397 protein-coding genes, 4 tRNA genes, 1 other RNA gene and 1 pseudogene are annotated in these 461,373 nt (G+C 48.5%); 224 read left to right on the top strand and 179 right to left on the bottom strand.

The window, feature by feature from the left end; all coding sequences use genetic code 11:
- Window positions 1-28 precede the first annotated feature (28 nt).
- A complete protein-coding gene (locus tag BUB81_RS10030; protein WP_073322236.1) occupies window positions 29-2,074 on the top strand; it encodes an NADPH-dependent 2,4-dienoyl-CoA reductase in 2,046 nt (681 codons plus the stop codon).
- 31 nt (window positions 2,075-2,105) lie between these two features.
- Here the strand turns inward: BUB81_RS10030 and BUB81_RS10025 are convergent, their stop codons facing one another.
- Genes BUB81_RS10025 through BUB81_RS10015 form a run of 3 tightly spaced genes read right to left on the bottom strand, consistent with a single transcriptional unit; the run spans window position 2,106 to window position 4,446 of the window.
- The gene (locus BUB81_RS10025; RefSeq protein WP_073322234.1) at window positions 2,106-3,290 is read right to left on the bottom strand and encodes a retropepsin-like aspartic protease family protein; all 1,185 of its coding nucleotides are present in this window, start codon (window positions 3,288-3,290) and stop codon (window positions 2,106-2,108) included.
- A gap of 6 nt (window positions 3,291-3,296) precedes the next feature.
- Window positions 3,297-3,755 carry an acyl-CoA thioesterase gene (locus tag BUB81_RS10020; RefSeq protein WP_073322232.1) on the bottom strand — a complete coding sequence of 153 codons (459 nt, stop codon included), beginning with the start codon at window positions 3,753-3,755 and terminating at the stop codon, window positions 3,297-3,299.
- A complete protein-coding gene (locus BUB81_RS10015; protein ID WP_073322229.1) occupies window positions 3,748-4,446 on the bottom strand; it encodes a DUF8198 family protein in 699 nt (232 codons plus the stop codon). The genes BUB81_RS10020 and BUB81_RS10015 overlap by 8 nt, the downstream gene beginning before the upstream one ends.
- Window positions 4,447-4,580: 134 nt before the next feature.
- On the opposite strand from BUB81_RS10015, the gene BUB81_RS10010 reads away from it, so the two are divergent.
- From BUB81_RS10010 to BUB81_RS09980, 7 genes are all read left to right on the top strand, one after another.
- Window positions 4,581-5,201, top strand: a complete 621-nt coding sequence (locus BUB81_RS10010) for an elongation factor P hydroxylase (RefSeq protein WP_084526476.1) — start codon at window positions 4,581-4,583, stop codon at window positions 5,199-5,201.
- Window positions 5,194-6,318: an ATP-NAD kinase family protein gene (locus tag BUB81_RS10005; protein WP_073322227.1), complete on the top strand. Its 1,125-nt coding sequence runs from the start codon at window positions 5,194-5,196 to the stop codon at window positions 6,316-6,318. Before BUB81_RS10010 ends, BUB81_RS10005 begins: the two co-directional genes overlap by 8 nt.
- A 22-nt stretch (window positions 6,319-6,340) precedes the next feature.
- The gene (locus tag BUB81_RS10000; protein WP_073322225.1) at window positions 6,341-6,640 is read left to right on the top strand and encodes a YfcL family protein; all 300 of its coding nucleotides are present in this window, start codon (window positions 6,341-6,343) and stop codon (window positions 6,638-6,640) included.
- 382 nt (window positions 6,641-7,022) lie between these two features.
- Window positions 7,023-7,553, top strand: coding sequence for a FlgO family outer membrane protein (locus BUB81_RS09995; RefSeq protein ID WP_245819154.1), 531 nt, complete (start codon window positions 7,023-7,025; stop codon window positions 7,551-7,553).
- Window positions 7,554-7,558: 5 nt separating this feature from the next.
- A complete protein-coding gene (locus BUB81_RS09990; protein ID WP_073322223.1) occupies window positions 7,559-8,296 on the top strand; it encodes a FlgO family outer membrane protein in 738 nt (245 codons plus the stop codon).
- 2 nt (window positions 8,297-8,298) lie between these two features.
- Window positions 8,299-9,003 (top strand): FlgO family outer membrane protein, encoded by a 705-nt coding sequence (locus tag BUB81_RS09985; RefSeq protein WP_073322220.1) that lies wholly within the window; start codon window positions 8,299-8,301, stop codon window positions 9,001-9,003.
- A gap of 466 nt (window positions 9,004-9,469) precedes the next feature.
- Window positions 9,470-10,894 carry an ankyrin repeat domain-containing protein gene (locus tag BUB81_RS09980; RefSeq protein ID WP_073322217.1) on the top strand — a complete coding sequence of 475 codons (1,425 nt, stop codon included), beginning with the start codon at window positions 9,470-9,472 and terminating at the stop codon, window positions 10,892-10,894.
- Window positions 10,895-11,078: 184 nt separating this feature from the next.
- Here BUB81_RS09980 and mnmC read toward each other — a convergent pair whose 3' ends face one another.
- A complete protein-coding gene (mnmC, locus tag BUB81_RS09975) occupies window positions 11,079-13,094 on the bottom strand; it encodes a bifunctional tRNA (5-methylaminomethyl-2-thiouridine)(34)-methyltransferase MnmC2/FAD-dependent 5-carboxymethylaminomethyl-2-thiouridine(34) oxidoreductase MnmC1 (protein ID WP_073322214.1) in 2,016 nt (671 codons plus the stop codon).
- A gap of 235 nt (window positions 13,095-13,329) precedes the next feature.
- Here mnmC and fabB point away from each other — a divergent pair, with 235 nt between their 5' ends.
- From fabB to purF, 12 genes are all read left to right on the top strand, one after another.
- Window positions 13,330-14,541, top strand: a complete 1,212-nt coding sequence (gene fabB, locus BUB81_RS09970; protein WP_073322211.1) for a beta-ketoacyl-ACP synthase I — start codon at window positions 13,330-13,332, stop codon at window positions 14,539-14,541.
- A gap of 105 nt (window positions 14,542-14,646) precedes the next feature.
- The gene (locus BUB81_RS09965) at window positions 14,647-15,792 is read left to right on the top strand and encodes a 4-phosphoerythronate dehydrogenase (protein ID WP_073322208.1); all 1,146 of its coding nucleotides are present in this window, start codon (window positions 14,647-14,649) and stop codon (window positions 15,790-15,792) included.
- Window positions 15,793-15,829: 37 nt separating this feature from the next.
- On the top strand, window positions 15,830-16,846 hold the full coding sequence (locus BUB81_RS09960; RefSeq protein ID WP_073322205.1) for an aspartate-semialdehyde dehydrogenase: 1,017 nt from the start codon (window positions 15,830-15,832) through the stop codon (window positions 16,844-16,846).
- 426 nt (window positions 16,847-17,272) lie between these two features.
- Window positions 17,273-21,142 carry a FimV/HubP family polar landmark protein gene (locus BUB81_RS09955; protein WP_073322201.1) on the top strand — a complete coding sequence of 1,290 codons (3,870 nt, stop codon included), beginning with the start codon at window positions 17,273-17,275 and terminating at the stop codon, window positions 21,140-21,142.
- 310 nt (window positions 21,143-21,452) lie between these two features.
- A complete protein-coding gene (locus BUB81_RS09950) occupies window positions 21,453-22,421 on the top strand; it encodes a nucleoside hydrolase (protein ID WP_084526425.1) in 969 nt (322 codons plus the stop codon).
- Between the two features lie 136 nt (window positions 22,422-22,557).
- Entirely contained in the window at window positions 22,558-23,964 is a 1,407-nt protein-coding gene (locus BUB81_RS09945; protein ID WP_073322198.1) for a M28 family peptidase, read from the top strand.
- A 102-nt stretch (window positions 23,965-24,066) separates the two neighbouring features.
- On the top strand, window positions 24,067-24,855 hold the full coding sequence (truA, locus tag BUB81_RS09940) for a tRNA pseudouridine(38-40) synthase TruA (protein WP_073322193.1): 789 nt from the start codon (window positions 24,067-24,069) through the stop codon (window positions 24,853-24,855).
- Between the two features lie 168 nt (window positions 24,856-25,023).
- Window positions 25,024-25,869 (top strand): acetyl-CoA carboxylase, carboxyltransferase subunit beta, encoded by an 846-nt coding sequence (gene accD, locus BUB81_RS09935; protein ID WP_073322190.1) that lies wholly within the window; start codon window positions 25,024-25,026, stop codon window positions 25,867-25,869.
- A 19-nt stretch (window positions 25,870-25,888) separates the two neighbouring features.
- Window positions 25,889-27,133 (top strand): bifunctional tetrahydrofolate synthase/dihydrofolate synthase, encoded by a 1,245-nt coding sequence (folC, locus tag BUB81_RS09930; RefSeq protein WP_073322187.1) that lies wholly within the window; start codon window positions 25,889-25,891, stop codon window positions 27,131-27,133.
- Window positions 27,134-27,151: 18 nt separating this feature from the next.
- Window positions 27,152-27,751, top strand: a complete 600-nt coding sequence (locus BUB81_RS09925; RefSeq protein WP_073322184.1) for an SPOR domain-containing protein — start codon at window positions 27,152-27,154, stop codon at window positions 27,749-27,751.
- Between the two features lie 392 nt (window positions 27,752-28,143).
- A complete protein-coding gene (locus BUB81_RS09915) occupies window positions 28,144-28,632 on the top strand; it encodes a CvpA family protein (protein ID WP_073322178.1) in 489 nt (162 codons plus the stop codon).
- Window positions 28,633-28,645: 13 nt separating this feature from the next.
- Window positions 28,646-30,166, top strand: coding sequence for an amidophosphoribosyltransferase (purF, locus tag BUB81_RS09910; protein WP_073322175.1), 1,521 nt, complete (start codon window positions 28,646-28,648; stop codon window positions 30,164-30,166).
- 81 nt (window positions 30,167-30,247) lie between these two features.
- Here purF and BUB81_RS09905 read toward each other — a convergent pair whose 3' ends face one another.
- A complete protein-coding gene (locus tag BUB81_RS09905; protein ID WP_073322172.1) occupies window positions 30,248-30,847 on the bottom strand; it encodes a Yip1 family protein in 600 nt (199 codons plus the stop codon).
- Between the two features lie 249 nt (window positions 30,848-31,096).
- Here BUB81_RS09905 and miaE point away from each other — a divergent pair, with 249 nt between their 5' ends.
- Window positions 31,097-31,870 carry a tRNA isopentenyl-2-thiomethyl-A-37 hydroxylase MiaE gene (miaE, locus tag BUB81_RS09900; RefSeq protein WP_175555796.1) on the top strand — a complete coding sequence of 258 codons (774 nt, stop codon included), beginning with the start codon at window positions 31,097-31,099 and terminating at the stop codon, window positions 31,868-31,870.
- Window positions 31,871-32,099: 229 nt separating this feature from the next.
- Complete coding sequence (locus tag BUB81_RS22480; protein WP_073322169.1) at window positions 32,100-33,413, top strand: methyl-accepting chemotaxis protein; 1,314 nt, start codon at window positions 32,100-32,102, stop codon at window positions 33,411-33,413.
- A gap of 53 nt (window positions 33,414-33,466) precedes the next feature.
- Here the strand turns inward: BUB81_RS22480 and BUB81_RS09890 are convergent, their stop codons facing one another.
- The 7 genes from BUB81_RS09890 to BUB81_RS09860 all read right to left on the bottom strand — a co-directional run bounded on the left by BUB81_RS09890 (window position 33,467) and on the right by BUB81_RS09860 (window position 40,933).
- Complete coding sequence (locus BUB81_RS09890) at window positions 33,467-34,189, bottom strand: substrate-binding periplasmic protein (RefSeq protein WP_073322166.1); 723 nt, start codon at window positions 34,187-34,189, stop codon at window positions 33,467-33,469.
- Window positions 34,190-34,266: 77 nt separating this feature from the next.
- Entirely contained in the window at window positions 34,267-34,920 is a 654-nt protein-coding gene (locus BUB81_RS09885; protein ID WP_073322163.1) for an OB-fold-containig protein, read from the bottom strand.
- Between the two features lie 164 nt (window positions 34,921-35,084).
- Window positions 35,085-35,816 (bottom strand): hypothetical protein, encoded by a 732-nt coding sequence (locus tag BUB81_RS09880; protein WP_175555795.1) that lies wholly within the window; start codon window positions 35,814-35,816, stop codon window positions 35,085-35,087.
- 90 nt (window positions 35,817-35,906) lie between these two features.
- Complete coding sequence (locus BUB81_RS09875) at window positions 35,907-37,817, bottom strand: alkaline phosphatase (RefSeq protein ID WP_073322157.1); 1,911 nt, start codon at window positions 37,815-37,817, stop codon at window positions 35,907-35,909.
- 14 nt (window positions 37,818-37,831) lie between these two features.
- Complete coding sequence (locus tag BUB81_RS09870) at window positions 37,832-39,415, bottom strand: alkaline phosphatase (RefSeq protein WP_073322154.1); 1,584 nt, start codon at window positions 39,413-39,415, stop codon at window positions 37,832-37,834.
- Window positions 39,416-39,642: 227 nt separating this feature from the next.
- A complete protein-coding gene (gene lpxH / locus BUB81_RS09865; RefSeq protein WP_073322151.1) occupies window positions 39,643-40,368 on the bottom strand; it encodes a UDP-2,3-diacylglucosamine diphosphatase in 726 nt (241 codons plus the stop codon).
- A gap of 70 nt (window positions 40,369-40,438) precedes the next feature.
- Window positions 40,439-40,933, bottom strand: a complete 495-nt coding sequence (locus tag BUB81_RS09860; protein ID WP_073322148.1) for a peptidylprolyl isomerase — start codon at window positions 40,931-40,933, stop codon at window positions 40,439-40,441.
- 167 nt (window positions 40,934-41,100) lie between these two features.
- Here BUB81_RS09860 and cysS point away from each other — a divergent pair, with 167 nt between their 5' ends.
- A complete protein-coding gene (gene cysS / locus BUB81_RS09855; RefSeq protein ID WP_073322145.1) occupies window positions 41,101-42,477 on the top strand; it encodes a cysteine--tRNA ligase in 1,377 nt (458 codons plus the stop codon).
- A 20-nt stretch (window positions 42,478-42,497) separates the two neighbouring features.
- Here cysS and BUB81_RS09850 read toward each other — a convergent pair whose 3' ends face one another.
- From BUB81_RS09850 to gloB, 4 genes are all read right to left on the bottom strand, one after another.
- Window positions 42,498-42,974 (bottom strand): methyltransferase family protein, encoded by a 477-nt coding sequence (locus BUB81_RS09850; protein WP_073322142.1) that lies wholly within the window; start codon window positions 42,972-42,974, stop codon window positions 42,498-42,500.
- Window positions 42,958-44,019 carry a hypothetical protein gene (locus tag BUB81_RS09845; protein WP_073322139.1) on the bottom strand — a complete coding sequence of 354 codons (1,062 nt, stop codon included), beginning with the start codon at window positions 44,017-44,019 and terminating at the stop codon, window positions 42,958-42,960. Before BUB81_RS09845 ends, BUB81_RS09850 begins: the two co-directional genes overlap by 17 nt.
- Before the next feature lie 12 nt (window positions 44,020-44,031).
- Window positions 44,032-45,684 carry a lytic transglycosylase gene (locus BUB81_RS09840; RefSeq protein WP_073322136.1) on the bottom strand — a complete coding sequence of 551 codons (1,653 nt, stop codon included), beginning with the start codon at window positions 45,682-45,684 and terminating at the stop codon, window positions 44,032-44,034.
- Between the two features lie 124 nt (window positions 45,685-45,808).
- Window positions 45,809-46,594, bottom strand: coding sequence for a hydroxyacylglutathione hydrolase (gene gloB, locus BUB81_RS09835; RefSeq protein ID WP_425435070.1), 786 nt, complete (start codon window positions 46,592-46,594; stop codon window positions 45,809-45,811).
- Between the two features lie 115 nt (window positions 46,595-46,709).
- Between gloB and BUB81_RS09830 the strand changes: the two genes are divergently transcribed.
- On the top strand, window positions 46,710-47,459 hold the full coding sequence (locus tag BUB81_RS09830) for a class I SAM-dependent methyltransferase (RefSeq protein ID WP_073322129.1): 750 nt from the start codon (window positions 46,710-46,712) through the stop codon (window positions 47,457-47,459).
- 463 nt (window positions 47,460-47,922) lie between these two features.
- Here the strand turns inward: BUB81_RS09830 and metG are convergent, their stop codons facing one another.
- Complete coding sequence (gene metG / locus BUB81_RS09825) at window positions 47,923-49,968, bottom strand: methionine--tRNA ligase (RefSeq protein WP_073322126.1); 2,046 nt, start codon at window positions 49,966-49,968, stop codon at window positions 47,923-47,925.
- 111 nt (window positions 49,969-50,079) lie between these two features.
- Here metG and apbC point away from each other — a divergent pair, with 111 nt between their 5' ends.
- The 5 genes from apbC (at window position 50,080) to BUB81_RS09800 (ending at window position 55,777) form a co-directional block, all read left to right on the top strand.
- A complete protein-coding gene (gene apbC / locus BUB81_RS09820) occupies window positions 50,080-51,198 on the top strand; it encodes an iron-sulfur cluster carrier protein ApbC (RefSeq protein ID WP_073322123.1) in 1,119 nt (372 codons plus the stop codon).
- A 129-nt stretch (window positions 51,199-51,327) separates the two neighbouring features.
- Window positions 51,328-51,918, top strand: coding sequence for a dCTP deaminase (dcd, locus tag BUB81_RS09815; RefSeq protein ID WP_073322120.1), 591 nt, complete (start codon window positions 51,328-51,330; stop codon window positions 51,916-51,918).
- A gap of 235 nt (window positions 51,919-52,153) precedes the next feature.
- Window positions 52,154-54,211, top strand: coding sequence for a glycoside hydrolase family 97 protein (locus BUB81_RS09810; protein WP_073322117.1), 2,058 nt, complete (start codon window positions 52,154-52,156; stop codon window positions 54,209-54,211).
- A gap of 197 nt (window positions 54,212-54,408) precedes the next feature.
- The gene (locus tag BUB81_RS09805; RefSeq protein ID WP_084526417.1) at window positions 54,409-55,560 is read left to right on the top strand and encodes a serine hydrolase domain-containing protein; all 1,152 of its coding nucleotides are present in this window, start codon (window positions 54,409-54,411) and stop codon (window positions 55,558-55,560) included.
- A 140-nt stretch (window positions 55,561-55,700) separates the two neighbouring features.
- A tRNA-Pro gene (locus BUB81_RS09800) sits at window positions 55,701-55,777 on the top strand.
- 134 nt (window positions 55,778-55,911) lie between these two features.
- Here BUB81_RS09800 and BUB81_RS21950 read toward each other — a convergent pair.
- Entirely contained in the window at window positions 55,912-56,013 is a 102-nt protein-coding gene (locus BUB81_RS21950; protein WP_245819153.1) for a hypothetical protein, read from the bottom strand.
- A gap of 54 nt (window positions 56,014-56,067) precedes the next feature.
- Window positions 56,068-56,808, bottom strand: coding sequence for a TrmH family RNA methyltransferase (locus tag BUB81_RS09795; protein WP_073322802.1), 741 nt, complete (start codon window positions 56,806-56,808; stop codon window positions 56,068-56,070).
- Window positions 56,809-56,960: 152 nt separating this feature from the next.
- Here BUB81_RS09795 and rlmE point away from each other — a divergent pair, with 152 nt between their 5' ends.
- A complete protein-coding gene (rlmE, locus tag BUB81_RS09790) occupies window positions 56,961-57,581 on the top strand; it encodes a 23S rRNA (uridine(2552)-2'-O)-methyltransferase RlmE (RefSeq protein WP_073322112.1) in 621 nt (206 codons plus the stop codon).
- Between the two features lie 28 nt (window positions 57,582-57,609).
- Here rlmE and fdxA read toward each other — a convergent pair whose 3' ends face one another.
- Window positions 57,610-57,933: a ferredoxin FdxA gene (gene fdxA / locus BUB81_RS09785; RefSeq protein ID WP_073322109.1), complete on the bottom strand. Its 324-nt coding sequence runs from the start codon at window positions 57,931-57,933 to the stop codon at window positions 57,610-57,612.
- A gap of 184 nt (window positions 57,934-58,117) precedes the next feature.
- On the opposite strand from fdxA, the gene BUB81_RS09780 reads away from it, so the two are divergent.
- A complete protein-coding gene (locus BUB81_RS09780) occupies window positions 58,118-59,746 on the top strand; it encodes an NAD(P)/FAD-dependent oxidoreductase (protein ID WP_073322106.1) in 1,629 nt (542 codons plus the stop codon).
- A gap of 4 nt (window positions 59,747-59,750) precedes the next feature.
- On the opposite strand, the gene BUB81_RS09775 is transcribed toward BUB81_RS09780, so the two are convergent.
- The 9 genes from BUB81_RS09775 to BUB81_RS09735 form a co-directional block, all read right to left on the bottom strand.
- Complete coding sequence (locus tag BUB81_RS09775) at window positions 59,751-60,215, bottom strand: riboflavin biosynthesis intermediates N-glycosidase (protein WP_073322103.1); 465 nt, start codon at window positions 60,213-60,215, stop codon at window positions 59,751-59,753.
- Window positions 60,216-60,335: 120 nt separating this feature from the next.
- Entirely contained in the window at window positions 60,336-61,337 is a 1,002-nt protein-coding gene (ylqF, locus tag BUB81_RS09770) for a ribosome biogenesis GTPase YlqF (protein WP_073322100.1), read from the bottom strand.
- Window positions 61,338-61,398: 61 nt separating this feature from the next.
- A complete protein-coding gene (locus BUB81_RS09765) occupies window positions 61,399-61,749 on the bottom strand; it encodes a YacL family protein (protein WP_073322097.1) in 351 nt (116 codons plus the stop codon).
- A 12-nt stretch (window positions 61,750-61,761) separates the two neighbouring features.
- On the bottom strand, window positions 61,762-62,280 hold the full coding sequence (locus BUB81_RS09760) for a M48 family metallopeptidase (RefSeq protein ID WP_073322094.1): 519 nt from the start codon (window positions 62,278-62,280) through the stop codon (window positions 61,762-61,764).
- 90 nt (window positions 62,281-62,370) lie between these two features.
- A complete protein-coding gene (locus BUB81_RS22475) occupies window positions 62,371-65,640 on the bottom strand; it encodes a ligand-binding sensor domain-containing diguanylate cyclase (RefSeq protein ID WP_073322091.1) in 3,270 nt (1,089 codons plus the stop codon).
- 113 nt (window positions 65,641-65,753) lie between these two features.
- Window positions 65,754-66,377: a hypothetical protein gene (locus BUB81_RS09750; RefSeq protein ID WP_073322088.1), complete on the bottom strand. Its 624-nt coding sequence runs from the start codon at window positions 66,375-66,377 to the stop codon at window positions 65,754-65,756.
- 4 nt (window positions 66,378-66,381) lie between these two features.
- Entirely contained in the window at window positions 66,382-67,224 is an 843-nt protein-coding gene (locus tag BUB81_RS09745; protein WP_073322085.1) for an HDOD domain-containing protein, read from the bottom strand.
- A gap of 230 nt (window positions 67,225-67,454) precedes the next feature.
- Complete coding sequence (locus BUB81_RS09740; protein WP_073322082.1) at window positions 67,455-68,843, bottom strand: sensor domain-containing diguanylate cyclase; 1,389 nt, start codon at window positions 68,841-68,843, stop codon at window positions 67,455-67,457.
- Window positions 68,844-69,091: 248 nt separating this feature from the next.
- Window positions 69,092-70,681 (bottom strand): ABC-F family ATPase, encoded by a 1,590-nt coding sequence (locus BUB81_RS09735; RefSeq protein ID WP_073322080.1) that lies wholly within the window; start codon window positions 70,679-70,681, stop codon window positions 69,092-69,094.
- A gap of 292 nt (window positions 70,682-70,973) precedes the next feature.
- On the opposite strand from BUB81_RS09735, the gene BUB81_RS21945 reads away from it, so the two are divergent.
- Window positions 70,974-71,135 (top strand): glycine zipper domain-containing protein, encoded by a 162-nt coding sequence (locus BUB81_RS21945; RefSeq protein WP_175555794.1) that lies wholly within the window; start codon window positions 70,974-70,976, stop codon window positions 71,133-71,135.
- A 121-nt stretch (window positions 71,136-71,256) separates the two neighbouring features.
- Window positions 71,257-72,126, top strand: a complete 870-nt coding sequence (locus tag BUB81_RS09730) for a WYL domain-containing protein (RefSeq protein ID WP_073322077.1) — start codon at window positions 71,257-71,259, stop codon at window positions 72,124-72,126.
- 44 nt (window positions 72,127-72,170) lie between these two features.
- On the opposite strand, the gene BUB81_RS09725 is transcribed toward BUB81_RS09730, so the two are convergent.
- A complete protein-coding gene (locus BUB81_RS09725; protein ID WP_073322074.1) occupies window positions 72,171-73,823 on the bottom strand; it encodes a fatty acid--CoA ligase in 1,653 nt (550 codons plus the stop codon).
- A gap of 197 nt (window positions 73,824-74,020) precedes the next feature.
- Here BUB81_RS09725 and BUB81_RS09720 point away from each other — a divergent pair, with 197 nt between their 5' ends.
- On the top strand, window positions 74,021-75,034 hold the full coding sequence (locus BUB81_RS09720; RefSeq protein ID WP_073322071.1) for an AraC family transcriptional regulator: 1,014 nt from the start codon (window positions 74,021-74,023) through the stop codon (window positions 75,032-75,034).
- 109 nt (window positions 75,035-75,143) lie between these two features.
- Window positions 75,144-76,769: an L-lactate permease gene (locus tag BUB81_RS09715; RefSeq protein WP_073322068.1), complete on the top strand. Its 1,626-nt coding sequence runs from the start codon at window positions 75,144-75,146 to the stop codon at window positions 76,767-76,769.
- Between the two features lie 24 nt (window positions 76,770-76,793).
- On the opposite strand, the gene BUB81_RS09710 is transcribed toward BUB81_RS09715, so the two are convergent.
- Complete coding sequence (locus BUB81_RS09710; RefSeq protein ID WP_073322065.1) at window positions 76,794-77,729, bottom strand: alpha/beta hydrolase; 936 nt, start codon at window positions 77,727-77,729, stop codon at window positions 76,794-76,796.
- Window positions 77,730-77,857: 128 nt separating this feature from the next.
- Entirely contained in the window at window positions 77,858-78,502 is a 645-nt protein-coding gene (locus BUB81_RS09705; RefSeq protein ID WP_073322062.1) for an MBL fold metallo-hydrolase, read from the bottom strand.
- A gap of 115 nt (window positions 78,503-78,617) precedes the next feature.
- Here BUB81_RS09705 and BUB81_RS09700 point away from each other — a divergent pair, with 115 nt between their 5' ends.
- The 3 genes from BUB81_RS09700 (at window position 78,618) to BUB81_RS09690 (ending at window position 81,760) form a co-directional block, all read left to right on the top strand.
- Window positions 78,618-78,983 (top strand): RidA family protein, encoded by a 366-nt coding sequence (locus tag BUB81_RS09700; RefSeq protein WP_073322059.1) that lies wholly within the window; start codon window positions 78,618-78,620, stop codon window positions 78,981-78,983.
- Between the two features lie 283 nt (window positions 78,984-79,266).
- Window positions 79,267-80,475 carry an MFS transporter gene (locus tag BUB81_RS09695; RefSeq protein WP_073322055.1) on the top strand — a complete coding sequence of 403 codons (1,209 nt, stop codon included), beginning with the start codon at window positions 79,267-79,269 and terminating at the stop codon, window positions 80,473-80,475.
- Window positions 80,476-80,698: 223 nt separating this feature from the next.
- Window positions 80,699-81,760 (top strand): carbohydrate porin, encoded by a 1,062-nt coding sequence (locus BUB81_RS09690; RefSeq protein ID WP_073322052.1) that lies wholly within the window; start codon window positions 80,699-80,701, stop codon window positions 81,758-81,760.
- A gap of 73 nt (window positions 81,761-81,833) precedes the next feature.
- Here BUB81_RS09690 and arsB read toward each other — a convergent pair whose 3' ends face one another.
- From arsB to BUB81_RS09665, 5 genes are all read right to left on the bottom strand, one after another.
- A complete protein-coding gene (arsB, locus tag BUB81_RS09685; protein ID WP_073322049.1) occupies window positions 81,834-82,850 on the bottom strand; it encodes an ACR3 family arsenite efflux transporter in 1,017 nt (338 codons plus the stop codon).
- 29 nt (window positions 82,851-82,879) lie between these two features.
- Window positions 82,880-83,599 carry an arsenical resistance protein ArsH gene (gene arsH, locus BUB81_RS09680; RefSeq protein ID WP_073322046.1) on the bottom strand — a complete coding sequence of 240 codons (720 nt, stop codon included), beginning with the start codon at window positions 83,597-83,599 and terminating at the stop codon, window positions 82,880-82,882.
- Complete coding sequence (locus BUB81_RS09675; RefSeq protein WP_073322043.1) at window positions 83,599-84,069, bottom strand: arsenate reductase ArsC; 471 nt, start codon at window positions 84,067-84,069, stop codon at window positions 83,599-83,601. The genes arsH and BUB81_RS09675 overlap by 1 nt, the downstream gene beginning before the upstream one ends.
- 40 nt (window positions 84,070-84,109) lie before the next feature.
- Window positions 84,110-84,442 (bottom strand): metalloregulator ArsR/SmtB family transcription factor, encoded by a 333-nt coding sequence (locus BUB81_RS09670; RefSeq protein WP_073322040.1) that lies wholly within the window; start codon window positions 84,440-84,442, stop codon window positions 84,110-84,112.
- Window positions 84,443-84,559: 117 nt separating this feature from the next.
- The gene (locus BUB81_RS09665; RefSeq protein ID WP_073322037.1) at window positions 84,560-85,339 is read right to left on the bottom strand and encodes an SDR family oxidoreductase; all 780 of its coding nucleotides are present in this window, start codon (window positions 85,337-85,339) and stop codon (window positions 84,560-84,562) included.
- 275 nt (window positions 85,340-85,614) lie between these two features.
- Between BUB81_RS09665 and BUB81_RS09660 the strand changes: the two genes are divergently transcribed.
- Window positions 85,615-86,373, top strand: a complete 759-nt coding sequence (locus BUB81_RS09660) for a DUF1194 domain-containing protein (protein ID WP_073322034.1) — start codon at window positions 85,615-85,617, stop codon at window positions 86,371-86,373.
- A 71-nt stretch (window positions 86,374-86,444) separates the two neighbouring features.
- On the opposite strand, the gene BUB81_RS09655 is transcribed toward BUB81_RS09660, so the two are convergent.
- The 5 genes from BUB81_RS09655 to pobA all read right to left on the bottom strand — a co-directional run bounded on the left by BUB81_RS09655 (window position 86,445) and on the right by pobA (window position 91,929).
- The gene (locus BUB81_RS09655; RefSeq protein WP_073322032.1) at window positions 86,445-86,747 is read right to left on the bottom strand and encodes a hypothetical protein; all 303 of its coding nucleotides are present in this window, start codon (window positions 86,745-86,747) and stop codon (window positions 86,445-86,447) included.
- Between the two features lie 4 nt (window positions 86,748-86,751).
- On the bottom strand, window positions 86,752-86,931 hold the full coding sequence (locus BUB81_RS09650) for a hypothetical protein (RefSeq protein WP_073322029.1): 180 nt from the start codon (window positions 86,929-86,931) through the stop codon (window positions 86,752-86,754).
- Window positions 86,932-89,487 (bottom strand): hypothetical protein, encoded by a 2,556-nt coding sequence (locus BUB81_RS09645; protein ID WP_073322026.1) that lies wholly within the window; start codon window positions 89,485-89,487, stop codon window positions 86,932-86,934. It lies immediately after the preceding gene.
- A gap of 38 nt (window positions 89,488-89,525) precedes the next feature.
- A complete protein-coding gene (locus tag BUB81_RS09640) occupies window positions 89,526-90,536 on the bottom strand; it encodes a hypothetical protein (protein WP_073322023.1) in 1,011 nt (336 codons plus the stop codon).
- Window positions 90,537-90,717: 181 nt separating this feature from the next.
- The gene (pobA, locus tag BUB81_RS09635) at window positions 90,718-91,929 is read right to left on the bottom strand and encodes a 4-hydroxybenzoate 3-monooxygenase (RefSeq protein ID WP_073322020.1); all 1,212 of its coding nucleotides are present in this window, start codon (window positions 91,927-91,929) and stop codon (window positions 90,718-90,720) included.
- 110 nt (window positions 91,930-92,039) lie between these two features.
- Between pobA and BUB81_RS09630 the strand changes: the two genes are divergently transcribed.
- Window positions 92,040-92,933, top strand: coding sequence for a helix-turn-helix domain-containing protein (locus tag BUB81_RS09630; protein WP_084526413.1), 894 nt, complete (start codon window positions 92,040-92,042; stop codon window positions 92,931-92,933).
- Between the two features lie 24 nt (window positions 92,934-92,957).
- Here the strand turns inward: BUB81_RS09630 and BUB81_RS09625 are convergent, their stop codons facing one another.
- Window positions 92,958-94,151: a LysR family transcriptional regulator gene (locus BUB81_RS09625; RefSeq protein WP_073322800.1), complete on the bottom strand. Its 1,194-nt coding sequence runs from the start codon at window positions 94,149-94,151 to the stop codon at window positions 92,958-92,960.
- A gap of 133 nt (window positions 94,152-94,284) precedes the next feature.
- Here BUB81_RS09625 and BUB81_RS09620 point away from each other — a divergent pair, with 133 nt between their 5' ends.
- The 6 genes from BUB81_RS09620 (at window position 94,285) to BUB81_RS09595 (ending at window position 100,052) form a co-directional block, all read left to right on the top strand.
- Window positions 94,285-94,980: a 4-carboxy-4-hydroxy-2-oxoadipate aldolase/oxaloacetate decarboxylase gene (locus tag BUB81_RS09620; protein WP_073322014.1), complete on the top strand. Its 696-nt coding sequence runs from the start codon at window positions 94,285-94,287 to the stop codon at window positions 94,978-94,980.
- A complete protein-coding gene (locus tag BUB81_RS09615) occupies window positions 94,977-96,080 on the top strand; it encodes a 4-oxalomesaconate tautomerase (RefSeq protein WP_245819152.1) in 1,104 nt (367 codons plus the stop codon). The genes BUB81_RS09620 and BUB81_RS09615 overlap by 4 nt, the downstream gene beginning before the upstream one ends.
- A gap of 20 nt (window positions 96,081-96,100) precedes the next feature.
- Entirely contained in the window at window positions 96,101-97,120 is a 1,020-nt protein-coding gene (locus tag BUB81_RS09610; RefSeq protein WP_073322011.1) for an amidohydrolase family protein, read from the top strand.
- Complete coding sequence (locus BUB81_RS09605) at window positions 97,117-98,010, top strand: amidohydrolase family protein (protein WP_073322008.1); 894 nt, start codon at window positions 97,117-97,119, stop codon at window positions 98,008-98,010. Before BUB81_RS09610 ends, BUB81_RS09605 begins: the two co-directional genes overlap by 4 nt.
- Window positions 98,011-98,061: 51 nt before the next feature.
- Window positions 98,062-99,003, top strand: a complete 942-nt coding sequence (locus tag BUB81_RS09600) for a Gfo/Idh/MocA family oxidoreductase (RefSeq protein ID WP_073322005.1) — start codon at window positions 98,062-98,064, stop codon at window positions 99,001-99,003.
- A 62-nt stretch (window positions 99,004-99,065) separates the two neighbouring features.
- Window positions 99,066-100,052, top strand: coding sequence for an aldo/keto reductase (locus BUB81_RS09595; RefSeq protein ID WP_073322002.1), 987 nt, complete (start codon window positions 99,066-99,068; stop codon window positions 100,050-100,052).
- A gap of 72 nt (window positions 100,053-100,124) precedes the next feature.
- Here BUB81_RS09595 and BUB81_RS09590 read toward each other — a convergent pair whose 3' ends face one another.
- The gene (locus BUB81_RS09590; protein WP_073321999.1) at window positions 100,125-101,384 is read right to left on the bottom strand and encodes a gallate dioxygenase; all 1,260 of its coding nucleotides are present in this window, start codon (window positions 101,382-101,384) and stop codon (window positions 100,125-100,127) included.
- A 112-nt stretch (window positions 101,385-101,496) separates the two neighbouring features.
- The gene (locus BUB81_RS09585) at window positions 101,497-103,935 is read right to left on the bottom strand and encodes a TonB-dependent receptor (RefSeq protein WP_073321996.1); all 2,439 of its coding nucleotides are present in this window, start codon (window positions 103,933-103,935) and stop codon (window positions 101,497-101,499) included.
- A 139-nt stretch (window positions 103,936-104,074) separates the two neighbouring features.
- On the opposite strand from BUB81_RS09585, the gene BUB81_RS09580 reads away from it, so the two are divergent.
- On the top strand, window positions 104,075-105,328 hold the full coding sequence (locus BUB81_RS09580; RefSeq protein WP_073321992.1) for a LysR family transcriptional regulator: 1,254 nt from the start codon (window positions 104,075-104,077) through the stop codon (window positions 105,326-105,328).
- Between the two features lie 214 nt (window positions 105,329-105,542).
- On the top strand, window positions 105,543-106,856 hold the full coding sequence (locus tag BUB81_RS09575) for an MFS transporter (protein WP_073321989.1): 1,314 nt from the start codon (window positions 105,543-105,545) through the stop codon (window positions 106,854-106,856).
- Window positions 106,857-106,906: 50 nt separating this feature from the next.
- On the opposite strand, the gene BUB81_RS09570 is transcribed toward BUB81_RS09575, so the two are convergent.
- From BUB81_RS09570 to dld, 6 genes are all read right to left on the bottom strand, one after another.
- Window positions 106,907-107,914: a 2Fe-2S iron-sulfur cluster-binding protein gene (locus BUB81_RS09570; protein WP_073321986.1), complete on the bottom strand. Its 1,008-nt coding sequence runs from the start codon at window positions 107,912-107,914 to the stop codon at window positions 106,907-106,909.
- The gene (locus BUB81_RS09565; RefSeq protein ID WP_073321983.1) at window positions 107,907-108,659 is read right to left on the bottom strand and encodes a hypothetical protein; all 753 of its coding nucleotides are present in this window, start codon (window positions 108,657-108,659) and stop codon (window positions 107,907-107,909) included. Before BUB81_RS09565 ends, BUB81_RS09570 begins: the two co-directional genes overlap by 8 nt.
- A 9-nt stretch (window positions 108,660-108,668) precedes the next feature.
- Complete coding sequence (locus BUB81_RS09560) at window positions 108,669-109,217, bottom strand: response regulator transcription factor (protein WP_073321980.1); 549 nt, start codon at window positions 109,215-109,217, stop codon at window positions 108,669-108,671.
- A complete protein-coding gene (locus tag BUB81_RS09555; RefSeq protein WP_073321977.1) occupies window positions 109,214-110,272 on the bottom strand; it encodes an ATP-binding protein in 1,059 nt (352 codons plus the stop codon). The genes BUB81_RS09560 and BUB81_RS09555 overlap by 4 nt, the downstream gene beginning before the upstream one ends.
- 99 nt (window positions 110,273-110,371) lie before the next feature.
- Window positions 110,372-112,648 (bottom strand): TonB-dependent receptor plug domain-containing protein, encoded by a 2,277-nt coding sequence (locus tag BUB81_RS09550; protein ID WP_084526409.1) that lies wholly within the window; start codon window positions 112,646-112,648, stop codon window positions 110,372-110,374.
- Window positions 112,649-112,823: 175 nt separating this feature from the next.
- Window positions 112,824-114,524, bottom strand: a complete 1,701-nt coding sequence (dld, locus tag BUB81_RS09545; RefSeq protein WP_073321974.1) for a D-lactate dehydrogenase — start codon at window positions 114,522-114,524, stop codon at window positions 112,824-112,826.
- Window positions 114,525-114,809: 285 nt separating this feature from the next.
- Here dld and BUB81_RS09540 point away from each other — a divergent pair, with 285 nt between their 5' ends.
- The 8 genes from BUB81_RS09540 (at window position 114,810) to BUB81_RS09510 (ending at window position 122,040) form a co-directional block, all read left to right on the top strand.
- Window positions 114,810-115,394, top strand: a complete 585-nt coding sequence (locus BUB81_RS09540; protein WP_073322794.1) for a hypothetical protein — start codon at window positions 114,810-114,812, stop codon at window positions 115,392-115,394.
- Window positions 115,395-115,601: 207 nt separating this feature from the next.
- Window positions 115,602-116,171 carry a BON domain-containing protein gene (locus BUB81_RS09535; RefSeq protein WP_073321972.1) on the top strand — a complete coding sequence of 190 codons (570 nt, stop codon included), beginning with the start codon at window positions 115,602-115,604 and terminating at the stop codon, window positions 116,169-116,171.
- Between the two features lie 76 nt (window positions 116,172-116,247).
- Window positions 116,248-116,403: a hypothetical protein gene (locus BUB81_RS22135; protein ID WP_175555793.1), complete on the top strand. Its 156-nt coding sequence runs from the start codon at window positions 116,248-116,250 to the stop codon at window positions 116,401-116,403.
- 123 nt (window positions 116,404-116,526) lie between these two features.
- A complete protein-coding gene (locus BUB81_RS09530; protein WP_139241549.1) occupies window positions 116,527-116,895 on the top strand; it encodes a hypothetical protein in 369 nt (122 codons plus the stop codon).
- Complete coding sequence (locus BUB81_RS09525; protein WP_073321968.1) at window positions 116,885-117,817, top strand: MlaA family lipoprotein; 933 nt, start codon at window positions 116,885-116,887, stop codon at window positions 117,815-117,817. Before BUB81_RS09530 ends, BUB81_RS09525 begins: the two co-directional genes overlap by 11 nt.
- Window positions 117,807-120,242: an efflux RND transporter permease subunit gene (locus BUB81_RS09520; protein WP_084526405.1), complete on the top strand. Its 2,436-nt coding sequence runs from the start codon at window positions 117,807-117,809 to the stop codon at window positions 120,240-120,242. The genes BUB81_RS09525 and BUB81_RS09520 overlap by 11 nt, the downstream gene beginning before the upstream one ends.
- A complete protein-coding gene (locus BUB81_RS09515; protein ID WP_073321966.1) occupies window positions 120,232-120,675 on the top strand; it encodes a hypothetical protein in 444 nt (147 codons plus the stop codon). The genes BUB81_RS09520 and BUB81_RS09515 overlap by 11 nt, the downstream gene beginning before the upstream one ends.
- Before the next feature lie 147 nt (window positions 120,676-120,822).
- Window positions 120,823-122,040, top strand: a complete 1,218-nt coding sequence (locus BUB81_RS09510; protein ID WP_073321964.1) for an endonuclease/exonuclease/phosphatase family protein — start codon at window positions 120,823-120,825, stop codon at window positions 122,038-122,040.
- A 49-nt stretch (window positions 122,041-122,089) separates the two neighbouring features.
- Here the strand turns inward: BUB81_RS09510 and BUB81_RS09505 are convergent, their stop codons facing one another.
- Both BUB81_RS09505 and BUB81_RS09500 read right to left on the bottom strand, forming a co-directional pair.
- Window positions 122,090-122,290: a hypothetical protein gene (locus tag BUB81_RS09505; RefSeq protein ID WP_073321962.1), complete on the bottom strand. Its 201-nt coding sequence runs from the start codon at window positions 122,288-122,290 to the stop codon at window positions 122,090-122,092.
- Window positions 122,291-122,318: 28 nt separating this feature from the next.
- Window positions 122,319-122,495 carry a DUF1328 domain-containing protein gene (locus tag BUB81_RS09500; RefSeq protein WP_073321960.1) on the bottom strand — a complete coding sequence of 59 codons (177 nt, stop codon included), beginning with the start codon at window positions 122,493-122,495 and terminating at the stop codon, window positions 122,319-122,321.
- Between the two features lie 233 nt (window positions 122,496-122,728).
- Between BUB81_RS09500 and yfbR the strand changes: the two genes are divergently transcribed.
- The gene (gene yfbR / locus BUB81_RS09495; protein ID WP_073321958.1) at window positions 122,729-123,373 is read left to right on the top strand and encodes a 5'-deoxynucleotidase; all 645 of its coding nucleotides are present in this window, start codon (window positions 122,729-122,731) and stop codon (window positions 123,371-123,373) included.
- Between the two features lie 97 nt (window positions 123,374-123,470).
- On the opposite strand, the gene BUB81_RS09490 is transcribed toward yfbR, so the two are convergent.
- The 8 genes from BUB81_RS09490 to BUB81_RS09455 form a co-directional block, all read right to left on the bottom strand.
- Complete coding sequence (locus tag BUB81_RS09490) at window positions 123,471-124,037, bottom strand: CC0125/CC1285 family lipoprotein (protein ID WP_073321956.1); 567 nt, start codon at window positions 124,035-124,037, stop codon at window positions 123,471-123,473.
- Between the two features lie 155 nt (window positions 124,038-124,192).
- Window positions 124,193-126,151 carry a response regulator gene (locus BUB81_RS09485; protein ID WP_073321954.1) on the bottom strand — a complete coding sequence of 653 codons (1,959 nt, stop codon included), beginning with the start codon at window positions 126,149-126,151 and terminating at the stop codon, window positions 124,193-124,195.
- A gap of 10 nt (window positions 126,152-126,161) precedes the next feature.
- The gene (locus BUB81_RS09480; protein WP_073321952.1) at window positions 126,162-126,614 is read right to left on the bottom strand and encodes a response regulator; all 453 of its coding nucleotides are present in this window, start codon (window positions 126,612-126,614) and stop codon (window positions 126,162-126,164) included.
- The gene (locus tag BUB81_RS09475) at window positions 126,604-128,115 is read right to left on the bottom strand and encodes a sensor histidine kinase (RefSeq protein ID WP_073321950.1); all 1,512 of its coding nucleotides are present in this window, start codon (window positions 128,113-128,115) and stop codon (window positions 126,604-126,606) included. The genes BUB81_RS09480 and BUB81_RS09475 overlap by 11 nt, the downstream gene beginning before the upstream one ends.
- On the bottom strand, window positions 128,112-128,345 hold the full coding sequence (locus BUB81_RS09470; protein WP_073321947.1) for a hypothetical protein: 234 nt from the start codon (window positions 128,343-128,345) through the stop codon (window positions 128,112-128,114). Before BUB81_RS09470 ends, BUB81_RS09475 begins: the two co-directional genes overlap by 4 nt.
- A 23-nt stretch (window positions 128,346-128,368) precedes the next feature.
- Window positions 128,369-129,706, bottom strand: coding sequence for a sigma-54-dependent transcriptional regulator (locus BUB81_RS09465; RefSeq protein ID WP_073321944.1), 1,338 nt, complete (start codon window positions 129,704-129,706; stop codon window positions 128,369-128,371).
- 140 nt (window positions 129,707-129,846) lie between these two features.
- On the bottom strand, window positions 129,847-130,758 hold the full coding sequence (locus BUB81_RS09460; RefSeq protein WP_281250812.1) for a LysR family transcriptional regulator: 912 nt from the start codon (window positions 130,756-130,758) through the stop codon (window positions 129,847-129,849).
- A gap of 21 nt (window positions 130,759-130,779) precedes the next feature.
- Window positions 130,780-131,127 carry a rhodanese-like domain-containing protein gene (locus BUB81_RS09455; protein ID WP_073321938.1) on the bottom strand — a complete coding sequence of 116 codons (348 nt, stop codon included), beginning with the start codon at window positions 131,125-131,127 and terminating at the stop codon, window positions 130,780-130,782.
- 320 nt (window positions 131,128-131,447) lie between these two features.
- On the opposite strand from BUB81_RS09455, the gene BUB81_RS09450 reads away from it, so the two are divergent.
- Window positions 131,448-131,741 carry an ArsR/SmtB family transcription factor gene (locus BUB81_RS09450; protein ID WP_073321935.1) on the top strand — a complete coding sequence of 98 codons (294 nt, stop codon included), beginning with the start codon at window positions 131,448-131,450 and terminating at the stop codon, window positions 131,739-131,741.
- Between the two features lie 69 nt (window positions 131,742-131,810).
- On the opposite strand, the gene BUB81_RS09445 is transcribed toward BUB81_RS09450, so the two are convergent.
- The gene (locus tag BUB81_RS09445) at window positions 131,811-132,167 is read right to left on the bottom strand and encodes a MaoP family protein (RefSeq protein WP_073321932.1); all 357 of its coding nucleotides are present in this window, start codon (window positions 132,165-132,167) and stop codon (window positions 131,811-131,813) included.
- Between the two features lie 349 nt (window positions 132,168-132,516).
- On the opposite strand from BUB81_RS09445, the gene BUB81_RS22130 reads away from it, so the two are divergent.
- From BUB81_RS22130 to BUB81_RS09425, 5 genes are all read left to right on the top strand, one after another.
- Window positions 132,517-132,681 (top strand): hypothetical protein, encoded by a 165-nt coding sequence (locus BUB81_RS22130; protein ID WP_174237792.1) that lies wholly within the window; start codon window positions 132,517-132,519, stop codon window positions 132,679-132,681.
- A 117-nt stretch (window positions 132,682-132,798) separates the two neighbouring features.
- Window positions 132,799-133,638, top strand: coding sequence for a LysR family transcriptional regulator (locus BUB81_RS09440; protein ID WP_073321928.1), 840 nt, complete (start codon window positions 132,799-132,801; stop codon window positions 133,636-133,638).
- Between the two features lie 21 nt (window positions 133,639-133,659).
- Complete coding sequence (locus BUB81_RS09435) at window positions 133,660-134,013, top strand: DUF2750 domain-containing protein (RefSeq protein WP_073321925.1); 354 nt, start codon at window positions 133,660-133,662, stop codon at window positions 134,011-134,013.
- Between the two features lie 315 nt (window positions 134,014-134,328).
- Window positions 134,329-135,633: a ribonuclease J gene (locus tag BUB81_RS09430; RefSeq protein ID WP_084526401.1), complete on the top strand. Its 1,305-nt coding sequence runs from the start codon at window positions 134,329-134,331 to the stop codon at window positions 135,631-135,633.
- A 215-nt stretch (window positions 135,634-135,848) separates the two neighbouring features.
- On the top strand, window positions 135,849-140,093 hold the full coding sequence (locus BUB81_RS09425; protein ID WP_175555792.1) for an EAL domain-containing protein: 4,245 nt from the start codon (window positions 135,849-135,851) through the stop codon (window positions 140,091-140,093).
- Here BUB81_RS09425 and BUB81_RS09420 read toward each other — a convergent pair.
- Both BUB81_RS09420 and BUB81_RS09415 read right to left on the bottom strand, forming a co-directional pair.
- A complete protein-coding gene (locus BUB81_RS09420) occupies window positions 140,090-142,345 on the bottom strand; it encodes a xanthine dehydrogenase family protein molybdopterin-binding subunit (protein WP_073321919.1) in 2,256 nt (751 codons plus the stop codon). The genes BUB81_RS09425 and BUB81_RS09420 overlap by 4 nt on opposite strands.
- A gap of 2 nt (window positions 142,346-142,347) precedes the next feature.
- Window positions 142,348-142,797, bottom strand: coding sequence for a (2Fe-2S)-binding protein (locus BUB81_RS09415; RefSeq protein WP_073321914.1), 450 nt, complete (start codon window positions 142,795-142,797; stop codon window positions 142,348-142,350).
- 232 nt (window positions 142,798-143,029) lie between these two features.
- Here BUB81_RS09415 and BUB81_RS09410 point away from each other — a divergent pair, with 232 nt between their 5' ends.
- Together BUB81_RS09410 and BUB81_RS09405 are read left to right on the top strand one after the other, a co-directional pair.
- Window positions 143,030-144,679, top strand: coding sequence for an AMP-binding protein (locus tag BUB81_RS09410; RefSeq protein WP_245819151.1), 1,650 nt, complete (start codon window positions 143,030-143,032; stop codon window positions 144,677-144,679).
- 18 nt (window positions 144,680-144,697) lie between these two features.
- The gene (locus BUB81_RS09405) at window positions 144,698-145,066 is read left to right on the top strand and encodes a hypothetical protein (RefSeq protein WP_073321908.1); all 369 of its coding nucleotides are present in this window, start codon (window positions 144,698-144,700) and stop codon (window positions 145,064-145,066) included.
- A 214-nt stretch (window positions 145,067-145,280) separates the two neighbouring features.
- Here BUB81_RS09405 and BUB81_RS22125 read toward each other — a convergent pair whose 3' ends face one another.
- Both BUB81_RS22125 and BUB81_RS09400 read right to left on the bottom strand, forming a co-directional pair.
- Window positions 145,281-145,430 (bottom strand): hypothetical protein, encoded by a 150-nt coding sequence (locus BUB81_RS22125; RefSeq protein ID WP_175555791.1) that lies wholly within the window; start codon window positions 145,428-145,430, stop codon window positions 145,281-145,283.
- A 724-nt stretch (window positions 145,431-146,154) separates the two neighbouring features.
- Window positions 146,155-146,808: a dUTP diphosphatase gene (locus tag BUB81_RS09400; protein WP_073321905.1), complete on the bottom strand. Its 654-nt coding sequence runs from the start codon at window positions 146,806-146,808 to the stop codon at window positions 146,155-146,157.
- A gap of 674 nt (window positions 146,809-147,482) precedes the next feature.
- Here BUB81_RS09400 and recC point away from each other — a divergent pair.
- The 3 genes from recC to recD are packed head-to-tail and all read left to right on the top strand — an operon-like array spanning window position 147,483 to window position 156,282.
- On the top strand, window positions 147,483-150,758 hold the full coding sequence (gene recC, locus BUB81_RS09395; protein WP_073321902.1) for an exodeoxyribonuclease V subunit gamma: 3,276 nt from the start codon (window positions 147,483-147,485) through the stop codon (window positions 150,756-150,758).
- On the top strand, window positions 150,755-154,387 hold the full coding sequence (gene recB, locus BUB81_RS09390; protein ID WP_073321898.1) for an exodeoxyribonuclease V subunit beta: 3,633 nt from the start codon (window positions 150,755-150,757) through the stop codon (window positions 154,385-154,387). Before recC ends, recB begins: the two co-directional genes overlap by 4 nt.
- The gene (gene recD, locus BUB81_RS09385; protein ID WP_073321894.1) at window positions 154,387-156,282 is read left to right on the top strand and encodes an exodeoxyribonuclease V subunit alpha; all 1,896 of its coding nucleotides are present in this window, start codon (window positions 154,387-154,389) and stop codon (window positions 156,280-156,282) included. The genes recB and recD overlap by 1 nt, the downstream gene beginning before the upstream one ends.
- On the opposite strand, the gene BUB81_RS09380 is transcribed toward recD, so the two are convergent.
- Window positions 156,279-157,307: a M14 family metallopeptidase gene (locus BUB81_RS09380; protein WP_084526399.1), complete on the bottom strand. Its 1,029-nt coding sequence runs from the start codon at window positions 157,305-157,307 to the stop codon at window positions 156,279-156,281. The genes recD and BUB81_RS09380 overlap by 4 nt on opposite strands.
- A 2-nt stretch (window positions 157,308-157,309) precedes the next feature.
- On the bottom strand, window positions 157,310-158,770 hold the full coding sequence (locus BUB81_RS09375; protein ID WP_073321891.1) for a glutamate-cysteine ligase family protein: 1,461 nt from the start codon (window positions 158,768-158,770) through the stop codon (window positions 157,310-157,312).
- Between the two features lie 278 nt (window positions 158,771-159,048).
- Here BUB81_RS09375 and BUB81_RS09370 point away from each other — a divergent pair, with 278 nt between their 5' ends.
- Window positions 159,049-161,469, top strand: coding sequence for a zinc-dependent metalloprotease (locus BUB81_RS09370; protein ID WP_084526397.1), 2,421 nt, complete (start codon window positions 159,049-159,051; stop codon window positions 161,467-161,469).
- A gap of 48 nt (window positions 161,470-161,517) precedes the next feature.
- Here the strand turns inward: BUB81_RS09370 and BUB81_RS09365 are convergent, their stop codons facing one another.
- Window positions 161,518-162,648 carry a M14 family metallopeptidase gene (locus BUB81_RS09365; RefSeq protein ID WP_073321885.1) on the bottom strand — a complete coding sequence of 377 codons (1,131 nt, stop codon included), beginning with the start codon at window positions 162,646-162,648 and terminating at the stop codon, window positions 161,518-161,520.
- Between the two features lie 3 nt (window positions 162,649-162,651).
- Window positions 162,652-163,422, bottom strand: a complete 771-nt coding sequence (locus BUB81_RS09360) for a HesA/MoeB/ThiF family protein (RefSeq protein ID WP_073321881.1) — start codon at window positions 163,420-163,422, stop codon at window positions 162,652-162,654.
- 85 nt (window positions 163,423-163,507) lie between these two features.
- Between BUB81_RS09360 and moaB the strand changes: the two genes are divergently transcribed.
- From moaB to BUB81_RS09325, 7 genes are read left to right on the top strand one after another with little or no spacing between them, the layout of a single operon-like run.
- Entirely contained in the window at window positions 163,508-164,017 is a 510-nt protein-coding gene (moaB, locus tag BUB81_RS09355) for a molybdenum cofactor biosynthesis protein B (RefSeq protein ID WP_073321878.1), read from the top strand.
- Window positions 164,018-164,497 (top strand): cyclic pyranopterin monophosphate synthase MoaC, encoded by a 480-nt coding sequence (gene moaC / locus BUB81_RS09350; protein WP_073321875.1) that lies wholly within the window; start codon window positions 164,018-164,020, stop codon window positions 164,495-164,497.
- The gene (gene moaD, locus BUB81_RS09345) at window positions 164,484-164,729 is read left to right on the top strand and encodes a molybdopterin converting factor subunit 1 (RefSeq protein WP_073321872.1); all 246 of its coding nucleotides are present in this window, start codon (window positions 164,484-164,486) and stop codon (window positions 164,727-164,729) included. The genes moaC and moaD overlap by 14 nt, the downstream gene beginning before the upstream one ends.
- Before the next feature lie 2 nt (window positions 164,730-164,731).
- Window positions 164,732-165,220 carry a molybdenum cofactor biosynthesis protein MoaE gene (locus BUB81_RS09340; RefSeq protein WP_073321869.1) on the top strand — a complete coding sequence of 163 codons (489 nt, stop codon included), beginning with the start codon at window positions 164,732-164,734 and terminating at the stop codon, window positions 165,218-165,220.
- Complete coding sequence (gene modA, locus BUB81_RS09335; RefSeq protein WP_073321866.1) at window positions 165,205-165,990, top strand: molybdate ABC transporter substrate-binding protein; 786 nt, start codon at window positions 165,205-165,207, stop codon at window positions 165,988-165,990. The genes BUB81_RS09340 and modA overlap by 16 nt, the downstream gene beginning before the upstream one ends.
- Entirely contained in the window at window positions 165,990-166,664 is a 675-nt protein-coding gene (gene modB / locus BUB81_RS09330) for a molybdate ABC transporter permease subunit (RefSeq protein WP_073321863.1), read from the top strand. The genes modA and modB overlap by 1 nt, the downstream gene beginning before the upstream one ends.
- Window positions 166,649-167,689 (top strand): ATP-binding cassette domain-containing protein, encoded by a 1,041-nt coding sequence (locus BUB81_RS09325; protein ID WP_073321860.1) that lies wholly within the window; start codon window positions 166,649-166,651, stop codon window positions 167,687-167,689. The genes modB and BUB81_RS09325 overlap by 16 nt, the downstream gene beginning before the upstream one ends.
- On the opposite strand, the gene hemN is transcribed toward BUB81_RS09325, so the two are convergent.
- From hemN to BUB81_RS09305, 4 genes are all read right to left on the bottom strand, one after another.
- A complete protein-coding gene (hemN, locus tag BUB81_RS09320) occupies window positions 167,686-169,077 on the bottom strand; it encodes an oxygen-independent coproporphyrinogen III oxidase (protein ID WP_245819150.1) in 1,392 nt (463 codons plus the stop codon). The genes BUB81_RS09325 and hemN overlap by 4 nt on opposite strands.
- Window positions 169,078-169,160: 83 nt before the next feature.
- Window positions 169,161-171,719 carry a TonB-dependent receptor gene (locus tag BUB81_RS09315; protein WP_073321854.1) on the bottom strand — a complete coding sequence of 853 codons (2,559 nt, stop codon included), beginning with the start codon at window positions 171,717-171,719 and terminating at the stop codon, window positions 169,161-169,163.
- 157 nt (window positions 171,720-171,876) lie between these two features.
- Window positions 171,877-172,146, bottom strand: a complete 270-nt coding sequence (locus tag BUB81_RS09310) for a hypothetical protein (protein WP_139241545.1) — start codon at window positions 172,144-172,146, stop codon at window positions 171,877-171,879.
- 242 nt (window positions 172,147-172,388) lie between these two features.
- Window positions 172,389-172,784, bottom strand: coding sequence for a DUF3718 domain-containing protein (locus tag BUB81_RS09305; protein ID WP_073321848.1), 396 nt, complete (start codon window positions 172,782-172,784; stop codon window positions 172,389-172,391).
- 446 nt (window positions 172,785-173,230) lie between these two features.
- On the opposite strand from BUB81_RS09305, the gene BUB81_RS09300 reads away from it, so the two are divergent.
- Window positions 173,231-174,199 (top strand): GGDEF domain-containing protein, encoded by a 969-nt coding sequence (locus BUB81_RS09300; protein ID WP_073321845.1) that lies wholly within the window; start codon window positions 173,231-173,233, stop codon window positions 174,197-174,199.
- Between the two features lie 146 nt (window positions 174,200-174,345).
- Here the strand turns inward: BUB81_RS09300 and BUB81_RS09295 are convergent, their stop codons facing one another.
- The 3 genes from BUB81_RS09295 to BUB81_RS09285 all read right to left on the bottom strand — a co-directional run bounded on the left by BUB81_RS09295 (window position 174,346) and on the right by BUB81_RS09285 (window position 177,076).
- Entirely contained in the window at window positions 174,346-174,741 is a 396-nt protein-coding gene (locus tag BUB81_RS09295) for a DUF3718 domain-containing protein (protein WP_073321842.1), read from the bottom strand.
- 378 nt (window positions 174,742-175,119) lie between these two features.
- Window positions 175,120-176,043 (bottom strand): LysR family transcriptional regulator, encoded by a 924-nt coding sequence (locus tag BUB81_RS09290; RefSeq protein ID WP_073321839.1) that lies wholly within the window; start codon window positions 176,041-176,043, stop codon window positions 175,120-175,122.
- 94 nt (window positions 176,044-176,137) lie between these two features.
- Window positions 176,138-177,076 (bottom strand): mechanosensitive ion channel family protein, encoded by a 939-nt coding sequence (locus BUB81_RS09285; RefSeq protein ID WP_073321836.1) that lies wholly within the window; start codon window positions 177,074-177,076, stop codon window positions 176,138-176,140.
- Between the two features lie 308 nt (window positions 177,077-177,384).
- On the opposite strand from BUB81_RS09285, the gene BUB81_RS09280 reads away from it, so the two are divergent.
- From BUB81_RS09280 to BUB81_RS09270, 3 genes are all read left to right on the top strand, one after another.
- The gene (locus BUB81_RS09280; RefSeq protein ID WP_073321833.1) at window positions 177,385-177,693 is read left to right on the top strand and encodes a 4a-hydroxytetrahydrobiopterin dehydratase; all 309 of its coding nucleotides are present in this window, start codon (window positions 177,385-177,387) and stop codon (window positions 177,691-177,693) included.
- 174 nt (window positions 177,694-177,867) lie between these two features.
- A tRNA-Met gene (locus BUB81_RS09275) sits at window positions 177,868-177,944 on the top strand.
- Window positions 177,945-178,040: 96 nt separating this feature from the next.
- Window positions 178,041-178,117, top strand: a tRNA-Met gene (locus BUB81_RS09270).
- Between the two features lie 117 nt (window positions 178,118-178,234).
- Here BUB81_RS09270 and BUB81_RS09265 read toward each other — a convergent pair.
- A complete protein-coding gene (locus tag BUB81_RS09265; protein ID WP_073321830.1) occupies window positions 178,235-178,624 on the bottom strand; it encodes a hypothetical protein in 390 nt (129 codons plus the stop codon).
- A gap of 334 nt (window positions 178,625-178,958) precedes the next feature.
- On the opposite strand from BUB81_RS09265, the gene BUB81_RS09260 reads away from it, so the two are divergent.
- The 9 genes from BUB81_RS09260 to BUB81_RS22120 all read left to right on the top strand — a co-directional run bounded on the left by BUB81_RS09260 (window position 178,959) and on the right by BUB81_RS22120 (window position 191,963).
- Complete coding sequence (locus BUB81_RS09260) at window positions 178,959-182,261, top strand: MHYT domain-containing protein (RefSeq protein ID WP_073321827.1); 3,303 nt, start codon at window positions 178,959-178,961, stop codon at window positions 182,259-182,261.
- 5 nt (window positions 182,262-182,266) lie between these two features.
- Window positions 182,267-183,259: a response regulator gene (locus tag BUB81_RS09255; protein ID WP_073321824.1), complete on the top strand. Its 993-nt coding sequence runs from the start codon at window positions 182,267-182,269 to the stop codon at window positions 183,257-183,259.
- A 365-nt stretch (window positions 183,260-183,624) separates the two neighbouring features.
- The gene (gene rimP, locus BUB81_RS09250) at window positions 183,625-184,083 is read left to right on the top strand and encodes a ribosome maturation factor RimP (protein WP_073321820.1); all 459 of its coding nucleotides are present in this window, start codon (window positions 183,625-183,627) and stop codon (window positions 184,081-184,083) included.
- A 51-nt stretch (window positions 184,084-184,134) separates the two neighbouring features.
- Window positions 184,135-185,628, top strand: a complete 1,494-nt coding sequence (gene nusA / locus BUB81_RS09245; protein ID WP_073321817.1) for a transcription termination factor NusA — start codon at window positions 184,135-184,137, stop codon at window positions 185,626-185,628.
- A gap of 24 nt (window positions 185,629-185,652) precedes the next feature.
- Window positions 185,653-188,262 (top strand): translation initiation factor IF-2, encoded by a 2,610-nt coding sequence (infB, locus tag BUB81_RS09240; RefSeq protein WP_073321815.1) that lies wholly within the window; start codon window positions 185,653-185,655, stop codon window positions 188,260-188,262.
- 108 nt (window positions 188,263-188,370) lie between these two features.
- A complete protein-coding gene (gene rbfA / locus BUB81_RS09235; RefSeq protein ID WP_073321812.1) occupies window positions 188,371-188,781 on the top strand; it encodes a 30S ribosome-binding factor RbfA in 411 nt (136 codons plus the stop codon).
- Between the two features lie 5 nt (window positions 188,782-188,786).
- On the top strand, window positions 188,787-189,767 hold the full coding sequence (truB, locus tag BUB81_RS09230) for a tRNA pseudouridine(55) synthase TruB (protein ID WP_073321809.1): 981 nt from the start codon (window positions 188,787-188,789) through the stop codon (window positions 189,765-189,767).
- 109 nt (window positions 189,768-189,876) lie between these two features.
- Window positions 189,877-190,146: a 30S ribosomal protein S15 gene (gene rpsO / locus BUB81_RS09225; protein ID WP_073321806.1), complete on the top strand. Its 270-nt coding sequence runs from the start codon at window positions 189,877-189,879 to the stop codon at window positions 190,144-190,146.
- Window positions 190,147-190,361: 215 nt separating this feature from the next.
- Entirely contained in the window at window positions 190,362-191,963 is a 1,602-nt protein-coding gene (locus BUB81_RS22120; RefSeq protein ID WP_175555790.1) for a methyl-accepting chemotaxis protein, read from the top strand.
- 10 nt (window positions 191,964-191,973) lie between these two features.
- Here the strand turns inward: BUB81_RS22120 and BUB81_RS09215 are convergent, their stop codons facing one another.
- The 4 genes from BUB81_RS09215 to BUB81_RS09200 all read right to left on the bottom strand — a co-directional run bounded on the left by BUB81_RS09215 (window position 191,974) and on the right by BUB81_RS09200 (window position 196,382).
- Window positions 191,974-192,963, bottom strand: coding sequence for a patatin-like phospholipase family protein (locus BUB81_RS09215; protein WP_084526391.1), 990 nt, complete (start codon window positions 192,961-192,963; stop codon window positions 191,974-191,976).
- A 192-nt stretch (window positions 192,964-193,155) separates the two neighbouring features.
- A complete protein-coding gene (locus BUB81_RS09210; protein WP_073321797.1) occupies window positions 193,156-193,938 on the bottom strand; it encodes a hypothetical protein in 783 nt (260 codons plus the stop codon).
- A 135-nt stretch (window positions 193,939-194,073) separates the two neighbouring features.
- Entirely contained in the window at window positions 194,074-194,829 is a 756-nt protein-coding gene (locus BUB81_RS09205; RefSeq protein WP_073321794.1) for a thioredoxin family protein, read from the bottom strand.
- On the bottom strand, window positions 194,826-196,382 hold the full coding sequence (locus BUB81_RS09200; RefSeq protein WP_073321791.1) for a bifunctional GNAT family N-acetyltransferase/carbon-nitrogen hydrolase family protein: 1,557 nt from the start codon (window positions 196,380-196,382) through the stop codon (window positions 194,826-194,828). Before BUB81_RS09200 ends, BUB81_RS09205 begins: the two co-directional genes overlap by 4 nt.
- A 180-nt stretch (window positions 196,383-196,562) precedes the next feature.
- Between BUB81_RS09200 and BUB81_RS09195 the strand changes: the two genes are divergently transcribed.
- The 6 genes from BUB81_RS09195 to secD all read left to right on the top strand — a co-directional run bounded on the left by BUB81_RS09195 (window position 196,563) and on the right by secD (window position 204,746).
- Entirely contained in the window at window positions 196,563-197,231 is a 669-nt protein-coding gene (locus BUB81_RS09195) for a 2OG-Fe(II) oxygenase (protein ID WP_245819149.1), read from the top strand.
- 200 nt (window positions 197,232-197,431) lie between these two features.
- Window positions 197,432-199,099, top strand: coding sequence for a response regulator (locus BUB81_RS09190; RefSeq protein ID WP_245819148.1), 1,668 nt, complete (start codon window positions 197,432-197,434; stop codon window positions 199,097-199,099).
- A 312-nt stretch (window positions 199,100-199,411) separates the two neighbouring features.
- Window positions 199,412-199,975 carry an alkyl hydroperoxide reductase subunit C gene (gene ahpC, locus BUB81_RS09185; protein ID WP_073321785.1) on the top strand — a complete coding sequence of 188 codons (564 nt, stop codon included), beginning with the start codon at window positions 199,412-199,414 and terminating at the stop codon, window positions 199,973-199,975.
- Between the two features lie 81 nt (window positions 199,976-200,056).
- On the top strand, window positions 200,057-201,643 hold the full coding sequence (gene ahpF, locus BUB81_RS09180) for an alkyl hydroperoxide reductase subunit F (RefSeq protein WP_073321782.1): 1,587 nt from the start codon (window positions 200,057-200,059) through the stop codon (window positions 201,641-201,643).
- Window positions 201,644-201,762: 119 nt separating this feature from the next.
- Window positions 201,763-202,173 (top strand): hypothetical protein, encoded by a 411-nt coding sequence (locus BUB81_RS21935; RefSeq protein ID WP_139241544.1) that lies wholly within the window; start codon window positions 201,763-201,765, stop codon window positions 202,171-202,173.
- 65 nt (window positions 202,174-202,238) lie between these two features.
- Window positions 202,239-204,746 carry a protein translocase subunit SecD gene (secD, locus tag BUB81_RS09175; RefSeq protein WP_073321780.1) on the top strand — a complete coding sequence of 836 codons (2,508 nt, stop codon included), beginning with the start codon at window positions 202,239-202,241 and terminating at the stop codon, window positions 204,744-204,746.
- An 82-nt stretch (window positions 204,747-204,828) separates the two neighbouring features.
- Here the strand turns inward: secD and BUB81_RS09170 are convergent, their stop codons facing one another.
- From BUB81_RS09170 to trxC, 5 genes are all read right to left on the bottom strand, one after another.
- Complete coding sequence (locus BUB81_RS09170) at window positions 204,829-205,080, bottom strand: HP1242/YdcH family protein (protein WP_073321777.1); 252 nt, start codon at window positions 205,078-205,080, stop codon at window positions 204,829-204,831.
- Window positions 205,081-205,199: 119 nt separating this feature from the next.
- Complete coding sequence (locus BUB81_RS09165) at window positions 205,200-205,610, bottom strand: hypothetical protein (protein WP_073321774.1); 411 nt, start codon at window positions 205,608-205,610, stop codon at window positions 205,200-205,202.
- A gap of 87 nt (window positions 205,611-205,697) precedes the next feature.
- Window positions 205,698-207,905: a YgiQ family radical SAM protein gene (locus tag BUB81_RS09160; protein ID WP_073322784.1), complete on the bottom strand. Its 2,208-nt coding sequence runs from the start codon at window positions 207,903-207,905 to the stop codon at window positions 205,698-205,700.
- Window positions 207,906-208,073: 168 nt separating this feature from the next.
- Window positions 208,074-208,520: a hypothetical protein gene (locus BUB81_RS09155; RefSeq protein WP_073321769.1), complete on the bottom strand. Its 447-nt coding sequence runs from the start codon at window positions 208,518-208,520 to the stop codon at window positions 208,074-208,076.
- A 117-nt stretch (window positions 208,521-208,637) separates the two neighbouring features.
- Window positions 208,638-209,069, bottom strand: a complete 432-nt coding sequence (trxC, locus tag BUB81_RS09150) for a thioredoxin TrxC (protein WP_073321766.1) — start codon at window positions 209,067-209,069, stop codon at window positions 208,638-208,640.
- Window positions 209,070-209,143: 74 nt separating this feature from the next.
- On the opposite strand from trxC, the gene BUB81_RS09145 reads away from it, so the two are divergent.
- Window positions 209,144-209,614: an EVE domain-containing protein gene (locus tag BUB81_RS09145; protein WP_073321763.1), complete on the top strand. Its 471-nt coding sequence runs from the start codon at window positions 209,144-209,146 to the stop codon at window positions 209,612-209,614.
- Here the strand turns inward: BUB81_RS09145 and dgcA are convergent.
- The 4 genes from dgcA to BUB81_RS09125 form a co-directional block, all read right to left on the bottom strand.
- Window positions 209,609-210,661 carry an N-acetyl-D-Glu racemase DgcA gene (gene dgcA / locus BUB81_RS09140; protein WP_073321760.1) on the bottom strand — a complete coding sequence of 351 codons (1,053 nt, stop codon included), beginning with the start codon at window positions 210,659-210,661 and terminating at the stop codon, window positions 209,609-209,611. The genes BUB81_RS09145 and dgcA overlap by 6 nt on opposite strands.
- A complete protein-coding gene (dgcN, locus tag BUB81_RS09135; RefSeq protein ID WP_073321757.1) occupies window positions 210,658-211,656 on the bottom strand; it encodes an N-acetyltransferase DgcN in 999 nt (332 codons plus the stop codon). Before dgcN ends, dgcA begins: the two co-directional genes overlap by 4 nt.
- 108 nt (window positions 211,657-211,764) lie before the next feature.
- A complete protein-coding gene (add, locus tag BUB81_RS09130) occupies window positions 211,765-212,760 on the bottom strand; it encodes an adenosine deaminase (protein ID WP_073321754.1) in 996 nt (331 codons plus the stop codon).
- A gap of 165 nt (window positions 212,761-212,925) precedes the next feature.
- Window positions 212,926-213,369: a DUF3859 domain-containing protein gene (locus BUB81_RS09125; protein WP_073321751.1), complete on the bottom strand. Its 444-nt coding sequence runs from the start codon at window positions 213,367-213,369 to the stop codon at window positions 212,926-212,928.
- Between the two features lie 121 nt (window positions 213,370-213,490).
- Here BUB81_RS09125 and BUB81_RS09120 point away from each other — a divergent pair, with 121 nt between their 5' ends.
- The 12 genes from BUB81_RS09120 (at window position 213,491) to BUB81_RS09065 (ending at window position 227,109) form a co-directional block, all read left to right on the top strand.
- Window positions 213,491-214,591 carry a beta propeller repeat protein gene (locus BUB81_RS09120; RefSeq protein WP_084526389.1) on the top strand — a complete coding sequence of 367 codons (1,101 nt, stop codon included), beginning with the start codon at window positions 213,491-213,493 and terminating at the stop codon, window positions 214,589-214,591.
- A gap of 25 nt (window positions 214,592-214,616) precedes the next feature.
- A complete protein-coding gene (locus BUB81_RS09115) occupies window positions 214,617-215,915 on the top strand; it encodes a DUF445 domain-containing protein (RefSeq protein WP_073321748.1) in 1,299 nt (432 codons plus the stop codon).
- A 216-nt stretch (window positions 215,916-216,131) separates the two neighbouring features.
- Window positions 216,132-216,665, top strand: coding sequence for a MotA/TolQ/ExbB proton channel family protein (locus BUB81_RS09110; RefSeq protein WP_073321746.1), 534 nt, complete (start codon window positions 216,132-216,134; stop codon window positions 216,663-216,665).
- Window positions 216,666-216,668: 3 nt separating this feature from the next.
- Complete coding sequence (locus BUB81_RS09105; RefSeq protein WP_073321743.1) at window positions 216,669-217,091, top strand: ExbD/TolR family protein; 423 nt, start codon at window positions 216,669-216,671, stop codon at window positions 217,089-217,091.
- A complete protein-coding gene (locus tag BUB81_RS09100) occupies window positions 217,088-217,486 on the top strand; it encodes an ExbD/TolR family protein (RefSeq protein WP_073321740.1) in 399 nt (132 codons plus the stop codon). Before BUB81_RS09105 ends, BUB81_RS09100 begins: the two co-directional genes overlap by 4 nt.
- Window positions 217,483-218,373 (top strand): TonB family protein, encoded by an 891-nt coding sequence (locus BUB81_RS09095; RefSeq protein WP_073321737.1) that lies wholly within the window; start codon window positions 217,483-217,485, stop codon window positions 218,371-218,373. Before BUB81_RS09100 ends, BUB81_RS09095 begins: the two co-directional genes overlap by 4 nt.
- Window positions 218,374-218,382: 9 nt before the next feature.
- Window positions 218,383-220,464 (top strand): TonB-dependent receptor domain-containing protein, encoded by a 2,082-nt coding sequence (locus tag BUB81_RS09090; RefSeq protein WP_084526387.1) that lies wholly within the window; start codon window positions 218,383-218,385, stop codon window positions 220,462-220,464.
- A gap of 3 nt (window positions 220,465-220,467) precedes the next feature.
- Entirely contained in the window at window positions 220,468-221,595 is a 1,128-nt protein-coding gene (locus BUB81_RS09085; RefSeq protein ID WP_073321731.1) for a PepSY-associated TM helix domain-containing protein, read from the top strand.
- A gap of 26 nt (window positions 221,596-221,621) precedes the next feature.
- Complete coding sequence (locus BUB81_RS09080) at window positions 221,622-222,437, top strand: hypothetical protein (RefSeq protein ID WP_073321728.1); 816 nt, start codon at window positions 221,622-221,624, stop codon at window positions 222,435-222,437.
- 156 nt (window positions 222,438-222,593) lie between these two features.
- Window positions 222,594-223,781 (top strand): efflux RND transporter periplasmic adaptor subunit, encoded by a 1,188-nt coding sequence (locus BUB81_RS09075; RefSeq protein WP_073321725.1) that lies wholly within the window; start codon window positions 222,594-222,596, stop codon window positions 223,779-223,781.
- Window positions 223,771-225,708, top strand: a complete 1,938-nt coding sequence (locus BUB81_RS09070; protein ID WP_073322780.1) for an ABC transporter permease — start codon at window positions 223,771-223,773, stop codon at window positions 225,706-225,708. The genes BUB81_RS09075 and BUB81_RS09070 overlap by 11 nt, the downstream gene beginning before the upstream one ends.
- A gap of 3 nt (window positions 225,709-225,711) precedes the next feature.
- Window positions 225,712-227,109, top strand: a complete 1,398-nt coding sequence (locus BUB81_RS09065; RefSeq protein WP_073321722.1) for a TolC family protein — start codon at window positions 225,712-225,714, stop codon at window positions 227,107-227,109.
- Between the two features lie 20 nt (window positions 227,110-227,129).
- Here BUB81_RS09065 and BUB81_RS09060 read toward each other — a convergent pair whose 3' ends face one another.
- Window positions 227,130-227,969, bottom strand: a complete 840-nt coding sequence (locus BUB81_RS09060) for a patatin-like phospholipase family protein (RefSeq protein WP_073321719.1) — start codon at window positions 227,967-227,969, stop codon at window positions 227,130-227,132.
- A gap of 304 nt (window positions 227,970-228,273) precedes the next feature.
- The gene (locus BUB81_RS09055) at window positions 228,274-228,639 is read right to left on the bottom strand and encodes a hypothetical protein (RefSeq protein ID WP_084526383.1); all 366 of its coding nucleotides are present in this window, start codon (window positions 228,637-228,639) and stop codon (window positions 228,274-228,276) included.
- Between the two features lie 296 nt (window positions 228,640-228,935).
- Here BUB81_RS09055 and BUB81_RS09050 point away from each other — a divergent pair, with 296 nt between their 5' ends.
- Window positions 228,936-229,427, top strand: a complete 492-nt coding sequence (locus BUB81_RS09050; RefSeq protein ID WP_073321716.1) for a retropepsin-like aspartic protease — start codon at window positions 228,936-228,938, stop codon at window positions 229,425-229,427.
- Window positions 229,428-229,436: 9 nt separating this feature from the next.
- Here BUB81_RS09050 and BUB81_RS09045 read toward each other — a convergent pair whose 3' ends face one another.
- The 4 genes from BUB81_RS09045 to ssrA form a co-directional block, all read right to left on the bottom strand.
- The gene (locus BUB81_RS09045) at window positions 229,437-230,909 is read right to left on the bottom strand and encodes an FAD-binding domain-containing protein (protein WP_073321713.1); all 1,473 of its coding nucleotides are present in this window, start codon (window positions 230,907-230,909) and stop codon (window positions 229,437-229,439) included.
- A gap of 63 nt (window positions 230,910-230,972) precedes the next feature.
- Window positions 230,973-231,239 (bottom strand): TIGR03643 family protein, encoded by a 267-nt coding sequence (locus BUB81_RS09040; protein WP_255053951.1) that lies wholly within the window; start codon window positions 231,237-231,239, stop codon window positions 230,973-230,975.
- A 71-nt stretch (window positions 231,240-231,310) separates the two neighbouring features.
- Window positions 231,311-232,549, bottom strand: a complete 1,239-nt coding sequence (locus tag BUB81_RS09035; RefSeq protein ID WP_073321710.1) for a methyl-accepting chemotaxis protein — start codon at window positions 232,547-232,549, stop codon at window positions 231,311-231,313.
- 235 nt (window positions 232,550-232,784) lie between these two features.
- Window positions 232,785-233,143, bottom strand: a transfer-messenger RNA (tmRNA) gene (gene ssrA, locus BUB81_RS09030).
- A gap of 161 nt (window positions 233,144-233,304) precedes the next feature.
- Here ssrA and BUB81_RS09025 point away from each other — a divergent pair.
- Together BUB81_RS09025 and BUB81_RS09020 are read left to right on the top strand one after the other, a co-directional pair.
- Window positions 233,305-234,270 (top strand): XdhC family protein, encoded by a 966-nt coding sequence (locus BUB81_RS09025; RefSeq protein WP_073321707.1) that lies wholly within the window; start codon window positions 233,305-233,307, stop codon window positions 234,268-234,270.
- Between the two features lie 19 nt (window positions 234,271-234,289).
- Window positions 234,290-235,147: an alpha/beta hydrolase family protein gene (locus BUB81_RS09020; protein ID WP_073321704.1), complete on the top strand. Its 858-nt coding sequence runs from the start codon at window positions 234,290-234,292 to the stop codon at window positions 235,145-235,147.
- A gap of 26 nt (window positions 235,148-235,173) precedes the next feature.
- Here the strand turns inward: BUB81_RS09020 and smpB are convergent, their stop codons facing one another.
- The gene (smpB, locus tag BUB81_RS09015; protein WP_073321701.1) at window positions 235,174-235,650 is read right to left on the bottom strand and encodes an SsrA-binding protein SmpB; all 477 of its coding nucleotides are present in this window, start codon (window positions 235,648-235,650) and stop codon (window positions 235,174-235,176) included.
- Between the two features lie 152 nt (window positions 235,651-235,802).
- Here smpB and BUB81_RS09010 point away from each other — a divergent pair, with 152 nt between their 5' ends.
- Both BUB81_RS09010 and BUB81_RS09005 read left to right on the top strand, forming a co-directional pair.
- The gene (locus BUB81_RS09010; protein WP_073322774.1) at window positions 235,803-236,234 is read left to right on the top strand and encodes a type II toxin-antitoxin system RatA family toxin; all 432 of its coding nucleotides are present in this window, start codon (window positions 235,803-235,805) and stop codon (window positions 236,232-236,234) included.
- Complete coding sequence (locus BUB81_RS09005; RefSeq protein ID WP_073321698.1) at window positions 236,234-236,584, top strand: RnfH family protein; 351 nt, start codon at window positions 236,234-236,236, stop codon at window positions 236,582-236,584. Before BUB81_RS09010 ends, BUB81_RS09005 begins: the two co-directional genes overlap by 1 nt.
- Here BUB81_RS09005 and BUB81_RS09000 read toward each other — a convergent pair.
- Both BUB81_RS09000 and BUB81_RS08995 read right to left on the bottom strand, forming a co-directional pair.
- Window positions 236,581-237,060 (bottom strand): MarR family winged helix-turn-helix transcriptional regulator, encoded by a 480-nt coding sequence (locus BUB81_RS09000; RefSeq protein ID WP_073321695.1) that lies wholly within the window; start codon window positions 237,058-237,060, stop codon window positions 236,581-236,583. The genes BUB81_RS09005 and BUB81_RS09000 overlap by 4 nt on opposite strands.
- A 15-nt stretch (window positions 237,061-237,075) precedes the next feature.
- The gene (locus tag BUB81_RS08995; RefSeq protein ID WP_073321692.1) at window positions 237,076-239,061 is read right to left on the bottom strand and encodes a BCCT family transporter; all 1,986 of its coding nucleotides are present in this window, start codon (window positions 239,059-239,061) and stop codon (window positions 237,076-237,078) included.
- Between the two features lie 280 nt (window positions 239,062-239,341).
- On the opposite strand from BUB81_RS08995, the gene BUB81_RS08990 reads away from it, so the two are divergent.
- Window positions 239,342-242,062, top strand: a complete 2,721-nt coding sequence (locus BUB81_RS08990; RefSeq protein WP_073321689.1) for a TonB-dependent receptor — start codon at window positions 239,342-239,344, stop codon at window positions 242,060-242,062.
- A 75-nt stretch (window positions 242,063-242,137) separates the two neighbouring features.
- Entirely contained in the window at window positions 242,138-244,138 is a 2,001-nt protein-coding gene (locus BUB81_RS08985; RefSeq protein WP_073321686.1) for a tetratricopeptide repeat-containing sulfotransferase family protein, read from the top strand.
- 10 nt (window positions 244,139-244,148) lie between these two features.
- Here the strand turns inward: BUB81_RS08985 and ppsR are convergent, their stop codons facing one another.
- Window positions 244,149-244,961: a posphoenolpyruvate synthetase regulatory kinase/phosphorylase PpsR gene (gene ppsR, locus BUB81_RS08980; protein WP_073321683.1), complete on the bottom strand. Its 813-nt coding sequence runs from the start codon at window positions 244,959-244,961 to the stop codon at window positions 244,149-244,151.
- Between the two features lie 191 nt (window positions 244,962-245,152).
- Between ppsR and ppsA the strand changes: the two genes are divergently transcribed.
- Window positions 245,153-247,534: a phosphoenolpyruvate synthase gene (gene ppsA / locus BUB81_RS08975; RefSeq protein WP_073321680.1), complete on the top strand. Its 2,382-nt coding sequence runs from the start codon at window positions 245,153-245,155 to the stop codon at window positions 247,532-247,534.
- A 277-nt stretch (window positions 247,535-247,811) separates the two neighbouring features.
- Here ppsA and BUB81_RS22470 read toward each other — a convergent pair whose 3' ends face one another.
- From BUB81_RS22470 to BUB81_RS08955, 4 genes are all read right to left on the bottom strand, one after another.
- Window positions 247,812-248,315, bottom strand: a complete 504-nt coding sequence (locus BUB81_RS22470) for a prepilin-type N-terminal cleavage/methylation domain-containing protein (RefSeq protein ID WP_073321677.1) — start codon at window positions 248,313-248,315, stop codon at window positions 247,812-247,814.
- A 224-nt stretch (window positions 248,316-248,539) separates the two neighbouring features.
- A complete protein-coding gene (locus BUB81_RS08965) occupies window positions 248,540-248,776 on the bottom strand; it encodes a PGPGW domain-containing protein (protein ID WP_073321674.1) in 237 nt (78 codons plus the stop codon).
- A 119-nt stretch (window positions 248,777-248,895) separates the two neighbouring features.
- A complete protein-coding gene (locus tag BUB81_RS08960) occupies window positions 248,896-250,845 on the bottom strand; it encodes a putative bifunctional diguanylate cyclase/phosphodiesterase (RefSeq protein WP_073321671.1) in 1,950 nt (649 codons plus the stop codon).
- Window positions 250,846-250,864: 19 nt separating this feature from the next.
- Complete coding sequence (locus BUB81_RS08955) at window positions 250,865-251,080, bottom strand: YgaP family membrane protein (protein ID WP_073321668.1); 216 nt, start codon at window positions 251,078-251,080, stop codon at window positions 250,865-250,867.
- A 270-nt stretch (window positions 251,081-251,350) separates the two neighbouring features.
- Here BUB81_RS08955 and ydiJ point away from each other — a divergent pair, with 270 nt between their 5' ends.
- Window positions 251,351-254,392 carry a D-2-hydroxyglutarate dehydrogenase YdiJ gene (ydiJ, locus tag BUB81_RS08950; protein ID WP_073321665.1) on the top strand — a complete coding sequence of 1,014 codons (3,042 nt, stop codon included), beginning with the start codon at window positions 251,351-251,353 and terminating at the stop codon, window positions 254,390-254,392.
- Window positions 254,393-254,794: 402 nt separating this feature from the next.
- Here ydiJ and BUB81_RS08945 read toward each other — a convergent pair whose 3' ends face one another.
- The 7 genes and pseudogenes from BUB81_RS08945 to BUB81_RS08915 all read right to left on the bottom strand — a co-directional run.
- Window positions 254,795-255,253, bottom strand: coding sequence for a GNAT family N-acetyltransferase (locus BUB81_RS08945; protein ID WP_073321662.1), 459 nt, complete (start codon window positions 255,251-255,253; stop codon window positions 254,795-254,797).
- Between the two features lie 10 nt (window positions 255,254-255,263).
- The gene (locus BUB81_RS08940; RefSeq protein ID WP_073321659.1) at window positions 255,264-256,382 is read right to left on the bottom strand and encodes a cupin domain-containing protein; all 1,119 of its coding nucleotides are present in this window, start codon (window positions 256,380-256,382) and stop codon (window positions 255,264-255,266) included.
- Window positions 256,383-256,467: 85 nt separating this feature from the next.
- A complete protein-coding gene (locus tag BUB81_RS08935; RefSeq protein ID WP_084526381.1) occupies window positions 256,468-257,652 on the bottom strand; it encodes an adenylate/guanylate cyclase domain-containing protein in 1,185 nt (394 codons plus the stop codon).
- A 46-nt stretch (window positions 257,653-257,698) separates the two neighbouring features.
- Window positions 257,699-259,072: an adenylosuccinate lyase gene (gene purB, locus BUB81_RS08930; protein WP_073322772.1), complete on the bottom strand. Its 1,374-nt coding sequence runs from the start codon at window positions 259,070-259,072 to the stop codon at window positions 257,699-257,701.
- Between the two features lie 14 nt (window positions 259,073-259,086).
- The gene (gene hflD / locus BUB81_RS08925) at window positions 259,087-259,713 is read right to left on the bottom strand and encodes a high frequency lysogenization protein HflD (RefSeq protein WP_073321653.1); all 627 of its coding nucleotides are present in this window, start codon (window positions 259,711-259,713) and stop codon (window positions 259,087-259,089) included.
- Entirely contained in the window at window positions 259,707-260,816 is a 1,110-nt protein-coding gene (mnmA, locus tag BUB81_RS08920) for a tRNA 2-thiouridine(34) synthase MnmA (RefSeq protein WP_073321650.1), read from the bottom strand. Before mnmA ends, hflD begins: the two co-directional genes overlap by 7 nt.
- A gap of 196 nt (window positions 260,817-261,012) precedes the next feature.
- Window positions 261,013-261,540, bottom strand: a pseudogene (locus tag BUB81_RS08915) (rRNA large subunit pseudouridine synthase E); the annotation flags it as partial.
- 424 nt (window positions 261,541-261,964) lie between these two features.
- Between BUB81_RS08915 and BUB81_RS08910 the strand changes: the two are divergent.
- Both BUB81_RS08910 and BUB81_RS08905 read left to right on the top strand, forming a co-directional pair.
- Entirely contained in the window at window positions 261,965-264,190 is a 2,226-nt protein-coding gene (locus tag BUB81_RS08910) for an NADP-dependent isocitrate dehydrogenase (RefSeq protein WP_073321647.1), read from the top strand.
- A 142-nt stretch (window positions 264,191-264,332) separates the two neighbouring features.
- Window positions 264,333-265,253, top strand: coding sequence for a sugar phosphate isomerase family (locus tag BUB81_RS08905; protein ID WP_073321644.1), 921 nt, complete (start codon window positions 264,333-264,335; stop codon window positions 265,251-265,253).
- 94 nt (window positions 265,254-265,347) lie between these two features.
- Here the strand turns inward: BUB81_RS08905 and cspD are convergent, their stop codons facing one another.
- On the bottom strand, window positions 265,348-265,566 hold the full coding sequence (gene cspD / locus BUB81_RS08900; RefSeq protein ID WP_073321642.1) for a cold shock domain-containing protein CspD: 219 nt from the start codon (window positions 265,564-265,566) through the stop codon (window positions 265,348-265,350).
- Window positions 265,567-265,778: 212 nt separating this feature from the next.
- On the opposite strand from cspD, the gene clpS reads away from it, so the two are divergent.
- Window positions 265,779-266,099, top strand: coding sequence for an ATP-dependent Clp protease adapter ClpS (gene clpS, locus BUB81_RS08895; RefSeq protein ID WP_073321639.1), 321 nt, complete (start codon window positions 265,779-265,781; stop codon window positions 266,097-266,099).
- Window positions 266,100-266,125: 26 nt separating this feature from the next.
- Window positions 266,126-268,405: an ATP-dependent Clp protease ATP-binding subunit ClpA gene (gene clpA, locus BUB81_RS08890; protein WP_073321636.1), complete on the top strand. Its 2,280-nt coding sequence runs from the start codon at window positions 266,126-266,128 to the stop codon at window positions 268,403-268,405.
- Window positions 268,406-268,511: 106 nt separating this feature from the next.
- On the opposite strand, the gene infA is transcribed toward clpA, so the two are convergent.
- The 4 genes from infA to trxB all read right to left on the bottom strand — a co-directional run bounded on the left by infA (window position 268,512) and on the right by trxB (window position 271,383).
- The gene (gene infA / locus BUB81_RS08885) at window positions 268,512-268,730 is read right to left on the bottom strand and encodes a translation initiation factor IF-1 (protein WP_070175908.1); all 219 of its coding nucleotides are present in this window, start codon (window positions 268,728-268,730) and stop codon (window positions 268,512-268,514) included.
- Window positions 268,731-268,858: 128 nt separating this feature from the next.
- The gene (locus tag BUB81_RS08880) at window positions 268,859-269,623 is read right to left on the bottom strand and encodes an arginyltransferase (RefSeq protein WP_073321633.1); all 765 of its coding nucleotides are present in this window, start codon (window positions 269,621-269,623) and stop codon (window positions 268,859-268,861) included.
- Window positions 269,623-270,378 (bottom strand): leucyl/phenylalanyl-tRNA--protein transferase, encoded by a 756-nt coding sequence (gene aat / locus BUB81_RS08875; RefSeq protein ID WP_073321630.1) that lies wholly within the window; start codon window positions 270,376-270,378, stop codon window positions 269,623-269,625. Before aat ends, BUB81_RS08880 begins: the two co-directional genes overlap by 1 nt.
- A gap of 51 nt (window positions 270,379-270,429) precedes the next feature.
- Window positions 270,430-271,383, bottom strand: coding sequence for a thioredoxin-disulfide reductase (trxB, locus tag BUB81_RS08870; protein ID WP_073321627.1), 954 nt, complete (start codon window positions 271,381-271,383; stop codon window positions 270,430-270,432).
- A 292-nt stretch (window positions 271,384-271,675) separates the two neighbouring features.
- Between trxB and yfbV the strand changes: the two genes are divergently transcribed.
- Window positions 271,676-272,122, top strand: a complete 447-nt coding sequence (gene yfbV / locus BUB81_RS08865; RefSeq protein ID WP_073321623.1) for a terminus macrodomain insulation protein YfbV — start codon at window positions 271,676-271,678, stop codon at window positions 272,120-272,122.
- Here the strand turns inward: yfbV and BUB81_RS08860 are convergent.
- From BUB81_RS08860 to BUB81_RS08850, 3 genes are all read right to left on the bottom strand, one after another.
- Window positions 272,103-272,621: a SprT family zinc-dependent metalloprotease gene (locus BUB81_RS08860; protein WP_073321620.1), complete on the bottom strand. Its 519-nt coding sequence runs from the start codon at window positions 272,619-272,621 to the stop codon at window positions 272,103-272,105. The two genes, yfbV and BUB81_RS08860, sit on opposite strands and share 20 nt — an antisense overlap.
- Window positions 272,618-274,492, bottom strand: coding sequence for a signal peptide peptidase SppA (sppA, locus tag BUB81_RS08855; RefSeq protein ID WP_073321617.1), 1,875 nt, complete (start codon window positions 274,490-274,492; stop codon window positions 272,618-272,620). The genes BUB81_RS08860 and sppA overlap by 4 nt, the downstream gene beginning before the upstream one ends.
- A gap of 88 nt (window positions 274,493-274,580) precedes the next feature.
- Complete coding sequence (locus BUB81_RS08850; protein WP_073321615.1) at window positions 274,581-274,772, bottom strand: hypothetical protein; 192 nt, start codon at window positions 274,770-274,772, stop codon at window positions 274,581-274,583.
- A 234-nt stretch (window positions 274,773-275,006) separates the two neighbouring features.
- On the opposite strand from BUB81_RS08850, the gene BUB81_RS08840 reads away from it, so the two are divergent.
- Both BUB81_RS08840 and BUB81_RS08835 read left to right on the top strand, forming a co-directional pair.
- Complete coding sequence (locus tag BUB81_RS08840; protein WP_370164097.1) at window positions 275,007-275,624, top strand: HvfX family Cu-binding RiPP maturation protein; 618 nt, start codon at window positions 275,007-275,009, stop codon at window positions 275,622-275,624.
- Between the two features lie 105 nt (window positions 275,625-275,729).
- On the top strand, window positions 275,730-276,287 hold the full coding sequence (locus BUB81_RS08835; RefSeq protein ID WP_073321609.1) for an NAD(P)H nitroreductase: 558 nt from the start codon (window positions 275,730-275,732) through the stop codon (window positions 276,285-276,287).
- A 94-nt stretch (window positions 276,288-276,381) separates the two neighbouring features.
- Here the strand turns inward: BUB81_RS08835 and pyk are convergent, their stop codons facing one another.
- Together pyk and BUB81_RS08825 are read right to left on the bottom strand one after the other, a co-directional pair.
- Window positions 276,382-277,818 carry a pyruvate kinase gene (pyk, locus tag BUB81_RS08830; RefSeq protein ID WP_073321606.1) on the bottom strand — a complete coding sequence of 479 codons (1,437 nt, stop codon included), beginning with the start codon at window positions 277,816-277,818 and terminating at the stop codon, window positions 276,382-276,384.
- Window positions 277,819-278,164: 346 nt separating this feature from the next.
- Window positions 278,165-279,016: a MurR/RpiR family transcriptional regulator gene (locus BUB81_RS08825; RefSeq protein ID WP_073321603.1), complete on the bottom strand. Its 852-nt coding sequence runs from the start codon at window positions 279,014-279,016 to the stop codon at window positions 278,165-278,167.
- Between the two features lie 294 nt (window positions 279,017-279,310).
- Here BUB81_RS08825 and zwf point away from each other — a divergent pair, with 294 nt between their 5' ends.
- The 5 genes from zwf to BUB81_RS08800 are packed head-to-tail and all read left to right on the top strand — an operon-like array spanning window position 279,311 to window position 284,931.
- Entirely contained in the window at window positions 279,311-280,804 is a 1,494-nt protein-coding gene (zwf, locus tag BUB81_RS08820) for a glucose-6-phosphate dehydrogenase (RefSeq protein ID WP_073321600.1), read from the top strand.
- Between the two features lie 2 nt (window positions 280,805-280,806).
- Window positions 280,807-281,499: a 6-phosphogluconolactonase gene (gene pgl / locus BUB81_RS08815; RefSeq protein ID WP_073321596.1), complete on the top strand. Its 693-nt coding sequence runs from the start codon at window positions 280,807-280,809 to the stop codon at window positions 281,497-281,499.
- A gap of 9 nt (window positions 281,500-281,508) precedes the next feature.
- Window positions 281,509-283,338 (top strand): phosphogluconate dehydratase, encoded by a 1,830-nt coding sequence (gene edd, locus BUB81_RS08810; protein ID WP_073321592.1) that lies wholly within the window; start codon window positions 281,509-281,511, stop codon window positions 283,336-283,338.
- Complete coding sequence (locus BUB81_RS08805) at window positions 283,335-284,285, top strand: glucokinase (RefSeq protein WP_073321589.1); 951 nt, start codon at window positions 283,335-283,337, stop codon at window positions 284,283-284,285. Before edd ends, BUB81_RS08805 begins: the two co-directional genes overlap by 4 nt.
- A gap of 4 nt (window positions 284,286-284,289) precedes the next feature.
- A complete protein-coding gene (locus tag BUB81_RS08800; protein WP_073321585.1) occupies window positions 284,290-284,931 on the top strand; it encodes a bifunctional 4-hydroxy-2-oxoglutarate aldolase/2-dehydro-3-deoxy-phosphogluconate aldolase in 642 nt (213 codons plus the stop codon).
- A gap of 101 nt (window positions 284,932-285,032) precedes the next feature.
- Here BUB81_RS08800 and BUB81_RS08795 read toward each other — a convergent pair whose 3' ends face one another.
- From BUB81_RS08795 to gap, 3 genes are all read right to left on the bottom strand, one after another.
- Complete coding sequence (locus BUB81_RS08795) at window positions 285,033-285,641, bottom strand: MYXO-CTERM sorting domain-containing protein (protein WP_073321580.1); 609 nt, start codon at window positions 285,639-285,641, stop codon at window positions 285,033-285,035.
- A gap of 236 nt (window positions 285,642-285,877) precedes the next feature.
- Window positions 285,878-286,720 (bottom strand): D-hexose-6-phosphate mutarotase, encoded by an 843-nt coding sequence (locus BUB81_RS08790; RefSeq protein WP_073321577.1) that lies wholly within the window; start codon window positions 286,718-286,720, stop codon window positions 285,878-285,880.
- 148 nt (window positions 286,721-286,868) lie between these two features.
- A complete protein-coding gene (gap, locus tag BUB81_RS08785; RefSeq protein ID WP_073321574.1) occupies window positions 286,869-287,864 on the bottom strand; it encodes a type I glyceraldehyde-3-phosphate dehydrogenase in 996 nt (331 codons plus the stop codon).
- A gap of 290 nt (window positions 287,865-288,154) precedes the next feature.
- Between gap and malQ the strand changes: the two genes are divergently transcribed.
- The 5 genes from malQ to msrB all read left to right on the top strand — a co-directional run bounded on the left by malQ (window position 288,155) and on the right by msrB (window position 296,925).
- On the top strand, window positions 288,155-290,350 hold the full coding sequence (gene malQ / locus BUB81_RS08780) for a 4-alpha-glucanotransferase (RefSeq protein WP_073321571.1): 2,196 nt from the start codon (window positions 288,155-288,157) through the stop codon (window positions 290,348-290,350).
- 41 nt (window positions 290,351-290,391) lie between these two features.
- A complete protein-coding gene (gene glgB, locus BUB81_RS08775; protein ID WP_073321568.1) occupies window positions 290,392-292,572 on the top strand; it encodes a 1,4-alpha-glucan branching protein GlgB in 2,181 nt (726 codons plus the stop codon).
- Between the two features lie 8 nt (window positions 292,573-292,580).
- Window positions 292,581-294,668, top strand: a complete 2,088-nt coding sequence (gene glgX / locus BUB81_RS08770) for a glycogen debranching protein GlgX (RefSeq protein ID WP_245819145.1) — start codon at window positions 292,581-292,583, stop codon at window positions 294,666-294,668.
- A gap of 208 nt (window positions 294,669-294,876) precedes the next feature.
- Window positions 294,877-296,418: an NADP-dependent phosphogluconate dehydrogenase gene (gndA, locus tag BUB81_RS08765; protein ID WP_073321565.1), complete on the top strand. Its 1,542-nt coding sequence runs from the start codon at window positions 294,877-294,879 to the stop codon at window positions 296,416-296,418.
- Between the two features lie 117 nt (window positions 296,419-296,535).
- Window positions 296,536-296,925 (top strand): peptide-methionine (R)-S-oxide reductase MsrB, encoded by a 390-nt coding sequence (gene msrB, locus BUB81_RS08760; RefSeq protein WP_073321562.1) that lies wholly within the window; start codon window positions 296,536-296,538, stop codon window positions 296,923-296,925.
- 104 nt (window positions 296,926-297,029) lie between these two features.
- Here msrB and BUB81_RS08755 read toward each other — a convergent pair whose 3' ends face one another.
- Window positions 297,030-297,806: a DUF2989 domain-containing protein gene (locus BUB81_RS08755; protein WP_245819164.1), complete on the bottom strand. Its 777-nt coding sequence runs from the start codon at window positions 297,804-297,806 to the stop codon at window positions 297,030-297,032.
- A gap of 262 nt (window positions 297,807-298,068) precedes the next feature.
- On the opposite strand from BUB81_RS08755, the gene BUB81_RS08750 reads away from it, so the two are divergent.
- From BUB81_RS08750 to BUB81_RS08720, 7 genes are all read left to right on the top strand, one after another.
- Complete coding sequence (locus BUB81_RS08750; protein WP_073321555.1) at window positions 298,069-299,514, top strand: glyceraldehyde-3-phosphate dehydrogenase; 1,446 nt, start codon at window positions 298,069-298,071, stop codon at window positions 299,512-299,514.
- A gap of 197 nt (window positions 299,515-299,711) precedes the next feature.
- Window positions 299,712-300,839 carry a M14 family metallopeptidase gene (locus tag BUB81_RS08745; RefSeq protein ID WP_073321552.1) on the top strand — a complete coding sequence of 376 codons (1,128 nt, stop codon included), beginning with the start codon at window positions 299,712-299,714 and terminating at the stop codon, window positions 300,837-300,839.
- An 80-nt stretch (window positions 300,840-300,919) separates the two neighbouring features.
- Window positions 300,920-302,545 carry an alanine/glycine:cation symporter family protein gene (locus tag BUB81_RS08740; RefSeq protein WP_483869307.1) on the top strand — a complete coding sequence of 542 codons (1,626 nt, stop codon included), beginning with the start codon at window positions 300,920-300,922 and terminating at the stop codon, window positions 302,543-302,545.
- 129 nt (window positions 302,546-302,674) lie between these two features.
- The gene (locus tag BUB81_RS08735) at window positions 302,675-303,004 is read left to right on the top strand and encodes a zinc ribbon domain-containing protein (protein WP_073321546.1); all 330 of its coding nucleotides are present in this window, start codon (window positions 302,675-302,677) and stop codon (window positions 303,002-303,004) included.
- Window positions 303,001-303,294 carry a YeaC family protein gene (locus tag BUB81_RS08730; protein WP_073321543.1) on the top strand — a complete coding sequence of 98 codons (294 nt, stop codon included), beginning with the start codon at window positions 303,001-303,003 and terminating at the stop codon, window positions 303,292-303,294. Before BUB81_RS08735 ends, BUB81_RS08730 begins: the two co-directional genes overlap by 4 nt.
- Entirely contained in the window at window positions 303,284-306,073 is a 2,790-nt protein-coding gene (locus BUB81_RS08725; RefSeq protein WP_073321540.1) for a DUF349 domain-containing protein, read from the top strand. Before BUB81_RS08730 ends, BUB81_RS08725 begins: the two co-directional genes overlap by 11 nt.
- A complete protein-coding gene (locus BUB81_RS08720; protein WP_073321537.1) occupies window positions 306,073-306,288 on the top strand; it encodes a hypothetical protein in 216 nt (71 codons plus the stop codon). Before BUB81_RS08725 ends, BUB81_RS08720 begins: the two co-directional genes overlap by 1 nt.
- 15 nt (window positions 306,289-306,303) lie before the next feature.
- Here the strand turns inward: BUB81_RS08720 and BUB81_RS08715 are convergent, their stop codons facing one another.
- Together BUB81_RS08715 and ansA are read right to left on the bottom strand one after the other, a co-directional pair.
- A complete protein-coding gene (locus BUB81_RS08715) occupies window positions 306,304-307,140 on the bottom strand; it encodes a DUF2797 domain-containing protein (protein WP_073321534.1) in 837 nt (278 codons plus the stop codon).
- Between the two features lie 13 nt (window positions 307,141-307,153).
- The gene (gene ansA / locus BUB81_RS08710) at window positions 307,154-308,161 is read right to left on the bottom strand and encodes an asparaginase (protein WP_073321530.1); all 1,008 of its coding nucleotides are present in this window, start codon (window positions 308,159-308,161) and stop codon (window positions 307,154-307,156) included.
- Window positions 308,162-308,345: 184 nt separating this feature from the next.
- On the opposite strand from ansA, the gene BUB81_RS08705 reads away from it, so the two are divergent.
- From BUB81_RS08705 to BUB81_RS08690, 4 genes are all read left to right on the top strand, one after another.
- On the top strand, window positions 308,346-309,131 hold the full coding sequence (locus BUB81_RS08705; protein ID WP_073321526.1) for an SAM-dependent methyltransferase: 786 nt from the start codon (window positions 308,346-308,348) through the stop codon (window positions 309,129-309,131).
- Window positions 309,132-309,185: 54 nt separating this feature from the next.
- The gene (locus tag BUB81_RS08700) at window positions 309,186-309,386 is read left to right on the top strand and encodes a hypothetical protein (protein ID WP_073321523.1); all 201 of its coding nucleotides are present in this window, start codon (window positions 309,186-309,188) and stop codon (window positions 309,384-309,386) included.
- A 62-nt stretch (window positions 309,387-309,448) separates the two neighbouring features.
- Window positions 309,449-311,152, top strand: a complete 1,704-nt coding sequence (locus tag BUB81_RS08695; protein WP_073321521.1) for a tetratricopeptide repeat-containing diguanylate cyclase — start codon at window positions 309,449-309,451, stop codon at window positions 311,150-311,152.
- Between the two features lie 172 nt (window positions 311,153-311,324).
- A complete protein-coding gene (locus tag BUB81_RS08690) occupies window positions 311,325-313,022 on the top strand; it encodes a GGDEF domain-containing protein (RefSeq protein ID WP_139241543.1) in 1,698 nt (565 codons plus the stop codon).
- Here BUB81_RS08690 and lipA read toward each other — a convergent pair.
- The 14 genes from lipA to BUB81_RS08620 form a co-directional block, all read right to left on the bottom strand.
- The gene (gene lipA / locus BUB81_RS08685) at window positions 313,015-313,977 is read right to left on the bottom strand and encodes a lipoyl synthase (RefSeq protein ID WP_073321515.1); all 963 of its coding nucleotides are present in this window, start codon (window positions 313,975-313,977) and stop codon (window positions 313,015-313,017) included. The genes BUB81_RS08690 and lipA overlap by 8 nt on opposite strands.
- Window positions 313,970-314,620 carry a lipoyl(octanoyl) transferase LipB gene (gene lipB / locus BUB81_RS08680; protein WP_073321512.1) on the bottom strand — a complete coding sequence of 217 codons (651 nt, stop codon included), beginning with the start codon at window positions 314,618-314,620 and terminating at the stop codon, window positions 313,970-313,972. Before lipB ends, lipA begins: the two co-directional genes overlap by 8 nt.
- Before the next feature lie 3 nt (window positions 314,621-314,623).
- Complete coding sequence (gene ybeD, locus BUB81_RS08675) at window positions 314,624-314,887, bottom strand: DUF493 family protein YbeD (RefSeq protein WP_073321509.1); 264 nt, start codon at window positions 314,885-314,887, stop codon at window positions 314,624-314,626.
- Window positions 314,888-315,010: 123 nt separating this feature from the next.
- Window positions 315,011-316,150, bottom strand: coding sequence for a D-alanyl-D-alanine carboxypeptidase family protein (locus BUB81_RS08670; RefSeq protein WP_073322766.1), 1,140 nt, complete (start codon window positions 316,148-316,150; stop codon window positions 315,011-315,013).
- A 206-nt stretch (window positions 316,151-316,356) separates the two neighbouring features.
- A complete protein-coding gene (locus BUB81_RS08665; RefSeq protein WP_245819144.1) occupies window positions 316,357-317,250 on the bottom strand; it encodes a septal ring lytic transglycosylase RlpA family protein in 894 nt (297 codons plus the stop codon).
- A 38-nt stretch (window positions 317,251-317,288) separates the two neighbouring features.
- Window positions 317,289-318,404 carry a rod shape-determining protein RodA gene (rodA, locus tag BUB81_RS08660; RefSeq protein WP_073321504.1) on the bottom strand — a complete coding sequence of 372 codons (1,116 nt, stop codon included), beginning with the start codon at window positions 318,402-318,404 and terminating at the stop codon, window positions 317,289-317,291.
- A gap of 4 nt (window positions 318,405-318,408) precedes the next feature.
- On the bottom strand, window positions 318,409-320,304 hold the full coding sequence (gene mrdA, locus BUB81_RS08655; RefSeq protein WP_073321501.1) for a penicillin-binding protein 2: 1,896 nt from the start codon (window positions 320,302-320,304) through the stop codon (window positions 318,409-318,411).
- 4 nt (window positions 320,305-320,308) lie between these two features.
- Entirely contained in the window at window positions 320,309-320,779 is a 471-nt protein-coding gene (gene rlmH, locus BUB81_RS08650; protein ID WP_073321498.1) for a 23S rRNA (pseudouridine(1915)-N(3))-methyltransferase RlmH, read from the bottom strand.
- A 29-nt stretch (window positions 320,780-320,808) separates the two neighbouring features.
- Window positions 320,809-321,126 (bottom strand): ribosome silencing factor, encoded by a 318-nt coding sequence (gene rsfS / locus BUB81_RS08645; RefSeq protein ID WP_073321496.1) that lies wholly within the window; start codon window positions 321,124-321,126, stop codon window positions 320,809-320,811.
- Window positions 321,127-321,145: 19 nt separating this feature from the next.
- Entirely contained in the window at window positions 321,146-321,790 is a 645-nt protein-coding gene (gene nadD / locus BUB81_RS08640) for a nicotinate-nucleotide adenylyltransferase (protein ID WP_073321493.1), read from the bottom strand.
- Window positions 321,790-322,830: a DNA polymerase III subunit delta gene (holA, locus tag BUB81_RS08635; protein WP_073321490.1), complete on the bottom strand. Its 1,041-nt coding sequence runs from the start codon at window positions 322,828-322,830 to the stop codon at window positions 321,790-321,792. Before holA ends, nadD begins: the two co-directional genes overlap by 1 nt.
- Before the next feature lie 14 nt (window positions 322,831-322,844).
- Window positions 322,845-323,348: an LPS-assembly lipoprotein LptE gene (locus BUB81_RS08630; protein ID WP_073321487.1), complete on the bottom strand. Its 504-nt coding sequence runs from the start codon at window positions 323,346-323,348 to the stop codon at window positions 322,845-322,847.
- Window positions 323,349-323,350: 2 nt separating this feature from the next.
- Window positions 323,351-325,954 carry a leucine--tRNA ligase gene (gene leuS, locus BUB81_RS08625; RefSeq protein ID WP_073321484.1) on the bottom strand — a complete coding sequence of 868 codons (2,604 nt, stop codon included), beginning with the start codon at window positions 325,952-325,954 and terminating at the stop codon, window positions 323,351-323,353.
- Window positions 325,955-326,130: 176 nt separating this feature from the next.
- Window positions 326,131-326,661, bottom strand: coding sequence for an SRPBCC family protein (locus BUB81_RS08620; protein WP_073321481.1), 531 nt, complete (start codon window positions 326,659-326,661; stop codon window positions 326,131-326,133).
- A 149-nt stretch (window positions 326,662-326,810) separates the two neighbouring features.
- Here BUB81_RS08620 and BUB81_RS08615 point away from each other — a divergent pair, with 149 nt between their 5' ends.
- Window positions 326,811-329,195 (top strand): Lon protease family protein, encoded by a 2,385-nt coding sequence (locus tag BUB81_RS08615; protein ID WP_073321478.1) that lies wholly within the window; start codon window positions 326,811-326,813, stop codon window positions 329,193-329,195.
- Window positions 329,196-329,257: 62 nt separating this feature from the next.
- On the opposite strand, the gene BUB81_RS08610 is transcribed toward BUB81_RS08615, so the two are convergent.
- Both BUB81_RS08610 and yhbY read right to left on the bottom strand, forming a co-directional pair.
- Window positions 329,258-330,028, bottom strand: a complete 771-nt coding sequence (locus tag BUB81_RS08610) for an SDR family NAD(P)-dependent oxidoreductase (RefSeq protein ID WP_073321475.1) — start codon at window positions 330,026-330,028, stop codon at window positions 329,258-329,260.
- Between the two features lie 85 nt (window positions 330,029-330,113).
- Window positions 330,114-330,407, bottom strand: coding sequence for a ribosome assembly RNA-binding protein YhbY (yhbY, locus tag BUB81_RS08605; RefSeq protein ID WP_073322764.1), 294 nt, complete (start codon window positions 330,405-330,407; stop codon window positions 330,114-330,116).
- 474 nt (window positions 330,408-330,881) lie between these two features.
- On the opposite strand from yhbY, the gene ftsH reads away from it, so the two are divergent.
- The 8 genes from ftsH to BUB81_RS08565 all read left to right on the top strand — a co-directional run bounded on the left by ftsH (window position 330,882) and on the right by BUB81_RS08565 (window position 336,888).
- The gene (gene ftsH, locus BUB81_RS08600) at window positions 330,882-332,828 is read left to right on the top strand and encodes an ATP-dependent zinc metalloprotease FtsH (RefSeq protein WP_073321472.1); all 1,947 of its coding nucleotides are present in this window, start codon (window positions 330,882-330,884) and stop codon (window positions 332,826-332,828) included.
- Window positions 332,829-332,940: 112 nt separating this feature from the next.
- Entirely contained in the window at window positions 332,941-333,768 is an 828-nt protein-coding gene (gene folP, locus BUB81_RS08595) for a dihydropteroate synthase (protein WP_073321469.1), read from the top strand.
- Window positions 333,769-333,781: 13 nt separating this feature from the next.
- On the top strand, window positions 333,782-335,125 hold the full coding sequence (gene glmM / locus BUB81_RS08590) for a phosphoglucosamine mutase (RefSeq protein WP_073321467.1): 1,344 nt from the start codon (window positions 333,782-333,784) through the stop codon (window positions 335,123-335,125).
- 110 nt (window positions 335,126-335,235) lie between these two features.
- Window positions 335,236-335,970, top strand: coding sequence for a triose-phosphate isomerase (tpiA, locus tag BUB81_RS08585; RefSeq protein WP_073321465.1), 735 nt, complete (start codon window positions 335,236-335,238; stop codon window positions 335,968-335,970).
- Between the two features lie 11 nt (window positions 335,971-335,981).
- The gene (gene secG, locus BUB81_RS08580) at window positions 335,982-336,338 is read left to right on the top strand and encodes a preprotein translocase subunit SecG (protein WP_073321463.1); all 357 of its coding nucleotides are present in this window, start codon (window positions 335,982-335,984) and stop codon (window positions 336,336-336,338) included.
- 10 nt (window positions 336,339-336,348) lie between these two features.
- Window positions 336,349-336,433, top strand: a tRNA-Leu gene (locus BUB81_RS08575).
- Between the two features lie 157 nt (window positions 336,434-336,590).
- Complete coding sequence (locus BUB81_RS08570) at window positions 336,591-336,767, top strand: YqaE/Pmp3 family membrane protein (protein ID WP_073321461.1); 177 nt, start codon at window positions 336,591-336,593, stop codon at window positions 336,765-336,767.
- Entirely contained in the window at window positions 336,760-336,888 is a 129-nt protein-coding gene (locus BUB81_RS08565) for an entericidin A/B family lipoprotein (RefSeq protein WP_084526371.1), read from the top strand. The genes BUB81_RS08570 and BUB81_RS08565 overlap by 8 nt, the downstream gene beginning before the upstream one ends.
- On the opposite strand, the gene BUB81_RS08560 is transcribed toward BUB81_RS08565, so the two are convergent.
- The 3 genes from BUB81_RS08560 to BUB81_RS08550 all read right to left on the bottom strand — a co-directional run bounded on the left by BUB81_RS08560 (window position 336,889) and on the right by BUB81_RS08550 (window position 339,385).
- On the bottom strand, window positions 336,889-337,077 hold the full coding sequence (locus BUB81_RS08560) for a hypothetical protein (RefSeq protein WP_073321459.1): 189 nt from the start codon (window positions 337,075-337,077) through the stop codon (window positions 336,889-336,891).
- A gap of 24 nt (window positions 337,078-337,101) precedes the next feature.
- Window positions 337,102-337,536, bottom strand: a complete 435-nt coding sequence (locus BUB81_RS08555) for a hemerythrin domain-containing protein (protein ID WP_073321457.1) — start codon at window positions 337,534-337,536, stop codon at window positions 337,102-337,104.
- A 226-nt stretch (window positions 337,537-337,762) separates the two neighbouring features.
- Window positions 337,763-339,385, bottom strand: a complete 1,623-nt coding sequence (locus BUB81_RS08550) for a diacylglycerol kinase family protein (RefSeq protein WP_073321454.1) — start codon at window positions 339,383-339,385, stop codon at window positions 337,763-337,765.
- 199 nt (window positions 339,386-339,584) lie between these two features.
- Here BUB81_RS08550 and BUB81_RS08545 point away from each other — a divergent pair, with 199 nt between their 5' ends.
- From BUB81_RS08545 to BUB81_RS08520, 6 genes are all read left to right on the top strand, one after another.
- A complete protein-coding gene (locus BUB81_RS08545) occupies window positions 339,585-340,121 on the top strand; it encodes a DUF2878 domain-containing protein (RefSeq protein WP_175555788.1) in 537 nt (178 codons plus the stop codon).
- A 182-nt stretch (window positions 340,122-340,303) separates the two neighbouring features.
- A complete protein-coding gene (locus BUB81_RS08540; protein WP_073321451.1) occupies window positions 340,304-340,852 on the top strand; it encodes a hypothetical protein in 549 nt (182 codons plus the stop codon).
- 245 nt (window positions 340,853-341,097) lie between these two features.
- Window positions 341,098-342,594 carry a sodium/proline symporter PutP gene (gene putP, locus BUB81_RS08535; protein WP_073321448.1) on the top strand — a complete coding sequence of 499 codons (1,497 nt, stop codon included), beginning with the start codon at window positions 341,098-341,100 and terminating at the stop codon, window positions 342,592-342,594.
- A 14-nt stretch (window positions 342,595-342,608) separates the two neighbouring features.
- Entirely contained in the window at window positions 342,609-343,718 is a 1,110-nt protein-coding gene (proB, locus tag BUB81_RS08530) for a glutamate 5-kinase (RefSeq protein ID WP_073321445.1), read from the top strand.
- Window positions 343,715-344,962: a glutamate-5-semialdehyde dehydrogenase gene (locus BUB81_RS08525; protein WP_073321442.1), complete on the top strand. Its 1,248-nt coding sequence runs from the start codon at window positions 343,715-343,717 to the stop codon at window positions 344,960-344,962. Before proB ends, BUB81_RS08525 begins: the two co-directional genes overlap by 4 nt.
- Before the next feature lie 235 nt (window positions 344,963-345,197).
- Window positions 345,198-345,992 (top strand): mechanosensitive ion channel family protein, encoded by a 795-nt coding sequence (locus tag BUB81_RS08520; RefSeq protein ID WP_084526468.1) that lies wholly within the window; start codon window positions 345,198-345,200, stop codon window positions 345,990-345,992.
- Here the strand turns inward: BUB81_RS08520 and BUB81_RS08515 are convergent.
- Window positions 345,989-346,531 (bottom strand): HNH endonuclease, encoded by a 543-nt coding sequence (locus BUB81_RS08515; protein WP_073322758.1) that lies wholly within the window; start codon window positions 346,529-346,531, stop codon window positions 345,989-345,991. The genes BUB81_RS08520 and BUB81_RS08515 overlap by 4 nt on opposite strands.
- Before the next feature lie 311 nt (window positions 346,532-346,842).
- On the opposite strand from BUB81_RS08515, the gene pnp reads away from it, so the two are divergent.
- Together pnp and BUB81_RS08505 are read left to right on the top strand one after the other, a co-directional pair.
- Window positions 346,843-348,954 carry a polyribonucleotide nucleotidyltransferase gene (pnp, locus tag BUB81_RS08510; protein ID WP_073321416.1) on the top strand — a complete coding sequence of 704 codons (2,112 nt, stop codon included), beginning with the start codon at window positions 346,843-346,845 and terminating at the stop codon, window positions 348,952-348,954.
- Between the two features lie 57 nt (window positions 348,955-349,011).
- Window positions 349,012-349,314 (top strand): DUF1244 domain-containing protein, encoded by a 303-nt coding sequence (locus tag BUB81_RS08505; RefSeq protein WP_073321413.1) that lies wholly within the window; start codon window positions 349,012-349,014, stop codon window positions 349,312-349,314.
- Between the two features lie 86 nt (window positions 349,315-349,400).
- On the opposite strand, the gene BUB81_RS08500 is transcribed toward BUB81_RS08505, so the two are convergent.
- On the bottom strand, window positions 349,401-350,909 hold the full coding sequence (locus tag BUB81_RS08500) for a serine hydrolase domain-containing protein (protein WP_245819143.1): 1,509 nt from the start codon (window positions 350,907-350,909) through the stop codon (window positions 349,401-349,403).
- A gap of 90 nt (window positions 350,910-350,999) precedes the next feature.
- Entirely contained in the window at window positions 351,000-351,392 is a 393-nt protein-coding gene (gene cdd / locus BUB81_RS08495) for a cytidine deaminase (protein ID WP_073321407.1), read from the bottom strand.
- Window positions 351,393-351,500: 108 nt separating this feature from the next.
- Between cdd and nlpI the strand changes: the two genes are divergently transcribed.
- Together nlpI and BUB81_RS08485 are read left to right on the top strand one after the other, a co-directional pair.
- Window positions 351,501-352,379: a lipoprotein NlpI gene (gene nlpI / locus BUB81_RS08490; protein ID WP_073321404.1), complete on the top strand. Its 879-nt coding sequence runs from the start codon at window positions 351,501-351,503 to the stop codon at window positions 352,377-352,379.
- 8 nt (window positions 352,380-352,387) lie between these two features.
- Window positions 352,388-353,899, top strand: coding sequence for a tetratricopeptide repeat protein (locus BUB81_RS08485; RefSeq protein WP_073321402.1), 1,512 nt, complete (start codon window positions 352,388-352,390; stop codon window positions 353,897-353,899).
- On the opposite strand, the gene cysZ is transcribed toward BUB81_RS08485, so the two are convergent.
- Entirely contained in the window at window positions 353,874-354,623 is a 750-nt protein-coding gene (cysZ, locus tag BUB81_RS08480; protein WP_073321399.1) for a sulfate transporter CysZ, read from the bottom strand. The two genes, BUB81_RS08485 and cysZ, sit on opposite strands and share 26 nt — an antisense overlap.
- Before the next feature lie 222 nt (window positions 354,624-354,845).
- On the opposite strand from cysZ, the gene BUB81_RS08475 reads away from it, so the two are divergent.
- From BUB81_RS08475 to ligA, 3 genes are all read left to right on the top strand, one after another.
- Window positions 354,846-358,310 carry a chromosome segregation protein SMC gene (locus BUB81_RS08475; protein ID WP_073321396.1) on the top strand — a complete coding sequence of 1,155 codons (3,465 nt, stop codon included), beginning with the start codon at window positions 354,846-354,848 and terminating at the stop codon, window positions 358,308-358,310.
- A 21-nt stretch (window positions 358,311-358,331) separates the two neighbouring features.
- Entirely contained in the window at window positions 358,332-359,567 is a 1,236-nt protein-coding gene (gene zipA, locus BUB81_RS08470) for a cell division protein ZipA (RefSeq protein WP_073321393.1), read from the top strand.
- A gap of 75 nt (window positions 359,568-359,642) precedes the next feature.
- Window positions 359,643-361,676, top strand: coding sequence for an NAD-dependent DNA ligase LigA (gene ligA, locus BUB81_RS08465; RefSeq protein ID WP_073321390.1), 2,034 nt, complete (start codon window positions 359,643-359,645; stop codon window positions 361,674-361,676).
- Window positions 361,677-361,748: 72 nt separating this feature from the next.
- Here the strand turns inward: ligA and BUB81_RS08460 are convergent, their stop codons facing one another.
- Together BUB81_RS08460 and BUB81_RS08455 are read right to left on the bottom strand one after the other, a co-directional pair.
- Window positions 361,749-362,657: a hypothetical protein gene (locus BUB81_RS08460; RefSeq protein ID WP_073321388.1), complete on the bottom strand. Its 909-nt coding sequence runs from the start codon at window positions 362,655-362,657 to the stop codon at window positions 361,749-361,751.
- 304 nt (window positions 362,658-362,961) lie between these two features.
- Window positions 362,962-363,489 (bottom strand): DUF2062 domain-containing protein, encoded by a 528-nt coding sequence (locus BUB81_RS08455; RefSeq protein WP_073321385.1) that lies wholly within the window; start codon window positions 363,487-363,489, stop codon window positions 362,962-362,964.
- A 109-nt stretch (window positions 363,490-363,598) separates the two neighbouring features.
- Here BUB81_RS08455 and BUB81_RS08450 point away from each other — a divergent pair, with 109 nt between their 5' ends.
- The 6 genes from BUB81_RS08450 (at window position 363,599) to BUB81_RS08425 (ending at window position 370,333) form a co-directional block, all read left to right on the top strand.
- Window positions 363,599-365,863, top strand: a complete 2,265-nt coding sequence (locus tag BUB81_RS08450; protein WP_084526367.1) for a DNA internalization-related competence protein ComEC/Rec2 — start codon at window positions 363,599-363,601, stop codon at window positions 365,861-365,863.
- Between the two features lie 62 nt (window positions 365,864-365,925).
- Window positions 365,926-367,668 (top strand): lipid A export permease/ATP-binding protein MsbA, encoded by a 1,743-nt coding sequence (msbA, locus tag BUB81_RS08445; protein WP_073321379.1) that lies wholly within the window; start codon window positions 365,926-365,928, stop codon window positions 367,666-367,668.
- A 3-nt stretch (window positions 367,669-367,671) separates the two neighbouring features.
- The gene (lpxK, locus tag BUB81_RS08440) at window positions 367,672-368,685 is read left to right on the top strand and encodes a tetraacyldisaccharide 4'-kinase (protein WP_073321377.1); all 1,014 of its coding nucleotides are present in this window, start codon (window positions 367,672-367,674) and stop codon (window positions 368,683-368,685) included.
- Window positions 368,686-368,694: 9 nt separating this feature from the next.
- Complete coding sequence (locus tag BUB81_RS08435) at window positions 368,695-368,901, top strand: Trm112 family protein (protein ID WP_073321374.1); 207 nt, start codon at window positions 368,695-368,697, stop codon at window positions 368,899-368,901.
- Between the two features lie 3 nt (window positions 368,902-368,904).
- Window positions 368,905-369,660, top strand: coding sequence for a 3-deoxy-manno-octulosonate cytidylyltransferase (gene kdsB / locus BUB81_RS08430; protein ID WP_073321371.1), 756 nt, complete (start codon window positions 368,905-368,907; stop codon window positions 369,658-369,660).
- 13 nt (window positions 369,661-369,673) lie between these two features.
- Window positions 369,674-370,333 carry an SDR family oxidoreductase gene (locus tag BUB81_RS08425; RefSeq protein WP_073321367.1) on the top strand — a complete coding sequence of 220 codons (660 nt, stop codon included), beginning with the start codon at window positions 369,674-369,676 and terminating at the stop codon, window positions 370,331-370,333.
- Between the two features lie 60 nt (window positions 370,334-370,393).
- On the opposite strand, the gene rimO is transcribed toward BUB81_RS08425, so the two are convergent.
- On the bottom strand, window positions 370,394-371,842 hold the full coding sequence (gene rimO / locus BUB81_RS08420) for a 30S ribosomal protein S12 methylthiotransferase RimO (protein WP_073321364.1): 1,449 nt from the start codon (window positions 371,840-371,842) through the stop codon (window positions 370,394-370,396).
- 88 nt (window positions 371,843-371,930) lie between these two features.
- Between rimO and BUB81_RS08415 the strand changes: the two genes are divergently transcribed.
- Both BUB81_RS08415 and BUB81_RS08410 read left to right on the top strand, forming a co-directional pair.
- On the top strand, window positions 371,931-372,368 hold the full coding sequence (locus BUB81_RS08415; RefSeq protein ID WP_084526365.1) for a GNAT family N-acetyltransferase: 438 nt from the start codon (window positions 371,931-371,933) through the stop codon (window positions 372,366-372,368).
- A gap of 4 nt (window positions 372,369-372,372) precedes the next feature.
- Entirely contained in the window at window positions 372,373-372,870 is a 498-nt protein-coding gene (locus BUB81_RS08410; protein WP_073321361.1) for a DUF2919 family protein, read from the top strand.
- A gap of 30 nt (window positions 372,871-372,900) precedes the next feature.
- Here BUB81_RS08410 and BUB81_RS08405 read toward each other — a convergent pair whose 3' ends face one another.
- Both BUB81_RS08405 and tcdA read right to left on the bottom strand, forming a co-directional pair.
- Window positions 372,901-373,308 (bottom strand): hypothetical protein, encoded by a 408-nt coding sequence (locus BUB81_RS08405; RefSeq protein WP_073321357.1) that lies wholly within the window; start codon window positions 373,306-373,308, stop codon window positions 372,901-372,903.
- An 81-nt stretch (window positions 373,309-373,389) separates the two neighbouring features.
- Window positions 373,390-374,163, bottom strand: coding sequence for a tRNA cyclic N6-threonylcarbamoyladenosine(37) synthase TcdA (gene tcdA / locus BUB81_RS08400; protein ID WP_073321354.1), 774 nt, complete (start codon window positions 374,161-374,163; stop codon window positions 373,390-373,392).
- 82 nt (window positions 374,164-374,245) lie between these two features.
- Between tcdA and lhgO the strand changes: the two genes are divergently transcribed.
- The 5 genes from lhgO (at window position 374,246) to BUB81_RS08375 (ending at window position 380,466) form a co-directional block, all read left to right on the top strand.
- A complete protein-coding gene (lhgO, locus tag BUB81_RS08395; protein ID WP_073321351.1) occupies window positions 374,246-375,448 on the top strand; it encodes an L-2-hydroxyglutarate oxidase in 1,203 nt (400 codons plus the stop codon).
- An 88-nt stretch (window positions 375,449-375,536) separates the two neighbouring features.
- Window positions 375,537-376,469: a glutathione S-transferase family protein gene (locus BUB81_RS08390; protein WP_073321348.1), complete on the top strand. Its 933-nt coding sequence runs from the start codon at window positions 375,537-375,539 to the stop codon at window positions 376,467-376,469.
- A 4-nt stretch (window positions 376,470-376,473) separates the two neighbouring features.
- The gene (locus BUB81_RS08385) at window positions 376,474-377,316 is read left to right on the top strand and encodes a pirin family protein (protein WP_073321345.1); all 843 of its coding nucleotides are present in this window, start codon (window positions 376,474-376,476) and stop codon (window positions 377,314-377,316) included.
- Window positions 377,317-377,576: 260 nt separating this feature from the next.
- On the top strand, window positions 377,577-378,989 hold the full coding sequence (locus BUB81_RS08380) for a mannose-1-phosphate guanylyltransferase/mannose-6-phosphate isomerase (protein ID WP_073322754.1): 1,413 nt from the start codon (window positions 377,577-377,579) through the stop codon (window positions 378,987-378,989).
- A 16-nt stretch (window positions 378,990-379,005) separates the two neighbouring features.
- Complete coding sequence (locus BUB81_RS08375) at window positions 379,006-380,466, top strand: phosphohexomutase domain-containing protein (RefSeq protein ID WP_073321342.1); 1,461 nt, start codon at window positions 379,006-379,008, stop codon at window positions 380,464-380,466.
- Window positions 380,467-380,537: 71 nt separating this feature from the next.
- On the opposite strand, the gene BUB81_RS08370 is transcribed toward BUB81_RS08375, so the two are convergent.
- The gene (locus BUB81_RS08370; RefSeq protein WP_073321339.1) at window positions 380,538-380,957 is read right to left on the bottom strand and encodes a DUF3429 domain-containing protein; all 420 of its coding nucleotides are present in this window, start codon (window positions 380,955-380,957) and stop codon (window positions 380,538-380,540) included.
- A 299-nt stretch (window positions 380,958-381,256) separates the two neighbouring features.
- Window positions 381,257-382,537, bottom strand: coding sequence for a citrate synthase (locus BUB81_RS08365; RefSeq protein ID WP_073321336.1), 1,281 nt, complete (start codon window positions 382,535-382,537; stop codon window positions 381,257-381,259).
- 430 nt (window positions 382,538-382,967) lie between these two features.
- Between BUB81_RS08365 and sdhC the strand changes: the two genes are divergently transcribed.
- The 11 genes from sdhC to BUB81_RS08310 all read left to right on the top strand — a co-directional run bounded on the left by sdhC (window position 382,968) and on the right by BUB81_RS08310 (window position 401,040).
- On the top strand, window positions 382,968-383,342 hold the full coding sequence (sdhC, locus tag BUB81_RS08360) for a succinate dehydrogenase, cytochrome b556 subunit (protein WP_073321333.1): 375 nt from the start codon (window positions 382,968-382,970) through the stop codon (window positions 383,340-383,342).
- On the top strand, window positions 383,336-383,683 hold the full coding sequence (sdhD, locus tag BUB81_RS08355) for a succinate dehydrogenase, hydrophobic membrane anchor protein (protein WP_073321330.1): 348 nt from the start codon (window positions 383,336-383,338) through the stop codon (window positions 383,681-383,683). The genes sdhC and sdhD overlap by 7 nt, the downstream gene beginning before the upstream one ends.
- A gap of 1 nt (window position 383,684) precedes the next feature.
- The gene (gene sdhA, locus BUB81_RS08350) at window positions 383,685-385,457 is read left to right on the top strand and encodes a succinate dehydrogenase flavoprotein subunit (protein WP_073321327.1); all 1,773 of its coding nucleotides are present in this window, start codon (window positions 383,685-383,687) and stop codon (window positions 385,455-385,457) included.
- 13 nt (window positions 385,458-385,470) lie between these two features.
- Window positions 385,471-386,181 carry a succinate dehydrogenase iron-sulfur subunit gene (locus tag BUB81_RS08345; RefSeq protein WP_073321324.1) on the top strand — a complete coding sequence of 237 codons (711 nt, stop codon included), beginning with the start codon at window positions 385,471-385,473 and terminating at the stop codon, window positions 386,179-386,181.
- A 146-nt stretch (window positions 386,182-386,327) separates the two neighbouring features.
- Window positions 386,328-389,150, top strand: a complete 2,823-nt coding sequence (gene sucA / locus BUB81_RS08340) for a 2-oxoglutarate dehydrogenase E1 component (RefSeq protein ID WP_073321321.1) — start codon at window positions 386,328-386,330, stop codon at window positions 389,148-389,150.
- A gap of 9 nt (window positions 389,151-389,159) precedes the next feature.
- Entirely contained in the window at window positions 389,160-390,659 is a 1,500-nt protein-coding gene (gene odhB, locus BUB81_RS08335) for a 2-oxoglutarate dehydrogenase complex dihydrolipoyllysine-residue succinyltransferase (RefSeq protein WP_073321318.1), read from the top strand.
- A gap of 143 nt (window positions 390,660-390,802) precedes the next feature.
- The gene (sucC, locus tag BUB81_RS08330; protein WP_073321315.1) at window positions 390,803-391,969 is read left to right on the top strand and encodes an ADP-forming succinate--CoA ligase subunit beta; all 1,167 of its coding nucleotides are present in this window, start codon (window positions 390,803-390,805) and stop codon (window positions 391,967-391,969) included.
- On the top strand, window positions 391,969-392,841 hold the full coding sequence (gene sucD / locus BUB81_RS08325; protein ID WP_073321310.1) for a succinate--CoA ligase subunit alpha: 873 nt from the start codon (window positions 391,969-391,971) through the stop codon (window positions 392,839-392,841). Before sucC ends, sucD begins: the two co-directional genes overlap by 1 nt.
- Before the next feature lie 276 nt (window positions 392,842-393,117).
- The gene (locus BUB81_RS08320) at window positions 393,118-396,174 is read left to right on the top strand and encodes a TonB-dependent receptor (RefSeq protein WP_073321307.1); all 3,057 of its coding nucleotides are present in this window, start codon (window positions 393,118-393,120) and stop codon (window positions 396,172-396,174) included.
- Between the two features lie 44 nt (window positions 396,175-396,218).
- Window positions 396,219-400,550 (top strand): alpha-1,6-glucosidase domain-containing protein, encoded by a 4,332-nt coding sequence (locus BUB81_RS08315; RefSeq protein WP_073322752.1) that lies wholly within the window; start codon window positions 396,219-396,221, stop codon window positions 400,548-400,550.
- A 67-nt stretch (window positions 400,551-400,617) separates the two neighbouring features.
- On the top strand, window positions 400,618-401,040 hold the full coding sequence (locus BUB81_RS08310; protein ID WP_073321304.1) for a DUF4019 domain-containing protein: 423 nt from the start codon (window positions 400,618-400,620) through the stop codon (window positions 401,038-401,040).
- Between the two features lie 13 nt (window positions 401,041-401,053).
- On the opposite strand, the gene BUB81_RS08305 is transcribed toward BUB81_RS08310, so the two are convergent.
- The 4 genes from BUB81_RS08305 to BUB81_RS08290 all read right to left on the bottom strand — a co-directional run bounded on the left by BUB81_RS08305 (window position 401,054) and on the right by BUB81_RS08290 (window position 406,077).
- On the bottom strand, window positions 401,054-401,764 hold the full coding sequence (locus tag BUB81_RS08305; RefSeq protein WP_073321301.1) for an endonuclease/exonuclease/phosphatase family protein: 711 nt from the start codon (window positions 401,762-401,764) through the stop codon (window positions 401,054-401,056).
- On the bottom strand, window positions 401,752-403,950 hold the full coding sequence (locus BUB81_RS08300) for a VTT domain-containing protein (RefSeq protein ID WP_073321298.1): 2,199 nt from the start codon (window positions 403,948-403,950) through the stop codon (window positions 401,752-401,754). The genes BUB81_RS08305 and BUB81_RS08300 overlap by 13 nt, the downstream gene beginning before the upstream one ends.
- Window positions 403,951-404,161: 211 nt before the next feature.
- A complete protein-coding gene (locus BUB81_RS08295; RefSeq protein WP_073321293.1) occupies window positions 404,162-405,325 on the bottom strand; it encodes a flagellar assembly protein T N-terminal domain-containing protein in 1,164 nt (387 codons plus the stop codon).
- A 2-nt stretch (window positions 405,326-405,327) separates the two neighbouring features.
- Entirely contained in the window at window positions 405,328-406,077 is a 750-nt protein-coding gene (locus BUB81_RS08290; RefSeq protein ID WP_073321290.1) for a flagellar basal body L-ring protein FlgH, read from the bottom strand.
- A 202-nt stretch (window positions 406,078-406,279) separates the two neighbouring features.
- On the opposite strand from BUB81_RS08290, the gene BUB81_RS08285 reads away from it, so the two are divergent.
- Together BUB81_RS08285 and BUB81_RS08280 are read left to right on the top strand one after the other, a co-directional pair.
- Complete coding sequence (locus tag BUB81_RS08285) at window positions 406,280-407,032, top strand: hypothetical protein (RefSeq protein ID WP_073321287.1); 753 nt, start codon at window positions 406,280-406,282, stop codon at window positions 407,030-407,032.
- 84 nt (window positions 407,033-407,116) lie between these two features.
- On the top strand, window positions 407,117-407,614 hold the full coding sequence (locus BUB81_RS08280) for an RNA methyltransferase (RefSeq protein ID WP_073321284.1): 498 nt from the start codon (window positions 407,117-407,119) through the stop codon (window positions 407,612-407,614).
- Window positions 407,615-407,661: 47 nt separating this feature from the next.
- Here the strand turns inward: BUB81_RS08280 and amt are convergent, their stop codons facing one another.
- Entirely contained in the window at window positions 407,662-410,715 is a 3,054-nt protein-coding gene (gene amt / locus BUB81_RS08275; RefSeq protein WP_073321281.1) for an ammonium transporter, read from the bottom strand.
- Window positions 410,716-411,036: 321 nt separating this feature from the next.
- Between amt and BUB81_RS08270 the strand changes: the two genes are divergently transcribed.
- Together BUB81_RS08270 and BUB81_RS08265 are read left to right on the top strand one after the other, a co-directional pair.
- Window positions 411,037-412,524 carry an MFS transporter gene (locus BUB81_RS08270; RefSeq protein ID WP_073321278.1) on the top strand — a complete coding sequence of 496 codons (1,488 nt, stop codon included), beginning with the start codon at window positions 411,037-411,039 and terminating at the stop codon, window positions 412,522-412,524.
- The gene (locus BUB81_RS08265) at window positions 412,517-414,193 is read left to right on the top strand and encodes an alpha-amylase family glycosyl hydrolase (protein ID WP_073321275.1); all 1,677 of its coding nucleotides are present in this window, start codon (window positions 412,517-412,519) and stop codon (window positions 414,191-414,193) included. The genes BUB81_RS08270 and BUB81_RS08265 overlap by 8 nt, the downstream gene beginning before the upstream one ends.
- A gap of 63 nt (window positions 414,194-414,256) precedes the next feature.
- On the opposite strand, the gene BUB81_RS08260 is transcribed toward BUB81_RS08265, so the two are convergent.
- Window positions 414,257-415,294 carry a LacI family DNA-binding transcriptional regulator gene (locus tag BUB81_RS08260; protein WP_073321272.1) on the bottom strand — a complete coding sequence of 346 codons (1,038 nt, stop codon included), beginning with the start codon at window positions 415,292-415,294 and terminating at the stop codon, window positions 414,257-414,259.
- Between the two features lie 206 nt (window positions 415,295-415,500).
- Here BUB81_RS08260 and glnS point away from each other — a divergent pair, with 206 nt between their 5' ends.
- Window positions 415,501-417,168: a glutamine--tRNA ligase gene (glnS, locus tag BUB81_RS08255; RefSeq protein ID WP_073321268.1), complete on the top strand. Its 1,668-nt coding sequence runs from the start codon at window positions 415,501-415,503 to the stop codon at window positions 417,166-417,168.
- Between the two features lie 76 nt (window positions 417,169-417,244).
- Here glnS and BUB81_RS08250 read toward each other — a convergent pair whose 3' ends face one another.
- A complete protein-coding gene (locus BUB81_RS08250) occupies window positions 417,245-417,988 on the bottom strand; it encodes a YciK family oxidoreductase (protein WP_073321265.1) in 744 nt (247 codons plus the stop codon).
- A gap of 345 nt (window positions 417,989-418,333) precedes the next feature.
- On the opposite strand from BUB81_RS08250, the gene BUB81_RS08245 reads away from it, so the two are divergent.
- From BUB81_RS08245 to BUB81_RS08225, 5 genes are all read left to right on the top strand, one after another.
- Window positions 418,334-420,907: a VolA/Pla-1 family phospholipase gene (locus tag BUB81_RS08245; RefSeq protein ID WP_073321262.1), complete on the top strand. Its 2,574-nt coding sequence runs from the start codon at window positions 418,334-418,336 to the stop codon at window positions 420,905-420,907.
- A gap of 137 nt (window positions 420,908-421,044) precedes the next feature.
- Window positions 421,045-422,067: a protease SohB gene (gene sohB / locus BUB81_RS08240; protein ID WP_073322750.1), complete on the top strand. Its 1,023-nt coding sequence runs from the start codon at window positions 421,045-421,047 to the stop codon at window positions 422,065-422,067.
- Between the two features lie 3 nt (window positions 422,068-422,070).
- Window positions 422,071-422,712 (top strand): TetR/AcrR family transcriptional regulator, encoded by a 642-nt coding sequence (locus BUB81_RS08235; RefSeq protein WP_073321259.1) that lies wholly within the window; start codon window positions 422,071-422,073, stop codon window positions 422,710-422,712.
- The gene (locus BUB81_RS08230; RefSeq protein WP_073321255.1) at window positions 422,713-423,468 is read left to right on the top strand and encodes a Nif3-like dinuclear metal center hexameric protein; all 756 of its coding nucleotides are present in this window, start codon (window positions 422,713-422,715) and stop codon (window positions 423,466-423,468) included. It abuts the gene before it with no gap.
- 8 nt (window positions 423,469-423,476) lie between these two features.
- Window positions 423,477-424,208, top strand: a complete 732-nt coding sequence (locus tag BUB81_RS08225; protein WP_073321251.1) for a methyltransferase domain-containing protein — start codon at window positions 423,477-423,479, stop codon at window positions 424,206-424,208.
- Between the two features lie 5 nt (window positions 424,209-424,213).
- Here BUB81_RS08225 and BUB81_RS08220 read toward each other — a convergent pair whose 3' ends face one another.
- Window positions 424,214-425,248 carry a 2-hydroxyacid dehydrogenase gene (locus tag BUB81_RS08220; protein ID WP_073321249.1) on the bottom strand — a complete coding sequence of 345 codons (1,035 nt, stop codon included), beginning with the start codon at window positions 425,246-425,248 and terminating at the stop codon, window positions 424,214-424,216.
- A gap of 150 nt (window positions 425,249-425,398) precedes the next feature.
- Here BUB81_RS08220 and BUB81_RS08215 point away from each other — a divergent pair, with 150 nt between their 5' ends.
- Entirely contained in the window at window positions 425,399-426,265 is an 867-nt protein-coding gene (locus BUB81_RS08215) for an NAD(P)-dependent oxidoreductase (protein ID WP_073321246.1), read from the top strand.
- Here the strand turns inward: BUB81_RS08215 and BUB81_RS08210 are convergent.
- Window positions 426,242-427,894, bottom strand: coding sequence for a response regulator (locus tag BUB81_RS08210; protein WP_073321243.1), 1,653 nt, complete (start codon window positions 427,892-427,894; stop codon window positions 426,242-426,244). The genes BUB81_RS08215 and BUB81_RS08210 overlap by 24 nt on opposite strands.
- 287 nt (window positions 427,895-428,181) lie before the next feature.
- On the opposite strand from BUB81_RS08210, the gene BUB81_RS08205 reads away from it, so the two are divergent.
- From BUB81_RS08205 to mmsB, 4 genes are read left to right on the top strand one after another with little or no spacing between them, the layout of a single operon-like run.
- The gene (locus BUB81_RS08205; protein ID WP_073321240.1) at window positions 428,182-429,672 is read left to right on the top strand and encodes a CoA-acylating methylmalonate-semialdehyde dehydrogenase; all 1,491 of its coding nucleotides are present in this window, start codon (window positions 428,182-428,184) and stop codon (window positions 429,670-429,672) included.
- Between the two features lie 9 nt (window positions 429,673-429,681).
- Window positions 429,682-430,836 (top strand): acyl-CoA dehydrogenase family protein, encoded by a 1,155-nt coding sequence (locus BUB81_RS08200; protein WP_073321237.1) that lies wholly within the window; start codon window positions 429,682-429,684, stop codon window positions 430,834-430,836.
- Window positions 430,837-430,844: 8 nt separating this feature from the next.
- Window positions 430,845-431,960 (top strand): enoyl-CoA hydratase/isomerase family protein, encoded by a 1,116-nt coding sequence (locus BUB81_RS08195; protein WP_073321234.1) that lies wholly within the window; start codon window positions 430,845-430,847, stop codon window positions 431,958-431,960.
- A gap of 2 nt (window positions 431,961-431,962) precedes the next feature.
- Entirely contained in the window at window positions 431,963-432,850 is an 888-nt protein-coding gene (gene mmsB, locus BUB81_RS08190; RefSeq protein WP_073321231.1) for a 3-hydroxyisobutyrate dehydrogenase, read from the top strand.
- Between the two features lie 142 nt (window positions 432,851-432,992).
- On the opposite strand, the gene BUB81_RS08185 is transcribed toward mmsB, so the two are convergent.
- On the bottom strand, window positions 432,993-434,507 hold the full coding sequence (locus BUB81_RS08185; protein WP_073321228.1) for a DUF3413 domain-containing protein: 1,515 nt from the start codon (window positions 434,505-434,507) through the stop codon (window positions 432,993-432,995).
- A gap of 6 nt (window positions 434,508-434,513) precedes the next feature.
- Window positions 434,514-434,735, bottom strand: a complete 222-nt coding sequence (locus BUB81_RS08180) for a YejL family protein (protein ID WP_073321223.1) — start codon at window positions 434,733-434,735, stop codon at window positions 434,514-434,516.
- Window positions 434,736-434,871: 136 nt separating this feature from the next.
- Between BUB81_RS08180 and yejK the strand changes: the two genes are divergently transcribed.
- The 3 genes from yejK (at window position 434,872) to BUB81_RS08165 (ending at window position 437,692) form a co-directional block, all read left to right on the top strand.
- Window positions 434,872-435,909, top strand: coding sequence for a nucleoid-associated protein YejK (yejK, locus tag BUB81_RS08175; RefSeq protein WP_073321220.1), 1,038 nt, complete (start codon window positions 434,872-434,874; stop codon window positions 435,907-435,909).
- 105 nt (window positions 435,910-436,014) lie between these two features.
- Entirely contained in the window at window positions 436,015-436,890 is an 876-nt protein-coding gene (locus BUB81_RS08170; protein ID WP_073321217.1) for a 6-carboxytetrahydropterin synthase, read from the top strand.
- Window positions 436,883-437,692 (top strand): M23 family metallopeptidase, encoded by an 810-nt coding sequence (locus BUB81_RS08165; RefSeq protein ID WP_073321214.1) that lies wholly within the window; start codon window positions 436,883-436,885, stop codon window positions 437,690-437,692. The genes BUB81_RS08170 and BUB81_RS08165 overlap by 8 nt, the downstream gene beginning before the upstream one ends.
- 97 nt (window positions 437,693-437,789) lie before the next feature.
- Here BUB81_RS08165 and BUB81_RS08160 read toward each other — a convergent pair whose 3' ends face one another.
- Window positions 437,790-439,574: a M61 family metallopeptidase gene (locus BUB81_RS08160; protein WP_073321210.1), complete on the bottom strand. Its 1,785-nt coding sequence runs from the start codon at window positions 439,572-439,574 to the stop codon at window positions 437,790-437,792.
- Window positions 439,575-439,697: 123 nt separating this feature from the next.
- Between BUB81_RS08160 and BUB81_RS08155 the strand changes: the two genes are divergently transcribed.
- The 5 genes from BUB81_RS08155 to BUB81_RS08135 all read left to right on the top strand — a co-directional run bounded on the left by BUB81_RS08155 (window position 439,698) and on the right by BUB81_RS08135 (window position 444,886).
- Window positions 439,698-440,375: a flagellar brake domain-containing protein gene (locus BUB81_RS08155; protein WP_073322748.1), complete on the top strand. Its 678-nt coding sequence runs from the start codon at window positions 439,698-439,700 to the stop codon at window positions 440,373-440,375.
- Window positions 440,376-440,452: 77 nt separating this feature from the next.
- Window positions 440,453-440,914: an Mpo1 family 2-hydroxy fatty acid dioxygenase gene (locus tag BUB81_RS08150; protein ID WP_073322746.1), complete on the top strand. Its 462-nt coding sequence runs from the start codon at window positions 440,453-440,455 to the stop codon at window positions 440,912-440,914.
- A 140-nt stretch (window positions 440,915-441,054) separates the two neighbouring features.
- Complete coding sequence (locus BUB81_RS08145; RefSeq protein ID WP_073321207.1) at window positions 441,055-442,158, top strand: sensor histidine kinase; 1,104 nt, start codon at window positions 441,055-441,057, stop codon at window positions 442,156-442,158.
- Between the two features lie 2 nt (window positions 442,159-442,160).
- Window positions 442,161-442,988, top strand: a complete 828-nt coding sequence (locus BUB81_RS08140) for a LytR/AlgR family response regulator transcription factor (RefSeq protein ID WP_073321204.1) — start codon at window positions 442,161-442,163, stop codon at window positions 442,986-442,988.
- A gap of 206 nt (window positions 442,989-443,194) precedes the next feature.
- Window positions 443,195-444,886, top strand: a complete 1,692-nt coding sequence (locus BUB81_RS08135) for an endo-1,4-beta-xylanase (RefSeq protein ID WP_139241542.1) — start codon at window positions 443,195-443,197, stop codon at window positions 444,884-444,886.
- A 29-nt stretch (window positions 444,887-444,915) separates the two neighbouring features.
- Here the strand turns inward: BUB81_RS08135 and BUB81_RS08130 are convergent, their stop codons facing one another.
- Window positions 444,916-445,923: an ATP-dependent 6-phosphofructokinase gene (locus BUB81_RS08130; RefSeq protein WP_073321198.1), complete on the bottom strand. Its 1,008-nt coding sequence runs from the start codon at window positions 445,921-445,923 to the stop codon at window positions 444,916-444,918.
- Window positions 445,924-446,083: 160 nt separating this feature from the next.
- On the opposite strand from BUB81_RS08130, the gene BUB81_RS08125 reads away from it, so the two are divergent.
- Both BUB81_RS08125 and BUB81_RS08120 read left to right on the top strand, forming a co-directional pair.
- The gene (locus BUB81_RS08125; protein WP_073321194.1) at window positions 446,084-446,932 is read left to right on the top strand and encodes a DUF6279 family lipoprotein; all 849 of its coding nucleotides are present in this window, start codon (window positions 446,084-446,086) and stop codon (window positions 446,930-446,932) included.
- On the top strand, window positions 446,933-447,856 hold the full coding sequence (locus tag BUB81_RS08120) for a DMT family transporter (RefSeq protein WP_073321191.1): 924 nt from the start codon (window positions 446,933-446,935) through the stop codon (window positions 447,854-447,856). It begins immediately after the preceding gene.
- Here BUB81_RS08120 and BUB81_RS08115 read toward each other — a convergent pair.
- Together BUB81_RS08115 and BUB81_RS08110 are read right to left on the bottom strand one after the other, a co-directional pair.
- Window positions 447,853-448,158, bottom strand: coding sequence for a hypothetical protein (locus BUB81_RS08115; RefSeq protein WP_073321188.1), 306 nt, complete (start codon window positions 448,156-448,158; stop codon window positions 447,853-447,855). The two genes, BUB81_RS08120 and BUB81_RS08115, sit on opposite strands and share 4 nt — an antisense overlap.
- Before the next feature lie 41 nt (window positions 448,159-448,199).
- Window positions 448,200-449,849: a response regulator gene (locus BUB81_RS08110; RefSeq protein WP_073321185.1), complete on the bottom strand. Its 1,650-nt coding sequence runs from the start codon at window positions 449,847-449,849 to the stop codon at window positions 448,200-448,202.
- A gap of 94 nt (window positions 449,850-449,943) precedes the next feature.
- Between BUB81_RS08110 and BUB81_RS08105 the strand changes: the two genes are divergently transcribed.
- From BUB81_RS08105 to BUB81_RS08085, 5 genes are all read left to right on the top strand, one after another.
- A complete protein-coding gene (locus BUB81_RS08105) occupies window positions 449,944-450,444 on the top strand; it encodes a VC2046/SO_2500 family protein (RefSeq protein WP_073321182.1) in 501 nt (166 codons plus the stop codon).
- A 128-nt stretch (window positions 450,445-450,572) separates the two neighbouring features.
- Window positions 450,573-451,226: a Crp/Fnr family transcriptional regulator gene (locus BUB81_RS08100; RefSeq protein ID WP_175555787.1), complete on the top strand. Its 654-nt coding sequence runs from the start codon at window positions 450,573-450,575 to the stop codon at window positions 451,224-451,226.
- 97 nt (window positions 451,227-451,323) lie between these two features.
- A complete protein-coding gene (locus BUB81_RS08095; protein ID WP_073321176.1) occupies window positions 451,324-451,863 on the top strand; it encodes an Mpo1 family 2-hydroxy fatty acid dioxygenase in 540 nt (179 codons plus the stop codon).
- An 83-nt stretch (window positions 451,864-451,946) separates the two neighbouring features.
- Window positions 451,947-452,936, top strand: coding sequence for an oxygen-dependent tRNA uridine(34) hydroxylase TrhO (trhO, locus tag BUB81_RS08090; RefSeq protein ID WP_073321173.1), 990 nt, complete (start codon window positions 451,947-451,949; stop codon window positions 452,934-452,936).
- Between the two features lie 67 nt (window positions 452,937-453,003).
- Window positions 453,004-453,246, top strand: coding sequence for an EF-hand domain-containing protein (locus tag BUB81_RS08085; RefSeq protein WP_073321170.1), 243 nt, complete (start codon window positions 453,004-453,006; stop codon window positions 453,244-453,246).
- Between the two features lie 39 nt (window positions 453,247-453,285).
- On the opposite strand, the gene BUB81_RS08080 is transcribed toward BUB81_RS08085, so the two are convergent.
- The 4 genes from BUB81_RS08080 to BUB81_RS08065 form a co-directional block, all read right to left on the bottom strand.
- A complete protein-coding gene (locus tag BUB81_RS08080) occupies window positions 453,286-454,140 on the bottom strand; it encodes an alpha/beta hydrolase (RefSeq protein WP_073321167.1) in 855 nt (284 codons plus the stop codon).
- Window positions 454,141-454,159: 19 nt separating this feature from the next.
- On the bottom strand, window positions 454,160-455,509 hold the full coding sequence (locus tag BUB81_RS08075; protein WP_073321165.1) for a DEAD/DEAH box helicase: 1,350 nt from the start codon (window positions 455,507-455,509) through the stop codon (window positions 454,160-454,162).
- A gap of 147 nt (window positions 455,510-455,656) precedes the next feature.
- Window positions 455,657-456,316 carry a CoA transferase subunit B gene (locus BUB81_RS08070; RefSeq protein ID WP_073321162.1) on the bottom strand — a complete coding sequence of 220 codons (660 nt, stop codon included), beginning with the start codon at window positions 456,314-456,316 and terminating at the stop codon, window positions 455,657-455,659.
- Between the two features lie 9 nt (window positions 456,317-456,325).
- Window positions 456,326-457,024 carry a CoA transferase subunit A gene (locus tag BUB81_RS08065; protein ID WP_073321159.1) on the bottom strand — a complete coding sequence of 233 codons (699 nt, stop codon included), beginning with the start codon at window positions 457,022-457,024 and terminating at the stop codon, window positions 456,326-456,328.
- Between the two features lie 101 nt (window positions 457,025-457,125).
- On the opposite strand from BUB81_RS08065, the gene BUB81_RS08060 reads away from it, so the two are divergent.
- Entirely contained in the window at window positions 457,126-458,025 is a 900-nt protein-coding gene (locus BUB81_RS08060) for a LysR family transcriptional regulator (protein WP_073321156.1), read from the top strand.
- 1 nt (window position 458,026) lies between these two features.
- On the opposite strand, the gene BUB81_RS08055 is transcribed toward BUB81_RS08060, so the two are convergent.
- Entirely contained in the window at window positions 458,027-458,788 is a 762-nt protein-coding gene (locus tag BUB81_RS08055) for a hypothetical protein (RefSeq protein ID WP_073321153.1), read from the bottom strand.
- A 65-nt stretch (window positions 458,789-458,853) separates the two neighbouring features.
- Window positions 458,854-459,555 carry a sensor histidine kinase gene (locus tag BUB81_RS08050; protein ID WP_073321150.1) on the bottom strand — a complete coding sequence of 234 codons (702 nt, stop codon included), beginning with the start codon at window positions 459,553-459,555 and terminating at the stop codon, window positions 458,854-458,856.
- Between the two features lie 173 nt (window positions 459,556-459,728).
- Here BUB81_RS08050 and cysB point away from each other — a divergent pair, with 173 nt between their 5' ends.
- Window positions 459,729-460,703 carry an HTH-type transcriptional regulator CysB gene (gene cysB / locus BUB81_RS08045; protein WP_073321147.1) on the top strand — a complete coding sequence of 325 codons (975 nt, stop codon included), beginning with the start codon at window positions 459,729-459,731 and terminating at the stop codon, window positions 460,701-460,703.
- Window positions 460,704-460,975: 272 nt separating this feature from the next.
- Complete coding sequence (locus BUB81_RS08040; protein ID WP_073321144.1) at window positions 460,976-461,275, top strand: hypothetical protein; 300 nt, start codon at window positions 460,976-460,978, stop codon at window positions 461,273-461,275.
- Window positions 461,276-461,373 lie beyond the last annotated feature (98 nt).

Here is a 461,373-nt window from a genome sequence, read left to right as displayed (position 1 = left end):
TAAAAGAAAACAATAAAAGAGGGCACCCATGACTCAGGCAACTGCGGTAGAAAAACACCCGCTGTACCCACATCTGTTCGAGCCGTTAGATTTAGGCTTTACTCAACTTAAAAACCGGATCCTGATGGGCTCCATGCACACCGGCCTTGAAGAAATGCCGGGCGGTCATGCTCACATGGCGGCATTTTACGGCGCTCGCGCAGCCGGAGGAGTCGCACTTATCGTAACCGGCGGTATTGGGCCGAATGACGAAGGGGCAACCCACGCCGAGACCAAACGCCTCGACAGTGACGAAGCGGTAGCTAATCACAAGCAAGTAACCGATGCCGTGCACGCCAATGGCGGTAAGATTTGTATGCAGATCCTGCATACCGGCCGTTATGCCTACAACCCAAAACTGGTCGCACCGTCTGCACTGCAAGCGCCTATTAACCCGTTCAAACCGAAAGCGCTGACAAACGACGAAATTGAAAAGCAAATCGATGACTTTGTGTTTGCTGCTACGCAGGCTCAGCGCGCTGGTTACGACGGCGTTGAAATCATGGGGTCTGAAGGCTATTTCCTGAACCAGTTTATTGCTGCCCGCACCAACCATCGGGATGACGAGTGGGGCGGCGATTATGCAAACCGTATGCGTTTGCCGGTGGAAGTCGTGCGCCGCGTTCGCGAAGCCGTAGGCGAAAACTTTATTATTATCTATCGCTTATCTATGCTGGACCTTGTAGAAGGGGGGTCCAGCTACGATGAGATCCTGACATTAGGCAAAGCCATCGAAACGGCGGGTGCGACTATCATTAACACCGGCATTGGCTGGCATGAGGCACGTATTCCCACCATCGCCACCAAGGTGCCGCGCGCGGCGTTTACCTGGGTAACCGCCAAATTCCGCAAACATCTGTCTATTCCGGTGATTACCTCGAATCGAATTAACATGCCCGACGTGGCGGAGTCGGTTATTGCTCGCGGCGACGCCGATATGGTGTCGATGGCTCGTCCGTTCCTGGCGGACCCTGATTTTGTAATTAAAGCCGAGCAACAACGCGCAGATGAAATTAACACCTGTATTGGTTGTAATCAGGCGTGTCTGGATCACGTATTCAACGGTAAATTAACCAGCTGTCTGGTAAACCCCTATGCGTGCCATGAACTGATGATCACTTTGAAGCCTGCAGAAGCGGTAAAAACCATTGCCGTTGTTGGTGCTGGTCCTGCAGGATTAGCGGCAGCCACGACGGCCGCGCAGCGCGGACACAACGTGGTGTTGTTTGATGCCGCCGATAAAATCGGTGGGCAATTTAATATTGCGCGCCAAATCCCGGGTAAAGAAGAGTTTAACGAGACCTTGCGTTACTTTGGCAAACAACTCGAGTTGCTGGGTGTCGATGTACGATTGAATACGCCGGTTACCGCAGAAACACTGAACGATGGCGGGTTTGATGCTGTGCTGCTGGCCACCGGTATTGTGCCGCGGACCCCGGCTATCGAAGGGATTGAACACAGCAAAGTGCTGACATACCTGGACGTACTGCGCGATAAAAAGCCGGTAGGTGGCAAGGTCGCCATTATCGGTGCAGGTGGTATTGGCTTTGATACTGCAGAGTACCTAAGCCACGGTAAATCTGTACCTAGCCAGGATATTGAAGCCTTTATGCGCGAGTGGGGGATTGATATGACCCTGGAGGCGCGTGGTGGGGTTGAGGGCATGAAGCCACAACCAGAACCATCACCTCGGCAGATTGTATTGCTACAACGCAAGTCTTCAAAAGTTGGGGCTGGCTTGGGTAAAACTACGGGTTGGGCGCACCGTTTGGGATTGCAAATGAAAGGGGTGCAAATGATCCCGGGTGTGCAGTACGATAAAATTGATGATGCAGGCTTGTACATTACCGTCGACGGTGAGCAAAAGCTGCTCGATGTCGATAACGTGATCATTTGTGCCGGGCAAGAGCCGCAGCGCGCGCTAGTCGAAGGGCTGTCTGTTCCCCACCATCTGATTGGTGGTGCTGATGAAGCGCTGGAACTGGATGCCAAACGTGCGATTGCACAGGGCACAAAGGTCGCGTTAAAACTCTAGCTACGCCATAACGGGCAGTCAGGAAATACCGTTAATTCCTGGCTGCCAATACGAGTTCGGCTTTGTCCTGATCGAGCTGGAAACGAAATTGTTTAAGTACGTTCATCCCTAATAATCCGTCGTTGTTACCTGAAAAGGTGCGCGGTAAAACCAACACACCTACATCTTTCAATGTGTAGGGGCCGAGTGTTAGTGACTCTATTCTGACCAGCGGCGCACGAATAGGGCCTCCCGCTGTATTTACGTCAAACAAACCTAGCATTTGCAACCGGTTAAAGCGTTGAAGCCGGCGATAAACATCGCGATTTATGGCTGTACTGCTGGCGCCAGTATCCAATAGCAGTTTGGTGTCTGTACCCTGCATATTCACATCTACCAGGTAGTGTTCACCATATTTTTCCAGGCTTACCCGGGAAGTGAGTGTTTTGTCGGGCAGACTGTTGTCAAAAGTGTCTTCGTTATTGTTCTCGGTTTGCGCGGTTTGCATGCGACTGCGCAGCTTCTCAGCGCCAGGGTGGTCTGGCGGTAAACTGGCGAGCGTATCTTCCATCAGAATGTACTTTTGTTGCTGAGCGTAGGATTCGGCCAGCAGTAAAATCAGCGAACGGTCGGTCGGAAATAGTTGAAACAACGGCTCAATAAACTGGGCCAGCATATCCCACTCGTGCCCTTCGTAGAGTGCGCGAATAGCCTCGTCTCGCAGACTTTCAACGCGGGTTGCCAGTACTTCCTGTTGGTCGGCGGGTAACACGTTATCATCCAGCAGGCCGTAAAAGTGCGTCAGTGCCAGAGACAACGGTTGTGTTGCCAGCAACCAGTCCGCTTCCAGAAGTAATAAGTCCGGATTGTCGAAGTGCTCCCGACTCATGCGCTGTATAAATGCCTCGACGTTGCCGTACTCACCGGCTGCTAACCATGCTCTTGCCTGACTAATTGACTCACTGTTTAATTCAGTCATTACTGCAGTGGTTGCGGTATCGGATACTGACGAACTACCTTGCGAGTCGGGGGTGTTTGACGAGCCTGATTGCTGACTCAGTGTTGTTTGCGGCGCCCTTGCCCTGCGCTGCTCAGCATGGGACTCTGAAGTTTCAAGCGCAAGTTCTTGCTCAGCTAAAGCGGCGTCGGCCGATTCGATGTTATCCAGCAATAAATAGCCATTGAGTGCAACTGAACACAGCAACGCAAGCGTGACTAACTGAGCGTAACGAGACATAGTAAATTACTGTCCTTGTGTGGCTGGGATAACCGCTCCCTGGTAAACCTCTGCAAAGGGGCGCGGCATTCTTGCCGGCTGACCTGAGGATAACTTAACACAGATAAATCGGGTTTTGCCACGATACAGGGTTTCGCCTGTGTTCGCTCGTATGTACTGGAATTCCCGGGTAAGCTGTAAACGCCCATCACAGGCCACAATCCAGGTCGCACACAGTAGCTCATCTTCGCGAAAAGCCGGTTTAACATAGTCCAGCTCGTGGCGCACAATCACCATGGCCCGGTCCAGGGCTTTATAGTCCTCAAAACTCAGCCCCAGTGACTGCGAGTGCTGCCATGCGACGTTTTCCTGTTGGCTCAGGTAAGCCACGTTATTAACATGTTGATAATGGTCTATGTCTTGTTCCTGAATTTTCCAGGACACAACAAACGGGGCGGGGTACTGCCAGGGCGAAGAATCAGGCATCGGGTAAAGGGTTATCCGTGGTTAAGTTTACGCGCTCGTCGAGTAAAGCGTCGTTTAATTCAGATTCTGCCGCAATCACAGGTTCGATAAACGCACTTACATCTCCCAGCCCTTTAAACGCGCTAAAGCCGCGGTAGAGGAAGTCGTGTAAGGCCAGTAATCCTGCCATTTTGGCGGGGCGACGCGACAGTTTTATAATCAATCCAATGCCGGGGATTTTTACCACGTCAGCCAATTGTTCTCCTAACGAAGCCACAATAGCAATTTGCGTAGCCCGGTCTTCGGCTCTGCCAACCGTGCGATACGCCACTGCGTAGCTGTCGCGGTTAAGCGGTTCGTCATTTAACTGCTGGGCAATCGCCATATCCAGTTCAAACGACAGGGCGTTGAGCATTAGCGCTTTATTCAGCGCCACCATTGCCTTGTTCGGTAAGGCTTTGGCGAGCTTTGGGATCACGCGAATCAAGTCTGCGTCGCGCTGACTAAAATCTTTTGGACCGTAAAGCTCATCTACAAAAAAGGTAATCGCATCATGGTATTCAGCCTGGTCGGCCATATGGGCATGCGTGGTCAGCAGTCGCTTGCACTGCCAGCGTTGTACAGCCTGAATGTCCTCCAGAATGCCTATTTGCTGTGCCAGTTGCCGTCTGGCATTAACCTGGCGGAGATGGGCAATTAAGGACTCTACCACGTACTATCACCTTTCATTTACAGGGGAAGGCCATGATATCTGGCTTCATGCAGCAATACAATCTGGTGGCAGGGCGCTGTATTTGGTATCCTCCGCGGCACATTTTATCCCGGCAGTACACCTTAGTCAGCGACATGAATACCGCGTGTGAATTACAATTCGATGAGACGCCGCACACTGATGCAGATCAGCAGGTGCCCGTGCTTATTAAGCTCTTTAATGACACGTTTTCCGACGCTTACGCAACCAAGCTGGTACTAGGCGGTGATGAACCAGTGTACTTGCCCGCTGGTCGTCCCTGTGCAGCCCTCAATTCTGCCAACAAGGCACTGTGCGAGTATCATCAGATTGTTTTTGCGCACGGTTATTTCTCCAGTGCGCTACACGAGGTAGCACACTGGTGTGTTGCCGGGGAAGCACGCCGGCAGTTGGAAGACTATGGCTATTGGTATTGCCCCGATGGCCGCAATGAAAAACAACAACGTGAATTTGAGCAGGTAGAAGTGAAACCCCAGGCGTTAGAATGGGCCATGACCATTGCCGCAAACCGCCGTTTTCAGGTCAGTACCGACAACCTGAACGGGGTGGAGCCAGACCGTCACGGATTTACCCGGCGGGTAAGGTCGCAACTCGTAACCTACCTGCAAACGGGTTTTCCCAAACGGGCCCAGATGTTTATTGACGCGCTTCGCGCTGAGTTTAACGGTCCGATACTCACCACACAGTGGCTGGATGAGGTGTATCCTGATGAATAACGCATTCCGACTTGGTGTCGTCATCAATCCCTATGCCGGTATTGGCGGCAGCGTGGGTCTGAAAGGCAGCGATGGCGCTGACATTCGCGACAAAGCACTGGCAATGGGGGCGGAAAAGCTCGCCAATCAGAAAATGGCCCGTGCACTTAGCGTTGTGCAGAACGCGGGTGGGTTCACCGTACTTACCGCTGGCGGCGAAATGGGCGAAGACTGTTGCAAGCAGTTAAATCTGCCGGTGGAGGTTATCTACCAACCACGTCAAACTCCCAGTAGTGCCGCTGACACCGAAGAGGCCGTGCGCGCCTTGGTTGATTCCGGTGTGGATTTGATTTTGTTTGCTGGCGGTGATGGCACGGCCAGAAACGTGTGTGCCATTGTAGGCGACAAAGTGCCTGTACTGGGCGTACCGGCAGGCTGCAAAATTCATTCTGGTGTGTATGCTGTCACCCCTAATGCCGCAGGAGAAGTGGTTAAACGCATGCTAAGCGGCGAATTGGTCAGTGTGCGGCAAGCCGAAGTCCGTGACATCGACGAGCAGGCGTTTCGAAAAGGCAAAGTGCAGTCGCAACATTTTGGCGAAATGCAGATCCCTGACGAACTAAGCTACGTGCAATCGGTTAAAATGGGCGGTCGCGAAGACGAGTCCCTGGTCCTCAATGATATTGCAGACTACATTAGCGAACTAATGGACGACGAACCTGACGTGTCGTTTGTCATGGGCTCGGGGTCCACAGTGAATCAGGTTATGGATACCCTGGGGTTGCCGAACACGCTACTGGGCGTAGACATTGTTAAGAACGGCGAGGTTATTGCTTCAGATGTAACGGCTCAGGCGTTGCTTGAAGCTGTCAGCAAGACGCCGGCAAGGCTGGTAATAACGGCTATTGGTGGTCAGGGCCACGTGTTTGGCCGGGGTAATCAACAGCTGAGCCCGGCGGTTATTCGCGCTATTGGCCGGGACAATATCTGGTTGGTGGCAACCAAGCAAAAACTTCAGCAGCTCGATGGCAGGCCTTTGCGTCTGGATACCGGTGACGAAAGCCTGGACAGCGCACTGGCCGGTATTATTCCGGTGATCACAGGGTACCAGGACAAAGTCTACTACCCGATTTTATAACCTATTTAACAGACACTCAGATATGCAGGAACAAGTTAAAGCCCCGGCGTCATTTGTACAACTGGTTGACGATATAGATGCCGCGCTGGATAACGTGGTAGACACCGGCAGCGATGACGCATTGTTTATAGCCAGTTACCTGCAGGGGCACTTTGCGGTTCAGGCGCGCAAACTCGAACTGGAGTCGCAAGCCAGTGCCCAGTTGTTAAACGAGCGAATGCAGGCAAGCTTATCGGCCGCGTTCGAAAACAAAGAACTAGAGGGGGAAGACCAGGTCGCTGTAACCGCATTATGGCAGCAGTTGATTACCCCGTATCAATAGTGGCAGTTTATTGCCGCTTTCGCCTCGCGCACAGGTGAAAAGGGAAACCTTATTCCTACATTACTACGTGTTTGGCCGCTCCGCTGCGGGCTTGGTGTGTAATCTGTATACCGCAACGCCAGCGCTTGGGCTTACTTAGCCAGCCTGACTAAGGATAAGTGACCAATAATTCGAATTGATTCTCACATATCCCATTCTTGGTGTAATTATTGCAAATCCCGGCTAAACGCGTTTAATTTTTGTTGCAGAGTGCTTAGCCATGCTTGTTTATTTCCGTTCAAAGAAGCCTTTAAACACTGTCATAACCTGGCGGTCAGTATTGGCAGTTCTGGCGTTGGCGACGACCGGTCTCGCCGGCTGTACCAACTCCCCTGAACCTAATATGGAACTGATTTCAGAGCAGGTGCCATTACCTGCTCTTGGTAATGTGGAGTATCACACCTATGTGCTGGCGAACGAGTTATTCGCAAACGTCGCACCGGCGCGTCAGGCACGTTATGCCGTAGCCGGTTTCGTGCCGGTGGATTCCATGGAATACGACGAGACTTTTCAGCATCCGCTGCAACTTTTAGGTCATCAATTAGAGCAAGGCATGCTTACCGAAGCCACAAAACGTGGATTTGTCGCTCAAGAGTTTAAGCTTTCGAACGATATAATAATCAGTGATAAAGCCGACCGAGTGCTTACGCGCGACATCGACCAGCTGTCTGCACTCGACCGGGTAGACTATTATATTACCGGCACATTGGTGTACCAGGAAGCCGGGGCGATGGTAAATGCCCGCATCATTAACGCGCGCACACGGGACATTGTGGCTGCCGCAACCCGGTTTTTTCCGGCTGAATTATTCTGGCAGCAAGAGCAGGTCACCACCCGTAATGGCCGGCTGTACCGAACTGAGAACAAAGGGTAACGAACATGCGTAAGGTATTGGAAATAAGCAGTTTACTGGCAGCGTGTGCCTTGAGTGGGTGCATGAGCACCGATGAGGACATGGCTGGCACAAGTGAACCCGTGATGGCGACATCGATGAATGTTGTTGATATTACCGCCGCTGATCGCATGTCACGAGCGCCCATGGCTGCAGACGAGGTTGATAGCTTTGGCGCAATTGGTCAACCGCCCTTGTACTCAAGTATTCAGGGCGCCTATAAGGGCAGACCGCTTACTAAACACATTGGCGATTACGTGAAGGCCCTCACCCAGGATCTGATTGCCAACATGGAATACGTTAGCAATAAAACGCCCGTCGGTGTGACGCACTTTGCGCTGCTGGATTCTGATTTACAGCAAACGAACTTGCTGGGCCAGCAAATGGCTGAGTCCTTTGTCCATGAACTGCATAAGTTTCGCATTCCTGTGATTGACTACAAAGCCACGGACTTTATTCGAATAACGGAAGAGGGTGACTTTGTGCTCACCCGGGATTACCTCGAGTTAGACGCCAGTTTGCCCATGGAATATGTGCTAACGGGCACCATGGCAAAGCATCAGGGCGGGGTAATGGTGAATGCACGCATTATAGGCATTCAATCTCGTGCGGTTGTAGCCAGTGCACAAATGCTTATTCCGTTTTATGTAGCCGATGCGCTGATTCCCAGTGATGGAAGTGAGCGCGGCAGAATGCGGGATGGTGTTAAATTAAGCCGGGGTTAGTCATGCGCAAATGGGTGTTAGGTGCAATAGTGTGTAGCGGATTGACCGGCTGTGCGAGTCAGTCGGACTCCGGCTATTTTTGGTTTGGTAAGGAAGATGCGCCACCGTCTGTGCGAGAGCAGGTGCGTCCACCTCAGGGAAGCGGGCTGGAATATCGCCCGGACTCGCGCGATATTGAAATGTACCGCGACAGGTTGCCATCACCCGGCTACCAGGACCCGCTTCAAACCGGCTATACACCCGATATTACCCACAAGGCACTCAACGACTACGCCGAACAATTGGCGATGTCGCTGATGGACGGCGCTGTTTTGCTCAACACCGAAGAACTGATTGGTGTAGCGAGTTTTGTGCGATTCAATCACTCTTTGCGTGAATCAACGATACTGGGCAATCAGTTGTCTGAATACCTGATCCACGAGCTGCAGCAGTATGGGTTGGGTGTTGTCGATTTTAAACTATCGCGCACACTGGATGTGACCGAGCACGGCGATCTCGCGCTGACAAGAGAAGGTCAACGACTGGCTAAACGTTTGCAGATGGACCATATCCTTACCGGTACATTGGTTGAGTTACCCCGTGGAGTTAACGTAAATGCGCGTATCGTCGCGGTAGATCAGCAGCGTGTTGTTGCCAGTGCGAATATCTTTATTCCGTCGTTTGTGGTGACATCTCTGGTGCCGACCGGCCCGGTTGCCAGCGAGTAACGACTTGAACAGTTACTAAAGCCTCACATCGTTATCGACTAATTACACTTTCGGGATCTGAAGATCCCGTTTTTGTTTTTAGTAAAGCAAAACCCTGCCTGCTTCAATAATTTAGAGTCTATCGAAAACAGCAGTATCGCTCTGGTCTGGCTTAAATACAATTGCAGCATCACGTCGGTGCTGTTCGTTCTTTCAGTATGATGAATCGCAAAGAGAGGAAAATTAGCGCTAAGAGCGAAAAGTGGACTTAAAAGAGAACAGCCATTGTCATCCGCTTCAGACAAATAGAGGGAGCCCCGTTTTTGCTACTTCGGATTTGTGACTAATTTGAACATCCATACTAATTTCAAGTTTTCTAACGCTGATTGATAATTCCAGTCTAACAAGAGTAGTAGCGGCTTATTTTTTATACTATCTTAACAAAAAATAAATTCCCTTCGGAATAATTAAAGCGGGTATATGGAACATGTCAGAACGTTTAACACTAATCGTCATCGTATTACTTTTAAGTTTCGGATGTAAATCCACGCTTACTGAGATAGATAGAAAGCTTATCGCAGCATCTATAACAAACAAAGAAGCTGTGATGTTAGCACTAGATGACGGCGCAAACGTTGATGCTGTAGATGAAAACGGCGATGGTGCGATTTACAACGCTACGTCTAGTGGCAGGTTAGATATTGTTAAGTTACTTGTTGAAAATGGAGCTTCCTTTCAGAAACCACGGAAATCCATGTTCAGAGAAACATCTGTTTTACATATTGCAAGCCAAAATGGTGACTTAGCTCTTATAGAATTCTTTTTAGACAATGGAATGAATATAAACATGACTGTAGATGGTGAGACCCCGTTACTTAAGGCAGTTTCAAGCAACAGAGTGGACGCAGTAAAATATTTGATTGCTAAAGGTGCTGATGTAAATGGAAATCCAAAGAAGGCAGGAATGCTCCCATTGCATGAGGCAGCCAAGCTAGGGAACTTAAATATGGTATGGCTACTTTTCAACGCAGGGGCTAATATCCATATTAATCAAGGAACTTACGGTACTCCACTTTACCAAGCTGTTATAAACGGCAAAATAGAAATAGCTAAGCAACTGATTGACTTAGGGGCAAACGTAAATGCATCTATTGACGCGACCTACAGGCATAAAAGATATTTTTACGACGTAACGCCATACGATATGGCGTTATTTGAAATCAAATGGCTACAGCAATTTCTCGTGAGACAGCCTAACGTTTCGGAAGAAATTAAAAAGTATGAAAACTTAATCGAATATATTGATTTTGTTGGAGGAAAAGCACTAGCTCACGAGCGACATGAAGAAAGAATAAAAGAAAAGGCTAGGAGAAGAGAACTTTGGAGCAATATTGGTACAACTTTGGGGGAAACGTTAAAGGCGACAGCGATTGCACTTAACTCAAGTGAGTTCCAGAACGCGGTCATACAAATAAGTCATTCTGCTAGTCAAGAAGACGCACCTACCTCAAATTCTAACGTTACATCCACTAATAATGCGGGAATCCGTAACGAAAATTACAATAATCAGGAGTCACAAACTGCGACTTTGGAAATAAACCAATCAGTAAACCAAAATTCAGTATCGAACCCTAATCGTAACCCTGGTCAGAGTTTTAACGGCGTGGCTAAAACATCTTCGATAGGCAGCCACGATACGGGTTTATGTGAGTATCTAAAAGGACAATCAGAAATTGACCACAAAGCTTATTTAGCTGAGGTTAACGAAAAGAGAGAGACCACCGACTTCTCAAAGATAGAAGAAGCAAGGGAGTTTGATCGGTTTTACGCTCAAAAAACCGAAGAGTATAACGCAAAGGTCAGACGAATGTGTCCGGGGATAGATAGTGAAAGCAGTGCTGCAGTTCAATGATTTTATCTCATAGTTTTAATGGATTGGAGTCAGTCTTCAAATTAGACGTTAATCCACTCGAATTTCAGCCAAATTCCGCAGCAAATAAATACTATTAAGATTTAAAATGAGCTATGTCCGCTTCTGACCAAAAGCGTTCACCGCTACGACTAATCAGATTCCGATTTTGTTATCAGCCTCAATATCATTGAGGCTTTTTCTTCATCTCTCGTAACATGAAGCGCTCAGGTGCCAAAGCCTGAAGTAAAACCTCTTCCATCGGCAAGGGTTCACCACACCATTGGCTTGCCAGTATTTCGGCCATTAGTGGGGCAGTCGTTAAACCTCTGGATCCTAAACCGGTTAATACGGTAATCGTTTGTTCGCTGGTGTTAAGCGGATAATCTGCTGGACGGAAACCTTTGTAAAGTTGCTCGTAGCGATGGGTAAGGGTGTCCGGCGAAATAACGGCACCTACAACAGGCTGGTGGTCTGCAACTCCCATTCGGATCGATGCGCGCGCGGTATAGTCATGCTCAATATTCTGTGCCCACGGGTAATCTGCCATGGCTTTCGCGTGGGTTGCCAGGTTTTGTTCACTTTCTTCACGACGCGGTTCACAGGTAATATCCTCTTTTACATAGGTAGACCCCAATGCTAACCGACCTTGCCAGGCGGGTGTCATATACCCTTTGTGACACAACACCGTGCGCAGTGAATCCAACGGCGCGTGCTCTGCAATTGCTTCAACCTGACCGCGAACAGGGCGAAGCGGCACATGCGAAAGCACACTTTGTTCTATGCTGTGATGACCACAGGCCAGGACGGCTCGTGAAAACGACCATTGCTGGCCTGACTGTTTGGCGGTCACGAGAGCTCTATTCTCATTGGTAGTGACATCTACCGGGCAGTCGTAATTCTCGGTTAGTAACCCTGTGCTTCTTGCCAGTGTTAATTGAGCATTGACCAGTTCTTGTGGGCTAATCCAGCCGCCAAGGGGGCAGAATAAGCCGCCTTGCTGCATTGGTATACCCGCGAGTGCAGAGGCTTCATCCTTTGTAACAGGATAGATTATCTGTTCTGGCCAGAGCTGCTTGCTGACCAGTTTCTGTTGTCTCGATGCGACTTCATCGTTAAATGCCAGCAACAATACGCCGCAGGGGGCCTGAGTAAAAGTGACGCCTTGTTCAGCCAGTTGCTGATAATACCGTGAGGCAAATAAAAAGCTGTGAGCCTGAATGCGGGCTGGAGGACTAAAACTAGCCTGAAGCTGCGGGTAAAAGCCGCCCTGACGATTGCCTGATGCGCCGTCTGCCGGCTCTGGCGCTTTGCCAAACAGCGTGACCGGGATCCCACGTTTACACAGCGCTAATGCAATACTGCTACCGGCTAAACCAGCACCGATAACCGCAACAGTATCGTCGTTGCCAAGCGACGTATCCGGGTAGCGGTAGTGCCAGGGTTGATGTGTTCGCAGTGTCGGCGCGTCGGTAAGAATCCCTGTTAGCATGTCGCGCTTACGGCCGAATCCTTTGCGCTTTTCAATTGTAAAACCCGCTTCTTTTAAACCGCGTTTTACCACGCCTGCCGCCGTAAAAGTGGCAAAACCAGCACCGGGTTTACTCAATCTGGCCATTTGTGAAAACAGTGCGTCAGTCCACATGTCCGGGTTCTTGCTAGGGGCAAACCCGTCTAAAAACCAGCTGTCTACCAAGCCGTCTTTCGGGCAATGCCAGCAAGGTAACAAGTTGTGGACGTCACCCAACCACAAATCCAGTTGCGTATGCCAGCGTTCAAACTGAAGTCGATGACAACCGTTTAACATAGGCGGATACTGGGCTACCAATGTGTCGACAAGAGGCGCAACGTCAGGAAAAACCGAGAGTGCCCGGGTTAAGTCGCTGGCGGCGATTGGAAACTTTTCGGTACTGAGAATATGCAAGCGTTTCAGCGGGTGGTCAGGATTTGCATCTCGGAATCTGGCAAATGCCAGCATAGCCACCAGGCAGTTCAAACCAGTACCAAAGCCGGTCTCTGCAATCACATAATGAGGCTGAGTGCAGGCTTGCCAACGCGCGGCAATATCATTGCCTTGCATGAAGACATGTTCGGTTTCCTGAATGCCACTGTCATTGGAGAAATAGACGTCATCAAAGGCATCGGCAACAGGCGTGCCCTGATCGTTAAAATGTACATTTGCGGATCGCAATGGTTCTGTCATGAAGCGGTCAAACTATGCCAATAAAATTGCGCGGTATCATACCAGCAAGCGCTTTTCGGTTCACTGTTCCAATACAATGTCATCGACTACACTTGAACATACCAATAATCTACGTAGCATAGGGCGCAGATAAAAATAACCTGTGGAATGAAATTGCGAAGGGTTGGGGCAAAAGAGCAGACCACTTAGCAAATGAAAATCGTTACCATAGGCGCGTTAACGCAAAAGGATAATTATGAGAAGAGCAGTTATTACCGGGCTGGGCATCGTATCCAGCATTGGCACAAATCAACAAGAAGTTACCGCCTCATTAAAAGAAGGTAAGTCTGGGATCACTTATTCTGAGCAGTTTGCAGAAATGGGACTGCGGAGTCAGGTATGGGGCAATATTGATATTGACCTTAAAGAACACATCGACCGCAAAGCAATGCGCTTTATGGGCGATGCTGCTGCTTACGCTTATGTGGCCATGCAACAAGCCGTTGAAGACAGCGGCCTGGAAGCGTCTGACATTTCGAATATCCGCACTGGTATTGTTGCGGGTTCAGGTGGCGCGTCATCTGACAATCAGGTGGCCTCTGCTGACATTTTGCGTGAAAAAGGTGTCAAGCGCGTAGGTCCTTACATGGTACCTCGCTGCATGGGCTCTACCGTTTCTGCGTGTCTGGCAACACCGTTTAAAATTTTGGGTGTTAACTATTCAATTTCTTCAGCGTGTGCAACCAGTGCGCATTGTATTGGTAACGCATTAGAGCTGATTCAACTGGGTAAACAGGACATTGTATTTGCCGGTGGTGGTGAAGAATTGCACTGGGCACTGTCTTCTCAGTTTGACGCAATGGGCGCACTGTCTACCAAGTATAACGACAACCCGGCTGTGGCATCGCGCACGTACGATGCGGATCGCGACGGATTCGTCAGCAGTGGCGGCGGCGGTATGGTCGTGGTTGAAGAGTTGGAACACGCGCTGGCACGTGGTGCAAAAATCTATGGCGAAATCGTAGGGTACGGTGCTACCTCTGATGGTTACGACATGGTTGCCCCGTCAGGTGAAGGCGCAATCCGCTGTATGCAAATGGCCATGCAGGGCGTAGAAGGTCCAATTGACTACCTGAACACGCACGGCACGTCAACGCCGGTTGGCGACGTAAAAGAGCTAGCCGCGATCCGTGAAGTATTCGGTGATAAAGGTGTACCACTGGCGTCAACGAAGTCACTGACGGGTCACGCGCTGGGTGCGGCTGGTGTGAACGAAGCCATTTACAGCTTATTGATGATGCAAAACAACTTTATTGCGCCATCTATCAACATCGACAACCTGGACGAAGCGGCACAAGGCCTGGATGTAGTAACGTCTACGCGTGAAGCTCAGCTTAATACCATTATGTCGAATAGCTTCGGCTTCGGTGGCACTAACGCCACCCTGGTCTTTAAGCGCTACAGCTAAGACACATCAAGGTTTAAAAAAGCGCCCGCTACACAGCGGGCGTTTTTGTGTTTGAGACAGAAAATTTATCGCCCCACAAGCCGCTTTGCTATACACTTCGCGGTCATGAAAATACGTTTCGAAAACTCCATGCCGCTGGCTGCGGACTACTTAAATGCGTTTGGCTCTGCCGAAGGGTTCGAATCGGGTACTTTAACGCCTGAAGATCTGGTAGATGTTGATGTGCTGGCCGTGCGCTCGACCACTAAAGTGAATGCCGATTTACTTAACTGCGCCAACCGGTTAGCGCTGGTTGCTACAGCAACCGCCGGGTATAACCACATCGATACGCAATATCTGCAGCAGCAGGGTATTTACTGGACGTCAGCTGCAGGGTGCAATGCGCAAGCAGTAGCTGAATATGTATTGAGTGTACTGGCAAACGCACATCTTTCGAATAAGCTGGATTTGCACACTGCCACCGTGGGTATAGTGGGCGCCGGGCACGTCGGGACTGCGCTATCGGGGTTACTTGATGCTCTCTCTGTCCGCTATAAGCTTTACGACCCGCCGCTTCAGGAAGCGGGTGACACAAGAACATTTGCTGACTGGCAATCTATAATAGCGTGCGACGTGATCACGCTGCATGTACCGCTGATAACCGGTGAATATTTTCCTACCGAACACATGATTGATGCTGCTGTGCTAGCGCAACTGAATGCACAACAGCTACTCATTAACGCATGCCGTGGTGAAGTGATTGATGAGGCCGCGCTAAAAAACCGATTGTTAAGCGAGAATGCGCCAACGGTAGTGTTGGACGTGTTTAACAATGAGCCCGGTATCGATCAAACATTGTTGCCGTTGATCTGGCTGGCGACGCCTCACATTGCAGGACACAGCATTGAAGGTAAATTGCTGGGAACACAGCGTGTTTATGAGGCCGTGTGTGAGCTCCAAGGCTCGACGCCAGAATTAACACTGGATGATTTTATAGCGCCACCGGATGCGGTTGAACTGCCAGCGTTGGATAGTTCGCCTGAAAGTGCGCTCTCACTGGTACTGAAAGCCATATTAAGTGTGTATGATATCAGTGAAGACGATCGCGATTTTCGACAAGGGTTGGCAGATCAGGTCGCGTTTACGTTTATGCGCAAGCATTACCGCGTTCGCCGCGAATTAGCCGGCCATCAGGTGGTGGCACACAGCCCCTTGCCGCAGGCGGCGATTGCCATGCTGAATGCATTGGGTATGCATCCAAAAACCGTTTAATATTTACAAAGTTAGAAATACAGGAGAATACACTGTTATGTCACAAGCCTTTAACGTAGCCGTGCTGGGCGCCACAGGTCTGGTTGGTCAAACCATGATCGAGCTGCTGGAGCAACGGAAATTCCCGGTTGCTGAACTGTTTCCACTTGCGAGTTCTCGCTCAGCAGGCGGCACCATTACGTTTAAGGGCGAGGACATCGAAGTACTGGATGCCGAAAGCTTTGACTGGACACAGGTTCAGTTTGCGTTTTTCTCGGCGGGTGGCAGTGTGTCTGAGAAATATGCGCCCTTAGCAGCTGACGCCGGTTGTGTTGTTATCGATAACACGTCTCAGTTCCGCTACGAGCCTGATATCCCGTTGGTTGTGCCTGAGGTCAATGCCCATGCACTGGCAGACTTCCGCAATCGCAATATCATTGCTAATCCGAACTGTTCGACAATTCAGATGCTGGTAGCATTAAAACCGTTGCATGAAGCCTTCGGCATTGAACGCATCAATGTGTGCACCTATCAGTCGGTATCGGGAGCCGGTAAATCTGCGCTTGAAGAACTGGCCACGCAAACCGCAGGGCTTATGAATTCCCGTGAGATTACGCCAGAAGCATTTAGCCGTCAGATTGCCTTCAATGCGATCCCGCAAATCGATGTGTTCATGGACAATGACTACACCAAAGAAGAAATGAAAATGGTGTGGGAAACCCAGAAAATCATGGGTGACGAAAGTATTTTAGTGAACGCTACCGCAGTTCGGGTGCCGGTATTTTACGGGCATGGCGAGGCAATTCACATTGAAACCCGCATGCCAATCGACGCCGAAGCCGCTAAACAGTTGCTGGCAGATGCGCCGGGTATCAAGCTGTACGAGTCGCGCGAGGACTTCCCAACGCAGGTCGGCAATGCCAGTGGCAATGATTTAGTTCACGTGGGTCGCGTGCGCAATGACATTTCACATCCGTCGGGTTTAAACCTCTGGGTAGTGTCAGATAACATTCGCAAGGGTGCGGCTACCAACAGCGTGCAAATTGCCGAAGTGTTGATTCGCGACTACCTTTAAACGTAACTCGCTGACAAATTTAATAAACTTATAGCAAGCTTGGTCGATAATACACTTAAGCTTGCTGTGCACACCGCTTCAGCATCGCCTGCAATGCTGCTGTTGCAGGGGGCTGGTGTGATAGCCAAACAGGTAAAAGGCTCGGGCTTTTGCTGTCTGGGAGCAACATTCCCTAGATCGACCCGACCAACTGGTTTATATTTTGTGTATAACGCAGTGAATGGTATACACCAACACGCTGCCAAAACATGAACAGAGCAAGGTAAAGGCATTTGCTGGCGCTAGCGAAGCCTGTACCACCCAATAAACCAGGGCGATTGCCAGAATAACAACAAACTCACTCAGTTATTCATTGAACACTGAGTGCGCGAGTGCAGATTGACTTGCTGTGATACTGCGCGACGCTTGAGGGCATAAAGGAACGCTATGAAATTGCATTTAACGGGTTGGTTACTACTAATAATGCTATGCGGCATTGTTAGCGACCCCGTTTCAGCGCAAACCACACCGCTTCGTGGGCCAAAAAATGCTACCGACCAATTCTCTGGTGCGGTATACGGCCCAATTGACTCTCAGGATACTCTGTGGCGCATTGCTAATCGTTACCGTCAAAATCAAAACCTGACGATATATCAGGTGATGGTGGCCATTTACGAACTGAATCCCGATGCGTTTGAACAGCAAAATTTAAATCTTATGGTAGATGGGGCAACCCTCAAGCTGCCTTCCGACCGTTACATCGCGCGAATCGATCCCACAAAAGCACGCTTAAAAGCAGAAGCTGATGACGCCGCCTGGGCGAGAATGGAACCCCGGCCGGGTGATAGTCTGAATAACCTCAAGCCGCCGGTGCCGCTTGTTAATCAGGAAGATCTGACCCAGACTAAATCCGAGTTAGAACAGCAACTGGTGCAAATCGACCAGTCACAAGCGCGTCAGTTTGAAGAGTTACGCAATCAGTTTGCCGCATCAATCGACAGTGTTCAGGCGTTACTCGACGATAACCGGAAACTGTACGACCGTATCGAAAAAATAAATACCGATTTGGAATCGCTTCGCGGTCGGGTAGACGACGAAGTGGAAACCAAGGTCGAAGAACAACTGGCACTTCAACGTGAATTAAAAGAAATCCTGCTGAGCGATCGCGCAGCTAAACAAGCTGAGCAGGAAAATTCTATCGCGGCCATGCTTACCAGCCCCATGGCGCTAATCGCTGGTACTGCTTTGTTAAGCCTGTCATTTATTGCCGGCCTGGCGGTATGGTTGATGAAGCGTAAGTCATCACCTGCTGAACCCGGGGTGAAATTGCCTGAGCAACCGGCGCCAGAAGTCGATGAAAGTATTGCTGACCTGTCCACGGCCATCGAAAGCGATATCGACGACAATGAACTCTCCGATGAAGAGTTGTTTAACGACGACGATTTACTCGACGACGTGCTGTCGACAGAGTTGGAGTCTTCATTAAATGAAGATGAATCATTTGCTGATCTAAACGATGACATGCTGGTACCTGACGAAGGCTCGGATCCATTTGAGGAAGGTGACAGTGAGCTGGACCAGGACGAACTGGACAGTTTGTTCGATGACGAATTTGCCGATGATGCCGACGACGATGCCATAGACCTTTCCGCCGACGATGACTTACTGGACGACTTCGAGTCTGAGCAACAGGCTGCGGACTTAGGTGAATTAAACGATGTTGAGGATGGCGAGTCACTGGCAGGGGAAGAAGATCAAACCAGCGACGAAGAGTTAGCGGCCCTGCTTGAAGATCCTGAACAGGTCTACAAAACAGAAGAAAATGAAGAGGTGTCAGATGATGACATCGACGATATCCTGGCTGATAACGCCGCAGATGACGATTTTGATATCGACGATATCGATGCGTTGCTGGATGCAGAACAAGCGCCTGCACCTGAGCCTGAGCCAGAAATTGAACCACAATCAGACATTGATGAACTTGATGAGTCTGATGACGATATTGCCGCTGTACCGATTGAAAGTCCGGTTGATGATGAAGACGACGATAAGCCGGAAATTTCGATCGATGATTTGTTGGAAGAAAACCAACCAACAGAGGAAGACAAAGCCGCTTTACCAGTAGACGACGGCCCGGTTAGCGAAGAGATGCTGGGCAAGCTGGATGAGGAAATTTCCCAGCAGTCACAGGCTTTGGACCGCTTAACTGACAGCATAATCAGCGAAATTGACCAGATTGAAATGATGGGCGACCTTGCCGGCGATCTGGATGATGAAGACCTCGACGAGGATGTCATCGACAATCAGGAGCAAACCGATACCGAAGCAGAATCGAAACTGCAAAGCATTGACGACATTACTGACGACCTCGATGAAATCAATATCGATGACATTGAGAATGCGGATGTGTTTGAAGATCCGTTGTCCGACGAGCTGCTGGCCGAATTGGAAGCAGAGTTACCAGAAGACGATGAACTGGACGTGTCGCCATTGCCGGAAGCACCGGCAGATGATGTGGATGAGAGCAGTTTTGACGAAGATGTTTCCGACGATTTGACCGATGAACTGTTACAGGAGCTGGGCGAGTTCGAGCCAGAGCCAGACTCTGAACCAGATTCAGAATCAGAAGCAGAGTTAGCATCTGAAGCGACGGTTGATCCTGATGCAAAGGTCGAAGTTGAGGACGATTTCGACGATTCACAACTGGATGACCCGCTAACCGATGAGCTGCTGGCTGAACTTGACGCTGAGTTAGAAGACGCCGACGACCTTGCCGATTCAGACCAAGCATCGGCTGACGAAAGTGAACAAGACGCCGTCGACACACTGGACGATGCGCCGGAAAACATCGAAGATGACATGCCGGAAGACTCGCTGACCGACGAGTTACTGGCTGAGCTCGAATCATCAGAAGACGACATGGCGTTATCGGTAGAAGCAGATAACGAGGTCACATCGGAGAACGCTGAAGAGCTGGCAGATGACGATGCTCTAACCGACGAATTACTCGATGAGTTAAACGCGCAGGCTGAAGAAGCGACATCAGATGAATTAGCGTCAGAAGACGAGCTCTCTGAAGAGGTGCTCTTAGAAGAGCCCGCCGCGGACGCACTCAACAATGACGCAGAGGCTCTATCAGACACTCTGCCAGAGACTGAAGACGTAACTGAGGATGCGCTGGAATCAGAAGAGTTTGACGTGGAATCTGAGCCAGAAGCAGATTCAATATCAGACATTGACCCAGAATCAGATGCCGAAGCCGAAAATCAGGCTGATGAGGCTGATGAAGCTGAAGAGGACCTGACTAAAGCTATTCTGGAAGAGCTCGACGAACTCGACCGTGCTGATGCGCTGGCAGAAGAGCAGGCAGAGGCCCAAGTAGATAGCACTGAACCCGAAACAAACGATCTGGCCGACGAAGGTCTTGAAGACGCTGAATCTGACGTAGATGACGATGCGCTAACAGGCGAGGCCGCCTTTGAAAAAGCATTGGCAGATTTCGACAAGCAAATGATGGACGACATCCCGTCATTTTCTGAACAGGCTGAATCGGGCGAAACACCATCAGACGATGGCTTCGATGATGATCTGCTGGGACAGGCTCTGGACGATTTTGAGAAAGAAATCGACAGCTTTGAACTGGAGCAGGAACAGGACGGCGTATTGCCAGACGCTGCGTCAAAAGAACAGCGCGATTCAGTCGATATTGATGAACTCGAAGATGTCCCTGGACTGGACGACTGGCTAACGGAAGGTAGCAGCGGCGAAGAAGCGGCTATTCTGGATGAACTCGACAACAGTGAGTTTGACGAATTACTCGGCGCTATCGACAGTGAAGAGCCTGAAGATAAAGCGCTGGAAGACTTCAAACTGGACAATCCGGATTTGGATTTGCAGGCACTGTTCAGCGAAGAAGCAACCGAAGCACCGGCGAGTGACGTTACTGACGACGCGTTGACCGAAACGGATGCAGAAGACAGCGCTGAATCCGATAATCCCATTGATGCTTCTATAGAAGACGATTTTGTGGATGTGGAAACGCTAATGGCTGAGTCTGATGCTACGGAAGAGGACGAAGCGGAGCGAGAGCTGGATTTAGATGTCAGTTTGTCAGAATTCAGCGGCGTAAGCGACGACGATGATGTATTTGATATCGACAAAGACGCAGGCCAGAATGCAAATCTTGATCTAGCTCGGGTTTACATTGAAATGGACGACCCGGAAGCCGCCAAAGAGTTGCTCGAAGAAGTGATGGATAAAGGCTCCGACAATCAAAAAGCGGAAGCAGAAAGCTTGCTTAAAACACTCAGCGCATAGCCGGGCATTGCAGCAGTTCAAATAGGCTGAATATCTCAGGCCCTGAACAACTTGCCTGAAACAGCACCACACAATGTAAGATGGTCCGAAAGGCAGAACGCGATTCGTTCTGGCATCGGGCCTTTTTTCTGGCCGGTGCATTTCACCGTAGTTAATCCATACCGAACTACATTCGGCCTACACTGCAAAGCCTTCTGATAGAACCCCATGTATAGGTTGTTTGTATACACTACCTAAAAATGGCTATTTTACGGCCGGGTATTCCCATCGCACACTTGGTTTCATTGATTGTTTTAAGAAGTGTTGAATCATGAAATTATTGCGTAAATACGGAATTCAAACCATTTTTGTATTGGTACTGAGTCAGTGTTGGCTGGTGAATGCTGGGGAAAGGGAAATTACACAGCGCGTCAGTGCCAGAGTGATCGTTGACAACGACTTTGCCGGCGATCCGGATGGGTTAGCAGCGTTAGCCCACCAGTTACTCAGTAAAAAAACGGAAACGGTGCTAATTACTGTATCGGGTTTAGATCCTGAATTAGCGAAATTTAGTTACCGGGATAGGGATACCGCGGTGGCAGGCGCGCAAAAAGCGAATAAGTTACTGGCTTTGCTAGGGACTAAAGAGGTGCCCGTTGCCCCGGGTTATGACTTGAATAGTCAGGAACATAATGAACCATCTAATGCTGCTAAAGCTATTGTGCAAGCGGCTATGCAAGACAGTGATTTACCCTTATTTTTCACCTGCGGCGGGCCACTGACTAATCTTGCCGAAGCACTAAAACTTGAACCTGCAATCGCTCAGCGCATGACCCTGATATGGATTGGCGGTGGTGATTATCCGACGGGAGAGCCGGAATACAATCTCATGACCGACCTCGACGCGGCAAAGTACGTGTTTGAACAGAGCACGGTGCCAATTTGGCAAATTCCGGTTAGTACATACCGTCAGATGCAATATTCGGTGGCGGAAATGGCCATCGATTTCAAACCTGTATCGCCGACTGCAACCTGGCTATATGAACAATATACACACTTACCTCCGTTTGTAGACATGGGCGGCGCGCTGACTATGGGCGATCACCCACTAGTTACACTGAGTGCTCTGTCTGTACAAAGCAGCCAAAGTGACACAATGGCGTCAAGGGTCATCAATCCTGACGGCAGCTATGGAAAAGAACGGGTGGAACGCCCGATTCGAGTATTTCGCTCAATAGATGCCAGGCTAACGTTTGCTGACTTTTTGGCGGTGATGAAGCTGAATAATACAAAGTCATGAAGTATGCAGACGCTCTGGCTAAACCTCTGTCGCATGGCAACAGAAAGTTGTCGACGGATACTTTGTTTTCTTTGCGGGATCTGATACCACTATGCTGACGCGCTAACGCTAACTTCGCATAAGGTAAATGACAAAAATGAAAACAATGAAACGGCCACTGGCAGCGGCACTGTTGGGAATGGCAGGCGTGCTCTTTTCAGCAAGTAGCTTTGCGGCATTGAGTGAAAAGCAGATTTCCGTAATGGACGCAATAAAGACCGAAGTAAAGCAAGATACGCTGTCTTATTCGTTGATTGAGTCCCTGACTACAGAAGTCGGGTCACGTATGGTGGGAACACCCGGCGCTGATCTCGCTACAACATGGGCTGTTAACAAGCTCAAAACACTGGGCTTCGACAAAGTCTGGATTGAGGAAAGTCAGGCTCAGCTGTGGCAACGCGGCGACCTAACCTTGCAAATTACCGCGCCATTTCCTCATAAAGTCGTCGGGCTGGCGCTGGGTGGCAGTGTGGGTACCGACGGCAAGCCCTTAACCGCAGAGGTGGTGCATTTCGCGGATCTTGCTGAGTTGCAAGCTGCCCCGGCAGGTAGCCTGAAGGGTAAAATTGCGTACGTCGGGTACAAAATGGAACGTCATATCGACGGCCACGGTTATGGAAAAGCTGTTGGCGCCCGTGTGGCAGGTGCTTCTGCAGCGGCAAGCAAAGGCGCTGTGGCCTTCTTGATGCGCTCTGTGGGTACAGACACCGACCGTATCGGCCACACTGGGGTAATGCGATACGATGAAAAGCATCCTAAAATTCCTGCGGTAGCTATTTCTAATCCGGATGCCGACTTGCTGGAAAACATGTTTACACGCAACCAACCCGTGTCGTTTACGATTACCACCAATGCTAGCGGCCCTACAGGGAAAACTGTGACCATTGCCAATGTAATTGGCGACGTTACAGGCAGCACGAAGCCAAACGAGTATGTCACGCTCGGTGCACACATCGATAGTTGGGATGTGGGTACCGGCGCTGTTGATGACGGCATTGGCATGGGGATTATCATGGCGGCAGGGCATTATATTGCTGAATTGCCTGAGCGTCCGGCTCGTACACTGCGCGTAATACTCTTCGCGGCAGAAGAAATTGGACTGGTGGGCGCAGAAGATTATGTGAAGCGCCACGCTGACGACATGTCGCAGCATGTCATGGGCGCTGAGTGGGACTTCGGCAATGGCGAAATTTATAAAATGGAGCCTGGCGTGGGGCCAACGGCGCTGAATGCCATACGTGATTTTGCGGAATATATTGCACCGATGGGGGTTGCCCTGGCCTCCACCAATACGGCCAAAGGTCAGTCCGACATGAGTCTACTGGGTAAAGCGGGCCAACCGGCGGTGAACTTTGCGCCCGATGGTCTGGATTACTTTGATTTTCACCACACCGAAAACGACACTCTGGACAAAGTAGACCAGGATGCACTGAAGGTTAATACCGCGATTTACACGCTGTTTGCCTACTTTGCGACAAGCAGCGATACGGATTTCAGAAAATAACCACATAAAACCCGCAGGGAAGGGCTTTTCTTCCCTGCAAAATTGCCCCTTCTACCGCCTTATAATACACTTACGCCCCCGTTTAATAATTGCTGTACACACATGACTCGAATTGCACTAGGTATTGAATATGACGGCGCACAACATTACGGCTGGCAACGCCAGCGTGAAGTGCCGAGTGTTCAGGAACATTTGGAAAAAGCCTTATCTACCGTGGCCAATACACCAATAGAAGTGCAGTGCGCTGGTCGCACCGATGCCGGTGTGCATGCAACAGGTCAGGTTGTGCATTTTGACTGTGATGCGGTACGTCCGCTCAAAGCCTGGACTATGGGCGTCAATGCTAATTTACCCTCGTCGGTGGCGGTGAAGTGGTGTGTGCATGTATCCGACGAGTTTAATGCGCGTTTTTCCGCCACGGGCCGACGCTATCGCTACGTCATCTACAATCACAAAATGCGCCCGGCCATTTTAGAGCAGGGTATAACGCATATACATCGCCCTCTGAATGAGCAACTCATGCATGAAGCAGCACAAGCTTTATTGGGTGAGCAGGACTTCAGTGCGTTTCGCGCTGCCCTGTGCCAGTCTAAAACGCCGTTTCGCAACGTTACCAACGTCACTGTGTCGCGCCATGGTGCCTTTGTGGTCGTCGATATCAGTGCCAATGCGTTTCTCCACCATATGGTACGCAACATTGTTGGTTCGCTGGTCGAGATAGGATCGGGGCATCAGCCGGTTGACTGGATAGCTACATTGCTGGCTGGTCGCGATCGTACGCTATCTGCGGCAACTGCGAAGCCAAATGGTCTGTATCTGGTAAAAGTGGATTATCCTGATGCGTTTGGTTTACCCGAGCAGCCACTTGGTCCGTTATTCCTGCCAGACTAACTTCTTAGACCAGTTTTACTTTTCGCTATTGCGTTGAATATGCTCTAATATGTCGCCATAATTCGGTAAAACCGATAGTTGTTAAAAATTCACCAATCCTGTGACGGCTGGCACTAAAAATCAGTAAAAAGCGTAGCAGTGACGGGCATAAAAAAGGAAATCTCTGGCATGAGCTGGATTCAAAAAATTCTTCCCAAAACACAAACGTCTACCAAAGGTAATGTACCTGAGGGGATCTGGACCAAATGCACCAGTTGTCAGGCTGTGCTGTACAAGCAAGAGCTGGATAAACTGCTGGAAGTGTGTCCCAAGTGTGACAATCACATGCGCATCAACGCGCGTAAACGTTTGGACGCGTTTTTAGATCAGGGTGACCGCAAAGAGCTAGCTTCAGAATTGGAGCCGCAGGACATTCTGAAGTTTAAAGATTCCAAGCGTTATAAAGACCGCATTACTGCGGCACAAAAATCCACCAACGAAAAAGACGCCCTGATTGTTATGCAGGGCAAACTGAAAGGCATGCCAGTTGTTGTGGCCAGTTTTGAATTTGCGTTCATGGGTGGTTCAATGGCATCGGTTGTTGGTGCGCGCTTTGTTGCCGCAGTAAATGCAGCTATCCAAAACAACTGCCCGCTGATTTGTTTCTCAGCCAGTGGTGGTGCGCGTATGCAGGAAGCACTTCTGTCGTTAATGCAGATGGCGAAGACATCAGCCGCGTTGGCGAAGCTGAGTGAAAAGGGCCTGCCGTATATCTCTGTGCTGACCGATCCTACTATGGGTGGTGTATCGGCGAGTCTGGCAATGTTAGGCGACATCAATGTTGCCGAGCCTAAAGCGCTAATCGGCTTCGCTGGTCCTCGTGTCATCGAGCAGACCGTGCGTGAGAAGCTGCCGGAAGGCTTCCAGCGCAGTGAATTCCTGCTTGAAAAAGGCGCCATCGACATGATAGTGGATCGCCGCGATATGCGTGACAAATTACACAGTGTATTAAGCAAACTGCACCGTCCGGACTAGCAGGCAGAGCCGCTATTCAATGACAATTCAACGCTCCCTTTCACAGTGGTTAGCGTACCTGGAGTCTATTCATCCAACAACGATTGATATGGGGTTGGATAGAGTAAAACAGGTCGCTAACGCGCTGCAGATTCACTTTGATTCCCGGGTCATTATTGTTGGTGGTACCAACGGTAAAGGCTCAACCTGTGCACTTATGGAACAAGCGCTGCTGCGCAATGGTCAGTCTGTAGGTGTTTACAGTTCCCCTCATTTACTGGATTACCGTGAACGTGTTCGCGTAAACGGTGACTTACCTGCTGAAGCGGCATTTTGCCGCGCATTTGAACAGGTAGAGGTAGCTCGCGGTGAAACCAGCCTGACGTATTTCGAATTTGGCACGCTGGCAGGCATGCTAATGCTGATGCAGGCAAATCTCGATGTTGTGATCTTAGAAGTTGGCCTGGGCGGGCGCCTGGACGCAACGAATATTGTTGATAATGACATTGCGGTGATCACCAGTATTGGACTTGATCATCAGGACTGGCTGGGTGATACCTGTGAGAAAATTGCCACCGAAAAAGCCGGCATTATCCGCGACGCGGGTAATGTGGTTATTGGTGAGCCCGAGCCGCCCGTCACGTTGGTTGAGGCGGTGAGAGAAAAGCAGGCTAATGCGCTGTGGCAAGGCAAGCAGTTCGCGATTGAAGAAGTAGAGCAGGGCCTACTGCTTATGCATCCGAACGGTCGAAAAATCCGTTTGCCAGATACCGTCATTCCGGCAAACAACGTGGCAACGGCATTTGCCAGTCTGCATCACCTTGGATACCACTTCGACGATGCTGCTATCGCTGAAGTGGTGGCCAATACACGTTTGCCCGGACGCCGGCAGCTTATTGCTAGTCAGCCAAACACCTACCTTGACGTGGGTCACAACCCTCAGGCAACCGAGTCACTGGCGGCCTGGCTGAACAAGCAGTCCTTTTCGTCCTTGCACATTGTCATTGCCATGCTCAAGGATAAAGCGTTAGCCCCTTCACTTGCGCCATTCGAAAACTTTCAGCCAAATTGGTATCTGGCTTCTACAGAAGGGCCGCGAGGACTTTCCGCCGAGGTATTAGGCAATGCGGTTCCAGCCGGACAGTCTCAACAGCAATTTGCTCACGTTGTAGACGCATTTCATGCCGCACGAAGCAAGGCGGCTGATGATGCACTAATTTTAGTGGTTGGATCGTTTCATACTGTTGCAGATATTTTAGCGTTACCGCACAATATACTAAAATAACGACAGGGTGAGGCAGTAGTGGCGTCAGCGTTACAAAACAGATTAGTGGGGACCGTGATACTGGTGGCAGTGGCTGTCATCTTTTTGCCTGATATGCTGGATGGCAAGAAAACTAGTAATCAGGACGTATTCGTGAATGTGCCACCTGCCCCTAATCAAAAGCCCATTGTGAACCCTGAACCGTTTCCCGCAGAGCGTGTTGCCTCCGCTACGCAACGCCCCATAGAAATTGTTAACGAGCCCGCACTGGACGACGAACCTGAACCTCAGGTAGCCACACCAGATGAAACCGTCACGGCCGAAGTCAGTTCAGCGGGTAATGATGATCTGGCACGACAAACCGTAGTTGAAGCCCCCGACGAAGCCAGTACTGGCAACAGCTGGGTCATTCAGTTAGGTAGCTTTCGTCATCAGAAAAACGTAAAGCAGTTGCTGGATAAGTTAGAAGATGCAGGTTACCGCGCGTTCAGTAAGCCCATTGTCACCAGTTCCGGCCCGCTCACTAAAGTCTTTGTTGGACCGAATTTGGATAAGAGTACGCTGGAGACGGCCATTCCTCATCTGCAGGAATTGACCGGTCTGAAGGGCAAAGTCACGACATTTAGCGTAAACAGCTAAGGATATTAAACCCGGTATTCACCGGGTTTATTTTTAGGGCCTGTAGGTCTTTGCTGTACAGCTTTTGGTCTAAATGAAAGCATTTTAATCGCGAAACAGCCCTGAAGGCATAGTTGTTCTACGTCAAAGGGCTGTGACAAAGAGTAAAATGCTTTCATAACGACCCCTTTGGGCTGTTGCAAAAGTGAACAGTGAAGATCTACAGCCCCAAATAAGTGTTTATAAAAACTGAAAAAAATCCGGTATAGTAGAGGTTCTACAACCGACATTGTTGCTGAGTAAAATTCCTGCACTGGTAATCATTCTGACTTCTGGTAGAATGCGCGCGAATTCGACGCGGTGTGCTGTGGATTATTACCCCAGGGCAACGCTTACTAGGTAAGATATCGACGATGAATTGGCTGGATTACGCAATAATTGCTGTAATTGCGCTATCAACTGTGATCAGTTTGATGCGTGGCTTTGTCAAAGAAGCTATCTCTTTAGCGGTGTGGTTTGCCGCGCTCTTTATCGCCAGCCAGTTTTACGCCGACCTCGCGGTGTACTTTACCAAAATTAACGATGAACTTATTCGCAATGGTGCCGCTATTGCCGTGCTCTTTGTGGTCACTTTGATCCTTGGCGCATTGGTGAATCACGTAATTGGCCAGTTGGTTCAAGCTACCGGCTTGTCGGGAACCGACCGTGCGCTCGGCGCTGTTTTCGGTGGATTACGCGGCATTCTCATCGCAAGTGCGCTATTATTCTTTCTGGATACCTTTACGCCATCCGCATCGTCCACATGGTGGGAAGAGTCGGTATTGGTGCCAGAATTTGCAGTCATTATTGAGTGGTTTTTTAGCTACGTAAAAGACAGCTCCAGTTTTTTAACTCCCGCTTAAATAGGTAACCTGAATGTGTGGTATTGTCGGAATTGTTGGTAAAACACCGGTCGCCCAGTCGTTGTATGACTGTTTAACCGTGCTACAGCATCGTGGCCAGGATGCAGCAGGCATCATGACCATCGATAACGGTGTGTTCAATCTGCGTAAAGACAATGGATTGGTTAGAGACGTGTTTCACACACGTCATATGAAACGTTTGACGGGTAACATGGGTATCGGTCACTGCCGTTATCCTACTGCGGGCTCATCAAGCTCCGCGGAAGCTCAGCCATTTTACGTAAACTCGCCGTTTGGTATTGCGTTTGCGCACAACGGTAACCTTACCAATGCCCACACATTGCAGGAAGAAGTGGCACGTAACGCTCGTCGTCATGTAAACACCACGTCTGACTCCGAAATCCTGTTGAACATTTTTGCCCACGAGCTGCAAATTAAGACGACAGGCCTGACAGTATCACCAAAAGACATCTTTGATGTAGTGACCAAAGTTCACCAGAAAATCAGCGGCGCTTATGCAGTTGCGGCTGCCATAATCGGTTTGGGCATGGTAGCGTTTCGTGACCCCCACGGTATTCGTCCGTTAGCGCTGGGCAAGCGCGTTACTGAAATGGGCGACGAATATATGGTGGCGTCTGAAAGTGTTGCACTGGATGCCGTCGGTTTTAAATTTATTCGCGACGTAGCGCCGGGTGAAGCGGTGTTTGTTACCGAGCAGGGCGAACTGTTCACGCAACAATGTGCAGAAAACCCGGTAACATCACCGTGTATCTTTGAGTTTGTTTATTTTGCACGTCCGGACTCATTTATCGACGGTATTTCAGTATATGCGTCACGTGTAAACATGGGTAAAAAGCTGGGAGAAAAAATTGCCCGTGAATGGGCGGACCTGGATATTGACGTTGTGATCCCAATCCCGGAAACGTCAATGGATATCGCGCTGCAAATCGCCAATACCCTTGATTTGCCGTACCGCCAGGGGTTCGTGAAAAACCGTTATATCGGTCGTACATTCATCATGCCTGGGCAGACTATGCGTAAGAAATCGGTGCGTCGCAAACTAAACGCCATTTCTTCTGAATTTAAAGGCAAAAACGTACTGTTGGTTGATGACTCTATTGTGCGTGGTACTACGTCAGGGCAAATTATTGAAATGGCACGTGAATCTGGTGCCAAGAAAGTCTACTTTGCATCAGCCGCACCTGAGATTCGCTTCCCGAACGTGTACGGTATCGATATGCCATCGGCCAATGAACTGATTGCATACGGGCGTGAAATCGACCAGATTTCTGACCTGATCCAGGCTGACGGTCTTATCTTCCAGGACATTCAGGACCTCGTTGATGCGGTACAGCACGAGAATCAGCAAATTAAACGCTTTGAGACATCTGTCTTTGACGGTAACTACATAACCGGTGATGTTGACCAGTCTTACCTGGAACGCATTGACGTAGCGCGAAGCGAAAAAGCGCGCCAGGCACCGGTAGTGCAGGCAGAGTTGTCAAACCTGGAAATGCATAACATGGATTCGTAATCCAGAATAAACAGCCAGAGCCAAAAAAGCCGTACTCAGTACGGCTTTTTTAATGCAGTTTGCAAAAATCGTAGATGCGCATCAATGCATGTAAATTGGCCCGAGCCCCATGCTCCAAAGGATCACTGTGCTCGCCATCAGAATGACCAGCAGTACCAAACCGCAGGTTACCACTGAACTGGAGTAGATAAACCCTTTCTCTTCCGGGATGTGCATCAGAATTGGCACGCCTGAGTACAACAGATACACCGAATAAGACAAGCCAACTAATCCCACTGCCATGATAAACCAAAGCTCAGGATACAAACCGGCAAAGCCGACCATGAACAGAGGCGTAGCAGTATAAGCTGCCAGCTCAAGCGACTGGGTGTAAGTTGGCGCGGCATCGAATGCATTAGCAAGCTCATGAATTAAAATAGCCAGTAACACTACACCAGCAATCAGACCGAAATACATGGCGATGCTCATGGTCATCGCACTTTGCTGTGTCAGTTTAATAATTTCGCCAGCACCAATACTCCAACCCAGATGCGCAGCGGAGTAATAGCCAATAATGGCAGGGATCAGGGCAATAACGGCGATGTGACTGAGTGCGTAAAAGTAGCTTTCGTGACGTTGGTCAATGGTTTCCCATTCTTCTTTAGGGTGGGTATAAATACCCCACAAATGATTTAGGATCATAATGCCTCCCGGCTGGTTGATCTGCTGTTACCACTTATTATTTATTATTATGTTAACTGGTTAACATAATTGTTACATTTAGTCTCATCTAAGTATAAATTTAAGTCAATAGTTTTGGTTAAAAAATGATCTGCGTGAATTTTGTGTGTATTTTCGGCGTAAATAAGGTGGTACCACAAAGTGTCAGAGCTCCGTATTTCGCTACTTAGAACCACCTCGTTCCTGTGATAAACTTCACGCAGAAAGTGAATGCCGTTCAGAGAGAGTCCGTTGCAACAGTTACTAGCCCCCATCCACGCATTTTTAGGCTGTGAAACCCCCGAAGCCTGGGTTATTGAAGCTGCTAAACCTGAAAACCTGTCAACCGTGCTGCTTGATCATCTGGTATGTGAGCTCAAGGCCGCGCAATCCGCTATGTTTTTGATCCGTCGTTATGCGGTAGACAAGGAAAGTGGAGACGCGTTGTTGGCCTGGTTAAAGCCGTTTGAAGATTTTACCTATCGCAAGGTGGGCGACTGGAAAGCGCTGGCGAATCACGAAAAGCTGACTAAATCCATGATACCGAAATCGGGTACGCCTTATGGTCAGGACCTGATCGACAAAATGGTATTGTTGATAAAAGAAGAACTACATCATTTTTATCAGGTACTGGAAATCATGGAAGGTTATGGTATTACCTACGACACCATCAGCTCAAGCCGCTATGCAAGAGGCTTACTTCAACACGTAAAAACTCACGAACCGGCCGCGCTGATCGATAAGCTGATTTGTGGTGCGTTCATTGAAGCGCGTTCCTGCGAACGTTTCGCTGTGCTGGCCCCTCACGTAGATAAACCTCTCGGTGACTTTTATATCTCTTTATTACGCTCAGAAGCGCGTCATTATCAGGACTATCTGACACTGGCTGAAGAGATAGCTGGTAAAGATATATCAGAGCGCGTTGCGTTCTTCAGAGGCATTGAATCCGATTTGATATCGTCGCCCGATCAGGATTTTAAATTCCACAGTGGCTGTCCCGTTTGATTTGATGCGCCAGTGTCCCTTCTGTTTGCCCTGAAGCTCAATCGGGGCTTTACGTTATATTGTAAATAACTAATAAATATAAATTTTTTTGAAGTCTTGCTTTAAAATGCAGATAATTCATGGCAACATTTAATTAAGTCTATGACATCCTTGTCATTAGCACGCAAACAAGATAATAATAGCGATAATTAGGATACCTCTTACCCTGTATTATCGATGGAGCGATTGAATGTTTTCAAAAAGCAAGGCGCTTGCCGACAAGCTGCAAAAAGTGTCCGGGGAACTGTCTACCTTTAAACAGATCTTCGATAGTGTTAGCAGTGAAATGCTGCATGTGTCGATGAATCCGAAAGGTGAGTTAACCGACGCAAACGAGTTGTTCACGAGTGAAACCGGATTACCAGAACACACGCTTAAAGGTATTCCGTTCGTTGACTTAGTCCCGCCGAAAGCGCGAAATACTGAGCACTTTAAGCAGTTACAACGAGCAATCACAGAGCAATTGCACTGGTCTGGCGCGGTTGAAATAGACAACGGTACTGCTGAACATCTTTGGTTGAGGGTGATTATGCAGCCCATTCGTGACCCCAACGGCAATGTTTTCTCCATCGATTTATTTGCCAGCAACCTCACGCGTACCATCAACTCTTCCCGTTTAAATGAAAACATGATCAAAGCCATTAAACGCTCCACGGCTGTGATTGAGTTCACAATCGACGGTATTGTGCTGGACGCGAATGAGAATTTCTGTAAAACCATGGGCTATTCGTTGGATGAAGTCAGAGGGAAGCACCATCGCATGTTCTGTACCCGTGAAGAGGCGGAGAGCGCACAGTATGCAGACTTCTGGAAACGACTCAAGAGCGGTGAGTTCTTTGTTTCGCGCTATAAGCGCCTCGACAAACAAGGCCGCGAAATTTGGCTGGAAGGTTCGTACAACCCTATTTTTAATGCATACGGAGAACTGACCCGTTGTGTGAAATTTGCCAGCGATATAACCGAACAGGTAATGCAGGAACGTCGTGTTGCGGAAGCGGCAGATATGGCATATGAAACTTCTCGTCAAACCGGAGACAGCTCAACACGTGGACACGCGTTAATGCAGTCAACAGGCGATATGATGTCGGCGCTGGTAGACAAAATGTCGCAAGCATCTGAAAGTATTGATGCCTTGAACAAGCAGTCTCAGGAAATCAGTAAAATTATTCAGGCTATTGGCGGCATTGCTGATCAAACAAACTTACTGGCATTGAACGCTGCCATTGAAGCTGCCCGGGCCGGAGATCAGGGACGAGGATTTGCCGTTGTTGCTGATGAAGTTCGCGAGCTTGCATTCAGAACAACCAAATCGACAGATGAAATTGTTAACGTGGTAGCTGAAAACAGTCAGTTGGCTGAAGCGGCGGTTGACTCCATTAATGCCAGCAGAAAGAGCGCAATGGAAGCATTACAACAACTGAAAGACACACAGGCGGTTATACAGGAAATTCAGGATGGGGCAGAGCTGGTAGTAGGCGCAGTGTCGCAGCTGACTCAACACTAATCGCGTCCTTTTACGCCCATCTTTGAAAAGACGGCGCGCTGACCATGTAATGGTCAGTGCGCTGTTTCGTTACTGGCCATCACTTTTTGTTGCGCCTGTATCAGGTCGTTTAAGACAGCGTCCACCTTTTCCATATCAACCTGCATGGACTTGTCGATAGCGAGAAAAACCGGTACGTCCAGCGACGAGATCACAAACGAATCGATACCTTGTTCATGCCGGGTTAGCATATTTCCTACTACACGGTTCGTAACAAACCCATCGATCCGCCCCAGTTTCAGCATGTCTACCAAACTCTCATTGGAGTCCAGGTAGACAAGATCCTTGGGTTCAATATTGTATTCGGCAATAAACTTCTCAGAAATCCTGATCCCACGCATACCGCCAATACGCAAGCTGGTCCAGTTGTGCAGTTGCTTTTCCGGGATACCTGAACGGTAAAACAAAGCATATTGTGTTGTGTGAAGCGGTATCTTTGAAAATTGCAAATACTCGCTGCGATCTTCAATGTTGGCCAATGAGAAATAACACTGAAATGGCTCGGTATGAATAGAGCGTTTAAGTCGTCCCCAAGGGATATCAATAAATTCGATATCCCAATTCATTGCTTTTGACAACGCCCGCAGTAATCCGATGTCGCGGCCAGTTGGCGGTTCGTCCTCGGTAAATACAGTGTATGGCGGATAGTGCGTAGTTACGCAATCCACTTGCTGATTTGCGAATAGACTCGCAGAAAAGAGTGTACTTGCAATAAGTACAAATTGAAGTCGAAACAAAGTAACCCTGACACTGGTTAAGAATACTATTTAGCCTTTTCATTGTAGTGCTTAGCGGGTCATTTTTCGAATAGTCATTAGTTTAATTTAGGAGTGTCTTTACGGCGTGATGCGAGCCAACAACTCATCCCCTGATGAATTAAGATGACCTTATCCCCGGCATTGAACGTCTCACCGGACTCAAGTGGTTTCACTTTCACTCGTTTTTCATGTTTTTGATGATCCAATACAATGGCGTCCGCCATTGTATTATTCGCTTCCGCGGCAGTTATGATTTGTGCTACCGCGCCAGATAATTCGTGCTGTTCCGTAGAGGTTAGTGTTGAATTGGTCTGTGCGGCCAGAGCTTTACGCATAACAAATTGAAGTCGAAAGAATAGCGCGCTCACTATGGTAATACTCAACGCGCCGCTCACAGCAAATATCCAGAACTCCGAGACCATAACGTCGGCATAGCGACGGAATCCGAACTGATAAACCAGTCCCTGTAGACTAAAAAGAAACAAAAAGAGCAATAGCCAGCCGCTACCTGAAACTGAATACCAGTAAGATGTTAAATGTTCCGGAGGAGGGTGTTTTGAAGACAGCAGGCCAAACTGGTGTTGATCAAATAAACCAAATAGATCGGTTTTACACAATAACCCTACGCACTCGAAGAGCATGACCACGAAGAGGATGATCAGAATAGATCCATACAAAAAGTTCTCTGGAGAGAGCAACCAAACCGCCATTATCACCTTCCTTGATGCACGGTGTTAGTGATGTGCTGCTATAACGCAGCGTGTTACCTACATTTTTATAACACATATTTTGCATCTCGCCAGCGGTGACAGGTTGGCAATAGGTATGTTTTTACAGACGGTGGTATAAACCGTCTGTAATACCCCAATTTATCTCAATGGTGGTGACCACTGCCAATCGCCTCGCCATCGGTATTGTAGTAGCCGGAAGCGCCTTTCTCGATAAAGCCCTGATGCACCATTTTCGTCAAGAACGGATCGGTGTGATCGTCACCAATATCAGCAAAATCTGTTGTCTGATAGGTAAAACGTTTGGCGAAGAACGCGTCGATAGGTGCCGGGTCAAAACTGAGTTTGGTGAGTGTCCATTCCACGGTCTGTGACGGTGAGAGTACCTTAAACGAACGGGCTATATATAACTCCGGGAGCCAAATCAGGGTCCAGGTAGCGTCGCCTTTCGTTAATGTATATGTCTGGCTTCGCTCACAACCTTCGCCTACCGTTTTACCTGGCTCCATACTGGCAAGCAGGCTGTCACTGAACAGTTGATTGCGATAGCTCCAGCTGGTTTCCGTTTTGCCGTGCACCGACTCGCCAGGTTGATATTCAATCGCGCGGTTATGCGCATCAAAGTAGCGCGTGGGTTTTATCAGGCGTTGCTGCACATGTTCCCAGGTTTCGGTGATCCGGGTTTGCGGATACTCATGGGCAACCACGTTAGGTTGTCTCCATAAGTTGAGTAATTTGGTCTTGTCACTGTTGGCCGAGTGAGTATGGATTTTATATTCTGCCTGAAGTGTGGCGGACTGGCTTTCACAAGTATTGGCAATTGCCGCGTTGGTAGTCAGGCCAAGGGTAGTCATTAAAACAAGTGCTTTGTACATCATTTGTCTCTAATTTACTTATGGGATGCGTCGTTAAATACGCAAAAAGGGTCGCCGCTAAGCGACAACCCTTGTTTGTTACTTAGCGCTGGATTATTCCATTGCCTGCTCAGCTTGGTTGATGATGTCACCCGCGTAATCCATAACATGGAAAATCACGCTTTGTTCATTGGTGCCATTCACTAACCAGGCGCCAGGGCCTTTGGCATAAATACCAACATCTTCACCGGCGTGGGTTTCGGAACCCAGAGGTACCAGGGCTTCCTGGTGGTAACCCGAGGCGGTGGTGTCAACATCAGTCAGGTCCTGACGGCCAGTACTTTCTGCAAGGGCATACGTAGCGTCTGCATCAGTTTCGTCGCCTAAGTTGCGGAAGCCTAAACCATTGGTGTAACCCAGGGTCGTGTAGGGTAGGTCGTCAGCCGCAGTCGCTGGCTCGTCTGAACCCACGTTAACGACTTTACCCAGAATTGGATTACCGCGCTTCGGATAACCCGCAATGGTAAATACGTGGCTGTGGTCAGCGGTTACAATGATGAGCGTATCGTCATCGCTGGTCATTGCGTCAGCGGCTGCTACTGCATTGGCAAACTCAATTGTGTCAGTCAGGGCATTGTATGCACTGCCTGCGTGGTGACCGTGGTCGATACGACCAGACTCTACAACAAGGAAGAAGCCATCGTTGTTGTTGTCCAGCACCTGAATGGCTTTTTCGGTCATTTCTGACAGTGATGGTTCACCCGCCACATCGTTTGCGCGATCGGCTTCGTACTGCATATGTGATTCGTTGAACAAACCAAACACTTTGCTGGTGGTTTCCGTGTCGATAGCGTCAAAACCAGCCTGGTCGAATACGTAGGTACCCGAGGTATACATGGCTGCCCATTCTGCTGTCAGATCACGACCATCAGTGCGGTCACCTTCAACGGCACTTACTGCATCCGGGCTGTTGAAGCTGGCATCTTTAGGCAGGAAGTGACGACGACCGCCACCCATTACGACTTCAATACCGTCCACGTCCAGACCGTCATAACGGGCTTCCAGGTTCGCCTCGAAGTTAACTAACTGGTCGGCGATATCTTTGCAGCCTGCTTCTACCGCTTCAGCCGGCATATCTGAGATATCTTCCCAGTTGCGGTCAGCAGATTTGGCATAAGTGGCAGCCGGGGTTGCGTGGGTAATACGGGCAGTAGCGATGACACCGGTAGATTTACCCGCGATTTCCGCCAGTTCCAGCGCAGTAACCAATTCATTACCCGCAACGGTTGAACAGTCGCCACGCACGATGTCTTCATCAACACCAATGACACCCACGTCGGTTTTAAGGCCCGACATCATCGCTGTCATGGTACCGGCTGAATCTGGTGTTTGTGCATCAACGTTATAGGTTTTAGATAAACCGGCAAACGGGAACTGGTCGAAGCTCAGTTTGTTCTCTTCACCGTCCAGGCCTTTCATTTGGCCATCAAGGATACGAGCGGCCGTCACAGTTGAAATACCCATGCCGTCACCGATGAACAAGATGATGTTCTTTGCCTGTCCGCGCAGTGACGTGACTGTGCGTTCCAGGTCAGCCTTGCTGGTAACCACCACATTGTTGCTGTTCAGGCTGTTGGTCGACAGCGCGCCGGTTGCCTCCAACCACACGGTTTTATTGGCTTCTACTTCCGCTGCGGCTTCAACAAACCAGTCATTGTTTAACGAGGTCAGCAACTCTGAAGAGTCTACTGAAGAGGCCGGTGGAACACAGACGTAACTGGTTGAACTGATTTCAGATGAAGACAGGGCACCATCACCATCGCTGTCTAATCCAGAGTCGATTTGAACACCGCTGTTAGGGCAGTTGGCGTCGCCGACAGCCAGTTGGGTTTGCACTACCAGGCTGGATACACCGTCAGCGCCATCTACGCCATTTGCTCCATCCTGACCATCGTCACCGTCTAATGAACATGCGCTTAAACCGATTACGGCAGCGGCAACAACACTTAGCTTAAATAAATTCATGGTTATAACTCCGCTTATTCTTCTACCAGATCCAAAGCCTGATTAATCAGGTGGAATACCACGTTTTGCTCTACAACACCTTGTACCAACTGACTGCCAGGGCCGGTTGCATGCAAAGAGATGTCTTCACCCGCGTGGGTTTCAGAGCCCAGTGGAATTAATGCTTCCTGGTGATAACCTGAAGCGGTGGTATCAATGTTAGTAAGGTCAACCCGGCCGGTATTGGCATCGTAGGCATAAACCGCATCGGCGTCTGTTTCGGTGCCAAGATTCTGATGACCTAAACCGTTGGTGTAGCCTAATGTGGTGTACGGCATATCGTCAGCGGCAGTAGCTGGCTCGTCTGAACCGACATTTACCACTTTGCCCAGAATCGGGTTACCGCGTTTTGGATAACCAGCAATGGTAAATACGTGGCTGTGGTCAGCGGTGACCAAAATCAGGGTTTCTTCCGGGTTGGTGTTTTCGTAAGCGGCCTTAACTGCAGCTTCGAAGGCTAGCGTATCGGTAAGGGCGTTATACGCGCTGCCAGCGTGGTGACCATGGTCAATACGACCAGACTCAACCATCAGGAAGAAGCCTTTGTCGTTGTTATCCAGAATATTGATGGCTTTTTCGGTCATCTCGGCAACGGAAGGCTCACCCGCAATGTCATTGGCGCGGTCAGCTTCGTATTGCATGTGTGATTCGTTAAACAAACCAAACACGCGTTCTGTGGTTTCAGTATCAATCGCGTCAAAACCCGCCTGATCGATAACGTATACCCCGTTTTCGTACATTTGCTGCCATTCACTGGTCAGGTCACGGTCATCTGTACGGTCGCCTTCAACACTGCTCACTGCATCAGCACTGTTAAATGCTTCGTCTTTCGGCAGGAAGTGACGGCGTCCGCCCCCCATAACGACTTCGATACCGTCAACGTCGATACCTGAAAAACGCGCTTCAAGGTTGCTTTCAAAGTTTACCAACTGGTCGGCAATATCAGTACAGCCAGCAGTAATAGCGTCTTCTGGCATATCCGAAACGTCTTCCCAGTTACGGTCAGCGGATTTGGCGTAGGTCGCAGCAGGCGTTGCGTGCGTAATACGGGCAGTTGAAATTACACCGGTAGACAAGCCCTTAATTTCAGCCAGCTCTAATGCGGTAACGACTTCGTTACCAGCAACAGTGGCGCAGTTGCCACGTTCGATGTCTTCATCAACACCAATGACACCCACGTCGGTTTTAAGGCCGGACATCATGGCCGTCATGGTACCCGCTGAATCGGGTGTTTGCGCATCAACGTTGTAGGTTTTCACCAGCGCAGAGTGAGGAAACTCTTCAAACGTCAGGTAGCCTTCTTCACCCAACTCGCCAGCATTCTGGCCTTTCAGAATACGCGCTGCAGTTAGGGTTGAAACGCCCATGCCGTCGCCTACAAATAAGATAACGTTTTTTGCTTTGAACTTGTTGTTTACTTCGAGCTTCTGTTCGATTTTCGATTGCGCGTCGGTAAACCACGCACTTTCTGCCTGGTGTGTGGGCAGAACATCAGCATGTAGCCCTGAAGATACAGCCATAGCAACAGCACTGGCAGTGAGTTTCCAGTTCAGTTTCATTGTGATATTCCCAATAGTGACTTTTAATTTTTATGTTTTGCAGCTTAGTTGCTGCTTAAACGAGATACATCGGAAATGCACAGGTAGATGTGATTGCAAATCAGTACCTTGGTCTGGCATCCGAATGCAAGTAGCCTAGTGGGGTTTTATGAATGTTAATTTATAACATTGTGAAGTTTTGCTTGCAGAAATCTTACTGAAGCTTGTCAGATTTATGACAGAGGGCGTTAATTGAACTGGCGTTTTTCCAGGCTCACGTCGACGGCACTGACGCGTAATACGCTGCCCTGGGTGTACCAGTCGCCCAGCACAATGCGGTGCGCAGGTTTATTGTTAACGGTAAGCGAATGGATATTGGGGCGATGGGTGTGACCATGAATCAGTCTGGCAACATTGTGTTTCTGCATCACCTTTTCAACTTCTTCAGGTGTGACATCCATGATCTCAGCCGTGAGCTTTTGCTGATTTTTCTGACTGGTTTTTCTGCCACGTTCGGCCAGTTTACGTCGTAACCAAAGGGGCAGGGAGCCCACTAGTCGTGGCCACCACCATCCACGGGCTTTCTTGCGAAACTTCTGGTATTCCACATCCAGTGTACACAACTCGTCACCGTGCATGATCAACGTTGGTTCGCCGTATAAGTCGATTACATGTTGTTCGGGCAACAGTGTCATACCCGCCTTGTTCGCCCAGCCCTGACGAATGGCGAAATCGCGATTGCCGTGAATAAAATACACAGGGATAGACTGGGACAGCGTGTTGAATGCCGCGGCGATTTGCTCTGACAGCGGGGTAACATCGTCATCGCCTAACCAAAATTCAAACAAGTCACCCAGCACATAAAGCGCCTCTGCCTGAACGGCATCACTGGCGAGAAACTCCAGTAAACACCGGGTTATGTCCTCGCGTTCTGCACTTAAGTGGATGTCAGCAATGAAGTAGGTAAATGGCATGCAAAATCAGTCTGTTGGCATTAAAAAGGGAGTCATTGGACTCCCTTACACTATTCAATGGGCGAGCATCTTATTCGCTGACGACCGCATTTTCAATGACTACTGCTTCAACCGGTACATCCTGGTGATAACCATAGTTGCCAGTTTTCACATTTTTGATTTTTTCTACTACGTCCATACCAGCAGTCACTTTACCAAATACACAGTAGCCCCAACCGTTCATAGACTCGCTGCTGAAATTAAGGAAATCATTGTCCTTCACGTTAATGAAGAACTGCGCGGTAGCTGAGTGTGGATCGTTAGTACGGGCCATGGCAATGGTGCCTGCAGCATTAGCAACGCCGTTGTTGGCTTCGTTTTCAATAGGATCCTTGGTGGTTTTCTGTTCCATATCCGGCGTCATACCGCCGCCCTGAATCATAAAACCGTCGATTACGCGGTGGAAAATGGTACCGTCGTAGAAGCCGTCTTTTACGTAAGATAAGAAGTTTTCAACGGTTTTAGGTGCTTTGTCGGCAAATAATTCCAGGGTAATGTCGCCGTGATTTGTTTTTAACGTCACCATAGTAGTTAACCTTATTGTTGTGTCGCTGAATCAGTGTTTGCAATAGTAGCCCAATTGACGCGAGGCTAAAAGACCTTATCCACGCCCGCCCCGTTAAAGCGTAGCAACTGCCTCACGACAGTGCTAAACTTCGGCACCAATTTCAGGATATTGAGGAATCTACCGTTATGTTGCAGCTGTTTAACACCAAAACCCGTCAGAAAGAGCGCTTCCAGCCGCTGGTTGAAGGGAAGGTGGGATTATATGTGTGCGGCATAACTGTATATGACCTGTCTCATATGGGTCACGCCCGAACGTATTTGAGCTTTGATGTACTGGTGCGCTACCTGCGCCACTTAAATTTCGATGTGAAATACGTTCGTAACATTACCGACGTGGACGATAAAATTATTGCGCGTGCCAATGCCAACAACGAATCGGCTGAAGCACTGACTGAACGCACGATTGGGATGATGCACGAGGATTTTGCGGCGCTGAATTTACTTGAGCCCGATGTAGAGCCTCGCGTTACCGGTCATATGAGCGAAATTATCGACGTTATTCAACGCCTTATTGATAAAGAGTTTGCTTATCAGGCGGAGAGCGGCGATGTGCTGTTCGATGTCAGTAAATACAATGACTATGGCAAGTTAAGCCGTCAGAACCTGGAGCAGTTGCAGGCCGGTGCCCGTGTTGAAGTTGCGCAGGGTAAAGACGATCCGCTGGATTTTGTGTTGTGGAAAACCGCAAAGCCAGGCGAGCCAAGCTGGACATCACCCTGGGGTGAGGGGCGTCCGGGCTGGCATATCGAATGTAGCGCAATGAACCATAAACACCTGGGTGAGCATTTTGATATCCACGGCGGTGGTTCAGATTTGATTTTCCCTCACCATGAAAACGAAGTGGCACAAAGCTGCTGTGCATTCGATACGCCGTATGTAAATACCTGGATGCACACGGGCATGGTGCAGGTAAACGACGAGAAAATGTCCAAGTCGCTGGGCAACTTCTTTACGCTGCGGGACGTACTGGCTGAACACGATGCAGAGATTTTGCGTTTCTTCCTGATGTCGGCCCATTATCGCAGTCAGTTGAGTTACTCGCAGGACAACATCGACCAGGCCAAGTCGGCATTGGAGCGTTTGTACACGGCATTGCGCGGTGTCGATGTGAACAGTGTGACAGACTTAAGTTACGGTGGTTACCTGGCGCGATTCGAAACGGCGATGAACGATGATCTGAATGTTCCGGAAGCCTATTCGGTGTTATTCGACCTTGCTCGCGACCTGAACAAGCAAAAAGACAATGCCGAAGAAGCCGGCAAGTTGGCGGCTGTTTTGAAGGGAATCGGCGGCATTCTCGGATTTTTACAGCGTGACCCTGAGGCGTTTTTACAATCAGGTGGCGATGATGACGCGGCTGAAATTGAAGCGCTGATCAAAGCCCGAAATGATGCTCGCGCAGCCAAAGATTGGGGCGCTGCCGATGCGGCTCGCGACAAACTTACGGCCATGGGGATCGTGTTGGAAGATGGTGCTCAGGGCACTACCTGGCGTCGTCAGTGACGTTGTTTTATTTAAAGACACTAATCGTTGGCTGACAAACTCAGCCAACGGTTTACTCTTGTGCAATAAGCGGCAAATTCATCACCGAAAAGCGTATGCATCATGCGCTCTTCGGGTTGAATTTGAAAACGTTGAAGGTACAACAAGGTGGCGAGTGCAAACACAAACCCGCTTGCATCTCGAAAAATAAACGCACTGCCTGCAACGCCCATCACCAAGCCCAGATACATAGGGTTTCGTGTGTATGCAAATATGCCGCTACTGACTAAGTTGCTGGCGTTCTGAATACTGTGAGGGTTGACGGTGGTGCGGTGTTTCCTGAACGCGACGACACCGGCAATGCCTACAATACCCCCGGCAACAAAAATCACAAATCCCAAAGGTCGCAGTGGATAGGGCAGCGGCAGCCAGCCAAAATCACTAACAAACCAGGTGGCAATGAGTGCCAGTAGAAACACAACCACTGGCGGGACTTTAAGCTCAAGGTGCTTTAACATCAGTATCATCCACGATGTTGGCGGCTTTATTCGCCTGTTTTTGTTGTTGCTTCTCGATTAAATGGGACTTCCAGCGCTGCTGTGATACATGACCTTTTATGGCCTCGATACACTCGTTGACGACCAGTAAAAACTCATCTTCGAGGTTTTCTTCGGCAACGGTGAAGTCTTTTAACCCGTGCGCAAAAAACTCCTCAATGTCTTTTGCTTCCAGATCGGCGAGCAGGTTCACTATTGAGGCGGTAACGATATCTGTTACGGCGCTTTCCAGGGTATTTTCAATGGTTTTGCCGACAACCGGTACGTAAGAAAGAGTAGAGACCTGCGCGTTTTCTCGCACCGCTTTGCCTACGCTGTCTTTCACATGGCGTCGAATCACATCGCCGTGTTTACTGTCGTTGATTGACTGACCGAAGTGATTCACCATGCTTGATAGCCAGTTGCTGATCACCGGACGACGCGGGGCTAATACATTTTGCGTGATGTCTTCAATGAGCGGAGAGCCCGCGGCGATATCCTGCTGCGCATCCGATAGTACTTTTACGACTATACGGTCACTTAATTCTTCAACAAATACGTCGTAGTAAAACGCGATAAACCGATACAGGGCGGTCTGGTTCAGGTCGATAATCTGATGTTTGTGCAATCGGTACAGAATCGAGAATATTCGCAGAAAACGGAATATTCGGGTACCGCCCAAGGGAATACAGCCGACTAAGTCATACCATCGTAAAAACGGGAAAAAATACCATCTGAGGTGTTCTTTGCGTTTTATGGCCACTGCCCATCGCAAAAAGAACTCACTCAGGAAAATGGTAATGAAGATCAGATCGACCAGGATAAAGTTGCGGTGAATGGGTTCGTAGAAACTGACAAAAGTCGGTGACCAGCTACTCAGCGTATCCTGCACAAACGCGGTGCCGTACAGGCCGTCGAATAATAAAAACAGCAGGTTAAGAAGCAGCAGACCCAACATAGTCAGGTCGAGCAGTAACCAAGGCCCTTCGTGGCTGTTGCGCAGGTTTTCCCGGTTAATCCTTAACATTGGGCCTCCTGCTTATCCGATATTTTTAAGGCGTGTCACGTCGACGTGCAACGTGAGTTTCTGACCCGGCTGCAGAAATTTTTTCGGGTTAAGGTTGTTCCACTTGGTAATATCGCTGGTACGGATATTGAATTTTTGTGCTATACGCGCCAGCGAGTCGCCGCGTTTCACCGTATAGGTGAGGGTGCGCATAATCGCGTCACGTTTTTGCTCGTCACTGGCTTCATTCACCCAAATCACCAGGGTTTTTCCCGGCATGAGTGGATCGGTAGGGGCCATGCCGTTCCATTTTGCTAACGAACGGGTGCTGATGTCGTACTTACGGCTGATATCCCATAGGGTATCGCCAGACTTTACTTCGTGCGTTAGCTGGTAGCTACCACGTTTTTTGTTCTGGGTGGTCGCCAGTCGCTGATCTTCCGATAACGAATACGCGTCCAGCTTTTTCAGCGCCACAGGAACCATGATGTGATCGCCAACCCGGATCATATTACCTTGCATATCGTTCACGCTTTTGATCACATCAACCGTGGTGTGATATTCCTTCGCCAGCTTCAACAAGCTGTCACCAGCGCGAACTTTATGACGAACCCAGTTAAGCCGCTCATTGCGCTCCACGTTTGCCAATGCCTGCGTAAAGCTTTCTGCGTTGTCCAGCGGCAATACCAAACGGTGCGGGCCATCTGGGTCGGTTGCCCAGCGATTAAAGCCGGGATTAAGCGCATGCAGCGACTTCAGGTCCATGTCAGCTAACTCAGCCGCAAAAGCAAGGTCGACCTGAGAGCCAATATCAACGGTAGCGATGACCGGCGCATTTTCGATTTCAGGCCATTTGAAAGCGTATTGTTCATGGTTTTTCAGAATATCGGCCAGTGCCAGCAGTTTTGGTACATAAGCGCGGGTTTCTTTGGGTAAATCCAATGACCAGAAGTCAGTGGGCTTTCCGGCTTTGGCATTGCGCTTGATGGCTTTGCCCACACGGCCTTCACCACTGTTGTAAGCGGCTAGTGCATGCAGCCAGTTACCGTCGAACATGTCATTCAGGTAGGTCAGGTAATCCAATGCCGCGGCAGTTGAGGCAATAACGTCGCGACGACCGTCGTACCACCAGGTTTGCTGAATACCGAAACGTTTGGCCGTGCCCGGAATAAACTGCCACATACCCGCAGCTCTGCCATGGGAGTAGGCAAACGGGTCAAAGGCGCTTTCTACAATCGGCAATAACACCAGCTCAAGGGGCATATCGCGCGCTTCGATTTGTTGCACAATATAATACAGGAAAGGCTTGGCACGTTTGGATACCCGTTCCATGTAAGCCGGGTGTTTCAGGTACCAGTCGCGCTGAATGGCTATGCGTTTGTTGTCTGGGATTTCAAACTGAAACTGATTGCTGGCGCGCACCCACAGGTTAGCAATGACCTCTGGCTCTGCAGGATCCTGCGCGGGGTCAATGTCTACCTCGACTTCCTCAGTGGGGTGCATAACCTCGATCACGCCCTCATTGGCGAGTTCACAGTCAGCCTGATCGTTTATATTGGTGTGGGCAATTTCGCAGGTAGTGCGGTTGTCTGCAACCTCAGGTTCTGCTTCGTCCGGGCCGGTCAACTGACAGCCTGTAAGCATAGACGTAACCAAAATGGACAATACAGACAACTTAAACTTCATTTAAAAACTTACCCTTAGATCGTGTGAGGCACATTGCCAGTGTACGCAAGTCTGCGTACTAATGCATCCTGTTGATTCGCTTCGCGCGTGTTTTACGCCGGAAATAGTACTAAAGATGAACGCGTTAAGCGTTGTCTTTCCATTTCCTTAACTGGGTAAAGACGGCAATTTCGTCTGAAAGTTCCGCGTTAGCGTACTGGCTGACGTTTTTTACAACAGCCGGGTCGTCACAACGCAAAAAGGGGTTTACCTTGCGCTGTGTTGCCAGATCGGAAGGTAGCGTTGGTAAGTCATTGGCACGGGTAGTATTGACCCACTCTGAATAGGCGTTAAGCTGGTCGTTCTCCGGGTCTACGGTAAGCGCAAATTTCACATTTGCCAGGGTATATTCATGGGTACAGTAAATTGCGGTGTCCGGCGGGAGTCGTTTAATTTTGTTTAAAGACCGGTGCATTTGGCCCGGAGTGCCTTCAAACAGGCGGCCGCATCCAGCGGCAAACAGCGTATCACCACAAAACAGTGCGTTATGACCGTAAAACGCAATGTGGTCCAGCGTATGTCCCGGCACTTCGATTACCGAAAATTCGCAACCCACAGCGGGCAGTTTCACCATATCGCCCTGAGCGACTGATTTGGTAATGCCACTGATATGGCCGCCACGCGGGCCAATTACCGGCAGGTCGTCGATTGCTTCTGCGAGCGCGGTGATGCCGCCGGTGTGATCCCGGTGGTGGTGGGTAATGAGAATTGCCGAGAGTGTCAGACTGTTTTTTTCACAAAAAGCCAACACCGGCGCGGCGTCACCTGGATCAACTACCACGGCCTGACTGCCGTTATGCAAACACCATATATAGTTGTCGGTAAACGCCGGGATAGGTGTGACCGTAACCGACGTAGGAAATCCCTGCATACTCGTCATCGTTTGTTCGCATGTTGTATTTCAATACCCAGATACTATAAAGTTGTTATGTTGCATGCAATACATGCGATGTATTATTCAATCAAGGACATCACCACAACACGCTATGAAATCTGCGTTCCGTTCAAAACCGCCACATTACCCTCAGAGCTGGTCAGAGTTACCCGGCGGCGAAGAATTAAAACTCGTGATAGAGCAGGTTTGCAACGAGCTCAGTCAACGTGTGTTTGGTTATCATATGGTTAAGATGGGTAACCTGAGTAGCGAAATTTCACTGCCGGATTGCTCTATACGCCACCAGATTCAGCAGACACAGGTTGCCTCGGCTCATTCCGGTATTATCACGCGTTCTGATAACCTGCCTTATGTTGAAAACAGCATCGACGGCGTGCTGTTGGCGAACGAACTGGATTTTGCCCAGGACCCCCATGAAATCCTGCGTGAGGTGGACCGGGTTATTACTGCCAATGGTTATGTCATCATCAGTGGCTTCAACCCTTTTAGTTTAACCGGTATGGCGCGTTTCTTACCGATTAAACGGGGTAACGTACTGCATTCGGCGCGGTTTTTCTCGGCAGGCCGCATTAAGGACTGGTTACAACTACTCGGTTTTGAGGTGGTTGAACACCGTCATATTCTGTTTTCTGTTTTGTTCGCCCAGCAAGCCGCTAAGCAACCTGCTGCATGGCAACAATGGTGCAGTCGTCACTGCCCCTGGTGCTCGTCTGTGTATGTGTTACTTGCTCGTAAACGCACGATTCCCATGACAACGATTAAAGCGAAGTGGAAGGTTAAACCCCGTTTCTCTGCTGTGGGTGCCAGCATGCGCGATGCCGCTTCAAGAACGCACAGTTAGGTGTGTTAGATCCCGGCACAAGGCCGGGACGACGATAGATGAAGGCTCCCCTCTATAACCGTCATCCCCGTTTCCTTCTTATCGTCATCCCCGCGAAGGCGGGGAACTATGGAAACACCCGAAGACGTAGGAAAATTCCGTGGGTTGTATCAAAAGTTCCCGGCACAAGGCCGGGACGACGATTGATGTAAGTTCCCCCGATAACCGTTACCCATGCCTGATACATCCGTCACCCCAACCCATTACAGCCATCATTCCCGCTTCCTCCTTAACATCATCCCCGCCCACCGCTTCTGTCATCCCCGTTTCCTTCTTATCGTCATCCCCGCGAAGGCGGGGAACTCAGGAAACATCCGAAGGCATATGAAAACCCGTAGGCTATAAACAAAAATCCCGGCGCATGGCCGGGATTTTTAAGAAAGGTAAGTTGTTCAGTGGTCCTCAGAGAAAACCGAGGGACACATTATTTAACCCGCATACCAGGCTGGGCGCCTTCATTTGGCTCAAGAATGTATAGCTCTTTGCCACCAGGGCCGGCGGCAAGTACCATGCCTTCAGACATACCAAAGCGCATCTTGCGCGGTGCCAGGTTGGCAACCATAACAGTGTGTTTGCCAATCAGGTCTTCCGGCGCATACGCTGATTTGATGCCAGCAAATACCTGACGGGTTTCGCCACCCAAATCCAGCTCTAATCGCAACAGCTTGTCGGCTTTCTCTACGTGCTCTGCATTGGCGATGCGCGCGATACGCAGGTCAACTTTCGCAAAGTCGTCGAAAGAAATGGTTTCACTGATTGGATCTTTCGCCAGCGGGCTGTTCGGATCGATTTTCGGCTTAGCCGCCAGACTTTCTTTTGACGCTTCAACCATCGCTTCAATTTTGTCCATTTCGACACGCTGCATCATTGGCTTAAACTTGTTAATGGCATGACCGGTTAGCACAGACTGGCTGCTTTCCCAGGTTAGTTCGTCGTTCAGGAAGGCTTCTGCCTTTTCAGCGAGTACAGGCAATACCGGCTTCAGGTAAGTAACCAGAATACGGAACAGGTTGATGCCCAATGAACAAACGTCATGAGTAAACTGCTGCTTGGTTTCGTCTTTAATAGTTACCCAAGGCGCGTTGGTGTCGATAAACTGGTTAGCTTTGTCTGCCAACGCCATAATTTCGCGAACGGCCTGGTGATATTTGCGCTTTTCAAATAGCGCAGCAATAGGCTCAGCCGCATTTTGGAACTGAGCAACCAACTCAGGTTCAAGCACGTTGTCAGATAGCGTGCCGTCGAAACGCTTGGTAATAAAGCTCGCACAGCGACTGGCAATATTCACTACTTTGCCTACCAGGTCAGAATTCACTTTTTGCGCGAAGTCTTCAAAGTTCAGGTCGATATCGGTTACGCCGTCACCCAGTTTAGACGCAAAGTAATAGCGCAGGTATTCCGGGTTTAGGTGGTCAAGGTAGGTGCGGCCTTTAATGAACGTACCGCGAGACTTTGACATCTTGGCGCCATTAACAGTTACGAAGCCGTGAATATTTACGCCACTTGGCTTGCGGTAACCCGCACCTTCCAGCATCGCAGGCCAGAACAGGCAGTGGAAATACGTGATGTCTTTACCAATGAAGTGGTAAAGCTCAGCATCTGAGTCTTTGTTCCAGAAGCTGTCGAAATCGACGTTGTTGCTGTCACAGAAATTTTTAAAGCTGGCCATGTAGCCAACCGGTGCGTCTACCCAAACGTAGAAGAACTTGTTAGGCGCGCCGGGAATTTCGAAACCAAAGTAGGGGGCATCACGGCTGATGTCCCATTGTTGCAGGCCATCTTCAAACCATTCCTGCAGCTTGTTGGCCATTTCTTCCTGAATAGCACCCGAGCGGATCCAGTCTTTCAACATACCTTCGAACTGCGGCAGGTCGAAGAAGAAGTGCTCAGACTCTTTCAGAATTGGTGTTGCACCTGATACCACTGAACGTGGGTTTTTCATTTCAGTCGGGCTGTAAGTTGCACCACATACATCACAGCTGTCGCCGTTTTGGTCTTCTGCATTACAGCTCGGGCAGGTACCTTTAACGAAGCGGTCCGGCAAAAACATGTTCTTTTCCGGATCAAACAACTGGTTAATGGTACGCTTGCTAATGTAGCCCGCGGCATCCAAACGACGGTAAATCTCTTCGCAATAATGCTGATTTTCCGGTGAATGCGTAACATAATAGTTGTTGTAATCAATATGGAAGTCGAGCAGGTCCTGATGGTGTTCTGCGCGAGTTTGAGCCACCATTTCTTCCGGTGTAATTCCCAATTCCTGGGCTTTTAACATTACCGGCGTACCGTGTGCATCGTCGGCACAAACACTGTAACATTCGTGTCCGCGCAGGCGCTGGAAACGCGTCCAGATATCGGTTTGGATGTGCTCAAGTAAATGGCCCAGGTGAATGGAACCATTGGCGTAAGGTAACGCACTGGTTACCAAAATACGGCGCTTGCCTTGGGGAAGCTGACTCTGTTCTGACATAGACTATTATTGTTCGGCTTTTAAGCTAATGGAAATGGCGCAAATACTAGCGGAAATGCGCTTTTTTTGCATTAAGTAATGTTGTAAAACCTTTAAATTTGCAGGTAATCCATGTTTTTTTCCGGTCGAGCTAAAAAACCTGACGCAGTTATTCAATTTATTGCCGAAAAACTGGCCAGCTATTTTTCCGTTGAAGCCGCTGATGCGATAAGTTGGTGTGCGTTAAATGACAAACAGGTTACCGTCACGTTTCCGTTTGCGTGTAAAACCCAGTGGCCGGCAATTGAAGCGTTTTTGCAGCAAGCATTGAACGGCGAAAATAACGGTGAGAAATACAGCGGTATGTCGGTAACCCTGAACCAGTCGATTCAAAGTGGGCAAACGTTAAAGCCACCGGTTACCAACGTGCGAAACATTATCGCTGTGGCTTCGGGCAAAGGCGGGGTAGGAAAGTCTACGACCAGTATTAACCTGGCCAGTGCGCTGCTTCAGGAAGGCGCGACCGTGGGTATTCTGGATGCGGATATCTATGGCCCATCTGTGCCAATTATGCTGGGAAATACCACAGAACGGCCGCAAACAGCTGATAATAAGCACATGCAACCGCTAAAGGCTCATGGCTTGGTCGCCAATTCAATTGGTTATTTGGTACCCGCTGAAGATGCAGCGATTTGGCGAGGCCCCATGGCCAGTAAAGCACTCGCGCAACTGATAAATGAAACTCTGTGGCCAGTGCTGGATTATTTGATTGTAGATATGCCACCGGGTACCGGCGACGTGCAGCTCACCATGGCTCAGCAAGTGCCGTTAACTGCAGCCGTCGTGGTAACAACGCCTCAGGATCTGGCATTAGCAGATGCCCAAAAAGGCATTGCGATGTTCAATAAAGTGAATATTCCTGTGTTGGGTCTGGTTGAAAACATGAGTTACTACCAATGCACCGCGTGTGGCCATAAAGACTATATCTTTGCCAAAGACGGCGGGCAGGCACTGGCTGAACGTTACGGATTACCTCTACTTGGCGCATTACCTCTGAATACTTCTATTCGCGAACATGCGGGCAACGGCAAGCCGCTGCTGGTTAGTGAGCCAGATCATGTGTTGTCTGACGCTTACCGTGATATGGCTAGAGCTGTATCCATGCAACTGGCGCTGACCGTGCCGGAATCGCAGCATGGCGCGAAGCATATCAAAGGCGATCCCATTGTATTTAATCCGGTAGACAACTAAAAAGCAGGGGCAGGGCAGTTTCGCTGCAATTCAGATTGATTGCCAGCTATGACCACCGCATAATACGCCCCTAAACAACCTATTGCCGTTCATTGTTAACGCCATTCTAAGCCAATACAGAGACATTCTATGCGATTAAGCGACCGTGACATTTACGACCATTTGCAGTCTGGCAAAATCATCATTGATCCCCAGCCGGGCTACGAGCACATCAGTGGTGTAACGGTAGACATGCGCCTGGGTAATAAATTTCGCGTGTTTGAAGATCACGCCGCGCCTTATATCGACTTGAGCGGCCCGAAAGCCGAGGTACAGGCAGCGCTGGAGTCGGTAATGAGTGATGAGATTGTGTTGCCAGAAGGCAAAGCCTTCTTCTTGCACCCCGGTGAACTGGCGCTGGCCATTACGCATGAATCGGTGACCTTGCCAGACAACATAGTGGGTTGGTTAGACGGCCGTTCTTCGTTGGCGCGACTAGGCTTAATGGTGCACGTAACCGCACATCGCATTGATCCTGGCTGGTCTGGCAATATAGTGCTGGAATTCTATAACAGCGGAAAATTACCTCTGGCGCTACGCCCAATGATGAAAATTGGTGCGCTGAGTTTTGAAGTGCTTAGTCGACCGGCGGAAAAACCTTACAATGCCCGCGTAGATGCAAAATACAAAGGGCAGGCCGGTGCAGTCGCCAGCCGTATCAGCTCAGACTCTCAGTCTTAAACGACATTTCTGACATTTTTACGTCACTGTAAATACGCTGCTTTTGTGCTCTGCAAAAGCAGCAGGTTCTATTGCTTATCTCTTTAATTCCTATATCAATTTTACTTTTCTTAACGAATAACTCATCACTCGCTTTGTTAAAATAATGTTTATTTGATGCGCTATTTTCTTTACTTAATCGATTAAGTGCTCTAGGGTGTTATGCAACGTCTACTTAAACTATTAAGAGAAACCTATGCGCGCATTATTGCTTTTAGGCTGCCTGGTCAGCGGTGGGTTGTCCGCTGCTGAGTTGTCGGTTACGTCGCCCGATAAATCGATTCAGTTTACCTTTTCCGATGACAGTGGCTTTGCTCAATACACTGTTACCTATAATGGCGAGGAACTGATGCGCCCCGGACGGTTGGGTTTTTCTTTTGCCGACGCCAAACCCATTTACAAGCAGCTGTCATTAAAAGAAGTCAGCCGCGATAGCGCCAATGACACCTGGGAGCAACCCTGGGGCGAGCAGCGTCTAATCAATAATCACTATAACGAGTTGGTAGTCAACTTCAGTGAAAAAGGCGATGCGGACAATGCGTTTAAAGTCCAGGTACGCGTATTCGACGATGGCATAGGTTTCCGTTATCACGTGGATGCCGAAGGCGCGCGCACTATTACCCGTGAAATGACCGAGTTTTCTATTGTTGATTCACACACCTCTACCGCGTATTGGATCCCGGGTCAGGGCTATGAGCGTCAGGAATACCTGTATCGCGAAACCCGTCTGCAGGACGTCGATAAAGCCAGTACGCCCATGACCATTAAACTGGCCAACGGCGTACATTTGGCTATTCACGAGGCCGCGCTGGTGGATTATGCAGGCATGAGCCTGAATCGCATGAATTTGGGCCGGTTTGAAGCTGATTTAGCCCCGCGCGCTGATGGCGCAAAAGTACGCAAAACGGGAAGTTTCACTACGCCATGGCGTACAGTGCAAATTGCACCGAATGCCGCTGGCCTTATTAATTCTTACCTTACACTCAACTTAAATGAGCCGAACAAACTGGGTGACGTAGATTGGATCACTCCGGGCAAATACATTGGTATTTGGTGGGGCATGCATATCCAGAAATACACCTGGGGATCAGGTAAAAAGCACGGGGCTACCACTGAAAACACCATGAAGTACATGGACTTTGCGGCAAAGCACGGTTTCGATGGTGTGTTGGTTGAAGGCTGGAACGTTGGCTGGGACGGCGACTGGATCCAAAACTCAGAGCTGTTTTCTTTTACCGAGAGTTACCCCGACTTCGACATAGAAAAAGTCACTGAATACGGCAAAAGCAAAGGGGTGAAGTTAATTGGTCACCATGAAACCTCGGGCGGCATTACTAACTACGAAAACCAGATGGAAGATGGTTTCGCCCTGTACGAAAAATTGGGCGTAGAGCAAATCAAAACCGGTTACGTAGCACATGGCCAAAGCCTGAAACGTACCACTGAAGATGGCATCAAACGGTTTGAATATACCGACAGCCAGCCTGTGGTGAATCACTTTATTCATAACGTGAACACGGCGGCTAAGTACAAGATCAGCATTAACACCCATGAGTCGGTAAAAGACACCGGATTGCGCCGCACCTATCCAAACTGGATCGCCCGTGAAAGTGCCAGAGGGCAGGAATATAACTCAGGCTGGCAATCGCCAAACCCGGCAGAACATGTTCCTATGCTGGCGTTCACCCGCATGCTTTCTGGTCCCATGGACTTTACCCCAGGCATATTTGATCTGGATTACCCGCCCATTCAGGGAGGCACAGAAGAACATGGCCGCACTAAATACATGCGCCCGCATACAACAATTGCCAAGCAGTTAGCCGAGTATGTAGTGATTTATAGCCCTATTCAAATGGCCGCAGATTTGCCAGAAAACTACGAGGCCAAGCCTGCGCCATTCCAGTTTATTAAAGACGTGCCCACCGACTGGGAGAAGAGCATAGCGCTGCAAGGTGAAGTAGGGGACTTTTTGGTGATTGCGCGTAAAGAAAAGCAGCACCGCCATTATTCAGGTAACGACTGGTATTTAGGTGCCATTACAAATGAGGATCCGCGCACGGTAAACATTAAGCTGGATTTCCTGGAACCGGGTAAGACTTTTGAAGCGCAAATTTACAGAGATGCGAAAAGAACCGACTGGAAGACTAACCCTTATGACGTGGATATCAGTAAACGGAAAGTCACTAGTAAAGATACTTTAACCCTGCACCTTGCTGCGGCAGGTGGTGCGGCTATAAGGTTTAAACAGCTGTAATACAGTAACATAATCCAGTGAGACCAAAGGCGTCTGGTTGCCCAATTCCAGGCGCTTTTTTCGTCATTACCTAACTACCTGTAGAACAATACTTTTAGTCTTTTCCATTTTGCAGTAGAACTGAATCGAACAAACATTGTACTGGTGCGGCATTGCCTATACAGTTGTCACTGACCTCAACAACAGGGAAAGATATCGTGAGCAGACTAACTACGATAAGTGCATTGAGTTTTCTACTGCTTTCTGGCTGGTCTAATGCAAAGGATCTAAACCAAAAAATTGATGCACTCATGCAGTCCGCGATATCGGCCGAGGCGCCAGGCTGTAATTTGGGAATAATGCACAAGGGAGAGTTCTTACATAAAGGGGGCTACGGACTAGCCAACCTTGAACTGAATGTACCGTTAGATGGAAATCAAGTGCACAGAATGGCGTCGGTTTCCAAGCAGTTTACTGCTATTGCCGTATTGATGTTGGCGGAACAGGACAAGATTGATCTTGACCAGGATATTCACACCTATTTACCCGCATTGCGAGCCTACGGCCATACCGTAACCGTCCGTCAAATGTTAGGCCATACTTCTGGTATGGGTGATTATGATCTTATTGCTGATTCGTACGAAGGGAGCAAAACAACAAACAACACAGGGTTAAAATCTGCTGCAGGCGGCGATTTTCGTTTAGGTAATGAAGATTACCTTACCATTAGTGAGTTTTATGATGTGGTAAAGCGGGTACCACTGGCCATGCCTCCAAAACAGAAATTCCAGTACAGCAATCTTGCCTATTTCTTATTGTCTATGCTTGTTGAAGAGGTTTCTGGCCAAACACTGCGAGAGTTCAGCCATGAATATGTCTTCAAACCATTGAACATGAAACACACCTTCTTTAGCGATAATCCTGTGGAGATTGTTAAAAACCGGGCCTATGGCTATAAGCAACTAGAAGATGGCAGTTATGTTATCGATATGACAAATTTATTTTGGGTTGGTGATGGTGGCTTACACACTAATTTAGATGATTTATTACGCTGGAGTGATAATTTTCTGCAGCCGAAAATTGGTAATTCACCGCAGGCATTGATCGACGTCATGAATACGCCGAACAGTGATCAGCAAGCCAGGGAAGGGGTCTTTTATGGTAATGGGCAGTTTATCCATACGTTTAAAGGTTATCAGGCATACTCGCATTCCGGAGGGTGGTTAGGCACCGCTACCTATTTCGCGAGATATCCCGAATTATCGCTATCTTTTGCCATGATGTGCAATGATGTTTCTAATGACCAAGTCTTCGAGGCGTTTAACGAGGTCCGCGAAGCTGTGTTTAATACCATTACCAAAACTGAATAGCGGATAATCCTTAACGCTTTATCGAAAGTGAAGTCTCTACCCTGATGGAAATTTCGACAACCAGAACAAAAGCCAAATAATTGTAAGGCTTAACCGTTGCAATCAGACAAAATATGAGTACACTTATCGGCTCTTTCGGTCGGTGTGTAGCGCAGCCTGGTAGCGCACTGTCATGGGGTGTCAGGGGTCGGAGGTTCAAATCCTCTCACACCGACCAACTTCTCTACTCCCCTTGAGTGGCGTGACATACAGCCATTCAGTCTCTAAAAATATCCACGAATTAACGAACTAAAGAAAGCCGTTGGGTCACCTTTTGGGTCAGGCTATACCCCATAAACGGGGGATCAGCATTCATCTCGTTCTATTAATTATTCCATCCCATCCACAATGGGTCATTACTCTAATTCTGTAATTCTCGAAGTTTCTAAAACCATACGCTCTTCTCGATATCAATTTGTAGCTTTAATATCAGATTTTAGAATGCGTTAATTTAATTTCAGAGCGCTGTTACAACGCCAATTGATAAACACTGATCCCCACGGCAGAAGCCAAATTCAATGAATCAATTTTGCCATTTCCGGCAATGGTAAACGGCACTGCATTAAAGCTTTGAAGCGCTTCGGTTGGTACGCCGCGAGCTTCGTTGCCAAACAAATAGCATTCGAAGTTACCGAAATTCGGGGAGTTAATGGCGTCGCCGTTTAAGTCTAAGTACGCGAACTGTTTGAATCGTTCTGACAGTGATTCCAGGGTTACATCCAGTTCTACATGCGTGTGGAAGATAGCGCCCATGCTCGCGCGCACGACTTTGGAATTGAACGGGTCTACGCTGTTTGGGCTAAGCAGTAACCGAAAGTTACCGAACCAGGCCAGCGAGCGCAAAATGGTGCCCAAATTACCGGGGTCCTGGACTTCATGCAGGTAAATACAGCGCTCACCGGATTCGAGTGGCTTAACGGTTTGTTTGGAGGGCAATGGCACGCAGGCAATCAGCCCTTGCGGGGTTTTGGTGTCACTAAGTTGGCTCATTTGCTTTTGCGTCACCACCGAGATGGTAAATGCGCTGGCCAGCTCGTGTGCCCACTGCTCAAATTGTTCGGTTACATAGAGTGTTATCGCCTGCTGTTCTTCGGCACTTGAATGGGCTTTCAACAGCTCAAGAATTAAATGTTCGCCTTCAACTAAATAGTAACCAAATTGCGTGCGGTATTTTTTTTGATGCAGTTTTTTAACATCGTCGAGTTTCATGGGCGAATTCTGAACTGTTGGCGGTAACAAAGCGCGAATTGTACCGGTTTGGCGGCGCAATTGGTATCTCGCCAGGTGGTTGAGGTTTTGCAAATCGGCCTTAAGCCATTACAATAGCGCCCTCATCGGAACTCTCAACGCAGCGCATCAGAATGGCAAAATCGAAAACCAGCAAAAAATGGATGGACGAACACGTTAATGATATCTACGTGAAAAAAGCACAGGTAGACGGATATCGTTCGCGGGCCAGCTATAAGCTGATTGAAATTAACGAGAAAGACAATCTGTTCCGCGCGGGGAGTGTGGTTATGGATTTGGGTTCTGCACCAGGTGGCTGGTCACAAATCGTAGCGCCGATTGTTGGCGACAGTGGAAGAGTGATCGCGTCTGACATTCTGCCGATGAGCGGTATTGTTGGTGTGGATTTTATTCAGGGCGATTTTACCGATGAAGCCGTGTACGACCAGATCCTGCAAATGCTGGGTGACGATCAGGTAGACACCGTGGTATCAGACATGGCACCCAACATGAGCGGTGTAAACACAACCGATCAGTATGCGTCTATGTATCTGGTGGAGCTGGCCCTTGATATGGCGCGCAATGTATTAAAACCTGGCGGTAGTTTCTGTGCCAAGGTGTTTCAGGGCGTAGGATACGATGAATACGTTAAAGATGTGCGCAGTTCGTTCAATAAGGTCATTGTGCGTAAACCTGCAGCGTCGCGTCCTCGTTCTCGTGAAGTGTATTTGGTTGCCAAAGGCTTTAAAGGCTAATCGTTCTTTTTGCCACTAATGGCCGGGGCTACTTTTCTAATAACGGCAGCTTATCAGGCACGCCATTCCATTCATCTGCGTCTGCCGGGGCGGGTTTTAATTCGGTAATGTTTGGCCATTGCTGCGACAGTTCTGCATTGATCGCCAGATAGTCTTCCTGCCCGGGCGGCAGGGCCGTATCCTGAAAAATCGCTTCGGCCGGGCACTCGGGTACACACAACGCACAATCAATACAAATAGCCGGATCGATGGCCAGAAAGTTTGGCCCTTCAAAAAAAGCGTCTACGGGGCACACCGCAACACAATCCGTGTATTTACATTTTATGCAATTGTCGGTTACTACGAAGGTCATTGGCGATTCATGTGATATCCGGGTTGAACAGGCGCTAAGTGTAAATTAGCAAGCTCAAAAGACAAGTGGAATTACGCGAATCACTGCTATTTTGCGCCTTCAGCTACCTATCTTTCTGGATCTGATTTAAAATGCGTTGCCCTGACGGAGAGGCCGTCCGGCATTAACCAGAGTACCTGCCCCCATGTTGCGATTAACGGACATCAAATTACCCCTTAACCACGATGAACAAGCGCTTGAAAAAGCCGTACTGGCAACGCTTGGCATAGATGCCGAGCAGCTGAATGCCATTAACGTATTTAAGCGTGGTTACGATGCGCGTAACAACAAAGATATTCAGTTAATTTATACATTGGACGTTGACGTTTCTAACGAAGGCAGCCTGCTGGAGAAGTTTAAAAAGCAAACCCATGTTCGCCCAACGCCGGATATGCAATACAAGTTTGTGGCAACAGCGCCAGAAAACTTAACCGAACGCCCAGTCGTCGTGGGGCTTGGGCCATGTGGTTTGTTTGCTGCGTTAATTTTGGCGCAAATGGGATTTAAACCCATTGTGCTGGAGCGTGGTAAAGCCGTAAGAGAACGCACCAAAGACACCTTTGGTTTCTGGCGTAAGCAACCGCTAAACCCTGAGTCGAACGTGCAGTTTGGTGAAGGCGGCGCAGGTACCTTTTCTGACGGCAAGCTGTATAGCCAGGTAAAAGACCGCAAACATTATGGCCGCAAGGTGCTGCACGAGTTTGTGGCGGCGGGCGCGCCGGCGGAAATCGAATATGTAAGTAAACCCCATATTGGTACCTTTAAACTGGTGAATATGGTGGAAAAAATGCGTGCGCAGATTATTGAGCTGGGCGGTGAGATTCGCTTTAGTACCAAGGTTGAAAAGCTGGATTTGGAAGCAACCGACAACGGCAATCAAATTAAAGGCCTGCATCTTTCTAACGGTGAATATCTGGCTAGCCGGTTTGTGGTGCTGGCAATCGGGCACAGCGCGCGGGATACCTTTACTGCGCTGCACGAGCAGGGCGTATATATTGAACCCAAGCCGTTTTCGATCGGGTTTCGAATTGAGCACGAACAGAGCATGATTGATGCGTGTCGCTTTGGGGACAATGCAGGAAACCCTATTCTTGGCGCGGCCGATTATAAGCTGGTTCACCATTGTAAAAATGGCCGTTCGGTTTACAGCTTCTGTATGTGTCCGGGCGGAACTGTGGTTGCCGCTGCATCCGAGCCAGGCCGCGTGGTGACCAATGGCATGAGTCAGTATTCACGCCATGAACGCAATGCTAATAGTGCGATTGTGGTGGGAATTACTCCGGAAAAAGACTACCCGGACCACCCACTCGCTGGCATTGAGTTACAGCGCCGACTGGAAGAGGCTGCTTATCGCGCTGGTGGTGAAAACTACAACGCACCGGCGCAGTTAATTGGTGATTTTCTGGCAGGTAAACCCAGTCAGGAGCTGGGTGAAGTTACCCCGTCGTATACACCGGGCATTACGCTTACCGATTTGAGCAAGGTAGTACCTGAATTTGTAACTGAAGCCATTCGCGAGGCGATCCCAGCCTTCGACCGCCAGATCAAAGGGTTTGCCAAGGCCGATGGCATGCTAACCGGTGTTGAAACCCGCACCTCGTCGCCTATTTGTATTAAGCGAACCGGTGACTATGAAAGCGTGAACGTGTCAGGATTGTATCCGGCAGGTGAGGGCGCGGGTTATGCTGGCGGTATTCTGTCTGCCGGTATCGACGGTATTCGCGTGGCGGAGGCGGTTGCGCTGGCTATGGTGGCTGCACAGCAAAGTAGCTAGCCAGTTAGCTTGCTGCTTGTAACTTGTCGCGAATATCCATCCAGGCTTTACCAATGTGGTTCAGGCCACGTTGGTCACGGCCAATACCCCAGAAATAGTCGTATTGCGACGTTTCAACAATTAACCGGTCCTCGGTGGCAAACAGCGCCTCGCGCACTTCTTCGTACATTTGCACTTTGGTGTATAACGCCCGTTTCATCATAATGGGCGCCGTGGTTTTATAGTCGGCGATGTTAGCGCGATACCAGGCTTTGCCATACGCATAGGCTTTTTCGCCGGTAGGTAAAGACGCGACCTTTTGAGCGTGCTGAGCACTTCTGAGTGTTTTGGCCTGCACGTAATGTTCGCAGGTAAGCCAATTTTCGTCATCCAGTAGAATGGGATGTGCTGAGCAGGTCGATAACGGGTTGGACAGGTCAAAGCGCGAGAACTGAAACGCTTTTTCCATTGCTAGGTTGGCTGTAAACACGTTGAATCCAAAGGCTAAATAATCAGAAGTGTCAGTATAAAGAAATATTCAGCTATTGTAATTTGCCTGAACCGTTATTGTGTGCCGGGTTGGCCCGGCAATTATTGCGAGTGGCCTGTGTTAGCGGCGCTTTTTCATACGCTGGCTTTGTTCCTGGCGCTTTTGTTCCCGCTTTTCTTTACGGTCTTTTTTGTCGGGCGTTAATGAGCCCTGTTTAAAGCGCTCTTTGCGTTTCGCTTTGTCCGCTGCTTTTTTAGCGGCCACTTTCTCCATTTCTACTTTTTCTGCCGTGATCATGTCGGGCGTCTCAAGGGTAATACGCCCCAACTTACCAGCTTGTAATTCAGTCAGAAGAATTTCGCAGATTTTGTGCAGATTTACCCGGCCGCCGCTCATTATGGCGCCGCGTTTTTTGGCTGCGGCTTCCAGAAACTCAAGCTCTGTTGGCGGGATTTCGTCCAGTTTAAAGCGTTCCTGCATAAGGTCTGGGTAGGCTTTAATTAAGTAGTCGGCGGCGTAAAAACCGACGTCGTCGAATTCCATGGCGGTATTTTTTACCGCACCAGAAGCCGCCAGGCGATAAATGGAATTGGGGTTTTCCAGCTTCGGCCACAGCACCCCCGGGGTGTCGAATAAGACAATGCCGCTGCCTAAATTAATACGCTGCTGGCTTTTGGTTACCGCGGGCTCATTGCCGGTTTTGGCAATAATGCGTTCAGCAAGAATGTTGATTAACGTCGATTTGCCGACGTTGGGTATACCCGTGATCATGGCATTGATAGACTTGGCCGACGCTTCTTTACTGGCGCAAATCTCGCGCACCATCGACATGATCTGACGGCTGGCAGCCGGGTTGTCGCTAGTAGTGGTAATGGTGGTTACGCCGCGCTCACTTTCCAGGTGAGCCTGCCATTGTGCGGTAAGGTCCGGGTCGGCCAGATCAAACTTATTGAGTATTTTCAGGCAAGGGGTGTCGCCCCGAATTTTTGCTATCTCCGGATTTTCACTGGAATACGGAATGCGTGCATCGAGGACTTCAATAAGAATATCGACCTTACTGACTGACTCTTTTATTTCTTTCAGGGCTTTGTGCATGTGCCCCGGAAACCATTGTAATGCCACTTTTGTTGTCCTTTGGCGTCGAATTGCCGCTAGTGTACTTTATTTGTGTGTGAATTTCTGATTAACCAATGAATGCCAGCCAATTTTCCAGCAGATGTTTGCATTCAACCAGGCCACAGCCGGCTACCGGGCCGTCGAGGTCTTCGTCTTCAAATTCGCTGTGTGCGAGCTCGTTGTTATTGTGAAATATTTCGACCTCGTCATCGGCAATGATCAAATGATAAATCTTACCGTTGTACTGGTAGTCAGCGCGTTGTCTGTCGAGTACTTGTTGAAGCGTATTTATCAACGCGGTGATCGCGGCCCGGTCAGTGCCAATGTCATGGCTTAGCCAATCACCAAAGGCTTCGCTTTCAATATCGCACTTAGCCAGAGGTTGGCCTGTTACATCGGTAACAAATTCAAAATCCATGGGGGTGTCCTGTCAGGAAGGCTGCGTGAACACATAGCCGGTATGTTCCAGCTCAGTCAGGTAAACACGCACTTCAAACTCAAGCTGGTGGTAATCGGGCAGCATGTGGTTGCACAGCTTATAAAATGCCTTATTGTGGTCTTTTTCTTTTAAATGGGCGAGCTCATGCACCACGATCATGTTTAAAAATGGCTCTGGTGTGTGTTTGAACAAGTCGCTTACCCGCAACTCGTTCTTACTCTTTAGCTTGCCGCCCTGAACCCGCGACACATAAGAGTGAAGACCCAACGCATGGTTAACAATATGAATTTTGTTGTCGTAGACCACTTTACTCAATGGCTGGGTTTTCTTCATATAGTGATTTTTAATGTCCATGGCATAGTCACGCAAGTCTTTGTCGTTGTTTATGCTATGCACATTGGGATAGCGTGAACGCAGCCAGTTGCCCAATTGATTTTGCGCCTGCATCTGCTGGATTTGATCCTGCAAATGTTGAGGGTAGTGCGACAAGTAAGTGAGCGGTTTTGACATGGTTATTGAATCGTTGTTGTTTCGGGACGCGCTTATAGTACTGAATTATACACCGTAACAGTCGCGGGTTTGTAGTCGGGCAATAGCGCGTTATGGCCGTATTATGGTTTCTGCTACATCAAATACGCGAGACGGTTGTTGCTGAATAAGCGTGAGCGTCTCTTCTGACGCATTTTCTTTAATCGATGGAATACCAGTCCAGGTATCCCGGCTGCGGCTTTTTGACTCGTATAGCGCGGCATCTGCAATCGCTACCGTGGTATGCCAGTCAAAGAAGTTGTAGTGCTGTTGTTGCAAAGGGTAGGGCGCGAAGCCCACCGAGCAACTTACGCTTAGACTCACGTGGTCGTTTATTTTAAACGCACAGCCATTAATTTCAGTAACGACGCGTTCAGCCAGTATGTGGGCTTCACGGCGGGACGTGTTGTGCACCACCGCCAGAAATTCTTCACCGCCCCAGCGGATCAGGTAATCGGTATCCCGAAAAATACGACTAAGACGATAGCGCGTTTCAACCAACACAGTGTCCCCGGCCTGGTGGCCATGGGTATCGTTAATGCGTTTAAAGTGATCAAGGTCGATAACTAAAAACAGCACATCCGACTCAAAAGTAGGCTGGATTCCCTGATTTTCACAGTCGATGTAATAGCGCTGCACACGCTTGAGATCACGTTGGATATTCTGCGTGAGGAAGCGGCGATTGTTCAGCCCGGTTAGCGAGTCGGTTAAGCTGGCTTTTTCCAGCGCGGTAGCCTGTTCGCTGAGTTTCTGGTTTGCTGTTACCAGTTCCGCGGTGCGGGCTGCCACTCTTTGCTCCAGTATGCGCTGACGATACCGATAATGGCGCAGTCCCAGCTGGTGGAGTACGTAAATCGCAATGACCAGCATCACTATGCCGGTAATACGGGCAGCATTGCTTTGATACCAGGCCGGGAGAACCGTAAAGCGCAGATTCAGCGTATTACTTTGCCAATGCTTGCCGTCGTAGGAATATTCTATATGCAATGCATAGTCACCCGGTGACGGGCTCGTCAGGGTGATATTCCTGTGATCCGCGTCGAGTTCCGTCCAGCTTTCATTCAGGCCCGGTACGCGGTAACGATATCGGATATGCTCCGGAGACAGGTAATCCAGCGCCGCAAACTCAAATGACAATCGTTGGGGCAAGGGCGCGAACTGGTGCCGAGTGTCGGCAAGTTGAATGGGGTGTAATTCACCTTTTTCGGTGAGCACACTGACATTAGTAAATACCAACGCAAGTTGTTCATCAGAGACCGCCAATTGTGACGGGGTGACAATTGTTAAGCCGTTTTTCCCGCCGAAAACGGCATTGCCATCGACGGTTAAAGTTGCAGCGCCACGGGCATAGGGGCTGTTGATTGCCTGACGGCCGGTGACAACCTTTCTGACCTGGTAGTCTTGTGTAGAAATGGCCGCGATACCGCGCGATGTGCCTACCCAAATCTCACCCTCGCTTTCGCCAGCAATAGCCGCGATTGAATTTCCTGGTAAGCCGTTTTCGTGTGTAAGTTGCTGCCAGGAAGACTGTGATGATGTGCCAACAAATACGCCTCCGCCACTGGTCGCTACCCAAATTTTGCCATGGGAGTCGGCGTAAATGTCAGACACAAACTGTTGTTGGAGCGCTGCGTGGGCAATGGTATCAATCTGGCTGACATCCTCACCATCGTCAGTGAGTGTTACTTTGTACAGGCCACGCCATGTCCCCACCCACAGAGCTTCGGGAGTAGACAATAACGCGGATACCCGCCGGTCGTGAGTCGTATTGGTTAATATTTGATTCGCTAAATCGGGGTTAGATTTAGATTGCATCCACAATCCGTCGGGTCCACCTACCCAGAACAGTTTACCGGTATCTGCAAAGGCGCCCGAGAACACAGAAGCGGGACGCTCCCCCACGGAAACCGGTATGGCTTTACGGTCTGGTAAGGGCAGTGAAACTGTCGCAAAGTTGGACGACGCGTAAAGGGTTTGAGCTGGCGTTACATACAAGGTTTCTACCGGGTCTTTGGCTGCTTGCCACCATGACTGAGTAACACCGTGAGTGGGAGAGAGTTCAAATAAGCCAAGCGAACCGTTGGCGACCACCAGAGAGTCTTCCAAGGCTACGACAGCGTGTGTTTTGGGGGCAGGTAAGCCGTGAGGCTCCGCTAATCCGCCAATAATGTGTTTTACTGCAGTGTTTCTGGCATCGTAAATATTCAGTGACTCACCGGCACCAATCCAGATTAGTCCTCGTGAATCACGATACAGACTCCAAATATTATTGTCGCTTAATCCGGAGGGGTGAAGTCGATTAAAGGGCACATGGCGTTGTGTCAGGTTGGCCAGGTCAACTTCAACCAGTCCATGGCCAAAGGTGCCCAATAGCAACACGTTGTCTCGTTGCTCAACCAGATTGTAAATCCAGGCTGATTGGGCAGCGCCTTGCAGGGCAATATGACTAAACTGTCCGCTGGTTTGCTTAACGAACAAGCCATGTTGCGCAGTGCCAATGACCAGTTTACCAGCTTGAGTAGTGTCAATGGCGCTTATGCGAACATTGTCGGGAAATGATTTGACCGCTTGTAGTTCACCCAGCTTACGTTGTTTGCCTGTAGCGCCTTGTTCATGCTGGGCATAAAACAAGCCTTTGTCGGTGCCCACCCAAAGGGTGTCAGACGGGTCGATATGAACGGCATAAACACGCACAGAGCCGGGCAGTGATATGGCGCTGAGGCGTCCGCTGGAAACCTGAAACTGAAATAAAGTACGGTCGCCGGCGAGTACCAGAAAGTCTCCATCTTGTGTTTGTGCCGAAGCGATATTCTGAATCGAGATTGCCGAGAGTTGTTCTTCAGCAATAGCGCTGAGTTGATTACGCAACGAATCTAATTGATATAAACCCTGGTTGGTGCCCACCCAGATGCGCTGGTGTTGGTCTTTGAAGGTACTCTGTATTTGCGGGAATAAGGCAAAATCACTTAATGAGGTAAACTGAACCTGGGTTAGAAAGTGCGAGTCCCACCGCCATAAGCCGTTTGCAGCAGAGAGCCACATCAGGCCATGTTCGTCTTCAATAATTGAATCGACAGGCCCTTCAATTACAGACGATGAGCTCAATGGAGCGTAGAAAATGGGTTGTGATAACCGGTCCCATGTATTTTCCTGCGCGTGCACCAGTGCACTGCAAAATATCAGCAGTAATATTGAAAAAACACGCGGCAGAAAGCGAAAACTTGTAACCAAACTATTGCACCATACAACAAAAAAGGCGGCATAAGCAGAGACAGCGCAGCTTTGCAGTATACGCGCATCGTGTTGTAGTGCCAATTGCAAATGAGAAAAGGTATTATTCATTCACTATCGGGCGGCTCGTTGCAGCAGTGGATTGTAGTGTGTCACGAAGGAAAGGGTAAGCGAGTGAGGCGACGATTGTGACGTTATAAGTGGAGCAAGGGTAGGGTAACCGTCTAGATTGCGGGTTCCATCACATCCACAGTTGCTACGTTTCCTTGTTTATCAAATTGAATTAATACGTTGTACGTCAGTAAATGATAGGTCTTGTCGAGGTATTTTGTAACGGGATAACTGTAGGAAATCACTTCGCCAAGTTCGCTCTCTGGTGGGGGAATAGGGTTAACGCCAGAAGGCGGCCCGAGTAACTCAATCACTCGCTGTCTGGGGTCGCCCTGTTTTATGCGACTGGCCTTCTCTATATCAAAATAGGTGGAATCGTCACGAAAGGAGCTAACGTAGTCCACTCCTGTGAGTCTTTCATTCAAATCAAAGTGAAACGTCTGTAGCCGACTGGCTACCTGGTCGGGTGCAACCGCTTCGGCCATGCGACTGAAATAGCGGTAAACCAGACTATGACGGCCCATTGATTTCAATTCGAGGGTATAACTTGGCGTACCCATCAGTGCTGTAATGTCATTTTTTGTGGTTACACCAAACTGGATTCTGGAGGTGTCCAGTCTAATAAAGTCCCTGCCAACATGGTTGCTGTCAACGGTAATTGCACAACTACTTAGCAGGCTGATAACCACAACCAATAGGGCAGTGTATGTCAGCGTGTTCAACGAGTGATGAGACATTAAACTAATAAATGGTGAAAGCGGTCGGGTTGAATAACTGAATCACACTGAGTACCTGGAAATTGGTCTCTTCCAGCGCAGCTGCCATGTCGTCTTCGTTAAGGCCTAATTTTGCGACCAGCTCACTCGAAACATGTGATTGCTCTGCGTAAATATCGGCGTTCACATTGTCGAGTGACATTGCATAACTTAGCTTGATGATCTGGCACGATACGTCCTGATTGGCTGCCTCATCATGAATATGCGAGATGGGCGTGGAAATACTCTCTGGTAATCCCCAGTGCTGAATTAATGCAGCAGATAAGGTCGCATAGGTGAAACCCAAGAGTTTACGCTGCAGCGCTGCCGGTGTATCACGCTGGGTTAACATGGCGCATTGTTTGGCCTTTTCCGGATAGAGCCTGACCATAACCAATTCGCCAACGTTGTGAAGCAGGCCGGCTACAAACAATTTTTCTGAACCGCGAATACGTTTCAATTCTGCGAGATGTTTGCTTAACAATGCACAGCTTACACACTGCTCCCAGAAGCGATCCATGTCGATTACTGAGGTATCAATTTCTTTAAAAGTATGAGAAACCCCATAAGACAACACCATGTCATATGTGGCTTTTGTTCCAATAACCTGGATGGCTTTGGTAATGGTATCGATTGTGTGCGGGAACTGGTAAATAGCACTGTTGGCAATTTTAAGCAGCTGGGATGTAAGAGATGGGTCGAACGCAATAATGTCAGCAGCATCGTCAACACTGGATGTGGGGTCATCGATACACGCTTTTAACTGAGTCACTGAGTCAGGTAGCACGAATACGGACTCTGCCTGCTGCACTATGTCTGCTACGTTCATAATTCACTTCATTTTGTTATTGATGTTATTGCCTGCTATCCGCTTTTTACTGGGGCGCCAGAACTACTATGCGCAATAAATGCACAGTCAGCAACGATTAACGTAATTTATTTAGATTCTAACTCAACATAGCGACTCACCAGATTGTTATAACTATAGTTCAATTCATTTGTCTGGGGGCAAATTTAGACTAATTGCCAACCGAACAACCGGGCGAAACAGGAAAGCTTTTATTCCACATCGCCTATGTAATATCGGTCTTTTCCTTGTTGTTTAGCTTTGTACATCAGGTTATCAGCACTGCGATACAAGATGTGTTCATCGGTGTTGGCCTGACAGTGTGTAACACAGACGCCAATGCTGGCAGTGACGTTAACCGTGGTGTCACCCACATTATAACGGGTGGCCCTGATCGCTTGCATCAGGCGCTCACAGGCTTGCTCAGCTTGTTCTATGTGGTTAATAATTATTGAAAAAGTGAATTCCTCGCCACCATAGCGGCAAATGGCATCTTCGTGCCGGAATGCATCGTTTATGATTTCCGCAAAGCCTTTCAATACCTCGTCACCTTTGCTGTGACCGTAGTTGTCATTGATCTGCTTGAAGTTATCGATGTCTATCAGTCCCATGGCAATCATTTCGTTACGTCGTTTCGCGGCGGCAAGTTGTTTACTCAAATGTACACTGAAAAAGCGTCTGTTTGGCAACTGGGTGAGGGGGTCGAAGTAGGCCATGTTTTCCAGTTGGTTTTTGGCTTGTTGCAATGACAGCGTGCGTTCTGATACCCGTTTTTCCAGGCTGGCTTTAAGTGCTTTTAAGTCATTATTGCGATTTGCGAGTTGCTCCTGTTGGAATTTTATTTGTGAGACATCCCGCTCGATTGCCGCAAAGTGCGTGACCTGTCCGGCCTTGTTTTTGAGCGGAATGATATTCATGTCTATCCAGTAGGGACGACCGGATTTATCGTAATTTAACAGCGTTTGGCTGATAGACTGCTTTTTCTTCAGCGCTTCGTAGATTTCGTTTTTTGCGACCTTGTCGGTTAATGAACCTTGCAGTATACGGGGTGACTCTCCAATCACCTCTTCTTTACTATAGCCAGTAAGGGTTTCGAAGGCTTTGTTTACATAGACAATCTTCGGCCCTTCTGGGTACTCAACATTGTCTGCTTCGGTGACAATAATCATATCCTGGGCGTTTTCCAGAATATCTTCTGCTGAAAACGGTTTTACGCGTTCGGTAATGTCAGAAAAAGTCACGACGACAAAGCAGTTTTCTGCACCCAGCCGGCCTTCCATATAGGCGTTCACCATATACCAGGATATCTCTTTACTCGTGCTGTCGATAAGCCCTATGGTTTCATTCTCCAGGCGTTTGTTGCTGTTAAGCACCCGATTTACCGGGTAGTTACTCAGCTCCAGGGGAAAGCCATTTTCATCGACAAATGCCCATTGAGGATCGTAGGCGTCTCTGCCGATTAGCTGCTCGTAACTGAGGCGTAACAATTTAAGCGCAGCCGGGTTTGCATATACGATTGAGGTGTCTGCTCGATGGATTACCACACCCATGTGCGCATGTTCGAGTATTTTTTTGATGTCTAAATTGTCGATATCCAACACGGCGGTAACTCCTGTCTACAAGGATATGGATATACTTAATGTTAAACTTTAGTCTAAATTTTGCACTATGCAGATTTAAACGTATTTAATGTTAAATTTGGTAGAAATTCGCCCATTCGCCATAGGGAGTTACCCCTAATTTGAGGGCATTAGACAGAGAGAATATAGAGCGTAGGCAAAAGCAAAGTGCGAATAGTAGCGATTGTATAAAGGGCTTACCGATTATCGCTAAGCCCTTTACAGGCAGGTTAGTTCCCTAAGTGAGACTGAAATTCGTCGTATGTACCGTCAAAATGTGTCAGAGACTGGTTTTTGATTTCGATAATCTGTGTTGCCAGTGAACGTACAAATTCACGGTCATGGCTTACAAAAATCACGGTGCCTTCGAATGCCAACAACGCATTGTTAAGCGCTTCAATTGATTCCATATCGAGGTGGTTTGTAGGTTCGTCCATCACCAGTACGTTAATATCCTGCAACATGATTTTGCCGAACAACAGGCGGTTTTTCTCACCACCGGAGCACACGCTCACTTTTTTATTGAAGTCATCAGAACCAAACAATAATCGACCTAACATGGCTTTAACCTGCAGATCGTCATGCTTAGGTTGACGCCATTGGGACATCCACTCAAACATGGTCATATCGTTGGCAAAATCTTTTGAACTATCCTGGGGAACATAGCCTACAGCGGCGTTTTCAGCCCATTTAACCGTGCCTTCTTTGGCTGTTTCGTCATTGATCAGACACTTCAGAAAGGTGGTTTTACCGGCACCGTTTTCACCAATGATGGCGAGCTTCGAACCCGCTTCCAACAACAGGTTTGCGCCGCTGAATAGTGGCGTGTCGGTATAACTGTGTCCCAGTTCTTCCAGTGTTATGGCCAGACGATGCAGCTTTTTGTGTTGCTTGAACTGAATATAGGGTTTGCGGCGGCTGGATGCTTTAATATCAGCCAGCTCGATTTTCTCCAGCCGTTTGGCTCGCGATGTGGCCTGTTTGGCTTTAGAGGCGTTCGCTGAAAAACGGGCCACAAAGCTTTGTAGTTCTTCTATTTCAGCGCTCTTTTTTGCATTTTCGTGATGCAGCTGTTCTTGTACCAGAGCGGCAGCTTCCGTGAAGGCATCGTAATTACCCGGGTAAATTCGCAGTTCGCCATAGTCAATGTCGGCCATGTGTGTACACACGGAGTTCAGGAAGTGACGATCGTGCGAAATAATGATCATGGTGGATTTACGTTTGTTAAGCTCTTCGGCTAACCAGTGAATCGTATAGATATCGAGGTTGTTGGTAGGTTCGTCTAACAGCAATACGTCAGGGTCAGCAAACAGGGCTTGAGCCAACAACACTCGTACCTTGCGACCTGGCGCAACTTCGCGCATCAGGCCAAAGTGATAGCTTTCTTCGATACCGGCTGCAATCAAAATATCGCCGGCGCGGGATTCTGCGGTGTAGCCGTCCATTTCAGCAAACTGGACTTCCAGATCGGCCACTTCCATGCCTTCTTCTTCTGTCATATCCGACTTGGCGTAAATTTCGTCACGGCGTTGTTTTACTTCCCATAACTCGCGGTCTCCCATGATTACCGCATCCACCACACTCATCTCCTCGAATGCAAACTGGTCCTGATTCAGGATCCCCAATTTCGTGCCGGGCGCCAGAGACACATTGCCAGCACTGGGAGTAAGTTTTCCGCTGAGTATTTTCATAAAAGTGGACTTGCCACAGCCGTTCGCGCCAATCAGGCCGTAACGATTGCCGTTGCCAAATTTGGCTGAAATGTTTTCAAATAATGGCGCTGAGCCAAATTGCATGGTGATGTTGGCAGTGGTAATCAAAATGGTACTTCCGGATAAATTTAAAAGGCTGGCTGTTAAAGCTCGTATAACGCAGGCGAGGGGACTCGTGCACGGCGCGCAATATAAAGGTTAAGGTGCGAAGAGTAAAGAGAGTCTGGTTAAACTTTCGCCAAATCACACTGATAAACGGTCAGCGACTGACCTCAACATTAAAAAAGGAAGACAATAAAGACATTTGAGGATGATGTATTCCGCATGATACTGTCTGAAAAGATCTGGCGAACTCTTTGAGCTAACACTTCTTCTGTTTATGAAAAAAGGAATTACTAACATGGAATCTAACAAAAATAATAAGACTGCGGTCAGTATTGGTGCTGCGGTAGCAATTGGCGTCGCGATTGGCGTTGCGCTAAACAATGTCGCGATGGGCGTAAGCATTGGCGTGGCACTGGGTGTCGCTTTTTATGCTGCGGCGAAAAATAAGTCGAAATAAGGCCCGATGGCAGAGTAGCCGAACGTATTAGCTATTGGTCTATACTTCGTCGATTGTGCCTTTACTCCCGTCTTAAAATAAACCACACTGGTGCGATTATCATATTTTCGGCTAAGGGACGATGCTAGACAGTATTAGTTTTGCGCAGCGCCAGCGTTTGGCGTATATCGATTTTTGTTTGTTATTCAAAGGCGCTATTTACCGTCAGGATCTGATAAACCGGTTTGAAGTTGGTTTATCAGCCGGTTCCCGGGATTTCAATCTTTATAAAGAGTTGGCGCCGGAGAATCTTGATTATGATTCAAGTGGCAAACGCTACTACCAGACAGCGCAGTTCAAACCGCTATTTGAGCACGACGCCCAACGTACGTTAACAAAACTGGCCAACGATATTTCCGATGGGTTTGATGCCATTGGTGACATGCATTTCCCGGTTGAAGCACCGTCCAGTTTGAATATTCCTGATATTTTCATAGTCGCTAAACTGGTTCAGGCGATACTGAATAACAAAGCGGTCAGCGTAATTTACACCTCGCTTAGCAGTGGCTCAAACGCCCGCGAGCTGGTGCCACATGCAATTGTTGACAACGGGTTGCGATGGCACGTGCGGGCCTATGACCGCAAAAGCAACAGCTTTCGCGATTTCGTGTTAACCCGAATCAGTAAAGTCACGCTTAAACAGTCGCCCGCCGCAGAAGAGCGAAGCGAACAGGATGCTGAATGGCATCGTCTGTTGCCGCTACAGTTAGTGCCGCACCCCAAAAACGTGTCGTTTCCCACTGCCATTGAAATGGACTACGGGATGGAAAACAGCCAGTTGCTTATTAACGTCCGTGCCGCGATGGCTGGTTACTTATTACGCCGCTGGAATGTCGATTGTACTGAACGGGCAACGTTAAAAGGGGCAGAATACCAGCTGTGGTTACAAAATCGCTTCACCCTAAACAACGTTGAAAACCTGGCTATTGCACCAGGTTATATAAAGAGCTAATCGAAACCGGGCCAATACGCCCGGTTTTGATACCGATGAGTGGGTTACTGGTCTGCCAGTTCTTCTCGTATGGCTTTCTTGTTGATTTTGCCTACGGACGTTTTGGGAATGTCTTCCACCATGGCAATTTTCTCGGGAACGGCCCATTTTGAAATATGTCCGGAATCCACAAATTGCATCAGATGCGTCTGTAGTGTCTCAGCCGTGAGAGACGAAACCTTGGGGACGACCATAGCGAAAGGACGTTCACCCCATTTTGCATCCGGAATACCAACGACCGCGACGGCGGCAACATCAGCATGCTGACTGATCAAGTCTTCAAGTTCGATGGAGGACAGCCATTCTCCCCCCGTTTTGATCACATCTTTAATGCGGTCTTTGATTTCAACGAAGCCATCCGGGCGGATACTGGCAACGTCACCGGTATGCAGGCGACCCCCTTCCCATAATGCTTCCTGTTTTTCCTCTTCCTTGAAGTAGCCCTGCGTCAGCCATGGGGTTTGGACTGTAATTTCACCTACGGCTTTACCGTCGTGAGCTACCGTACTGCCATCGGGTTCTGAAATGGATAAGTCCACCATATTCGACGGCACGCCGGTTAACGTGCGGTATGCAAGTTGCTCCTCGGCGGGCAATGCGCGTTGCGCTTTGTTCAGGTGTGTTACGGTAAGCAGCGGGCAGGTTTCCGACATACCATATGCCGAGTAGATATCGGCACCCTTATCAACGGCTGCATGGGCCAGGCCTTTGGGCAGGGCGCTGCCGCCAATCAGTATTTTCCAGCCATCAAACCGGGTTGCCTGACCTTTCTCGCAGCCCAGTAACATTTGCAGAATGGTGGGAACACAGTGCGAGAAATCGACCTTGTAGCGTTGGATCAGGTCAACCAGCATATTGGGCTCGTAACGCCCCGGGTAGATTTGCGTGCAGTTGAGCATGACAGCCGCATAGGGCACGCCCCAGGCATGAACATGGAACATAGGGGTAATGGGCATGTATACCGAGTTTGAACGCAATAACGGCAACCCCTCATAACTGCCCAGCATGCCTACCATATTCAGCGTGTGTAATACTAACTGACGGTGGCTGAAGTACACGCCTTTCGGATTACCCGTTGTGCCGGTTGTATAAAAGGTCGTCGCAATACTGTTTTCGTCGAAGTCGGGAAATTCGCATACGTCACAGTTCGCGGCCAGCAATGATTCATACTCACCCAGTGGCGTGATGTTTTGCGTAGCAGGGCAGGCAGAATCGGGTGAATCAGCAAGGCGAATGTACCCTTGTACCGTCGCCAGATGCGGCGCCAACTGATCGGCCAATGGCATAAAGTCATCGTGAACCAGGACCAGAGAGTCTTCGGCGTGATTCATGGTATAGGCCACTTGCTCAGGTGACAGGCGAATATTGACGTGGTGCAGCACGGCGCCCAGCATCGGCACAGCGAAATAACACTCCAGATAGCGATGACTGTCCCAGTCCATGACTGCCACAGTATCGCCTTCGCGAACGCCTGCGGCGCTGAGGGCATTGGCCAGTTGCTGAACCCGGCGGGTGAAATCAGCGTAGCTGAAATGTTGCTCGCCGCGATAGATGATTTGGTTGTCGGGCTCAAAGCGACCCGCTGATGCAAAGATATGCTTTATAAGCAGGGGAAAGGCGTGGGCATTATCGGCACCAGACAGAATTTTTGTTGGCATGACACATCTCCATTGTTTACCAGCAGACTACGTACTGGACGAAAAGTTGTTTCATTGTTGTTAAAAAAATGTAGTTTGGCAATTTATTGGCGTAAAGAGATACTGCTTTGGCGTATAAAGATAAATAGTGCTTGAGCAGGCAATCTCAGCACGTTAGAGTGAACTAATATATCGAATACAAAACAATGTGTTAGAGCATGTCAGAATCCTCATATAGCGTGATTGGTAGTTGGCCGTTGGTAATCAGCCGGGCTGTGAATGCGTATGGTATCGACGGTAAAGCCCTGTTGCAGCGGGTAGGGATAGAGCCCGTACAGACTGCACTGCCTGAAGCCCGTTGTTCACTCTCGCAGCTTAATCGCTTGTGGCGCCTGGCCCTTACTGTGACCGATGATCCCGCGTTGGGGTTAACAGTGGCGAGTTTTGTGCGCCCCACATCCTGGCATGCACTGGGTTTTGCGATATGGGCGAGTAATACCGTTCGCGACGGTTTTGCCCGTTTATGTGACAATTTCAGGATGTTTGCTGATTACGGGACGCTGCATATCAACACATTGGATGATAGCGTTGAAATATCTCTTCATCGCGATCCGGCGATCTCCGCTTGGTGTGCCTCAGAAACGGACGCGTTTATCGGTACCTGCGTGCTCACCGCCCGGCATATCTACCGGCCTGATTTTAAGCCCGAGCAAGTATGGTTGAGTCGCCCACAACCGGAAGACCCAACACCCTGGCAACGATTGTTTAAATGTCCGGTCTATTTTAATGCTGCCTACGACCGAATTTTGTTCCGGCGCGAGGCGATGCATCAGCCTTTGCTCACCGCCAGCCCGGAATTGGCTGCACAAAATGATGTGTTAGTTGCTGACTACGTTGCCCGCATGGACCGGGCCGATCTGCGGGCCAGGCTCGAATCGCTGTTATTGAGTCATTTACCGCTGGGCAACCTAACCGCTCAGGGTGCGGCAGACGAACTTGGACTCAGCCTTCGAACGCTGCAACGCCGGTTGCACGACAAAAATGCCTCATTTCAGCAGGTGCTGGATGCACTGCGTAAGAAACAAGCCTGGCACTGGGTTACATCTGGCCATTTACCGCTGGCAGAGATCAGTTACCGGCTGGGGTTCCGCCATACGGGTAACTTTACCCGCGCGTTTAGGCGTTGGTTTGCCGTTGCCCCTCTGCAAGCGCGACTATCTGAGACCCACTAAAAGTACAAACTATTGCGTTGTATCAAAGATAAACAGGCCCTGGCTACGTTCATTTCTCGAGGTGATTGTTTTACAGTAGTACTCATGTTCTGGCACGGAACGCGCTTCAATGCACACGCTTCTGGCGGCTTATGCGCCACTGATTTTGTTAATTTATTTGATGGTAAAGCCCAACAGCATGGCGTCGAGCAAAGCGCTACCACTGTGTGCTTTCGTTGCCTATGCACTGGCGCTTTGGCAGGGCGGGCAATCGCTTGCGGTTGTTCACGCTAACGTCATAAGCGGGATATTACTGGCGTTCACGCCTCTGGCGATCATTGGCGGCGCGGTGTTTCTGTTTAAAAGTATGGAAATAACCGGCGCACTGGATACCTTAAAGCAAGGGCTTAATCAGGTAAGCAGCAATCACATTGCTCAGTTAATGATTGTTGGATGGGCGTTTGCTTTTCTCATTGAAGGGGCGAGTGGGTTTGGTACGCCGGCGGCGATCGCGGCACCGGTGCTGTGTGGGTTGGGTTTCGCGCCCTTGCGGGTGGCCATGTTTTGTCTGGTACTTAATACCGTACCGGTGACGTTCGGTGCCATGGGGACGCCGGTCTGGTTTGGACTCTCACTGTTGTCATTGCCACAGTCAACACTGATGGCAAGTGCGCAATATGCCGCGGGTATGAATACGCTGATTGCGCCTGTCATTGTTTTTATCGCATTGCGACTGGTGATGCCCGACTGGCGTTGTATTTTCAGAAACGGCCTGTTTGTGTTGCTGGCAACCTGTGCCTGCACATTGCCTTATCTGGCGCTGAGTTTTTATAGTGTGGAATTTCCGTCTTTGCTGGGTGGTTTTGTTGGTCTGGTACTCACCGTGTTGCTGGCCAGGTTTGGCATTGGCCTGGATAAGATAGCTGGAACAGAAAACCGTGGCGCTGGCCAGGCAGATAGTCTTAACAAACCGTCGACACGGGCGCTGATAAAAGCCGCGTTTCCCCTGTGGGGCACCATTTTGTTATTGGTCGTAACCCGTTTACCAGAGCTGGGATTAAAAGGGCTATTGCAGGCAACCGAGCCTTATGTTGCGGTATCGTTTGGTTGGCTTGGGCAGCTGTCGGTCAGTACCAGTCTGGTCGTTACCCTTAGCAGTATTCTGGATACCACGACCCAGTGGCGCCATAGTCTGTTGTACGTGCCTTCACTTATTCCATTTGTCGTGATTGCCCTTGCCAGTGTTGTTAGCTATGGCCCCGGAGAATTTTCTACGCGCATGAAGTCAATATGCGGGCAAACGGCGTCGCGAATGATAAACCCGCTATGGGCACTGCTCGGTGCGCTGGTGTTCGTGAATATGATGATGTTAGGCGACGCTGATTCGGCTGTCTCTCACATTGGTGGGCATCTAGCCTCGCTCGCGGGCGACAACTGGGCTTTTTTCGCACCGGTTCTCGGAGCATTGGGCTCATTTTTTTCCGGTTCTGCGACTATTTCAAATCTCACGTTTTCGGGCATTCAATATACCATTGCCGCTGAGTTGGGATTGCCGCTTGCCGTTACCATGGCTCTGCAAAATGTTGGCGCAGCAATGGGTAATATGGTGTGCATAAACAACATAGTGGCAGTTACGGCCATCCTTGGCTTGCAGCACCAGGACGGGAATATTCTGAAACGGACCGCTGTGGTACTGCTGTTATATGCGGTGTTAGCCGGCACGATGGGAGCAGTATTAGCAGCGGTCCTGCGTTAAGTTTAGGCTTCGTAGGGCTGGGAACTACATGTTGTGCGTTGCCAACCAGGCCACAAACTGGTCTATCATGCCCATGCTTGTAGTACCGGGGCGTCCGGCGCCGAATCCATGCTCGCCTTTTTCGTAGGCGTGCAGTTCAACCGGCAGGTTTTGTTTTTGCCATGCCCCCACGAGTTCCAGTCCCATACGCCCAAATAGGCCATCATCCAGCGCGATGGCGGCGAACAGCGGCGGGGCATTGGCCGGTACTTCAATGGCATTCATGGGACCGTAAACGTATCCCAGAAAAGCAGGGCGGTTGTCGGTGTCTGCGATTGACGCTGAAATTGAAGTCATGGCACCTGCAGAGAAACCCATGAAGCCTATTTTTGCCGGATCCACATTGTATTTACTGGCATGTGTTTTCACGTAGCGCAGTGCCGTTAAGGCATCCTGAGGAGCTTGCGGCACAAAAATATCAGGCTCTTCTCCACGCGCCTTAGCGCCAAATACATCGGCGACTATTTTCTGGTAGCCAGGTATATCACGAGGTGTTTTGTTGAGGGTATAGGTTAAAACAAATGCGGTAATGCCGCGTTTATTGAGCGCCCGGGCGATGTCTGCGCCCTCTGTTTGCACTGCCAGCGACAGAAACGCACCACCCGGGGCCACAATAACGGCGGTACCCGTAGATGTGCCGGGCTCAGGCAAAAAAGCGTACAGTGAAGGGTTTGTTACATTGCGAATTAAATACTGGTTGCTGGTGAAGCCGCCTGGGAGTGACAGCGACAGATGTCCCCATTGTTCGCGGTCACCAGTCTGCATATCTGTATTGTCCGGGTACAGTCGAATGGGCGTGCCGAGAAACGCCTGTGCTTCGGTATTTTTCATTGAAATGCCCTGAGGCTGTTGGGCAAACGCTGTTGATAGTCCACTGGCACTGATGACGAGCAACAGCGCACACTTAAGCAAAGCCTTCATCGTATTTTTCCTTTTCGTTGTCTTACATTGGCCAACGAAATGGTGGAGTACGGTGCAGGTCTAATCAAATAGTTATTTTTTTGTTAACTATTGGGATTTCCTATGGATACAACGCGTCGTTTTGTTTGTTATCCGTATTTGCTGTCAGCGACAAAGGGGTTGGTGGTGCGCTCTTTACCAATCGTCGTGGTAGGGCCGTGACCCGGGTAGACTTTCATTTCATCGGGAAGAGTAAACAGTTTTGTGCGAATTGCTTCCAGTAATTGTGCATGGTTGCCCTGAGGAAAGTCGGTGCGGCCTATTGAACCGGCAAACAAAATATCACCAACGATGACTTGATTACTGGTGCGTTCCACCAACGCAACATGGCCGGGGGTATGGCCGGGGCAGTGCAGCACTTCCAGAGTCAGGTTACCAACCGAAATTGTGTCGCCCTCATTTAACCATTGATCAGGGTTGAATGGTGTCGAAGGCGGAAAGCCGAACATCTGACTTTGCTGCATAAGGGCATCCAGCCAGAACTTATCGCCGGTATGTGGACCAACAATGGGGGCGTCGTAGTGCTTAGCAACTGCCAGTGTGCCGCCCACATGGTCCAGGTGTCCGTGAGTCAGAATGATTTTTTTGATGCTAACGCCGTGGCTCGCCACTGCCTGTTGAATCTTTTCCACGTCACCACCCGGGTCAACCAGCGCGCCCTCCATAGTGGCAGGATCCCAGATAAGGGAACAGTTTTGTGCAAAAGGCGTAACGGGAATAACAACGACGTTCATGCTTTTAAATCCTTATTGGTGTACTTCCTACTATATCAAGTGAGTGTTATTGATGTCGATGCATCGTCGCTAGCTTGTCTGTATACTGCGCGCACTCAATTCAATTAGGACGGTTATGAAAATTCATCGCATAAACCCAACGCGTCGCTGGTCAGAAATCACCGTATTTAACGGTATTGCCAATTTTGTGGAAGTGCCGGAATGTGAGGGCATCACGGATATTGAAGGTCAGGTTGAGCAGGTATTTAAGCAGGCAGAAGACATGCTGGCGTTAATCGGCAGCGACAAAAGCCGCATTTTAACGGTCACGATTTACATAACTGATTTTGCCAATGTCGAACGCTTGAATGCGGTGTGGGACAACTGGTTTGATGAAGGAACGGCACCGAGTCGTGCCTGTGTCAAAGTGGAACTGGCGGACCCCGACTGGTTAGTGGAAATGGCCTTTACCGCGGCAGCCGGCGAAGATTACTTACCTTAGGTGTACTTGCTAAAAATAAAAATACTGGGCTAATACACAAATTAACGCGACAATTGGGCTTTATACTTAAGCCTGATGTCGCGTATAATCATACCAAGCTGATTTTCAGCCAAAAAATACAAATTATGCATCGGCAAGTCGCTTCATTTACCTACAACTCTAAAGACTCGCCGAATTATTCAGCCGGACTGCTGATTTCCCTACACAGTTATACTTAAGCCCTCGATGCATGGTAATGCCCGGGGTTGATTGTCTATTGTTTTTACACGATTTAAGAGGTTTCATGTCTGTCACTGCACCACAAGTGTCTGGTAATTCGTCCACTTTCTGGCCAATTTTTATTATGGCTCTGGGGACGTTTATTCTTGGTTTAACTGAGTTTGCATCGATGTCGATGCTGCCGCTCATTGCGGCATCGTTTGATGTTACGCCATCTGCTGCGGGGTATGTGATCAGCGGTTATGCCATTGGTGTGGTTATAGGCGCCCCGTTGTTCATGTTGCTCACCAATAAGATGAACCGCCGAACCGCATTGATGTTGTTTACTGGCATGATGTGTGTTGCAAATGGATTAAGTGCGATTGCAACGTCGTTGCCCGAAATGGTGTTTTACCGGGTGCTGTCGGGCCTGCCGCATGGTGCTTATTTTGCGACGTCGTTACTGGTCGCTGCCAGTATGGCGCCAATGGGAAAACGCGCGAGTTATATGTCTTTTGTGTTTTCCGGATTAACCATTGCCACAATTGTTGGTGTGCCCATGGCGACCCTGGTGGGGCAGTATGTCAGTTGGCGACTGTGTATGGCCATTGTTGCGGTACTTGCGCTGGTAGCGACCTTATTGGTGTATAAACTGGTGCCAAGTAGCCCGGTTACCAAGCCGACCAGTCTGAAAGATGAGTTCGGCGTGTTGAAGAACAAGCTGGTCTGGTCCATCTCCGGCATCATCTTTATCGGTTTTGGCGGCGTATTTTGTATTTACACTTACCTGGCAGACACGATTTTAGTGGTTACCGAAACGCCGGAATACACCATCTCAATTGCCATGATGATGTTTGGTATTGGTACCACTATTGGGAACTGGGCGTGTGGAAAGCTGGCAGACAAATCACCTGTTAGCACCACAGGCATAGCCTTGTTATGCAGTGTGGTCATTGCTGTTCTATACGTTCAGGCTGCGCACAACATCTGGTTGTTGTATCTGGCGGTATTTTGTTTGGGCGCGAGTGTAGGCTTAGCGGCGGTTATTCAGTCAATGCTACTTGATGTGTCTCCTACAGGCCATGCAATGATTGGGGCGCTGGTACAGTGTGCTTTTAATACAGCAAATGCGATTGGTCCCTGGGTCGGTGGCGCACTGCTTGCTGGTGGCGCTACGTTCAATCAAACTGGCTACGCTTCAGCAATGCTGTTCTTCGGCGGTTTCCTGATGTGGGCTCTGAGTTGTGTATTAATGCGAAAGCGTAATATCCAGTTTGTAAAAGCGCCGGCGTAACACATCTTTGTACTGATTTTGGCGACGCGATTGCGTCGTCAATGCACCCAAAGTCTACTAGTCCATTGGTTTTTATGTGGTTATTGTATAGGTAGCACTGGTAATCATGCTTCAGGCTGAACTATGATTAAACCAGACCGTCAGGGAAATGTGAGCAAAAGATACCAACGAGTATCGGCTTCTCCTCCTTGCTAATACAGGCATAAAAAATCCAGGTAGCTGTTTGATTGATTTAATTTCAACGGATGCACTGCCCAATGACACAGAGATTTACGCCGAGGTGGTTGTTGACAGCTTTGCCAATGTAAAAGGCGGCATCGACAGGTCCTCAGCGTTGTTGTATTACTCTGCCTTTGGCGTTGAGTATGCGTTTAATCCTAGTTTTAAACTTCACTCTGAAGTGTGGCTTACCGACAACCATTCAGTCTCTGAGCTGGTCGGTGACGAGCAGGGTGTGAATAACATTGAAGCGAATTCTGCGGGTTTACATTGGGGTAAGCTGGCATTGGAATTTAGCCGTGAACATCTGTCAGTCCTGTTCGGAATTTACGACATAAACTACGAATTTGATGTGCTCGAGAGTGCCAATTTATTTGTGCAAAGCGCATTTGGTATGGGGACTGTGTTTGGCGTCAGTGGGCCAAACGGGCCGGGGACTTACCCTGCGCCGGGTGTTACTGCCAGGTTTGCCTATTACCAGGGTAATCATACCGCAAAATTTGCCATTACCGATGGGGCCCCGGGGTCACCAGGCTTGTCGTACCGCCAACCTAGCGAACAACCTAACAAAACCAATCTGCTATTAACCGGCGAATACCAGTATCAGGATACCTCTACCCGGTTGTTGCTGGGGTGGTGGGGTTATACAGATGATTCAACGTACCTGAATAGTGTACAAAGTACCGGACAGCGCAATGACGGTTGGTATTTGCGCGGTGAACATACGTTTAACGATATCACCCTTTTCGGGCGTGTGGGAGCTGGTGCGTCATCGTTTAACTTCTTCGATGAATTCTATTCTGTCGGGGTCACCGGCAATGCAGGATTAATTGGGCGAGCCGATGACAGTTGGGGCATGGCCTGGGCACATGCAAAAGTCTCTGAGAACGCTGAACAGCCTCTCGCGAGTGGTGAATCGGTTATAGAGGTAACTTATTCCGTTGCTGTTAATGACTACCTGTCGATACAGCCTAATATACAATGGATTGGCTCGCCTGGTGCGTCATTGACAACCGACGATGCAGTGTTACTCGGACTCCGTTTCATTGTCAGTTTCGAGGAATAAAAGCCCGGCGTTGATTATTACGCCAGGCTGTTTTTAAAACGCCAATAAAACGCCAAACAAATTCACTATTTCATTATTCAAACCAGCTGCGAGTTCGGTTTGCAAACCACACTAACGACAGCATCACCGGCACTTCTACCAGTACACCGACAACCGTGGCCAGTGCTGCACCTGAGTGCAAACCGAACAGGGAAATCGCTACAGCAACGGCAAGTTCAAAGAAGTTAGACGTGCCTATCATGCACGCGGGCGCCGCAATGTTGTGTGGCAGTTTCATTTGTTTGGCAATCAGGTAGGCTATTGCGAAAATACCATAGGTTTGAATCAACAAAGGAATGGCAATCAGCACAATGGCCTGGGGTTTAGCCATAATGGTGTCAGACTGAAAGCCGAACAGAAGTACTACCGTCGCCAGCAGGCCAACGATTGACCAGGGCTTCATCGCTGACAAAAAACGTTCCAGCTGTGAGTGGTCGTTCGCCTTGTCCAGCTTATTGCGCACCAGCGCACCGGCGACCAGCGGAATCAACACGTATAACACAACCGATAGCAGTAGTGTGTCCCAGGGGACCGTGATGTCCGTAACCCCAAGCAGTAATCCCGCAATAGGGGCAAAGGCGAATATCATGATGATATCGTTGATTGAGACCTGCACCAGAGTGTAATTGGCATCGCCTTTGGTGAGCTGGCTCCAGACAAATACCATCGCCGTGCAGGGGGCGACACCGAGTAAAATCATCCCGGCAATATATTCCGTAGCGGTAGTAGGGTCGACCCAATCGGCAAAGATACCTTTGAAGAACAGCCAGCCGAGCAGCGCCATGGTAAACGGCTTTACCAGCCAATTGATGAACAGTGTGAGAACGAGTCCTCTGGGTTTCTTGCCCACGTCTTTTATTGAGGTGAAGTCGATTTGCACCATCATCGGAAATATCATCACCCAGATCAGTACGGCAATCACCAGATTAACCTGTGCATATTCCAATGCTGCAACGCTGGCAAACAAGTCGGGTGCGATGGCGCCTGCACCCATTCCTGCGAATATCGCGAGGGCTACCCAAACGGTTAGGTAGCGTTCAAATAATCCCATTTTGTATTCCTGGTCGTTATGCTGTGAGGTTAAAGGTTGCGCTGATTGACGCGCTGACTAACTTGCTCTGCTGACTCGACGCGCTCTGAATAGCGGTCTACAAAATAGTCTTTATTGTGGCGTAACAACAAAGTGAATTTCATCAGTTCTTCCATCACGTCTACTATGCGGTTGTAGTACGGAGAGGGCTTCATGCGGTCGTTATCGTCAAACTCCAGAAACGCTTTTGCCACAGAGGATTGATTGGGAATGGTCACCATGCGCATCCACCGTCCCAACACACGTAATTGATTAACCACATTGAACGACTGTGAGCCGCCACAGACTTGCATTACTGCCAGTGTCTTGCCCTGAGTCGGTCGCACACCTCCCATATTGAGGGGGACCCAATCGATCTGACTTTTAAATATACCTGTCATCGCACCGTGGCGTTCGGGAGAACACCATACCTGACCTTCAGACCACATCATCAGCTCACGAAGCTCTGTTACTTTCGGGTGCGTATCCTCGCCTGAATCAGGTTGGGGCAGGCCGGTCGGGTTAAATATTTTCACCTCGGCACCCATCGCACTCAGTAACCGAGCGGACTCTTCAACCACTAAACGGCTGAAAGAGCGTGCTCTTAGCGAGCCGTAAAGCAACAGAATGCGAGGCGGGTGAGAGAGCGGGGTACCGACCAGCTTGTTGACATCCGGCATGTGAAACTGGGCGTTGTCTACGTTGGGTAAGTTCGTTTTGCTATTCGCCATTATTGCGCTCCCAAATTGGCCAGTGACGCGCGTAAGCTTTCCGGAGTAAAGGGTTGCTCGGCAATGGTTTTCAGGTCTGTTACACGCGCTGAAATTTGCGCAATCGTGTCATTGAATGCGTGGGCAATATCTTCTTCGCTACCGGTGAGTTTAGAGGGATCGCTCAATCCCCAGTGCACTTTGACACTCTTTCCAAACCAGACCGGGCAGGATTCACCAGCCGCTGAATCGCAAACAGTAATTACCAGGTCGGGCGCAAAAGCCTCGAACTCATCCCATGATTGACTCTGCAGCCCATCAGTCGGTATTCCTGCTTCATTAAGGTATTTCAGTGACAGTGGATGTACTTCTCCGGCGGGCTGACTGCCCGCACTTTTAGCGGTGATCACGTCACCGGCAACATGGTTGGTGATTGCTTCAGACAAAATACTTCTGCAGCGATTGTGTGTGCAGATATACAAAACTTTCATTGGGGAACCTCAGTGAATAAAAATGAGTGATGAAATGCGCTCAGCAGCAGCCATTTTGTTGCTGACAGCACTGAATACGGGTGAGTGCATCACGAGTGTAATCCCCGTTATGCGCAAGCGTTTCTCGCAGTACCTTGCGCGCCCAGTCCGGCAGCTCAGGATGCAAACGATAATACACCCATTTACCGCGGCGCTCGTCCTGCAGGAGCCCGCACTTGCGCAGCTCCGCGAGGTGTCGTGAGGTTTTGGGCTGATCCAGTTGCAGTGCTTCCATCAGATCACACACGCAAGCCTCGCCAACCTGCGTGATCAATAAGAGAGATTTAAGCCGGGTGTCTTCGGCAAGGCATTTGTAAAACGATAACGGATGCATACTTTAATATATGAAATAACACATATGTGAAATATCGTATATGTTGCGGCGCATGTCAACCCGAAGATCTCAGGTTGCACATAATAGGTTGTTGGGGGAAAGCGGCGAAGCGCTGTTCTAAAAGGCGCTAGGGTTAAGGCCGCCGTCTAATAATACGTTCTGACCGGTAATGTAGCCGGCATGCTGACTGCATAGGAAAGCACAGGTATTGCCAAATTCAGCAGGTACGCCAAATCGTCCAGCGGGCACCTTGGCCGCTAGTTCTGTTGCTACGGTGTCCCGATCCTGGCCGGTACGCTCCATGCCCGCTTTGAACACGCCTTCCAGTCGGTCGGTAGCAAAATAGCCGGGCAAAATATTATTAATGGTAACGTTTTTGTCGGCCACGGTACGAGCAATCCCCGCCAGAAAAGCGGTTAAGCCAGCGCGGGCGCCACTGGATAAATCCAGGCCGGCAACGGGCATTTTCACTGTCATGGACGTGATATTTACAATACGGCCGAATCCTTTTGCTGCCATAGAATCAATAACCTGTTGTATAAGGCTGATCGGGGTGAGCATATTCATATTTACCCCGTCAATCATGGCGTTTTTATCAAGTTGGCGAAAATCTTTTAACGGCGGACCAGCATTGTTGTTCACTAAAATATCAGGGTCGGGGCAGGCCGCAAGCAGCGCCATCTGTCCTTCTTCAGTACTGACATCGGCAGCAACAGGGACAACCGTTACGCCAGTCGACTCTTCAATTTCTTTTGCTACCAGGGCAAGCCGTTGTTCATTTAAGCCATTGATAACCAGATTAACCCCGGCTTCTGCCAGTGCCTGCGCACACGCCCGTCCAAGACCGCGGCTGGACGCACATACAATGGCGTGTTTTCCTTTAATTCCTAAATCCATGCCTTGTTCCTGTAATACGAATCAACCTTCATGGTACTTATTATTGAAACGATTAACAGTAACCAGTGTCGCAAATTTTAGTTAACGTATCGTCCCGACTTTCTGTCGGCTTTTTTTACAAATTTTATATTAGTAAAAATTGATATTTATTATTCACCTGTTTTTTAATGAGTTTTTAGAGTTGGTCTGACATTTGCTGTTAGTCAATATGTGAGCATTTTCTGTTTTGTGTTCACGCTAATACTTCAAAATAGATATATCTCAAGGAAAGAAAGATGAACTTTAAGAAACTCGGATTCGCTTTAGCTGGAATGCTGATGTACGGTGCGGCCTCTCACGCCAATGCTGCACTGGTAGACCTGGAATTGTCACTTGTGATTGATGTTTCCGGCAGTGTAAGCACCGCCGAATATACCCTGCAAATGGACGGTTATGCGAATGCATTTCGCGATACCAGTGTCCAACAAAACATTGCTGCATCGACCAACGGTATTGCCGTAAACGTTGTGTTTTTTGCATCAAGTTATTACTCAACCGCGCTAGACGCGTTCACTATCTTGACCAGCGCTGCTCAGGCTAACGCTTACGCAGATTTACTGGACAACTTCTCACGTCCAGGTGGCGGTGGTACTGCAATTTACGCCGGTATTAACCGCGCCGTTGACCTGTTATTAAATAATGGGTTGGATGCCACCGTGGGTACGGTAATTGACGTATCTGGCGATGGCACCTCAAACTCCTCTAGTACAGCGGCTTCGCGTGATGCAGCTGTAGCACAAGGTTTTACCATTAATGGTCTGCCCATTGGTTCTACTTCCCTTGCCACGTTCTACAATGACTATGTTATTGGTGGTCCGGGCGCATTTGTTCAACCTGCCAGTTCATTTACCGATTTTGAAACTGCGGTCATCAACAAAATCTCAGCTGAAACCTCAGTGGTAACACCACCATCAACGGCTTCTGCGCCAGGGGCGTTGAGCCTGTTACTTGTTTCAGGAGCGTTTATGTTTTTGCGTCTGAGAAAACGTAAGTAAGGTTTGTAGATTCAGATGTCATTACTTGATAAGCGCCCGACAACGGGCGCTTTTTATGTAAGTTGGTTTATTTAGTTTTTGACGTTATTGGTAGTCAATAATGACAGCATCAGCTTTCGCTCTTCCGGCGTCAGTGAATTCAGTATCTTTTCAACGTTTGCCTGATATCGCGCAAGTGTCACTTTGTCGCCTGCAATGGCCGCATCCAGCGTCTGCTCGTACTTTTGTAACAGGGCGTTGACCTTTTGCGTATTTTCCACGTTTTTCACGTGCACAGAGTAGGCCAGATACATAGCACCGCAAAGTCCAATAAACGAGGTGATATCAAATTTGAACGAAATACGGCTTGGTTGTTTTTGTTCGTAATCCTGCATTGCGCTACTCCATGGTTAAAGACAGTTTTAGTTTTAATATTTCAAATTGACGAATTACGTCGCTCAGGGCTTGTTGTTGCTGGTCGAAGAAATAGTGTGTCGCGAAGAAAACCGCCAACATCATGATGATGACGGAGAGGTATTCCGCGAAAAATTTTTTTATTCGGTGCTGTAGCTCGTTCACTTATATTCTCGCTTTGCAGTTGGGCAGTTCTTTATAGTCAACAAAGTTGGATTGGATTGAGTCGGTAATCATTAGGGCGTCTATGTCGCCAATGACAAAGCACCGGTAACGGTTGGCCTGACCTAGCTGAAGTAATATCAGGTTGCGGTAGCCTTGTGATTGAATGGATTTTAACAGGGTGACTAAACCGCCCTGAGTATTGAGGTAATCCGACATGTTTCGTTCAATTTTTGTTACCAGTGACTCCTTGGCTAAATCGCCATTTGCCAGTTTAATCCAATAGTCCGGACTGTTTGCATTTTCAATAAATTCGGAAGCAAGAGATTGCCAGTCTGGCCGGTAAAAATATTTCTGTTCGGCCAGCAGACCAAAGTCAGTATCCTGCATGAAATTCGGCATTTTTACCTCGGACACTTTATCGCCCTCCAGGTAAATCCCCAGATAAGCACCCACATTCAAATCCTGCTTTAACACAGTTATGTTGGCATCAAATGGTTTGATGATTTCACCGCTTCCGAGTTTTTCAGGTAAAAACGACAATAAGTCGTAAAAGATATTGTCGAAAGTGCGCAGCGGCGAGGGCGCTGCGGTCTGCGCGCTGGTGGTTTCGCCGTCGTTAGTCGATTGTTCTGTATTGGCGAGCATGGCACGACGCACCTCACGAACAACGCCAACCTGGCGATACTGACTGTAGAGTCCAGACTCTATATCCAGCATATACCCGAAGGTTGATGTAAGCAGGTTGTCATACAGATTGTCCTGGCTGACCTGTTGGGCGAATCGGGTGGTGATGTTGTGATAAGCGTTGGATTGCATTAAGGCCGAAACAGTTGGGGTGACCAACAGAACAACGGCCGCAAGTAAAGCACCGCCAAAGTACAGCTTACTTCGAGGCCATAAATAATTGCCAATTTTGAAAAAAAGCAGAAATACCGCAAGCAGACTGGCAAAGATACTGGCGGGGGGAATAACGGCCAGTTTTACAGCGTCACGTCCCAATTGAAACATGCTGCCGCCGGGTGAAAAGGCGGTGGTAGCCGCGGTCGATGTGATCATTTTAATGAATGAAATATTGTCCTGGCTGTCCAGCCAAAGTGCTTTGTAACGACTTTCCGCAATACTGGGCGTGAACGCAGGAAGATAATAGGGGCCCAATGCTTCCCGAGCCGCGCTGGTGACAATTGCATGTGAAGCAAAGGCGGGTTTAGGGAGACCTGGCTCAGGCATTTTATAGCTGGCTGCTTGCAGGTATTTATCCCACTCTGCGGCGGCTAACCCCTGATATTTAGCGGCAATGGCATCTATAAGAGGCTGCATATCGGTTGTTTTCCAACCGACAGGCAAGGTAATACCCTGACCGGCGATATAGTCGCGCAGGTGACTCATCATCAAATCAGATTGCTGGTATTGTTCATAGGTCATTTCTTCTGGAATACCATATGTTTCCTGCAAATAGCGCAAGCGGCCACGTTTAAATATGGCGGCCAGGTTGTATTTTGATTTCACAAACTTATTGAAAATAACGTCTTCTGCCTGAAGTGAAATGCCGAAGGATTCACCGCTTTCAAACTTCAGGGTTGTAAGGTAGCGCGCAAAATTCCTTTTAGCTTGCTCTTCGCAGGCTGTGTTGCATCGCGAACTTAGTGCCTGGTCACGGTAGTTACGGTATTGATCGCGAATATTCTCATTGGTGGTGTAGTCTTCCCTGAAATCTCCAGCTTCTAGTAGCTGAACGGCGTAGCGTTCCCAACGCGAATTAATGTGCTTATTGGCGTTATTGAGCAGGGTTAACCGCTCTTGTTCGCGCGCGTAATGATCGTTTTCCTTGCGAAATGCCTCCAGATAAGCGCGGGAAGCTGATTCATACAGTTGCCACTGGGCTTCATACTGCTGATCAAAACGACGAATTCTGGGTAGCGCCTCGGCAATAAAATCATCTTCTTGCTTATTCAACAAAAAGGTATTGGCCATGCTGTCAATGTTGTTTCCAATCAGCGTGTTGAAGCCATTGGAGAAAAACGCCAGTGACGGAATGAGCGCGACCATTAAATCCCTGCGATCAGGGTCCGCTACTATGTGGTCAAATTCCGGAAACCCTTCAATGCTAACAGCTTTGGCGAGGTAAGCTTCTTTATATACGATTGCACGCACAGCACTGAGTTTGGCATCACTGGACTGTGAGTCGACGACACCATCAATCAACACCCTAATGGACGGAATGATCAGCGCCCAAATTGCCAAAAAGGCCAGAGGGCGTAGCAACCACTTTCCCCTGGCACTAATAACCGGGCGAGTGTGACTTTCTGATTGGGTAACACCGAAGAACCGAATCGGAATGAGTGTGACCGCAAACAAGGCCAGACCAAAGCCAGACAGGGTTCTGCCAAACAATTCCAGCCGCTCGGCTGCAATATGGTATTCACCCAGCACCAGCTCGAATGGCTGGGCATACATGTCGATCAGTAAAATATTCAGCGAAAGTTCGAGGCTGACATAAATGGCAAATAATACCAGTATGGCAAGTATCTTCAGGTGTACAGTAACTGCGTGTTTCATACTGTGTCCTTTGTTCTGTCCTTGATAAAGTGAAGTCGTTAACGTTGTGAAGTGGTTATTTTTATGGTGACTTTATTTTTAACCTGGCGTTGTTCGCCATCGTTCACTCGTTTCCGACACAACGCGGCATTTTGGCTGTTACCCGATACACAGGGGTCTTGTTGTTGTTTTTGGAAATAGGCTCTGTATTCAACGATATCGCCACCAACCGTCATGTATTTATCTGACGGTAGTAGCATTTGTTGTTTGTCTAATGCAGTAAAATCAGCGTCTGGTGGCAACGTTTCTACCGCTTCTTCTGGGGTATATCGTGATTGTACAGTGCGCACAGAAACAGGGTTGATAAAATCGCGAAGCTCACTACAGGCAAGCAGCACCTGTTCGTCGACCACGGTGCCTACCGCCGATTTTTTGGTATCGATGAGTTCTCTTAATCTTGCCTCTGACGATGCGACGCTGGCGTTAATTTGGGTATTTGAATTGCGAGATATCCCCTTAACCTTAACGCCCGGAAGTAATCGCTTAACTTGCGATATCAGGGCTTTTTGTTCGTCCGCCGACGTCTGTGGTGAGGGGCGGATAAATACAGTGTCATTCGGCGCCAGTTTGCCAGATAAACTCATGGCAAACAGTGACACAGACACACCGGTTGGCCGGGTGTGGCTGAAAGACAGATCGGTATCGACTATCTGCCATTGTTGGTCAATTTTATCGACATCAGCATAATAGCCTGCATACAGCTCAGCATGAGATGACATATACAGTGGCAGAGAGGGTGAGGTAAACCGGTAATACAGTCGGGTGCCGCAACTGCTACCGTTCACAGGCAAGATATCGCCGGATTCGGCAATCACTAAATTTCGCTTCATCAGTGCTTGCTGTAATGAAGTATGGGATGCCTGTCGACTTGCATGGGCCGGCAAACGGGCTTTAACCTTAACACTATCTTTATATATGGGAGGGCGTTTATCAGTTGCGCCACAGCCACTTATTACTGTTGCTACCACTGTTGCCGCAAGTAAAGTCATTCTGCGAGATGCAAAAAACATCGACCATTCCTTGTCTGTGTACTACTCAATTTTGTTAACAATAACAGATGATTATAATTTTGCTAAGAAAAATTTGAACGTATAGTTAATGTGTCGGGCACAGACCGTGGTGTAACGCAGGGCATAAAAAAGGGCACGTTGTTGTGACATCAGCGCGCCCAGTGAGGAAGCGGGTTAAACGCTAGTCAATGTTCTCATAAGGCATACCAACATACTGGGTCGCGATGACCTGTTTGCCTGCCTGATGATTCAGGAAGAAATCCAGTTCTGATGTCATGAACTGGTCGAAGGTGGCTTTTTGCATGCCGCCCACTTCCTGTTCGTCGAAGTCGTGGAGCATGTTGCTCATCCACCATGAAAAACGTTCGCCATGCCACACTCTGCGTAATGCAATTTCGGAGTAACGTTGCAGCACCGACATATCGCCTTCGCCATAGGCTTTGCACAATAACTTGTAGAGGGTAGCGACGTCCGACGCTGCCAGGTTCAGCCCTTTGGCACCTGTAGGAGGGACAATATGCGCTGCGTCACCTACCAGGAACAGATTTCCCCATTGCATTGGCTCACACACAAAACTGCGCAGTGGCGCAATGCTCTTTTCAATACTGGGGCCGGTCACCAGTCTGGCGGCCATCTCTTCAGGTAAGCGCTTTTTCAACTCTTCCCAGAAGCGCTCGTCGGTCCATTCTTCTACTTTATGGTCGAGTGGTACCTGTAAATAATATCGTGAACGGGTTTCTGAACGCATACTGGCCAGTGCGAAGCCGCGCTTGGTTTTACAGTAAATCAGTTCGTCGCTGACCGGCGGTGTATCGCTGAGTAAGCCCAGCCAGCCGAAGGGGTATACACGTTCGTGCTCGGTGCGCTGCTCAGCCGGAATCGTTTGACGGGACACGCCGTGAAAGCCATCACAGCCCACAACAACGTCGCAATTAAGGCGATAGGATTCACCGCCATGTTCAAAAGTAACGTAGGGGGCATCGCTTTTGGCATCGTGAATAGCAGTATCAGACGACTCGTAATACGTGGTGAGCGCTGCAGCCTCCCGGGCTTCCATAAGATCCCGGGTGATTTCGGTCTGGCCATAACACATGACCGTTTTGCCTTCTGTCAGCTCTTTAATGTTGATGTTAAACACCTGTCCGTAATAAGAAATGTCGAACCCTTCGTGTACATGGCCTTCTTTATCCATGCGTTCGTTCACACCGGCTTCACGGACTAAATCTACAAAACCTTGTTCGAGGATGCCGGCACGAATTCGGCCTAACACGTACTCGCCTGAGACACGTTCAACAATAATGTTGTCGATGCCTTGTTTGGCCAACAGTTGTCCAAGTAACAGGCCGGAAGGACCAGCACCGATAATAGCTACCTGAGTGTTCAGTGTATTCATTGCTCATATCCCATGTCTTTCGATGCAGACATCTTGCCTGTGGCAGCGGACTTTAGTAATTCACATTTTGGGCAACTTATTGTACTTTTTAATCATGTTAAGTTTTTGTAATGGCGCGACGAGTGAGTCAGGAGTCAATTCCGTTTTATCATCTGTACGGTGAAACCTTTCTGCAATGGGAGCCGGGGAGCATACACCTGGAGAGTATTGTGTCCCGTAGCCGTATGTTGGGCTGGGAGATAAAACCGCATCGACATCATAAACTTGCACAAATTATTTGTGTATTTGGTCATGCCTGGCAGGTGGAGCTGGATGATGCGCGGTATGATTTGTCGGGAAACTGGCTGGTCATGATTCCGCCGGGCGTGGTACACGGCTTTCATTTTGAGCCGGACACACAAGGATTTGTGCTGTCGGTAAACAGCGATTTTTTAGCTGAGTTGGCGGCAACAGGTGAGGACCCGTCTGCCTACGATGCGTTGTGGGCGCCTCAGCCTGTTGAGTTTTCGGACCAGCGTCATATTGAGCAGTTTCGACAATTGCTATTGTCGTTAGACGATGAAATTAAACGCGCAGAGTCAGACTCGCGTAGTGCGGTGAATCATTTATTACAGCTTCTATTCATCAACATTCGTCGTCAGCAGCGACTGGAATCGATTTACAGTGAGAGCAGCTCGCGAGAAACCCGGATACTGGTGAAGTTTAAAGCCTTGATAGAAGCCCATTATCAACAGCACTTAAGCGTAAAGGCCTACGCTGATTTGCTGTTTATCTCGGTATCGACGCTGGCACGAATTTGCCAGTCCGTACTGAATAGCAGCCCTAAGCAAATTATTCGCCAGCGCCTGATGAACGAGAGTAAGCGCCGTTTAATTTATACCCGGCAGAGTATCGACGATATTGCGTTAACACTCGGCTACAAGGATGTCGGCTATTTTTGCCGCCAGTTTAAGCAGCAGGAGGGCATTACCGCTGGTGAATACCGCAAACGGCATGCCGTTTAAGTTCGCTCGCAAATGTCACCCTGATCACCGGGCTATGTGTGAAAGCAACTCGATAAACCTGGCCTGAACCGGGGTTGGTTTCCAGTTTTTGCGTAATGTGTAGCCTATTTCACGTTTACTGTCTGGTAGCGGCTGAGAGCTGATGGCCAGTAACCCCGACCTGACTTCCACGGCGACCTGACGAGCCGGCAACAGGGTGATCCTATCGCTGTTCAGCAATAGTCCCCGCACAGCAACCAGTGAACTGCACTCCACTACGTCCTGAGGCGGCGTTAAGCCGCGGGCTTGAAAAAACTGGCTGAACACGGCGCGTGTAGGTGTTCCCTGGCGAGGCGCAATCCATTGATATTGCGTCAGATCGGTTTGGGTTACCGGTTGAGTAAAGAGTTCAGTAGCAGGGTGTCCCACCCGGGCAACCACACTCAGACTGTCGTCGAACAAACGGTGCTGTTCAATATCATTACTTGGCGAAGGGACACGCAGTGCGCCCACAATAATATCGAGCTGACCGTGCAGCAGTGCACTGAGCTGTTCTTCATACGGGCCGTCAATAATACTCACTTTCACATCAGGGTAAGCCTGTAACAGCGCGGTTACCGTGTCTGGCACGATCGCAGTCCTGGCCAGGGGTAAACTGCCCACACTAACACTGCCCGAACGTTGCCCTTTCAAGCGGTTTACTTCGTCTTCGCCCTGGTGAATTTCAGCAAAAAACAAACTGGCAAAGCGGCTCAGTTGACGGGCACGCCAGGTTGGTTCAACCCCCGTGGGCACCCGGTTGAACAACCGCTGTTCGGTAAGGTGCTCCAAGTCTTTGATCGTTTTGCCGAGGGTAGGCTGGGTGAGCGATAACTTCACCGCCGCGGCCGTGTAATTTTGTAATTCCACAATGGTAATTAGCGCGGTTAACTGGCGCAGTGTGACATTGCGTAAAAAGCCAAGGCGTTTGGCTTTGTCGGTATCAAACAATGTATGAGCCGCGGTTTCCAGGTAACTGAATGCGCGCTTTACACGTTCCAGAAATAGCTCACCAGAAGGCGTTGCGAACATGCCGGAATTGGTGCGTTCGAACAGCTGGATGTCTAACTGGCTTTCAAGTTTATTAATAGCCTGGGTCAGTGCCGACTGCGACAAATGGATCTGCTTTGAGGCCTGGGTAACGGTACCGCACTCCCTGATTTCTAGAGCGCTGAGCAAGTGTCGGATATTGAACTGCACGAAAAGGCCTGCCGTTTTTAAATTTGACCCATTATAGAAAAAATTAATAGTGATTTGCACTATTCTAACATTCTTTTTTGATTAGCCTGTCGCATACTGCTTGCATAACAACAGCATTGCAGGATGAAGAACCATGGCAATTTGTGTGACAGACTGTCCAAGACCGTCAGCGTCAACTATTGAACAATATCAGGGAGCAGAAGTGGCCACCGTGCACGAGGCACAGGGGCGTAAAGGGTTACTGGATAAAGCCATGCGGCCAATTTATCGGCCAGCGGCCATTGCCGGCCCTGCCGTGACGTGTCAGGTCGCCCCGGGCGATAATTGGATGATCCATGTTGCGGTTGAGCAATGTCAGCCCGGTGACGTGTTGGTCGTCACACCAACCAGTCCTTGCGATGACGGTTTCTTTGGTGACTTGTTGGCGACCTCTCTGAAAGCCCGTGGGGTAAAAGGATTGATTATCAACGGCGGGGTAAGGGATATTGCCACATTAACCGAAATGGAATTTCCTGTCTGGTCGCGCGCCGTGTTTGCCCAGGGCACAGTAAAAGAGACGATAGCCAGTGTGAACGTACCTGTTGTGTGTGCCGGCGCTCTGATTCATCCCGGCGACATTGTTGTGGCCGATGACGATGGCGTAGTCGTGGTTGCGCGTGAAGAAGCCAACGCTGTGCATGAAAAAGTACTGGCTCGCGTTGCCAATGAAGATAGCAAGCGTGCGCGTCTTGCCGCTGGCGAACTTGGTCTGGATATCTACAACATGCGAGAGCGCCTGGCTGCGAAAGGTTTACGCTACGTGAAGTACGGAGAGGAAAACGCGTCGTGAAAGCAGTTCCTGCCTATGTAATGCGCGGTGGTACATCTAAAGGGTTGTATTTTAACGCTGCTGATTTGCCTGCCGACACGGCTGCTCGCGATGCTGTCTTGCTGGCTGCAATGGGATCGCCAGACGAGCGTCAGATAGACGGCATGGGCGGCGCGCACCCGTTAACCAGTAAGGTTGCGATAGTCAGCCCGTCAACACGCAGCGATGCCGACGTAGACTACTTGTTTTTGCAAGTAGTCGTCGATAAAGCTGCGGTGAGCGATGCGCAGAACTGCGGCAATATTCTCGCTGGTGTCGGCCCGTATGCCATCGAGCAGGGTATGGTTCACCCACAAGGTGATGTTACCGATGTGCGGATCCATATGGTTAATACCGGTGCTTTAGCTGTTGCCAGAGTACAGACTCCTGCTGGCCAGGTGGCCTATGAAGGAGACGCAGGCATAGATGGCGTGCCGGGCACGGCGGCCCCGGTCATGATTGATTTCCTGGACGTAGCTGGTTCGTCCTGCGGTGCGTTATTTCCTTCCGGTAATACCATAGATACTATTGATGGCATAACGGTTACCTGCGTGGATAACGGTATGCCGGTCGTAATGCTGCATGCGGCGTCGGTAGGCGCAACCGGTAACGAAACCCCGGCGGAGCTTGAAGCTAGGACAGATATTAAAGCGAAAGTGGAAGCGATTCGTCTGCAGGCCGGTGAATTAATGAATTTAGGTGACGTTACCCATAAAACGGTGCCGAAAATGAGCCTGCTGTCGCCGGCCAGGCACGGCGGCGCTGTGAATACACACACGTTTATTCCTCACCGGGTACACGAAGCGATAGGCGTGCTGGGCTCGGTGAGTGTTGCTACCGCCTGTGTGTTGCCGGGTACTGTGGCCAGCGAATATGTTAGCAAACCAGCAAGCAACGCGCCTTCAAGTCAAACGTTAACGATTGAACATCCAACTGGTGCATTTACCGTTGAAATGGATATTAGTGGCACCCAGTCGCTGGATACGTTCAGCGTGAATCGCGCAGCCTTGCTGCGCACAGCCCGATTATTAATGCGTGGAGAAGTGCTGGTGCCGAATCATTGCCTGCCAGCATCACAATAAAAACGATTGAGGACACCTACATGATCATTGATTGTCACGGACATTACACCACTGCACCCGAACCCTTGCAGTTATTCCGTAAAGCGCAGATAGAAGCGTATGAATCCGGGCAGGCGCTGCCGGAAGTGCCCTTTATCAGCGACGATGAAATTCGCGAAAGCATTGAAAAAAATCAGCTTAAGCTATTGCTGGAACGCGGGTCAGATATGACTATTTTCTCACCCCGTGCCTCGGCCATGGCGCATCACGTGGGTGATGAAGCCGTATCTAAACAGTGGACAAGCGCCTGTAACGATTTAATCAAGCGGGTGGTAGATTTGTACCCCAAACACTTTATTGGTGTGTGTCAGTTACCGCAATCGCCAGGGGTGCCGATCAAAAACTCTGTTGAAGAACTGGAGCGCTGTGTCAACGAACTGGGATTTGTAGGCTGTAATTTGAATCCGGACCCTTCAGGCGGTCACTGGACGTCAAAGCCGCTTACAGATAAAAGCTGGTACCCGTTCTACGAGAAAATGGTGGAGCTGGATGTGCCTGCGATGATCCACGTATCCGGCTCGTGCAATGAAAACTTTCACGCCACCGGCGCACACTACATGAACGCGGATACCACGGCGTTTATGCAGTTCCTGCAAGGTGACTTATTTAAAGATTTCCCGGAATTGCGTTTTATCATCCCGCATGGTGGTGGCGCTGTGCCTTATCACTGGGGACGCTACCGCGGGCTGGCCGATATGATGAAACAGCCGCCGTTGTCTGAGCACGTGATGAGAAACGTTTATTTTGATACCTGTGTGTACCATCAGCCTGGCATTGATTTGTTGTTTGATGTTATTGATATTAAGAATATTCTGTTTGGTTCTGAAATGATTGGCGCGGTGCGTGGAATCGACCCGGAAACCGGGAATTACTTCGACGACACCAAACGCTATGTCGACGCATTGAACCTATCAGATGCAGACCGCACCGCGGTATACTCGGGTAATGCACGTCGCGTATACCCGCGACTGGATGCAAAATTGAAGGAGATGGGCCTGTGAGTCAGTTTACCCCCGATGCCGATTGGTTGCACTGGCATCAATCCCCCTCGGTGCCTGGTTATAAGGCACCGGCGGGCGCAGTAGACGCCCATTGTCATGTGTTTGGCCCGGGCGACCAGTTTCCTTTTGCACCAGAGCGCAAATACACCCCATGTGATGCGTCCCGTGATCAGTTGTGGGCGCTGCGTGATCATCTAGGCTTTTCGCGCAACGTGATCGTGCAGGCCACCTGCCATGGCGCAGACAACCGGGCGTTAGTTGATGCGCTGAATCACAGTAACGGCCTGGCCCGTGGCGTCGCTACGGTGAAGGCCAGCATTACCGACGAAGAGCTGGATGCATTGCATGCAGCCGGGGTTCGGGGTGTGCGTTTTAACTTTGTTAAGCGACTGGTCGATGCATTGCCATTTGACGATTTAACGCTCATCGCTGAGCGCATCAAACGTCTGGGCTGGCACATCGTTATTTACTTTGAAGCCGCAGAGTTACCCGACCTGTATGATTTCTTTACCAGTTTGCCAACGACCGTAGTGGTAGACCACATGGGCCGCCCGGATGTCACTAAGCCGGTTGACGGTGAAGAGTTTGGCTTGTTTCTTAAATTGCTGGAAGAGAACCCGAATTTCTGGTCCAAGGTGAGCTGTCCTGAGCGTCTGTCGATAAGTGGGCCTGATGGCGGCTACCTGGATGTGGTGCCGTTTGCGCGAACCGTTGTTGAGCGTTTTCCAGAGCGCGTTTTATGGGGCACCGACTGGCCTCACCCGAATATGAAGAGCCATATGCCAGACGACGGCAAACTGGTCGACATGATCCCTTTAATTGCCCCGACAGAAGCGCTGCAACATAAGTTGCTTGTCGAAAATCCAATGCGCTTGTACTGGGCAGAATAAACAGCGGCCACGGCCGCTCACGTCACCTGAAAAATACGTGGAGTAACGAATATGAAGATTATTGTAGTGGGCCCCGGCGCCTTTGGTATTAAACACCTGGATGGGTTACAGAACATCGACGGTGCAGAAGTGGTTGGCCTGGTAGGTCGTTCGCTTGAAAAAACACAAGCCGTCGCCAACGAATACGGCATTCCCAATGTCTATACCAGCCTGGAAGATGCGCTTGAGAGCGATGCTGACGCCGTGATCCTGTGTACGCCGACGCAGCAACACGCCTCCCAGGCGATTCAGTGCATGAAAGCCGGTAAGCACGTGCAGGTGGAAATTCCACTGGCAGATAGCTGGGCCGATTCTGAAGCGGTTGTTAACACCCAGCAGGAGACCGGTAAAGTGTGTATGGTGGGTCATACTCGCCGCTTTAACCCGTCGCACCAATGGGTTCACAATAAAATTACCGGTGGTGAACTGAACATCCAGCAAATGGATGTGCAAACCTATTTCTTCCGCCGTAAAAATATTAATGCCAAGGGCGAGCCGCGCTCATGGACTGATCACTTGTTATGGCACCACGCCGCCCACACGGTAGATCTTTTTGCGTATCAGGCCGGCTCACCGGTGGTTAAAGCCAACGCCATTCAGGGGCCGATTCATCCTGAACTCGGCATTGCCATGGACATGTCTATTCAGCTTCAGGCTGAGAATGGCGCGATTTGTACGCTGTCTTTGTCGTTTAATAACGATGGCCCGCTCGGGACGTTCTTCCGCTACATTTGTGACAACGGCACTTACATTGCCCGCTACGACGACCTGGTAGACGGCAAAGAAAATCCCATTGACGTATCAAACGTGGATGTGTCTATGAACGGTATCGAATTGCAGGATCGCGAGTTTGTCGCAGCGATTCAGGAAGGTCGCGAGCCCAACTCAAGCGTAGGGCAGGTGCTGAACTGCTACCGTGTTCTGCATGAGCTTGAGCAGCAACTTACGGCTTAAGCAAGGTCAAAAACAGTTAACGGCTTGCCAGGTGCAGGCCGTTTTGCGTTAAGGAGTTCGACATGAACAAACGAGAACTGGCAGGAAAACAGGTTGGTGAAATTGGCTTTGGTTGCATGAATGTGAGCCATGCCTATAGCGGTAAGCTGTCTGAAGCCGATGCCATTAGTTTAATGCAAAAAGCCTTTGATGCGGGTATGGACCATTTTGATACTGCGGCATTGTATGGATTTGGTGCTAATGAAGTGGTGGTAGGCAAAGCCATCAAAGACTTCAGGCAGGATATTCTGCTGGCCAGCAAGTGCGGCATGACCGGCGTAAATGGTAAGCGCGTTATCGATGGCCACCCCAAAACACTGCATGCGACGTTAGATACGGCGTTAAAGAGCCTGCAAACCGATTACATTGACTTATACTACCTGCATCGTATTGATCCCGATGTCCCGGTGGAAGAGAGTGTTGGCGCACTGGGAGAAGCCGTGAAAGCGGGCAAAATCGGCGCTGTTGGCTTGTCGGAAGTGTCAGCAGACACATTGGCCCGGGCGCATAAGGAGCATCCTATTGCAGCGCTGCAAACGGAATATTCGTTGTGGACCCGAAACGCAGAAATTGCGGTGCTCGACGCGTGTAAATCAATGAATATTGCGTTTGTGGGCTTCAGCCCGCTGGCACGCGGATTTTTAAGTAACACCTTTAGTGATGTCAGTGAACTGGAACCCAAGGATATTCGCTGTGGGATGCCGCGTTTTCAAGGTGAAAACTGGCAGGCTAACCGAAAACTGTATGCAGCGTTTGCCAAACTGGCAGAGCAGGCTGGTTGCACGCCAGCGCAACTGGCTATTAAATGGGTATTAGCTCAGGGCGAGTTCATTCATGCATTGCCGGGTACGCGAATAGAGGCACATATGCTGGAAAATATCGCAGCAAGTACCATTGAGGTTTCCGGTGACATATTGACCGCCGCTGATGCGCTTATTAACTATCAAACCGTGCAAGGGCCACGGTATCCGGCAGCGGCACAAGGTGACATTGATACTGAAGAGTTTTAAAGGCGTGTTGTAGCTTTAAAAACATTAACAAACCAACAGGCCTCGATAAAGAGGCCTGTTGGTTATTTGAAGTCAGGATTTCTCTTTTCCTGCTACTGAATAGGTGATTGCTGAGTTGCGCGATTGCTGAAATTCCTCAACGGTTTCGCCTCGCATCTGAGCGTAAATATCTATGTTGGTCATGCCCAGTACCGCGGCCATTTTCTCCAGACTGAAGAAAATCACACCATAGTGAATTAATCCGATCCAATCCCGTTGGTTGAGCAACGAGATTTCCTGCTCAGTCAGTCCGTACTCGGCGAACAAGGTATCAGGCGAGTCAACAAACTGCTGACGATGAGCAGGTTCTATCAGTTTGTGCAAAAAGTGATTTAGCCGCCATGCATTGTGCGCCCGTTCCAGTGTGAACGGATGTGTGCCAGGAATATCGCCAATTCCCGCCAGTTGTTCACCGACTTTTTGCTGATGAGCTTCGATTTCATTTTCGCTGCTGCTGTCTTTGTCCTGAAATATAACCGTGGCGATATTCGTCATCGACGGCAAATACGTTGCCCGGTGCAAACAATCGACTTGCTCGGAAAGTGCGCCGCGCATGATCAACCACATGATCACTTCAGCTCCCTCCAGACCGCCCAGGCGGGCATAGTCTGCGTGGGTCATGGAAGCCAGTTGTGACGGATCACTTTCGAGCAAGTCGAGAAACTGTTCATCCCAGTCGGGATTGTTAAAACCACAACGTTCACCGTGTACCTGGTGAGACAAGCCGCCCGTTGCAACAATGGCGACATTGATATCTTCCGGGTAGCTTTCAATCGCACGACGCAGTGCTTTGCCAAGCTTAAAACAGCGTGACGCTGTAGGGATAGGAAACTGCAGCACGCCAATTTGCAGTGGGATAATGTGGTTGTCCCAGCGGCGACCGCGGTCGGTCATCATGGATAACGGTGAGAATAATCCGTGATCTATCGGTTTTTTCTGGAAAAAAGACAAATCAAACTCGTCAGCGAATAACGACTGACCGATGTGTCTGGCCAAAGCAGGGTGGCCGGAGACAGGCGGGTAGTCCCGCGCACCACCGCCTTCGTCAGCGGGACTAAAGGTGTCGTCGACCCCAAGCGTAAAGGGAGAATAATGGTCGAAGAAAAACGATGTAATATGGTCGTTGTAAATAAATACCAGCGCATCTGGTTGCTTGTCTTCAAGATAGTTACCTACCTTGTCAAACTGTTCGAATACCGGCTTCCATGCAGGTTGCTCGCGAAGCGCTTTATCCTGCGCAAAGCCAATGGTGGGCGTATGGGAGACGCCTATACCGCCAATGATGTTAGCCATGTTGTCCTCAATAAAAAATATGCCCCTTAGGGCATGGAGACTGCCGGGCGAAAAAGAGCAGATATGGCCCCAGTGCTTATTTGCACTGGTGCCCGGGCCATACCTGTTACCATTAAAACTCGTAGGTGAAGTTTGCAAAGACTACGCGAGGTCGAGCGTAGGCGGCTTCTGCATAGCCACTACCGGAACCCAGCGATGAGTTACCGGATACTTTGTAGACTTCGTCTGTTGCGTTGTTCACGCCGACAGTGAGTTTCCAAATTTCGTCGAACGGCTGAACACTCACTGACATATCAACAGTGGTGTAGCTATCCTGTTGTGCAATTAACGCTGTGTTTGAAGCGTCAAAGAACACTTTGTCGCTAAACGACACATCAATACGCGGCGTTACCAGGTAGTCGTCCAGTTCAGCATAGTAGCCAATACCTACGTTACCCTGGAATTCAGGTGCGAAGGGCAGTTGGTTGCCTTCTGCTACTCCGGTATTTACCGGACGACCAGGAACTTCAATTTCAACCGCCTCATCGACTGAAGAATCGAGGTAGCCAAATCCACCTTCAATTACCCAGTCATCGTGTGGTACCCAAGTAAACTCAAGCTCTGCGCCGTCAATTGACGCTTTACCGGCATTGAAGAACCAGGGCGCAATAAACACGCGGTAGGTGAATTGCAAATCGGTGTAGTCTGAACTGAAAATAGCACCGTTTAACCGGAAGTTATCGGTAATGTCAGACTTAAAGCCGACTTCGATGGTTTCTACTTCTTCCTGGTCAAATTTATGACCGGCTTCCAGGTCGGATTCAGTCAGAGCAAAGTTAAATGTCGAGTTCCAGCCGCCGCCTTTGAAGCCTTCTGAGAAGCTACCGTAAAACATGGTGTCACGAGACATTTGATAGCTCAGGTTGAACGACATGGTCGTTGCTGAGAAATCGGCTTCGTAAAGCTTCACTTCCAGGTACTTGGCTTCCGGATTGGCATAGTCAAACTGGTCCGGAATCGATCCTTTGGTCTCCTCGGTACGACGAATACCTACAGCAGCGCTTAGCTGGTCAGTAATGTCGTAGGTGATCTGCGTGTAGTAGGCAAACGATTCGTTTTGAGTAATGTTGTTGTCACTGTCTAGGTGACACCCGTCTGTGCCTTCGCCACAGCTGTAGCCCGAGGCTTTGTCGCCCACCTGTACGGTCAGAATATCGGTAACTTCTTCTTCGTAATAGTAAATACCGGCAACGGCTGTCAGGTTGTCAGTGACATAGTTGAACTGGAATTCCTGACTGAACTGGTCGCCCGATGAGTCGAAATCAGTGTGCAAAATGGTAAACGGCGTGTTATCCGCGTCACGACGACCCACCCATTCAAGGTTGCGATATGACGTAATGGATTTAGCCGTAAACTCGTCGGTAAACGCATATTCAAGGTTTAACGACGCGCCCCAGTTGGTCATGGAGCTACCCATCTCCGCTGTACCGTTATTTGCGAACGGGCCAGCATTCCACTGACTGTTTACACAACGTGGATCGTTATTTTCACCGGTGTAGCCGCGCGGGCCGCCACCACTGGTTAGCAAACCCGAGACATCTAACGTTGAGCCTTCGGCGGTGGTAACCGGGCGTCCCGGTGGGCCAGGGTAGGCTATCCACGCATCCGGACAGCCTGCGATAACGCTTTGACTGGCACCAAACCAGCCGGCATCGTGAGAAGTGTTGGTTACGTCGTTGTTGTTGTTGTAGCCGGCAAAGACCAGTGCAGAGCCGTTTTCATCAGCGTCTGTGTAGTCGTAAAGCAGTTTAGCTGTGAATTTTTCGTTTGGATCGTAATAAATTTTTGCTGAGAAGGTGGTGTTATTGGTATCGCCCAAATTCAACCCGTCATACAGGCGTTTTACATAACCGTCCTGCTTTTTGGTGCCCGCAGTGAAGCGGGTTAGCAAGTCGTCGCTAATAGGAATGTCGATGGCGCCAAACGCCTCAATCAGCGAGTCTTCGCCGATGCCAAAACGCACTTTGCCGCCCAGTTCATCGCCGGGAGCCTGGGTGTTGATCAGAACCGCACCACCAATGGTGTTACGACCAAACAGGGTGCCCTGCGGCCCGCGCAGTACCTGAACGCTTTCGATATCACGCAGTTCCATGTTGCCGCCCACCGATTGACCGATGTAGACATCGTCAATGTACAGGCCTACACCCGGATCCGTGTTCGCACGTGGACTGATTTGGCCCACACCGCGCACAAAAATCACCGACGAGTTGTTGTTGCCCGCCAGTGGTGCGTTATTGGTAAATTGCAGGTTAGGGGTAATTTTACCGATGTCGTCTGATCCTGTGATCTGACGACGTTCCAGTGCATCGCCGTTAAACGACGTTACCGAAACCGGCACTTCCTGCAGGTTTTCCGTTACTTTACGCGCTGTTACTGTAATTTTGTCAAGTGCCTGACTCGCGTTGGTTTTTGCACCTTCCTCAGTTTGTTCCTGAGCAAATGCAACACCCGACTGCAGAGCCAAACCGGTTGCAATGGCAACCGCTATACGTGACATGTTAATTGTTTTCATCTCTGTGCCCTCATAGATTAAAACTATTGTAATTATGTTGTTAACATATTGTGTCACGTTGAATATCTAATAGTGCCAGCAATATCACCAATTGAAAATTGACTTTTAATATAAGAAATTGCTAATTTCAGCTTTATGGATGGGCAATATTGAAGAACTGGATATGTTGGAAAAGCGGGTTACTAGCGGGCTAAATTTGTTTCATTTACGGGTATTTTTAACCGTGTATGACATTCGTTCTATCTCCAAAACCGCGGAGCTGTTAGGGCGCTCTCAGCCGGCGATAAGTCAGGCAGTTAACAGCCTGGAGCGTACATTCGACGCCAAATTTTTTCATCGTTCTACCAAAGGTATTACCGCCACGGACGAAGCCACCACGTTGTGGCGTCGAGTGAAACGCGCGTTGAATTCGTTGGATAGCTTCTTTGATTTAATGCTAAAAAACTTTGGTCAGGTCCCAAAAAATGTGTCGCGACATATTACAATGACACAATTAAACGCGCTAAAAGCGGTCGCTGAGGCAGGCAGTTTCAGTGCTGGCGCGGCTATCTCTAACAAAGCCAATCCCACTATTCACAGAGCCGCCAGAGATTTAGAGCAAACAGTAAATGTGAACCTGTTCGAGCGAACCAGTTTCGGGATCAAACCTACCAAGGTTGCCATACAACTGGCCCAGGTTGCGGGGGTCATGGAACGTGAAATAGAGCTGGCCTTTGCTGAGATAGCGAAAATGTCTCATCAGGAAAAGGGGAATACCGCCATTGGTGCAATGCCTATGGCCAGAAGTTACATTATTCCCAAAGCCGCGACGGAATTTAAACTGCAATATCCGGGTCACAAAATTTCTATTGTTGAAGGGTCGTATGAATATTTGCTCCACGACCTCATGCGCGGGAAGCTGGATATACTTGTTGGCGCAAGCCGCAGTTTGCCCGAGGGAATTGAAATTAAAGAAGAGCCCATTCTTACTGAGTCCATTGTGCTGTTGATGTCGCGAAGTCATCCACTGGCCAATAAAGACGACCTGGCAGTCGATACGCTGTTGACGTATCCCTGGATCCTGCCCAGAACCTCTTCGCCTCTGCGAAAAACCTACGAAGCCTTGTTTCAGGTTCACAATGTGGCACCGCCGGAAAATGTGATCGAATGTAATTCCTTATCAGCGTCACGGGTAATTCTGGAAAATAGCCCGTCACTCATGTTGCTTTCAGAAGCACAGGCACGCCATGAGCTCATGAGTGGCACCATGGTAAGTAAACAAATTAGCGGCTTTAATGCACAGAGAACCATAGTAGTGCAATACCGTGAAGACAGTATTTTAACGCAAACACAAATTGCGTTAATCGACCACATAAAACACATTGCACAAAGTGAGTCGCAACTCATGGATTGAGGGCTTTTTCGCCATTTATTATCACTAAGTACAAAAGAAATAGCTCAATATTGGCTTTTCATACGAACCCTGAATTAGCTTTTTCTTATGACTGAATCGTATTTTTTAATTGGTATCCGACGTTGAGGTGTTACATAGTCTTAACAACTTCGGAAAATCTGTCATTTTCTGTTAACCAATTAATTAACAATGCCCCTGGCACGAGGAAGTCGTTATGAGTACCAGCATTGTCGAGTCGGTCCGTCATCACATAGACAAGGCACCGATTTCGGTTACCCAGTACATCGTATTTGCAATTGCGTTTATGTTGAACGTGGTTGATGGTTTTGATGTTGTGGCTATGTCTGTTGCCATGCCATCTCTAACCGCAGACTGGGGAATTTCCGCAACGGAAAAAGGCTATATTCTGAGTGCGGCATTGATTGGAATGACGCTGGGAGCGATGTTTCTGGCGCCGTTTGCCGACAAAATTGGCCGGCGAAATATTTTACTGATCGCGACGGTTATGATTGGCGTGTCCATGGTAGTAACCGGGTTTATTCCACAATCCGTTGAATGGATGATTGCGATTCGGGCGGTGTCCGGGCTCGGCATCGGTATTATTTTTGCTAACTCCGCCACTATAGGCGCGGAATTTGCGCCGGAGAAGGCGCGTAATCTGGTGGTTACCATTATTGTAATGGGCTATGCCGCCGGTGCGACGATTGTAGGCCCCATTGCGAATGCCATTATAGAGTCATCTGGTTGGGAAATGGTATTTGTATATGGTGGCCTGTTTACTTTGCTAATGACGGTTGTGTTGTATTTTTACCTGCCGGAGTCGATTGAATTCATTGCCACGCAACAGGGCAATGAGAACGACAAACTGTACAAAATAAACAGCATACTGAGCAGCATGGGCTGCACGGCTATGCGCGAGTTACCTGCGCATCAGGTTGAAAAACAACGTATCTCCGTAATCAATTTATTTAAAGCCGATTTGGGCAAGCAAACGGTGGGCGTGTGGGTCATTTATTTCATGGGCTTTATGTCGCTGTATTTCCTGATGTCCTGGATCCCTACCTTGTTTGTTAATAGTGGGTATGAACGTGCTGAAGGTATTGCGGCGCTGACCTTATACAACCTGGGCGCGGTAGCGGGTATCGTGCTAATTGGTTTGATTGCCACCAAAATAAAACTGGCTAAACCCATTGCCATCTATTTTATTGGCTCAGCGCTCTTTCTGGCTGTTGTTGCGTATTGGCAGCCTACTTCTGTATTCTGGTTAAACACGCTGATCTTTATTATTGGCTTTTTGCTTCAAGGGGCGTTTACCGCCATGTACGCCATGGCCGCCCGGGTTTATCCAACCAGCGTACGCGCAACCGGTATTGGCTGGGCCGCGGGGCTTGGCCGTATTGGTGCCATTCTATCGCCCATCGTTGCAGGATATTTGGTGGCGGCGCAGTGGGGAATGTATGACCTGTTTATGCTGTTTGCACTGCCATTACTGATTGCCGGTGTTATTGTGTACTGGTTCAAACACTGAGTCATTTTTCTATAAGCCGGTGCTTGCGCCGGCGTCTTCTAAGCAAATTTTTACACCTCACCGTAATCTACAGACACGTCTGAAAATTCCCCGGCCATGTGTTGACAGCTCAGGCGTTTACCTGATGCTATCTCTGCGTCGCTCAGTAATGCGCGCTCTGTTGGACTCGCAAGTACGTCATTCGTGGTTTGTATAACGCATTGTCCACAACTGCCGCCACCGCCGCATTCTGTGGGAACCGAAATATTGTGCTTCGTCAGTGCGAAAAAGAGCGGCTGCTTTGCTGGAAGTGTCAATGTTTGACGCTGCCCGTTATAGGTTACAGTGACGTCAACAGATGCCTTTGCTGACGGAGAAGCAGAAAGTCTGCGTCGGTAGGCTAACACTAGTCCGCTTCCGGCCAGCATTAGTGTTGCCATGCCAAACACCACAATAAGCGGATGATTAAAACCGCCGGTGTTGGTGTAATCCATGAAGTGAAGTGTCAGCATCAGGTGCTTCAGGCGGGAATGATCGTTACTGTGCGCGATGACTTTACCGGTATCGGCATGCAGATACACTTCGGTGTTTACATCATCATTAAAGGTGACTTTCCACAATGGATTTTGCTGCCGGCCATCGAATTCAAACGGAGGAAGGGTTAGCGCTGGCGCTGATGCACTGCCAGGGCCATTGTAGGATTTAACGGCGATGCGTTTTACCTGTGCTGGCTGGATATACCAGGGCAGTCCTGACACGGCGTGAAATAGCTTGTGTTGTTGCGCAGTGTATTGATGCAGCGGTTCCTGAGTCTTTACCTGATAAAGTGGGGTACCCGACACCCAGATCAGCTCGGCGGAAAGCACTGGTTCATCAACAGGCAGCTTCGACAGTGGAATAAAACGGGCAGTGGGGGTATTTCCCCGATGAGAAACAGGCTGTCTGTATTGGTTACCCGATGCGGCTTGCGTATCCATTTGATTGAAATACAGACCGGTCCCCGCCCAGATCAGGCACTGGATCCCAACCAGAGCAGATAGCCATTTGTGCCAACGGGTAATGTTAACCGGATTAATCATTGTGGCCCCCTTTGTTCAGCGCATTCAGCGTATTCGAACCAGGAGAAGCGAAATTTAAAAAGCGGCAGACGAGTAGCAAAATACCACTGATTATGGCAACGATAGCCAATACGGCCAGCACCAGAAGCAGAGGATTAGCGACATTTTCGCCGTCGTCGTAATCCATGATATGAAAACGCCACATCCAGTCGAAAGCCCGCCAGACATTGTGGCGGCGGGTAACGATTTGTCCGGTGGCCTGTTGAATGTAAAAGGTGGTGCCAGCCAGATCGTCAAAGGTCACTTGCCACACGGGAAGCCAGCGAGGGCTGAGCTCTGCAGGTGTCGCTTCCGGTAAATCAATCAGTTTGACTGCCGTAATATTTGCAGAATCAGTGATCGATGACGTTGCGATCTGGCGTACTTCTGACGATGTCAATGGCGAGAGCTGTTGGCCATTTGTTGCATCGACAATGGTCCACTGGGTGTCGTTTGTTCGTTTAAACCGATAAACGAGTTTATTTTGGCGCTTATACAGCGTGACCTGTGTGGCAGTGGGAAATGCATCGAGTAACGCCGCAATAGGGTAGTCAGCGTCCTGAATTAAAAATCGGTTGTGCTTGTCATCAGACAGGGTTTCACCGTGTATAAAGTGGATATCCATACTGATCATATACAGGCCTGTTAATGCCCAGATCAGCACTTGTATGCCAATGCCGCGCATCAGCCATTTATGCAGGGTTCTTGTTTTTATTAGTGAACGCATCAGGTGGCTCTATTGTTTGAGGGGCGAATGTTTTTGCAGCTTACGCTGCAGGCTACGCCGATGCATGCCCAGTGCTTCGGCGGTGCGGGAAATATTGCCCTGATTATCGGTAAGCACGCGCTGAATGTGCTCCCATTCAATTTGTGCAGTAGTGAGCGGCGCCGGTGCAGGAGACTGAGTTACCGTATTGCTTTCGTTGCTTAACGCGAGCTTCGCCAACAACGCTTTGAATGTGATTGGCTTGGCGACGTAATCGGTTGCACCGCGTTTCATGGCTGTCACCGTTGTGGCTATGCTGGCGTAACCCGTCATGACGATTAAGTGCACTGGCGAGAATCGCGCCTGCAATGGCTCTACAAAGTCCAGTCCGGTCTCTTCCTGCATCATCATGTCCAGCAGAATGCCCGATACAGGCACATTAGCGCTAAATTGCAGGGCTTCTGATGCGCGTGTAAAACACTGCACCTGCAAGTTTGTATGTTGCTCGAACCTGCGTTTCAACACACGCGTGTATTGTTCATCGTCATCAATGAGCAAAATCAAAGAGGGCGCTGTCATATTGTTACCGGCAGTTGAATGGTGGTAATAATTTGGCTCGATTCACATTGCCAATGTACGTTGCCTTTAAACTTTTCCACGGTTGCATTTGAGAGCACCGCTCCCAGGCCCAACCCAGTCTCACTCTCAAGAATTCTTGCTCCCAGTTTGCTGTGTAGCGGCGTTGTTCCGTCGTGTGGATTATTAATTCGCAGTAACCAATTCGAACCTGCGCATTCAGAATGCACCGTTACCTTATTATCTTCGTGTTTTCCCGCTGCATCACAGGCATTTATTACAATGCTGGCCAGTGCGGGTACTAGGGTAGGATCTGCGTTTACTGTGGCGCTTTCGGGTACATTCTCCATCAATGGCCAGTCAACGGAAATTTCCGGACGGCTCAGGCGAACAACATGCTGCATGGTTTCAAGTAGGGTGCGAATACTTACGGCGCTGACTCTGGATTCCCGGACATCGTCTGCAACGTCCCGCCAATTTGTGAGCATGGTTTGTAGCAGCGTAAATTGCTCAATGAGCTCTGGCAGTGTCGATGCATCCTTCTGTTCCTGCCACTCTTCCAGCAGCAAATGAATCGTTTGCACCGGGGTCGCTGCGTCGTGGGTCAGTTGAGCTGCAGCAGTACCTATAGCGAGCAATTGTTCGTCGCGTAGCTGTCGCTCACGCAACTGCTGAATGTCGGCTTGTTTGATTTTTAACTGGTGTTTATAAAAGTGAATCACGGCAAAGATTAGGCAACTGGTAGCCATAAAACTCACAATCATACCCTGCGCGTGATTTTGCATCATAGCGCCATGATGATCGCTGATGGGCGCAAGTAGTTGCATGCCCTGTGCAGCCAAACTCACGAGTAATACCACCAGGCCTAACCGCGTTGATAACCAGATAAGTCCGAGAATGAGCGGCACTAACAGCACACTTGAAAAAGGGTTGCTGGCAGCGCCATTCAGCGCAATTGAGGTGTTTACCACAATGATTTCAAATAGCACGAGTGGCAGTACAACCGCGACCGGTGCGCGGTGCTTGCCAAACAGAGCCAGATACAGCAGCAAAAGCATAGCGTTTTTTATTGCCTTAACAGGGCTAGCGGAACAGGTAGCTTACCATGCCACGTTCGGGATGAAACTAATCCTAAACTGCGTCAGGCAAAATCGTGATCAAAAATAAACCGTGCTGCTAATGTAGGCGTTCCTACCCATACCGGGCACAGCAATGCCAAATGGGATACCATTGAGTGCCATGGTCATACCCTGGCCGGTATAGGTGCCAGCTGTCGGGTCGTAATAAAATTTATCCAATAGGTTTTTCACCCCAATGTCGACACGAAACTGCTCGGTTACATAACCTGTTTGCATACCAAGCAAGCCGTAGCCGGCGGTTTTTACTTCATTGCGAACAACCGAGATATCAGTTTTTGCGGCGGCAAATTCCCAGTTGAGTTCGGTGTGCCAGGGGCCTGAAACATGGCTAACCACAACGTCTCCGTGGAAAGGTAGCGTTTGATACAAACCACTGCCTGTTTCGGTATTTTTTGCGTGAGTGATACTTACTGAGCTCGCGAAACTAAAGCGGCCAAACTGGGGGTTGTTGTAGTGGTAATGGGCACTGAGATCAACACCATAGAGCCGGGCGGTCTGATTTTCGTATGTTAGCACATTAAACTGTCCCGGTTGCCACATGGCGTTTGCGGCAGTGGCGTCAATATAGTCCTCAATATAGGTAAAATACGGTGAAGCAGTAAGCGTGACGTCACTGTTTTTAGGTTGCCACGTCAGGCTGGTAGCAATAGAGTAGGCGGTTTCCGCCTGAAGACCCGCATTGCCCACATAACCATTGCCGTCTCCTACGGTGTTATTCATCGACGCCGCCATCATCCAGCTCGACCAGGTGTACTTTTCATAAAGGTTGGGCGAGCGCACTTTGCGAGATACACCGGCTTCTGCCGTTAATTCATTGCTGATAACCACGCTAAGCGCGGCGGTCACATCCACATTGAACTGGTTATCGTCGCGGCTGCCTGCGTTAAATTGCTGAGCCTGCATATATTGCATGCCAGGTGCATTTTCGCCGGTCGCATAGCCCTGAACTGCGCCGGTACTCAAAGCGATATGTTCTGCGCGAATACCGTAATTGGCATAAATTGCAGATGTCAGACGATGCTCTCGTTCGGCATAGAGAAACAGTCGGTTTCTGCGGCCATTGTCGATATTTTCAAAGGTACCCGGTCCCATGCCACCGCCCGACGCGGTCCAGTAATCATCGAGAGTATAGAATTGCGCCCCTGCGCCAAACCGAAGGGTGTCTGTGTCACTGCGAGTCCATTCTGCATCGGTAGTTGCTGCGCGAAGTACTGATTCACTGAACATCGGCATACCGGCTGCACAGGTGCCTTCAGCATCGCCCATAAAGCGGATTGGGCTACAAGGCATTCCCATGGTGGCGAGGGTGCCGTAGTAGAACTGCTTGTCGTCGCCGAAATTCATGTAATGGTCCACATTTTCCTGGTACATGCGGGTTTTAATGTGTCCCCAGTCTGTTTGCCTGCTCCAGGCGGCATTGACACTGAACTGATCGTTATCGAGTAAATCCATGCGCTGATTCGGGTACAACTGATACGGCATGTGTTGTTGGTTAAGTTGTAGATCAACCTCGTCGGCCTGATGCTGGTATCGCAAGGCAAGACTGTGATTTTGTGTTTTATAGGCACTGGAGCCTACTTCATCGAGACGCAGTGAGTGATTTGGCCTGCCTGTCGTGGTGGTGTTTTTAAATGCCGCACTGGCGCGATAATTATCAGCCTGACTGATATTGCCACTGTAGAGTAAACCCCAGGTGTCGCTTGCAACCGACATATTGGCGTGGAGTCCCTGTGCTTGGTTATTGCTGCGCCAGTAGCCGCCGATATTACCGCTAATGGCAGTTTCTTCACCCGCAGCAACAAGTTCAGGTCGCTTGCGAAGCGTGCTGATCGTACCGCCAATACTATCACCTCCCTGACTTACGGGCGTGACTGTCGCAAACACCGTTACATCAGCCAGTGCTGATGGTGCCAGATAGGACAAAGGTGGGTTCATATGATTGGGGCAGGAGGCAATTAAATCCATGCCGTCGGTTTGAATACGCAGGCGGTCATCGGCAAGGCCTCGAATGGCAGGCAGGCCCGATAAGCCGCCGGCGGCATTGATGTGAATGCCGGGTAATGTACGAAGCAAATCTGCACTGTCACTGGTAGCAGCAAGGGCTGAACTAAGCGCCTCCTCACTCAAGCCGTGGGCGTGCTGATGTATGGCACTGTGATGTCCGTCGACACGAATGTGTTCAATGTCATTTTGTGTAACCGTGTTGCCCTGAGCATTCACTCCGGCAAAAGCGAACTGCACAGACAGGGTTAAGGAACTGGCAATAAACAGTGGTGGGATAGCCCGATTGCGCACGGTGTTCTCCTGATCAGTTTAATAGTAGTCAGATAACCTTTTAAGTGTTTATTCACCTGAATACAGAACAAATTCAGGATGTTACCTGCAGTGTTTAACAAACAGATCTATTCTAAAGAACACGGCGCCACGGTGCGTGCGGCAAATTGTCGCAGTTGGTGTAAAAGCGAAGGTGTTAACAACAACCACATTGGCGGCGATGTTTATCGAGTTTACCTACGCCCGGGTTGAAGGTATTAGTGGGGTCTAACTCACGATAAAACGCGGCTAATCCGTCTTCAGCTTTATACAGGTGCCCCACATTGTGCTCAGCCGGGTATTTGGCTTCGCGGCTATCTAACAGCGCCAGCATTGCTGCTTTTACCGCTTTTGCGTCAGCGCCTTTTTTCAACACGTAATCCTGATGGAAAACATGACAAAAGAAATGGCCATAGTAGAGCGATTTATCGATATGCTGGCTAATGTGCTCAGGCAGAGACTCTACCCAATGGGCGTCGTTTCGTCTGAGTGCGATATCCAGTGCCAGAATGTCGCCAACCCGATCCTTGTTCAACAACTGATAGCGAATAGCCGCGCCGGCGGCAGCAAAGCGGTTGAGGTAGGCACTGGCAGCTTCATCGGCCGTGCAAGAAAAGTAGTCACCTTGCTGGTGGTTTCGGCCAAAAAAGTCAGCCAGAAAAGCGTCCGCCTCGGCAATGCCGTCGTCACTCATTTTTAAAATAAGGTGGTGTTCGTAGAGGTCGCGGTAGGCGACAAGCCGGTCAGGCAAATGCGCAGGAAAACAATTGGCAATGCATTGCATAACACGGTCAGACAGGAAATCGGGCAACCAACTTTGTTTGTTGAGCAGGGCATCGATGCGCCCTTTGAGCGCAAATAATTTGGGAAGACGTTGGGTACCCAGGTGTTTCACACTTAAAAAGGTGTCTTTTCCGTAATCCCGGGCAATATCAAAAATATCCCGGTGCATATACTCACCTACCTCTGGTAAGTGAGTAAAGTTAGCCAGTATGTGACGTCGCAAGGCCGTGAGCACGTCGGGGTTGTTGGTACCGATATAGTAAGTTTTTTCCTGCTTTGCAACGGCAAAGGTATCCAGTCGAACGGCGAATACCGCCAATTTCCCTGCGCAGCCACTTGCTTCGTATAGACGTGTGGTATCGGCATTAAATCGACTCGGGGTATTAGCATCAACATCGCGTAAGCGACTTTCGTAGTCGGTTGCACTGGCTTTGCGGGCAGTGGGCGTGATGTGGTTTTCAAAATTGCCTTGCTCGAGGTTCTGCAAAATCTCATGCGGCGAGTCGCCAAGAGGAATATCAAGGTGATTCACTAACTCGAGTTTACCTTGCTCGGTAACGCGCGCATACAAGGCCAATTCGGTATAGGCCGGCCCGCGCTTCACTAATGCTCCCCCTGAGTTATTGGCAATGCCCCCGATAACAGAGGCGCCCAGACAAGACGAACCTATGACCGAGTGTGGCGCGCGTCCAAGCGGCTTCAGGCTGGTTTCCAGTTGATGCAGCGTAGTACCAGGAAAACTCAGGACTTGTTCGCCATTACCCAAGATCACCAGGTTATTCATAGCTAAGGTGTTGATCACTACGATGTCGCGATCATAATCGTTACCGTTTGGGGTAGAACCTTCTGTTAAGCCGGTTTTGGCGGCTTGCATAATGATGATGCATTGGTTATCAACGCACACCTGCAAGGTACCCCAAAGCTGCATCAGGCTCTGCGGGAACACCACTGCCAGCGCGTCGCCCTGACCCGAGCGCCAGCCTGAACGGTAGTGTTCAGTATGGTCCGTGTCGGTAAGAATATGCTCTTCACGCAATACATGGGAGAGGGCTGTGAGAACAGGATGGGCGGTCATAACGATAAATCCTTTGGCGGTACAGGCTGAAAATCGGTAAATGGGCTATTTGGCTCAGACATTTACCGTTATATAGTGCCATATTTATTCGCAATAATAACCAAAATGGGCTATATCATCGTATATAGGTTATCGATTGTTTTTAAGCGTTGATCGCATTTGTCACTGTTGGACTTATGCAGCTGTTTTTTCGGCGAAAAGTGCACATTAAACCTTTTTGATAATACTGCAATTCGGTATTATGTGCTTAGATCACTACTATGGTAGATTTTTATTTTGAACGACGTGAAAACAAATTCGTTGGTATGCTTATTCCAACTTGAACCTCAGGAAATCAAACACGCCCAGGTATTGTCTGGTGTGTCACCCTACGTATTGCGCAGGGTATTTGGTTTTTGGATGTTATTTGTTTTTGCTATAGCTGGCGTGGTGTCGGTAGCCCCCGGCTTGTCTTTGTTCTTTGTGAGCATGACGTTCATTGTCTTATTGCTATTTACCTTTCTTATCTTCTACCAAAGCCGTATTTCTGAAGGCTGGCCTGCGATCCTGTATTACCATGGTCGGTTGGGCGTGGTGAAAGATCCTATTTCCCGACAGTTTTTATTCGTGTCTCCGTCTATTGTGAAAACGGCATCTCCTACGGTGTTGAAACCCAACAAAAAAGCGGTAGCGATTGAACTGGATACGCGGGAACTGTCTGAAAACGACAAGTTCTTGTTACAGCAGGCTATCTGGCCCAGCGAAGACAAATTGATCGCACTGAGTTATTTCAAGAAACGCGAGAACATTTGTAGTGCGATTGCCGATGTATTAAAACGCAAACGCAATGCCAAAGCGGGCGAACATACACAACCCAGTGCGGCGCAATAATACTCAAAATACCGTATCCGTATCAGGTTCGGTTCAAACAACCTGGTTGTTTCTTCATCGGTAACTTCTACACAGTGTAGAGAAATAGCTACAGTTTTCTTCAACTTTAGTAGCATTATTTTTCTTGAATTCAAATAAAAACAATGGGTTACAATTTTGGCCCGAATCTCGCTGTAGAGTCTGTGAACTCAAAACAGGAGATATTCCATGAAACGTTCACTTTTATCATGTATCGCAGTAGGTGTATTAACCACAACCGCTGCAACCTCTGTATATGCATCAACTGAATGGGAAGACAAGGCGAAGGATGCCTGGATTGATGGCAAAGCCGAAGCGTCTCTGTTGTTTAATACGCATTTGAACTCGTTTGATATCAATACTGATGTCAAAGACGGCGTGGTGATCCTTACCGGTAAAGTCGATAGCCGAATCGATAAAAAGCTTGCCGAAGAACTGGTAGCAGGTATCGATGGTGTGTCTGAAGTCGACAACCAGCTGTCAGTGATCAGCATGGACGACGATGAAGACGTTACCGCAGAAAAGCCGGTGTCACAAGAGTTGAAAGACGCCAAAATCGCCACCGTGGTGAAATCGAAATTGTTGATGGACAGCGATATTTCTGGCCTGGACATCGACGTTGATGTGACCAAGGGACACGTTAAGCTGAAAGGTTCGGTTGAAAGTGAAAGCGCACGTGCGCTGGCAATCGAAATTGCGAAAAATACGTCAGATGTTGAGTCGGTTGATGACGAACTGACCATCGAAGAAAGTGAATAACGCTTTAGAGAAGCTGCGTTGTCGTAGCTTCTCTTTTTTATTTCTGACAACAAACACAGAACAGGAATTTTGCAAGATGGACAATGCTAATGATGACCGAGACTTTCAGCCAGACGAACGTGCTTTTTTTAATTGGTTTGCACGTTACGATGAGGCGGCCAGCCCATCGGAATACCAAATTCGTCTGAATGAGATGAACTCGCCGGGTCAAAACGAAGAGGCATCGTCTTAGTGTGCAAACTGGCCGAACAGGCCAACAGGAATCCATCCACTTAGTATGAGCAGGGATGGGAGGAGCCGGGGCGCAGTTAGAACCGGTGTGAAAGCAAGCAAAACCAACGATGTGGTGACGACAATGCATAATTTAACGAAATGGGCATTTGGTTCTCTACTGGTTTGCAGCGGTGTATGGGCAACCAGTCAATCAACGCCTCTCACACAATGGGCACAGGAACAAGATGGCGCACAAACGACGGAACTCGTCGCCGTCGCCCCGCAATACAGTAACGCTATTGAAACACTCGAACATGCCATAGAACGTACCCGTTTTAATTCACAGAACAGGGTTCATTCGCTGCGATTAAAACGCATTATTTATTACCTGAGTGAAGCGCGGGAATTCGAACAGCGAAACTGGCATTTTAACCGCGATGATTCGCTGGAGCGTGCTAACGCCATTCTGCGTCACCATCGAATGAAGACCGGACAAGGACATGCATTATAAATCACTGATAATACCGTTAGTCAGTCTGGCTACGCTGGTCGCGTCCGGATGTGCGCAGATACCTGATGAGTCAGCTTCTGCGCAGCCGGTGTCGATTAAACAGCCAGACACACCGCTATCAGCAACCGATGCGCTGTCTAACGGTCAATCAGTGACATTGACGACCTCGCAAGGGGAAATCCGTGTAGAGCCTGCCGTTGTCTCGATGGAGCAGACAGTCCTGAACGGCGATCCAGAAACGCTTCCCGCTTATTACGACCCCTGGGAAGGCTTCAATCGCGCCATGTTCTCGTTTAATAATGGTGCCTACAAGTACGTGCTGACGCCTGTATCCAACGGATACCGTGCCGTTGTGCCTGAGCCTGCACGGCAGTCTGTGGGCAATTTTTTTGATAATCTGCGTGAGCCGTTGAATTTGCTGAATCACCTGTTTGCCGGTGAAGTGAAAGAAGCGGGCAGTAATCTTGGCCGGTTTGTGATCAACTCCACCATTGGGCTGTTGGGATTATTTGACCCCGCCACCAGTGTGTTTGAAGTAGAAAGGCAGCCTCAAAGTATCGGTGACACGCTAGCCGTCTGGGGTATCGAGCCGGGACCGTATCTGGTGCTGCCGTTATTAGGGCAAAGTGATGCACGAAGTGGTGTGTCTGTGCTTGCAGAAGGCTTTGTTCACCCGGTTAACCACGTAACGCACGCCCCGCATAATTATCAGCTACGCGTCGTTGATGGCGTCGATGATTTCAGCAGCCAGTCAGACACTTACCACACGCTATACAGTGAATCAGAAGACCCTTACGTGTTCTTCCGCAATCAGTATTTACAAGCACAAAAACGCGATATGTGGTTTGGCAAGCAAGCCGACAGCAGACAGCAAGTAACACCTGCAGCCACTGAGAATGAGAAAAACACCGATGAAAACTAATGCTGTGTCTCGTATCGCGGAAACCATCATTCGTTTTCGCATCGCCATTCTTGTGACAATGATGCTGATGCTAGCGGCAGCTATTACCGGCGTACCACGCTTCAAAATAGCAGCATCGGCAGACACCCTGTTGGCCAAAGACAATGCCTTGTATATTCAGTCGCAGCTGGCACAGCAGACATTTAATCCCGACGAATTTATTCTGGTGGCCTACGAGCCAACCGGGCATGACGTTTTTAGTGAGCAGACATTTTCTGATCTACAACGCCTGAGCGACGATTTTAAATCCATTGCGCGTGTCGAGTCGGTAACGTCAATTATTAATGTGCCATTAATTAAAGATGCTGCAGCTCTGTCGGGAGAAACACAGGTTAGTCAGCTCACCTGGCAGGCTCAGCAATACGATGCGGAGACCATGCGCTCGCTGATTGCGGACCATCCGATTTTTACCGATTTACTGATCAATAAAGCCAATACCGCCACAGCAATTCAAATCGTATTTGAAACCAACGAGGAACTGGCCCGCCTTGAGCGTGACATTATTGACATAAAAGCGCAATACATCGGTCAGGACATACCAGAAGAGGCACAGGCTCAGCTCGATGCGTTGGAACAGCAAGCCGATCCCATTCGACAGTCGCTCACCAATACCCGAAAAGAAGAAATTGCCGCGATAAATCAAATAACGCAGGCGGTTTCTGAGCGCGCCAATATTTACTTAGGCGGCCCTTATGTTGTAGGTCAGCACCTTATCGATATTATCACCCGTGACCTGGTTGTCTTTGGCGCTGCAATCGTGTTGGTCATCGCACTGTTACTTCTGCTGCTGTACCGTCGCCTGCGGTGGGTGTTATTTCCGATTACTGCCTGCGCTGTGAGCGTGGGAATTACCGTGGGGCTGCTCGGCTGGCTGGACTTACGAGCTACCGTGATTTCCGCTAATTTTGTTGCACTACAGATTATTCTGACGCTGGCGGTGATGATCCATATGATCAGCAGTTATCGGCATATAGCTCGTGAGCAGCCAGAAAGTCATCAACACGAGCGGGTTCGCCGGGTTTTACAAGCTAAGCTGACTCCGTGCTTTTTTGCGGCATTAACCACATCGGTTGGCTTTGCGGCGTTATTGTTCAGTGGGTTAGCGCCCGTCATGTCGTTTGGTACCATGATGCTGCTGGCGACCAGTATTTCATTGCTGGTCAGCGTAATCGGGTTTCCGGCCGGATTGGCGTGTTTAACAGCCAAAACAGAAGGCAAGGAATGGGGGCTGTTCTCCGTTGTGCTTAATCGAGCAGCGACGCTGTCTTTTCAACGACCCGGCTGGGTGAGTGTGATAGCCGCCAGCGTTTTACTGGTGTTGTCAGCTGGCATAACCCGCCTCAATGTTGAAAACTCGTTTATCAACTACTTTGCCGATGATACCCGGGTGCATCAGGAACTGGCCTATATCGACAAGGAGTTTGGCGGTACGACAGCGCTGGATATCATTATTAACATTCAACACCCACCGAGTGATCCTGCATTGTTGTTGAGTGCGAATAGCGTAAACCAACTGCAAATAGTACAAACAGCGGTGAACGCGTTTGAAGCGACGGGCAGTGTGACGTCGGTAGCGAATTTTACGGCCCTTGCTAAGCAGCTAAACAACGGCAAGCCGTTAACTGAATACGAGTTATCCAGTATTTATTATTTGCTCGATCAAAAAGTGGTTAATCAACTGGTTGGTGCGTATTTTTCACCCGAGAAACAGCAGTTGCGCATGGCCACGCGTATCCAGGATACAACGGAAGGGCTTGATCGCGAGCAGTTTATGTCCCAGTTACGGCAGGATATGCAGGCTGTGTCGCTGGACGGTGACGACTACCAGTTCACCGGATTGTTCGTGCTTTATCAGGATATTTTAGCGAGGTTGTTTGACTCTCAAATCACAACGCTTGGCATAGTTTATGTGGCACTCGGTGTGGTGTTTTTGATGATTTTCCGTTCTATTCCACTAGCGTTAATTGCGCTGGTCCCCAACATACTGACGACACTGGCCATACTCGGCATTATTGGCTGGGCTGGAATTCCTCTCGATATCATGACCATAACCATTGCTGCTATTGCGATGGGGATCGCCGTCGATGATACCTTACACTTTGTGCACAGTTATCGCGAGGCCAATCAGGAAGGGGCGGAAAAAGCGACACGGCATGCGTTCAGAGAAAGTGGGCTGGCAATTCTGATCACAACGTCGTTGATCGCCATTGGATTCTCGCTGTTTGCTTGGTCTGATTTTCTGCCCAGTGTGTACTTTGGGTTGTTGACCGCCCTGGCAATGTTGTTGGCGCTGGTGGCCGATATGACCTTATTACCGGCGCTGCTGAATGTGTTTGTAGGTAAACAGGAAAATGAGCAAATGGAGGACGTACAGCATGCAAAATAAATGGGTTAAAGATATATCCGCGACATTTTTTGCCGGCCTGTTTATGTTTATCTCGGCCACGATGATCTGTCTGGCCGTAGTACATTTTTCAGAAGGTTTTCAGCCAGATGTCGACTTTGTTTCGGCAGTGATAAAGTCAATAAACGATTTATTTATTGCCTTGGCGACGTACGAATTAGCCATGGGAATTTACAAAGAATACCGCTTTAGTGAAGAAGACAATTTGTTTGATGCGATTCGGCGTACTGTTACCCGGTTTGTCAGTGTGGTTATTATTGCCCTGGTGCTGGAAGGCCTTATCATGATAATCAAATACAGCCAGCTGGATTTGGCGGGTAATTTGTTTTATCCGGTTGCCGTGGTCGTTGCTGCGAGCTTACTGTTAATGGCGTTAGGCCTCTTTTTACGCTGGAGCAGAGTGGGGAGTGCTTAGAGCGAATAACCCACGTTGGTAGTTCAGATACAGACACACTGGCTTAAAACCACCCGACTGGGTACACTGGCGTCACGCTTTTTCTGACGCCAGTAGCAAATTCGAATTGTTACTGGGGCTACTGTTTATTATTCAGGCCCTTTTTTCATGATTAACAAACTTTTTTCGCCATGTTTTATATTCAGTGTCGGTGTTCTCGGACTGCTCGCTGGCTGCACAGACGCGTCATCTCCTCAATCTGAAAGTAATGATGTACCGGTAATCCGGGTTGCCACGTTTAATGTGAGTATGGAAGCAAACAACTACCGTTCACAGGACGTAACGCCTTCTGAGCAGACCTTGCTCACGCTGCTTAACGACCCACAACAACCTCAGATTCGCAATATTGCCGAGATTATTCAGCGCGTCGCGCCCGATATCATTTTATTAAATGAGTTTGACTATTCCGCTGGGGCAACGCCCTCTGCAGCCCAGCGATTTATTAATCACTTTCTGGCGGTGAGTCAGCAAGGACAGACACCACAACACTACGACTACATTTATGCTGCACCGGTTAATACCGGAGAGCCGAGTCCTTTCGACCTCGATGGTGATGGCAAGGCAACGGGCACAGGTGGCGACGCTTATGGCTATGGCATCTATCCGGGGCAGTATGGCATGGTGTTGTTGTCTAAATTCCCCATCGATACCGACGCGGTCAGAACATTTCAGATGTTTCATTGGCAAGATATGCCCGGAGCCCAACAACCGGTTCACCCTGACACCCAGGATAGCTGGTACAGCGACCAAGCCTGGCAAGGCATGCGCCTGAGTTCTAAGTCGCACTGGGATATTCCGGTTAACGTGAAGGGGAAATGGCTACACGTGTTGGCAATGCATCCAACGCCGCCTACCTTTGACGGCCCGGAAGATCGCAACGGTAAACGCAATCATGATGAAATCAGACTCATGGCCGACTATTTGTCACCTGACAAAGCCTCATACCTTTACGACGATAACGGCAATAAGGGCGGTATAGCTCAAAACTCCCGGTTTGTGCTGGTGGGGGATTTTAATGCCACCGACGTGGGAGATAAACACCGTCCAGGTGTGATTGAGCAGTTACTGGACCATCCTCGTGTCAATGGTGACGTAGTGCCGGAGAGTGAAGGTGGCCGCGCTCATTGCAGCCAGGCATTTTGTGCTCGGTACACGGCAGAGTGGGGCGCTCGGGCGGATTATGTTTTGCCCTCAAAATACGGGTTGTCTGTGAAGCAAAGCGGGGTTTTCTGGCCTGCTGAGGCAAGCCCTTTGTATCGCTTGGTGGAAAATCGTCAGGCCAGTTCCGATCATCGTCTGGTCTGGGTGGATATAGCGGTAGAGTAGGGCATAAAAAAGCCCACATCGTACTGTGGGCTTTCTGAATGATTGTTGATTAACAATCTTTGTCTTTGGCATCGACGCCTTCTTTGACATCTTCACAGGCATCTTCGATAGCGTTACCCGTATCGGTTACCACTTCGTCTATCGTCTCGCCCGCATCTTCTGCTGCGCCATCACCACACGCAATCACACTACTGGCAAATGCCGCGATCACTGTCATTTTCAGTACATCCAATAATTTTAACGTTTTCATAGCCGTCTCCTTGTGTATTAAACGGGGTTTATGCTCTTGGGGCTTTACCGCGTAAGGCGCCCGCAATCAATGAAATAACCAGCAGCACTACGAATAGGAAAAACAGGAACTGCGCAATGCCTGTTGCGGCACCGGCGATGCCACCAAATCCAAATACTGCAGCAACAATAGCAATAATAAAAAATACAATAGCCCAACCTAACATGGTGTTCTCCTTCTCTTATCAGTCAAGGACATAATTACTAATGCCAGTTGTATGCCATTTGTTAAGTTATTGAATTTTATTGTTTTAATTTTTTTTGACTGATTGCGGATATGACTGACAGGCTAGCATTACAGACACTCGTGCATTTTTTACAGAGCGTCAGGATGGTTTTGGGCAGACATTTAAACGAATAGTCGGTAGGATCACGCAATCAGCTTACACAGGAGATTAAAATGGCAAACAGTCATTCGGCGTTTATTGGACTTATGCAACGTGCCCGCAACGTAAAACGTTGGCCGCTTATGGCGCAGTTTCAGTCTGAAATGCTATCGACGCATATTTACGAGGCGTCTGTCATCGCGCACATGCTGGGTGTCATTGCCAAAGAAATATTTCAGGAAGCCATCGAACCTGATCGCGTTGCAGCCATGGCTATTTTCCATGAGGGCAGTGAAATCGCCGGAATGAGTGACATACCGAGTCCGGTGAAGTATCACGACCCCGAAACGACCCAGGCGATTAAAAAGCTGGAGCGCCGTTTTGAGCAAATGCTTATAAAAACCCTGCCTGAGCCACTGCAAGCAACCTATGAGCCGCTGATTCTTCAGGACAAGAATGACGTACACGTGCGGTTAGCTAAAGCAGCCGATGTACTGTGTGCTTATCTGAAGTGCGACTATGAGTTGGCAAAATCCAATCACGAATTCTCAAATGCCATGGAAGAAATGGAAGTACAGCTTAAGAAATACCGGGACTTATACCCGTGTGTGGACTATTTCTGTAAGGTTTTCCTGGAGGATGCTAAAGGTACGTTGGATGAACAAACCAAGGATTTGGATTGGGTAGAGCACGCTAATCAGGCAAATCTGAGGGGGTAATACTTTCTAAGCGGTAAGCGAAAAGAGTGCGCTAATTTTCCCACCCTGCAAGTCGTTCCCGGTACGCGTGGAGGGTGGGTTCGTTGGTAGCAAGTGTTTATCGGGATACCCACACAGCGCCATCTGGCGCAGTGTTACCTATTCCGCCCTGGATAACAAGCGTAAAGAAGCGGGTTGGCAATTGAGTCGACTCAGTTTGCTTGTCCTGACTTGCCGGCTCTGTTTCGATGGCGTCAGTATTGCATTCACCAGCATTGCAGGGTTGTTCAGGCAGTTTTTCAGTCATGGCTTGTTCAACCGCCGAGAAATCTTCTGGTGGTACAGGTGCACTTGCCTGACGCTCAGGCAAACTATCGGCAGTGCCAGACACTACCCGATACCAGTCAAACCCCTGTGATTTTGCCAGCGACTTGGCGCGAGCATGCGCATAGGATTCTATTTGATCAAAGTTGGTGTGCTCGTTGGCAGCATACAATATGCGGAATGTTGACTCATTCATTTGTTGAGTGCTGTAACCAAATGGCTGTGATGGACCTGACGCCTGATAAGGCGTCATAGAGTGACTGGCGCAGCCCGACAACATACAGAGTGTTAGCATTGCGATAAACATAACGCGGTTCATGCAAGTGGACGTAAACATGCGGTGTAACACAGTAATATCCATAACGGCTTCCTTTTCTTATTTGCATAATGGTTTGTCCATGTGAAATGCAAACAGTGTGCCTTGGTTTTTATTAATAATTACAATGTGTTATTAGGTTTCGCTTGTCTCGGGTAGTCCAAATCTTCCCAGCGGCTGCAATTTTTACAGATACGCTGTCATTTATTGCGAATTGGGATATCGAGCTGTGACAGATCGTCACGGCTGACCGGCTTTAATAAGGACTGTAAAACGGGCAGGTCTGCTACCGCTTCAGGGTCTGTTTCTGCACCGCTGATAATGGTAAATGTCAGTCCGTCTGACAATTTTAGTAAGGCTTTTATCAGGTCATAGCCATTGGCGTCGGGTAAGTGCAAATCCACCATTACGTGATCGAACGTGTCTGGTGATGCTTCTATCAGACTGATGGCCTGCTTGGCGCTGTGCGCGGTAGTGGTGTTGTAACCCAATGCCGTCAATAACATGGTCATTAGGTCAGCCACGTCTTCATCATCTTCAACAACGACCAGGGAGGGGGGTGAATCGTTTTTCGGTGCTAGTGCCTGTTGCGTTGGGGTGGTGTGCAAATACTGACTTAGGATTTCACTTAACGCTTCGCGATCAATAGGTTTGGCGATTACATTGTCGAAACCCTGTTCTAATAGTGACTCTCTTAATCCCTTTCTGCTGGCCGCCGTTACCGCAACCACCGGGATAAATATGTCTGCACGACGCAATGCCTTAAGGCAGTCAATACCGTTCATTACCGGCATGTGAATGTCCATGAGTACCAGGTCGAAAGCGCGTTTAGCGGCATGACTCTCTTGAATTTTCTCGAGTGCCTCCATGCCATTTTTCGCATAATGCACATTGGCCTGCGTGGTGCCAACCAAACTACCGGTCAGGCGCCTGATGTCACGAAGGTCATCGACGATCAACACATTGCCGTATAAGTCTTTATTAATGCTTGCCGGTGTAATGCGTTGTGGCGCTTCCAGATCGAGTGCCACCCAATGTGACATGTCGTCGCACTGCAGCGGAATAGTAAAGTGGAACTGGCTTCCCTGACCAAGGGTCGATTCGACACAGATCTCCCCCCCCATACGATTAACTAACTCTCGGGTGATCGCCAGCCCAAGACCAGCGCCACCGTGATTAGCATGGATGAGATCCTCGATTTGTTCGAAAGGTTGGAAGATTTTATCCAGCTTGTCTGCGGGCATACCAATGCCGGTGTCTTCCACACTGAAAAGCAACAGCTTTTCGGACGCGTCTGCTTTAACCCGAATAGTGACCTGGCCGCCCGGGGTAAACTTGATCGCATTGTTTACCAGATTAATTAAAACCTGACGTAGACGGGTGGCATCAATAGTAATTTCTTCCGGAATTTCACTGTCGGCAACCACGGTCAGGACAAGACCTTTTTCACTGGCCTGCATAACCATCAAACTGTACAGATCAGTTAAAAAGCTGGCGAGGTGCAGCGGTGTCGGACTGAGCTCCAGCTTATTCGCCATAATGCGAGACATATCAAGCAGATCGTTCAGCAGGCTTAACAGATGTTTACTGTTATTTAAGATGGTCGATAGTTCTGGCTGGATGCGCTCGTTGTGGTGGTCATCTAACAGCAGTTCTGTGTAACCTAAAATTGAGGCCAGCGGTGTGCGTAACTCATGGCCAAGGTGGGCAAGAAACTTGTCCTTTGCTTTGTTTTGCTGTTCAATGCGATTGCGTTCCATGCGCTCTGTTTCTATTTCCCTTCGCACCAGAGCATAGCGAATAGTTCGCATGAAACGCGGGGTTTCTATTTCTGATTTGGTAAGAAAGTCTTCGGCCCCGGCGCGCATCACCAAATCATCCACCACGCTGTCGGCCTGTCCGGTTAGCACTACCACAGGAATAGACACCGCTAAGGCTTTTAATTTAGCCAATACGTCGATGGCATTTTCTCTACCCAGACGGTAATCCAACAAGCACAAATCAAACGACTGGGCTTTGAGGTATTCAATCGCCTGATCGCCATTTTGTGCCCAGCTAATTGAAAACTTAGGCGACTCACATTGTGCCAGTGAGTCGGCGGTTAGAAAGTAATCATCCTCGTCATCTTCAATAAGCAGTAACTGGACCTGATCCGTCATGGGGCTTAACTCAGTCGTTTTGTGGGAGTTCGACAATTTCTATCCAGTAGCGTCCGAGGGACTTCATGAGTTCGACTAACCCTTCGAAGTTCACTGGTTTGGTTATGTACGAGGCGGCGCCGAGATCGTAGCCTCGTAACATGTCTTCTTCCTCTTTAGAGGTGGTGAGAATGACCACGGGAATGCCGCGAAGTGTCGGGTCGGCTTTGATTTCCTGCAGCGCTTCACGGCCATCCATACGAGGCATGTTCAAATCGAGTAAAATAAGGCTCGGACGAGGGGAGGTTACCGGGTCGCTGAATCGACCTTCCCGACGCAGATAGGCAAGCAGTTCAACGCCGTCTTCGACGCAATGCAGATTGTTTAATACGCGGCCTTCCGTAAGGGCGTCCAGCGTAAGTAAGCGATCGTCCTCGTCGTCGTCTGCCATTAATATGGTAATGGGTAACCGGCTATTCGGCATCCTGAATGACTCCCTGTTGTCTTACATTGTCAAATGGCTGCCCGTTTAATGGCAGGTAAAAGTCGAACCGCGCGCCGTTACCCGGCTCGCTGTGGGCAGAAATAACGCCATTGTGGCGTTCAACAATTCGGCGGCATACTGCCAGGCCAATACCGGTGCCTTTATATTCAGAGCGACCATGTAATCGTTGAAACGGCGCAAAGATTTTTTCGGCGAAGGTTTGGTCAAATCCAATACCATTGTCTTGCAGCGTGAGCTTTACCCAGTCTAATCCCGGCAGTAGGTTTTGTTTTTTTGCCTCAGTGTTGTCTACCCTAACACATCGCAGCGAGATATGTGGGGTAATATCAGGTAGCCGGAATTTTAGCGCGTTAGAAAACAGATTAAGGAACAATTGATTCATCTGTGATGGATCGGCTCTCATCACGGGAAGGGTGTCTACCGTAATTTTTGCGTGGGTTTCCTCGATGGGGATTTCTAAATCGTCTAGCACGGCCGACACTACCTCATTGAGGTCAGTATCAGCAAAATCCTTGCCCCGTGTTGTGACGCGCGAGAAAGCCAACAAATCGCTGATCAACATCGACATGCGTTCGGCCGCATTGAGCATTCTGGCTAGAAAATCCTGTCCACGTTCATCGAGCACATCCTGATACCCTGTACTTAGCCGGTTGCCGAATGCACGTATTTTCCGCAATGGCTCCTGAAGATCATGAGAGGCGACAAAAGCAAAATCTTCCAGTTCGCGGTTACTGCGTGCCAGCTCTTCTGAGTATACTTTAAGTTCAACAGTACGTTCTTCAACGCGCGATTCAAGCACCATGTTATGGTGTTCAAGTTCCCGGCGATGGTTGATGGTCTCCCGGATATTAAGACGAAGCAGGAAGAACATACCAATGATCAATAAGCCGGTTGTTGCGGCGGAAATAATAAGGTTATTTACCGAATCGGTCCGCAGTTTCACCAGCGCAGCGACGTGTTGTGATTGCAGGCGCCTTTCTTCTTCGGCAATGTCATTAAACAGGGTTTCAAACTGGTCATACAGATCCAAACCAATTTGTGAATTGAAAATCGCAAGGGCTTTGCGATGTTTGTCTTCCCGTGCCAGCTCAACAGTTTTAATCAGTTCGTTGAGTTTTTGTTTCGCCAGATAAATAAGCTGCTCGATACGCTCGCTCTGTTCATCGTAATCCGACTTAATGGCGTTCTCTTCGACCTGATCAATGAGCTGGTTTACTTCATTGAGGGTTTTTTCATAGTCTTCCAGATAAGCCGGATCGTCAGATAATAAAAAGCCGCGCTGACCGGACTCCGTGCGCAATACAGCAACGTGTAATGCGTTGATCGAATCAATGACTTTATTGGTCGTGAAAATACGGCCTTCCACGGCTGCCAATTCGTTTAACGTGTGAATGGTGTATACCGAGTTAGCGGCGATGACCACGACTATCAAGGCAATCATTAAAATCCAGGCAGAGGCCGTGCGGATAAACTGCGTCATTCGGATTTGGCCTTACTGTCGGGTCTGAATTTATCTACCAGTGCTGCCAGACTTTCACTGCACGACTTGCATTCTGCTATGACCTTATCGAGTGCCTGGAGCGCTTTTTCCGGCGGGATGTCACCCTGCAATGCCATTTTTATTAACTCCGCCTGCATGGTAATCCGATTTAGTGGCCGACGCGCGTCGTGCACGTCGACCTGCAATTGCTCAAACTGCTGCTCATTCATTGCTATTGCGTTCCTTGCTGAAGTTAATCGTTATCGTTCAGGTCACCGTAGGCGTGTAAACGGTTGTACAAGGTTTTTGTACTGATCCCCAACATTTCGGCTGCGGTCGTTTTATTGCCGTCAACTTTTTCAAGTGTGGCGTAAATCAGTTCTTTCTCGACCTCTTCAATAGTGCGGCCTGCTTTCAAACCACTCGATAAGTTTTGCTTCTTGGCAAACGGAGATTCGATGGTTTTAGGCAGTTCCAGCTCTGCACTTTCCGGATCACTCATTATGGCTGCGCGATGCACAAAGTGTCGAAGTTCCCGCACATTTCCCGGCCAGTCGTAGGCAGTTAATTGCTCAAGCTGGGTTGATTGCCATTGATACTGGGTACCGTTTTCTTCGTTCAGTTGCTGAATAAAGTACTCCGCCAGCATGGGAATGTCCTCTTTGCGCTCTCGCAAAGGAGGGATCGTAATAGGGAATACCGCCAACCGAAAATAAATGTCTTCCCGCAGCACTTTGCTTTCAGCAATTTCTTCCATTGTCCGGTTGGTGGCCGACACAACCCGACAATTGACAGGAATGGCTTTGGTGCCACCAACCCGAATCACTACTTTATTTTCAAGTACACGCAACAGGTTGGGTTGCATGTCGATAGGCATTTCGGTTATTTCGTCTAAGAACAGGGTGCCATTTTCAGCTTGTTCGAACACCCCTTCTTTTTTACCTACAGCACCAGTGAAAGCGCCTTTTTCGTGCCCGAACAGCTCGCTGCCTATCAGTTCTTTCGAAAATGCACCACAGTTGGTTGCCACATAAGGGCCTTCACTTTCTGATGCCTGGTGAATGGCTGCCGCGACAACTTCTTTACCTACGCCGCTTTCGCCTAGCAGCATAACATTTGCTTGTGTTTTACTGACCCGGCCAACCAGTTTGTAAAGCTCTTGCATACACGCAGATTCACCAATTAAATGACCGAAATGCTTGGTGAAACCTGGTTTCTTTCGCGCGCTGGTCGAAGCGGATTTGGTCTTTCTGCTAAGCGCTTGCTCAATATCCTCACGCTGAATGGGCTTAACCAGGTAATCGACTTTCGGGCCGCACAAATCCTTGATAATGCCTTTCACAGAAGGGTGGCCAGTAATCAGCGTGACATGCGTTGAGGCATTTTCGGGCAGGGATTCCAGCAGGTGTAACCCGGAGCCGTCCGGCAACATGAAATCCAGTAAAATGTGGTCGAAGGTTTCTTTATCGAGCCAGTCCTTTGCTTCTTCAAGGTTGGTTGCGGTCAGTACTTCGTGACCTAAAAATTCGATAATGGTGCAGGCTACATCCAGAAATTCGGTATCGTCATCAACAAGCAATACTGTAAGCACGGTAGCATCCCTTCAAGTTAAATTTATAGCGATAAGACAAATACGACGTGATTAGTTTTTGAGATCAAATAATTTGCACATTATTTTGTCTCGTTAACCTGACAATCGCAACGGGCTGTTTATGATTGGAATAAATCGGACTATTCGGCGATGGATTCCACAGAGGGGAGTGACATGGTCTGATAACGCAACTCCCCCAGAAAAGCCCTGGCAGCCGGGCCGAGTCGGTCTCCGTCGGCGAAACACAAAAACAGCAGCGCTTTTCTCAGGCCACCTTGCTCTAAGGGCAATGGTTTCAATACGCCGGTTTCTAATTCATTGCGAATAATCGCCAGTGGTAACCAGGCAAATCCGAGTCCCTGGCGAATGATATCAATGGAGGTTCTTACATGGCTCACTGTCCAGCGCTGGTCTGCACCCAGCCAGCCTGACTCCGCCTTGCGCTCCGTAGAGGAATCCCTGACTACAATCTGACGGTGACCTTTCAGATCTTCCAGCGTCAGGACGCGGTTGAGGGCATGTAAAGGATGAGAGGGGTGAGCAACGGCAATGAAGTCGATTTCACATAAATCTTCGCTGAAGCCACTGTTTAGCGGAAATGGCGAGATACCTAAATCTACCTCACCTTCTTTTAACAGCGTGTTCGCACCATTGAGCACCGTCTCCATTAATTCGATGCGCAGCAGCGGATAATCCTGTGAGACTTTGTTAAGTGCCTTATAAAGCATCTCGGGCGGAAAAATAATGTCGACCGCAATGCGCAGATAGGTTTCAACCCCCGACTTAAGGCTGTTGGCGACAGATTCAACCTTGTGGGCTTCGTCGAGCAAATAGCAGGCCCGGCGATACATCAGCTCCCCAGCTTCGGTTAATGTTACCCGACGCCCTTCGTTGAAGAACAGCGTCAGGCCAAGCGCCGACTCGAGCTTTTGGACCGCATGGTGAATACTGGACTGGCTTTTGTGCACCTGTTCTGCTGCCTGATTAAAGCCGCCAGCTTCCACCACTGCTTTAAACATTCTCCATTGTTCGAGTGTCGCTTTTAAATTCAAATGCTGTTCTCCCGTTTAAGTTCAATCAAACGCTTTTTGGATTGTTGGAACATCGCAGGTAACAACGGAAACGTGTTGATAACCCATTTTAGACAATTGTTCGGCCGACAACATAGCGCGAGCGCCTGATGCACAGTGCAGGTATATGGGGGTACCTGGATCCTTAACCAATTCCAGCATTTTCATTTCGAGTACACCTCTTGGAATATTGATCGCCCCCTTAGCAGGACTGGTAGCATGCTCGGCGGGTTCTCTTACGTCAATAACGAAACCGTCGTGTTGTGCTTTTTCTGCGGCAGCCTGTGCCGCTGATATTCTTCGCGGTTGTGGTTGAATGGATGCAAGGCGTTCTGCAATGGTTAGTAACATGTTCTTCTCCTGATAGTTCTTGAGGGCATGTTTAATTCTGCCACATTTAAAATAACACTCGGAAGCCGGTGTGTATTTGATACAGCGCAGTTTTGAATAGGGAATACCGTTAAACACTGTGTATTTGCTACACTATAGCGTATAGCAATAGGGCGCGCATTAGTTGAAGGAAATGCTGTGCAGAGGGACTAAAGGCCATTATTTCTCATTAACGTGAACAAATGGTTAAGCAAGAATTGAGTAATAATCCTTGCGAATTCAAGCGCTTTCGCGTTCAATACAGAAATAGCAAGTTGTTAACCACATGTAAGGTGTTAGCTATGGATCCGTCCCAAATGCTCAGCAGAGCTGAAGATGCAGAGCAGTTTTTAAAACAATTGTCGAATAAGACCCGGCTGATGGTGTTGTGCTCGTTGATCGAGGGTGAGCGCTCAGTCACCGAATTACTGAGTAATGTGCCTGTTACACAACCGGTTCTTTCACAGCATCTGGCATTACTCAGGGAAGCTAATCTGGTGGCTACACGGCGGGCAGGGCAAACAATCTATTACCGGTTAGCCGACGAACGAATTAAACAGCAAATGGCTTTGCTGTATCAATTTTTCTGCGCGTGATAACAACCGCGTAAAATACGCGTTTGAACCAACCAACAGTTAAAACAAAAAGAGACGGCAAACCGTCTCTTATGCTACGTCGAACTCGTCGTCGCTGTAATCGTCATCATAATCTGACTGGTTACTCGCGGTGCTGTGCAATGTGTAAAACTGTTTGCGGCCTCTGGCGAGTTTAATGTACTTCAACCAGGCTTTTTCCAGCGAATTCTCAGCGGCTTCTTCACCTTTCAGCATAGCGACAAAGTGAGTCTCGTCGGCTGTTTCGGGTGTTAACTCACCTGATTCAAGACCTGCCAGGGTTTTACCATACTGGCTTAAAAGATTGGCTTCAGTAATACTGAAATCTCCGGATTTTTTAAAACCGTACGGAAAATGCTGACGGTCGATAAAAGGCTTCTGTGGTACACGTATATCTGGCGTCTTCATGGTGCGTTATCTCTTGGCTAAGGATATTTGCTCGCACTTTTAAGTGAAAATTTCCAAAATGAAAAACAAAAAATTTTTCTCTTTACCAGAAAAAAAATTGTTTTACATATAGCCAGCGTCAAATGACGGCTTATTCAAACAAAGCGAGTACATAAAGGCATCGCCGGAGCCCGCTGAATTCAGTAGCTAACCTCTTTTTTGGCACAAAAGAAGCGCAGTTTGGTGTGTTGTTTGCTTAAAAAATAGCCAGAAATAACATTTGTCGTGACGATAAAAACTATTCATTTCCGTTTTTGTATCACAGAGGAATAATGAAGATGTTAGACCCCAGTTATCATTAGAGAAGAACATGAGTAAAGACTATCGTTACCAACGGGAAGAATGGGATTCGGTAGAAGATGAAGAATCTGCCGAACATCGTAAAAGTCACAAGCGTGCACAGGCTATGAAAAACAAAAAGCGTGAAACGCAGCGTCGTGAAAAGGAACGCAGGTCCCATTACGAGCCCAATTGATGGAATGATAAGCACCTGTCCCGGTTTCGGGGCAGGTGCAGTCTGTTTTTAATTTACTTTGTCATAAACTTATGCCAGCGTATGCGTATCGGCGAGAATTACCTATACGTATAAACAATGGATATCCGCTTTTTAACTACTTTTATTGAAGTCGTCAAAACCCGTCATTTTGGTAAGGCTGCAGAAAACCTTTATTTAACGCAATCTGCGGTAAGCGCCAGAATCAAGCAACTCGAAGAGTACTTTCATACCACTCTGTTTATTCGGCACCGCAACAGTATTCAGTTAACACCGGCAGGTGAAAAGCTATTGCCGTTTGCTGAACAGCTGAATGACACACTGCAACAAGCCAAACAAGAGCTGCAGCGAGAAGCAGGAGAGTATTTGGTATGCGGTGCGGGACAGCTGAACAATGAAATATGGATGCCGGACTTACTGCATCAGATTCATCAGCAATTTCCTGAATGGGCCATAAAGGCCGAAGTACTTACCTCTGAGCAAATATCCCGTCAGCTTCACGAGCGCAGTATTGATATTGCGTTTTCCAGCGAACCTTTAAAATCAGAAGAATTAAGTGGACAACTGCTTAAGGCACTGCCGTTGGGTTTATTTAGCATCAACCAGACAGAGGTCGATACATCTGCGGATCAGTATGTTGCCATTGACTGGGGTAGCAAAGCACGAGATGAACTGTTGACGCGTTTTCCGGATTTCAGAGACGCTAAATTTACTACTAATTCTCTGCGACTGGCGCTGGCGACACTGAAATCAGAGGGCGGCGTGGCGGTTTTACCTGTCGGTCCTGATTGGTCTCAGTGGGGCTTGAATCAGGTAGAATGTATTGAGCAGTTTCAGAATAGTCAGTGTAAACTCTATATGTATCACATGAAGTCGATACGGCGCTCCATGGTGCCTGATGTAGTAAAAGTAGTAGCCAGCAATTTTTCGGCTGTGTAACAAATAACAAGAGAAATGACAATGTGGTCAGATAACGATTTTTTGATGCTGCCTCAGGCAGAGCGAGCAGCAAAGTGCTTTGAACAGATAAAAGCACAAAAAGAAGTATTCATTTTGAATGATGCAGATGGCTGTGTCATGCTGACGTCAGATGAAGAAGATGGCGTACCTGTGTGGCCTAGCGCCGGTTTGGCACAAATGTGGGCCAACGAAGAATGGTCGGATTGTGAGCCCAAAGCCATTGATCTTGATACCTGGTTGTCCCGCTGGACCGTGGGTTTAGCGCGGGATTTACTATGCGTGATAGTCGCGCCAGCTCCAGGAGAGGAGAGTGAAGTGATGCTCCCCGAGGATTTCGCCGAGAAGCTGTTATAACTCGAAAGGCGTTGCAAGACGCCTTTTTTCTCAGTGCCTGTAACAGGTTGTTCAACCCTGTCCGTACAAAAACGCTGGTCTAAAATACGCCTACAGGCGTAACTAATTGAGAATCAGTGATGGTTAATAGAGATGCTGATGTGTCGGCATTGTCTATCCGGTTGGCCAGCGACTATTGAGCGCTGCCCAACGAAGCTTTTACCCACTTTTATCATCGAACACGCAGACTTGCTTGAAGGAGGCGGTATCTCACATCTAATACCACAACAACAGGACTTGTGGTTTGTTCCACTGGGAGGAACAGGCGAGATAGGAATGAACTTCAACGTTTACGGACACGCTAATCAATGGTTAATTGTTGATTGTGGTGTGTCTTTCGATGAACCCCTCGTTGCGCCATACAAAACATCACCCCATACCGGAGTGACAAAGCATCGTGTAGTAGCACCCGATCCTACATTCATGACAGAACGTCGCGACGATATCGCCGCCATGGTCATTACGCATGCGCATGAAGACCACATTGGCGCGGTTGCCGCGTTGTGGCCCAGGTTGCGATGTCGAATAATCACCACGCCTTTTACTGCCGCTGTGCTGCAAAGAAAGCTGGCCCAAGCTGGGCTTGTCGGCAAGGTGCCTGTCGATATTGTACAGCCAGGGGCACAGAAAACTGTGGGGCCCTATACGTTGCAATGGCTCACAATGACACATTCAATTCCTGAACCTCAAGCGCTGCTTATTCACACGGCGGTAGGTTCCGTATTACACACAGCTGACTGGAAAATTGACGGGCAACCGGTCAGCGGCAGCCCTTTCAATGCTAATCCGTTTCGGGCTCTGGGTGAGAGTGATTTGCTCGCGGTTGTCGGTGATTCCACAAATGCAACCAAAGCTGGCTTTTCAATCTCTGAACGGATTTGTGCAGAAGGGTTGTTCTCCACTATCAAAGCCTGCAAAGGCAGAGTGGTAGTCGGGTGTTTCGGAAGCAACATCGCGCGGTTAATTTCCCTTGGCCGAATTGCAAATAAGACCGGCCGATATCTGGCCTGTGTGGGGCGTTCACTGGAAAACATGGTTGGAGTCGCCAAAGAAACAGGGTATTGGCCCGACGACGTCACGGTTATCACGCCCAGCCACGTTGGGTATTTGCCGCCAGAGGAGGTGCTGGTGGTTGCAACGGGAAGTCAGGGAGAACGACGTGCTGCGTTGAATCGCCTGGCTACAGATGCTTTGCCTTATTTCGAGTTGGAAGCCGGCGATACCGTGATATTTTCCAGTATTGTGATACCTGGCAACGAAAAGCCGGTAGAACGCCTTGTCGAAAAGCTAGTGGCGAAACAGGTTTCTGTTATTCAGTCTGAACACTCTGACTTACCCATACACGCCAGCGGCCATCCTTGTGTTGAAGAGCTTAAACTGATGTACCAATGGACCCGCCCACAGATTGTGATACCGGTGCACGGTGAGCCCGTTCATCTAGCGGCTCATGCCGAAGTAGCAAAATCAGTTGGTGTGCGTAAAACCTACGTAGGGCTTAATGGTGATATGTACTTGTTAGCGCCACAGCCGGGTATTCGACGTGACCGCGTCAGTACCGGTCGAATTCCCCTCGACCAGTAGTCCATTCTATAACCTTGTTATTTATATTATCTTTTTCTAATAAATAGGCCGCAAGTGGGGAAAAATAAAGCCTTTTTCTTTTTATAAACGTACAAATTCAAGGCTGAATATGCTATTTATATAATACAAGGCTGTGAATTTTCACGTCAGAAAAATAATACCCTGTTAACAGGGAAATGTGAGTACAAGTGATGTATGGGTACAGGTTGTGGGCGTTGTTCCAACAGTTAATAGCACTGAGCGTATTCAGCATAATAGCGTTACCCGTTAGCGCTGCGGGTATAGTGCTGCCGGAAGAGCCCATATTGACTTCTCCGGTCACCACTCCGCTGTCAACGAAACAGGGGTTGGCCCAGGACAGTATTAATCAGTTATTTATCGACCACGATGGCTTTCTGTGGGTTGCCTCGGATGGTGGGCTAGACCGCTACGACGGTTATAGAGTGGAGCATGTGCAGGGGCCTGACGGTGTACTTGCCTCGACACCGGTAAATGCTGTTTTCCAGGACAGCAGCCGACAGCTTTGGATCAGCACCGCCAGTCGCGGGGTCTATAAATTAGATTTAACCACCAACACCTACAGTGCTGTTCTCCAACTGAAATACATTAACAACCCCGAATATCAGCAATTAGTGAATAAATTCATTGAATTGCCTGACGGTAATATGCTGATGCTGTTCGAGCAGATGTTAATTCACTACGACACGTCTACGCAGCAACAAACTATCCTTTACGCCATCGACACCGAAAAGCAAAATAATGTGCCGTATTTGCGCGATTTGTTGCTGATCGATAAGACACTGGTTATGGCGACATCGTCGGGTATGTTTGTTGCTAACGTGGATTTCGGAGAACCTGTTTCAAAGCTCCGGTTCTTGCCTGTAGAGCACCGTGCAGATGTTGAGTTCAATCTGGACAATCTAAATGCAAAATCGTTGATGACAGATAGTTTTGGTCGGCTGTGGATTGGCACAGTCGCAGGTTTGTACTCGATGCCTGTGCAGAATCTTCAGCAGGCAGTACGCGCTGAAAATCGGTTCGTTGCTGACACGCGTCTTGAAATAGCGGAGCGCAATATCTGGCAAATCAAGCAGGCGAATGATTCCCTGGTTTGGTTGGGGACAGATATCGGTTTGGTGCGGATGCAAATGAAGAAAGGGCGTTGGCATGCTGAGTATGCGCTGGACCCCGCTACCGGATTAGAGGCGCTATCCCGTCAGGATATCAGGGCTTTGGCATTGGCCCCTAACGATGGATTGTGGATTGGCACCTATATTGGTGGTGCCTTCTACTGGAGCCCGCAAAGTCTAAACTTCACCATGTTGCAAAATCAGCGTTATAGCACGAACACCACCGTGCTGTCAGACAACAACATATGGGCGCTATACGAGGATACCGACGGCACCCTGTGGATTGGCACTGATAACGGTCTGACACGCTATAACCCAGTGGCTAAATCAAGCACATTTTATCTGCAAAGTGAGGGTACGCCGCCACCTTACAGTATGCACATTATTCAACAGATATTCCCGTTGCGAGAGGATGTGCTGTTGCTTCAGACCTATGCCGGTTTATATGAATTCAGAAAATCAACGGGTGACGTTAAGTTACTTACGTTTGGCAGGGGAGAAGATGAAGCTACTTTCATGACAGGATTGGCAAAGGACGCAGAGGGCAATGCGTATTTCATAGGGGACAACTTCTACAAATATGATTTTAAGGCCCAAAAACTGGAAGAGTTGACCGATTTAAACCGGCAGATATCGTTAAACTTATCGACAAACTTTATTGGGATTAATCCGGTGAATGCGTCTCAAATGCTGCTGGCTACTTTCGATGGGCTATGGGCTTACGACATAGTTACTAAAAAGGCAGAACGGTTGCACCAGCTACCAGACATGGTTCGTCGCAGCGATTTCGCGCCAGATTCGGTGCTACTGCATAACAACATCTTATGGGTAGTTTACCCCGGCTATGGCTTAGTTGGGTTGGATGTCCAAAATTATCAACAACGGTATTACTTTGGTTCAGACATTTTAGGCAAAGGCGCATTCATTTATGGCTTGCTGGAAGACAAGGACAACAACATCTGGTTTAGCTCGCACAGCGGCTTACAACGTTTTTCGCCAGACAAGCTTACCTTTAAACGTTTCCAGTACGGGCGAGAGTTGAATGTTGCTGAGTTTAACCAAGGTGCAAATGTAAAACTGCAAGATGGCCGAATAGCTTACGGATCACCACGTGGTGTGGTGATGTTTGACCCGAATGTCATTAACGCTGAATATCAAAAAGCAGTGCTGCAACGAAACGCCAAACAGTTAGTTATTAGCGGAATTAGTTTGTCGTCAAGAAATCTTGGGTTACCCAAGCAAAACCTGGCTGGCAGGCATATTGCGTTACAGCACGATGACTATGGGCTCACGATTGAGTTTTCTCCGCTGGAATTCAGTGCTCAAAAAGATACGCGATTCCGTTATGTACTGAGCAGTGGCAAACAGGTCTTGAGTGAAGACACCACCTTCGATACCAAGGTCGTTTTACCGTCTCTACCAGCCGGAAATTACCGTTTTGAAGTGATGCCTGCCGGGCAGTACAGCGACCAGACAATCTTACCGGTAAGTTTGACGATTCAGGTCGATTACCCGCCGTTTTTGTCGCCTTTGGCTTACACCTTGTACGCGTTGTGTTTTATCACGTTGCTTGGGGCTTATTTGGTTAGCCGGCATTTGCAGTTAGTGCGATTACAGCAAGCGCAACAGCAGGTGAAGTTATTTGGTAATGCATTCAGACACACCAGCGACTGGGTAGTGATATTTGATCAGCATCACAGAGCGGTGGCCGCAAATCCGGCTTTTGAGAGTGCATTTGGCATTACAGACAAAGACCGGCTCGACAGACAACTGCAAAGGTTATATCAGCAGGACCCTAAACTAGAACGTCAGTTGGCAGGTCAACTAAGGTTACTGAAAACCGATGATGTATGGAAAGGGGAAGACAGCATTGTGATGCCCGATGGGCGCAAATACGATGTGCTGATTGATATTAATGTTATGCAGGGAACGGCTAAAGACAATGAAACCACCCATTACCTCGTGGTGATTTCAGACATTTCTGAGCAGAAGAATGCAGAACGTAAACTGGTAAAGATTGCTAACTTCGACAACCTTACCGGATTAGTCAATCGCAGCTTGTTATTGGACCGCCTCGAGCATGCTATTGCCAATGCCGTTACCCATGAACATACCGTCGCCGTATTATTTGTCGACCTGGATCGCTTTAAAGGTATTAACGATTCTTTGGGCCATGACTATGGCGATAAGTTGTTAAGGGTAATTGCCAACCGCATGCTCAACTTAGCGTCTAAAAGCGATACGGTTGCGCGGTTAGGGGGCGATGAATTTGTGATCGTGATGGAAGAAGTTGACAACGAAGCGTCGGTTTCTTCGTTCGTTTCTCAGCTTATTGAGTCCATTGAGACGCCCATATCGCTGGGTAAAGAAGTGCTAAGGGTATCCTGCTCGGTGGGAATATCTTTTTTCCCCGATGACGCGACAGACCCCGCTGAATTGTTAAAGCAGGCCGACGTGGCCATGTACAGTGCTAAGAAAGATACGTTAAGCGCTTTTATTTATTACACCAAAGAAATGAACGAGCGGGCGAAAGAGCGTCTGGCGCTGGAAAACCGGGTGAAGTCTGCGTATCAGGAACAAGCCTTTATCAATTATTACCAACCAATTATAAACATATCCAGCGGCCAAACTGAAGGCGTGGAACTGCTGCTGCGGTGCCATTATCAGGATGAGTGGATCTCACCTGCGGACTTCATTCCTGTGCTGGAAGAAATGCGCCACATAATTGAGATCACGCGCGTGGCTACTACCCAGGCAGTGAACGATATGAAACAGTGGTATGCCCAAGGGTTCAAAGGCTATGTGTCAATAAACCTGTCAGCGCTGCATTTTAAAACCCATTTCGACCTGGACCTGATAGAACAGCTGTTAAGGGACGCCGGTTTGCCCAACTCGTCCATTCGATTTGAAATCACTGAAGGCGTCTTAATTGACCAGTCTGATGAAGTGCTTAATCAACTGACTCGTATTCGCGATGCGGGCTTTAAGCTTGCACTGGACGATTTTGGTACCGGCTATTCGTCTCTCAGCTACCTGAAGCGATTCCCGCTGCAAATTCTGAAGATAGATAAAAGCTTTATTGACGACATTCAGGAAAGTAAGGAAGAAAATGCACTGGTTCAAACAACCATTAATTTGGCGTTAAGCCTGAAAATGGACTGTATTGCTGAGGGGATAGAACACTCCGAGCAAGTACAGTACTTACTGAATCAGGGATGTGTTCGCTTGCAAGGCTATTATTTTTCAAAACCGGTAGATGCAATAACAGTCGCGCCATTGCTGTTAAAGCAATGGCGCGAACCTTCCGACAGTTTCACACCGTCAATTTAAGCCTTTTTTACCGTAAGCGGTAAAGGTAATTCACGCAATCGCTGGCCAGTGGCGGCAAACAACGCGTTTGCCAAAGCTGGTGCTGCCGGAGGAGTAGGTGGTTCACCTACACCGCCCGGAGGCGCACTTGATTCAACGATAATGACCTCAACGTTGACCGGCGTCTGCGGCATTCTGGCTACCTGATAATTGTGGAAGTTTGATTCATTTATCTGGCCATTGGAAGCGGTAATTTGGCCAATTGCACAGCTTATGCCGTAAATCAGCCCACCTTCACATTGCGCGCGAACGTGTTCCGGATTGACGACCGTACCGGCATCCAATGCAACATAGGCTTTGGGAATTGACCAGTTGCCTCTGTCGTCAACGTCGACTTCAATGATAACCGCTGCATAGGTCAGGAAAGATCGATGCGCAGCCAGCCCCAAAAAGCGGCCTTGCTCGTGTCGCTTAGACCAGTTTGCCTTTTCGCAAACGGTGTTAATGACATTTTTTAAGCGTGCGGTGTCAACCGGATAGTCTTCCAGCGGATCGCCGTAGTTGCCGTACTTCGCATTACTCTTTGAAAAGTCTATGTGTCTGTCAGGGCCAATCAGTTCCAGCAGTAAGGCTTGTTGGTCTTTACCTGTGCGCTGGGCAATTTCATCTACAAACGACTGAATAGCAAAGGCGTGGTAAACATTGGCGACACTGCGGAGCCAGCCAATTCGCACGTGCGCTTCCGCTTCACCGCGCTCCAACTGCAGATTTTCTATGTTGAACGGAGTATCCACCATTCCCAGGTCCAGTTCACCGTCGCTGGGTTTGTTGGCGGCGGGGTTAAACGTTGACGAAATACTCGGAAACACGGAATTGTGCAGCCACCCAGTAACCTGATTTTGTTCGTTTAACGTGGCGGTTAGCGCTTGTGCGCTCACCGTGTGGAAGTAACCGTGCTGAATGTCATCTTCACGTCGCCACACCACTTTTACCGGCCGCTTCATCGCTTTGGCTAGCAGTGCCGCTTCTACTACGAAATCAGGCTTGGATTTACGCCCGAAGCCACCACCCAACAGCGTAACATTGATAGTCACATTTTCAGGGTCCAGATTTAAAGCCGCGGCGACAACCTGTCGGGCAGATTGTGGTGTTTGTGTACAGGCCCAGATTTCGGCCTTATCTTCGGTAACAACGGCGGTTGCCGCTGGTGGCTCCATCGGCGCCTGAGCAAGGTGAGGCGCATAATATTGTGCTTCCATTAACGATGCGGCTTGTTGTTTCGCTTCCGCAAAGTTACCTTGCTGACGCACAACCTCACCAGGCGTGGTTGCAGTTGCAAGCAGCTGTTCACGGTACGCTGCAGAGTCGTAGCCGGCATTAGGGCTGTCTGACCATTTAATTTTTAGTGCGCGACTGGCTTGCCAGGCCTGCCAGGTATTGTTCGCGATCACGGCTACGCCACCCAGTGGTTTAAACATGGCTGGCGCTTCCGGTGCGGGGAGCGTAATAACATCCACTACGCCCGACATCTTTTTGATGTCAGCATCGTTAACCGATTCCACCCCGCTGAACACAACAGGGGGACGTTGTATAACCGCAAAGCACATGTTGTCTAAAATGACGTCCTGACCATAGACAGCCTGACCTGATGTCATGGCATGAATGTCCAGACTACGCATGGGCTTGCCAATGGACTGCCAGTCTTCACGGGCTTTGAGGGTAAGCTGGTCAGGTTCGGGGAGCGGTAATGTGGCGGCAACTGCCACCAGTTTACCAAACGCTATACGCTTGCCACTTGGTGTGTGTTTAACGTGGTGGTTTTCAACGTCACAATCGTTAATATCGACTTGCCAGCCCTTGGCTGCCGCAGCGCGGAGTAGGTATGCAGCGGTGGCTCCCGCTTCCCGCAACCGGTCGAAGTTACGTCGAATACTGCGCGAGCCATCGGTATTCTGGTCACCATATTTAGGGTGGCCGGTTGCTTGTACCACATTAACGTGTTGCCAGTCAGCACCCAGTTCCTCCACAATTACCTGGGGAATACTGGTGCGAATTTGCTGGCCCATTTCAGAACGGTGGCAGGTAATGTCAACGTCACCGTTTTTATGAATGGCGATAAATACGCTTGGTGTCAGGCTCTCTGAGGCGGGTGCATCAGCGAACATCGCACTGGGGCGAGAGGCGGGTAGTAGGGTCAGGCCCAGTGTAAAACCAGAGGCTGTGGCGCTGCGTTTTAAAAACGCGCGTCGTGACGTAGAGATAGTTTCAGTCATGACTATACCTTCCCTGCTGCCGTTTTGATTGCCGCCCGAATACGCGGGTAGGTACCGCAACGGCAAATGTTGCCCGACATGTAACTCTCAATGTCCTCATCGCTGGGATTTGCATTTTTACTCAGCAATGCAGCCGCCTGCATCATTTGACCACTCTGACAATAACCACATTGGGGCACGTTGTGCTCCCGCCAGGCTTCCTGCACCGGGTGTGAAGCGTCTTTCGATAATCCCTCGATGGTCGTTACCGTTTTGCCCTGAATGGCTGACATGGGGAGTTGACAAGAGCGGGTAGGTTCTCCGTCAATGTGCACAGTGCATGCGCCACATAAGGCCATGCCACAGGAGAACTTGGTGCCTGTCATCTTCAGGTCGTCACGAATGAACCACAGTAGTGGCATCGCCGGATCGCCGTCATAATCGAAGGTGTTTTTATTGATTGTCACTTTCATGGTGAGTGTCCTTCACGCAGTGTAGTTATCATGAATATAAAAGACCATGATTGAGATACGAACACAATGCCTATTCCTATTAAATGCATGTCGAATCGATAAATGGTCATGATCTATGCACAATCCGTTAACTTAGCAACATTTTGAGCTTGTTTTCATTGGCATTCTTCACAAGGTTTTTGTAAAGTTGATGTTAATTATAATAATGATTTTACCTACCGAGGGACTTTTAATGCCAAATGAAGTGACGGCAACACCTCTTGAGTGCTTGTACAAATGGGAAACCACCACACCTGACAGCCGCTGTTTTGTTCAACCCGTGAACGGCGAGTACCAGGAATACGACTGGAAAATGGTCGCGAATACGGTACGACGTATCGCTTATCGACTTGAAGCCATGCAGTTGGAAAAAGGCAGCCGCATCGCTATTTTGGCAAAAAACTGTGCAGAGTGGATCATGACAGATTTGGCCATCATGATGACGGGGCACATCTCCGTGCCTATTTTTGCCACTGCAGGCACTGAAACCATTCAATATGTATTAAACCACGCAGACGTGAAAGTCGTGTTTATCGGTAAACTCGACGATGCTGACAATCAGATTGCTGCCATACCCGAAGAGATAAAAACTGTCGCTTTTCCATACCCCGGTATCAAAGCAGACGAATACTGGGCAGAGTTTTTAGACTGTCCGGCAATGACAGACAGTCCGGTGCCGAATGCGACCGACCTGATGACGATTATTTACACCTCTGGCAGCACAGGCCATCCAAAGGGCGTTATGCACACCTTTGACTCTATGAGTTGGGCAGGCACTGTAGGACGAGGTGACTTAAGCTTATCTCAACAAGATCGTTTACTGAGCTATTTGCCGCTGGCCCACATCACTGAGCGCGTATTGGTGGAAATGGCAGCATTGCATGCTGGCATGCAGCTGTTTTTTGTTGAGTCACTGGATACATTCCAACGTGATGTTCAGCATTGTAAACCGACATTGTTTGTATCTGTGCCGCGACTGTGGACGAAATTTCAACTGGGTATATTGCACAAGCTGCCACAGAAAAAACTGGATATGTTATTGCGTATTCCTATCGTTAGCAGCCTGATCAAGCGCAAAATTAAAGCCGGCCTGGGGTTATCTGAAGTCAAAATCTGCGCCAGTGGCTCAGCGCCAATCCCTCCTTCAGTGATTACCTGGTTTGCTCGCCTGGGAGTGGAAATCTGCGAAGGGTGGGGCATGACCGAAAATGCAGCACTGGGCACCGCGTCACTGCCATTTCGTCACGACAAAATCGGTTGTATCGGCCATCCCTGGAGTGGTGTTGATATTAAATTGTCGGAAGAAGGTGAGCTATTGGTGAAGTCCCGAGCAAACATGCTTGGTTATTATTTGGATGAAGAAAAAACCAAAGAAGCCTTCACCGAAGACGGGTATTTGCGCACCGGTGACAAAGCCACGGTAGATGCCGATAACTATTATAAAATAACCGGGCGGATCAAAGACATTTTCAAAACGGCCAAAGGTAAGTACGTGACGCCAGCGCCTATAGAGGCGAAACTGATGGAGAATGTGCTAATTGAACAGGTGTGTGTCACTGGCGCCAGCCTGGCACAGCCCATTGCCTTATTGGTGTTATCGGAAGAAGGTCAGGAATTACCAGATCATCAGGTAACCGCCTCGCTGAATGAAACACTGGCCCACGTAAATGCAAAACTGGAAAGCCATCAACGGCTTGACCGACTGATTGTAATGATGGAAGCCTGGACCATTGAGAACGGACTGCTTACGCCAACATTGAAAGTAAAGCGTCATGTGTTGGAAGAACGCTTTCCAGATGTCATCAATCAGGGGTATGATGACAAAATAGTGTGGGAAAATTAACCAAAACAGGGGGCAATTATGTTGCGCAAAGGATTGTTAGTCAGTGTATTTGTACTGAGTTCTTCTCAGGTGTTGGCGGGCGCTAAGGAATTGAACGACGCCGCTAATCACTTATGTAATAAAGTGAAAGTCTGTATTCAAAAAGAAATTTCCATGAACGATGACATACCGGCATCCATGATGGGAATGGTCGAAAACATGGTAGGTGAAATGTGCACGCAATTCACCTCCATCGCCGAAGTACACGAGTTTCAGGATCTGGTAGAGCCCGCCACGGCGTGCTTAAACTCTATGGCTGCCCGGGACTGTGACACCCTGATGAATGCGGATGAAGAAACCCAAGCCTGTCAGGATTATCAAAAATTGGCTGACAAATACGGTAACTAAGTATTGAAGGGCGGTGACGTGTCTCGTGTCGCCGCCAAAATCTGTGTGACGTAAATCCCCAGCTCAACCCATATCAAATAAAGCAGACATAAAAAATCAGCCAATCAACTGTTGCATAACCATGATGCTATACAGCGTGATTGGCTGACTATATGTGTTTATGCTATGGAACGTTAAGCAGTCAATTCCAATTGAATTTGGCCGTCGTTAAAGCTTATTCGTACTGACGTTCCATCCACATGATCTGCATTTTAAGGTCGTTAATTTCTTTTTTAGCATCGGCTAATTCCTCAACAATGGAGCGATCCTGTATTGCATTATTGTCATATGACTTGTTCAGAGTATTGCTATCTTGTTGTGACATAAGTCTTCACCACGCTTTATTAAAGTAAGGGTACAAAGGTTTATTTGTAATGATACATGAAAGTTTACTTTCGTTGTTACAAAATTTCCTAAAAATGTAGCGAATACCAGGCATTTTTTGGATTGATAGTTGTTTTTTATACTCAATATTACAAAGTGATTTCGGCTTTTAGGTCAACTTGACTTATTTGCAGAATTTTACGTTGTTGATTTTTCATCATATTTTGGATGTTTCCGATTTTGTCGCGACCTATGCTGGCATTTTTGAAAGCCTTTGATGAACAAGGTGGACAAACCAAGAATGTAGTTGGTGTTGTAATTATACACTTTTAGTTAATTCAAAAGTAAAGAATACCTTCCTGATTTTCAATAGAGCTGTAAATTAATCATTGCTCACACGAAATAAAATCCATTGAAATAAATAGCTTACACTTAGCTTAGAGTTGATAGAGTGGAAAAATTAAGGAAGGAAATAAGGGCTAAAAATGAAATATCTCAAATGGATGTTAGCTCTTTCAGTTTGTTTCGCCGTGGCATTTTTCAGTTACGCGTAAGAATACGATGTAGTGAATTTGGGTTCATCCGGGGAACGCGGATAAAGTGAAAGCATTAATGGTTTATTGCGGCAGTGTATCTGAAACGGCATAATAAATTCAGCCAGAGCCCGTAAATACGCCCTGGCTGAGTTTGCAATCCGCAATACGAAGCGGCTGAACTTTTTAGGATTAAGCTGGGTATCGGTCTGCGAGACCTTTGTAAACCAGGTCTGCGTAATTCGGGGCGTTCATATCCAGGCTATCCAGCACTTCTACAAGGTGTGCGTTGTCTTCACGTCCATCCCATGTTTTTACGTAGGTACCTGCTTTGTATCCGTTATCCTGACGGAAGAAATTCAGCACATTTTTGCCAACATACTGGCGATATAGCTCTTCACCCGTCATCTCACTTTGCATCACAATCTGCATGAACAAGGGAACACTAAAGCGCTTGGCCGCACATAAGCCTGTCATCAATTCCAGGTTATCCAGCAACGACAAACCAGCGGGTGAATAAGACTGGCCGTCAAATTGAACATGTGGGGTATTTTCTGCCAATTGTGAAGCCAGTGCGGTTGCAGTTGCTTCGATGTCGCCTTTGTAATCGATGATGCTGGCCGATAACGCAAAGTGCCAGATATCAACCAGTTCCATTTGCAACTGAGGAAGATCTTTCTCTTGTGCTTTCCACCATTTCCAACCGTGATGGTCAATCGCTTCAACTGATTCCACCATGGCTGCGCGCAGGTAGCCATAACCCGCAGTAAGCCATTCAGGGTTAACTTTGATGTTCATGTTGTTCTGTAGCGACAGCATAGTGTTAAGTTGTTGTTGTGTCAGCATATTCGTGTCCGGTTTTTATAATAGTTAGCGCATTGCCTGATTCATAAACAATACGCGGGCAGGGAGTTATGGGCTTATCCTGCAAGTCGTGTAATTAATACAAATGGTAGCATGGCAGCTTGTAACGCAAAACTGAAAAGACAGAGAAATTATCGCGTCTCGGTGGGGAAAAATATTGTGTTTGCTCTTCGGAGATGCAAGGAAGCAGGATGAAGGACTATTAAGTGCTCTTTTGCGGTGCGCGTGCACCACATTGAGGAATAAATTATACAATCACACTGTTAGAATAATGTTAAGGTTATGATTTGTATTTATTTTTTATTTTGGCATCTATTCTGCAATACATTAAGTGTTAACTGCGCTGCGTGCTAGCGCTAACTTTGGCCGGTGCCAGGCAACGCCGGCTCAAAGTTGCTAGGATGTGGCCCGTAACCTTCCCCATACAGATTTTTCGTGTCCTGAGGTCTGTATGGGTTTTTTTATCTCTGCTTGCCACGCGCTGCACTATACGCGTTTGTTTAATAAATCACCAGTTCTTTTCCTGCATATTTCTATCATATTCGATTCAAGGCATACTTGGCCTCAGTGTTAACTGTATGAAACGGATCATCAGTCGTTCTGATATTGTGTCATCTGTGAATGCATAAACAACAATAAAACAGGAATAAACAGGCTTGCTAACACTTTATCCTTCGAACAAACTCGAGCATTTGAGTGTGCTTTTGTCGACGTTACTGACCCAGCAGCCCGCACAAGGATTTACGCCGGACATCATTCTTGTCGAAAGTCCCGGCATGCAGCACTGGCTGAATATGCAGCTTGCCCAGGAACAGGGCATCGCCATGAACATCCAATATCCGCTGCCCGTGCGGTTTATGTGGGATATCGCCCGAACTGTATTAGGCGAGGCACGCATTCCCCGGGAGTCACCTTATCGGCGGGAGGTGTTGCGTTGGCGCATTTATAAGTTACTGAATGATAAGGAGCATATCAGGCAACCCGACATGGCCAGAGTGGCGCATTACCTGTCTTCTGATCACGCCCTCGGTAAATTGCAATTGGCGGTAAATTTTGCAGATTTACTTGAGCAGTATTTGCTGTACAGGCCCGATTGGCTGCAAGGGTGGGAGAAGCATGAGTCCGTGACGGATGATCCGGATGAGCCCTGGCAAGCCTGCCTGTGGCGAGCGTTGGTGACGGAAACGCCGTTGTATCCCGCGCGCTTGTACGAGCAGTTAATAGAAGGCCTGAAAGCGTCACCCGATAAACTAAAAGCCAGGTTGCCATCACGCATCGTACTGTTTGCCATCAATACCATGGCACCGCAATTTGTTGGCTTTTTAGATGCGTTATCAGCGCTGATTGACGTTCACGTTTTTCACTTAAACCCTTGTGTAAATTACTGGGGTAACGTTGCAGGGCGTGGTGAACAGGCCCGCATTCTGCGAGAGCAAGGTATTGAAGCCTGGATGGCGCAGAATCAGGACAATCCGCTGCTAGCTAATCTGGGTAAACAGGGGCGGGATCTGTTCAATCAATTAACTCAGTTAGATAGCTACGAAATCAGTGCGTTTGATGTACCTGCGCCAGATGAAGACGACCATGTACCGCAACTGCTAAACCTGATGCAACAGGATATTCTGGAGGCGCGCACAGCAAATGGCCTATCGTGTTGGCAGGCAGATGATCGCAGCATAGTTGTGAGTTCAGCACACAGTGAATTACGAGAAGTACAGCATCTTCACGAACACTTACTTGGATTGCTAAATCAAGATCCCACGCTACAACCCAAAGATGTACTGGTGATGTGTCCTGCCATCGAGCAGTATGCGCCATTCATTGATGCCGTGTTTGCACGGGTTGGCCAACAGCGATTTGAAGACGACGCCAGTCCGCGCATACCTTGTAGCGTAGCAGACCGCTCACCGCTTGATGCGGAGCCCCTGATTGCTGCATTTCTGTCATTGCTTCAACTGCCCGATAGCCGGTTCAGCGTTAATCAAATTATTGAATATTTGAGTTTGACGCCGCTGCAGAAGAAATTTGGCCTGACCGAACAGAGCCTGCTTGTGATTGAACACTGGCTACGAGCGGCGAATATCCACTGGGGGCTGGATGGTGAGCACAAAGCACAGAGCTCCCAACAGGTCACAGGCAGCCCCATGTTTAGCTGGGCCTGGGGCTTTAAACGGTTGATGTTAGGGATGGTCGCCGAGGACCACGAACAGTTACTGGCAGACTGCGTTACCGTGCCTGATGTAGAAGGGCAGCAAAGCGTAGAACTGGGCCGTCTTATGTTGGTACTGGAGCAGCTCGCTCAGCATACACAGCAACTGAAAAAGCCGCGCACGCCCAGCGAGTGGACCGACTATTTACATCAGCTAAGAGACGATTGCTTCGCACCTTCTCAGGACGACAACGACAGCTGGGAAAGCATTGGCAAGGCCATTGCGGATATTGCATTGCAGGCAGAACAAGCGTCTTTCGACGAAGCCCTTAGCCTGGTTGAGGTCAGAGATACACTCAACAAACGCTTTGGCACGCCGGATGCGGGCAACCACTTTATGACCGGTCAGGTGACCTTTTGTTCTATGTTGCCCATGCGCAGTATTCCTTTCAAGGTGATTGCTATTCTGGGTCTTAATGATGGTGAGTTTCCGCGCAGTAATCCGCCGGGCAGTTTTAATATTATGGCGCGCTGTCCCGCGCGGCTGGGCGATCGTTCGCGTCGTCAGGAAGATCGCTATCTGTTCCTTGAAGCGCTGATTTCAGCCCGCCAGCATTTATTTTTGAGTTACCAGGGGCGAAGCGCGGTAGATAATTCTGAACGTCAGCCCAGTTTGGTGCTCCAGGAGTTGATGGACTATTTGCAGCAAGGCTATGGATGGGACGACAGTCAGGCCATCGCGCAGGTTGCCTTACACCCGTTCAGCCCCGGCGCCTTTGCGCCCTCGCAGCCAGGGTTCTCAGCGGGCTGGTTCAGGCTAGCCCAGGCAATGGTCAATCCGGAACACAAAGACGAGCAAGCATCGTCGCTAACTCTGCCATCGGCAGTGCAAAAACGCAGCCTGACCACACAGGAACTGACACAATGCTTCCGCGACCCGTTAGCCTGGCTGGCTAAGCAGTTAGGCGTCTCACTGGTAATGCAAATGGATGTGCTAAACGATGCTGAGCCGTTTGAAACCGACAAACTCACCCGTTATCAGTTTGTTGAGGGGATGGTGGAATATTATCGTACTGAAAGCCAGGATGCCTCACTGACACAGCGTTATCAGTTGAGTGGGCGGGTGCCACAAACCCCCACTACCGAACTTGAGTTGTTGCAATGGGAGCAAGCCGCCCAGGTGCTGGCTGACACCGTGTCGCAGCATGCCACCACTCGGGAATATTATCAGTTCGACAATGGACAGATTCAGCTCTCTGCGTACTGTGATCTGAGCAAAGATTCACTGGTGATGTACCATGTTGGCCAGCATGCTATACATCGCAGCTTTCAGGCCTGGTTAACTGCCTTGGTTGCGAACAGTGAGGGCGCAAATGTGCCACTCACCCTCTACTTCGTGGATTGGAAAAAAGATAATTATCCAACGCGATCAGTGACCGTGCCGGCCATGACAGCTGACAAGGCGAATGCCACACTGGAATGCATTTCGCTGGCGTTTAGTCAGATAGAGAAATCGCCTACCATTTTGCATCTGGCATTGGCAGAAGTGCTGGCAAAACATGCCAATATGCGCACTGACAGCGATGACTGGCAGCTGGATCCAGAAGTGCAAAAACGCTGGTCTTCGCTCACCGATTCAAACAGCGACTTTAGTGTGCTGGGCAATAATCCGTATTTGGCGTGGTTTTACCCGACACTCCCTGAAGCAGAGGCGTTGCCTTTGTCACTGCTTGCTCAGGTGTATGAACCCTTTTTCCAGGCAATTTCAGGAGCGAAATCATGAGCCTCTCTCATCTGAACGTTGCTGAATTACCCTTAACAGGCCGCCATTTAATTGAAGCCAGCGCCGGTACGGGTAAAACCTTCAACATCACGCGTATTTACCTGCGTTTCCTGCTGGAAATGCGCCTGCCAGTGCAGCAGATTCTGGTGATGACCTTTACCAAAGCGGCTACCGAAGAGATTCGTGGCAGGATTGCAGCGACACTTCGTGAGGCATTAGCGTTCTGGCAAATTGCTAATCAACAGGGCTTGCCTGAAAAAGCCGATCCAGTGATGGCATCCGTGTATCGTGCTGTGCCTGGCGAAGAGGGCATTGCCTTGTTACAAGCAGCATTGCTCGAGCTTGACGATGCCGCTGTGTTTACCATCCACAGTTTTTGTAATCGGGTGCTGGGCGATATGGCCTTTACATCAGCGACCCCGTTAGAGCTGGCGCTGGCAACCGATACCCGTGAATTGTATCGACTAGCCTGCGAAGACTTCTTCCGTAAAGTCAGTCATGATGAGCCAGCTTTCATTCTGCTCCAACAACAGAGCTGGCACTCGCCAGAGCGCTTTATTCGCCGCTTTGGCAATTTGTTTGACAGTAGTGGTGACCTTGGTTGCACCGATACACAAACTATTAATCAGGAATTTGCGGAACAATTAAAAAGCGTGTCTGCCAGCTACAGCGAAGAAGGCGCTCAGTTGTGCCAGTCACTGCTCACTCAGGCGGGGCTATTTCACGAAACCGTGATCCAAAATAAGCCCGAGCGCGCCCAGGAATGGGACATTATTTTAAACTGGCTGGAGGGCGGTGACTTTTCTACTGTGCCAAGAGAAGTCGGGCAGTTTGTAAACGGCAACCGCTTCAGAGCCAAACGGGAAGGCATGGAAGAAGCGAAGGCAGCAATTGAACCACTCAAAGATTTTCGCGTGCGGCTGGAAAAAAGCCTGAAACAGGTGAACGAAGCGTACAACAAACAGTTGAACAAAGCGCCAGCGCTACAGGTGGTATTGCAAGGCATTACGTTTATTCGCGAGCACGTAGCAAAGCAGAAAGCCCAGCTGCAACACGTGGATTTCAATGACTTGATCCGCATGTTGGCCCAGCGAATCACCTCGCCCGATAGTCCCTTGAGTGTGCAATTGCGCAGCCAGTATCCGGTGGCATTGGTGGATGAGTTTCAGGATACCGACGCCGATCAGTACCACATTCTGGCAAACGTGTATTCCTCCGAAGCAACAGAGCAGGGCAAGCATGCCTTGCTGATGATTGGCGATCCCAAGCAGGCCATCTACGGCTTTCGCGGCGGTGATATTTTTACTTACCTCGCCGCGGCCAGACAGGCCAAATACCGATGGGTAATGGATACCAACTGGCGTTCAGTTGCGCCTATGGTGAACGCCTACAATCGCTTGTTCTGGGGCAATCCTCTCAATAAAGCGCGCCGCGATTTATTTGACTTTGAGATAGGCTACGAGCCCGTGAATGCCAGTCCGGGCGCAAAAGCGGCCAGCGTGCCGCTGAGTGATCCCAAGGCTGACAGAGCGGCGCTGACGTTTTTATTGTTACCACAGGACGATGAACAAACCGATAGCCCGCCGACTGGTCCTAAAACAGCCCCGCCGAGAGGCGAAGTCCGCATTGAACAGGCTGAATTGCTCACCCGGGAAATTTTACGGTTACTGAGTGAAGTTACGTTAGGCACAAAGCTCACTCAACCCGGTGATATCGCGATTCTGGTGAAAAACGGCAACGAGGCGCGCATTGTTCAGCAATCGTTGTCACATCATGGATTACCCAGCGTGTACCTGTCGAATCGCAACAGTCTGTTTGAAAGCGCTGAAGCGGTTGATGTGCTGCGTGTATTGGACGCTATCTGGCACGCCCATGATATGCGCCTGGTCCAGTCAGCCTTGTCCAGTCCCCTTATTGGCTTACCTACCACCAAAGTGCATGAGTTATTGCAAAATGACGATGCGGCCGATTGGGATGCGCTGTTAACCCAGTTGAGTGAATGGCGCGCGGTATGGCAACGACAGGGTGTGCTCAGCATGTTGCTTGGCTTACTTCAGCACCAGTACATGCCGCCAGAGACGGGCGCGGAGCGCAGTCTGACTAACTATCAGCATTTGGCGGAAGTATTGCAGGACGCCGCCAAAGGGTATCCTCAGCCTGGCCACCATTTGAACTGGCTGCGCAGGCAGGTCCTCGACCCGGGTCAGGCGCAGGAGCAGGTGCAACGACTGGAAAGTGATGCCCGACTTATTCAGATAGTGACACAACACGGCTCCAAAGGGTTGGAATACCCCATTGTCTTTGTGCCTTTTGCGTCGGAATACCGCGACCCGACCCGGTTTGGCAATACGCTGGTAGATGTCGTGCGCTATTACGATGAGAGTGAGGGAAAACAACAGCAGATACTGGGGCCCGGTCCGCAGTTGCTGGAGAGAGTCAAGCGCGAAGCCGATGCAGAAAGCATGCGCTTACTGTATGTGGCCATTACGCGTTCATCCCATCGCTGTTATCTGGGCGTAGCAGAGACCTTGCAAAGCGAATTGTCGTCACTGGGTAAGGTGTTGGCGCGTGACCAGTTTTCCAGTTGGGAGGAAGCTATTCAGGCACTGCTGAGCGAAGGGGAAGGACACACTGCCTGTATATCATCCGTAGATAACCGGGATTTGACGTTACCGTCTGAGCCAGCAGTGCCGCTGGCATGTCAGCAATTTGATCGCGCGCTGGACGACCCATGGCGGTTGTATTCCTTCTCGGCGTTAACCCGACAGGTCGCCCATACGCGTATTCGTCAGCGCGAGTCTGAAATCAATGAGGTCACAGCGCCAGATCCAGTGGTGTCACCTGAACAAAGTGAACTGCTCAGATACACCTTGCGTCCGGGCGCGCAAAGCGGGAATTTACTGCACGACATGTTAGAAGAACTGGATTTCAGCGAACCGGACTGGCTGGAAACCGCTCCGGTTATTGCGCAGCGCTATGGCATTGAAGCTCACGAGCAGCCAGCGTTATTTGAGTGGCTGGAGGACGTACTGGATACCCCGTTACAGGATGCGTTTCAGGGTGAGAGTTTCAGTATGAGTAGCTTGCCGCTGCATCACACACTGAGGGAGGCAGAGTTTTACTTCCCGCTTAACGCCGTCAAGCGCCACGCGCTCAGTAAAGCGCTCGCGGAGCACAGGGCGTCCGTGCTTGAGCAACCACTGCCGGTAAACCTGGAAGGGAGCGCCCTGGCGGGCATGATGCACGGCTTTATTGATTTGATATTTAAACGCGGTGATCGCTATTACGTTGCCGACTACAAATCGACCTATCTGGGCGTCGGGGAGCACCATTATCAGCCAGATAATCTGGCCCTCAATAACATGCAGCACAATTACGACCTGCAGTACCTGATATACAGCGTGGCGTTACACCGTTTTCTGGCAAAGCGTATTCCTGTCTACGACCCGGAGCAGCATTTTGGCGGCGTGTATTATTTCTATCTGCGCGGTATGTCGACGCAACACAGCGAACACAGCGGTGTGTTTTATCATCAATTGCCAGTGAGTATGGTGCTGGCAGTGGAAAAGGCCCTTACCGGCAGTCAAACACTGGTTAAGACTGGTTCAAATACAGGGAGCGCACTGTGATGTATTCAGGATTCTCCCAATGCAATGCGGCGCTCACAGATATTGAGGCCATTGATTTTTATTTCGCGCAAACCTTGTGTGATTTGCTGAAACAGGACGCGGTCTTCTCTGAAACCGATCTGACACAAGCGTTTCATGTGTTACTGGCATTGAGTGTAAGCCAACGTCAGGGGAATGCGTGTTTAATACTCGACGATATTGCTGACCAAACGCTGTTTACTGCGCCGGAAAAAGCAGGATCTGGTTGGCTGTTTTCGTCTTTGCCGAGTTTGCTTACATTAGCTGGCGAGTTAGCAGCATCACCGTCGTTATTCGGTAAATTGCATCTGATTGATAACCGTTTGTACAGCGCTCGTTATTGGCAATTCGAACAGGATATCAAAGCCGGGATCGCGGCAAGGTTATCGCCTGTTCCTCTTGATGACGAGCAATATCAGCGCGTTTCGGATCTCTGGCCTGCGTTGTTTAATTCGAAACCCGTAGCAGAACAGGACTGGCAACAGGTCGCGACTGCACTCAGTTTGAATCAGCGTTTCGCGATTATCTCCGGTGGGCCAGGTACCGGTAAAACCTACACCATCGCCAGGTTGCTGATGGCCATGCAATCGGCTTGGAACGGTGAGTTATCTATTATGCTCACAGCCCCCACTGGTAAGGCGGCCCAGCGTTTGTCGGAGTCCATCGATGCGGCATTAAGCACTTTTATGGGCAACGAACCGTTGGCCCGTCTGGGCGATAAGGTACGTCAGCAAGCGATGACGTTACACCGGTTGTTAGGCATGCCGCGCTGGGGCATTAATTGTCGGGTCAACGCCGACCGGCCGCTTAATGCGGACGTGGTTGTGGTTGATGAAAGCTCCATGATTGATCTCGCGCTGATGGCCCGGTTGTTCCGGGCCTTGTCGCCCGATACCCGTATTATTCTGGTCGGTGATCCCAATCAGCTACCGTCGGTAGAAGCCGGGAATGTGTTGGGTGACATACTGGCCGCCATCGATAAAAGCGCATGTGACACGGTATCGGCAAGTGCTGCAGCGCAATGTGCTAAACTTTGCCCGCACTTACCGGCCCTTAATACAAATGAAAGCGATAGTCCGGATTGTCATTTCACGCTAATCAATGCGCAACGCTTTGGGGGGGATTTGGCAGAGGCCGCCAGTGCGATTTCTGCAGGTGACGCGCAAACCTTGGTCGAAAGCCTGGAAGTGGTGAAACCGCAGTCCGTGGTCAATCTTGAGGGCGTGTCACGGTGTGAACCGCAGAGCCTGGAAAAGCAGTTTGCCCAAACAGCGAAAGCCTGTTTTGAACCCATTAATCAGGCCGGAAGTTTAAGCGAGGCGATGCAGGCGCTACAAAACGTGCGCTGGTTAACGCCGTTTCGACAAGGCGAGTTTGGCGCCATAGCGCTGAATGAACGTATCGAAACCCTGATGTCACCAACGGGGAGCGCCGGGCAATTTTACCGGGGTAAACCCATTATGGTGGTGGAGAACCATTACAGTTTGCGGTTATTTAATGGTGATGTCGGGATTGTGTGGCCTGCGGCAAATGGGCAACTCAAAGCCTGGTTTGTGGGTGATAACGGCGCCTTTCGGGCGGTCCCGTTGACCCGGTTACCGCGATTTGAAACTGTGTATGCCATGACAATTCACAAATCCCAGGGCTCAGAGTTCGCGCAGCTATTGCTGTGTTTACCTGAACCGCCTTCTAAACAGGCGGCAGCGATTTGTACCCGCGAACTGGTATATACCGGCCTGACCCGGGCTAAACGCGGTTGTGTGATCATGGCTGAACCGAGTACATTGCGCAGTGCCGTAGCGTTACAGCAGCGCAGAAAAACCGGTGTTAAGCAGGCGTTAGCGCCTCTGTTTAACGGCTTATCCGATGGCGTTTAATCGCTTTCGATGAAATACAACAGGCAGTCGCTTTTGGCAATGTCACTGCGCGTGGTAACCATGAAAAACTTCAGCGGTTTAATGACGGTAAGCTGGTTGTTTTCGGCACTGAAATAGTGTTCAACCAGTTCACCCGCCTGGTGTCCGCCAAGACGAAAATGTTCAAGTTTTTCGTGGTCTACCCAGCCCAAAATGTCGCCGGGTTGGGTGGTACCAAAGTTGCGCTGTTCAATATCCTGACGAATGGTAATACTGGCCCCAAATACGGGGCGCTCGGCAAATGCCAGAGTCGCCTGTTTGTGTATTTCAAGCCGGCGAGGATGCTGCAGGATTTCGATATCCTGACGAGTTTGATAGACATCTTCCGCAGATAAATAGGACACAAGGCCTTCGTAAGCATTAATATGTGCACTGTCATCCTGTGCGCCGCCTGCCTCTATCGTGACAATCGGGCAGCAAAAGGGCACTTCCATGACGGCCCCCAACTCAATATCAGTATGAATAAACCAGCGGGTAAAATGCGAAGCCAACGCCTGGTGCATGGGTGTTATTCGTCGGCTAACGCTAAACGCCGGACCACTGCCTGAGGTATTGTGAACATCCACGATGGCTTCAGGTGCCAGGTCAACCAGGTAGTCGATTAACTGCTTTGCCAGATGGCCTTCGTCACCTGTGTAAGGCGGTTTAAAACAACGATTGATGTCTTTGTGTTGTGGCAAAGCCCGATAACGAAAACCGGGAGCGGCGATGGCCGCGGGCACAGAGACAACGAAGAAAGTGGTGTCGGCAAGGGGCTCAAACTTTTCTTTGAGTAATTTGTACAGCGCAAGAAAACCCGAAGGCTCGTTGCCATGCAGCAGTGTGAGAACAGCGCGACGTCGCCGCGTTTTGCCTTTTAATTTAATGATCGTCGGGCCCTGCAGGCTTTCTAAAAACTGGAAACTGGATATCGGTAACTCAAGGTCTTCTGCATTAAGCAGTTGAAATCCTGGTATCGTGGGGGTGGCAATGCGTGCAAATCCCATGATTACTCCCAATTGGCAACGGGCTGGCCGTCGAGACTGCGTTGATAATATTGCCGGCATAATTCAGGCAGCACGTGGTGGGGCGCAAGATTAGCACTCAGGCGCTGAAATGCGCTAAGCTGCCAACTGGCGCCGGTTTGTCGGCTTGCCAGCCGGTGTTCAATAATATTCAGATAATGGTCGCGCTCCGTCTTATCGATACCTATTGACGCAAGGCCCTCATCAGCGCGGGGTAATAAGTCAGCAATGACATCGGTCACGCGCTGCTCAGACAGTCCTTGTTGGCGCAACTGTGGCCAAATAATCCGGGCATTCAACCCGTACTGTGCACAGCGATAAAAATTGTACTCTGCAAAACGAAAAGGCAGCCGGCGAAGGTAGGTTTCACATTCGCCAGATAATGCCTCAACCAATCCCACCTGTAATGCGGCGTTGGCCAGCATGTCATCAATCGTTGGGCCTGCCGGCAAACTGCGGTATTCGATTCTGACATGACCTTTTTGACCGGGTTGGAGCACCGCCCGGTTCCAGCTCCACACCGTACCATGGTGAAGCAAGAGTTCACTGAATGGCTGAGCTGTTTTATCTATTCGCTCGGCAGTGACCGGCAGAATTGGCGGGTAAAGCGCAACACTCTCGGTGAGACATTCCGCCACGCCCTGACGCAACCAGCCATTGCCAAAGTTGACACGGGCAGGCTGGCGCCACCGACCGGTTGCATGGTCGCGATAATCAATAGATTGTTTAAATAGCGCGATTCGGGTTTCCTGCCACAAGCGTTTTCCCAGGAAAAAGGGCGAATTCCCCGCCAACGCAAGTACCAGAGGCGTGGTTAGCTGCGCGGCATTATAGTATGCAGTGAATTGATTTGCCGGTACGCGATGATGAAACTGAAACGAGGTGTTAGCGCCTTCCAGTGTGACCTCTTCGCATTGTGTTCTGACGGTGTCTTGCCCGTGAATATCGATTTGGAACGGGCCCTTATTAAGCCCTTTTAGCGCGCTGGTCAGGGCTTTGTAACGCGGACGGTTGGTTAAAAAATCAAGGGTAAGGTGGTGGTTTGATAGCGTGGGCAAAATGCCAATGGCAACGGCATGGCCGTCGTACATACTCGCGGTTTGGTCAATAGCCCGGGTGCCCTGACTTAGTTGACGTTTTAAATGGGTAAAAGGTGTACCAGGGGCGTCGACCGGGTCAAGGTTATATTCAATGTTGTACTGATTAAGCTCTTCCTGCAGACCCGTTACTCTGGCTTTTCCAAGCACCGCTTCGTTGAGAGCCGCTGGCATAAAGTGCCGGTCGATTAGGTACATCTCAAGCTCAGCGCCAAAACTTACCTCAGGCCGGTTATAACAAGGCTTTTCAAGCTCACTTTCAATTTGATCCAGTTGCTCGTGCAGGCGACGCTCAAACAGGGTTGTTTGCGCCCGGGTAACGTCGTGTTGATGAAACTGTAAGCCCATGCTCGCTTTGAATGTAACGAATTTGTAATGATTGAAGAGTAGCGAGTGACCTGATTTCGCGTGTTGATACAGATCAAGCGTATTTTTAGTTACGGGATTCTGATGTCTAGTGGGAAAGAGTTTGCGATCTGGATCAATTTTTCGCGAAAAGTGACTTTTTCATCGGCATTGTTGGGGCATTTGTCACTTGCGCATGGTGTTGGTGGGAAAATTTGGGTAATTTGGTGTTAAAACTAGGGTCAACAGCCCCTAGTCTGCAATGCGTTTGCAGTATAACAATGACATCACCACGGGAAACGGTTCGGGAGGAAAGGGTGCGCATACTCATTTTAGTGCTCAGTGCTTGTTTGTTGAGTAATGTGGCTTTGGCTGCAACCAGCATAAAAACAATGACAAAATCCATGCAAAAACAAGACGGGTTTATTCCTGTTTTTTACGACAAGGAAAACGACAAGGTTTATCTTAAAATCAGTGCGTTCGACACGCCACTGTTGTTCCAGTCGAGCTTGCCACATGGTGTGGGATCGAATGATATTGGGTTGGATCGCGGTCAGTTGGGCGCAACGCGGTTAGTGCAGTTTGAGCGTTTCGGCAACAAAATTCTGCTTAAGCAACTGAACACGGATTTCCGGGCCAGTGCTGAGAATCCGGCGGAAAAAGCCAGTATTGATGAAGCCTTTGCTGATTCGGTGATTGCTGGCTTTGTGATTCAGGCGGAATCAGACGGTGCGGTGGTGATTGATTACACCGACCAGTTATTCAGCGATATTCACGGCATTGCCGAAAGACTAAAAAGCAGAAAGCAGGGCACGTTCAAAGCTGATCCGAAGCGCAGTGGCGTGTATTTACCGCGAACCAAAGCGTTTGAACTGAACACGGAGCTTGAGGCGCTGGTGACATTTGGTGGCCAAGGGACCGGTGCTTACCTTCAGCAGGTCACACCGGATGCGGATGCCGTTACCGTGCACTTACATCATTCGTTCGTGGCACTACCTGACGATGGCTATGAGCCTCGCGCTTTTCATCCGTTTTCAGGGTACTGGAAACACGCTTATCAGGACTATTCCGCGCCCATTACCGAGTCCATGGAGCAGGCGTTCATTCGCCGCCATCGACTGGCTAAAAAAGACCCGGGGGCTGCGATAAGCGAACCGGTAGAACCGATTGTTTATTACCTGGACCCGGGCATTCCAGAACCGGTAATGAGCGCACTGCGCGATGGTGCCAGCTGGTGGAATCAGGCTTTTGAAGCCATTGGTTACAAAGATGCGTTTCAGGTGAAAGTGTTACCGGAAGGCGCCGACCCTATGGATGTGCGTTATAACGTGATCAACTGGGTACACCGTGCTACGCGTGGGTGGTCATACGGTTCATCGGTGGTTGATCCGCGAACCGGGGAAATCATCAAAGGTCATGTCACACTGGGCTCGCTGCGGGTGCGTCAGGACTTTCTGATTGCACTGGGCTTAACCAGTCCGTTCACTGACACGGGCGGTGATGTGTCAGCCCAACGTGAAATGGCGCTCGCGCGTATTCGTCAGCTTTCTGCCCACGAGGTCGGTCATACGCTGGGTATTGCGCACAACTTTGCCGCCAGTGAAAACGGCCGTGAGTCGGTAATGGATTACCCGCATCCAACCATTACGCTGGATGGCGATAGCATTTCCCTGGACGATGCTTATGACGTAGGCATGGGCGCATGGGATGACTATGTAATTGCATACGGTTATCAGGATTTTGCCGATGACACAGACGAGGATGCTGCATTACAAACGTTGGTGACTCAGGCGCGTATGGCCGGATTAAAATACAAGTCCGACGCCGACGTGCGCGCTTCTCACCACGGTTCAAGTGACGGGCACTTGTGGGATAACGGCGCTGACCCTATCGAAGAGTTTGATCACTTGTTAGCGGTACGTCAGGTTGCCCTCAACAAGATGGGTCTGAATACGTTACCACCCGGTGCGAGTTTATCGTCGTTAGAAAATGCGCTAGTGCCTGTGTATTTGCTACATAGATATCAGTTAGAAGCGGTGGCCAAGCAGGTAGGCGGCATTGAGTATGAATACGAAAATAAAGGTGATAACAGTAGTGCCAAAGGCGTAAAATTTGTGGCGGCAAGTACGCAAAACGACGCTATGATTCGACTGATTGATGCCTCTGCCCCGGAGGTTCTGTCGCTACCTAAGTCTATTATTAAGTTGTTGCCACCGCCCACCTTTGCTGAAGCGCAAACACGCGAACAGTTTAATGGCAGAATGGGCCGGGTGTTTGACCCGGTGAGCGCTGCGGAGAGTGCGGCAGCGTTCAGTCTGTCATTACTGTTGCATCCCGAGCGTATGAACCGGTTGGCTTATCAGCACAGTTTGCAGGCAAGTATTCCGGGCGTTGATGATGTGGTACGCAAGATTTTGTCGGTACATTTTTACCGCAAGAAAGAAGTGACCAGTAACCTGGCGATGCGACTACAAATGGTCGCCGTACAATCGATTATTAAAGCGTTACTGGCCAACGACACCGCACCGGAGGTGAAACTGGCCGTTACCGCTGAATTAATGACGTTGACGGAGTGGCTGGAAGACGAAGACGATGTGGCGCATTACCGCGCGCTGGAGCATTATCTGAATCACTTTTGGGATACCGGCACATGGCCGATTGCGTTTGAGCCACAACCCTTACCACCGGGTTCGCCTATTTAACAATGTATAAGCGCCGCTACTGCGGCGCTTTTTTGTTGGCATATTAGCCTACGACTTCTCAGTGATCGTGACGTAATTGGTGAAGCACTTATAAAGCTGCGTACCGCTTAGCACTGAAGCTGAGGGAAAGTGCAGCATGGGAATGAGATCGCAAGGAGCGGTAATATCGACGCTGCCTTGCTCGTTGTCCAGTTCATCAATGTTGAGTACTTTTGCAAGCAACTCACCTTCCTTCACGTGCTGGCCGGGCTTGGCGCAGTATTGGACCATGCCGCCCCATTGGGTAAACAGGGTTTTGTAGTCGCTTAAGTTCACACCAAGGCGAGTCATATTGGCAGGTTCTAACTGACTTTCCGGTAACAAGCCTTTTGCTGTCAGGTAACTTAAAATACTGGTGGCATCGATTTCACCTTCGTCAAAATCGATGACTTCCTGACTGCCCATTTCCAGCGTAAAGGCTTCGACGCCGAAATCTACCTGACGTTTGTCGCGTTCATTCAGCAAATCAGTCAGTGTCCACCAGGGGCAAAAGGTGGCTTCGTCTAATGCCCCGGCAAACACATTGGGAATGAAAATGCAGTGCGGAAAGTTAAACAGGGTAGCACTGGCTTTGGCATATTCGGGAATGTAAATGTGCCGGGTCGACACCGGACCGTTGTGCAAATCCAGCACATAGTCTGCATCAACGGCCATTTGTTGCAGGCGCAGGTTGAGCTGCTGTGCCAGACCCAGTCCCCAGGGGCTGGCTAGTTTGGTTTCTATGGCCTGGCGCCAGTGATTTCTGAATCTCTGTTTTACAGACACCACAGACTCTTCAGACGTTACCGTTTTTGCAAACTCAGCGACTTCGCTGGCATCGTAATAATAGCCACGGTTCCAGTTGGTGCCGTTAACCGGGTCAAAACGGCCCAGTGTGTATTCTCCGGCTTTAATATTGGTGCCTACCGGGTTGCAATTCGGAACCAGAATAATTTCACCACTGATCGGCATGTTTTGCAGCCACTGGATCAAGTGGTAAATCACCACATTGCCCTGGACTTCCGCACCGTGAATGGAACTTTGGATATACACTTTGGGGCCCGGACGTTTGCCTTTGATATGATACACGGGCACGTTCATAGCGCGGCCCGAGGCATTTTGGGCTACCCGGATATGTGATTTATTCACGGTATTGATCATCGTTCAGGTGTTCTCTTTTTGTTTTCCCTGACACACAGGGCAGTGTTGATTAGTCGGGATGGTAAATTGAGCCCATTGCATCGAGCGGCCATCGTAAGTATGCAACACGGCGGCCTGGGTAGGGGATTGGTTAATCAGGTACAGTAGGGCTATGTGAGCTTGCTGCGCGCCAACCATATTGACTACCGGGGAGAAAATACCGGCTTCCGTGCAAGACAAATCTGACGGTTGCATTAGCGCACTCAAACATCCGTAGCAGGCGCTTGATTGCGTTGGGTCGACCAGCATAAGCTGGCCTTCGAAACGTATCGCAGCGCCGCTGACCAAAGGCGTTGCGTGTTGGTAGCAAACCGCATTGATGGTTTCTCGACTTTGCAAATTGTCGGTGCAATCCAACACGATATCATGGTCAGGTATCAGTGCCTGTAGCAAGCCGTCATCAGCCCTTTTTGATAGCGTCTGAATCGTACACTCCGGATTGATAGCATGAAGCCTGTCCCGGGCGGCTTGCACTTTCCGCATGCCAATTTGCTGGTCGCTGTACAAACACTGTCTGGGCAAGTTAGTCACTTCTACAATGTCTTCGTCTACCAGTGTGAGGTGGCCAATGCCGCTACTGCACAATTGTTGCGCCGCACTACAGCCCAATCCGCCAATGCCAATAACCAACACCCGGGCCTGTTGCCATCGCTCCTGACCGTCGAGGTCAATTTGCGGGAGCACAATTTGCCGGTTATAGCGCAAAGCCTGGGCATAACGAAGGGGTTTTGGCATAGTTAGCACTTTGATAGCGTTACAATAAAGCGCATAATGTACCAAATTTGACAGTCTGGTCGCAGCAGAATTTTAAAGGACGTTTATGACTACCGAAGCTTTACCCGTCAATATTGCCATTCTTACCGTCTCTGATACCCGAACCCTCGACACCGATACATCAGGGCAATATTTGCAGGAAGCCGTTGAAGCCGACGGTCACAAAGTAATTGCCAGAGAACTGGTTGCAGATGATATCTATCGTCAGCGAGCGGTGGTGTCTGCCTGGATTGCCGACCCGGCCGTTGAGGCTGTAGTGGTTACGGGAGGAACCGGCTTTACCGGACGAGACTCAACCCCAGAAGCGTTGCGGGTGTTGTTTGACAAAGACGTTGACGGCTTTGGCGAATTATTCCGTTATTTGAGCTATCAGGAAATCGGGACGTCCACCGTACAGTCACGAGCCATCGCGGGTTTTGCTAATCGTACGGTCATTTTCTGTTTACCTGGCTCAACCGGCGCTTGTCGGACGGCGTGGGAGGGCATTATTCAGTCGCAGCTGAACAGTACCCATCGCCCGTGTAATTTCGTAGGCCACCTGAAAGGAACCATGTAAATGGGGTTGTCACATGTAAATCGTCAGGGCGAAGCCAATATGGTGGATGTCAGTGACAAAGCGGTGACTGCCAGAGAAGCCATAGCACAGGGCACCTTGTTGCTTTCTCAGGAAGCGTTTGCTGAAGTCAGTGAGAATCGTGCCGCTAAAGGTGATGTGCTGGCAGCTGCACGTATTGCTGGTATACAAGGCGCTAAACAATGCGCCAACCTGATCCCTTTATGCCATCCATTAGCACTAAGTAAAGTGGATATCACTTTTGAATTTGATGCAGTAACGCCCAGCATTGTGGTGCAGTGCCGGTGCAAATTAAAAGGCCAGACTGGTGTTGAAATGGAAGCCCTTACCGGTGTTAATGTTGCACTTCTGACCTTGTTCGATATGTGCAAAGCGGTCGATCCCAATATGACAATGACCGGCATTCACGTGCTGGAGAAACGCGGTGGCAAAACCGGAGACTGGCAACATGGTAACCGTTAAGTTTTTTGCACAAGTCAGGGAATTGGCTGGCGTGGAGAGTCTGCAAGCCCCGTTGCCACAGCCCGCTACCGTTGATGCGTTACGCAATCAGCTTATGCAGCAGTCGCCTGCGCTGAACGAGGCATTGCAAGGTAATGTGCTGATGGCACACAACCAATCGCTCTGCGACGGAAACACGGTAATCGCAGAGCAGGATGAAGTGGCGTTCTTCCCGCCTGTCACCGGAGGGTAATAGTGTTCGCACGGGTACAAAACAACGACTTTTCTCAGCAGCAGCTTTACGATGAATTAGCGGCTGATTCGGTGTTACAAGGCGCTGGTGCCATTGTGACATTCACCGGTCTGGTTCGCGATTTTAACGCACAGGGCGGGATCCAGGGGATTGAACTGGAGTATTATCCAGGCATGACGGAATCCGCTCTGGAGGCTCTATTGGCGCAGGCATCACAGCGTTTTGATATTGTTGACGCCGGTATTGTTCATCGGGTTGGCAAGCTTGCGAATCATGCGCAGATCGTGTGGGTAGGCACGGCCTCTCAACACCGTGAACAGGCTTTTCTGGCGGCGACATATATCATGGATATGCTAAAGCAATCGGTCCCAATCTGGAAAAAAGAGTGGCAAGACGACGTGGCTTGCTGGGTCGCGGCCAAAGCCGATGACGATAAAGCGGCAATGCGGTGGTTAAGCGCAGAAAAAGGGCCTTCATGCAACAAAGCGTAAAAGGATTGCCCTCCCTGATTGTGCTGGCTGTCGGTCTGCTGTGGCCTTCTGTGTTGATAGCTGAAAGCACGCCACAACCTGTCACGCTGAATGTGGCTGTGGCGGCAAATTTTGCCAAACCGCTCGCCGAACTGGCTCGTGACTACGAAACAAAAAGTGGCAATACCGTTCGCATCACTGTTGGGTCCAGTGGCGCACTGTTTGCCCAAATCGTGCATGGCGCGCCATTCGATGTGTTTTTGTCTGCTGATGCAAAGCGCCCCGATGCGCTGGTAGAGCAGGGCCTGGCTCACACTAAAGACGCCCTGATTTACGCACAAGGCAGACTGGCTGTAGCAGGCGCAAATGAAAACGGCCTGAACGCATTACGCAACGCAACTGACGCAACCCGTATCGCCATCGCCGATCCAAGACTCGCGCCATACGGTAGCGCGGCACAACAGGCGTTAACGGCAATGGGGCTATGGTCGCAACTGTCTGCGAATCTGATACGCGGCAGCAATATTCAACAAACTCTGCAATTCTGGCAAACCGGCAACGTTCAGTTAGCGATAGTGGCGGCGTCTCAATGCATTGGCTACCAGCTCAATTGCACGTTGATTGATGCGGGCTTACACCAGCCGATTATTCAGAAATTGGTGGTAGTGAGTCGGTCAGCGCAGGTCTCCGCCGCCCGAGAGTTTGCAGGCTTTATGGTGTCTGATGACGTCCAGCAACAGTTAACGGCGTTAGGATATTTACCGCTAGCTGCCAGTGCAGGTAAGTCATAATGGATATTCAGGCATTGTGGCTAACTGCCAGACTGGCGCTGGTGTCAACGCTTATCCTAATGGTCATTGCAGTGCCGCTGGCATGGGGATTAAGTCGCTGGCAGGGCGCGGGTAAAGCGCTGGTGCAAGCTGTCATTGCGTTGCCATTGGTGTTACCGCCTACCGTACTGGGCTTTTACTTGCTTATCGCGTTTTCGCCAAATAACGCGTTTGGGCAAACTTGGCAGGCGCTGTTTGGCACGCCGCTGGCCTTCACCTTTGAGGCGCTGGTAATAGGCTCCGTTCTCTATTCGTTGCCTTTTGCTGTGCAACCCCTTCATGCCGGGTTCTGCCAACTGCAACCGGCGTTGCTGGATACCGCCCGCATGCTCAAATTGCCGGGTGTTGCCCGCTGGCGCTACATCGTTTTGCCAGCTATTGCGCCTCATGCACTTATTGCAGCCGGCTTAAGTTTCGCGCATACCATCGGAGAATTCGGGGTTGTGCTGATGATTGGCGGCAATATTCCCGGTGAAACCCGCGTCGCCTCCATTGCGTTATTCGACCACGTTGAAGCACTGGACTATACGCAAGCGCATCAACTTGCTGCAGTGCTGCTGATTATCTCGCTAGCCATGCTGGCTATGTTGTATTGGCGGCAGGGCAAAGGAGGTATGCAATGGCGTGTCATGTAAGTTGTCAGCGCGGTGATTTTACATTGTCAGCGCGTCTTACGCTGGGGCCTGACATTGACTGGCTCGGCGTTGTTGGGGCGTCTGGCGCTGGCAAAACCTCGTTGTTGCGGTGTCTGGCCGGGCTCGAGTCTGCGGCGCAGGTTGAAGGTTTTGCGTCCTGGGCTCATCCGGCCGGGGATAATATTGTGTTGGTTTCAGCGCAAACACCGCTGTTTCCTGCTTTGAGTGTGGAGGAGAACCTGCAGGTCGTCGCCCGGTATAACGGTGTGACTGATGAGAGCTTTAAAAGCGTGGTTGATGATTGCGAATGCAGGCATTTATTGGCCAAAGCCGTTACCGCGCTGTCGGCAGGAGAAACACAGCGTGTCGCACTTGCCCGGGGCCTGCTGGCAAACCCTTCGATATTATTGATGGATGAAAGCACCAGTGCCATGGACACAAAATTGCGAACACGGGTTCTGCATAAGCTAAAACGCCGTACTCAGGGTGTTTGTAAGGTGGTTTGGGTAAGCCATGACTGGCAGGATATAGCCCGGTACAGTGATGAGGTGGCGGTACTAAGACAGGGTAAAGTGACCATTCAGGACATGCCGGCAAACGCACTTTCACAGGCAGAGGCAAGTGAGCCAGTAAGTGCATTGCAAGGCTGTTTACTTCAAGGCCCGATAGTAGAGCATGAAGATGAATTTACTGTTTTTGCGGTAGGGGAAAACAAAGTGGTTACACGCGCGGTGGAGCAGGGGGAGAAAAACGCGAGTTTATTGGTGGATGCCCGTCAGGTTTTGGTGTCTCGAACCCCCCTGGCGCCTGCGCAAATAGGCTACGTTAACCGTTTGCCTGTGAAAGTTAAAAGCCTCGATACCGACTCCGAGACAGGTGTTCAGCGACTGACTCTGAATTGTGGCAACCAGACGCTTTTTGCGTTGCTTGAAGCCCCTGCCGCCCGACATCTTGCCATACAGTCAGGAGAAGCGGTATATGCGTATTTTGGCGCTGGCTCACTGCCTGAACCTGCGCGCGCTTAAATCACCCGCGAATAGCGTTGTTGGTGTAACTGACCTGCCAGGTAAGCGTCAAAACTCATGCTGATAATGCGAATTAACAACCGCGCTTTAGGCGCTACTTCGATGGCACTGCGTGACAAACCTACCAATCCATCCACAATAAACGGCGTCAGTTTGTCGAGTGATTCTGAAAAATACTGGTGAAAGACGATGTCCCATTTGGTTTCGATAGCATCGATGTCCAGATACAGATTACACATCAGCGCCATGATCACATCGCGGCGAATCATGTCGTCGCGACTCAGCTGCGTACCTTTCACTACAACAGAATTTTGCGAATCCAGTGCGGCGTAATAATCGTTAAGGGCCTTGGGATTTTGCCCGTACATGTCGTAAACCGCAGAAATGGATGAGACGCCCAATCCCAGCATATCCAGCTCGCCCCGGGTGGTATAGCCCTGGAAATTACGATGGAGCTTGCCTTGCTGTTGTGCAATAGCCAGTTCATCGGATTGTTTGGCAAAATGGTCCATACCAATGAGGGCATAACCCGCCTGTGTTAGGCTGGTCATCGCCAGCTTCATCAGCGCGAGTTTAGTTTCTGCACTGGGAAGCCAGGCATCTTTTATTTTGCGTTGCGCCGCAAAACGGTCAGGTAAATGCGCATAGCTGAACAGCGAAATACGCTCGGGATCCATGGCTTTAACGGCAGCCAGTGTCGTTTTAAAGCTCTGTTCAGTTTGGTGTGGCAGGCCATAAATCAGGTCCAGGTTGACTGACTCGAAGCCGGTTTTTCGCGCATGTGACACCAGCTCAGCGATATGAGATGTACTCTGCACCCGGTTGATGGCCTGTTGTACGTCGTAATTGATATCCTGCACACCAATACTCAGGCGCTTGTAGCCCAGATTTGCCAGTCCGGTCAGATAGACTTCATCGACATGGCGCGGATCAATTTCAATGCTGCACTCAGCATCGACCTTAAACGTAAAGGCTTGCTGTAACATTGTCATCAGTCGGGTGTGTTGTTCAATAGTGAAAAAGCTCGGTGAACCACCGCCTAAGTGTAATTGGCCCACTTTGTAGTGAGCAAATGCCTTTTGTCGCAAGGCGATCTCTTTGGCCAAATAGTCCAGATAGCGGTCGGCTTTGTCGGCATGTCGGGTAACAATTTTATTGCAACCGCAGTAGTAGCAAAGCTGGTGACAAAAAGGAATGTGTACATACAGCGACAACGCGTTGGTCGGGCTGTCAGCCGCTGCCGTCAATAAGCTGGTATCGTTGACTTCCGTATTGAATTCCAATGCGGTGGGGTAGGAGGTATAGCGAGGACCATTTAAATTGTATTTGCGAAGCAGAGCGGGGTCAAAAAAGTCAGGCGTTGGGGTCATGGTTGGCTCGGATCTCATTACGGTAATATCGTTGCAATGAGGCTAGCCTAACGGAATGGCTGAGATCTTCCTTGATCTCGTTCAATAAAATACAGGAATCCTTAAAATTGTGTGCGCACGGTAACGCCGAAGGTGCGTGGCATACCCGGATACGCCATGATTTTTCCGGTCTGTACCGGAACATCAAAACCATTTTTGGCGACGTAGTCAGTGTCGAACAGGTTCTTACTCCACAAAATAAGCTGGCTTTGCCAGGCTGGGATTTCCCATAACCAACTGGCGTTTACGATATCGAAAGCGTCGACGTGTTTGTACGGGTCATTAGTGTCATCAAGGAACAAATCCCCCGTGTACTGATAATCCAGTCGCAGGGTAGTGGGGAAACTGAACACGTCAGCATAATGCTCCACACCCAGGGTGTATCGGGTCTGCGGTTCAAAGCCTACCCGGTCACCAGCGCGAGAACAGAATGGGTCTGAAGGCTGTTGTCTGCCCGGGTCGCCGATGCCTGTATGCCAGGTATAAGCAACCCAGCAACTGCCGTTATCAAATTCATCAAAATGTGCCAGCGTGCGGGCAAAATTGAGCGTAACCTGTGTACTGGCGAGCGGTAGCCAGGTTAAGTCAACCTCCAGGCCTTTTGTCTCGATGGTGCCGGCATTTTGCAAATTAAATCCGGTGCCGGTAAAGGTAGTGGCCTGAAAATCGTCAATATCGGTGCGGTGAACCGCAAGGTTGATCCGCAAATCCTGCTCTGGAAAGTCTTGCTTTAATCCCAGTTCCAAGGCATTGGATTTTTCCGGGTTAAATACCGGGTTAAATCCTGGCGCAATGCGATCAGTGTTAATACCGCCGGATTTAAAGCCATTTGCCCAGGACGCATAGATTAGCTGATTTTCTGCAGGTTGATAGCTCACTTTTACGGTGCCACTAACGTTGTTATACGACAATGATTCCTGCATGGGTGGACGAGGCAATACCGATGCCGTATTTAAAAAGTAGAATCCCCAGCCTGCCGTTTGAAACGGTGCGACTGCTGCCAGTGATGCGGAGTCGGGCAGGGAGCCAGAGCTTAGTGCTGCGCCAATGGCTGCGAGTGCTGGACCCGCTGCAAATGGATTGGGTATGTCAGCGGGATCCATCGATAAGCCGTCAATGCCCGGCCCGGTTTCGGTGTACTCGCCGCGCAGGGATTTGTCTTCACGGGTAAATCTCATCCCCGTTGTCAGCGTCCATTCCTTAGCAAACTGCCAGTCTGATTGTGCGTAAAGTGCAATGCTGTCCTGGGTTTGATTGGCGGTATGATAAATATCCGTGCCGCCCGGCGTAGCTGCGGCAGCAGGGGCAATGAAGCCGCCCGACAACGCACTTAGCGTATTCAGGCCGTCAACCATTGGCGTTAGTTCGCTGGCACTTGCCGCAAAGAAGGTAGGAAAGTCATCGCCGATATGATTGGTAAACGCCAGATCCAGTTTTTGGTGAAAAAAGAACGCACCAATAATTGCGTTGAAATCTGCCCGGCTATAGTGCAACTGCAATTCTTGCGAGACAGCCTGTTGATCAGCGTCATTGGTCGTGGATAACAAATCAGCGTCACTAAAATCCGTATCCGTATAGTCATAGCTATCGAACTGACGATAGGCACTGATTGAGACTAACGATAGGCTATCATTGAGTTGCCAGTCGATCTGGGCAGATAAGCCCTTGTCCTGCATGCGTGAACGCGGAGAGTCAGACAATGCCGTTTGGAAATTAAAATAGTGTTCGCGGGTATATAGCGTTGCACCTAATAGCGGAGAGCCTAAAAGCGCATCGGTGCCTAATTTGCCGGGAATGGCGTTAGCCTGTGTATTGTCCTGCCAGGTCAGCGCCGCGCAGCAACGTTCATCCAGTTCTGCGTAATCGGCAATGAACCTGACTGATACATCGTCGTTCGGTGTGAACAGGGCCTGTAATCGAATACCTGAGCGGGCGCGGTTATTGAGTTCGGCGTCGGGGTGATTAACATCATCTACCCAACCATCGCGTTGTGAACTAAATCCGCTCACCCGAAATGCTAACACGTCTTCTTTAGCTGTAAATGAGCTGGCACCGCTTATATTCAGCAGGTTGAAATTGCCAGCGCTTAATTGAAAGAACCCACTGTTGTCGAAGTCGGGGGCCTGTGTTTGCATAACGACAGCACCTGATGGCGTGTTTTTACCGAATAAGCTGCCTTGGGGGCCGCGCAGAATTTCAACGCTACTGATATCGATCAGGTCGTTGATCACTGAGTTTTGACGTGCGCGGTAAACACCGTCTACATAAAGGCCTACTGAAGATTCAAAACCAAAATTCTGAGAAGACGTACCAATGCCTCGAATAGCAAAAGCACTGTTTGTGGCACTCTGACTCTGGAATGCTGACAGCGTTGGAACAGTGCGTTCAATGTCAAAAATATCGAAGGCGGCCTTCTCTGCGAGCACATTTCCCGAAAGCGCAGTAACCGCGACGGGCACGTCCTGAAGGTTTTGGGGGCGTTTTTGCGCGCTAACTTCAATGACTTCTAATTGTAGTTCGTTGTCTGCCAGAGCTTGTGCTGTCATTACAACTGACGCTAATGGCAGAGCGGCGACTAATTTACGCATCCGCACAGCAGAGGCGTGCCGTTTTGTGATCATTGTGGGGTCCTGTAATTACTTCAGTACAACAAAGTAGGCGCAGTGTACCCCAATTAAATGACAATAGAAGTGTCGGATGATGATAAAAGGGCGCTAAATGGAATAAGCGATGCAAAAAGCATTGCAGGCTTTATAAGCCTGCGCTATTGGGGGAGTATTAACGTAATTGCGTTAGTGCAGGTAAGTGCAGCGTGCGTGCTTCGACATTTGCATCGAAGTGGTTAACCTGCGAAGCCTGGCTGGTTTGAGCGCGAAGCAACAACTGTTTTACGGGTAGGCCATTGGCACTATGACGGGCTTTCTTAGTCATTTGCACCTGACTTTCTTTTGCGGTTTGCATTTCCGTACCGGAATGATCATCTGCGTTTACAAACGGCGCGACGACAATGAAGCTGGCAGCAGTTAAGTATTTCATCATGGTTTTCATATCAGACATCCCCAAATGTTCTGTACATTTATTAAACCCCATCCTGAATAGCAGGGGTATGTTGTGGATCATACATGCGTATTTTTTTTAATACGTTATTGTGGAAATGATGAAACAGCATACCTTTATAGCCGGCTTTTTCGCACCAAAAAGAAAAGGCGCACTAGGCGCCTTATCTGCAAGACGTCTCCGTCTTGCTACCATGTTGACTGGTGTCATGAACACATGGTTTCACGAAATTCTTATAAACGGTCAGTCAGGACCTGAGCAACAGCGTGGTCTTGCAAGCCATTTTCATTGATCCATGCTTGCAGAGTCTTGCCATCTTTTTCTGGTTCTTGCAGGTCACGGCTTGGCATTTTCTTAACCAGAAGCGTACCTACTTCAACCGCGTCGTTAGAGATAGCAGTGCGGATCAGGCTCTGACCGTTGCATGAAATACCTGTGTAGTAATCGTGCAGTTTCAGGCGGTAATCCGATTGAACTGAACGCATTTTTTTACGCAGTTCGCCTTTATCATCAGCACTTACGATAGTGCAGATGTTAGCCAGAGCTTCGTTTACGTCAGCTTGTGCAGTAGCAGATACACCCAGACCAGCAGTAACAATAAGAGCAGCAGTTTTAGCAAATTTCAACATGGTTAAATCCTCGTTAGATGTTTTTATGTACGTAGCAGTTCGTTTGTTTGTTGAGGCTATTAAAGCGTCTTAAATCGAATGAAAAAACAGCAAGCACCATACATGGGTATATTGGGTAATACGTTATGGAGTGAGCGCGCGGGGGATTTGGTTTTGAATATTAGCCACGTTATTTGTTATAAATGTAATAGTATCAAACGCTTATGTGTTATTTGGTTGTAGTGCCTTTTGTTTGCTGAGGGTATCCAAAGATTTTTTTTAATACCTCACATGAATATTGAATTCGCGATATTTACTGTATTTTTCAAAAAAATACTATTGACCAGGGTTAATAAAGGTGACTTGTCTAAGAAAAAATGACTGAGAATTTGACGATTCCCTGATGCTCAACAATGCTTATTTTATTCAACTTTCTTCTATCACGTTGTTTGTTATGAATGTTGCCTATGAGCTTTGAACAATTACAGACCGCATTTGCGTTGTCTTCACGCCTTATCGAGTCCAAAACTTTTCACGATTTGAATGTAGCGCTGATTACGATTCTTAATGAAATAGACACTATCAATGATGTTTCATCATACGAGATATTGGGAAATCGAGCGGAGGCAGGGTCGGATGTTGAGCCTCTAATTAGAAAATTCCCTTTATCCCTAGACGAAAACTTTACCGATGAATATCACTCAGTAGTGAAATATGTGTATAAAGAAGGAACCAGTGGCGTCGGCAAACACGTAATCGGTAACCAGGCGTTTATCAGTATTTACGTTAATAAAGACGAGCCACCTGAGAAACTGGTGTTGATCCAGGGCGAAGTGTCGGATTACCACTATGAAATTGTTAAAGGCCTGGCCAGTATTTACGAGCACCAAATCAACTTGTTTGACGTTAAAGAAAGGGATCTACTGACCAAGTTGCATAATCGTCAGACGTTTGTCACGACACTGGAACAAGTTTTAAATTTCTATCGAGGGATGGCACCTTCCGGAAAAGGCTCTTTCATGGCGATTCTGGATATTGATCACTTCAAACAGGTCAACGATAAATTTGGTCACATGCAAGGCGACGAAGTGCTCATACACTTTGCCAATTTAATGCGTAAATCTTTTCGGCATGCCGATTTCTTGTTCCGCTACGGCGGAGAAGAATTTGTGGTTATTATTAACCAGACAGATAAGACAGCAGCACTCGCTTTACTGGATAGCTTCCGTTTAAGTGTAAAACAGTTTAGTTTTCCCTCAGGTCACATAACGGTGAGTATTGGCGTTACTGAAGTCAATCCGTATACACCCATCCCCACAATGATAGAAATAGCAGATGAAGCATTGTACCTGGCAAAACACAACGGTCGGGATCGTATTGAAGTACTGAATAGAAGCACCAAAAGCGTGGTCGACAACGATATAGAGTTTTTTTGAGCAGGCTTTGGTGGTTAGGCAGAGAACTAAAATCTAGCAGAAAAAAATAAAGGCGCCTTTCGGCGCCTTTTAATGCAGGGGACTGCTAACCTCCCTGCAACCATGTTGAAATGGTGACATGGTTATCATGCATTTTGTGCAGTCGCTTATAAACGACCTTCCAGTACCGAAGCAATTGCGTGGCTTTGGTGACCGTTTTCAGAAATCCAAGCCTGTAGAGTTTTGCCATCTTTCTCAGGCGCCTGTAACTCTTTACTTGGCATTTTTTTCACTAGTAACGTGCCAACTTCAACTGCGTTATTTTCAATTGCAGTGCGGATCAGACTCTGACCGTTACACGAAATACCGGAATAGTAGTCATGTAACTTCAGACGGTAATCTGATTCAACAGAGCGAATTTTTTTACGCAATTCACCTTTGTCGTCGGCGGTAACGATATTACAGATATTAGCCAGTGCTTCTTCAACATTCGCGTGTGCCGTACCGGTAAACGCCAAAGTGGCTGTAGCAATAACTAAAGAAGTCTTAACGATTTTCAACATGGTCAGCTCCTAATTACTAAGCAGTATTAATGGTTTAAGTCAGTTTTGTTGTTTTGTTTTGTTGAATGAATTAAACATCGGAAACGGCAATGGATAAATGGTAGGTGACATACTTAGGTATTTTAATAAATACCAAACAGGTAAGGTTTTATTCATACCTGACAGATTAAAATCTTTTTTAAACAATAAGTTAAGTCCGTTCCACGACAGCTTTCCACTGCCTGTCAGTTTGTTGATATATCGGTTATTTAGCTGATTTCAGAATGTGAATTTTCGATATGCTTTTGATTTATAAAGATTTTTGTTATTTAGAACGTTTTGTAATAGAAGCCTGTTAGGGGAAAGGACGATTATAACAGGCTATACATATTGGCTTTATTAAGCTGCTTCCGAGTTTGGCGGGGCAGCTTGAAATGATTCCGCGGCCTTAAATAACTGTTCGCGTACCCATTTGTGTGCCGGGTCGTCGGTTGCACTCATATGCCAATAAATATAATAACTGGTCGGCTGCATAGTGAACGGCAGTTCAGCAACTGCCAAATCGTAATGTTTGGCCAGATGATAGGGGAGGCACGCTATCAGATTGGTTTTAACCAATACACTGGGTACCGTTAAAAAATGATGGCTTTGCATCGCTACACGGCGTTGATGACCTAATTTAGCCAGTTCAATATCAATAGCGCAATCCAGATCTTTACGAGGAGCAATTTTGATATGGCCATATTCTAAAAACGTATCCAGGGTTAACGCTGTCGAAAAAGCTGGGTGTTCAGGCCTGGCTACTGCAACCAAACGGTCCTCGGCAATTTTTCGTTTTTGCAGATAGGGATCGGTAATGGTGGCGCTGTCTGCGTAGAAATCGAGTTGACCACTGGCCATTGCATTAGTGACATCGACGCGTGCGATATCATAGTTTGATATGGCGATATGTGGCGCCTGGGCTTCAATTCTTGCAATAAGCCTGGGCAATATACTGGCTTCTATAAGGTCCCGACAGGCGAATTGAAACGTTTTTTCCGCAATGGAGGGATCAAAATCATGGCTGTGTTGCACACTTTTTCGCAATAGCTCCAAAGCCTGACGTGCGGGGCCGATAATGTTTTGAGCAACTGGCGTAGGTGTCATTGTATGGCCAGTGCGCACAAACAGTGGGTCATTGAGTAGTTCCCGTAAACGCGACAGTGAATTACTCACAGCAGGCTGAGTGATACAAAGAATATCAGCTGCTTTCGTTAAATTACCCGCTGTGTAAATGGCATCAAACACGGCGAAGAGATTTAAATCAATTCTGTTCAGATTCATAATAAGGGCGCCTTAATTCGCGAACGCCCTTAATGTATCAGTAATATTAATATTTGATCAATTTTTTCATTAGTTTTATATATCATCCGACCAGTTAGTCTGGGTTATTATCAGCGGTTTTGTCCGAATACTGGCTCAGGTTATTGTCCTTAATGACTTGTCCCAGAGTTTCTCCCCCCTTAGCGCCAAAATCCAGTGTACGGATAGGGAATGGGATCAGGATATCTGCTTCATTCAGAGCTTTTTGTATCGTTACAACCGCTTTATGCCTTGCAATCATAAAGCCGGGTTCACCGGGATAGTCAATCCAGAACCAGACGAGCAGGTTGACACTGCTGTCACCAAAAGACGCCGCAAACACGTCGGTTTCCTCTTTATCTACAACAAAGTCCAATTGATTAATCGCATCGGTGATGACGCTGGCGGCCTGCTCCGGATCGTCGGCGTAGGAAATCCCCACAGGAACTTCGAGACGTCGCTTACCGTTGACGCTGTAATTAGTTAGGATGTTCCTGAACAGGATTTTATTGGGAATAATTTCGCGTTGACCGAAAAATGTCATCACGTGTGTGTTACGCAGGTTAATTGCCTCAACAGTACCAAACACACCTTCCGCTTTAATCACGTCGCCAATTTGAAAGGGTTTTCTTACCCCCATAGCAATACCCGCAATGAAGTTCTCTGTAATGTCCTGGAACGCAAAGCCGATGGCGAGGCCAACAATACCGGCACCTGCCAATAACGATGTAACTGTGCCGCGCAGACCAATAAAGTCCAGCGCAATGAATATACCTGCCGTTGCAATAGCAACACGAATAATCGAAGTCAGTAAGCTAACAATTTGCTGAGAATCAAACGTTCTTCGAAGAACGCGTTGGCTGAGCTTACCGATTACCTTTGCGACAACGCCAAATGCTATTGCAATCACAATGGCGACAGCCAGGTTGGGTAAGTGCTTAATGCCAGTTTCCATCCAGACTTGCAGTTTTTCGTTTATCAGTTGCCAGAAGGTTTCAATGCCAGGGAATTCCATTAATGTTTGCCTCTTATAAAACGCTTTTTGCATTACTGTATATCAGTGAGTTTTTGCAAGCTTTGTTCCATTCCCCGGATACCCTTTAAATAGCCATACGCTGCCGGGTATTTGATGAAGAGGCCTGGCATTGAAATAAAACCATCTTACAAAATAATGTAATAATTACAGACATCGCAATGAGTGCTTGCGATGCAACGAGACCTTTACAGGTTGTTGGTGAATAGATTGCGTTCTGTTCTTTTTTCTTGGTGCTTTATTCAGTAACGTGAAAGCACTAAGCCAACATATAAGAAGAGGGGATAAAAATGGCAACAAAGTTAACGAATGAACAAATACAGGAACACCTGAGTGCGCTGAACGATGGTCTGGAAGAGCAACAACAGTGGCAGTTAGCAGGTGACAAGATTACCAAAACGTTCAAGTTTAAAGGGTTTATCGGTGCCTTTGGATGGATGACGCAAGTTGCCATTTGGGCAGAAAAACTAAAACACCATCCAGAGTGGTTTAATGTGTATAACACCGTTGAGGTTGCTTTGACGACTCACGATGCCGACGGGCTCAGTGAGTTAGATTTCAAACTGGCGCAAAAGATGAACCTATACGCTAAAGCGTAATGGTGTTAAGCCTAGGCTGTGTGCTTTATAAGCGGAATGCTGGGTATTTAACCGGTTGGTCAAAAATTTGAAACAATTCACTAAACACCCCTTGCTAACCGCTAATCCCTATGTATAATACGCACCACTTGAACGGCACCGCTAATAAGCCAAGTCGTTTCAACCCAGTTCAGACGCGGGATGGAGCAGTCTGGTAGCTCGTCGGGCTCATAACCCGAAGGTCGTAGGTTCAAATCCTGCTCCCGCAACCAAATCTCAGTTTTTGCATAGCAATGCAATATGCTGACACCAGAAAAAACGCAAGTAAGCGTCACAGAACAACACGAAAAATCGTGCACAGTTTCAGACGCGGGATGGAGCAGTCTGGTAGCTCGTCGGGCTCATAACCCGAAGGTCGTAGGTTCAAATCCTGCTCCCGCAACCACATTCAAAGCCCCGATATATATCGGGGCTTTTTTGTATGTGGCCTTTTTAATTCTGAATACATAGATATACTTTTCAGCCATCGTACAGAGTGGAGTTATGCACTAGTTTGTATGATCTAAACTCCCTGCCGAAATACTGATGTACACTTGGTACCAGCAAAGTTAACAAGTCCCGTTGAGCTCACTAACATCTCCAGAACTCTCAGTGCGTGAAAGCTGATATGGTCGTTCTCCGCATCTTGGGTTGACGCGCGCAAGGGTGAAGTTTGCAGGTTGTTTCGCGAACTGTCAGGCAGCAAAGAGACTGGTGTTGTCGATTCTTTAGACCATTCTTTTTCTATTACGGGCTGTAGATTGGACTGAATACTAAAGGCATATTGTCCATTTATCAGCGAGGCTTCTAAAGCGACACTTTGATTCCTGAAACTAAGTTCAAGTTCCAGGTTACTGTTGGATAAACTGATATATAATAACCAGATTGACAGAATTAGTAATAACGCTTTCATGTTTAGCTCCTTGAAAATACCACCTTATTCTGATGGCTTATCAATTATTTTTGTTTGCTTATCTACCAAATAAACAGACAAATCGTTCACCGTTAACGCCACCTATACGCTTCAAATTACCGCTTAGTCATGGATTTCAGCCCTTATTCGCAAGCTCTCAACTCAATTTGTCGTACATTTATCAGAATGTATTTGACTTTAGTAGTAGACGCGGGCACGCTGCTAAATAATTGCGAGTAAACGATTTATTATTGTTTATAATTTTAGACCGCATCGTCGTTTCCTCAGGATGGGGGGCGGAATGGTCACCAGTAGTATATAAGGTATGCGGTAAATGAATGACATCCTGGCCCTGTTTCAGATCCCAGAGACCTCTTTATTATTAACCGGTGAGTACGAATTTTATCTTGTACTGGTATCGGTAGCTATTGCCGTTTTTGCGTCTTTCATGGGCTTTCAGGTCGCGACCCAGGCAAGAACGGCGCAATCGAATTTTGCCAAGCGTTCACTGTTAATGGTGGGCGCTATTGCCCAAGGTGTCGGTATTTGGTCTATGCACTTTGTGGGTATGTTAGCTTTCGAACTGTGTACGGAAGTTAACTATGACTGGCATATAACACTGGTTTCGATGCTGCCCGGTGTGGGTGCCGCCTGGGTTGCCTTACGATTTTTAATTACAAACACAGTTTCCCCTCTGCATATTGTACTTGGCGGTGTATTGGTCGGTGCCGGAATAGGCGCAATGCATTATATAGGCATGGCAGCGATGCAAATGGCGCCGCTGCTGAAATATGACCTGCATATCTTCCTGCTATCTATTGTCGTCGCTGTGCTACTGGCTATGCTGTCACTTTGGGTGCGCACTGGTATTAACAACATTATTAAAGCGCGCTTATCGAATACTAAAATCAATGTGATGGCTGGCTTTGTGATGGGGCTGGCGATTTCAGGCATGCACTACACAGGCATGGCTGCAGCGCGCTTTGTGACACCGCCAGGCGTAGAGCTCATAGCACAAGATACGGAAGTCTCTGTGTTTATGGCTGCGGTTGTCACTTTCATTGCGTCGATGGTCATTGCAATGGTGCTGGGTATTAGCTTATTAGTGAAATACAAAGAAATTACCAAAGTCGCGAATGCTAATGAAAAGCGCCTTACGGGCCTTATGGATAGTGCAGTTGAAGGGGTCATTACGATCAACTCAGAAGGGATTGTACTGTCAGCGAATCCATCTGTTACCCGGATATTAGGTTGGACTAAATCGCAGTTAGTAGGTTTCCCGGTAGTTAATATCGTGCCTGAAAACAGACGCCATTTGTACAATGATGCGTTCTTTAATAATGCGCAGGAACCCAGCGACGAAAAGCTAATCGGCAATAGCCGGGATGTAATGGCGCTGGATGTAAATCTTCACCCTGTGCCGGTGCGGATCAGCGTGTCACACACACAAATAGACGACGAACCGTTTTTTATCCTCTTTATTGCCGATATTCGCGAACGCTTAGCCATGGAAAAGGCGGTTAAGGAGAATGAAGAAAAATTCCGCTCGCTGATTGCCAATATTCCCGGTATCGCTTATCGCTGCCTGAACGACACAACCTGGCCAATGGTGTTTATTAGCGAGGCCGTTGAGCGTATTACTGGCTACACTGCTCAGGACTTTTTACTTCCTGCGCCTCGCATCAGCTTTACGGAATTGTTCCATCCCGATGATCTGTCGATTATTGAGGAAGCCATAGCCGACCAGCAGGAATATGCTATGGAATATCGCATTATCGCTAAAAGCGGTGATATTCGTTGGGTAAGGGAGCATGGTCGATTTATCCGCAATGAAGCGAATGAAATTCTGTGGTTAGACGGTTTCATTATGGATATCACTGACCGCCGTAATATGGAAAATGAGTTACTTATAGCCAAAGATGCCGCCGAACAAGCCGCAGCATCCAGAGCCGCGTTCCTGGCGAATATGAGCCATGAAATTCGGACCCCGATGAATGCGGTTATTGGCTTCAGTGATATTTTATTGGATACCCCGCTGAATACTGAGCAACACAAGCACCTGTCTACGATTAACCGGTCGGCGCGCTCTTTATTGCATCTATTAAATGATATTCTGGACAGTGCCAAGCTCGACAAAGGTAAACTTGAGCTTGAATACACCGATTTTATGTTGAGCGAAGAAATCGACACGGTGATTTCTACTTTCTGGCTTGAGGCAAAACGCAAAGGGCTTGATTTGCGTGTAGACCTGTCTGGGAAATTGGCTAAAGCCTATAATGGTGCTCCGGAACGAGTACGTCAGGTACTGAGTAACCTCGTGGGTAACGCGGTGAAATTTACTGAGCAAGGCTGCGTGTCCCTGACAGTGCAACCTGTGCAGAGCGGCGACGTACAATTCATTATTGCAGACACTGGCATTGGTATGTCTGAAGAGCAGGTGAACAAGGTCTTTGATGCGTTTGCGCAAGCAGATGCCTCAATGTCCCGGAAGTTTGGTGGCACGGGCTTGGGCACGACGATCAGTAAACAGCTTGTCGAGCTAATGGGCGGCACTATTGAAGTGCACAGTGAGAAGAATATAGGCACGCGTTTTGTTTTCACTTTACCACTTAGTCCAGTGGTGTCAGCGCAGCAGGTAAAACGACTGCAGGCGATGTCATTGCCGCAACTCGATGTGCTGATAGTCGACGATATCGAACAAAATATTGATTTGTTGAAGTTATTGCTGGAGCGGGCCGGACATACAGTGACAGTGGCTCAGGATGGTGAACAAGCACTGGCACGCATGGAAGCGCACAGTTTCGATGTGGTGTTAATGGACCTGCAAATGCCCGTATTAGATGGCTTGACTGCTGCTACCCGACGCAGGGAATTCGAGCGTGAGCACGGTTTAAAGGCCACGCCCATTATCGCACTGACTGCGAGTGTGCTGGCACAGGATAAAAAGTCAGCCTCTGATGCCGGCATGGAAGGCTTTGCCAACAAACCTATTGATTTCCCGGTACTGTGTAATGAAATCGCCCGCGTGTTAGGTATTCAGGGAACGGCACTGGCTGCTCGACCAGAACCTACAGATACCGCTTTAATTGACTGGTCTAGGGGCGAAAGTCTGTGGGGAAGTCAGTTAAAGCTTATTCAGGAGATCAAACGCTTCCTTACTGATTTTGACAATGAAAAAGCGCAGTTTGCATCCTTGATCCAATCCCGGGATTTCATTAGCTTGAAATCACTTGCTCACCGCTTTAAAGGCGTTGCCGGTAATTTGGGGTTAATTCAGTTTATGGTAACGTGCAAAGTGCTGGAATATGCAAGCGAGGATGACACTGATTTGGAAATCGTACTTGAGCGTTTATTGAGTATTGCCGATGAGGTGGCTTCTCATGTCACACAGGAACAGGAAAGCGCTGCTGAACAAGCCGCTCAAGTCGATATAAGCCAGTTGAAGACGATACTGGAAAGTCTGCTGGATGGCGTGAAGCACAACCGCGTTGATGAGCACGAACTCAATGAGCTTGCTGTCTTCACGCAAAGTCAGTTTGCCAGTGAAATTCAGGCTATACTGGACGCTATAGATGATTTTGAGTTTGAGCTGGCAATAGAACACCTAAGTCAACTTATTGAACGATTAAACGGATAGTCACTATGCAAAAAACGGCTGCTAAGCCTACACTGCTTTTGGTAGATGATGAGCCCGCTAATTTACGGGTCTTAAAACATGTGCTGGGTGACAAGTACAGCCTGGTCTATGCAAAAAATGGCACAGAGGCATTGCGAGTAGCGCAAAGTCAGCTTCCCGACTTGATCCTTCTCGATATCATGATGCCCGGAATGACGGGTTTCGAGGTCTGTAAAGCGTTGAAGCAGGAGCTTATCACCCGGCCAATTCCCGTTATTTTTGTTACTGCATTGAGTGACGAACAAGATGAAGCCGAAGGCTTCGCAGTGGGCGGCGTAGACTATATTACCAAACCTATTTCACCGGCTGTGGTATTGGCGCGGGTTAATACGCATTTATCGCTGGTGCAGGCAGATGAACTTAAGCGTACCCGCTTACAGGTCGTCCAGCGATTAGGGCGGGCTTCCGAGTACAAAGATAACGAAACCGGTATGCACGTATTGCGAATGAGTCACTACTCGAAAGTGCTGGCATTGGCTTATGGTTTTTCTGAACAGCAGGCAGAAACCTTATTACACGCAGCCCCTATGCATGACATTGGCAAGATAGGGATTCCCGACCACATTATGCTCAAGCCAGGTAAACTGACCGACGAAGAGTTTGAGGTGATGAAAACACACCCACAAATCGGTGCGGAAATCCTCGGTGAAGCGGATTCCGATTTATTGCGGATCGCAAAATCTGTTGCTTTGACGCATCACGAAAAGTGGAATGGTAAGGGCTACCCGAATGGGTTAAAGGGCGAGGAGATCCCCATTGAGGGGAGAATTGTAGCCATTGCTGATGTATTTGATGCGCTAACCAGCAAGCGTCCCTATAAGGAAGCCTGGAGCGTAGAGAAAACCATGGACCTGATGAAACGCGAGGCAGGTGAGCACTTCGAACCCAAACTGGTCGAGTTGCTGGAAGCCAATCTGGGGGCCATCCTTGAAATTAAAGAGCGCTGGAAGGAAGATTAATTTTTTGTGACACTGCAGCAGTGGCTTATTCAATATGGTGCATGTATATAACAGACACAGTGCAATATATATTCAGCTTAAGCCAGTATGCCGGTTGCTATGTTGCCTCACAGGCAGTATAATGCGTCGCAGAAATAAGCGTTTCGCCTCGGATTTTACCGGGATGTGGAAGCTTCCAGTTACACAGCACAGTAATTTGCGCTGGTAACTTTGCCTGATGCAGGCAAAATGGGACCGAATTATTCAAGCAAGAAGCCCCGATTATCGGGGCTTTTTGTTACTGCGGTTCCAAGCACAACGCGATATCTGTAAAAGGTATCAGGACATTGGGCGTAACGCCCTTTTTTCGTTTTTGGAGGTTAGGATTGTCAAAGCTAGAACAGCGACTAACGGAGATGTTAACTCCGGCTGTAGAAGCACTGGGATTTGAGTTACTGGGCGTTGAATTTGTACGCGCGGGCAAACACTCGATCCTGAGGGTATACATTGATCACGAAAATGGCATAAACGTTGACGACTGCGCGGATGTGAGTTTTCAGGTCAGTGCAATACTCGACGTTGAGGATCCAATTAACACTGAGTACAACTTAGAAGTCTCATCACCGGGCATGGACAGACCGCTGTTTACTGAGCAGCACTATGCAAAAGTGGTGGGCGAAATCGTCGCTGTCAAAATGGCCTTGCCTTTGGATAACCGACGCAATTTTAAAGGGAAATTACTGGCGTGTGAAAATGGCACGCTAACAATCGAGATCGACGGAGAACAATTTGCGTTACCCGTTGCCGGGATTGAAAAAGGTAATTTGGTTCCAACATTCGAATAATAACGAAATGAGACCTGCTTCCCAGTCGGGAATGCAACCAGTGAGGCAAAGATGAATAAAGAAATTTTGTTAGTGGCTGAAGCCGTTTCTAATGAAAAACAAGTGCCTAGAGAGAAGATTTTCGAGGCCTTAGAATATGCCATTGCAAGCGCCACGAAAAAGAAAAATGAAGGCGAAATCGAAGTGCGTGTCAGCATTCATCGCGACACCGGTGACTTCGACACGTTCCGCCGCTGGCAGGTCATTCCTGACGACCAGCCGCAGGAAAACCCTTTCGCTGAAATGACACTGTCTGCTGCTCAAATCGATGAGCCTGATATTCAGGTTGGCGATTTTGTAGAAGAACAGATTGAATCCATTGCGTTTGACCGTATTACCACGCAAACCGCCAAGCAAGTGATCGTACAAAAAGTACGTGAAGCTGAGCGCGCGCAAATGATTGCGGAATACGAAGACAAAGTGGGTGAGCTGGTAACGGGTACCGTTAAGAAAGTAAACCGCGACAATATCATTGTTGATCTGGGTAACAACGCAGAAGGCGTGATTTACCGCGACGACATGTTACCGCGCGAAACATTCCGTCCAGGCGACCGGGTGCGCGGCTTACTTTATGTAATTCGTCCGGAAGCCCGCGGTGCGCAATTGTTTGTGAGCCGTACGCATCCAGAGATGCTGGTCGAACTGTTCCGTCTGGAAGTACCGGAAATCGCAGAAGAGACACTGGAAATTAAATCAGCAGCCCGTGACCCGGGTTCTCGCGCCAAGATTGCCGTTAAAACAAACGACAAACGCCTTGACCCGGTAGGGGCTTGCGTAGGTATGCGAGGTTCTCGCGTACAGGCTGTATCCGGTGAATTGGGCGGTGAGCGTGTTGATATCGTACTGTGGGATGAAAACCCTGCACAATTCGTGATTAACGCGATGGCGCCTGCTGAAGTGGCATCAATCGTTGTAGACGAAGACAGCCACACTATGGACGTTGCGGTTGAAGCCGACAACCTGGCGCAAGCTATTGGCCGGAGTGGCCAGAACGTACGGTTGGCCAGCCAGCTGACCGGTTGGGAACTTAACGTAATGACCGTTGAGGATCTCAATAAGAAGCACGAAGAAGAAAACGCCAAGGTACTTGGCACATTTGTGGAAGGTTTGGACATCGACGAAGAATTCGCGTCAGTGCTGGTAGACGAAGGTTTCACCACACTGGAAGAAGTTGCTTACGTGCCGGTTAGCGAGCTGTTAGCAATCGAAGGACTGGACGAAGACACTGTAGAAGAGCTGCGTAACCGCGCTCGTGCCGCACTGACCACAAAAGCACTTGCCAACGAAGAATCACTGGAAGGATCTGAGCCAACTGAAGAGTTGCTCAACCTGGAAGGTATGGAAAGACACGTTGCATTTGTGCTGGCAAGTAAAGGTATTACAGACCTGGAAGCTCTGGCAGAGCAAGGTACTGATGATATCTGTGAATTAGAAGGACTGGACGAAGAGAAAGCGGGTGAGTTGATCATGGCCGCACGAAACAAAGTCTGGTTCAACGAAGAGTAAGGTCGACAAGGGGAAAAACGCGTAATGGCAGATGTATCCATTGAAAAACTCGCCAGTGATATCGGGACAAGCGTTGACCGGTTAGTCAGTCAGTTTAGCGATGCTGGCATTAAAAAAGCAGCCGGCGATAGCGTAACTGAAGATGAAAAGCGCAAACTGTTAGATCATCTCAGTAAGCAACATGGTGGTGCCGGTTCTGGTGAGCCGACTCGCATGACACTAAAACGCAAGACTACCAGCACGTTAAGCGTGGGTAAGTCTAAAGAGGTGAAAGTAGAAGTACGTAAAAAGCGTACCTACGTGAAACGTACCGACGTTGAAGAGCAACGTTTGGCGGAAGAAGAAGCGAAACGCAAGGAAGAGGAAGCGCGTCTGAAGCGTGAAGCAGAAGAGCGTGCAGCTGAAGAAGCGCGCAAAGCCGCTGAAGAAAAAGCGCGTAAAGCAGAAGAAGCTCGCAAAGCCGCCGAAGAAGAAAAAGCGCGCCGTGCTGAAAAAGCGAAGCAAGAAGCTGCTGCGCGTGCTGAAGCTGATTCTGAACTGACGGAAGAAGAAAAGCAGGAGCAGGAAGCTGCTCGTCAGGAAGAAGAACGTCTGCGTAAGCAACAGGAAGAAGAAGCACAGCGCAAGCTTGAAGAAGACGCTAAGAAAGCGGCTGAAGAAGCGCGCAAACTGGCTGAAGAGAACGAGCGTCGCTGGAAAGAAGAAGAAGAGCGTCGTAAGAAAGAAGAAGCGGAAGAGGTGCACATGCACTCTAACCGTTACGCTCAGGAAGCCGAAGACGAAGAAGATATGCAGGTAGAGCGTTCTTCACGTCGTCGTAAGAAGCCGAAGAAGAATGCAAGTGAAAGCCTGAAGCAAGGCTTTAATAAGCCTGCTGCACCGGTTGAGCGCGTCGTTAAGCTGGGCGAAACCATCACGGTAGGTGAGCTGGCAAGTCGCCTTGCAATCAAGGTGCAGGAAGTCATTAAAGCCATGATGAAAATGGGTGAAATGGCAACCATTAACCAGGTATTGGACCAAGACACAGCCGTTCTGGTTGTTGAAGAAATGGGCCACAAATACGAACTGGTTAACGATAACGCCCTTGAAGATGAATTGCTGGCAGGCTCAGGTGCAGGTGAGAAATCTACCCGTGCACCGGTTGTTACCATCATGGGTCACGTTGACCACGGTAAAACCTCACTGCTTGATTATATTCGTCGTGCCAAAGTGGCAGCAGGCGAAGCGGGTGGCATTACCCAGCACATTGGTGCTTACAGTGTAGAAACAGATTTAGGTAAAATTACCTTCCTGGATACACCTGGACACGCCGCGTTTACCGCAATGCGTGCACGTGGTGCAACAGCGACTGATATCGTAGTTCTGGTTGTTGCCGCTGACGATGGTGTTATGCCGCAAACTAAAGAAGCGGTACAACACAGCCGCGCAGCAGGTGTACCGCTGATTATCGCTGTGAACAAGATGGATAAAGAAACCGCTGATCCGGATCGCGTTAAAACTGAGTTGTCTCAGTTAGAAGTTATCTCGGAAGAGTGGGGTGGTGAGCACCAGTTCGTTAACGTATCGGCGAAAACCGGTATGGGTGTTGACGAGCTGCTGGAAGCCATTTCTTTACAAGCTGAAGTACTTGACCTGAAGGCAACCCCAACAGGTCCGGGGCGCGGTATTGTTATCGAATCACGTCTGGATAAAGGCCGTGGTCCAATCGCTTCTGTCCTGGTTCAGGAAGGTGAAGTGAAAGCGGGTGATATCTTACTGTGTGGCGAAGAGTACGGCCGTGTTCGTGCGATGCGCGACGAAAACGGTAATGACGTCAAGCTGGCTGGCCCATCTACTCCGGTAGAGATTTTAGGTCTGTCAGGTGTACCTGTAGCCGGTGAAGATGCGCTGGTTGTACAAGACGAACGTAAAGCACGTGAAGTTGCTGGTAAGCGTCATCAGAAGAAGCGTGAGCTGAAACTGGCTCGTCAGCAGAAAGCGAAACTGGAAAACATGTTTGCGAACATGGAAGCCGGTGACGTAAGTGAACTGAACGTGGTATTGAAAGCGGACGTACAAGGTTCTGTTGAAGCCATTTCTGAATCACTAATTAAGCTTTCTACCAGCGAAGTGAAAGTGAACATCGTAGGTAGTGGTGTAGGTGGAATCACTGAAACAGATGCAAGCTTAGCGGCTGCATCAAGCGCTATCGTTGTGGGCTTTAACGTCCGTGCCGATGCAACTGCGCGTAAAGTGATTGAAGCTGAAGAAATTGATCTGCGTTACTACAGCGTTATCTATGACCTGATTGACGAAGTGAAAGCGGCCATGAGTGGTATGCTTGCACCAGAGTTCAAACAGGAAATCATTGGTCTTGCTGAAGTACGTGACGTGTTTAAGTCACCTAAACTGGGTGCCATTGCAGGTTGTATGGTTACCGAAGGTATTGTTAAACGCAGTAACCCAATTCGTGTACTACGTGAAAACGTGGTTATTTACGAAGGTGAACTTGAATCACTGCGCCGCTTCAAAGACGACGTACAAGAAGTACGTAACGGTATGGAATGTGGTATCGGCGTTAAGAACTACAATGATGTTAAAGTCGGCGACCAGATTGAGGTCTTCGAGATCATCGAGGTTCAACGTCAGATTTAACCAACTGGTTAAACGAAAAGTTAACGGCGGGGGCTATGATGCCCCCGCTTTTGTCTGTGAATTTTGGGCGATGCGACGCGTGGCCTGATAGTAATTAGGAGAGTAACCATGGCTCGGGAATTTTCTCGAACTGACAGGGTTGCCCAGCAAATCCACAAAGAAGTGGCAAGTTTGCTGCAAAACGAATACAAGCACCGTATTGGCAACATGCCGTTTATCACGGTTTCCGGTGTTGAAGTGTCTCGGGACTTGGCGCACGCCAAAGTTTTTATTACGTTTTACGAGAACGATGAGGAAGTGGTGAAAAGCCACATGAAGCTGCTTATCGAGAATATTGCGTTCTTGCGTGGCTTACTGGCTAAGCGTATTCGCATGCGTTCAGTTCCTCATCTGCACTTCTTTGAAGATAAGTCGATCACCGAAGGGATGCGTATCTCAAATCTGGTCAGTGAAACCATTGCGCGCGATAAAGCGCGTCAAACTAACACTGACGAAGACCAGGACGATCAGCAGGACTAAGCAATATGGCCAGAAAACGCAAAGGCCGTGCAGTTAACGGCATTGTGTTGCTCGACAAACCGTTAGGCGGCTCATCCAATCAGTTGTTGCAAAAGGTCCGTTGGTTGTTTCAGGCGCAGAAAGCGGGGCATACCGGGGCACTTGATCCACTGGCAACCGGCATGCTGCCAATCTGTTTGGGAGAGGCGACCAAGTTTTCTCAGTTTTTGCTGGATGCCGACAAAGAGTACGAAGTCACCGCTAAACTGGGTATTCGTACTACGACGTCTGATGCCGACGGTGACGTTGTGGAAGAGCGTCCGGTAACGGTAAGCGAAGACGAGGTTTATCAGGCTTGTGAGTCCTTTATTGGCCAAAGCAAGCAGATCCCCTCTATGTTCTCGGCATTGAAATACCAGGGTAAGCCGCTTTATACCTACGCCAGACAAGGTATTGAAGTACCGCGGGAAGCCCGGGATATCACGATTTTTGCACTGACGATTAATCGTATTGCGTTGCCTGAAGTGGACATGACCGTACATTGCAGTAAAGGGACTTACATTCGTTCACTGGTTGATGACATTGGTCAACAGCTGGGCTGCGGCGCCTATGTAACCCGCTTGCACAGAACCAAAGTGGCCGATTACCCTACTGACAGAATGGTACCCATTGAAGCAATAGAAGCCATGGTGTCAGAAGATGTCGCCACGCGGGAATTCGACCAAATTGACGGGCTGCTTTTACCCATGGATACCGCGGTAAAATCGCTTCCGGCGATTCATATTGATGAAACGCAGACGCATCGCCTGCAACATGGTCAAAGTGTCAGCGGTGAAACAGAGTCGGCACTCGAAGCCGGACAGTTTTATCGTATCTACGGTATTATCGACGCACAAACGGCTTTTCTTGGGGTGGGTGAAGCAATATTGAACCCCAAAGATCAGAAAGCCGGTGAAGGCAAACTCTATGTCTCACCACGTCGAACGGTAGTCTATGCACCGCAGTAAGCGGTTTATTTAGTGCAAACACTTGCGCCATACGCTGCGCCGAGTATAATACGCGCTCATTTCGCCAGACTGAATTAGTGATTGGTCTGGCATTTACTAGGAGAAATGTATGTCACTAACTAAAGAAGAAACAGCAAGCATTGTTGCTGAATACGGTGTTAAAGAAGGTGATACTGGTTCACCTGAAGTACAAGTAGCTTTGTTGACGCACAACATCAACAAACTGCAAGGTCACTTCTCTTCTAACAAGAAAGATCACCACTCACGCCGCGGTCTGCTGCGCATGGTTAGTCAGCGTCGTAAGCTGCTTGACTACCTGAAAGGCAAGAACGCTCAGCGTTACCTGGACCTGATCAAGCGTCTTGGCCTGCGTCGTTAATTCGCAGCTAAGTCGAAAAAAAGCGCCTTTTACGGCGCTTTTTTTGTGCCCGAAATAAAATAGTTCCGTCCCCGGTCTTCTATCTGTACGCACAGAATTGTTGCTTTTTTTACGCTTTTCCCGGCATTGTCCTGAAAAGACGTAGCGTTCTGTGAAATTCGATAAACACAATGGCGGGAGTTAACCGCGCTGGCGCGCGGCAAACATGGGCAGGTATGCGAGTTTCTATAAGTGTGAAAGTAATGCTGGGGTATCTGGTTATTCTCAGCGGGTTATTTATCTCCGGTATCTTTATTCATCAGGCGTTGTCTTCGATTTCGCAGCAAAAAAGCGTGTTTACAGACAATGCGCTGCCAGCTATGCGTACTATTCAGTCGTTGCAACAAGATCTGGCTACAATGCACACGCTCGGCTTTGCGCTGTATGGCTATACCATAGAACTGCCAGATTACGAGCAACAGCAGTCCGAATTACAGGCGACGGTAGCTGAGCGTTTGCGACAACTGTCTTCGCAATACCATTTTGATACCACCTCTTTGATTGAGCTGGCTGAGCAATTTTTAGCTGCGCAAACTGCACTGAAAGCTGAGTTGTCTGAATCTAACATTGACTGGGATAAAGCCAGGCTTTTGTTAACCGATGTCGATGCGATAAAGCGCGGCTTGTTCACGGAGTTAAATTCGATGTTAAGTAACGCAAGCTTGCAGGCCAGCAATGCTTCTACAGATGTCGATGAATCGATTTTTACCCTGTCTGTCGTAAGCTTGATTGCCGGTGCGCTGGTATTCAGCGTTTCCGTTCTTGCTGTCATTTATGCACACACGACATTGGTAAGACCGCTCAAGTCTCTCTCCCGCGCGCTGCACTCTGTTGTTAGTCAGAAAAACCTAAACACGGTATTACCTCAGCCAGCTAATGATGAGATAGGTGAAGTGATAGTGCACGTGGAAGAGATGATGACGGTGCTCAAGGCAGACAATGTGCAGTTAAACGAGGTGGTGCGTGATATTGTCGAATCAACCGCACAATTGCAAACCTCGGCAGGGGCAACCGATCAACAGGCAAGCAGGTTTAAGCGGCTGGCAGAATCAATGGCTGAACATATCAATAGTCTTGTTGCCCGGGCCTTACAGGCGAGTGAAGATGCCGACAGTGTGTCTGCAGCAGCGCTACAGAGCGCGGAATTGGTAAAGCAAGGTGAGCAGGATGTTGCCCTTACTGCAGAACACATTGTTAAGCTAAAAGCCGATATTCAGGCGTCTTCAGCGTTACTTGCCTCACTACACAACGCAGGGGAACAAGTGGGATCCGTGCTAAGGGTTATCAGTGAGATTGCTGAACAAACCAATTTACTGGCGCTGAATGCGGCTATCGAGGCGGCTAGGGCTGGCCAACATGGCAGAGGGTTTGCTGTTGTCGCTGACGAGGTGCGAACACTGGCTTCACGCACCCAGTCTTCGACACTGCAAATAAACCAAATTCTGGAGAAGATCGTCGGTGCCATTCAGCAAACGGTTGATAGCATGGACAACAATCAGTTTTTTGCCGAGCAGGCCTTTGTACAAGCAAATCAAACGGTTGATTCACTGGCGAAATGCCAGCAAAGCGTACTGGCACTGAGTACTGACAATCAACAACTGGCTGTTGCAACTCAACAAGCGGGTCAGGCAACGGGGACGATGCAAACAGAAGTTTCGTCCATCCTGGCGGCGGCCAATGCGTTGTTGACGCTGAGTGATGAAACTCGCCAGCAGGCAAAGACCTTTGTGCAAATGAACGACATTCTCGCTAAGCGTGCCAGCGCGTTTAAGGTGTAATACTGTAGTCTTAGAATGTAGCCGTCAGATCGCAGGTTTCGCGTTTACCCAATGCGTCGGCATGGGCATCTAACCAGTGATCTGCCGTTTGTTCCCCGGCTTCTCTTAAGCAATCTAGAAAACCCTTGCGGTTGTTGTATTTAGTCGCGGCGTCGAGTTCGCCTAGTACCTCGGTATTGGTTATTAAATGCAATCGCAACGCGTTGATTTGCTTTTCCAGTTTGCCTAACAACCACTTTTTACCTTTTAGCATGGTGCGAATACGCGCAAGGGTATTCATCTCGCGCATAAAGTTGCTGTGAAAGCCAATTTCGGTAACGCGATCACTGATATCCTGAGCGCTGGTAGGCAATTCGTCCCGAATCAAGGGCTGAAGCAGTACAATCAGAATGTCCTTTGCTTTACATTGGTGAATTAACGGATAGATGGCAGGATTGCCGGCAAAACCGCCATCCCAATAGTGTTTGCCCGACACTTCTACCGCTTTATGGATACTTGGTAAGCACGCTGAAGCAAGCAGGTGAGAACTGGTTAATTCATCGGCGTTAAACAAGGCCAGTTTGCCGGTACTGACTTCAGTGGCGGAAATGTACAAGGAAAACGGACTATCGCGCTGCAATTTTTTAAAATCGACATTGGCTTCTACTATGTCACGCAGGGGATTCACGTCCAGTAGATTAATGTTGTAGGGGGAGAGCATCTGAAAAGCATTTAGCCACCATTGGGTTACCGACTGCGTAATTTCCTCCGGCAGTGCAAAGTCTATGTTCTGGCTGGCAACGGCGTACCAGAAGTCAGCTAATTGCTGCTTAGCGCCTTGTTGTTTACCTTTTCGCCATCCTTCGGCAAGCATAACGGCATTCATGGCCCCGGCACTTGCACCACTTAGCCCTTCAAATGTCAGCCATTTTTCTTCCAGCAGCCGGTTTAAGACGCCCCAGGTGAATGCGCCGTGCGCCCCACCGCCTTGCAAAGCCAATGATATTGTTACCTTTCGCATAACCATTCCTTTTATGACTAACAGTAACGTCGCTGGCTCACAGTGACCAACGGTTGTACAGCTATGCTGCGATGCAGCATTTGAATGGTATCTTACGACAAATTGGCGTGAAAAGATTGCCTGTGATGAAAAAATATACAAAAAAGCCTGCGGATCTGCAGGCTTTGGGGTTCGGTTTAGTCTTCGCGAAGCTTACTGAGGCGGTGTACCACCTGCAGCAGGACTGCTTCCACCCGATACCACTTTGGTGGCCAGGTTTCGCAATTCGTTTTCCAATGTCGAAATACGGCTGGATAGCGCGTTGTTACGCTGTTCAAGCAGTGCCAACTTGTCGCTGAGGTTTTTCACGTTTTGTTTTTGTGACGTACTGCCCGCAGCAACCTGTTCCATTTGTACATTAATGGCCAACATTTCATCCGATACGGTTTCAAGGCTGGTAGCCAGTGCAGCGAGTTGTGTTTTTTGGCTGTCCAGGTTACGAGAAACCTGACCTACCGACTCCTGTAGCTGCTTCTTATCTGCATTTGTACGATCCGACAGGTCAGCAATTTCTTTTTGGTTACGACGCCAAGCGGAAGCCCAGAGTTTATCCATCTGCTCCCACAGTTCGCTGCTTTTGTTTGACAGTTCAGTGACTTTGACTTGAAGAGCAACGGTAGATTCTCCGATTTCCTCGCCCGTTGCGGACAGTTTGTTTTCCAGTTGCTGGATACGCTGTTCAGCACCCGAAAGCAACGCTTGTTGTTGTGTTGTCAGGTGGTATAAGTAGCCGGCTGCACCACAACTTGCCAATCCGAATAGCAAAGCAAAAACGGCAAGTCCTTTACCGCCACCTGAAGATGAAGGCGTGGGTTCGCTGGGAGTCCCGGGACTTACCGAACGGTGAACCGGGTTGCTTTTAGCTTGAAAATTACGGCGATCTTCTTCATCTAATCGAATGGTAGGAAAGTCATCATTCCGCGAGTTATTGGCCATATTCCCTCTAATGACAAATTTAGCGCATGGTGCAGTTAATAATACTGCTACTGATGTTATCGTTATTTAACCAGCAATACCAACATTCCACGGCATTTTTAGGTGCAATCGCCGTTGAATCGTCCAACTGGCCGCTTACTTCCACGAAATTTCAGGGTAAGTGGGGAATGCACCAGGCGGTTCAGGTTGTTGGTGTAAGTCAATCAGGTCATTTTGCAGTTTAACTCTGAATGCTTTCACTTCACGCCATTTCGTATTCAGCGTCGGTGTAGCCTGGCCTTCGTCTTCCTGCTTTAACAACACACCCAAGTGTTGGTAGTGCGCGTAGAGTACGTTTGCCTGCTGCGTTTCAAATTCAATCAATGACGGCGGAATTTCACTGTGTGTTTCGCCAACTGCTGAGCCGGATACAATTGAATCTAAGTATTCGGCTAACGCCGCTGCTGATTCATTGTGTGCTGATTGCCAGGTAACCAGTGATGCTCGGTTTAATACCGCTTTACTTACTGGGTCAATTGCCAATACAGTCGGTGTGGCAAAGTATGCAGGGTAGTTGAATTGCCCTAATAAGGCCGACTTGTTTTCCAGATAGCCGACGTTTACCGGCAATACCTGATAATGACTAGCGGCTTGTTTCACCTCTGGTGAGTCGAAATAACCGGCCAGTGCTCGTGAGTCGTGACACCAGTTTGCCCCTAGAATTAACAACAAGGGCTTGCCTTTCATTTGGGCTTGGTTCAAGGCTTCTTCAAGTCGTTGGGTTTGTGAGTCAGGCGACGAGGATGGGTAAAAACTGCTGTTGCCAGCCGAAAAGGCTGGCGAACTCAGAAAGCAGGCCAGTACTGTACACAGCAGAGCGAATACAGAGCAACGCTTTGATTTGTGGATCATTCGTCTTCACCACCAATCCATTCAACCCGATACAGGTCGCGACGACGATCCAGATAGTTACGCACAGATCCTTCGTTTTGCAGGCGCGTAAGTTTGTCGAGGTCCAAATCAACGATCAGCGTCATTTCGGTATTGGGTGTGGTTTCTGACACGATGGCATCGTGCGGGAAGGCAAAGTCTGACGGTGAGAACACAGCGGTCTGGCCGTACTGAATATCGACGTTGTCTACTTTGGGCAGGTTGCCCACGCTACCTGCAATGGCAACGTAACATTCGTTCTCGATTGCGCGAGCCTGCGCACAGCGACGCACGCGCAGGTAGCCGTTTTTGGTATCGGTCCAGAAGGGAACAAACAGAATTTGCATTTCCTGTTCAGACAGCAATCGCGCTAACTCCGGGAATTCGACGTCGTAACAAATCAGAATGCCGATCTTGCCGAAATCCGTGTCGAAACAACGCAGGTGATTCCCGCCTTTCATGATCCAGTCTTTCTTCTCATGCGGGGTAGGGTGGAGTTTGTACTGGCTCTCAATGGTGCCGTCACGTTTGCACAGATAACTGACGTTGTACAATTCGCTTTCTTCCGTTACCGGCATGGAACCTGCGATGATGTTTATATTGTAAGACACCGCCAGTCGCGACGTTGCAGTCAGGATTTCCTCGGTATATTCGGCCAGGTGCCAGATAGCATCGATAGACGAGTCTGACGGGCTTAGCCCCATCAACGGCGCATTAAAGAATTCCGGGAACAACGCTATATCACAGCCGTAATCAGACAGGGCATCAACAAAGTACTCTACTTGTTGGATCAGCTCTTCCACGTTTTCGAAATAGCGCATTTGCCATTGTACACAACCAATTCGCGCACTCGACTTTTTACCGCCGATCAGGTTTGGGTTACCGGGTTCATAGTAAATGTTGTGCCATTGCAATAATGTGGCATAGCCTTTCGACGCCTTGTCTTCCGGCAAATACGCTTGCATAACCTGTTTAACTTCAAAGCCGTTGGACAGCTGAAAAGTAAGAATAGGGTCGAAAATGTCCTTGGATTTGACTTGCTCGATGTACTCGTAGGGCGACATTTCACCAGCGTGCTTAGCGTAGTTGGGTATACGGCCGCCCGCCATAATGGATTTCAGGTTCAGGTTGCGGCACAGCTCCTTGCGCGCTTCATAAAGCCGACGCCCCAGACGCAGCCCTCGGTATTCAGGCGATACAATAACCTCAACACCATACAGCACATCGCCGTTTGGATCGTGGGTAGTCAGGTAGGCGTCACCGGTAATTTCATCGTAGGAATGTTTGTCACCGAACTGGTCGTAATCCACGATAACGGATATGGCAAAAGCCACTACTGTGCCTTTGTCTTCTATACAAATCTGGCCTTCAGGAAACGTATTTACCTGTGCTTTGAAGTTTTTATACGGCCATGCACCGCCCACATGACGATAAACGTCGTCCATCAGCGCCTTAACGTCCTGGTAATCCTCCAGCGTCAGGTTGCGTAGTTCAAAATGATGTTCGGTATCTTCAATACTGTTTTCTGCACTCATCGTGTCGACGATCCTTATTACCGCTAATCTGGCTATCAACATAGCATGAAGGTGTCGTGAGCTCTACCGTTAAGCGCCCTGACACCGATAGAAAAAATTCTCGCTTTGAGCTTAAAAAAAGCTTGAGTTGCGGAGATTTTGAACATATAAAGCGCGCACAAATTAATTGGATGTTTACACGTGGAAATTCAGGCTGATTTACATCATTTAACTACCGCTGCGATCGACCAGACCGCTGTGTTTTCAGGCATAGCGGAAGACTTAAGTACCAAAGGCTTTAGTATTCAGCACGGGGTGTTATCTCCGGCTTTGTTAGACGCGCTGGTCGCGCAAGCCCAGCAGTTACATCATTATGATCCGGCTGGTATTGGCCGCGAACAGCAGTTTCAGCAAAATCAGTTTGTGCGTACCGATGAGATCAGTTGGATAGATGGTAAATTGCCGGCCACAGCAGAATGGCTAGCCTGGAGTAATAGTCTGAAAACGTATCTCAATCGGCGGCTGTTTCTGGGCTTGTTTTCCTTTGAAAGTCACTTTGCGCACTACCCGCCAGGCAGCTTTTATAAAAAGCATTACGATGCCTTTCGCGGTGAAGCCAACCGTGTGTTATCTGTTGTCCTGTACCTGAATTCTCAGTGGGGGCCAGACGATGGCGGCGAGTTGGTGATTTACCCGGAAGAACATGCAGACGACACCGTGGTTGTAACGCCTTTAATGGGGACAATTGCGATATTTTTGAGCGAAGAGTTTCCCCATGAAGTGTTGCCCGCAACACGAGACCGTTTTTCAATTGCGGGCTGGTTCAGGGTGAACAACAGCACGGCGCAACGCGTAGACCCACCCAAGTAACGGCCTGTCTGCCTTTATACCGTGAGGCGGTTAAAAGCGCAGCTATGCTAATTTCTGCCAATCAGAGTATGGCAGTTTTATGAAAATCGGGATAACATCTAAATTAAATGGGTAAACGAAACGTTTACCCGGCGTATTTTCAGCTGAGTATTGGATTTAGCTGGAACGACCAACTCGACAGGGAACGCAACAGGAGTTAAGTGGCAACCTTCATGGAAAAAATCCCATTACCCAAAAGCATCGACGAATTAAAAGTGCTGGTTGTAGACAACCAGGGCCTGATACATGACTTAGTTAATTCCGCTTTAACCGATCTGGGTGTGAAGAAGGTAAGCAGTGCGCAAAATGCCTACCATGCAGTGCGACTGTGTCAGGATGATGTCTTCGATGTTGTTTTACTGGCGTTTAATGTCAGTAACGACAAAGACGGCTTCCATTTGTTCGAAGAACTGAAACACCATCAGTATATCTCAGACAAAACCACCGTTATTTTCCTCAGTGCAGAAACCAACATGGAGTTGGTAAACTGTATTATCGAGTTACAGCCCGATGATTTTTGGGTGAAACCGCTAGCCAGACAGCGCATCCAGCATCGCTTCCGCTACTTAGTCGATATTCGTCGCAAGCTCAATAAACTCATGCACAGTATGGATAACGGCGATTATGCGGCCGCTATTTATCATGCTGAACGCGGGTTGCGTGACAGCAGCGTGGTGGAATACCACCCCAGACTTAAGCGCATGATTGGCGATTGCCTGATTCAATTACGCGATTATATTAGCGCGGAAAAGTACTTTTCCGATTTGAAAGCCGAATACGACCACGCCTGGGTTCATATTGGACTGGCTAAATCCTTGTTCAGACAAGACAAAATTGAAGAAGCTGAGCTGCTAATCGAAGACTTATTGCAGCGCAATGACACAAAGTTCCTGACTTACGACCTGCTGGCGCAATACTATATCGGCAAGGAACAGTTTGACGTCGCGTATGAGCAAGTAAAAGCAGCCAGTAAACTCGCACCGCGTAATATTGAGCGCAATAAAAAACTGTGGGATTTGGCGCGTTTAAATCGTGATAAATACGGACAGTTGGAAGCCGTACAGAATATGGCGAAGTACGCCAAGAATTCCATTCATGATTCGCCTGATCTTACGTTGAATGTGGTTCGCACTATGGTGGATCTAGCGGCGTCGGTGTCCGGGCAGGAGTCTGAAAAGTTGCAGCGCAGTTTGCAAAAGGAACTCGACGAATTAAGTCGCCAGGCCACTACCAGTCAGGCGTTGTCTAATCAGTTAGTGGTGGTAAAAACACGTCTGTGTTGTTTACAACAGCAAAAGCGTGAGGCAGAAAAGTTACTCAAAGAACAACTTGATACCAGCGTGAATATGAACCTGGAAGACAATCTGGATCTCATGAAAGCGTATCACGAGTTGGGCATGAAAGAAGATTGCCTGAGTATACTGGATAAGCTCCGCTCTCAGCTTGCAGGCGATACACTGGCAAGCCAGGTTGTTGATGAGTACCTTAAACGCGAAGAGATTGAGCGACGGGAAATCAAGTTCACCACCAAAGAACTGAAAGACATGGCAGCGGTTAATTATCGCGAAAATCGTATGTTGCCTGCTTACAACAATCTGTGTCAGGCCATGACACTGTCGCCTCACGACAAGTCAATAGCCCTCAGTCTGTTAAAAGTGCTTGTGCAACTTAACAAAAAAGATCCACTGTCAGATGCTCAATATGAGGTAGCATCCAATGCGTCTCGTTTATTACACAGCGGAAAACTGATTGATGCACAGCGTCAAAAGCGGGATGAATATTTAACGGCATTGGGTATTAACGAAGTACAGCTGTCTGCTATGCCTTAACACACTGCGGCTCGCATTTCGGGACACCCATTTTCGGAAAGTGAGCCTTGTGCTCTTATTGATTAAATTCTGCACTTATCTTCTTTTTAATAGTTTTTTCTGAATCAACCTTTCAACAAATCCAATTATAAATTCTCCTTTGCAAGGGCTATTCTTGTCCCAAGTCAAACGTTACTGACTTCAAGGCATCCGATAACCTTGAATTTTCGTATCGAACCTACAAGTCAATAGCAGTGACTTTGCACTGTAACAAAGCAGTGCTATTGATTCAGTAAATTGAAATGTAACAACCCTAACTTTTGGAGAAAGTAAATGGCTTTAATCAACACACAAATCAAACCGTTCAAAGCGCAAGCATTCAAAGACGGCGAGTTCGTAGAAGTAAGCAGTGAAGACATCAAGGGAAAGTGGGCGGTATTTGTATTTTATCCGGCAGACTTTACTTTCGTATGTCCTACTGAGCTGGGCGACGTTGCAGACAAATATGAAGAGCTTCAGGCGCGTGGCGTAGAAGTATTCTCAGTATCAACTGACACTCACTTCACTCACGCTGCATGGCACGAAGCGTCAGAAACTATCGGCAAAATCAAGTTTGCAATGATCGGCGACCCAACAGGCGTTATCACTCGTAACTTCGATTGTATGCGTGAAGATATGGGTCTGGCTGACCGTGGTACTTTCGTTGTTGACCCGGATGGTGTTATCCAGGCAATGGAAATCACTGCTGAAGGTATCGGCCGTGACGCGGACGACCTGGTTCGCAAAGTTAAAGCAGCTCAGTACGTTGCTTCTCACCCAGGTGAAGTATGTCCTGCTAAGTGGAAAGAAGGCGAAGCAACACTTGCTCCTTCATTAGACTTAGTTGGCAAAATCTAAGACAGACCAACTACCAACTAGTTAGTCCGTGCGGGCTCAATGCCCGCACATTCCAAGTTTCCAGTTAAGGCAGAAGTTATTATGTTAACGCAAGATATTTTAAATGCATTGAAAGGTTATGCTGCGAACATGCAGAAAACCGTCACCTTTGTGCTACAGACAGGTGAGCACAGCAAGCGTGAAGAGCTGAAGAAGTTTCTGTCTGACGTGGCAGGAATCAGCGACAAGATCCAGTTGGAAGAACGAGATACAAATGGCGTTTTACGCAGCTCTGTTAGCTTCTTACTGGAAGCTGATGGTGAAGATACCGGTATTCGTTTTTCCGGGATCCCAGGCGGACATGAGTTTAACTCATTCGTTCTGGCTATGCTGCACGCGTCAGGCACACCGCTGAAAGTAGACGATAGCGTACAAGGCATCGTAAAAGGTGTGAAAGAAGAACTGAATTTTGAAGTATTTATCAGCCTGAGTTGTCACAACTGTCCGGACGTTGTCCAGGCGTTGAACCAATTCGCGTTGTTAAATCCGAATATCACCAGCGAAATGATCGATGGCGGCTTATACCAGTCATTGGTTAGCGAACGTGATATTCAGGGCGTACCCAGCGTATACCTGAATGGCGAATTGTTTGCCAACGGTAAAGTGGACGCCTCAACCCTAATCGACAAGTTGTTAGAGCGCGACCCGTCGTTGAAACAGGCCAATGCTGGCCAGTCATTACCGCTGCAGGACGTTACCGTGATTGGTGGTGGCCCGGCAGGCGTAAGCTCAGCGATTTACAGTGCGCGTAAAGGGTTAAAAGTGACAGTGATTGCCGATCGATTCGGTGGTCAGGTAAAAGACACGATGGGTATTGAAAACCTGATTTCAGTACCAAAAACCACGGGCCCCGAGCTGGTGGGTAACCTTGCCGAACACATGAAAGATTATGACATCACGTTAAAAGAACACGTGCGTGTTGAATCTATCGAGAAGGGCAACATTAAAACACTGACTCTGTCATCTGGCGAGCAGATTAAAACCAAGACCATTATTGTGGCTACGGGTGCACGCTGGAGAGAACTGGGTGTACCGGGCGAGAAAGAAAATATTGGTAATGGTGTTGCGTACTGTCCGCACTGTGACGGCCCGTTCTTTAAAGGTAAGGATGTTGCGGTAATTGGTGGCGGAAACTCAGGTATTGAGGCAGCACTGGACCTGGCCGGTATTGTAAAGTCGGTAACCGTATTCGAGTTTATGCCAACGCTGAAAGCGGATCAGGTGTTAATCAACCAGGCCGAAAAGCGTGAAAATGTCACCATCATTAAGAACGCGGCAACCAAGCAAATCGTTGCAGAGAATGGCAAAGTGACAGCAATCGAGTATCAGGACAGAGCGACTGATGAAGTTCACTCATTACCGTTAGCCGGTGTGTTTGTTCAAATTGGATTGGTACCAAACAGCCAGTTCATGAAAGGTGTTGTTGAGTTGACTCAGCACGGTGAAATTGTGGTAGACAACAAATGTAAGACGTCTGAACCAGGTATTTTTGCCGCAGGTGATGTAACGACTGTGCCTTACAAGCAGATTGTTATTTCCATGGGCGAGGGTGCAAAAGCGTCGCTGTCAGCCTTTGAATACTTGCTGGCCCACGAAGTGGAAGACGAAGCTGAAAGCCAGGCCGCATAAGCCCCGCTTAACAACCAGCCAATCTCTATAAATATTGAAAGCCCGGCGAAAGCCGGGTTTTTTATGATCAGGCTATTGCTTTTCTCAGCAAAACCTCCATATTGCACAAAGAATAACGCGTGAACTTACTCAAAACGACAATGCAAACCACTTCTGTACACACCGCTACAACCGTGCGTCGAGCTAACTCGATGTGGGTATGGTTGTGGTGTCTGGTTGTGTTTGCAGGGTTGAGTGGTGTATCTCACTCGGCATCTTATACAACGGATACAGCGTTAGTCTCCGGAGAGCAACCTGCAGCCGTTGCAGGTCAAAGAGATAACGGGTTATTCCCTCGAGAGCTCACGCAGCTCATCAGAAGTCAACAATCGGCCAGTGAGCCGGAACAAGGCTTTGCGCCAAAATATCCGGGACAACAAACGATTTATTGGCAGTATGCCGGCTTGGTGTCAGCGTCGTTCGTTGTTGTTAATTCACCAGCCCCGTCTTTATTCTCACGACCTCCTTCACGCGCGCCTCCCATTTGTTAATCAACTAACCATTTTTTTCTGTTGGCATTGCCAACCACAATTTGTTCGATTAACAAGGATTTTCCATGAAAGTTTTTCACCCACGGGGCGTGATATACGTGCTCGTTATTCTCATTGGTTTGCTCAGTGCAATGCCAAATATGTTACCTGCCACCGCGTTGCAGCGCTTACCGGATTGGCTGGCTTCTAATCAATTGTCACTGGGGCTTGATTTACAAGGTGGCTCACATTTATTGCTTGGCGCTGATACCCGCCCGCTTATTGAAAAAACACTGCAAGATACTAAAGAGACGTTCTTGCATGGCCTTCGTGACAAGGGCATTCGCTATCAATCTCAGCCAGTGAATGCTGGTTCTTTTTCAGTCACATTAACTGGTTTGAACGCTGACGCAGACAAAGCTAGCGAGGTAGCCGCTAGCCTGGCTCGGGGGAGCACTGGTGAGAAGCAGTTTGATGTAACTCGTGATCAGCAACACATTACGTTTACCATCACTGAGGAATATAAAGCGAGCCTGGCCAGCGATGCGATAGAACAAAGCCTCGAGGTGGTACGTCGTCGCCTTAACGAGTCTGGGTTAGTTGAGCCCAGTATCACCAGACAAGGTAATGATGGCGTATTAGTGCAAATGCCGGGTGTGTCGGATCCGTCTAGAATCCGCGATTTGTTAGGTACAACAGCGCAAATGCGATTTCACTGGGTGACAGACAATGCGTCTTCAGCCAACACTATTGTGTTGCCTAATGCAGAGGGCAACCAGCAGTACAGGCTACAGAAACAAGTCGCGATGGACGGGGAGCATATAAAAGACGCGCAACTGGGCTTTGATCCCAACACCAGTGAACCTGTTGTCACCTTTAAACTGGATAACACAGGTAGCCGAATTTTTGCTGAGATGACTAAAAGTCATATTGGTGTGCCGCTGGCTATTGTGCTGGACAATAAAGTACTGACTGCGCCGGTGATACGCTCGGTTATTGCTGCCGGGGCGGGGGAAATCAGTGGTAATTTTACGCCCTCGGAAGCGAAAGACCTGGCCTTGTTGCTACGCGCTGGCGCATTGCCAGTGCCACTTGATGTCATGGAAGAACGCACGGTAGGCCCGGATTTAGGATCTGATGCTATTGAAATGGGTGTGACTACCGGCCTGATCGGTGCGGCGCTGGTGTTTGCATTTATGATAACGCTTTACCGGCGCTGGGGATTGATTGCCTGCACCAGTCTGGCAATAAACATCGGGCTTATTATTGGGTTACTCAGTGCGTTTGGCGCCACGCTCACGCTGCCTGGCATCGCCGGGATTATTCTGACCATTGGTATGGCCGTTGATGCTAATATTCTCATCAACGAGCGGATAAAAGAGGAGTCTGCGAAAGGAAAGGCTGCGGGCCTCGCTATTCCGGCGGGTTTTGACAAAGCTTACGCGACGATACTCGACTCCAGCTTTACCACACTGATAGCGGTAAGTTTGTTGTTTATGTTCGGCAGCGGGCCGGTAAAAGGTTTCGCGATCACGATTGGTATTGGTATTTTCACCTCTATTTTTACGGCTGTGGCAGTAACCCGTCAAATGATGGGCTGGGCTACGCGCAACCGGTCTCGCCAGGTATTGACCTTTGGGAACAATTGGTTGAATCAATCTGGCCTTAGCCGCATTAACTTTATGCGAGGCCGGGTAGTGGGGTTGGTGGCCTCTGCCATTTTGTCTATCGGGTCAGTTATTTTGTTTGTCCAACCCGGACTTCACTATGGCGTTGACTTTACCGGTGGCACCCTGATTGAAATGCAATCGTCGACGTTGTCGGTCGAACAGGTGCGAGACACTCTGGCAGAGCATCAAATAGAAGGTGCCAGTATTCAGGAGTTCGGCGAGCCCGGAAACTACCTGATTCGGGTGAGCCAACAAAACAGCGATGCCGGTAATACCGTTAATCTGGTGAAAAATGCGATAACGGCCAAAGACAGTGCGGCTAGCTATCCCAAAGTTGATATGGTTGGCGCCAAGGTAAGTGGCGGGTTTGCCGATGCCTCTATTCTTGCAGTGCTAATAGCTGGGGGCGGTATTCTGCTTTATTTGTGGCTGCGTTTTGAACAGCATTTTGCGCTGGCGGCAACTGCCACTATCTTGCTGGATTTAACTAAAACCATTGGCTTTTTTGCTCTCACCGGACTCGAATTTAATTTAACGGCCGTGGCAGCCATGTTGGCACTGATAGGCTATTCCATTAATGACAAGGTTGTGGTGTTTGACCGGATTCGTGAAGGCTTCCGGGCCAATCCGGACAAACCGCTACTCGAGGTATTAAATAGCAGTATCGGCGCTACGCTGTCCAGAACCGTGTATACCTCTGCGACAACATTCCTGGCCTTGTTACCTATGGGCATTGCAGGCGGGGCAACGGTAAGTAGTTTCGCTTTACCTATGTTGTTTGGCATTGTGATTGGTACCAGTTCGTCGGTATTTATAGCTTCGCCAATATTGTACTACCTGGGGCGTCGACGGGAACAACGTGGTTTACCGCAGTTAAAACCAACTGCTGAGGAAATTCGCGCTTCATTGGCGCATATTCCATAGTGGGCGAGTGCTTGTTTAGCTGTCGGCGTGAAGAGCAGGGAGGCGTCTTTGCACAATTTGCAAAGACGCCTCCGGCCAGAAATTACTGGGCGGTTTCCGCTTCGCGAATGAAGCAGAATAAGTCGTCTTTTAACTGAACGCGTTCGTTCTTCATGTCGTGAAGCACTTGATCTGTGGTCGGCTGTCCGTTTTCTTCTAGTTTTCGGATGTCGGCGTCGAGATTGTTATAGCGCTCAAATAGTTTTGCAAAGTGACGGTCGTGCATTTTCAGATGACGAATGGTGTGCTGGTGGTCCGGGAATTCGTGTACCAGATCGTGTTTTTCAATATTCATAACTGCCTTTCTCAATAGTCACAGTGATTATTCACTATGACTATTGTAAAAAGCTATGATGCCCAATGCCTTGATGCAAATCATATTTACGAAGCAGTGCGCAGAGGGAGGGGGAGAGGTCAGGCAACAATACGCGCTTGTTCAACCAGGTAATCACATTCTGCCAACCAGTTGAATCCCTGTTCTTCGGTATAAAAATGACGGATCACATGGCTGGTGTCCTGTTCGTCCATCATTCGGTTTAACTGATAGCTTTTCAGCGCATCTTCTCTGTAGATACGCACTGAGTGGGTCATTTTATGATTGACCGCCCAGGTGAGCATGTCATTGATAGGTTGTTCACAGTCCGGCGTGGATAACACCCAGTCGTCAAAGAACACGATATGCGCCCATGGCGCGTGGTAAAGGTAACGGGCGGTTTCTTTGAATTCCGCAATAAACTGTCGAGCGATAACCGCATTCCAACTACCGTAGCAGTGAATAATCATTACCTGATTATCCACCCTGATTGAATACTTGCCCCAAACCATAACTATTCCATTTATTACAACAAATCGCTTATACGCAAAGTGTAGCTGAAAGTTCAGTGTCTGCTACTGTTTGTGGATACGCGAACTTTATCGTGTAACGTTTGGTTTCCCTTTGCCACCTTTCCCATTTGAAACGGCTTTTCCGCCTTTTTGGGTTTTGGGACGGTTGTATTTACCGAAGCCGGTGTGCTTTGTCATAGCGCGTTCGCCTTTACGCCCTTTAGGTGCACGTTGACGCTTTTCTTCGGCCGTTTCAGGCGGCACCAGGTGCTGAGGGCCGCGACCGATTAGGTCCTCTCTGCCCATGTTAACCAAGGCTTTACGGATTTGGGCAAAGTTCTTCGGATCGTGATAGCGCAACATGGCTTTGTGCAAGCGGCGATGGATTTCACCTTTTGCAGATGTGACTGATTCACTGTCTTTAGTCACCTTACGCAGGCTGTTTACCTCGGTGTGGTACAAGGTTGTCGCCGTCGCCATCGGTGAAGGGTAGAAGTTTTGTACCTGATCCAGCTTAAAGCGGTTTTCTTTCAGCCAGATAGCCAGCGCCAGCATGTCTTCATCGCTGGTGCCCGGGTGTGAGGCAATAAAATACGGGATCAGGTATTGTTGTTTACCGGCTTCCTGAGAGTATTTGTCAAACAGCTCTTTAAACCGGTAATAGGTGCCCATACCCGGCTTCATCATTTTGCTTAGCGGGCCATCTTCGGTGTGCTCAGGCGCAATCTTCAGGTAACCACCAACATGGTGAAGGGCCAATTCTTTTACATAGTCCGGATCTTCGATTGCCAGGTCGTAGCGAACGCCGGAGGCAATCAGGATTTTCTTAATCCCCGGTAACTCTCTCGCCCGGCGATAAAGATTGATCGTAGGTGTGTGGTCGGTGTCCATGTGCGCACAAATACTAGGGTACACACAGGATGGACGACGGCAGGTTGCTTCAGCTTTAGGGCTCTTACAACGCAATCGGTACATATTGGCTGTCGGGCCGCCTAAGTCAGAAATTACGCCGGTGAATCCAGGCACCGTATCGCGAATTTGTTCTATTTCACGAATGATAGAGTCTTCCGAACGGCTTTGAATGATGCGTCCTTCGTGCTCGGTAATAGAACAGAACGTACAACCACCGAAACAGCCCCGCATGATATTGATTGAGAATCGAATCATGTCATACGCGGGGATTTTCGCCTTGCCGTATACCGGATGAGGAATACGTTGGTACGGCAAATCAAAAACAGCATCCATTTCTTCTGTCTCCAGCGGCATTGCCGGTGGATTGATCCAGATGTGGCGGTCGCCATGACGCTGCATCAGTGCACGGGCACAACCGGGATTGGTTTCCTGATGCAAAATGCGGTTGGCGTGGGCATAAAGCACTTTGTTGTCGCGGACTACCTCAAAGGCAGGCAGTTTTACATACACGTGTTCCCAGGGCTTGCGACGCTCAGCCGGTTGCACCACGATGGGTTTGGCTTCGTTTGCAGTCGAAGCGGCTTCTTTGTTTTCGTTGTTGCCGTCGCAATCCGGTTCCATTATGTACGGGCTTGGTATCGGGTCGATTTTGCCCGGACGATCCAACGAGGTTGAATCGACACCTTGCCATTCCGGCAGGGCCTGTTTCACAATAATCGCGGTGCCACGTACATCGGTAATGTCGGCAATATTTTCCCCCGCAGCGAGGCGGTGAGTCACTTCCACAAGCGGACGCTCGGCATTTCCGAACATCAGCAGATCCGCTTTTGCATCGAACAACACAGAACGGCGGACTTTTTCAGACCAGTAGTCATAGTGCGCAATACGGCGCAAACTGGCTTCGATACCACCAATAATAATAGGGACGTCTTTGTAGGCTTCGCGGCAACGCTGGGAATACACCGTAACTGCGCGATCCGGTCGCTTGCCGCCTTCGTTGTTTGGCGTGTAAGCGTCATCGTGACGAAGCTTTTTGTCGGCCGTGTAGCGGTTGATCATGGAGTCCATGTTGCCCGCCGTTACACCATAATACAGGTTCGGCTTGCCCAACTTCATGAAGTCGTCTTTGTTCTTCCAGTCGGGCTGCGCAATGATACCAACGCGGAATCCATGAGCTTCCAGCAGACGACCAATGATCGCCATGCCAAAACTGGGGTGGTCGACATAGGCGTCGCCAGTGACCAGAATAATGTCGCAGCTGTCCCATCCCAATTCGTCCATTTCTGCACGAGACATAGGTAAAAACGGCGCACTGCCGTAACAATGTGCCCAGTATTTAGGGTAAGAGAACAGGCCGCGCTCAGCCTTAATGGTTGCTTGCATGGTATCTTCAGGAAAATTAAAACCCGCGTAGTATAGCAAATGCGGCGCTTGGGATATAGCGTTGTGGTGTTCTGTACGGCAAGTTTGGCAAGGATTGCCCGTTAAGCCGGAATGACAGGGTAGAACCGGCAGTGGATTGCCGGTTCATTGCGGTAACTTACACCCAATTCAGGCAACGGTATTCACACCAATGCTGCCGGTTAATTTGTCCAGTAAGGTTTGTTGTGGCGACTGAGTAGTTTCTACTGCCTGGTAGGTTTGTGCTGCGACAGTTTCACTGTTTTCTGAATCGTCAGTCGCACTTTGTCGCTGTTGAAATGCATCGTGTTTAGCCTGAAAAAATTCAGCTAAATCAATGTCGTTTTCCTGAGCATACTGTTGCAGGGAAGCCGGCGCCATCGCCGCAACTTGTTCTGCGTCGAAGGTGCCGCTTTGTTCCATTGCCATAATGTCATGCATAAAGCTTTGCACAGCCCCATCATCACGGCTCTGGCTCATGAAGTCTGACAATTCGTCTTGTGCAGGTGGCTTGGGCGGCGGGGGCGGTTTAATTTGATTTGTCGCCATGGTTTGTTCGGTTTGAAACACCGAGGACGTTGCCGATTGAATATTCATAATAATCTCCTAACGTGTTGCCGTACCAACGGGTGCGGCGCACAGAGTCAGGTGCAACCCATATTCCGAACTATGTCAGCAAAGTGTAAAGCCTTTTATGATGACCTCAGTGACAGTTTAAATGACCTGCCGAACCCACTGAGTAAGGGCCTGTTGAGGCATTGCGCCTGCCTGACGCGCGGCTTCTTTTCCGCTTTTAAAGCACAATAAACTGGGAATGCTGCGGATCTGAAATTGCTGGCTGATACCTGGGTTGGCCTGGGTGTCCACTTTGGCGAAAATCGCGAGGCCTTGCATGTTTGCCGCCACAGCATTAAACGTGGGAGCCATCATTTTACAGGGACCACACCAGTCGGCCCAAAAATCAACGATAACCGGCAGGTCGCTTTTTTGTACAAAACGCTGGAAGTTTGCGTCGGTTAGCGTGATTGGGGAAGCCGGTAACAAACTTGCTTTACACTTGCCACACGTTGGGGCGTCCTGAAGTTTGGCGACCGGGCTGCGGTTGATTGCCTGACACGCCGGGCATACCAGATGAACGGAAGACATACTTATTCCTGTTAATCATACATTTTTAAGATATATGGGGTAAAATTGCCCGCAATCAAGTTAGGGAACATGACATGAACTACTGGTTATTTAAATCGGAACCCGATGTGTTTGGTATTGATCATCTGGCAGACCGACCAAATCAAACGGAACCCTGGGACGGCGTACGTAATTATCAGGCGCGTAACTTCTTACGTGACGACATTAAGACGGGCGATTTGGTACTGTTTTACCATTCCAGCTGTAAGCAGGTGGGCATAGCCGGAGTTGCCGAAGTGGTAAGGGAAGGTTACCCGGATGCGTTACAATTTAATCCGGAATCAAAATATTTCGACCCGAAGTCGAATCCAGATGCACCTCGCTGGTTTAGTGTTGATGTGAAATTTCGTAAAAAATTCAAGCAGGTTCTGAGTTTACAGGCAATTAAAGCGAACCCGGACATTACCGAGTTAGGCATAGTGAAAAAAGGCCATCGGCTGTCGATTATGCCAGTGACGCCACATGAATGGTCTTTATTACTGGCAATGACCGGAGAAGCCTTATAAGGCTTCTTCCGTCATGTGATGTTGCCAGGTGCTTGCGAGAAACTGCTGACCATACTGGCCTGGTAATCCCCATAAAAATGGAGAGGGTTGCGACATGCGGCCATGTTCAAACGTGAAACCATCAGCGCGGTCCTGAGCAACCAGTAACGGGCCGTCCAAATCCACAAACTGTACCGATTCACACAAGCAATATGCCGGCGCCATGGCCAGTGAAGAGCCGACCATGCAGCCAACCATCACCTGCATCCTGGCATCTTTGGCCTTCTTGAGTGCACGAATACCTTCGGTTAACCCGCCGGTTTTATCCAGCTTAATGTTTACTGCCTGATAGTAGTTGGCAAGTGTGTCGATGTTTTCACTTGTGTGGCAGGATTCATCGGCACACAGCAAGATATCCGGATTCAAGCCTGCCAATGAGGCATCATCGGTGTCGGGAACCGGTTGTTCAATAAGGGCGACATTTAAAGCTTTGAGTTCGGGGAGCCAGTCACTTAGCTGTGCGGGACTCCAGCCTTCGTTGGCATCCACAATTAACCGGCTTTTTGGTGATGCCTGACTGATGGCAGCCAGGCGTTCCAGAACCAATTCACCGTCGAGTTTAATCTTAATTAATGGTGCTTGTTTCAGTTCAAGGGCTTGTTTTGCCATATTGTCTGGCGTATCAATACTGAGTGTTTGCGCTGTGTAGCAGCGCTTTACTTCAGATAGCCCGGTCAGGGCGTAAACGGATTTACCCGTTTGCTTCGCGCGCAGGTCCCACAATGCTGCATCGAGCGCATTGCGGGCAGAGCCTGCCGGTAGAATCGATAGCAACTCAGTGGTGTCTTTTAACGTTGCCACGCGATCTTTAACGCTATCGAGTTGTGCCAGCACACTGCTAATACTCTCGTTGTACCGGGCGTAAGGGACAGACTCGCCCCAGCCATAGTAATGACCGTCAGTAACAATGACCGTGACCACATCAGCCTGGGTTTTGGCGCCACGGGAAATACGAAATTCCCGGGCAAGCGGGAAAGCTTCGGCAAACGCCAAAAACTGTATACTCATACAAGCAACTCCAATAGTGGCTGAACGCCGTGTCGAATCGGATCTACGCAAGGCAGTCCCAGCTCAGCGGTGACTGACTGACAATAATCCAATCCCTCTTGTTCTGATACGGCAGAGGTATTGACTGAAACACCAATCACCCTGGCGTCAGGGTTGGTAACGCGGGCGCACTGCAGATTTAAGTCAATAACCTGTTGAAGGGAGGGCAGTGGACGTCCTGGCAGGCCGCGCATGTGTTCACGTTCTAACGCATGGCAAATTACCAGCGCATCGGGCTGTGCACCGTGCAGTAACCCCAGGCTCACACCGGCGAAAGCCGGATGATAAAGCGAACCCTGACCTTCTACCAGATCCCAGTGATCTGCGTCATTGGCCGGGCACAACGCCTCAACTGCACCGGAGATAAAGTCCGATACCACACAATCCACCGCGATACCGGCGCCCGCGACTAATATGCCGCTTTGGCCTGTTGCCCGAAAAGTGGCATTCATTCCCGCGGATTGCATAGCTTTGGCCAAACTCAGCGTTGTATACATTTTGCCAACCGAACAATCTGTGCCTACAGTTAACAAGCGCTTGCCTGAGCGAGGTGTGCCTTTGCCGGTTTTAAATTTGGTTGTAGGGTGGCGAATGTCAATAAGCTGTCGACCCAGCTTTGCCGCTTTCTCTGCTATTTCCGGAATGTCAGACACCTTGTCGTGCAAACCATTAATTATGTCGAGGCCTGCATCCAGCGCCTCAAGTATAGGCGCAATCAGGTGTTCTGATAAAAAGCCACCGCTGTTAGCAAAGCCAAGTACGAATGCTTTTGCGCCCTTGTCTACCCCTTCCTGAATAGACATACGAGGATGCCCTGTAGTGACTTCACAGCCGGGCAAAGCAAATTCGCCAACACATTTTTCCGGACTCCAGTCGGCAGCACTTTTCGCCATTTTAATACTAAGCGGATCGGTAGCATCGCCAACAAACAATAAATACGGAGACGGTAAATTCATGATAACTCCAACACTATATCAATACAGGTTAATCCAATGCGGCTAACACTAATCGGTGAAACCGCCGATTGCCAGTGTTATTCCACATCAATAATTTATGCATTTTTGTTACTGATACGCGTCAAGTTTCGCCAGATAGGCCGCTTTGTCCTCCTCCGGTAACCATGTCACTTTAAAGGCGTTGGCCATGAGTGTTTTTAGTTCACTTTGGCTGAAATCACCTTCTTGCTGCAGTTCAATCAGGTTCTCGTTCATATAGGCTCTGAAATAAGCCGGATCGTCAGAGTTGATGGTCGCTAGCATGCCTTTGTCCAGCATAGTGCGAATCTCATTCGCGGTTAACGACTGCACCACAAACCGGTTGGACACCGGACATACAGTCAGGCCAAGTTGTTTTTCAACAATAAGCTCACACAGTTCATCTGACTCAAGGGAGTTAACGCCGTGATCGATCCGGTCCACGCCAATCACTTCGATAACCTGGCGGATATGGTCTAGCGTGTTTTTCTGATTCACATCGCAATGCATAGTGAGCTTCAGGCCCCATTGCTTTGCCAGAGCAAACACGTCTTTAAATTTCACCGGTGGATTGTTGTATTCGTCTGAATCGAGCCCGACGCCAACCAACCAACCCAAGTAAGGCTTGGCCATTTGCAGGTGCTCCATGGCAGACTCTGCAGACATGTCACGCAGGAAGCACATAATTAACTGGCTGCGGATGCCTAGTTTTTGTTCTGCATCGACCTGAGCTTTTCTAATACCCGTTATGACTGTTTCAAACGCAACACCGCGTGAAGTATGGCCTTGAGGATCAAAGAAAATCTCGGTGTATACAACGTTCTGTGATGCTGCTTTCTCCAGGTAATCCCAGGTGAGTTTATAAAAGTCGGATTCGTCGATTAGTACGCTCATTCCAGCGTAATAAATGGTTAAGAAAGAGGGGAGATCGTGAAAATCATAGGCCGCTATCAGCGCCTCGGGACTGTCGAAAGGTAATTCAATCCCGTTTTTCTCAGCAAGTGCGAAACTTAGCTCCGGTTCCAGGGTACCTTCAATGTGAACGTGAAGTTCTGCTTTGGGCATGCCTTCAATAAATGCCTGCATCAACGCCTTCCTTTTATTATTGGTCAGGCACTGACTGCAAGCTTTGTTCCCGCTAACTGTACTGTCTATCCAGTTGAATTTTATACGATATATTAATTTACCTTTTGATGGCTTGATTCATTTCGGTGCAACAATGCCCGCATTGCTGGCAGGCATTTTATTCTACTAGCGGCGCAGCTTGGGCTTGCCACGTTGCCAGAACTGGGCGCCGTCGTAGGGTAAATCGTCCTCAACGGTAAATGTTTTGTCGGCGATAATTTTACCTTCAAGTTCCAGCGTCATGCGCCAGTCGCCTACCTTGTTTTCCAGCGGCTCCCATAGCGTATCGCCTAAATAAAAGTCCCAGTTGTTGGAGCGGACGTATTCTTCACCATCAAAGGGTGGCATGGGGATACCGTTTTCATCCGGAATGTCGGGATGATAAATGCAGTAGCGTACCTTGCTGTTTTTAGCGCGTTTGATATTCACTATGAATCCAAACTCAATATCCAGCTCTAACGGAATATGATTAGTGAAAGTTTTAATTTTAGGCAGGGCTTTATCGTCGGCATCCCACTTTGAGTGAATACCATAGGTCACGATTTCGACAATAGGTTTGGGTTTAGCCATGAACGGAGTAACTTCGTTTCTGATAATTTGTATGACAATAGATGTACTATAACAGAGATACGTTCTCTTCGCTGCCAGAGTGTGGCAAAGTGTATGTATTATTGTTTAATTTTATAAACTTATGCTTCAGCACAAAACCAAGCGTAATGCATTCAAAACGCTAGTACATAAACTGGCGACAGCCGGTTGCATCGGCTCCATACTCACCGGTTCCTTATTCATCGGCTCTACAGCAGCACAAGCAAGTGTGACTTCCACGGTGTTAGACGAGCTGGCTGGCTTTCAGTCCGTTACCTGGACAAACGATACGGTATTGGTTTCGGGGACTCATGGCAGCGTGTATTTGTCTCATGATAACGGGAAAAATTTTAACCGACTTAACTTACCTATGGGCACAGAAGCCTTGCAGTTTCGCGATAATCAGTGGTTTGAAGATGGCCATATTGTCGTAATGAGTGCAGGCGAGGGTGAACAGTCGAGATTGTACTATTCAGCGTCAAAGGGCAACGACTGGCAGTTGGTCAAGCAAGGTGAACACGAGCACGTGTTTTTTGACTGTATGTCCTTTACTCGTGGTGGCGAGGGCTGGCTGTACGGCGACTCAGATGATGAAGGTTTGTACATTCTGCACACTCAGAATGCCGGGAAGGATTGGTCCCGAAAAGCGCTGCCGTTCAACGCAGCACCTTCAGAGGGCGGGTTTGCGTCCAGTGGTACTTGTATTACCGCAAATGAAACCTTGGTGGCAGCAGGCACAGGCAATAGTGGGAAGCCTGCATTATTGCTAAAAAAAGGGCAGCAGGACTGGCAGCGTATTAGCAGTTTGTTCGAAGGTGGTGAAGCCGCAGGGATGTTTAGTTTGCAAGTCTCTGAAAATACCCTGTACGCCTTTGGCGGCAGTTTAAAGCACGAACAACCAGCCACCGCGTTTACGTTCGACCTAACGGAATCTGTTTGGCAAGCACTGCCAACACCGCCCTTAAAAGGCGCTATTTATGGTTCGGCGCTGTATTTCTCAGCGAGCCACAATGCGATACCGTCTATTTTGATCAGCAATCCTCAGGGCGTATTTGCGTTATCCCCTAAGACTAAACAATGGCAAAAAGTCAGTGAAAGCAATATATGGAGCCTTGCTTGTAAAGCCGATGAAGGCTGTATTGGCGTGGGTAAAGGCGGCGTGGTTGAAAAATACTCTCACGAGCTTTTGTCGGTCGGCCAATAGTGCTTCCCTCTGAACTAACTTCCTTATGGTAGACGTAACTAAAGCGGCACAACTTAAACACGCAAAACGCCAGGCATTAGCCTGGTTGATTGGCGCCGCCATAGTGTTTGTAGGCTTGACCGTTTTGCAAACAATTGCGCCTGACAACGCCGCATTGTGGTGGGTTCAGTTAGTGAAAATGATAAGTGAAGCGGCATTGGTGGGCGGGCTCGCCGATTGGTTTGCGGTGAGCGCATTGTTCAGGCCCATACCCGCGTCACACCCAATACCACATACCAATATTGTGGCGAACAACCAGTCTGTTATTGCGCAGAACCTGGCTGTATTTGTGAAAGAAAAGTTTTTTCATAACGATGCCATTGAAAGCCTGATTTCAGGCAGTCACCCTGCGCGAGCCATGGGTGAGTGGATACAACAATCAAGTAACGCAGCGCGACTGGCAAAGTACATCACCGATAGTCTTGCCGGACTGTTACACGTTATAGACGATGCGCCGGTAAGAGCGGCATTGCACAAAGGCGTTCAAAAAGCCCTGGGTCACATTGAACTGGGGGCGATTGTGGCTGGCGGGGTAAAGGTGATGACCCGGGACGGTCGGCACCAGAAGCTGCTAAACAAGCTGTTAGATAAACTTTCGGAATCGTTGCAGCAGGAAACGACCCAGCAATTTATCGCTGAAAAGCTCACCGAATGGCTGAAAACCGAACATCGAAGGCTGGAGAAAATTCTGCCCTCCAGTTGGCTAAGCGAGCAAGGGGCTGGCATTGCGGTAAGTGCTCTGGCACATGTTTTGGCTGACGTTAATCAGGATCCACAGCATCCGATTCGGGTGGAATTAAACACTCAGCTCACCAGGTTTATCGATGATCTTGAACACAATGCAGATGCACAACAAAAACTGAATGAATTCAGAGATCGCCTGCTTAACAGTGAAACAGTCGGGCAGTATCTGAATAGTATTTTTGCTGAAATGCGACAGTGGCTGGATAGTGACATTGCAGCAAAAAATGGCCAGATTCGGACGCGTTTAACCACGTGGTTACAGGCCAGTGGGACTAAGTTAGCGCAGGACAAAGCGTTGCAAGAGGCTGTGGATCACCACATTGGTGAGGCTGCGCGTTACGCCGCACCAGAAATGGCTGATTTCCTGGCTGGGCACATTCGTAAAACCATTGAAAGTTGGGATGCAGCACAATTATCTCAACAAATTGAATTAAATATTGGCAAAGACCTGCAGAAAGTCCGCATAAACGGCACCCTGGTTGGTGGACTTATCGGCGGCCTATTGTTTGGTATAGAACAGCTTATTCATTTCTCGTTGTAATTTTCTTTTGCGTTAAGCGATTAAATTCCTTGCCGATCCAGTCTGCAAAAGGCTCATTTCCCTACAAAATTCCTCACCAAATGACGCATTTTTAATGCATTTGAGCACCAAGTTTACGTAAATTCATGCAATTTAAACTAAAGATTAATCTTAATGCTTATTGAATTACAAATGCAAATCGTTATCATTAATGAGTTTTGATTTCGGGAGGTATTCATGGACGTCATTGTTCAGGGTGGATGGGTACTGTGGCTGTTAATAGTGATGTCTGTGTACTCACTGGCAACCATTGGCTTTTTGTCGGTACAAGCACGTTCGGTCGTTGTGCCAGCAGATACCACTTCATCAACATCACAGGTAATTACCTGTTTACAAACGATTGTAGGCAACAACACCTCTTTACAACCGGCAGCGTTGCAGGAAAAACTGACGGCTGCCGCCTACACACAATTTACTCAGTTCAGGCAGTCTATGCGCCCGCTGGAAATCATCGCCGCAGCAGCGCCGCTGGTGGGGTTACTTGGCACTGTGCTGGGGATGATAGATGCCTTTTCAGCCCTTTCTCAAATTGAAGGGCAGATCGATCCGGCAGTCTTAGCTGGTGGTATTTGGAAAGCCTTGCTAACAACCGCTGCAGGCCTGCTGGTAGCAATTCCCGCCCTTGTGGCCTGGCACATGCTCGACAAAAAAGTCGAGCAAAGTGCAGCGCGAGTAAATCAGTTTATTGTTGATACTACCGCAGGCGCCTAAGTCATGTTGTTGTCACCATCCCGAAAAAAACCTTCGATAGGACTGACTCCACTGATTGATGTGGTGTTTATTCTGTTGATTTTTTTCATGCTGGTGATGCAGTTTCAACAGTTCCAACAGAACCCGATTAATTTACAAAAACAAACCGAGCGTGGTGCTAACGTCGTTGAATCTGAATCGATAACGGTATTAGACAACAATACTTGCGAATGGCAGTCAGCCCAACAATCCTGTAAAGACGTGCTGAATCACCTATTACAACGCCAACCTGATAGGGTGATGGTAGGTTACGCGCCATCTGCAACACTTCAACAAGTGATGCACTGGCACGACAAGTTTATTACTTCGGGTTTGACTGTCTCGCTCGCTGTCCCCGTTAAGAATGAGAATGGTGGTAGTGAAGCATCAACAGGGGGCTTGCAATGAAGCCTTCGTTAATGGTGAAAGCCGCTCACAAGCCAGACATTGAGCCAGTACTACCGTTGATTAATGTCGTGTTTTTGTTGCTCATCTTCTTCCTGATGACAGGCAAGCTGGTAAAGCCACAGCAAGCGCATATTCAGGCACCCCAACAAATCCGAACCGTAGACGACATTAAGGCGGAATCAGAAGAGTGGTTATATGTTGATCAGCAAGGTGAGCTGACGTATCGGCAAAACGTGGTCAGCCACCCTTGTGAACATGAACTGCAACAGTATAGTCCGCTCGTCATTTTTGCCGATGCCCAAATCACAGGTAAAACACTCAATGTCCTGCTTGGCAAACTGGCCAAGTGCAACATTACCGATATCGCCGTTATTACCGAGAGGACCAGTCAATGAAGGTTGTGTGGTTCAGTGCGTCGGTAGTGGTACATGGTGCGGTTTTTGCCGGATTATTCTGGGGAACTCAGGTTACGTCAGGCATGGAAACAACGGCGACAGGATTAACCGCAGCGGTATCTCAGCAAGCGGCCAGACTGGTTTTAGTAGCACCACCAAAACCTGAAAAGTCTGACGTAGAGCCTAAGCCGGCGTCTGATTTACCTGAACTGACCGATGCGCCAGAACAACCGAAGGTTGTCGAACCGCAAGCAAGTACAGACGATGATGCTATAGCAAAAGTGTTGGAAAAGCCTGTCGAAGCCGACCCGGCTCCTGCGCCTGAAATAGATGAAATTCCGCCGCTACAACCAGTAGAGCCAAAACAACTCGACAAAAATGAAGCGTTAGTAAAAGCAAGCGAAGTGCCAGAACAACAGGTTGCAGCATCAGAACCTGCTGTTGAGGTTAAGCCGGTAAATGACGTCGAGCCAGAATTGGCAAGTCCTGAACCAGAGATGGCAGAACAAGCGCAGTCCGCGCAACAAGCCTCATTAGGTCAACAGGGTGACAATGCAGAGAAAGCCTCAGTCGCGGGCGAACATAACGATGCTGCTTTGCCCTGGGCCGAATACAAAGCACTGGTTTACGCTGCGATTAACGCTCAGAAAATTTACCCCAAGCAAGCCAAAATTCGCCGAATCGAAGGGGTGGTTACCGTTCGATTTGAAGTGAATCACAATGGTTTGGTCAGTCAGTTCGAAATAATAAAAAAGGCGAAAAGCCGTTATCTCAACCGCAGTACACGCGAACTATTCGCCGACCTGAGGTTGCCACAACCAGAATCTCAGATTCTCCATCTTTTACCGTCAACCATGACGGTACCTATTAAATATTCGCTCAATTGAGGTTAACACATGAAACTGCATCCAATAGCGATTGCGCTTGGAATGACTATGGCTGCCGGTGCGGTAGCACAAGAAGAACAGCTACCTACGGTAGAGGTGAAAGCAAACGCCTCTGATGTCGACAAAATTGTGGAAGTTGACGGTCAGCGTGTTAGCGCAGTGGAAGGCGCACAAGTAATTACATCCGACTATATTCGCGCTCAGCAGGCGACTACCCTGGCTGATGCGCTGCGCAAAACAACCAGTATTCAAATAGATGAAGAAGGTGGTCCACAAAGCTCACTGATTTATATTCGCGGTTTCTCACAAGACCAAATCAGTGTGCGCGTTGAAGGCGCGCCAAAGAACTTCAACCTGGTTCGTCACGGGGGAGCAGGCAGTACCTGGCTTGAACCCGATATGTATAAAAGCGTCAGCGTAATTCCTGGTGTGGCATCAAACGTATACGGAAACGGCTCACTAGGTGGCGTGGTGATGTTTGAAACCAAAGACCCGGAAGACATTGCAGGCGACAAAGACTGGGGCCTGACGTTGCGCGGTGGTATCGAAACCAATGGCGAAAGTCAGTATGTGAGTGTTGACGGCGCGAAAATCATCAACGATCAGTGGGCGGTATCCACCACGATTATCGCGCGCGATACAGATCCATACGAAGACGGTGAAGGTCGTGAAACGCTGGAAGGATCAACCGGCACTCAGGACGTAAATGGCCTCTTTAAAGCGGTATTCACACCCACTGACGAACAGCGCGTTGAAGCGTCGTACCAGCGTTTGGAAAAAGACTATACCGCAAGAACCACAACAGGTAGCGGCGCATATAGTGCACCGTCTGACACTGAACTCACTGACGAAACGTACAGCCTGATGTATGCGTTTAATCCGGAAGACAACGACTGGCTGAATCTGAAGGCGCGTGTTTCACAAACGTCGACTGAGCGCTGGCGATTAACGGAAGGTGACACAGATCCTTCTATCTGGGGTGTAGAAACCACCTATGCGGAACTTGAAAACATCGCCACCCTGATACAGAGCGATGACGTGCTGCATCAAATCCGCTTTGGTATCGACTACACCTACGACGACGTACTGACAGCCTATACCAATGCCAGTGGCTTGCCAATCGAACGTGAACGCACTCAGTTGGGTGGTTATATCAGTGACACAGTTTATATCGGTGAAACCCTGGAGTTGGTGGGAAGCTTGCGTTTCGACAAGTTTGAAAATACCAATGAAGGCACCTCGATTAACGAGTCAGCAGTGTCCCCTAAGATCAATGTGAATTGGTCTCCGTTTGAAGAAACAGCGGCCAAAGGCCTGTCATTTTATGGTGTTGTTGGTTCTGGTTTCAGAAGCCCAGCGGTGCACGAAGCATTTGGCCGAGGCGACCCGGCTCCAGTGTGTGGACGTCGAAGCTGTTCTATGCTGGAACCTAACGAGTCATTGAAAGGCGAGAGCAGCGACAGTTGGGAAGCAGGCTTCAAATATAACCGCACCGCACTGTTTACCAGTAGCGATCAGCTGAGTTTCCAGGTTGGTTATATTAAAAACGATGTGGAAGACATGATTTCTCATCAAGAAATCGGCCAGACTGAATTTGATGTTGACGGTGACGGCAGCGACGATACGGTGCTGATTAATCAGTTCCAAAATATCGATCACGCCGAGATTGACGGTATTGAAGTGTCATTCAACTACACCAGTGATTTCTTATTTGCTGTTGTCAGTGCACAAAATCTGGATGGTACCGACAGCACCGGTGCAAAGCTGGCTGACATTGCACCTGCCAGCTTAAATGCCACCTTGGGGACGTATTTGTTCGACGGTAAATCACGTGTGGGTATCGACATGACATCACGTCAGGATCGCCGCTATGTTCAGCGAAATGTCGAACGTTACCGTGAAGATTACCGTATATTTGACGTGTTCGCGTCTTACCAATTCAGCGATAATCTGCTGCTTCAATTGCGAGTCGCTAACCTGTTTGATGAACTCTACGCAAAGCGTGCGATCACGACTAACACAGATGGCGAAGATGTCACGACCTACCAACCCGGCCGTAACATCAAGCTGACTGCTGAGTATAAGTTCTAAACAATGAAACGCTTTCTGATCACGCTTCATCGGTGGGTGGGATTTCCGTTGGGGATCCTGTTTACCCTGACTGTGCTTAGCGGCATTGTGACGGGGTTTGATGACTTGTTGGATATGCTCAAGGGATATCCTGCCTCGCAGGTGACCCTGAGCGATAGAGAAATGACGCTGGGCATCGATATACTGGCACAGCGTCACTCGGGTGCCCGACAAATAGCATTGCCTAACGAGACTCAGCCGGTGTTTACGGTGATTATGCGGGGTGAACGCTATGTTTACGCCAGTGATCTTACGTTATTACACCATGAAGTCAGTGATCGGAATGGATTCTTCCCGTTTGTCCTGCGCCTGCACCGCAATTATTTGCTTGGTAGACAAGAGACGGCGGGATTGTCCGGCGCAGAGTGGGTTGCCTGGGTAGGGCTAATCAGTCTGGCTATCAGCCTGCTGGGCATTTACCTGTGGTGGCCTCATAAGCGTACCTTTAAGCTTAAACGTCTGGTTCCTACCAACAACAAAGCATCCAGCTATTACTTCTCTCACTTAACAGCCGGTATTGTTACCGTGGTGTTTATTTTGCTGTTTGCGATAACCGGGGCGGGCATTACTTACCGTGCAATTGCACAGTCGCTGTTATTGCCGGAGCCTGCGAGTCAAACATCCCCCGCGCAGCCTGTTTATGTATCAACAGGGTGGAAGCATGCCATTTCCACCGCCAAATCTGTGTTCCCCGATGGTGAGCTGGTCAGTGTTTCAATGTCTGCGGGACGCAGAACGCCGCCCGAGTATGCTAATGCGGCGCAATTTCGCTTTCATACCAACGGAGACTGGTTTGGTCTGGCCGGATCGGTCGTCTATATCGACAAAATCAATGGTGCCTATTTAGGGCATCAGGCTTTTGCCGACTACCCAGCAGGGCAACAGGTTTATGAGTTGCTGCTGCCTTTACACACAGGCCGAGGCCTTACGCCCCTCTATCTGGTTATCATGCTGACGGCTATGAGCTTAACGCTTGTCATGGTGGTTGCCGGCATTACCAGCTTTGTGCGTAAAAAATCGAAACTGGAAAAGCAGGTCAGCCGTGCGTTGACGTCGGCATTGCCGTTTATCGCAAAAAAATCTAACCCTTAACCGTCAAAATCAACAGGTATTGTGTCATGAAACAACTTTTATTAATTGCCATGGTGAGTGTGGTTTGCAGTGTAGTTGCAGTGAATTGGCTTTCGCCTTCCGCAGGGGCATCTGCCGGAGGCGGTCACAACAATCAACAAGGTATGGGCCAGCGTCAGGCAGTGCAACAGCCGGGCGGTAATCGTCAGGGCGGACAAAGACAAGGCGCGCAGGGACAAAATACAGAAAGCGCTCAAGCGGGCAATGGTCAACAGGGGAACCGCGGTGGCGCACAGGCTGGAGGTCAGCGTCAAGGAGGACATGGTGGCCAGCAAGCCGGTGGTCAAAGAGGTGGAAATCGCGGCGGCGACAGCAGTGAAATGTTGGCCGGTGAACGTGCTCAGCGTCAGGGTAACCGTGGCGGTCAAAGCAGCGGCGCACTACCGAGCGGTGGTCATACACATGGCGGGAATGCTCAGGGTGAAAGAGCGGGCGGCAATAGCGGGCAAGGCGGAAGAAACAACCGTATTGCCGGGTTCAGTGCAGGTGATATAGAAAATAGCCTGGCAGACATGACAGCTAAACTGGCGCTATCACCCGACCAGCAAGCCATTATCAGACAAGCACTGGAAACGTATCAGCAGAGTGCCAAAACAGCGCGAGAGCAATTTATGCAGACGCGCGCTCAACTCACCGCACTGGATGTTACGGTTGCGACTTACGAAGAAGACAAAGCCCGGGTGCTGCAAAGCGCTCAAGCTGCCTATCAGGAGTTATTACTGTTAACCGTGTCCACCCGTGAGGCGATTTATCAGTCATTGAATTCTACTCAACAGCAGATCCTCACTAATCTGGAAGCCTGATCACAACCCGTAGTTTCGCTATGGGAAAGCCAAGTGTAAAGATACGTTAAGGTCCTTTGACTTGTGTGATTTATAGCGTATCTATGTCGCTCAAATAGCAACATTTTATAGACATAACAGAGTGATATCAGTGATTAGTACAAGGGTGATTAAGCAATGCTGAAGGGATACGGACCGGTAATTAAAATTGCATTGCTGCTGATTATTATTGGCGCGCCTGCTTACGCGCTTTATAGCATTTATGCCCCTGCAGCCAACGACGAGGCACAATTGCTGGCGCCTGTGCGTCGCGGCGATATAGAGACAACCATAGTGGCCACCGGGCAACTTGAGCCTAAACGTTACGTGGAAGTAGGGGCGCAGGTCTCTGGCCAGGTTGATGCGATTTATGTTGAAGAAGGTGACGTAGTTACCGAAGGCCAGTTACTTGTAGACATTGATGCCACGGTGTTTCGTACCCAGGTACAAAAAACCGAAGCTAACCTTGAGAACAAGCGCGCACAGCTTGAACAGTTGAAAGCTGAACGAGAGCTGGCCATATTGCGCGCTAAACGTAACGAACGCTTGCACGCGCAAGATGCCGTGAGTGAAGACGAAGTGTACGCCAGTCAAACCAATGTGCGTGTACTGGATTCAAAGATCAGCGCGTCGATCGCACAAATCAAAGCTGATGAAGCCTCGCTAGAGGGTGACAGAGCAACACTGGGCTTTGCGAAAATCTACGCACCCATTGCGGGAACGGTTGCAACGATTAAAGTGCGTCAGGGCCAAACCCTGAACGCCAATCAAAATGCGCCCACACTACTGCAAATTTCAGACTTAAACACCATGACCGTTCGGGCCGAAGTGTCTGAAGCTGATGTAGGTAAACTGTACCCCGGTATGCCGGTGTATTTCACTACACTGGGCGATACCAGAACGCGTTACCATTCAACAGTGCGTCAGGTGCTGCCGACGCCAAACGTGGTGAATGATGTTGTGCTGTATCAGGTGCTCATTGATATACAGAACGATAGCGGGGCGCTCATGGACGCCATGACCACCCAGGTGTTTTTTGTACAGGAACAAAAAACAGATACGTTATTGGTGCCTCTGGCCGCCATAAAAGGCCCGCCGAGAAATCCGTTTGTCCTGGTTGTTACCGAGCAGGGCAATGAACAGCGCCAGGTCAAAGTGGGGATTAGAAATCGCACCGTTGCTGAGATCCTTGACGGTCTGAGCGAAGGCGAGCAGGTCGTGGTGGGTGTGCGCGGTGCTGCTGCACGAGGTCAGCGCGGACAGCAAAATGGTCCACCGGGAATGCCGCCGGGCATGCCTGGCGGAGGGCGTCGTGGTGGCTTCTAACCCATTAATTTCACTGGATAACGTCAGTCGTAGTTATCAGTCTGAAGGTGCAGAAGTCACGGCACTCAAACAGGTGTCGCTTACCATTCAGAAAGGTGAGTTTGTGGCCATCATGGGGCAATCGGGTTCGGGTAAATCCACCATGATGAATATTCTGGGCTGCCTGGACAAACCCAGTGCAGGTACTTATCGGATTCACGGCCAGTCTGTGGCGGATCTCGATGACAACCAACTGGCTGCATTACGGCTCAAAACCTTTGGTTTTGTGTTCCAGCGCTATCAGTTGCTCTCGACGTTAACGGCACAACAAAACGTTGCGCTACCAGCCATTTACAGCAACACCAGCGAGGTTGAGCGTAATGCTCACGCAGCGCAATTGCTGGGTAAACTTGGGCTTGAGGATCGCATTACCCATCGTCCTGGCGAATTGTCGGGCGGGCAGCAACAGCGAGTGTCAGTAGCCCGGGCGCTGATTAATGGCGCTGAAGTGATCCTGGCCGACGAACCTACCGGTGCACTGGATTCAGCCAGCGGCGAACAGTTGCTAGCCCTGCTTAAATCACTACACCAGGAAGGGGTGACAATTATTCTAATCACCCACGATCCAGCAGTCGCGGAGCACGCCCAACGTCAGGTGAAGCTGCTTGACGGCGAGATTGTGGAAGATACTGGCGCAGCAGAAATGCAGTCAGTTGAGTCTGAGCAGCAACAACCGCCTAAGGTTAATGTCTTTCCCAGTATTTCAACTGGCGCTGCACTGGGCATGGCGTTTTCATCGCTGCGGCTAAACTGGTTTCGAACGTTACTTACCTTACTTGGCATCATCATTGGCATCGCTGCGGTGGTTACCATGATGGCAATAGGTGAGGGCGGAAAGCAGGACGTGCTCAAACGTATTGAAACCATAGGCACAAATCTGATTTCGATTCGTCCCGGCGGCGGCAATATTCGAAGTTCAGGTGATATCGCATCGCTAACCTTAGAAGACGCAAAAGCACTAGAAGCAATAGAGGGTGCCTTATATGTGGCGCCAGAGCGAAGTACGCGCGCCACCATGCGCTATGGTGAAAATGACTTCTCAGGCCGGATAACCGGTACCACGCCTGCGTATTTTTATGCCAAAGACTGGGAAATGTCTCAGGGCGTCTTTTTTACTAATGAAGATGTCGACAGTTATGCGCCGGTGGTCGTGATAGGCGATACCGTAGCCGAAACCCTGTTTGAAAATAAATACCGCTCTATCGGCGAATACATTTTAATGAAAAATGCGTTTTATCAGGTGATTGGGGTACTGAAATCCAAAGGTGCCAGTGCAGGCGGTAACGACATGGACGACGAAGTCTTAATCCCCATCTCTACTGGGCGCTTAAAGGCCTTTGGACGCCCGTATTTAAGTGGCATCACCATTAAAGCGGCGTCGACAGAAGCTGCATCTGGCGTACAGGAAGAAGCTCTTGCCATTCTAACGGCACGCCATGGCAAGGAAGATGTAATGGTGCGGACCACGGATTCACTGGTTGAAGCGGTCACAGAAACCCAGAATACCCTGACCTGGTTGCTGGCGTCTGTTGCGGGCATATCGCTGTTTGTTGGTGGTATCGGCGTGATGAACATTATGTTGGTGAATGTGTCGGAGCGGAAACGAGAAATCGGGCTGCGCATGGCGACCGGCGCTAAACCCGGCGACATTTTAAAGCAGTTCAATATAGAAGCCTGGGTGGTGTGTGTTATGGGCGGTTGCGTAGGCATTTTTCTGGGGTATGCCGTGATTTTCGTGCTGTCACAGTTTTCAGTCTCGGTGGCCTATACCTTATTACCGCCTGTTCTGGCTTTTGTTACGTCGTTGGCGGTGGGTGTATTGTTTGGCTTTGCGCCGGCTCACAAGGCTGCCCGGCTAAACCCTATTGATGCGTTGGCAGAGGATTAATTTATGGCACGCTGTTTTGTTCATTTTAGCCCGCGTGCTGCTGCCGTTTCGTTAGCCATGTCCGCTGTCTTTATATTAAGTGCATGCAGTATGCAGCCATCGCGGAGTTTTCCGGAGGTGCAACTGCCTGAGAGCTTCTCAAACCCAAAGATCACTGCAACGGTATCGGTAGATACGAACTGGTGGCACGGGTTCGACTCACCAGAGTTATCGGCGCTAATGGCGCAACTCGCCGCGCAGAATCTGGATTTAGCGACGGCGTCGTTGCGTGTAGAACGTGCGCAATTTCAACTGGGGCAGACTCGAGCCGATAATTTACCTGCCGTGTCGGGACGATTAAGTGGTCGCGGTGGCGAAAACCTGGATACAGGCCTTACGTCACTGAGCTCATCGGCATCAATAGGCGCGAGTTATGACGTGGATATTTGGGGTTCGCGTGAAGCCAGTATTCTGGCCTCAACGCTGAATATTGATGTGAGCCAGGCGCAACTTCGAAACCAGTCTGTGCTGTTGCAGCGTCAGCTCGCCAATGCGTATTTTACTCAGTTGTCGTTGCAACAACGCTTAGCCATAGCAAAGCAAAATGTGGCAGCATCAGAACAGCTACTGTCGTTAATTCAGTTGCGGTACGACGCTGGTAGCGCATCGGGCATAGAGCTTGCGCAGCAGCGTAACACGCTGTTAAGTGCCCAAAATGAGGTATTGCGTCTGTCGAATCAATTAGCCATTAATAACCGCGCCTTGGCTGCATTGTTGGCCGACAGCGAGTTTCAGCAGCGCGAATTCACGGCACCGGTGAATAGTCTGGCATTGCCGGAAATTGACGTTCAACAGCCTGCCAGTGTATTGCGTCAGCGCCCGGATGTCGCCGCGGCCTTTTTGCAGCTTCAGTTGGCGGACATTAGTGTTTATCAGGCCAGTATTGCCGGTTTACCAGGGTTGAGTTTAAGCGCGGATCTGGGCATGTCAGATCTTACCGATCTTGCCAACGGCTGGTCACTCTCGGCAGCGCTAAGTTCGGCCATGGTGCTGTTTGACAACGGCAAACGTGAACAAGCCGAACGGGATGCCAACGTGGATACTCAAATTGCGTTCAATAACCTGATGACAACCATAATCAGCGCTGCGCAGGAAATGCAGGATGCAGCAGATAATTATCGTTTTCAGCGTGAAGCGTATGCATTGGACTTGATTGAACTGGAAAACAATCAACGGTTGTACGATTTAGCCCAGGCCAGATATAAGTCGGGTGACAGCGACTTCCTGAATTTGCTCAATGCCCAGCGCAGCTGGTTTAGCGCCCAGTTGAACGTAATCAATCGCTACCAGAGCGCGCTGAGTGCCGCTGTAGATGTGTATACAGCGGCACGAGGTCTGCCAGTAACGAATACGGATAGTTAGCGGTATAGCGGGATAACTATTTAAGCCGCAACGTCGCGCAGTTGAGCCAGATAAGACTGCGCGGCGTGACGTCCCATCTGATAGCCGTGAATAAGTTTATCGCGGCGCATAGTCAACCTGCCGACACCGAACTCTGCTGGCGGAACGATAACATTAATCCGGCAGTCAGTGGGCGGTGAAGCAATAAATGCCAATGTATCGTTATAGCGCGTAGCACGTTGCTGTATGGCTTGTATCAGTTTTGGGTAGCGGGCAAACACTTTGTTGGCGACCCAGGTACCTTTTTCCTCGGCTTTTTGATAACCCCAGGGCTGGCTGAGTATAACCGTGATGTCCTTAAAACCTTGCTCATAGGCGTACTGCACCGGAATGGCGTCTGTCACACCGCCATCGACATAGCGGACTCCCTGATAACGGGGAGGCGTGCGATACGCCATCGGTAAGGCGCAGGTCGCTTCCATTAACACATCTATGTTGTCAGCAGTAACACGGTGATATTCCGGCTCACCAGTGCGCATATTGGTTATAACAGCAATTAACGGCGTAGATGTCGCCAGGGCTTCCGCGTTTATAGGATACCGGGCCTGCGCCTCCAGCCACAGCCATTTCACGTCGGTCATATGGCCTTTCAACATAAAGCGAACGGGATTAAAAAACTCACGTTGTGTAGCAAGGCGGGTAATAATTTTACGATTTCGAGGCGCATTGCCTGTTACATAACCCGCTGCATTTGTGGCACCCGCAGACACACCAAGCACCATATCAAACGGATTGTAGTGTTGAAGCTGAAACGTATCTAGCACACCCGCCGCAAAAATGCCGCGCATTGCACCGCCTTCTACAACCAATGCACTTTTCATGATCCAGACTCCTGTTCAGATGTTTATATGAATACCAACGATTTCTTTGCAAATAGAATACCGAATTGTGTGGGCTAACAGTGATGAATAAAACTACACGGCATAATCGAAAAAATAGAATAGCGAAATGGGTATTGGGTAAGTGATATTCGGAGCGGAAACAGGCACAGTAGGGGCGATAGGCATATTAAGCCAGAAACGCGGAAGCAACAGATTTTTGGTTGAAGAGAGTAATATAAAAGCCGATGAACTATGTCATCGGCAAAGATTTGGATCAGGAACTGACTATCGCATTAAGTGTGATTTAGTGACGCTTAAAAGGAGGGCGACCGCTAAATTGGGTTGTCTTTTCTTCGTTGGTGACTTCGAATTGCGCCAGGTCGACCGTCTCTACACAATCGCTACTGCGCTTAAACGGTGGTTTACCTCGCATAGTGGCTTTATTGGCCTGGCATGTTTGTGCCGATGTTACGACTTCAAACTGAGCCATATCCATTGTCTCGCCGACAACGCGTTGTCTTTTAAACGGTGGCTTTCCTGAGAATTCAGTGACAACCTGTGAGGAAGTTTGCGAAGCAGCGGATCCTGCTTCTGAGGCATTCGCGTGCACCATTGACGTGCATGCAAGGATGCCGGTAGTAAAGAATAACGATAATGTGCTTTTCTTCATAATAGGTGACCTTTTATTTGAAGTTGCTATCTATGTCTATGTTCTGTTGAGATAATATAAGCACTTAATCTAAAGTTTAAAGCCTGTCTCGTGATAGTTAAAAGCTATCAATTTATGAATTCATTCACAAAATAAATATCAATTATTTAAGATTCGCACAAAAAAGGTGCTTGCATGCTTTGTTTTGGTGAACCGGTGCGGTGTGTTTGAAAAAAAGTCATTAAATATGAGTTGGTTAACAAGTGGCGTTTAAATTGCCTCCTTATCAATAAGGTCGGCCAAAGCGTGTCTTTTCTATGAAAAGCAAACTAAGTGTTTTCACCACATTATTGCTCATATACTGTGTCTTCAATACAGCGTACGCTGAGCAGTTTGCTTTGCAGCAAAGTGAAGGCGGTACGTTGTATTTGCGCATCCATACCCGGGCAGTTGACGACGCACAGTTTTTGTTAGACACAGGTTCGTCACTTACATTACTGACCCCTGACACATTTAAAAAATTGAGCGCAAACGAGCCTGCAACAGAAGCAGGCTACGTTAATGCTCGACTTGCAAACGGACAAATTAAAAAGATCAAAACCTATCGCCTGACAGCGTTTGCACTAAGCGATGCCTGTGCATTTGAAGATGTGCAGGTTGCCGTCATGCCAAGAGCCAACAACATTTTAGGTATGGGGTTGCTGTCAAAAGCGGGTTCGCTAAATATCAGTCTGCTGCCGCCAACCCTGACGCTGGAAAAGTGTGATCAGATGCATACTGCTTCTACCGCCCCGTTGAGCACACACTGAAGCAACAAGCTATCCCGGATTGCTGTGACGATGCAACACACGGCGGGCTTCTTTTCTGACATCGTCTCGCTCACGCCATTTCCACAACAAGTCTCTGTGTGGCGGAATAATATCTTCTGGAATGGCTACCGGGTTCACATAGCGCGGTGGCAAGGGTGAGTCGAGCGTTAATTGCGTAAGCGGTGGGATCTGCCAGGGAGCAAACAAATCCTCAATATCCAGATGTGCGATTTCAGGTACCCATTTTCGAATAAACTCCCCGCTTGGATCGTTGTCTTGCGCTTGTTTCACCGGGTTGTAAACCCGCAGCGTATTTGTACCGGTTACTCCGGCTTGCATTTGAAACTGCGGGTAATGAATACCCGGTTCAAAATCCAGAAACTGTTGTGCAAGGTGAAGTGCACCTCTGCGCCAGTCAATCAGCAAATAATGCGTAAGGAAGCTTACCAGCATAGCCCGCATTCTGAAGTTCAGGTAGCCGGTTTTAATAACACTGCGCATGCAGGCATCAACCATGGGAATACCGGTATTGCCTTCACACCAAGCCTTAAATTGCTGTGTAGCTTGTTCGTCAGCTCTGTACGGAAAACGCTGATATGCGGCGTTAACAGGCCTGAATTCCTGCTCGCATTCACTTTCGAATTTCTGGATAAAGTGGCAGTGCCAATGCAGCCGCGATATAAAAGCTTGTAAGGATCGCGGTAAGGGGGATTTCACGGCGGTAATTGCCTGATAAACCTGCCTAACACTCAGATTTCCCCAAGCCAGATAGGGCGATAAACGCGAGCAACTGCGCATACTCTTGAGGGGACTGGAAATCTGTGTGTGGTAGCTACGATGGCGATCATCGATAAAGGAGACCAGAGTTTGATGTGCCTGTGTCTCTCCGCCAAGTTGCATGTGCTCGTCTGGCCGGTGCAGCTCGGCAGAAATGGTGGCAGGCACGCGGGTAACCAGAGTTTTGTTTGTTTCCCAGTTAATCTTGTGAATGGGTGTACTTACAGGCGCAGAACACATTTGTTTACGCCAGTTTGCCAACCACTGTTTGCGGTGAGTCAGCCCCCTGATAACGCCCGCATAAGGGAATTCTTTCCACTCCACACCCACCGACTTACACCAGGCTTTAAGCTGTTTGTCTCTCTCAAAAGTACACGCCAGCCCCACCTCTTCATAGCTGTATAGCGTTATGCGTTGGTAGTGCTGGTGGAGCCGTTTAAAGAACGGTAAGGCGTCGTCATAGCTGACATGAAAACTGGCATTGAGTGGTCTAAGTTGCTGCTCCATGTCTAACAGACTTTGCCACACAAACCGCCAGTGCCGGTTGCTGTAGTGTGAGTCGGCCATTATTGCTGGTTCGAAAAGGTAAACAGGCAATACCGGATTATTACTTTCCCATGCAGCGTGAAGGGCGTGGTGGTCCTGCAAACGCAAGTCTCGTTTGAACCACACAACGCTTATAGATTGATTGTCCCGCGAAGTCATGTTTGTTACGTGAACGATTGAGTAAAAAACCGCTCGACGCTCGCTGATTGAATTAACAGCATGTTACCGCTGTTTGTACTGAGTGGGGCAGTAGCCACGGTTTATGTCAGGCGAACGCAACTTTAAGTGTTTGGTATTTCGGCCTTGCGTGCGTTTGCGCCACAGTCGGAAACTCGATGGCTTTAGTTCACTGCGCATGATTTTGATGACAGCGTCCTGATTAACACCAAACAGATTTTCGATAGCTTCAAAAGGCGTGCGGTCTTCCCATGCCATCTCGATGATCCGTGACAGGTCGTCGGCACTGTATTGACGGGTGATTTTGCTCAATATTCATTTCCAATAATTCACAATCACCCGTAATACGCTAACGCATTAAGTTTAGATTAATGCAGCACACATTAAGCCTTCACAACAAATTGCGTTAGGCCTTGTTGGGTAGAATTGGCTAGGTCTTTGGCTCTTGAGGCTTCATTCACCGTTTGTTCCAATTGATACTGAATATCGTCGCTGACCTCTGCGATATTGGTTGCGATACCGGCTGCTGTTTGCTGTTGAGCGCTCAGCGCATTTACCGCTTCCAGTATTTGCGAGAATGCCGCTATGTTTTCATTAAAGTCGCGCATCATTGTGGCGAAGGTGTCACGTGTAAAATTAACGCTTTCGTTCATAGCAGTAGAAACATCAATGAGTCTGCCTGACTCGTTCTGTGTTTCCTTAACGAGGGTATCCATTTCATTCAGGAATTTACTGATTTGTTGAGTTGCATCGGCCACTTTTGCCGACAAACTGCGCACTTCATCTGCCACAACAGCAAAGCCTCTACCAGCTTCACCAGCACGGGCAGCTTCGATAGCGGCATTAAGCGCAAGTAAATTGGTTTGATCGGCAAAGCCTTCAACCATTTTTAAAATACTGCGTACATTTTCGGCGTTGTTTTGCAGGCCAGTTACCGTGCTGGCAAATTGGTTAAGCAGTTCAGTAATACTACTAATCTGCTCCTGAGACGTTTCCAGGGTGTCGTTAGCGGTAACGGCATTATTCAAATTAACTTCATTAGACGTAGAAACCTGCTCAGCCGCCGACACAATGTGGTCGATGCGATGGCTCACATCTTGTGCTGACTGGCTAATACTCTGACTGTTCTGCTTTTGCTGTGCTGCCTGCGAATTTACTGAGTCTACGATGTGGCTAACGGTGTTATTGGCTTCCGCTGCTTTTTCTGCATCCTGATATATCTTCGCGATGAGTCTAGCCAGATTACCTGCAAAGGTGTTGTAGGCCGCCGACAGCTCACTGAACTCGTCGCAGGTGAAAGCGGGTAGGCGAGTGGAGAGGTCGCCCTGGGTATGGTTAATGTGATTTAGTGTTGAAAGCAATGCTTTTACAGGGCGAACGATCAGGTGATGCAAATAAAAAATAGTGAACCCGAAACACAGGGTGCTAATAACAAACACTGAAATCACAGTACCTTGCATGGCGTGCTGCTCTTCAGGCGGCGCGGACAGCATAGAATAGAACAGGTAAAAGTTGATGATTTGAAATATAAACAAGAAGCTTATATTGCCAGTGATTTTACGTGAAAGTGTAAAGAAGAACGTTTTCTCAATGACGTTGTACATCTGCCAAAATGTTTGCATGGGGTCTGATCCCGCTATTTTTGTTGGTTGTTTTACGCGCAATTTCTGCACTTTATACTCAAATTATAGCTAAGCAATTGGGGTAATTCTTTGCGTGAGATCAGGTGTTGTTGAGATAAAGCTAGTTATGGAATAGTGCCTAATGGCACTTGAAAGACAGATTATTAGAGGAGGAGCACGAAATAGCGACGAGTCTAAATAAAAACCCCATGCCTTTCGGCACAGGGTTTATGTTTGGTGGAGCTGGCGGGATTTGAACCCGCGTCCAGAAAATGTCTACCTTTGGTACTACATGCTTAGTTTGTCTTTTATTTAACTACTTTGGACCCCGACAAACAGGGTTCCTGGTAGCTGTCCTGATACTATTTCGCGGTTCAACCTCAGGAGAGTTTCCCTCGCTAGTTTGCTTTAATGACCTTCCGAAATCCTGGCTAGCAGACAGAGCTTAGGTGGAAGGGCCTATACCGGTTATTAAGCGGCTAGTGCGTAGTTTTCGTCGTTTGCGACTATTTAAATGCGGCTTTTTAAAGAGGCAAACCGCACCTCTGCATGCACCTCCAGCTTCCTAGATCCTGTCGAATCCTAATCAGCCCCAGAGTTGAAGCGCGAATGGTATCGCGAAAGTGGGTTGTACACAACTGGCATTTCACCGTTTTGTGTCAGGATTTCATCCAAATGTGGCATTGTATCCTGTTGGTGAGCCGGGTTTTTTTGCTACATTACCCACATAACAGATATAGGGGTAATTCGGAATAATGCAACCCTTGGATGTAAAAGTCGTAGAGCAGGTATTGGCGTGGCTAAATAACAGTCAGCCAGTTTGGTTTTGTACGGTGCTATCTACCTGGGGATCTTCTCCCAGAGAGCCGGGCAGTTTATTTGCTGCTTGCAGTGCCAGTGAATGGGTCGGTTCTTTGTCGGGTGGCTGCGTGGAAGATGAATTTCTGGCGCAACTCGGCTCGCCCGAATCATTGCAACCTGTTGCTATTCAGCGATATGGCGACGGGCAAAGCAACGGTGAAATAAAGTTACCCTGTGGTGGGATCTTAACCGTGTGCGTTGAGTATATTCAGCCAACAAAAACCTGGGTAAACCATTTTGAAGACTACCTCGACGCAATTCGCGGTCGGCGTCTACTCACTCGAACCATAGATTTGAAAAGTGCTGACGTATCGCTAAGTCCTGCGTCGGTTTCGCAGTCGCCGGTAGACTGGCAGGGGGGAGAGTCGCCTGTCTTTGTTCGAATAGGCCCGGCAAAGCGATTGATCATTGCGGGTATTTCTCCGGTTGCCGAGTATTGCGTGCAGTTTGCATTGGCGCTCGGTTTTGAAGTGATTGTGTGTGAGCATCGTCAGGAAGAGTTGGCGCGTGTCACGCTCTCGGGGTGTCAAATTGTCCCGGTGTTCCCGGCGGACTATATTTTGCAGCCAGATGCAGTGCACGGGCAAACGGCCATAGTGTCGTTAACGCACGATGCCAGAGTCGACGATACCACCATGCTTGATGCGGTGAATACCAATGCCTTTTACGTTGGCGTAATGGGGTCTAAACGTACGTCTCGTAATCGGGCAGAGCGTTTACAGCGTATCGGGCAGTTGGATGACCAAACGCTGGCAAAAATACACATGCCGATTGGGTTGGACATTGGCAGCAAGACGCCGGCAGAAATTGCGTTGGCAGTAATGGCCGACATTGTCGCCAAATACCGGGCAGTCCATTAATTCAGGGATATAAAAGAGCATGAAAAGGCTAATTTGCAGTGTGTTGGTTTTGGCATTTGTGTCACTTAACGCCTTTGCTGATGTGCTGTCGACACCACTGATGCTGGATAACGGTGAATATGAAATCCCTGCCATTATGACATCACCAGAGGGGACAGCTGTGGTGCCAGGTGTCATCTTGTTGCATGGCAGCGCTTCGCATAAAAACGAAGTCGGTGATTTGTATTTGCGTCTTGCTGAACAGTTAGCGAACAACGGCATTGCGTCTATAAGGATCGATTTTGCAGGCACCGGAGATAGCCCGGTAGATTACACGCACTACACGTTAAAAACTGCGGTACGCGATGCGGAAGTGGCGTTAGCGTTTTTGCGTTCACAGCCACAGGTAGACGACCATCGAATAGGTGTTGTGGGGTTCAGTCAGGGCGGTTTGATCGCGCAGTTACTGTTAGCGCAGCAACCCGGTATTAAGAGCTTCGTGGCTTGGTCATCGGTAGCGTCTGATGGCATTGGGCCGTTTGCAGACATGTTTGAAACGCTGTACATGACAGCAAAACGTGAAGGCCAGGTAGAACAGCAATTCGCGTGGCGTCCGCCTTTATCGATAAGTTATGAATGGTTTGAGCAAGTAATGGCGAACCAGTCATTATCGGGTATGGCAGAATACACAGGATCGGTATTAGCCATTGCTGGCAGTAACGACACGGTGGTACCGCCAACTGCGGCTACCAGACTGATTGTGGCGAGTGGCAGTGATGTTGCCAGAGCCGTCATCATAAAAGGGGCCGATCACATATTCAATGTGCTGGACGAAAACGCAAATCAGGATGAACAACTGCTGGAGATGACAACAGAATGGTTTGCAGAGGCGCTATGATTGCGCCTCGCAGTAAACGCTGGTGGTCAGGCTTTGTGCTTCATTACGCGGGCTTTCTGGCGGTCCCAGTCGCGATCTTTAATTGTGTCGCGCTTGTCGTGACTCTGCTTACCTTTAGCAAGGTGAATTTCCAGTTTAACCCAGCACTTTTTCCAGTACATGGCGGTGGAAACAATCGAGTAGCCTTGTCGGTCTCGTGCACCCATTAAGCGATCAAGCTCACGCCTGTTTAACAGCAATTTACGCGCGCGTTCTGGCTCGCAAATTACGTGTGTTGACGCCTGATTCAATGGCGTAATACGGCAACCTACCAGGTATGCCTCGCCATTTTGGATAATCACATAGGTGTCTTTGATATTCACTTTACCGTCGCGAATACTTTTCAGCTCCCATCCCTGTAATGAGATGCCGGCTTCAAATTTGTCTTCGAGGTAATAGTCGTGACGCGCCTTTTTGTTAAGGGCGATAGTACCTGTGGATTGCTTGGATTTATTCTTTTTCATGCGCGCTATTATACTGATTGCGCAACGCTTGTCTCGTATTTCCTGAGCAGGTAGAAAAAATTTTGTAGTAAGGATTACAGCGATTTGGATTGTGCGCCAATGTTCAGTTTTGTGGTAAACTCCGTTCACCGTGTTACCAAGTTACGAATGATATGCCTACAATTCAGCGAAGCGCGCTGGTCGCTTATAGCGCGCAGTCAATGTTTGATCTGGTGAATGACGTGAATGCGTATTCTGAGTTTTTACCGGGTTGTTCAGACAGCAAAATCATCAGTCAGCAAGACAACGCGATGCAGGCGTCTTTGCTGATTGCAAAAGCCGGTATTAAGCAGTGGTTTACGACAGAAAACTACCTTGAACCAGCGAAAAGCATACAAATGACACTCGTTGACGGCCCTTTCAAAAAGCTCCAGGGAGGCTGGACGTTTTCCGCACTGTCAGAGTCGGCTTGTAAGATAGAATTGAATCTGCATTTTGAGTTCAAAAATCGCATGGTCGAAATGGCGTTTGGTAAAATTTTTAATAGTCTGGCCGAGAGCATGGTGAAAGCCTTTACACAACGCGCCAAGGTGGTATACGCGTAATGGACGACCTTATTAACGTAGAAGTGGCTTACGCAACACCGGAAAAACAGTCACTTATTGAACTTACGGTGCCAGTTGGCTCTACCGTAGAGCAGGCAATAATGGCCTCAGGTGTACTCGATATTCACCCGGAAATTGAACTCAAAAAAGCCAAGGTAGGGGTGTGGAATCGGGTAGTCAAACCTTCGTTAGAAGTGAACAATGGCGACCGTATTGAAGTATATCGCCCGTTAATTGCAGACCCGAAAGAAGTGCGTAAACGCCGGGCTGAAAAAGCCATTCAGGAGGGCCGGGCAGACAAAGTAACCGGTGGCCGCCCTAATCCGCTAAAAGCCGGCGCCAAAAACTAATCGTGGCGCTCGGTTAGGGTGCCTACCGCCAGTACCGGTGAGGCATCAATTTGTTCTGCATCCATCATTGAAGCAATGCGCTGCATGGTGGCTATCATCTGACTTTGTTCCCATTCCGCCAACTGACTGAATCGTTCCACAAAGTGCTCCTGTAACGGACGAGGGGCAGTCTCTACAGCTTGCTGACCTTTTTCCGTTAAGTACACGCCTACCTTGCGTTTGTCTTCAGTACTGCGAATACGGTTAGCGAGCTCGCGGGCCTCTAACCTATCCAGGATATTGGTGATGGTCGCAGGACTCAGGTTAATGTTGTCGGCAATTTCTTTTACCATGATCCCAGGTTTCTCTGCGATGTTTTGCAAAACCATTAACTGCGGTCCGGTAATGCCCACGTCTTTACTGAGTTGTTTACTTCGCAAATCGACCGCCCTGATCACTCTTCTCAGGGCTACCAGTAATTCTTCATCTTTGCGCATTTACGTTCCTGCTAATTATTTTAATAGGTGTAAAAAGTGTTGATGCTTCTGGAAGTGGTCCAGTACATCGTTTATTACGCCATCTTTAGACCATCCCATGATGTCGTAATCCTGCCCGCCTTCAGCCAGGTGAACCTCGGCGCGATAGTACGTCTGTCCTTCATCTGAGTCCAGTGTTTCTTCGGTAGACACAGGAATATCGGGCTGTCGTGTTTTGGTTAGGTAGACGGCATAAATAAAGTTATTCTGTCCGCTAAACTCAACTTCCAGCGCAACGTGCGTATCGCTGATGTCCAGGCTGGCGTTGTACTGTTGTTCAGCAAACTCTTCACGGATCTCATGCAGTGCCGGATAAACGTTGCGGATCATGTAGCCGGATACCGCCTTTTTATTCGGGAAAGTCACCAGTTCGGAAAGCCGCTCTTTCCAGGGTTTATCGTGTTCAACTACCGCTGTTTGTACCGCCGTAATTTGCAGGCTGTCGCGTTTGTGCTTTTCTATGCGTAGCGACTTTATTAAGCCGGTTATCGCGATAAGCAGAATAATGGAAAAGGGCAGTGCGGCAACAATTGTCATGGTTTGTAAAGCGCCCAGTCCACCGGCGTAGAGCAAAATCGCCGCTACTAAACCTACTGCAATGGCCCAGTATACGCGTTGCCACAGCGGCGTATCGTTGCGTCCATGGGAGCACAACATGTCTACAACCATTGCCCCTGAGTCACAGGACGTAACAAAGAAAATAATCACCATCACCAGTGCAATCACACTAATAATACTGCTAAACGGGAAGTGATCCAGGAACACAAACAGTGCAACAGCACTGTCTTCTTTTACCATATTCGCTAGTTCGGTGAACCCTTCTGTGAATACCAATTCGATTGCGGCATTGCCGAACACCGTCATCCACAACAGTGTGAAAGCCGTCGGGATCATCAGTACTCCCAGCACAAATTCCCGCAATGTGCGACCAAAGGAAATCCGCGCTATGAACAATCCGACGAAAGGTGCCCAGGCCAACCACCATCCCCAGTAGAATATTGTCCAGCCGCCGATCCAATCGGTTTTCTGGTAGGCGAATAAATTGAACGTGTTACGCACAATGTCCGACAAATACGCGCCGGTATTTTGCAGGTAAGCCTGCAATAAGAACACCGTGGGTCCCGCAATCAGAATGAATCCCAGTAGTACAACTGCCATGATCATATTGGTTTCAGACAACCGGCGGATGCCTTTTTCAAGGCCGGTCATTACCGACACAATAGCGAGTGCTACCACACCCGTCATAATGCCAATTTGCATGGCGGTGGATTTAGGGATGTCAAACACGAAGTTGAGGCCCGCGTTAATTTGACTTGCGCCCAGCCCCAGCGAGGTTGAAATACCAAAAATCGTAGCCGTTACCGCTAAGGCATCTACCACATGTCCCTGCCAACCATAAATTTTGTCGCCAATTAATGGGTACAGTGTCGACCGGAGCGTCAACGGAAGTTGATGACGAAAAGCGTAATAGCCCAATACCAAGGCAACTATCGCGTAAATCGCCCAGGCGTGGAGACCCCAATGGAAGAACGTTGTCTTCATCGCCTCTTTTACCGCTTCTACCGTGTTCGGGGTTTCAGTTGGCGGTGCCATAAAGTGCATGAGTGGCTCGGCAACACCAAAGAACATCAAGCCGATGCCCATGCCCGCCGCAAAAAGCATAGACAGCCAGGTAAGTATGGAAAATTCGGGTTTGGCGTGATCCGGCCCCAAACGTATATCGCCGTATTCTGATATACCAATAAACACCACGACCAACAAAATAACGGCCACGGTGAGTACGTAAAACCAACTACCGTTATCTACCACGGATTGTTGCATGGTGCTGAATACCGTGTTTGCCATATCGGGATTGATGACAGTAAAAATCAATAACAGCGTGATAAAAGCTGAGGCGGCAATAAATACCGGCTTGTTTAAAGATGCGGGTTGTTCTGTCGTGTGTTGCTGACTGCTTTGCAAGATTATGACCTTTCTACCAACAGTTTTTTATTCAATTGACAGAATATACAACAAAAATGCACGTCAAAAAAATCATCTGAAAAATAATTAGACAAGAAACTATATTTTGATCCTTTATGCTGTCTATTTCGTTGAAATGTGCTGTTTTATATGGATGTGCTACAATGGTTGCTTAGGTTGTGTAAAAATATAATAAGCGCAATGCAATCGATTGTATCGTTCAAATTGCATTTAATAAGAATAAATTCAATTCGTTCTAAATCTAGAAAGGGTTCATTTAATGAAAAAAACACACATCAGCTGCGCCATCGTGGCCGCACTGACTGCTCAGCAAGCTCTTGCTCAAACGCCTGACACCAAAGCGTCTATCGAAACCATTGAAGTTACCGCAACAAAACGTTCTGAATCTATTCAGGATGTGCCAGTTGCTGTTTCTGCGTTGAGCGGTGATGCGCTTGAAAACATGGGCATTGATAACTTTCAGGATTACGTAGAGTTTTTACCTAATGTCGTGTTCCAGGGAACAGGCCCGGGTCAAAACGAGATCTACATTCGTGGTGCGGCAACCACGCAGTCAAGCATTACGCTATCATCCGTTCAGGCATTGCAGCCTTCTGTTGCGTTTTATCAGGACGAAATGCCGGTTTCTATGGCTGGTCGTAACCTTGATATTTATGCAACCGACGTTCAGCGCGTTGAGGTACTGCCCGGACCACAAGGGACATTGTTTGGTGCAAGTTCTCAGGCCGGTACGGTTCGCCTGATCACCAAAAAGCCCGATCATTCAGGCTTTGCTGCTGGCTTTGACACCAGTATTTCAACCACCAAAGGCGGCGAGCTTAGCAACTCAGTTGAAGCCTATATCAATATTACGCCTACCGATGATCTGGCGTTACGTGTTGTTGCTTACAACGAAAAGCAGGGCGGCTGGATTGATAATCTGGAAAATGACCCGGGCAACGGCGGTTATATCGGAAGTGCGGTTGTCATTGACCGAATCTCTGGTGGCGCGCTGGCTGGCTATGGTGCAGACCCGGCTGAAATGGATACGCGTCGTGTCGTAAATGGCTTTACGTCTAACACCGCAGCGGTTGTTTCGCCTCGCAATGGCGAACACGTAGAAGACGATTTTAACGATGCTGTTTATTCGGGTGCGCGTATTGGTTTATCTTACCATATCAACGAGAACTGGGACTTACTGGTTCAGCACACCGAACAAACTCTGGACACCGAAGGGGTGTTTGCCTACGATCCAACTTTATCGGGTGAAAGTTCAGCAAACCGCTTCCAGGCTGATGAAAACTCAGATGAATTTGGTTTGACAACCTGGACTGTAGAAGGGCGTCTGGACAAACTGGAAATGGTTTACACCGGTGGTTATCTGGATCGCGAAATCGATACCTTAACTGATTATACCGGTTACACTAACGGAGGTTTATTCTCTGCGTATTACGTGTGTAATCACTACGACACACCCGATAATCCAGCTGACATCCGCTGTCTTGACCCAACCAAATACTATAAAGAAGACACCACCAGCACGCGTTTAACCCACGAATTTCGCGTAAATACTGACGTGGACGCGCCATGGCGAGTGACTGCAGGTCTATTCTATGACGAGCAAGAAGTCGCGTCAGTAGGTCAGTTTAAGATTGCCAACACCGAAATGGCGACCTTTGGTTTTGACGACCTGTCTTCGTCGCGTCGCTTACAAGGAAACCAGGGCATTAACAGTGACGGCGGTCCTTTCTCGCCAGAAATCAGTTTTGTGAATGATATTACACACCGCATTGAGCAAATCGCGGTATTCGGTCAGTTCGAATACGATATTACCGAAACACTGACAGCCAGTGTGGGTGCACGCTGGTATCAAATCGATGACATCTATCGCGGTGCAACAACGACCCGTGACGTGACCAGCCGTTTACAAGCTTATGGCCAAAACGTAACCGACCCGGCTGTCTATGACGGTCTTGGCCTGGATGGTGAAGGCATTGTATCGGCAATTCAAAGCGGCGATTTGGACATCAGCCTGTTGGATGATCAAGGCGTGCTGACGGTAGATGACACCATCTTTAAGTTCGGCCTGGACTGGAAAGTGTCAGACGACGTGTTGTTGTTCGCTAACTATTCAGAAGGTTTCCGTCCGCCGGTCACAAACCGTTTAGGTGGCGATGCCGCGGCTAATCAATCGGGCGCGTTTGAAGGCTTCCGTATTCCAGTGTATTCAACAACCGATACGCTGGACAACTACGAGTTAGGCCTGAAGGGGGATTTCCTCGACGGTATTCTGCGCGTTAATGCCACGGGTTATTATTCTGAAATCAGTGAGCTACAAACTTCTCGCTTCGACCCGACTAACATCAGTTTCCTGGTATTCACCGACAACGTGGGTGATGCCGAAGTGAAAGGTGTTGACGCTGATATTACCTGGTTGGCAACGGACAACCTGGTGGTTAACGCTGCATTTAGTATCCTTGATACTGAGTTAACGCGAATCAACCCAGAGCTTGAAGGCATTGCCGCTGGTGTTGGTACCGAATTGCCGTATTCAGCAAGCTTCTCTGGTAACGTGAATGCGCGTTACTACTTCGAACTGGATGGTGGCAAAGAAGGCTTTGTTAATGCGTCAGTCTCTTACACCGGTGACCGCTTAGCTGGCATGATCATGGATGCCTATGTAATGGAAGATGCAACCCAGCTTATTTATGGCACGGGTTCTGGCCTGAAAATTCAGGACGAGGCGGCAGTGTATGCAGGTGCAACCTACAACGACGCAAACGGTAATCCTTTCCGCGGCGGCCGTTACGTGCAGGAAGCCTACATGATCAGTAACGTGTCGGTAGGGATGTCAGACGATAGCTGGAAAGTTGAACTGTTTATTGACAACTTGTTCAACGAGTCAGCCATGCTGAACATCGATACGCAGCAATACACGCCTAAGGTGGTAACGAATCGCCCAAGAACAGTTGGCGTACGCTTCTCTTTTGATTATTATTAATTGAAACAAGTACCTGTGATCAGGGAATAGCGGCAAGCTTCGGCTTGCCGTTTTACTTTTCAGCTGTGAATAGCAATGGCCAATACTTCTATATCATTACTGCAAACGGTTAAACAGTCGCTACAACAAGGCAGGTTGGACAACGCCAAAGCCGCGTTGGAACAGTTATTTCTGCTCAATATTAATGAACACGAAAAAGCAGAAACGCTGTATCTGTCGGCTGTTACCTGTCGACTAGCGAAAGACTTTCAGCATGCTATTAAGCGCATCGACGATTTATTGGCGTTGCGACCGGACTACGGCCGTGCATATCAGGAGGCTGGTTACTGTTATTTAGCGATGGGCAACCAGCAGGCTGCCAGCAGTGCGTTTTTCAAAGCCACGCAATACAATCCCGCTTTGCTTACCAGCTGGCAGCAGTTATTAAAGATTTACACTCAGTTTAATGACCACCAAGCCAAAGACATTGCGCAGCAGCAGATCGCTTACTGGCAGGGATTACCCGCGCCTATTCGCGGTGGTTACGATCTGATGTACGAAAACAACCTGGTTGATGCCGAGCGTGTTTGCAGGCAATTTCTTCAGCAACACAAGCACCAGCCCGACGCCATGATGTTATTGGCAGAAATCGGCATCCAAATGAAGGTTTACCACGACGCTGAGTTTTTGTTGGAAAGCTGTATTGCGTTGTACCCCGACAACCAGCGCGCTGTGTCACTGTATGTGGGATTGTTAGCGAAGCTGGGTAAACACGACCTCATTGAGCGTCAGGTTATGGCTTTACCGGAGACTGTTCAGAACTCGACAGCAATGCAAATGGCGCTGGCGAATGCTTGTTTGGGCTTAAATAAAACGGAACAGGCCATCCGTATTTTCAACTCACTGCTTGCAGCCGATCCGGATAAACCGGCTGTTTGGCTGGCATTGGGCCACGCCCATAAAACGGCTGGCGCCGCAGAGCAGGCGGTGGAAGCCTACAAGCAGGCTGCCCATTATCATCCTTCATTTGGTGATGCTTATTGGAGCCTGGCAAATATGAAATCTTATCGGTTTACCAACGAGGAAATCAGTAAGATGCAGGACAGGGCAGAGTCTCCGTCGTTGTCGGTAGATGACAAGGTGCACTTGTGCTTTGCTTTAGGTAAAGCGCATGAGGACAGTAAACAATTCGATGCTTCCTTTGCGTATTATGAAAAAGGGAACGCACTCAAAAAGGCCACTTTATCATTTAGCATAGAACGCACCGAACAAGCCATTCTCCAACAGGTAGACGCGTTTCCTGTTGATGTCGGAGCGCCATCGCCAAAAGGCTTCCCGGCACCCGATCCTATTTTTATTGTTGGTATGCCACGAGCTGGATCCACGCTGATTGAACAAATTCTGGCGTCGCACAGTGATATTGACGGCACTATGGAGCTGCACAATATTCTCGCCCTGGCATCTCAAATAAATACGCCGGCTATGCAGTCACAATTAGCGGACCAGAAGGAGACACAATCGACGTTTGTGCCGTATCCCTTTGCGGTAGCACATCTTACGCATGACCAGCGATACCAGTTGGGTAAAGCCTATATTGAACAGACCCGTTGTTACCGGGAACAGGCCCCGTTTTTTATAGATAAAATGCCAAATAATTTTATGCACATTGGCCTTATCAAACAGATCTTGCCCAATGCAAAAATTATCGACGCACGACGAGATCCAATGGATTGCTGTTTTAGTAACTTCAAGCAATTGTTTGGTGAAGGGCAAGAGTTTTCTTATTCCCTTGATGACGTTGCCCGTTACTATCAGGCTTATTTATCACTCATGGATCACTGGCATCATTGTTATCCTGGCGACATCCTTACCGTACATCACGAGGACGTGCTGGATGATCTGCCCGGTCAGGTCGCCCGGATTCTGGACTATATTGGGGTGCCATTTGAAGAGGCTTGCGTGGCATTTCACCAAACCCAGCGGTTAATTAAAACGCCCAGCGCCGAACAGGTCAGACAGCCTATCAATCGCTCAGGGCAGGGACGGTGGAAGCCTTATGCTTCACACCTTGATGCACTCACCAAGCGCTTTCAGTAGCATCGAATATTCAGTACTTCCTACGCTGTAAGCCTGTTTCTGCAAGGATTTTGGCGGAGATCTCTTCGATGGAGTATTTGGTACTGTTCAGGAATGGGATTTTTTCTTTGCGGTAGAGGTTTTCAACTTCCCGCAATTCCATTCTGCATTGTTGCAATGACGCATACCGGCTGTTTGCGCGGCGCTCAGAGCGGATCTGGTGGAGCCTCGCAGGCTCGATGGTCAGGCCGAATAATTTTTGTTTAAAGCGCCGCAGTACGGTGGGCAACTTCAGCATGTCTCCCATATCGTCTTCAGTAAACGGATAGTTGGCAGCTTTGATGCCGTATTGCAATGCCAAATAGAGGCTCGTTGGGGTTTTACCCGAGCGGGAGACGCCGACCAAAATAATGTCCGCTTCGTGGTAATCCTTCAGATTTGACCCATCGTCATTTGCCAGTGCGTAGTTAACCGCTTCGATGCGAATGTCATAGGTTTTTTCGTGAATACTGTGGGTGCGATGTTTCTCTGGTTTTGAAGGCACGCCAATGACTTTTTCCAGCGGCGCCACAAATTGGTCGAGGAAATTGTAGTTAATACCGACCGAACGGGATATTATTCGACGAATATCAGTGTTTACTACTGTATAAAAAACGAGCGGCCTTTCGCCGCTATCTTGAAAACTTTCAGAAATTTTTTCAATTACGCCGTAAGCCTGTTCTTCAGTTTCAACAAAAGGAATTGTCTTATGATTGAATTCTGTCGGGAAAAGTGACAGTAAAGCGTGGCCAAACACCTCTGCTGTGATGGCTGTGCCGTCTGAGATATAAAATGCGGTGCGCACAACAACTCCTTAACTTTGTCGTAAATTTATTACGAAATGAAATAAAATTTTACTTTCTTATAACTGGCATTTTAGAATTTCCGTAAGGAAAATCTAGTCTGCACACCACATCAGGCCTGTTTTCCCTCTACCCTACAAGCGCATTTTAAAACCGCGCGTACAGAAATAGTTACAAGCTGGAGGCTGTAAAAGTGCAAGAATACGTACTTTGGTATCAAGAGTTAGGCATGCACGATGTTAATCGTGTTGGCGGTAAAAATGCTTCGCTCGGTGAGATGATTTCAAACCTGGCCAACGCAGGCGTACAAGTGCCTGGTGGATTTGCAACAACAGCCTATGCATTTAATGAATTTCTAGAGCAAAGTGGTCTGGAAGCGAAAATTCATGAAGTGTTGGATGCGTTGGACGTCGATGACGTAACCGCGTTGGCTGAAGCGGGTAAAAACATCCGCCAGTGGATCATCGACACACCTTTCCAGCCTGCGCTGGAGGATGCAATTAAAACCGCGTTTGCTGAGCTTCAGGGCGATGCAGGTGACGAAGCATCATTTGCGGTACGTTCTTCTGCGACGGCTGAAGACATGCCTGATGCATCGTTCGCAGGGCAGCAGGAAACGTTCCTTAATGTGAAAGGCTACGACGCTGTTATCGTTGCAGTGAAGCACGTGTTTGCGTCGCTGTTTAACGACCGGGCTATTTCTTATCGTGTTCACCAGGGTTACGACCACAAGGGCGTGGCATTGTCGGCTGGTGTTCAACGTATGGTGCGTAGTGACATCGCTTCTTCAGGCGTTATGTTCACAATCGACACCGAATCAGGCTTCGAAGATGTGGTGTTTATTACCAGTTCTTACGGATTGGGTGAAATGGTTGTACAAGGGGCAGTTAACCCTGACGAGTTTTACGTGCATAAACCTACTCTGGACAATGGTAAGCCAGCCATTGTGCGCCGTAACCTGGGCAGCAAACTGACCAAAATGATTTACTCTGAGGATCAGGACCACGGTAAGCAAGTGACTATCGTGGATATTGAGCCCGCACAGAGCAAGACCTTCTCGTTGACTGACGACGAAGTGATGGCACTGGCAAAGCAGGCGCAAATCATCGAAAAGCACTACAAGCGTCCAATGGACATTGAGTGGGCTAAAGACGGCGTAGATGGCCAGCTTTACATAGTACAGGCGCGTCCTGAAACCGTACGAAGCCGCGAAGACGCACAAACCATTGAGCGTTTCCAATTGAAAGGCAGTGCAGGCATCGTCTGTGAAGGCCGCGCGATTGGTCACAAGATTGGTGCTGGTGAGGCCAAAGTGCTTGGTTCCATTGAAGAGATGGACAAAATTATGCCCGGCGATGTGCTGGTAACCGACATGACCGACCCGGACTGGGAGCCGATCATGAAGAAGGCGTCTGCCATTGTTACTAACCGAGGCGGCCGTACTTGTCACGCGGCAATCATTGCACGTGAGCTAGGCATCCCTGCGGTGGTTGGCTGTGGAAATGCAACCGATTCTATCGAGACTGGTGACAAGATCACTGTGTCGTGTGCAGAAGGTGACACAGGTTATATCTACAATCAGGAACTGGAATTCGACGTTACGACCTCACGCATCGATGCTATGCCTGATTTGGCACTGAAAGTCATGATGAACGTGGGTAACCCTGATCGCGCATTCGATTTCGCGCGTCTGCCTCACAAAGGCGTGGGTCTTGCGCGTTTGGAATTCATTATAAACCGTATGATTGGCGTGCATCCGAAGGCATTGCTGAACTTCGACTCGCAGCCGGAAGAACTGAAAGAAGAAATCAGCGACATGATCGCTGGATACGAGTCACCGAAAGAGTATTACATCACCAAGCTGGTTGAAGGCATCTCTACTATCGGTGCGGCCTTCTCGCCAGAGAAAGTGATTGTGCGTATGTCAGACTTTAAGTCTAACGAGTACTTCAACCTGGTTGGTGGCTATCAGTACGAGCCAGACGAAGAAAACCCAATGCTGGGCTTCCGAGGCGCAAGTCGCTACATTTCTGAGGACTTCCGTGATTGTTTCGCCCTTGAGTGTGAGGCTATCAAGCGGGTACGTAACGAAATGGGCCTGACTAACGTGGAAATTATGATCCCATTTGTACGTACACTGGAAGAAGGTCAGCAGGTTATCGAACTGCTTGCAGAGCAAGGCTTGGTGAAAGGTGAAAACGGCCTGCGCATCATTATGATGTGTGAGTTACCGTCTAACGCACTGCTTGCTGACAAGTTCCTCGACATCTTCGACGGCTTCTCAATTGGCTCTAACGACCTGACACAGTTAACTCTGGGTCTGGACCGTGATTCTGGCTTAATCGCTCACTTGTTCGACGAGCGTAACGAAGCGGTAAAAGTGCTGTTGTCGATGGCTATCCGAGCTGCCAAGAAACGCGGTAAGTACGTAGGTATCTGTGGTCAGGGACCTTCAGACCACGAAGACTTCGCTGCCTGGTTAGTAGAAGAGGGCATCGATTCAGTATCACTTAACCCGGATACGGTGGTTGAAACCTGGTTGTACCTTGCTGAACAACACGGTGACAAGGCGTAAGTCTCAATCCACAGAGCAACACGCAAAGTAATCGCTCAAGCGGTTACCCAATCACAAAAGCCCATTCGGTAAACGCATGGGCTTTTTTATTACTGCATAGACGGGTTAGCTGCACTTGCCGCTAATTAAAACCAATCGCAAAAAGTAAAACCAGACCACGTTGCAGCGTGCCAGTCTTGATGTGGTGTTTATTCGTTTGAGTGGATAGACGAAATGAACAGGGGCATTGCGCCTGCTGTCCACACGAAGACAACAGGCACTCAGAATAGGGGGTAACTTAACAGTCGCTGTCTAACACCGTTATAGTCGGACTCGAACCGGCTGACTGGGCTTCAGTATAGATAACCTTGCAGTTTTCTGTTGAGCCGACACCACTTGGCAGAATAGCAAACTGATCAGTTTGCGTTACGGCTTGTGGTGCTGAATCAGTGGAAACGGCAATTCGAAAGTCAGTGCCATTTCCGCTGCCACTGCCGTCAATGTCAGCCCATGCACTCAGATTGGTTACCACATCACGAATGGCAGGGTAGCCGTACACAGTGTAAATAGTACTGCCGTTAATAACCAGATTTTCACTGGCTGAGCGCTGCTCTCCTGCGACTGCTGACTTAGCAAAAATAAGACGGGCGCCGCCATCCAGCGCCGCTTTTACGCCTTGCAGTGTCGCCTTACGGGCATCACCCTGAAAATCGATAAAGCGCGGGGCTGCAGTTACTGAAAGAATACCGAGAATGACAATGACAATGATCAGCTCAATGAGCGTAAAGCCTTGTTGTTTCATGTTTAACCTCTAAAACAATGAGTACGTCTAAACGAAAACCCCATTTAATAGTAACAGCAAAATAATTGCTACCAGTCAGCTATTATCCTTTGGGCTAGTTTTAGTCGTGCAAACGCACACCTTAAGTAATTAATTTTACTAAAGTATTAGAATTAGCGTTATCGGTAGCGCCGTAACTGAGTGCTGCTAAGTTATATTGGGTAACGGAAGACGTAAATCTCGAATTAACTTCTGTTACGGGCTTTGCGAAGACGACGACCTAACAAAAACTTGTCCAGGCGTCTGGCTGATGTGCTCATTTGATTCTGAAAAAAACGGAGCCAGCTTCTGGCACGAGGCCAATCGTAGCTCAATAAAATAAGCCCACCGATGACGAGCAGTATAGAACCGGGTAATAAGGTTAATACAATACCACCCAGGAACAACAATGCTCCCACGCTTAATCGAATCACTTTAACCATACATTACTCCTCTTTCTACACCTGCTAGTTTAACTTAATTGCCGAATAATCCTATTTTTTATATGTAAAAAAATGTAATGGCACGACACAGGGCAAGGTGCAGAGCAAATAAAATCTTCTCAGGCATTAACGGCAGACGGGGGAACGAGACCTTCTGCATTTGGATAGAGTGTTTTCCCGGCTAGGATATGTTGTTTGATTTTTTCTTCAGGTAAGGGTTTGGCAAATAAATAACCCTGGGCTATGACACAGCCCATTTCATGCAGCAATCTGGCTTGAGACAGGGTTTCCACACCCTCCGCTACCATTTTACAGCCAAATGATTGGGATAGTGTAATGGCCGACGCGACAATGGCTTTGTGGCCTGTATTGGTTTCAATATCCATCACGAAAGCCCGGTCGATTTTCAGTACATCAACGTTCAGGTGGGCCAGGTAAGACAGCGAACTCATGCCAGTACCAAAATCGTCAATGGCTAACACAATTCCGATTGCTTTAATGTTTTCCAACGCAGCTTTAATGTACTTAATATTCAGACAGGTTTCATTTTCTGTCAGCTCAATTTCGATTAAATGGGGTGATACCTGATTTTCATTTAATTTATTCTGAATATAGGTGATCAGCCCCGGATCAAGCAGATTGTAGGGCGACAGGTTGACGGCTATAGGGACTTCAATGCCTTGCTGCTGCCAACTCGCCGCTTGCGTAATGGCCTCGGCAAGAATGTAGCGTCCGAATTCCTGTACTTTTCCGCTGTCTTCAATCAGATCAATAAATTGCCCGGGCATCAGTAATCCCAAACGAGGGTGTTCCCAACGACATAATCCCTCTACACCTATGATGTTGCCGGATGCAAGATCAACTTTTGCCTGATAATGCATGATGATTTGCCTTTCTTGCATGGCATCACTGAGCTCTGCTCGCAGCTGTAAATTGTGTTTGTAGTCAGCAATTTTCCTGTCATCGTATACCTGCCAGCCATTGCGTTGTTCTTTAGCTTTGTACATCGCAGTATCTGCACAAACGATGAGTGCTTCGGGCTCCTGGGCATGCGTGGGGTAGTGAGCAATACCTATACTGGCACCGGTATTCACAGCTAAACCATTGATCATTATTGGCGTGTCACATGCGTTGACCATGTCCTGGGCTAAGTCTTCAGCACCGTCGATACTGATATCAGGTGCCCAGATAATAAACTCGTCACCGCCTATGCGAATTAGCTCCGCTGGTGAAACCACCACCTTTAATAATCTGGCTGCGACTTCTTTAAGAAGCGTGTCGCCAGCAGAATGGCCAAATGAATCGTTTACCTCTTTGAATTTATCCAGATCAATGACAAACAAACAGCCTTGCGCCACTGCTTTTACCGAGTCGGTATTCGGCAGGGCAGCGCTCAACGTATCCATTAAATACAGGCGGTTGGGTAAGCCGGTGAGCGCATCATGGGTGGCGATGGTTGCTAGCGCATCGTTGATTTCCTGAGCGCGTTTGGCAATAAGGGAAGATAGCGTAAGCGCAAGCCAAACCGCTATCCAGAACACTAATACAGACGTGATCAGCAGCCTTTTAGCAACAAATGACAGCGTCAGGTCAAGTGCGGTGGTTTCCTGAGCAAAGGTTACAGTGTGCTGCTCTCCGACATGTTGCTGCCATAAAAAGTTGCGATTATTCACTGTCACTAAGTGTGAGTCGTCTATTGGACGACTGATGGCGGTGAGTAATTGTTTTTGTTCAGTTTTCGAAAGGCGATGGCCTCGTTGCCAGGCTTCCGTTTCGCGGGTTATGTGGAATAACCTGGGCGTATCATCGTTGGGATCAGACAACAGGTTTACCAGTGAGCCAGCCTGGTCAGCGATTTTTCCTTCATGCATATCCAGCTCACTGCTTAGCAGGCGAGCCAGTTTTTGCATGGCGGTTAGTTCGGTCTGTAAACTGACGTCAGCGGTGAGCCGGTAAGAAACCGTAACGTAAATCGCAGAAATCAGTACCGATACGGCTAGGCAGGCAACGATTAACCGTGGCCTGACAGAGGTATCGCGTTTGATATGCGTTATCGGTTGTGCTGGCAAGAAAAGTACCTGCTAGGGGTTATTGTTTGCGCGTGCTAATCCCAGCAATGTGATAAACCGGACACCATCCTGATGCCAGTGAAATTAGGTTCAGAATACCGAAAATACCAAGCAGTATCTCTATGAATACATCATCGATGATGTCGCCATTGAATAGGGCAAAAGCTGTGACGCCAATACCAATCAGACCGCGTAAGGAACGATCTAAAATGTTGAGGTTAGACTCAATCGCCATATCTTATCTCACTATCGTTATTATTATCTTGTATGAAAATAGCGTTGAAACTGGAATTTTGCAAGAGATAGTGCTTTTCTCTGAATTTGCTTTGAATTTTAAAATCAATGATTTATGAAAATAAGCTGTGTTTGTCGATAAGCAGTTTCTATAGATTTTTCTCGGTTTATCAATCTATTCAACTTCCGTAGAAAATACCTGTGTTAACGGTGGAGCCAGACCGACAGGCTAGGTATACTTAGCGACCAAACTATTGACGAGAGCGTTGCCTTGAACTTACCTGTTGTACCCATCGAGTCTTCTGTTTCCGATGTTTATCGGCGTTATCTTCTAAGTCTGGAAAAATCGGCATTCGCTGGTGATATTGAATACAGCTACGGCAGCCGTTTGGCGGTTGCTACTGACAATTCTGTATATCAAAAACTACCCCAGGCCGTGGTGTTACCAAAAGGCATTAATGATCTACAGATCATCGGTGAATTAGCTAATCAGCACCCAGAGGTAAAATTCAGTGCGCGTGGAGGCGGTACCGGTACCAACGGTCAGAGCCTGACAGACGGCATTGTGGTTGATATGTCGCGCCACATGAACAAAATCCTCGAAATTAATCCGCAGGAAGGCTGGGTCCGGGTTCAGTCTGGCGTTGTTAAAGATGCACTTAACGATGCGCTTCGTCCTTATGGCTATTTTTTCTCTCCGGATTTATCTACCAGTAACCGCGCCACCATGGGCGGTATGATCAGCACTGACGCATCGGGGCAGGGCTCACTGGTGTACGGTAAAACCAGTGATCACGTATTGGGACTGACCAGCGTGCTGGCAAATGGCGAAATTCTGCAAACATCGCCAATCAGTATTGAGGACGCTGAGAAAATGGCGACGCGCAGCGATACTTACGGCCGCATTCTGCGACAAGTATTAAGTACCTGCCGCGGTAAGCGCAATGAGATCCTCGAGAAATTCCCTCGGATGAATCGTTTCTTAACCGGCTACGATCTTGAACACGCCTATGATGAAGAGCAGTCACTGATTGACGTGAGCCGCCTCATTACCGGGTCTGAGGGGTCGCTGGTGTTTGTGGCAGAAGCGAAGCTGTCGCTGACGCCAATTTCCAAACACACCGCCCTTGTCAATATTAAGTACGACAGCTTTGAATCGGCGTTACGTCATGCGCCGCGAATGATTGCTGCTCAGGCAACATCAGTAGAGACCGTTGACAGCAAAGTGCTAAACCTGGCGCGCACAGATATTATCTGGCATTCCATTTCTGACTTGATTCAGGATGTACCGGGTAAGGATATGCAAGGCCTGAACATGGTCGAATATAACAGTAACGATCTGGATGAAATTAAAGCCCGGATTGCTCGCCTTGAAGAAGAACTGTCGGCCGCTGCGGCTACTGGCGAGTATGGCGTTATCGGTTATCAGCTGACCTACGACCGTGCTGATATTAATAAAATCTACGCCATGCGGAAAAAATCGGTGGGCCTGTTGGGCAACACCAAAGGCAGCCAAAAACCCATCGCTTTTGCCGAAGATACCGGCGTTCCGCCGGAAAACCTGGCTGACTTCATTATGGAGTTCCGCGCGTTGTTGGACAGCCATGGCTTGCAGTATGGCATGTTTGGTCACGTTGATGCCGGTGTATTGCACGTTAGACCCGCGTTAGACTTGTGTGATCCGGAACAAGAAAAACTGATGCATCAAATCTCCGATGAAGTGGTCGCGTTAGTGGCAAAACACGGCGGTTTGATGTGGGGTGAGCATGGTAAAGGATTCCGCAGCGAATATGGGCCGGCATTTTTTGGCGAGTCGTTGTTTACCGAATTAAGACGAATTAAAACAGCGTTTGACCCATCGAACAAAATGAATCCGGGCAAAATCTGTACGCCATTAGATAGCACTGATGAATTAGTACGTGTGAGCGATCCGAAGCGCGCAACACTCGACAGAACTATTCCTGTTGCGTTTAAAGACGCATTTAAACCCGCCATGGAGTGTAACGGCAACGGGTTGTGCTTTAACTATGACACGACATCCCCTATGTGTCCGTCCAGTAAAATTACCAAAGACCGTCGCCATAGTCCGAAAGGGAGAGCAGGCCTTATTCGTGAGTGGGTGCGGTTACTGGCTAACCAAGGCGTCGATACAACCAAACTCTCGGCTGAGCAGTTTAAAACCAGCTGGTGGACGCGATTTAAGAATACCCGCGCGCAACACAACGATTTTTCGCATGAAGTGTTTGAAGCCATGAGCGGTTGCCTGGCTTGTAAATCCTGTTCAAATCAATGTCCGATTAAAGTGGATGTACCCGCATTCCGCTCTACGTTCTTGTCGATTTATTACCAGCGTTACCTGCGGCCAATGAAAGACCATCTGGTGGCAAACGTTGAACAAATCACCCCGTTGATGGCGAAGTTCCCAAGAGTGGTAAACACCTTCCTGGGGGCCAAATGGCTGCAGCGCTTAATTGAAAAACAAGTAGGTTATGTGGATGCGCCTTTGTTGTCGTATCCCACGCTGACACAACAACAGGACAGTGTGTTCAAGTCATTTGATTTAGCCGAACTGGCAGCAATGCCGGAATCTGAACGCCAGAAACACGTGTTGTTGGTTCAGGACCCGTTTACCAGCTATTACGATGCCCAGGTTGTGATGGACTTCGGGCGCTTGGTCAGTGAACTGGGTAAGGTGCCGGTGTTACTGCCGTTTAAACCAAACGGTAAGCCTCAGCACGTTGCTGGATTCCTGGAAGAGTTTGCTCAAACCGCTACAACAACGGCAGCATTTCTGAATGAAGTGGCAGCGTTAAATATTCCTCTGGTAGGTGTTGATACGCCACTGGTACTTTGTTACCGCGATGAATACAGCCATAGTTTAGGTGAAAAGCGAGGCGACTTTACTGTTCATACCGTCCACGAGTGGTTGCAAGCATTACCTGATGACCTGTGGGAAAGCAAAGCAGTTAGAGAACAGACGCAGCCAATGGCACTATTTGCGCATTGTACTGAGAAGACCGCATTACCTAAAACTGAACAAATCTGGCAGTCAATTTTCAGCAGTCTGGGTCAGCCTGTCGATATCGTGAAAGTGGGTTGCTGCGGCATGGCTGGTAACTATGGTCATGAAGCGCAAAACAAAGCAAACTCATTGGGCATTTATGCAATGAGTTGGGAGCAGGCGGTTGCCCGCTATCAGCCCGATCAGGTAATGGCGTCAGGTTATTCCTGTCGGAGCCAGGTTAATCGCATAGACGGTTTTAAACCCAAGCACCCGCTGCAACATTTATTGCAGTGTATAACCAGAAAATAAATTTATGACAGAACCATTTAACGAACAATAAATGGCAGCCTGGGTACACGCCTAATTCCAAAAAGCGAACCAGTTTCTGCCCCGGGAAGGGAGCCTGTTTGACAGTGTTATCACAGAACAGGGTTGATATCTCACCGTGTGGGAGATCAAAGCAATGGATCAGAAAGTCTACTGGGAAATCTCAGGCGACATGCTTACCTATGTCGCGCTGGCAGTTAATGCCACTGATGCCAGGGACGTGTAGCGTTATTTCTCGATACAATGGCAGTTGAAGGCGGAAAACCCGGAAGCAAACAACTCCCAGCGGCATGTACGTCAGATAATATTCGTTCAGTTACGTAGAGGCAGAGCAGGTAGTCTGTACACTTTTTACGAAAACGAAAGCTTTGGGGCTAGGCGACATTAATGAATGTGTTCGACGTCCGGTAAGTCGAACTTAGTAAGCTGGCACACCATTTTTTGCATGGGAACGCCAGCTTCCATAAATACCGGGCCCTCTGGCTTAAAGCCTCGGGTTTGATGGTACTCAACGCTTTCCAGCGCGGATTGAACTTTAACTTGTTGGATATTGTTTACGCTGGCTAATTTAAGTAAAGCGGAAAACAGCGTCTTGTAGACAGTCATATTGCGATAGCCTCGTAAGACAGCAATTCTGCCGAGTTCACCGGTTTGCGTTAATCTGCCGGTCGCGATGGGCTTTTTGTTTTCACCTATTACCAACACGTGATGCGCGTCTGTGTCGAGTTCGTCAAACTCTGCACTTTCAGGTAACTGCCACTCCAATACAAAAACGGTTCGTCGCAGCGCTTCGAGATGTGGTCTTGCTGTGTGCCATCTGACTGCTTCGATACTATAAATCATAGTTGTCCCGCTATTCGTCCAAAAAGTGGTAATACCCCATATTGATCAGTGTAGTAAATGATGAAATTATGTCCAGTTTGCTTGGATGACTGTCAAAGTCAGTAAGATAAATGGCATTTTTTGACAGTAAGTTCGCTAAAAATGCATGATCTTCACATTCATGGGCAACTTTCTCACCGTTCACAAATAGCCATTTGGATGCGCGTTCGTGCATTATTGGCCGCAGTCCTGTTAAGCCTAGCAGTGGTTCTCCTGCTTCAAAGGACTCTACTGTGTAACGCTCTGTCGCGTTATGCTCTGGCGGCTCTGGCTCAATCGACTGGTCACTGAGCATTGTCAGCAAAGACAATAAAAATGCCGGTGAATCTACTGCATCATGCAATAGTTGTCGGAGGTTCTGCGTGTCGCTTTCCGATACCCATACAGGCGATGTAATCGAAGCGCGTTGGCTGTCAGTAAAGCGTTCGGCCTGACATCCCTGACCACTGAAATGCTCAGCGAGAAAACCGCTTAACTGTGACTGCTCCGGGGCTCTGAAACCAACCGAATAGGTCAGGCAGGGTGTAATAGCTTTGCCATCGTGCGGCCATCCTGGCGGGATGTACAATACATCACCTGGCGCCAATTCACAGTCGATAACGGGGTCAAAATCTTCTACTTGTCTTAGGCCTGGCGCAGTGACCTTTTCATCGGATGTATCCGGGCGGCCCACACGCCAGCGTCTGCTGCCTTTCCCCTGTACTAAAAATACGTCGTACTGGTCGAGGTGCGGCCCAACGCCCGCGCCGGGTACCGCGTAACTGATCATCAGGTCGTCCATACGCCAATAAGGCAAAAAATTGAACTGTGCCATTAATTCCGCGCCTTCAGGCACGACACGGTCGACACCTTGTACCAGCAGGCTCCAGAGCCCCTGGCAATCATCGAAATCGTCAAACGGGCCCTGAATGACTTGCCAGTGTTGTTCGTGAAAGCGTACGATACGGCTATCCAATTCAGGTTCCATGGCCAAGCCGGCGAGTTCATGCTCGTCAACGAAATCTTCAAAATTCGGCAAAAATTGCCTTAACACACAGGGCTTCTGCTGCCAGTATTCACGTAGAAACACTTCACTATTAAACGGCGCCACATCGTTTTCCTGTTGGGGAACTCACTGGCGTCTATCATAACAGAATCAGGGCCTTGTCGTTGCTGATGGCAGACAATTTATCGCGTCAGTGTGCTGAAGGGCTAAATTCGTAACAACCTTTGGTCTGCGGGTGTTTATGGCTACGCAGAGCATGATAAGAACTGGTTGTATCCAGATTCAGCAGGGCTGCGGTGTTTGCGCAGCAGCGAATGGTAGCAGATGTGCAGGTTTGTTCCAGATAGGCTGCAAGATTGACGGTTTGCCCCCAAACGTCAAACTGTGGCCGCTGACTCCCAATCATACCAGCTGAGAGCGGCCCGGTAGCAATGCCGATACGCAATTGGAAGGGAATGGGACTGCGTCGGGACAGGCGGGAAATGAGCTGATGTAGCTCCAGTGCAAAATCCATGACTACCTGACAGTTGAGATGGTCTTTACCTTGAAGTGGCCCAATCGCTATATACTGGTCGCCGTTAGTCTTGATTTTTTCAAGCCCATAACGGGCAAGACGTTTATCAATTCGACGAAACAGGGCTTTCATCATTGCCAGCGTTTTATCGTCACCTTCGCAGCGGTTAATTTGCGTATATCCGGCTAAATCGGCAAACAACACCGTTACGCAATCAAATTTGCGGGTGACGCCCAAAGGCCAGAGCAGGTCGGGTTTATCCGGTTCGTTGGGAACGAACCTCGACAACGTGTTAACTGAGTTTGTATGCGCCGATCTCAGGTGTTGCCATCGCAATAAAGTCACATGCTGAAATACCCGATAGATAACCAAACAGATGACACCGAGGGTAATATCATTACAAAACTGAATGAGCGTATAAAGCTCGTTGTTTACATACAGAAACGTGCTGATAAACACATACAGCAGTAGCCCGATAGCCACCATGGTGTGCTGAATGTTGCGCTCCTGCCGGGTAAAAACAAAACCGGCAATGACCAGCGAAAGCAACAAAAAATAATGTGTGTTGGTAACCGCTGGCCACAGCTTAATGGCGATGACCAGATAACTGAAGTAAAGCAAAAACAGACCCGATTTGATGCGGGGCTGTGCAAGGTTATTTCGGCGCTTCAATAAAGCGCTTAGTGCTAGCAGATATAACAGCCACACGGTTACCTTGGTTAGATTCACCGGCACTTCGAGCAGGATCAATGGCAGTTGCATTACCAGCATGAAACAATACAAGTAAAGCACGTATTGTAATGTACGCTGTAAATACTGATAAGTGGGAACGGGTGAAACGGAAGACGAATGTATAATCATGGTAGCCCTCACAGGATGTAAGTGCTACCAGATTATCAGTAGTGGCTTAGTCCAGTAACTGATCTACCAGACGGATTGCGTCGCCAATATAAGCTTGTGGCGTGAGTTGTTTCAGCTGTACTTTTGCAGCTTCAGGCATTTCCAGGCCGTCAATAAACTCAGCAATCACTTCGGCATTCACTTTCTTACCGCGCGTTAGTTCTTTCAGCTTTTCGTATGGCTTTTCAATGCCGTAACGACGCATAACTGTTTGAATTGGCTCTGCCAGCAACTCCCAGTTGTTATTCAGCTCGTCAAGCAGACTCTGTTCGTTGACTTCTAACTTACTGATCCCTTTCAGAGACGCCTGGTACGCAATAACTGTGTAGCCGACACCCACACCCAAATTACGCAACACAGTGGAGTCAGTCAGGTCACGCTGCCAGCGAGATACTGGTAGTTTCGCTGCCAGGTGGTCGAAAATGGCGTTAGCGATACCCAAGTTGCCTTCAGAGTTTTCGAAGTCGATTGGGTTAACTTTGTGTGGCATGGTTGATGAACCAATTTCGCCTGCGACGGTTTTTTGCTTGAAGTGACCCAGTGCAATGTAACCCCACACATCGCGATCGAAGTCGATCAGAATGGTGTTGAAACGCGCAATGGCATCAAACAGCTCAGCAATGTAGTCGTGTGGCTCAATTTGCGTGGTGTAAGGGTTCCACGTTACGCCCAGGCTGGTCACGAATTTTTCAGAGATGGCATGCCAATCCAGCTCAGGGTAGGCAGACAAGTGAGCGTTATAGTTACCCACTGCACCATTGATTTTACCCAGAATGCTTACCGCTGCAATTTGCTCGCGCTGACGCTTTAAACGCACCGCGACGTTAGCCATTTCTTTACCCATTGTAGTAGGAGAAGCGGGCTGGCCGTGGGTACGTGCCATCATTGGCACCGTGCGGTATTTACGCGCTAGGTCAGTAATCGCATCAATTAACTGATCAACATAGGGCAGGATCACGGTTTCACGCGCTGCGTTGCACATTAATGCGTGAGACAGGTTGTTGATATCTTCTGATGTACAGGCAAAGTGAATAAACTCGTTGATGGCGTTTAATTCACTGTTGTCAGCTACTTTTTCTTTCAGAAAATACTCAACCGCTTTCACGTCGTGGTTAGTGGTGCGTTCGATTTCTTTGATGCGGCGTGCATCGTCTACTGAAAACTCGGCAACAATGCTGTCTAACAGGGCATTAGACTGAGGTGAAAACGCCGGAACTTCCTGAATACCTTCCTGGTTAGAAAGCATTTGTAACCAGCGTACTTCTACTTCAACACGGTATTTAAGTAAGCCATATTCGCTGAATATGTGTCTTAACTCACTACATTTCGAGGCATACCGACCATCGACCGGAGAAATCGCCGTTAATTGGGAAAGATCCACCTTTTGCTCCTCAATCAATTAATTAATCTGAGCGCTTGTTTAGCGCCTTGCAGAATAGATTTACGTTTAAATATGATCTGTCGTCGCTGTCCGCCCATCTGACGCCATAATACCGCAGCGCGCACGCCGGCAAGTAAAAGTGCTCTCACTCGGTGCTGATTCAGGGGCTGACTTAAGTTATTTGGGTTACCCGCGATTTGGATTTTCGGGGCGAGGGGACTAATGACATCCGAATAAATACTCGCCAGAGATTGCAGGATTTGCGGGTTATCAAAATCTACGTGGGCCAATTGACGCTGAACGTGAGCAATACGCTCACCCAGCATGGCCATGGCTTTTTTGTTGCGGGCTAGCTTGCGCTCGAGCCCCAGAATACTTGCCACGTAGCGGGTAATTTCTGTGTCTTTCTTACTGCTGTGGTCACCTAGTTGGGCCACAATGACCTGGAATCCTTGCTTGAGGTTTTCCAATTGGCCAAAAATCTGCTGGGGCGTGTCAGACTCGGTTACCAGAATACTCGACAGGCTGGCTTCAACGGCAAGCGAGTCGGCTTGTCCGGTGCGAGCCACTGATTGCACGAGTTGTGCAGCCTGGCAAACGCCGGCTAAACCCAGTTGTTGTTCGATATTGGCGTCTAACATTCGCGAATATAACTCTCGATAATGCCACCACCCAAGCACACTTCGTCCTGATAGAAAACTGCAGACTGGCCAGGCGTCACTGCTTTTTGTGGTGAGTCAAATTTCACTTCTACCTGCCCGTCGGCCAGAGGCGTGACAGTACAAGGAATATCCTGTTGGCGGTATCGGGTTTTCACTGCGGCTCTGAATGGCGCCTCAGGCACTTTACGGTCGACCCAATGAAGCTGGTTTGCTATCAGTCCGTTCGAAAACAGGCGAGGGTGGTTTGCCCCCTGACCAACAACCAGTACGTTTCTGGCAACGTCTTTGTCTACGACGTACCAAGGATCATCGCCAAAGTCTTTTAAACCGCCAATATGGAGTCCTTTTCGCTGACCCAATGTGTGATACATCAGGCCCTCGTGGGTGCCAATTTCTTCGCCTTCGGCAGTTTCAATGACACCTGGTTGTGCTGGCAGGTAACGGCTCAGAAAATCTTTAAACTTCCGCTCACCAATAAAACAAATGCCTGTGCTGTCTTTTTTATCGTGGGTGATTAACCCTTGTTCTTCAGCAATTTCGCGAACCCGGGGTTTTTCAATTTCGCCAACCGGGAACAAGGTTTTAGCAACGTGTTCTTCGCCCAGCGTATACAAGAAATAGCTTTGGTCTTTATTGTCGTCATGACCGCGCAGCATCTGCCAGTGACCATCGACCTCACGGCGGCGTACATAGTGCCCGGTAGCGATGTAATCTGCGCCTAAATCTTCTGCGGCGTATTCGAGAAACGCTTTGAATTTGATCTCTTTGTTACACATGATGTCCGGGTTAGGTGTGCGGCCGGCTTTGTATTCTTCCAGGAAGTACTCGAACACGTTGTCCCAGTACTCGGCTGCAAAATTAATCGTGTGTAACTCTATGCCGAGCTTGTCGGCAACGGCCTGGGCATCTGCCAGGTCTTCTGCAGCAGCGCAATATTCGTCATTGTCGTCTTCTTCCCAGTTTTTCATAAACAGGCCTTCAACCTGGTAGCCCTGTTGCATAAGCAGGTAGGCTGACACAGATGAATCCACACCGCCGGACATACCGACAATGACTTTTTGTTTAGCTGGGGTAACCGACATAGTAGTAATTGCGTGCTCTTTACAGTTTAATGGGGCGCGGATTCTAACAGAATTCCCTGTGTATGGCACGATTTTAGCGTGATTTATTATGCCTTTTTGGCATTTTACGTTTGCTATCCGAAGGCTGTTTGCGGCGCGCGGAATGTTTTCTTAACGTCGGTTTTGGTGCAGGCAAGTCATCCGGACCAGGCATGCTCACGAAACTGCCATTTTCAATACCATCAATCGTCCAGTTGCCCACGCGATAGCGAATCAGTCGCAGCGTTGGATAACCGACATGCGCGGTCATTCGTCGCACCTGACGATTGCGGCCTTCACTGATGGTAATACTCAACCAGGTAGTGGGGATGTGCTTGCGCTCCCGAATTGGCGGTTCACGTTCCCAAACCGCCGGTGGTGCCATACGCGATACCTTGGCAGGCAGAGTCATGCCGTCTTTCAGTTCAACGCCGGTTTCCAGTGCCTGTATGGCGTGATTGTCGACATCACCTTCTACTTGCACCCAATATGTTTTGCTGGTTTTGGCCTTGGGGTGGGTGAGTTTGTGCTGCAGTGCGCCGTTGTCGGTCAGCACCAGTAAGCCCTCGGAATCCCGGTCCAGTCGACCTGCTGCATAAACACCCGGCTGGTCGATATAGTCTTTTAATGTTTTACGACCATCGGCATCGGTAAATTGCGACAAGACCATATAAGGTTTATTGAAAAGGATGATGGTGGAAGACATAAATTTACCGAATTCAGAATCAGTAAACAGTTTACCAAAGCTGTAGTTTTTCCACAGCCTGAACTGAAAATTTGTCGAAAATTCCCGTTCGAGGTGAAAAATTAGCCAAAAAACGAAGTTTTTAACCCGAACTCTGTAATTAAGACAAAGGTATGACTTGTAACTGATTCGCTTGACCCTATACTAAAGACCTTAATAATTTTCACGCGCAGCGTATGCGATGACGTTGGCCTGAACAGTGACAGAAAGACCGCTTGGTAATACCAATTTACATTGCCGAGTTTTTTGTGTGCGTGATAATAAAAGTCTGTCAGGTTAATGAAAACTACAAATAGGAAAAAGACGATCTTGTTGCCCTACAGGCCACAGGTATTTGTTGAACGGAAAAATACGCAGTCTGCTACTGCAACTATTGAGGTACAGAATGACCACTCGTAAGTCGACAATTATTTACACTAAAACCGATGAAGCGCCAATGCTGGCGACCTACTCATTCCTACCGATTATTCGCCGCTTTGCCAGCGCTGCGGGTATCGAAGTAGAGGTGAGTGACATTTCATTGGCCGCTCGTATTCTGGCAAATTTCCCGGATTACTTAACCGACGATCAAAAAGTGCCTGATGCCCTGTCCGAGTTGGGCGAGATGACGCAAGACCCAGAAGCAAATATCATCAAACTGCCAAACATCAGTGCGTCGATTCCACAATTACGCGCCGCGATTAAAGAATTGAATGCTATTGGTTTCAATGTCCCCGCCTTCCCTGAAGATCCGAAGACAGACGAAGAAAAAGACATTCGAGAGCGCTACGGTAAAGTACTGGGCTCTGCAGTAAACCCGGTCCTGCGTGAAGGTAACTCAGACCGTCGTGCGCCTGCTGCGGTTAAAAACTATGCGAAGAAACACCCGCATTCAATGGGTGAGTGGAGCCAGGCTTCACGTACTCACGTTGCACACATGCGCGGCGGTGACTTCTACTCTGGCGAAAAATCAGTGACTGTAGAAAAAGCGGGTCACGTTAGCATTGAGTTCACTGGCAAAGACGGCAGCAAAAAGACGTTGAAGCCTCGCGTTGATTTGCTGGAAGGCGAAGTGATTGACGGTATGTTCATGAGCAAGAAAGCGCTGTGCGAATTCTTCGAAGAACAAATCGTAGATGCGAAAAACACGGGCGTACTGTTTTCTTTGCACGTAAAAGCGACCATGATGAAGGTTTCTCACCCCATCGTATTCGGTCACTGTGTAAAAGTATTCTATAAAGAACTGTTTGAAAAATACGGTGAGTTGTTCGACGAGTTGGGTGTTAACCCGAACAATGGTCTGGGTAGCGTTTACGACAAGATTTCAACGTTACCTGAATCTCAGCGCTCTGAAATCCAGCGTGACATCAATGCAATTTATGCAGATCGTCCACTGCTGGCGATGGTTAACTCAGACAAAGGTATTTCAAACCTGCACGTACCCAGTGACGTAATCGTTGATGCGTCAATGCCGGCGATGATCCGTAACTCTGGTCAAATGTGGGGTCCGGATGGTCGTCCTTATGACACTAAAGCGGTTATTCCGGAAAGTACTTACGCGACTATTTATCAGGAAGTTATTAACTTCTGTAAAACGCACGGTGCCTTTGACCCAACTACCATGGGTACAGTACCGAACGTAGGTCTGATGGCACAAAAAGCGGAAGAGTACGGTTCACACGACAAAACCTTTGAAATGGAAGCTGACGGTAAAGTTCAGGTCATCGACCAGGACGGTAACGTACTGATCGAGCACGACGTGGAAGAAGGCGATATCTGGCGTATGTGTCAGGCTAAAGACCTGCCAATTCAGGATTGGGTCAAGCTGGCTGTTACACGTGCTCGTCAATCGGGTATGCCTGCTGTGTTCTGGCTGGATGATGAGCGTGCTCACGACGCACAGCTTATCAAGAAAGTTGAGAAGTACCTGAAAGACCACGATACAGATGGGTTAGACATTTCTATTATGTCTCCTGTTCGCGCTATTCGTTATTCAATGGAGCGCGCTATCCGCGGCCTGGATACCATTTCAGTGACCGGTAACGTTCTGCGTGACTACCTGACTGACTTGTTCCCAATTCTCGAGCTGGGCACCAGTGCGAAAATGCTGTCAATTGTGCCGCTGATGGCCGGTGGTGGTCTGTATGAGACCGGTGCGGGTGGTTCAGCACCTAAGCATGTTCAGCAGTTTGTTGAAGAAGGTCACCTGCGTTGGGATTCACTGGGAGAGTTCCTGGCATTGGCTGTATCGTTAGAAGACGTTGCTATTAAGCACGACAACGCGAAAGCGAAAGTCATCGCAGCTGCGCTGGATAAAGCAACAGAGTCACTGCTTAACAACGGTAAATCACCGCTGCGTAAAGCCGGCCAGTTAGACAACCGTGGTAGCCATGCCTATCTTGCTCTGTACTGGGCGGAAGAGTTGGCGAAGCAAACTGACAACGCTGAGCTGGCTGCTGAGTTTGGCCCTATCTACGACAAGATGGCGGCGAATATCGACAAGATCATTGCTGAGATTGACGAGTCACAAAGCAAGCCTCAGGACATTGGTGGTTACTACTTCCCAGACGAAGAGAAAACCAGCAAAGCAATGCGTCCAAGTAGCACACTGAACAGCATTCTTGATGCATAAAGCGTAATGCTTCAATGATATCCTTAAAAAGCCGGCAAACAATGCCGGCTTTTTTTATGGCAATTTCTATCTTTTTTTACATTGTTTGCTACCGGTGGCACAATGGCGCATTCAGGTTACGTTTGTGCGAAAAGGTTAGACAATGACAACACATAAACCCGCGTTTTCAAGAGAAGATAAAAATAACAATGTTTGGCTTTCCTATGCTGAATCGGCAGACTGGCGACCCGTGGATAAAGGCTTGTCGCCGACGGTTTTGCCCAGTGAGATGGCGATCGGCGAAGCAATGTTGAATGAGTTAATGCTGACTGCGGAAGAAAAGTCCGGCGAGATCAATATTGCGTTACTTGGTGGGCGGGGCGCACAGCAATTACACCGTTTGTTGGGTGAACTGGCAGCTAAGACGGAACATGATGCATTATTCGCAAGGCTTAATGTATTTACTCAGGATGCGCTTGCACCTATGGCTATGCAAAATGGGCTGAGCTTTGTGCGTGACTTCGAGCGAATTCTTGGCCCGGCGTTTTTCGAAAAGATTAATAGTTTCACGCCTATGCAAACGGATTCTGATGACTTAGAAGGCAGTTTTATTGCCTATTTGCAAAAGCTCGAGTCGTTGGGTGGCCTGGATATCTTTTTTATTGGCCATGGACCAGAGGCTAATGAGGCGTCGCATTTGGCTTACATCAAGCCGTTTTCAGGTGCACAAGCGCATCATCTGGCGGGTCTAATTCCCATTTCCAGCAGTATTCTTGAGCATCACATCAGTAAATTTAAAGCCGGTGGTAGCCAGGTTAGTGAGGCCGACGAGCAAGAATGCCGGCATGCGCAATATATTTTGACTCTTGGCCCAGCGACGATTTTGAAAGCAAAGAAAGTAGTGCAATCCGTCGTCGATGCGGAAACGGCACCAGCCAAAGTGGCAACATATCAAAAAGTGCTTCATACCACGATAAGTAATGACCAGGCGGAAGCTGCAGAGCAGTTAAATGCAAATCCGGGGTTATGGGTTCGGCTACATCCCAATTTTAAATCGTTCGTATTACCAAATTTAGGTGTGTAATTAAGAAGAAAAACGGGCGGTAGCTTAAATAAACAAGCCTTACTCGTCCCCGGGTAAGGCTTGCTAACTATTCGATGTCTGCTTACGAGGTGACTTAGCGCTCTTCGTCCTCAACAAGACCAATGTTCTCAGCGTGCAAGCCTTTCGGGCCTTGCTGCACTTCGAAGGTCACTTCCTGGCCGGCCTTGAGTGACCGATAGCCTTCCATTTGAATCGTTGAATAATGAGCAAAAATATCTTCGCCACCTTCCTCGGGCACAATAAATCCAAACCCTTTCGCATTGTTAAACCATTTAACTTTGCCAACCGCCATACTTCGACTTCCTCTTAATCCTTGAACTCACGGGAGTCTGCCCCCACAATACAATTGAACACAGGGCAGTGCATGCTTTGTGCGTCACTCACAAAACATACTAAAACTGTAGATATTTTAACCGCATTATGCAAGTGCAATTTATTTTTTTTCCAGACAAAATAATGGTAAAAAAGATCTGAAATTCCTTGCAAGCGCACTATGATTAAATTATGAGTAAAGGTAACGCCATTAGTATCGATAAAGAGCGACTACTCGAACGGGAGCGTCAGAAGACGGAACCGCCTCCGATGTACAAGGTCTTATTGAATAATGATGACTACACGCCCATGGACTTCGTGGTTGAAGTTCTTATGCGTTTCTTCCGGTTGGATGCTGAAAAAGCAAACCAAGTGATGTTAACCGTTCATTACCGGGGCAAAGCCGTTTGCGGCATTTTTACTGCTGAGATAGCAGAAACAAAGGTAATGCAGGTGAATCAGTATGCCCGTAAACATCAACATCCTTTGATGTGTACGATGGAGCAGGCGTGAGTCAATTTTGAGAAGGGGCAATATATATGCTGAATAAAGATTTAGAGCAGACCTTAAACGAGGCTTTTGTGTTCGCCAGAGAGCACCGTCATGAGTTTATGACGGTTGAACACTTGCTGTTAGCCCTGCTGGATAATCCGGCTGCTCAGGAAGCCCTGAAGGCCTGTGGGGCCGATATAGACAATATTCGTGGTGAATTAGTTGAATTCGTCAAAGACACCACACCATTGATTCTGGAAGACCAGGCGGCCGATCGCGAAACGCAACCGACACTGGGATTCCAGCGCGTGCTGCAACGCGCGGTATTTCATGTCCAGTCGTCGGGTAAAGAAGAAGTTACCGGCGCAAACGTACTTGTTGCGATTTTCAGTGAGCAGGAAAGTCAGGCTGTTTACATTCTCAAAAAATCCGATGTCACGCGTCTTGATGTAGTGAACTTTATTAGCCACGGCGTAAGCAAGGCAGAGGACGATGCGCCGGAGAGCAACGAAGCCGGTGAAGAGAGTGCTGAGGGTGAAGAGTCAGGCTCGGCGTTATCCAAATACGCGACGAATCTGAACAGACAAGCCCAGGACGGTAAGATTGATCCGCTGATTGGTCGCGACGATGAACTGGAACGCACCATTCAAATCCTGTGTCGTCGCCGTAAAAACAATCCACTGCTGGTTGGTGAAGCGGGCGTTGGTAAAACAGCGATTGCGGAAGGTTTGGCTTACCGCATTGTTGAAAAACAAGTCCCCGAGGTAATTGCAGAGTGTACGGTGTACTCACTGGATCTGGGCGGGTTGCTGGCCGGAACCAAATACCGCGGTGATTTTGAGAAACGCCTGAAAGGCATTCTCAAAGAATTGTCGAAAGACAAAGACGCGATTCTGTTTATTGATGAAATCCATACCATTATTGGTGCGGGTGCGGCGTCCGGTGGCGTAATGGATGCATCAAACTTACTGAAGCCGAAGCTGAGCTCGGGTGAACTGCGTTGCATTGGTTCTACTACGTATCAGGAATACCAGGGTATTTTTGAGAAAGACCGCGCACTTGCGCGTCGTTTCCAGAAAGTGGACGTGGCAGAGCCAAGTGTGAGTGACACGACTAAAATTCTGTTGGGCCTGAAATCCCGGTACGAAGAGCATCACAGCGTACGCTTTACACAAAAAGCGTTGCAGGCAGCAGCCGAGTTGTCGGCGAAGTACATCAATGAGCGTCACTTGCCAGACAAGGCGATTGACGTAATGGATGAAGCCGGCGCGAGCCAGCGTTTATTGCCGCAATCCAAGCGTAAGAAAGTGATTAACGTGGGTGACATCGAGCAAATTATTGCCAAGATGGCGCGTATCCCGGAGAAGTCTGTTTCAGCTTCTGATAAAGAAGTGCTGAAAAACCTGTCTCGCAACCTGAAAATGGTGGTGTTTGGTCAGGACAAGGCCATCGAGTCTCTGGCAGATGCTATTCACTTGTCGCGTGCAGGCTTGGGCAATGAACAAAAGCCTATTGGTAATTTCCTGTTTGCCGGTCCGACCGGAGTGGGTAAAACAGAAGTCACGCAACAACTGGCTAAGATTATGGGCGTAGAATTAGTGCGCTTCGATATGTCTGAGTACATGGAGCGCCATGCGGTAAGCCGCTTGATTGGTGCGCCTCCTGGTTACGTTGGATTTGATCAGGGCGGTTTGTTGACTGACGCGGTAATTAAACACCCGTACTCAGTGGTACTGCTCGATGAAATCGAAAAAGCGCACAGTGACATATACAACATTTTGTTGCAGGTAATGGACCACGGTACGTTAACCGACAACAACGGAAGAAAGGTCGATTTCCGCAATGTTGTGTTGGTGATGACCACAAATGCCGGTGTGCAGGAAACCGTGCGTAAGTCGATTGGCTTTAAACAGCAGGATCACAGTCACGATGCGTTGTCTGAGATCAATAAGGTATTTTCGCCTGAATTCCGCAACCGTCTGGATTCAATCATCTGGTTTAATCACCTGGATTCAGAAGTTATCCTGCAAGTGGTCGATAAGTTCATTATCGAGTTACAGGCGCAATTGGATACCAAAGGCGTATCGTTGGAAGTGTCTCCGGCTGCCAGAGCGTTCCTTGCTGAAAAAGGCTACGACAAGGCAATGGGAGCGCGTCCTATGGCCAGGTTGATTCAGGAGTCGCTTAAGAAAGAACTGGCTAACGAACTGTTGTTCGGCAAGTTAAGCAGTGGCGGTGATGTTACTGTTGATCTGAAAGACGACAAACTGACGTTCAGCTATAACTCGCAGGACAAAGTGGCATCGGCAACAGAATCCAGCGAATAGTCATAGCATCGTTACCACAAAACTAAAAAACCCGAACATTGTGTTCGGGTTTTTTTGTTTTACCGGTACCGGCAATTGCAATGCGGGCTGAACGTCCGCGTATTGATTAGCGCGCGCGGTAAACGATACGGCCTTTAGACAGGTCGTAAGGCGTCATTTCAACCGTAACTTTATCGCCTGTCAAAATACGAATATAGTTTTTACGCATTTTTCCAGAGATATGGGCAGTCACAACGTGACCATTTTCTAATTCAACACGGAACATGGTATTAGGCAGAGTATCCAGTACCGTACCTTCCATTTCAATACAATCTTCTTTCGCCATCTAGAGCAATAACCTCAATAAACTGTCAATTTTTTCGCCGCGCAGACCTTAACCAATTCACTGCCTTATGTAAAGTAATTAATGATGTAAATACACGATTTGCGTGTCTTCTATGCGCTTTTTACTTGTTAGCGAACAGAAGTGTCGTTCGACTGTGAAATGGTTTGCTGAAATGTGTCAATCTCGTCGGCACAATTTATTCGGTGCCATTGGTGGTCGGCGTAGCGTTCGTGGGGGAAATATTTGTTTTTGTAATTCATTTTACGGCAGTCATCAATTTGGTAACCCAAATAAAGATACGTTTTGCCCTGCTGAGCGGTCACCTTTATCTGACTTAAAATCATCCAGGCGCCCAGTGACTGTTTTTCGTAATCCGGGTCAAAAAACGTGTACATGGCTGAATAGCCGCCATGGCCCAGAACACTGTCAACCTCGTCGGTAACGGCTACGCCAATCAGCTTGTCGTTGTCGTACGCTTCAATAAACAAGGGTTGCGACCAGGCACATGCTAAGAAGCCGTCGAATTGCGACTGACTGGGTGGGTACATACTGCCATCGGCATGACGTTCATTGATGTACCGCTCGTAGAGTGGGTAATATCGTGCATCCGGCTTGTAGGCAACATGGACCTGCAGATGTTTATTTTTATTCAGTATGCGACGCTGGCTCCGTGACGGTTTGAATTCGTTAACCGGTACACGTAACGACTGACACGCCGAGCAGGCTTGGCAATAAGGGCGATACACCTGATTGCCACTGCGACGAAATCCGGCTTGTATCAGCTGAGGGTAATGAAAGGCACAGGCGTCGTCGTCACCGACAAATACCAGCAATTGCTCGTCTCGTTCCGGTAAGTAGCTGCAGCTGAAGGATTGCGTTATGCCAAATTTCATTACAACGTAATTGGTTGGGGTTGCCAGCGATGAGTATATTCTGAACAGATATAGCCCTCTGAATCAAGTGTTTGATTCAGTGCTCGGAGTTCGGTAATAAAGCTACTGCGCGGAATGGATTGGGCGCCCAGGCTGCTTAAGTGTTCAGTGGGGAGCTGACAATCAATAAAACTACACTGATGTTTCTGCATGTGCGCAACCAAATGCGCAAGTGCGAGCTTTGAGGTATTGGGCTGATGGTGAAACATGGATTCACCGCAAAATACACGACCAACGGCTACGCCGTACAAACCACCGACCAGTTGGTCATTGTCCCAGACTTCTACGGAATGTGCCAAACCAAGCTCGTGAAGCTGAATATAGGCTTCTATCATGTCCTGGGTGATCCAGGTCGCTGTCGAGGTGGTGGTTGTACCGTTATTGCCACGGTGTAAGCGGGGAATCGATGCACACTCCTGAATAACCGCGCGAAAGTCTTTGTTTAACGTTACTGTATAACGCTGCTTCTTAATTAACTTTCCCAGGCTCTTTGAGCATTTGAATTGGTCAATCGGAATAATGGCCCTGACTGACGGCGACCACCATAAAATGGGTTCACCTTCACTAAACCAGGGAAATATGCCTTGTGAATACGCAGAAAGTAGTCTGCCGGGAGATAAGTCGGCGCCATAGGCCAACAGGCCGTCCGGGTCATCTAATGCATGCTGTACAGCAGGGAAGGGGGTATCAGGTTCAAGATACGGCAGTGTGATCATAAGCAGTAAACAACAGCGGCATCGTATGATGCCGCTGCCTGAATTACCTGATTACTTCAGCGCGTCCAGGAAGCGCTCTGCGTCCAGCGCGGCCATACAGCCGGTACCTGCAGACGTGATAGCCTGACGGTAAATATGATCGCTTACGTCACCAGCAGCATAAACGCCTTCAACGCTGGTTTGTGTCGCGTTGCCTTCAGTGCCGCTGTGAACCTTGATATAACCGTCTTTCATTTCTAACTGACCTTCAAAGATGTCGGTGTTAGGTTTGTGGCCAATAGCCACAAATAAGCCCATCACGTCCAGCTCTTCTGTCACATCAGAGTCAGTCGCTTTAATGCGCACGCCGGTTACACCCATGTCGTCGCCCAACACCTCGTCTAATGTGCGATTAAGGTGCAGTACAACGTTGCCGTTTTTGGCTTTGTCCATCAAACGGTCGGCAAGGATTTTCTCGCTACGGAAGCTGTCACGACGGTGAATAACGTGAACTTCAGACGCGATATTTGAAAGATACAACGCTTCTTCAACGGCAGTGTTACCACCACCAATAACGGCCACTTTCTGGTTGCGATAGAAGAAACCATCGCAGGTCGCACAGGCTGACACGCCTTTCCCCATGAACGCTTGCTCTGAAGGCAAACCAAGGTACTTAGCTGACGCACCGGTGGCAATGATTAGCGCATCACAGGTGTACGTGCCGCTGTCGCCAAACAGAGTGAATGGACGCTTAGTCAGGTCAGTTTTGTTGATGTGATCGAAAATAATCTCGGTGTTAAACTTCTCGGCATGCTGCTGCATACGTACCATCAGGTCCGGACCTGTCAGGCCTTCAGGATCGCCCGGCCAGTTTTCCACCTCGGTCGTCGTGGTCAGCTGTCCACCTTGTTGCATACCGGTGATCAGTGTGGGTTGCAGGTTTGCACGTGCAGCGTAAACGGCTGCGGTGTAGCCTGCGGGGCCTGAACCTAGGATGAGTAGACGTACGTGTCTGCTTTCTGCCATGTTTGTCTCCAGTGTTCACTCATTTCTTACTGGCTGAAATGAGCATTTAATAATGGGTGTATACGGTACATCGTCGGTCGAGGATTGTTTTCATCATCGCCAACGCATACCGAATAGCGGGAATTAATACCAATAGTGAGGTCAAATCGAATACTTTCAATAGTGGCGGTATGATATTATTTATTGCCCTAAAAAATGACCTTTTTTCGTGTTTCCGGTCTATTATTAGTATTATGCTTGTAAAAGCAATCCAAGTTTGGGGTTGAATGACGTTTTACCAACGAGGTTACCCATGGCGCAGTCTGTAACAACCATGCTGAAAGACGGGCAGGAATACATGAAGACCTGGCCGCTTCGCAAAGAATTGTATGCACTCTTTCCCGACTGCCGGGTAGTGGCTGCGACGCGTTTTGCGATAAAGGTAATGCCACCTCTGGCGGTGCTAGCCTGCGCATCAATTATTAACGTAATGGGGAGCGAACATATTCCTCAGGCCATTGCTATCGGTGCTTTTTTCCTGAGTATGCCTATGCAAGGGTTACTGTGGCTTGGGCATCGTTCAAACCAAACATTGCCTCCGGCAATTCAATCCTGGTATCAGGAGATCCATTCGAAAATGCGTGAGCAGGGCTGTACTGTCCAGCGCTACAAGGGAAAACCCAAGTACCGGGAGTTAGCACGGCTGTTAAAAACCGCATTTGAAGATTTAGACAAAGCGTTTACCCGCAATTGGTTTTAGGTTCTGGCTGTTCAATCAATCGCGTTAGTCTCGCGCCGCATTGACGGCACATATACTGTTGTTTACCCCTCATGACGGCATTGTGACGTCGTACACTTAATTCCACCGGTCCACAAGCACAGGCATAGGTAAACGATTTCAGTTGTAACGGACCTAAATCAAACGTGTGCCGGGTGTTCGGCTCGCAGCCAAAAACGTCAGACATCATCGACTGCCACTCAATACCATGCGGCTTTACCCTTCCATGTATCTGATACACCAGTAAATGGCTTACTTCATGTGGGATCACATCAGAGAAGTACGCCTCTTTGTTATGGGCAAACAAAGTAGGGTGGAGGTTAATTCTGTTTTGTTGCAAAAACGCCGTCCCGGCATGCTTGCCACTGCGGCGGTATGTCACGAGGGGAGCGGGGAATGACCGGTTAAAATACAACGCCGCCTTGGCGTAAAGATCCTTAAGGCGGCGTTCGATGTCGGTCTTATCGAGTTCGTTTATCAACGTGCCTCGACCACATTACAGGGCATGCACAAGGTATAGATGCCATGCGGGTCATTCAGGCTCGCCATGATATCAATGTCGTTCAGAGCGGTTTTCAGCAGACCCATAAATGGCGATTGCGAATCACCAAACTGGAATTTAACTGCATATACCAGGGCTTGTCCGAAGAACTCTTTCCAGAACTGCTCTTTAGGAGACAACTTACGCTGAACGTATACTGGCTTAAAGGTTTCCAATTCGGCAAGCTCTGCAGCTGCGTCAATGGCTGCATTCAGATCGCCCAATTCATCTACCAGACCATGTTCAAGCGCGTCAGTACCGATCCAGACTCGGCCCTGGGCAATCTTATCTACGTCTTCAACTGTCATATCGCGCGAATTCGCCACGATAGACAAGAACTTACTGTACTTGCTCTCAACACTGCGCTGTATAAACTGGCTGTACTGCGGGCTCAGTCCACGGGCAGTCGATAAACCGGCCATGTCGGTTGTCGCTACACCATCGGTGTTGATCCCCAGATAGTCCAGACTGTTTTCGTAGGTCATAAACATGCCGAATACGCCAATCGAGCCAGTAATGGTGCTGGGGGAAGCGAAAATCTTGTCGGCATCAGTCGAGATCCAGTAGCCACCAGAAGCCGCATAGGTGTCCATTGAAACTACCACAGGCTTACCCGCTGCTTTCAGGTTCAGTACTTCCTGACGGATGATTTCAGAAGCTGAAGCACTGCCCCCAGGAGAATCGACCTGTAATACAACCGCTTTAACGTCATTGTCTAACCGCGCCTGGCGAAGCAACCTTGCAGTGCTGTTACCACCAATGGTGCCGGCATTGCGTTCGCCATCCAGAATGATGCCTTTAGCAACAACAATACCCACTTTGTCACCATGTGGTGTCGGCATTGGTAATGATGGGTTGATCACGCTGTTGTAATTGCGAAACGAGGTAATTTTAAATCCGGCTTTGTTGTCGGCTTCGCCCACCAGCTCTGCCATTTCCTGACGGATTTCCTCACGGGTTTTTAATGCGTCGACCCAACCGTTCTGAAGAGCGTAAGTGGCCATATCGCCGCCTGCCTGTTCAAACTTCTCGTTGAGCTGAGCCAGCGAGTCGTCAAAGTTAGACAAAGGCATGTTACGAGCTGAGGCCACATCTGCTTTATATTGTTCCCAGTAAGCATCCAACCAGCGCTGGTTACTTTCTTTAGCAGCAGGAGACATGTCATCGCGAATGTAGGGCTCTACGGCAGATTTATATGTGCCTACGCGAAAGATATGCGTAGTAATTTTGAGCTTTTCGAGAGCGCGTTTGTAATACATCTGATAGTTTGCATAACCTTCCAGCATAATTGCGCCAACCGGATTCATGTAAACGTGGTCTGCATGTGCTGCAAGGTAGTATTGCGTTTGCGTGTAGTAATCCGCAATGGCGTAAACCGGCTTGCCAGAGGTTTTGAAGTCGTCGATGGCTTCAGCGACGGTACGCAACTTGTTTAAACCCGCTCTTCTCAACCCTTGCAGGTCAAGAATCAGTGCAGTGATACGCTTATCCTGTTTTGCATTATCCAGCACGGAAATAATATCGCGAATGAGTACTTCCGGATCTTCGGGTTCTTCATTGAGCGCTTGCTGAAAGAATTGTTCTGCCGGATCGATAGCTGTTTTTTCAATGACTAACGAGCCGTTAAGCGTTAATACTAACGCGCTGTTTTGCGTTACCTTAACGGTTTGGTCTTCCTTCGAGGCAACCATGAAGATGCCGACGATGATGACGATAAAAATGACGTTAAAAAATAACTTTCGACAAAAGTTGAGGGCAGTCCAGATGCCTACAAAGAGGGCTTTTGTCCAGCTTGTACTTTTTTGAACCATATTGACTACATACCTTCGCTGCTATTCATTGTTATGTTATCGAAACTCACATAATTCGCGAATTAAATTTGTAATGAAATGTAATAACTCATTTCTTCAGGCGTTTATTACCACCGCTTGACTCTGCCGGGCCATTCGTGTCCTGATTTAGCCATTGCAGAATAACACTGGCAATGTGTTTGTGCTGCTCATCAGACATCATCATCAGTAAACGACCTTTGCGCTCACTGTAACCTACCTTGCTGTGTCCCCGGTGCATGATGCGTAAAAATTTACTCATAGCCTGAAAGTTTTAAGGTTAAAGGGCGATCTGTATAGGCATAACCGCTGACAGCGTGCCACGTGTTTGGATTGTACACTATTATCATTTCGTTCAACGTTAAGATATACGCGATAACTTTAAGACTGGTTCGCTGATTGAATAATTTACGAACAGTAAAAACCAGATGGCACGCATGCTGCATTTTTACAAACAATAAAACAGATAATTATATAGGTACCAGGTGTGATAAAACTGTGCTTTAAAATCCAACAGCAACTGCAATTACTAACCCGGCATATAGATGGTGTGGTGTTGCTCCTGATTCGCTTGTATCTGGCACCTGTGATGGTGCAGGCTGGCTGGCAAAAGCTGGCTAATTTCGATAGCACAGTTCAATGGTTTGGAGACGCAGAATTTGGTCTGGGCCTGCCGTTTCCGTATCTACTGGCAATACTGGCGTCGTTGGCAGAGTTTATAGGCGGTCTGTTGTTAGTGCCGGGATTGGCAGTTCGTTGGGTTAGTATTCCTTTGCTTATCACTATGATCGTTGCCATGGTTACCGTGCATGCTGAAAACGGTTGGCTGGCAATTGCTGATTCAAATAGCTGGCTTGCCGATGGTACTTTATTGATGAATCCGTCGGTTATGGAAGCGCCAGAGAAACTGGCTGCCGCCAAATCATTACTGGAAGAACATGGGTATATTGAATGGCTTACCAGCAGTGGTAATTTCGTCATTCTCAACAACGGTATTGAGTTTGCGGCGACCTATTTCGTCATGTTGCTCGTGTTGCTGTGCTTTGGGGCAGGGCGCTACACTAGTATCGATTATTACCTGTCCCGATATATTGCCCGTCGATGCGGCTTGTAAATCATCGTTGCTAACGTTATCGTCTGCGAGTCTTTAGTTTTAGTTCGGTCACAGGTGATTCGTTCTGTGACTAGCAGTCATTTTTTACAGACATCAGAGGCTTTCATGGATGCGTTAACACTTTTACTTACCCGTCGCTCTCAACCCCGTTTGTCCGCACCGGCGCCACAAGGTGAAGCACTGGAAAATATCAAATTAGCGGCCTTGCGTACCCCGGACCATGCCTCACTGGCCCCATGGCAGTTTTTAGTAATTGAAGGCAAAGGTTTGGACCAACTGGGTGCATTGTTTGAGCAATCAGCCATAGATAACGATAAGTCTGAACGAGAAATACAACGTGCGCCTCAGTTACCGGTGAGAGCGCCTATGATCATCGTAGTGGCAACAAACTACCAGGAGCATGAAAAGGTGCCTCAGGTAGAGCAGTTGGGGTCTGCTGCGTGCGCAACGATGGCAATGCAGATGGCCGCGGTTGCTCAAGGTTTTCAGGGCATTTGGAGAACGGGGGCTTACGCGCATTGTCCTGTTGTGAAAGCCGGATTAGGAATAGCTGAAGAGAATGAAATTGTTGGTTTTTTGTATTTAGGTACACCGGTCCAGGAAGTACCGCAGAAACCAGTACCAGAGACGAGTGAGTTTTTTAAACCCTGGCCTCAAAAATAACGTAAGTATTGGATCTGGGCCGGGTCAAAGTCATAAAAAAAGCCAGTTGTATGAAGCAACTGGCTTTTTATTTTAACAGAAATAAGACGTAGTCTTATTCAACGTCAATAATTTTAATCGCATTGGTTGCCCCAATCGTTTCCATGCGGTCGCCGTGCGTCAGAATAAAGGTGTCGCCAGCTTCAACCAGGCCGTGTTCTTTCAGTAAAGCAACAACATCGTTCTTCAATTCGCCTGGCGCGCTTTCGCTGGAGTTAAAGTACATTGGTTTAACTCCGCGATACAATGCCATGGCATTCAGCGTACCTTCGTGACGTGACAGAGCTACAATAGGCAGCTTGGTTGTAATACGCGACATCAGGCGAGGCGTGCTGCCACTTTCAGTCAGGCCTACAATGGCTTTTACGCCTGGCAGGTGATTCGCTGCGTATACTGCTGACAACGCAATGGTCTCGCTAACTGAGTCAAACATTTCGTCCAAACGGTGCTTGGAGAACTTGATGCTAGGGTGGGTTTCTGCGCCTTCACATACCCGCGCCATTGCTTGTACGGTTTCAACCGGGAAATTACCCGCTGCTGTTTCAGCAGACAGCATGACAGCATCGGTGCCGTCTAACACGGCGTTGGCTACGTCCATTACTTCGGCACGTGTTGGCATAGGGCTGTCAATCATGGATTCCATCATCTGAGTCGCCGTAATGACTACCTTGTTCAGTTGACGTGAACGTGCAATCAGTTTCTTTTGCACACCAACCAGCTCAGCATCGCCGATTTCGACACCCAAGTCCCCGCGGGCAACCATCACTGCATCTGACGCGCGTATAATGTCGTCAATTGCTTCGTCGGTTGCTACGGCCTCTGCGCGTTCCACTTTGGCACAAATTTTTGCATTACAACCCGCTGCAATGGCCAGCTCACGTGCGTAATCCAAATCTGCGCCACTTCGAGGGAAGGACACTGCCAGATAATCTACGCCAATCTCTGCAGCCGTTACGATATCGCGCTTGTCTTTCTCAGTCAGTGCTTCTGCTGAAAGGCCACCACCCAAGCGGTTGATACCTTTGTTATTAGACAGCTTTCCACCAACGGTAACTACGGTGTGTACCTTACGGCCTTCTACACCTGTTACTTTCAATTGAATGCGGCCATCATCCAAAAGCAGAATGTCACCCGGGCTCACATCATCCGGCAGCGCTTTATAGTCAATGCCTACCTGCTTTTCGTTACCTGCATCTCGGTCAAGCTCTGCGTCCAGAATAAAATCAGCGCCTACAGCAAGGTGTACCGCGCTGTTTTCAAAGCGTGATACACGGATTTTAGGGCCCTGAAGGTCACCTAAAATAGCTACGTATTTGCCAAGATTACGGGCAGCAGCGCGAACTCGCTTAGCGCGCTCAATATGATCTTCTGCCTGTCCGTGAGAAAAGTTCATTCGAACCACGTTGGCGCCAGCAGCAATGATGGCTTCTATTTTTTCTTGTGTATCAGTTGCTGGGCCTAATGTCGCTAATATTTTTGTTCGTCTCGTCATAGTGCTTTTCGCTTTCGTGTTAAGTGAGGGGACTACCCTAGGGAGTATTGCTGTAAATCTATTTCGTAATTTAATTACAAAATACTAGACGAATTTGACCAAATTGTGAATGGCAGATTAAAGATTCTTTATAAGAATTATTATATGACGGTGTAAAAACTATCCAAATATAGCTATTTATCTATAATGGAGGGTGAGCTTATAGCGTTTTAGAGGTGTTTTGACGTTAAAATACAAGCTTGTTAGTTACCTACACCGCAATTATAAAGGGCAGGTGGTTAGTTGAAAACAGATACAAAAAAAGAGGCTGCTACGCCTCTTTTTGATATGAATCGATACTCAGGGCTTAGCCGCCGCGTTTCTCAAATCGTGAGCCTCGCAAGGTGTCTTTCACACGTTTCAGATTTTCACGGAATTTGTTGCCGCGACGCAGCGTAAATCCGGTTGCGAGAACGTCGATTAACGTTAATTGGGCTATACGAGACGCCATCGGCATATACATATCGGTGTCTTCTGGGACCTCGAGAGATAGCACAAACGTACACTCCTGGGCCAGCGGACTATTCGCCGAAGTAATCCCTACCACAGTGGCGTCGTTGTTTTTAGCAATTTGCGCGATTTCCACCAGACTTTTGGTACGGCCAGTATGTGAGATCAGTACAACCACATCACCCGAACCGCAGTTCATGCAGCTCATGCGCTGCATCAGGATGTCTTCAAAGTAGACAACCGGCACGTTGAAGCGGAAAAACTTATTCAGGGCATCGTGTGCAACAGACGCAGATGCACCCAGTCCGAAAAATGAAATACGCTGCGCCTGTGTAAGCAAATCGACTACGCGATTAACGGTATTTACACACACAGATTGTCGCGCGACTTCCAGTGAGGCCATGGTAGATTCGAAAATTTTTGTTGTGTACTCGTCAGGGCCGTCATTCTCATCAACGTGGCGGTTAACGTAAGGCGTACCGTTGGCCAGACTTTGCGCTAAATGCAGCTTAAAATCCGGGAAGCCCTTGGTATCCAGGCGCCGACAAAAGCGATTTACCGTTGGCTCGCTAACGTCTGACATTTTAGCCAATGTTGCTATACTGGAGTGAATTGCAGATTGAGGGTTTGCCAGTATTACTTCTGCCACTTTGCGTTCTGACTTACTGAACGCCGATTTATGTTGTGTTATTTTTTCTAAAATATTCATATTCTTGCAGTTACACTTCAGTAAAATAGTGTGTTTTCCCATGCGTTATACTACTGAATATGAAAGAACGTACAAGAAAAATGTAATTTTTTAACATTATTTACAGCATCGATTTCCAAAATGAAACTGCTGTGGCGGGGCCTGTAGCGTAATATCACCCACCGTTATAAATTCATCCGGAATGATAAGTTGTAATTTTACTACATTTGTTGTTAACTATATGGCAACAAAATACCCCGATAGCGTAAGACTTCGACTGACGCTATCCGAACAATTTGAGATAAGGCCGATTACATGGTGATGGATAGTTCTTTTGAAGCCTGTGATTTTGTGTTGTTTGGCACCAAAGGTGACCTTTCACGACGCAAGCTGTTACCTTCGCTGTATCAGTTGGAAAAAGCAGGTTTGTTACATCCCGACTCAACACTGATTGGTGTTGCCCGCCAGGAACAGACTAACGAAGGTTACGTTGAAGACGTTCGTGCTGCACTGGACGAATTTGCCGGTGAGACCATTTGTGAAGAAACCTGGGAACGTTTCCAGGCACGCTTGGCTTACGCGCAAATCGATATGAAAGATATCGCCAGTTACAGCGCGTTAGAAAAACACGTAAATGCAGAGCGCACAATGGTGTGTTACCTGGCAACCCCGCCAGCGATTTACGGTGATATTTGTCGTGGTCTGCACGGTTGCAATATTATTGATTCCAGCGTTCGTCTGGTGCTGGAAAAGCCCATTGGTCACGATCTTAAATCGTCAAAAGTCATTAATGAGCAAGTGGCTGAATACTTTGACGAAAGCCAGATTTATCGTATTGACCACTACCTGGGTAAAGAAACGGTTCTAAACCTGATTGCCCTGCGTTTCGCTAATTCAATCTTTACTACTAACTGGGACCACAACTGTATTGACCATGTTCAAATCACCGTTGCTGAGTCAGTAGGTATTGAAGGGCGTTGGGGTTATTTCGATGACGCCGGTCAGATGCGTGACATGGTTCAAAACCACTTGCTGCAGATTCTGAGTCTGGTTGCTATGGAGCCGCCAACAACACTGAATGCCGACAGTATTCGTGATGAAAAGCTGAAAGTGCTGCGCGCACTGCGTCCTATTAATTCTTCTAACATTAATGACGTTACCGTAAGAGGCCAGTACACCTCTGGTTTCGTTAAAGGTAAAGAAGTACCCGGTTACCTGGAAGAAGATGACGCCAACACAGTAAGTAAAACGGAAACGTTTGTTGCTATTAAGGCTGAAATCGACAACTGGCGTTGGGCCGGTGTGCCGTTTTACCTGCGTACAGGTAAACGCCTGCCGACTAAAGTGTCTGAAGTTGTTATCTATTTCAAACGACAGCCTCACAACATGTTCAGCGACAGCTTCAAAAATCTGCCGCCAAACAAGCTGGTAATTCGCTTACAGCCTGATGAAGGCGTAGAGATCACGGTAATGAATAAAGTACCGGGATTAACCAGTTCTGGTTCTATGGACCTGCAAAAATCTAAACTAAACCTGAGTTTCTCTGAAGCGTTCTCTGATGAGCGTATTCCGGATGCTTACGAAAAGCTGTTGCTTGAGGTGATGTTAGGTAATCAGGCACTGTTCGTTCGTCGCGATGAAATTGAACAAGCCTGGAAATGGGTCGATTCGATTCTTGCTGCATGGGATAGCACTAACGAGCCACCAGAGCCTTATCAGGCTGGTACATGGGGCCCGGTTGCGTCTATTGGATTGCTGGCTCGCGAAGATCGCAGCTGGTACGAAAGCAAAATTACCAAGAAAAAGTAGTTATGGCATTAATTGAATCTGTATATGAAAGCGCTGAGGCGTTAAATACGGCATTTGCTGATGACATTGCTAGATTGCTGTCAGATGCGATTGCATCCCGAGGCAAAGCCAGTTTGATGGTGAGTGGCGGACGCACGCCACTGCCATTATTTCAGGCGCTGTGTAACGCTGATATCGACTGGTCGAACGTAGATGTTTCTCTGGTAGATGAACGTTGGGTTGACGAACAGGACGATGCCAGCAACACCAAGCTGGTTAAGCAAAATCTGTTAGTGGGCAAAGCCGCAGCCGCGCGCTTTGTTGACATGAAATCAGCGGAGTCTGATGCCGCGGACGCAGTATTAGACTGTGAAGCCAGACTGGCTACAATGTCTCAACCTTTCGACGTGCTCATTTTGGGCATGGGCGAAGATGGTCACACGGCTTCTCTGTTCCCCTGTAGTGAGCAGCTTGAAGCCGGTTTGGATATGAACAGTGGCAGAGTGTGTATTGCAACTCAGCCAACGACAGCGCCACATCAGCGTATGTCTTTAACGTTGCCAGCTATTGTGTCGAGCCGGAATATCTTTCTTCACCTGACAGGTGATAAAAAACGTGACGTTTTGAATGATGCGCTGGCGAATGCGTCAGCAGCCGAAAAGCCCATCGTAGCTGTTGTGAACGCTGCGCAGGTGACATTAAAGTGGGCGCCGTAGGAGAACAGCATGAATTCACAAATTAATGACGTAACACAACGAATTATCGAGCGAAGCCGTGCTACCCGTCAGGCGTATCTGGCTAAAATCGACAAAGCGCGTCGTCAGGGTCCACACCGTGGCGTGCTATCTTGCGGTAACCTGGCACACGGGTTCGCTGCGTGTAACCAGGAAGAAAAATCTGATTTGCGCAGTATGACCAAAGCGAACATCGCGATTGTATCGTCTTATAACGATATGTTGTCAGCGCACCAGCCATACGAAACGTATCCGCAAATTATCAAGGATGCGGTTAAAGAAGTAGGCAGTGTTGCCCAATTCGCGGGCGGTGTACCGGCTATGTGTGACGGTGTAACTCAGGGTAACCCGGGCATGGAACTCAGCCTGATGAGCCGTGATGTCATCGCGTTAAGTGCCGCAGTAGGCTTGTCTCACAATATGTTTGACGGTGCCATGATGCTGGGTATCTGCGATAAAATCGTGCCGGGACTACTTATCGGTTCGTTGAGCTTTGGTCATTTACCCACGGTATTTGTACCAGCGGGGCCGATGCCTAGTGGACTACCTAATAAAGAAAAAGCGCGTGTTCGCCAGGCGTTTGCTGAAGGTAAAGCGGGTCGTGACGAATTATTGGAAGCTGAATCTCAGTCTTACCACTCGGCAGGTACCTGTACTTTCTACGGTACGGCGAACAGCAACCAGTTAGTGGTAGAAATGATGGGCTTGCACCTGCCGGGTTCTTCATTTGTTAATCCGGGCACAGCGCTGCGTGATGAATTGACCAGAGCGGCATCTCGTCAGGTAACTCGCCTGACAGATTTAGGCGATAACTACACGCCAATCGGTCATATCGTCGACGAAAAAGCCGTAGTAAACGGTATCGTTGCATTGTTGGCAACGGGTGGCTCAACCAACCACACCATGCACTTAATTGCAGTAGCTCGCGCAGCTGGCATCATTGTTAACTGGGATGACTTCTCTGATTTATCGAATGCGGTGCCATTGTTAACCCGTATTTATCCGAATGGATCTGCTGATATCAACCACTTTGTTGCTGCCGGCGGTATGGCATTGTTGTTTAAAGAGCTGTTAGACAATGGTTTGATTCACAACGACGTGAAAACCATCTGTGGCGATGGCCTTGAGCAATACACCAAAGAGCCTGTACTGGAAGATGGCGAGTTGGTATGGCGAGATGGCCCGACTAAATCACACGACAAAGAAGTCTTTGCAACAGTATCTGAACCCTTTAAGCCAGACGGTGGTTTGAGCGTACTGAGTGGTAATTTGGGCCGAGCAGTTATTAAAACATCTGCGCTTAAAAACCCCGTTTGTCATATCAAAGCGCCAGCAGTGGTATTTGAAGATCAGTATGAATTGGATGCTGCGTTTAAAGCTGGTGATTTGGATAAGGACTGCATTGTTGTTGTTCGCTTCCAGGGGCCTGCCGCTATCGGCATGCCGGAGTTGCACCGCTTGACACCACCATTAGGTGTGTTACAGGACCGCGGATTTAAAGTTGCACTTGTAACGGACGGTCGTATGTCTGGTGCTTCTGGTAAAGTCCCTGCAGCCATTCATGTTACCCCTGAAGCCTATCTGGGCGGGTTACTGTCCAAGGTAGAATCAGGCGATATTATCGAACTGAATACTGCGACGGGTGAATTAACACTGTGTGTTGACGAAGCGACGCTGGCGCAGCGTACTGCGAAAGTAGCTGACCTGACCGATGTACACCAAGGTATGGGCCGTGAAATGTTTGGCGGCATGCGCGGTGTAATCACTGGTGCGGAAGAGGGCGCATGTACGTTGTTCTACGACCAGGAGCAACGTGTATGAGCGGCTATTTTGTAGCGGATGTTGGCGGCACAAATATTCGTGTTGCCACTGTCACTGCTGATGGTATAGCAAATATTCGCAAATATCTGTGTAACGATTTTGCCACCATTGATTTGGCCTTGAAGCAGTATTTTAGTGACGTTGATACGTCATTCAGCGCGGGGTGTATTGCCATTGCGTGTCCGGTTACCGGTGACGAAGTGGCAATGACCAACCATAGTTGGGTGTTTTCTCAACGCGCGTTAACGCAGCAATTAAACCTTGATGCTTTATTTGTTATTAACGACTTTACCGCGGTGGCGCATTCGCTGCCTGTGTTAAGCGGCGAACAACTGGTACAAATTGGATCTGGCACGGCTAACCCTCAGGGAAATGTTGTTGTGTTTGGTCCGGGCACTGGCCTTGGTGTTGAGCACATGCAACTGTCTGATCAAGGTTGGACGACGCTGGACGGCGAAGGTGGCCATGTGGATTTTGCGCCTGTGGATGAGACTGATTTGGTTGTATGGCGTTATTTGCAGGGTAAGCTGGACCGAGTGTCAGCAGAAGACGTGCTGTCTGGCCGTGGTTTGTTACACATATATCAAGCGCTGGCACTGCATGCTGGTGAGACGTTAAGCGTAACTGAGCCCGCACAAGTGACAGAAAAAGCCTTGAACGGTGAATGTGAGACGTGTCTCGCAGCACTACAGCAATTTTGTCGAATTATGGGCAGTTTTGCAGGTAACCTGGCATTAAATCTGGCCACAACCGGCGGTGTATTTATTGGTGGCGGTATTGCCACACGCTTCACTGAGTTGCTAATGAACAGTGATTTCAGAGCGCGATTTGAAGCAAAAGGACGCATGAAACATTACGTACAACCTATTCCAACATACCTGATTAATGAACCAGACCATGGTTTGTTAGGTGCATCAGCGTATTTACAACAACAGATTGCGAGTTGACTCTATGACAAATTGGAAATGTTCGCCAGCTGACATTTTTGCGGCGGGACCTGTAGTACCAGTATTGGTAATTGATGATGTAGAAAATGCAGTCCCTCTTGCGCACGCATTAATGGCCGGTGGTATTAAAGTGCTTGAGGTGACCTTGCGTACACCTGCAGCACTTGACGTGATCAAACGGATTGCAACTGAAGTACCTGATGCATTAATTGGTGCTGGTACTGTTACCAATGCTCAACAATTGAAAGCAGTTGTAGAAGCGGGTGCGAAGTTTGCCATTAGCCCGGGTATGACTGACGATTTATTGAAAGCAGGGCAGGAATGTGAAATTCCATTGATTCCAGGTATTTCATCTACATCAGACCTGATGAAAGCGAAGGATGCCGGTTATAGCTATTTGAAGTTCTTCCCAGCGGAAGCGTCAGGTGGCGTTAAGGCAATTAAATCTATTAGTGGTCCTTTCCCAGACATTACCTTCTGCCCTACAGGCGGAATCGGTTTAGGCAACTACAATGACTACCTCGCATTAAAGAACGTGAAATGCGTAGGTGGTTCATGGGTTGCGCCAGACGATGCTATTAACAGCGGTGACTGGGCACGTATTACTCAATTAGCAAAAGAAGCTGTAGAAGGTGCTAAGGTTTAATACTTGCTATTCAACACATATTAAAAAAGCCGTGGTTACATTGTAACGACGGCTTTTTTTCTGCTTGTGCTAATTCAGCACTGCATGGTAAATGGTAGCTGCTACTTCGTGAATTTACGACGCGCTAACAGTCCCGCTAAACCTAAACCCAATAGCGCAACAGAGCCTGGCGCACTTGCCGTCGAAGGTGGCGCATTACCAGGGCCAGTGCCGTCAGGAATAGATGAGATCCCTGTCAGGGTAAACTCGCCAGGAACAGACATGGTATCAATACAACAGTTAGTACCGGTGAATAAACCCCATGTACCGTTGCCAATTACGAAAGGTATGGTGTAAAACCAGTCGTTGTCACTTGATGAGTTTGTGAAATTGCCTACATCTGGTGCCCAGCCGTCTAATTCACCGTTTGTGACCAGTAAATCGTTTTGAGCTGATGTACCGCCCCAGTTGTTAATGTGACCTACCCATTGAAATAGCTGCCAGGTGTTAGTTGCCTGAGCAGCGGCTGAGACGTTCGAATCCCAAACACCTATGCGTACACCACCATTTGCCGTGGATGGACCAGATTGGTCACCATGCCAGTGTTGGCCATAGAAAATTACAGTGCCGTTGCCCTGATCTTTCCAACCGAACGAGACAAGGTGAGCGTTTGCTGCATTTGAAATTAATAACCCTAAGCCTGCCAATAAGGCTATTGCCGTTTTTCGCATTATAATATCCTCCGAGATGAACTCAGTTCCGTCTAAACTTCAAAATAGAGGCTAAATAAATTACTTCTCCAATACTTATTACTACTAGCCGACATAAATAACGCAATCTTCAGGCCAATATTTACACAATAATCGTATATGCTTATAAAACAGTATTTTATTATACTGGAAATAAGATGAATTACGGTTTTACAGCGACAAATTTAAAATTTTGTAAAGAAACTTGACAGGGAATGCTAACTCACTTTCTGTCGCATTGCGCATTTCTCACCCGGTAATAACTGCTTCCCTTGCGTAATTGCGGTCTCGACGCACACCATTTGTTTATAAGAGAATGCATCCATATCACTCATGGTTGCAGCGCCTTGCCAGGGGTTCCATACCACCAGGCTATCGTGTTGAGATGATTCAATTGCAATATAGTCGGACTGGTCACGTTCAATAACGACACTGGGAATGGCTTCAAGGTGAATCCTGTCGACTTCGCCTTCAATAATATAAGCTGTTGGTGTGTTTAGTATTTCCCAATCCGACAGTTTGTCTTTGTATTCGCCGTACAGGCCTTTGAGCTCAACGTCTTTAATATTTTCTACATCAAAATAGGTGTGCAGTGCGCAGTTGAAAGAGAAGGGCACGTCACCGGTATTTTCTGTGACTAATGTCATTGTCAGCGACTCGCCTACTTCAACAATGAGTTCTACGGAGGCATCAAACTCGAAACCTTTGCCCTTTGTTGTACCTGGAATAAGCACAACTTTACTCAGCGTTTCAGTACTGTCCGTTTGCTTTACAGCCCAGTGCTGAGTACGCAGAAATCCGTGAGCAGGTAGTTCGCCTTTTTCCTGTCCATGATCATCGCTGAACCAAGGCCAACAAACCGGTACGCCACCACGAATAGGACGTTCGCCATTTAAAAAGGCAAGTGGACTAACCCACAACCTGTCCCGGTTATCCCTTTTAGGGATGAATGACAGTACATGACCACCAAACAAACTAATACGACACGTTGCCACCTCGTTCTCGATAATGAGGTATTCAATGCCGTTTTTTATTTCGGTGTGGAAGTACGTTGATTGCATCCTTTCGGTCTCCGAGGTATTGCTGTGAAAAAGAAAATCTTCACTTTTGAGCTAGTTAAATAATATTTCCGAGCAGATTATCTTGCCCTACAAATAAAAAAGGTGCGAGTAAAATCGCACCTTTAAATGATTAATTTCGGTTAATCAGTTACTTGCTGATGTGCTGAACCAGGTCAAGTACCTTGTTTGAGTAACCCCACTCGTTGTCGTACCAAGATACGACTTTTACAAAGGTATCTGTTAATGCGATACCGGCTTCTGCGTCAAATACACTGGTACGTGCGTCGCCAACGAAGTCGTTTGATACCACTGCATCTTCGGTATAACCAAGAATGCCTGCAAGTTCGCCTTCAGACGCTTCTTTCATCACTTTACAGATATCAGCGTAAGAGGTTGGCTTGGCCAGGTTTACTGTCAGGTCAACAACAGACACGTTAGGAGTAGGTACACGGAATGCCATACCAGTCAGTTTACCGTTTAGTGCCGGGATAACTTTACCTACTGCTTTTGCTGCACCGGTAGAAGATGGGATGATGTTTTGACCCGCACCGCGGCCACCACGCCAGTCTTTACCAGAAGGACCATCAACGGTTTTTTGCGTTGCCGTGGTGGCGTGAACTGTTGTCATCAGGCCGTCAACAATACCGAAGTTGTCGTTCAGCACTTTAGCAATAGGAGCAAGACAGTTTGTTGTGCACGACGCATTCGATACGATAGTTTCGCCTTCGTAGCTATCGTGGTTAACACCCATAACGAACATAGGCGTATCGTCTTTAGAAGGCGCAGACATAACCACTTTCTTCGCGCCCGCTTCCAAGTGCTTGCTCGCGGTTTCTTTGGTCAGGAACAAACCAGTCGATTCAACGACAACGTCAACATCAACTTCAGACCATTTTAATGCTGCTGGATCACGTTCTGACGTTACGCGGATGGTTTTTCCGTCTACAATCAAATGACCGTTGTCGACGCTGATCTCTGCGCCGAAAATGCCGTGAGTTGAGTCGTACTTAAGTAAATAAGCAATGTAGTCTGGTTCAAGTAAGTCGTTAATTGCTACAACTTCGATGTCGTCTCTGCTTGCTGCAGCGCGCATGACTAGACGGCCAATTCGACCGAACCCATTGATTCCAACGCGTATTGTCATAACATGCCTCTATAGTATTAGGTTAAATTGTGAAAAATAATTACGTAAAGTATGGATCAAATTTACAGACAAGGCAAAATTTTAATGCAAAAATGTTGCAAAATTACAAAATTAACCTACAGGTTTTAGGGTTAAGTTGTGTAAATAATGTACATATCGTGTTAATGCAAACGTATTCAATTTCGCGCCAGAATAACTTCTACAATAATGTAGCGTATTGAGAAAAGGCCATATTGCCAACCTCCTACCGAGGTAAGCGGCAATCAAATATTTATAAACAGGAAACACCCATGACCAATCAAGTTTTGCAAAAGCTTGTCGAAATGCGCGGCGTTGAAACCCACTATGTTGATGCGTGGGGTAATCCTGCGACTATTTCTGAAGACAGTAAAGCGAAACTGCTTCAGGCTCTCGGTTACGACATCAGTACCGAAGCCGCAATTTCTTCACAACTGGACAAGGAAATTGCCGAGATTTGGCAACAGCCACTCGACCCGGTTCAGGTAGTTAGACAAGATCACCCGATAATGATTCGATTGCGTTTACCGATTTCTTTGGTAAATGACACCTTTACACTGGCAATTGCGCAAGAAGACGGCCAGCAACTTACCAGTGATGTTATTCCTGTTGAGCATACTTTGCTTAATGTAGCAGAGATGGAAGAGACGGAATATCACGAATATGCCGTCACAGTAGATGTAACACTGCCGCTTGGTTACCACCAGCTTTCGCTTATTATCGACGAAGAGTCATTGGCAACCATGCGCGTTATCATTGCACCTGCATCATGCTATAAGCCTGAAGCGATTAACGCCGGCAAAAAAGAGTGGGGCCTGAGTGTGCAATTGTACTGTCTTCGCAGTCGGCAGAATTGGGGGATAGGCGATTTTACCGATCTGGCCCAACTGGTTAAGCAAGCTGCCTCTCAAGGGGCGGGGTTTATCGGGTTAAATCCGATACACGCGTTATACCCGGCCAACCCGGATGCTTGCAGCCCATACGGACCCTCTTCAAGACGGTGGCTGAATTACCTGTATATCGACGTCAGTGCGGTGGACTGTTTTGACGATCCTTCGGTGCAGTCTGTAGTGGAAAGCGAAAGCTTCCAGCAACAATTGCAACAGGCAAAAGCCGTTGATTATGTTGATTACGCCAGTGTGACTGCCCTTAAAATGCAAGCACTGAAGCCTTTGTTTGACGTTTATTATGATCGCTACTTAAAGAAAAACACCAAGCAAAATAAAGCGTTCAAAGCCTTTGTAGAAGAAGGTGGCGAAAGCCTGGCTATGCTGGCTACGTTCGATGCTATTCAGGAACACTTACAGGACGCGGGTAAAGAAGCCTGGGGCTGGCCTGTATTTCCAGAAGGATGGCGCGATTTTCACAGTCCGGATGTCACCGCATTTGCGAAAAAGCACGCCAAACGCGTGAAGTTTTACATGTTCCTGCAGTGGCAAGCGTCGCTGCAATTGGAAATGGCTAACCGAGCTGCTATTGATGCGGGTATGGGGATTGGTATTTATAGGGACCTGGCCGTGGGTGTGAGTGAAGGCAGCGCGGAAATTTGGGGTAATAAGTCTCTGTATTGTACCGGTGCAAGTGTAGGGGCTCCGCCAGATATTCTTGGTCCGTTGGGGCAAAACTGGGGCTTACCGCCGATGGATCCGGCAAAGCTATATCAACAAGCGTATCAACCTATTATTGATTTGTTTTCTACCAACATGAAATCATCAGGGGCCTTGCGCATTGACCATGTAATGGGTCTGTTGAGATTGTGGTGGGTTGTTAAGGGCGATCACGCCCGCGACGGAGGGTATCTGTATTATCCGGTCGACGATCTGCTGGCTATTCTTGCACTGGAAAGTCACCGACACCAGGCACTGGTCATTGGTGAAGACCTAGGCACCGTACCAGAGGAAATTAAACAAAAACTGGCCGACAACGGCGTTTATTCCTATCGCGTATTTTTCTTTGAGCAGGCCGAAGATGGCGGGTATTTTTCACCGTCTCATTATCCTGAACAAAGTATGGCAACGTTAACTACCCACGATATGCCAACCTTAATTGGTTATTGGCACTGCCTTGATCTGGAATTGGGAAAAGAGCTTGGATTGTATACCGACGAGGAAGTACTGCAAACACTGTATGCTTCCAGACACGAAGACAAGCAAGCTATCCTGGATACGTTGCACGGTCACCACATGATTGGCGACGAAATAAGCCGTGATGTGAATTACGTCGGTATGACACGAACGCTCAATCAGGCCATGCAGGTGCATATGGCACATGGCAGTAGCGCGTTGTTAAGCCTTCAGCTTGAAGACTGGCTGGAGATGGATAAACCGGTTAACGTACCGGGTACGTTTATGGAATATCCCAACTGGCGCAGGAAGTTAAGCCGTGATTTAGAGGATATCTTTAGCGACGAGACTATTGTATCGTTGGCTAATCGAATACAAGCTGGTCGGCAGCAGGCTAGTCAGTAATTTTAAAGCTTGCCTGCGGGCAAGCGTTGCAGGAGTTATGCATGCAGTATGAAGGGCAACTTGCCAAGGCTGAGTGTAGTCAGCCTTTTTCTGTTTTAGGGCCGGTATACAATAAAAACGGCGCAGAAGTGAAAGTTTGGTATCCGGGCGCCACTGCGATCACGGTGATTGACGCAAAGTCCAAGTCACCGTTAGGGCGTTTGTCGTCAGTTGAATCATCCGGGTTATTCAAAGGGCAGGTTGACGGGGTAAATCCCGATACGGGGTATCGCTACATTGCAGAGCTTGGTCATGAAGCTGTGGAAGTGTGCGACCCTTACCAGTTTCAGCAGGATGCGTATCACGCTGTGCATTTTATCGACCACCAGCCTCAGAATCTTTATCGTCAGGCTGGCGCGCAATTGGTTTCTGTTAACGTGGGAGGGGAGTCCGTTTCTGCAGTACGGTTTGCGGTATTTGCGCCTAATGCTTCCGCGGTGTCGTTGATTGGCGATTTTAACTGTTGGGATGGTCGCTGCCATCCAATGCAGAAAACTGAGTTGGGCTATTGGGTACTTGTAATACCAGGGCTGAAAGCCGGAGAACGTTATAAGTACCAGCTCAAAGATGCCCATGGACATCAATTGCCACACAAGGCAGATCCCATTGGCTTTTCCGCTGAACAATATCCCTCACATGCGTCACGTATTTACGACCACGCCCAATATGAATGGGGCGATGCTGAATGGTTGAATAAAGCCGCCTCGAGCAACAAATACCAACAGCCAATGAGCATTTATGAAGTGCACCTTGGGTCATGGAAGCGTCCGCGAGATACGCAGCAACGTTATCTTACTTACAGGGAGTTGGCGGAAGAGCTGGTTAATTATGTGCTGGAAATGGGGTATACCCATATCGAGCTGTTACCAATTTCAGAATACCCATTCGATGGTTCATGGGGTTATCAGCCGGTTGGGTTGTTCGCGCCAACCAGCCGTTTTGGTTCACCGGATGAATTCAAATACTTCGTCGACACCTGCCACCAGGCCGGCATTGGTGTCATTATCGACTGGGTTCCAGCTCACTTCCCGGAAGATGGCCATGGTTTAGCCCGCTTTGACGGTACCCATGTCTACGAGTATGAAGACCCGCGTAAAGGTTGGCATCCGGATTGGAATTCGTGCATCTACGATTTCGGTAAGCAAACGGTCCGCCAGTTTTTAGTGGCCAATGCCCTTTACTGGCTGGAACACTTCCACGTTGACGGACTGCGAGTCGACGCCGTTGCTAGTATGTTATATCTGGATTACTCGCGTAACGACGGGGAATGGATCCCTAACGTGGATGGTGGCAACGAGAACTACGAGGCAATCAGTTTATTGCGCTGGATGAACGAAGAAGTGTACAAGCAGTTCCCACACGCCATGACAATCGCCGAAGAGTCGACCAGTTTTCCGAAAGTATCCAGACCGGTATTCGAAGGCGGACTAGGATTCGGATTCAAATGGAATATGGGCTGGATGCACGACTCATTGCATTATATTGCCAAAGACCCCGCCTACCGGGTCTATCACCATGGCGAGATGACATTCAGTATGGTGTACGCGTTTGATGAAAACTTCGTACTGCCCATATCTCATGATGAAGTGGTACACGGTAAGGGCAGCTTAATTGGTAAAATGCCTGGTGATGAATGGCAACAAGCTGCTAATTTGCGCAGCTACGCAGGCTTTATGTATGGTCATCCGGGCAAAAAATTGAATTTCATGGGCAATGAGATTGCCCAGGCATCAGAATGGAATCACGACAGCTCGGTTGACTGGTCGTTGTTACAGTTCGACAAGCATGCGGGCATTCAGCGCCTGTATCGCGACTTGAATGCGCTCTACAAGCATTATCCTGCGCTATACGAAGGCGATCACGACCATGGCAGTTTTAGTTGGATTGACCACGAAAATGCCGATCAAAGCGTTATCTCGTTTATGCGCAAGGCTACCGGCAGTGAACAACAAGTGTATGTCGTGAGCAATTTCACGCCAGTTCCTAGAGAGCAATTTCGGTTAGGCGTGCAACGAGCAGGCAAATATAAACTGGTATTGAATACCGATGATCGCGTATATTGGGGCAGTGGCTACAAGTGCGAAAAACAATTCAACGCCACGCCTGTCTCATGGAACAATCAACCACATTCCATCGAGATCACATTACCCCCATTGGCAACCGTATTTATTGTAATTGAATAGGAGCAGCTGTGAACAGCGTGGCGCAACCCCTGATAGAGGAAGTCGGTCTTGGTGAGCCTTATCCGCTAGGCGCAACAGTCACTCCGACAGGGTGTAATTTTGCAGTACAGTGTCCTGATGCAAGGGCTGTCGTGTTATGTCTGTTTCACCCTGACACGGAAGAAACACTTGAAGAGTTGGTCATGCCAGCGAAAACGGGTGACGTATGGCATGTGTCTGTCAAGGGAGTGGAAGCCGGCCAGCTATACGGCTACCGGGTTGAACGAGGTGAAGAAAATCTGTTGAGTGTGCCGACAGATAAACTGCTGATCGACCCTTATGCAAAAATGCTCAGCCGCGCTATGCATTGGAATGAGCGGCAGTACAAGGGTGACAGCCAATTTATGGTTGCAAAATCCGTGGTCGTAGAGCCAAAGGAGTGTAACGATGATCATCGCCCGGCCAAACCAGTCATTCCGCGTAATCAGCGGGTTGTATATGAAGCGCACCTGAAAGGATTGACGCAGTTACATCCGGAAATCCCGGAAGCGGATCGCGGTAAATTCAATGGTGCTGCCCATGAAGCCGTGATTGAACACCTGACCGGTTTAGGGGTAACAACCGTACAGTTTATGCCGCTGGCCGCATTTATGCCGGAGCCGTACATTACCGAAAAGGGCCTAACGAATTATTGGGGTTACAACCCGGTCAATTATTTCGCTCCTGAGCCGCGTTACAGTCAGAAACATGCTATTAAAGAATGCATGAACATGGTCGACGCTTATCACGAAGCGGGCATGGAAGTGGTTGTTGATGTGGTGTTTAACCATACCGCGGAAGGCGGAAAAGACGGCCCGGTTTTGTCATTCCGAGGGTTTTTCCCTCATCAGGCTTATCTGCAAGAACAAACCGCGTCCGGGAAACTGGTTTACAGCAATCATTCGGGCTGCGGAAATACCGTTTATTCAGCACATCCCATCATGACAACGCTGATTATGGATGCGCTGCGGTATTGGGTATCAGTTATTGGGGTAGACGGCTTTCGCTTTGATTTGGCCGCTTGTCTTGGACGCGATCCACAGCAGTTTTCACCGTTTGCAGGGTTATTAAGAGCTATTCAGCAGGATCCGGTATTAAAAGGTTGTGTACTTATAGCTGAACCCTGGGACATCGGCCCGGGAGGTTATCAACTGGGCGCATTCGGCGCTCACTGGCTCGAATGTAATGATAAGTTCCGCGATTCTGTTCGCGCATTCTGGCGTGGTGATACTGGCAGCACAGCTGATTTTGCTACCCGGTTGATGGGGTCCCGGGATATCTTTCCTAAACAATTCAGGCACATCAATACGTCAGTCAATAACGTTACTTACCACGATGGTTTTACGCTACAGGATTTAGTGAGTTATGCCGAGCGCCATAATCTGGCGAATGGTGAAGACAACCGCGATGGTCATGGACACAACCTGTCGGCTAATTATGGCGTAGAAGGTGAGACGCAGGACAAGCAAATCATTGCGATTCGTGAACAGCAAAAACGCAATTTGTTTGCGACCTTGCTGTTGTCTCAGGGAACGCCGCACATGTTAGGCGGGGACGAACTGAGCCGAACCCAGCAAGGCAACAACAATGCCTATTGCCAGGACAATGAAATCAGTTGGTTTGACTGGCGCCTGGACAAACGCAAGCAGGACTTTTTGGCCTTTTGTCAGTACGTCATTGCGTTGCGTAAATCGTCGGTATTGCTAAACAGTGCGTTTTTACCTGATGATCCGTTTCAGCTTCATCCAAATGTCAGCATGGTTAACTGGTACAAACCAGACGGCAGCGACAAAGAAAGCGAGGACTGGCAGGCGGAGAATAATAAAGCGTTTGCGCTGGAAATTCGTGGTGTACCGCAAAGCAATGAAGAAACAGAACACTGGTTGCTGTGTTTTAACGCCAGCGACAAAGAAGTCACCTTTAACACCCCCTTACTTACGCCAACCGGTGGATGGTCGCTGAAACTGGATACGCGTTATAAGTGTCCCAACGATCAGCCGAATATCCGTATTCAGCATTTGTTTTTACAAGCCCGACGGTCGTTTGCGGTTTTTCGCTATACCGACTTTCCCCGATAAGACGTTACGGCCTCAGGAAGTGACTGAGGCCGACACCACTCATCAGACCTGCTACACTTTGAGAACACCGGTTATTAGTCCTGTGTACTGCCGGTTGTTCCAATCTATGATCTGTATTGGAATTTAAGCGAAAAATCAGCGGTTAATACTTTTCATTCGTTGGCTGAGTGGTATTATGCGCACCCATCTAAAGTCTGAGGGCAGTTTCATGCGAGCAAGTGGCGAACAAGCACAAGCCAATTCATGTGATATCGGTGTTGTAGGGTTAGGCGTGATGGGTAAAAACCTGGCGCTGAATTTGGCTGATCATGGGTATCGGGTGGCTTGTTTTGACCTGGATGCCGGGCGAGTTGAAGCTATCGTAAAACAGGATGAGAAGGAGCGGGGAGAACAACCTGAACGCATTATTCCTGTCTCCGCCCTGGACGCTATGCTTGATTCATTGACCTCACCCGCTGTTATTTTGCTATCTATTCCTGCTGGTGATGCAGTAGACGCCGTTTGTGAGCAATTGATTACTGCCGGGCTTGTTCCGGATGATGTGGTTATTGATACTGGCAACAGTCTATGGACTGACTCCGTCGCCCGCGAGCAGAAATACGCCGATAAATTCCAATTCTTTACCACTGCCGTGTCAGGCGGTGAGGTAGGCGCCCGTTTCGGACCTTCATTGATGCCGTCAGGCTCTGAAAAGGCCTGGAAACGTGTTGCCCCCATGCTAAAAGCCATTGCCGCTAAAGTCGATCCACAAACCGGTAAGTCTATTGAAACGGCAGAACCGGGTAAGCCTGTCACTGAGGGTGAACCATGTGCGGCGTACATCGGTCCAAATGGCGCAGGTCATTACGTCAAAATGGTACACAACGGTATTGAATATGCTGATATGCAGCTCATTTGCGAGACGTATCATGTTATGCGTGTTGCGCTTGGTATGACGCCTGCTGAGATTGCCCGGGTATTCCGCAAATGGACCGAGGGACCGCTGGATTCTTACCTGATTGAGATCAGCGCTGAAGTGTTGGAGCAAACTGACGCTGAGTCACAACAGCCACTGGTTGACGTTATTCTGGATAAAGCGGGTCAGAAGGGTACCGGGCTATGGACTGCTGTGAGTGCACTGCAAATTGGCTCACCGGCACAAACCATTGCTCAGGCTGTTTTCGCCAGAAGCCTGTCGAGTCTGAAAACCGAACGCGTCGCTGCAGCGAATACGCTGGCAGGGCCTACTGCGCCAGTGATTGCAGAAGATCAACGAGAAACGGTTATTCGTCAGCTTGAGCATGCGCTCTACTGTTCGAAAATATGCGCATACGCGCAGGGCTTTCAGCTCATGGACGCTGCCGCTAAAGAGCAGGGCTGGACACTCCACTTTGCAGAGATCGCAAAAATCTGGCGCGCAGGTTGTATTATTCGCGCTGTGTTTTTGCAGTCAATTACACAGGCTTTCGAGAAGCAAGCTGATTTGCCAAACCTGCTGATGGCCCCGTTCTTTGTAGAACAACTGGCCAGCCATCAGGATGATTGGCGTGGCGCGGTCGCACTGAGCGCGGTGCATGGGATCCCTTGTCCTGCTATGATGTCGGCGCTGAGTTACTATGATTCATACCGCACCGCAGTCCTACCTGCCAACTTGTTGCAAGGGCAGCGAGACTACTTCGGCGCGCATACCTATCAGCGTACAGACAAACCGGCTGGCCAGAAATATCACACCGAGTGGAGTGATCCAACCAGGCCGGAACATCTTATTTAGTTTAACAATGACGCGCTACTTAGCGCGTCTTTTGTTTCTGCGGTCTGAACAGTGGCTCACAAACACTACTCAGGCTTGTTATAGTGACTCAGTCCGGTTCAGCTAAAGGAGTCAATCATGCAATCCGATCCATGGCGCGAAAAATTAACAGAAGAAGAATACCGTGTTACCCGTCTTTCGGCTACCGAAAGGCCGTTTACCGGCAAATTACTGCATGAAAACCGTGATGGTACATTCTCGTGTAAATGCTGTGGTGCTGAACTGTTTAGTTCGCTGACCAAGTTTGATGCAGGCTGCGGTTGGCCGTCATTTTACGCCCAGACCGAAGATAACAATGTGGGTTATCGGTTTGATGACAGTCACGGTATGCGTCGTACTGAAATTTTCTGTAAGCAATGCGATGCGCACTTAGGGCACGTGTTCGATGATGGACCGGCACCTACCGGTCAGCGCTATTGCGTCAATTCAGTTAGTCTGTCATTTAAGATTGCTAACGACAAAGCGTAATTTGGGTGATTACGCAGCGGGTAATAACAACTATTACCCGCTCCAATAATGAATATGCAAAAAAAAATCACATTTTTTTTATGTAATTTTGTTTCAAATTTCACCTACAACTGGTCAATCTTCATTGCTTGCGCATCGAAATCCCTGCCGCTGATAGCGTCGATAATATCTCCTGATAACTGGTCAAGAATGTCGACTGGCAGGGAAAATTGTGTGGCCAGGGCAACTAACTGACTGTCGTCAATGTTTTTAGCAAAATGATTAGTGACTTTTGTCCAGACGTAGGCCATACGGTAATTTTCCATTTCCAATGACAGGCTGGCCAACTGACTGCTGATGCTGCCATCAATCTCTGTATCGACATTGGCATAGTGGCTTAGCGCCATAAACAAGGCGTTACGTGCTGCTATAGGATCAGTAGCAACCTGAATGCTTGCCAGGTCGACGTAGTATTTGGGTTCACTGAAAACGCCGGCTTGAGCCGCGCGCACAAAGCGCTCTTTCGCGTCTTCATGACCAAATCTAGACCATTGATAATAAGACACATACGGGTCAGCTGAGTTACGCGTTTGCCACACTAATTGACGCAACGCCTTATTGGCTGTAACGGCCGCCTCTTTGCGCCCGAATTCTCGTTCGCGGTATTTCTTATGCTGAATTTGTGATGCTTTGCTGATGCAGGCGTCGTAGTTTTCGAGGTGAATCAGCAGATCATACTTCGGGCGCTCGCTGTCATCGTTCTGATGGTCATAACGATGACGGATGATGTTGGATTTTTCAGCCCGACACCAGCCATCCTGATTTAAATCTGAGCAAAAGTGCGGATAGTCTTCGCAGATCGTTTTAATCGTCGGCTCGAATAAATCGCCACACCCTGTCACCAATCCCAAAAACAGGGCCAGAATCAACCAACGAAAATGTGTGGAAAAATTACTAAATAAAAGTGGTTTAGCGCGGTGTTTTTTATATTTTTTGAAATTTTTCAACAATTTGGAGTTCCCTTTGTGTTTATTTAGAATGTCGCCCAACACGGCACAGGGCTACATTTACGGTTAATCCGCGTTCCGCAGACCCGTCAGATAAAAGCGTGTGCCCGGTTACATCGTCAATTTTATACATGATTTATTTGATGAAGGCACTAGTATGAACCAACCCTTTGAGCAAGAATTGCAAGCTAGCTGGCAGGAACGCCAGGAATACGCAGAAATGATGTTGCCTATTATTGGCAAGTTGTATCGGAATAACTCTGTTGAGATCACCGTATACGGCCGCACGTTGCTGAACGCAAGTGCCATCGATGTAATCAAAGCTCATCGTAAAGTCCGTTTGCATGAAGGTATCAAACTTCGCTTACGTGAGAGCTTTCCTATCCTTGAAGCTATCAGCCAAATGCAACTGGCGCCAGCGCAAATCGATATTGGCAAGCTGGCCTTCGATTATCACTACGGTAGTGCCGTCGACAAAACTGACCTGAATGCCTATTTACAGGACAAACTGGCTGACGTCGCAAATAAATCAGACGAACAAGTACCTCAGGACGTGGTGCTATACGGGTTTGGTCGTATTGGTCGACTGCTGGCCCGTTTGCTGATTGAACGTCAGGGACAAAATAACAAGCTTCGTTTACGCGCTATCGTTGTGCGAGGCGGAAAAGACGGTGATTTAGAGAAACGCGCCAGTTTATTGCGCCGCGACTCGGTTCATGGTCCTTTCAATGGCAGTATTACCATTGATCACGAGCGCAAAGCCCTCAAAGCAAATGGTTCCTACATTCAGGTGATTTACGCGAACAGCCCGGACGAGGTGGATTACACTGAATACGGTATCGACAATGCGTTGGTCATCGACAACACCGGTATGTGGCGAGATCGCGATGGCCTGGGGTTACACCTTAAAGCCAAAGGCACGGCGAAAGTATTGCTGACAGCGCCAGGCAAAGGCGACATCAAAAACATCGTACACGGTGTAAATCAACAGGATATTCTTGCTGAAGACACCATTATGTCTGCGGCAAGTTGTACTACTAATGCCATTACCCCTGTGCTGAAAGCGCTGGATGAAGAGTACGGTATTGTTAACGGTCACGTTGAAACTGTTCACTCTTACACCAATGACCAGAACCTGATCGACAACTATCACAAAGCTGAGCGCCGAGGCCGCAGTGCACCACTAAACATGGTAATCACGGAAACTGGAGCGGCAAAAGCGGTTGCCAAAGCTTATCCAAAACTGGCTGGCAAACTGACTGGTAATGCTATCCGTGTACCGACGCCAAATGTATCAATGGCTATTTTGAATCTGAACCTCGATAAAACCACCGATAAGGTGTCGGTTAACGAGTTCCTGCGTGATACGGCGTTGTTTTCTTCATTACAGCATCAAATCGATTACACAGCGTCAACAGAAGTGGTGTCTACTGACCTGGTAGGCTCACGTGCCGCATCAGTCGTTGATTCACAGGCAACCATTGTTGCTGAAAATCGCCTGACCCTTTATGTGTGGTATGACAACGAATTTGGTTATAGCTGCCAGGTTCTGCGTGTAGCGATGGATATGGCCGGGGTTAGCATTCCAAACCTGCCTCGCTAACCGCAACATTAACGATGGAAAATCCACGCGCTGTTGTAGAAATACAACAGCGCGTTTTTGTTTGCCATTTCCCATTATTGCAATCCGTATAAATGTTAAACACTTACTACAAAAACAGTCATTTCGCCGTTCAACGCCATGGCATTGTTCTTCTCGACTGTGTTAAATTAGTCGAAAATTGATAACAAAAAAGACAGATGCATATTTCAAGTCAATTCGACAGCGGTAACATCCGCGTCATTCAGGCCGACAATGCGAACGACATTGTGCTGGCCATCAATAAAGACAACCAATCCGATTTTTACCAGTGGTTTCACTTCCGCCTTCAGGGTGAGGTCAACCAGGTCCATAATTTGCGCATTACTGACTTAGCTAAATCAGCCTATCCGAAAGGCTGGGATGGCTACAACGTATGTGCTTCCTACGACAGACAAACCTGGTTTCGCGTAGACAGCGAATTTGACGGTGACAACCTGAGTTTTAGCCTGGCGCTGGAACACTCTCATGTGTATTTCGCTTACTTCACACCCTACAGCTATGAGCGCCATTTGGATTTGCTAAGTGATGCGCAAAATGCGCCTCAGTGCGAATTACGCTTGCTGGGCGAAACGCTGGACGGCAGAGATGTTTCCGTACTGGTAATTGGCGAAGAAGATGAGAGTAAACGCAAAGTTTGGGTAACAGCGCGCCAGCATCCCGGCGAGTCGATGGCCGAATGGTGTGCTGAAGGGATGATTAATCGCTTGCTCGACGATCAGGATGGTATTGCCCGCGCGCTGTTGAATGACGCGGTGTTTTACATCGTACCTAACATGAACCCGGATGGCAGTGTACGCGGTCATTTGCGCACGAATGCGGCAGGCGCAAACCTGAACCGTGAATGGGCTACGCCTACTTTGGAACAAAGCCCGGAGGTTTACTACGTGCTCAATGCAATGCGCGAGACAGGTGTCGATATGTACCTGGATCTGCACGGTGATGAAGCGTTGCCCTACAACTTTGTGGCGGGCAGCGAGGGCATTCCCGCGTATTCTGAGCGTCTTGCCGCATTAGAAAATGGCTTCAAGCAAGCGTTGCTGCAAACAACACCAGAATTTCAGGATGAGTTTGGCTATGCCAAAGATGCGCCTGGTGAAGCCAATCTGACCATTGCGTCAAATGCGGTCGGACAAGAATTTGAGTGCCTGGCGTACACCGTCGAAATGCCGTTTAAAGATAATAATAATTTACCTGATCCACTGTATGGCTGGTCTGCACAGCGTTGCCAGCAGTTTGGTGAAGACCTGCTAGTTGCGACCCGCGCTGTGGTTTCGCACCTTCGTTAGGACATAACAACAATAAACATTAACAACAAGGGGAATCCGGTTTGGAAGGCTTGTATAACTTTTTAGTGTCATTGGATGGCATGCTGGGGGGCGCCGATTGGTTCCCCTTCGTACTACTTGGGGTGGGCTTGTTTTTCACCATCTACCTGAAATTTCCACAAATCCGCTTTTTTACCCATGCCTGGAAGGTGGTCACCGGTAAGTACGACCACAGTGATGATCCGGGTGACACGACACATTTCCGTGCGCTTACAACGGCGCTGTCGGGTACCGTTGGTACAGGTAACATCAGCGGTGTGGCATTTGCAATCTTCCTGGGCGGCCCGGCTGCATTATTCTGGATGTGGGCAACCGCTTTTTTAGGTATGACCACTAAATTTGTAGAAGTGACTTTGTCTCACAAGTACCGTGTGCAAACAGAAGACGGCTCCATGGCGGGTGGTCCCATGTATTTCATGGACCGTGGCCTGAACATGAAATGGCTGGCTGTTGCATTTGCCATTGCTACCGTAGTGAGCTCGTTTGGCACGGGCAACCTTCCGCAGAGTAACGGTATTGCGACCAGTATCGAAGCCACGTTTGGCTTTGAGCCCTGGATTGTGGGCAGTGTATTGGGTATTTTACTGGCACTGGTTATTCTAGGTGGTATCCAGCGTATTGCTGCCGTTACTGCGCGTATCGTGCCTATCATGGCTGTGGTTTATCTGATTGGCGCGTTGGCGGTTATTTTCGCCAATATCGAGAATATTGGTCCGTCGTTCGCTGCCGTTATCAGCGATGCGTTTACCGGTTCCGCTGCTGCAGGTGGTTTCCTCGGTGCCTCATTAGCTTATGCGTTCAACCGTGGCGTTAACCGCGGGTTGTTCTCTAACGAAGCAGGTCAGGGTTCTGCACCTATTGCGCACGCCGCTGCAAAAACCAAAGAGCCTGCCTCTGAGGGCATGGTATCTCTGCTTGAACCCTTCATTGATACCATCATCATTTGTACTATTACGGGCCTGGTTATCCTGTCCTCAGGCGTATGGAAAGAAAAGCATGAGAATGTGTTTGACCGCTCAGATATGATTTTTGTTGCCGGTGAATACTCAGACAAAGCCGACGATGACAAGGTTCAGTTGTACGGGTTTTTAAACAGTACGGGTGACAGCGATGTGAAGCCTTATACGGGTCCAATTTCTGTTGTTAACGGAACGGCCGTCACCTCGGGTTATACATTGATCAATGCACGCTCAATTGCCGAAGATGTGCAATACCTGGTAGGTAACGAAGACCCGTTTACGGGTACCCTGCAGATTAAAGACGGTAAGCCACTTAAACAAAACCTGGTTGTTAAGGGTAAATCGCTGGTCCACTCGGCCACGTTAACAACGATTGCGTTCACGCGCGGTTGGTTTGGTGATTTTGGTCAGTATATTGTGTCGGTAGGCTTGCTGCTATTTGCATTTTCAACCGCAATCGCGTGGTCATATTACGGCGACCGTGCAATGACGTATTTGTTGGGCCCTCGCTCTATCATGCCTTATCGGGTGATATACGTGGCCGGGTTTGTTTGGGCATCGTTTTCTGATACAACCCTGGTATGGGCGTTGTCTGCAGTGGCGATAGTTGTTATGACATTACCTAACCTGTTCGGTATTGTGCTGCTGAGTAAAGAAATGAAGCAGACCGTTGATCAATACTGGCAGAGCGTAAAAGACAAACAGTAAAAGTAAACCAGTCTGGTTTGTTTTATGTACATAGAACAAGCCGGTGTAAAAGCCAGGGTTCATTCCTGGCTTTTTGATATGTCCGGTTTGAAGTTCCGGGCATGAACTCACTATAAAACGGGAGATAGCATGGCGTTAATTGACTGTCCTGCATGTGGTAAAAAAATGTCGGACAAAGCGAAGTCTTGTTCACACTGTGACTTTGCTTATCAGGATGCTTCAATTGAAGATATTGAGCGCAAGCACAGTATGCAGCGCTTCAAGAAAATGCACAGTATTCAAAACCAATCCATGCTTGCCATGTTGTTGTTTATAGGCGGGTTTGGTTTTATGTATTGGGGTGGTGCGTCACCGGGTGATATGCAACACAATATGGCATTAACGGCCTGTGTTATTGGCTTTTTATGGTACGGCATTAACCGTGTAAGAATCGTATTATTGAAACGGTCAGGAAAATGAATGTAGAACAAATTCTGGCAGCCATGACCCCCGAAGTTTATGACAGACTTCGTCAGGCGGTTGAAACCGGTAAGTGGCCGGATGGCAACCCATTGTCAGAGGAACAAAAAGAGAATTGCCTTCAGGCGGTATTGTTATATCAGGCCCGTGTTGCGCGCAGTAACGAGCACATGACGGTGGGTGAGAGCGGCGAAATCGTACACAAAAGCAAAAGTGAATTACGTCAGGAATTACGTGAAACACAATCCAATGAACAATCCATAGCCCGGTTTAAGCAGGATGATATTTAGTCGATTTTTCGCGCATTCCCACACCAGTAACAACCCGGATATCCGGTTAAAATCCATTGAAAAACTATCGCCAGATTCGCCAAACGAGAAACGTATTTTGCACGAACTGGCCTTTAACGACGACGATGAACGCGTCAGCCTTGCAGCCTTAGAAAAGCTCGATGCATTTGCGCTTTGGCTGAAAATGTCTCAAATTGCCCGCAATACGCGTTTGCGTTCGGCCGCACAAGCCAAAGTAGAATGCGCGTTAATTGACGGCTCTCATCAGTTAAGTGCCAAAGAGGCAAAAGAGTACCTGCTGAAGTCTGCGCCGTCTGAACAAATTGTGCGTTGTTTACCGTTAATGACGGAATTGCACGAAGACAGCGCGTTTATTGTCAAGGCTATCAGCCGGGTAGGGCGAAGTGCTTTCTATCTTGAGATGCTGACATTAACGCCATCCGTTGTTTTAAAGCACCATCTGATAGAACACTGTAGCGACATTGATGTGCTGCAAAAAGCACTGAAAAAGTGTCGTGACAGCCACACGGCGTCGGCCATTAAAGCTCGACTTGATGAGGTCAGGCTACTTGCACAAAAGCCGGTAGAGCTGTCTAGAGACTGCACGCTAACCTTGTCCAAGATGCAAGCTTTACTCGATAAGTCAGATTTTCCGGCTGTCGAAAAGCAGTTCAGTCTTCTGCAGGATGAGTACACCTCGCTGTCGGCAGATTTTCACTGTCTTGACGAGACCACTCGGGAGTCCTTTGAACAGAAATACAGTGCCATTGCAGATAAACTGTCTCGCCATCTGGCGCGACTGGAAGGGCCCTGGCGTGAGGCTCAGCAAGCTGTTGCGCATCAACAGGCAAAAGAACGTGTAGCTACCACCGTGGAAACGGTAAAGCAGTACCACCAGAAGCTTCAGGGTGAACAACTACTCAGTTTGAGTTTAGGTGAGGTCAGCGAATTTCAAAAGGCGGTCGAGGCTGCTGAATCTGCTATCGAAGCCCTGCAGGCGTACGAAACCCCCGCAGAGGAAATTGAGAGCTTACTGGAAAGCTATCGACACATTTGGGATGGTCTCCCAACGTTGCAACGTCAAGTCACCGAATTACAGGTGCAACTCAAAGACTGGCAAGCGCGGGCCGAGAGCACTGAAGAGCCACTGTCACTGGATGCCGCTCAGATCAAGCAAGCCTGGGCACAAGCTACGTCCGACATGGCAGTGGTGCCTGTGTTTCTTCAGACGCAATGGAAGACACTGAATAACACGCTGTCTGCACATAAACGCAAAGCGCAGGCTCGTCAGCAATCTGACCTGAAATTATGCAGAAAATATATCAATATCATTGATAACCTGGTCTCACAGGGTAAGTTTAATGCGGCGATGGTCAAATTTAGCAAGCTGTCTGAAATCTATCAGGCGCTACCTGATGCAACGCGCCAGGTCATAGACAAACGCTACCAACAAACCGAGGCAGAAATTGCCCGGCTTGAAGGCTGGCAGAACTACATTGCGGCGCCGCGCAAACCCCAGCTTATTGAGCAGGCTCAAGCGTTAGTATCTACCGATGATACCGACATGCCAGGCAGAGCCAAGGCCGTTAAGGTACTTAGGCAGCAATGGCAAAGCCTGGGAAGTACAGGTACAGCGGATGACGAAGCGTTAAACACGCAATTTGATACGCTGTTAGAAGAAGCATTCGCCCCTTGTCGGACCTATTTCGCTGAACTGGAGGCAGCACAGTTAAGTGCGGCTGAAGAGCGTGAACAACTGATTGCTCAATTGACGGCATTAGTCAGTGAGGACTATGAGCCACTCGCTCGTTATCAGCGCTTTGAACAACTAAAAAAGCAATGGCAACAAGCCCCCCAAACGGACGCTGAGCGTTATAATGCGCTGCGTAAACGTTGGGATGGGATCAGTGAACAGGTGAACGAATTATTGTCGCCGTGGATACAGCACAATCGCGAACAAAAAACAGCCCTGGTAGAGCAGGCTGAGTTACTCTCATCACAAGACGATGCCGCAGAAGCGTGTGAACAAGCAAAGTCGCTGCAGCAACAGTGGAAGCAAGTTGGTCCGGCGGGTAAACGGGTTGAGTCCAAATTGTGGTTTGCGTTTAAGGCTGCGAATGACGTTGTGTTCGGTAAAGCAAAGGCTCAACAGCAGCAGGCCAGAAGCCAACAACGCTCTGTTGCACAGCAGTGGCAACAATCGTTAGACACGCTTAGCGCCGAGATTGAACAAACACCTCTGCCTGAGCATCAGGAAGCCGTTATCGCGCTAGGGGACGAACTCGCCTCGTTAGCCGTTCACCCGAAGGAAAGAAAAGCACTGGGCTCACAGTTAAGTAAGGTGAAAGCCGTGCTGGATGAGGCGCTGCTGAGTCAGCTGCAGGATTCAATTACCCGTCAGGTTGACGCCGTTGTAGAATCGCTTGGCGATACTACGGATATCAACGAATCACTGACGCCAGCCTTAGCGCCTGACTTGCCGGTGAGTTGGTGGAAAGGGCAAGTCGCAGACAACGAGAATGATTTGCAACACGACATGTTAATGTTGGAAGTGCTTGCGCAACAGCCGTCGCCTACAGAGCTAGAATCACAGCGTTCTACCGTGCAGTTACAGTTGATGCAAAGTAAATTGAATGGCTCAGCGCTGCCCGACACTGATGCGTTAATTGCACGTGTTATTGCCTCTTCGGGTCAATTCGACGCTGCCAAAGGGGAAGGGTGGCAACGTCGGTTGCAGGGTATTCTGAGTTACTATGCTATGCCGGCGCTGGAGGAGTAATGCAAAACGCCATTGAATATGTATTCGATACTCAACCTCAGGCGTACCGTTTTCTCAACACGGCTAAGCACCTTCAGGCTGACAACCTGAAGGTGAAGTATGGCCAGTCTAATTTCCATGTACGTGTGAGTTATCGCATTAAAACAGGTGAGTTCGACACCATGCTAGCGCAGTTGGATGATTTGGCGTCAGAGCTCGGAGGAAGTGAAATCTGACGCTTCGCGTTGTGCTTATTCGACAGACAGCGTCACATTATACCCGGCAAATTTGCGGATATTGATGACTCTGTCTTCATTTAGCATCCAGTACTGACCTTTTATGCCGGTCAATGTACCACTAAATTGCGGCGTTTTATCCAGATTCAGCGACTTAATTTTCACTGGGTACGTATCGACAGGGTAGTTAATGGTGTGCAATGTGTCATCCACCGTAGAAAACGCCTGTAAGCCTTTATCCTGCGCAATCTTATTCAGTTCTTCATCCAGCTCTGCAAGTAATCGTTGCTTTAACCCGGTTAAATCCTGAGGTTCTGCAGCCCCTTTTAACATCGTCCGCCAGTTCGTTTTATCACCGATAAACTGCGTGCAGAGTTTTTCAATACGCCCACTGGTTAGTCTGTCTGGTACGCGGAGCATCACGGTAGCCTGGGTTGCACCCTGATCAATCCAACGGCTGGAAATGCCGTCGGTCACATGTCGGGTAATACCCACTTTCATGTTGCCGGTATTGGCCAGATACACAAAGTGGTCAGATAAACAGTGTGCTTCCCCCCATTGTGGGTCACGGCAGGTGCCTTCGTGATAATGGCACAACTCAGGCTTAATAATACAGGTGTCGCACTCAGCCAGCTTCATCATACAGGGATAGCAATATCCCTGATTGAAGCTTTTTTTGGTTTTGCGATCGCAGTTTACACAGTGAATGTCGCCGTGGAACTCTACCGTAAGCTCCCGCCCGATGAGTGCGTTCATGTCAACGCTGTGCTCACCAATGGGTAATGCATATTGAGCAACGCAATCGTCGTTTGCGCTAACCCGCATTTTTCTTAAATTTCCAGTGTATTGCATGTGGTAAGGCACCTTATTCAGTCAGTTCGCCGCGCAGGCTTTTGGTCAGTGCGTGTTTAAGTTCGCTGAAAGTCAGCTGCTGGCTTAACAAGCAATGTAATTTAGCTAACGTGGCTTCTGGCGTCATGTCGTGACCTGAAACCACCCCAATCTGGGAGAGCCCGTGACCAGTTTTATACCCGCCCATGTTTACTTTACCGCGCAAACATTGAGTACAATTGATCACCACAATGTCGCGCTGTGCAGCCAACTTCAGTTGCGCGAGAAGGGCAGGGTTTTGTGGTGCGTTGCCGACCCCGTAGCTCAATAGGATCAGGGCATTAACGGGTTGTTGAATGGTATTTTCTATGACCGCCGGTGAAATACCTGGGTACAAGCTCACGAGGCCGATAGGCTGGGCTTTAACCGGATTTACTTTCAGTGTATGCGGGGTGTAATCGGTAATTTTGCCTGCTTTCAAGCGAATATTGATTCCCGCCTCTAATAATGGAGGGAAGTTCGGAGAATCAAACGCGTCAAATCCATCAGCGTCTACTTTACGGCTGCGATTACCACGTAATAACTTGTTATTAAAATACAAACTGACTTCGGCAATCGGGTAATTAGCAGCAATGTACAATGCATTGAGTAAGTTCTCCTGGCCGTCTGAACGGAGCTCAGCAAAGGGAATTTGCGAACCCGTGACGATGACCGGTTTACCGAGGTTTTCCAGCATAAAACTGAGAGCCGATGCTGTATAGGCCATGGTGTCTGTGCCGTGGAGTATAATAAAGCCGTCGTACTGTTCGTAGTGTTGTGCGATATCATCTGCGATGTGCTGCCAATCTGCGGGGCTCATATCCGATGAATCCATAAGTTCATCGTATTCGTGCAGGGTATACAGGGGCATTTCTTCCCGATGAAACTCCGGCATGTTAGCCAGTGTTTCAGCCAGGAAACCGGGAGCAGGCACGTAGCCTTGGGAGGATGGCCGCATACCGATGGTGCCGCCCGTGTAGGCAATATATATATGTTTACGCATAATGATGGTCGTTTTTCTGTTTTGCGCGCATTGTAACAAGCCTTACAGTTCGGGGGTACAGCCGAAGGTCAATATTCCGGATTGTCGGGTCGAATCGCTAACGATTTTGTATTAGGCTATGGCGATAATTTTGCGACCAGTCAGGTACGCATCGTAGTAATAATAACGAAAAAAGGAATGCCTCATGGCGGTAAAACAAGGGAGCCTGGTTTGTGTTGGGCCAGGAATGGTGCTGGGAGCGCACATGTCGGAGCGCTGCAGAAATCACATTAGTCAGGCAGACGTAGTATTCAGTAGCTGTCACCCGGTTATAGAACAGTGGATTTCCACTATGAATCCTGACGTTCGTTCATTACAAGGCCTATACGGTAAAGACAAAGATCGCGGGCAAACCTATGCAGAAATGCAAGCCGCTTTGATACAGGCTGTGCGGGATGGTTGTCGTGTTGTGGGTGTTTTTTATGGTCATCCCGGGGTGTTTGCTCAGGTTCCCCATGCGGCAATACAACAAGCTCGCGAGGAAGGCTTTGAAGCCTGGATGGAACCGGGCATTTCTGCGGATGCATGTTTGTATGCAGACATGGGCATTGACCCTGGTGCCTTCGGGTGTCAGTCGTTTGAGACCAGCCAGTTTATGTTTTACAAGCGCGCAATTGATCCAACTGCTTATTTAATTCTGTGGCAACTAGGGCATGCCGGGGATTTGTCGATGACGCCAAGGCAGACCGGGCCGGAACAACGGACGGTATTAATGAACATGCTGCTGGAATATTATGCACCTGATCATAACATTGCGATTTACGAATCTCCGTTTTTGCCCACGCAACGACCAAAAATAGACTGGTTTCCATTACAAGAGCTACCCGATGCCGATGTTTCTCTGATTTCGACGTTGGTGGTCCCGCCGGGTAAAAAATTAACGCCAAATCATGCAATTGTTAAACAATTAAAATCGATTTCTGGCGCGTAGCGTGGTAAAAAGAAGTTTAGTTTATAAACCCGTATGGATAAAAGAGGTAAAACAATGACTGCTATTAAAATTTTAGAGAAACTCGGTGTCGATCCAAATTCTGATTTGTCACAATTGACTGAGCAAGACCGCGCTGAAATAGAGGCGCTAATGACATCAATGGCAGATACTGAAAATCAACCAGCACTCACGATAGTTAAGCCTGATTCGCCTGACGAAGAAGAGCCTAAAGAACCTGAATCTGTTTCTGTTTAGTAAATGGTGCATTAAGTAGCAGTATGCATCGCCTTTTTAGTAGATCATGTGTCCTTTTCGCCGTGTTGGCTATTTGGACACATTTTGCTTTTGGCCAATCCAATTATGGCTTTGAGCTAGCAGATATTGACCAGGGCCGTCTTTCAAACCCCGAGCAAAGCCGTAACCGTCTTTCGGCTATTCCCATTAACGCATTGAGTGCCGAAGAACGTGAATATTATCAGTATTTGAATGCGTATTTTCTTACCTTTGATGGCGATCTAGATGCGGTGATTGCCGAATATTCCGCGTTGTTGGAGGTTTCGCAGAGCCCCGACATTCGCATTCGTACATTTAGCTCATTGATCAATTTACTCGGAGCAAAAAAACAATGGCAGGAAGGGTTCTATCGCGTCGAAGAGCTGTTGGCTCTATTGCAGAATCACCCTGATTCAACATACCGTCCTGCTGCGTACATCGCTCTGGCATTGTTATATAAACAAATTAATCAGCCTGAAACGGCTCTGCATTTTGCAGAAAGGGCACTTTCGATAGACAACATCGATTTGTTCCATAAGTGTTTAGCGATGGAAGTGAAATTAGTGTCTGTTCTCAATCTGGATATTGAGAAGCTTTCACTGTCTGACTTTACTGACGCTGATGCAGTGTGCAATGCAGCTAACTTAGATTACGAATTGATAAATATTGCGCTGTGGAAAATCAAGTGGCTAAAACAACAAGCCCGTTATCAGGAAGCGTTGAATGTACTTCAATTAACGCTCTTTCAGGCAGAACAATTTCGCCAGGACTCTCAATTAATTGAAATATATAACCAGTTCGCAACGTTACATGTTGCTCTAAAGCAATATGAAGAGGCGCAGCAATATGCAGAAATGGCATTGTCCCTTGACAATATTGATAGCTTTGTTGGTGCCAAGATCACGATGTTTGACGTGTTACGTCAGCTGGCTGAGGTAAAGCAGGATTTCGAGCAAGCTTACTACTATCTGAATGAAAAGCTGTCGCTGGAAAAAACCATGTTCGAAACCAAACTGGCAAATGAAATGGCAATTCAGAAAGCCTGGTTTGAAGTCGATGCCAAACAAAACCAGATTGAATTGTTAGACAAGCAGAATGACCTGTTAAAAACCGAGTCTCAACTGACTACCGAGCAATTGGAAAACTCACTGCTGGCTTTATCTTTGGTGTCGCTACTATTAGCAACGCTGTTATTCTGGTCTTACCGAAGCAGAAAAGTACAGGCTAAGTTGCGATATTATGCCCATACAGATGGACTGACCCGCATTTATAACCGCGGCTTTTTCACCGATAGCGCCGAAAACCTGCTGAGTCAGGCACAAAAGAACAACAATCCAGTGTCGCTCATTCTGTTGGATTTGGACCATTTTAAAAATATCAATGATTCGTTTGGTCATCAGGTGGGCGATTGGGCTTTGACTCAGGTAGCAAGCACGATATCCCGGTGTGTAGGTCAACACGGTATCGTTGGTCGGCTTGGTGGTGAAGAATTTGGTATCGCTTTAACGGTGACCGATAGCGGCGTGGGTATGCGTATTGCGGAAGAATGTCGTAAGGCAATAGACAATATTGATACCAGTCAATCGGGTTACAATTTCAAGTTAACAGTCAGTGCCGGGGTAGGGTGTTCCTCACACGCTGGCTATAAGCTCGATAACCTGTATGCCGCTGCCGACTTAGCGCTGTATCAGTCTAAGCACTACGGTCGTAACCGTGTATATGAATATTCGGCGAATATGTCGTCATAATCGTTAAAAAAGCTTACAATCCCTGTTTTTATCGACGCTACGGACTGCTCTCTCATTAGGACCCTGAATCGATTTGCCTGTGTTATATTGAGAGGTAGTTTTGTTTTATAAGCGGACAAAAATTGCGGTTAAGCAATTTTTGACAATAAGCCTGCTACTGCTGTTTGAATTTATGAGTCCTCTGTGTGCCGCACAGGAGGCGATTGAATTAATTGAACAAGCTGATACTTTGCGCGTTACCGAACGGCAGTCCTCTGTGGCGCTTTTAAAAAAAGCCAGCCGTTTGACACTCTCACCGTATGAACAGGATTACCTGAATTACCTGACCTCTTTTCACGTTGCCATGGGCGGCGATATTTCCAAAGCGGCAAGGCAAATAGAGCCACTCCTTTCTCGTCATGTTTCAGGCCGTTTGGCTCTCCGATTACGCGCTACATTACTCAGTCTTTACGCAGGTACGAAAGAATGGGAAAAAGGCGTAATACTGGTGAATGAACTGGCTACCATTCAAAAAGAAGCTCCCAGAGACACTGATTGGTATACCGCACGTGTCGGGCAGATATTCTTTTTCCTTCACCTGGAACTCTTTGACGACGCATTGCAGTTAATACTGGATGCGAGGAGTTATCCTGAAGTCATCTCTGAAGAGCTAAACTGTCGCTTTACGACCTATGAATTTGTGTCATTGAAAGGATTGCATTCGCAGCGCATCGACAATGTTTGGCTACAAAAATTACAGAATACCTGTGATCACCTTACTCCAAATGTGTACACCATTGAATATGTCGTCAGTTGGGCAGAGTTACTTAATGAACGAAAAGACTATCAGTCGACTGTGGACTTTGTTGAGGCGCACTGGGAGAAAGTCAGTCAACTTAATTATTATCACTTATTTGCCGAACTGCAGGAATTTTATGCCAGCGCTTTGTTCTCACTGGGGCGATATCAGCAGGCCGAGGCAATCGTAAACGAACTGGTCAACAATCCGCTGTCTGAAAATTATTTGCAAGGCTTCTTGAATGCCAGCATGTTGAAATCGGATTTGGCAATGAAACGGCAAAATTTTGCTGAGAGTTATCATTGGCTACGAATTGCGAGCGAACTGAGGCGACAGGAGCAGAAAAGTGCTCTGACTAAGCGTTTAGCCATTGCGCAAGCCGAATTCAGCCTGGCAGCATCAGAAAGAGCGTTGCAATCACTGTCGAAACAAAATGCACTGCTGGAAAGTGAGTTGTCGGTGAGCCACCAACGCATGCTAAATACCTATCTGGTTGTGGTGTTGTCAGCCACCTTGATTTTACTGACGCTGGTTAGCCTGTTCCGACATCGCCAGCAGCGAAAACGTTTGATTACGACCGCGAATACCGACGCCTTAACCGGATTGGCGAATAGACGCTGTTTTACCGAAACCGTGTCTTCATACTTAAGAGATATCGAACCTACCACAACGTACAGTCTGGTGCTGTTTGATTTGGATAATCTGAAGTGGGTCAACGATGGGTTCGGGCATCAAAATGGTGACTGGGTACTACAGCAGGTAAGTCAGTGTATATCCACGTTGGAATCGCCGTCTGTACTGAGTGCGGCAAGGATAGGAGGAGAAGAGTTCGCTATCTTCCTGCGGGATATGTCTGCCAACCAGGCGCAGAAATTTGCGGCTCAATTACAGCAACATTTTCAAGTTATTGATACCAATGAGCGGTTGGATAGCTGGCGAATTTCGGCAAGCTTTGGGATTTGTGACACGCAAACGGCGGGTGTGCAGTTATCTGAATTATTAAATGCTGCTGACATGGCCTTGTACCAGGCGAAAAGAGCAGGGAAGCAGCAGGCTGTGATTTATCAGCCTGCCAATAATGCGACTACTTAATTTCTTCTCCAGCGGCCTGACGGTCTGCGTGGTAGCTGGACCGAACCATCGGACCACAAGCTGCGTGAGTAAAGCCAATTTCTTTAGCCAGTTCACCTAATTCATCAAATTCATTGGGGTGAACGTAGCGTTTTACCGGGAAGTGATGTCGACTTGGCTGCAGATACTGCCCCAGAGTCAACATGTTTACGTCATGCGCTCGCAGGTCTTTTAACACTTCTGCGATTTCTTCCTTGCTTTCGCCCATACCCATCATCAAACCAGACTTAGTAGGAATAGAAGGGTGTTGTGCTTTGAACTTCTTCAGTAAGTCCAGTGACCATTGATAGTTGGCGCCAGGACGACATTCACGGTACAAGCGAGGGATCGTTTCCAGGTTGTGGTTAAACACATCCGGTGGCCCTGCTTTAAAGATTTCCAGTGCGCGATCCATACGTCCGCGGAAATCCGGTACCAACACTTCAATCGTTGTCGATGGGCTGTGTTCACGAATGGCGTTAATGCAGTCCACAAAATGCTGAGCGCCACCGTCTCTGAGGTCATCGCGGTCAACTGAGGTGATAACCACGTATTTAAGATTCATCTCTTTGATGGTGGTTGCCAGTTTTAACGGCTCTTCAGCACTCGGTGGTAACGGCTTGCCGTGCGCAACATCACAAAACGGGCAGCGACGGGTACAGATATCACCCAGAATCATAAAGGTGGCGGTACCGTGATTAAAGCACTCCGCCAGGTTGGGGCAGCTGGCTTCTTCACACACTGAATGCAGATTGTTTTTACGCAGCGTCTGTTTAATGTGGTCGATTTTATCTGTAGTACGTGGCAGCTTGATCTTGATCCACTCAGGCTTGCGTAACATCTCTTCCTTTTCGGTTGGAATGATGGTTACCGGAATGTGTTTGACTTTCTGATCATCACGGAGCTTAACTCCGGCTTTTGCTTTTACGTTACTCATTAAAGCCTTCTATTGTTTGTGTAGTCTCAATGGCCAGTTCAGCCAATAAGTGTTTGAGCAGAGCTGAGCCAGCCTCGTCAAGCGTTTGTGGACCGCCGAGTCTGGCACAATCCGTCATCTCCATACCTGCATAACCGCAAGGGTTAATACGTAAAAAGGGCGCTAAATCCATATTTACATTCAAAGCCAGACCATGAAAAGAGCAGCCACGGCGAATGCGTAAACCCAGGGAACAGACTTTTTGACTGTTTACATATACGCCTGGTGCGTCAGGGCGAGCATTCGCGGTAATACCATAATCGCCTAGTGTCTTTACTACGGCATTTTCCATGGCAGTGACCAATTGTCGAACACCTAATTTACGGCGACGTACATTCAGCATCAAATAGACGACTTGTTGGCCAGGGCCGTGATAGGTAACCTGACCGCCGCGGTCAACCTGAACCACCGGAATATCGCCGGGCATTAACACATGTTCAGCTTTACCTGCCTGACCTTGAGTAAAGACTGGGTCGTGTTCGACTAACCAAATCTCGTCCTGATCCTCGTCATTACGCGTATCGGTAAAGGTTTGCATACGTTGCCAAACCGGTTCGTAAGACTGTCTGCCTAACTGACGAATAATTACCGCGTTGTTACTCATGAATTACAGTACAACCCTGACTAATTCTAATTTAGCTAATTCTTTATACAGGGTTTCCATGTGCTCTTTGCTGGTACAGGTTACCTGCACGGAAACCGAGTGATAATTGCCTTTTGAGCTCGGCTTAACGGTTGGTGCATAGTCACCGGGTGCATGTTGCTGCAAGCATTCAATGACATGATTTGGCAAATCTTCATGGGCGACGCCCATAACTTTAAACGTCTGAACTGTTGGGAAATCTAACAATTCGTCGAAGCGAGTGTCCATGACGTAAACCTCTAAAGTGAAAACCAACGAATTGTATCAATTTGACAGGCGTGAAGCCAGATTTGGCGTGCGTTTAATACGCACGCCGGTGTGTAAAGTGTGAATTTTGCCGAAGGGGTATAGTTAGTCGTCTAATCCCAGTTTGAGAGACACATAATCCATCATGCGATCAATCAATCCACCTTCTTTCACTTCGTGCAGGGTAACCAGTGGATATTCAGCTACATCTTCACCTTCGAGTTGGATATAAAGCTTGCCAACGACCTCACCTTTGGCCAGTGGCGCTTCCAGTTTGCGGTCAAGCTCAAAGTTCGCTTTCAGGTTATCTACCTGACCACGTGGAATAGTGATGGGCGTAGACTGGTTAATGCCTAAATCCACGGTATCGCGATCGCCCATATAAATACGGTGGGCGACAAAGCTTTCACCTGCCTGGTAAGGTGTGACGGTTTCATAAAAACGGAAGCCGTAACGAAGCAGCTTTTTGTTTTCAACTTTACGTGCGCGTTCGCTGTCAGTCCCCATTACAACAGAAACCAGACGCATTTCGCCCTGATAAGCGGAAGTGATCAGGCTGTAGCCTGCATCAGAAGTATGCCCGGTTTTAATGCCGTCTACGTTCAGGCTTTTGTCCCACAGCAGGCTGTTGCGGTTGTATTGCTTAATACCGTTGTAGGTAAACTCTTTTTCGCTGTAAATGGCGTACATGTCTGGCGTTTCTTCAATCAACGCGCGGGATAGGGTCGCCATATCACGCGGGGACGTGTAATGATCCGCGTCATGCAGGCCGTGACTGTTAACAAAGTGACTTGCTGTCATACCCAGGTTAGCAGCGTGGGCGTTCATCATGCTGGCAAAGGCACTTTCAGAACCCGCAATGTGCTCGGCCATAGCTACGCAGGCATCATTACCAGATTGCACAATAATACCGCGCAACAAATCGCGAACCTTAACGGTGGTGCCCACTTCAATAAACATCTTAGAGGAGTCAGGGAAGTTCTTAGCCCAGGCATTTTCTGAAATTTTGACTTCGTCATCGAGGCTGATGTTGCCTGCCTGAATCTCTTTACCAATGACATACACGGTCATGATTTTGGTTAAGCTGGCAGGGGCAAGCTGCATATCTGCATTTTGATCAGCAATTATGTGGCCGGTTTCGTAGTCCATCAGAATAAACCCTGATGCGGCGACACTTGGGGCCGGGGGGATCACAACTGCAGCTGACGCCGCGTTACAGGCAAATAGACTCAGTGCCATCAACATAGATGGCAAGAAAGACGGTTTAGCGCGCTTTATTTTATTATGCATGGTGTTACCGTTTTTGGTTGGAAATGAAGACTGTCATAAACATCGGCATTCTAACGTATGCCAGGGTATTGGACTAGGGCAACCTAAAAAAGTTTAATTCACGATATCTCGCTACGAAAACATCACGCTACGAAAATCGGCAAACGCTTATGCAACGCTGACTACAGTGCAGCTTCTATAGTGTAGGCACCGGGATAGCCGTTTTGCTTTAGTTCATCCAGTAGCATTTTTAATTGAAAACGGTCTGTCAGTGGCCCCAAGCGCAACCGGTAGATGTCGTCGATGAGTGGCATTTCTGCCGGCACCTGATAAAGACTGGAAAGGCCGTCTGACAACTGTTTTGCCCGTTCTGCATCTGACAATGCCGCAACCTGAATGTAATAGCCTTTGAGTGAGGTTAATACAGGCGTATCTGATTCTGCTGGCGTGGACGCCTCTGCTAAGTCGGGATTTTGGGCTGCATCATCCGCTGCCTCGCTTGCGGTATGCAAATCAGCTTCGTCAGGCAACTGGCCTGCGTAGAGTGAGTAGGGCACGGGTGGTTCATTACCAACGGTTACCATGTCATGTTTATCAACATGAATGACTTCCAGTTTGACACGGGTGGTCCCAACATCGTGATACCCCAGTTTTTTTGCTGCCGCGTAGGACAAATCAATAATGCGATCTGAGTGAAATGGGCCGCGGTCGTTAACCCGCACAATCGCGGTTTGCTGGTTTTCCAGGTTGGTGACCCTGACATAGGAGGGCAAGGGAAGCGTCTTGTGTGCGGCGGTCATGCCAAACATGTCATAGACTTCACCATTTGATGTGAGATGACCATGAAATTTCTGGCCGTACCACGAGGCCTGGCCGGTTTGCACGTAGCCTTTTCCCGTTGTTAGCGGTTGATACCGCTTACCAAATACTTCATAAGGCAGGCTATTTTGTTCGCGATAAGGCTCATAACGGGGTTCGGCATCCAGCATCTCTGGCTCGTCATAGTCGTAATCGGGGGCAGAATCCACCGCCCGCGTGTAACGTGACGGCGCCTGGCAGGCTGAGAGCCCGGCCATTAACAAAACCCATAAAAAAACCGACGTAAACCTTTGCATTAGCGCGACATTAATCGTTTTTGTGTGCCGATACCCATAAGAATGCCAAATCCGGCCAGCAAAGTCACCATAGATGTACCACCGTAACTCACAAGAGGCAGGGGCACGCCTACCACAGGTAAAATGCCGGACACCATGCCCATGTTGACAAATACGTAAACAAAGAAGGTGAGGGTGATACTCCCAGCCAGGAGTTTGCTGTAGGCATTCTGCGCGCGGACGGCCAGCATCAGACCACGCACAATAATGAACAGATAAATGGCTAACAATACCAGTACGCCTGTCAGGCCAAATTCTTCACTGAATACGGCAAAGATAAAATCAGTATGCCGCTCAGGGAGAAATTCTAACTGACTTTGGGTGCCTTGCAGCCAGCCTTTACCTTCCAGACCACCAGAGCCAATCGCTATTTTTGATTGAATAATGTGGTAGCCCGATCCCAAAGGGTCACTCTCGGGGTTCAAAAAGGTTAATACTCGTTGCTTTTGATAGTCCTGCATCAGGAATATCCACATGATTGGCAGGAACGCGCCACCTAATGCCGCAACAATGCCTATCAGTTTCCAGCTCATGCCGGCCAGAAAAATAACAAATATTCCTGAGCTGGCAATCAGCAGGGATGTGCCTAAATCCGGCTGTTTTGCGATGAGTATTGTGGGTACGACGACCAGTACAAAAGCAATGACGATTTGCGATAAGGTGGGAGGCATAGTGAATTTGCTGATATACCAGGCAATCATCATGGGCACGGCGAGCTTCATGGCCTCTGAAGGCTGAAACCGCACAAACCCTAAATCCAGCCAGCGCTGTGCACCTTTACCGATGTCACCAAATAACAGCACGGCAATAAGCATGAGAATACCCGCACCATAGGCATAAATACTCAGCCGTCGGTAGGCCATGGGCGGCACCTGCGCCAGAACGAACATCACAAACAGGGCGATGCCTAATCGAATAACCTGTCGGTTAATCAGATCCATGTCCTGACCACCTGCGGAATAAATGGTAACCAACCCTACACCCATCAGCACCAGTAACCCTAATAATAAAGGGATGTCGATGTGCAGGGTTTGCCAAATGGTTGTTTGCCGTTCATTCAGTGTGGTTTTTTTCATGGCATTAGTCGGCTTTTGCTGTTTTCGGGTATTTGATGGCGTCCGGGTTCAGACGAAAAAACTCGTCCATCATGATGCGTGCGATAGGGGCGGCATTTGAGCTACCACCACCGGCGTTTTCCAGCACCACAGCAACAGTGAGTTCTGGGTTTTCGTATGGCGCAAAACCAACATACATTGCGTTATCCCGCAAACGTTCATCGACTTTTTCTGCCTCGTATTTTTCGTTCTGGCCAACCGAGAAAAGTTGCGCAGTCCCTGTTTTACCCGCTGCTGTATAGTTGGTGCCGACAAACGCCGTTCTGGCGGTACCATGTTCCCGGTTTACTGTGCCATACATAGCATCGAGTACAATTTCCCAGTTTTCCTGATTCTTGATTTCAATAGGGCGCAACGATTTAAGCGGTTCTAATGCTACCTGGCCATCGGGCTGGTGGTAGCCCCTTAATATTTGCGGCACAAAGCGCGCGCCATAGTTAACCAACGCATTGGTTGCGTGTACCAGTTGTACTGGTGTTGTCGTCCAGTAGCCCTGACCAATTCCAACAGAGATTGTATCGCCGATATACCAAGGCTGATTATGTCGGGCTTTCTTCCAGCCCCGGCTCGGCATATTGGCATCGCTTTCTTCGTAAAGATCGATACCGGTGTAGTCACCAAAACCAAACTCCGACATGTATCCGCTGATCATGTCGATACCCATCTGATAGGCTAATTCGTAATAATAAGTATCGCAGGACACTTCAATTGAGCGGGTTACGTCGACATCGCCGTGCCCCCACTTTTTCCAGTCACGCCACACATGACTGACGTTAGGCAGGGAGTACCGACCGTTATCTTTTATGGTGAACGACTTGTCGATGGTTTCAGTTTCCAGACTCAATAACGCCAGCAGTGGTTTGACGGTTGACGCGGGAGGGTACTGGCCCTGAGTCGCCCGGTTGATCAGCGGGCGATCAGGTGAATTCAGCAACGCTGCGTAATTCTTACGGCTTATACCGTGAACAAATAAATTAGGGTCGTAACTGGGATTAGAATACATGGCCAGAATACCACCGGTATGCGGCGAAGCCAGAACAACGGTCCCGCGCTGGCCTTCTAATGCTTTCTGAGCCGCTTGCTGTAAGCGAATATCAATGTTCAGCACAATATCACGGCCTGGTACCGGTGGATCAACATCCAGAGTGCGGATAATACGGCCCTGACTGTTTACTTCTACCTGCTGGTATCCCACACTGCCATGCAAAATATCCTCGTGATATTTTTCAATGCCCAGTTTGCCTATGTCATAGGTGGCGGCGTAATTTGCTTCCTGACCGGCTTCTTTGATCTTTTGCAGGTCTTTTTTATTAATTTTGGCCACGTAACCCAACACGTGCGTGAGCATATCTCCATAGGGATAATAGCGAGCAAGACGCGCTTCGATGGATACGCCAGGATACTGATGGCTGCGGCTGGCAAAGCGAGCGACTTCTTGTTCAGACAGACGGGAACGCAAGGCAACCGGTTTAAAACGGCGCTGTCCTCTTAATGCCTGACGAAAGTCGTCTATTTCATCGTCGGTGATCCCCATTAACGACTGTAAGCCTGCAAGTGTTTCCTCAAGGTTATCAACCTGCTCCGGAATGACTTCCAGGTTATAAACCGGACGGTTTTCAGCCAGTAACACACCATTTCGGTCGTAAATCAGACCCCGGTTGGGCGCGATAGGCAGTACTTTAATTCGGTTGCCGTTAGAACGGGTCTGGTAGTCGTCAAAATGCTTGACCTGCAGGTAATACAAATTGCTGACCACCATGCCCAATAAGGCTATGACAATCAGGCCGGCAATGACGGTGCGGCGGGCAAACAGGTTGGCCTCGGCAGAGTGATCGCGAATCGTCTGGCGCTTGATTGGCATTGGACTACTCGCGATGGTACGGATGGTTTTGTGTAACAGACCAGGCGCGGTAGAGGGCTTCTGTCACAATGATTCTGACCATGGGGTGAGGCAGGGTCAATGCAGACAACGACCAGCGTTGCTCAGCAAGGGCGCAGCACTCGGGTGCCAGCCCTTCCGGACCGCCAATTAACAAGCTCACATCCCGGCCATCCATTTTCCAGTTGTCGAGTTGTTTAGCCAGCGTTGGGGTATCCCAAGGGCGTCCAGTCACTTCCAGTGTAACCACTTTATGGTTTTTGCCGATGGCGGCCATCATGGCTTCGCCTTCTTTTTGCAGGATGCGTTTAATGTCAGCATTTTTGCCGCGTTTACCCGGGGCAATCTCAACAAAACTGACTGGCATATCAGCGGGAAACCGACGCAGGAATTCCTGGGTGCCAGTAGTGACCCAGTCAGGCATTTTGTTACCCACAGCAATGATCTGAATTCGCACGGCCTGCTACTCCTTAGGCAGGGGACGGGTTAACCCCAGAGTTTCTCTAATTGATAAAAGTCCCGCGACTCATCTTGCATGATGTGTACAATAATTTCGCCCAGATCTACCAATACCCACTCGCCGGTTTCCTTGCCTTCAACATTCAGCGGTGAAATGCCTGCTCGTTTTGATTCCAGTTGAACGTGTTCAGCAATAGAGCTGACATGACGTTTGGAATTACCGGAACAAATGATCATCGTATCGGTGATCGTTGATTTGCCTTTTACGTCCAGTTCAACAATATCACGACCTTTCATGTCGTCTATTTTGTCAATAACAAAGGCTTTGAGTTGCTCGTGTTGCAAAAGTTCTCCTCACAAGTGCTTATTCAGCACGGTATAACTTATGTGTATCAATATAGTGCACTACGTCGGGGTGAAGCCAGTCTGACGTAGTATTATCGTTTGGATCGTCCTGACCTAATGCGTTTCGCAATTGCGTAGACGACACAGAGTAATCCTTGCTCTGGGTGATGTACACCCGGCCAAACCTTTGTTCGTGTAAGGCTTCGGGGGTATCGACCAGCCGGGTGTTCAGCCAGTCCTGTAAAATCGGTAATATTTGCCCTTTACTGGCCGGTCGCCTCATAACAACGAGGTGACAAAACTCAGTGAGGTGCTGCCATTCATACCAGGATGGCAGATTATACAGTGAATCTTCGCCCAGCAAAAAGCAGATTCCGTTATCTGGCTCGCTTTCACGTAAATACGCCAGTGTTTTTACCGTATAGTTTGGTGCCGGTAAGCTAAGTTCTAGGGGTTCGACATATAACTTTGAACTTTGTCGGCATGCCAGCTCCAGCATTGCCAAACGGTGCTTCGTCGCAGTTTCCGGGGCAGATTTATGTGGTGGCACATTGCAGGGCAGTAACCCAAGCTTATTTACGCCGATTTCATTAATTGCATCAAGTCCTGCATTAATATGCCCTTGATGAGGCGGATTAAAGGTGCCTCCCAATAACGCAATCATCAGGCCAGGCTGTCCATGTCACTGAGCGGCATGTGTAATAGTGGCACGCCAGTAAACAGCAAACACAGGTGTGCTAGTTTGACGAAAGGCCGCACCACGGATTCTTGCTTGAACAGAAAGTCGGCCTGGGTAAGCTGTTCGCCTATGCCTTGTAACTGTGCCGTGTTCAACCGCTGTAATGCCTGTTGGTAAAAGCCTTGTCTGTTTTTCCAGATACCAAATTTTTGCCAGGTGATGGGCTGACGACTTTGTTGAAGCTGACATAGGTTCCACAGTGTTTGCCATTCGCGAATGAGCGCCCAGATAACAATGTTGGGCTCTATCCCCTCTGATTCGAGGCGATAGAGCATTTTCACACATCGATCCCGGTCGCCCTGCAACATTACGTCGACCAGTTGGAACACATTGAAGCGCGATTGATCCACCAGTGCTTCGCTGAGTTTTTGCTCGTCAATGTGCTTATCAGGATAGGCGAGTACCAGCTTTTCAATTTCTTGTGCGCCGGCCATTAAATTGCCTTCACAAAAATCGGCGAGCATTTTCACGCAGCCAGGTGTGAACTGAAAACCATGCTGTTGTAATCGGCGTGATAGCCAGCCAGACAGGGCATTCCCTTCAAGGGGGTAACAAATAGTAAACGCGCCAATGGCATCCAGGGCTTTAAACCACTTAGTGCGCTGCACGTCTTTACCGATACGTGGCCCGTGAATAATGAGCAATGTATCAGGTGACAAGTTGTCTGCAATAGACGTGAGCAAAGCCGCGCCTTCGGTGCCAGGTTTACCGGTGGGAAGCTCAAGCTCAATAACTTGTCTGTCTGCGAACAATGACATGGCCTGAGTGGCGTCCAAAAGAGAATTCCAACTGAACTCGTTGTCGGCCACCATGACATTGCGTTCGGTAAAGCCTTGTTGTTTGGCTTTCTCCCGTAATGCTTGCAGGATTTCGAATTTTTGCTGTGGTTCGTCCCCGAAAATCAAATAGCACCCTTTGAACTCGCGTTCTAGGGTAGGGATGAATTTATCGGGATAAACCTGCATTCGACGACGGTGCCTTACTGCTGATTTGAAATGATACGAATGATACGATCAGCCGCCTCGGTACGCATTTCGCTGAGTACCAAATTAAGTTCGCGGGACTTTGCCAGTACTTGCTTGGGGTCGTCCTGGTATTCACGCAACACTTCAAACTGCTGTGTGATTTGATTACCGTCGGGGTAGGTTGCGGTAAACCGCACACCATAAATAAGTTCGTACTCGGCAACCTGACCTGTGGCAAACACCGACAGTAATCGTCTGTCGAGCTTTTCGGGCTGTAGTTTTACCGAGATCGTAGAGGCAGCCTCACCATCCAGCGCCTGACTGCCACTGTTGATCTGATAGACTTTCATGCGTGCTAATACCGACTTCTCCAGTGGTGCAGTCTGTTTACCAGCAATAATGTGTACGTAACTGCTGCCAACCGGCAGCGTTTGTGCACTGCGTAAATGAAAACCGCAACCGGCAGTGACCAGCGTCACAGCCAGCAACAGGAAAAGCCCGATATAAGACGCGCGCATTGTTAGTTAGCCACAATGTTTACCAGCTTACCCGGCACCACAATCACCTTCCTGATCGTTTTGCCTTCGGTAAACTGCTGCACATTCGGTTGTGTTTTCGCGGCCTCTTCAATTTCTTCTTTTGAAGCAGACGCTGACACGGTAAGTTTCGCTCGCACCTTACCGTTAACCTGAACAATGATCAGTTTTTCATCTTCCACCAGAGCTGCTTTATCTGCAACCGGCCAGGCTGCCTCTTCAATGCTGCCTGTGTGGCCCAACTGTTCCCATAAATGGTGACAGATATGCGGTGTGATTGGGTTCAGAATTAACAGCACGCTCTCGACAGCCTCCCGCATAAGCGCGATATCCTGCTCGTTTTCCTGCGGTGCTTTTTGTAAGTGATTCAACAGTTCCATAATGGCCGCAATGGCGGTATTGAACGTTTGACGGCGACCTAAGTCATCGGTCACTTTCTCAATAGTTTTATGAACTTCACGACGCAGGGCTTGCTGAGGTTTACTCAGGCTTGCCACGTCTAGTGCCACTGGTGTGCCGGCGGCCAGATGGTCGGTAACCAGTTTCCATACACGGCGCAGGAATCGGTTCGCTCCTTCAACACCAGAATCTACCCATTCCAGTGTTTGTTCTGGTGGCGCAGCGAACATGGTGAACAAACGAACGGTATCTGCACCGTACTGGTCGATAACCTGTTGGGGGTCGATACCGTTATTTTTCGACTTCGACATCTTGGTCATTCCACCGTGAATAACAGGTGTACCGTCTTTCGTTAACCAGGCTTTGGTGATACGGCCTTTGTCATCTTTTTCCGTACTGACTTCGGTCGGTGAATACCAGGTCTTCTTACCGGCTTCATCTTCGCTGTAGTAAGAATCGGCTAATACCATGCCCTGACACAACAAGCGCTTGTAGGGCTCGTCAGAGTTAACCAAACCTTCGTCGCGTAATAATTTGTGATAAAAACGCGAGTACAACAAGTGAAGGATAGCGTGTTCAATACCACCAATATACTGGTCGACGGGCAGCCAGTAGTTGGCTTTCGCGGGGTCTAACATGGCATCGTCGGTGTTCGCACAGCTATAGCGGGCGTAATACCACGATGACTCCATGAAGGTATCAAAGGTATCTGTTTCACGCAGAGCGGCTTCGCCGTTATAAGTGGTTTTCGCCCACTCAGGATCGGCTTTAATCGGCGAGGTGACACCGTTCATCTCTACGTCTTCTGGTAGTACAACTGGCAGTTGGTCTGCAGGTACCGGCACGGACTCGCCATTTTCCAGGTTCAGCATTGGGATAGGAGAGCCCCAGTAGCGCTGACGGCTTACGCCCCAATCGCGCAGTCGATAATTCACTTTGCGCTCGCCTCTGCCCAGGCTTACCAGCTTATCGGCAATGGCGTTGAAGGCATCTTCAAAATCTTTGCCATCAAATTCACCTGAATTTATCAGGCTGCCTTTTTCGGTAAAGGCAGAAGTGGATAAATCACATTCGGCATCACTGTCTGCCGCCGGTGCAATGACCTGTTTGATTGGCAAGCTGTAGCGTGTTGCGAATTCCCAGTCGCGCTGGTCGTGACCTGGCACTGCCATAACCGCGCCCGAGCCATAATCCATTAATACGAAGTTGGCGATCCACACTGGCACTTCTTCACCAGTCAGTGGATGAATTGCGTTAAAGCCGGTCGCGATGCCTTTTTTCTCCATTGTCGCCATATCGGCTTCGGCGACTTTGGTGTTTTTGCACTCGTCGATAAAGGCGGCAATATCCGGGTTATTTTTTGCAGCCGCTTCGGCAAGCGGGTGCTGAGCCGCAACTGCAACGTAAGTTACACCCATAAACGTATCCGGACGAGTGGTGTACACGGTTAACGATGCAACATCGGCTACCTGAGCGGCCAGATCAAAGGTGATTTCTACCCCTTCAGAACGACCAATCCAGTTTGCCTGCATGGCACGCACTTGCTCTGGCCATTCTTCCAGTTGCTCAAGGTCGTTTAATAATTCTTCGGCATAGTCTGTGATTTTAATGAACCACTGAGGAATTTCTTTTTGTTCAACCACAGCGCCCGAGCGCCAGCCCCGGCCATCAATGACCTGTTCATTGGCCAAAACGGTCTGGTCTACCGGGTCCCAGTTGACGGTAGCGTTTTTCTTATACACCAGACCTTTTTCGTAAAGGCGGGTGAAGAACCATTGTTCCCAGCGATAGTAGTCAGACTTACACGTAGTGACTTCGCGGTCCCAATCGTAACCAAATCCCAGCGATTTTAACTGGTTCTTCATGTAGTCGATGTTCGAGTATGTCCAGTTCGCAGGGGCGGTATTGTTATTGATCGCGGCGTTTTCGGCCGGCAGACCAAAGGCATCCCAACCCATAGGCTGCAGTACGTTTTTGCCCTGCATACGCTGGAAACGGCTAATCACATCGCCGATAGTGTAGTTGCGCACGTGACCCATATGCAGTCGGCCACTGGGGTAAGGAAACATCGACAGACAGTAGAATTTTTCTTTGCTGTCATCTTCGCTTACTTTGAAGGTGTTGTGTCGTTCCCAGGACTGCTGGACGGCGTGTTCAATTTCTCGTGGATTATACTGGTTATCGGCCATGTTAACGTAGGCTTCCGCATTCTGTTGTGTTTAAACAAATATACCCGCCGGCTTACGGCGAGTGTGCCTGATATAATAACCGCATAGAATAGCCCAGCCATAGTGCTTCCCACAATAGCGTGTGCATGAATGAGCAGGATTTTATGGTTAACTGCGTGGAATTTAGCCAGTCTGGCTTAAAACGCGTTAGCTAAGCCCTGTAATTGGAGTCCCTGTACCTGTGCCACGATAGGAGCAAGCTGCTGGTAACCATCCGGATAGTAGCCATGTACCCGATATGTCATTGCAACCTTTGTTGAGTCATCTTGCTCGGTGAGTTCAAAGGTCAAGGCACCAAACAAGCCCATGCCTTGAAGCGGGCCGAGGCCACCGGTCATGACGAGCTTTTTATTCGGGTCGACAAACACAACATGTAAATGCTCAGCGGACTTTTCACCCGCGGTTTCACAAAAACAGCCGCCAGCTTCAGGTGAAATTGTAAAGGTACCGTCCTGACCCCACCAACTGTGATCTTTTGGCCACCAGGTATCCACGCCGTAAATAAGTTTTTGCCAGACCTCATCAGGGGAGGCGCTAATGGTGACGACATTTTCGGTGATAAAACCGTATTCACTTTGCGCTGTGACCTTGGGCTCTGCGTGCGCGAATGGAGCCATGATCAGCAACAATACCAGTGCAGTGACATAAGAAGGCGTTAATCGATTCATAATTTTGCGTTCTTTTCGTTATTTTTGCCAAGGCTAGTACGTTAAATAAGCAAACACAAGCGATTGACACTGCTGGCCCGGGAATAGGTTTGACACGTGGGCTTATTCAGGATTCACTGTACAAAACGGGAAAAAAGAAGAAAAGAACTATGACCTGGGAGCGCTTGAGCGCAACACAGCTTACGCCTTCAATTAATCGCCGGGCAATTAATCAGGCATTAAAAGATGATGCCGCACTGAGTTCAACCTTTATTGGCCAGGAACGAGCGAGAGAAGCCCTGACGTTTGGCTTGAGTGTAGACTCAACTGGCTACAACCTGTTTGTGATGGGCGAACATGCAACCGGGCGCTTTACCCTGGTAAAGGAATACATTGAGCGTCATGTCAGTCAGTTAGCCACGCCGGATGATTGGTGCATTATCAACAACTTCGAGGAAGAACGAGAGCCGTTGGTGCTGCGTATGCACCCGGGCGGGGCGCGTGATTTTGCCAAAGACATGAGTAATTTGCTCGATGAGCTGCTCGACACTTTTCCTGCGGCGTTCGACAACCCAGGCTATTTACGTAAAAAAGCGGCAATAGCACGTAATTTTGAACAAAAGTACGATGAAGCCCTTAATGCGGTAGAGCGATTCGCCCAGGCTAATTCTGTGGCGATGTATGAAGATCAGGGTACTGTTAGTTTCTCACCCATCGTGGATGATAAACCACTCAACGACACGGAGTTTTCTGCGCTTTCCGATGAGCAGCGCCAGTTCTTTTACCAACTCATCGATGAACTTGAGAATCGCCTGAGTGAGAGCCTGATCGCGTTGCCCGTGTGGAAACGTGAAAATTCCGAACAATTGCGCCAGTTAAATCGCAGCACAGCGGAGCAGGGTATTCGCCCGTTGTTAAAAGATTTGGAACATAAGTATGCCAGTGATTTAGGCATTCTGAAGCATTTGCGTCAGATTAAATCTCATCTTATTGAGGCGGTGATTTCGTTTCTGACTGAAGATAAGGGTGAAAAACTGGATGAGCGAGAACGCCGCTCCTATCTGGAAGAGTTGTTTTTACCCAATGTAATTTGTGCACATGGCCTCGACAGCGGTGCGCCGGTTATCTATGAGCCAAATCCGACGTATCAGAATTTGTTTGGGTCAATAGAGTACACCCATGTTGGCGGTGCAGTGTATACCAACCATCGTATGATTCGACCAGGTGCACTGCATCGGGCCAATGGTGGCTATTTGTTGCTGGATGCCGACCACTTACTACACCAGCCCTATGTGTGGGATGCCCTTAAACTGGCAATTAAATTTGGCAAGTTAAAAATGGACTTGCCACAGCAGGACATGGGCATGGTGAATGCCATGACATTAATGCCGCAGACCATTGATCTTAAAATTAAAGTCATCTTGTTGGGTTCCCGGGATTTGTATTACACCCTGCAGGACTATGACTCTGAATTTAACGAGCTGTTTCGCGTATTGGTGGACTTCGATCACGAAATAGACGTAACGCGCCAGAATCTGTTCGACTTCGTTGGCAGAGTCCGCAAGAAAGTGGTCGGTCTGGGGCTGGAAGGCATTACAAACCAGGCGATGTATCGACTGGTAGAATATTCCCTGAGGATGGCTGAGCATCAGGAAAAACTGTCTGCGCATTTTGCGGATGTCATTGAGTTACTCAACGAAGCCCATTATTTCTGTGCAAAAGTCGGTGACAAGGTACTTGACCTGGGCCACCTCAATTCTGCGCTGATGGCCAAAAAACGCCGTACGGGCAGAGTCAGTGATTCACTGTTAAATGACATAAAAGAAGGCCAGGTACTGATCGCAACCGATGGCAAGGCGATTGGCAAAGTTAACGGCCTTACTGTGATGGACATAGGTGACAGTGCATTCGGTACGCCTGCTCGTATTACGGCTACTGTGTATGCCGGCGCAAATGGCGTTGTCGATATTGAGCGCGAAGTTGAACTTGGTCAGCCTATTCACTCCAAAGGGGTGATGTTGTTAACAGGCTACCTGGGTAATAAATATGCGCAGTCGTTCCCGTTAACCTTGTCTGCAAATATTGCCCTGGAACAGTCTTACGGTCATATCGACGGTGACAGTGCCTCATTGGGTGAATTGGTCGCGCTTATCTCAGCCATTACAGATATCCCCATTCGTCAGTCACTGGCTATTACCGGTTCGATTAACCAGTATGGAGAAGTACAGGCTGTCGGCGGGGTAAACGAAAAAATCGAAGGTTTCTTCGATGTGTGTCAGCATCGGGGCCTGACCGGCGACCAAGGCGTTATTATTCCCAAATCCAATGTTAAACATCTGGTGCTGGATAAAGCAGTAGTTGAAGCGGTGAAAAAGAATCAGTTTGCGGTTTATTGTGTGGAAACCGTTGATGACGCACTGGAGTTATTAATGGAGCGAGAGGCGGGCGTGTTGTCGACAAGATTCCGCTATCCAAAACATTCGGTTAACGACCTGGCCGTGAAGCGTTTATACGATATTGCCTGTATCGTGAACGGAGGCGAGGAAGAACGTTAATCATTATGCTTATATAAACGGGCCGCTCATTTGAGCGGCCCGTTTTCTTTCAACTGTTGAATTTACTTGGGTGGCATTCTCAGTGCGCCATCAAGACGAATAGTTTCGCCATTGATGTACCCGTTCTGAATGATATGCAACGCCAGACTGGCGAACTCTTCCGGAAAACCCAGTCGTTTAGGATTGGGCACATTTGCACTTAATGCGTCCTGCACGTTCTGTGGCATAGCCGTGAGCAATGGTGTGCCCATAACGCCTGGGGCAATACTGTTCACCCTAATGCCGAGCGGTGCCAGGTCGCGTGCCATAGGCAGTGTTAACCCAATAATACCGGCTTTACTCGCAGCATAGGCCGTTTGACCAATTTGACCTTCATAACCGGCAATTGAAGCTGTGTTGATAATCACACCACGGGATTCGTCATTCAGATCATTACCCGCCATACTGGCCGCCACCAATCTGCACACATTAAAGGTACCGATCAGGTTAATATTGATGGTTTTGCTGAAGTCTTCCAGGCTGGCTGGATTACCAGCTCTGTCGAGCATTCGGCCTGCCGGTGCGATGCCTGCACAATTTACACAGACAGTAATTGCACCGAATCTGGCATAGGCCTTGTCTAATGCTGCTTCTACATCGAGTTGCTGAGTGACATCAGTGCGTACAAACAAAGTATTGTCTTCGCCTAGTTCTGCTACGCGCTGGGCGCCAAGGCTCTCGTTTAAATCCAGCAACACAACATTAGCGCCGGCTGCAACCAAGGCCTTGGCCGTTGCGTGGCCCAGGCCGGAGCATCCACCGGTAATCAGTGCGGTTTGATTTGATAACTGCATGCAGGGGTTTCCGTTGTTATGGTAATGTAAATTTAGTTTACCTTACGTTAACGGAAAGGGAAGGTTGCGGCGGCAACAGCCAGTTTTATTTTGGCAACTGAATTTTACGCTCTTCGCTTGGCTTGTATAAAACCAGGGTGTGACCGATTACCTGAAGCTTTTCGGCGTTTGTTTCACGCACAATTGCATCCATAATGAGGGCTTTTTCTTCGCGGTCGTCTGTTGGCACTTTCACTTTGATCAGCTCGTGATAGTTCAATGCGTTGTCTATCTCCGCTAATACGCCTTCAGTTAGTCCGTTTGCGCCTAGCTGAACTACCGGTTTCAGTGGATGTGCGAGGCCTTTTAAGAATTGTTTTTGCTTATTTGATAATTTCATCTGTGGGTTTTTCTTACAATTTAAATGTAAAGTCTGTCTTGAAAACGCGTATTCTAACGCCATCTTGACTACAATCCTAATGACATTGTGACGTAAACACAAAAAAGACCTGTGAAAAGGTGGGCAGGTGTTTATATTCGCGACGTATATCGGCGCTTTTGGGGGTTTGGCATAACAATTGAACAGAATGTTGTGTTAGACCGTAGAAATGCATAGCAGTGGTTTCTGGCTGCATCGCGTTTCCGTGATTCCGCTTAGTACAACTGCAGGTTGTATTGATGTTGTGGCCGGGGCAAACGCTCTGTAAAGCAATAGCTTAAGGCGGGCGCAGTTTGCGAGGTCTATTTGGTAGCAAGCGGTTATAAAGTGTAGTACCCTTGAGGTATCGCATTTTTTGTGACACTCACCGGTTAGCAAGGTGGCGCAAATCGGCGCCATTATTGAACCGGAGGTTTTTTACAGAGGTTAGTAGCATTGAGCGACATGGCAAAAAACTTAATCTTGTGGTTGATTATTGCAGTGGTGTTGATGGCTGTTTTTCAGAGCTTTTCACCAGGCGAATCAAGCCGCGCACAAACTGATTACACAACGTTTCTAAAGGAAGTGAAGCAAGGGCAAATTCGCGAAGTGCGAATTAACAGTGAAGCGCGCGAAATCCGCGGCGTGAAGCGCTCAGGCGACGCCTTTAAAACCTACATTCCCTATTTTGATGACCAGTTGATTTCCGATCTGGTAAAACAAGACGTTCGCGTGTTGGGTGAGCCACCTGAACAGCCGTCCATTTTTGCCTCTATTTTCATTTCCTGGTTCCCTATGTTGCTGTTGATAGCAGTATGGATTTTCTTTATGCGACAAATGCAAGGCGGCGGTGGTCGTGGTGCAATGTCGTTTGGTAAGAGTAAAGCTCGTCTGTTGAGTGAAGACCAGATTAAAACGACGTTTGCAGACGTTGCAGGCTGTGACGAAGCAAAAGAAGATGTGTCTGAGCTGGTGGATTTCCTGCGCGACCCGTCTAAATTCCAGAAGCTTGGCGGTAAAATTCCAAAAGGCGTGCTGATGGTAGGCCCGCCCGGAACAGGTAAAACCTTGCTGGCAAAAGCCATTGCCGGTGAAGCTAAAGTGCCGTTCTTTACTATCTCTGGTTCAGATTTCGTTGAGATGTTTGTCGGTGTGGGTGCATCCCGTGTTCGCGACATGTTTGAACAAGCGCGCAAAGCGGCGCCATGTATTATCTTTATCGATGAAATCGATGCAGTAGGTCGTCAGCGTGGTGCTGGTCTAGGCGGTGGTCACGATGAGCGTGAACAAACCCTTAACCAAATGCTGGTAGAAATGGATGGTTTTGAAGGTCACGAAGGCATTATCGTTATTGCGGCCACCAACCGTCCAGACGTACTTGACCCTGCATTGTTACGCCCTGGTCGTTTCGACCGTCAGGTAGTCGTAGGCTTGCCGGATATTCGCGGTCGTGAGCAAATTCTGAAAGTACATATTCGCAAAGTGCCTGTCGCTGATGATGTGAAGCCATCGGTTATCGCGCGGGGTACACCAGGCTTCTCAGGCGCCGATCTGGCAAACCTGGTTAACGAAGCCGCGTTGTTTGCTGCTCGTGCAAACCGTCGCTTGGTATCGATGGAAGAGTTCGAAAAAGCGAAAGACAAAATCATGATGGGTTCTGAGCGTAAGTCGATGGTGATGTCGGAAGAAGAGAAAACCATGACAGCTTACCACGAAGCAGGTCACGCCATTGTAGGTCGCCTGGTTCCAGAACATGATCCGGTTTACAAAGTGTCTATCATTCCTCGCGGACGTGCGCTGGGTGTGACCATGTATCTGCCGGAACAGGACAGGGTCAGCCACACCAAGCAGCACCTTGAAAGCATGATCTCCAGCTTGTTTGGTGGTCGACTGGCTGAGTCTATTATCTATGGTGATGACAAGGTAACCACCGGGGCGTCCAACGACATCGAACGTGCAACTGATATTGCTCGCAAGATGGTTACCCAGTGGGGTCTGTCAGATAAAATGGGCCCAATGCTGTATGCAGAAGACGAAGGTGAAGTATTCTTGGGTAAATCCATGTCAAAAGCTTCCCACATGTCTGACGATACCGCTCGAGCTATCGACGCAGAAATTAAGTCTGTGATCGACCGTAACTATGATCGGGCGAAGAAAATCCTGGAAGACAACATAGACATCCTTCACACCATGAAAGATGCGCTAATGAAATATGAAACCATCGATGCGCTGCAAATCGACGACCTGATGGCCCGCCGCGAAGTGCGTCCGCCAGCAGGCTGGGATGATCGCTCATCAGATGGCGACAAGCCGAGTGGCGGTGCACCGTCTAAAGAAGGCGAAATTACTAACGATGGCGTTGATAAGCCAACCGTAGGTAAGCCTGGTGACATTCCTGGATAGGAACAAGGTTGCCTGAAAAAAGCGCCGTTATCGGCGCTTTTTTGTATGTTCAATATTCTCAGGACACGAGTGGAATTCGTGTTTTGTAAATCAAATAGCATGAATTATCGATATGCAAATAAGACAGCTTTTGCTTAGCCAATCGTCTCCCCAGGTAATGGGGATTTTAAATGTCACACCCGATTCTTTTTCAGACGGAGGGCGTCATAACGCGCTAAATGATGCGGTAAAGCAAGCCCTGGATATGGAAGCTGCCGGCGCATCCATTATTGACATAGGCGGTGAATCTACACGCCCTGGTGCACCAGAAGTCAGTGTTGAAGAAGAGTTACGCAGAGTCGTTCCTGTGGTTGAAGCGATTCGCCGGGAATCAAATGTGGTCATCTCTATCGACACCAGTAAACCTGAAGTGATGGAAGCGGCATTATTAGCGGGGGCGGATTTCATTAATGACGTCAGGGCACTTCAGTTACCCGGCGCATTAGAAGTGGTCGCCAAATACAAAGCACCAGTGTGTTTAATGCACATGCAAGGTGATCCAGCCAGTATGCAGGACAAACCGCGTTATAGTGACGTGACTGATGAGGTTGAAGCGTTTCTCTTGGCCAGAATCAAAGCTTGTACAGACGCAGGTATCGAAGAAAGTAAAATCATGCTTGACCCGGGTTTTGGCTTCGGTAAAACTCTTGAGCACAATTATCAGCTGTTAGCAGATTTACCTAAGTTTCATCGCCTGAACAAGCCTTTGCTCATTGGCATGTCTCGTAAAACCATGATAGGGCAGGTAGTAAACAAACCGGTTGACCAAAGGCTGGCAGGTAGTCTGGCTCTGGCAACGATTGCAGCACAGATGGGCGCACACATATTGCGAGTACACGATGTGAGTGAAACCCGGGATGTGGTTGATATCGTTAACGCGTTAAATAAATACAAAAAGTAAAAAAGGGGTTCCAATGGGGGAAAGGAAGTATTTTGGTACCGATGGTATTCGGGGCAAAGTAGGTGAGAGCGCTATTAATCCGGAGTTTGTCACTAAGTTAGGCTGGGCCGCAGGCAAAGTACTGGCTGGACATGGCACCAATAAGGTATTGATCGGTAAAGATACGCGTATTTCAGGTTATATGCTGGAGTCTGCACTAGAAGCTGGCTTGTCTGCTGCAGGGATTAACATTGGTTTACTTGGACCCATGCCAACCCCCGCCATCGCCTATTTAACCAAAACGTTTCGCTCTGAAGCGGGCATTGTGATCAGTGCATCGCATAACCCATATTACGATAACGGCATTAAGTTCTTTTCTGCAGACGGGTTCAAGCTGGACGACGATATTGAAATTGCTATCGAAGCGATGATGGATGAGCCAATGACGTGTGTCGCGTCGAACAAGTTGGGCAAAGCCACTCGCATTAATGATGCGGCGGGCCGTTATATCGAGTTTTGTAAAGGCACGTTCCCGTCAGATTTATCGCTTAAGGGTATGAAGATTGTGGTGGATTGTGCCCATGGTGCTACCTACCATATTGCCCCGTTAGTCTTGTCTGAGCTGGGCGCTGAAGTGATTGAAATAGGGACTTCACCAAATGGTTTAAACATCAATGACCGCGTGGGAGCCACGTCAATGCGGGCCATTGTTGACCAGGTATTGGAATCTGGAGCCGATTTGGGCTTTGCGCTTGACGGTGATGGCGACCGAATCATGATGGTCGACAACCTTGGAAATGTCATTGATGGCGATCAAATCCTGTATATCATTGCCCGTGATGCATTGAAATCGGGTCGTCTTAATGGTGGGGTAGTGGGTACCCTGATGAGCAATCTAGGACTGGAGGTTGCGTTGAGCAAGCTTGGTGTGCCTTTCGTTCGCTCTAAAGTCGGCGACCGCTACGTAATGGAATTGCTGCAACAAAAAGGCTGGAGCATCGGTGGCGAGAACTCGGGGCATGTACTAAACCTGAGCCTGGCGTCTACCGGAGATGGTATTGTTGCCGGTTTACAAGTACTTACCGCGATGTTGCGCTCAAGCATGTCATTGAATGAATTGGCAGGCGGGTTTGAGAAATTCCCTCAGACGCTGGTTAATGTTCGGTTTGAAGACACGGGTGTCGATCCATTGGAAAGTGAAGCCGTTTTGCAGGCAAAACAAGAGGCTGAAAAGACGCTTGGCAAGCATGGGCGCGTATTGCTTCGCAAAAGTGGCACTGAACCCCTGATTCGGGTCATGGTGGAATCTGACGATGAACTGGCTTCAACAACGCTGGCAGAAAAAATTGCCGATGCTGTTCGTAATGTCGCCAGTTGATTGTTTTTAGGCGCAGAAATTAGTTTTTCCACTTGTATAATGTGGTGGGAATAGTTAATATCACGCCCGCTCCGACACTGGGATAGCGTCAATAAGAGAGACCGATAAGCATGAGAAAGCCAATCGTTGCAGGAAACTGGAAAATGAACGGGAGCCGTTCATTGGTGAGTGACTTTAGTGCATTAACCGACGGTGTTAACACCGACACGGTTGATGTTGTAATTTGTCCTCCAGCTTGTTACCTGCCTGCGTTTGAAAACGCCGGTTTTGCACTGGGTGGTCAGACGTTAAGCGAATTGGATAACGGCGCGCACACGGGCGATATTTCGGCAGATATGCTGAAAGAATTCGGTTGCCAGTATGTGATTGTCGGTCACTCAGAACGCCGTGAAGACCACGGTGAAAGTAATGAGTTAGTTGCGAAGAAAGCGCTTAAGGCTATCGAAAATGACCTTGTGCCTATTGTTTGCGTTGGTGAGAGCCTTGCAACAAGAGAAGCCGGTGAGTTAGAAGACTTCCTGGCCGCGCAATTAGATGCACTAACTGCGACGCTATCAGCACAGCAATTGGCTAAGGCAGTCATTGCTTACGAGCCTATCTGGGCCATCGGTACAGGCGTAACTGCCTCACCACAACAAGCTCAGGAAGCACACGCTTTTATACGTGCTCATTTAGCGAAGTTTGACGCTGATGTAGCCAGTGGCTTACAGTTATTATATGGCGGCAGTGTTAAGGCAGATAATGCTGCTGAGCTGTTTGCACAACCAGATATCGATGGCGGCCTGATTGGTGGCGCGAGTCTGAAAGTTGACGATTTTAGAAAGATTTGCCAGGCGGCAGGTTAAGAGGATAAAGCATGTTTTATCAAGTATTGTTAGTTGCATACCTTGTTGTTGCACTCCTATTAATTGGGTTTGTATTAATTCAACAGGGTAAAGGTGCTGACATGGGCGCGTCATTTGGTGCCGGCGGTGCAAATACCGTTTTCGGTTCATCGGGTTCAGGTAACTTTATGACTCGCACAACGGGTATTCTGGCGACGTTGTTTTTCGCTATCAGTTTGTTTTTAGGGGCGCTGACCTCTCAACGCGAAAGCGTGACTGACGAGTGGGAGAATCTGGAAGTGCCTGCGGCAGTTGAACAGGTTCAGCCAGCTGATTCTGATGTGCCGGTAACACCTGCACAGGACGATAACTCAGACGTACCTAACTAAAATGTTTTTTGCGGAAGTGGTGGAATTGGTAGACACGCCATCTTGAGGGGGTGGTGGCTTCGGCCGTGCGGGTTCAAGTCCCGCTTTCCGCACCAAATTTAAAGCCACCATTACGGTGGCTTTTTTTATGCCCCGGACAACGACAGCGTTTAAAATTGTTTCTATACTACAAACGTGTCAGTTTTATCAAGGTAACAGGCATACAGAGAACCGGGGCGGCTCCGTCGCGGCTAAACAGACTCAGAGGGATTGATGGGAATTATAAAGCTGTTGGCGTCATTAATACTGCCGCCGTTAGGTGTCTATTTAAAAGTTGGTGTGTGTGGGACTTTTTGGCTCAATATTCTGTTAACTATTCTGGGATATTTGCCGGGTGTCATACATGCGTTTTTTGTGTTGATCAGTAATAAAGGTAGTAACGATGTTTAAGCGTGTTTTAATGGTTATGTGTATAGCATGTTTGTCTGTTGGCTGTGCCACGCTGGAAGGTGCCGGCAAAGATATTGAAAAGGCCGGTAAAGCCATTCAGGATGCGGTAGACAGCGAATAATCAACGCTTCAGTGCACGGTTTACGAAAAGGCCAAAAACAAACAAGAGAGCCGTACCCGTCAGGCAAAGAACAACGGCTTGTACGCCGAGTGAATGGCGTACTGCCGTGTCAGGTACCCACTCAAACGCCTGCACTGCAATTGGCAGTGCAAACGCAAGAACGATGAAAGCTTTGTGTAGTTGCTTCATGGTGACTCCCTACCTAATAAGACATTAAGCAGTGTCTGCCATTTCGTCTTGATACTCACGTGCTAATTGCGCCTTCTGCTTAGCACTTAGTATTTTTCCGGCTACCGGGAAGAAATCCTGCTCTTCTTCACTTAAATGGTGCTCTACTTTTTCACGTAACTGCTTAAGCGTTCTTAGCCAAACGGGGGAGCTCCAGTCGGTGTTATCAATTTTCTCTACCAGTTCGTCTATCTCATGATGTTCTGCAATGCCGTGTCTGGACAATTCTACGGCGCGATCATGCTGAAGCAATGGCGTATAAAAATGACGCTCCTCTGCGGTTGCATGCTCCTCAAGCGCTTGTTTCAATTCATCAAAGTATTCTCTGCGAGCAGGTGTGTCACCGTGTGTTTCACATAAAATCTTTAGTAACAGACGCTGTTTTTCATGGTCTTGTCTTAACGCTTCAAAAATCGTCATCGGTGACTCCTTAACGTAATGTAATAATCTGATTTTGCAGTTAATCTGAATTAAGTTTATTCAGGTAACGTACTTCACTTACAGTGTTGCAATCACTATGCCTGCGATTAAGTTGTTGTTTAATATTTATAAATTTTATTTGTGTGAGTTTGAGGGTAAGGAGTGTTGTGAAAATCTTTACCGGTTCAGGCGAAAACTACACACCTGAACCGGCGCTAATGACGTGCTATTCAAATTTGCTCTGATCGACCAGTAGTGAAAGACTGCCCGGGGCTGTCTGAATATGCAGATGGTTATCCTCATACACCTCTCCATCAATAACATAACGCTGGGTGGAGGGGAGGGACACGGTTATATTTGAGACTTTTTTGTGTGAGATATTGTCTGATGCCGCTTTGCGCTGTTTGTTACTGAATACTAATTCGGCCAGACTTAACAGAGGTGTTTCCTGCTCTGCCTGTAGCCAGGTAACATCCAGTTTGCCATCTGTCATGTCTGGCTCATCGCCACCCTGGGCTAGCGCTGTGCTTTTAGGTGCGGCATTAGCAACAACCAAAGAAGGGGTGTTTAATTTGACCGGGGGAGCATCGTCAAACGCAACAGTAACGGTTAATGGTTCGTTTTGTCTGATGGCTTGCCACAAACCGGCCAGATACGCGAATTGTCCGCCTTCGTTTTTCTCTTCACGGTCTGCGTGCTCAATCATCTTAGACTCGAACCCTATGGCAGACACCAACAGCATTAACTTGTTATTACAGCTTGCGGTGTCTACCCGGGTTGCATACTGCTCACACAGAATTTCACAAGCCGTTTGAATCGGGTTCAGTACGCTGCGTTTGCCGTAGACCACCTGACTAAGCGCATTCGCCGTGCCCAGTGGTATGATACCCAGTGTTTTATTTTGCTCTACTGCGATACCCGCGACTTCCGTTACGGTGCCGTCACCGCCACAGGCAACCAGAATGTTGTAGTTGTCTTCTACCGCTTGTTTAGCACAGTCTGCGGCTGAGTAGTCCTCCCGGGTTTGATAAACCCGTACTCGAAAATGGGCGTTCAGATAGGACAGAATTGTCTGTTGGTGGGTAGCCCATTTACCGCCTCCGGCCACGGGGTTAGCTATGAGTGCAAGTCGTTTATTTAATTGCAGCAAGCCTCCACGTTGAATGCGCTCCAATGCACGCAACTGATGCTTATTTAATCGTGCGGTTGTGCGAACTGACTGGATAAGTTGCATAGCATCTTCAATGCTCTTTGCTTGTTTACTCGCCAGCAGGAAGGCCGCCATGACAAAGACTGATCGCCCACGGCCCAGTGCACAGTGCACCAGTATTTTTCGCTCGGCTAACTGATGTTGTTCCAGCCAGTTAATGGCGGTTGTAAGTTGCGCCTCTGTAGGGGAAGTATGGTCGAGTACCGGAATGTTAAGGTAGGCGACATCGTAGCGGTATGACGTCCAGTCCAAACTGTCAAATTCTGCTGTTACATCCAGGATGCAGTCGATACCTTGAGATTTAAGTTTTTCAATGTCATTTGCCTTCAAGCGAGTGCCAAGGTAAAGCTGATCGGTTATTTGTTGAATATTGGGTACTTTATCAGTTTTGCGTGCATACAAGTTATAGAGTTGGACACCGACCAGGAAGGGAATAAACAACCAACGCACGTAAACCGGGATTCGGCCATCTTCCTGTTTGCGGAACACTTGTGGATAGCCCGAAATGTATGCTGCACTTACTGCAAATAAGGCGGCTGCACTCCAGAATAACACCAGGGCAAAAGGCCAGTACGGGATATAATAGGCGGCTAGTAACAGCACAACAGCCAATGCCAGATAATATTTAACCATTTTCATTGAGTTACCCTTCAATTAACAGTTGAACCCAGTTCGCAACAGCGAGTTGAACCAGCTATGGTTACCTTACGTAAAGTAGGTATGTGATGACGTACCTGAGAATGAAGCCATCACAGGGTCAATGGATAAGACAATTCAAAATACGTGCCGTAACAAAATCAGCGAAAGCCATAATGCTAACAATGAAGGATTTTCAAGCGTGAAAGTTGTAGTAAACCTCGTCGGATTTCAAATAATCTGGTGGTTGATGATCTTGTATCAGGACCAGTATGTGTCTATCGGTCTTTTGCTACTGATTGGCCACCTGATGTTGATAAAGGAGCATCGCTGTGAGTCTGTCACGTTGCTGGCCGTGGGCTTTATCGGCACGCTTGTCGACAGTGCGTTAACCTTAGGGGGGGTGTTTGAGTTTACTCAAAACAGTGCTGTAGGCGGCATCGTGCCGATACCATTGTGGCTGATCACGCTGTGGTTCGGGTTCGCCGCAACGCTGAGGCACAGTATGTCCTATCTCTCTGAACGGCTTCTGCTTGCAGGGATATTTGGTGGGATAGGCGGCCCGCTTAGCTATGTTGCCGGAGAGCGGTTAGGGGCTGTCAATTTCGGGTTTTCACTGCCTGTTGTTGTTGCATTGCTAGCTGCCATTTGGGCACTTTTGTTGCCGTTGGCATTTGTGCTCGTTCGTCGTCTGGAAGGCCGCTTTTCCAGTGTGAAAATCTTTCACAATGAAGCGTAAAATTGGGTAACGAGGAGTTATCTGACCGACAATGAGTCATTGGGCATACCGGACGTGAAAGGCCCAAACCTTTGTAACACGCGTGCTTACGCTTTTTCGCCTAGTATTTCAGCTGTTGGCTCAGTGCTTGCTAATTCCCATTCATTACGTACAGGGTTTATTTACGAATGGAGGGGAGTGCAATGAACGTGACTTCACAGCAAGGACAGTTATCAAAGACGAATAGCAGACACAGTCGTGTGTTGCATCGGGCCTTCGTACCTGACTATGTATCTGTGGGGTTTATTGTTGATAGATGGGATGACGGTATCGATGCCGCTGCAGCAAATCTAGGTGCAGCGCTAGGTAACGCGGGAATTAAATTACAAATCATCAGTATTGATGACCTGCTAACTTCTGCTGAGTCCCTTTCCGGTCTGTCAGGTCTTATTATAGCAGTCCACGACAACACGCCTGACGATTACATCCGGTCACTTTCAGAGCGTATTGCCAATCAGCAAGTTACCCTGTTTCCCCATTGCGGTCTGCTGTCCTGCATTGATACCAGTAGCCTTCAACAACGGGCAAATCCAATGCGCAGTGTCGAAGCACAGCTTTTGGCTCGTCTCCAACAGTGGCAGTGGATTGGGATTCCTCAGGATAAACAAAGTGAAACCGAACTATCGTCGTGGTTACGCGCGGTCAGTATCCAGTGTCGATATCACGCTGAAAACCACCATTTTGCAATGTAAGCATGAAAATTATTTGAATCATAATTATGTTGTCATGTTTTTGTATAAATAAAAGCATATAAAAATTGACTTCTATTTATTTTTATAGCCACATATTCTATGTGGAATTAGGTGGAAATCACATTTATACAACGATGTAAAGGTGTTGAGTTCATTATTTTCTTGTAATTTGAGTTCTAATCATTATAATTCGTGCACTAATTATTTGGTAAAGCACTTAAGCGTGAAAGAGGCATTATTCATTCATGGCGTTAGAAAGTTATATTTCGTTGGCAGTGTATTTCGTTGCCATGTTAGGCATTGGGTTGTTTGCTTATAAACAATCTACCAGTGATATTTCAGGGTACATTCTGGGCGGGCGTCAGGTCAGTCCTCAGGTAACTGCTTTATCAGCCGGCGCGTCAGATATGAGTGGATGGATGTTGATGGGGTTGCCCGGCGCTATGTTCGTGGCCGGTTTTGATGCGCTCTACATTGCAATTGGCCTGGTGTTAGGTGCATTGGCAAATTATTTTCTGGTGGCGCCTAAACTCCGGGTCTATACCGAAGTGGCAGATGATTCATTGACCGTCCCTGAGTTTTTTGCAAAGCGGTTTGGTCAGGCAAGTGCCAGTGTGCGAATGGTGTCTGCCGCTATTATAGTGCTGTTCTTTACGCTCTACACGTCAGCCGGACTGGTCGCAGGCGGCAAGCTGTTTGAAAGTGCGTTTTCGCTTAATTATCAGTTGGGGCTAATCATTACACTGGCAGTGGTTGTCTCGTACACCCTGTTGGGGGGATTTTTGGCGGTCAGCATGACGGATTTTGTGCAAGGTTGCATCATGTTCGTCGCGCTGGTGCTGGTGCCAATAGTTGCGTTTACTGAATTTGAAAGTGCGGCCCAGATGTCGGCATCTGCATTTGAGTCCATACCGAGTCTGTCAGCGTCATGGCAAAGTGTGACACTGGTTGGTCTGATCTCCAGTCTGGCCTGGGGATTAGGGTATTTCGGTCAGCCTCATATTATTGTGCGCTTTATGGCCATTCGTTCAGTAAGCGATGTAGGCACGGCAAGAAACATTGGGATGTCGTGGATGCTGGTCACGATTATTGGTGCATTAGCTACAGGGTTTGTCGGCATTGCTTATGCCAACCAGTTTGGTTTGGCCGTTGATGATCCCGAAACCATTTTTATTTTATTTTCTGAGATTTTGTTTCACCCGTTAATTAGCGGATTCTTAATGGCAGCGATACTGGCTGCGATTATGAGTACGATTTCTTCGCAGTTACTCGTTTCAGCGAGTTCATTGACCGAGGACATTTATCGGGTGGTGAGTAAAAAGACGCTCACCGAGGCCAAAACCGTTGCTATTGGCCGTTACGGGGTAGCGGGCGTTGCATTGGTTGCATTGTTACTGGCATGGGATGCCTCAAACACAATTTTGTCGCTGGTGAGTAATGCATGGGCTGGATTTGGTGCAGCATTCGGGCCGTTAGTATTGGCGTGTCTTTACCATCGTCAGCTAACGCATAGCGCCGCCTTGGCCGGGATTGTCAGTGGTGCTGCTACCGTGTTGTTTTGGATTTATGCCCCGGTGCTGGAGAACGGTGAGACACTGAGTTCAGTTATCTACGAAATCGTGCCTGGCTTTATTGTTAGTGCCGTCACGATTGCAGTTGTCACTATTTTCAGCGAGGCGCCTGATGAACGTGTTCAGGCAAAGTTTAGAGAAACGAATCAAGTATTAGCAGATTTATCATAGGATTTATGAAAACAATGAGTCGTTCAAATTGGAAACGAATTGTCGTAAAGGTAGGCAGTGCATTAATTGCGCCTAACCGTCAGGGATGTAGCAGTCATTATCTATTGAGTATTGCTCAGTTCATCGTGCGTTGTCGCGCCCAAGGTATTCAGGTGGTGTTGGTATCCTCTGGATCTGTTGCGGCGGGGGCACATATTTTTCCGGAACAGAGCAAAAAAGACATTGCTGTTAAAAAAGCCATGGCCGCTGCCGGTCAAACTGAGATGATGGCAACGTGGGATAAGTTATTTGATTTTCCCTCGGCGCAAATATTATTAACCCACGCTGATTTACGCGATCGTGAGCGCTATGTCAGCATTCGGGATACGACGTTTAGTCTGCTGGAGCATGGTGTGTTGCCGATCATTAACGAAAACGACACCGTCACCACAGACAAACTGAAAGTCGGTGATAACGATAACCTCTCAGCTATGGTCGCTGCGTGTGCAGATGCAGATGCACTGATAATATGCTCTGATGTAGACGGGCTTTACGACAAAAATCCGCACAAGCACGATGATGCAAAGCTGCTGTCGTGGGTAGATAACATCAATGCAGACATCTATGCTATGGCAGGAGGTGCTGCTGAAGATGGCGTCGGCACTGGCGGTATGAAAACCAAAATCGAAGCAGCTGAAAAAGCGGTTTCGCATGGTATAGATACATTTATTATTAATGGCTTTACCGAGTTATCGTTTAATCTATTGTTAGACGGAAAAAATCCGGGCACCCACTTCCAGGCGCATGAAAAACCAATGAAAGAGAATATACATTGGATGACACATACCTCGAATGCCCAGGGTGAGGTGGTAATAAACGAGGACTTTACTGATTCTCTTGACGACAATGTTGATGCTTTGACGAGCAAAGAAATCATTGATGTAAAAGGCGAGTTTTCAGTAGGTGATACCATCCTTGTGCGCCGCGAAGACGGCACCAAACTCGCGAAAGCAAAATCGAATTACAGTAGCTGTTTACTGAACTTTATTGCCAATCAGGACAATCAGGAGTTTGCCTCTGAATTTGAGGAGAAAACCGGTCCGATTATTTCAGAACAGCATATAGCAGTATTGGAGAACAAATGAGCTTAATTACAAACATTGCAAATGACACTTCGCGCGCCGCTAAAGTGCTGGCAGTGCTTGATGAACAAACAAAGAATAATGTTCTGGCTGATATGGCTGCCGCTATCCGCGGGGCCGCAGAGCACATTATTGAAGTGAATGCCGCTGAAGTGGCAGCGGGTAAAGCCGCAGGTCTCGATGAGGCTATGCAGGATCGACTGACCCTGACGCCAGCGCGTATCGAAGACATGGCACAGGGTATTGAGACGATTATTTCTCTGGACGACCCGGTTGGAAAGGAACGCCATATCACTGACCGTCCTAACGGGCTTAAGATTCAAAAAATGCGTGTGCCGCTTGGCGTGGTATGTATGATTTACGAAGCCCGTCCGAATGTAACTGCCGACGCGGGTGCATTGTGCTTTAAATCTGGAAACGGGGTTATTTTACGCGGTGGTAAAGAGGCGTTGAACACGAGCCTGGCTATTGCCGGCTTGTTACAGGAAGTATTACGTAAGCACCAGTTGCCAGAAGCGTTAATCAGCGTAATTCCAGATCCTGATCGCGGTTTAATGCAGGAGTTAATGGAACAAACAGAGACTATCGACGTGATTATTCCACGCGGTGGTGAAGGGTTAATCCGTTATGTCACTGACAACAGTAAAGTGCCGGTCATCCAGCACTTCAAAGGAGTGTGTCATTTGTACGTCGACAAAGACGCCGAATTAACGATGGCCATGGACTTGCTGGTTAATGGTAAAACCCAGCGCACCGGTGTGTGTAATGCATTGGAAGGTCTGGTCGTGCATCAGGCCGTAGCCGGTGATTTTCTGCCTCAGGTTAGCGCCATGTGTCAGGAAAAAGGCGTAACCGTGCACGTCAATCAGGCGGGCGCAGCGTATTTTAGCGAGGCTGATGTCATTGCAGATGATGCATTCGGCGAAGAGTACTTAGGGCCAGAAATCGCTATTCGCGTTGTCGACGATTTTAATCAGGCCTTAGCGCACATTGATCAGTTTGGTAGCCACCACACAGAGGTGATTTGTACGCAAAACGCCGAGACCGCCCGATTGTTTCAGCGAGCAGTAGATGCTTCTGCGGTAATGGTAAACGCGTCTTCGCGCTTCAACGACGGCAGTCAGTTAGGCTTGGGTGCTGAAATCGGTATTGCAACCACCAAGTTGCATGCCTATGGCCCGATGGGACTGGAGTCACTGACAACAGAAAAATATGTGGTCTCCGGCACAGGTCAGGTTCGCGAATAAGCCATAATAACGACGCAGACTGCGTAATAACGAATTTCGTCGATAAACCAGATGATTACCGCTGGTGAGTCGGTTACAATTTGATTTTTAAAGTCACCGTGCTCAGTCACGGTGATTTTTTTCGTTATAGAGGCAAACTAACGTGAACGAAACTGTTGAGTACGGGTGGTCGCTCTTCCTGGCATTTACTCAATCCCATAAGCTCCTGACATCATTGTTTTTGGTGGTCATTTTCATGGCTGTCAAAAAAATGCTTATCAAAGTCCTGCGCCGTCAGAGTAAACGCCGGGGCGAGGATAAGCGCCATTCAATCAATACCATTGACCAATTAGGTAATGCATTGTTGTTGGTATTGTTGCTTACCTTGTGGGCCAATGAAGTGCAGAGTCTGGCACTGTCAATTGCTGCTTTTATGGTAGCGATCGTCTTTGCCACACGAGAGCTTATTCAGTGCTTCATTGGGTTTGTCTATTACATGACAACCCGCCCTTTCCGAGTCGGGAACTGGGTTCAACTGGGCACGCAGGTGGGCGAGGTGGTTGAACTGGATTGGGCGAAAACCACGCTGTTGGAAGTCGATCCTGACACGTATAATTACACCGGTAAACACGTATACGTGCCCAATAACCAACTGATGAATCAGGTGGTTAAAAACCTGAATTTCCTGCGAAGATACCGGCTGCACAGCTTCGAAATCACCAATGAGCCGTTTGCTGACCCCTATGTATTGCTGGAACCATTCGAAACCCTGGTTACTGAGCATTGCGCACATTTCAGAGACGTGGCTGAGCGGTACAAAAGTTTAATTGAACGTAATCTGGACGCCGGGTTTATCAGTATTGACCCGGAAATTGATATTGAAACCAATCACCTGGCAAAAATAGTCGTCAAGATTGGCTTGTTTTGCCCCTCTGATGAAGCGTTCAAACTGGAACAGAAAATCCGGGCTGACTGGACTCGTTTATGGTTTGAAGAAATCAAGCGGCAACAAAAAGAGGGCGGCCTGGCGGCACCGATAATGCCAGGCTAAAGCCAATTGCGCTGGTCGCTGAAATGATGGCTTAAAAAGTCCATTTGATCGGCTAGTATGCGCCGGTTCATCAAATAAAAGCGTTCGTACAAATTTGGCCTGAAGGGGACAGCTAACAATGGCATATTGGCTTCTTCGGGCGTTCGCGCCCCTTTTTGATGGTTGCATCTTGAACAAGCAGTAGCCACATTCGTCCACTCATTCTTCCCCCCACGGGAACGCGGAATAATATGGTCGCGGGTCAGCTGACCCGAACGAAATCGATTTCCACAGTACAAGCACAATTGATTATCGCGCCGAAACAAATATCGGTTAGTCAGGGCAATTTTGCCATGCGTGACCACTTTGCCATCACAGGCGATAATGGAGCTGAGTTGCAATCGGCTTTGTACACCGTAGCGATTGTGACCACCCAATAACGTATATTGCTGACTTCCAAGTTCAAACAGTACTTTACCTTGCGCGTAATAACGCGCTGCCTGATAGATATTTAGCCAGTCTTGAGGCGCACCGGCCTTGTTTAAACGCAAAATTAGCATGACCACTGATTCTCCGTGTAATACCTGTTTACTCTCCACATCGAACGCTAGCGTTAAAATGCACATCGCCGTGCGATGGGGACTGAAATCGCTGACTTTCCTTCCTTTTTCTGGTTACAGATATTACAGATGAGTATGACAGATGGATGAAAATTTAACCAATATTTTGAACTGGGAGGAATTAAGCCCGTAAAACGGCAAAAATTTGCAATTGAACGGATTAGTTATTGGTAAAGATATAGTATCGCCGCTATACTAGGCGCCGCGTTTAAAAGCGAAGAAATTGTAAAGAAAGAATTAAAGGACAAATAGTGACTCCTATTACAAAAACTTTCCAGTATGGTCAACATACTGTGACTCTAGAAACGGGCGTAATCGCTCGTCAGGCAACCGCTGCAGTAATGGCCAGCATGGACGATACTTCAGTACTGGTAACTGTAGTGGGCAAAAAAGAGGCGAAAGCCGATCAAGACTTTTTCCCTCTGACTGTTAACTATCAGGAAAAAACTTACGCTGCCGGTAAGATCCCTGGTGGATTCTTTAAGCGTGAAGGTCGCCCTTCAGAAGGTGAGACCCTGACTGCACGCCTTATCGACCGCCCAATTCGCCCTCTGTTCCCAGAAGGGTTTAAAAACGAAGTTCAGGTTGTTGTTACAGTTGTATCTTCTAACCCTGAAATCCCAACTGACATTATTTCAATGATCGGTACGTCTGCGGCACTTGCTATCTCTGGTATTCCATTTAACGGCCCAATTGGTGCGGCACGTGTTGGTTATACTGACGGTGAGTACATCCTTAATACCCGTAACAGTGAACAGGAAACCAGTCAGCTGGATCTGGTTGTTGCTGGTACAGAAGGCGCAGTACTGATGGTTGAATCAGAAGCCAGTGTATTGTCTGAAGACGTAATGCTGGGTGCCGTGATGTTTGGTCACGAGCAATTGCAAACGGTTATTGCTGCAGTTAACGAATTTGCCGCTGAAGTTGCCACGCCGAAGTGGGACTGGGTAGCACCTGCAGAAAACACCAGCCTGAAAGACAAAATTAAAGCGCTTGCTCTTGAAGGTATGACTGCGGCTTATCAGATTTCTGACAAGCTGGAGCGTAAAGATGCAGTTACCGCGGTAACTGAAAAAGCAGCGGCTGAAATTCTGGCGGCTGATGAAGAGCAAGATCCAAAAGAAGTACTGGACCTGTTACACGAGCTGGAAAGTGACGTGGTACGTTCACGCATTCTGGCAGGCGAGCCACGTATTGATGGCCGTGACCCAACAATGGTTCGTGCGCTTAACGTGTCTACTGGTGTATTACCACGTACTCACGGTTCAGCGGTATTTACCCGTGGTGAAACGCAGGCTCTGGTTGTTGCAACCTTAGGTACTGAGCGTGACGCGCAGATGATTGACGAACTGTCTGGTAAGAAAGACAGCCGCTTCATGCTGCACTACAACTTCCCTCCATACTGTGTGGGTGAAACTGGCATGATCGGTTCGCCAAAGCGTCGTGAAATTGGTCACGGTCGTTTGGCTAAGCGTGGTATTCAGGCAGTTATGCCTTCTGAAGAAGAATTCCCGTATGTTGTTCGTGTGGTTTCTGAAATCACTGAATCAAACGGTTCATCTTCAATGGCGTCTGTGTGTGGTACCTCTCTGGCATTAATGGATGCGGGTGTACCAATCAAAGCGTCAGTCGCGGGTATCGCGATGGGTCTGGTTAAGAGTGACGATAACTTCGTGGTGCTATCTGACATTCTGGGTGATGAAGATCACTTAGGCGACATGGACTTTAAAGTTGCGGGTACTACCGAAGGTATTACGGCACTGCAGATGGATATCAAAATTGAAGGTATCACTAAAGAAATCATGCAGATTGCCCTTAAGCAGGCAAAAGAAGCCCGCTTACACATTCTGGGTGTAATGGACCAGGCACTTGGCGGTCACCGCGAAGAAATGAGCGAATTTGCTCCGCGCATCTACACACTGAAGATTGATCAGGACAAGATCCGTGACGTCATCGGTAAAGGCGGCGCGATGATTCGTTCAATCACCGAAGAGTCTGACACTAACATCGAAATCGAAGACGATGGTACCGTGAAGATCTTCGCAACTGAGCGTGCTAAAGCTGAAATCGCGATTGCGAAAATCGAACAGGTTACTGCTGAAATCGAAGTAGGTAAGACCTACAACGGTAAAGTGACTCGTATCGTAGACTTCGGTGCATTTGTTGAAGTATTACCAGGTAAAGAAGGTCTGGTTCACATTTCACAAATCGCTCACGAGCGCGTGAACAAGGTGACTGATTACCTGTCTGAAGGTCAGATGGTTGACGTGAAAGTGATGGAAATCGACCGTCAGAACCGCGTACGTCTGAGCATTAAGGAATTGTTGGAAAAGCCAGCAAAGCCTGAGTCAAACGACGAATAATTGGTAAATTACCAATAAAAGGGGCATTTAATGCCCCTTTTTTTGTAGGAGAAAATCATGGATAAAGCGACACAAAACGCCATAGAAGCAAAGGTATTCCAAACGCTGATCGACCATTTGGACGCCAATAAGGACGTTCAAAATATCGATTTGATGATCCTGGCGGATTTTTGCAGAAACTGCCTGGCAAAGTGGTATAGCAAAGCTGCGGCAGAAGAGGGCGTTGAGATTGATTATGATGCCGCTCGCGAGATAGTTTATAAAATGCCTTACAGTGAATGGAAAGAGCACCATCAGTTACCGGCTACCGACGAGCAAATGGCCGCGTTTAACGCCCGCCAGGCAAAGAAAAAGTCTTGATTGCTGTAGGCATACAAATTGATTAACTGAAATCAGTTTAACGAAAAGTACCAAGGCTGGTTGCAGGTATGCTTCCAGCCTTTTTGCTATTGCCGGGTACCGCGAATGCGGTTGTCCATGACCAGCGTCGTTATTTGTCCATCTTCATTACGCTCGAAGTGAATGGTACTGCCGTCCAAGGCAAAAAAGCGTCCATCGCCTTCATGCCAGTGCATTTCATTATCGATGTAGGGCAGTGCGGTTAGTCGGAATCCCTCGGGAGCCGGGCTCAATACTATATCGACCTCTACGGGCGAAGTAACACGATAGGTACCAAGGTATTCTGCTATTATTTTGTCAGGCGTTTCCGGTATCGTTTTGTAGGTGGGTTCTTCATAACCAATCTCGAACGCTTCTTTTATGCGGATTTCCAGCTCTCGAATTAACTGCCTGCCATTATCGCCGTTGGTCATGATGGCGTAGCCGTTACCCGTTTCGATTTCCAGATAAAACTGCGACATGAACCCGGCATCGGCACCACCATGGGCAAACCCGATCAGATTGTTATCTTCTTTATATAAAAAATACCCAATACCCACATGGGGTGGTGATCCGGTTGGAGAATTGGATGTCAGCATGTCTTTTGCACTCGCCTGTGATAACCAGTTTTCCTTATCATCAGTGAGATAGCTTTGTCTTATTTCTGCGCCTAAACGCAACAAGTCACTAGGCGTACTCCACATACCCGCTGCCGCTAGTGTTGCATAGGTATGAGCTCCACCTTCTACGGGATTGCCTGCATCATCATAAGGTGTCGCCATATTGGCAGCCAATTCGGCTGAAATTGGCTGTGTAAATCCCGACCGTGTCATACCCAGTGGTGAAAACAGCAATTGCTCGGCCATCGCAGTGAGTGGCTCTGAAGACACGTCCTGCAGTAAAAGTTGAGCAATGGTGGTACCACCGCCAGAATAGCGCATCGTGCTGCCCGGTTTTATATCTACCACAACGGCTGCGGTGTTGGCAGGCGGAGTTCCATCCAGCACTTGCACCAGAGTTGGAATGGCTTCACCTTTGGCATAACCGGGAAAGCCATGCACCGTTGTGCCAGCTGAGTGACTTAATAGGCGACGCAACGTAACGGGCTCTTGATCGCTCCATGGGTGTTCCGGTACTTGCCAGCTTGTTAGCAGCCCGTTTACGTCAGCGTCTAAATCCAGTCCATGGGTTTCACGGTATTTCATTAACACTGCGGCAAAAGTCGGTTTAGAAATGCTTCCAGCCTGAAAAACCGTATCGCTGTCGACAGGTTGCCCGGTGGTTAGATCCTTAACACCGTGCTCCAAAGTCCAGGCGATGCGACCGTTTTGCATGATGGCAATGGAAACCCCCGGCACCTGATGATGTTCAAGCCGCTGCGCCAGACTTTGTGTTTGTGCCGGTCGATTCATAATACGCACAGGCGGTGTCAGTCCGTTCAATAGCTGTGTCTGTGCGGGTATCACTGTTTCGGCAGTCATTGATTCGCTGGATGGGCTAACGTCAGCGGGTTGGCAACCTGTGACAAGTAGCGACACTATGGCAATGGTCAGGGCAGGCGAAATCCGTTTCATCATAATTATCCTTATAAAAAAAGCGGCATTGTATGGTTTATACAAATTACCGCTTTTTGTTCATCTTCTTGTTTATGAGGGCAAATACCGTAATTAATCCTGCGGTGTGAGTGTAAAACCTTCAGGTAATAATTCACCCACGGTGGTTTCAGTACTATTGCCTTCTGGCGTAATCATTACAACAGGCGTGGATGCCTCTGCAAATTCTGCAATTTTCTGTCTGCATCCACCACAGGGATAACAAAAAGTCTCGGTAGGGCTGGCTATGACGATTTGCTTTATGGCAGAAGCGCCTTGCGCAATCATAGTGCCGATAGCGGTAGCCTCTGCACACTGCCCCAGGGGATAGGCTGCATTTTCTACGTTACACCCAAAATACACGTTTCCGTCGTTTGCTTCTAATGCGGCGCCAACTCTGAATTTGGAATAGGGCGCATAAGCATTCTTCTGCGCGTTTAGTGCCGCGCTTTTTAATTTTTCTAACAAATTTTATTTCCTGTTTTTGCTATTTTCCTGATCCGACAGTGCATTAACTGCGGTATCTTCTGTTATAGTAACTACAACTGGAATGGATTGGACAGAAAAATTTATCATATGCTGAGTCGTTTGAGTGCAATTTTATTGGTTATGGGTCTGGCAGGTTGTGCGCAAATACCTGAGACCGCAAAACAAACCGAAATGGGTAACCTGCTGGTGCCGGAGCCTGCACCTGTCAGCATCCGTTCGCAGGTGGCCATTGCCCGTTTCGAGCAGATTTTAAGTAATGTCCAACTCACCGACAGCGATAAAGCCCAAATCCACTTTCAACGCGGTATGCTATACGACAGCGTGGGCCTAAGCGGGCTCGCGCAATTCGATTACAATCGCGCCATCAATTTTAAACCCGACATGGCAGAAGCCTATAACTCGTTGGGTGTACACCTGATTCAGCAACGCGAGTTTAGTCAGGCGTATGAAGCATTCGACTCCACGTTGGAAATCGACCCAGAATACGAGTTTGCGTTTTTGAATCGTGGTATTGCACTCTATTATGGCGGTCGTCCTGATCTTGCGGTAAAAGATTTAGCCACGTTTGCCGAGAAAGCGCCCAATGATCCCTTTCGGGCACTCTGGGCTTATTTTGCCGATAAGCAGGTGTCGCCTGAAACAGCAAAAGTAAAGTTGGCCAACCGGCGCGCTGAACTGGCAGAACAACACTGGGCCACAAAACTGGTAGACATGTTTCTGGGAACCGCCTCCGAAACCCAGCTACTCGACTCATTATTAACGGGTGTTACCAGCGAGAAAGAACTCACCGATCGCTTGTGCGAAGCCTATTTTTATTTAGGCAAGTATCACGAGGAAAAGGAACAGCCTGGTATCGCGTCAAACTATTTTAAATTCGCACTCAGTACCAACGTTTTTGAATACGTTGAGCATCGCTACGCACGCCTTGAGCTGGAACGCCTGCGTCAGAATTCCGTGTCTGAATAACGCGCTACATGTTTAGAGCCACTTGTCTGGTTGTATTTACGTCGCTGACAATAGCGGCTGATACCGGCCAGTTAAACACACAACTGCTAAGCAATGCTCAACACGCTGAGGAACCGGCGTCTCTACTTTGGATCGCGTCAGAGCAGGGCAGTCAACAAGCGCAACAGCAGCTGCACGATTTTGCTGAGCAAAAGCAAGATGGGTATTGGCTCGAAAAGCTCATTGGTCTTGGCTATGCACCTGCTGCATTAACACTTTCCCGCATTGAGGATAACCCCCGTATTTCCCAGCGTTTGGTTCGGTTAGCAGCAAGGGGCGGTGTAGCACAAGCCCAATATGAATTTGCCCTGAGCCGCGATGATTATTCCCATCGTGCCAGTTGGCTTACAGCGGCCGCCGAGCAAGGCTTGTTTGAAGCGCAAACCGCGTTGGCAGACTGGTATCTGTTGTATCAACAGCCCGAGTTAGCTGAGCCCTGGTTGGCACAAACTGCCGATACCGATCCGCAAAGCGCATTTCAGTTAGCGTATTTGCGCTGGCAGCATGGCGAAAAAGAAGAAGCCAAGGCGTTGTTCGAGTTTGCAGCAGAACATGAGCACGAAGAAGCGGCCGAAGTGTTATCTGTGCTAAATCGTTATCAGCCCGTCTCGGTCTCAGCCCTGCGCAATCAATTAGCTTCTTCTTTACCTGATAACTGGCTGACCGCCCAATGTCGTCAACGTATGCAACCTTTGGCAACGGGGTTGGCAGAAATGGTTCAGGCAGATCGTATCTTTCGTCAATTTAAACGGGACCGACGACTGCAATCGCTGTCGTTGTGTGTGGCGACACCACAGTGGTTAGCAGACAACACAATGCGATGCGATGCTAATTGGCGTGGTCAGGGCAGGTTGGGCTGTGATATCAGGCCGCTGGCCGAAACGGTTGAGGCGAACAATATTACGCACCTTATGGTCTTGGCACAAAGTGGTAAGGCGAATGTCAACAATGGTGTTATGTATCTGGATGTAGGCGACACCTACAGCGTATTTGTACACGAATTAGCGCACTTTGTCGGGTTCGTCGATGAATATCCGCTTACTGCCGGATTGGCAAGAGAATACTGTAGCCGTAAAACCGCCCCCAACTTGGTGTTCCTGGGAGAAATTACCTATGCGCCATTGGACAACATAGCGCAATGGCAGGCCATTGAGTTCCCGGTGCGGTTATATCCAGCCAGAACCTGCCACAATATTCGTCAGCCAAGCTATAAACCCAGCGAGCGTATGACGTTTCTGGAAAATCATGATGCGAAGTACATCCCGCCGCTGTATTTAAGTATTTGGCAACAGCGTTTAAACGACCCCGGTGTACAGCGCACCGTGTCGATGAATTTATTTCAGACGTTTCAACGCGCAAAGCAAACTGAACAAGCCGCGTTCTGGCTAGAGCGCGTGCGTCAGGAAAAGGCAGCGTTTTTACCACTGCCAGCAGAACCAGCGCCTGATGAGACGCTTATTGATCCCGATTTAACACCGTAGGCCGATATTCATTGACCCACATGGCGGTCGCACCACAAATGGCAACGGGCATTACCAAAAAGTTGATGATAGGGATCATCGCCATCACATTCACCGCAATGCCAAACGAGAAACTCAGACTTTTGCGATCGCCCAAATGCAGGCGCATGGTTTTAAAGGGGACCTTGTGGTTATCGAAAGGATAGTCACAGTACTGGATGGCCATCATCCAGGCGCCAAATAAAAACCACAGTATTTGGCCAATAACCGGTAAAAAGAAAAACAGTAACAGAAAACCCAGCGCCCTCGGCAAGTAGTAAATCAACTTAGTGACTTCACGGCCAAACGTACGCGGCAAGTCTTTGACGATGGCCATTAGCCCTTCATCACCCAGACTTTGCCCGGTTAAATGCCGCTCGACTTTTTCAGCCAACAGGCCGTTAAATGGCGCGGCGATCCAATTTGCCAGGGTGCCAAAAATCAATGCGAACGACAGTAAAATGCTTATCACGGCCAGCGGCCAGACGAAGAAGTTTATCGCGGTTTTTAACCAGCCCAGCCAGTCCGGGATCAGCCCGGTTATATAATCTATTCCGCCCTGAATTTCGCCCAGTAAGAAATAAAATGCCGTTGAGAACAACACCAGATTGATGAAAAGCGGGACAAAGACAAACCGTTTCAGGCCTTTTGTTGTGATCAGGTCAAACCCTGAACCAAAATAACCAAATCCACTTCGATGCGGCATAGTAACTCCAGATAATGCAAGAGAAATCAGTATAAAAGTGTTAGGGATAACAGTGAATTGTTAATTGTTACAGTTGATGAACTTTGTTACATTCAACTAATAATAACAACTCAACAGTGCGCACGTGAACAGTTCAACTCACGACAGAATTAGCCCGGGAATGCTTTATTCTTCGGCTATGTCCGCTGTCCGCTCGATGTCGTTTCGATGCGGAGGTTTATTATGCGCCTGAAAAAAATAAAGCTCGCCGGCTTCAAGTCGTTTGTTGACCCAACCAGTATCCCGTTTCCCGGTGATATGACCGCGATTGTCGGTCCTAACGGCTGTGGCAAATCGAATGTGATTGATGCGGTGCGTTGGGTACTGGGCGAAAGCTCTGCGAAAAATCTGCGTGGCGATGCCATGACAGACGTCATTTTTAACGGTTCATCTGCGCGTAAAGCGGTAGGTCAGTGCAGTGTTGAGCTGGTGTTTGACAACAGCAGTGGCAGGATCGCGGGCGAATACGCCAAGTACAATGAATTATCAATTAAACGCGTCGTTACCCGTGACGCCGTGTCCACTTATTATCTAAATGCCAGTAAATGTCGCCGCCGCGATGTGACCGATCTGTTTCTGGGCACCGGTTTAGGCCCGCGAAGCTATGCAATTATTGAGCAGGGAATGATTTCCCGATTAATCGAATCTAAGCCTCAGGAATTGCGTGTTTTTATTGAGGAAGCCGCTGGGATTTCCAAATACAAAGAGCGACGTCGCGAGACAGAAAACCGCATTCGCCATACCCAGGACAACCTTGAACGTCTGGAAGATGTTCGCAGTGAATTAGGTCGCCAACTCGACAAGTTGCAACGGCAGGCCGCCGCCGCAAGGCGCTACAAAACCCTCAAAACCCAGGAACGCCAACTTAAAGCTGAGCTGGCCGCCATTCGATGGTTAAAGCAGGATGATCAGCTACAAAAACTGCAACAGCAACAAGAGGAGGTCAAAAATGATATCGAAGCACTTACCGCTAAACAGCGAGGTGATGAAGCCGGTATTGAAAAATACCGGGTAGCCGCTCAGGAAAATAAGCTGGCACTGGATACATTACAGCAGTCTTTGTTTACAGTAAGTGCCGCCATATCCCGTCTTGAGCAGTCTGCTCAGCACAATCAGCAGCGCCGACAGCAGATTCAACAAGAATTATCGGCATTGGAAGCGCAGCTAGCACGCTTGGACGAGACCCGATCCCAGTTGGCTGTTCAACACGAGGAATTGTCTGAAAAACGGTTGTTGCTGGAGCCGGAATATGAAATGAAGCAAGCGTCCTGCGAGCAACTGGACATTGCAAGAGAGGAAGCTGAGCAGGCTTTGCAACAACATGAGCGAGCATTTCAGCAAGCCGATCAGACCTACCACCAGCACAAACAGCAAGTGCATACGCATCACAGTAAAGTGCAAACACTACTGCAAATGCAGATGCGTACACAGCAGCGCATTGGTGAACTGGAACAGGAACTCAGGGAATACACGCAGGATGACTTCGAGAGTCGTCTACGGCAGTTAGAAGCCGAGAAACACGACCTTGAAATGCAGGTGGAGGGCCTGACTGAGGCCGTGCTTGAAGCGGAAATTCAGGTATCAGAAACGCAAACGCACCTCGCTGACAGAAATGCAGCGTTACTTGAGGCGAAAGGTGAATTACAACGGTTGCAGTCTCAACATGCCGCTCTGGAAACCCTACAAAAAGCGTCAAGTCCTCAACAGCCGCAGCCTGAAGAGGCAGTGGCACTTTGGGAGTGGTTAACGCCGGCAAGGGGCAAGGCCGCATTAATCGAACATGTGTTGACACTGCTCGGTGATGCCCAGGTTTTACAAGGCTGTTCTTTGGAGAGTGGCTTAGCTTCGCAGCCTGAGTTTACACCGGGCTTTCATTATTTTACTGAAGCGCAGTTTACTGACATTAAAGTGCCTGGTTCTGTTGCCGCATTTTTAGATAACCCTGCAGTCCCTGCTGTGTTTAATCGTATTGGCGTGGCCGATGATTTAACCGCAGCCAGAGAGTCGCTTGGCAACACGTCGTTTGACCTGTTTGTTACTGAGTCGGGAGAATGGCTGGCACAAGATTGGCTGCGCATGGGTAAGAAAGACGAACAGGCAGGGCAGTTACAACGCGCGCAAGCGCTCGCTGCGTTGGCTGGAGACATTACCGGTGCAGAGACAACAGTCAACGCGTTAACGGAACAAGTGTCGCAAGCCGAAGCCAGCCTTGCTCAGTGTCAGGAAACGCTTAAACAACATCAAAGCCGGTTGTCAGCCGAACAAAATGCACTGCAACAGCGTAGCCACCAAATTCAATGGCTTGGCGAACAGCAGCAACAACAGCAACAAAAGCAGCAGCGCTTACACGACGAGCTGGCACGTCAAAAAGACCAGTTCGAAGAAGAAGCCATTGAGTTGGCTATGTTGAATGAAAATTTAGCGACGCTGGAAGAGCAGTTAGCAGAACAAGCCGCAGAACAAGAGCAGTTAGCATCAAAAAGGAAAAGCTTACAACAACAGGTGGCCAGTCAGCGCGCTCAATATGAACAGTATACCCGGGTGCTGCATGAACAGGCTTTGCAGCTGCAGGACCTGAGGAATAAACAACAAAGTACGGCTGCTCAGCAGCAACAACTGGACAATCAGTCGCAAGACGCCAGGCGGCGCGAAGAAGCGCTGTCCCGGGAGCTGGAATCCCTGGCTAGTCCGGAAAACGAGCAAAAAGAACAACTGCAGGCGTATCTAGCGGACAAAGAACAGTTGGAAGAGCAGAAAAGTGAGCGTCAACACGCACTCGAACACGCTGAGTCGATGCTGGCAGAAGCCATGCAGGGCCAACAAGGTCAACTCGCTATGATCGCCAAACGGCAGCAGGAGCTGGATAGCCTGAAAATTGAAGCTGAGGGTGTCAGAGTAAGAGGTGCGGCCATACTTGAACAGTTCAATGAACTTGATGTCACGCTGAAAACCATCCTTGAAAATTTACCCGCTGACGCAGAGGAGAAGCGCACCCAGTCTGAACTTGAGCAAACGACTGCCGCCATCAGTCGACTGGGCGCAGTGAACCTCGCTGCGGTAGAAGAATACGATATCCAGGCCGAACGAAAGGCGCATTTGGATGCACAATTTGACGATCTGAATGAAGCGCTGGACACATTGCAAAATGCTATTCGCAAGATCGACCGCGAGACGCGTACCCGATTTAGTCACACCTTCGAACAAGTGAATGACGATCTGAAACAACTGTTTCCGAAAGTGTTTGGTGGAGGCTCGGCATACTTGGCATTAACCGACGATGATTTGCTGGAAACCGGCGTGACCATCATGGCACGTCCACCTGGCAAGAAAAATAGTACAATTCATCTGCTTAGCGGTGGAGAAAAAGCGCTAACCGCTTTATCATTGGTATTTGCGATATTCAGACTGAATCCGGCACCGTTTTGCCTGCTCGATGAAGTGGACGCGCCGCTGGATGACGCAAACGTAGGGCGTTTTTGTAAGCTGGTTTCGGAAATGTCGAAATCAGTACAGTTTATTTATATTACCCATAATAAAATCGCGATGGAGATGGCCAGTCATTTAACCGGCGTAACAATGGCAGAACCAGGGGTTTCCCGCATGGTTGCCGTGGACGTTGACGAGGCCGTTTCATTGGTAGAAGCATAATGACACAGGGCATAGAAATCGATGGAAGATGAATTACGTTGGTCACTGTTGCTGCTTGGTGGTTTTTTTATCATCGGCGTATTAGCACATGGCTTATGGAATATTCGTAAAAACAATAAAGCCAAAAAGCCCCCGCGTATTGAACCTCAGGATTGGCAGGAAGACGACGCTGCAGACGATGAGAATTCAACAGAGCAATTTGATGAATACGGTATAGGCTCCGTTCGTGTAGTAAGCGGCCATACGCCCGATACCGACGATTCAGACGATGAAGAAAACATCGCGCAAGCCAGCGATGTATCTTCTGGTGAAAGCGTTGAAACAAAATCTGAATTGCTCCCGGAAGAAGAGAGCAACACACCTCAGTCAGAAACTAAGCAGCCTGAGGCTAAACAGCCAGAAGCTGAAAAACTGTATGCGTCTGTGGTGTCTAACCCTAAGCCGCAGTTTAGTACAAAAGAATCTGTCACTGATGCGGGTGAAGCTATTCCGGCCCCGCCGTCGTTTTTGTTGAAAGACGAAGCGCCCACCGAACCCCATAAAGCAGAGGCACCTTCTCAGGCAGAAAAAGAGCCGACGATTGATTTTTCCCTGGATGCACAAGAAGCGCCCGATACACTGAAAGATAAACCAGTGGAAGCGCCGAAAGCAGCCCCAGTTGAAAAGCCTGCACCCCGGAAGAAAACCCGACAATCGATTCGACGTCGCCAGGAACCTAATTTTGGTGATGACGAACAGATGCAAATTGATTTTGATGATTCGCAAAAAGCAGCGCCTCCGAGCGATGCCGCACCCGAAAAACCGGCTGCAGACGCCGCCAGTGTTGGACAGGAAGTATTGATCCTGAACGTTCGAGCACCAGAAGATGCACCTATAAGTGGAGCAGCTTTGTTGCCCATGTTGCTCACGCTGGGCTTCAAATTTGGCGATCAGGATATCTTCCACCGCCATGTAAATTCTAATGGCAAAGGCCCGGTGTTATTTAGTCTGGCAAATATGTTCAAGCCAGGTAACTTCGATATCGACAATCTGGAAAACTTTACTACCCGGGGTGTGTCGTTGTTTATGTTGTTGCCTATAGAAGGTGACCCGCATCAGGTGTTTAACATGATGCACAATGCCGCTCGCAAAATCGCCGATGAATTTAATGCACAGGTCCTGGACGGCCGTCGCAGCGTATTAACCAAACAAGGCATTCAGCAATACGTCGAAAAGATACGAGATTTCGAACGCAAGCGTATGATTGCCAAACACTAAATACACCGAGGGCTGGCTAGCCAGCCCTGCTAACTTTCTTGTGCGCGCAGTCAGCGTGCTTAGTGAGACCGCTTCATGAATACACAATCCATCAGCGCGCAAATGGAAGCGTTGCGCGATACCATCAATGAATATAACTACCAGTACTATGTACTGGACAATCCTACTGTGCCAGACAGCGAGTACGATCGTGTTTTTCAGAAATTAAAAGCCCTTGAGGCTGAAAATCCAGCATTGATAACGCCCGATTCACCCACGCAAAAAGTAGGTGGTCAGCCGCTTGGGGCATTTGAACAAGTGACCCATGAAGTGCCGATGTTGTCACTGGATAATGCGTTCAGTGAAGAGGAGTTAACCGCCTTCGAAAAGCGTGTGAAAGACCGCTTAAAAGACGACTCAGCATTGCCGTTCAGTTGCGAGCCGAAATTAGATGGTTTGGCTGTGTCTATTTTGTATGAACAAGGTCAACTGGTAAGAGCCGCAACGCGTGGTGATGGCCAGGTAGGTGAGAATATCACCGCAAATGTTCGTACCATTGGTAATGTGCCGCTGAAGCTCAGGGGGCAGGATATTCCCGAGCGCATTGAAGTGCGTGGCGAAGTGTTCATGCCCAAAGCAGGCTTCGAAAAATTGAACAATGCACAGCGAGAAGCTGGTTTAAAGGTTTTTGCGAATCCTCGCAATGCCGCCGCGGGCAGCCTGCGTCAGTTGGACTCACGCATAACTGCTAAACGTCCGCTCATGTTTTATGCATATTCACTTGGCGTTGTTTCGCCCGACACGTTTGAATTACCAGATTCGCACCATGCCCGCCTTCGTCAACTGGCGGAGTGGGGACTTCCCATGTGTCCCGAAATCGATACCGCGACAGGTGCAAAGGGCTGCCAGGCCTATTACGAGCATATCTTACAACAGCGCGATTCCTTGCCATACGATATTGATGGCGTGGTGTTTAAGGTCGATACCATTGCACTGCAGGAGGAACTGGGTTTCGTAGCAAGAGCGCCGCGTTGGGCAATTGCACAGAAATTTCCTGCTCAGGAAGAAATGACCCGGCTACTGGATGTTGAATTTCAGGTTGGCCGCACAGGGGCAATTACACCGGTAGCCAGGCTAGAGCCCGTGTTTGTTGGCGGGGTTACGGTGTCGAACGCCACCTTGCACAACCAGGACGAGATTGATCGCCTGGGCGTAAAAGTAGGCGATACCGTGGTAATTCGCCGTGCTGGTGACGTGATTCCTCAGGTAGTTTCGGTGGTTGCCGCAAAGCGCCCTGAAGACGCCAGAGACATCGTCTTTCCGCTTGTCTGTCCGGTTTGTGATTCACACGTAGAAAAGCTGGAAGACGAAGCGGTTGCGCGCTGTACTGGTGGACTGATCTGTGGTGCGCAAAGAAAACAGGCGCTGAAACACTTTGCATCGCGCAAAGCAATGGATATCGATGGCCTGGGAGATAAGTTGATTGAACAACTGGTGGATGCCGATTTACTGAAAACACCGGTTGATATTTTCCATCTTACCTTGCCCGAACTTGTGCAACTAGAGCGTATGGGTGAGAAGTCAGCAGTAAACCTGCTCAACGCTATCGAGGCATCCAAGCAGACAACGCTGGCGAAATTTTTATATTCTCTGGGGATACGGGAAGTCGGCGAGGCCACAGCTCAAAACCTGGCCATGCATTTCACCAATCTCGATGCTATTCAGGCAGCAGATATTGAAGCATTGCAGTCAGTGCCTGATGTAGGCATTATCGTTGCCCAACACATTGCTAATTTCTTTGCAGAAGAACATAACCTGGATGTCTTGAAAGGGTTAATTGAAGCGGGTATTCAGTGGCCTGCCATAGAAGCGCCAAACGTTGACGAACAGGTATTGCAGGGTAAAACTGCAGTGGTAACAGGCACGCTCAGCGAGATGTCTCGTAGCGACGTTAAAGCGTTGCTTCAGCAAGCAGGCGCAAAAGTGGCAGGCAGTGTGTCGGCCAAAACAGATTTTCTGGTCGCCGGCGAAAAAGCGGGTTCTAAGTTAACCAAAGCGCAGGAGCTGGGTGTTGAGGTTTGGGACGAAGCAAAGCTAATGGCGTTCTTACGCGAACACAACCTGGTTTGAATAAAAGTGACAGTAGGTGCCGGTTAGGGCTGACACCTACTGTCGACGCGAGGGCCTGACAATGCGAATGCTTTACCGGCGAGCTCTCATTACGCTGATTGCGGTGGCCATGAGCAACATACCTAAAGCGGCCGGTGCGTTAACCGGTGCGGTGGGCATGCCGGTCATTTCCGCATAGCTGTGACCAATGATCAGCTCGCCATTGATCAGTCCATCTATGCCAGCATCAAGTAAACTAACGCCTTCAAAAGCAAATCGAAGTGCGTTTACTTCCATGCTACAAAAACCAGACATTGAGCATGTGCTGTTTTGTTCGTTTAAGATCAGGTCTAAACCTGCGATACCATTAAAATCAATGAGCTGAAAGTTTGGCGTCGAACCTGCCAGCACGTCAGCCGTAATGCCTTCAGAGAGCAGGTCTACCTGACTGCCCAAAAAGAAGATGCTCAAGTCTTCTATGATTGAACTACCCACCGCTGAAAATGATCCCCAATCTCCGGACACTTCAGCGTAACTGTTTAACGTTGTACTGTTGACCGACAGCAAGGCGCTCAGATCCAGCGGAACCGTGGTATCAAACACGTTACTACCTAAACCGTTCACTTCACTGTACCCAGTGGTCATTCTTGACCCGTTTCCACCATCGACATCTGAGGTGATCTGGCCGTTAAATACCCCTGTCGAAGCAAATACGTCGGCGTCCTGAAGCCCTGCAAACGTGGCACCTACACTGGCATCAACGGATATTGCCGTATTCGACATATCGTAAGCGCCGGGTGCAGTTTGTTGTAACATCGACGGCAGCGTTAAACTCGCCTGAGCGGCAGCCACATTATTGACCTCTACGCTTAAATCCACACCCAGTGCGTAAGCATTGCTTTCACTTGCAATCACCGTAGCTTGCGCACCCGTGGCAATCATTGAGAAACCCAATACCAAGCCGCAATAACCTGCGCTCTTTTTCATTAATCTGTTCATCATACCTTCTCCACAGCAACGTAAATAAATGTACGTAATGCAATCCAATGTGAGGTTGGCGACTATGCCTGAACAACTCCCCAAACTGGTACTATCGTCATGTAAATGACATGTAAAATTCTAGGTGATTATGTGAACAATGGTTATGAGGGTTTACCCCTAATTGATGGCGTAGAAGTGATCCATCTTGCATCTTTTATAACTTATTTTTTAACTAAATAAATCACGACATAGACAGGTATGAGTAATTCCGATTAGACACTAGTGGTTATCGGTACTCACTGTTACAGAAAAAGGATTGGAGGTGTTAAGCGGCAGTTTGCCCACGCTTTTGCTTTCGCGCTTGCCAGGCCTTTCGAACAGAAAAGCGCCATAGCCAGTTCAGACTGTAGTAACCGGCAATGCCAAACACAATGGAGCAGATCCCGCAGCCTAATAAAAAGGCAGGACCTATTGTGGATAAGGAATTCACCACCCAGTCCCAGGTTGGTTCAAAATGAAAGGCCTGAGAATCGGTCCCCAGTACAGTAGAGCCTACAAGATAAGCACCGTAAAATATGGGCGGCATGGTGAACGGGTTTGTGATCCATACTGTGGCTATGGATAACGGTAAATTAACCCGGCACGGAATGGCGGTTGCGGCGGACAGCCACATCTGAAAGGGCACTGGCCAAAATGCAAAAAATAATCCAATGCCGAAAGCGCCGGCGGCAGACTTGCGGTTTAAATGCCAGAGATTGGGCTCGTGCAGAATAGTGCCGAAAATTTTTAACGCCCGGTTATTTTTAACTGACTGATGATCTGGCAAAAATCGCTTTATGAATTTTTTAGGCATACCTTTCAAACTATTTTGACAACTGAGTCATCGGGTGAACGGACGCATTCTAAGCAGTATTACAACAGGGTTTTGTTGCGCAGTGGTGTCTTCACAATGGTGGACATCCATGCCATCACACCCTTTGCAGGTTGCGTTGATTACCGTTGTTGGAATAGTACTCTTTGTTACGTTACAACGCAAAACCCGACCGTTCGTTTTGTTGACTAATGTCAAGCCAATCCTGACCGGACTCACAATAGGTGGGTGCGTGGGTATTCTCTGGGCTGCGAGTTTAGGCCAAAGATACCTGTACTGGCAACAGCTGGAGGGTGAAATTCAACAAGATGTCACAATTGAGGGACGAATTGCCGGGATTTCAAACAACACACGCAGTAGCAGGCTGATATTGGAACAGGTCAGAATAGGTGGCAAAGCCTGGCCTTCTGAGCTTAAGGCTGTCATATATTACTATGAGCCGGACAAACATTTTATTGTGTCTCAACAGATTTCAGCGAAGGTCAGGCTTAAACCCGCCCGAGCCGTTGCTAATCCTGCCGGTTTTGACACGCAAAAATGGTATGTGAGTCAGCAGATAGTGCGCACCGGTTACGTAATAGGGCAGCAGGTTGCGCTGGTTCGCCCGTCACTCACACTAAGGTCACAACTTCAACAAACCTTATCCGCATTACAGGTAACGGGGGATAAGTGGTTGCAAGCGCTGATGTTTGGCGATCGAAGAGGTTTCACTGATGAAGACTGGACGCTCTTAAAAGCAACGGGTACTGCGCATTTGTTTGCTATCTCCGGCTTACATCTCGCACTTGCCGGCGGTGTAATGTTGATTTGCGTTCAATGCGTGAGTGTGTTGTGTCGTGCCAGTCGTTTCCGATTTACGTCGTTATTGCCTGTGCAATGGGCATGCATGCTGCTAGGCAGCACGGCCTATGCGTACTGTGCTAATTGGCAGGTATCAGTGACTCGCGCGTATGTGGTGTTGTGTGTATGGATTTGCTTGTGGAGCTGGTCAAGGCGGCTTGGGCATAGCAACGTACTCTTGCTGACCGCTACCATTTGCCTTGTGATCCAGCCTGAAGCTGTGTACGGAATGGCGCTCTATTTAAGTTTGGGAGCAGTAGCCATTATCATGCTTATACATTGGCGCTGGCGAAGCTGTTTTCGTGCAGAAGTGCCCTGGTGGCGGAAGCTACTCATCATGCAGGGACTGATGAGTGTTGGCCTGATCCCAATGACGCTTGTTATGTTTCAGAGTGTCAGTTGGGTCGCCCCGGTTTTTAATCTTCTGCTCATTCCTCTCATGAGTCTTGCCATTGTTCCGGCATGTTTAGTTGGGCTTCTTTTGTTACTTTGCTGCGACGCTGATTCGGTGTTGTTACGAACTTATCTGAATCTGGTGGGGTCATGTCTAGACCGTATTCTTCAGTTCATGAAATGGGGAGCCTTACGTATCGAGGATGGTGTCGGTACTGCGCTTTTGAGTGGAAGTCAGTCCGTATTGTTGGCCATTACGGTAGTGATACTCGGCGTTCTAATGCTGCCTTTTATAGGAAAGCACAGACTCATGCTCGTTATTCTGTTTGTTTGCCTCTATCCCAAATTTTTACCAGGTTTTGCTAAAAAACCTGAGTTAATTCATTACTTTGATGTCGGACAAGGTAGCGCGTCCATGGTTACGCGTTACGGTAGGGCGGTGATTATTGATACCGGAGCCAGTTTTAGTGACACGGGCAGTTACGCAGAGTCGGTTTTACTGCCGTTTATTCAACAGCATGGTTTGACCGTAGACTTGTTAATTATAAGTCATGGCGATAACGACCATGCCGGCGGGCTCGAAGTCCTCAAGCGCACTTTCCCTGAACTGACGATGCTATCGCCCGACAACGGATGTGAAAGTGGAATGCAATGGATGTGGCAGGGGTTGCAGTTTGAAACCTTCTGGCCATTGGCTAATAGTGATATTACCGATTCAGATAACAATCGCTCTTGTGTTGTGAAAGTGTCAGGTCAATATCACTCTGCGCTTTTTCCCGGAGACATAGAGGCGAGTGCTGAACAGACATTGATTACCCAACTGAACCGACAAACCGAGCTAGGCTTACTCAATGCAGATGTGTTGTTGGCACCTCATCACGGCAGCGCAACGTCGTCCACGGAAGCCTTTATTAATGCAGTATCTCCCAGATATGCGATTTTCTCGCAAGGCTGGTTAAACCGTTGGGGCTTTCCCAATCCACAGGTTGTGGATCGCTACCAACGGCGCAATGTCACGACAATTAACACGAGTAAAACCGGGTATCTTCGCGTTGATATGGGTAAGTCACTGACAATTCAACAATACCGGCAAATTGGACCCTGGTACCATCATGCATTTTGAAATTAGTGAATTGCCCATATAACAGGTACAATACGCGCGATTCATTTAGATATTAGTGTGATATGCATTCAAACAGCCCTCAAGACTTGCCGGTAAAACGCTTTTTTTCTTATTTACGCGAATACAAGTTGGCGTTCGTCGCCGCTTTCATTGGCATGGTAGGTTATTCTGGCCTCGATACTTTCGTCATATCCCAAGTGCAACCTGTTATCGATCAGGCCTTAAATAAGCAGGATTACGATTATTTGCGGATGGCGGCTTATCTCGTTGTTCCGGTTTTTATATTACGCGGCATATTTAATTTCCTTGGAAGTTATGCGCTTAGCTGGATTGGTGCACAAGTTGTCATGAAAATGCGCCAGCAGTTGTTTGCCAAGTACATCAATCTGCCGGTCAGCTTTCACGACCAGCAGGCCAAGGGCAACCTGATCTCCAAAGTGATTTACGACACCGATCAAATTGCCAGAGCATCCAGTAAGTCACTGGCCATTCTGGTGCGGGAAGGGGCGTTGGTGATAGGTATTCTGATTTGGATGTTTTACCTGTCGTGGCAGCTTTCGTTGGTCTTTCTGTTCGTTGGGCCGGTTGTCGCGGTTATTGTTAGCTACGTCACAAAACGTTTCAGAAAAGTCAGCCGCAATATTCAGCAGTCCATGGGCAGCCTCACCAGTGCAGTAGAACAAGTGGTAAAAGGCCACAAAGTGGTGCTGATGTTTGGAGGTCAGGACAAAGAACAGCAGCGTTTCGCGCAAAAGAATAACAGTAATCGCCAGCAAAATATGAAACTGGCCGTGACGCAAACACTGAGCGTATCTACCATTCAGGTCATCGCGTCGATTGCTCTGGCCGTGGTGTTATACATAGCCAGTACGCCTGGATTATTAACCGATTTGACAGCCGGTACCTTTGTCACCATTGTGTTTTACATGGTGATGTTACTCAAACCGCTTAAACAGCTCACAACCGTAAACAGTGAATTTCAGAAAGGCATGGCGGCATGTCAAAGCATCTTTGCCATTCTCGACGAACAGGCGGAAACCGACACAGGCCAACAGGATGCAAAGCGCCTCGCTGGCGACATTCGCTTTAACGATGTGACCTTTACGTATCCGGGGAAATCGCAACCTGCGATCAATCAGATCAGCATGCATGTTCCAGCTGGCAGCAGTGTCGCGCTGGTGGGACGCTCAGGCAGTGGTAAGTCGACATTGTCGTCATTGATCACGCGGTTTTATTTACCTCAACAGGGCGATATTCAGGTTGATAACACCAATATTAACGCCTTTACGCTGGCCTCGCTGCGCAAAAATATTGCACTGGTGTCTCAGCAGGTAACCTTGTTTAACGACACCATTGCTAACAATATTGCCTATGGCGTAAGTGACAGCGTGAGTCGAAAAGACATCGAGCACGCGGCACGACTGGCGCATGTCATGGAATTTGCTGACGAGTTGGAACAGGGCCTGGATACCATGGTGGGTGAAGACGGCGCGAGTTTATCAGGCGGACAACGCCAGCGCGTTGCAATTGCCCGGGCACTGTTACTCGATGCGCCTATTTTGATTTTAGATGAAGCCACGTCAGCGTTGGATACCGAATCAGAGCGAATGATTCAGGATGCGCTGGAACGTCTGCAACAAAACCGTACCAGTATTATCATTGCTCACCGGTTATCGACCATTGAAAACGCTGACCAAATTCTGGTCATCGATCAGGGTAAAGTCGTCGAAAGCGGTAAACATCAGCAGCTACTCGAAGCCAATGGTGCCTATGCCCAACTCCATGCGTTGCAATTCGGAGAATAACGGGTGAACTGGGTAACCCGCATGTGGTATCAGGGAGCCTGGTATCAATGGTTGTTTTTGCCATTCAGTTTGCTGTTTGCTGCGCTGTCGGGTCTTCGCCGCTGGCTGTATAAAACCGGTTTTTCTAAGCAAACGGCAGTGTCTGCGCCGGTGATAGTGGTAGGGAATATCAGTGTGGGCGGCAATGGTAAAACGCCGGTGGTCGTTGCACTTTGTGATGCGCTTAAACAGGCAGGTTTTAACGTTGGTGTCGTCAGTCGGGGGTACGGTAGTACAACTACACAATTTCCGTTTGATGTCACACCTGATTTAACACCAGATAAGACGGGTGATGAACCGCTGTTAATTGCCCGGCGCTGTCAGGTACCCGTGGTGATTGATCCGAAACGTCCGCGCGGCGCTCAGCATTTGATTACTCAACACCACTGTGATGTGATTATCAGCGATGATGGTTTGCAGCATTACGCATTAGGACGCGATATAGAGTTAGTCGTGGTAGATGGCCGGTTATTCGGCAATGGCCAATTGTTGCCTATGGGCCCGCTTCGTGAGGGCATGTGGCGACTGGAAACGGTAGACACGATTATCTTTAATCAGGGAACCGCGGATAGTCCGGTTCCGAAAAATCTGCAACCTTATAATCCAATTGAAATGCGGTTTGTACCAGGAGAATTGCATAACGTGGTAAACCCACAAATGCGTCTGGCTGTCAGTGATTTAGCCAACCAGAGCAAGCCGATTACGGCACTCGCCGGCATCGGAGACCCACAGCGTTTCTTTAAGCAGTTGCAACAACTCGGGTTAACGGTAGATCACACGGTAGCATTGCCTGATCATCACGCCATCAGCGAAGATGATATACCGGCGCAAGCCGTAGTTATGACCGAAAAAGACGCAGTAAAAGCCGCTAAATTTGCGCATGATGATTGCTGGTATCAGCCTATTTCAGCGCAATTTTCGGCGCAATTTTTAGACAATATTATTGAACAACTTCGCCGTATTCAGCGGCAATATTAAGGATGTATTATGGCATTCGATAGAAAGCTTCTCGATGTAATCGCTTGTCCGGTGTGCAAAGGTAAATTGTTATTTGCACAACACAATGATGCAGATGCGCTTGTGTGTCGGTTTGACCGTCTGGTGTATCCGCTAAAAGACAGTATTCCTGTGTTGTTGGAAGAGCAGGCAAGCAGTATCACGTTGGAGCAACTTGAGGCGCTTAAAAAGGGGTAATTCATGGCATTTACGGTAGTGATCCCGGCCCGGTATCAGTCATCGCGTTTTCCTGGCAAGCCTTTGGTTGATATCAAGGGTAAACCAATGATTCAGCATGTGGTTGAGCGTGCGCAGGAAGCGGGTGCAAGTGCGGTCATTGTGGCGACCGATGACAATCGTATTGCATCTGTTGCCGGAGAGTTTGCTGAGGTGGTTATGACTGATACGGCGCACACGTCCGGCACTGAACGTATTGCTGAAGTTGTGCGCACGAAAGGCATCGCTGACGAAGAAATCGTCGTTAATGTGCAAGGGGATGAGCCTTTTGTGCCGGCTGATAATATTAAACAGGTAGCTGAAAACCTGGCGGCTAGCGAAAGCTGGCAAATGTCGACGCTGTGTACAGAGTTACATTCACCCGCTGACGTGTTAAATCCTAACGTGGTAAAAGTCGTGGCTTCAGCAAGCGGGCGTGCCATGTATTTCAGTCGTTCAGCCATTCCGTTTGCCCGGGATACTATGATGGCTGAGCCGGTGTCGGTAGACCCGACGCTTTACCGCAGGCACATAGGCTTGTATGCCTACCGGGCGCAATACATCAAGCAATATGTGAGTTATCAGCCGTCTGCCCTTGAGCATATTGAGTCATTGGAGCAACTACGGGCATTGTGGTATGACGATGCTATTCACGTGGCATTAGCTAAATGTCCGCCACCAGTGGGTATCGATACGCCGGAAGATTTAGCGACGCTGCTTACATCACTCAACGCAACGTAATCAGGAGATAACTATGAATGTCGTGATCACAGGTGCGAACCGTGGTATTGGATTGGCCATGACGCAACAATTTGTCGCAGCCGGCCATCGTGTTTATGGCTTGTGCCGTAATGTGTCTGACGCGCTGGCTGATAGCGGAGCAACAGTCATCGATGGCGTCGATGTGGGTAATCCAGACACCTTGCCCGGTAGTTTATCGGCGCTGAAGGACGTCAGTATTGATTTGCTAATCAATAACGCAGGGGTGTTAGCGAACGAGCGTATAGACGAGTGGCAGCCCAATACCATCGACTATCAGTTCAGAGTGAACGCAATGGGACCATTATTGGTAACGCAGTGCTTGCTTGAAAACCTGCAGGCTGGCGCAAAGGTCGCGCTCATTACCAGTCGAATGGGCTCGATGGCAGACAATGGTTCCGGCGGTTATTACGGTTATCGTATGAGTAAGGCTGCGCTGAATGCGGCTGGTGTATCAATGGCAAGGGATTTGGCGCCACGTGGTGTCGCGGTGGGTTTATTTCACCCCGGCTTCGTGCAAACCGATATGGTTGGTGGGCAGGGAGACGTCGATGCGGCAACTGCGGCATCACGCCTAATCGCCCGAATCGAAGCGCTGTCTGTCGAGACGGCGGGTAAATTCATACATGCCAATGGTGATGAGTTGCCCTGGTAAATCAAAAAACCGCCAGGCAAGATGCACTGGCGGTTTTTAAGATCCTGGAGCAGATAACGCTTATTCTGTGTCGCTTTCTTCTGCTGGCTCTTCGTCTTGTTCTTCAGACATCACAGCCCACATATCATGCTCATTGGTGTGAATAACTTCTGCCCAGACCCGTTGGCCAGGTTTCACATCGTAAACCCCATTTAAATGCACGACACCATCGACTTCCGGCGCATCGGCATAGCAGCGTCCTACTGCGCCTTCTGCATCCACAGAGTCAATGACGATTTGGTATTCCTGACCGACGCGGGCCTTAAGACGCGCTGCGCTGATTTCGCTTTGCACCGCCATAAAGCGCTCAAGTCGCTGCTGTTTAACCTTTTCGTCGACCGGATCGGGCAAGTCGTTTGCAACCGCACCTTCAACCGGTGAATAGGCAAAGCATCCCACGCGATCCAATTCTGCTTCTCGAATAAAGTCCAGTAACTCTTCAAATTCAGCTTCAGTTTCGCCCGGAAAGCCCACGATGAACGTTGAACGAATGATAAGTTGCGGGCATTGTTCACGCCATTTTTTGATGCGGTCGAGCGTGCGTTCAGCACTGCCTGGTCGCTTCATTAACTTCAGAATACGTTTGTTCGCATGCTGGAAAGGAATATCCAGATACGGCAGAATTTTCCCTTCGTTCATCAGTGGGATCAGGTCATCAACATGTGGGTAAGGGTAGACATAGTGCAGGCGTACCCACATGCCCATCTCTCCGAGTTTTTGACACAGTTGCAACAGGTGAGTTTTTACCGGCATGCCATCCCAGAAGCCCGTACGGTGCTTAACATCAATACCGTAAGCACTGGTGTCCTGTGAAATAACCAGCAACTCGTTTACCCCGGCATTTTTAAGGCGCTTGGCTTCGTCCAGGATTTCACCAATAGGGCGGCTCACTAAATCGCCTCGCATCGAGGGGATAATACAGAATGTACAGCGGTGATTACAGCCTTCAGAAATTTTTAAATAGGCATAATGACGCGGCGTTAATTTAACGCCGTGGTCCGGAATCAGGTGCTCAAAGGGGTTGTGGCCAGGTTTTGGCAGGTGATCGTGGACCTGATTGACGACTTCTTCGTAGGCGTGCGGGCCGGTGATTGCCAGCACATTCGGGTGCACTTCGCGAATTTCGTCTTCCTTGATACCCAGGCAACCCGTTACGATTACTTTGCCGTTTTCTTTCAATGCTTCACCAATGGTGTCCAGTGATTCCTGAACGGCGGCATCAATGAAACCACAGGTGTTTACAATTACAAGATCTGCATCGTTGTAGGTAGGTACTACATCATAGCCTTCAGTGCGAAGCTGAGTAAGGATGCGTTCTGAATCTACCAGGTTTTTCGGGCAGCCTAATGAAACAAACCCAATGCGCGACTGTGCATTGCCAGTCTGAGTCGATGCGGCGGCTTCTTTGAGCACGGTTTTTGGCGCATCCAGTGTGGTTGTCTGTTTCGGGTCAAATTTTTCAACGGTCATAAAGATTGGCTTTCTGGATATCTTTGGTAAGCTACAAAGCGCGAAGTATAGCAAATTTCTCTGTTAAAAACCTACGAAGGATATCGATTTGTCTTCTGTTCAATGCCGTATTCCGGAGTCGCTTGACGATGTCGTATTGACGGACGTCAGCCGCGTCATGCAGCACTTGCGCCCTCAGTTCACAATTGAAGAATTAAATAGAGCAATTCAACAACAGTGGCAGGCCGGTTACCGACTTGCGATTGCTAGTGTGGACGGTGTTGTCGTAGGAGTTGCCGGGTTTGTTGTCGGACAAAAACTGGCCTGGGGCAAACACATGTACATCGATGATCTGGTGGTGGATGAAGTTTGTCGGGGGCAGGGTATTGGCGACAGGTTACTAACTGCGTGTCAGCAACATGCAGAATCGCTGGGGTGTGAATCATTACATCTGGATTCGGGTACTCAGCGAACCCGGGCACATGGTTTCTATTTCTCCCATGGTATGCCCATTGCCAGTTTTCACTTTTCTAAAGCGATAGGGTAAAGACTTGCGTTTAGCGTTGCCCCTTCATTGTTACGACGAGGCCGGTGTCGTCCTGCCGCCAACCTGGTGGTACGGACTATTGGCATTTGGTGCACGTGATGTCCTGTTGATATTGATGATTAGCGCGTTGCCAGGCGAAGCAGATACGCTTTTCAAGCTTATTTTTGTGCACAGCCACTGGCTGGTTTGGCAAGTTCTGGCTGCGATGCCTTTTGCAATTGCCTTTTTATTGACGAGTTTCCGCAGCGTGTTATGGAAAAAGCAAAGACTAACCTGGCGTAAATGGCTTAAGCCTTTGTGCTGGTTGGGCATTGGCTGTCAGGTAACCGTTATGGGCATGCTGACAGTGAAAATGGGCGGGCAGTTTAATGTGTATTACGGCTCGATTTTCATTGCGCTGTGTGTAATGGCTTACATGTTAGTGAAAAGTCAGTATTTGCAGATCATGATCGAAGACTGGCGGCGGTTACCTGAAGCAGTAACGCCGTCATCCTCGAAGTAAACTGGCCGGGTAACGCCAGGTCTAAAGAAGTTATTGTGTGTTGTTAGCAATCGCCTGATCAAAGTAGGCTTTGACTGAAACCGCACTGTCGTTTACCAGGCGTTCGTAACATATGCCGGCAAACGCGTAGGAATATTCACCTACATCCAACACTACGAAAGGGGCTGATTCATCGGAAGTGTCGTAACGCCACTGGCCACCGACCAAAGCCCGCATGACCTCACCAATGTAAGCGCCATATATATTGCAAAGTGTGAACACAGCTTCGTCTTCAAGGGCCTGGTCGTGATACTGAGCAACAAACGCCAATAACAGGTCGTCTACAAGTGCGATGCTGTCGGCACTGTAATCCAGTTCAATCTGAAAAATTTCATGACTTGTTCCGACGGCATCCTGTGCACTTTCCGTCATAAGTGTTTCTAATTCTTGTTGTTTCATCCGCGGTTTTCCTTTATTTATTTCGTTCCGCTTTTCTATTATTTATTGATTGTGCGTGACAGGCGACGAAATGTCGAGTTTCTATACCCCGGTTAACTTATTTATCAGCCTGGCAGCGGCGATCATACCGAAACTTGCCGTTACTGCGACCGATGCACCAAAGCCAGAGGCGCAGTCTAAACGCGTACTGCCATCTTCCATGGATTTATTGAAACACACGGAACCGTCTGGTTGCGGGTAACGAAGCTGTTCGGTTGAATAAACGCAGTCGATACCGAATTTTCGTTTGGGGTTCTTTGAAAATCCATACTGACGGCGTAACAGGTTTCGGAGTTTTGCGGCAAGGGGGTCCTGAATGGTTTTCGCCAGATCCCCGCAAGTAATCTGTGTCGGATCTACCTGTCCACCCGCACCACCTACCGTAACGACAGGAATTTTATTGCGCTTGCAGTAATAAATAATACTGGCTTTCGCTGTTACGGAGTCCGTGGCTTCAATGACACCGGTAAAATTACCATCCAGGTGGGTCATTACCGTGTCCGGCGTCACAAAGTCTTCTATTACGTGCACTTGACAATCCGGGTTGATATCGCGAATACGGTCAGCCATCACGTCGACCTTTGCTGCTCCGATAGTATTGGTTAATGCGTGGATTTGCCGATTGGTGTTGGTCACGCAAATATCGTCCAGATCGAACAGTGTTATGGCGCCAACACCTGTTCTTGCTAACGCCTCAGCGCTCCAGGAACCAACACCGCCGATGCCAATGACAGCTATTTGTGCATTAGCAATTATTTGCTGGCGATCGTTTCCGTAGAGTCGGGTAATGCCGCCAAATCGCGACTGATAGGTCATACTTTACACCTTCGATAGGGTTGCAGAGAAAATACGGTCAGGTACTATCGGGCCGAGTTTACCATTTTTCAATGATTTGCCTATGTCTGCGTATGATTTTGTGATTATTGGTGCCGGTATCATTGGTGCGGCAGTTGCCAATGAACTCAGCCAAAAGCGCACCGGCGCTAAAATACTTCTGTTAGACAAAGCCAGTCAGGCTGCCAGCCAGCAAACGGGTAGAAACTCAGGCGTTATTCACGCCGGCGTATATTATCCGCCGGGCAGCTATAAAGCGACCTTTTGCCGGCAAGGCCTGGAAGAAACATTGTCACTTTGCAAGCAATACCAGTTGCCCTACGAGCAATGCGGCAAGTTATTGGTCGCTACTGAAGACACTGAACTGCCGGCAATGGAAGCGCTATTTGCACGTTGTGAGCAAAATGCGTTGTCCCCACAAATGCTAACGGCACATCGCATTCGTCAAATGGAGCCCAATATACGCGCTCAAGGTGGATTTCTGGTGCGGCAAACAGGTATTACCGATTACAAGGCGGTGACGAACTGTTTGTTGAAATTGGCACAAGCTCGCGCCTCTGTTGATATAAGATTTAATCACAAGGTGGTGCAACTTGTTGAGCAGAGTGACTCAGTAAACGTCGTTGTATCTTCACCTGCTGGCGAAAAAATCTTCCAGGGCGGCTTTGTGATTAACTGCGCGGGTATTTTCAGCGATACATTGATTCGTAGTCAGGGATTAGCTTGTGATTTTCGCATGTTGCCTTTTCGCGGAGAATATTATCGTCTGACAGAGAAGTACAATCAGGTTGCATCGCATCTTATTTATCCAATCCCTGATCCAGCCATGCCGTTTTTAGGCGTTCACCTTACGAAGATGATTGGTGGCTACACGACGGTTGGGCCAAATGCCATTCTGGCGACAGGTAAAGAGGTATACGAAGGCATTATCTCATCACAATCTCAGTGGCTGGATATTTTTGGAAAGGCGGATATTTGGAAGCTACTTTGGCGTTTTCGAAAATCAGTCATGAGTGAATTAAGATCATCGTTGTCGAAAACCTATTATGCAAAATTAGTGAGTCGCTATTGCCCGGGGATCACGGCCGCAGATTTTCTGCCTTATCGCGCTGGTATTCGCGCTCAGGCGGTTGACCAAAATGGTAACCTGATCCACGACTTTAAATTTATTTCATCTCCCTTGTCACTTCACATTGGCAATGCCCCCTCGCCAGCGGCTACCAGTGCCATTCCCATCGCGAGAGAGATCGTGTCGAGAATATTCTAATCCATCGAACAATTGGTCCCAGTATTACGTTAAGGCTACGAAGGTAGACTATGTTGAAATAAACGAATAATGATTATGGGAGAATATTATGGGATTGTTAGTTGAAGGCCGGTGGCACGATACCTGGTATGACACAAAGGGCAACGAAGGTAAGTTTAAGCGTCAGGCTTCATTGTTTCGAAATGAAGTATCTTCTAACAGTGAATTTACACCGGATAGCGGCCGGTATCACCTTTATGTGTCTTTAGCTTGCCCCTGGGCGCACCGCACACTGATCATGCGTGAATTAAAAGGCCTGGCACCGCACATTTCAGTTTCTGTTGTTAATCCTAAAATGCGTGAACACGGCTGGACTTTTCTGCCGTATCCCGGTGCGACAGGCGATATGCTTTATCAGCACCAATACATGTATCAGTTATACCAGCGGGTCGATAGCAATATTACCTCTCGCGTCACAGTGCCGGTGTTATGGGATACGCATACTCAACAAATAGTGAACAATGAATCAGCGGAGATCATTCGTTATTTTAACAGCGGCTTTAATACAGTGACGGGCAACGAGGATGATTACTATCCAGCAGCGTTGCGCAGCGAGATCGATGCAGTGAACGAATGGGTTTACCACGATATCAATAACGGCGTGTACAAAGCTGGCTTTGCAACAGAGCAAAATGCTTATGAAGAGGCCGTTACTCAGCTTTTTGCTGCCCTGGACAAGGTCGAGTCAAGGCTGTCTAACCACGCTTTTCTTGTTGGTGATACTTTCACGGAAGCGGATATCCGGTTGTTTACCACGCTGATTCGTTTTGATCCCGTTTACCACGGCCACTTTAAGTGTAATTTAAAGCAGATTAAGGACTATCCGGCCACTTACGACTATATGAAAAGGATATTCCGCATGCCGGGAATTGCTGAAACGGTGAACTTTGATCATATTAAAACCCATTATTATTATAGCCATACAATGATTAATCCGACGGGGGTAGTGCCTGTTGGGCCGTCTCTGAGTTTGTGGGAGTAATGCAATGACAAACAGACAGGTAGCACAACGCGTACAAGGCGTCGGCACGCAGGACGGTGCAGGTGTAAGTCTCACCCGAATCATTGGGCAGCCGTTGTTACGCCATCTTGACCCTTTCCTTATGCTGGATTTCTTTGGTTCTGATCAGCCAAATGAATACCTGGCAGGTTTTCCAGCGCACCCTCATCGTGGGTTTCAAACCGTGACTTACATGCTTAAAGGAAAAATGCGACATAAAGACTCTGTCGGCAACGAAGGTCTGATTGAAACGGGCGGCATACAATGGATGAATGCGGGGCGAGGTATTATTCACGAAGAAATGCCTGAACAAACCGACGGGTTGTTGAAGGGCTTCCAACTGTGGGTCAATTTACCCGCTAAAGACAAAATGTCGGCACCAGGTTATCAAGACATTCCGGCCGAACAGGTGCCTTCAGTGGCACTCAATCCACACGCCAGTGCAAAGGTGTTAGCCGGTGAACTGATGAACGTAAACGGGCCGGTTAAAACGGCCAAAGTGTCTCCAATGTTTATCGATGTGCACTGGCAGTCTTGTACTACCTTCGATATTCCTATTCAGCAGGGCCACAATGCTTTTATTTACTGCTATGAAGGCAGGGTCGATGTGGATGGCACAAACATTAATGCAGGTACATTGGCGGTGCTTAGCGACGGTAACCAGGTAACGTTGGACTGCGGCAATGATACTTCGGTTGCAGGTAAAGCCATTGTGGTGGCTGCTCAGCCCATTGGTGAACCGATTGTACAATACGGCCCATTTGTTATGAATTCTGAATCTGAGATTCAGCAGGCGCTGTTCGATTACCAGCGGGGAACACTCGCCTGAATATCCCGTTCTCGAAAGCGCTTTAATAAAGCGCTTTTATCCGCTCGAAAATTACTCACTCAGAGTCAATAGACCCGGCTAAAACACCGCTTTATAAAAAACTTCGCAGAAAGTGGTCTTTTTAGGGGCGCTTTGTGTTGATTGGCTTGGCTCCCTTGATTAACATGGTGTCAGGAATTAAAAAAGGGTTGGCATGTTGGTTTGACTTTTCTACATCAGGCATGCTGCAGACAGCCCTCATCATATCAACAGGAACTCAAATGAAACCAGTCGTTTTAGCCGGTGGATCTGGCAGTCGTTTATGGCCTAAATCCCGAGCAGCACTGCCAAAGCAATTTCTTGCACTCACTTCAGACAAAACCATGCTACAAGACACGTTAGCTCGTCTGGACGGCACTGAAGCTGCGCAACCTATTGTTATTTGTAATGATGCCCATCGGTTCTTGGTGGCCGAACAATTGCGTCAGATGCAAGGCGACCATGGTGGTATCATATTAGAGCCGGTAGGGCGCAATACCGCCCCCGCAATTGCGCTCGCGGCATTACATGCAACCAAATCAAATGAAGACCCGGTTTTATTGATCCTTGCTGCGGATCACCTTATTAAGAACCAGACCGCTTTTCACAAAGCCGTGGCTGAAGCAAATGCGTTGGCATTAGAAGGACACCTGGTTACCTTCGGTATTGTGCCTGACCAACCTCATACTGGTTATGGCTATATCAAGAGTGGCGCTGTTGTTGGTAATGGTCTTAAGGTTGAACAATTCGTTGAGAAACCGGATATGGCGACAGCGGAAAGCTATGTGGCTTCCGGTAATTATTTTTGGAACAGCGGTATGTTTATGTTCAAAGCCAGTGTGTACTTGGCTGAACTGAAGAAGCATGCCCCGGAGATGCTGGCTATTTGTGAAAAAGCCATTGAATCTGAAAGCAAGGATTTGGATTTTATTCGTATCGATCCTGAAATTTTCGCGACCTGCCCGGACGACTCTATTGATTACGCAGTTATGGAAAAGACCGAGCATGCGGCCATGATCCCACTAGACGCAGGATGGTCAGATGTTGGCAGTTGGTCATCGCTGTGGGAAACCGCAGACGAAAAAGACGCCAATGGCAATGTCGTTGTCGGTGATGCAATTCTGGAAGGCGTGAACAACAGCTATATTAACGCAGAAGAGCGATTGATTTCGGTTGTTGGTTTGGATGACGTGGTTGTTGTTGAAACCAAAGATGCTGTAATGGTTGCTCACAAAGACAAGGTTCAGGACATTAAGAATGTCGTAAACAAATTAAAAGCTGAACAGAGACCGGAGTTCCAGTTCCACCGCGAAGTATTCCGTCCATGGGGCAGCTATGACTCCATCGACAATGGCGAACGCTTCCAGGTTAAACGTATCACAGTGAAACCTGGCGAAAAGCTCTCTGTTCAAATGCACCATCATCGCGCCGAACACTGGATTGTGGTGTCTGGCACAGCCAGCGTGACTATTGGTGAAAATACCCAGTTAGTTACCGAGAATGAATCCGTTTACATTCCGATTGGCGAGGTTCACGCACTCGAGAACCCGGGTAAGATTCCATTAGAACTCATTGAAGTGCAGTCTGGTGCCTATTTAGGTGAAGACGATATTGTGCGTTTTTCTGACCGCTATGGTCGTACTGAGTCGAAATAAAAGGGCTGTGCAGTGTATGAGTACACCAATTACTTGTTTTAAAGCTTACGACATTCGCGGTGAGCTCAATAGTCAGTTAAACGAAGAAGTCGCCTATCGCATTGGTTTCGCATTCGCCGAAGAACTGAGTGCCAAGACGGTTGTGGTTGGCGGTGATGTGCGTCTGACATCGCACCCACTCAAGCTGGCATTGAGTGCCGGTTTAATCGATGGTGGTGCAACCGTTACCGACATCGGTATGGCGGGAACCGAAGAAATTTACTTTGCAACCAAGCATCTTGGGGTTGATGGCGGCATTGAAGTGACGGCTAGCCATAACCCGATTAATTACAACGGTATGAAGTTGGTTAAGGCGGGTTCAGTACCCATTAGCGGCGATACCGGCTTAAACGCCATTAAAGAACGCGCTGAACAGTTAGATGACGCGTATGTTGCAGATCGCCTTGAGTTCTACGCCAAGAGCGCAAAAATCGACGCAGATGCGTTTTATGCGGGTAAAGCACACATCGCTACGGATATTCTGGCGGAATCCGGCCAGTATCACCGACATGCCAACATGGATGCTTATGCGTCGCATATTTTGTCTTATGTTGATATCAATAACTTCACGCCATTGAAAATCGTGACTAATGCCGGAAATGGGGCTGCAGGTGCTGCACTGGACGCATTGGAGAAAAGGTTATTGGAAAAAGATGTGCCAATTGAGTTTGTGAAGGTTCATCACAACCCGGATGGTACGTTTCCTAATGGTATTCCTAATCCGTTATTACCAGAAAACCGTGCAGATACGGCAAATGCCGTTATTGAACACGGCGCTGACTTTGGTATTGCGTGGGACGGTGATTTTGACCGCTGCTTCCTGTTCGATGCCGACGGTAATTTTATCGAAGGGTATTACATTGTTGGATTGCTGGCTCAGGCATTTCTGGACAAAGACAGCGATAACAAAATTATTTACGACCCACGTGTATATTGGAATACCGAGGATATCATCGAAAACGCAGGCGGTACGGCGATTAAATGCAAAACCGGTCACGCTTTTATAAAAGAGCGGATGCGGAAGGAAGATGCTATTTACGGCGGCGAAATGAGCGCTCACCATTATTTCCGGGATTTTGCTTACTGTGATTCAGGTATGATCCCTTGGTTGCTTGTTGCTGAACTGCTATGTACTAAGCAAAAGTCACTTGCTTCATTGGTTGAAGAACGTATTGCTGCGTTCCCGTCATCAGGTGAAATCAACAGTAAACTGCAAGATGCCGATGCCGCTTTACAACGCGTGCTGGATAAATATCAACCGTTGGCTGAGGTTATTGACGAAACCGACGGAATCGGTCTTGAGTTCGGTACCTGGCGCTTTAATCTGCGTAAATCAAATACCGAACCCGTTATTCGATTGAATGTTGAATCGAAAGGTGACATACCTTTGATGGAAGCGAAAACAGAAGAACTGCTGGCGTTAATACGTGCTGAGTAGTGCCTGGCTGTAACAGACAAAAAAGCCCCGTGAGCGTAAGCTGACGGGGCTTTTTTTGTACTTGAAGAGGATTAACGTGCAAATATCATTACAGCGTGTGACAACACCACAATGGTTGTCAGCGACATTCTTAGCTTTGTATAGTCAACGACCATAGTTTTGGGCAGTGTCAGCACCTGTTTGTCGTAGAACATCATCAGAACATAGCTGGCACTCAGTACGCCCAGCACCCAATGCGCCCCGGTTTGTGTGAGACACAGCCATCCGATAATAGTGGGCAGCATGGCGATATACATTTGGTGGCCATTTTTGTTGCTGCTTATCGCGTCATACCAATGAATACCACCGAAAAAAGACAACAAAACAGCAGAGTATTGTGTAAATAAAATGTAAATTAAACTTGTGGGATAGGCATCGAATAACAAGGCCATATTCAAAAGTAGAAAGGGTATTAGACCTGCGTAACCTAATAATTTAGCTTGTAGTTTCATGGTGATAACGTTTCGTTTATAACTTATTAATTTTATATATAACGTTTGTTTCTATTGTGTTTAAAAATTAGTATAAGAAACAAACAGAAACAGGCCGTTCACGGTGTTGATTTACCAATATATTAATAGAATGTATCGACAAAAATTATACATTGGCTAACAAAAATTCGATCAGAATCTTTACTTTCACACAAATAGCAAAGTTTACCGGGGGTCAGATTAAAAATAGATACTTCAAACCGGTAAGCGCACAATAAAAAAGGCCCCGCAGGGCCTTTTCTACAGCTCACTTTGCAATATTACTTGCTCAGAGGCGTGTATTTACGTTCTGTGTGACCAGTGTACAATTGACGTGGACGACCGATTTTCTGACCTGGGTCAGACATCATTTCATGCCAGTGAGAAATCCAGCCAACGGTACGAGACAGGGCGAAGATACAGGTAAACATGTTGGTAGGAATACCAATAGCTTTCAGTACGATACCTGAGTAGAAATCAACGTTCGGGAACAGTTTCTTCTCAGCGAAGTACGGGTCTTCAAGGGCGATGCGCTCAAGCTCCATTGCTACGTCAAGTAACGGATCCTGTACATTCAGCTCTTTCAGTACTTCGTGGCAGCTCTCACGCATTACGGTCGCGCGTGGGTCGTAGTTCTTATAAACACGGTGACCGAAGCCCATCAGACGGAACGGGTCGTTCTTGTCTTTCGCACGAGCAATAAACTCAGGGATGCGATCTACAGTGCCGATTTCTTCCAGCATTTGTAGACATGCTTCGTTTGCTCCACCGTGCGCAGGGCCCCAAAGTGACGCAACGCCAGCAGCGATACATGCGTAAGGGTTAGCACCAGAAGAACCCGCTAAACGTACTGTAGACGTTGACGCGTTTTGTTCGTGGTCGGCGTGCAGCGTGAAGATGCGATCCATAGCGCGCTCAACAGCCGGGCTGATCACGTAATCTTCTGCAGGTACGGAGAACATCATGTTCAGGAAGTTAGCTGCATAGCTCAGATCATTGCGTGGATAAACAAATGGTTGGCCAATGTTGTACTTGTAACACATGGCAACCAGTGTAGGCATCTTAGCAATCAAACGATGTGCGCAACGAACGCGTTGTTCGGGGTTAGAAACATCAAGGTCACTGTGATAGAACGAAGACATTGCGCCCACGGTACCATTCAACATCGCCATAGGGTGAGCGTCGTTGCGGAAGCCGTGGAAGAACATATTAATTTGTTCGTGCACCATGGTGTGGCGCTTAATAGTGTTCTCAAATTCGTCGTATTGTGCCTTGTCCGGTGCATCGCCGTGCAGCAACATGTGGCACACTTCAAGATAACTTGCATCACGCGCCAGCTCTTCGATAGGGAAACCACGGTGCAGTAATACACCTTTTTCGCCGTCAATAAACGTAATGGAAGACTCGCAAGATCCAGTCGCCAGGAAACCGGGGTCGTAGGTGAAATAGCCGTGTTTGCCAAGGGCGCGAATGTCGATAACATCCTGTCCGGCTGTTCCGGACAAAATAGGAAGTTCTATTTCCTTGTCGCCCGCTTTCAGAATGGCTTTTTGATCTGCCATAGTTGCTCTCCTCAGAATTTTCTTTATCAGGATGATACTCAACGTTGAGCTATCCGGTGGGAAAAGTGGCGTATTTTTACTTTATTATGCGGTATTAAGTCAATTTTATTGCTTATATTGCACATAAATATTCTAGATTGTCTGAGATTATAATGCGGAAGTCTAGCGAAAGATCAGAATCTGGCTTACCTCTCTACGACCTAAGACTAATGTCCTAATACCACACAAAAAATTGTAATTATACTAGGTCGTGGATATACTCTGCCTACTTGAATTTACCCGAATAATTATTCTGTAAATCAGGTAATAAAACATTCACAAAATGTTAACAACTCACTGGATGAGACAATTAACAGGTAACAATCAAAATCACTCTGTCAGGACATAAACACGAGAGTGATTGTCCCTACGGATAAAACAGGCAAAAATTGTGAAAAAGCAAAGACCAGTAAATTTAGATCTTCAAACCATTAAATTTCCTCCCTCTGCTATTTCGTCAATTCTTCATCGTGTAACAGGCGTTGCAATGTTTTTTGCATTGCTGTTTGTGATCTGGGCATGGGCCGTTTCGGTATCATCTCCAGAAGGCTTTGCAGACGTGCAGGCTATGATGGACGGATTGATTGGAAAAATCATTGCAATCGGTACAGCTTCAGCACTGACTTACCATATCCTTGGCGGTATCCGTCACGGCATCATGGACATGGGTCATTGGGAAGAGTTGGAATCTGGCAATCTCAGTGCACAAATTGTGATTGGCTTATGGGTTGTTCTGACATTAGTTATAGGGGTTGCACTATGGTAACGAATCAGGCAAGCATTAAACGTAATGGCGTTCAAGACTACGTTTCATTACGCGCCACCGCATTTATAATTGCGCTTTATACCTTTTTTATTGCTGGTTTCTTTATCACTACCGATGAAGTGACTTTCGATGTATGGCATGGCCTGTTCTCAGGTTTGGCTATGAAAGTATTCACACTCGCTGCTTTGGTCTCCGTCATGATCCACGTTCGAATTGGTTTATGGCAGGTATTAACCGACTACGTAAAACCAACCGGACTACGCGCCATCATTCAGTACGTTCTGAATATCATTGCGTTCGTATACGTAGCAGCTGGTTTGTTTGTTTTGTGGGGAGTGTAAGATGAGTTTACCCGTTCATGAATTTGACGCCGTCGTAATTGGCGCCGGCGGCGCAGGTATGCGTGCAGCACTGCAAATTTCGCAGTCTGGCAAATCCTGTGCATTATTATCTAAAGTATTTCCAACCCGTTCTCATACGGTATCAGCGCAGGGCGGTATTACCGTAGCGCTGGGTAACTCGCATGAAGACAACTGGGAATGGCACATGTATGACACTGTTAAAGGGTCAGATTACATTGGTGACCAAGACGCCATTGAGTACATGTGTAAAACAGGCCCGGAAGCCATTATTGAAATGGAAAACATGGGTCTGCCATTCTCGCGTTTTGAAAATGGTAAAATCTACCAGCGTCCTTTTGGTGGCCAGTCGAAGAATTTCGGTGGCGAGCAGGGCGCACGTACAGCGGCGGCAGCTGACCGTACCGGTCACGCGTTACTTCACCTGCTGTATCAGCAAAACGTAAAGAACAAAACTAAAGTATTCAGCGAATGGTACGCACTTGATCTGGTAAAAAACCAGGACGGTGATGTTGTCGGCTGTACTGCAATCGATATCGAAACCGGTGAAGTGGTTTACTTCAAATCGAAAGCCGTTGTATTGGCAACAGGTGGTGCGGGTCGTATTTACGCATCAACGACCAATGCTCACATCAACACCGGTGACGGCGTTGGTATGGCACTGCGTGCCGGCGTTTGTGTGCAGGATATGGAAATGTGGCAATTCCACCCAACTGGCATCGCTGGTGCAGGTACCCTGGTAACCGAAGGTTGTCGTGGTGAGGGTGGTTACCTGTTGAATAAAGACGGTGAGCGTTTCATGGAACGTTATGCACCTAATGCGAAAGACCTTGCTGGTCGTGACGTTGTTGCGCGTTCAATGATGACCGAAATCCGTGAAGGTCGTGGTTGTGAAGGCCCTTGGGGTACACACATCAAGCTGAAGCTTGACCACTTAGGTAAAGAAGTACTTGAGTCACGCCTGCCTGGTATCCTCGAGTTGTCTCGTACCTTTGCTCACGTTGATCCGGTTAAAGAACCTATTCCGGTTATCCCAACCTGTCACTACATGATGGGTGGTATTCCTACTAATGTTGACGGCCAGTGTTTGACGCTGGACGAAAACGGTAACGACAAAGTTGTGAACGGTTTGTTCGCCTGCGGTGAAATCGCTTGTGTATCTGTACACGGTGCTAACCGCCTGGGTGGTAACTCACTGCTTGACCTTGTTGTATTTGGTCGCGCGACAGGTCTGCACCTGGGTGCTAAACTTGACGAAATCGCTCCTTCGCGTGATGCCTCTGAAACTGATCTTGAAGCCGCGATGGCGCGTTTCAATCGTTGGGAAGGAACAGAGAAAGGCAAGGGCGAAGATCCGGTTCAGATCAAGAAAGATCTGCAACAGTGTATGCAGCTTAACTTCTCGGTATTCCGCGAAGGTGAAGCGATGGCTGAAGGTCTGGAGCAGCTTAAAGAGATTCGCGAACGTCTTAAGTCAGCACGTCTTGACGACAAGAGTTCAGACTTCAATACCCAGCGTATCGAGTGTCTGGAACTAGACAACCTGATGGAAACTGCTTACAGCACAGCGGTAGCAGCTAACTTCCGTACTGAGAGCCGTGGTGCGCACAGCCGCTTTGACTACCCGGATCGCGATGATGAGAACTGGTTATGTCACAGCGTATACAACCCGGCAACTGAGGCCATGGTTAAACGTGATGTCAATATGGCGCCTAAGCTTCGTGAAGCCTTCCCGCCGAAAGTACGTTCATACTAAGAGGGGTTAGACCATGCAATTAACTTTTTCGGTATACCGTTATAATCCTGAGGTGGATAACGCACCTCGTATGCAGGATTACACCCTGGAAGTAGAAGAAGGCCAGGATATGATGGTGCTGGATGCACTGTTACTATTAAAGGAACAGGATCCAACATTGTCATTCCGTCGTTCATGTCGTGAAGGTGTTTGTGGCTCAGACGGCATGAACATGAATGGTAAGAATGGTCTGGCGTGTATCACGCCGCTGTCCGCACTGGGCAAAGGCAAGCTGGTTATTCGTCCGTTACCCGGACTTCCAGTGGTACGTGACCTCGTTGTAGACATGACGCAGTTCTACACTCAGTACGAGAAGATTAAGCCATTCTTAATCAATGACAATAAACAGCCGCCTGCACGAGAGCATCTGCAGTCTCCTGAAGAGCGTGCTAAACTAGACGGATTGTACGAGTGTATCCTTTGTGCATGTTGTTCAACGTCTTGTCCTTCGTTCTGGTGGAACCCAGACAAGTTCATTGGTCCAGCGGGCCTGCTACATGCATACCGCTTCCTGATCGACAGCCGTGATACGGCGACAGATGAGCGATTGAATGACCTGGATGATGCCTTTAGTGTTTTCCGCTGTCACGGTATCATGAACTGTGTAAGTGTTTGTCCGAAGGGACTAAACCCAACGAAAGCAATCGGCCAGATTAAGTCGATGCTTTTACAACGGGCTGTTTAGCAAGTTTATCTCTGATTACTTTTTAGTAAACAGTGTGTAATGCGTAAATGGCCATCCTTTTGGGGTGGCTATTTTTTTGTACAGGAGCGAGGGACACGAGTCCGTTGTTCCTATTTCATGTAATGACAACCTAGCAAGGCACAATAATGCAAGAAAGCGTGATGAAAGCGTGGTGGGACTCATCGCACATGGCTGGAGCCAATGCTGCCTATGTGGAAGCATTGTACGAAGCCTATTTGGATGACCCGCAAAGTGTCTCCGAATCATGGCGGCAAACCTTCGACGCCTTACCCAAGGTGGAAGGGGTAGAACTTGAAAGCAACCATAGCCTGATAAAAGAGCAATTTAAAAAGCTGGCAGCGCTCGGTCCGATGGCCCGTGTGAGCGGCGCAGCACCAACGGCTGGTAGTAATCAATCTGATGAAAAACAGGTAAAAGTTCTACAGTTAATTAATGCCTATCGATTCCGTGGTCACCAGCACGCTAACCTTGACCCATTAGGATTATGGCACCAGGAACGAGTTAGGGATCTCGAGTTGTCTCACCACAACTTGTCCGAAACCGACTTTGACACGGTTTTTAATGTGGGTTCTTATGCCATCGGCAAAGAAACCATGCCATTGGGCGAACTGTTTAAATCGTTAAATCGCACATACTGCAGCTCTGTAGGCGCTGAGTATATGCATATTACCGATACTGAACAGAAGCGTTGGTTACAGCAGCGAATCGAATCTGTTGAAGCGCGTCCGCAAATCGATCGTGACGAAAAAATCAGCATCCTCAAGGGGCTGGTTGCCGCTGACGGTATGGAAAAATACCTGGGCGCCAAGTTCCCGGGTGCGAAACGATTCTCACTGGAAGGCGGCGACGCATTAATTCCAATGCTGAAAGGCCTGATCACTGCAGCCGGTTCACAAGGTACCAAGGAAGTCGTCGTAGGTATGGCTCACCGTGGTCGCCTTAACGTGCTGGTCAACGTATTAGGTAAGAATCCTTCAGTTCTGTTTGATGAATTCTCTGGTAAGCACGACGAATCACTGGGTGCCGGTGACGTGAAATACCACGCGGGTTATTCATCAGATTTCGCAACGCCAGGTGGTAATGTCCACTTAGCGTTGGCATTCAACCCGTCTCACCTTGAAATCGTTAACCCGGTTGTAATGGGCTCGGTAAGAGCGCGTTTAGACCGTCGTGACAACGATAGCAGTAAAGTATTGCCTGTGACGATTCACGGTGACTCAGCGATAGCTGGTCAGGGTGTAGTGCAGGAAACCTTTAACATGTCTCAAACCCGTGGCTTTGCTGTGGGTGGCACGGTTCGAATTGTTATCAACAACCAGGTTGGTTTCACCACGTCACGTACAGATGACACGCGTTCAACGCAGTATTGTACCGATATCGCTAAGATGGTGCAGGCGCCGATTTTCCACGTTAATTCAGACGATCCGGAAGCGGTGATGTTTGTTACCAAACTGGCGTTGGATTTCCGTAATAAATTTAAGCGCGATGTTGTTATTGATTTGGTGTGTTACCGTCGTCATGGTCACAATGAGTCAGATGAGCCAAATGCAACCCAACCGCTGATGTACCAGAAGATCAAAAAGCACCCTGTGCCACGTCAGCTTTATGCTGATCAGTTGATTGCAGAAGGCGTTATTGGTGAAGTTGAAGCTGAAAAGCTCATCGACGACTACCGCGCAGCGCTGGATCACGGTGCCTGTGTGGTTGAAGAGTGGCGTCCAATGACGGAGCATTCCGTTGATTGGCGTCCATTCCTGGGACATGACTGGGATACGCCTTACGACGGTTCAATCAGCGTAGAACACCTGAAAGCGCTGGGCGAGAAAGTCACCAGCTACCCGGAAACGCATAAACTGCATTCCCGTGTAAATAAGGTATATCAGGACCGTAAAGCCATGGTTGCCGGTGAGCGTATGCTTGACTGGGGTATGGCTGAAATACTGGCTTATGCGTCAATTGTTGAAGCAGGTACCAGCATCCGTATGACAGGTCAGGACTCTGGCCGTGGTACGTTCTTCCACAGACACGCCGTGCTGCACAACCAAAAAGATGCTGAAGCGTACATGCCACTGCAACACATCAATGATGAGCAGGGGACCATGGAGATCTACGACTCGGTGCTGTCGGAAGAAGCAGTAATGGCATTCGAGTATGGTTACGCAACTGCTGAGCCAACCTGTCTGACTATTTGGGAAGCGCAGTTCGGTGACTTTGCCAACGGTGCACAGGTTGTATTCGACCAGTTTTTAAGCTCGGGTGAAGCCAAATGGGGCCGTTTGTGCGGTCTGACTGTCTTGCTTCCTCACGGTTACGAAGGTCAGGGCCCGGAACACAGTTCAGCGCGTCTTGAGCGTTTCCTGCAGCTTTGTGCAGATCACAACTGGCAGGTGTGTGTACCTTCTACACCAGCGCAAGTATTTAATATGCTGCGTCGTCAGGTGGTACGTCCAATGCGTAAACCACTTATCGTAATGTCACCTAAGTCATTGTTACGTCACCCGCTGGCTGTATCTTCGCTTGAAGAGTTGTCAGATGGCGTGTTCCACAATGTCATTGGTGAAGTTGACGAGCTTGACCCGAAAGGCGTTAAGCGCGTGGTTATGTGTTCAGGTAAAGTCTACTACGACCTGCTTGATCAACGCCGTAAAAACGAGCAATCCGACGTTGCCATTATTCGTCTGGAACAGCTGTATCCTTTCCCGCAGGAAGAATGCGCGAAGATTGTAGCTGAATACAGCCATGTAAAAGATTGGGTTTGGTGTCAGGAAGAGCCGCAAAACCAGGGTGCCTGGTATTGCAGCCAACATCATTTCTGGCAGGTTATTCCTGATGGTGCCAAATTGACTTATGCCGGCCGCGCGGCTTCAGCGTCGCCTGCAGTAGGTTACTTATCCGTTCACAACCAGCAACAAAAAGCACTGGTTGAAGACGCTCTCACGATTAAATAAGGAACAAAGATGACAATTGAGATTAAAGTTCCGGTTCTACCCGAGTCAGTTGCCGACGCCACGATTGCAACATGGCACGTAAAGGCCGGTGATGCAGTAAAACGTGACCAGAATCTGGTAGACATTGAGACTGACAAGGTAGTGCTGGAAGTTGTTGCACCTGCAGATGGTGTAATCGGTGAGATTATCAATGAAGAAGGCGCGACTGTGCTGGGCGAGCAAGTGATTGCCAAGCTGGAAGAGGGCGGCGCTGCCAAAGCTGCACCTGCGGCAAAAGCTGAAGAAGCGGCTGCGCCAGCAAAAGCGGAAGCACCTGCTGCGGCGACAGGCGCATCAGTTGACATCAAAGTACCTGTACTTCCTGAGTCGGTAGCGGATGCGACAATTGCTACCTGGCATGTTGCACCTGGTGAAGCTGTGTCTCGTGACCAGAACCTGGTAGATATTGAAACCGATAAAGTGGTACTTGAAGTGGTTGCTCCGGCAGACGGTTCACTGGCTGAAATTCTGGCTGAAGAAGGCACCACGGTTACCGCTGAAGAAATCATTGCTAAGTTTGTTGAAGGCGCAGGTGCTGCGGCTCCGGCTGCTGCAGCAGCTGAAGAAAGCGATGACGACAACGACGCATTAAGCCCGTCAGTACGTCGTTTACTGGCTGAAAAAGGCGTTGACCCAGCGAAGGTAAAAGGTTCTGGTAAAAACGGTCGCATTACCAAAGAAGACGTTGAGCAATACCTGAAAGGCGGAAGTGCGCCGGCAGCACCAGCGAAAGCGGCTGCTGAAGAAGCACCTGCCGTTGCCTCTGGTGAGCGTTCTGAAAAACGCGTTCCTATGACACGTCTGCGTAAGACGATTGCGAACCGTCTGTTAGAAGCGAAAAACTCTACGGCGATGTTGACGACGTTCAACGAAGTGAACATGAAGCCTATTATGGACTTGCGTAAGCAGTATCAGGATAGCTTCGAGAAGCGCCACGGTATTCGTCTGGGCTTTATGTCTTTCTACGTGAAAGCCGTAACCGAAGCACTGAAACGTTATCCGGAAGTAAATGCGTCTATCGACGGTGATGACATCGTTTATCACAACTACTTCGATATCTCTATTGCCGTTTCTACCCCGCGTGGACTGGTTACCCCAGTACTGAAAGATTCAGATACGCTGGGCATGGCCGGTATTGAAAAGGGCATCAAAGAGCTTGCATTGAAAGGCCGTGACGGCAAGTTGTCTATGGCTGAACTGCAAGGCGGTAACTTTACTATCACCAACGGTGGTGTGTTTGGTTCACTGATGTCTACACCAATTATTAACCCGCCACAAAGCGCTATCCTGGGTATGCACAAGATTCAGGACCGCCCAATGGCTGTTAATGGAAAAGTTGAGATTTTACCAATGATGTATCTGGCGTTGTCTTATGACCACCGGATCATTGATGGTAAGGAATCGGTTGGCTTCCTGGTCACCGTGAAGGAAATGCTCGAAGATCCAACGCGTCTGCTTCTGGATGTGTAAGACTTTCGTAGCAAACCTATAAGTGAGGGTGATACTGATGTATTATCCTCACTAAGCTGATGTTTGGGGACGGATATCAGTAAGGACAAATCAAGCCAGTCAATTGCTGGCTTTCGTTTAAATAAAAATCGGAAAGAAACACCATGAATTTGCATGAATACCAAGGTAAGCAGCTATTCAAAGAATATGGCTTACCTGTTTCTGAAGGATACGCATCAGACACACCACAAGGTGCAGTAGAAGCTGCTGACCGCATTGGTGGAAATGAGTGGGTAGTTAAGTGTCAGGTCCACGCAGGTGGACGTGGTAAAGCTGGCGGTGTAAAGCTGGTTAAAACCAAAGACGAAATTCGCGCTTTCGCTGAAAAGTGGTTAGGCAAAAACTTGGTGACCTTCCAGACTGACGAAAACGGTCAGCCTGTAAGCAAAATTTTGGTTGAATCGTGCACAGATATCGCTAACGAGCTGTACCTAGGTGCGGTAGTAGACCGTGGTACACGTCGCGTAGTATTCATGGCGTCTACTGAAGGCGGTGTTGAAATCGAGACCGTTGCAGAAGAAACACCAGAAAAAATCCTGAAAGCGGAAATTGACCCAATTGTTGGTCCACAGCCTTATCAGGCTCGTGAAATGGCGTTTAAACTAGGCCTTGAAGGTGTTCAAATCAAACAATTCACTCAGATCTTTATGGGTCTGGCGAAAATGTTTGAAGATCTTGACCTGGCGCTGATCGAAATCAACCCACTGGTAATCAAAGACGATGGCAACTTGCACTGTCTTGACGCCAAACTGGGCGTAGACAGCAATGCGCTGTACCGTCAGGCTAAAGTGAAGGAAATGAAAGATCCTTCACAGGAAGACGCGCGTGAAGCTCACGCTGCTCAGTGGGAACTGAACTACGTAGCGCTGGACGGTAACGTAGGTTGTATGGTTAACGGTGCGGGCCTGGCAATGGGTACCATGGACATCGTAAACCTGCACGGTGGTAAGCCTGCAAACTTCCTGGACGTTGGTGGCGGCGCGACGAAAGAGCGTGTTGCTGAAGCGTTCAAAATTATCCTGTCTGACGACAACGTGAAAGCCGTTTTGGTTAACATCTTCGGTGGTATCGTTCGTTGTGACATGATTGCTGAAGGTATCATTGGCGCAGTGAAAGAAGTTGGCGTTAATGTACCGGTTGTTGTACGTCTTGAAGGTACCAACGCAGAATTAGGCCGCGATGTGCTGGCTAACTCTGGTTTGGATATCATTGCAGCTGAGTCACTGACTGACGCAGCGCAAAAAGTGGTTGCAGCAGCGGAGGGCAAATAATGTCAGTTTTAATTAATAAAGATACCAAAGTTATTTGTCAGGGTTTCACTGGTGGTCAGGGTACTTTCCACTCAGAACAAGCCATTGAGTACGGTACGCAAATGGTTGGCGGTGTTACGCCAGGCAAAGGCGGCACAACTCACCTGGGTCTGCCTGTTTTCAACACAGTACGCGAAGCGGTAGAAGCGACTGGCGCAACTGCGACAGTTATCTACGTACCAGCTCCATTCTGTAAAGATTCAATAGTTGAAGCAGCAGATGCTGGTATCGAGCTGATCGTTTGTATCACTGAAGGTATCCCAACACTGGATATGCTTTACGTGAAAGAATACGTGAATGCTAAAGGCGTTCGCATGATTGGTCCAAACTGCCCGGGTGTGATCACGCCTGGAGAGTGTAAGATTGGTATCATGCCTGGCCACATTCACAAGCCAGGTAAAGTAGGTATCGTGTCTCGCTCTGGTACGCTGACGTATGAAGCCGTTAAGCAGACGACTGACGAAGGCTTCGGTCAATCTACCTGTGTAGGTATTGGTGGTGACCCAATCCCAGGCTCTAACTTCATCGACATCCTGAAATTATTCCAGGACGACCCACAAACTGAAGCGATCGTTATGATCGGTGAAATCGGTGGTACTGCGGAAGAAGAAGCAGCTGCGTTTATTAAAGAAAACGTAACTAAGCCTGTTGTGTCTTACATTGCGGGTGTAACAGCACCTCCAGGTAAGCGTATGGGTCACGCTGGTGCAATCATCGCTGGCGGTAAAGGTACCGCTGACGAGAAGTTTAAAGCACTTGAAGATGCAGGTGTTAAAACGGTTCGTTCACTGGCTGACATCGGCAAAGCACTGCGCGAAGCGACTGGTTGGTAATTCAACCTTAAATACCGTGCCCGATGCACGCATGTTTAAAAGCCCGCTACTGCGGGCTTTTTTGTTTTTTATCAATGCCTTGTAAAGTTATTCGCAGAGTGCAAACTCCCTCAATTACCACTATAAACTAATCGTAAAAAATCTGTAAAAAATGTTAACTGAATACGTATGCATAGCATTTTCAGTTAATTACCCAGGCTTTAGTATGAAATTCGGTAAATTTACCGACGAAGTGTTTCAACGCATTTCAACGCATAATTAAAAAATGGGGCAAACATGAAAACTTTCAAACCCAGTGCCATTTCACTGGCACTACTAACCAGTGGGTTGGTTTTCACTAGTAATCCGCTTGTGGCACAAGAAAGTGATAAGCAAGAGCAGGAAGAAACCATCGAACGCATCGAAGTTCGGGGTTTTAGTAGCAGTCTTATCCAGTCACTCAACCAGAAGCGCTTTAGTGATACCGTTTCCGAACAACTCTCTGCCGACGATTTAGGGGGCTTACCCGACGTCAGTATGGCTGACGCACTGACCCGATTGCCGGGTATTTCTGCAGTGCGAACCGGCGGCCAGGCAGCAGAAATCAATATACGTGGTCTTTCGGGAGATTTCGTTTTTTCAACGCTTAATGGCAGAGAACAGGTGTCGACCAGCGGCAGCCGTTCTATTGAATTTGATCAGTATCCCTCGGAGTTGATTAATTCTGCAGCGGTTTACAAATCGCCTAAAGCGTCGCTAATTGAAGGCGGTGTAGCCGGTACTGTTGAACTACAAACAGCCAGCGCATTGGCGCAGGACAAGCAGCACACGTTTAATGCTAATGTGCGTGGTATGTTTAACGACCGGGCCAGTGAAGTGGCTGATGCAGAAGAATACGGGCACCGTATAAGCTTCTCGTATCAGGGCAAGTTTATGGATGACACCCTGGGTGTGTCGCTGGGATATGCCAGACTTTTTCAGCCAAGCGTGTCCACGCAGTTTATCGGATTTGCCTACAATGCTGAAAAAGACGTAGACGGTATTGTTGGGGATGAGGAAAATTACGACCCGAATTCAGACGTACCCAAAGAAGATCAGTGTGTTGAATGTGAGCTGATATCTGAAGGGTTTGAAATGCAGCACAAGGGCGGGGAAGAGACCCGTAACGGCTATGTTGCTGCAGTAGAATGGGGGCCGACTGATAACTTTAAACTTAAAGCAGACGCTTTTGTGTCAGAATTTGACTCCAAAGCCTTTGCCAGAGGTTTCCGGGTCAAGCTCGGTGGCGTGAATACTGAAATTTACAATCCGGTTGTTGTAAACAACAACGTGGTGGGCGGTACCTTCGTTCGCTCAGAAAACAGTGAAACGCGCGTAGAGTTGGTTAACGACGATAACCAGGATTTCGACAAGGTAGAAAGTTACGGCATTAATGCTGACTGGCAGATTACCGAAAACTTGTCTGCTCAGTTTGACGTTTCCTTGTCTAAGGCCAACAGTAACTTCCGCAACGGCTTGTTATGGTCTCTGGTTGGGGACGACGCGACTGCTGACAGTCCGCGTTTTGACCAGAATATTCAAATCAGTTATCTGCTCAACGGTCTGGACTTACCTGACCTACAGTTTAATCAGGCCGATGCATTTACCGATATCGACCGGGTAATGGTAAGCAAATACGGTATTTACCCTTATGTAAACAGTGATGAACTGGATGCTTATCGGGTAGATTTTCAGTATTTTCTCGATACCGATTTTATTTCTTCTGTAGAATTTGGTGCGCGTTACTCTGACCGGGAGTACAGCAATGATCGTTCTGTATTTGAATACGGCAATGATCAGGCTTTTTCGTCCAGTGAGCCACCGCTGCGTTTAACCGACGACCTGGTGGAAGTCGTTAACTGGCAGGGCGATTTTTCCTATTTCCCCAGCTATCTATCCATTGATCTTAATGATGCGTTAAATGCGTGGTTCCCATCAGGCATACCACAGCCGGCGCAAACCTGGGGATCAGGTGACCCAGGTGTCATTAATCCACTGGAGGGTTCAACCCGCTCAACGGCCTGGTCTGTACTGGAAAGTGGTGACGTGTTTGAAACCGTATCTGCAGCTTACTTAATGGCAAACATCGATACTGAGATTGCCGGTTTACCTATCACAGGTAACGTGGGTGTGCGCTATGTGAAGTCCAAGCAAAGTTCAACCACATTACAACGGGCGACCATGTTCGTGGAGAACGAGGACGGCCAGGAAGTTGAGGTCAGCGACCCAACCGCAGGGGCGCAGAACATTGTTGATGAACTTGGGTACATCAATAATTTCTATCGTCCGGCGATATTGACCTACGAATATACCGATATTCTGCCGTCGATTAACCTGAACTTTAAATTAACCGAAAACTCGCAGCTTCGCGTAGCTGCAGCAAAAGTAATGGGCCGTGCGCCAATTAACCGTTTTGCTGCTAACGCGTCCACAAATATAGAAGTGATCAGCGCAACTCAGGATCGGGATTCAGGCGAGATTACCCTGTCTAATCAACAGGCCCGTATCTCTGGTTCGTCGAATAACAGTCCGTACCTGGACCCGTTTTATGCGACGCAATACGACATCTCTTACGAGCATTATTTTGATGATGCCGATGGCGCCATTGTTATTGCTGGCTTCTACAAAAATATCGAGTCATTTATTGAGAACATTGGTATTGACCCGTACGACTTTGAAGGCAATGGCTTTGTTGTCCCAGACTCTGTGACGGTACCTGTGTTTTATGAGCTGGATTACCCTGGGCAAACCCCGGAAGCGGTCGTTGATGAAAACGGCGCACCTGTCACTGTTGTGGTGCCTACCACTAATGGCAAGTACGAAACCGCCGTCAACAATGCGCGCGGTGGTTATATTCGTGGTATCGAACTCGCCTATACACAAATCTACAGTGATTTACCCGGCATGCTGTCTGGTTTGGGTATGAATGCCAGTTATTCCTATACCGAAAGTGAAATTCAGCGAACCGTAGGTAATGGCGTTTTCGCCAGTGCGTTGCCGGGACTGTCTGAAAATGTGGCTACCGTTACCTTGTTCTGGGAATACGAAGGGTTTGAAACCCGTGTGTCAGGACGTTACCGCGATGCGTTTGTGTCGCAACAAGTCGCGGTTAACGACCAAACGGTTAACTTCGACTCAGAACTGGTCGTGGACTATCAGGCGTCATATGAAATCAACGACAACATGAGCGTGTTGTTCCAGATTAATAACGTGACTGATGAACCCACAAAAAGCTATTTCACCTCGCCTGAACAGACAGGAACCATTCAGTTCTTCGGAACACAATACTTCCTGGGGATGACATACTCGCTATGATTACCGAAACGCAATTTGCGAACCAACCCACAGCATCAGGCAGCATGCTGTATAAAATAGTCGCTGCATTACTTGTGGTCTTTACGCTTACCCTTGCCGGGTGCGGAGGAACTGGCACTGAATCAGGTACTAATGATTTGTTGGTCTGTGATGCGCCGCTGGTGCCGGACTCAACGGGCATGATGTGTGTGGAGAAGCCACCCATTGACTGTGATCCGCCTACGGTACCGAATGAAACTAACGACGCTTGTGTGATTGGCGCTGATCCTACACTTGAGGATCCGGTGTTCTTCCCTGGCGACGATCAAGCCGTGTTGTATTACAACCGCGCTGGAGTAGGAGCCACCAATAGTCCTGGTGACAGTGCTTACGAAGGGTGGAAACTGCATACCTGGAACAATGATGCATGTGATGCCTATGCAGACGGTGACACCGATTGGGCGAATGGCCGTGCTATTTCAGGTATTGACCCAAACTATGGTGCTTACTGGGTACTGGAACTCAAACCCGGTGTAGCCGGCACGCCTGGCGCTTGTCATAACTTTATTATTCACAAGGGAACCGACGACGCCGGCAAGGAAATGGGTGGCTCAGACTTCAAAGGTAAGCTTGATCAGGACGATGAGAAATTCACACGCATGAATTTCACGTTGTCTGGTGTGCCTACCGTGTTTGAATTTCCTCTGCTGTCACTTGGTCCACAGCCAGTGAAGATTGAAGGCGCGTCTGCCCATTGGTTAGATACGCAGGTTATTCTTTGGGATGCTCCTGACGGTGTAGAAGCAGTGAAGCTTCATTATTCTGCCGCAGCTGATCTGGAAACCTCAGTTGAAGATGGTCTCAATGGCACGGCGATTGAACTTACACCAACGACGTTAACCGAGGAACAGGTTGCCATTGCACCGCATTTGGCTTCAATAGCGGCTTATGAGGGGGACTGGAGTGCAGACGATGCCAAAGCGGTTCTAAAAACTCAGGTTGTCGCGGCTGGCTATGCCAGTGATGGTACGTTATTAGCCGCAACGCGTTTGCAGCATGCTAACGTACTTGATCAGCTGTATACCCAAGGCGAGGATGATGCAGACGAGGCCGTGTTAGGTGGTGTTTATACCGACGACGGTATCACCGCTGCTGTGTGGGCGCCTACAGCCACAGCAGTTAACTTACTGGTGTATAACGACAATAAAACGCTGGCCGAACGCCATGCCATGACACTGAACACAGAATCAGGTGTGTGGGTTTATAACGGCGACATGAGTCTGGATCGCAAGCTGTATCGCTACGAAGTGACTGTGTATCATCCATCGCTGGACGATATAACGACTTTGGAAGTCACCGATCCTTATTCTGTGTCGTTGTCTACTAACGGACGCTTCTCTCGTTTCGTTAATCTGGCTGATGAATCCTTAAAGCCTGATGGCTGGGATACCCAGGTCATTCCTGAAATTGAAAACCCGGAAGATGCGGTAATTTACGAAGGCCATGTTCGCGACTTTAGTATACGCGATATGTCTACCAGTGAAGCGAACCGGGGTAAATATCTTGCCTTCACCGAGCAGGGCAGTGATCCGGTTTCACATCTGCAGGAATTAGCAGATGCAGGACTGACTCACTTCCATATTCTGCCGAGCAATGACATTGCAACTATCGATGAAGATCCGGCGAATACGGTAGATATTTACGATACAGTAGCGCGTTTATGTGTGAAACGTCCGAATGCTCAGGTGTGTAGTGAAGCCGATCCAAGCAGTACTTTGCTGGACGTGTATAACAGCTACGATCCGCTGTCGGAAGCAGGCAGTGCCCAGGCGCTGACTCAGGAGCTTCGCAGTCTGGATAGCTTTAACTGGGGTTATGATCCGCATCACTTTAACGCGCCGGAAGGCAGCTATGCGTCAAGTGCTGAGGGTGTGGAACGTATTGTTGAAATGCGCGCGATGATTCAGTCTCTGCATGAGATTGGTCTGCGTGTTGCGCTCGACGTAGTGTACAACCACACCAATGCCTCTGGTATTTTCACCAAGTCGGTATTGGACAAGGTCGTACCTGGCTACTACCACCGTTATGAAGTCGACAGTGGTGCCATTGTGCGGGAAACCTGTTGTGAGGACACTGAGCCACGCAATGTCATGATGGAAAAACTGATGCTGGATTCACTGTCCATGTGGGCAAGTGAATACAAGTTTGACGCCTTCCGCTTTGACATCATGAGCCAGGCCACCAAAGATACCATGGTACGTCTGCGCGATGCGATCCAGGCAATTGACCCTGACAACTACTTCTACGGCGAAGGCTGGACCAAAATCGACCGCGGCTATGAACAGGCTAATCAGCTGAATATGGCAGGCACAGAAATTGGTACCTACAACGACCGCTTACGTGATGCCATTCGTTATGGCCATATCTTTAACCCGGACAGCGACTCTGCGTTGTACGAACAGGATCGCGTTAAAATGGGCATGGCCGGCACATTGGCTGACTTTGTGCTGAATACGTCTGGTGGCCGCGCTACTACCGCATCAGCGTTAGGGGGTTATGCGCAGGATCCTGCAGATATCATTAACTACATCTCTAAGCATGACAACGAAACGCTGTGGGACCAGCTTAACTACGTACTACCGGAAGATCTGACCCTGGAGCAACGGGTACGCGCACAGAATGCGGGTATGGGTATTACCTTGTTGTCGCAGGGTATTCCGTTCCTGCAAATGGGTGGAGACATGCTGCGTTCCAAGTCGATGGACCGTGACAGTTATGATTCAGGTGACTGGTTCAACTTCGTGGATTTCACCATGCAAACTAACAACTGGAATGTTGGCTTGCCGCTGGCTGAGAAAAACGAAGCGCGTTGGGGTGAAATGGGGCAGTTTGTCTATTCACCGGAGCGAGCGGCGACGATGACTGAAATCGAAATGGCTGCGGAAGTCTTTAAAGAATTCCTGACTATTCGTCAAACCAGTCCGTTATTCCGCTTAACAACGGCGCAGGACATCATGGATCGCGTTGGCTTCCATAATCTTGGCACACGTCAACAGGTTGGCCTGATTGCCATGAGTATCGACGACGGGATTAACGCCGAAGCTGAAACGCCACTGGTTGATTTAGATGTGAACTATGACGCTGTCATGGTGGTGGCTAATACTGGCTACGAAGAAAAATCCATTGAGGTGAACACGGCTACCGGCTTTATGCTTCACAGTGTTCAGCAAAACTCCTACGACAGCGCAGTACGTGGTGCTTACTTTACCGAAAATGAATCAGGTAATGGTACCTTTACCGTACCCGCACTAACCATTGCGGTATTTGTAAAACCACAAAGCGGCGCACAGGGTTACGGCCTGGCTACTTATGCCACTGCTGGCGCACCGGATGTCGTACCTTACGGCGACACATCGGTTTACCTGCGTGGCAGTATGTCGGAATGGGGCACGTCGGTTGAGTTTACCTATCAGGGCAACGGTATCTACACCGCAACGTCTGCATTAACGGCTGGTACCCAGTATGAGTTCAAGTTTGCGTCAGAAGACTGGGCGACGGTGAACTTCGGTGCAGCGGATGCAGCTGATGCCATTGTTACCGATGACGTTGGCGTTGTGTTGGGTGTGTCTAACAACAACCTGTTCTTTACCCCTTCGGTTGACGCAACCTATTTGTTCACCGTGGATGCAAGCGACGCCCAGGCACCGGTACTCACCGTTGAAAACGAAGAACCCTATGCGGGTACTACCGTCTACTTACGTGGCGCATTTAACGGATGGGGAACTGAAACGCCGCTTGAGTATAAAGGCGCACGTCAGTATCAGGCTGCTATGTCACTGACTGCCGGTAGCTATGAGTTTAAAGTGGCCTCTGAAGACTGGGCTACAGTAAACCTTGGCGCGCTCTCTGGCTCAGATGAAGACAAGACGGTCGAATTAGGGCAGGAGACCTATCTGGCGGCGACCAACGATAACCTGGTTATTAACATAGATGCAGACGGAGACTATGTCTTTATTGTTGATGTGAGTGACAAGGCCGAGCCAGTTCTCAAAGTGTTTAATGCACAGTTTTTCGGCGCTACACCTGTATATTTACGTGGTGGCATGAATGGCTGGGGAACAGCAGATGAGCTGGTTTATCAGGGCGCTGGTGTTTACTCGGTTGATATCACCGTGAGCGGTGGTGCAACGGAGTTCAAAGTTGCCTCAGAGGATTGGGCAACGATAAACCTGGGCAATCCGGATGATGCCCTGACCAACACAGTAACGGAAGGTGTTGGAAAAGTGCTGGGCAGCAGTAACAACAATCTGATGATTGAATTGTCTGCCGGCACGTACGAATTCAGGGTCACCGGACCGGATGCAACCCAACCCATCCTGACGGTTATTGCTAAATAACCCTGACTTGTTGTACCGTAAAAGCGCGCCCAGGTTTCCGGCGCGCTTTTTTTATGTGAGGAATAAGATGCAAGTGTTAGCAAGACTGCTAATGATAGGCTGTTGTTTGTTTGCGGTTATGCCATCACCGGTCGTTGGCCAGGCGCAGACGCAACAACAAATGGATATTCAACCGGCGTATGCGTGGTTGGAGCTTATCGATCGTGGCCGCTATTTTCAATCCTGGCAATATGCCAGCAAGCAGTTCAAACAAAATATCGAAGCATCGCAATGGAATGATGTGCTGGTCGGTGCCAAGGATTCACTGGGAACGCTGGTCTCTCGTGAATTAAGCGGTTATGGCGAGCGCGACACCGTCGCAGGCTTACCAAAAGGTAAGTACATGGTGTTTAAGTTCAAAAGTACATTTGAAAATAAAACGCTGTATGAATTGCTTATCATGACGCGTGAAAACAACGAACTCAAAACGGTTGCCTACCTGATCCAGTGAGCTTTCAGATTATTTAGCGCCTGTCATGAATAACAAAGTCCGCAAAGACCGGCAGATGATCTGAAAAATGGCTGGAAGCAGGGTCTTTAATCAAGCCACAATTTAGTATCTGGCAGTGTTGTGTTACCCACACGCGGTCGAGTTTAAAAACAGGGAACTGGCTTGGAAAACTCAACCCGGTATCTAGTTGATGCATGATGGGTTTCAGACGTGCAAACAAATTCGACAAATACCACCACTCATTCAGGTCGCCCGCCAACATCGCGGGTAAGTCTGCGTTGGCTGTACCATCTTCTAACGCACTTTGGATAAGCTTTACCTGTTGTCTACGCTCTTTGCGCGACAACCCCAAATGGGTGTTATGCAATAGAAGTGAGTGGTGAGGTGTCTCTACCCATACGCGCTGTAAGTTACGAGGTTCGCGATCTGCGACGTTCAATGTCACCACATCATCCCGGATAACGGTGTGGCGGCTAAGCATGGCGTTACCGAACCAGCCATGCGATGTTACCTGCGTAGCGGCTGGAACAAAGGTATATCCTCCGGGTTGGCACAAGGCGTCGATATCGCTCTGGGTATTGCGCTCTGACGCACGCGTATCCATTTCCTGAAGCAGTACAAAGTCCGCATTCTTTTCGGCCAGCATGTGGCCGATACGGTGATAGTCCTGCACACCGTCCCGGCCAACACCACTGTGTAGATTATAGGAGACTAGGCGATACATTGTTCAGACTCTTCCTTTTCCGAATCTTCTGCGTTGTCCGACTGTTTTTTCGCCTGATACATCTTTGCCAGCTTTTGTGAGCCAACAATCATCGCTATCCACACTACTAGACCAATCACCAGATAGGTAACTGTCTCTGCCGAGGGTTGCTTAAAGATTTGCATAATGGAGTCGCCCACCAGGCCTTTAGCAATCATTTGTGGAAACATACCTAAAAACGTACCCATCAAAAACTGCATTAGGCTTATAGATGAAATACCAGCAACCAGGTTCACCAAACTAAATGGCGCTATGGGTAGCATTCGTATGGTTGCTACACCAACGATGCCGGTGTTTGCCAATTTTTTATCTACGGCTTCAACTTTTGGCCCTGCTAGTTTACGCAGACCCGCATTGCCCAAACCTTTGCCGATAAGAAACGTGGTACCCGCACTGAGCAAAGCGCCAAAAATACCGTAAATCGGGCCCCAAATAGGACCGAATATCGCCGCGACTGCCAGTGATAATACCGTAACCGGGAAAAACAGTAAGCCACCAATCAGGTACACGAGCAATACGGTCGGTAACGCGAAGTACGTCCCGCGACTTTCTTCAAGAAACGCGCTTATTCTGTCGCCATCTAACCAGGATACGGTGTTACTGATAAACAGTAACAAACCAACGATACATGCCAGCACAGCCAGACCTACAGTAATCATAATGGTTCGTCTACGCGGGTTGGTTATGGCAGTAAGTTTTCCGCCTAGTCCTTTCACAGGCGGTATAAGCGGCTCTTCCGGATCTGAAATGGTGCGGAAAATATTGGCTTTAGACGCTTCGGTGAACTCTTCATCGTTGATTTCGGTTAACACGTAACCGTGGGCGATTTGATTGTTCATAAGCTCGTTAACAATGTGCTTGCCACCCATGATTGACTCGGTTGTCTCAATATCACGGCCGGTGTGCTCGGCGATCAGGTCGTCACGGGTAAAGGCAATGCACTTACGGTTGCTGTCGGTATCGCCGAACATCACCACATCAACCTCAGTGTCCAGCGTCATCGAGCGATTACTCAGGTTTGATGAACCGATGACCAGGTAACGGTCGTCAATGGTCATGACTTTAGAGTGGATACGTTTGTAGGCTAAACGGCCTTGCTGATCGCGAATTGACGAATACGTCATTTTGATGCGATCGGTATCAACACCGTCTTCGATAATGTCTTTAAATGCCAGTCGACTAGCCCAGAACGCTTCAGTTTCAAACAAGCCTTTGGGGTCATAAGAACTCACAATGAGAACCTCAAGATCTGGCTTAGCTTTTAACTGTTTATTCAAGGCACGGGCGATTTCTTCCCGTGTCGTAAACTGATTTTCGATATAGATGAATCGTTCCGCCTGACCAATCAGGTCCAGCAACATATGACGAACTTCCTGCACACTTTCCACATCATCCATTTCAGGTAACGTGCGAGCGATTGCCAATGGCACATTTTCAAAGCATGAAGACACACCTTGAGGCCAGGTTTCAGGGCGTTCATTCCCATGGTCCGGCATAGCTTCCGGTGTATCAATGGCGGTGTCTGACAACCGATTCCAGCGCCAGCGTGCCAATTCGGCGAGATGTTCAACCACCGGGCCGCAAGATACCATTTGGACGTCGTGAAATGGACCGTATTCACCGTCCGGGCCGATACGGCCTGGTTCATCAATCAAATGCTCACGGGTATCCCAGCGGTGAAGCGCAACGTCCATGCCGCCTGAGTACGCGACTTCATTGTCGATGATAGCCAGCTTTTGGTGTTGCGACCCGCCCATGGGAATAGAGTCATCGAGCATAACGTGAACATTGTCGGGGGTTTTGTCTTCCCAGACTTCCAGTGCCCACATTTCTCGCTGGTCAAAAAAGGCGAAAGATGAATCCCAACGCAGGATATAAACCTGTAGATCCGGGTTTTGTTCTGCTTTCCATTTAATGAGCTCACCAATACGAGAGGGCGCCTCTGATTGTTCTTCCGCTTCGCCATGCAGTAATCTGATTCGACTGTCTATGTCCCAACCTACAATGATGATCTGGTGCTTGGCGTTACAAATACTGGAATGCAAGGCGCTGTAGTAATTAGCACAATCGATTAAGGGGGTGGCATGGGTCGCCTGGCTGGTTTTCCAGCAATTTTTGTTTGAATCAAATACCTTGTGTGTTGACATGGTTTACTCTCCCTGTGGGAATACGCTCTAGCTATACACGGGTGTGTTGCAGAAATTATTCCGCTTTTCAGAGAAAGTCAGATAATCCTATCTGATTGATATCAAATGGTTTGTTGATTTTTATGGTTGCGAGTAGTTGGTGTTAAACGCTTTATAACGAAAATATTTCTTAATCGTGTGTAGGAATTTCCGAATACGGATTAAGCGTTATTTACATCAATGGTGCCGGGCTTACCAGGTCGTAGGGCGCAGCAATGAGTGGCACGTTTTTATCACTGCTTCGCAATTTTGCGCTGCGATTGGCAACGTGTTCTACTTCCAGGATCAGGTCAGGTTGTTTATACCATTGCGGATAATGAAGCTGCGCTTCCATGGAGGGCTGTGGGGATTGATACAGTTCGAATAAATCGCCTTCCTTAACACCGTGCCTTGTGCCCAGCGCAATTGATAAATAACCGGGCGTGACGGAAACAACCGGTAGCATAGAAGGCAGACAGGTCATAGTATTAGACACATCCAGTACGGCACTGTTAATCGTATTTAGTACCACGCGACCAAAATCACTGCGCCAGAACAGACTGTTGTTAAGATCAATCGTTTCGTTATAGTCAAACTCCCAGTCACCTTCACCGTGATAGCTGTTTTGCATTACGATGTCCTGATGCAGAGCATCCAGCAAGTAGACCTCCAGTGTGAAATTTCGTCGCAGGCTAACATCGTCTTCAAGCAGGCCTTCTTTCACCTGTTCAAACAAACTAATGTCACGTATAAAACCAAATAGCACGTATTGGCGGTGATAGGTCTTCACCAGCAGGCTCGCTTTCGCGGCTATCTGACTGTGATCAATACTATTAAAATCAGAAGTGGGCATAAACGCTTGATTTATCAGCAAGGTATCAACAACTGGTTGATTATCGGTCAGTTGTTGAGCCATCCGTTGGGTTACCTGACGACCAAAGTCGAAAATATTGCCGTGTCGGGCCTGAGATGGCTTCAATAATTGAAACTGGCTGAGCACCAGACTACGGGTATAAGGATCGCTGTCGCATTCAAACAGGGGCAGAATATCGACGTTAACGGTAACCGTAAGTACGTTATCGATGAGTGTTTCATCGACAATTTCCACGCGCTGTATGCGGCCCTGAGTGCGTATTTGAGCCTTGCTACTCACCAACAGGCCATCTAACACAATATCCTGGGCCGTGATGAAACTACCATTTTTGTAAGCGGCATCGGCAATGGCGTTTTTAATTGCCATGACGCGGATTTCATCGAGTTCAGCGTCCTCGACGGCTACCGACGCCTGGCCTTCAATCCACTGAGCATAAACGTTAGTACTCAGGATATAGAGTAAAAAGAGTAGGAAGCGAAACATGGTTAGTTAAAAATCGAAAAGAGGGTACCAATTAACGTGGACTGCTGGTTGTCCTGCAATTCGCCTTTGCCCGAGTATTCTATGCGCGCATTACCGACTTTACTGGAATCTACCGTATTGTCTGCGCTGATATCGGCAATCCGAATTTCCCCAGAAAACCGCACGTATTCCTGACCTTTATTGAGTGTGATCCACTTTTCCCCAGAGACGGCCAGGTTGCGGTTTGGCAAAATATCGGTGACATAGACGGTAATATCACCTTCTAACTCGTTAGATTGGGCCGTATTGGCGGAGCTATCGAATTCACTCTCTTGCTCGTGATTTGCCGCGACTTTTCCTTCGGTCAGTACAATTGGACCTGCGTTGACCGCAACGGGACCAAGCTCCATGCTGGTGGATTTGTCCATACGATAGTCGAGGGATTTCCTGGACTGTGTTCGCTCGTTCAATTCAATCAGGATCATATCGCCGATGCGAAAGTTATGGTGCAGCTTGTAAAGCTCTACGGCATTGTCGGGATTAAACAGAGAGCCGGTTGGAGCGGTGACAGCCTGTACAGGGGTCATATGAATCGGGCGATAACGAGGGTCGTCGGGAACCGGCTCTGTGTCATCCACTTTTGCTGACCGTTGTTCAACCAGCGGGTTGGTTGCTGATGAGGCGACGATTTGTTCTTCGACATTGGGGGTTTGCGTGCACGCGAAAAGCATAACGCTGATTAGTGTAATACCCGTACTGCGAGTAGAGAACATGATGTTATTCCTGCCAACTGGATAATCATTGCATCAGCCCCCACTTACTGCAGAATTATCATTAATGATTGTAAACACCGTTATTAAGCACGATTTAATTGTGACTGAGTTGTACTTTGCTAAACCTTTACATTCAGTAAGTTATCTTTACTTAAAAGACCTGTTAGCGTAATAAATATATCAACAGAACGCGGACATCATCATGTTTTCAGAGTGGCTGGATGGCTTTAATGCCAGCTCGACTTCACTTGACGCCTTAACCACAAGTAACAACGCTGCAGCGACGCAGGTCACTGATGCGGTATTGTCAAATGTAGACGATTTTAAGTCTGCGTTTACACAAGCAATAAACGTTGGCTTGCTCAGTGAACTAACAGGTAGTCTGACTGAACAAGCAAGCGGGGCGTTGTCGCTGGAAAATATCGGTAGTGAGCAGGGGCTGTCTCAGTTACAGGCGTCATTTCTAACCATGTTACAAAACGACCTGTTTGCTTCATCACAAACCAATGAAGATATTGCATCTTCCGGCACAACTGCGGATCAGGAAAGCACTGAGAATACCGTTGCGTCGACAAGTGGCTTTATCAGTAGTGCCTATCAGTTTGTTATGGGGGAGGATGGTGCCACGCTGGACGATATTTTTGATACCGTGAACGTGCTCAATCATATTCCGGTTGTAAGCGATATCTATGAGTCGGTGACAGATAATGACGTCGATTTAGCGGCGAGTCTGGTGGGCGGATTTTTATATGCCGGACCAATTGGTGTTGCCTATGAAGGTATTGACTATTTTGTATCCAGTTCGACAGGCGCATCTATTACCGAACACGCTAAAAATTTCGTCATGGACGGTTTACTCACTGATAAGGAATCCGACAGTGGGGAATTGGCTGAATCCCTTGTCAGTACTGCAGGTGAAGCGACACACTCATTCGTTACGCGTAACCTTAATTGATAGGCAGTTGGTCTGGCGTAATACGTTGTTATTCTGTCTGATTGCAGTACAATCGCCCCGTCTAAGGTTATTTGGAAAAGTGACATGCTTTCGGCAATCTCTATTGGTCTACAGAACCCAAAATCTGCAGTGAACGTGGCAACGATTCTGCGTGCTGCAGGGTGTTTTGGTGTCAGCAGTGTTTTTTACACCGGAGAGCGCTTTTCCTATGCGAAACAATTCAGCGCAGACACCAAAGCATTCCATAAAACCATTCCTACTGTCGCCATTGAGTCTTTACAGGCAGCCAAGCCACAAGGCGCGACAGTAGTAGGAATAGAACTCGTGGAAGGCGCAACGCCACTACCGGCGTTTGAGCACCCCGACAACGCGTTTTATCTGTTCGGGCCAGAAGATGGCAGTTTGTCAGAATCACATCTGGCCATGTGTGACGAGGTAGTTTATATACCTACCCTGAGCAGCCTGAACCTCGCAGTAACGGCCAATATCGTGCTTTACGACCGTCTTGCAAAGAGCCAGTACGATACTTCTTTAGAAGGCATAAGAAACAGCCGTGATACTAACAATCGGCTGCGCCTCTAGTCTGCACTGGCTTCAATCAACTAGGACCGGTGGTATTGGCGAATCCATCACGAAACTGAAAGCTCGTTCAGTTGACCCAAATGCTGCGTTACCTTGTCTGCAGACAAGGGGCGAAAGAAATGATAGCCCTGAAATTCGCTGCAACCATTACTCAGTAAAAATTCAAATTGTTCAGCAGTCTCAACACCTTCTGCAACCGTAGATAGTCCGAGTGATTCAGCCAGCGTTATAATGGTCGAGCAAATTTTTGCATCTTCTTCTTTCACTGCACATTCGTTCACAAATGAACGGTCAATCTTCAGGATATCTACAGGCAGGGTTTTGAGATAGTTGAGAGACGAATAACCGGTACCGAAATCATCAATTGATATTGCTATATTCAGGCTGTGAAGTTTCTGCATGACATCGATACAGGTTTCAATGTCTGCTAAAAATACACCTTCCGTGACTTCAATCTCAAACCATTCGCCCCGAATACCGTAACGCTGCATGGCGGTCTTCAGAAACGGGAGAAGGCCATCTGACAGCAAATGTTTACCGGAAAGGTTAATTGAAACCCTAGGCAGTACGGCGAAGGTTTTTTTCCATTGGGCAATCTGCGCAAAGACCAATTCAAAGATCAACTCCTCCAAAGGCACGATCAGATTAGATTCTTCCGCCAGTGGAATAAACTGACTGGGCGGAACAAAGAGACCCGATGGGTTAGTAAACCTTACAAGAGCCTCGAAACCAACAATCTCCTTATTTGCGTCCACTCTGGGCTGGTAAAGCATAGAAAACGCGCTCTTCTCTGCAATGGCCTGACTCAATGTTTGCTCGGAATCAAATTGCTCCGACTCTTGTTCCGCCATGTAAGGTTCAAATAATTTATAGTTATCGCGACCTGCCTTTTTGGCGTAATACATCGCAATATCGGCTTGCTGAATAAGGGTAGTGGGGTTGACTAAGTCAGTGTGCGTCAGTGTTACACCAATGCTGGTGGGAATAGTCAGCTCTCTGCCACTTAACACAACAGGTTGACGCATTACCTGTAAAATTTTGGTCGCGCTGGTCAACACCGAGCTTTCATCATGGCGACTGTTCATCATAATGACAAACTCGTCGCCGCCCCAGCGGCAGATAGTGTCTTCTGAGCGGGTGACATTCATCAATCGATTGGCGACTTCCATCAACAACTCATCACCAGCCTGGTGTCCAAGCGTGTCATTGATCTTCTTAAAGCGATCCAAGTCAAGGAAGAACAGCGCGATGCAATTTTTAGTGTTATTTATAGACTTCAGTGCTTGCGTCAGTGTTTCCATAAAATACGTCCGGTTGTACAAACCGGTTAACGGATCGCTGTAGGCAAGTTGTTTGAGTTTTTCCTGCAGGCGGCGCTGACGCGTAACGTCGCGTATGTGCAGAGTAAATTCATTCGCAATGCTGCTACCAAACGTTGTACCGGTAATGGTTATTTCAGAGGGAAATTCATCACCGGTAGAGCGCTTCAACAGAATGGTGTTTCGGCGATTAATCAGTAAACCATCTGAAGTAACAAATTTACCTTCCAGGCTTTTCTGCACAGCCAGTTTGTCTTTTGACAATACGAACAAGTCGACAAAGTTTTTACCTACTACTTTGCCTCTGAGGCAGCCAAACGTGCGCTCTGATGCTGGATTAAATTCAATAATTTCGCCCTGGAGGTTGATGGTAACAATGCTATCCATCGAAGAATTCAGAATGGCGCTTTTGCGTTTTTCACTGCTTTTAAAGTCGCTTAGTGCCCGGTCTCTCTGACTCATTTCGTCATGGACTTTATCTAAAACACGGTTGTACTTGCGGGCAATCTGACCGACTTCGGTAAAAGGTTCTTCCGGTACTCTGGAGTGAAAGTTACCGGATTTTTCCTGTGCATCCATAGAGTTAAGTAAATCAACGAGCTCGGTAGTGGCATGGTGTTCGGTAATGTTCATGCCAATATATTCTTGCTCACTTGTCACTCTGAGTCTGACTACCCGGTTAATCAACACCAGTAAAACCCAGCTCAGGCAAAAGACGTATAAGCCAACGACAACTATGCCAAGGGCTTGCACACTAAGCTGCTGCCAGAAGGCATCGCTCAGAAAGACGACGTCTTTGTGAAAAAGGGCAACCGCTAATGTTCCCCAGATGCCCGCGAACAAATGAGCAGGTACGACGCACAGCGCATCATCCAGTTTTAAGCGTTTCAGCAATCTGTCACCAGCAAACATAACAATACCGCCACCAATGCCGATAATGGCAGCGTGCGCCGGAGAGACAATATTGGCGCAGGCCGTGATTGCAACTAAACCGGCTATCACACCGTTCAGCATGGCACTCACATCCATATAGCGGTTTTCTACCGCGAAAATAAAGCTCGACGCGAGGCCACCGAATGCCGCTGCAATACAGGTATTGACCAGAATGAGAGGGACATCATCGTTTAATGCAAGGGTACTACCGCCATTGAAACCAAACCAGCCTACCCAAATCAGCAGTGTACCAAGTACGGACAGTGGCAGGTTGCTGCCCGCTGGGAAAGGCGTGTTGCTGTCGAATCTGCCCTGGCGCGCACCGATGACCATAATTGCCGCCAAAGCCATCCAACCCCCGGTACTGTGAACCACAGTCGAACCTGCGAAATCGATAAAGCCAAGGTTTTCCAGCCAGCCGCTATTACCCGCATCATAGAGTGATGCCCAGGCCCAGTGACCAACAAAGGGGTAAATGATCGCGCATAGGAGAACGGTAACAATTAAGTAACCAAAATATGACATTCGCTCAGCCACAGCACCGGACACCAATGTGGCTGTTGTGCCGCAAAACATCATCTGAAATAAAAAGAAACTGAACTGCCAGGGTGAGTGTTCTGCACCAAAAAAGAACTCAGTTGCGCCAAAATAGCCCGAATTGGAATAGCCAAACATGATGCCAAATCCGACACACCAAAACAAAATAGAGGAGAGAATGAAGTCAGATAAATTTTTAGCCGCAACGTTTATGCTGTTCTTGGTGCGGATTTTTCCTGACTCCAGGCAGAGAAACCCTGCCTGCATGATGAAGACAAGTATCGCTGAGATGAGGATCCAACCCGTTTCCAAAATGTGTCCTTAGTGATTAATAACCGAGTAATCAATAAGATAATCAAGCAAATAGCGCACCGTATTTAGGTTTTAGCGTGGCATTTACACTGACTAAGGGTAAGTACATTGGTTGTTCGTCAAAATTTCTAAAATATTCTGTTAACAATTGATAAGACAACCGCTATGAATACGTATGCACGTACTTGGTAATCAGGGGATCAAAAGCTAGTATGGTCGGCTACAATTAACGATATTTTAACAGCCCGGGCAGGATTCCCGCGCCGACCATGATGGCATCTTCGCTGTGTCGGACGCCCGAAAATAATAAGAGTGTGCTATATGAGCAGTTCTACATCGACACATCAGCAACCTAATTTGTCGTTCTGGCAAATTTGGAATGTGAGTTTTGGGTTCTTAGGTGTGCAATTCGGATTTGCACTACAAAATGCCAATGTCAGTCGTATTTTGTCTGATCTTGGTGCGGATTTACATTCACTTTCGCTGTATTGGCTGGTTGCACCGATCATGGGTCTCATTGTTCAACCTTGGGTCGGCGCTGCTTCTGACCGTACCTGGGGTCGTCTGGGTCGGCGCCGTCCGTTTATTCTTGCCGGTGCGATTGCGGCAGCTATCGGCATGCTACTCATGCCAAATGCCCCCCTATTTGTGGCAATAATGGCGCCCATGCTGTTTGGCGCTATGATGCTGGCACTCATGGATGCCAGTTTTAATGTGTGCTTTCAGCCATTCCGTTCACTGGTGTCGGATATGGTACCCAATGGTCAGCGAAATGTTGGCTATTCGGTGCAATCGCTGCTCATTAACATCGGCGCTGTCATAGGGTCAATTTTACCGTTTGTTCTCACCAATGTGATTGGCCTGGAAAATACCGCTAAAGCTGGTGAAGTTGCGCCATCCGTTGTGTGGGCGTTTTACCTGGGCGCCACCGTTTTGCTTGGTTCTGTATTGTGGACTGTGTTTCGTACAAAGGAATACGCACCAGAAGACTACGCCCGTTATAAAGGCCTGGAGGACGAAGATACCCAGCCAAATAAAGCACCATTAGGCGAGCGTCTGTCGAATTTCTTCAAACTGGTAGCGAATATGCCCAGTACTATGAAGCAGTTGGCAGTAGTGCAATTCTTTTCCTGGTTTTCCCTATACATCATGTGGGTGTATACCACGCCGGCGATTACCCAGCATATTTGGGCAGTAGATAAAGTGTGGTTTGATCCTGCTTATCTGTCGACGGTGCAAATGGTCCCTCAGCACATTGCAGACGCGAAGGGGGCTGCGGGTGACTGGGTAGGGATTCTGTTTGCTGGCTACTCTGTGTTCGCCGCGTTATTTTCAATTGTGTTAGCACGACTGGCCGATCGTTTTGGACGAAAATTAGTCTACAGCCTGTCTTTAGCCGCAGGTGGCCTGGGTTATCTTAGTTTTTCTTTATTCCAGGATTTTAATCAGGTTTCAGTGAATCTCTTAATCACGGAAGTAACGGTTCCTGTGGGGGCTGTCAATCTTCTGATCCCGATGATTGGTGTGGGTATCGCCTGGGCTGCGATATTAGCGATGCCCTATGCCATGCTGGCAGGTAGCCTCCCTGCGAGACAAACCGGGGTATACATGGGCATATTTAACTACACAGTGGCAATGCCGCAAATTATTGCAGGTGTCAGCGCGGGTTGGATCCTGAGCAATGTATTCGCTAATGAAGCCATTTACATTATCATGGTCGCGGGTGGTTCAATGCTGGCTGGCGCCATAGCTGTTTATTTCGTAAATGAAAACAATCCGGTAGAACAGGAAGGAACTGTACATGCGTAAGTTGTTTACTCTGGGCGCTGTTGCCAGTGCTGTTATTCTTGGCGGTTGCCAAACAACAGATTCAACCGTGAATGCGCCGGTTGCTCATATATACGGCACGCAAGAACCGTTTGCCAAAGAAGCGGTGTACTTTGTGATGACGGACCGTTTTGTTGACGGTGACCCCCGCAACAACTTTGAACAGCAAGGTGGCGATCATCCGAGTTGGTCATTACGCCTTGAAGGGCCTGACGGCAAATTTGCTAACGCTGGTTACATGGGCGGAGATTTCAAGGGTATCCTGCAAAATATCGATTACATAAAGGACATGGGGTTTAGCGCTATCTGGATTACGCCTGTGTTGGATAACCCCGATCAAGGCTTTACTGGCGATGAACCTATCAGTTATGGCGGTATGTTTAAAGATGGCGGCAAATCCGGCTATCACGGCTACTGGGCTACCAATTTCTATAAGGCCGATGAGCATCTTGTGAGTGACGATCTGACCGTCTCAGATTTTACGTCAGCCATGCATGATGCCGGTTTTAAGGTTGTGTTTGATATTGTGGCCAATCACGGTACGCCGAGCTGGACAATGCCGGAGGACCAACCGGGCTATGGCGAACTGTACGACAAAGACGGTAATCTGGTTGCTGACCATATGAATTTGCCGCCAGAATCATTGGACCCGGAGAACGAGCCACTCCATCGCTTTTTTCATCCGTATCCCGATTTAGTTAAGTTGTCCAATTTGAACGAGCACCATCCGGACGTACAGGAATATTTGATCAACAGTTACTTATACTGGATAGAGCAGGGGGCTGATGCGTTCAGAATAGATACTATTCGCCATGTATCACACGATTTTTGGCGAACTATGTCGGATCGCATTCGCGCTGAACACCCGGGCTTTTACATGTTTGGCGAAAGCTTCCAGTACGACGCCAATTTTATTGCGCAGCACACACAGCCTAAAAACGGCGGGATTTCGGTATTGGATTTTCCGATGCAAAAAGCCATGGTATCGGTTTTTGAAAATGCAGACAGTGATTTTGCGACGCTGGCAGATACGCTTTACTTAACACACGGTCCTTATCACAACCCGTATGAGCTGACGACATTTTACGACAACCATGATATGGCCAGAATGAATGCCAGCGACGAGGGATTTATCGACGCCCACAACTGGTTGTTTACCGCAAGAGGTATTCCCGTGGTGTATCAGGGATCTGAGTTTGGCTATATGCGCGGTACGTCTGAGCACCAGGGGAACCGGAATTATATCGGACAGGCGCGATTAGACGCTGCTGTGTCACATCCTATTCGCAGCAAACTGTCACAGATCGCAAGTATCCGCCAGGCTTTGCCGGCGCTGCAGCGAGGATTGCAATACAATGTGCGTTTGGCTGGTCACGAGGCTGTGTTTTTCCGGGTTGTACAGGATGACGATGCACAACAAACGGCTCTGGTTATGCTCAACAAAAGCGACAGCCCGTTAGTCATGGTCGCTGACACCTATGTCGAGCCGGGTAAGTGGAAAGAGTGGGTAACGGGTGAGGACGTAACCATTTCTGAGCAGGGTATTACGGCAACCGTTCCTGCACACGGTGTACGTGTATTTGTAAAGAATGGCACGCTTCAGTCAGCTGATTTTGAGCAAGCCTTACTGACGCAAATGGCTCGTCAATAAACATGCGCTTTTGAGTGTTGAGCAGTGTTATAAAAACGGCCAGTGTAGACTGGCCGTTTTTGATTACTCATTAGATTCACAACCACAGGATTGCCGGACAATGAGCGTTGCTGGCATGAGATAGTCGGTTGTTTGTTCGCCCTCAATGGCCCGCAACAGGTTTTCAACCAGGGCCTCGCCTGCCTGAATCGTATTTTGTTGAACCGTAGTCAGACTCGGTGTGGTAAACGCCGATAATTGAATATTGTCAAAGCCCACAACGGCAACATCTGCCGGTACTTGAACGCCGGCAGCTTTGAGTGTCTTTAATACCCCAACTGCGATGATATCTGCCGCACATACTATAGCATCTGGCAGGGGAGTGTGTCGCTCGAGCAGTTGTTGAGCCGCATCAATACCTGCAGACTCCGCCGATATGGCATCAATCTGCACACTGGCGACGGAAGTCCCTGAATGCTGCTCAAGTGCCTGCAAATACCCTTCATAACGGGCCTGAAATTCCGGCGCTTTGTCACCCACGTCGCCAATGAAGGCGAAGTTGCCCTGGCGCAAGGATAACACGTGCTCGGTAACGTCTTTACCGCCCTGAAAGTTGTCACAACCAATAGAAATACCCGGATATTCCGCCACCGGGGCACCCCAACGCATGATGTGGGTGCCTTGTTCCTGCAACTGAGTCAATTTGCCTTCATAAGAACGGTAGTCGCCATAGCCCAGTAAGATAATGCCGTCAGCTTTGTGAGAGTCTTCAAACTCAGCATGCCAGTCGCTGTCCAGATTCTGAAAGGACACCAACAAATCGTAGCCTCGACTGGCGCTGGCTTTGGTAATGCTGCCTAGCATCGACAAAAAGAACGGATTAATCATGGAGTCATCAGACGTTGGGTCCTCAAACAACAGCAGTGCAATGGTACTGCTACGCTGGCGGCGAAGATTGCTGGCGTTTTTGTCGACCTTGTAATTCAATTGGCGTGCAATTTCCTGCACCTTACGTCGCGTTTCGATGTTCACCAACGGGCTGTCGTTTAACGCTCGGGAAACGGTGGATTGCGAGACGCCGGCCATGTGGGCAATATCGAAAGAGGTGGCTTTGTTTTTCATGCTTTAGAGTAATTTATTGTTGACGAAAACAGGGTTCTACCAGGCAGTATAGATGAATTCATCCGGATGGGAAATTGGTGTGTTCCGCAAAAATAATAAACGTGGTTTGCAACCCTAAGACAATGATATACTCGCCTGATATGGCGTGAATAACACATCATCACGTATCCGACAGTCAATTAAAAATAAAATAAGGGGCATAGCGAATGGCCGAGACTGAACACCGTCCGACCAATTTTATCCGCCAAATCATCGATAAAGACCTAGCGAGTGGACTACACTCAACCGTTAAAACGCGCTTTCCGCCTGAGCCTAACGGTTTTCTTCACATTGGTCACGCAAAGTCTATCTGCCTGAATTTTGGTATCGCACAGGATTATCAGGGAACGTGCAATCTGCGTTTTGATGACACGAACCCGGCAAAAGAAGACATTGAATACGTTAACTCCATTCAGGAAGACGTGCGCTGGTTAGGTTTCCAGTGGGATGGCGATGCCCGTTACTCATCAAACTATTTCGACCAGTTACATGCCTACGCGCTTGAACTGATTGAGAAAGGGCTGGCGTATGTTGATTTCAGTACTCAGGAAGCCATGCGCGAGATGCGCGGTACGCTGACTGAGCCAGGTAAAAATAGTCCGTATCGCGATACCAGTGTAGACACTAACATTGCGGAATTCGCGAAAATGACAGCGGGTGAATACGCCGAAGGTCATTGTTGTTTGCGGGCAAAAATCGATATGGCATCGCCGTTCATGTGTATGCGTGACCCGGTGATTTACCGCATTAAGTTCGCTCACCATCATCAAACCGGTGAGAAATGGTGTGTGTATCCGATGTACGATTTTACCCACTGTATTTCGGATGCGATTGAGGGCATTACGCACTCACTGTGTACACTGGAATTCCAGGACAACCGTCGGCTGTATGACTGGGTTATCGAGAATATCTCTATCGACTGTACCCCGCGTCAGTATGAATTTTCGCGACTGAACCTGGAATACACGGTACTGAGCAAACGCCGTCTGATCCAATTGGTTGAAGAAAAGCACGTATCCGGGTGGGATGACCCTCGTATGCCTACTGTTGCTGGCTTGCGCCGCAGAGGCTATACACCGGCATCTGTCCGTGAGTTTTGTAAGCGCATTGGTGTAACCAAAATGGATAACATGGTCGAAATGGGCATGTTAGAGGCGTGTATTCGCGACGACCTGAACGTCAACGCACCGCGTGCCATGGCGGTATTGAATCCTATCAAACTGGTCATAGAAAATTATCCGGAAGGCGAGCAGGAAACACTGATTGCGCCAAATCACCCGAGTGACGAGTCTATGGGTACCCGCGAGCTGAGTTTTGGTCGTGAAGTGTGGATCGAAGCAGACGATTTCCGTGAATCGGCAAATAAGAAGTTCAAACGTCTTGTGCTCGATAAAGAAGTCCGCTTACGTAATGCTTATGTCGTGAAAGCCAACCGTGTTGAGAAAGACGAGCAGGGTAATGTCACAACGGTATATTGTACCTATGATGCCGATACGCTGGGCAAGGATCCGGCCGACGGACGCAAAGTAAAAGGCGTTATTCACTGGGTAGATGTTGCCACTGGCGAATCGGCACAGTTCCGTTTGTATGACCGCTTGTTTAACGTGCCGAATCCAGCCGCAGAAGAGAATTTTGCTGAAGCGATAAATCCGGACAGTTTGCAGGTAAAACAGGGTTGGGCTGAGCCAGGGTTAGCAAATCGAATTCCTGAGATTGGTGCCTGGCAGTTTGAACGAACAGGTTACTTCTGTTTGGATAAAGACAGCACTGATAGCCAGTTGGTGTTCAATCAAACTGTGGGATTGCGTGATACCTGGGCCAAGATTGGCGAATAGGTCATTAAATATTAGCAAATAAAAGTAAAGCCACCGAGAGGTGGCTTTATTGTATTCAACGAGTAGTCAAAAAGGCTTATTTAGGCTGACAGTCCAGAGACTGGCCGTTTATCTCTACACTATCGTTACCCATCAGATAAAGGTATAGCGGCATAATCTCAGCGGGCGTTTTCAGGGTGTCTGGTTGTTCTGCCGGGAACGCCGATGCTCGCATAGCCGTGCGGGTTGCGCCAGGGTTGATGCAATTGAAACGGATGTTGCTGTTTTTATACTCGTCAGCCAGTACTTCCATCATACCTTCGGTGGCAAATTTAGACACAGAGTAGGTACCCCAGAAGGCCCGGCCTTTTCTGCCAACCGATGAGCTGGTTAACACAACAGAAGCTTGCTCTGCTTTTGCCAGAACGGGCAGTAGCGCCTGTAGTAAATAAACACTGCTGTTGAGGTTTACCTGCATGACTTTCTGCCACTCTTCAGGCGAAATATCGACAAATCGACTTAAGTGGCCCAAGGCACCCGCGTTTACTAGCACACCATCAAGTTTACCAAACTGTTCACTAATGGTATCAGCCATGCCTTTATAATGGTCCGGCATCGCGCCTTGTAAATCCAACGGCACAATAGCAGGTTCTGCATCACCGTTTGTGACTATCTCATCGTATACAGCTTCGAGTTTACTTACCGTTCTGCCTAACAAAATACACGTTGCGCCATGAGATGCGAAGGTGAGAGCGGCTTGCTTGCCAATGCCGTCACCGGCTCCTGTAATGAGGATAACTTTTTGTTTAAGAAGATCGTGTGGGGCGTGATAATCGTTCATTAATTTAGATACCTGCTAAACTTGCTTGAGGGCGATATGCGAGCTTGCCCTAATTAGGAATAGATAATGGGCAGTGATAATACAAATATCCTGAATCAAGTAAACCTATTCTTGTTGAGTTGTTTTGCAGAATCCTTAAAATGCTCGCAAAATCAGTCAGGTAGAATATTGCCTTACAAAAAGTTAACAAAATTTTGCAAAATTTCGATAAAGAAAATAATATGGTCAATAACAACTGGTCGTACATGTTCGATTTTTAGACTATGATCAAGGTATTAGGCCTTAGTAGTAAAGTCAGACACGCATAAGCCAGGATAACAATAATCCGTTTTGTAGGGAGAAATAATGAAAAAACTAATTCTTAGCACCAGTGTGGCCTTGGCACTGGGGTTAACGGGCTGCGGCGGTGGAAAGTCAATTGATGACATCAATAGTAGTACAGATGAAGTTACCCCCTTTTCTCGCGTTGTATTTGACCCGGCCAACGGCAACCTGAATGTGCCAAATGACCTTCTCATGCTCCCTGGTGACGACGGTTTCTTCGATTACACGCTTAACATTCCGGTAGCCGATCCAACAGATTTTGGTGACCCGCAAGCGGCGCTCAATGTGCTGGATGGCTGGTCAATTCAGCACCCTTTCACTATCAGTGTCGATATGGCACCCGGCGAATCTCTTGATCCGTCGTCGCTATCAGCGGGTGTACATTTGTTTGAAGCTGTCTTAGGTTTGGACCAAAGCGATCCTGATTGTGCAGCGTCAGCCATTCCATCATCAGGCTGTAAGTTGGGCGATCAACTTACCTATGGTGTTGATTTTGTGCTGTCGTTGGTGGATGACAGCACAATCAGTGTTGTTCCTTTGAAACCATTAAAGCCAGCGACAGGTCATATGCTGGTGATGACAACGGGTTTGAAAGACTCGTCCGGCAAATCTGTTCAGGGGTCTACCACCTGGGATTTGGTTCGTCAGGATATCAATACCAAACCATTGGCGACAGAGTCTCAGCTTCAACTTCAAACTATTGTTAACTCTTATGTCAATCCGCTGCTAAGCGCAGGCTTCGAGCGTGACGAAATTACCTATGTGTCTGCATTCACCACACAGTCAACCACTGACGTGCTGGGAACAGTGAAACAATTACTGGTTGCGCCTGTTGTCGCGGCGTTGCAAACGGATCCTTCAACCGTTGGCCAGGCGTTACCTGTTATCGTGGTTCAGGATGCAATGGGTCCTGACAACGCGATGGAAGCATTAAATCTTGTAAGTGATACTACGCTTGCTGGTGCAGTAGAACTGGCTAAATCAGGTCAGTCTGCTCAGGTGCAAGCGGCTATCGATGCAACTGATTTTTCATTACTGCAAACCTGTGATGGTCTGTTAGGCACCGCTTCTGGTCAGCTCAGCGCTTACTGGGGAGCAATGAACTCTGTTGCTGTGGGTCTGTCTTCGAACATTCTTCCGCAAGTTGGTGCATTCTGTGCCGCAGAGCGCTACAGCGGTACTATCAGTCTGCCTTACTACCTGGGTGTGCCTTCAATGACAAACCCAATGGCACCGGTAAATGACTTCTGGCATGCAGCGTGTGACAGCGGCATTGTGTTAGCTGGCTTATCTGACGAAGTAAAAGCAGTTGCGACTCCAGGTCCTAACTACACACTGTGTAGCAGTGTTGGTTTGGCTGACTTACGTGTGAATGGCGAAATGATTGATAGTAAACGCAATCTGACCCGTTTTAGTCCGATTCCGCAAGCTACGGTTGCAGATAACAGCCTCGAAGTGCAGGTTACAGTGCCTGATCCTGTTGTTGCAACGGCGCTGGGATATCCTATCTCCAAGCCTGAAGCAGGGTGGCCACTTGCTATTCTGGTACACGGTATCACTGGTACTAAAGAACAGATGATGGCCATCAGCGGTACGTTATCATTGCACGGCGTAGCGACTATCGCGATTGACCATCCGCTGCATGGCAGCCGTGGTTTCGACCTTGACATGGACGGTACTGACGACATCAATGCCAGCACTGTTTCGCCTACGCATTACATGAACCTGGCATCGTTGCCAACCGCGCGTGATAACCTGCGCCAAAGTGTTGCCGACCTGTTAGGTCTGCGTTTAGGTATCAATGCTATTGTCGATATGTCGACTACCGGCAACGTCGATATCGACACGACTAACGTGTCAATGATGGGCGTTTCATTGGGTGCGATTACCGGCGCGAATTTCTCGGCACTGGCAAATAGCACGCTGGGTAACGCTGCGCTGGACGGTATGTTTGCAATTAAAGCTGCATCATTAGAGTCTCCAGCCAGTGGTATTGGTAATTTCTTACTTGAGTCGCCTGACTTTGGCCCGCTGATCAAAGCACTTCTGATGTTGCAAACATCTGAAGAGTTCCAGACTTTTGTAGCGTCATACTACGGTGAGAACCCAACTGAAGCGCAACTGCGTGAGGCAGCAACTAACTTCTTTGCTGCCTTAAACGATGAGCAATTGGCAGAGATCAACAGCGTGTTTGCTGAGTTTGGTTTTGCTGCGCAAACCATTTTGGATGCTGGTGACCCAACTGCCTATGCTGAACTGTTAGGCAGCAATACGCCAGTTCACTTTATGACAGTAGTGGGTGACGGCGGTGACAACCTGCCTGACCAGGTAAACCCTGTGGTCACTTCTCTGCCATTATCTGGCCAGAACCCAATGGCTGCGATGATAGGGTTAGACCAGGTTACGTCTACTGTTTCTTCTGAAACGGGCACAGTAAGTGGTCAGGTGCGTTTCAACAACGGTGCACATGCGTCGAGCCTGAGCCCGGCAGCAAGTGCAGCGGTAACTCGTGAAATGCAGTTGCAGGTGTCAGGTTTTATCAAATCTGAAGCCATGGCGATTCCGGTTACTGATACTTCTGTTATTGCCAACTAAGCACAATTTGTAACTATGCAATGAGGCCAGCAAATGCTGGCCTTATTTTTTTGTGTCGCCCAATGTCGTCAGTGTGTCTAATCACTGGTATTATTTGCCTGATAAGCTCACGCAAAAGAATGAAAACAGAGGCATTTGTGGAATTTTTATACGACTACGGACTATTTTTAGCGAAAGCGGTAACGCTGGTCGCTGCCATTGTATTAGTGTTGGCTGCCATCGCCGGTATTGCGGCTAAGCAAAAACAAGGGAAAGGCCATTTAGAAATCACGTCCATTTCCGATCAGCTCAAGGACATCACCGATTACGCGCGCCAGGTTATTCTCGATAAAGCCAGCCTGAAAAAGCTTGCTAAAGCACAGAAGAAAGAACAAAAGCAGGAAAAAACTGCCAAAGAAAACGAGTCAGGCCGACTGTTCGTTATCGACTTCAAAGGGTCTATGGATGCCCATGAAGTGGATCGTCTGCGTGAAGAAGTCACGGCTGTGTTGTGCATTGCCGAAAAACAAGATGAAGTACTGGTAAAAATTGAAAGCGGCGGCGGCGTGGTGCATGGCTACGGACTGGCGGCAGCGCAGTTACAGCGTATTAAAGACAAAGGTCTCAAACTTACCGTATCGGTAGATAAAGTTGCTGCTAGCGGAGGTTATATGATGGCCTGTGTTGCCGATAAGCTGCTAGCCAGCCAGTTCGCTATTATCGGTTCTATCGGCGTGCTAGCGCAATTGCCAAATTTCCACAAATTACTTAAGAAAAACGACATTGAATTTGAGCAGCATACCGCTGGTGAGTTTAAGCGAACGCTGACAGTGTTTGGCGAAAACACCGATGAGGGCCGTGAAAAGTTTCAGCAGGAACTGGAAGCTGTGCACGTCATGTTTAAAAGCTGGGTAAGTGAGAATCGTACTTCACTGGATATCGCGAAAGTGGCTACTGGTGAGTACTGGTATGGCTCACAGGCACTAGAGCTCGGACTGATTGACCAAATTGGTACATCTGACGACTACATCATGAGTGTCTTTCCTGAGCGTGATATTTACGCAGTGAAATACGCTGTGAAGAAAAACGTAGCCGAAAAACTCGGTATGTCGTTCGCGCAAGGCACAGAGCGGGCCCTTATGCGTGTTGTTAATACTTTACCTGAGTGGTTCAAGCGGTAATTCATGAGTAAGCAAACCAAAGCGCGGATCATCGATGCTGCAGAGGCCTTGTTCGCAGAACAAGGCTACGGTCAGACGTCTATGCGTGAAATCACCTCGAAGGCGAACGTTAACCTGGCCTCGGTGAATTACCATTTTGGTAGCAAGAAAAACCTGATTCAAGCGGTGCTTAAACGCTATTTCGATGTGTTAATGCCGCAAGTTGATGACATGCTGGAAACGCTCATTCCGTCGCAGGGACGAAAAGGGGTAGACCAGTTGCTTCAGGGACTAGCGTTACCCTTGTTACACCTGAATGCAGTTCAACCTAATGGCACCGAGATTTTCGTGCAGTTACTTGGCAAAGGTTACACCGAATCTCAGGGGCACTTACGCAAATTCATTCTGGGCAATTATGGCGAAACCATTGAAGGTTTGCTCAGTATGTTGCGAATAGCTTTACCAGCTATTCCGGCAGATGAGTTATTCTGGCGGTTGCACTTTGCTATTGGGAGTTTCGTGTTTTCAATGGCGTCAAGTCAGGCGTTGAAGGACATTGCCAAAGCTGATTATCAGCAGGATATTGAAATTCAGGATGTTATCGCGCACCTGGTGCCGTTTGTGGCGCAAGGGATCAGTGCGGAAGGGTATGCCCGGGAGTTATAAGTGATTCAACGTCAACAGCTACTCAGTTATCTTAATCAGGAATTAAACGTTGCCGCCATCAAGGATTACTGCCCCAATGGATTGCAAGTGGAAGGCAGCGATACAATACAGCATATTGTCACGGGCGTGACAGCATCACAGCGATTAATCGATGCTGCGATTGAAAAAGGGGCCGATACCTTGCTGGTTCATCATGGGTACTTCTGGAAAGGGGAAGAGCCAACGGTGACTGGCATGAAGCGACGCCGGCTTGGCAGTCTTATTCAGCACAATATTAATTTAATTGCCTATCATCTGCCAATCGATGTGCATCCGGTATGGGGTAACAACGCCCAATTAGGTGCGCTAATGGGCTGCAGTGATATCACAGCAGTCAACGGGATTGCGCCGGAAGGGGTAGTCATGCAGGGCAGTGTAGACACAACGTTTACTGATCTGGTGATAACCATTGAGCGCGCGCTCGGCAGGCCGTGTGTTGCAACTGAGTCGGCACAGCAAGACGCAGTAACGCGGGTAGCCTGGTGCACTGGCGGTGGCCAGAGCTTCATCGAGCAGGCTGCAACAGCGGGCGCAGAGGTTTTCATTACCGGGGAAGTGTCTGAACAAACCATCCATATTGCCCGGGAAATGAATATTGGTTTTATTGCTGCCGGGCATCATGCTACTGAGCGCTACGGCGTAAAAGCGGTCGGTGAACATCTGGCGAATGAATTCGGTTTGTCAGTCGATTTCATTGATATCGACAACCCGGCGTAGGACAACTCGTGCAGGATCAGTCATTTGATGGCATCGCCGGGAAATTTGCTAAAAATATCTACGGCACAAGCAAGGGCGCATTACGGCATCAGTTGCTCTGTGACGCGCTGGATGAACTATTACCGGCGGGCAAACTGAATATTATCGAGCTGGGGGGCGGTACAGGTGTTATGTCGTCTTACCTGGCAAATAAAGGTCATACACTTACCCTTACTGATATTTCTGCTGATATTTTGTCTATGGCCGAGGTACCTCCGTCAGTGGTGACTTATCAGGCAGATTTGCAGAGCGTTGCAAATTTAGCAGACTTCGACATTGTGTTGTGCCACGCGGTCCTTGAGTGGCTCGCCGATCCCAAAGAAGCATTGGCCCATATGGCGAAAAATATGCGCCGTGGAAGTTGGTTAAGCTTAACGTTTTTTAACAGAGACGCGGCGTTGTTTGGCAATGCGGTTTACGGCAACTTTGACTACATTGCTCGCGGTATGAAAGTCAAAAAGCAAGTCAGGCTGAACCCTAAGCAACCTTTGTCTGTTGCACAAGTCACCGAATGGGTTGAAGAGCTGGGCTTTGAGATTGCAGCATCTCGCGGTATCCGATGCTTTCATGACTATTTACGCGACCCGAAAAAAGCCAGCGAGGACTATGAGTCGCTGCTGGCTTTAGAGCGTCAGTACAATCAACAGGCGCCGTTCAAATGGCTTGGCAAATACTTTCACTTGTGGCTACGTGTGACCTGATGAAGTCAGGGGATAATTAAAAAGCGCGTTTCTGTTGCGGCCTCGTTTGCAAAAGGTTGTTTGAACCCGTTGCTAAATCCAATCATATTTTCCAGCGTGACTTCCGCGATCTGGCCCAATGCTTCAACCGTAAAAAAGCCCTGATGGCCAGTAATTAACACATTGTGAAACGTCGCTAGCCGCTCGAAAACGTCATCCTGAATAATTTCACTGGAGTGATCCCGGAAAAACAGCTCGGATTCCATTTCGTAGACATCCAGGCCCAGGTAACCGAGTTTGTGTGTCTTCAGCGCGTTTATTACTGCTCTGCTGTCGATCAAACCGCCGCGAGACGTATTAATCAGCATTACGCCATCTCGCATGCTTTCAAGGGTTTGTTGATTGATAAGGTGGTGACTGTCTTCATTAAGTGGACAATGCAGGCTAATAATATGACTGGTGCTCAATAACGTTGACAAATCCGTATATTCTGCCCCCAGTGCCTTTAAGCCATCATTGGGGTAGGGGTCATAGCATAGGATTCGGCAACCAAAGCCAGAAAGCAATCTCACTAATGCAGCCCCAATATGACCGGTGCCTACCACGCCCACGGTTTTGTCATGCAGGGTGAAACCGAGCAAACCATTTAAATCAAAATTTCCGTCGCGCACGCGGTTGTACGCCTTGTGTGTTTTTCGATTGAGGGTCATGATCAGCGCCAGAGCATGTTCGGCTACGGCTTCAGGCGAATAGGCTGGCACTCGCGATACCGCCATACCCAACTGCTTCGCACAGTCGATATCGACATTGTTATAGCCGGCACATCGCATAGCAATGTGCTTTACCCCAGACGCATGTAATTGCGTGAGGATTGCTTCGTCAAGCTGGTCGTTTACAAACGCACAAACGGTGTCAAAACCCTGGCATAACGAGATCGTTTTAGCGTTCAGTGGAATATCAAAGTGGCTCAATTTAATGTTTGCGTGCAATGGGTGTGCGGCAAACGAGGTCTTATCGTAGGCCTGGGTACTGAACATGGCGACATTAGGGGTAGATTGCATGCCAATCCTCCGTGAGTAAGTGCAATAACGAATAAATATCAGTGTAATCGGCGCTTACCGGCAATACCAGTAGATTAAAGCAAGCGGCAATGATCCAGCGCAATACCGTGCTAGACTATGTCCAGTTTTACATAGACAGGACCTCAATACATGCAAGTGAGTTTTATTGGACTGGGCGTAATGGGCTATCCAATGGCCGGACACCTTCAACAAGCCGGGCATTCGGTGAGTGTGTATAATCGCACGGCAGCGAAAGCGCAGGCCTGGCAGCAAACTTATGGCGGCAAGACGGCTGCAACGCCAGCCGAAGCGGCAGCAGGCGCCGATATTATTTTTGTTTGCGTCGGCAACGATGACGATGTGCGCGCAGTAATTACTGGCTCGCAAGGTGCGTTGGAAACGGCTAAACCCGGCGCCTTGCTTGTTGATCACACCACTGCGTCGGCGCAACTTGCCAGAGAACTGGCAATCGCATGTGCAGAAAAGCAGGTCGCGTTCCTCGATGCGCCGGTATCAGGCGGACAGGCGGGGGCAGAAAACGGCCAACTGACCATCATGGTCGGTGGTGAGCAAAGTGCATTTGAGAAAGCACAGCCGGTTATGGATGCTTATGCTCGCCACAGTCAGCTTTTGGGTGAGCACGGCAGTGGCCAGCTGGCCAAAATGATGAACCAGATCTGCATCGCCGGCATTGTTCAGGGGTTGGCTGAAGCATTGCATTTTGGTCAACAGGCAAATATGGATTGTGCTGCGGTCATCGATGTAATCAGTAAAGGTGCGGCCCAATCGTGGCAAATGGAAAACCGTGCGAATACCATGATTAACGGTGAATACGACTTTGGTTTTGCCGTTGACTGGATGCGCAAAGATCTGGCAATTGCGCTGGAAGAAGCGCGCCGTAATGGATCTACACTGGCACTCACCGCGCTGGTTGATCAGTATTACGCGGATGTTCAGAAACGCGGTGGTGGGCGTTGGGATACGTCCAGCCTGTTAACCCGCCTCGCTGGCGCTTGAGTTTTTGTCAGGGGCTTTTGTTACCGTCGCAATATGCGGGTACTGCTGAACCAATTGCGCGTAACGGCGTTGATTATTGTCGGACAATGGCTGAGCAAGCAGTCCGGCAATCAGTGTTTGCAATGTCATGGCTCTGTAGCTGTCTGTATCGCAAACCAATAGGGTTTGCAGCATGTTGAGTTGGTAAGCGGGTTCATCGGGTGTTAATTGTAATGCCCGATAAAACGCGGCGAGGGCGTCCAGGTATTGCTTCTTCACAAATAATTGCTGACCCTGTTCGTTAAACTGTTCAGCACGTTTATCGGCCAGCCCAGTGTCTTTTTCGGCGGTAAGCATACGCGTTTGCAGCGTTTGCTGTTCAGCAGGCATTTCCCCCAGTTCTGATTTGTTTCTGGCAAGCTCTAACATTTCCTGGGCGCGTTTCTCGTCGCCCAGAGAATTGACCACACGGGCCGCAACAATCAGCGTACTGGCAGAGCTGCGCTGAAATACGTTCATGTGTTCCCGGTTTATGACTTCACGTGCTTTGGATAATTGATCCTCCATGACGTAGCTGTAGGCCAACAGGTAATCATGCCGTTGCTGGACCTGGAGATCTGACTGACTCCGCGCGGCAACCCCCATCAGTTTACGGGCCTGACTCAGGCTCTCTTCGCGATGGTTATGCGGGCTTTCCTGAGCAATGCTTAAATAAAACTCAGCCAGCTCAAAAGTAAATTCGTCAAACCTTTCTTTGGTAGAGCGGTTGTACTCTCGCTTTTTCTGCAATAAATCGATGCTTTCCACAATGCGATTTTGTTTCTGGTAAGTCATCGTTTTCAAACGAGTGGCCGGCAAGCTTAAGTCGCTGTCCTGTATGTGATCTAAAAAGAACTCTGCTTTTTCGTACGATTCTTGTTCAAAGGACAAACACGCCAGCCACTCAAAGGCTTTATCACGAGTCAATAAGGTTTCCAGCATATCGTCCAAACTGGCGTGACACGCCGACCAATCACCGGTTTGGTAATGACATTTTAACTTACCCCATTGTGCCCACAGCACTTTGTTGGATTGCGCCAGGGTACGCTCATATATCGCCAGGGCTGCGGGGTAGTCGCCTTTTTGTAATAGTAACCGGGCCCGCAGCTTTTCCAGATCGGTTGCCACTCTGGGGGGAAGTTTCTCGCGGCGACGTTTGTCGAGTGTTGAAATTGCGGCCGCTGTATTGCCTTCGTCCATATACCTCAGGGCAGTAGCGGCATGCTTTCGATATTCCAGGTAATGATTCACGCCGCGATGCAGGGCATTAATGGTATAGGGTTTTAACAACAGTAAATCGGGATGTGTATCAATGATCTGACCGATCGTTTGCGGCAGTCTGTCAGCAGTAATGAACACAATGCCGGTGCTGGGTTGAATGAACTGTGATTGCCGGAGTATCTGTACCCACTCGACACCGTTTCGGCGCTGGCCCAGATGAAAGTCAAATATCAGTAATTCGAAGTTTTGCTTCTTGAGGGCGTTTTTCAGTTCTGTACCCGTACTGAAACTGGCGACCTCTAAATTACCCAGTACTATCAGGTGGCTGCGGATGGTCGCGCGGGCTGTGGCGTTGTCTTCAATAATCGCGACGCGGAGTCGTTGGCTCATAACGGGGCCCGGCTATCGCATTAATTGAAGTAAGCGTAAAACGCTGGAAGATACATTGACCACAAGAATTTCCTTCGCTACATCAGAGTACTTAGCATAGCAGTCACAGCAAGACTTAGCACGCGCCGAATACCGAGTTTGCTTTAATCATAGCTGACTCTCGCTGAATAATAACCTTTATGTCACAATAAATTTACAAGTAGATCTTTAGATTTAACAGGGTTACGTTTACGTTAACGTATGCTTGGTATAGCGTTAGCGTATTCAACTCAGCAATCGAGAATGCAATGAAACAGGTACCTCTTCTTATAAATGGCGATATGGTCGCCTCTACCACAGAACAATTCATTAATGTTACGAACCCGGCGAATGGGGAAGTGATTGCTAAAACGCCCGTAACGACAGACGACGAAATGCAGCGCGCGTTGCAGGCTGCTAAGTCCGCATTTGAAACATGGCGCTATGTACCGGTTACTGAGCGGGCGCGGATCATGATGCGTTATCAGGCGATTCTGAAGCGTGAGCAAAAGCGTATCGCTACCGTGTTGGCTGAAGAAACGGGCAAAGTATTTGACGACGCAATGGGCGATGTATGGCGTGGGATTGAAGTGGTTGAACAGGCCATGAATGCGCCAAGCCTGATGATGGGAGAAACCGTCGAGAACGTGGCGCGCGGTATTGACACCAGCAGCTTTATTCAGCCAATTGGGGTATGCGCAGGCATTACGCCATTTAACTTCCCGGCGATGATCCCGCTTTGGATGTTCCCGCTCGCCACTGTGTGCGGTAATACCTTTATCCTGAAACCATCAGAGCAAGATCCGCTTACCCCCATGTTGCTGGCAGAACTGTTTATTGAAGCAGGTGCGCCTGCTGGTGTTCTCAACGTGGTTCACGGCGGTAAAGACCAGGTTGATACCTTGCTGAACCACCCTGATATAGCCGCCGTTTCCTTCGTTGGTTCTGTACCGGTTGGTCAGTATATATATCGCACTGCCACTGACAATATGAAACGTGCACAGTGTTTTGCTGGGGCAAAAAATCATACGGTAGTGATGCCCGATGCCAATAAAAACCACGTTATTAACAACCTGGTCGGTGCCTCCGTGGGCGCGGCCGGACAACGCTGTATGGCTATTTCAGTTGCGGTATTCGTGGGCAGCGCCCAGGAATGGATTGATGAATTGGCTGAAAAAATCAGCGAAGTTAAGCCTGGTGCATGGAACGATGAAAACGCAGGTTTTGGTCCTCTAATCAGTGCAGCTGCTAAACAGCGTGTGCAGGACCTTATTGCATCAGGTAAAGCACAGGGCGCTACCTGTATGGTAGACGGTAGTGACTTTGTTGTAGAGGGCATGGAAAACGGGCATTGGATTGGTCCTACGGTGTTTAAAGATGTCACCACCGACATGCGTATTTATCAGGAAGAAATTTTTGGCCCGGTGTTGTGTTGTATGTGTGTCGATACGCTTGAAGAAGCGCTGGAGCTAGTCAACAGTAACCCCTACGGAAATGGTACGTCGATTTTCACTGCGAGCGGTGCAGCCGCGCGCAAGTACCAGTCAGAAGTAACGGTGGGTCAGGTCGGGATAAACGTGCCCATTCCGGTACCGCTGCCGTTCTTCTCCTTTACTGGTTGGAAGAACTCATTCTTTGGCGATTTGCATGCTTATGGAAAACAAGCCGTTCGCTTCTATACGGAAACCAAAACCGTCACGTCTCGCTGGCCAGAACAAGACATTCCAAGTGGTCCGAATATGACCATTAATTTGCGATAGGAGAGTCTGATGAACTTTAATATGACCGACGATCAACAAGCTTTCGCCGATGTTGCAAAACAGTTTGCTATGCAAGAGTTGGCGCCGTTTGCTGCGCAGTGGGATCGAGAGCATACGTTTCCTGTCGAGACCATCAGAAAAGCCGGTGAATTAGGTTTCTGTGGCTTGTACACACCTGAATCAGAAGGCGGATTGGGACTTAGTCGACTGGACTCGTCAATTATTTTTGAGCAATTGGCGATGGGGTGCACTACCACAACGGCCATGCTGACTATTCATAACATGGCCACATGGATGATCGCGTCGTGGGGCACTGATGCTGTTAAAGCGCAATGGTTACCTGGTCTCGTCACAGGAGAGCAACTGGCATCTTATTGCTTAACAGAGCCTGGTGCGGGGTCTGACGCTGCGAGCCTGAGTACCAAGGCAGAAAAAACAGACGCGGGTTATCGTTTGAATGGCAGTAAAGTGTTTATTTCTGGTGCCGGTGAAACCGATGTATTGGTGGTCATGGCCAGAACGTCTAACGACGGCGCAAAGGGGATTTCTTCGTTCGTAGTTCCCGCCAATGCACCGGGCATCATTTACGGTAAAGCAGAAGAAAAAATGGGTTGGAATGCACAGCCGACCCGCATGATCACGTTCGATAATGTTGAAGTGAGTCACGAGAGCCTGCTGGGCGAACATGGTCAGGGATTCACTTTCGCGATGAAGGGGCTTGATGGCGGCCGTATTAACATTGCCACCTGCTCAATTGGTACTGCGCAACAAGCATTGGATACCGCCCGGGACTACATGTTAGAGCGTAAGCAATTCGGCAAACCGCTGGCCACCTTCCAGGCGCTGCAGTTTAAATTGGCCGACATGAATACAGAATTGGTGGCGGCACGTCAGCTAGTGCGTATGGCTGCGGCTAAGCTAGATGAAGACGATCCGCAAAAGACGGCGTATTGTGCCATGGCGAAGCGATTTGCTACCGATGTTGGCTTTAATGTGTGTAATGAAGCACTGCAAATTCACGGTGGTTACGGCTACATTAAAGAGTATCCGTTAGAACGACACATGCGTGACGTGCGGGTGCACCAGATACTGGAAGGCACTAATGAGATCATGCGATTGATCATTAGCCGTCAGGTACTGCAGGAAGGCAGCCAGTTACTGTAGGAGCAATTATGACCGACAAGCTCTTTATTAAGCGTATTCCCGCCGCATCCGGCGGGGATATCGGGCTATTAACGCTGAACAAGCCGCAAGCGTTAAATGCGCTTGATTTGGATATGGCCAAAGCCTTGTTCGAGCAATTATCTGACTGGCAACACGACGACAGCATTGCGCTGGTTGTGTTGACCAGTGAGGGTGACAAAGCCTTTTGTGCCGGCGGCGATATTGTGTCGATGTATCAGGCCATGCAGGCACAGCAACATCAGGTGCCGGATTTTCTGGCGGACTTTTTCGCCCGCGAATACCAGCTGGATTATTTGATCCACCGCTACGGTAAGCCGGTTGTTGTGTGGGGGGCTGGCATTGTTATGGGAGGCGGGATTGGTCTGTTGGCAGGCGCGAGCCACCGCATTCTTACGCCTTCTTCAAGATTAGCGATGCCTGAAATTACCATTGGGTTATATCCCGACGTCGGAGCCAGTTACTTCTTACCGCGTGCGCCGGGTAAAACAGGTTTGTTTCTGGGCCTAACCGGGGCCTCAGTCAATGCGACTGACGGTATCTATGTTGGTCTTGGCGATTACGTACTGGCAGATGACGGGTTTGAACGGTTTTGCGACGCTCTGGAATCTCAGCATTGGGTAGCAGGAGAAGTGCACGACCAGCTAACGGCGTTGTGTACGACGTTCGAATTGCCAAAGGCTGACTGGCCGCAAGGGAAACTGTCTGTGTGGCAGCATGAGATTGATAAGGTGCTGGGTGACTGCAGCAGTGCACCCGAGGCTGTGAAAGCTATTTTGAGTTGTGAAAGTAACGGAGATAGCTGGTTCGAGAGAGCAAAACAAGGGCTCACTGCCGGGTCGCCCATTACGATGCATCTGGTATGGGAACAGTGTAAGCGTGGGGCCGAACTCTCGCTTGAAGCCTGTTTCCAGATGGAACTTATTATGTCGTGTCGTTGTGGCGAATCAGGTGAGTTTGCTGAAGGTGTCAGAGCGTTACTCATTGACAAGGACAAGCAACCTCGTTGGTTGTTCAACAGTGTCGATGACGTACCCGCAGATGTTATTGCGACACATTTTACCAGTCCCTGGACGGTAAATCCGTTGGCAGGTTTAGGAGAATAATAATGAAAAACATCGCATTTATAGGTTTGGGCAACATGGGGGGGCCGATGGCGGCTAACCTCGTTAGAAACGGTGAATCCGTTGTTGTGTTTGACCTGGTAGCTGACGCAGTCAAACAGTTGGAAGACAAAGGCGCGATGGCTGCGGCCAGTCCGCAGGAAGCCGTTAAAAATGCTGATGTGGTGGTTACCATGTTACCCGCAGCTCAGCATGTAAAATCCCTCTACCTGGGCGAACAAGGCATTATTGCCCATGCTAAAACCGGCGCACTGTTTATCGATTGCAGCACCATCGATGCACAAAGCGCAAAAGAAGTTGGAGCCGGTGCAATCAATGCAGGATATGCCTTTATCGACGCGCCGGTATCGGGTGGTGTTGCAGGGGCCGCTGCAGGCACATTGACGTTTATTATGGGTGGTGACGATGCGGCGGTGTCTCGTGCGAAACCGGTCCTCAAGCATATGGGCGCGAACCTGTTTCATGCCGGTGAGTTAGGCGCAGGACAAATCGCCAAACTGTGTAACAACATGCTGTTGTCGGTATTGATGACGGGGACGTCTGAGGCGCTTCAACTGGCCATTGCGAATGGGCTCGACCCCAAGGTCATGTCAGATATCATGCTACAAAGCTCGGGCTGCAACTGGACACTGCAAAAATACAATCCATGCCCTGATGTAATGGACAATGTGCCATCGAGCAATCAATACCAGGGGGGGTTTATGGTAAAACTGATGAACAAAGATCTGAGCCTGGCAATGGAGGCGGCTCAACAGGTAGGCGCATCAACTCCCATGGCTGCAGCGGCACAGGCGTTGTATCGTATGCATCAGTTAAAAGGCAATGCAGACCGCGACTTTTCAAGTATTTTTGAGTTACTTGGCAACGCCTAACCGCTGTTGATTTACCTGCTCGTAGCACTAGATGGCCAGGGCAAAAGCTGTGTATTAGTAACACTCTTGGTAAGTTTGATTGTTAATAAAACGGGACGCTAATGATGCGTCCCGTTTTGCTATAAAACTCTGCAATTCAGCGTTAGAGCTTGAATCGGGTCAGGTGTTTAATAGCCCGGCTGAGCAAGTCTACGTTCAGCGCTTCGTCGCTGCGCATATCACTGCTGATCTGGGTAATATCGTAACTACCGTTGCTTAATACTTCGATGCGTTGGTCGCCGTAAATTACGATAATTTTTTCCCCAGACGTACTGACCAGCCAGTCACGCTTCGGCTCCAGCAAGTTTTGACCGGTTGAGTAAAAGTTAACGTCTGCACCACAGCCAAGCGCATTTAGCAGGGTAGGCGTGAGATCCTCATTACTGGCCAATTTTGCCGTAACAGGCAGATTGGTGTACAAACTCCCCCGTGACGTGCCATAACCCGAGGCAACTAAAACCAGACCTTTTGTCACGTCCTGACTATTCATCAATGATGAAATGGTCTCGCCAGTAGCAAACACGATGTTAAGTGACTTGTCGCTGCTAAGCGTGTCAGAGAAAGCAATGGCTGGAAAGTCATACTCATTAACTGGCATGTCTTCAACATACACCTGAGATGAAACGTTATAAGCCTTGGCTAAAGCCAACAGAATAGGTGACTCGTTTACCAGACTTTGCTGGTAAAGTTCCGGGACGCCGTATAAGGTGCTGCTGATTAAGCCATCCGGCGAGCTGGCCGGCGTAAAAAACTGGGTAATTTCACGTAAATCCGCTTTTTTCACTGCTGAATGTAAATCGGATTGATCGGTTTGAACCAGCAACCACGCGGTCTGTGTTTCATCGATGGCACAGTAAACCGGCGCGGCAGGGTAGTTAATGGTGTGAATATCCGGTTCAAACTGCAGTTGTTTTCGTTGCTGATAACGTTCTATATCCAGCAAGCCGTAACGCGACATGGTGGTTTTCGCGGTGGCCGGATAAGACAGTGGGAACATATTATCCTGCTTAATAATAGGCTGATAAAGCTGCGCATCTGCCCAAACATGGATTGCATGGCCAGACACAAAACACACTACAAAAAAGCTTACTGCAGGACGGCCAATGCGATAGGTCATTAACCTGTCTATACGCTTCCATACTGCATTTGCCAGCACCAGTTGAAACCCAAGCCAAATCACAAATAGCAACAGCAAATACAGCCATTGTTGCCAGTTCACACTGTGCATCTGATTGGCGGCTTCCGATTTAAGCAGGTGCGCGGCACTGTGGCTTAAATGAAAACCGGTTCGGTTAAAAAGCAATGCATCAAAGGCCAGTACTGCCAGACCCAGCGCCGACAGCACAGAGGCTATCGTTTTAATGGTGCGTTGTGATACATCCAGATAACACAATGGCAGGATGAATATCACAAAGCCAAAAAAGGTGAGGAAACCAATATGACCAAACCAGTTGGCAAATAAATAAAAGGTACCGAGTCCGGTGCCGGGTGCCGGCGAGGACACAACATAAACAGAGGCAATGATAATGGCGATAACGATATTCGCTAACGCAAACCAGTGCCCCCAGTTAACCAGCTTGGTTACACGTTGACGACGTGGAGATTCCGCTAAAATCATGGTAGCTTATGCAGTTCCCTGTACACTTTTAGACAGTACTTTGGTGAATTGTTCAACCATGGCTTGCCGTTGTTGTGGCGGCACTTGTTGTTCAAAAATATGAGTAATAACGTTACCCAGTACCATTAAAGAAAGATCGCGACCCGCGCCTTCTTTTTCGAGTACCATAATAATTTCGTTCATCAGACGCTCGAAGTCGGCATCGCTGTATCGGCTTTGTTGGGGCACTTTACGCCTCTTGTCATTAATTCGCTTGAAAAAGCATAGTTTTGGCAATAAAGCGATTATAATCGTTGTGCATCTGATAACAATCATTCATTCAAAAAACTGCATCTTTAATCAACGAATTGGACATCAGTAATACATGAGCATATTGATACATCATTTTGTCGTACACCAATTGGTCGTTAACAACGACGGCAAAATGCAGCTGATCCCACGTGAAGGTTGCCTGCCAGTTACACCGGCGTTGGAACAACTTGGTCACCAGTTACATCACACGTTTGTTAGCAAGCCGGGTAAAGGCGTCGGACATTTTGCCGAAAGTGCTGAGGAGAATACCTTTGTTACCTCGCTCGAAGGCTATCAGGCTGCCCATGCTGATAGTCCGGCAGACAGCGACAGTGCTTATCTGACCTTTACTAAGGAAACCAGTAATTTACTGGTGCAGTCGTTGGTTGATACCGGGCAGGTCGAAACCGGTTTTGTGCTGTTTGTACACTACGAATACCTGGCTACCCAGTATTTGCTGGTCACGCTGTTAAATACCAAGGCCCATGTTGAAGTCAGTCAGAATCTGGATTTGTCGAGTCGGGAACATTTGGATTTAGCAAAAATGCAGTTGGCAGTGCGTATTGATTTAACGCAGTACCGCATTGAGCCACAACAGCAACGTTACATTAGCTTCATCAAAGGCCGGATGGGACGCAAAGTCGCCGATTTCTTTATGCAGTTTGTTGGCTGTGAAGAAAAAGTTGATGTTAAACAACAAAACAAACAGCTAATTCAGTCTGTGGAAACCTACCTGGCATCTGAAAATCTCGACCCGGAAGAAAAAACCACACACCGGGAACAGGTTACCAGCTATTTTAAAGAGCAGTTAGACAGTGGCGACTCTATCAGAGTGAGTGACTTAGCAGACAGATTACCTGCCGATGAGGGCAGTGAACGAAATTTCGCGGCTTTCACTGCGACGCTTGAAACGCCGTTGGAACCGGAAATTCAACCTGACCCTGCCGCACTGCGGCAGCTCAACAAATTTACCGGTCAGGGCGGTGGTGTGTCAGTGAGCTTCGAACGAAAGTTACTGGGAGAGCGGGTTATCTATAACCCGGATACAGATACACTCACTATCAAAGGGATCCCGCCCAACCTGAAAGATCAGTTAAAGCGAAATCTGTAGGAATAGCAGGCCATACCAGCGAAAACTGGTTATAATGCCTGCATTAAATTCCCGACGACGAATAGTCGGGGACCTGATAAGTAAGAATTAACCTAACGAGACGTAATGCAATTATTTGTTAATGACTTAACCGTAATGGATTTTTCTTACCTTTGCCCGGAACGCGGCATGGTAGGAGAAAGCTGGATCGTGGATGTGCTGCTCGACGGCACGCTGAATGAAGAGAGCATGGTTCAGGATTTCGGTATCGTAAAGAAAAACCTGAAACGACTGATAGACAGTTATGTCGATCACAAGCTCCTGGTGCCTGCAGAATGCCAGGCGACCTCGATTCGTCACGACGACGATACCGACTATGTGGAAGTCAATTTTACGCTGGCTGAGCAAAAAGCCATTCAGATGTATTGCCCGGCTGACGCCTATGCGTTTATTTATGCGCCAACGATTACCATGGAGTCAGTCAGTGAGTATCTGCGGGAAGTGATTGCAACGCATTTACCGGACAACGTGGACAATCTGACGATTCTGTTGCGAACAGAAGTGATTAATACGCCGTTTTATCACTATACCCACGGTTTGAAAAAGCACGATGGTAACTGCCAGCGCATAGCGCACGGCCATCGCTCAAAAGTGGATATCATTACCGACGGTGAAATTGACCTCGACAGTCAGGCCTACTGGGCAGACCGCTGGTGCGATATTTACATCGCATCAGAAGAAGATCGTATTTCGGCCGAGCAGTTAAAGCTACAACAGAAACTCCCCAGCTATCAGGCTCATGTTTGCTTTGCATATGAAGCTACACAAGGCTATTTTGAAATTGTCCTTCCTGAGTCTCAGTGTGAGGTGATTACAACGGACTCTACCGTCGAATGCCTGGCGCAGTTTATTTACCAGCAACAAAAACAACGTAAGCCTGACACACATTGCTGTGTTCTGGCCTACGAAGGCGTAGGGAAAGGTGCCAGAGTCAGTGACTAGGCGTCTGATTTCGTTACTCGCCGGTTGGCTGTTAACACTTACGGTGCAGGCACAGACTCTGGTGTTAACCGGCGCTGAAACGCAAGGCAGCCTTATGCGAGGCAAATTGCCTCCGGGCAGTCAGGTGTGGCTGAATGATCAACCGATTGGCACATTGGCAGACGGTTCTTTTGCTTTTGGCTTCGGGCGTGATGCCGCGTTGACGCATACACTGCGCTGGACATTGCCCTCTGGTGAACAACAGAGTCATGAAATTAGTTTAAGTGCACGTGAATACCCAACACAGCGAATCGAGGGCGTACCACAGGCGATGGTCACGCCGCCGAAAAGTGTGCTTGAGCGCATAAAAAACGATAACTGGATGGTTGCAAAAGCGCGAAAGACCAATTCAGACCTGCGAGATTTTACCGTTGATTTTATCTGGCCGGCTGAAGGACCAATCACCGGCGTATATGGTAGTCAGCGGGTCTTCAATGGTGTGCCTAAACGGCCTCATTTCGGCGTAGATGTGGGGGCACCAACCGGTACTGACGTAGTTGCACCGGCTGGCGGTACCATCACGCTGGCGCATGCCGATTTATATTACTCGGGTGGCACGATTATTATTGACCACGGATTGGGCGTAAATTCAACGTTCTTGCATTTAAGCCAGCTCAATGTCTCCGTAGGAGACAGGGTCGAGCAGGGTCAGAAGATTGGTGAAATTGGCGCAACAGGGCGCGCAACCGGGCCGCATCTGGATTGGCGAATCAATTGGTTTAGCGAGCGGTTAGATCCAGCGTTGTTAGTACCAGCCCGTTAAACACGCGTTTACCCATACCAACACATATCATACTGTCATAAATCATATAATCAGGCTGCATTACGCAGCCTGTTTTATTCTGTAGCTATACAAAGCGCTACTTTGCGCCCAGCCCCAGCCAGTTTGCAAATGCGTCGTCGTTGTTGATAGTCAGTGCCATGTGTTGTTTTGGCGCTTCCAGCAATGGCATCGTCAAATTAAGTACTCTGCCATCGCGCACAATGTTCAGGCTAAAAGCATCTTCACGTTCACTGGCCAGCATGCGGTCGAGCAGTTTTGTATTAACAACATAGCCATCTACTGCAATGAGCCTGTCATTGACGTGTAAACCAGCCTGACAGGCCGCAGAACCCTCTTGCACGGTCAGAATACTCAGTCCTAACTCTGCGCCTTTCACGGTGGCGCCAAATGCATAGCGTGCTGTTAATTTGGCAGGGACCTCACCGCCTTTGTCATCTACCGATTGCTGTGGGCTGTCGCTGACTGACACGCCAATGTCTGCGAGCAATGCCGCGAGGTCTACATCTTCGGTACCGTATACAACACGCTGCAGATAGTCGCTGACATCGATGCTAAATTCCGACATACACAATGAGGCAATCACATCGGCGGGTGTGCCTTTGTTATGGCCATATTGTTGCCACAGGGCCTGCATGAGTTTATCAAGATTTGCATTGCCTTCACTGCGTTTGCGCAGCAGCAAATCCAAACCCAGTGCAACCAAACCACCTTTGTTGTAGTAGCTAACGATGTTGTTGATAGCACTGGCGTCCTGTTTATAAAACTTGGTCCAGGCGTAAAAGCTGGACTCCGCAATGCTCTGTTTGAACCTACCGGTGTTGCGCATCAGCCGGGTAAGGTTTTGCCCAACAATTTTTAAATAATGCTGAGGCGGGATCACACCGACTCTGGCCAATGTGACATCGTCGTAAAAACTGGTGATACCTTCGTATATCCAAAGCTGGTCGGTATACACTTCCTGACTCAGATCAGCGTTAACCAGCACATCTGGCTGTATACTCTTAACGTGCCAGGTGTGAAACAGTTCATGACTGCACAAACTGATGAAATTAACGTAACCGTCGTTCAACTGAGCCGGCTCACCGGCTAAAGGCAATTCAAAGCGCGGGTAAAGCAGAGCCGTAGAACTACGATGCTCTAAACCACCGTAACCCTGATCCGCAATCAACGTCATAAATATATAACGCTTAACCGGAGCGGGTTTGCCGAACAAGGTTAAATGATGATCACATACCTTTGTGAGGTCAGCGCACATTCTATTTGTGTCGTAGCGCGTTTTACCGCTGAACAGTAAAACAAACTCCACGCCTTGCACCGCAAATGTCTCGCTGGTGCATTCACCCATGAAAATCGGATGGTCAATCAGTTCATCATAATCTGCGCACAGATAGGTACCGTCAGTTTGTAATTGCATGGCCGTTTCAACAACCCAGTCGGGCTGTGATTCGGGTACGGTAATCGACACTGAGCAAGGCAGAGACTCTACGCCCGTTACTTTTAAAAAGACGCTGGTACCGTTACAAAATGCGTATTCGTCGTTTATAAAAGCACTTCGTACGGACAGGTCAAAAGCGTATACGCGGTAGGTCAGTGTAAAGGCATCACCCGCGGCTTCAACCTGCCAGGTTTGTTTGTCTGTAGGCGTTACGTCGATAGCGTCGTTATTACTGTTAACCGCCTCAATGGACACAATGTTACGGGCAAAGTCACGCACCATATAACTGCCCGGGATCCAGGCCGGCAAGGTCACTTCCGCATGTGTTTGCTGTAACGCAGGGACCGACATGGTAACCAGGAATACGTGTTGACTAATGGAGTCGATACTTAACGTGTATTCGATGCCGGTAGAATGCAGAGCCATGTATATATTTCTCCTGGCTGGTTGAATCGTTACACAATTCTGAAACCAGCGTATTGGTAAGGGTTTGTTAAAAGCACAAAATATGATTATATAGCGTTATTAGAAGTGATTTTAGTGTTAATCATGGCAAAACAACCAAATAGACAATTAAGCAGTGCGGATCTGGACAGTTTACTGTCGTTGCGACCGGGCAGTGTGGTTGATTTGCAGATTACGACGCCTACTGCACCAAAGCGGGTTAAGACCCAGTTTGTCGGAATCGATTTACCCACATGTTTAATTTTCCAGGTGCCCAGTGAAACCAAATGGGGCTATCTGCGCGACATTCTGATACCAGAAAATGAAGTCGTGGTGCGTTATGTACTGGAAGGAGAGCAGGGAAAAGTCATTGCGTTCAGAGCCGAGGTAATGAAAGTCATTACGCATCCTTCGCCGTTACTGTTTGTGGATTTTCCCGCCAGCTTACAAAGTCTTGCATTGCGCAAGCACAAACGATGGACGCCGGGCATTCAAGCGCAACTCAGCGTCTCAGATGCAGAACAGCAAATTTCAATTCAAAGTATGATCCTTGATGTATCGCAGCAAGGCTGTCGGTGCGTCTGCGACGCCACACCAGATTTTCCCAGACTGGACAACGGTAAAGCCGTTAACCTGATGATTGCGAATGAAAAAGAACTTGTTTGTAAGGGCGTGGTTAAAAATAGCAGCTTAACCCAGTCAAAGTGCTTTTACGGGATCCAGTTTTCATCTGAAGCAGAAATTGTTAAAAAATTGTTGGATCGTTTCATCGTCGAGATTTAGGATAGAGTGGCAGGGGAGCGTCGTTGAAGGTAAACGCAGTGCCCCGTATGAATAACAACAGCCATTCCGGGGACGATATGCGTGATATAGAACGATTATTCAATGAATATGCTGAAAGCCATCAAAACCACACCAATAAACTCATACATCAGTTGGCGGTACCGTTAATTTACTTTTCCGTTATTGGGTTAGTCTGGGCCATCCCGGTCCCCGACTGGATAGCACAGTACGACATAAACTTCGCGCACCTGCTCGTACTGCCAGTGTTGTACTATTATTTCCTGCTGTCCGGACCGATAGGCGCAGCTATGACGCTGCTCACCATAGCCTGCTTTTTGGTGATTGAACAAATTGCACTCAGCGCGATACCTGTCTGGCAGGTGAGTGTGGCAGTGTTTGTTGTAATGTGGGTTTTGCAGTTCATTGGCCATGCCATTGAAGGAAAGCGCCCGTCTTTCTTAACGGATCTGAAGTTTTTGCTGATTGGCCCTGCCTGGGTGTGGGGTGGTTGGTTAAAACGTCTGAATATTGGTTATTAACAATCCCGCACGTGGCGGGTTATGCCCGCCACTGTATAGTGCGACTTCAGAACAATAGCCTTCACGGCAATATTGTGCGATAAAGCCTTCTCCATACACGATTAAACCCGTCTTTGATTTACTTATTCCACGTATAATGCATGTTGATGAATTTTAAAAATGGTACCTTAGTGCTGAAGTGGCAGCGTTTATTCGAAAACAACGAACGTCTTTTCTGGGTGTTACACACCGTGGGATGGGCCGGTTTCGCTGTAGTCTATTACATTGGTTCGTTCTTGCATGAAGTGCGGCCCATTTTCCTGTTTATCATCATCCTTAATTCCTACGCCGGATGGATACTGACTATACCGCTGCGTTACATCTTCAGATGGGCCCGCAAACAAACGGTTGGTCGGTTATTATTCACGGTACTGGTGTCAACGTATCTGGTGGCGCTGGTGTGGGCTGTCGTCAAGAACGTGAATTACTGGGAAATCTACAAGCACGGTTTCCGCCCGGAAGCCTGGTACATGTACTTCAGCAACACCATTGACAGCATGATTATGATTGGTTGCTGGGCAGGCTTGTATTTTGGGATTAAAAACTTTGAAATGCTACAACGCGAGAAGCAAAACGCGTTGAAAGCCAGTACCATGGCACACCAGGCGCATCTTAAGATGCTGCGATATCAGTTAAACCCGCATTTTTTGTTCAACACGCTCAATGCCATTTCCACGCTTATTTTGATGAAAGAAAACGATACCGCTGAAGCAATGGTATCAAGATTGAGTGATTTTTTGCGTTACTCGCTGGACAACGACCCCATTAAAAAAGTACCTTTAGGTCAGGAAATCAAAGCGTTACGTTTATATTTAGAAATTGAAAAGGTACGGTTTGGCGAGCGCTTGGAGGTAACCTGGGATATTGAGGATGACTGTGAAGACGCCATGGTCCCCAGTATGATCTTGCAACCCATCGTTGAAAACGCCATTAAACACGCGATTTCCAAACTGCAGGAAGGCGGGCGTTTATCGATTGTTGCCAGCCGATTTGGTAACGATTTGTTGCTGGATGTTGCGGATAACGGTCCTGGCGCCGATATTAGTGATGGTCAGCTAAGTCGAGTGGGCGGCGTAGGGTTACCTAACATAAAAGAGCGCTTGCATGCGCTATATAATCGGAACTTTGCGTTTACCGTAGAACATAATCAGCCCCAAGGTGTGCGCGTGAGTCTGCGCATGCCCTATGATGTGAAGGACGTTTAATAATGAGTCAGCAAAAAATTACCACGCTTATCGTAGATGACGAGCCGCTCGCACGCAGTGGCCTGCGATTAAGGCTGGAAAAATATGATGATGTGCAGGTTGTGGCTGAGTGTCAGAATGGTTTGGATGCGGTGAGTATGATTTCTCAGCACCGCCCGGATCTGGTTTTCCTCGATATACAAATGCCAGGTCTGAATGGTTTTCAGGTCATCAACAAGTTAAAAGAACTAAAGCAACCCATTCCAATGATCGTGTTTGTTACGGCTTACGACAGCTACGCAATTAAAGCGTTTGATGTGCATGCGCTGGACTATCTGCTCAAGCCTGCCGACGACAAACGATTAAAAGACGCTTTAGACAAAGTGCGAGAGTATTATTCTACCCAACACCACGATGAACAATCGCGCAAGCTGGTCAATTTAGTGGCCGAATTAACCGGTGACGACTGTGAAGAAATATTGCGTAAGTTAGCCAGCGGTGAACCAGTCGAAACGAATCCGTATCCTGATGTACTGGCGATTAAAGACGGCTCTGAAGTTACTCGCGTTAACGTATCAGATATTCAGTGGATCGACGCGGCGGGTGACTACATGTGTGTACATGCGCTGGATGGCATGCACATTATGCGTAAAACCATGAAGGAGCTGGAGCAAGAGCTTAATCCACAGTTGTTTGTTCGCGTGCACCGCTCCGCGATTGCCAATATCCGGTTTGTGAAGAAACTCGTTAGTCACATAAGCGGCGAGTATCATCTGATTCTGCACAATGACACAGAGCTGAAGGTCAGCCGTAGCCATCGCGACAAAGTCAAAGCGGCAATGAAAATGTAGTGTTAATCTACTGCAGAACCAAAAACAGCGCTTGAATAGCGCTGTTTTTGTTGGGGAATCCAGGGCCTGCTGAAAGCGATATTCATAACTGTATTGTTAAAAATAAGTAAAAAACAATAATAAAAAGTAAATTTTGGCACGATAAACATAATCGAGAGGTGGTCCTTCAATAAGTAGAGTACCCATACTTAAAACAAGAAGGATACATGATGTCTCGCATCTCACTTGCACTACTCAGCGGCGCCATTGCCGCAATGACACCGTCTGCTTTTGCTCAGGAACCATTACCTATAGCAGAAGGCGAAAGCAAATTTTTAGGTAATATCCACGCACCCACCCAACTTGACGGCTTTTTACAACACTGGAATCAGGTTACGCCAGAGAATGCGGGAAAGTGGGGCAGTGTAGAACGCGAGCGCGACGTAATGTCCTGGGATGCCCTGGACGCTGCCTATCAGTTTGCTAAAGACAATAATTTACCCTTTAAAATGCACGTACTGGTGTGGGGCAATCAACAACCGGCCTGGATAGAAACACTGTCAAGTGCTGAACAGGAAGCGGAAGTTATCGAATGGTTTGAGGCGGTAGCGAATCGGTATCCCGACATTGATACCATTGAAGTGGTTAACGAACCCATTAATGATCCACCGTTTGGTGACGGCAACGGTAATTATGCCCAGGCGCTGGGTGGCGACGGCGACACGGGCTGGGATTGGATTGTGCGTTCTTTTGAGCTTGCGCGAAGTTATTTTCCCAATAGTGAGCTGATCCTCAACGAATACGGCTTACTGAACAGTACCGACAGAGCAACTGAGTACGCGGGTATCGTTACATTGCTTAAGGCACAGAACCTGATAGATGGTGTGGGTATTCAGGCACATGCCTTTTCGACCCGGGGAAGCGCACAGGAAATTGCGGGTAATTTGCAAATCATTGCCGACACTGGTGTGCCAGTGTACATCACCGAGCTCGATATTGATGGTCCAACCGATGAGGAGCAGTTGGCCGATTATCAGAAAATCTTTCCTGTGCTGTGGGAACATGACGCGGTGAAAGGGATTACATTGTGGGGCTGGCGGCCTGGTATGTGGCGGGATGAGCAGGATGCGGAACTTGTCGATGAAAATGGTGATGCTCGGCCTGCATTGAACTGGTTACGCGGGTATGTAGGGAATTCTGCGCCATTTATTGCCTCATCTCAGGCGTTTACTGTGTCAGAAAGCGCGTCATCTGGCACCGTGGTTGGTACGTTACAAGTAACGGATGCTGACGGCAATGAACTGACATTCTCTGTATCGCCATCAACTTCTCCCTTTGAAATTTCATCAACAGGTGACATTAGCGTCTCTGCCAATAATGTGCTGGACTATGAATCAGTCACCCAATACGAATTGACGATAACCGGCTACGATGGTTATCAGTATGGTGAAGCCGCAAGTGTAACCATTACTGTGGAAGATGCAGATGAGGCGCCGGTGTTTACTGCCACTAGCTTTAGTGTGGCTGAGGACGTAGCGGCGAGTTCAGTTGTCGCTGAGCTTCAGGCTGTAGATCCCGAAGGGCAGGATGTAACCTATAGTCTCGCTGAAGCCTCAACGGTCTTTGAGTTAAACAGCGACACCGGTGAGATATCACTGCTAGACGGGGTAACACTGGATTATGAAACTGCCACTTCACACAGTCTCGAAATAACAGCATCAGATGGCGAGAACACACAAACAGAGACAGTAGTGATTTCCGTTACTGATGTGAATGACACCACGCCTGCGCCCACACCAACGCCTGCGACACCTGCCAACAGTGGCGGTGGCGGTAGCATAGGTTGGAGCTTGTTGGGCCTGTTGGCGTTGCTTATCTCAAGAAAAACAGCCCGGCAAACCGAAGGCAAGGTGACTTAAACAAATAAACAGCCCTGAAATATTAGATTTTATGGCCAGTGGTGGCGCTCGTTGAGCATGGTGAGCATACAGTGGGTAAGCGTATTGCCCAGTGTCTTTTTGTGTTGCCAGGTTTCTTCGAGCGCAACTTCAACCACGTCGCCTTGTGCAGTCGCAACCATTATCCCATTTTTACCCTGCTCGATACTGCGCACGGCTTGAACGCCAAGTGTGGTTGCCAGAATACGATCCTGACTCACCGGCGATCCTCCGCGTTGTACGTGCCCCAGAATAACCGGTCTGACTTCACCGTCGGTGCGGGTTTCCAATGCTTCCGCCAGGGCATTTATGCCAGATGGCCACAGGTTCTCAGTCAGCACGATAATGTAACTTTCGTGCCCATATCGCTGGCGATGAATGGCTACCTGTTGCTGAATCTCGTTCAGTACCGATTCCGGGTCGGTGAATAACTCAGGCAGTATCACGTAATTGGCTGCCCCGGCGAGTGCTGCACTAGCGCCCAGAAAACCAGCATGACGCCCCATTACTTCAACCAGGAATATACGCTCAAAAGCATCCGCGGTGTCCCTTACTTTGTCTATTGAAGATACCGCTGTATCGATAGCGGTGTAGTAGCCAATAGTGGCATCGCAACCATAAATATCATTATCAATGGTGCCCGGCAGACCAATAACCTGTCCGCCCCAGAATTTTCCAAGGTGCACTGCACCACGAAACGACCCATCACCCCCGATGACGATAAGTGCATCAATCGCCAGCTCATCCAGGTTATTGGCAGCAAGTTGGCCTGAGGCGTCCTGCTTGAACGTTTTGCAGCGTGCACTGCGTAAGATGGTGCCGCCACGCTGAATAATATTATGTACCTTTTTGCTATCCAGCTTACGCCAGTTTTGTTCGAGGAGGCCGTTGTAGCCATGCTCGAAGCCAATAATGGTATGCCCGGCACCTTCACAGGCAACAACAATGGCGCGAATACATGCGTTCATGCCCGGAGCATCGCCCCCAGACGTCAATACCGCGATACGTTTACTGGTCATAGTGCGTCCTTAACAATTTGATACAAAGCCACATAGTGCAGATACGGAATCATTGTTCCGTTTGCTGGTCGTATGCGTATAGTATATGACACATTATCGTGTCAGGAATATTGAGCTAAGCCAAGTGTTTAACCTATTTGGCGAATAACAGGACGTCAACGTGAAAAAACTGATACTGCTTTTTGGGTTCCTGCTGCTGGCGGGTTGTTCCACCAAGTTTACCTACAACAATCTGGACTGGTTGATTCACTGGTATGTAGATGATTATGTTGAATTAAGTGACAGACAGGAAAATCTCTTCGATGAACACTTTGCCAACTGGTTAAACTGGCATCGCAGCGAAGAGTTGGCTAAATACGTGAAGCACCTGAAATCGCTGAAAGCCGACGTTGAAAACGAGCGACTAACGGCGGAAAGTATTTCAGATCACCTTTGGAAAAGTCGCGAACACTGGGAGCGACTCAGGGATCACGTTAGCCCGGAATTGGCGCAACTGGCTGCCCAATTAACCGATGAACAGGTTGAATCCTTGTTTAAAGAACTGTCAGAAGAAAATGACGAAATCGCTGAAAAGCTGGCTGAGGCAGAGGGTAAATCGGAAGACGAAGTCACCGAGTCCCGGGTCGAAGACATTGAAGATGGGATCAGCGATTACGTTGGACGTTTAAGCAAACAGCAAAAAGCCATTATCAGGCAATATGCGCCGGATTTTCATGGTACGCGAGCATTGTGGCTGGCATACCGGAAAGATTTTCAGTTGGCCGCCCGTAAACTTATAGATAAACGTGAAAATAATCCTGAATTTGAAACAGAGTTTGTGGCCTTGCTGACGCACCCTGATGAATTTCGCAGTACAGATTACCAGCAGCTGCGCCTACAAAATACCCAGTTGTACGGCCGAATGCTGGAACAATTGTTTTATACCCTGTCAGATAAGCAAAAAAACAAGCTAATCAATAAGATTGACGATATGATTGAGGACTTTGAGTACTTGATGAGTAACGACTAGGTGGAAACATCCCATCGGCCAGTACTGGGTTTTGCACTGGCTCTTATCACTGCCGTGTTGTGGGGCATATTACCGTTGTTTTTGATGATCTGTTTACAGGTTATGGACAGCCCCACAATCACACTTTACCGCTTTTTTGCAGCCGCGCTTGTCGTTGGCTTATGGCTGGCGTCCCGTGGCGGTTTACCCAAGGTGTCGCGTTATCCCAAAGCCGTATTACAACTGGCGGTGGGCTCGACCGTCATGCTGGTTGTGAACTACGTCTTTAATGTCATGGGGTTGAAGTACCTGAGCCCGGGCAGTGTTCAGGTGCTTATGCAAATTGCTCCTTTTGCTTTGATGATGGGCGGCATATGGATTTATCGTGAGCAATTCAGTCGATTACAGGGCGGGGGAGCCGTCTGTTTACTGATTGGTTTAACCCTGTTTTTTAACCAGCGTCTCCCACAAATACTCGCATCCGAGAGCGAAGACGTACTCGGCATAGTGTTCATTGTTATTGCTGCCGTTACCTGGGCGGGTTATGCCTTGTGCCAAAAAGCCATTATGAAAACCATGACGGCCATGCAGCTAACCCTGTTTATTTATTTGTTAGGCGGCCTGATGCTACTGCCGTTCAGTGAACTAGGCAGTATAGTTGAAATGAACACCGTGCAGGGTTGGGCGTTGGCGTTTTGTTGCGCAAATACCCTGGTGGCTTATGGTGCCTTTACCGAAGCAATGCGAGTATGGTCTGCCTCGCGCGTGAGTGCGGTTATTGCAACAGCGCCGGTTTTCACGTTTATTTCCATGGCGGTGGCCGATGCGCTTTACCCTCACACCTTTGAACAACCGCCACTTAGTGTCATTGCCATTCTTGGGGCTGCAATGGTTATTTGTGGGTCGATAATGGCGGCGTTAGGCCGCTCACGTAAAACGGCTTAAGGTTTGGTTTCTGGCGGTTTGGCTTTTGGTTCGCCAATGGGTTGTTCGCCCTTTTTGCAAATGGTGTCGTACTCGTCACGATAGTAGCGGAAGTTCTCACACTCGTTTTCGAAACGCTGTCTTGCGGTTAAGGCCATTTGCGGGTTCTTTGGATTGCGCATGGCTTTTTCCAGAACCAGGCACTGCTGTTCCTGGGCTTTGACTTCCATAATGTTTTCACACAGATTACTTTGCGACGCACAGGCGCTTAACACGCAGGGTACAGTAGCGGTCAGCGCTATCTTTAGTAGGTTTCGTGGCATTGGATATCCTTCCTTACGGCAAAAAGTGTGAAGGAACTGAACTATCGGGTGGTCACACCTAATCGAATCAATTCATCCTGTAAATTTTCAAATTTAGACTGGTGTTGCTCTCGCATTGGTGCATTGTTCACTATTTTATAAACCTGTCTGGCTTCTTTTACCAGTAGAGGGTCGAGCTTATTTGCCTGACCGAACAGTTTTACCTGACACTGCAGCAGGTTCAGTGCAATACCGGTATTCACCGGGGCAAGGCCCAATGCGGTGGTAAAGGCTTCTTTGGCATCGGCATACTTTTCTTCCTGATACAGTTGTATGCCACGGCGGTTGATGTGTGTGTATTTGTCTTCGCCGTCTTTTGCTTGTTCGCTGTATTGCGCTATGAGTTGCCGGGTACCAGAATCAAGCTCTGTTTTTTCCTCTTTTAACGTGTTCAGTACGCGGTTAACTTCCTCGAATTCACCTAAATTTAGCAGGGTTTGAATGCTCCCGGGAGCGAGCGAGGCCGGGTATTCGGTGAATCGCGATTCGATGTTGATTTGGCTGGCCATAATGGTTTTTTTAGCGTCTATGAGCTTACCATCAATAACATCGACCCGCGCGGTGACAATATCCGTAAAAATATCGATGTCAAAGGGCTCATCTAATCTGAGTATGGCGTCGTCATGGCGGGCGCGCTGCACCTGCAACAGCGCCTCTTGTTGATAGCGGTGTCGTTGCGCTTTGTTTTCTGCCGCTTCTGCGGCATCGAGCAAAAAGCCAATATGATTGCACCAGTAGCTTATGCGCTTAAATATGGTGTTCTTAGAGAGTTGCCAGGTAGCAAGTGACGACTCTACCAGCAAAGGGAAATCGCCATTTTTCAGTGCGATCTGGCTGGCGAGTTGTTGGCGGGCAAGTGAATAAGGCGAATACTTCAAAGCCAGACGCATGTTCTCCATGGCCTCTTCGGGAAAGTGAAGCGCACTTTTGGCCTGAGCAATGATATCGTGGGCGTCTGGATCATAGCGGTTAAGTTCCAGGACTTTTGCGGCACACTTAATGGCTAACTGAAACTCACGTTTAGCCAGATAAGATTTTCCGAGTGCTAATTGCGCCCACTGAGAGGGCAATAACGCCGTTTCGGACTGAAGCAGTGAAATAGCTTCAGCGTATTTTCGCTGTGCCCAGAACACTTCTACCTTAAGGTGAATGGATTCGCGATAGTAAACGGCGGGTACATCCATACTTTCAAGCAAGGTATGGGCGACCGAATACTGTTCATCTGACAGCGCGTTATAAACGTCGTGGAAAAACTGGTTCTTCTTCCATGCTTTGTTCAGGCGGTTTTTTATTTGTGCCTGGGAAAACGGCTTGAGTAAATAGTCGTCCGGGTTGTGCTCCAGAGAACCTAATACGACGGGTCTTGCTGCATCTGCACTGATCAACAGGAAAACCGAAGTTGGCGCGAGTAATTTACGGTGCATCAGTTCCTGATACAGTTCATAGCCGTTCTTCTTGTTCGAGCCTAAATGAAGATCACATACCACGATATCAATCTTGTGGTTACGGCAGTATTTGAGCGCATGGTCGGCCTGCGTAGCCATCATGACATCTTTGGCGCCAAGGTTGGTTAATAAGCCTTTAAGCAACACCAGAAAAGGGCGCTGATCTTCCACCACGAGGATAGATACGTCCTTATAGGGTACCCCCACCAGCAGCTCCTGCAAAAGTAAAGCGAACAATAGACTAAAGAATAATGTGTATTTGCCGATTACGCTAGTAAGTCTTTAATACATAAGAATCATTTTGCAAACACAAGCTGCCAGTAAACCCTCAGAGATAGCGCAAAGAGCGCAACGGGAGTCCAGCATTAACGTTGCGCTGCATGGCAATGCAGATGCGTTTAAGCTCACGCTCTCACTGTTTGATGGCGGCAGACCAGCGTTAATTAACTGGCAGCACGAGCCGCCGGTTATCGACGAGCATTTTCCACAGCGATTGAATCATTACCGGCGACCTGCAACACAATGCTCAGAAGCCGCACTTAATACCTACTTACGCTGGCAACAATCTGTGAGCAAAGCACCAAGCACGCAGGCTATCCAGTTTTGGCAGGCAATGCATCCTGATCCGCTGAATTTTACCGATAACCCCAAACAATTACCGGTGGACGTTAAGATTAACTGTGCGTACGGCACACAGTTGCAACTGCACAATGAAATACAGTCCGCTATTGTAATGGAAGCAGAGGAAGCTCCTACGTTGCTCGCAGATACCATTCCAGCGTCACAGCAATTAATTCAGTAGCCTAATTCAGAACTGTACAATGCATGCCCGACTTGGCATGATTCCACAACCTCAACCTTGGTAAATTGTTAACGTACGCTGTGTCTTCAGTTCTATCAAATAATGCTCATGCCTACCCGGAATTGCTTTTGTCATCCTGGTTTTGTTCACTTACTGAATCGCAGCAGCAGTGTTTGTTGTCGGCAAGCCGACCGGTTGATCTGGTCGCTCGGGAGTATTTGTTTCATCGCGGCGATACCTTTAACGGGCTATTTGTGTTGCTAACCGGTTCGCTCTGGATCAGTGGCCTGGATTCTGCCGGAAAAGAAATTGGGCTGACTGTGATTAAGCCGGGCGAGTGGTTTGGTGAGATTGCTTTATTTGATGGTCAGCAACGAACCCATGACGTACTGGCCAGTGAGCCTTGCAGGCTGTTACAAATACCGGCCAACAAGCTAAACAGCCTTATCGCAGCGGATTCTGAGTGGTGGCCCCGTTTTGGGCGGTTGCTTACTGCCAAAGTCAGATTACTGTTTCAAAATATCGAAGATCGCAGTCAACCCAGTGCCGCCGTGCGAGTTACAAGAAAGCTGTACGAATTTGTTCTAAGAGCGACTGAGAGCAGCGCGCGTATTGACATAGAGATGGGGCAGGAGCAGTTTGGTCAACTGGTGTCTTTGTCGCGCCAGAAAACTAATCAGCAATTGAAATACCTTGAATCTCAACAAGTCATCGCACTTGAGTACGGCAAAATTAGTATTATCTCCATATCGAAACTAAAGAGATTTGCTCAAATCTCTTAAATTCTTTGCTATTTCCTTCGATTGTCACCTTGGTGACAGTCTGTTAGAACTCCAACCATTAACATGTAATGAATTTGTTAATGGTTGTGGAGTCCACATGAAGACATTAGAGCAGCACCTTATTCAATACGCCCGATACCATCGCGACAAACGCAACATTCTGACGCACTTTGCAGGTATTCCCTTAATTGTATTCGCTGTACTCGCGCTTACCAGTTTGCCTCAGTGGCAACTTAGTATGCCCATAGTTGGCAATACCATAGTTACACCAGCAATGGTGATTTGGGCATTGTCCAACGTGTTTTATTTGAAACTCGATCGCATGCTGGGTGTTGCTATGACCGTGTTTACCGGGTTGTTATTGCTCGCTGCCCACTATGTCGCAACATTTGGGACGGCAGAATGGTTGTTGGTGTCTGTCGGCACGTTTGTGTTTGGTTGGTTGTTGCAGTTTATAGGTCACTATTATGAAGGTAAAAAACCCGCATTTGTAGATGACCTGGTCGGGCTGGTAATTGGTCCGTTGTTTGTAATGGCCGAGTGGTGTTTTGCATTGGGTTTCAAAAAGTCACTGCAGGCCCGTATAAACAGTGAAGCTGGCATTGTTCGCATAAATGGTAAATCTAACCCGGCATAACCTTTAAACTTGTAGGGATTTTTGCTATTCTCCGCGCCGCATTTTTGCTCTGGTTTTACGTTCCAATTCGCAAAGGTTAAAACATGAATCAATTTGTTGTATGCGCGCTATACAAATTCGTGGCGCTTGAAGATTATAAAGCTATTCGCCAACCGTTACTGGAAGCCATGGAATCAAATGGCATTAAAGGTACGTTGTTACTTGCCAGTGAAGGGATCAACGGCACGGTATCCGGCACTCAGGAAGGCATTGATGCCTTGTTAGCGTGGCTAAATAGCGATGACCGCTTAGATCCCATTTCTTTCAAACTGTCGTATCACGACAACCAGCCGTTTTACCGCACTAAAGTAAAACTCAAAAAAGAAATCGTGACCATGGGGGTTGAAGGTATCGACCCACGCAAAACGGTAGGTACCTACGTTAAGCCGAAAGACTGGAACGCGCTGATCAGCGACCCGGATGTCCTGTTAATCGATACCCGTAACGATTACGAAATCGAAATTGGTACGTTTGAGCACGCAGTGAATCCCAACACCAAGACATTTCGTGAATTCCCGGAGTATGTGAAGAACAACCTGGACCCGAAAAAGAACAAGAAAGTCGCCATGTTCTGTACCGGTGGCATTCGCTGTGAAAAGTCCACAGCGTATTTAAAAGAGCAAGGTTTCGAGGAAGTGTATCACCTTGAAGGCGGTATCCTGCAATACCTGGAAGATGTGCCTAAAGAAGACACGCTGTGGAAAGGTGACTGCTTTGTGTTTGATAATCGCGTGGCGGTTAATCACGACCTGGAAAAGAGTGAATACGACCAGTGTTACGCATGTCGTTTGCCAATCACAGACGAAGATAAAGCCAGTGATAAATATGAGCAGGGCGTAAGTTGTCCGCAGTGTTATGGTACGCATACGGAAGAGCAGATTGCCCGTTTCCGTGAGCGCGAGAAGCAAATTAATCTGGCACGTGCCCGTAACGAAGAACATGTGGGTACTAAAGCTCGTGACGTTATGGAAGCGCGTCGGAAAGCTAAGGCTGAAGAGCAGCGTGCCAGAGCTTTGCAGGCACAAGAAAAGTAGTTAACATAGACAATGTGAGTGGGTAGGGTTACACTGCCCGCATTGGGAAAAACAGAAGGGAAAGGCAGTGTCTACTGAATTAACACCCGAAAAAGTCGCCGAAATTCAAAAAGATTTTAGCTTTTTCGATCGTGATGGAAATGGCCAAATCGATATGAAAGAGTTTATTGAATTGCTTACCGTGATCTCGCCAAAAACCAAGGCCAGTCACGTGGAAGAGGGCTTTAAACTGATTGATACCAACGACGATGGCTTCATTGATTTTGAAGAATTTTTGTCTTGGTGGCAGGAGTGTTGGTGGGAGTACTAATAAGTACTTTCTACTAAACAGCCATACTTAAAACCGCAGTTAACTGCGTTTTTTTTGTATCTGTTTAAGAAAGGCGTCGACTTGCGCCGTGTAGGCTTCGTCTTTACCCAATAATACGTTGATATCTCGGTGTGACAGTTTCTTTGTTAGTATATCTACGTCGCTGCCAAATGACTCGACACGTAGCTTAAATTGCGATGCCTGATCACAGGCCTCATCGGGTCGCTTTTCAGAGCACACCAGCAGCAATGGCGGTATTTTTCCCGCTAAGACGTGAAGGGGAGAGACAGCCTGCCAGAACGCAGGGTCTTCACCAAAGGCATGTTTGTATAGCCGGGGCGTGTCTGTGGCGCGCATAACTTTAACTACGTCGTAAACGGCTGAGTCGAGTGCGATGGAGCCTAGCCAGGGATAGGCAATTTTTGAATCCAGCAGGCCAGCGGAGGCCTGGGCGTTAACCAGCGCAACAAGATGCGCTCCTGCAGAATGGCCCATTAAAATTACCTGAGCAGGATCGCCACCCCAAGAAGCGGCGTTAGCCTGTACAAATTGAATGGCTGACACAATGTCCTGTACCTGAGTAAGTAAATCAGCAGCAGGCAGCATACGGTAATTCAGCGACGTGAAAACGTAACCGTTATTGACCCAGTGCGCCACCTTGTGTTTCACAACGCCACGATTATCTTTGTCGCCGAAGCGCCAGGCTCCACCATGGACCATAACAATAACAGGGGCGCCCTCGGTGGCTGTCGGCGCGTACACGTCGAGTGTTTGCGCTGGGTCATTGCCATAGGCCAGGTCGTGAAATTCATTGTTCGCCAATGCGTTAGTGGCAGAGCACGCGGTAATTGTTACGCACAGCAGTTTAGAGAGCTTATCCAGTAGTGGGCGCATAACAACTTCCTTAGCTTAGTTATTCTTCACTGTCATCCGAGTCGAGTAATTCCTGAGAAGGCGTCGCTTTTCGGCGCATTGGCATATCACCAATGTCCTCGCCCTGCATGGCGCGTACGCGTTTAGCGGGTTTATTGCTCTTGGCTTTCTCGTTAGCTGCTTTCGCCTTACCTGAACCACTTTTGGCTTTAGGCTTAGCGACTTTAGGCTTCTTGCCGCTGAACGTCGCAGGCAGCTCTGGGTGAGGTTGCGGTGCGATATCGTAGCTCAACTGCTGAGTAAGCAAGGTATAGGTTTGCCAGTCCCGTTTACCCACAAACGACACCGCAGTCCCTTTGTTTCCAGCCCGGCCAGTACGGCCGATGCGGTGAATGTATTCTTCGGGTTGTTTGGGGAGATCGTAGTTGATCACCAAACCAACTTTAGATAGATCCAAACCACGGGATGCAACATCTGTGGTAACCAACACGTCGAACTGACCACGTCCAAAATCGTTCATGGTTAATGAACGTTTAGACTGAGCATAATCACCACGCAGGGCACGGAATGTTCGCCCTGGCACCAGTTCTGCCATGGCCGTTGCGATACGCTCTGCGTCGTCGCGCGTAGCGGTAAATACGATTGCCTGATTGTACTCTAACTGCTGTAGCTGGTTAGCTAACATGGCGTCTTTGTGATCCGGGCCATCAGCGAAGTACAGGCTTTGGGTAATTTCAGTATGCTGGGCATTCGCGTTGCCAATGGCGACGCGAACCGGTGACTTCAACAACCTGTCGAGTAAATGATTCAGTTCGATATGGTCAAGCGTCGCTGAGAACAGCATGGTCTGGCGCTTACGGTGATCGGCTAATTGATTAATCAGAGTTAACGCTTTGGCAAACCCTAAATCCAGCATACGGTCAGCTTCATCAAATACCAGCATTTCCAAACCGTTGATGAAAAAGCTTTTGTCTTCCAAATGATCAGCAATACGGCCGGGTGTGCCAACAATGATGTGCGGGTTACGGCGCAGTGCTTTGGTTTGGTCGTTGTAATTGTCGCCGCCTACAACCAGCGTGGTCGCCAGGTTTTTCTTTTGGCACAGCCATTTGGCTTCGGAAAATACCTGTTTGGCTAATTCGCGGGTTGGCGCAAGAATAATCACACGCGGGTCCTGTTTGCTCAACGCTTTCTGAGTTAACAGTCGGTGCACGATGGGCACTAAAAACGCCAGTGTTTTGCCCGAACCCGTTTTCGACGAGGCCATAATGTCTTTACCCAACAGGGCAGGCAGAATAGTTTGTTCCTGCACATCAGTCAGCTCAGTAAAGCCTTTATCCTGAAGACGGGTGATAATGGTATGGTTAACGGGTAAATCGGTAATTAACAAAACAGGGCTCCGCAATAAGATCGCGCTTATTATCCCTGATTAACCCATAGAGTAAAGCGAAAGCGGGAAGAGTAGGCCATAAAGCAAAAGACAAGGGCAGCGGGACACGACGCCCGCCGCCAAATGGCCAGGAGGCCGCAAAGGGAATTAAGCGAATTGCATTTCCGGAATGTCGCCTTCGGCAACCAGTTTACCTGCTGTTTTCTCGCGAATTTCTTCAACAGATACGCCGGGTGCGCGCTCGCGTAAATGGAAGGCACCGTCTTTGACTTCCAGAACTGCTAAGTCGGTAATAATGCGCGTAATACAGTTCACACCGGTTAACGGCAGTGTGCATTCCTGCAGCAGTTTAGAGTTACCGTGTTTGTCGGCGTGAGTCATGGTAACGATAATGTTTTTAGCACCCGCTACCAGGTCCATTGCACCACCCATGCCTTTGATAAGTTTGCCGGGAATCATCCACGAGGCAATATTACCGTTTACGTCTACTTCAAACGCACCCAGTACCGTGAAGTCAACGTGGCCGCCGCGTATCATGGCGAAACTCTCGGCTGAGCTAAAGATGGACGCGCCGGTAATGGCGGTCACAGTCTCTTTACCTGCGTTGATCATGTCTGCGTCGAGCTGTTCTTCGGTAGGGTAAGGACCCATACCCAGCAATCCGTTTTCAGACTGAAGCATGACACTGATGCCGTCTGGTACATAGTTAGCGGCCAGGGTAGGAATACCAATACCCAGGTTTACGTAGTTGCCGTCCTGAAATTCCTGGGCCACACGCATTGCGATTTGATCTCTGGTTAATGCCATGACTGCCTCCTATTTAGCCGTTACGCGACGTTCGATACGTTTTTCAAACGTACCCTGAATAACGCGATCTACGTAGATGCCGGGTGTGTGAATATGCGCTGGATCCAGTGTGCCGGGTTCAACAATTTCTTCTACTTCAACCACCGTGATTTTTCCGGCAGTCGCCGCCATTGGGTTAAAGTTTTGTGCAGTATGACGATAAACACAGTTGCCATAACGGTCTGCTTTCCAGGCTTTAACAATAGCAAAATCACCGGTAATCGACTCTTCCAGAATATACGGGCGACCGTTAAATTCTTTTACTTCTTTACCTTCACCAACCGGCGTGCCGTAACCGGTCGCGGTATAAAACGCCGGGATACCCGCGCCGCCTGCGCGCATTTTCTCGGCCAGCGTCCCTTGCGGGGTTAATTCAACTTCCAGCTCGCCATTTAACAGCTGTTGTTCAAACAAGGCATTCTCACCTACATAAGAAGAGACCATTTTTTTGATTTGCTTGTCTTCCAGCAGAATACCCAGACCAAAGCCGTCTACACCGCAGTTGTTTGATACAACGGTCAGGCCTTTCGTGCCCATTTTTTTAATCTGTGCAATAAGTCCTTCCGGGATACCACACAGGCCAAAGCCTCCGGCAATCACGGTCATGTCGTCAGACAATCCCTGCATTGCTTCTTCGTAACTGGATACGACTTTATCGAAACCAGACATAGCACGCTCTCCTAAATGTTGTGAACGCAAGTAGTATCAAACAGCGTTAAAATTTTGTAAAATCGAATTTATATCAGTATTGATAAATAAAAGTTATTAATATGAGTGTGTCTTACCGAAATATGCAAGCGTTTGTGTGTGTGGCTGAGTCGGCAACGTTCGCCGAAGCCGCTGAGAAACTGTTTTTAACCCAGCCGGCGCTGTCCAGTGCTATTAAGAAGATGGAAGAGCAGCTGGGCGGCCAGTTATTCAGCCGCACAACGCGACGGGTACAGCTAACACCTGAAGGTGAAACCTTGTTGCCGCAAGCCAAACGTTTATTGCATGACTGGGACGATGCCATTGATGGCGTTCAGCATTTATTTGCGATGTCGCAGGGCAGGTTAGTGGTGGCTGCCATGCCGTCGTTTGCCGAGTCTAAACTGCCGCCCATATTGATGCGGTTTCATCAGGACTATCCCAATATTCGATTGCGAATACTGGATGTCATTATGGAAGAAACGATTGACGCGGTGCGTTCTGGTCGCGCAGAACTGGGCTTTTGTTTCGAGCCTGAGGTGATGGACAATCTGGAATTCGTTCCACTGTTTACCGATAACTTTGTCGCAGTTATGCAGGCTGACCATCCGCTGGGAACGCACAAACGTATTCGCTGGGAAGACCTGGTGAGCAAACCTTTTATTGCGCTTAATAAAGGCTCAAGTGTAAGACAGTGGACCGAGGAAACCGCAAGTCAGTTTGGTTCATTGCAAATAGTGGCAGAAACCGGGCAGTATGGCTCTGTTGGGCAATTAATCGCACAAGGGCTGGGGATATCCGTTGTCCCTTCACTGTGCCTTGAGCAAATGTTGCGAAAAGGATTGGTTTGCCGGGAAATAGAAAACAACCCGTTGGTGAAACGAGTTGGTGTTATTCGTGCGTCCAGAGGTGTTACGTCAAAAGCATCGCAAACCTTGTGGCAACAGGTTTGCGAAAAAAGTGTGATTAAAAGCGGCGCTTAAATTACCACTTCTTCTTAGGTGCAAAGAGTTCGTCGAGCTCGTCGCGCTCTTGTTCTTTCTTCTTGGCGCGGTCTTGTGCGTTGACGTTTTTCAGGTTTTCCTGAATCTCTTGTAATTGCTGTTTCAGCCAGTCTAAACGGGTTTGGCAAAACTCGTCGGGTTGAACCTGGTTTTCCAGCGCCGTTACGGCCTTCTCAAAATACTGACGGGCAGAACCAAGCATATTGGTTTGCTGTGCGGCACGCCCTCTACGTATAAGCGTTTCCACGTTTACTTTTAACTGCAAGCGCTCTAGCTGCTTGTCTTGCTCCATAAAGGTATTGCCATCGATTTTACCTTTGCTTCGCTCCGAACGAATCATAATGCGCAGTTTTTTCACTGCCTGAATATACTGAATGATCATTTTGTCAGTTTCAGGCAATGTGAACTGGTTTTGTTTGTCGGGATCGACATCGATAGATTTCAGTCGAGCGTCTATGTCCTGAATATTTTGTTTTAAGTCGGGTGAGCCTGGATTGAGTTCCAGAGTTACCTGAAGAGCACGTTGAATACGTTGCAACAAGATTCTAATCAGACCTTGTGAGATTGGCATCTGAGACGTGGCCATTAATACGTTTTCTGTTTCGTCGATAATGGTGCGCTGCTTGGCAATTTCGGCGCGACGCTCGGCATCCATTTTCGCTTTATATTGCTGATAAGCGTTAACCACGATCGCGATGATCACCAATACTACGATCAGAATAATTATTATTATGGCGGTCATTCAGTTGTTCCTGTCATGCTCTGTATTGTTTCGTCCTGACTATTTGATTCTATATCGGCCAATCTTTAAGGTATTTTAACTTCAAACACACTGCCGCCGAGTGAACCACCGTTCGACAGCGAGATTTTGCCGTGCTTACCGTTGCGAACGTGTGCGCTGGCAATTAAATGCGCAAAGTATAAACCGAGCCCGGTACGGCCTTGCGTTACATTAAAATCAGATGGTTTTGCATCGTCTTTTACCAGCATAAAGTCCGGGTAGCCATTGCCATCGTCTTCGACTTTAATAACAAGGTTCTCATCATCTTGTAGCGCCGATACCTTTATTCTAGACGTACCATACCGTAATGCATTGATTAATACATCATTTACTAATAAGTATACTAGGTCTGCGTCGAGGTACCACGCGAGGTCTTCACAACAGTCCACTTCAATGTCGATGTGTTTTTGTGAGGCGTATAACTGGTTAGCACTAATAATATCGTCAATTAAATCATTCACAAAGCTTTGATCGATTAAGACGGGCAGTGAATTGCGATTCGCACGATACAACGACAATATTTGTACCAGCCCTGTGTTCATTCGACTTGCTTCGTAATGCAAATCTACGATTTGCTGTTTTGTTTCCTGCATGTCATCAGGCAACGAGCTGGCAATTTGTTCAACAGACTGTACCAACAAATTCAAAGAGTTTTTCATATCGTGCACGGCTGCTGCCAATACCGTTGAAAAATCAATTTGGTTATCTTGTTCGTTGGCGCTTGTCATTTTGGCTACTTCCAATTATTGTCAGACTTGCTTATGCTAGTATCTATCATAATTGTAAATATTTCCTCTATTTTTGCATAAGCCGTTGACCAGACACAGATTGCTTGGTGTTTGGCAGGGAGCAGTTGGCTTAACATATCTGGCAGCTTGTCAGCACATGGCGTAGACACACAATGAAATTACAACAACTAAGATACATTGTTGAAGTACAAAACAATAACCTGAACGTATCAGCCACCGCTGAAAGCTTATTTACTTCACAACCCGGTATCAGCAAGCAGGTTCGTATGCTGGAAGACGAGTTAGGGGTTCAGATATTTGGCCGAAGTGGCAAACATTTGACTCATGTGACCGATGCCGGTAATGAAGTCATTAATATAGCGCGTGAGATTTTAGCGAAAGTTGAAAGTATCAAAGCCGTTGCCAGAGAGCATAACCTGCCTGACCAGGGTAAGTTAAATATTGCCACAACGCATACTCAGGCGCGCTATGCGTTGCCAGATGTTATAAAGGGCTTTATGAACAAATACCCTAAAGTGTCGTTGCATATGCATCAGGGAACGCCGTCTCAAATTAGTGATTTGGCTGCCAAAGGCGAAGCGGACTTTGCAATAGCCACTGAATCATTGCATTTGTATAACGACCTGGTGATGTTGCCGTGTTATCACTGGAATCGCAGTGTAATAGTGAATAAAGATCATCCGTTGGCGAAAAAGGGCTCTATTACTATTGAAGACGTAGCGCAGTACCCATTAGTTACGTATGTATTCGGATTTACCGGGCGTTCAGAGCTGGACCATGCCTTTGAGCGGGCAGGGCTTACACCAAAAATTGTGTTTACGGCCACTGACGCCGATGTTATTAAAACCTATGTAAGATTAGGTGTAGGTATTGGTGTTATTGCCTCAATGGCTGTGAGTGAAGAACTTGACGCCGATTTGGTAAAAATCGATGCCAGTCACATGTTCGACTACAGCACCACTAAAATCGGTTTCAGAAAAGGTTCTTTCCTGCGCAGTTACATGTTTGATTTCATCGAACGCTTCGCCCCACATTTGACTAAAGACAAAGTCGAAAAGGCCATGATGCTGAAGAACAATGATGAAGTAGAAAAGATGTTTAAAGGTCATACGCTGCCAGTAAAATGATTGTTCTCTAAACAGAAAATAAAAAAGCCCGGTTTTACCGGGCTTTTTGTTCTGAGCAGTAAATGTATGGAGATAAAATTGTCGAAAAAAATAACTACCCAAAGCAGTGTATTTCACACAATTAAAACCAGCTTGCCCCAATATGGAATGAAACAAGGTGTTGTATTGAAAGGACTTCGTGGACTATTATGACTGAATTATATACACCAAATTGGTGTAAGTTTTTACACCATTTGGAAAGATATTAAATTGTTATGTTTCATGGTAACTAAATGAGAAATTTTGGTCGAATGGCGCTCAAAACTTCCGTAGCCGGGTGGGTAATTGGAATTACATTCACTTTTGTATCTTGGGAATTCGCCACACCGAATGCTGAAAATACTTTGCATGAGTTGCCGCCTTACATTGCTTTGTCAGCATTCCCAATATCTATAATTGCCGTAGTAATAGGGGGTGTTGCTTTAATTAAAGGGCACAGTCGTATACAAGCTACTGCAAGCATATTATTGGCTGTACCACTTTCCACATTTATTGGTTTAATGTATTGGGTAGCTCTGCACGGCGGCGTGTAAAACATAACAAACCAAGCAAGCGGGACAATTACACGTGGGCTCCCGTCACTTCGTTCCGTATTATAGCCCACGTGTAATTGCCCCTTCTTGGGGTGTTA

The sequence above is a fragment of the Marisediminitalea aggregata genome (genome assembly GCF_900129565.1).
In the GTDB taxonomy this organism is placed as follows: domain Bacteria; phylum Pseudomonadota; class Gammaproteobacteria; order Enterobacterales; family Alteromonadaceae; genus Alteromonas; species Alteromonas aggregata.
Note: the sequence above shows the minus strand (reverse complement) of the source record. Positions and strands in the feature narration are given on the sequence as shown.

Coding starts and splice junctions, on each gene's coding strand:
- BUB81_RS09585 (WP_073321996.1), bottom strand. CDS start 103,935: ATGAAAACAATTAACATGTCACGTATAGCGGTTGCCATTGCAACCGGT.
- BUB81_RS09370 (WP_084526397.1), top strand. CDS start 159,049: ATGACATCACCACGGGAAACGGTTCGGGAGGAAAGGGTGCGCATACTC.
- sucA (WP_073321321.1), top strand. CDS start 386,328: ATGCAAGAAAGCGTGATGAAAGCGTGGTGGGACTCATCGCACATGGCT.
- BUB81_RS09885 (WP_073322163.1), bottom strand. CDS start 34,920: ATGGCGGTTTGGTTGCTCTCTCCAGAGAACTTTTTGTATGGATCTATT.
- BUB81_RS09830 (WP_073322129.1), top strand. CDS start 46,710: ATGAAATCTGCGTTCCGTTCAAAACCGCCACATTACCCTCAGAGCTGG.
- fabB (WP_073322211.1), top strand. CDS start 13,330: ATGAGAAGAGCAGTTATTACCGGGCTGGGCATCGTATCCAGCATTGGC.
- BUB81_RS09780 (WP_073322106.1), top strand. CDS start 58,118: ATGTTGCGATTAACGGACATCAAATTACCCCTTAACCACGATGAACAA.
- edd (WP_073321592.1), top strand. CDS start 281,509: ATGAATTCACAAATTAATGACGTAACACAACGAATTATCGAGCGAAGC.
- BUB81_RS22120 (WP_175555790.1), top strand. CDS start 190,362: ATGCGAGTTTCTATAAGTGTGAAAGTAATGCTGGGGTATCTGGTTATT.
- BUB81_RS08570 (WP_073321461.1), top strand. CDS start 336,591: ATGGGAATTATAAAGCTGTTGGCGTCATTAATACTGCCGCCGTTAGGT.
- BUB81_RS09005 (WP_073321698.1), top strand. CDS start 236,234: ATGGACGACCTTATTAACGTAGAAGTGGCTTACGCAACACCGGAAAAA.
- pyk (WP_073321606.1), bottom strand. CDS start 277,818: ATGACGAGACGAACAAAAATATTAGCGACATTAGGCCCAGCAACTGAT.
- BUB81_RS08380 (WP_073322754.1), top strand. CDS start 377,577: ATGAAACCAGTCGTTTTAGCCGGTGGATCTGGCAGTCGTTTATGGCCT.
- purF (WP_073322175.1), top strand. CDS start 28,646: ATGTGTGGTATTGTCGGAATTGTTGGTAAAACACCGGTCGCCCAGTCG.
- BUB81_RS09205 (WP_073321794.1), bottom strand. CDS start 194,829: ATGATCCACAAATCAAAGCGTTGCTCTGTATTCGCTCTGCTGTGTACA.
- arsB (WP_073322049.1), bottom strand. CDS start 82,850: ATGGGATTATTTGAACGCTACCTAACCGTTTGGGTAGCCCTCGCGATA.
- BUB81_RS09840 (WP_073322136.1), bottom strand. CDS start 45,684: ATGAAGTTTAAGTTGTCTGTATTGTCCATTTTGGTTACGTCTATGCTT.
- zipA (WP_073321393.1), top strand. CDS start 358,332: ATGGAAGATGAATTACGTTGGTCACTGTTGCTGCTTGGTGGTTTTTTT.
- BUB81_RS08670 (WP_073322766.1), bottom strand. CDS start 316,150: ATGTTGATGGCACTGAGTCTATTTGCCTGTAACGCGGCGTCAGCTGCA.
- ahpC (WP_073321785.1), top strand. CDS start 199,412: ATGGCTTTAATCAACACACAAATCAAACCGTTCAAAGCGCAAGCATTC.
- BUB81_RS08500 (WP_245819143.1), bottom strand. CDS start 350,909: ATGATGAAACGGATTTCGCCTGCCCTGACCATTGCCATAGTGTCGCTA.
- BUB81_RS08740 (WP_483869307.1), top strand. CDS start 300,920: ATGCTGGGGGGCGCCGATTGGTTCCCCTTCGTACTACTTGGGGTGGGC.
- BUB81_RS09645 (WP_073322026.1), bottom strand. CDS start 89,487: ATGAAACACGCAGTTACTGTACACCTGAAGATACTTGCCATACTGGTA.
- BUB81_RS22470 (WP_073321677.1), bottom strand. CDS start 248,315: ATGAAACAACAAGGCTTTACGCTCATTGAGCTGATCATTGTCATTGTC.
- BUB81_RS09215 (WP_084526391.1), bottom strand. CDS start 192,963: ATGCGAAAGGTAACAATATCATTGGCTTTGCAAGGCGGTGGGGCGCAC.
- BUB81_RS09960 (WP_073322205.1), top strand. CDS start 15,830: ATGTCACAAGCCTTTAACGTAGCCGTGCTGGGCGCCACAGGTCTGGTT.
- BUB81_RS08435 (WP_073321374.1), top strand. CDS start 368,695: ATGGCATTCGATAGAAAGCTTCTCGATGTAATCGCTTGTCCGGTGTGC.
- msbA (WP_073321379.1), top strand. CDS start 365,926: ATGCATTCAAACAGCCCTCAAGACTTGCCGGTAAAACGCTTTTTTTCT.
- miaE (WP_175555796.1), top strand. CDS start 31,097: ATGCCGTTCAGAGAGAGTCCGTTGCAACAGTTACTAGCCCCCATCCAC.
- BUB81_RS08245 (WP_073321262.1), top strand. CDS start 418,334: ATGAAAAAACTAATTCTTAGCACCAGTGTGGCCTTGGCACTGGGGTTA.
- hflD (WP_073321653.1), bottom strand. CDS start 259,713: ATGTTAGACGCCAATATCGAACAACAACTGGGTTTAGCCGGCGTTTGC.
- BUB81_RS09705 (WP_073322062.1), bottom strand. CDS start 78,502: ATGAACGTCGTTGTTATTCCCGTTACGCCTTTTGCACAAAACTGTTCC.
- BUB81_RS08455 (WP_073321385.1), bottom strand. CDS start 363,489: ATGCCTAAAAAATTCATAAAGCGATTTTTGCCAGATCATCAGTCAGTT.
- BUB81_RS09570 (WP_073321986.1), bottom strand. CDS start 107,914: ATGATTAATCCGGTTAACATTACCCGTTGGCACAAATGGCTATCTGCT.
- BUB81_RS09035 (WP_073321710.1), bottom strand. CDS start 232,549: ATGCAAACATTTTGGCAGATGTACAACGTCATTGAGAAAACGTTCTTC.
- BUB81_RS08725 (WP_073321540.1), top strand. CDS start 303,284: ATGATATTTAGTCGATTTTTCGCGCATTCCCACACCAGTAACAACCCG.
- msrB (WP_073321562.1), top strand. CDS start 296,536: ATGCAATCCGATCCATGGCGCGAAAAATTAACAGAAGAAGAATACCGT.
- BUB81_RS09300 (WP_073321845.1), top strand. CDS start 173,231: ATGAGCTTTGAACAATTACAGACCGCATTTGCGTTGTCTTCACGCCTT.
- BUB81_RS09255 (WP_073321824.1), top strand. CDS start 182,267: ATGCAAAAAACGGCTGCTAAGCCTACACTGCTTTTGGTAGATGATGAG.
- moaB (WP_073321878.1), top strand. CDS start 163,508: ATGACTACCGAAGCTTTACCCGTCAATATTGCCATTCTTACCGTCTCT.
- BUB81_RS09565 (WP_073321983.1), bottom strand. CDS start 108,659: ATGCGTTCACTAATAAAAACAAGAACCCTGCATAAATGGCTGATGCGC.
- BUB81_RS10030 (WP_073322236.1), top strand. CDS start 29: ATGACTCAGGCAACTGCGGTAGAAAAACACCCGCTGTACCCACATCTG.
- smpB (WP_073321701.1), bottom strand. CDS start 235,650: ATGAAAAAGAATAAATCCAAGCAATCCACAGGTACTATCGCCCTTAAC.
- BUB81_RS09120 (WP_084526389.1), top strand. CDS start 213,491: ATGCTTCAGCACAAAACCAAGCGTAATGCATTCAAAACGCTAGTACAT.
- BUB81_RS08370 (WP_073321339.1), bottom strand. CDS start 380,957: ATGAAACTACAAGCTAAATTATTAGGTTACGCAGGTCTAATACCCTTT.
- ahpF (WP_073321782.1), top strand. CDS start 200,057: ATGTTAACGCAAGATATTTTAAATGCATTGAAAGGTTATGCTGCGAAC.
- fdxA (WP_073322109.1), bottom strand. CDS start 57,933: ATGACCTTCGTAGTAACCGACAATTGCATAAAATGTAAATACACGGAT.
- BUB81_RS22125 (WP_175555791.1), bottom strand. CDS start 145,430: ATGTCACAACAAGATAGCAATACTCTGAACAAGTCATATGACAATAAT.
- BUB81_RS08205 (WP_073321240.1), top strand. CDS start 428,182: ATGAAACAGGTACCTCTTCTTATAAATGGCGATATGGTCGCCTCTACC.
- BUB81_RS09675 (WP_073322043.1), bottom strand. CDS start 84,069: ATGAAAGTTTTGTATATCTGCACACACAATCGCTGCAGAAGTATTTTG.
- BUB81_RS08170 (WP_073321217.1), top strand. CDS start 436,015: ATGCAATTATTTGTTAATGACTTAACCGTAATGGATTTTTCTTACCTT.
- BUB81_RS08270 (WP_073321278.1), top strand. CDS start 411,037: ATGAGCAGTTCTACATCGACACATCAGCAACCTAATTTGTCGTTCTGG.
- BUB81_RS09095 (WP_073321737.1), top strand. CDS start 217,483: ATGAAGGTTGTGTGGTTCAGTGCGTCGGTAGTGGTACATGGTGCGGTT.
- BUB81_RS09470 (WP_073321947.1), bottom strand. CDS start 128,345: ATGAATGAGCAGCAGTTTGAGCAATTGCAGGTCGACGTGCACGACGCG.
- BUB81_RS08800 (WP_073321585.1), top strand. CDS start 284,290: ATGACAAATTGGAAATGTTCGCCAGCTGACATTTTTGCGGCGGGACCT.
- glnS (WP_073321268.1), top strand. CDS start 415,501: ATGGCCGAGACTGAACACCGTCCGACCAATTTTATCCGCCAAATCATC.
- BUB81_RS09870 (WP_073322154.1), bottom strand. CDS start 39,415: ATGAAACTGAACTGGAAACTCACTGCCAGTGCTGTTGCTATGGCTGTA.
- tpiA (WP_073321465.1), top strand. CDS start 335,236: ATGAGAAAGCCAATCGTTGCAGGAAACTGGAAAATGAACGGGAGCCGT.
- secD (WP_073321780.1), top strand. CDS start 202,239: ATGAAAGTTTTTCACCCACGGGGCGTGATATACGTGCTCGTTATTCTC.
- BUB81_RS08990 (WP_073321689.1), top strand. CDS start 239,342: ATGAAAAAAACACACATCAGCTGCGCCATCGTGGCCGCACTGACTGCT.
- BUB81_RS09945 (WP_073322198.1), top strand. CDS start 22,558: ATGAAAACAATGAAACGGCCACTGGCAGCGGCACTGTTGGGAATGGCA.
- BUB81_RS08040 (WP_073321144.1), top strand. CDS start 460,976: ATGAGAAATTTTGGTCGAATGGCGCTCAAAACTTCCGTAGCCGGGTGG.
- BUB81_RS08615 (WP_073321478.1), top strand. CDS start 326,811: ATGACCTGGGAGCGCTTGAGCGCAACACAGCTTACGCCTTCAATTAAT.
- BUB81_RS08195 (WP_073321234.1), top strand. CDS start 430,845: ATGACCGACAAGCTCTTTATTAAGCGTATTCCCGCCGCATCCGGCGGG.
- yhbY (WP_073322764.1), bottom strand. CDS start 330,407: ATGAAATTATCAAATAAGCAAAAACAATTCTTAAAAGGCCTCGCACAT.
- mmsB (WP_073321231.1), top strand. CDS start 431,963: ATGAAAAACATCGCATTTATAGGTTTGGGCAACATGGGGGGGCCGATG.
- BUB81_RS09025 (WP_073321707.1), top strand. CDS start 233,305: ATGCAACCCTTGGATGTAAAAGTCGTAGAGCAGGTATTGGCGTGGCTA.
- BUB81_RS09950 (WP_084526425.1), top strand. CDS start 21,453: ATGAAATTATTGCGTAAATACGGAATTCAAACCATTTTTGTATTGGTA.
- sdhD (WP_073321330.1), top strand. CDS start 383,336: ATGGTAACGAATCAGGCAAGCATTAAACGTAATGGCGTTCAAGACTAC.
- BUB81_RS08055 (WP_073321153.1), bottom strand. CDS start 458,788: ATGACCGCCATAATAATAATTATTCTGATCGTAGTATTGGTGATCATC.
- BUB81_RS08880 (WP_073321633.1), bottom strand. CDS start 269,623: ATGAAATTTGGCATAACGCAATCCTTCAGCTGCAGCTACTTACCGGAA.
- secG (WP_073321463.1), top strand. CDS start 335,982: ATGTTTTATCAAGTATTGTTAGTTGCATACCTTGTTGTTGCACTCCTA.
- BUB81_RS09310 (WP_139241545.1), bottom strand. CDS start 172,146: ATGAAAACCATGATGAAATACTTAACTGCTGCCAGCTTCATTGTCGTC.
- BUB81_RS09535 (WP_073321972.1), top strand. CDS start 115,602: ATGAAACGTTCACTTTTATCATGTATCGCAGTAGGTGTATTAACCACA.
- BUB81_RS08485 (WP_073321402.1), top strand. CDS start 352,388: ATGTTTAGAGCCACTTGTCTGGTTGTATTTACGTCGCTGACAATAGCG.
- BUB81_RS09400 (WP_073321905.1), bottom strand. CDS start 146,808: ATGCTGACACAACAACAACTTAACACTATGCTGTCGCTACAGAACAAC.
- BUB81_RS09200 (WP_073321791.1), bottom strand. CDS start 196,382: ATGAGTGCAGAAAACAGTATTGAAGATACCGAACATCATTTTGAACTA.
- malQ (WP_073321571.1), top strand. CDS start 288,155: ATGACCAATCAAGTTTTGCAAAAGCTTGTCGAAATGCGCGGCGTTGAA.
- BUB81_RS09055 (WP_084526383.1), bottom strand. CDS start 228,639: ATGAAGAAAAGCACATTATCGTTATTCTTTACTACCGGCATCCTTGCA.
- glgB (WP_073321568.1), top strand. CDS start 290,392: ATGCAGTATGAAGGGCAACTTGCCAAGGCTGAGTGTAGTCAGCCTTTT.
- BUB81_RS09260 (WP_073321827.1), top strand. CDS start 178,959: ATGAATGACATCCTGGCCCTGTTTCAGATCCCAGAGACCTCTTTATTA.
- BUB81_RS09450 (WP_073321935.1), top strand. CDS start 131,448: ATGGATCCGTCCCAAATGCTCAGCAGAGCTGAAGATGCAGAGCAGTTT.
- BUB81_RS09065 (WP_073321722.1), top strand. CDS start 225,712: ATGGCACGCTGTTTTGTTCATTTTAGCCCGCGTGCTGCTGCCGTTTCG.
- BUB81_RS09165 (WP_073321774.1), bottom strand. CDS start 205,610: ATGGTTTGGGGCAAGTATTCAATCAGGGTGGATAATCAGGTAATGATT.
- BUB81_RS09285 (WP_073321836.1), bottom strand. CDS start 177,076: ATGGAATTCCCTGGCATTGAAACCTTCTGGCAACTGATAAACGAAAAA.
- infB (WP_073321815.1), top strand. CDS start 185,653: ATGGCAGATGTATCCATTGAAAAACTCGCCAGTGATATCGGGACAAGC.
- BUB81_RS08850 (WP_073321615.1), bottom strand. CDS start 274,772: ATGAGTAAATTTTTACGCATCATGCACCGGGGACACAGCAAGGTAGGT.
- BUB81_RS09380 (WP_084526399.1), bottom strand. CDS start 157,307: ATGGGATTTGCACGCATTGCCACCCCCACGATACCAGGATTTCAACTG.
- BUB81_RS09295 (WP_073321842.1), bottom strand. CDS start 174,741: ATGTTGAAAATCGTTAAGACTTCTTTAGTTATTGCTACAGCCACTTTG.
- BUB81_RS09155 (WP_073321769.1), bottom strand. CDS start 208,520: ATGAATATTCAATCGGCAACGTCCTCGGTGTTTCAAACCGAACAAACC.
- pgl (WP_073321596.1), top strand. CDS start 280,807: ATGGCATTAATTGAATCTGTATATGAAAGCGCTGAGGCGTTAAATACG.
- BUB81_RS08720 (WP_073321537.1), top strand. CDS start 306,073: ATGCAAAACGCCATTGAATATGTATTCGATACTCAACCTCAGGCGTAC.
- BUB81_RS22130 (WP_174237792.1), top strand. CDS start 132,517: ATGAGTAAAGACTATCGTTACCAACGGGAAGAATGGGATTCGGTAGAA.
- BUB81_RS08955 (WP_073321668.1), bottom strand. CDS start 251,080: ATGGCGATTGAGTCTAACCTCAACATTTTAGATCGTTCCTTACGCGGT.
- BUB81_RS09620 (WP_073322014.1), top strand. CDS start 94,285: ATGGCAATTTGTGTGACAGACTGTCCAAGACCGTCAGCGTCAACTATT.
- BUB81_RS09905 (WP_073322172.1), bottom strand. CDS start 30,847: ATGATCCTAAATCATTTGTGGGGTATTTATACCCACCCTAAAGAAGAA.
- BUB81_RS09265 (WP_073321830.1), bottom strand. CDS start 178,624: ATGAAAGCGTTATTACTAATTCTGTCAATCTGGTTATTATATATCAGT.
- BUB81_RS09600 (WP_073322005.1), top strand. CDS start 98,062: ATGAAGATTATTGTAGTGGGCCCCGGCGCCTTTGGTATTAAACACCTG.
- BUB81_RS08565 (WP_084526371.1), top strand. CDS start 336,760: ATGTTTAAGCGTGTTTTAATGGTTATGTGTATAGCATGTTTGTCTGTT.
- BUB81_RS08965 (WP_073321674.1), bottom strand. CDS start 248,776: ATGGTTAAAGTGATTCGATTAAGCGTGGGAGCATTGTTGTTCCTGGGT.
- sdhA (WP_073321327.1), top strand. CDS start 383,685: ATGAGTTTACCCGTTCATGAATTTGACGCCGTCGTAATTGGCGCCGGC.
- BUB81_RS09745 (WP_073322085.1), bottom strand. CDS start 67,224: ATGAACGTAGCAGACATAGTGCAGCAGGCAGAGTCCGTATTCGTGCTA.
- clpA (WP_073321636.1), top strand. CDS start 266,126: ATGCTGAATAAAGATTTAGAGCAGACCTTAAACGAGGCTTTTGTGTTC.
- BUB81_RS08540 (WP_073321451.1), top strand. CDS start 340,304: ATGAACGTGACTTCACAGCAAGGACAGTTATCAAAGACGAATAGCAGA.
- BUB81_RS08790 (WP_073321577.1), bottom strand. CDS start 286,720: ATGCAATCAACGTACTTCCACACCGAAATAAAAAACGGCATTGAATAC.
- rbfA (WP_073321812.1), top strand. CDS start 188,371: ATGGCTCGGGAATTTTCTCGAACTGACAGGGTTGCCCAGCAAATCCAC.
- BUB81_RS08135 (WP_139241542.1), top strand. CDS start 443,195: ATGATGTCTCGCATCTCACTTGCACTACTCAGCGGCGCCATTGCCGCA.
- BUB81_RS10020 (WP_073322232.1), bottom strand. CDS start 3,755: ATGCCTGATTCTTCGCCCTGGCAGTACCCCGCCCCGTTTGTTGTGTCC.
- BUB81_RS08310 (WP_073321304.1), top strand. CDS start 400,618: ATGCAAGTGTTAGCAAGACTGCTAATGATAGGCTGTTGTTTGTTTGCG.
- BUB81_RS08265 (WP_073321275.1), top strand. CDS start 412,517: ATGCGTAAGTTGTTTACTCTGGGCGCTGTTGCCAGTGCTGTTATTCTT.
- BUB81_RS22475 (WP_073322091.1), bottom strand. CDS start 65,640: ATGAATAATACCTTTTCTCATTTGCAATTGGCACTACAACACGATGCG.
- BUB81_RS09965 (WP_073322208.1), top strand. CDS start 14,647: ATGAAAATACGTTTCGAAAACTCCATGCCGCTGGCTGCGGACTACTTA.
- BUB81_RS09315 (WP_073321854.1), bottom strand. CDS start 171,719: ATGATCACAAAACGGCACGCCTCTGCTGTGCGGATGCGTAAATTAGTC.
- BUB81_RS08905 (WP_073321644.1), top strand. CDS start 264,333: ATGACAACACATAAACCCGCGTTTTCAAGAGAAGATAAAAATAACAAT.
- BUB81_RS09420 (WP_073321919.1), bottom strand. CDS start 142,345: ATGACTGAAACTATCTCTACGTCACGACGCGCGTTTTTAAAACGCAGC.
- nlpI (WP_073321404.1), top strand. CDS start 351,501: ATGCTGAGTCGTTTGAGTGCAATTTTATTGGTTATGGGTCTGGCAGGT.
- cspD (WP_073321642.1), bottom strand. CDS start 265,566: ATGGCGGTTGGCAAAGTTAAATGGTTTAACAATGCGAAAGGGTTTGGA.
- BUB81_RS09105 (WP_073321743.1), top strand. CDS start 216,669: ATGTTGTTGTCACCATCCCGAAAAAAACCTTCGATAGGACTGACTCCA.
- BUB81_RS09580 (WP_073321992.1), top strand. CDS start 104,075: ATGGGCAATATTGAAGAACTGGATATGTTGGAAAAGCGGGTTACTAGC.
- BUB81_RS08515 (WP_073322758.1), bottom strand. CDS start 346,531: ATGCTAATTTTGCGTTTAAACAAGGCCGGTGCGCCTCAAGACTGGCTA.
- BUB81_RS09475 (WP_073321950.1), bottom strand. CDS start 128,115: ATGACGCAGTTTATCCGCACGGCCTCTGCCTGGATTTTAATGATTGCC.
- yejK (WP_073321220.1), top strand. CDS start 434,872: ATGAGCATATTGATACATCATTTTGTCGTACACCAATTGGTCGTTAAC.
- BUB81_RS09715 (WP_073322068.1), top strand. CDS start 75,144: ATGCACACGCTTCTGGCGGCTTATGCGCCACTGATTTTGTTAATTTAT.
- BUB81_RS09305 (WP_073321848.1), bottom strand. CDS start 172,784: ATGTTGAAATTTGCTAAAACTGCTGCTCTTATTGTTACTGCTGGTCTG.
- BUB81_RS22135 (WP_175555793.1), top strand. CDS start 116,248: ATGGACAATGCTAATGATGACCGAGACTTTCAGCCAGACGAACGTGCT.
- yfbV (WP_073321623.1), top strand. CDS start 271,676: ATGGCGCAGTCTGTAACAACCATGCTGAAAGACGGGCAGGAATACATG.
- dgcN (WP_073321757.1), bottom strand. CDS start 211,656: ATGAATTTACCGTCTCCGTATTTATTGTTTGTTGGCGATGCTACCGAT.
- modA (WP_073321866.1), top strand. CDS start 165,205: ATGCAACAAAGCGTAAAAGGATTGCCCTCCCTGATTGTGCTGGCTGTC.
- BUB81_RS08935 (WP_084526381.1), bottom strand. CDS start 257,652: ATGATTATACATTCGTCTTCCGTTTCACCCGTTCCCACTTATCAGTAT.
- BUB81_RS09410 (WP_245819151.1), top strand. CDS start 143,030: ATGCCAAATGAAGTGACGGCAACACCTCTTGAGTGCTTGTACAAATGG.
- cysZ (WP_073321399.1), bottom strand. CDS start 354,623: ATGCCGCATCGAAGTGGATTTGGTTATTTTGGTTCAGGGTTTGACCTG.
- BUB81_RS09170 (WP_073321777.1), bottom strand. CDS start 205,080: ATGAATATTGAAAAACACGATCTGGTACACGAATTCCCGGACCACCAG.
- metG (WP_073322126.1), bottom strand. CDS start 49,968: ATGTCAGAACAGAGTCAGCTTCCCCAAGGCAAGCGCCGTATTTTGGTA.
- BUB81_RS09455 (WP_073321938.1), bottom strand. CDS start 131,127: ATGTTACTAACCATTGCAGAACGCCTTGCATCCATTCAACCACAACCG.
- mnmC (WP_073322214.1), bottom strand. CDS start 13,094: ATGACAGAACCATTGCGATCCGCAAATGTACATTTTAACGATCAGGGC.
- BUB81_RS08385 (WP_073321345.1), top strand. CDS start 376,474: ATGACAAACAGACAGGTAGCACAACGCGTACAAGGCGTCGGCACGCAG.
- BUB81_RS09610 (WP_073322011.1), top strand. CDS start 96,101: ATGATCATTGATTGTCACGGACATTACACCACTGCACCCGAACCCTTG.
- BUB81_RS09125 (WP_073321751.1), bottom strand. CDS start 213,369: ATGGCTAAACCCAAACCTATTGTCGAAATCGTGACCTATGGTATTCAC.
- BUB81_RS09630 (WP_084526413.1), top strand. CDS start 92,040: ATGGCGCGACGAGTGAGTCAGGAGTCAATTCCGTTTTATCATCTGTAC.
- clpS (WP_073321639.1), top strand. CDS start 265,779: ATGAGTAAAGGTAACGCCATTAGTATCGATAAAGAGCGACTACTCGAA.
- BUB81_RS08630 (WP_073321487.1), bottom strand. CDS start 323,348: ATGCGCGCGTCTTATATCGGGCTTTTCCTGTTGCTGGCTGTGACGCTG.
- BUB81_RS09010 (WP_073322774.1), top strand. CDS start 235,803: ATGCCTACAATTCAGCGAAGCGCGCTGGTCGCTTATAGCGCGCAGTCA.
- BUB81_RS08065 (WP_073321159.1), bottom strand. CDS start 457,024: ATGTCTGGTTTCGATAAAGTCGTATCCAGTTACGAAGAAGCAATGCAG.
- dld (WP_073321974.1), bottom strand. CDS start 114,524: ATGACCGCCCATCCTGTTCTCACAGCCCTCTCCCATGTATTGCGTGAA.
- trxB (WP_073321627.1), bottom strand. CDS start 271,383: ATGGCAGAAAGCAGACACGTACGTCTACTCATCCTAGGTTCAGGCCCC.
- BUB81_RS08610 (WP_073321475.1), bottom strand. CDS start 330,028: ATGCAGTTATCAAATCAAACCGCACTGATTACCGGTGGATGCTCCGGC.
- BUB81_RS09090 (WP_084526387.1), top strand. CDS start 218,383: ATGAAACTGCATCCAATAGCGATTGCGCTTGGAATGACTATGGCTGCC.
- BUB81_RS09075 (WP_073321725.1), top strand. CDS start 222,594: ATGCTGAAGGGATACGGACCGGTAATTAAAATTGCATTGCTGCTGATT.
- BUB81_RS08750 (WP_073321555.1), top strand. CDS start 298,069: ATGAACCAACCCTTTGAGCAAGAATTGCAAGCTAGCTGGCAGGAACGC.
- BUB81_RS09500 (WP_073321960.1), bottom strand. CDS start 122,495: ATGTTAGGTTGGGCTATTGTATTTTTTATTATTGCTATTGTTGCTGCA.
- proB (WP_073321445.1), top strand. CDS start 342,609: ATGAGTCGTTCAAATTGGAAACGAATTGTCGTAAAGGTAGGCAGTGCA.
- BUB81_RS09810 (WP_073322117.1), top strand. CDS start 52,154: ATGCGCGCATTATTGCTTTTAGGCTGCCTGGTCAGCGGTGGGTTGTCC.
- BUB81_RS09850 (WP_073322142.1), bottom strand. CDS start 42,974: ATGTTAAAGCACCTTGAGCTTAAAGTCCCGCCAGTGGTTGTGTTTCTA.
- BUB81_RS08390 (WP_073321348.1), top strand. CDS start 375,537: ATGGGATTGTTAGTTGAAGGCCGGTGGCACGATACCTGGTATGACACA.
- BUB81_RS08520 (WP_084526468.1), top strand. CDS start 345,198: ATGGCTGTCAAAAAAATGCTTATCAAAGTCCTGCGCCGTCAGAGTAAA.
- dcd (WP_073322120.1), top strand. CDS start 51,328: ATGCGATTAAGCGACCGTGACATTTACGACCATTTGCAGTCTGGCAAA.
- BUB81_RS08060 (WP_073321156.1), top strand. CDS start 457,126: ATGAGTGTGTCTTACCGAAATATGCAAGCGTTTGTGTGTGTGGCTGAG.
- BUB81_RS09575 (WP_073321989.1), top strand. CDS start 105,543: ATGAGTACCAGCATTGTCGAGTCGGTCCGTCATCACATAGACAAGGCA.
- BUB81_RS09145 (WP_073321763.1), top strand. CDS start 209,144: ATGAACTACTGGTTATTTAAATCGGAACCCGATGTGTTTGGTATTGAT.
- BUB81_RS09405 (WP_073321908.1), top strand. CDS start 144,698: ATGTTGCGCAAAGGATTGTTAGTCAGTGTATTTGTACTGAGTTCTTCT.
- BUB81_RS09440 (WP_073321928.1), top strand. CDS start 132,799: ATGGATATCCGCTTTTTAACTACTTTTATTGAAGTCGTCAAAACCCGT.
- gap (WP_073321574.1), bottom strand. CDS start 287,864: ATGACAATACGCGTTGGAATCAATGGGTTCGGTCGAATTGGCCGTCTA.
- BUB81_RS09415 (WP_073321914.1), bottom strand. CDS start 142,797: ATGAAAGTGACAATCAATAAAAACACCTTCGATTATGACGGCGATCCG.
- rpsO (WP_073321806.1), top strand. CDS start 189,877: ATGTCACTAACTAAAGAAGAAACAGCAAGCATTGTTGCTGAATACGGT.
- BUB81_RS09505 (WP_073321962.1), bottom strand. CDS start 122,290: ATGAAAACGTTAAAATTATTGGATGTACTGAAAATGACAGTGATCGCG.
- lipA (WP_073321515.1), bottom strand. CDS start 313,977: ATGAGTAACGTAAAAGCAAAAGCCGGAGTTAAGCTCCGTGATGATCAG.
- BUB81_RS09520 (WP_084526405.1), top strand. CDS start 117,807: ATGAAAACTAATGCTGTGTCTCGTATCGCGGAAACCATCATTCGTTTT.
- lhgO (WP_073321351.1), top strand. CDS start 374,246: ATGTCTGCGTATGATTTTGTGATTATTGGTGCCGGTATCATTGGTGCG.
- BUB81_RS08145 (WP_073321207.1), top strand. CDS start 441,055: ATGTTGATGAATTTTAAAAATGGTACCTTAGTGCTGAAGTGGCAGCGT.
- BUB81_RS08665 (WP_245819144.1), bottom strand. CDS start 317,250: ATGGCCGGGCTCTCAGCCTGCCAGGCGCCGTCACGTTACACGCGGGCG.
- ybeD (WP_073321509.1), bottom strand. CDS start 314,887: ATGGACACTCGCTTCGACGAATTGTTAGATTTCCCAACAGTTCAGACG.
- BUB81_RS09795 (WP_073322802.1), bottom strand. CDS start 56,808: ATGAAACTCGACGATGTTAAAAAACTGCATCAAAAAAAATACCGCACG.
- putP (WP_073321448.1), top strand. CDS start 341,098: ATGGCGTTAGAAAGTTATATTTCGTTGGCAGTGTATTTCGTTGCCATG.
- BUB81_RS08945 (WP_073321662.1), bottom strand. CDS start 255,253: ATGATTTATAGTATCGAAGCAGTCAGATGGCACACAGCAAGACCACAT.
- BUB81_RS09020 (WP_073321704.1), top strand. CDS start 234,290: ATGAAAAGGCTAATTTGCAGTGTGTTGGTTTTGGCATTTGTGTCACTT.
- BUB81_RS09700 (WP_073322059.1), top strand. CDS start 78,618: ATGAAAATTCATCGCATAAACCCAACGCGTCGCTGGTCAGAAATCACC.
- BUB81_RS08690 (WP_139241543.1), top strand. CDS start 311,325: ATGAGTCCTCTGTGTGCCGCACAGGAGGCGATTGAATTAATTGAACAA.
- BUB81_RS09115 (WP_073321748.1), top strand. CDS start 214,617: ATGGTAGACGTAACTAAAGCGGCACAACTTAAACACGCAAAACGCCAG.
- zwf (WP_073321600.1), top strand. CDS start 279,311: ATGGTGATGGATAGTTCTTTTGAAGCCTGTGATTTTGTGTTGTTTGGC.
- accD (WP_073322190.1), top strand. CDS start 25,024: ATGAGCTGGATTCAAAAAATTCTTCCCAAAACACAAACGTCTACCAAA.
- cysS (WP_073322145.1), top strand. CDS start 41,101: ATGTTGCAGCTGTTTAACACCAAAACCCGTCAGAAAGAGCGCTTCCAG.
- BUB81_RS08560 (WP_073321459.1), bottom strand. CDS start 337,077: ATGAAGCAACTACACAAAGCTTTCATCGTTCTTGCGTTTGCACTGCCA.
- arsH (WP_073322046.1), bottom strand. CDS start 83,599: ATGGCGAATAGCAAAACGAACTTACCCAACGTAGACAACGCCCAGTTT.
- nusA (WP_073321817.1), top strand. CDS start 184,135: ATGAATAAAGAAATTTTGTTAGTGGCTGAAGCCGTTTCTAATGAAAAA.
- glmM (WP_073321467.1), top strand. CDS start 333,782: ATGGGGGAAAGGAAGTATTTTGGTACCGATGGTATTCGGGGCAAAGTA.
- truA (WP_073322193.1), top strand. CDS start 24,067: ATGACTCGAATTGCACTAGGTATTGAATATGACGGCGCACAACATTAC.
- BUB81_RS08080 (WP_073321167.1), bottom strand. CDS start 454,140: ATGCGCCCACTACTGGATAAGCTCTCTAAACTGCTGTGCGTAACAATT.
- BUB81_RS09445 (WP_073321932.1), bottom strand. CDS start 132,167: ATGAAGACGCCAGATATACGTGTACCACAGAAGCCTTTTATCGACCGT.
- kdsB (WP_073321371.1), top strand. CDS start 368,905: ATGGCATTTACGGTAGTGATCCCGGCCCGGTATCAGTCATCGCGTTTT.
- lipB (WP_073321512.1), bottom strand. CDS start 314,620: ATGAGTAACAACGCGGTAATTATTCGTCAGTTAGGCAGACAGTCTTAC.
- BUB81_RS08260 (WP_073321272.1), bottom strand. CDS start 415,294: ATGAAAAACAAAGCCACCTCTTTCGATATTGCCCACATGGCCGGCGTC.
- add (WP_073321754.1), bottom strand. CDS start 212,760: ATGCAGGCATTTATTGAAGGCATGCCCAAAGCAGAACTTCACGTTCAC.
- BUB81_RS09730 (WP_073322077.1), top strand. CDS start 71,257: ATGCTAGACAGTATTAGTTTTGCGCAGCGCCAGCGTTTGGCGTATATC.
- BUB81_RS08070 (WP_073321162.1), bottom strand. CDS start 456,316: ATGGCATTAACCAGAGATCAAATCGCAATGCGTGTGGCCCAGGAATTT.
- holA (WP_073321490.1), bottom strand. CDS start 322,830: ATGCAGGTTTATCCCGATAAATTCATCCCTACCCTAGAACGCGAGTTC.
- BUB81_RS08805 (WP_073321589.1), top strand. CDS start 283,335: ATGAGCGGCTATTTTGTAGCGGATGTTGGCGGCACAAATATTCGTGTT.
- rodA (WP_073321504.1), bottom strand. CDS start 318,404: ATGAAAAAAACCACACTGAATGAACGGCAAACAACCATTTGGCAAACC.
- BUB81_RS09845 (WP_073322139.1), bottom strand. CDS start 44,019: ATGTTAAGGATTAACCGGGAAAACCTGCGCAACAGCCACGAAGGGCCT.
- sucD (WP_073321310.1), top strand. CDS start 391,969: ATGTCAGTTTTAATTAATAAAGATACCAAAGTTATTTGTCAGGGTTTC.
- BUB81_RS08620 (WP_073321481.1), bottom strand. CDS start 326,661: ATGAATCGATTAACGCCTTCTTATGTCACTGCACTGGTATTGTTGCTG.
- BUB81_RS22480 (WP_073322169.1), top strand. CDS start 32,100: ATGTTTTCAAAAAGCAAGGCGCTTGCCGACAAGCTGCAAAAAGTGTCC.
- BUB81_RS09375 (WP_073321891.1), bottom strand. CDS start 158,770: ATGGGCTTACAGTTTCATCAACACGACGTTACCCGGGCGCAAACAACC.
- BUB81_RS09760 (WP_073322094.1), bottom strand. CDS start 62,280: ATGTCAAAACCGCTCACTTACTTGTCGCACTACCCTCAACATTTGCAG.
- BUB81_RS09765 (WP_073322097.1), bottom strand. CDS start 61,749: ATGGATTTTGAATTTGTTACCGATGTAACAGGCCAACCTCTGGCTAAG.
- BUB81_RS09485 (WP_073321954.1), bottom strand. CDS start 126,151: ATGACGGATCAGGTCCAGTTACTGCTTATTGAAGATGACGAGGATGAT.
- dgcA (WP_073321760.1), bottom strand. CDS start 210,661: ATGAGTATACAGTTTTTGGCGTTTGCCGAAGCTTTCCCGCTTGCCCGG.
- BUB81_RS08715 (WP_073321534.1), bottom strand. CDS start 307,140: ATGCAATACACTGGAAATTTAAGAAAAATGCGGGTTAGCGCAAACGAC.
- BUB81_RS08505 (WP_073321413.1), top strand. CDS start 349,012: ATGGATAAAGCGACACAAAACGCCATAGAAGCAAAGGTATTCCAAACG.
- nadD (WP_073321493.1), bottom strand. CDS start 321,790: ATGATTGCGTTATTGGGAGGCACCTTTAATCCGCCTCATCAAGGGCAT.
- BUB81_RS09875 (WP_073322157.1), bottom strand. CDS start 37,817: ATGAATTTATTTAAGCTAAGTGTTGTTGCCGCTGCCGTAATCGGTTTA.
- BUB81_RS09050 (WP_073321716.1), top strand. CDS start 228,936: ATGAAAAGCAAACTAAGTGTTTTCACCACATTATTGCTCATATACTGT.
- recD (WP_073321894.1), top strand. CDS start 154,387: ATGTATTCAGGATTCTCCCAATGCAATGCGGCGCTCACAGATATTGAG.
- BUB81_RS08450 (WP_084526367.1), top strand. CDS start 363,599: ATGCCATCACACCCTTTGCAGGTTGCGTTGATTACCGTTGTTGGAATA.
- BUB81_RS08215 (WP_073321246.1), top strand. CDS start 425,399: ATGCAAGTGAGTTTTATTGGACTGGGCGTAATGGGCTATCCAATGGCC.
- BUB81_RS09980 (WP_073322217.1), top strand. CDS start 9,470: ATGTCAGAACGTTTAACACTAATCGTCATCGTATTACTTTTAAGTTTC.
- rlmE (WP_073322112.1), top strand. CDS start 56,961: ATGGCAAAATCGAAAACCAGCAAAAAATGGATGGACGAACACGTTAAT.
- BUB81_RS08345 (WP_073321324.1), top strand. CDS start 385,471: ATGCAATTAACTTTTTCGGTATACCGTTATAATCCTGAGGTGGATAAC.
- trxC (WP_073321766.1), bottom strand. CDS start 209,069: ATGTCTTCCGTTCATCTGGTATGCCCGGCGTGTCAGGCAATCAACCGC.
- moaD (WP_073321872.1), top strand. CDS start 164,484: ATGGTAACCGTTAAGTTTTTTGCACAAGTCAGGGAATTGGCTGGCGTG.
- BUB81_RS09160 (WP_073322784.1), bottom strand. CDS start 207,905: ATGCAAGCAACCATTAAGGCTGAGCGCGGCCTGTTCTCTTACCCTAAA.
- folC (WP_073322187.1), top strand. CDS start 25,889: ATGACAATTCAACGCTCCCTTTCACAGTGGTTAGCGTACCTGGAGTCT.
- BUB81_RS08315 (WP_073322752.1), top strand. CDS start 396,219: ATGCTGTATAAAATAGTCGCTGCATTACTTGTGGTCTTTACGCTTACC.
- BUB81_RS08320 (WP_073321307.1), top strand. CDS start 393,118: ATGAAAACTTTCAAACCCAGTGCCATTTCACTGGCACTACTAACCAGT.
- BUB81_RS08130 (WP_073321198.1), bottom strand. CDS start 445,923: ATGACCAGTAAACGTATCGCGGTATTGACGTCTGGGGGCGATGCTCCG.
- BUB81_RS09595 (WP_073322002.1), top strand. CDS start 99,066: ATGAACAAACGAGAACTGGCAGGAAAACAGGTTGGTGAAATTGGCTTT.
- BUB81_RS08745 (WP_073321552.1), top strand. CDS start 299,712: ATGCATATTTCAAGTCAATTCGACAGCGGTAACATCCGCGTCATTCAG.
- BUB81_RS09660 (WP_073322034.1), top strand. CDS start 85,615: ATGAACTTTAAGAAACTCGGATTCGCTTTAGCTGGAATGCTGATGTAC.
- BUB81_RS08910 (WP_073321647.1), top strand. CDS start 261,965: ATGACCACTCGTAAGTCGACAATTATTTACACTAAAACCGATGAAGCG.
- BUB81_RS09430 (WP_084526401.1), top strand. CDS start 134,329: ATGAACTTCAACGTTTACGGACACGCTAATCAATGGTTAATTGTTGAT.
- BUB81_RS08705 (WP_073321526.1), top strand. CDS start 308,346: ATGGCGGTAAAACAAGGGAGCCTGGTTTGTGTTGGGCCAGGAATGGTG.
- modB (WP_073321863.1), top strand. CDS start 165,990: ATGGATATTCAGGCATTGTGGCTAACTGCCAGACTGGCGCTGGTGTCA.
- BUB81_RS09080 (WP_073321728.1), top strand. CDS start 221,622: ATGAAACAACTTTTATTAATTGCCATGGTGAGTGTGGTTTGCAGTGTA.
- lpxH (WP_073322151.1), bottom strand. CDS start 40,368: ATGCCATTTACCTACTTCATTGCTGACATCCACTTAAGTGCAGAACGC.
- BUB81_RS09655 (WP_073322032.1), bottom strand. CDS start 86,747: ATGCAGGATTACGAACAAAAACAACCAAGCCGTATTTCGTTCAAATTT.
- BUB81_RS09515 (WP_073321966.1), top strand. CDS start 120,232: ATGCAAAATAAATGGGTTAAAGATATATCCGCGACATTTTTTGCCGGC.
- BUB81_RS08825 (WP_073321603.1), bottom strand. CDS start 279,016: ATGAATATTTTAGAAAAAATAACACAACATAAATCGGCGTTCAGTAAG.
- BUB81_RS08985 (WP_073321686.1), top strand. CDS start 242,138: ATGGCCAATACTTCTATATCATTACTGCAAACGGTTAAACAGTCGCTA.
- BUB81_RS09720 (WP_073322071.1), top strand. CDS start 74,021: ATGTCAGAATCCTCATATAGCGTGATTGGTAGTTGGCCGTTGGTAATC.
- BUB81_RS08305 (WP_073321301.1), bottom strand. CDS start 401,764: ATGTATCGCCTAGTCTCCTATAATCTACACAGTGGTGTTGGCCGGGAC.
- BUB81_RS08210 (WP_073321243.1), bottom strand. CDS start 427,894: ATGAGCCAACGACTCCGCGTCGCGATTATTGAAGACAACGCCACAGCC.
- BUB81_RS08555 (WP_073321457.1), bottom strand. CDS start 337,536: ATGACGATTTTTGAAGCGTTAAGACAAGACCATGAAAAACAGCGTCTG.
- yfbR (WP_073321958.1), top strand. CDS start 122,729: ATGGCAAACAGTCATTCGGCGTTTATTGGACTTATGCAACGTGCCCGC.
- BUB81_RS08235 (WP_073321259.1), top strand. CDS start 422,071: ATGAGTAAGCAAACCAAAGCGCGGATCATCGATGCTGCAGAGGCCTTG.
- BUB81_RS08285 (WP_073321287.1), top strand. CDS start 406,280: ATGTTTTCAGAGTGGCTGGATGGCTTTAATGCCAGCTCGACTTCACTT.
- BUB81_RS09085 (WP_073321731.1), top strand. CDS start 220,468: ATGAAACGCTTTCTGATCACGCTTCATCGGTGGGTGGGATTTCCGTTG.
- hemN (WP_245819150.1), bottom strand. CDS start 169,077: ATGAGATCCGAGCCAACCATGACCCCAACGCCTGACTTTTTTGACCCC.
- BUB81_RS09915 (WP_073322178.1), top strand. CDS start 28,144: ATGAATTGGCTGGATTACGCAATAATTGCTGTAATTGCGCTATCAACT.
- BUB81_RS09100 (WP_073321740.1), top strand. CDS start 217,088: ATGAAGCCTTCGTTAATGGTGAAAGCCGCTCACAAGCCAGACATTGAG.
- BUB81_RS09525 (WP_073321968.1), top strand. CDS start 116,885: ATGCATTATAAATCACTGATAATACCGTTAGTCAGTCTGGCTACGCTG.
- BUB81_RS09695 (WP_073322055.1), top strand. CDS start 79,267: ATGTCTGTCACTGCACCACAAGTGTCTGGTAATTCGTCCACTTTCTGG.
- BUB81_RS08200 (WP_073321237.1), top strand. CDS start 429,682: ATGAACTTTAATATGACCGACGATCAACAAGCTTTCGCCGATGTTGCA.
- BUB81_RS21945 (WP_175555794.1), top strand. CDS start 70,974: ATGGAATCTAACAAAAATAATAAGACTGCGGTCAGTATTGGTGCTGCG.
- BUB81_RS09490 (WP_073321956.1), bottom strand. CDS start 124,037: ATGGATATTACTGTGTTACACCGCATGTTTACGTCCACTTGCATGAAC.
- BUB81_RS08375 (WP_073321342.1), top strand. CDS start 379,006: ATGAGTACACCAATTACTTGTTTTAAAGCTTACGACATTCGCGGTGAG.
- rimO (WP_073321364.1), bottom strand. CDS start 371,842: ATGACCGTTGAAAAATTTGACCCGAAACAGACAACCACACTGGATGCG.
- gloB (WP_425435070.1), bottom strand. CDS start 46,594: ATGCAGGGATTTCCTACGTCGGTTACGGTCACACCTATCCCGGCGTTT.
- BUB81_RS08475 (WP_073321396.1), top strand. CDS start 354,846: ATGCGCCTGAAAAAAATAAAGCTCGCCGGCTTCAAGTCGTTTGTTGAC.
- BUB81_RS08115 (WP_073321188.1), bottom strand. CDS start 448,158: ATGCCACGAAACCTACTAAAGATAGCGCTGACCGCTACTGTACCCTGC.
- BUB81_RS09860 (WP_073322148.1), bottom strand. CDS start 40,933: ATGGTGACGTTAAAAACAAATCACGGCGACATTACCCTGGAATTATTT.
- BUB81_RS09280 (WP_073321833.1), top strand. CDS start 177,385: ATGGCAACAAAGTTAACGAATGAACAAATACAGGAACACCTGAGTGCG.
- BUB81_RS08290 (WP_073321290.1), bottom strand. CDS start 406,077: ATGTTCTCTACTCGCAGTACGGGTATTACACTAATCAGCGTTATGCTT.
- BUB81_RS08730 (WP_073321543.1), top strand. CDS start 303,001: ATGAATGTAGAACAAATTCTGGCAGCCATGACCCCCGAAGTTTATGAC.
- BUB81_RS09880 (WP_175555795.1), bottom strand. CDS start 35,816: ATGATGTACAAAGCACTTGTTTTAATGACTACCCTTGGCCTGACTACC.
- odhB (WP_073321318.1), top strand. CDS start 389,160: ATGACAATTGAGATTAAAGTTCCGGTTCTACCCGAGTCAGTTGCCGAC.
- BUB81_RS09325 (WP_073321860.1), top strand. CDS start 166,649: ATGGCGTGTCATGTAAGTTGTCAGCGCGGTGATTTTACATTGTCAGCG.
- BUB81_RS08185 (WP_073321228.1), bottom strand. CDS start 434,507: ATGATTTTAGCGGAATCTCCACGTCGTCAACGTGTAACCAAGCTGGTT.
- pobA (WP_073322020.1), bottom strand. CDS start 91,929: ATGAATACACTGAACACTCAGGTAGCTATTATCGGTGCTGGTCCTTCC.
- BUB81_RS09590 (WP_073321999.1), bottom strand. CDS start 101,384: ATGGCTAACATCATTGGCGGTATAGGCGTCTCCCATACGCCCACCATT.
- BUB81_RS09365 (WP_073321885.1), bottom strand. CDS start 162,648: ATGATCAATACCGTGAATAAATCACATATCCGGGTAGCCCAAAATGCC.
- BUB81_RS09110 (WP_073321746.1), top strand. CDS start 216,132: ATGGACGTCATTGTTCAGGGTGGATGGGTACTGTGGCTGTTAATAGTG.
- BUB81_RS09990 (WP_073322223.1), top strand. CDS start 7,559: ATGCGTAAGGTATTGGAAATAAGCAGTTTACTGGCAGCGTGTGCCTTG.
- cysB (WP_073321147.1), top strand. CDS start 459,729: ATGAAATTACAACAACTAAGATACATTGTTGAAGTACAAAACAATAAC.
- BUB81_RS08155 (WP_073322748.1), top strand. CDS start 439,698: ATGGCAAAACAACCAAATAGACAATTAAGCAGTGCGGATCTGGACAGT.
- BUB81_RS08700 (WP_073321523.1), top strand. CDS start 309,186: ATGACTGCTATTAAAATTTTAGAGAAACTCGGTGTCGATCCAAATTCT.
- infA (WP_070175908.1), bottom strand. CDS start 268,730: ATGGCGAAAGAAGATTGTATTGAAATGGAAGGTACGGTACTGGATACT.
- BUB81_RS09985 (WP_073322220.1), top strand. CDS start 8,299: ATGCGCAAATGGGTGTTAGGTGCAATAGTGTGTAGCGGATTGACCGGC.
- ligA (WP_073321390.1), top strand. CDS start 359,643: ATGAATACACAATCCATCAGCGCGCAAATGGAAGCGTTGCGCGATACC.
- BUB81_RS09665 (WP_073322037.1), bottom strand. CDS start 85,339: ATGGATTTAGGAATTAAAGGAAAACACGCCATTGTATGTGCGTCCAGC.
- BUB81_RS09435 (WP_073321925.1), top strand. CDS start 133,660: ATGTGGTCAGATAACGATTTTTTGATGCTGCCTCAGGCAGAGCGAGCA.
- BUB81_RS08525 (WP_073321442.1), top strand. CDS start 343,715: ATGAGCTTAATTACAAACATTGCAAATGACACTTCGCGCGCCGCTAAA.
- recB (WP_073321898.1), top strand. CDS start 150,755: ATGAGCCTCTCTCATCTGAACGTTGCTGAATTACCCTTAACAGGCCGC.
- BUB81_RS09290 (WP_073321839.1), bottom strand. CDS start 176,043: ATGAATCTGAACAGAATTGATTTAAATCTCTTCGCCGTGTTTGATGCC.
- BUB81_RS10000 (WP_073322225.1), top strand. CDS start 6,341: ATGCAGGAACAAGTTAAAGCCCCGGCGTCATTTGTACAACTGGTTGAC.
- BUB81_RS09210 (WP_073321797.1), bottom strand. CDS start 193,938: ATGGCCAATAACTCGCGGAATGATGACTTTCCTACCATTCGATTAGAT.
- mnmA (WP_073321650.1), bottom strand. CDS start 260,816: ATGTCGGTTACCCCAGCTAAACAAAAAGTCATTGTCGGTATGTCCGGC.
- BUB81_RS09750 (WP_073322088.1), bottom strand. CDS start 66,377: ATGTCTCATCACTCGTTGAACACGCTGACATACACTGCCCTATTGGTT.
- BUB81_RS09480 (WP_073321952.1), bottom strand. CDS start 126,614: ATGCCGAATAGCCGGTTACCCATTACCATATTAATGGCAGACGACGAC.
- moaC (WP_073321875.1), top strand. CDS start 164,018: ATGGGGTTGTCACATGTAAATCGTCAGGGCGAAGCCAATATGGTGGAT.
- BUB81_RS08365 (WP_073321336.1), bottom strand. CDS start 382,537: ATGGCAGATCAAAAAGCCATTCTGAAAGCGGGCGACAAGGAAATAGAA.
- folP (WP_073321469.1), top strand. CDS start 332,941: ATGCAAATAAGACAGCTTTTGCTTAGCCAATCGTCTCCCCAGGTAATG.
- apbC (WP_073322123.1), top strand. CDS start 50,080: ATGTTTTTTTCCGGTCGAGCTAAAAAACCTGACGCAGTTATTCAATTT.
- BUB81_RS10025 (WP_073322234.1), bottom strand. CDS start 3,290: ATGTCTCGTTACGCTCAGTTAGTCACGCTTGCGTTGCTGTGTTCAGTT.
- BUB81_RS09000 (WP_073321695.1), bottom strand. CDS start 237,060: ATGCGCAAAGATGAAGAATTACTGGTAGCCCTGAGAAGAGTGATCAGG.
- leuS (WP_073321484.1), bottom strand. CDS start 325,954: ATGGCCGATAACCAGTATAATCCACGAGAAATTGAACACGCCGTCCAG.
- BUB81_RS09060 (WP_073321719.1), bottom strand. CDS start 227,969: ATGAAAAGTGCATTGGTTGTAGAAGGCGGTGCAATGCGCGGCATTTTT.
- ansA (WP_073321530.1), bottom strand. CDS start 308,161: ATGCGTAAACATATATATATTGCCTACACGGGCGGCACCATCGGTATG.
- BUB81_RS09640 (WP_073322023.1), bottom strand. CDS start 90,536: ATGTTTTTTGCATCTCGCAGAATGACTTTACTTGCGGCAACAGTGGTA.
- BUB81_RS08095 (WP_073321176.1), top strand. CDS start 451,324: ATGAAGACATTAGAGCAGCACCTTATTCAATACGCCCGATACCATCGC.
- trhO (WP_073321173.1), top strand. CDS start 451,947: ATGAATCAATTTGTTGTATGCGCGCTATACAAATTCGTGGCGCTTGAA.
- BUB81_RS08250 (WP_073321265.1), bottom strand. CDS start 417,988: ATGAACGATTATCACGCCCCACACGATCTTCTTAAACAAAAAGTTATC.
- sucC (WP_073321315.1), top strand. CDS start 390,803: ATGAATTTGCATGAATACCAAGGTAAGCAGCTATTCAAAGAATATGGC.
- BUB81_RS09725 (WP_073322074.1), bottom strand. CDS start 73,823: ATGCCAACAAAAATTCTGTCTGGTGCCGATAATGCCCACGCCTTTCCC.
- BUB81_RS08460 (WP_073321388.1), bottom strand. CDS start 362,657: ATGATGAACAGATTAATGAAAAAGAGCGCAGGTTATTGCGGCTTGGTA.
- BUB81_RS08300 (WP_073321298.1), bottom strand. CDS start 403,950: ATGTCAACACACAAGGTATTTGATTCAAACAAAAATTGCTGGAAAACC.
- truB (WP_073321809.1), top strand. CDS start 188,787: ATGGCCAGAAAACGCAAAGGCCGTGCAGTTAACGGCATTGTGTTGCTC.
- BUB81_RS08295 (WP_073321293.1), bottom strand. CDS start 405,325: ATGTTTCGCTTCCTACTCTTTTTACTCTATATCCTGAGTACTAACGTT.
- BUB81_RS08835 (WP_073321609.1), top strand. CDS start 275,730: ATGGATGCGTTAACACTTTTACTTACCCGTCGCTCTCAACCCCGTTTG.
- BUB81_RS08735 (WP_073321546.1), top strand. CDS start 302,675: ATGGCGTTAATTGACTGTCCTGCATGTGGTAAAAAAATGTCGGACAAA.
- BUB81_RS08160 (WP_073321210.1), bottom strand. CDS start 439,574: ATGGCTCTGCATTCTACCGGCATCGAATACACGTTAAGTATCGACTCC.
- BUB81_RS09045 (WP_073321713.1), bottom strand. CDS start 230,909: ATGACTTCGCGGGACAATCAATCTATAAGCGTTGTGTGGTTCAAACGA.
- BUB81_RS09670 (WP_073322040.1), bottom strand. CDS start 84,442: ATGCATCCGTTATCGTTTTACAAATGCCTTGCCGAAGACACCCGGCTT.
- aat (WP_073321630.1), bottom strand. CDS start 270,378: ATGATCACACTGCCGTATCTTGAACCTGATACCCCCTTCCCTGCTGTA.
- BUB81_RS10005 (WP_073322227.1), top strand. CDS start 5,194: ATGAATAACGCATTCCGACTTGGTGTCGTCATCAATCCCTATGCCGGT.
- mrdA (WP_073321501.1), bottom strand. CDS start 320,304: ATGCCAATCAAGCGCCAGACGATTCGCGATCACTCTGCCGAGGCCAAC.
- sppA (WP_073321617.1), bottom strand. CDS start 274,492: ATGGTTCAAAAAAGTACAAGCTGGACAAAAGCCCTCTTTGTAGGCATC.
- tcdA (WP_073321354.1), bottom strand. CDS start 374,163: ATGACCTATCAGTCGCGATTTGGCGGCATTACCCGACTCTACGGAAAC.
- BUB81_RS09510 (WP_073321964.1), top strand. CDS start 120,823: ATGATTAACAAACTTTTTTCGCCATGTTTTATATTCAGTGTCGGTGTT.
- BUB81_RS09710 (WP_073322065.1), bottom strand. CDS start 77,729: ATGAAGGCTTTGCTTAAGTGTGCGCTGTTGCTCGTCATCAGTGCCAGT.
- BUB81_RS09995 (WP_245819154.1), top strand. CDS start 7,023: ATGGAACTGATTTCAGAGCAGGTGCCATTACCTGCTCTTGGTAATGTG.
- BUB81_RS08150 (WP_073322746.1), top strand. CDS start 440,453: ATGCGTGATATAGAACGATTATTCAATGAATATGCTGAAAGCCATCAA.
- BUB81_RS08140 (WP_073321204.1), top strand. CDS start 442,161: ATGAGTCAGCAAAAAATTACCACGCTTATCGTAGATGACGAGCCGCTC.
- BUB81_RS09955 (WP_073322201.1), top strand. CDS start 17,273: ATGAAATTGCATTTAACGGGTTGGTTACTACTAATAATGCTATGCGGC.
- BUB81_RS08795 (WP_073321580.1), bottom strand. CDS start 285,641: ATGCGAAAAACGGCAATAGCCTTATTGGCAGGCTTAGGGTTATTAATT.
- BUB81_RS09555 (WP_073321977.1), bottom strand. CDS start 110,272: ATGCTTTTGCTGCTGTATCTGGCTCTGTTTGGCAAGCACCGCGCACCG.
- BUB81_RS09360 (WP_073321881.1), bottom strand. CDS start 163,422: ATGCCAAAACCCCTTCGTTATGCCCAGGCTTTGCGCTATAACCGGCAA.
- BUB81_RS08050 (WP_073321150.1), bottom strand. CDS start 459,555: ATGACAAGCGCCAACGAACAAGATAACCAAATTGATTTTTCAACGGTA.
- gndA (WP_073321565.1), top strand. CDS start 294,877: ATGCGAGCAAGTGGCGAACAAGCACAAGCCAATTCATGTGATATCGGT.
- BUB81_RS08425 (WP_073321367.1), top strand. CDS start 369,674: ATGAATGTCGTGATCACAGGTGCGAACCGTGGTATTGGATTGGCCATG.
- BUB81_RS10010 (WP_084526476.1), top strand. CDS start 4,581: ATGAATACCGCGTGTGAATTACAATTCGATGAGACGCCGCACACTGAT.
- BUB81_RS09530 (WP_139241549.1), top strand. CDS start 116,527: ATGCATAATTTAACGAAATGGGCATTTGGTTCTCTACTGGTTTGCAGC.
- BUB81_RS08550 (WP_073321454.1), bottom strand. CDS start 339,385: ATGAAAATGGTTAAATATTATCTGGCATTGGCTGTTGTGCTGTTACTA.
- BUB81_RS08280 (WP_073321284.1), top strand. CDS start 407,117: ATGCTTTCGGCAATCTCTATTGGTCTACAGAACCCAAAATCTGCAGTG.
- BUB81_RS08220 (WP_073321249.1), bottom strand. CDS start 425,248: ATGCAATCTACCCCTAATGTCGCCATGTTCAGTACCCAGGCCTACGAT.
- BUB81_RS09560 (WP_073321980.1), bottom strand. CDS start 109,217: ATGACAGCGCCCTCTTTGATTTTGCTCATTGATGACGATGAACAATAC.
- BUB81_RS08405 (WP_073321357.1), bottom strand. CDS start 373,308: ATGAAACAACAAGAATTAGAAACACTTATGACGGAAAGTGCACAGGAT.